This window comes from Ferroplasma acidarmanus Fer1, assembly GCF_000152265.2.
Taxonomy (GTDB): Archaea; Thermoplasmatota; Thermoplasmata; order Thermoplasmatales; family Thermoplasmataceae; genus Ferroplasma; species Ferroplasma acidiphilum.
Genome location: NC_021592.1, coordinates 461,374 through 922,746, shown reverse-complemented (window position 1 = coordinate 922,746; position 461,373 = coordinate 461,374). Strand labels below are relative to the sequence as shown.

Sequence of the window (461,373 nt, the reverse complement as noted above, 5' to 3'; positions counted from 1 at the left end):
AGTCGTCTCCATGGAGCTCTACAATACTTATACTGAAACTCACATCCTCTGATGGAAGGGTTGGCTTCGGCGAAGCGCCTACCACGATGATGACACTTCCTGTGAAAGAAAGCATGAATGAGGTTGCCAGGGTATTCCAGGGCAAGAATTATTTTGATATAGAAAAAAATCTAAGGGATTACTATAGAAATGCCTTTTACGTAGCGAAATCCGTTGAGGAAACAGCAGCATTGAGCGCATTTGAGATTGCATCATGGGACCTGATAGGGAAAAACCTCGGGTCACCAATCTATAATTTGCTGGGTGGCAGATTTAACGAAAAAATCAGGGGATACGCCAATGGATGGTATTCTGATTGTGTTTCTCCCGAAGATTTTGTTTCAAAGGCAAAATCCCTTGTCTCACGTGGATATAGTGCATTTAAATTCGACCCATTCGGAAGCAACTATGATAAAATAACCGTGGATGGGGTAAAAAAAGCACAGGAAATAGTGGCACAGATGAGATCAAGCCTCGGTGAAGGTGTAGATTTATTAATTGAATGCCACGGAAGGTTTTCTCCAAAATATGCCATAATGGCAGGAAAAGCACTGGAGGAATATAACCCGCTGTTTATAGAGGAGCCAATACATCCTGAACTTGAAAGGTTCCTGCCAGAATTCAGGGCCAGGGTAGATATTCCGGTGGCACTTGGTGAAAGGCTGCTTAACAAGGAAGATTTTGCCAGGTACATTTCCGATGGAATGGTGGATGTTATACAACCGGATTTAACCAATTCCAAAGGCATTCTGGAGGCAAAAAAAATCGGTGCAATTGCAGAATCATTCGGAATTTCCGTAGCATACCACAATGCCTTCGGCCCGGTGCAGACGGCGGCAACGTTAAATGTTGATTACACCCTTCCAAATTTCTTAATACAGGAAAGTTTTGAAGAATCATGGCCATCATGGAAAAAGAACCTTTTCACAGGATATTCTGTGGAAAACTGTACAATGGCATTATCAGGGAAACCAGGGCTTGGCATTGAGGTAAACGAAAAACTTCTGGAAAATAGCAAAGTATCAGGGATGGAGCCGCTTGGTACAGAACCGCCATGGGTAGTCTCCGGTACTTTTAAGCCATAATTTTTTTAGCTGACATATTTCATTTTTCTTTCAACTGAGTTTTCTACATCGGTTCTGCTATCAATTCTTAATATGGTCTCCACCCTGGGAAAACCCATATTTTCAATAAACTTTTCAGCATCCTTTACCGCATCCATTAAAATATCAATATTGTTGCATTCTATAACCGTGGCCATGCTATTTGGATAGCATTTAATTGAATTATTATTCTTTAACCGGCTAACAACCTTCTCTATAGTATCGCCCACAGAAACTCCTTTTCCAATTGGATAAAATGTTACATCTGCTATTATCATGGAACTATGATACTGAAAGAATATAAAAATATATTATTTTATTTTAAAAAATTATTTTTTTAGCTGCCTGGCTAGATTTACAAGGTTCTGGAGCAACTGCCCGGCAAATTTGGCTGTCATCTCATCCTTAAGCTTGCCTTTTTCATCGAATTTATCCTGTGCAAATGTTAGAAAAACTTCCGGTGTATTTACAGGAATCATATCAAGGAATACACAAACCTGGCGGAGGTGGTACTGTGCCCTTGAACCGCCAAGCATGCCTATTGATGAACTCATAATGGCTACAGGCTTTCCATTGAATGGATTATCACCATATGGCCTCGAAGCAACATCTAAAACATTTTTTAAATATCCGGGAATTGAGTAATTGTATTCTGGAGTAACCATCAAAACTCCATCAGATTCCTTAATCTGCCTCTTAAATTTTTTTACATTTTCCGGGTAATTGTTCTCCTCATCCTGGTTCATTAAAGGAAAATTCTTTATGTCCAGTAGTTCAAGTTTGGAATTCTCAGGCATTAATCCAACGGCGTTCTCAAGCAAATACCTGGAGTATGACTCTTTCCTCAAGCTACCTCCAAATCCTGCTATTTTTATTGTTTCCATGCTGCTTAAATATCTTTATATGTTAAATATTTTAGCTATACTTTTTTAAAGCAACGCATAAATAGCTAATAAATATACAATAACAATGTTCATTGTAAGGTATTCAGAGATAGGCCTTAAGGGAAATAAAACGAGGAGGAATATGGAAAAACTCCTTATTGAAAACATTATATCATCATTGCCGGAGGATTCTGGCCTGAAATACAAAAAGAGTGATGGAAGGATTTATTTATATTCAGATAGCCCGGAATTAATGAATATTCTGCCAGATATTTTCGGTGTTAAATCATTTTCCAGGGCTAATGAGTATACATTCAACACCATTGAAGATATAGTAACACGCTGCGTTGAAAACTATTATAGCTACGTAAAAAATAAAACTTTTGCTGTAAGGGTAACCAGAAAGGGAACGCATAATTTTACATCTAAGGACCTGGAAATTGCCATTGGAAATAAGTTATACGATAATTCTTCCGGTGTAAACCTGGAAAGCCCGGAAGCGCCCATATATATCGAAGTACGGGACAAAAATTTCTACACATTTACGGAAAAGATGGAAGGCCCGGGAGGATTGCCATTGAAATCCGAAGGGAAAGCAATTTCACTGTTTTCTGGAGGCATCGACTCTCCTGTGGCTACATTTATGGTTATGAAGCGTGGCATGGCAACAGACCTGCTTTTCTGCTCCCTGGCGCACCCCTCAGATACACTGTACATGCTTAAGGCAGCAAGAAACCTTTTATTCCGGTATTCTTACGGGTATAACAGCAATATATACATACTGGACGGGACATCGTTGATAACCGGAATTCTGCGAAATCCCGAACAGAAATATGCAAACCTCATCTTCAAAAAGCTTCTTTATTCATATGCAGAGGAGCTTTGCCAGGAAAATGATTATGATGCCATTGTGACAGGAGAATCTATAGGACAGGTTTCATCCCAGATTCCAAAAAACCTCAAATCACTTTCCTACGATATCAATACTCCGGTATTCCGCCCATTAATAGGCTTTGACAAGGAAGAAACAATAAACTATTCAAAAAGGAAGGGACTGTATATGGACGAATCCATAGGTGAATTCTGCTCATTATTTTCAAAAAACCCGGGAATAAATACAGCTTATAGAGATTTGAAGCCAGAGGTTGAGAAATTTCCTTTAAAGGAAATATTACACGAAATAATAAAAATAAAGAAAGAGGAAATTGATGATTATATCAATTCAATAAATAACAGTAAAAGTGATACGATACCGGAAAACAGCATAATTATAGACCTCAGAGATAATAAGGATTTTGATCTATGGCACGTTCCCGGGGCAATGAATATGCCTGTAAGTTCCATAGATTCGCTGGCTGAATCAGGAAATCCTGATAAAAATTACTTTTTCTATTGCAAAAAGGGGCTTAACAGTGCTTATGCAGCATCAATTATGAGATCCCACGGATACAATTCATTTTATTCAACTGAAAAGGACATAAAAAAAATGGATGCTATCAAAAATTAAGGCTCATTTCAATATTTTTCCTGTTGCAATTTGCCATAAATATAAATCCATTATTCCTGGCTGTATATTGTAGTCACTGGCTATGGAATTAAATATTTTTTCCTTTTCCAGATAGTCTGCCCTTGAATTCAATTTCATATCCTTAGTATATCCATAATCAAATAAAAGTTGCAAAATATGCTTGTCCAGAATAGCAAAATCAAATATCCCTATATTTCTCAGGAAATGCGAAGCCTCTTTGTACCCGAGACCCTTGACATTATTTACCAGATATTCCCTGAGTGTGAAATGTTCCATGGAAGAGATTAATTTTTTTATATTTTTACGGATAAATCTTGCATTTATAATATATCCAGCCCTTTTGTTATAAAATCTATATTTAGCCTTTTTAAGTTCTTCACTTAACTGTTCCATGCTATATTCTATAAACCCATCCATAATCATTCTCTGGGTCCTGATGCCCATTTCAGCAGATGTATTTGCTGTAAGTATGCAGAAGCACAATTCCATGAAGAGTGAATCATTGCGTGATTTTCCCATATTTATAAAATCTATGACCCTTTCATTTATCTTTTTACTGTATAATAGTTTGGATTCCATTATCTTAATGGACAACTCATCGTTTTTAATCATAAAAATAAAAAATATTTAATCCTTCTTAAAAGCTTCGTATGTTCTCTTTGCCCTGTCAAGCCTTTTCTCAACAACCTTCCAGTTGACATTGTTCATGAATGCGTCAAGATATGGTGCTCTCTTTGCTCCGTAATCTGTATAGTATGCATGTTCGTAAACATCAAGTGGCAGTATCATCAATGCATTCCATATTGCAGATGCATTATGTATATCGGCACCGAGAACCCTAAGTTTTCCACAGTTAAGGTCAAACACAAGATGTGCCCATCCCCTGAATGCAGTTCCTGTTGCTTTGAACAGTGCCACGAATTTCTCATAGCTTCCAAAATCCTTCTCTATCTGTGCCTTTACTGATTCAGGCATTGCAACATGATCCTTGCTTAAGGATTCGAAATAGTACTCATGAAGCATTGATCCATCGTAGTTGAAGGTTTCTTCCAGTTTCATTTCTCTAAGGTCACTGTAATTCTGGTTTGCCTTTGTAAGGTCAACATCTGGCAACTTTGACCATATTTCATTGAGCTTTGATACATATCCCTTATAATGGACATCAAAGTGGTAGTCTATCTGTTTATCTGATATGCCGTCTAATCCTCTAGGTTTTGCATTTTCCTTTACTTCCCAAGTTTCTGTCGCCATAATTATCATATTGATATAAACTTATCATTTAAAAATTTATTGCAGTTGTAATAGCTTAGAATATGATTAATATACACATACAGAAAAGAAATGATAATTCTGGATGAAATGCTGAAAAGAATTAATAATATATTTATAATTGCCCTGTATGATTCCGGTTATATTGATTGGCGGCATTCCCGGTGTTGGAAAAACAAGCTTATCTGGTTTTATAAGCAGGGAATTTAATATAAATATAATACTTTCAGGCGATTATCTCAGGGAATTTTTGAGGCCTTACGCAGATAACCCGGCAATGGGAGAAAGCGTCTATAATGCTTACAGGATATATGGAGAAAAGAATGAGGAAAATATAATAAAAGGATATCTTAACCAGTCAGAATTTATGTATAAAGGAATAAATGCAGTTTTGCGCCGGTCAATAGATAACGGAGAGCCGCTAATACTTGAAACATTATATTTTAATCCGGAAATGATTGCCAGTGATATTAGGAATAAAATAATTATGATTTATATACATATTCCGGACAAATCTTTGCATGGCAACAGGCTTAAAGAGAGAATAGACTACACACACTTTAACTCACCTGGAGAACGGCTTGTTGAGCAATTGCCAGTATACAGTGTAATAGAAAAGTATTCTATGGATCACTGCGGGGATGATGTTTTCATTGTTGATAATACTGATTTTCCTATTACAAAAAACACATTAATAAATTACATAAAAGGGCAGATTAATCATTAAGGGCCCTGTTAATATCCCTTACTATTTCATCCGGGTCTTCTATTCCCACGGAAAGCCTCATAAATGTTGAATCCACACCCAGAACATTCAATTCTTCTGAAGTTAAAGACCTGTGTGACATTGAAGCAGGTGTCGATATCACTGTTTCTGTCCCTCCCATGGTGTTTGCCGGAACTATTTTCTCCAGTTTTCCTATAAATTTTTCAGGATCGGTTTTCACCTTAAAGCAGACTATGCCGGAATAACCTTTCATATATTTTTTGGCTATTTCATGATCAGGATGTTCAGGTAGCCCTGGATATATTACCCTGGATATTTCGGGGTTTTTTTGAAGTTCTGCAGCTATTTCCATAGCATTAGAATTTATCTTTTCCATTCTTATTTCAAGTGTTTTCATTCCATTTTCTGTCAGAAATGCGGAGTTAGGGTCAAGGGATGTTCCGAGCGTTCTTCTCATGGCATCAATTTTCTCCATTAAATCATTTCTTCCTGCTGCAAGCCCTGATATTACGTTATTATGCCCTGCAATAAATTTGGATGAACTGTGGACAACTATATCTGCCCCTAATTTTAAAGATTTTACGTTATATGGAGTCGGAACTGTGGAATCAACAACAAGTATGGCTCCAACATCATGGCATTTCTCAGATATGGTGCTTATATCGTTCACCCTTAATATAGGATTGGTTACGCTTTCAATAAACACTATTCCTGTACCTTTTTTTATTCCATTAATAATATTCTCCGTACCCGGATTGGCAATATCCGGCTTGATTCCCCACTTTCCCATAAAATCCCTGATAAAATGATAGGACCTTGCAAATGTGTCCAGGTGTGTTAATATTCTATCTCCAGGCTTTGATAATGATAATAACGTCGTAGTAATAGCTCCCATGCCCGAAGAGAAAACATTGTAATCTTCAGCTCCTTCCATTTCCTTTATCTTAATGCCAAGATTTTCAACGGTTGGATTATACTCCCTGCTGTACCTGTATTTTTGGCCCTCAGGAACTATATACGAACTGGTTTGGTAAATGGGATAAGTAAGTGGTGCTGCATAGGCTCTGTTACTGGTCATCTAATCCCTCCAGAATACCTGTTTCACGGATACTATAATCTGTATTATATGATCCCATGACATTTTTTATATCACCAAGCATCTCGTCCTTTCTGGTTTTATCATCTGCAAATATTAACATTGTAGGCCCTGCTCCGCTTATGCAGGCAGAAACAGCATTTCTGTTGATAACTTTTTCCTTTATATCCCTGTAAAATGGAAACATGGCTTCCCTGGACCGCTCAACAATATCATCATTCATCCCTTCCCTTATAGCATCACGGTCCCCTTTCATAAACCCGTAAAGCATTGTAGATATTCTGGATGTATGAACTATATGTTCTTCCATTTTTATCGATTGGGGCACAATTGACCTTGCATACCGGGTTTTATTTTTCATACTGATATCAGGTATTACAAGTACCAGGTTAAAATTGTAATTAATATCAATTTTTTTTACTTTTACAGGAGATGTGGAACTTATTAGTGTAAGCCCTCCATAAATCCCGGAAGATACATTGTCCGGGTGGGCTGAACCGCATGCGGCTATCTCTCCATACATTGAATAATAGACCATTTCATCTTTGCCCATGCCAAGATCCAGGAGTTCATTTACAGACCTTACAGCTGCAGAGGATGAAGCTCCGCTGCTCCCCAGGCCGAGGCCAATTGGGACACCCTTTTTTATTGTTATGTCCAGTCCAGTTTTAATGCCCTTATCTTCCATAATTTTTAGGATGCTTAATCCTGCTGTATTCTTATCCGGCTCTTCCGGGGTAGAATTTGAAATAATCTTTACACCATTGCTATTATTGTGCTTTACCGTGACAGAATCAAAGAATGCTTTATGCCCTAAGGACAATATATCATAGCCCGGACCGAGATTGGCTGAAGAAGAATAACTCTTTTTTGTAACTTCCATATAATACGATTCATTCATAAAATAAATTAGTTATTTAATGTAATATTATTGCAGGTAATATTGAACGATGAAATACACAGGCGTAGAAATAATTAATGTAAAAATTCTGTTACATTGCAAGCTTGAACAGCAAGCGGGATACATGTATAAATTTATCTACTAAATTATTTATTAATATTATTATCTAAATATATATATATATATTGGAATGTTAATCTTATTATGAATAAAAAGAAGTTAATAATAGGTGTACTAATTGCAGCAATATTTGTGATGGTATCCTTTGCGCCGGTAACAAATGCAACAAATAATACCGACCAGCGTGTTAATGTCGTTACTTCTGATATCTCGGCACAACCGCACGCCAGCAATTTAAACGGCAAACAGATTAATGTAGTAAAATATAATGACAGTGTCAACATGTTAAGCAATCGTATTTATATGAATATGGCGTTCTCTGTGACCAATAATACAGGTAATAACCAGCATATAACAGAACATGGAAAATTCGGCAACGTATCTGTATTTGAATCAGGGAACAGGATATATCTTAATATGACTATTATCCCAAACAATAAAATAAATAAAGTTCCTGGTGATTGTTCAAATATATATTATAAATTTCCTAAAAATCATGAAGCAGCCTTATACGTTACTAAACTGCCTGTAATATCAGGAGCCAGTGATGCTACAATAATAGCCGTTTTTGGAGAGGTTGTTTCAGGCGAGGTCGGGTCACTTGAAGGTGCAGTTTATTATGGAAGCGCGGCTGCATCAATTGTTTTGCCAGGACTTCTGGCACCAATAGTTGCAGCTTTAGCACTGGACTATATAGCTATAGATGCATACGCCTCTGAGAATCATGACCCGACTGTGTATTTTGATCTCGGTGCAAGCTGGGGTACAAAATGGTATAATTTCTATGATGTTGGTATTTATGGGGAAGAGGGTGCATTTACCGGTACAGCTGATTCTGGCAGCAGCGGTATTTATATCCCAGTATCTATTGCATTTGGGGATTCTGCAAAATATCCACCTTTATCGGGATACGCCCCACATACAGGAGTATGGAATCCAAATGAGGAACCACCATGGTAATCCTTAATTATTTATTACTGGCTATTTTTATGATTTCTGTCATTGTTTTTTTAGAAAGAAGCTTTAAGGTTAAGAATGTTATAAAGAAAAACACTGGAATTCAGGAAAATATAGTTGTATTTAAAAATTTAAAAGAATTGACCCACATAATTCTGGTTATCTCTATAGCTTTTATAACAAATTCCATTTCATTTGTAATACTAACAGAAAATACATTGTTTTTTTATATTTATTTTGCATTCACAAGTTTATTAGAAATTGGATTAGTTGATAATTTTATCCTGGTAGGGCATTTAAGCAAGAAGAAACTTAATCCAAAATTATATATAAAAAAAGCACACAAAATCAATATTTACATTTTTTTATCATTAATAATATATTTTGTTGTGTATGTATATGTTGTACTCCATTTTTTCCTGTTTAAATGATTCAAATTAGGTATCTATAATCGATTTTCCAGTATTTTAAATCCAGATTACTACATTTTTCTATATTATTCATAAATCCATAAACTCAAAAACTTCCAATTTATAAAAGAAGCAGTCTGTATTAGTTTCATAACATAAAATTATACAATATCAATATTTTAAAATACTATTTAGTAAATAAGGGTTTATGAAACCAAATGATGGTATATTACTCAGGATAGCTGAGGCAAATGCAACCGATCCCGGCATGGCCAGGGTTAGGCTTGATGAAATTTCCAGATTAGATCTTGACGTTGAAATAGGCGACGTTGTCGCTATTGAAAAGGTACGGTCTACTGTGGGGAGAGTATTCAGATCCAGGCCAGAGGACGAAAACAAGGGCATTGTTAGAATAGATAGTGTAATGAGAAATAACTGCGGCGCTTCTATCGGAGACAAGGTAAAGGTAAAAAAGGTAGAAGTTGAGGAAGCAAAGAAAGTGGTACTCGCACCCATAATAAGAAAAGACCAGAAATTAAGGTTCGGGGAAGGCATAGATGATTTTGTCCAGAAAGCCCTTATAAGGAGGCCTTTGATAGAACAGGATAGCATAAGCGTCCCTGGATTAACATTAGCAGGGCACACAGGTTTGCTATTTAAGGTAATCAAAACAATTCCAAGCAAGATACCGGTGGAAGTCAGTGAAGAAACACGTGTTGAAATCAGGGAAGATCCAGCTTCTGAAGTCCTTGAAGAAGTGACAAAGGTAAGTTATGAGGATATAGGGGGCCTTTCTGACCAGCTAGGCAAAATAAGGGAAATAATTGAGCTTCCACTGAAACACCCGGAGCTTTTTGAAAGGCTGGGCATAACACCGCCCAAGGGAGTCCTGCTTAATGGTCCACCAGGTACCGGGAAAACCCTTATAGCAAAGGCTGTTGCAAACGAAAGTGGTGCAAATTTCTTTGCTATCAATGGCCCTGAAATTATGAGCAAGTATTATGGGCAGAGTGAACAGAAACTCCGTGAGATATTCCAGAAGGCAGACGAATCCGAGCCATCTATAATATTCATAGATGAAATAGATTCCATAGCCCCGAAAAGGGAAGATGTGCAGGGCGAAGTAGAAAGGAGAGTGGTAGCCCAGCTTCTTACCCTGATGGATGGATTGAAGGACAGAGGTCATGTTATAGTTATCGGCGCAACAAACAGGTTAGACGCTGTTGACCCTGCTCTTAGAAGGCCAGGAAGGTTTGACCGTGAAATTGTTATCGGAGTTCCTGATAAAAAGGGCAGAATGGAAATCCTTACAATACACACCAGGGGAATGCCCCTTGGCATGGATGATGAGAAGGAAAGTGAATTCTTCAGCAGAATAGCAGACATTACATACGGTTTTGTTGGGGCAGATCTGGCGGCTTTAACAAGGGAATCTGCTATGAATGCACTCAGGAGGTATTTGCCTGAAATTGATCTGGATAAGCCAATACCCACTGAGGTACTGGAGAAAATGATTGTTACAGAGGACGATTTCATGGAAGCACTCAAAACAATTGAACCCAGCAGCCTCAGGGAAGTAACAGTCGAAGTTCCAAATATAAAATGGAACGATATTGGTGGACTCGAAGCCCTGAAATCAGAACTCCGTGAAGCTGTGGAACTGCCACTTTTAAATCCAGACGTATTTAGCAGGCTGGGAATCAGGGCACCAAAAGGATTCTTGCTTTATGGCCCACCAGGTACCGGAAAAACCCTGCTTGCCAAGGCAGTGGCTAATGAAAGCAACGCCAATTTTATCTCCGTGAAAGGCCCGGAAGTTCTCTCCAAGTGGGTTGGTGATAGTGAAAAGGCTGTCCGTGAAATATTCAAGAAGGCAAAACAGGTATCACCTGCAATCATATTTATGGATGAAATAGATTCAATTGCACCCAGAAGGGGGACATCCATGGATTCAGGGGTTACAGAACGTATTGTTAACCAGCTGTTGACTTCGATGGATGGCATTGAGGTACTGAAAGGGGTGGTGGTTATAGCCGCTACAAACAGGCCTGATATAATTGACCCTGCATTGCTAAGGGCAGGTAGATTTGATAAAATCATATACATACCGCCGCCTGAAGAGGAAGGCCGTTTAAAGATACTGGAAGTCCACACAAGGAAAATGCCCCTTGCGAAAGATGTTGATCTCAAGGATATTGCCAGAAAAACTGACGGATACGTTGGGGCTGACCTGGAAAATCTCTGCAGGGAAGCCGGAATGATGGCATACCGTAACAACCCTGAAGCAACCGAGGTCAATCAGGATGCATTTATAAAAGCCATGAAAACTATACGCCCATCCATAGACAAGAACGTTACTAAGTTCTATAGCGACCTTGCAGCGACTATGGGAAGGGATATAAGCGAGAAGAAGAAAACAGAGGATCTGGGCTTATACCAGTAATCAATTTTTTATAAATATATAACTATCAACATCTATTTTTTTATCTGAATTTTCCCTTAAGTATATTTTATCCTGCTTTCTGAATGCAAGAACGATACGGTTTTCCTTTTCCATATTGCTTATAAATTCACGGTATGTGTTGCTGGCATATTTTTTATCTATATCTTCCTCGGAAATGCTATTGGACATTAAGAGGTCATTGATAAACTCCGGAATTCCCGGAATCATTATGGAAGAATAGATAAGCATTGATGATACATCGCCTTTTATTATTATATCATCCATAAAACTTGATGCGTGTTCACGGCTGTCGGGGTTCAAAATTTCACCTATAATTCTAATTTCCGGGTTAAGTTTCCTTATTATCATTGCAGATAATATGCTTTCAGCATCCATTGCCATCTGTTCCTTATCCTCGGACCTTGAAAAAATTATTACCGATGAGGCCTTTTTTATTCCTGCCCTTATAAGATCATTTTCCCGGAGAAAACTGCCTTTAATGTACGTGTATTCATTATCGCCTTTAACCTCATTTTCATTGAGTATAACAATGTCAATGCCATCATATTTTATTTTATCAAGCACTTTTTTTGTACTTTCATTATAGTTGCATAGCACTATGTGTTTCTTTTCAGCAGCCATTCTCTCACCTAATTTTGAAGATAATCTGATATCTATTAACATGCTTGTCAATCCTGCCATCAGATAACCCAGTGAACCTATCCCGATTACCATTATAAGCATGCCATTTGCTCTCCCTGCAAGGCCATAAACAGGAGTGTCCCCATATCCAACAGTCGTTATTGTCTGCATTGTCCACCAGAGGCTTGAAAATAAAGAATGAATTCCACTGGAAACAATCGAATCCTCAATAAAAAACTCACTGAATACAGAATATACTATCACCGCTATTGTTAGAATAGAAGCTTTTATCACATGATTTCTGGAGTATTTCCTGAATTTTTTGAAAAAGAGGAAAAACGGATTCACTATCTTTTATGGTAATTGAATATTTATTTTTTTAGACAATCGATGTGCTATATATCACTTTGATGGCATATATGATTTATAAAGCATAGAAATAAAGGATTTATAGAAAATTTCCACCGGAGCAATGGCATGCAAATAGTATATAGAAAATAACCGGATGGATATAATTTCCATCACAATAATTGCTGTGTTTTCTGGCACTTCATATGTTTAACTGGTTTTCGGGAACATACCTTAATATTCCTGCCAATCCCCCAAATGCTGTTTTTAATAACCTTCCCTCATCGCTATCTTCTGAAACCATTTCTACCTTCGTTCCTGATTCCTCCGCCATTTTATAGAGGTCTTCTATGAAATCATCCTCCTTTTCGAAGTTCATAGGGGTGTTATCATTGTCGCATACTGGTTCTTCAGTTGGCTCATCCGTGAATGTTTTCTCCGCACCACATACAGGGCATTTATAAAAATATTTTATTTTTCTTATACTATCTGATACTATCAGCAATTCGATATTTTTCATTTTCAAAGCATTGATTATTGAAGCTTCACCATATACGCCAAGCCCACCATCAGATTTTTTTATTTCCCTGAGAAACCTGTTTATAATGTCCTTTTCCCGTGTTATCCTCATATCCTTTATTGATTCAGATGCCTTTTCTACCAGTTCCCTTAATCCTGACTCATCTGTGTATCCTATATCAAATAGATCCTTTATCTTATCTTTTATTTCATTCCTCAGATAATCTTTCTCTATAAAATACTCCTTTGTTGCTCCAGGGCCGCCAACAAATATGGTTATTACATCCTTTATAACCGGCATAAATGTACTGTTTGCTATATCCCCTATCTTTTTAAAAAACTCATTTGCGGCAATTTCTATAAGCCTTTCGAACCTTCGCGATGACTGTCCACCCTGTCGGTGCTTGCTTGGAACCAGTGAATATTCATAGTCAACAACATCTATTTTTGTCCCTCGAAGGAAACCGATAGTTGCCTCTTTTCTGTCTATTACTATAAGCCCGTATAATTCCTTTTCTTTCAACTGGTCTGTTAGCTGCTCCAGATGGAAGCTCGAATCACACTTATATAAAAAGGTCTGTATAGCCTGTGGAGGTTCTATTATCTTTGTATACATCTCTGTCTGGTCACCTCGCGTTGCGACATGGCCGACAAAAAACACAAGCCCGTGTTCAGGTGGCTGTTTATAATATTTTAGCCTGGACATTATAGACTCAATAGCCCCCAGAACATTTTTTCTGGTTGTTTTTGATTTAATGTTTGAAGAAGTGGAAAACTCCTCCCTTAAATACTGTACCACATCAGAAATCTGTTTGTCTGGCGGGATGTAAAGTGATATTAATTCTGTTCCACGGCCATGTAATTTAGACAGCTCTTCCATGGCTTTTTTAAATTCATAGCGTTTATAATCTTCATCATCCATTATAGAAAATTTTATAATAATATTTAACCTTAATGAAATCAAATGAATAGTGTAGTTATATCACTGGGTGGATCAATAATATCAAAGGAAAGGCTCAATCTTAAATTAATGGAAGAATTTTCAGAAACAATGAAATCTATTTCCACATACGACAAATTCGGCATTGTGGTGGGTGGTGGAAAGCTTGCCAGGACATATATATCTGACCTGAAGAAATACAATGTTAACGATAATATACTGGATGAAATCGGAATAAACGCTACCAGGATAAATGCCCTGGCGATGACAACATTCTTTGATGACGTAAACTCTAAAATTCCCACAAATATCAACGACGCTGCTGAAATGCTCCATAATTACAGGTATGTTGTAATGGGTGGCACAGAGCCTGGACATACTACAGATACTGTATCAACACTTCTTGCAGAAAGAATCGGCTCAAAAGTACTTATAAATGCAACATCTGTTGATGGCGTTTACTCATCTGACCCGAAAATCGATAATGATGCAAAGAAATTCTCAAAACTTTCCTATAATGAGGCTATTTCATTATCCATTAAAAATTCTACCGGTGCAGGAACAAATGTGTTTATGGACATAACATCATTAACAATAGCAAAAAGGGCTGGAATAAAAATATTTGTTATAAACGGGTTTGATTTAAATGAATATAAAAATATATTGTATAATGAAAAATGTGGTGGTACAGTAATTTCCTGATTATCCACGTATTTCTTTGTTGGATATCACATAGGTAAGTACCAGCATAAAGACAGTCAATGCCAGCAATCCCATCATGTAAAGAAGTACTGTGTGGGCTTCACTCGCACTTAATGTACCGTTTATTATCACCATTCTTATGGACTGTGCGGACCATGATACGGGGTTATACCTGGCAACATTTTCCAACCAGCCAGCCATAAGGTCAGGTGGAAACATTGCGAAACTGGCAAACATAAGTGGCAGGTTTATCAGATTTACTATTCCAAATACGGACTCCATTTTTGTTGTCCTGACTGCTATGATGCTGAACAGGGATGAAAATATAAACGATATCATCAATACTGCTGAAACAAGCACTACAGCATCCATAGCTGTAAACCCATGTTCAATTTTCAACCCATCCGGTATCAGGAAGGCAACGACGAATAGTATTACAATCTGGACAAGTATTCTTGCCACCGATGAGAGGATCCTGGAAAATACTATAGATGCCCTATTTATGGGTGCTATAAGGAACCTCTGCAGTATTCCAAGCCTTCTGTCCCATATTATGTTAATTCCTGAGAACATACCCGTAAACAGCCCTATAATTGTCAATATTCCTCCCATAAGATATGTTATATAGTTTGGCGCCCCCTCAAAGAACGCAGAACTTGCAGGCCCACCAAATTTTGCAATATCAAAGGCACTGCCGAACAGCACAATCCAGAATATAGGCTGAATCACACCAACCACAGCGGATATAGGGTTCCTGTACCATCTTTTCAGATCCCTTATAGTTAAAGGTATCAAGCCACCCATTTTATCTCCTCCCCATCATTAATTTTGCATAATCGGTGTTTCCCGCTTCAGAATTTATATTTCTTCCGGTATACTCGATAAATACCTCATCAAGTGACGGTTTGCGTATGCTTATAGCTTCTGGAGAAATTTCATTTTCCCCCAGGAACTTCATAAGCTTTGGCAGCACTTCATCTGAATTGTTTACCTTCATCCTCACATCTCCCGTTTCCATACGTTTTATTTCAAGTGATTCCGGGAATTTTTCCAGTTTGCTGTATTCATCATCATTTTTTACTTTTAATGTTATAATATCACCCTTAAGGCTCTTCTTTAACTCATCTGATGTACCCGAAATTATTATTTTTCCATGGTCTATTATGGATAATTCATTTGCAAGTGCGTCCACCTCATCCAGATAATGGGATGTCAATATTATGGTTATATGGAATTCTTTCTGTACCGACCGGATATATTTCCAGAGGTTTTCCCTTGTGGTAACATCCAGCCCCAGTGTGGGTTCGTCCAGAAATAATACCTCTGGTGTATTCATTAATCCACATGCAAGTTCGAGCCTTTTTCTCATGCCGCCAGAATAATTCTCAGCATGCCTGTCCCGAACATCATATAAATCAACCATATGGAGAAGAACATCTATTCTTTCAAGGGCCTCTTTTTTCGGTATGCCGTATAAATCTGCAATCAATTTAAGGTTCTCCCTCCCGCTTAGGTCTCCATCCGTTGTAAGATCCTGTGGCACCACACCGGTAATCTTTCTTATTTTCATTGAGTCCTTTGTTAAATCTAATCCGGCAATTTTAGCTGTACCGGATGTTGGAGTCAGGCTGCCTGTAAGCATTTTAATTAATGTTGATTTTCCTGCCCCGTTTTGCCCGAGCAGGCCGTATATCTGCCCTGATCCTATTTTCAAGCTGACGTTATCGACAGCAGTAACTTTTCCGTTAAATATCTTTGTCAATTTGTCTATTTCTATGCTATAATCCATATTATTCACTCCTTATTTTTAATTTTTCTTGAAATTTCGCCTATCTCTTCTATAATAGTTTCCTGATTTTCCCTTATATAGCTTTTGTCTGATTCCTTTATTGTGGAAATCAAATCACGTACAGCCTTTCTTAGATTTCTGAAGAATAGTTTATTATCCATAAAATTCGATATAAGCTTTTCATAGTTTTCCCGGTTGTTTGACCTGTATTTTTTTCCTTCTTCTGTTATTATATATCCATCCATAGTTTTTTTTATATACCCGGCTTTTAATAACCTGTCTATTGCTGGATATATCATACCTGTGCTGGGTTTATACTCAATATCAAATTTTCCCACTATGCCTTTTATGATTCTGTAAGGTTTTTTAGGGCTTTCTGAAACCTGTTCAAGTATAAGCATATCAGATAAATGGTATCTCATGAATCTATAATATTGAAAGTGTATATATATGTATCTTTTTAGAAAAAGATATTACTTAATAAAAAGCAGCTCTCTTTCTTTATGTGAAAGCAAATCGATTTTCTCTTCCATCTGTGATACAAAGGAATCTCTCACTTCACTGCTTCTGGAGCCAAGCAACCTCATAGCATTCCCTATTGCAACATGATACCCATAAAAAATTTTAATTCCATTATACTCCCGGTGAAGCAGTTCCCTTATTGTTCTGGATTGCATAACCCCTCCTATGGATCCCACCGCCACCGGCTTTTCAAAATTTTTTTTCATACCATCTATCATTAATTTTATCTCGTTAAAAGCCATGTAAAGCACATTCTCTGAAATCTTATCGCCCTTTTCAGCCTCTGTGTCGACATCCATTGCCAGTGAAGCCATGACTCTTTTATTAAAATGCGCTTCCAGATCGGCAACAAGGTCACGGAGCGGAAGTTTGAAATGTTCCTGCAATTTCTCAATAAGTGATGTTTTTCCTATAATGCCATCATAGCTTTTTTCAGCCATTTCTATTCCATTCCTTGCAATCCAGTAACCGGAAGCAACATCATCCGTAAGGTAACTCCATCCGCCAATCCTGTTAACTTTCCCATCTTTAATATAAGCTCCAACGGAACCGGTGCCCAGTGCAGTAACTATTCCATCATCGCCCATTGTAACAAGGTATACTGCAGCCTCTCCATCATTTGTTATTACAGCTTTTCCATCGGATATGGCTTCAATAGACTTTACAATTGATTTAATCTCCTCTGTGTATGCAATAGAATCGCCATATCCAGCTATTCCATAAATAGAACCGGTGATGGAAACGCTTCCAGCCATCTTTTCAGCATTTTTAATAGCTTTTAAAATATTTTTTCTTGAAGTTGATGCTGTAACACTGCGGACATTGCTCGGGCCGGCAACTCCAAATCCAGCAAGTCTGTAATTCTTCTCATCCACTATTATGGCGGCAGTTTTTGTTCCTCCACCATCTACTGAAAGTATCATACGTCCATGAGCAAATAGCATTTAAAAAGATTTTGTATTATCACATAATTTACGAAATTAGTAGAAATAATACGAAAATTTTATTTATTAAATGAGCATATAGAACACTATGCCTTTAAAAGTTGGAATACTGGATTCAACACTCAGGGAGGGTGAACAAACTCCCGGGGTGCTTTTCAATAAAAATCAGCGAATAGAAATTGCGCAACTTCTATCAGATGCACATGTTGCAATGATTGAAGCAGGTCACCCACTGGTCTCGCCTGATATTTACTCTGCTATAAAAGAAATAATGGATATGAAAGCTTCCGGGATGATCAATTCAGAGATAATTGCACACAGCCGTGCCGTCAATTCTGATATCGATTCTGCAGCCTCACTTGGCGTTGATAGGATAGCAATATTCTATGGAGTAAGCGATATACATCTTGATAACAAAACACACAGGAGCCGCACAGAGGCACTGGATATAATATATGATTCAATAAGTTATGCTTCCTCGACAGGGATACCCGTAAGATTTACCGCAGAGGATGCTTCAAGGACAGATATAAACTTTTTAAGGAATGTGGTAAGGACAGCCGTGGATGCAGGGGCAGACAGGGTTTCAATAGCAGATACTCTTGGAATACTGACCCCGGAGAAAACGGCATATATATTCAATAATTTAAGTGATATAAAAGGTGTTGAATACGATTTCCACGGGCACAATGACATGGGAATGGCACTTGCAAATGGACTGGCTGCTGCAGAATCCGGCGCTACCATCATACATTCCACTGTTAACGGCCTGGGTGAAAGGGTTGGAATAATCCCGACACAGGCTCTTGGTGTGCTGTTGAATTACCATTTAGGTGTGGATGCCATAAACCTTCTTTCACTTAAACCTCTTTCTGAACTTATTGAAAAATACAGTGGAATTACAATGCCACCTAATTATCCGGTAACCGGATCCACTGCCTTTACACATAAATCGGGGGTGCATGTAGACGGAATAATAAGAAATCCAGGAACATATGAGTTCATGGATCCTTCAAGGCTTGGCTTGCAGCATTCTTTCACCATAGACAAATATTCAGGAAAACACGCACTGCGTGAAAAGCTGGCAAATATGGGAATCAACGCAGATGATAATAAAATATCATATATGCTGGAGAAAATTAAGAATAATAATATGGTTTACAGTGAGGATGACCTGAAAGAAATAGCAAATTCAGACAATCAAAGACATTATGTAAAGTGAAAGCAGTGTAAAAAACAGTACAGGCACAGCAAGGATAAACCCCGTTTTCATATAATAGGAGAAGGAAATCTTTATGGAATTTTTCCTTTCAAGGGTATATAGCCATAGAAGTGTGGCAAGTGACCCTATAGGCGTAAATTTCGGCCCTATGTCATTGCCTATTATATTGGCATACATAAGCAATCCGGGATGTGCTATCCCCGATATTGCTATATCGCCTATCATGACCGATGGCATATTGTTCATGAATGCCGCATTCATGGCAAAGAAGAACCCTGTTGTAATTATGGGGAATGGGCCAGGGAGCGAGGAAAAGTAATTCAATATAACAATGTATATAGAATCGAGCCCATTGCTGCTTACGCCGAATACTATTATGTACATTCCAAGTGAAAACAAAACAACCTGCCACGGGGCAATTTTTATAACATGGTTTGCATCTATTCTCCCGCCAAGTCTGGCAACAATATAAAATATCAGGGCAAAAGGCATCGCAATAAAGGAAATTGGGACTCCTATGAACCCTGATAGAAAGTAAAGAACCATAAGGAGTACTGTGGCTGGAAATGCCATCAGGAATATTCTTCTATCTTTTATGAACGAAGAAGGTTTTACTGCAGGGTCAGTGTGAAAATCATCCCTTATATTTTTGCGATAGTATATATACAGCACAAACAGGCTGGAGACCACAGATACTATGTCCGGGATGATCATAATTTCAGTATACCTTGAAAACGTTATATGGAAATATCCAGCAGTTACAAGGTTAACAAGGTTGCTGACAATAAAGGGTATGCTGGCAGTATCTGCAATAAAACCTGTTGCCATAATAAACGGGAGTATCCTGTTTTTTGAGAAATTTGACCTGTAAAGGATTGCATAGACTATAGGAGTAAGTATAAGCGCGGTACCATCATTTGCAAAAATTGCGGATATACCGGAACCCAGGAGAATTATAAGCATAAATAATTTCTTTCCATTTCCCTTTGAATACAGTGCCATTTTATAGGCAATAAACTCAAAAAATCCTGCTTCATCCAGTATCAGTGAGATTATAATAACAGAGATAAATGTAAAAGTGGCATTCCAGACTATATCCCATACTGTTATTATATCATGCAAAGTTGAAATTCCCAGGATAATGGTAACAACTGCACCTGCCAGTGCAGAGTATCCAATGCCTATATTTTTCGGCTTTTTAAGTACAAGTACCAGCGTGATGGCGAATATGAGAAGTGCCAGGTAAAATAATAATGTCATTTGTCGTTGTTATCGCATTCTACACAATTGCATGCTAAATCTAATTTATTTCCTGCATTTTCAGTAATACGGAGAACATCGTCCAGTAATGTGTCGGATATGGAGTATATAATATTCTTCCCGGACTTCCTGCTTATGGCCAGCCCATTTTCCCTGAGCTCTTTTAATTTATGGGATACTAATGGTTGTTCAATATTAAGCGCGTTGACAATATCAGACACAGGCATATCTTTTTCAGATAATAATTTCATAATATGCAGCCTTATTTCGTCTGATAGCATTTTATATATGTTAACATCCCTGATTTTTTCCATCTGGCAAGATATTAAATGTATATATAAATAATATTTCATATGTAATTATTTACATAAGAATTAAATATGTTAATTCCATATAAAAGAATGAAACTGCTGGTATTATCTGACATACACGGAAATTTTGATGCCCTACAATCGGTATATAATAAAGAACAATATGATAAAATGATATTTTTAGGCGATGCTGTGGATTATGGCCCGGAGCCGGACAGGGTTCTGGATTTCCTCAAGGCCAATAGCGACATAAATATACTTGGAAATCATGATAATGCAGTGCTCACCGGTTCATCCTGCAACTGTTCCTTCGATATGCTTGAACTCAGTGATTACACAAGGGACAATATAAGCATGAAATTACTGGATAAAAATGATATGGCTCTTCTCAAAACATTTAAATTAAATACTGACACTGAAATAGATGGAAAGAAATTCTATATGGCACACGCGTCGCCATACAACAACCTTGATGGATACCTGTTTGCCAACGAAGCTGAGAAGGTTTTCAGGGACAAGCCATTTTTTGATAACCATGATTATATACTCATAGGGCACACACATTTTATGATGGTTTACCGCAATAAAATAATCAATCCGGGAAGCGTTGGCCAGCCAAGGGATTTCACCGGCAAGCCATCATATGCAGTTATAGACACGGAAACAATGTCAATTTCATTTAAAAGGGTCACATATGACGCTGAAAGTATGCTGGAGAAGCTAAAAACATCGATTCCCGACAGGGATATATATGAAAAGTTGAGGAAATATTATGTATGAGGAAGAGAAAACCAACTAATAGGGATGCTATAATAGGCAAGCTAAACAGAGCTATCCATGGTTTATAAGATTTTACATAATAAAAGGAAACTATTTCGGAAGTTTCTACATCATCTGAATGGATAGATGAACAATCTGGTACGGATATATTCCCTAAAAGGTAATAGATTTAAAATTTATAATAATATTTTTATTCCGTTTTTATCAGGAATTATGGAATTTTAATTGAAAGTGTATTATTTGATAATTAATCCCATGGAAATAGCATTCAAATTCATATAATTTTGATGAGATTGCAGATGATCAGGTATAAATACTGGAAACTAATATAAAGATTGACCGGTAAATTATTAAATAATAAATTATTTATTAATATTGTTACTGAAATATATATATATTTATGTATTAATATCATTATGAATAGGAAAAGGGTAATAATAGGTGTAACAATGGCACTAATTTTTGTTTTTACGGCTTTTTCACCTGCGATAAGCAATAACACAAACATTGCATCATCCGTGCCGGAGATAGCTAGCATCAGTAATAGCATCAATAAAATACCTGTATTTAATATAAAGCCTGCCGGAAAAGCATACGATTTTAATAATAACGGTGTAACATTTTCAGGCAATGATCCTTATATTAAATTAAATAACCAGTATTACCCATCACAATGGATCATATCAAATAATACAAATAGCCAGAAATTAAACATTATAGATAATAAAAAAATAGTTAGTAAATTTCAAAATTCTGCGGTGGAAATATTAAAAGATAAATCTATAAAAGTAGCGTATATTTATTTATTCTATAATAACAGTGTGCATGCAGATATAACGATTAAAAATTTAAAAAATACAACAGGCAATTATACAGTGCAATTCAATTTAATGTTGCCGTCCAGTAATATAATGGAAAATAACCATAATATAAATAATGAATTCAGTAATGTTTACGCAAACAACAAATATATTAATTTAATCAATATAAAAAATCCATACAATAGCTTATCATTCAACAATGTAATGATAAATCCTTCGGCTTCATTTCCTTTACACACAACAATAATGAAAGATAATAGTTATGCTGTTCTAAACATGGCATATAATGTAATATTAACAAAAAATGAAACATATACCATAGACCCTGTAATAGAAACCTATGGGGGTTCTAATGTTGTCACTTATGGCACTATAACAACAGGCATAAGTACGGGCGCATGCCTGTTTAATTCAAATGGTAAGGAAATTGGCGTAATAACAGAAACGGCACAAACTGGAAGTACTTTGTATGCCGATTCTACAAAAGCTTATGTAGAAATAGATACCACATTCAGCCCAACATCATCTTCATATGATGTCAATTGCATAGAACAAAAAATCGTTGATAGTAATGGGGGGAATAGTAATTTTGTGGAAAGGAATTATTATAGTGCTCTTCAATATCATGAAGAACAATCTTGCCCAAAAATACAAAGTGCTATAAATGCGGCATTTTTCTTCCTTAATTCCATATTGGCTATTGAAGGAATATCGATCCCAAATCTGTCATCATTGTTCTCATCAAGTAGTGATGTTTCCGCCGGAGATGTGACCAATGGATATCAAATCACAGCAAACGGCGGTACAACTACATCAGCAAAAGCCGGTGTTTACTGGAATCCAATAACACTTAGTTACTGGACTTATCTGTATGGATTCATACCCGAATACCATACATATGATGTACATGAATTTGGAGACTGCTTAGAATTTCATTTTCAACAGCCATACGGAACACACACTAATCCCTATACAGACCCAATGACCTATACAAGCACATTTACAATAACTAACAGTGATATGAAACCAGTAGAATTTGAAAACCAGCAATATAAAGCACAGATAAGTGAAAACTTTGATCTTGAACAGTATTCAAGCACGTGATAAATATGAGAAAATCTACAATTAAATATTTAGTAATATTAATCGTAATTATTATAATTATATCATTTACAGGTTACAATTTTGAAACAGAGCCAAAAACAAATATAAAAACAACAATAGATCAGAAACAGCTAAAAAATTGCATAGCTAAGAATATAACTTATGAATTAAAATACGTTAATTTAACATATGGAAAATCTAAAGTAGAATATGTTATTGAATACTGGTATATACCACAGATATATACAACAGGCGAGAGTGGTTATATAGGCAATATACAGGTATACAAACTCAATCAAACACTAAATTTTCCATTAACATCAACGGCCATTGAAATAAAAAATATTAATCTTAAGTTAAATAATTTTCCAGGGTTATTCAACAAGCCAGCAGCTTACACATGGAATAATAAAACCATTGAATGGAGTTTATGCACTGTGTTTCATTCTTCAGACAATAATTCAATATACGTTTCATTTAATATAGTGCCGGTATACAATGTCTGGATATACCATTTCACTGGAAAACCAATTACTTTCAATTATAATTATACTTTAGAATCCAGGCCCTCCCTGTATAACAACACAGTATCACAAGTTGGTACCCACCTCTGAGAATACCGGAACCCCCTATATTTAATTTAACTTTCATTTCCCCGGGCTCGCCGGTTTTCTGCGAACCTGTTAATAGATTTTAAGGCCGTTATCTCCCATAACACTGCATATTTAGTGATATCACAATTAATAAAAACCACAGGAAAATTGGTAATATTGAAATAATAAAACATGAAATTTAGAATAACATATTCCACAGAAAATGATGAGTTAAGGTTTAAATATATTCCCTACGTTTTCAATAGAGAAGTAAATTGCATTGCACCACATGAATATTAGGGACAGGTATCCTGCCAACCAGCCAATAGGCCCGCTTTAATTTCTTTGTAAAAAGAAAGACGGCAAGTATAAGCCTCACTGCTTGACCTTAAAGTAGTTAGCAATCAACATTAGATGATTTAATTATTTTATTGATTTTAGATCGAAAAATTCCTGATAAATGCCACTACTCCAATCATATCGCCATATACATATCAGAACGTTTTTAAACTGTTAGATGGATTTATAAATGTGATATTAATAATGGTGGATGAATTATGGTACCAGAGCCGGGCTAGTTCACACTGCCAGGGCATTATATGCCCTTAACTGGATGGACATGGCTCCAGCACTGGAATACATAAAAACAGATATGAACCTCACTGTTGTTGAGCTTGGAACACTTGTAACCGCATTTTATGTGGGAATTGCAGTATTCCAGGTTCTGGGTGGCTACCTTTCATCATATATAGGCGATAAGACAACATCGCTTATCGGGCTGCTCTTTGTATCTATTTTTGCAATAACATCAGGGCTTTCGGTAAACTTTACCGAGTTAATAGTCTCAAGATTCTTTGCAGGCCTATCGGCTGCGCTCTTCTTCTCTCCGGCTTTAAGCCTTCTTGCATCCATTGTACCGGAAAACAAATACGCGTTCCATATAGGAATTTATAACGGCGCATTCAATGTGGGCGGTGGAGTAGGAATTATAGGCTGGGCAATCCTTGACCAGTATATGGGATACAGAATCCCCTTTATAATAGCAGGCGTTCTCACACTTGCATTATTTTTTGTCCTGGTTTTTCTATTCAGGAATATAGAAAACATAAAAACAAACAAATCCGATATATTTGCCAGCTTTAAGAAAGTATTCTCAAACAGGATAATTATTCTGGTAGCTTTTATAGGAATAGCAGCAATGGTGGCCGAAACCATACTGGGCCAATTTTTTGTGTATTACCTGGAATCCATCAAGTATAGTATAGACCTGGCTGGCAGCATATCTTCATTATACCTTCTTATCGGCTTCTTAGGCGGAGTTCTTGGGGGATACCATTTTTCAAGGACTAAATACAAGATCGGGACGTTCCTGGCAATAAATATCGTACTTTCCCTACTCCTGATTTTGATCGGTTTTGTTCATTATTACATATTTATTATAATTATAGCTATTGCAATGGGCATGATTACCGTATACGGGATGTCCATAACATATACCCTTGTAAGGTATCTAGCCAGGAGGGACCTGGTATCCCTCACACTTTCCTTTGTAAATACCCTGCAACTTCTGGTAGCGGTTGCAGTCCCTATCATTTTTACAATAATTGTATCACAGTATAATTATGAGCTTGCATGGGTATCCATGGGCATACTGGGATTAATATTTGTGCCTTTAATATTCCTGGCAAAGGGCAACCTGATAAAGGTTGTGCCATCATAATGGCGGGCCGAGCAAACCTTTATTTTTCAATATATTTATTATTCCACCATTATCAATTATTTCCATGAGAAATGCAGGCAATGGTTTGAACTTCATTACTTTTCCTGTTTCTTTATCCATAACAGTATTGCTGCTAAAGTCAATGGCAACAATATTACCCTCCTTTACAATTCCTGAAATTCCATGCACTTCAAGCGAAGGCAATCCAGAGTTAACAGAATTTCTCAGAAATAACCCATTTAATGATTCCGCAAGAACACAGCTTATGCCAAGATTCTTTATATTGTCGGCTGCGGGCCTGCTTGAACCGGTGCCAAAATTTTTCCCTGCAATAATTATGTCGCTGTTGCGGACTGAAGAAGCCCAGCCCGGGCGGTTCGCCTCCATGGCATGATGGGGTTTTTCTTTCTCTGGTAATGTATAACATATCTGTGGATACATCAAATCAGTATTGATATCATCTCCAAAGATCCATGCTTTTCCTTCTATTTTATTCATTGAAACCACCTGAAATATACCCATTTATAGCAGAAATAGCCACAGACCTAGCGGATGCAAGGTATATCCTGGCACCACCGGCACCCATTCTTCCCTTGAAGTTCCGTGTTGTAGAACTCAAAACAGTATCCCCATTTCCTACAACACCCATATGCCCACCCAGGCATGCACCGCATGTGGGATTGGTAACCATAGCATTTGATTTTATTATTGTATCTATATACCCGAGCTTTAAAGCCTCCTCATATATTTCCTTTGATGCCGGAGTCACTATGAATCTTACATTATCATTAATTTTTTTATTCTTTACTGCTTCCGCAACATCCCGTAAATCCGAGAGGCGCCCATTGGCACATGAACCGACCACAGCCACATCTATTTCTACTTTCCCGATTTCTGATACCGGTTTAACATTATTAATAATCCTGTCAGGCAATGCAACCATTGGCTCTATTTTTCCCATATCTATGTTTACTTCATTTACATATTCTGCATCCCTATCCGGTGCGGCCGGTCTATAATTGCCATATCCACGTTCAACCATATATTGCCTCAATACTTTATCCTCCGGAAACACAGCAAATTCGGCACTTACTTCAGCACACATTGTTGATATGGAGCTTCTCTGGTCTATGTTCAGGGAATATATGCCATTTCCTAAAAATTCAATATTTTTGTTAGGCACATCGCCGATCACAGACGCCATATAAAAAAACACATCTTTTGCTGAAGTGCCTAACCTCATGCTGTTTTCCAGATTCACCTTCAGTGTTTCCCCCAGGAGAAACCATGTTTTGCCTGTAGCTATAATGTTCATGATCTCCGGGGTTCCCAGCCCCCTTCCAAGGGTATTGAAAGCGCCTGTTGCTATTGTATGGGAATCAGTATTGGCTATTAAGCTTCCAGGCCTGAACCAGCCTTTTTCCCCTCCAAGCACATGTGAAATGCCTCCTCTGCCAACATCATAAAAATCCGTTATGCCCCATCTGTTGACCAGTTTCCTGAGCCTGTTCACCCTGTTTGCAATTTCTATGCCGGGAGCTGGAACATAATGGTCAAACACCAGTGAGATTTTTTCAGGATTAAATGGTTTTACCGGAGGATTCTCAATGAATTCAGGGTGAAGAGCAGCCATGTCTACAATTATTGTCCTATCAACGTTCACCGTTACTATATCTCCGGGCGAAATATTATTTACCGGCTCTGCTGAATGGTTGAAAAGAATTTTTTCTACAATATTCATTTTCACTTTATATTGACTTATTATAAATTTATTACTATTATAGTATAGAAAATACGAATTACGCAAATTGTATATAAATTTATGTAATATTATTTATTAACTCTTAATTTACCGTTTCATCATTTATTTTTTCAACCTGCGATTTCATTGTTTGTAGAGAACCAGATAAACGGGTATTCCCCGTAATCGAATTGTTACCTGTCTCATAATTCTCGAGCAAATATTATATGCTATATTTTTTAATATAGAAGTAGTTTATGCAAACCATTACTAATAAACAGGATACAATACACCATGTTTAATTTGTAGTTATGATATATAAATAATAATATAATGAATAACGTATAAATATTAATCTCGAATTTCGTAGTATATGTTAAATTTACACATAAATAATATTGGGATATCGGGAAAAGAATTCAATAAAATTCTGCCAATATTTTCTTATTCTGTAGCTACATTCTTTTTGATGGATTTCGCATTTTTCATCAATGATATAGTAAATACATTGCATTTCACCTATATTGAATCATTTATTCTTCTTGGAATTCCATTTATTGGAAGGATGGTAACCCCATTTGTGTATTCCTATGTTGGAAAAATAGGAGTTCCCAGGCTGGCATTGCTTGCAATAACCTCAATGGCAATAATATCATTTATAATGGGGTATGAAACAACATTCATTGAACTCTTTGCTAGCCGGTTTATAATAGGCATATTTTTTGGATTGGCCACTTCAGCAGCTATAGAAGTCTCATCAATTACAGGAGATAGAAAAATTATAGGGCTTACAATGGGAGGCTGGGCTATAGGATGGTTGATGGGCGCCATATTCTTCATGATTTTAGGGTCATGGGAACTGGTTTCTATTGCAGGCATAGTATTTGCACCGGCGTTGCTGTTTTCCAGAAAACACAATGTTATATCTCCAATGTTGAAAAAGTTCCATTTTGATTTTTCAATCAAGGTATTCCTTGTATTCTTACTGGGATTCACTCCTGCTTATGTTCTTGAAGTAGTTCCCTCTTACCTGGGCCCATCATCCTTTACGGAATCTATAATTGCATATTCTATTGCTGTATTTGCATATCTGCTCCTGCCTGCCCTTATAATCCGTTTTTCCCTGAAGAAAACATTGTTTTCATCCCTGATAATAGTTGCAATTAGCGGAATTATATTTTTCGCTACAACGAACATTGTGTTTGCTGTGCTCTTTACTGCTTTTGGCCTGGGTGTTAATTCACTTCTGCCCATAATAAGCAGAAATATGGATATAGATGCAAATAAGATCGGCCCCAGCATGAATTTCTCGGCAGTGGCAGGTTTTATATTTCCTGTTGTCCTGACAATCGGCAATGAAGCGCTCAACTCAGCCATAGCCGTTTTTGTTGCGGCTATTTTCCTTTTATTATTCTATTCTATCGAATTCGGGAAACACGGTTCGGGGTCTAAGAGCATAAAGAAATTATTTTCCATCCATTGAAGTTTACAGGATATTTTATTATAATAATTTTACTTCATTTCATAATTTTTATTTTTCTTCCATATCAAAAGTATGCTACAAAAAAATTGCAGGCGATATATAATAAATATTGAAGTGATAATAGAAACAATGAAATAGAACGCATTTATGATATTTTATATCGTAAACATATGCCATGATATAGCACCGTGTATATCTGGCTAATAGCAGCATAGCTCCATTTTAGCCGGTAGGAACGTTACAGTTTTATGTTGTCTATGTTGTAAGGATCATCAGCGGCATATGGGTTTTTTGGCTTTTCCTTTTTAATTGCACCGTATATCATTACAATAAATCCTATTATTCCGATAAGTACTCCACCAACTGCCAGACCAGCCATGGTATCAAATTGCCCTCCTGTTATATAGCCGTATGTAGGTGCAGTGGATGTTGTATTATTAGCATAAACATAATTATAGGTACCGGCAGGCAATCCTAAAAATAGCTCTATCCCATCGGATGAATCTGTTACCTTTTCTTCGTGGGATTTAAGTGCCGTTAAATTGGTAACCATTGACAGATTGGAATTTGTTACCAGCCCGGAATCTCCCACACTGCCCTCAATAAGAACAAGATACCCTGTTTTAATATGGATTGGATTTGAAACATTTAATGCAGTTGTTGCATTGTATGTATAATGTGAATTTGATACACTGTTAAAAGAACTCTCAAAATACTCAGTCCCCCCGGCCGCCATTGCTATGCCTAATATGATCATAACAATTCCTATTGCCAGTATCTTTTTATTCATAAGACATGAAGGATATATATTTATATAACACTTTTGGCAATATATGATATTCAGGATAACTGGAATTATGGCTATCAATTCTGGTAGATTTAATATAGGTTAAACTTTAATTACTGATAGCAATTAATGTGTTATGAAAAAAGACGTAAATGAATACCTGAATAATATTATAAATTCCGCTCCTTCTGAAGAAATGTATTTTGAAGCTATCCGTGACATTTTCAAGGACCTGGTTAAGGAATATATAAGGAAGAAAATTAACGAGGACGAAGACCTCAAAAAGCAGATAAGTGAGGTAATAGAAGAATTTATGGAGGCTAAAATAAAGGAATACGATTCCCTGGCAAAAATGGCAAAGGTTACAGCCAAAATCGGCCTAGTCAGTGCCCCTAATGGAATAAAACAGGAAGCACTGAACGATTTTATGAACACCTTCAAAAAGGAAATAGAAGAAATAATTAAAAGTACCCTATGATTCTTTAAAATCCTTTATAATCTGTGTTTTTGAATTTAGATCAAATAACGTCATTATAGAGGGATTGGGGGAAAAATTCATCATTTTCTGGTAATCTGTCTGGGACTGCCATGTTGATGCATTGATATAGCGCACTCCACGATAGCTTCCCTGTGAGAATGAATGTATATGCCCGGTAATGAAAATATCCGGCACCTGATCAATTACATGGTAATCTCTTTTTGAAGGTATTATGGGTGTTTTTCCACCATATACTGGAGCCAGGTGCCTTCTTTTTAATAGTTCTTCTATTGAAGACCCTACGCTTGCATAACTGGCTCCAGGAACCAGCTCTATCATATCGTTGAGCGACATGCCATGGTAAACCAGGACATTTTTATTTTCAAGAACCAAATTGTATGGATTTGGTAGCAATGTTACATTGTCATTAAAGAAATTCTTTATTTTCTGTGAAAATACCGGTTGTGGCTCTGCAAGCCTGACAATATCATGGTTTCCAGGCATAATAAATACATTCACGTCATCCGGAACCATATTTACATATTCTGCGAGTTTTTCGTATTGCTCATATGGATTCAATATCTCCAGGTCTTTATCCTGCCCGGGATATACTCCAATTCCATCCACAACATCGCCGCTAAGTATCAGATATTTGAGCTTTGACGCCTCTTCTTCAGATGCTTTTATCCAGGAAATCATTTTCATAAAATCGTTTTGCCTGAAGGTCTTGCTACCCACATGTATGTCTGATAATGATGCCACAAAAACAGGGTCTTTTTTCTGTTCATCTATTAATTTATAAGGTATGTCCGGCCGTATAATTTCATCAGCAAACAGAACCGGGTCCTTGCCTGTATTGCTTACAGACCCTATGACCCCCAGTACTTCATCCTCAAGTATCAGTTCATTGTTCAATCCCTTACCTTTTAAAAGGAAAACGTTGATGTTATCATCAAGGTCTTCAAGCAATAGCCTTTTATGGCCGTTTTTAGTTGTACTTACCTCGGAAACCATGCCAACAATTTTTACCTTGCCCTGGGCCTTTTTTGCGCTTTTGATGGTGTATGTTCCCCTCATTTCAGATGATTGCACTATTATTTTCTTAAGCCTTTCATAGCGGTCCATAAACATTTCCCGGAAATCTTCAACAGAGCTATGGGCTTTTATGTCCGGTATATATACCTCGAAATCCATTTTCTTGCGCTGTGGGCTTCTTATTAATTTTATCACATCGTTTTCGGTAAGAAAGCCTGTGTCAAGTACTTCCTGCGTGACCATTTTAGGCAATAGCTCCCCCATGCTGGAATCCAGTATCACATCAAGTGCTTTCTTTGTCACCATGATGCCTTTCGACTGGAAATACACCAGCACTTCTTTGCGATTCTCTATCAGGTCCATTACATCAATAATACATCTTTGCTATAATTTTTATTGTTTTTATAATTTCAATGTATGTACTAACAGAAAATAATGTTGAATTATAAATAATCTTAAATACTGTGTAAGTCTTAACTTGACATGTTTAGAGAAAAATTCCAAAATATTACAGAGGGCTATACTTTTGACGATGTACTTTTAAAACCATTGCATTCATCAATAGAACCTAAAAACGCAAATGTATCAAGCAAATTTTCGCGGCATATCAGCATTGGCATACCGATTGTGAGCTCGCCCATGGATACAGTAACAGAGGAGTCAATGGCAATTGCAATGGCAAGATATGGGGCTATTGGTGTCATTCACCGCAATATGTCAGCGAATGAACAGGTTGAGATGGTTAAGAAGGTTAAGAAAGAGGAGAGCATTATAATCAGGGACGTTTTTTCAATAGCTTCTGATACTCCTGTAAATGTAGCCAGAACTCTCATGAAAACAAAAAATATTGCCGGTTTGCCCGTTGTAGCTTCCGGAAAGCTAATAGGGATTTTAACCAAGAGAGACCTTGAATTTTCAGAGTCGGAAGGCACAGTAAAGGATATAATGACAAAGGACGTAATTACTGCTGATGAGAACGTTTCAATAGAAGATGCAAAGTTTATACTTTATAAAAACAGGGTTGAAAAGCTACCACTTGTGGACTCTAAGGGAAGGCTGGTCGGGCTAATAACAGCTAAAGACATAAAGACCAGGGAAAAATTCCCCAATGCATCAAGGGACGAACAGGGCCAGCTCATGGTGGGTGCAGCTATAGGGGCATACGATATAGATAGGGCTATCAATCTTGAAAACGCAGGATCTGATTTTCTGGTAATAGATACAGCCCACGCCCATAATAAAAATGTCCTCTCATCCCTTAAAAAGATAAGAAATGCAATCCATATAGACATAATAGCAGGCAATATTGCAACAGCGGAGGCTGCGGAGGATCTAATCTCACTTGGCGTTGATGGTTTAAGGGTTGGCATAGGCCCCGGTTCAATATGCACAACCAGGATAGTTGCAGGTGTAGGGATTCCACAGCTAACTGCCATATCAGATGTTGCGGACGTTGCCAGCGAACATGGAATTCCTGTAATAGCTGATGGTGGAATAAGGTATTCAGGAGATATGATAAAGGCACTGGCGGCTGGAGCTTCCACCGTTATGCTCGGGTCACTGCTTGCAGGCACAGAGGAGAGCCCGGGTACAGAAATGATAATAAATGGCAGGAAATACAAGGCATACAGGGGAATGGGGTCAATAGGCGCCATAAAGGCCGGAAAATCAGATAGATATGAAAAACTCGGGACAAATGAGTTCATAGCCGAGGGCGTGGAAGGTTCAGTACCATACAGGGGCAAAGTTTCCGAAAACCTGTTCCAGTTCGTTGGTGGAATAAAGACCGGCATGGGATACCTTGGTGCAGAAAATCTGGAGGAGTTAAAGAAAAAAGCAGTATTTATAAAAATCACCAATAGTGGATTAAGGGAAAGCCACCCCCATGACATACGCATTGTTTCAGAACCTCCAAATTACCAGAATTCTGGCATCTACTGAAACATAATTATTTTTTTATATTTATATACCATATGCTTTATCTGTTACATCATATTTCAGCAGATTGTGTACATAATTGTTCACATTGAAAACCTTTTATAACCTTTAATAATCTACTATTTATATGGATTGTGAAAACGTCCTTGAAATACTTGGAAATACAGAAATGACACAGGATCAAATTGCCGATAAGATGATAGGAAAATACAGCACATCGGATAATTCTAAGGCAGGTTATTTAAAAATAGGAGCCCAGATACTTGTTGAAAATGAACTGGAATTTCTTCTTAACGAAATGGTGGATAGCAATAAACTGGGCATAAAAAAAGTACAGAATGGCCTTCTGGAACGTGTTTATTATTATGCCAGGAATCCCTGTTAATAAAATTAAACATATGACAGTTGTTTTTAGGTTAAACTCCGGCTTATTATTATATCTTCAGGTTATATGGTCTCATGGAAGATAGCATCATAGGCATTAATGGATATTCTACTGATACTCCTGGCATTGATGGTAATATTAAATATGATCCGGAAAGTTTTATTGTAAATGAGATACCTGTAACAATTCCTGAAAACAATAATGGCAAGTATACCATATTAAAGGTGCGCCTGCGGAACTGGGATACCAATAAATTTTTGATGTACCTGGCAGATCAGTTGCATATAAGCAATAAAAGGATAACATATGCAGGGACCAAGGATAAAATAGGCATAACAACACAGTACTTCTGCATCAATATGCCGGAAAATCAGCAAATCAATAATATATCTATAAAGGATGCCGAGATTATTTCATCCTTCCGTACAGATAAACTGGTTAAACTGGGCGATTTACTGGGGAATGAATTCATAATAAGCATACAATCTACTGATGATAATACACAGAAAATAGGGGAGACCGTGGAGAGCATAGTTAAAAATGGAGGATTCCCAAATTTTTATGGGTACCAGAGATTTGGCAGCATAAGGGCAAATACCCATAAAATTGGTAAACTGCTGGTACAGAATAAATATGAAGATGCTGTTAAAACATATATTTATGATCCCGAATTTGACCGGGAGGATTACAGAAGAACATTCGGAGAGACCGGGGATGCGAAAAGGGCAATAAAAGAGTTTCCTGAATACCTGACATTTGAACGCTCATTGCTGGGTTATATTATAAGGGAAAATACATATAAAAACGCATTCAGCGTATTTCCCAGAAACCTATCTATGTTATTCATACATGCTTACCAGTCATATCTTTTTAACAGAATACTCTCTGACAGGATGAAATATGCCGGAAGCATGCATAAAGTCCTGGAAGGGGATTTGCTTTATCCCGTTGACAGGTATTTTAACCCGGATCGCAGCCAGTTAATACGTGCATCTTCATATAATATTGAAAAACTCAACAAGCTTTCCAGTGAAAACAGGATCCGGACAGTTATACCCTTAATTGGCTATTCAACGGAACTATCTTCAGGCATTGAAGGAGAAATAGAAAGCAGAATAATGGCGGAGGAAGGAATAGAGAAAAAGGATTTCAATTTGAGTTCTGATAGGAGACTGGGTTCATCCGGCGATTATAGAATAATGTCTGTGCTTCCAGTAGATTTCAAAATAATAGAAAAAAATAGAATAAATTTCTCTCTGGGAAAGGGCATTTATGCAACTTCCCTGTTAAGAGAACTTATTAAAGGCGATTTAAATTAATCCGACTTTCTGAAGTTCTTTCTTAACCTTTATTACTGCCTGTTCTATTTCGCTCTCTTCCTTTGCACCGGTACATACAACTTTACCGGAACCAAAGAGTAGCAGTACAACCTTTGGCTCCTCAACCCTGTATACAAGCCCGGGGAACTGCTCCGGTTCGTATTCAACATTTTCCAGGCCAAGGGACATTGCTATATCTGTAAGGTTAAGGTCTGATTCAAGGTCATATACTGCAACAATATTTTGAACTATAATATCGGGATTGTCATATACCTCTATTTTAGCTTTTTTCAGTTTGTCAATAATGATATCTATGGTCTTCTTGACATTTTCAAGATTTTTTGCGCCTGTGCAGTTTACTTTCCCGCTTCTAAAAATCAGTACCGCTGTTTTCGGGTCTTTTAACCTGTATATCAATCCAGGGAATTGTTCCGGTTCATATTCTGAACCTTCCAGGGCCAATGCAATGCGGCTTAAGTCTAAATGTTCCGCCAGTGAAGTTGATGCAACTATATTTTCTATGGTTATTTTCTCCATTTCGCTCATATTAATCAATATGTTTATATTTAAAGGGTATATAAAGCTTTTAATTTATATACCATTTTTATTCAATACATATTTAATTGTTCTTTGGCGTAATCCGTCATCATTTCCGGGTTCCATTGCGGATCCCATACGAGTTCTATATCTGCTGCCTCCACATCTGCAAGGTTTTCAACTGATTTTTGTGCTTCTGATAAAATCCACGGTGTCACAGGGCATGTTGGGGCGGTCATAGTCATTTTTATGTAAACCCTGTTGCCATCTGTAATTTCAACATCGTAAACTAAACCAAGGTTGACCACATCCATCCCTATTTCAGGGTCTGATACCTCTTTTAACGCTTCAAGAACTTCTTCTTTGGTTACCATAATATAATCTATTGTAAATGGCTATTTAAACATTATTTAATGTTTAAAGTTAACAATAACAATGCCATAAATTAACCGCCATAAACTTTGCAGGGCAAATTTATTAATAATGCTTTAATGTGTGGAATATGGGCAAACAGGGTGATATACTATTATTTGCCATTATGGTAATTTCATGGTCTATTAATTATCCGGTTATAAAAATAGCCCTTAATTATACAGGGCCATTTACACTATTATTTTATAGGATATTATTTTCATTTATATTCATCTATATAATATTCCGCCCAAAATTGCACCTCAGGATTACAAAGGATGAAATAGTCCCTCTTTTTATTCTTTCACTGTTAAATGTGTTGATATGGATGGAATTGTGGTTCCTTGCTGAAACTACAATATCCTCATCATTAACTTCAATCATAATATACACATACCCGATAATATCAACATTGATGGCTATAATATTTCTCAAGGAACAGTATAATAAGTATGTATTTCTTGGAATTGGAATCGGGTTTGCCGGTTTGCTCGTAATATTTTCCAATTCACTCCTTTCCGGGTTCAAGCCTGGAATTATAATCGCCCTGCTCGGTGCCATAGTGTGGTCTGTTGGTACAATATACTTTATGAAATACCATGTGAAAAAGGATAGGGAAACGACTAATTTTTTCCAGTTCGGATTTGCATTGTTGCCATCCCTGCTTATAGCCGGAATTGCTACCCCAAGCATATCCATTTTTGAACCTTCCCTCCTATTGATATTGCTTGTACTTATAATATCCATTCCCGGTACCGCTGTGGCATATTTCGCCTTTCTTCATTTAAATAGAAAATATGGCGTATCTACAATTTCATCATTTCTTTTCCTTGTTCCTGCATTATCTGTGGTATTTGGCGTAATAATATTGGACGAAATTCCATCATCTTACGAAATCATAGGGCTGGCGCTTGTCGGAATCGGAATATATTTCTCGGCTCGTGGAACAAAAATTAAAGCATCTGCAAAGCCTGTTTCCTAATCAAAACGCCGGCAATAAATATCCGGCCTCATTCTCGGGATAAATGCATTTCTTACCGACTCGTATACAAGTGTAGCCCTGGTTACAGAATCTTCTGAAATAAGCCCGGATATTCCTATGCCATGCCCGATTTTCTTAATACCATACTCAGTTTCCACAAATTCATTGGTACTGGTGCCATTTTTAATGGCATCTATAACCTGATCAGGCATCTGGAACCCGGAGCCAAAACCCGTGGTTATCACACTATATCTGTCTATTACCACGCAGTAATGCAGGTCATAATACATATTATTAACAGGATTGTAAAAGATTCCCGATTCGATTCCTATTGAGTAATCATTATCTTTTAATCCGTACATTGCCCTATCTGTTGCAAAACGTATTGTATCACTTCCAAAAGGTTGTTCACTTCCCGTTGCATATTCTGTATTCCTTGTTATCCTGTAATTTTTCATGATAGTTTTGATAAACTTTTCCGTTGCCTCCAGTTTCAATTCATTTCCGGTGGAAATCGCTATCGTTACCGGTGTTTTCCTTTTGCCGGTTACAGTTATTTCTCCCTTAATTATCCTGGTTGAGCTGATCGGGAATAAATCCTCCCCAAGTGTAAAGGGTATTTTAACAATATGCAGTGGATTTTTGCCCATAGATAAGCGCTGTTCATTAATTCTTATTGCACCTGCATGTGTTTCCGGTGAAACCACCAGTATGGCATCTTTCACATCAAGCGTATTTCCAAACATGGAATCAAGAGGATGGATTTCATAATTATCAGTAAATTTCTGCATAAACTTCTCAACCCTCGCCTTTCTCCTTTTATAGGAAATCACTATATTTTTATGCTTACGGGCATATTCATCAGAAGTTACGCCTATCATTACCCTATTTCCTGTATTATATGCCGCAAGAAGAAGCTGTTCATGCCCTTTATGAAATCTATTAAATGTGCCGCCCACAAGTGTTATCATTATAAGTAAATAAGAAATTATTATAAAATATTAAGTAAAAAGTTAAAGGGATTGTTTTTCCTCTTTAATGGTTTTTGCCAGCCTTTTAACGCCTTCCTTAAGGTCTTCATCGCTGGAATATGTGAAATTCAGGCGCATGGTATTCATTTCCGGATTATTGTGGTAAAAAGCTGACCCGGTAACGTATGCTATTTTATTGTTTATAGCCCTTTTCAGCATTTTTAAGGCATCCATATCCTTGTTAAGTTTTACCCAGAGAAACATCCCGCCTTCAGGCCTGGACCATGTGGCATCACTCATTTCATCATCAAGTGCTTCGAGCATTATGTCCCTCTTTCTCCTGTACAGTTCAATTGTTTTAGGTATCTGCTTATATATTATGCCTTTCCTGATATATTCATAGGCTATATACTGGGAAAGTGAATCGGATGCCAGGTCAAGTGACTGCTTTAATTTGTTAAATTCACCGAGGACTTCAGGCTGGGAAACAGTAAATCCAGTTCTAAGCCCGGGCGCCATTATTTTTGAAAATGTTCCAAGATATGTAACCATATCATTTGTATCAAGGCTTTTCAACGTGGGCAATTTTTTTCCGGAATATCTCAGGTCTCCGTATGGATTGTCCTCTATTACCGGGATGTTATACTGCTGTGCAAGCTCCAGAAGATGCTTTCTCCTGTCAAGCGGCATAGTATATCCAGCAGGGTTCTGGAAAGTTGGTATTGTGTAAATGAATTTTGGCATAACTCCTTTTGATTTCATCGACTTAATTTTCTCTTCCAGCTCGTCCGTTATCATCCCGTTATCATCCATGCTTACAGATTGAGACCTGATTCCACTGGCAGTCAATGAAGACAGCATTCCCACATATGTTGGCGCTTCTGTTATGACATAATCACCCTCATTCGCGAATATTAAAGGCAGTGCATACAGTGCCTGCTGTGACCCTGTTGTAAGCAATATATTCTCCGGGTCAACATTTATGTTTTCATCACTTTTCAGGTATGCAGCCAGCTGTTCCTTAAGCTCCGGGAGCCCGTTGGTCTGGCCATATTGCAATGCAGAAGAAACATAGTTCTCCATTATATCATCAAGTATATTCCTTAACTCTTCGCCTGGGAAGCTTTCTGGGTTAGGAAGCCCACCGCCGAAGGATATCATGCCGGGCATATGGATATATTTTAAAAGCTCCCTGATTTCAGAGGACTTTATATTTTTCATCTTATTAGAAAATTGAAACTCCATAATATATAATATAACCTGAATATTTAAAATTATTCAGTGGAATAAAATAATAGGGATACACGAAAGCAGAGTGTTACCTGAAAATTAAAAAATGTTTTATAATGGTTCTTAATTCAAACCCTAATGGTTCAGAAGCTGATCTGGAAAGTTACGGTTACAGGCAAAAAAAATTCTGGAAAAAGTTCTATAGTTTCCAGGGCTGTTTACAATACGGCCACACAGATAAGTAGCAGGGGGTTTATCAGGAAGAAAGTAAATACAAATTTTATGTCCGAGGATTATGATATAGACCTTTTATTCCTTGAAATGCCATATGAAACACTGAATGACAAATTTCTTTCCAAATCAACATTCGTATTGTTTGTTGTGGATATTACCGATATGGAAAGCTTGCAGGATGCAGGCAAATTTCTAAGCGAGTTTCCGGATATGGAAGTATTTATTATTGCTACCAAATCAGATATGAGGTATGCATCAGAGTTCTGGGAACCTGAAATATCAAAACTTGCGGACAAGTACGGATCAATATACTTTATTTACAGTAGCCATGATGATTTTTCAGGCATTTTAAACGATGTTATAGGTTATGCTCTGGCAAAAATTTATAATCCGAGTAAATAATACCATGCATGGAAATCGTATGCAGAAACACACATTTTGTTTTGTCTGGCATGGATATTTCACAGATAATCAATAAATACCATGTTGGAAAGATGAGGGCTAATGTGCTGGAACTGGATCCCTGTGAATGCATATACCTGTATATGAAAGGAAAAATAATGCCGGAACCGGAAATGGGATTGCCGCAGGTTATAAGCAGTGTGTTCAGCGAAGACCTTTACATCTATTTTGTATATTCTATTTTAAAAGGGAAAGGGCTAATTGTAAAAAGGGATGGAAATAAGTTTTTCTACAAAAAACCCGGCGGAGAATACGGCATACCTGTTATACTTATCAAGGAAGGCGATTTAATAGACTTCTCAAGCCTCTATGTGGATCTGCCTGCAATATTCATAACCGTTGATGAAGAAAAAAGCATAACATACTTCAGGGCAGATTTTATTGATCCGGAGGGGAACGCAGATTCAGATATTTCCATAGGAAATCCTGAAAAATTGAATAACATATATTACACAACAAACAGCCATCCCGAATGGTTCGGGCAGGAATTCATGGGTGTCAAAATACTCAACCAGTTTGAAGCAAATTATATTTCTGGAGAATTAAAAACAGATGAGGATAAGCTTTACAGGGATCTTATAAAAAGGCATTTTATTGTCAAAAGTGGATTTAAATACGGGCAGAATTTCAGGATTTATTCAGATTCTATGGAAAACCATGCAGAATTTCTTGTTAGCCTTATGACTTCTGAGAAATGGTATAAAATAAGCAGGGCAATAAGATTGTCCACCAGTGTGAGGAAAAAAACCCTGATTGCTGGGTTTATAGGCGATGATTTAAAATATATTTATATAGAAAGATTAAGGGATATTTAGATCTGTACTTCGAAATCATCTACCTTAGCTTTCATTTCGTCGTATGATTTTATATCTCCCCTATTTTTCAAGATTTCCCTTGAAAGCAGCCAGTATATCACTGCAAGTGACATCCTTCCCTTGTTGTTTGTTGGAATAATAAGGTCAACAAAATCTGTTTTGTTGTTTGCGTCACAGAGTGATATTACAGGTATGCCTATCCTTATAGCTTCCTTCATTGCCTGTGTATCTGCTAAAGGATCTGTTATCAGTATTACTTTTGCGTTGTAATAAGACTTTAAATTTGGATTTGTTAGCGTTCCCGGTATAAATCTCCCGATAATAGAACTTGAGCCTACTATTTCAGAGAACTTTGCAACCGGCTTAAATGCATACTGCCTCTGTGCCACAACAAGAATCTGTTCGGGCTGGTACCTTGCCAGCATTTTGCCTGCTTCTATCAGCGCATGGTTTGTTTTTTTAATATCCAGTATATATAAACCATCATTTCTTATTTTGAATATGTACCTATCCATATCCTTTGATTTGACCTGTGTCCCTATATGGATACCGGATTTCTGATATTCTTCTTCCGGTATTAGTAATTGCTCTTCCATCATAATGATTACCTTTTTTATTGAATTGTAAATTATTATATAATTATTCCCATTCTATAGTGGCAGGGGGTTTGTCTGTAATATCATAAACAACTCTATTAATTTCAGGCACTTCATCGGTAATATTTACAGAAATATCACTGATCAGCTCCCAATCCGGCCTTGAAAAGGTGCCGGTCATCCCGTCAAGTGTATCTATCATTCTAATGGCTATTGTCTCACCATATGTGCGCTGGTCTCCATGAACACCTGTAGTCTTTACAGGCAGGAGCACGCAGAAATATTGCCATGGCTTTTCACCACTGTACCTCTCATTTACAGACCTTTCAAGTATATCCGTTGCCTGCTTTAATATCTCCAGTTTATGTTCAGTAACTTCTCCTATAATCCTTATTGCAAGGCCCGGGCCCGGAAATGGCATAACATCTGGAAGCCCGAAATATCTTGATACCTCCCTCACTTCATCCTTGTAAAGGTCTCTCAATGGCTCAATCAGTTCGAATCCCAGATCTGCAGGCAAACCACCAACATTATGGTGGCTTTTAATAGTATCCCTGGAAGCGCCACCGCTTTCAATCCAATCAGGAGCTATAGTCCCCTGAAGCAGATATGTAGCTCCAAAAGTCTCAGCTTCTTTCTTGAAAACATCTATGAAGGTTTTTCCAATAATTTTTCTCTTCGTTTCAGGGTCTACAACTCCCTTTAAATTATCAAGAAATATTTTTTTTGCATCAATTAATTTGTATTTAACACCAAATTTTTCGAAAAGGGATTTAACACGGTCAACTTCATTTAACCTCAGCAAGCCAGTATCAACAAATATTATTTCTATGTTTTTTATAGGGGCTGCTATCAGGGATAGCAAGGTGCTGTCCTGCCCTCCAGAACAGGCCAGAATTCCTTTCCCATGCAGTTTTGACAGTATCATTTCCCTGCTTTCTTCGATAAATTTTTTAGCATCCATACAACCTAATATAGTTATATTATTAATTTTTATACACACGAAGTTATGCAGTGTATTAAGAAAATATCATTCCATAATAATATTAGCTCAGGTATCGGGCCGGTAAAAATATTGACATTTGAAGTAACTTTTTATATGGATATAGATTAGGTAAACTATAAATGAATATATTAAAGCGTATCCTCATAAAAATTGAGAGGTATACAGGTTCCAATGTCTTTAAAACTGTATTAATTCTAATCATGATAGTACTTGTAGGCTCATATCTCGAGTACATCTCACAGATAAATACCCTGGGAAGCCAGATAAAAAGCCCGCAACTGGCTATATGGTTTGTATTTCAAACTGTAACTACAGTTGGATACGGGGATGTAGTTCCGGTGAATTTAACAGGCAGAATAATAGCCATAATAATCATGCTCGCTGGAATAGGCACTGTAACCACCTTAACTGCATCTACAGCTGCATACATGACAAACGTTAAATTAAAGCACAAAATAAAGAGTATAAGAATGAAAAATCACACAATAATATGCAACTATAACGATTATTCAAAAAATATTATTCTTAACTATCTTAATAGAAAATTGAAAATAGACTCACTTGTACTAATTGCAAACCTTAAGGAAAACCCGGTGAAATCGGATTATGTATTTTTTACCCCCGGTGATCCAACAGATGAAAAAACCCTGGAAGAAGCAAATGCTTCAGAAGCCAAACGTTTTATTGTTACAGGGGATTTTAGCTCCAACGTTCCGCCGAATCTTATAGACGCAAAAACAATACTGAATATATTCCAGATAAGAAAACTAAACAAATCTGCTGAAATAATAGCACAGGTAGCCAGTTCAGACAATGTAACAAATGCAAAAAGTGCAGGCGCAGATGAAGTTATTACCCTGAATGAACTGAGCGCCCTTGTCATATCCAAATCTATAATGAATCCTAAACTGCCTGATTTTGTTCTTCGATTATTGTCATCCGGCGATGGCCCAAAAATCTACTCGGTAAAAATACCTGATAAGTACATCGGGTACAATCTCCTTGATTTCAAGAAAATTTTTAAAAAAATAATAATTTTATCAGTGTTCAGTGAAGATAATTATATTTTTCCGGTTGAGGATAATTATGAATTTGCAGAAAATAATGTAATTTATTTTATTTCAGAAGAAAACGAAATCAAAGGATTGTTAAAATAATTATGTCTTCATTATTGCCCCTAGAAATACCAGGAGCCCTATAACAACTCCTATGACCGCTGCAATAATATAAAATATCGTCGGTTCCAGAATCCTTGTAATAAAGCTCACTTTGAAAATATCTCCTGAACCAAGAATAACGAATATGCCGATTAAAATTCCTACAACCAGCAATCCGCCTCCAACCATCCTGCTTTTGTTGCTGCCGAAGTATGCGGTGAGAACACCAAACACGATCAGTGATAGGGCCAGCAATGCCAGCAAAACCAACAAAAAAACGTCCCAATTCCATGAAAAACCTGTCATTCAATCACCTATAATTTAATTTCCGCCAATGTTTTTGTATCTACTACGCCGCTTATAGACCTTATGTCCTGTATTATCAGTTTTCCTATTTCAGACATGTCTTCTGTATCTATCCGCACTAAAATATCAAATTCTCCAAGAAGCGGATGTATTTCTGTGACATACTTCAATTTAGAAACCCGGTCATAAACTTCATGTTCCTTTCCAGGGATAACTCTTATAAGGACAAAAGCAACTGACATTTATGGTAAAAGCTATTTTTCAATATAAGTTTTGCCATTAAAAATGTTATAATTATTTAGTTATTTCCACTCCTGAGCTTAAGGAAAAATTCATCATATCCTATAGTTGACTGTTCGGAACTATGCATATTTTTTACTGTCAATGTATTTTCTTCAATTTCCCGTTCCCCTATGATGACAGCAAAATCAAAGCCAGATGCACTTTTCATCTGGGATGAAATCTTCCTGTGTGTCATATCAACAACCGCGATTTTATTGAGGCTCCTGATTACACTGGCAACTTTAATAATATAATCATCATTTTCTGATGAAAGGTTGCATATATAGTACGATTCTTTAATATTTCTTTTTAACCATAAATTCTGCCTTTTTAGAAGCAATTCTATTACTGCATCCCCTATTGCAAATCCAGCAGCAGGAATTTTCTCCTGTGTAAATAACTGTGAAAGGCCATCGTACCTTCCCCCTCCGAGTATTGCCCTTAATTCTCCTTTCACATCGAAGGCTTCGAATACAATTCCTGTATAGTATGATAAACCCCTGACTATGGAAAAATCAAAATTTATCTTGCTCTCAGTATAGAGCCCGATAAGGTCAAATGTCTTTTTAATTCTCTCTATCCTGGGTTTTATTTCTTCGTAGTTGTTCACTACTCTTTTTATCTTTTTCTCCATATTACCTATATCAACTTTTTCGCCTAAAAGCGAAAGGATCTTTTTTATCTCATCTTCCCCGGCACCTATGCCTTTGAATGCCTCAATGAATGAGCTTTTATCAACTTTTTTGTATTTGTCTATTATTGAAAACGCATCTGGGATATCTTCGATGTTCAGGTCCTTTAATACATATTCCATCAAAAATCTGTCATTAATGTTAATTTCATATACCCCGGATAAACCAAGGTAATCAAGAATGCTTGAAGCCAATCCAACAATTTCAGCATCAGCTTCCTCAGAATCAAGCCCGAACACATCGGCATTGAACTGGTAATGTTCTCTGAATCTCCCCTCCTGTGGTTCTTCATATCTCCATACCTTTGGAAATGAATACCATCTAACAGGCCTTGGAAGGTCTTTTCTTGCTGTGAGCAACCTGACAGTGGAAGGCGTGGCTTCCGGTATCATAGTAACTTCCCTGCCACCTTTATCTGTAAATGAAAAAGTTTGGTTGACAATCTCTGTACCTGATTTTAGCCTGTACAGGTCAAGGGGTTCAAGGCTTGGAAAATCGATTAGCTGATAACCAAAATTCTCAGCAGCGTTTGTAATTTTCTTGAAAAAGTAATTCCTTACTTCCATATCCTCCGGATAGTGGTCTCTGAAACCCTTTAATTTCTCAACTTTCATATTTTCCCTTTGTATTCTTCACCCTCATATATGACGGATTCAATTTTTTTCATTGTTTCCTCATCTATATCGTTCGTTGCATGTGCATAATGGAAATGAATCCTTATCCTGGGAAATATGTCCTCCCTTTTCTCTGCGTGGTTCTCGAATGAGCAATTCCATCCCAAATCTTTACATTTGAAATAATATGTCATAGCTACCCTATTAATTTTTAATATAAAAACAATTATTATTTATCAGGCTATCTACATCCATGCAAGGGAAAAACATACTTATCACAGGAGGAGCAGGATTCATAGGTTCCAATATGGTAGAAAAACTATTGCCAGACAACAATATAACAATACTGGACAACCTAAATAACCATGTTGGGAATCGTTTCATAACACAATTTATGGAAAACAAAAACTTCCATTTTATAAATACAGATCTGCTTTCATTTGATTACGGTTCATTGAAGGGCATTGACACAGTTATACACTTTGCAGCCAACTCTGATGTCAGGTATGGTTCCGAAGACCCGACAAAAGATTTTAAAAATAACGTTGTTGCAACGGAAAACATCCTGGAATACATGAGAAAATATGATGTTAAAGATATACTATTTGCATCCTCATCCACTGTGTACGGAGAAGCATCAATCATGCCTACACCGGAAAATTATGGGCCCTATATGCCCATATCATCATACGGGGCATCCAAGATGTCCAATGAAGGATTCATTACAGCTTACTCCCATTATTACGGATTTAAAGGTTCTATTTTCAGATTTGCAAACATAGTGGGTAAAAATTCTACACATGGAGTTATATACGATTTTATAAATAAATTATTGAAAAATCCTGGCGAACTAGAAATACTGGGCGATGGTACACAGAAAAAATCATACATGCATGTAAAAGATTGTGTGGATTCAATGATATACTTCCATGAAAAATCCATGAAAACTGATATCATTAATCTGGGAAATCGTGAAACAACATCGGTAAAAACCATTGCCGATTACGTAGTAAAGAGAATGGGTCTCAAAAATGTAAAATACCGTTTCACAGGCGGAATAAATGGAAGGGGATGGAAGGGAGATATAAAAATTACCCACCTTGCTATAGATAAGCTCCTATCCACAGGATGGAAGAGCAGGTATACCAGTGACGAATCCGTTGATGTGGCTGTCCAGGAAACAATAGATCAGCTAAAAAATAAAAATTAGGCAACATGTTGATAAACTATTAACATATCTATTTTCAATGGAGAAACCTGGCAAGAGTATAGTACGGCTTAGAAACAGCATAATACCTGCTATATTCATCGGTATAACCATAACATTTACAATTTTATTTTTATCCCTGCTGCATATATACATCATTCCAATAGCTAAATTTATTGTTTTTTCATCCTTTGCTTCCAGTTGCTTTCTGCTTTTCATGGAACCTGAACAGAAATCATCACGCCTTTCAAAATTTGTGGGTTGTGTATGTAATTTTGTGTAAATATAAACCCCCCTGTTATCAATGAATTTAATCATTAAATAACAGGAAAGGATACCTCTTTTGAGCAGAGAGGTAACAAAATATGGAAAATACAGATATAAACATATCGGCTCTTTTGAATGTAGATATAGATAAAATACTCAAGCAAACAATAAAGGAGAAAATAGAGAAATTAATGGAAATAGAGTTAAATGCATATTTAGAGGAAAATCCAGGAATAAAGAATGGGAAATACAAAAGGGATTTAAAGACAAAGTATGGTGAAATAAAACAATTAAATGTTCCCAGAGACAGGGATAGCAATTTCCATACACAGGTAATAGAACCATATAACAGATCAATAGGAATGGAAGATCTTATAGTATCAATGTATTCCAATGGAATATCTACAAGGAGAATAGCAGGTATAATGGAGGATATTTTAGGGAATAAATATTCTAAATCTACTATATCCAGAATAACAGATTTAACCATAGAAGAGGTTTATAAATTTATTAACAGGCCATTGGACAAAAGGTATATAGCAGTATTCTTAGATGGATTATTCTTCTATTTAAGAAGGGGAAATGTAGATAAAGAACCTGTTATATTTGCTTTAGGAATTAAAGAAACAGGGGAATACGAAGTATTAGGATTCTATTTAACAGTTAAAGAATCACATAATACATACAAGGATGTATTGGAAGACCTTTATAGCAGGGGATTAAAGGAGCCATTATTGATTGTAGCAGATGGAATAAAGAATTTAGATGAGGAAGTAATGGAAATATATCCCAGATCAGAATTCCAGCTATGTACAATACACTATGCAAGGGGATTAAAATCCAATGTAAGGGAGAAAGATATTGAGGAAATAACTGTAGATGCAACCTAAACTCCGAGCTTATTTAGGGAACATTTGAATTATTATCCAGTATTTGGCGAAAGATTTATTTGCTTATATGTGTTCCCTATATACAGAACATGACAAGGGAAATTAAAAAGGTAGGGAAATACAATTACGTATATGAAAGCAGCATGGTATGGGATTCAGAACACAGTAAAAGGCACAAGGTTTCCAAATATGTTGGAAAGGTAATTAATGGTGACATAGAGAATCCTAAAAAGGTAAGAGAGATTGTATCAATCCATGGAATATATGAGATTGGCCATCTGGAGCTTGTGTTCTCCCTTATGAAAGATGTATTGTCATTATTAAGGGAAGAATATCCTGATGATTATATGAAGCTCGTTGCATTCTCCCTTAACAGGCTAATATTTCCAATGCCATTGAAGTCCATAAAATCATGGGTAGAGAAAACATGGCTCTCCAGAACAATACATGAACTATCACCAAAATCATTGTCAGCTATGTTAAAGCGCATAGGGCAGGATCAGGATAAGCAGAAGAGTATCTATATGAAACTGATGAAAAAGAATGAGATCATAGCATATGATACATCAGCTTTATTCTCCTATTCACCCGGAATAAGGATGGCTGAGTTCGGGCATAACAACAATGACATCAATCTTCCAATGATAAGGATCATTATGGGATTTTCAAGGTTAAGGAATGAGCCATGCTATATTCGCCTGGTACCGGGAAGTGTTGCAGATATTGATACATTAAGAAAGACAGAACAGGAAGTCCATACTGGAACATTATTCGTTATGGACCGTGGATTCATAGATGATAATAATTTTGGTAAAATGGATACGAATGGATTGTACTTTATAACGCCATTGAAGAGGGATTCAAAGCTCCCTGACTATTCCATAAATGGAGATAATTTCTTCATGTTCAGAAAAAGGGCTATAAGATACTCTTCCACTACAATAAAAAACTATGATATTCATGTATTCGAGGATATAATGCTCAGAGCCATGGAGGAGAATGAGTACTATTCGCTTGTTGACTCCGGAAAGAAACCATTATATTCACCTGAAAAGGCAGGAAAGATTGCACTTATTACCAATGTAAGGGAAAAGCCGCAGTCAATATTTGAATTATACAAGTTCAGGAATGACATAGAAGAGTCATTCGATGTATTCAAGAACCTTTTACAGGTGGATACACCATACCTGAGGGGTGACGATACTTTAAAAGGGTATGTATTTGTTTCCTTCATATCTCTCATTGCATATTACAGGCTCTTGAAACTGTTAAAGGAAAAGAAAATCAACAATAAAATTAGTGTAAAGGATGCTCTTCTGCAGCTGTCAAAGATATACCTTACTGACATTGGTGATAAAATTATAATGGCAGAGATACCAAAGAAAGTCAGGGAACTTGCCGAAATCCTGGAACTTAAACCGGAGCTGTTCCCTAAAAATGTGCCGAGTTAAGGTTACAGAACAAACGATTTTAATTTCATTAACATCATTAATTGCCTCTATATTTCATATAAAGGATGCGTTTCTAGGTTTTTTCCTGGCATATAAAATAGATTTCATTCCGGGGTTTCTACATATATTCGACACAAATTACGGATTATATAACTTACTTATATTGTTTTTAATTTCTTTCTGCTATTACTCAATTGAATCATTAACAGGTCATGGTATAGCTGAGGATATATTTAAATTAGAGATAATTAACAAATATAAAATAAGCAAAAATAAATTATTAAAACTATTGCTTGTAAGAGATATAATAAAATCATTTTTTATATCCAACATAATTAACTCGCTATTTATTTTAAAAAATAAGAAATTTTTGCAAAACGAATATGATAATAAATTTAATCTAATGTCGATAAAAAATAAAAATGAAAATAAGAAATCATTATTTCTTCAATATTTTTATTCTTCAATGATAATGTATTACTCCATATTTTTTATTTTGATAATTATATATACGTTTGTACAACCTGCGGCCCCTTTAGCATCTTCCGGAACTGTAAAAAGTGGTTCTTACAATTACTGGCATTTCTTCAGCACCATACTTAAAAACAATATAACTCTGGATGTATTTGAATATATGATTGGTGGATTTAGTTTATTCACAGGCACATTTATAGAACTATTTTCATCCAATATATATGAAGCAATAATAATGTCTTCACTTGATATTACACATGGCTCTTCATCGTTTGTAAAATATATATTGCCACAGTTTTTCCCGGAAACTCTCGGCTATGTTTTTGGCCTATCAATTGCTTTAGTTATGACAGATATAATATTATCATTTGTGTAAAGCCAATAGAAGAGGCATATGCAATAAGGTACAGTAATTCTAATCTTAGTAATCTTGTACTGAGGACAGACAATGGAACACAGTATATAGCTAAAAGCTTTAAAGATACTGTAAGGTTACTGAATATTAAACATGAATACATTAAAAAGCAAACACCTGAGGATAATGGGGATATAGAGTCATTCCATAATTCATTGAAAACTGATTATATATGGCAGAATGACCTTGAAAGCTATGAAGACGCTAAGGAATTAATGGAATACGCCTTCAATGATTACAACAATTACAGGCCACATTCTTCTATAGGCTATTTAACACCTGTAGAATTTGAAAAACAATGGAACATCAGTGAAGAATTCAGGAATAAGTTTCTGGAAGATAGAATGAAAAGGGAGGAGAGAAGATTGAAAAGCAGGAAAATTAATATAAGCAGGAGGAATGAAAGTGTCTCAATATTACACTAAAAAACTGTCCAAATTTTGGGGGAACAGATCACTGTAAATATAAGGAAATCATTGAAATCTACCAATGCCATAGAGAGATTTAACGGAGAAGTAAGGAGAAGGGTAAAAACAATATCATCATTCCCTGATGAAGATTCAGCAATGAAGGTATTCTATTATAAGTCAATAGAATACAATTCAAAGCATGCATTCAGGAAGATGAACGGATACTATAAATGCAAGGATGAAATAAAGGAAATGTTTCAGAAGCGGTATCCTTTATAAATACACAGAATTCTGGACACAATCATTTGTGGTGAGTTATATAATATCAGGGGCCATCGGTATAGCCGGTGCGTTTATAGAACCCTATATAGGGATATATTATACCCTTGCAATAGTGGAAACTATAATTGCAATGCTCCTTGTAGAGGCCCGTGCAATGCATCCACCGGCTATGGGGATAGCCGTTGTTTTCATCCTTGAAAAAGCAAATGTATTTGCCTTATTATTCCTTTTTTCTGGAATGGTCCTTATAATCATTTTTGATAAATTCCTGAACAAATTTGTATATCTATTTGACGATGAATTTAAGAAAATGGATAGATAATAAAAACTTAAATTTTAGTGTATACTACACAACAATGGAACGGGAAAAGATTCTGGTAAACTGTGCACTTCCCTACGCAAATGGGCCATTGCATCTGGGGCACATAGCCGGTGCATATTTAGGTGCTGATATATTCGTGAGATTTAATAGAATGTCAGGAAATGAAGTGCTATTTATCTCTGGAAGTGATGAATATGGAACTCCTATTACAATCAGTGCTGAAAAAAATCATGTGCCACCCCAGGAAATTGCGGATAAATATCATATTGAACAGATAAATTCGTTCAATTCACTGGATATCATATTTGATAAGTTTACCAGAACCAGTGACCCCGAACATGTAAAGGATGTAGATGAATTTTTTATTAACCTGCTGGAAAAAGGATACCTTGTAAAACGCTATATGATATCACCATTCTGCGTTGAAATCAATAAATTCATGCCTGACAGGTATATAGAAGGCGAGTGCCCCTATTGCGGATATAAGGAAGCCAGAGGGGACCAGTGTGATAACTGTGGGCAGACTCTCGATCCCATAGAACTTATTAACCCTGTATGCAAAATGACAGGAAATAGCCCTATTTTCAAGGTAACAGACCATTTTTTCCTCAAACTTGACTCCCTCCAGGAAAAACTGTCCGAATTCATTGATTCAAAGACTTACTGGAGGCCAAACGTCCTGAAATTTACACAGAATTTTATAGGAGAAGGGCTACATCCCCGTGCAATAACAAGGGATCTGGACTGGGGTGTAAAAATACCTTTAAAAGGCTACGAAAACAAAAAAATATACGTGTGGTTCGAAGCACTGATAGGCTATATAACTGGAGCCAGGGTTTATTCTGAAGAAACTGGAAAGCCAGAATACTGGAAGGAATTCTGGATGGATAAAAACATAAAATCATATTATTTTATTGGAAAGGACAACATACCATTCCACACAATAATATGGCCTGCTATGTTGCTTGCCCATGGAGGGTTTAATCTGCCATATAATGTTCCAGCCAATGAATATCTGAGATTTGAGGGGGAAAAATTCTCAAAAAGCAGGGGCATAGGGTTCACTGTGGATGAGATGCTGAAATTTGTGGATAAAAATTCTCTGCGTTATTATATGGCATCTGTACTCCCTGAAACCGGCGACTCTGATTTTTCAATGAATGAATTCCAGCTTAAGGTTAACTCTGAACTTATTGACAAATATGGCAATTATATATACAGGGTAGAAAGCTTCATAAAAAAAAATGGTTTATCACCGCATGAGCCAGAAACAATGGATACGAAAGATATGGAAATGATGAAATTCCTTGAAGATAAATTTTCTGAATACAGCATGGAGGTTTCCGGTATCCATATTAAACGCGGCATTTCAATATGGCTGGAAATTGTTATGGCAGCAAATAATTACTTCACAGAATCTGCACCATGGAAACTTATTAAGGAAGATACGGAAAAACTTAATGAAAAATTATATGTATCGCTTAAAATAGGGCAGTATCTCACTGCAATGCTATATCCATATGTACCATCTGCATCTGAAAGCATATGGCAAACATTCGGGGTTTCGGAAAATTTAGAAAATGCAACATTTAATGATGTTCTCAAAATTAATAAATTTAATATTAAAAAGGGATCAATACCCTTCGAAAAAATAGATTTCTCCAATCCAGATATACTTGATATTCAGCTTGCCACAATTGTTTCCGTAGAAGACCATCCTGGCGCAGATTCACTTTATTCCATAAAACTTCATGGGGATAAAATTTACCAGACAGTTTCTGATCTAAAGAAATACTATACAAAAGATGATCTTCAGGGGAAGCAGGTACTTATACTTACCAACATTGAAAAAGCCAGGATACGCGGTGTTGAATCCCAATGCCTTATTCTATCAATATGGAATGGGAATTCAAAGGAAGTAATCTCTTCAACAGGGAATGATGGTGATTTTGCAAACCTTGGAAAATACCGGTACAATGGTGAAGAAACACTTACATTTAAAGAATTCCAGAAAATGGAATTCACGGTGTCAGATCACCATATAATAGCAAAATTGCAGGAAAAGAGCCTGCCGGTAATGCTTAATGGGAAAGATGTTAACGTATCTATTGAAAATCTGGATAAGGCTTCTATTGCTTAATTTATGCAATATTTAATAACCATATTATAAAAATTAATATGATGGCACGGGAAGAGCTCAGAGGTTTGAAGTTCCCGTGAGGTTGTATATTTTTTTCAAAAGATATATTATTCCTGTTATTTAATGATTAAATTCATTGATAACAGAGAGGTTTATATTTACACATAATTATATACACAACCAATCATGCGGTCCATTCATAAATTAATAATGTTCTGTATAACTATTAGAGACCTGCCGAGAGTCTGTAATTCAGTAAAATAAATAATTTAAAATTTATTATATGTGTTAATAATTAACTTACTATATAATGAAACTGTATTAATGCTTCTGCTTCTATATATGTGACTCGACAATAGATATATTAGAGGTAAAAAAATGAACTATACAGAAAAGGATAAAAATAAGCAATCAGAAAAAGAAGCAAAACTGCGAAATAAGCATAATGAAATGGAAACAAAAAAAGAAAATAAAGATGTTGAAAAGGAACAGAAATTAAAAAATGAAAATGATGAAGACGAAGCAAAACAGCACAATTCAAATTATAAAAAATAAATTTGAATATTTTTTTTTAAATATTACCTGATTTTAAATCATGTTTTTACAAATCATTCTACCAGAAAGAAAACCACTGAGTTTACGATGTGGATGAATTTCTGGAAATAAAGAAATAAATGAAAATAATTTATATATTAAATTGATATAATAAAATTAATAGAAGAAAGTATGATAGAAACAAAGAGAAATAAAATTAAAAATTCGTTAAGAATAACAAGGGAAAGAAGAAAAACACAGGATGTAATAATACTTAAACTAAAAATAGACAATGATAAATTAAATAATTATACTATACAAACATTAAACACAATCAAGGAGTATTAGCTTAGGCTATAAACATTATATTTTTAATGTTCTAATAATGCTGTTAAATTGATAGGTTTTGTATTTTATAATGCAACATTGGTGTATAATTCTGGTTGAATAGAAAATAAAATCATGTTATTTATTCATAAATTAATGACGTTCTGCATCACTATTAAAGACATGCGGAGAGTCTGGTTGGGATAGAAATGTTTATTTATTCTAATTTAATACACATCTTACTTTAAATGATTTCTATGATGCTGACTAAATTTGAAAAAGCGAGAATTATTGGGGCCCGGGCACTGCAAATTGCTATGGGCGCACCTGTTATTCTAGACGTTTCGCCTGACATGATAGACCCCATAGATATCGCAATATTTGAATTCGATAATGGAGTTATACCCATAACAATCAGAAGAAAATAATACTTTTCTTAAATTTATTCCATGAGGTAATTTATGTTATGGCTTTGCTTATTGTTAGCTGTTGAGTAATTCAAAATTTTTTCATGGCTCCTTCAGACATTGCCGGCCCCCTTCATTCTAAAACATATTTCTAATACATAGTGTTAAATTTGTCAACATTGCCCATAACAAAGAATTAAATCTATATTTATAATACAATTTTATGTTTACGCGACGTGGCGATCAGGGAGAAACCGACAACGGACTCAGAGTACGGATAGGAAAGGATTCTCCAATGGTAGATTTTCAGGGCACACTTGATGAACTCAATTCGTTTATAGGGAATGCGCTTATTAATACAAAATGGGATGATATACGGAACGACCTGATTAAAATTCAGAACGATGTGTTTGTGCTTGGCGAAGACCTCACGGCCGAAAGCCAGCACAGGACTATAAAGGAAGAAGATGTTAAATGGCTTGAGCAGCGGGTAACAGAATATAGAAAGGAAATAGGGAAAATTAAACTGTTTGTTATACCGGATGGAAGCCAGGAAGCAGTGTCACTCCATATAGCCAGGACAGTTGCAAGAAGGGCTGAAAGGCTTTCAGTTTTTGTATCGAAGGAGATGCCCCTGAATAAATATATACTCATATACCTTAACAGGCTATCATCTGTGCTGTTTATGCAGGCCCTTGCTTCAAATAAACGCCTCGGAATTACCGAACGGATCTGGGATATTAAACGGGAGTCCTGATTAATTTTTCCTTATCTATATAGGAAAATTCTCCAAAGTGCCTGGAAAATTCTTTTAGCAGCCCTTTAATTGCATCCTCCCTTGGAATATCTACATATGATATGACGCTGCTGTTCATTCCGCATGGATTTATCAATCTGAATCCATTAAGTACTGAAGCTGATATGTTCAGTGCCATTCCGTGATATGAAACGTAATCATCTACTGCCATTCCAAGAGAAGCAACTTTATTCTTTACTCCTCCTTTATCTATCCATATCCCGGGTTCTCCATATAGCATGGCATTATAGCCGTAAGTTTTCAACATAGCAATGTAGGATTCCTCAATATTTTCAAGAAGTTTTCTTACCTCCTTTTTTCCGTTTATCCTAACATCAAATATGAAATAGGTTATAAGCTGGCCTTCGCCATGATATGTTACATCGCCACCCCGGTCTGTTTTAATGACATTTACATTTCTGTAATTCTCAGGGTCACTTTTTCTTCCTATTGTGTAAACATTATAGTGGTCTAGAAATAAAATAGTATCAGGGATTTTATTTTCCTTTCTCCTGGCTACCAGGTTATACTGGATATCAAGCGCATCGCTGTAACTAACTTTTTCAAGGTCAGTCCAGTAATTAGTCACGCCTTTCTGCTGCATCCTTCAAACCCTCCGATACAGTGGGGTGTGGATGGATGGTCAGGAATAAATCATCTATGGAAAGCCCCGATTCAACTGCAAGGCTAATTTCTGTTATAGATTCTGAGGATCTAGGGGCAGCTACTCCGGCACCTGTTATGGTACCGTCATCATCGTAGTACAATTTGAAGAATCCGTCTTTCTGGTTCATTGTCAATGATCTGGGATTTGCAAGCACCGGTACCTTGTTCGATTTAGTTCCCGCTTTTCCTGTAAATGCTATTTCCGGATCGGTATAAACCACAAATGGCATGGCCCTGTAATCAACAACCGTATCATTCCCAAGTATATTCTCTGCAGCTACATATCCATCGTAAAACGCCTTATGTGCCAGCATAGGTACTCCTGAAACATCGCCAATAGCATATATGTTAGGAATGTTAGTTCTCTTATGGCTATCGGTTTTTATGAAGCGCCCGTCCATTTCAATTCCAAGTTTTTCTATTCCACTGCCCTCGGTATTGGGTATCCTTCCAACAGACATGAGCACGGTATCAGCCTCTATTGTGTCACTGCCTTCTATAGACACTTTATAGTTTTTATCTTTTTTAACTGAAAGCACCTTCATTCCGGTCATTATATTCACACCAAGCTTTCTGAGCCTTTTGTCAACTTCCCTGGCAAGATCTTCCTCAATTTCAGGTAATATCCTGTCTTTCATTTCCACAATATAAACTTCTGAACCGAGTTTCCTGAAGGCAGTTCCCATTTCAACTCCTATATATCCGCCACCGATTATGACAAGTTTTGCGGGTATGGTTTCAACTGCAAGCATCTCCCTGTTATAATAAACATCGTCAATCCCTTTTATCTTTACCGGTACTGACCCTGTATTAATGATTATATTTTTTGCTGTATAATCTGTACCATTTACTGTGACTGTATTCCTGTCCTTTACTGACCCGACTCCATAGACAACTTTAGCACCCAGGCTTATGCAAAGCTTTTCAGCACCGCCTGTTATTCTTTTTACCATGGATTCTTTCCATTCCTGCCATTCTTTCATATCTATTTTATAGTTCATGGTAACTCCTGGCATATCATGGAGGTAACCTATGTTTTCACTTAATTCTATAAGGGCTTTTGACGGTATGCAACCGTAGTTAAGGCATTCACCGCCAAATTTTTCCTTTTCTATGATAAGGACTTTCTTCCCGTGCTTCAGCAGCCGGAGTGCGGAGTAATATCCTCCTGCACCGGAGCCAATAATTGCAGCATCGAAATCCATTTAATCACCTATGTACATAAGAGGATATTCAAGCACTTCCTTTAATTTTTCAAGGTATCTGGCTGCTTCAGCGCCGTCTATAAGCCTGTGATCACATGCAAGTGTAAGATACAATCCATGTTTCAGTTCGCCGTTTACAAATCCCGAGGTTCTAGTATTTATTTCTAGTATTGCCACCTCCGGGTAATTTATTATTGGTGTAGCCATTATTCCCCCTATAGACCCTATATTGGTTACTGAAAATGTTGAACCCTGGACATCCTGCAATCCAAGTTTGCCATTTCTGGCCCTTTCAGCCATATCCTTTATCTCTTCAGATATCTGGAATATGTTCTTTGATGCCACATCTTTGACAACAACCACTGTTAGCCCGGCAGGAGAATCCACAGCAACCCCTATGTTGTATTTTTTCTTTATGGTATAGGTTCTGTCATTTTCATTGTATACTGCATTAAATTTAGGGAAATCCCTGAAAGCCACAGTAACGGCTTTTACGAAAAATGCAGTAAAGCTCACATACTTTTTCTTTGAATACTGGTTTATGGCTTTTTCAATATTTTCCGTATCTATGAAATCTGTTATGGTGAAGTGTGGTATTATCTGCTTGGACTTTGTCATTTTGTCGAATATAAGCTTCCTTATGCCGGTAGGCGTGAAGACCTCATCCTCTCCTGATGGTGCCTTTTGTGCAATCGGTTCTGCAGGTTGCTTCATATAGGCATCTACATCCTCCTTTGTAATCCTTCCATCCTGGGCAGCCGGTTTGACCTTTAAAATATCTACATTCTTTGACCTTGCATAGGCCCTTACCGCTGGAGTAGCCTTGACAGAAGGTATTTTTTCATCTGTGCTTACAGATACCTCCTGGTGTGCTGTTGTTGCTGGTTTCTCTACCGGTTTTTCAGGGCTATTTGACTCATCAGGGGAATCTATCTCTACCATAGCATCTCCTATCATAGCGGTTTCTCCTTCCTTTATCAATATTTTTGATACCTTTCCTGCAACAGGAGACGGTATTTTTACCGTTATTTTATCTGTCATTACTTCAACCAGTTCATCATCTTTCTTGATCGAATCTCCCGGTTTTACTGTCCATTTTACTATCTCTCCTTCCTGAATGCCTTCTCCAATTGGAGGCAAACTAACTGTATACATCTTTTATCACCAAATTAATACTTTAATAATTTATCTATAGCAGCCATTATCCTTCTCTCGTTCGGGACATAGTACTCCTCAAGGGCAAATGGAATAGGTATGTCCAGCCCTGTAACCCTCAATATTGGGGCGGCCAGGTAATCCACTGCCTTCTCAGAAATTGTTGCTGAGAGCTCTGCACCAACACCGAACATCTTGGGTGATTCATGGACTATCAGCACTTTCCCTGTTTTTTTAACTCCAGCAAGTATGGTATCAAGGTCGAAGGGGCTCAAAGTCCTTAAATCTATTATCTGGGCATTTACGTTATTTTTTTCAACCGTGCTTTTCACAACCGGCACAGCAGGCCCATATGTAATTATTGTAAGGTCATCGCCTTCCCTTATCACACTGGCTTTTCTCAGGTCAACCTTATAATAATCATCGGGAACATCCATCTTGCCCGCATAATAGAGCCTTTTGGGTTCAAGGAATATTACAGGATCGTTCAGCTCTATAGATGATAATAGCAATCCCTTTGCGTCATATGGATTTGACGGGGTTACAACCGTTAATCCCTGTGTATGTGTGAAATAGGCTTCACCGCTCTGAGAATGGTAAGGCCCTCCATGTACACCCCCTCCATAGGGGGTACGCAGCACCATGGGAAGTGTATAATCTCCATTAGTTCTGTACCTTAGCTTCGCCATCTGGTTTATTATCTGGTCCATAGCCGTGTAAATAAAATCCTGGAACTGTATTTCCGGTATGGATTTAAGCCCGGCCATTGACATTCCTATGCCAAATCCCACTATTCCCAGTTCTGCCAAGGGGGTATCCATAACCCTTTCCTTTCCATATTTAGCCAGTAATCCATCGGTTACCCTGAAAACACCTCCATCAGTGCCCACATCCTCACCGAGGAGTATTATAGAATCGTCTTTTTCCATTGCATTGTTAAGCCCGCTATTTAAAGCCTTTACCATTGTCATCTGCGTCATTGTATATCACCTCTTTCCTCACTTATGTACCATGGCTCTTCTTCGTAAAGGTTTCCCATCATTGTTTCCTTATCCGGTTTAGGTGCTTTTTCATAGGTATCTATAAGTTTTGATGTAGTTTCTTCCATTTCATCATTTATCTGCTTTATATCCAGATCCGTTATCACTTTCATATCCTTTAGAAGTTTCTGGCTTACTATCAGGGGGTCTTTCTCGCTTCCTTCGGGCACCCTATCTGTCCTGTATTTATTCGGGTCATCAGCTGTGGAATGTGGTCCCATCCTGTATGTCATTGCCTCTATAAGGATAGGGTCTTCAGAAGCGTTTTCCAGTGCCTTCCTTGTAGCCCTATATACTTCTATGAAGTTTGTGCCGTCTATCCTTATTCCGGAGAATCCGTATGATTCTGCTTTCTTGTAAATTGCACCTCTGGTTTCTTCATAGGTCTGGTTAAATGCCTTATCATCTGTTGGATATGTTGGCACAGAAATTGCAAACTGGTTATTTTCACAGAAAAATACCATCGGGAGTTTGTAAACTCCTGCAAAATTCATGGCAACATGGAAATCCGGGGTTGAAGTTGCACCATCTCCAAATGTTGTTATAACGGAACCGCTCTCTTTTCTGTATTTCTTTGCATATGCAATTCCTGTTGCAGATGTAAGATGCCCTGCTACAGGTGTTATTACTGCACCTATATTGTACTTTTTAAGTGAAAAATGGTCAGGCATATCCCTTCCTATTTCATTGTCTGTTGCAGTGGCAAATACCTGTGACAATATAGTATCTATAGGTATGCCCATCTGGATGAGAACACCAAAATCCCTGTAATATGGATAAAAGAAATCCTCATCCCTGATTGCCATTCCCATTCCTATGTGGATAGCTTCATGCCCCATAAGCGGAATATAAAAGGGCAAAAATCCCTGCCTGCTTGCATTCAGCATTTTTTTGTCAAATAGCCTTTCCATTACAATATTTTTATACGCGGCCAACAAGCCTTCCTTACTAATATCAGTTTCCTCAATCATTTTTTATCCCTCATTTTTATATATCCTTCAGCTGCCCTGTAGGACGTCCTCACAAGCGGCCCGGAAGCCACAAAGGAAAATCCCATTTCATATCCAGCTTCTTCAAAGTGCTTGAATCTGGACATAGGTGAGTATTCCACCACCTCCAGCTGTTTTTTCGTTGGCCTCAGGTACTGCCCCACTGTCAATATTTCAACACCGGCATTCCTGAGATCCATCATTGTTTCTTCTACTTCTTCATCTGTTTCGCCGAGCCCGACCATAATAGAAGATTTGGTGATTACACCTTTCATGCTGCCCTTTATATATTTCAGCACTGAAAGTGTCTGGTCATATCCTGCTCTTGGATCACGCACTGATGGAGTAAGCCTCCTTACAGTTTCTATATTATGGGCTATTACATCCGGTTCCGCAGCTATTATTCTATCCAGGTCAGCATGGTCCCCGCCGAAATCCGGAATCAAAACCTCTATTTTTATTCCAAGTTCCTTTACCTTTTCAATTACCCTTGCAAAAGCTGATGATCCCTTATCTGGAAGGTCATCACGGTCAACTGAAGTAATTACTACATAATCAAGGTTCATAAGTTTTATTGAATCATAAACCTTCTGCGGCTCATCAGGGTCGAGCGGAAGCATATTCCCATGTGTTACTGCGCAGAATCTGCAACCCCTCGAGCAATTGGAGCCCAGGACCATAAACGTTGCTGTTCCACTTTCCCAGCATTCGCTTATATTCGGGCAATGGGCTTCCTCGCATACTGTATTCAGTTGCCTTGAGTTTATGGTATTTTTTATAAATGAATACCTCTCTCCGGTTGGCAGATTCACCTTATATGGGACCCTCATCATAGTCCATCTATTGGTAAAAAATATATAAACTTCGTGTAATAAACATTAGCAATATACTCTATAGAAGATGAGTAGCATACTGTAATTTAATAATCTTTTATATAACCTTTGATATAATTATACATATTAATAGCGTCCCTGTTTTCCCTTACATCATGTACCCTTAATATGTCAACTCCATTGCTGTTAAGATAAATCGATGATGCTATGGTTCCTCCCAATCTTTCCTTTACAGTGCTCCCTGTTATCTTACCTATAAATCCCTTTCTTGATGTTCCAAAAAGTGTGTCAAATCCAATAAAAAATGACCATGGAGAACTTAAAATATCCATATTTCCATTAAAATCCTTGGCAAAGCCAATGCCAGGATCAAGGATTATATTTTCAGGGTTAATGCCTTTCTTAACCATCTCATCTGCCCTGTTATAGAAATATCTGTTGAGCTGGAAATATAAATTATCGTAATCTGTGTATTCTCCCATATTCTCCGGGTTTCCCCTCATATGCATTACAATGCATTTAACGTTGCTTCCGGCAGCGATGTCTATCATCCCGGGATCTGAAAATCCAGAAATGTCATTGATATATTCTATCCCATACTCCATAGCCCGGGATATGGTGTATAAATGCCTGGAATCAACAGAAACAGGTATGTTTGAACATGATTTTATATACTCAAGCACATCTTTTATCCTGTTGAATTCTGTCTCCGGGTCTACCATTTTGCTTCCTGGCCTGGTGCTCTCGCCACCTATGTCTATAATGTCAGGCTTTGCGTCAAGCATACTATCCACTATTTCCTTATTACTTATTCTTGAGCCTTCGAAAAACGAATCCGGTGTTGCATTGAGTATTCCCATTATAAGTGATTTTTTGTTTGTAATTTTGTTTTCTGCCTTTGCTGAAATTTCATCCTCATACCCTTCAAAAATATGGTTTTTAATATAAAATTCCTTTAAAATGCTTTTTTCAAATTTAACAGAACTAAAGGTATACTTTTTCCCCTCAATTACAATCTTTCCATTTTCTGATTCTTCGTAAATATTTAAATAATTCTTATTTATACTGTCGGGAAATATCAATTCCATAAATCTCACACTGCATCTATTAATAACTTTAATTTATTTCCATTCAGCATATCTTGCCTCGCCGGATGTTTCCCCAAGATCCCTGCGTTTTGTTTCTGGAAGAAGCACTATTGTGAGTATCAATCCAATTGCCGCTATTATGGCAAGCATTCCCATGAGGAAATGCAATCCTGTTATGGATAATATAATAGTATCTGCCAGGGTGCCTATAAAGGCGCCAGTTTTGCCGCCAGCTGCTGATATTCCTGTGCCGAGCCCCCTTGTTGAAATCGGGAATACCTCAGGTGGATATACAAAGGTTGTTACATTGGGCCCGAACATAATAAAGAAGTAGCTTATTCCATACAGGAGCAGGAAATAATCAAGGAACCTGTAGGTGGTCAGGAAGCTAAATGCCGATATAATTCCGAAGGAAATTGCCATCATTGCAAAGCCGGTAATCTGCACAGGCTTTCTCCCGATCCTGTCTATTGTGAAAGCAGCAATCCAGTAACCGGGAAATGCAGCAACGCCGAATATTATTGCAGAATATTCATTTGTCATAATTATGGAGTGTATGCCAGATACCGTTGACGGGACAAGGAACGATAATATGCTGTTGGACATTATGGAATTTCCATAAAAAGCCCAGTCCATCAGGAACCATGCACCTGCTGTGCCTATAAGGGTGAGCAGAAATTTCCTGTCCCTGAATAACACATACCATGGTGCATTGATTGTTTTGCCTTTGCTGCCTGTTGAGTCTAAACCTGCGAAAGTTTTTAGATTTTTAGCAGCCAGTTTGTAATCGCCCCTGACATCTGCAGTATATCTTGGTGGCTCCGGCATGGTTCTCCTGAAATATATTACTATAATAGCCGGTATCGCCCCTATTGCCAGTAGAAGCCTCCATGTTATGTAAGGTGAAACATAGTTTGAAAGAAATGCTATGGATATAAGTGGTCCTGCTATAAGCCCGAAACTCTGCATTGAAAATATCATACCCACAAATTTACCCCGGTTCATTGTACTGGAATATTCAGTCATTATGGTGGAACTTGTTGCATAATCACCACCAATTCCTACCCCTAAGAGGAACCTCCAGAAAAGCAGCATGAATATGTTGTTTACAGGAGTAAGGAAGGCACTACCAAGAGACCCGGCTATGAGTGCTACCAGCTCGAACCCATATATTGCTTTTCTTCCAGAATAATCCAGAAGCCTCCCAAACACAACGGAACCTATAACAGCAGCAAGCAGTGCTGTAGAGGTAACGAGACCCTTGTAAAATATGCTGATATTATGCCAACCGGCATATGGCAAAAGCAGTATCACCACACCTATAATAAAAAGGTCATATGCATCTGTAAAAAATCCAAGCCCTGAAATAAATAATACTTTATAATGAAATTTCGATGTTTTTGCCTCATCCATTGACCTGTCTATGGCTGAACTCATTGAATCACTTGTCTAATTAGTCACCTAAATATTATAAATATTACCTATATACAATATATAGAGTATATAGTAAATTGCACTATATTTTACATAAAATTAATATATAGTAATGGCAATATTATAAATTGAATAACCTTATAAGTTGCGGTACAATAAGGTATGTTTACTTTAAAGAGGAATTGATATGGCAACAAGTAGCATGGAAATAGCAAAATTAAGAAGCAGGGCATATGTGAAAATAGACGAACTTTCAAAAGCAATTAGCAATGGGCTAAGTTTGCAAAACCGGAAGATGGGTATTGAAGAATCGCAATCATCTGCAGAGCATATTATTAACTTCTTCGGTTATAGCACAAGGGTAATTGATAATATGCTGGAACCGGAAGACCGGGATGTTTTCTATACAATGGAAGATCTTGGAATCCTGGAAACGGAAAGGGAAGAAACAACACTTTTCGATGGAAGGGAATGGCGTATCCATTACTGGCTCCTTAACGTCTTGCGTGTCCTGGAGCTTGCTGAAATGAATATAAGCAACAAAGTGGAACACGACAGCAGGTTTGATATCTACAGTGAGATACCTGACGAATACTGGAAGCCAGGCGAATAAGGCCGGGATGATTACCAATGCATATTGCGATTTTAGACAGGGAAAGGTGCCACCCGAAAAAGTGCAACCATGAATGCCGATATTACTGCCCTCCTGTTAGAAGTGGTGCTAAAACTATAGAGTTTCCAGGGCAATCCGATGATTTTCCGGTAATTACTGAATCACTCTGCATAGGCTGTGGTATTTGTGTGAACCGGTGCCCATTTGGTGCAATTAAAATTGTAAGTGTCCCGGACGAATTAAACAAGGATATAGTACATCAATATGGAATAGATTCATTCCGGCTATACTCACTTCCAGAACTCGGAACAGGCAGGGTTAATGCTATACTCGGGCAGAACGCCCTTGGAAAGACAACAACAATGAATATACTTTCAGGTGTCCTTATACCAAATTTTGGAAATATAAGCAAAAAGAACGATAAGGATTACGTTATAGAAAGATTTTCGAAAAGCATCATGGGGCAGTATTTCAGGGACCTCTATAATGGGACAAAAAAAGCTGTCCTGAAAAATCAATATGTAGACCTCATACCGCGCGTTGCCAGCGGCACAGTAAGGGACATAATGAAGGACAATGACCATGGCAATATGGATATTATAGTAGATGACCTTTCAATGAAAACATTCCTTGGAAGGGATGTAAAAGAGCTCTCCGGCGGTGAACTACAGAAGCTTGCTATCGGAATTACGCTTATGAAAGATGCTGACATATATCTCTTTGATGAAGCCTCATCATATCTTGATATTAATGAAAGAATAAGGGTTTCAGATATAATAAGAAAGCTTTCACAATCAAAAATTGTCATGGTAGTTGAACATGACCTTGCCATACTGGACAAGATGGCCGACCAGGTAAACCTTGTATACGGAAGCCCGGGTGCATACGGTGTAATAACAAAGGAAAAGAGCACAAATAAGGCTATAAACGCATTTCTATCAGGATATCTCCGTGAGGAAAATGTAAGGGTCAGGCCGACATCCATAGATTTTACAGTAAAATCAAGCAAAAGGACTTCAGTAACAACCAAGGTTACATCCTGGACTGCAATGGAAAAAAGCTACGGCAGTTTTAATTTGAATATCGGAGAGGGTTACATTAACAGGGAAGAAATCATAGGTGTCCTCGGGCAGAATGCACTTGGAAAAACCACCTTTGTTAAGATACTTTCAGGTGTTATTAAACCGGATTCAGGCTCAGTTGAAAACGAACTCAAAATAGCATATAAGCCACAGTACATATCTACTGATTACGAAGGTACTGTATACGAACTGCTATCAACCGCATTGAAGGAAAAAATGGAGGATGTATTCATAAAAAATGAAATCCTTTCGCCTATGAACGTTTCAGAGTTATATGATAACTATATAGGAGACCTCTCCGGCGGTGAACTCCAGAGGACATCCATAGCATTGACACTTGCCACCGATGCAGACCTCTATCTAATTGATGAGCCCTCTGCACACCTGGATTCCTCATACAGGATGAATGTGGCAAGGATAATCAGGCGTGTAATAGAAAACAATAAGAAAAGCGCAATAGTGGTTGACCATGATATTTACCTCATAGACCTTATTTCTGATGCACTTATAGTTTTTAAGGGAGAACAGGGGGTATACGGAAACTCCAGAGGGCCCATGGAAATGAGAGATGGCATGAACATGTTCCTGAAAGACCTGGGAATAACATTCAGGCGTGATGAAACAACAAGGCGCCCGAGAATAAACAAATTAAACAGTGCACTGGACCGGCAACAGAAGGCCAGCGGGGAATATTACTATATGAAATGATTTTTAACCATGACAAGCTGTGATAAGCAAGTTGTATATGATGCATGCTATACCAAGATCCATAATGTTTATTCTCTATATAATTTAAGTAACACTGTATATACTATCAAATACAGAACATATTATTAATTTAATAAGCAAACATTTATTGGTAAATAATTTCGTAAAATAACATTTAAATAATTAAAAATAATTCACTGTCATGGTAGAAGAAAAATGGGTAGCGTTATCAAACACCACAATAGGCGTGCTGATGGCTACAATTAACATGAGCATTCTAATCATAGCATTGCCTGCAATTTTTAGCGGCATTCATCTTGATCCTTTAAAATCAAATTCATTTGTCTATTTACTATGGATACTTATGGGTTATATGATAGTAACGGCCGTATTGCTTGTTACTATAGGGCGATTATCAGATATATTCGGCAGGGTAAAATTATTCAATTTAGGATTTCTTATATTTACTATAGGTTCTATACTGCTTTATTTAACTCCTGGAAAGGGAGATACAGGAGCACTGGAACTGATATTCTTTAGAATTGTCCAGGCTGTTGGAGGTTCCTTCATATTCGCAAACAGTTACGCTATAATAACAGATAATTTCAAGAAAGAGGAACGTGGCTTTGCACTGGGAATAAACGCCATAGCGGCTACTGCCGGGATGAGCATAGGCATAGTTGTAGGTGGAATACTTGCTACAATTAACTGGAGATACATATTCTTAGTGAGCGTCCCTGTTGGCATTCTGGGAACAGTATGGTCATACCTGAAATTGAAGGAAACCTCACCAAAAATCAAGCAGAAGCTTGATATTCCCGGAAATATTACATTTGCCGGAGGGCTAATTATACTGCTGGTCGGTGTCACCTATGGTATTGCACCTTATAAATCAAGCCCTATGGGATGGGGAAATCCATGGGTAATTGCTGCATTGATAATAGGCGCCGTATTGCTGGTACTTTTCCCCTTCGTGGAGAGAAAGGTAAAGCAGCCAATGTTCAATCTGAGCCTTTTCAAGATTAGGGGATTTGCTACAGGAAGTTTCGCCGGAATGATATCAAGCATGGGAATGATGGGCTTTATGTTTATGATAATTATTCTCTTCCAGGGCATATGGCTTCCAATACACGGCTATCACTATGCATCAGTGCCATTCTGGGCAGGAATATACATGCTTCCAATGACCATTGCAATGGGTATCTTCGGGCCCATAGCAGGAAGATTTTCTGACAGACACGGCCAGAGATGGCTTGCATCTTTTGGTTTAATAGTTTCCGGAATAGCTCTTCTGTTGCTTGTTCTTCTTCCTGCCGATTTCATATACATATTCATGGGCATACTCCTGTTTGTTTTCGGAGCTGGAATGGGCATGTTCACGGCACCAAATACAGCCGCAGTCATGTCATCTGTTTCTCCTGATGTCAGGGGTTCGGCATCAGGAATGCTAACAACCCTCAGAAATGTAGGCACAACTGCCAGTATGGGAATATTCTTTACCATTCTTATACTTGGTTTAACAACTTCACTGCCACACACACTTTCATCTGCTGTGATATCTGCCGGTGGCGGGAGTACACTGGCTGGAGAAATGTCAAAACTCCCACCGACAGAGGCAATATTCGCTGCTCTTCTTGGAATAAATCCAGGTACAGTTATTCTGGGGCTTTTGCCAGCGCATGTTGTGTCCTCTATACCAACCAGTGCACAGCATATTATAGAGGCAAGGACATGGTTCCCCACAATCTTTGCTCCGGCATTCATCAAGTCGCTCCATATTGTGTTCTACGTTGGAGCTGCAATAGTATTTGCAGGTGCCATTATATCTATACTACGTGAACCCTTGAGCAAATCAAAGAAAACGAAAGCCGATAAGAAATCAGCAAAAGATCAGTCTGAATTGCCAGACAAGGCAGTAAAAATGAAGAGATGAATTCATGGATAATGCACTGAATATATGGTCTCTGTTTGACAGCATACTGGGAGAATACGCAGTAAGAATAAAATCCCATCTTTCATCTCTATCCCTCAGCATGGTAGATTATAAAATACTTCATCTTGTCCATTCTGAACCAAAAAATATGAAATATCTGGCCGATACCCTATCACTTGCAAAGGGGTGGGTCACAGATATAACGGATGGCCTGGAAGAAAGGAACCTTGTAAAGAGGGTACATAGCAGCCAGGACAGGCGTGTAATAAACATAGAGATAACAGATGAAGGGCTAAAAATTTATAATAAGGTGGGAAAAATGATTAAAACGATTATCGGCGATTCTATTTCCTCCCTGCCAGAGGATGATGTAGAAAAATTATCTACCATACTGGAAAAAATAAGCCAGAATATGCACTGTCATTCATAGGATATCAAAGGTTTTATAAAATTTCTCTTTCCGGATTGGAAGAGGTTTCCAATATCGTTAATTTTTATTACAGGGTCTTCCATCCCTGAATAATCTATAAGCCCGGAGCTTATCATATTAATTGCTTTCCTCATTGTATACGGATTTACGAAATCTCCGAAGATTGATATCTCCTTGCTATATATTTTATTTGACTCAATTTCAATTTTTTCACCGGGCGGATACACAGAAAATGCGAAGATCTTTCCGGAAGGCGAAGCCATATCAATTGTTTTAGAAAGTATGCTATTGGACCCTGTAGCTTCAACAACAACGTTTGCCTTTCCTATAATATCGCTTTCCATTAAATCATCTATGCCCGTGTATATTTTATCAGAACCATATTTTTTAGCCAGCAAGTTTCTGGTAGGATTCGTGTCCATGGTGTATACAGGATAATATCCCATGCCCTTCAATATCTGTAAAAATGCAAGGCCAATAAAACCAGTGCCTGAAATTATAGCTGACCCGCCAAGGGGGACATGTGTATTATCAAAAGCGTGTATTATGCATGCTACAGGTTCAACAATTGCTGCGGCTTCAAAACTCATAGTATCAGGAATTTTATAAACTACCTTTTCCGGAACAGTGACATACTCGCCATATCCTCCTGGATAGTTTATGCCAACAGTTTTTATATTTTCACAGAAATTTTCCTTCCCTCCTTTGCAGTATTCACATTGCCCGCATGTTATATTTGGATCAACAACTACCCTGTCTCCGGGCATAAATGATTTTACACCTTCACCTATTGATGTGATAACCCCGCTAAACTCATGCCCCGGGATCACCGGATATTTGACAGCAAGGTGTTTTCCATTGTATGCATGAAAATCTGTACCACATATGCCACATGCCCTGGTCTTTATCTGAACTTCGCCAGTATCAGGCTTCCTGGCTTCTGTATTGATTAATTCAAGCACCCCTGGCTCTTTTAAAACATAAGCTTTCATTATTTTTAATGGTTTAATATTTATTATAATTTTTCCCGTGATTATAGTACCACGCAAATATCGACCAATAGTTAAATATCATGTAAAAATTAGCCATAATGCAGATGTTTTTCAGGGAAGGGCTTGCGCGAATAGGTAAATTTTCAACTCCTCATGGAGATATAGAAACTCCAACCGTAATGCCCGTAATAAATCCAAATCTAAATTTCCTGACCAAAGAAGAATTAAAATCTATTGGAGTCCAGGCAGTTATTACAAATAGTTACATTATTAAAAGAACAGCATCACTTGAACAGGATGCGCTTAAACACGGAGTGCACAGGCTAATAAATTTTGATGGCCCGATTATGACAGATTCAGGCACGTTTCAGAGTTATGTATACGGTGATATAGAATATGGCAACAAAGAAATTGTGCAGTTCCAGAAGGATATTGGAAGCGATATAATAACCATACTTGATATATTTACCAAGCCCCAGGATAGCTATGAACAGGCAAAGGCAGCAGTATACGAAACATCCAGAAGGCTACAGGAGGTAAACACACCGGATTCCATAATTGCCGGGCCAATACAGGGTTCAATATACCCTGACCTGAGGAGGGAATCAGCCAGACTCATGTCAGAAGCCTCTTACCTACCTATTGGCGGAGTTGTTCCACTCCTTGAATCTTACAGATATAGCGACCTTGTAAATATAATAATAAATTCAAAGCTAAATTCAGACTTTTCAAAACCCGTGCATCTATTTGGCGGGGGGCATCCCATGTTTTTTGCATTTTCTGTTCTGCTGGGCGTTGATATTTTCGATTCAGCTTCCTATATTAAATATGCAAAGGACAACAGGGTGCTTTATACAGAAGGTACAAGGAACCTGAAGGAAATACGTGACTTCCCTGAATGGAGCCCGCTTTTTAATAAATATTCTCCTGTCGAATTGATCAAAGCCGATGAAAAAACCCGGCTAAAGTTGTTATCGCTCCATAATCTTAAAGCTATTTTCAACGAAATAACAGAAATAAAGGAAAGGATATATGAAAACACCCTTTACCAGTATGTGGAAGAAAAATCTATGGCGCACCCTGCACTTTACAGGGCTTATCTGGAAATGCTTGATCACAATTTAGAGCCGTTCTGGAATATTTCCCTTAAATCCCCCTTATATTTTTTCAACTCTTCTACATATAAAAATACGTTCATAAAACGCCTTGTAAAATTCACAGAGGACTATATAAGCAACGGTAAAAAAACAGTTCTTGTAAGTTACCGCCAGTGGAGGCATGGATTCCCTGTTTCTGATGATATACTTAGGTCATATGAAACCACAGACTATAACTTTCTCATAGAATGGAATGATATTTTTATACCCATGGAGCTGGAAAACACATATCCGGTTAGCCAGATGGTGCCGTCAGGGGTACTGGATAAAATTTACCGTGATGACTATATAGCATGGCTGAAATCCATAAACAATGATATCTCATTTTATGACCCTTCAATAACCGGCAGCGAAAAAATCAGAAATTACAGTCATTCAAAAATAAATGAGGTTTTCCATTTACAGTTCAAAGCCCGGAAAAATCTTTTTGTAAATTCAGATAAAATAATAAAATCAAAGGCTACAGGCCATATAAGGAATATAAAACGCGGTGAAAAAATAATAGCAACAATGAGAAACGATGGATTTTTAACGCTCTCAATTTATGGTGGCAAATTATTGAATGATATGCTGGATTTTCCTGCATCCCGTGTAATAGTCACAGATGACAGCGGGGAATTCAATTCACAGGGATATAACGTATTTTTCAAATTTGTAGAAGATTGCGACAGGGAAATAATAGCCGGGAATGATGTAATGGTAACCAGCGCTTCAGGCGATCTTTATGCAGTAGGGCATGCAACTGTGTCTGGCAAAGAGATGGGATTTTACAGGAATGGCATAGCGGTAAAAGTTCACGAAGGCATTAATAAGCTATGATTATTCAAGGGTGATATTTTCAGGTATATCATCCAGTATCCCGTTAAGGGTTTTATCGTTGCTGCTCCTGTTGTATATGTGTGTATAAATTTGTGAAAGTGTGGATTGAATCCTTTTTCCATTCACCTTCCCTATATTTTTCCTTGAAATCATCATCAATTTCATTTCCTGGGATTTACTGCCGTTCCTTGGAGGCAAAAAGTATTTGAATCCTGTCATAGTTTTTGCGCCAGCCCTCCTGTAAAATTTAATCCTTTCACTTCTCTGTTTTTTATTGTCGCCTTCTTCAGGATTTTCAACTTCAAATATCATATGGTTATAATTTACGTTTTCACTTATATCGAATATTTTCTGTAGAAAAATGGAACCTACGCCCTGCCCCCTGTAATTTTTACCAACAGCTATGTAATCCAGAAATAAAAAATCTGTATCCTCTACAGGCCAGATCATTGAAAATAATACAGGATCTCCATTATGCCTGGCGATAAACATTTTTTCATTATTTTCTTCAATATTCCGCTTAATATCTTCCACCGGCCTTTTCTCCCCCTCAGGAAAAGCTTCTTCATATATTTCTATAGCTTCTTTAAATTCAGTATCACTTTTAACTTCTGATACATCTATATTTTCTATCATAACAAAACATTCGCTTTTATTATATCTAAATTGCGGTTTTTATGGGTTTTTATTTTCAATTTTGCGGTAGTTTTTAGTTCCCTGATTATCAATTTTAATATTTAATAAAACTTCAGAATGCATGGGGTATCATAAAGGCATGGCATAACCTGAATTTAGATATTTTCCGATAATCCACTAACCCGGGTTATATCTATCACATATAATTTCAATTTTCCCTTAAAATTTATCGCATATTTTCAATATTTTTTACGATATATTTATTTAATTATTGCAATACCTAATGGATGATTAGACCATGGATTCTGGCTATGGATCTGGATGGCACAGTATGGGATCATTTAAATATCTCAGGAGTTAACCCGCCTTATACACGCCTGGACTCGAATAGCATAGTAAATCAGGATAATGTTACAGTAACGTTGTTTCCGGAAGCACTGGATTTTATAAGATGGGCACGTGAGAATGGTGCTATAACGACAACATTGAGCTGGAACAGAAAGGATTATGCCCAGGAAGCACTTGAAACATTTGGCATATGCAACCTTTTCGACTATAACTCCACAGACCAGACCCCGGACAAGGACCAGCGGTTGCTCAAGCTTATAAGCCTGCTGAAGAAAGAGGGTGTTGAAATTCCGGTGCAGAGGGTTGTATATGTTGATGACAGGGATCTGCATATGGAGGCAATAAGGAAGAATATAGGCGATATAGTTTTTATAAATATCTGGAAAACAACAAAAACATATCACGATGCAATGGAAATAGTAAAAATGAAAATATTGAAAAACTGATTTTTCCTATCGGGATTTGCCTTAATTTTATGAAACATTTTAAATATTCAAAAACAATATTAATATAAATATGCCAGACGAACTTCCAGTAATATGGTTTAAAAGCAATAAGGACCCCCAGGCTTCATTCGCAGCCAGCCTATGGATAACTATGCACACTCAAATATACAAATATACACATGCGAATAACTACATTATGAGAATAAACAACATAAATAGCATATTATCTTTTAATGAATATTTTGGATTTCTGGCAGATAATACAACCCTTTCAGGCATATCTGCAATATTAAATAGGAATTTGCGGAAAATGAAAATAAAAGAGTTTTATTTTTCTCTTAGTGAGGACAATGACATTGGCAAAGCGATAAATTATATGGAGAAGGGAAGGCCGGTTGTTATGGGATTTCCATATAAATTTATAGGCCCACTGGTTAAATATGAGGTTATCAATAATAACCTTCCGGAAAATATCATGTATTATTTTACTGCCTTTATTTACCGGGATAAAATACTATTAATTCCTGGCTTTGAGGGTGTGGAATTAAAAACTGGCATTAATGATTTTTACAAACGCACTGGAGATAAAGTAAAGGCTATGGAAATAGATGAATTTACAGGATACTGTGAAAAATTGGGAAGCAGGATAAAGATAGTGTATGCGAATGTGCTTGCAAGGAATGGAGAGGAATTGCGTTCATTGAACGAGTATTAGGTGTGTTAATGCTTGAAATAAAAAACTATATAACAAAAAAATACGAACAGGGAAATGACAATATTGAAACTTTAATTTCGCTCATGAATACATTTGTGTCAGAAATCTACGGGAGTTCAGTTGCTGTGGACCCGGATTCCATTGAAAATATAGAAAAATTGCATGCTTATATTGATGTTTTCCAGCAAAAAATACTTGGAAACACATTATTAATTAGAAAATTCAGCCACATATTTTATATCTCTGCAGAACAGGTTAATGGCAGGGCAAATTTTACCGGCCCGGACAGAAAGACTGCGATTAAACTACTTGAGGATGTTAAATCATCCCTGACAGCAGCAGGAGAGGCTAAATTGCTTGAATCTATAGCGTCCAATCTTTCAAGAATCGGGGAAGTACAGATGTCGCTTACGCCTGTCATGGAAATACTCCGGGAACTGGTGGAAAAGAAAAGGCTGATACTGGTATCTGATAAAAAAAGTGATGCGAAACGCCTGAAATATTTCAATGAAGTAGGAGACCTTGCAATATTTAGTTACGAATACAAATACGGTGCATGCATAATAGAACCGGGCCCGGAATTCGATGCAGTAGCCAGCGAAGGCATAGAAAATCTGCTTTCATACGTCATGTCACACAGGATTTTATATATATCAGGCATTTCATCATTGAAGCCATACCTCAGGACAGCATATTCATATTATTCCCTGTGCAGCCTCGCAGGGCATATGATGGAGATAAGCAGTGAAGACCTCCGGAAAGAGTATGGTGAACTCTATGGAAGGGAACCCGACAAACTTAAATTTAAAAATTATATAGAATCACTTTACAATTCAAATGTATTCACAAATATAGATACTAAAATAAATGGAGATAAAACAATATTTGAAAATTTTATAAAGGATTAGGAGTTTAGTATAAATTTATTACCTATTTTGAAATTAATCGCGGGACAGTTTTGATAGAATTGGATATAGAATTCAGGGAGCCAGTGGAATGGATTAAGGATATTGTTAAAACACATTCAGCCAGCATTAAAATCAGGGATATCCGCATGGGCAGGAATGGGGCAATGGACCTTTTAGAAATATTTCTTCCTGAAGGGAAGATGGAAAATTTTTCACATGAAATGGAAAGCAGGACAAAAACAGCTGGAAATAACTTTGCCATAGTTGATACCAGCCATGCAACTGCAATTGTTGATGCACACGAATGCAGCATATGCAGTACAATATTGAACTGGGATCTGTTCCTTACAGCCGCATATAGCAATGATTCAGGCAATATCAGAATGAATTTGCTCGTCCCCGACGAGGCAACAATAAATGGTTTTACTGACAGGCTGGAATCTGATGGCATTAAATTTGAAATTCTCAGAAAAAGGGCATTATCAAAAAAGAATGATATAACAGCCAGGCAGGAGTATGTAGTAAGAACAGCATTTGAACTTGGATTCTTTGAATATCCTAAAAAAATTAACCTGGAAGGGCTTTCCACCCGGCTCAATGTCTCTTATGTCACACTTGCTGAAATATTAAGGCGGGCTGAAAAGAATATTATCTCATCTTATTTTAAGGGAAAAGAGAGATAACAGGTTACAGGTATCCACAGTAACAATTAATCATGGAGAACCATGTTTTTTGTTTTTATACGGGTCTCTGGAAATCATTACAAATATGTTGATCAGATGGATCAGCATGGAGACAATGATAGCCATAAGGCCTGTTATGGCAAGTGGTTTTCCGATCCCATAGCTTCCTACCCCTGAAAATCCAAGGAAAAGCGAGAACCCTAGAAAAAACAGCACTACACCTATATTTAACAGTATATACTCTATATGCACAGTATTGTTGGCCATCGCACTATTTTTTGCGATTCCGGATGAAAACATGTATGAAAGGCCAAATATTATCATCACCACACCGCCAAAGAGCCACATAACGAAAATAGGATCACGATGCATGTTAAGCGAAAATATTAGATTCACGGCAAAAATTACCAATCCTGCTAGAAAATAGACGAAACTGGTTGCAATAAATCTCAGCACAAGTTTCACGTCTATTCTCTCCTGCATTCTCTTTTCCACACTTGATTTCATAATTAATTACCTCATTAACCTGAACATGTTCAAATATATTTCTTCGATTCCAGTTTTTCTTTTACCTCGAGATGGTCCTTTTCATCCGGTACTGGAGAGACTACATGAAAAGCTTCCATATCGGTGTTTGCGAAGACCCCGCGCTTTTCTCCGGCATGTACTATTACAATGCTGCCGGGGTGTATGTTTATTTCCCTGTCTCCAGCAACCATGCTCCCGTTTCCCTTAAATACAGAGAATATGAGGTCTGTGGATGGAGAATGCACAGGAATAAACTGGCCTGCCTTAATATAGGTTATAATAACCCTGTAATTCTCCCCTGTGTATACGGTAACGGGATTAAACCTATCTGGAAGATAGTTTCTTTCCTGGTCAATGTCTGTTGCCAGAAAGTTTTCATTGACATTTTCATGTTCAAGTTTTTTAAAAATTCCTGTGAATGTACCATCTTTATCTGTTAATGTCCTGTAAGCTGCCACATCTACAGGCAATTTATGGCTTTTCATGCTTCCCAGAAGGTGTACCGGATCATGGTCTGCAATAACATGCAGTTCCTGCCCCTGCCCTAGTGCAAGGAACCGTTCAAAAATTTTGCCACGCCTCTCACCTGGAGCTATATTCCTGATATCAATTTCTATGTAATTATTTTTTATATTTCCCATATTCCCCAATTAAATGATGCCATAATAACAAAATCCCTGTATTTTTAGGGTGAAATTCAGAAATAAATTATTATGGTTTATGCACACTGCGCGCATCCCGGCTCAGTCAGGGCTAACCATAATTTTTTTGATATTATAAACAAATAAAAGAATTGCAAACAGGAGCAGGTAGCCAGAGACATAGGAAAATGTTTCACCCAATGAAGTGTAGGGTATAGCTAAATCGCCAAAAACCCGTGATACATTTGCAATGGTTATCATAATCAGGGGGAGGAATGTAACATTTTCCTGAATTGCTTTTTTCTTGAATGTTAGCGGAAATATTACCGGGCTGTGTGCCACAATAAAGCTTCCGATGAAGCCAATGGCTATGGAATGTGTGGCAGGGTCAAGATAACCATGCCCGATGATTGCCTGCAACATGAAAAGGATGAGGCCAAGTGCAAGCCAGAAAAATGAAATCTGTATCCCGGCACGCATGAAATGCTGGAATCTGCCATTTCTCTTTATTTTCCTGAAAGCAGGGTCAAATTTGATAGAAATACCGGTTAGTATAGCTACAAGAATGATAGAAAGAACCATGGCGAAGCGGCTGATAAATTTGTCCGGAACCTCAACAGATACAAATGCCATGCCGACTGCAAACCAAGCTATGTAAGCCTGGAGTGCCATTATACGGGCACCCATTCCACGTACAAATCCAAGTTCCATCCTCTCTGCGAGAATATAAAGGATAGGGAAGAGCAGGGCAAGAAATGTAAGCTTCATATTACTGTATAGCAGGGAGTTCATGTTTCCTATGGCAGCCAGAAACATGGAAGCAATAGCTGCAGCGAACACCAGCTTTATCCGTTTATCGCCATGATTTGCATTGCTTGACATAAACAGCAAAAAGAGGAGAGATGCTGCAACCACCAGCAGAAGCCCTGCATATCTTGCTATTTCATAACTGGATAAAATTCCTAAGGACAATATAAAAACCCCGCCGAAAAGAAAAGCTACGATTGGCCTGGAAATTGGAATGTTTCTTATGAGTGGAAACTTTTCCATAAGTTCAAGTTTTTCTGAAATCAGCAGCCCGCCCACTGCTCCAAATACCATCAAATCAGGATGGAAAGTAATTCCATTTGCCAGCGGTATAATCGATGGATAACCATTATTTACCGCCAGTGCAGCAATGCCAGTTAAAAACCCGGCCGCAAGCGAAAGTGCGGAAAGCAATATTCCAATGTATACTATGCGTGGCGGATGCTGTACTGGCAATCCTGCCCCCTTCTTTTTCAAGGCTATAGGATCAGGCATACCAGATGAGTTGTTATGCCCTTATAAGTATCATCCCTAAAATATTAGGTTTATAAATTATCCCTGCCCGCTTCCGGGTTGCAGTGACCAAAACCTGCTGTATTAATAAATAAAATATGTGTTGAAATTTTTGAGGCGTTAAAAATTAAATATCATGAATATTCAAATTAAAATATATATTTAATTTATAGTTTTAGTATATTCCTTTTCCCTGGAAATCTCTTCCATTGCCCTTCCCTTCGGTTCTGGCAGGCACAGTATTGTTACTATAACGCCTAATACTGAAAATATTGCAAGTACAGTCATGAGTGATGAAAGCCCAGCGGCTATTATAAACACATCAACAAATGTGCCTATAAAAGCTCCGGTTTTTCCTCCAGCCGCAGATATGCCTGTACCAAACCCTCTTGTTGTTACAGGGAACACCTCTGATGGGAAGACAAATGTTGTAACATTTGGCCCGAACATCATGAAGAAATAGCTAATACCATACACTGCAATGAACTCCACCACAAATGAAGGGGTATCCAGTATAGGAAATAATGCAAGTATTCCGTATGTTACCGCGAGCATTATGAAGCCCGTTATCTGTATCGGCTTTCTTCCAAGTTTATCCAGTGTAAATGTTGCCAGCCAGTACCCTGGCAGGGCAAATCCAATGAACACTATGGCGGAGTATTCCGTAGATCTTATTAAGCCAGACAATCCGGTCTGTGTTATTATGGTTGCGAAAATTCTGCTTGCCATTATGGAGTTTCCGTAAAATGCCCAGTCCATTAAGAACCATGCTCCTGCTGTCCCTATTAATGTAATAAGGAATTTTCTATCCTTAAAGAGGGTATACCATGGAGCATTTACCTCCTCTTTATTTTTAGAGACAGCTACATCTATTCCGGTATAGGATTTAAGATTCTTTGAAGCCTCCGCAGCACGCCCTTTTGCAACAGTATATCTCGGTGGTTCAGGCATTTTTCTTCTGTAGTAAATTACTATTGCAGCGGGGATGGCTCCTACTGAAAGCATTATTTTCCAGGCGTCTGCCAGTGGAATAATCTTCGTGCTCAGTAAAAATGTAAGGGCAAGCAATGAAGAAACTACTAAACCTATGCTTTGCATTGAAAATACCATTCCAACATATTTTCCCCTTGTTTTCATATTGGAATATTCTGCCATTATAACAGAAGATGTTGCATAATCACCGCCAATGCCTACTCCCAGCAAAAATCTCCATGCCATTAAAGCGTAGGGGTTTTTAAACGATAGGAATGCACTTCCTAAAGCACCAATTACAAGCAATACCAGTTCCAGGCCATAAATAGCCTTTCTGCCAAGATAATCGAGCAATCTGCCAAATGCCAGCGCACCAAGTACAGCAGCTATCAGTGACACAGACCCTATAAGGGCTATTTCTGTTTTTGTAAGGTGCCATCCAATCATTGGAAGTATTGCGAGCACCGTTCCTATAATAAACAAATCATAGGCATCTGTGAAAAATCCCATCCCTGCTGTCAGAAAAGTTCTGAAGTGGAACTTTCCTGTGGCATTATCCAGTGCCTGGTTTATTGCACTTATATTACCTTCATTTTTATTATCCATATTCTCATAGAAATATAGTCACTACATGAATAAATATTTTCCATATAAATTATATAGTAATATATAGGCTATTGTGGAATATTTATAGAATTCTTTGTTTCTACGTATTTATGCAATGTTTCAATCAGCATTGCCACCACTATGATAATGCCACCAAGTATTATATCCATAGTTGGAATTTCTTTGAGGATCAGTATGGATGATATAACTGCAAATACAGGTTCCCCAACATATATTACTCCTGCTGCAGTTGGTTCTATGTATTGCAGGACTCTCGTATTTATTAATATGGCAAAGAAACTGGCGAAGAGGGCAGTAAATACTATTGTAAAAATGACTATGGGTTTCAAAAGCCCGGAAGGTTCCCAGCTAAACGGAACAAATATTGATGATAAAACTCCAACCATCAATAACTGGTAAAATGTGAAAACCATGCTGTCAAGGTATTTTGTATATTTAAATACATATGCGGTCTGCAGCCCATAAAAAATGGCACAGAAGAAGGTAAGTATGTCTCCGAAGGTATATGCTGAACTGAATTTTAGCGATGACATGAGTATAAGCCCTATGAAGCCAATACTAACAGCGATAACATCTACTTTGTTTAATTTGATTTTAAGGTATAATAGCGATATGATTGGCAGCAAAACGACATACATGCCTGTGATAAGCCCTGATTGGGATGATGTTGTGTATTCAAGGCCAACTGTCTGTGTATAATATGCCAGAAAAAGCAATATGCCGCCCACAATTCCAAGTATTACGTTCTTTCTTTCAATTAACATTTTATTTTTAAACACTATGGGCAGCATGAGTGCAGCTGAAAGGATAAACCTGAAAGACAGAAGCATCACAGGGCTTATATACTGAAGTGAAAGTTTCATTATCGGAAATGTTGCACCCCAGATCACCACAACAGAGATTAGAAGCATAAAATATAGCACTTTGCCCTGCATTTTTACTTTAATATTTCATGCCTAATTAATTTAGCCATATATTTTTTATGCGGGCGACTATTAACTATAAATTATACGGAAATTCAATGTTTTCTAATACTATTTGCTAAAAGCCTATCATCCGCCGAACAGGAAATATTTTATCAGCTGTGGTTTTCTCATAAGTATTGAAAACACAACTTTCGCTGGATAATCTATGTCACCCAGGGAATTTATCCTGCGTATAATATCTTCCCTGTTAATAGTATCATATATTTTATTCAGCAGGGTATCGTTTGTGCTTATCTTTGAAAAGTATTGTTGAATTTTTGCATCTATAAAAAGTTCCCTGCCAATTTCACGCTTCCAGAGTTTCTGATAAGCCTTTAATGCATCTTCCGAGAAATTGTTTCTATTGAAACTCTGATCTATTGCAGTATATGCGTTTTTAGCCGAAATTATTCCTGTATATATGCCACCACCAGATAATGGCTTAACTATTCCTGCAGCATCGCCCAGAAGCAATGACCTGTTTCCATAGGTTTTGCTTAGATAATTGATGGGTATTGGCCCGGCATTTATTCCAAGTATCTGGGATCTGTTGAATTTTACATTGATATTCCTGAAATACTTTATGGCTGTCACATGGTCAACTCCCACGCCTATCCTTGTAATTTCTCCTGACGGGACTGCCCATCCAAAAAACCCCTTGCTATTCTCGGAACCGATGAAAACATTTACATCGTCCTGGTCATCGAGGTGGAAAGAGGAATCAACCTGGTAAGTTGAAATTATTTTTTTTGGCCTTTCGTAATTGAGTGAAAGTCTTATCCTGCTGTTTGCACCATCAGCACCAACTATTATATTGGCCCTGGCATACTTAATTTCACCATTCTCCCTGTATTTTACCTCTCCGTATGAATCGTTAACCTTGGCATCAAGCACCCTTGCATTTATCCTTGTGTCTGCCCCTGCACCTATAGCCATTGCAGAAACATCCTTGTCAAAGTCATCCCTGTACATAACTATTGTTTTCTCTCCCTTCGATATGTGTATGCTCTTGCCATTCGGGAAAAAAACGTTTGCTCCGTGGACCTCATTTACCATTGACCGTGAATTGACATATTTAAATACCCTTTCAGATACAAGCCCCGTGCATTCAACGGGTTTGCCAACTTCCCTGTGTTCCTCAAGCTGCAGAACTTTATACCCATTTCTGGAAAGCAGGTATGAAAGATATGAACCGGAAGGTCCTGCTCCTGAAACAATTACGTCGTACACAATAAATGATATTAATATGATATTTATATTATTACACACTGTTATGTTTTCCAGATATTATGCAATATTACAATCCGATCAGGTGAAATTTCTGTAGCAATATAAATTTATCTGTGTTCTGCCTGGCGATACCGGCATATTCCGGATTTTTTTTTGATAATATCAGTCTTCTGCATAGTTAAGAGGCATGCTTCATCCACATTATAGATGCACAGTGGAAAAATGATGGAAAATATTTATATTATAACACACTACAAAAAAATAATGCAGGCAAGAAAATTCCTAACAGATCACAATAGAATATTCATACCATTAATATCAATACTTTATTCCCTTATGATATTCACAATATCCTTGTTTTACGCTTTTCTAATTCTGCTTATTTTTTCAATTCCCGTTGTAATTTTCCTGTTGATGCATTTCTTTGGCATGTACAGATTCAAGCCAAGGCTATTCGGGGGCATAGTAATCTTACTTGTTGTACTTATGATATCTGCCGGCATATACTCTACCTACGTTTATGATCTAAACGGCGTAACTACCAGTGATATAAACGGGACTTCCTTAAAGACATCTATAACGCCATTCTCAGGTGTAGATCATAACTACAATATTACGATCACCACAAATTACACAGGATCTTTGAATAATTCATACCTGTACATATATTCCAGTGGAATATATAATAAAACTGTACATTATTCCAATTTAAACCATACGAAAAATGGCAATATTACAACAATGTACTACGATACTAAGCTGCCATCGGGGCTTTACGACACTAATTATACAATTAACAAAACTCTGACAATAACAAGTGCAGGCCCTGTGAATGTGCCGAGATTAACTTTCTATGAGTTTTATGTTTTTGCACTGGCAGATAAATATATAGCATCTATAGGTGTAATGTACATAGCAGGGATAGTAGCAGCATATTTCTTCAGCAAGAAAAACCTTGCTGGAAAATAAATTATATAGTTTTAAATTTAATAGATATTTATATATAGTTATTTCAGATATATATACATGCAATCAATAAGAAAGATCCAGTTAACAGGAGGTTCAACATATATAGTTTCTCTGCCTTCAAAATGGGTAAAAAATAACAATCTTCAGAGGAGCAGTGAGATAAAAATTGAAGAATCACAGAACCGGCTTATTCTTTACGGAGATGTTGGTGTAAAAACAGAGATAGAAAAACATTTAATCCTGAATTCAAAGATGGATTCAAAAAGCATCGAACGGGCATTGATATCTCTTTACATTTCCGGTTACGATACACTGGCCATAACAAGCTCATACTATATCAGTGATGAAACAAGGGAAGCCATAAAGAAATTTTCAAAACTGGTTATAGGCATAGAAATATTTGAGGAAAATTCCAAAAAAATTGTTCTGCAAAATGTATTAAATTCAAATTCCTACCCGATTTATAATTCTATAAAGCGTATGTCACTTAATGTTGAATCAATGATTTACGACACGATAAAAGGGATTAATGACATGGACAATGACCTGTTAAAAAATGTAATTGAAAGAGACGATGAAATTGATCGTTTCCAGTGGTACATTTACCGTGAAGTAAAAGGCAAAAGTTGCGAAGACCCCAATAGCATATATTACCTGATTATATCCCGGATACTTGAGAGAATGGCAGACCATACAGTAAATATATGCAAAATATGGCTGGAGAGGAATGATACTGATATACCGTATAAGAAGGTAGTTGAAAACCTATCATTTTCACTTGACCTGTATAAGAAGTCAATGGCACTCTTTTATTCCAAGAAATATAACGGGCTCAATGATATCATATCATTCAAAAAAACCATAATGGACCAGAAGAAGGAATTGCTGGACCTCGGGAAATCATCAGATATAGCGACCATATCATTTTCCTCGGAGGAAATATCAAGGATTGCTCTGTACTCAACAGATATAGCGGAACTTGCAATGGATATGGTTCTATCTATGCAGAATGAAACAACATTATGATTTCTGGAAGTCCATAACCCTGCATTTCTCATTTTCGCCTATGAATACCTTTGTTGTAATCCCACTGAAGATGCCTACTTCAACAACTCCAGGAATCATCTTTATCTCTGTTTCCAGTACAACATCTGTAAAATCGAACCTGCAGTCCAGTATATAGTTGCCGTTGTCGCTCTTAAATTTTTTTCCATCCCTGAAAGTAGCTTTGCACCCCGTTTTTTCAATATTTTTCTTTGTCACATCCTCCATAAAGGGCAAAACCTCCACAGGCAATGGAAAACTATGCAGTTTTTCTGAAAATTTTGAATGGTCAGCCATTATGTACACTTCTTTACTGTTATAAGCAACAATTTTTTCACGCACAAGTGCACCTCCACCACCCTTTATTAAGTTTCCACTGCCATCAAATTCATCTGCCCCGTCAAAATCTATTTCTATCCCTTCAAGGTTGTTTTCTATTTTTATTCCATAGGACTTGGCCAGGTCAGCAGTCCTCAATGATGTCGGGACACCGGTTATATCTGTGATTTTTCCAGATTTAACAAGTTCCCCGAGCCCATCAAGAAAGTATTTTGTTGTTGACCCGGTTCCGAGCCCGAGTTTCATATTGCTATGTACATGTTTCAATGCCTCCATGGCAGAAATTCTTTTTTCATTTTCATACATAAACTTATATTGTATAAGGCATAATTAATTTTTTTAAATTGCCGGCAAACCAAGGGCAACATCTATTATAATTCCCAGCGCTAGAACTACGGAAGCATAAATATTATAATAGAATGCCTTTCCAAAATTCCCCCTGTATGCCAGTATAAAAGCAGAAAGCATTATTGCACCGTGCAGTGTGGTTGTTGCATATGACAGGATACCCAGCCTGTAAACAATATCGCCAGTAAAAGCCAGTGATACAGACAATATCTGGTTCAACCCTGCAAATTGCAGTGCCCTGTCACCAAGCAGTGTGGCAAAGCTATGCAATTTATTTTCCCTGTCATATTTTATATCCGGTATATGGTTATATAGATCAAAGCCGAGGGCCCAGAATAGTGTAGCGAGTACGAAAAACCATGGTATATGGTAAATTATGTAAACAGGTGAATGCAATCCTACCGCTGCTATAGCCCCTGCCATTACGGATAAACCCTGTATTGAGGCTATCTGGTAGTTGGCAAATGCTGTATGCCTTTTCATGTAAGGGTATGTCATGATTACCAGTGCACCCAGCGGTGATATGGAAAAGGCTATAATATTGATAAAATACGTAGAAATAAAATAACCTGCAAGTCCTATTGCTATGAGTGCATAGGCATTTTTCACGGTTATCACGCCAGTTACCAGTGGCCTTGTCATGGTTCTTGGATTTTTAGCATCTATAAACCGGTCCGCAAGGTTATCATTGGTCATTCCTGCTATCCTGACAAAAAACAGGGCGAAGAAAATCAATAAAAGCACCCTGATTGCAGGTATCTTCCTTATTGCAAGGAAAGCTCCCAGGTATGCCATGGGAAGGCTGAAGAAAGTCTGTTCCATTCTCAGGAACCTCAGTATTATGTAGAGTTTTCCCCTTTTATCCTTAGCTCCACCAGGATCCCACACCCGGCTATATTAAAGAAATATTTATAAATATTATTAAAAATTATTTAAATTCTAATTATGGTTCTATTCTAGAAATACTGGAGGATTCCCATATTACCATTCCTGAATCCGTAATAACGCATTAAAAATCCGGCCATGAGTGAATATTCTCCTCCGATGTGTGCGGAAGCTATTCCGGAATTCCATGGTTCTGTGCTTTTAATTCTTATGCCTGTTCCTTTCAAATTATCCAGAATTGTAATAAATACTGGTTTAAAATCATGGACCTTTCCACTCATATGCCTGCCTGCAAATGCCCCCTGCCTCATTGAGAGCTCACCACACTTTGCACTCCAGTCAAGTACATCGCCTATAGCATACGTATTTTCGTTCACCATTAAGTTTTTATCCACATTTATATAATTTTCAAATATATTCGGGCTGCATTCAGGCAACAAAAAATCCGGCTCTGGAGATAACGGAACGCCTGAAATCTCTAGAAATTTCCTGACCTTTGTTTCCACTTCTTTCCCCAGGAATGATAAAAAATTGCCACTGTAACCTGCACGTATTCCCGCTTTATTCAACTTTAAAATATACTGTATTAATATATAATCATCATATTCATTTTTTGAGCCAAGGTACATATTGTTGTACAGATGGCTTTTTGACATAAATTCAATCTGGCTTTCCCTATTGCATCCTGTTGAAATTACAAGCTTTTCAGGATAGTATTCATGCCTGTCTGTCTGCACATAGGGCTCCTCAATATCCACTTTCTTTATATTTTCTATTATAGGTGCCGGAACCTTCATTCTTATATCCCTGGATTTGCCATGGTACACGGAATCACGTTTTGAATCAATTATTGCCACATGTCTTTTATCCCTGATCCCATAATATGCATTAATTCCTCCGTAGCCTCCACCGAGTATAAGCACACTGTACTTTTCCATAGGGGCTTCTATTCATTATAAAGCTGTGACTTATCCTTTGAAACAAGTTCCGTATCAAGAAAATATTTTAATGATTTGCGTATAATTAAATCCAGAGTTGTCGGCGGGATATTCAATATAGCAGAGAGCTCAAGCAGGTTAATGCGCTTTGGCACATCAAAAAATCCAAGGTCATATGCTTCTTTTACAACAAAGAGGGATTGTTTGTCTACACTGGATTTTTTGTAAATATTAACGAACACATCGCTTCCTGTTTTTTCCTTCAACTTTTCTGAAAGTTCCCTTACCAGTTCCATGCTGGCTATATGCATGTTCCAGATATTGTTTCCATCTTCTATTTTCTCTTCCTGCTTATAAACGGATTTTCCGCTCTCTGAATAGTTTTTCAAAATTCCAAGCACAGGGCATTCATTTGTCGTTAATTTTATTATGAGTATATTTCCATTGTCAAATAGGGTCTCAACACCTGTTACTCCCTGGCTGGATTTTAATGATACCAAAATTTTGTCAAGATTTCCATTGTGGTAATAGATTTCTGCAATTTCATAAAGAAGCCCCTCATGCATCTCCTTTTTGATCACCCTTGAATTAATATTAAACTCAGAATATAATCCGCTAAGGGAACACCCTTCATTTTTCATCTTAACCTTGACATTCACACGATTTCACTCCTTCCACACTAAATTTGCATACTGGATAAAATGTATATTACATTAAACACTTATAAACATTATCATTTAAAAATAACAATTGTTCCCTATCATTGAATCTGTTTTACTCCTGTTATTACCGCCCATGATTTTTGAAACGAGTTTCCATCCCATTGTATACCGGATAGAAATTCATCACGTGCATTTTGGAAATACTCTAGAGATTTTTTTCCTTCAGGGGAATCAATTTCAACCGGATAAAGCCATTGTTCAAAGGATACCCTCCTGCTGTATACCTTATATTTTAAACCGGTAAATCCAGCCCGGGAAAGAATTCGAATCCATCCGTCTGTGGATGCTGCATACATGTGGGAACTATCTCTTATTCTCTCAACTTCATTCAGGTCATTGATTATGCTATCAGGGACGGTCATATCGTCTATGCCTATCATTCCATTTGCCTTTAAAACTCTAAAAGCCTCAGATGCAAATTCATCTTTATCATCGAAATGGTGTGCAGCCCTTCTGCATGTTACAATATCAAACTTTTCGTTTTCAAAGGGCATGGAGTCTACATAGCCTTTTACAGGGAATACATTATGCAACCCGTTTTCTTCAGCCAGTTTTGCAGTTTCAAGTAGCATATTGTCAACCATATCAAGGGCGTAAACCTTCTCTATTTTCTTTGCCAATCTTATGGCTGTAAACCCTGATCCTGTGGCAGCATCAAGCCCGATCATGCCTGCCTGTGGAGATAGCATTTCCATAAGGATATCAAGGTCCCTATCCTTTGCATGGGACTGGCTTTTAGCATAATTTTCAGAATTTTTGGAAAAGAATTCTTTTGTATTGCTATACTTATCCATGAATAATTATATCCAATAACTATTTAAGGTGTCTGATAGGGCTTTTCCTGAAGAGCCGGTTAAAACCTGCATGGATTTTTAAGTAACAGCATGGAAATAAAACAATAATGCGGAGAGTGGGATTTGAACCCACGAATCCCTACGGAAATGGACCCTAAATCCATCGCCTTTTCCTAGCTCGGCAATCTCCGCGTAAACTGTATTATGGAATTTTATATATAACTTTTTAAAACAAAATACTAATATGCATCATTTATACTGAACCTTATGATTAAACCAGATGATTCCGTTATAGTACTTGTCAACTACAATACAGAATTTTTCCGGAATTGCTTCAGCAAGATGGAGTTTTTAATGGGCATGGATTACATTAACAATTTCATCGATAAATATAAAATTCCGGTTATATTTACAGAAAGGGAATTGAATTACTCTGTGGAAAATCCAGAACTTCTTAAACTCCGGAACCGCAAGGAGGAAAACAGGATGAAAAATATGGCTCCCTCATCGGATTACGATAAAGGTTTTATCGAGGAATTTAATAAAAAAATAAAGGTAAATAATACAGTAAAAACATGGAAGGAAGATATATTCTACCGGAGTAGCCTGGAAGAAGAGATAAGCAAAACCGGGCGCAGGTCCATCTTTCTCGGGGGATTCTTCACAGATACAGATATATTTATAAGTTCAGCGAACGCAAATATCAGGGAATTCAATACCATAGTTGTATCTGATATTACATCCACATATTCTGAAAGGCTGTACTTCCAGAGCCTGGAAATGATAAGCCAGTTCGTGGATGTCACTGACACAAGGGACCTGGAACAGTATTATCCGGTATGATTATATACAGGCAATTAGAAACTGTTTTAAGTATATTAGATATGATAGTTTATGCTTGAACAATTATTTAAACCAAAAAGTATAGCTGTTGTCGGTGCTTCATCTGACAGCCTTAAGGTTGGAAATATCATATTAAGGAATATAACATCATCATTTTCGGGAAAGGTTTATCCGGTGAACAATAAAACTGCCAGCATTGATGGATTGACGGCATATAAAAGCCTTATAGATATAAAGGAAAGTGTTGACCTGGTAGTTATAGTGGTGCCAAGGGATGCCGTACCCGGCGTAATGAAAGATGCGGCTACAATAAAGGCAGGGGCAGCAGTAATTATAACCTCCGGATTTAAGGAAACTGACCAGCATGGAGCAGAACTTGAAGACCAGATAATGGCAATTGCAAAGGAGAGTGGAATAAGGGTTCTTGGCCCGAATACAATAGGGCTTATAACGCCGGATGTCAATGCAACATTTGCATTTGCCGATGTGAAAAGGGGAAAAGCTGCACTGGTTGCACAGAGCGGTGGCCTCGGTGTTTATATGTTAAACTGGGCACAGGAATCCAATGTTGGCATAAGTTATTTCATCAGCCTTGGAAATCAGGCCGACGTGGATGAAACAGATGCTTTTCAATTCTTATCAACCGATGTGGAAACAAGGGCAATTTTCTCATATGTGGAAGGTGTTTCTTCCGGCCAGAAGTTCCTATCAACTTTGCCAGATGTCATAAAGCGCAAACCCATAATATTCCTGAAGGGCGGAATGGGCAAAACCGGTGCAGCTGCGGTAAAGACACACACAGGAAGCGTTGCCGGGTCAATGGATATATTCCGCGCAGCTGTAAGGACAGTAGGCGGAATATTTGTGGATAATATAGAAGATATGCTTAACCTGGCGAAAATTGTACTGTCATCAGAACCTGTTTCCAGTGATATACTTATTATTACAAATTCTGGAGGGCACGGCGTATTGACAACAGATGCCATAGATAAGGAAGGGCTTAATGAAATAGAATTGCCTGAAAGGGTAAAACATGATTTGCTCAGTGTAATGCCGGAACAGAGCACACCGAGGAATCCTATAGATTTATCAGGTGATGCCAACTATGACAGGTACAATAAAGCAATGGGAATAATAAAAGACCTTGACTGCACAAAAATAGTTATAGTCCAGTCACTTCCAATGGTTTCCTGTTCAGATGTTGCAAAATCAATAGTAAATTATCGTGGAAAGGGTGTGATAGGGGTAACAATGGGGCTTGACCAGAATGCAGCATCTAAACTGCTGGACTCTGTTTCCATACCGGCTTTCATCTTCCCTGAGGATGCGGTGAGATCTATCAAGTATATGGTTGAACGCCCAAATCCGGTAAAAAAAATCCGCACAGCTGAGCCCATTAACCAGGCAAGGGAACTTGTAAAGGGAAAAAATTACATAAAGGATTTCGAAGCAATGCAGCTAATGGAAATATATGGAATACGGACTCCTGCATATGCAATTGCAGAAAATGCAAAGGAAGCTGTGGAAAAATCAACAGCTGTTGGATACCCACTTGTTATGAAAATATCGCCTGATACGCCTGTACATAAAACAGATGTAAAAGGGGTTATAATGAACGTTGAAAAGGATACAGTTGAAAGTTCATTTACCGAATTGAATTATCCAAGGACAATCATGCAGGCACAGATATCCGGCGCTGAAATATTCGTTGGTGGAATAAAAGACCCTGTATTCGGGCCCGCAATAGTGGTTGGAATAGGTGGAATCTATATGGAGGTAATAAAAAGCCTTAGCTATGGAATTTGCCCTGTATCGGAGGATGAAGCGTACCAGATGATGAAAGACAGCAAAGTACTGGGCATGCTAACATCAAGAAACAGGGATTATGATATAAATAGCACCGTGAGGGCCATATCGAAACTATCCAACATGCTTATCGATCTTGATATAAAGGAAATGGACATAAACCCGCTTATTGTCAACGAAAAGGGCGCATTTGCCGTAGATGTGAGAATAGTACTCTAAATTTATCTATAAAATGAAATTATCATTCCGGCAAGGAATATAATTCCAATAAATGAATTTGCGTTGAAGAACGATACCTTTATTGTTTTTAAATTGGATGGATTTACAACTATATGCTGGTATATTATCAATGCTACAATAGGCACCAGCAAAATATCATAGTAAATATTCTTCACTATGAATGCTATGAAAATAAAAAGGGCTATTGTAAATATGTGGAAAAGTGATGATATTATCATGCCATTCTTCAAGCCATATTTGACATTCAGGGTTTTCAGGTTATTTGCTCTGTCATAATCTATATCGGGAATTGTATATATTATATCAAATCCAGCAATCCAGAACGTTGAGATAAGGACAACAAGGTATATTATTAATGGCGGTGCAACCGGTGTTATTGCGAGGAAACCTCCCAGGACGCCCAGGCCAATAGTTAAGCCCATGAATAGATGGCGCCATGATGTTACCCTCTTCATAAGAGGGTCTGCAATAAAGAATAGTATTACAACAGGTGAAAGTGCAAGGACAACCCGGTTCAAAAAGTATGTTGAAACCTCGAATATTGCTATTAACAGCAATGTCAACGCATATGCATCAATTTTTTTCATTTTGCCTGTTACTAGTGCCCAGTTTTTCTTTCTTGGGTTAGTTTTATCATATTTCAGGCCCATTATCCTGTTAATGGACATGCCGGCACCCCTTGCACTTGTTGCGGTGATAAATATTATTATATATTTAACAAAGTCATAGCTGCCTCCAGAAGCTATTATAGCGCCTGCATAAATAAATGGCAGATCGAAAAGCGTATGTTCCAGTTTTATAAACTCAGCTATATCCCTGAACTTCATTTATCACCACATACAAAAAAGGTTTATTAATAATACTTTTAATCGTCTTTGTACATTGTGTCTGTATCCTCCCCTCCCTGGAAGAAATCAGACATGCCTGTATAAATATCCTCAAAACCGAATGAATCCTTTGAGGACACAGGAATAATTTTGTTTATTATATCTGAATCTTTCAGGGCGGTTATGACGTTCAAAAAATAATCCTTTACACTGTCAGTATTTTCATCCCTGAAACTGTCATATAATAGATCAGGGTTTTCTTCCCAGCCAGTTATTTCCTTTACCTTGTCTTCGCCTATTAAGTCTATTTTGTTAAGCACAAACATCATGGGGACAAAAAACCGTGAATACACAGAACCGAAAAGCATCTTTTCAGATATGAATCCAGAAGGTGTCTGTGAAACCATAGAATCCGCTATGAAGGCTATCATGGCTTTCTCGCCTGCAAGTGATTTTACCAGCAGCGGGCTTCCCGGCCTGAATGTGAAAAGCTCTATCTGCCCGGGCGTGTCAAAAATAACATAGTAATCGTCATATAACTCTAATTTTGACTTTATCTTATCTACATTGTCCAGCAAAAGGTCAGCAGCAACCACCTGTGCTCCATTTGGCCCCAGTGAATATGCAGACATAACCTCATTTAGCGATATAAATCCTCTGATGTCTATATCCGGCTCATATGGCAAATATTCTGCACCCGGATCAAGATTAACTATTATGGCATCGTAGTCATTCTGCACCAGCCAATCCTTATACGCCCCGCAGAATGTTGATTTTCCAGTCCCAGCCGGGCCTGTAACAAATAATGACCCTATCATAGCTCTCTATTGCTTGTATTTATTTAAATGATTCCAGTGTAGTTTCCTCAACCTTAACAGGTTCAGCAACATCAAAGGTGTTGTCAATGGAATCTATGAGCCTCCTGATCTGGTACTGGAGGTATATGGGCAAATTATACTCATCCATAACCTTTTCTGTCTCTTTCAGGTATTTTATAATGCTTCCGTGGTGGATTGTTAGTATTATGTTGTCAGAACCGCACTTTAGGCATTTCCCGGAAAGTGGCACACGGCGGAATTTTGTGTTGCATTTAGTGCACCTGAATTCCTGAGTGAAAAAGCTCCTCATGTTCCCAAACATATCTGGCAGGAAATGGGATGATATTACCCTGGCGGCTACGTCATTTTCATCAACCGATACTAGTTTGGTTGCCAATCCCAGCTGTTTTTCAATTTTTTCCTGCATTGAATCTATGGATTTATATGCAGACATAAGCACTCCCGCATTAAGGTTCGCTGTATCAAATGAGAATCCTGAATCTGTGTATATTCCCTGTGTTTGAATCTTTGATTTCATCGTAAGCATTATAGATTCAATCTTTGAAGGTGGCAAACCTTTTTCAGTAGCTTCATAAAATTCAAGTGGATATTTCCAGAGTGTATCAACGTTCATTGCTTCCTTGTCCACCTCTTCCGGATCCAGGAATGCACTGAGTACAAGTGGCGCATCCATCAATCCGCCCGTAGTTGAGGGAAGGAAATCCTTTGAAAAGTCAAGTAGCCCTTCAAGCAGGAGCATAATGCTGTCTTCATCGCCGTCGCAGTTCCTTCTCTTTGCGGCATGGTAAAATGGATGGGCATAGCAACCGCTAACCTTTGAAAATCCTATTATTCTGGATACAATGCCGCCAGACGTATGTGGTGCCAGCCCTATAACCAGTTCGCCTATGAGGTCATCTATGCTATGGCATGAGTAATATGGCTGCAAATTGTAATACCTGACAAGCATGTCATCAACAAAATTTGCAACATTCAGCAAATACTTTGCCGAATCTTCCGGTATTATAATATCCTGTGGATATATTTCATTTAACTCCCGGTCAGGGTACCCGAGTTCTATTAATTGTTCAGACGCAAGGTTAAGTTCACTTTTTTTGAAATGTGTTATTGGAATATCGGACATATCATATCTGCATGTTCCATCCTTGTTTATGCTTATATCATGTATTGATCGTAAAATTCCCTTTTCCATAGGTTCAACAGCACAGTTTCTGGACATTAATTTCTTGACCCCTTTCAGATCCTTTACCTGATCGGGCTTGATGTTAAGCCTGGATTCGGCTCTTTCAAGCACCATGCTCAAATCTATATTCATTTTCTTTAAACGTTTCTGATTATACGTAACCGAACCACAGTTTTCACAGACCGTCAATGGTGTTTCATTTCCGCAGTTTTTGCATACCCTTTCATTTAATTCTATTGAATATTCACTTTTGTTCTTTGCAGCATTCAATATTGAACGCCTGTTGTCGCCATAATTGAGGATCGGGAATAATGAATGGACTTTTGGCTTCATTTTTCTGTCCCCAGCTTTTTCCGGCCTCCCCAGCCTTGCCCCGACACGGATAGGCGACCTGGCTTTTACGTTTATTCCCGATAGCTCGTTCACAGCTTCAAGAACGTTGTGTGAACTGTATGACCCGGTTTTAACCGGTATGTTATTTTCAATGGAAAATCCGGTGCATACGAGGAGAGGATAGTACTCAGCGATTTCCAGCGAACCGGAAATCGGTTTAAATTCAATTCCCAGCTTAATAAGTATATCCTGTGCATCGGTGTCAATATAGAGATTGCCATCATGCAGCCTTGACCTTTCAAGCACAGATATAAGGGAATTTAATTCATCCTCTGTTATGTCATGCCAGTAATAATCAAATTCAGGGTACAATGGTATTCCATATTTTTTCGATATTTCAATAGCTTCAAACTGATCAGGCTTTTTTTCCATGTACTTCTGTAAATCGCCTTTAAGGTAGTATGACCACCATTCCACTGTAAAAGGGGATGTAACCAGGTTTTTGTTATTTTCCAGAAAATCTCCATAGGCAATCAGTATTTCCCCCAGATCGGTTATTTCAGCTACCTCATCCTTTACTAATATTGCCTCTTCAATAGTCTTAATTTTTCTGTGCTCGCCACTCTTTAACAGTACTGTAGGCCCGTCAATGGTATCACAGGGAGTTATGGCTGCAGCTTTGCCAGGGAGCTCCACCTTTATCTGCGAACCAATTGCTATGAATTCGTCAACAATATACATTGAAACAGGGTTAATTGAAGCAGCAGCAAGCCCTGAAAGCCTTGACCTTCCATATCTGAGCCTGAACCCGCCGGGCCGGTTTGGATATCCAAAAACAGGCCTGCCTGCAATAATATCACGGAGATATTTCTGGGAATTGTCTCCTTTTTCTTCCTTTTTGTTTTTGCCTATGTTCTCAAGTATATTCCATTCTTCCATTTTCATAAGGCTTGTGTATTTCAACACTTTCCTGGATTTCTGGATAAGCCCTTCACAGAGGACAAGGCACATTCCCCCGCGTATACGGTTTGTTGGTATTCTTCTCATATCCCTGTGCCCGGATATTTCTTCTTCCTCACTGCCTTCGCCATCTATCATTACAGGTGAATTGCCTATTACCAGGCGTATTTCCTCTGGAGTGGGAAGATACTGCAGGTGCTTTGACCTGTTGTATGCCTGTATTTCTTCAATATAACGCTCTATCTCTTCATCAGTAGCCTTAAAACTTCCTATGTTCAGCTCCCTGCGCACAATATCTGCCATGAGTACACTCAATGCCTGGGCAGTGCCACCGGCGCTTCTTATTGGTCCAGAATAAACAATATCCACATATTCAGTTCCATCATCATTGGAAACAATATCTACAGTTTTAATGCCCTCGAGAGGGGCAACCAGTATTCCCTCGGTAAGTATTGCAAGGCCAACACGGACAGATTTTTCCAGTGCCAGCCTTCTATCATCTTTTAATCTTTCTGCAACCTTCCGGGATATGGCCAGTGAGACCTCCTCCCTTGACATGGTCTTGCTAAGTTCCCTGATATCATCTGCTATTCCATCAATCTGTATTAATTTTTCAACCCTTTCTGCCATATCATTTGCAAGTGGAATTTCAACTTCTGTTGAAACATCCTTGCCAAGGGAACGTGCTTCTTCAGCAATTTGATAGCACTCACTTACCTTATTTTCAAGTATTTTATTATATTTATCAAGGTTGTGGTCTATCATCTTATGCTTTAAGCAGGTCGCTCAATAATAACTTATCCATCAGCGATGATTTTATTTTTATTTGCTGTTTCATATATGCATCCATAGCGTTTATTTCCTTAGATAAGATCTTATTGAAAACATCGGAACTTACCGTTACGGTAATGTCAGCATCTATCTTTCCTTCCTGTGGCTCTGTAATATGGCCGTTTTCAACTTTGAAATAATAGGAATCCTTATCATCGAATACTATGTCAATGCTTTTTGTTATGCTCTGCAGCTTCTTTGCATACGTCTGGTCACTTGCTATCTTATCGTTCAATTTCTTTACCAAATTATTCAGCACTTCTTTCATAAACTTTACCTCTTTTTTCTTTTCTGTACTCCAGTGATTTTTTTATAAAATATAAATGTACCCTTGAGGGATTTAACGGTCTGGATTGGAATTCTGCATGGTACTGTGTTGCTATATAGTTATCCCTGTCATTTAACTCCAGAATCTCCATCCTTATACCTTCTTCATCAGTTCCTGAGAAAACTGCACCAGCATTTTCAAGACGTTTTATATAAGCCGGATTTACCTCAAATCTATGCCTGTGCCTCTCACTTATCTTTTCAGACTTATACAGGTCATATGCCAGTGTCCCTTTCTTTATTATAACTGGCTTGGCTCCGAGCCTCATAGTCCCCCCGAGGTCCTTTATATTTTTCTGTTCCGGCAATATGTCAATAACAGGATTGACCGTATCGGGCTCAAATTCAGTGCTATTTGCATTATCAAGCCCTATAAGATCCCTTGAAAGTTCTATTACTGCCGCCTGGAAGCCAAGGCATATGCCCAGATAGGGCACGTGGTTTTCCCTGGCATATCTTGCAGCAATAATTTTTCCCTCAACGCCACGGTAACCGAAGCCCCCAGGAATTAATATCCCATCAATGTCTTCCAGCTGTTCCTTGCTTCTGACAAGGTCATCTGAATCAATCCATTTTATATTTACCTTAATCCCTGTGTTTCCGGTAACGTGTGAAAATGCTTCTTTGTGGCTTATATAGGCATCCTGCATATCTACATATTTCCCTATAAGCCCTATAGTTACCTCAGCAGACGGGTTTTCAATGTTTTCAGTGAATTTTTTAAGTGTATAATTCAGTGTATGGTCATCAAAGCCAAATATTTCCCTTGTGTATTCCAGAATTCCCTGGTTTTCCAGGACCATTGGCACCATATATACGTTGGACACATCGTAAACGCTGATTATTCCTTTTTCCTCCACATCTGTAAAGAGCGAGATTTTCTTTATTGAATCTTCATTGAGAATATGCTGTGACCTGCAGAACAATATATCAGGCTGGATACCTATTGCCCTGAGCTCTTTAACGCTGTGCTGTGTAGGTTTTGTTTTCTGTTCCTGCCCGGATTCCGGCACCAGTGTTACATGGCCAAAAATTACAGAATCGTGCCTGTCAGATTTCATCTGCCTCAATGCCTCAAGAAATGGCATGGATTCTATATCGCCTACTGTGCCACCAACCTCTATAAGAGTTATGTCATAGCCATCAGCCGCCTTCCTTATGCGGTTTTTTATCTCGTTCGTAATATGTGGTATAATCTGTACTGTACTTCCAAGATAATCGCCACGCCTTTCCTTTTCTATAACCTCTTTATATATCTTCCCTGTAGTTATGTTATTCCCTGAGGAAAGATTTGTATCAAGGAATCTTTCATAATTTCCAAGGTCAAGGTCAACTTCCCCTCCATCATTGAGGACAAATACTTCCCCATGCTGGTACGGATTCATTGTTCCCGCGTCATAATTGAGGTATGGGTCAATTTTTATATTGGTAACTTTGAACCCGCTGTTCTTTAAAAGATATGATAAGCCGGATGTAATTGTACCTTTGCCTAATCCGGAAATAACTCCTCCCGTTATTACAATATAATGCATTATTCTATAGTAAAAATCGTTTAATAAATCTTTTCATTGAATGGAATTCATATAATTCAATTAACTTCTTAAATTTTGAAAATTAACATTATATTATTGATAATTTCCGTATAAAACACATAAAAATTATTAGTTTCAAATATAATGATATAAAAATTATACTCAGAAATAAATCTTATTCTGAAATATCCTCAAGATTCCTCCTTGAAACCTTTGTTCCACCGATCAATATAAGAAGACCGGCAACTAACCCTGTGATTCCAATGAAGGTGAAGCCAAATGCCCAGGAATATGTTGCTACAAGTATCGGAAGCAATATGGCTCCAAGAGCTCCCCCTCCATGCCCTATTCCATCGGTTATTCCGAATCCAGAGCTTCTTGCCCTTGTGGGGTAATTTTCAGCGGTAAATGTATAAGCTACCTGAAGGTACATACCGAGACCCATTGCTCCAAGGAAAGACCCAAAATACAGAAGGTCGGTCATTCTGGTGGCCATAGATATCATGCCAAGGAACCATACAACTGTTGCGGCGAATATAACATGTTTTCTCTCATATTTATCGGAAGTATAAAGCATTATTAATGCACCTGCAGGATATCCTATTATTGCACCTATTGCAATGTATAGAATGGCGGCAGCCTCTGAAAACCCTATGCTCTCAAGCAATGATGCAGCGTCTCCCAGGAATGCGTAATTTCCGATATACCACAGAAACCATACTGCTATTAATAAAACCATTCTGCCTGTATAAGGTTTCTTGAACAGGTATAGTGTTGGGAATTTTGGCTCTTCCACAACAACATTCTCTGGATGTGGCTCTGGCAATTCACCTATTTTCTTTTTAGCAGTGGCTTCCATCATCTCCAGCACCTTTTCTGCTTTTTCCAGATTATGCCCCTTTGTCGCCAGCCATCTTGGCGATTCTGGCAACTCTGTTCTTAGAAATACTGCAATGAAGGCTATTATTGCCCCTATTCCGAATAGCCAGCGCCATCCTGTCGGAAATGCCGGTACCAGGAAATAGCCTATAAAAGGAGTCACAGCCTGCCCGAATATTCCGATCAGGAAGGTCAATACAGTTATTTTACCCCTTACTGCAGCAGGTGCAAATTCAGTGATATAAATGGATACAAGGTTCAGGTCAGCACCCAATCCTATTCCAGTTATAAATCTGAAAATTGTTAATTCAGGCACATTAAAAGACAATGCATCTCCCAGAGACCCTATTGCTGTGAGCGCCATGGTTAGAATCATTGATCTATATCTTCCGAATACATCGGCAAGGCTTCCTATCAGGTATGAGCCAATTGCATAACCTATTAGCCCCACTGACAGGGCTATAAACAGTATTATAGATCCATGCAGGTTGAACTGCTGGTCTATTGCAGGCATTGCAAGCCCTATATCAGATATATCATAGAATGTAAAAAAATATCCCAATCCTATAATTCCAAGGAAAGCCGTTGGTAAAGACCACACAGGAATCCTGTTTGTCCTGGCTATAATATCCTTAACTTTATCGAGGTTTTCTACCATTCGAGTTGATTTTTCTATTATATTAATACTTTGTTAATGACGAATTAATAAATTAAAAATTTAACCTTTTTATATCTTATAATATTTAAATATATGCATCAAAACTTATTGTCCACCGTATAGTATAAAACATAAAAACTATATGGATATACATTATATCTGGAAAATAGCCATAAAACAATATGATAATGCAATATGGCGTAAAAATAAAATAACGCAGGTATATATATCCTTGTGATAAAAAAATGCGGCATATGTTCTGCTGAATTCCACTGTGGCGGATTGCTATGCTGGTGCAAGGGAACAAAATTAAACGGAAACCAGTTGAAAGCAATTAAATTGCTATCACCGGATTGTGTGTGCCCTGATTGCCTTAATAATGCGAAGAACAATATTTAAACCGGATAACAAAGGTGGAAAAATGGCAACTTTTATATTTTGACAGTGTCTTATATAGGCTATGGAAAAAATATTTTATGTTTATCTCGGCCAGGACGATCCAAAGAAATCAACCATGAAAAAACTGGAACGCTATGGGCTGGCCATTGAAATACCCCTTAATAAAATATACAATAAACTTTACCTCACGCCGTACTCCGATAATTTTCTGTTAAATTCAAATAAAATGCTGTTTGAGGATAAAGGGATAGTTGTTATTGACGGCTCATGGAACAGGATAAACACCATAGAAAATATTAAAGGGAAAAATGGGAAAAAGCTTCCACTGTTGCTACCGGTAAATCCTGTGAATTATGGAAAGCCCGGAAAATTATCATCACTGGAAGCTTTAGCCGCTGCGTTATACATTATGGGATATTCAGAACTTGCCGGCGATGTTATTTCCAAATACTCATGGGCACAGAATTTTATCAAAACTAATATAAACCCGCTAAATGATTATATGAAATGCAACAGTGATGAAGAGTGCATTCAGGTCCAGGACAGCTATTTCTGAATATTTACCCATTTTCCATTGTCCAGTTTAAATATCCCTTCTGCGTAAGCTGAAAATATCTTTTCAATAGGGCTGCGGAAATTATCCGGTATTACGGAAAATAGAGAATTCTCATAGGGCATAATATGCAATCCTCCGGCATGTTCAGCATCTCCGATACTGCCGGAATACAAACCAATTTTTGATTCTGCATAAATCCTCTCATCAGGGTCAAGCCGGAGCCTTGCCTTTGAAAGCCTTCTTTTTAATAATCTTACGTCATCGCTGGAATACAATATATCTTCCGGTTTTCCTCCAGAAGCCTCAATGAACAATAGTATTCCAAGGCATTTCGAGCATTTCCCGCATGGTTCTATTACACCGTCTTTTCTATGGCATGAGTGGCATGATCTCTGCTGCAGGAACAAATCCCTATAGCGTTCCATTAAAATTTTCTCTTCCAGATATCCGGTTACTGGATAAACTATAGAGTATACACCTGCGTTTACCCCTTTCTTATTGAAGTATAGAGAAAGCATATGGTTGAAATCATAAGTCTGGTCAAAAATTCCATAGTAATATTTCAATCCTTTATAATCACCCATTTCCCGAGGGTCGTCGAATTCATCGCCCATGATTATATTTCCAATGGAATATTTTTTGAGCAAAGGCAGCAGCAAAAATATATACACCGGGAAAATAAAAACCTGGATTGGATAATCATCGGACAGTATATCTATCATATCTGTGTTCACTATTTTTATATGATTCAGCATTTCATGGTAAAACCTGTCTGTATTTGACCATACTTTCATTACATTTCCAAAGTTTTCTCTATAATAGTCATAGGCTGTTTTTGCTGTGAGCCAGTGTGAACCGGATTCTTCAAAATAGAAAGAATAATTGTTTTCCGGTTTGTTTATTTCATTGAAAATTCCAAAGGCTAAAAGGCTTTCCTTGCCGCCTGAGGACATAATAGCCACCTTATCAGGGGATGTATTCCATGGCCTCTCTTCGCTGAAAGTTTCAGGGCATACAAGCTCAGTTATTCCATCAGCATTGGCTGCGGTAATATCATCTTCAGCCGGTATAAACTCCGGTTTGATGTAATCATATCTCCTGTTTATTATTTTATTAATAAAAACTTCATGGGCATTTATTTTCATAAAATTTTTTATCAACTCTATATCTGTAGGTGATACCGGGAAATTTAAAACCAGTTTCCGGGCAAAATAGGTAAAATTAATTGCAGGCATTGTAAGTATAAGCCCTGCTATATTCCTGTCCACATCAATATCTTCGGCATATGTGAAAATCAACCTGTATGAAAAATCATCAAATTTTATATTTCCTATGATCCTTTTTTTCTCAATACTGGCTATATTCACCTCAATACTGTCAAATGAAATTACATTGTCAATATACACTTTTTAGCACCCACATAAAGTATATATTTCGGTGGTTCATAAATCTGATATAACGCCGGTAATGTTTTCAAATTCTTCCAGAGGGTCGAATACAGGTATATTGTATATTTTTTCAAGTTTTGTTTTCTCAACTTCTATCTCTGATTTTTCCATATTTTCGGTGTTCAATGATATTGCAATTACCTTTTTGTTGGAAACAAGCTCAAGAACCTTTATGTATTTTTCCAGCGGCTCAATAGGGTATTCAGGGAAGCCGTCGTAAAACTTCCTTTTTGGCGCATGCTGGAGTATTATGGCATCCGGGCGCATTGCACCTATTATTTCAAACCCTCCTGGATATGCTGGATGCAGAATAGACCCCTGCCCTTCAAGGAACATATACTCGGGCTGTTTTTCCTGCCACGCTTTATATGTTATATATTCTAAAGACCCGGCAACAAAATCATTTATGATTGAATCCATTACAACTGTATATGGAAATCCCTGCATCCAGGATGTTTGCCCGGTGCCTATTAATTCAGATTGTTTTTTCTTCCTGTTCATGGCATCATTCAGATAAACTGCAGTTGTCCTTTTGCCTATAGCGCTATCCGTTCCCAGTACCGCAATTTTTTTCGATTTTACCTCCTGTATTTTTCCTGTAAATGAATATTCATAATTGTTAAAAATTTTCCTTATATCAGTAATTTCCACATCGTATATTTTTGCGAGCTTGCTGAATTCATTATCATTGCTTATGTACTGGTGTAACCCATTTACTATGTTCATTCCCTCTTCGATAGCCGTGGAAACATATTGCCTGTATTCCACCGGAAGATAACCACCATCGGTTGCGACACCGATTATCAGTGTTGTAGCTCCGAGAGCTTTTGCCTCCTGAATTGTACTGACAATCCTTATGCCATTCTGCCTGCCCATAAGGACATACCCTGCATCCATGCCATAGTATCTCGAGTCTATGACTGCAACTATGTCATACCTTTTGCTGTACCTTACAAGCCCGTTGGCCGTCTTGCCATATGTGGTGGCAAAACACCCCTCAGAAAGAACCACTGCCTTTTCCATTATTTATCACTTCCAGTTAATACAATGACGCAACTATTATTCCCTGCAAATTTTAATGCACCTGCAGCCGCGGAAGCAGATGCTGGCAGAACTGATAAATTATCAATTTTTCTAAATCCTCTGGATATTTCCTCCATTTTCATATCAGATACGTATAATGCTTTTCCATGTGTTTTATACAGTGCATCCAGTGCTTTCTGCCCATCATATGACCTGTAGGCAATCAACGGTTCATTTGCATATGTTTCAACGATATTTTCAGGGTTAAGCTCAACTATGTTCCTGAACCCGTTTATGAATGAATAGACAATAGGGTTTCCGCCTTCAGTGCTTGTTGCAATGAATTTCGGCATTTTATCTATTTTTCTATTCCTGTATAATTTCAGGAATCCGTAATATATTCCATAAAACGTTGTTCCATTCCCTACCGGTATTGATATATATTCAGGGGCAAAGCCAAGCTGGTTATAAATTTCAAATGATATTTCGCTGTATCCTGAAACATCTATGCTTTTATTTGGTGACCCTGGGCTCGCATCATACCAGTTGTTATTTTTTGCCTCTTCCCTGATATATTCAACCATTTCTTCATATTTTAGTGGTTTTTCTATTATGTCTGCACCGTACGCAGCTATTTCTGCATGCCTTGAATTTGAATATTCTGCTGGTATTCCAACTATTGCTTTAATACCCATTCCCCTTGCATAATATGCAATCGACGCTCCAAAATTTCCGCATGTTGCCACAGATATTTCCTTATATCCCTGTTTTATTGCATTCTCAACATGTTTTCTTGAAATTCTATCTTTCTGGGTTCCCGTTGGGTTTACCCCCTCATATTTTATAAAAAAATTGCTTCTTTCCAGGTAGTTGCCTATGGCAGAATCCCTTATTAATGGACTACCCGGGGGCTTATCTTCTGTTTCTATTTCCATTTTTTTTCACTGGTATTAATATAACCTAATTTCATATATAAACATTGGGCATTTATATATCAGATTTTCAAAACCTCCAGGCTGTGCTTATCTGCAATTCTTGTAATCATATCCTTCACCCTGCCTTTTGTCCCGTGTGCATCCATTAGAAAACCTTTGCAATTCATTGTTTTTAATACCGCATTTTCAATTTCATCCTCTGAAATTATTTCATGGACATATTTAGGTATTATATGCCCTATGTTTATATCATTGCTAAAGAAATAACTGCTTAGTTTCGGGGCATAATGCCCTCCGCCAACACCAACATAATTTCCATAGTCCTTCTCCACACCTTCCATTATGGCTCTAGCCATAAGAGCAGCTATGCCTTCCTGTTTCCATTCATTTTCTGTGGTTCCTATTTCTATGAAATATGCAGGCTTTTCCATATACGGGCCATGGTGTGTGGCTTCAAATGTTATTTCAAAATGGTCTCCTGAATAATTGTTTTTTATATACCGCAATGAAGCACCCATTCCTAGTGGATCTGATGGGACAATTACATTGTCAAGACCGCCAAGCTCAGCTTTCCTGAAGTTGCCAATAGGATGTACTGTTAAGGATTTTATATCTGCCTTTGAAGAATGCTTTGATAGGAAAACAACCTTTTCAACTCCCTCTTCCAGGTCTTCCATGTCCTGGTATATATGTAAATTGTCTATGAATTTTAATTCATAATTTTTGTAGCTGTATTTATTTTCATCCAGTTTATCAAATTTGAAAAGTTCCAGCAATCTGGATGCCATTTCCATGCTTGCTCCATCTTTTCTCGAGGCAATTAATAAAATCATGGATTGTTATTAAAAAATCAATTATAATATTTGGTATTTCATTAATCACATTAAAAGCACGAATGTAATTATATGAGTAAACCCCTCCATAAAACTTCTGCTTTCCAGTATGAAAGAAGTAGTTTACAATAAAATACGATAACCTAGAAGTAATAGCCTTAAAGCTTAACCAACATGCAAATACAACGGTTTTCATATATTTATATTAATATATTTCCATAAAAAGTAACGATTAAATACTTAAATTTCAGTTGAGTTTTTATGAAGTATAAAGTACTCATAGCAACAATGATAGCCGTGGTCATGATATTCTCGGTATTTGCTATGGTTCCCTTGAATTCGGGCAGCCAGGCAAATTCACCAGCATTATCAGGATCATCAGCTACAGATTTTAATGGAAGCATAGATAATCATTTTATGCATAACTATGGTTCCAGATTGATGTATAATAGCACGACAGGAATGGTAATGGGCAAGTATCTAACAGCGGATTTCAATTCATCTACCGGTGTGTTCTCCAATGTGACATATAACCTAACCTCAACAGTTTTGATAAGCAAAATGTATTCCAACGGAACTCCCATAACTAGTATTTCATTACCTATCCTGGGTATGAGTTTACACATGCATTCATATACTGCCTATAGAATAGGCAATATGTTTATCATGGTAAATGGCACATCGTTCTACGTTTTGCACAATAACCCCGCCCTGGAAAGCAACATGATGGTAAATGGCAATTTAACCCTGGTCGTACCATCCACCGCACATATATACAATACATCCAACAATACGCAGGTCAGCACAAGTGCAAACTATAGCTTGAATGCACAGGCAAATTCAAATGTATTCGGTAATGTGAATATGGCAGATCATGTCATGGTGAATTTCAATAATACCATAAATGCGGGAAGGCAGATGATTGTTATAGACAACAATGGAACAATAGCAATGTTGTTTATACACAATGGGGACTTCAAAATAACAGGCAAAAATATAACAATATCAAGCATAAACAGAGGCCCTGTACTTGTCAATCTGGTAGCTCCACCAGGACTTCAGAAAATATCCAACAACAGCATGGTTTTAAGCAACATCATGAAAGGAAGGATATCATCTGAAATAGCTCTGAACTTAGTCAATGGAACAATTGCAAATAGCACAATAAATTACAACTCTTCCACACATTTTGTGTATACAAGCAAAACCTCATCAACAACATCATTTGACATAAACTCTACAGTAAACCACCATACCATAGTGGCAGTATTCATAGGAAACAATGTGACAAAGAATACTGGCCATGCCTATGTTAAATTTGATGGAAGCATTGCTACATATGTTTCAATGTCTACACTTGTAAATGAAACCAGCAGCACCCATGCCTATTATTCATACACAAATACCTCTTCCGGAATGTATGTATTTATGTATGTACCACACTTCTCAAACCACACCATGGTTGTATCCAATACTCCATTCCATAGCACGGACTACACAGAATACTATATAGGAGGAGGGATCATAGCTGTACTTGCAATAATAGGTGTTGCGGCATACGCAATAAAGAAAAGAAAATAATTTTATAATTTTATAATTTTATAAATTTTAAATGTAAAGATAAATATACCTTTTTATATTATCTATTTAATGTTAAATAAAAGCGATGAATTTCTTGAAGATGCACTTTTTATAAGGGAATTAGCAATGAAGCATAACAAATTTTTTGAAGAAAGCATTCCACTTATAGCTTCAGAAAATATAATGAGCCCCATGGCCATGGAAATGTTGCTTACAGACCTTGGATTCAGGTACGCCGAGGGATTGCCACATAAAAGGTACTACCAGGGGAACCAGATAGTTGATATTATCGAAGATAAAGTAACAGATTTAGGAAGGGCACTTTTCAATGCAAAGTATGTAGACCCGAGGCCACTTTCAGGAACAAATTCCAATATGGCTGTCCTCTATGCATTTACAAAACCCGGGGACACAATAACAACACCGGCTCTCTCCGGCGGAGGGCATATCAGTTCAGCACCTTTTGGTGCAGTTGGATTCAGGGGGCTTAAGACACTTAATTATCCATTTGATGTTGACGAAATGAACATAAATGTGGATGGAACTATAAAATTGCTTAAGCAGGCAAAACCAAAGCTTGCATGGTTCGGGCAATCTGTATTCCTTTTCCCAACACCGCTTAAGGAACTACGTGATACCCTGGAGGAAATAGGGTCTACCGTTGTCTACGATGCAGCACATGTACTCGGATTGATAGGAGGAAAACAATTCCAGGACCCATTGAGGGAAGGTGCACAGATAATTACTGGAAGCACACATAAAACACTCCCGGGTCCACAGCATGGAATAATAATAGGTGAAACTACAGAGGAAAAATGGAAAAAGGTCCAGCGTGGCGTCTTCCCCGGCACTCTGAGCAATCACCATCTCAATGCAATGGCCGCACTTGGTGTAACATTAGCCGAGCACCTGGATTACGGAGAAGCATACGCTAAACAGATCATAAAAAATGCACAGACACTTGGTTCAGAATTGAGCAAATTGGGTTTTAATGTCCTTGGAGAAAAGAACGGATTTACAAAATCACACACACTTGCCATAGATGTTTCCAAGAACGGTGGCGGAAAGGAAGTTGCAGAAAAGCTGGAAAGTTGCAACATAATATTGAACAAAAACCTGTTGCCATATGACGACAATAAGAAATCAATGAACCCCAGCGGTATCAGAATTGGAACACAGGAAGTAACAAGAATTGGATTTAAGGAAGCAGATATAAAGGAACTGGCAGAACTTATAAGTGATATAATAATAAAGAAAAAAGACCCTGAAGTTATGGCAGAGAAAGTCCGCGACTTCAAATCCACATTCAATGAAGTGCAATACTGTTTCGGGAAATTCAAGCCTTACCAGTATATTGAACTTTTTAAATAATTATTATTTTTATCATTTAACCGATTAATTCATTTTCCTGGTATTCATAACACCTTTGTTCATTATTCATATTCTGAAGATTATTGTAAATCCCATGGAAACTGGAATAATTATAAAAGATCTGAATTATAAGCTAAAAATATATGTGTCTACTGCTAGAGTCTCACTTAAGATTTTCACTATTTCTATTTGTCTTGGATGTTTTGCCTTCCAGCGTCATTACGAATACCATTTTAATTTAGAATACTATTATTATACTGTATATTTATAATTATTAAATTTTTATAAATTTGAACACAAATGAATTTTGATAATATATTATTCACCGTGTTCAAATCCGCCTTCGGATCCTGAGATCTCTTCTGCCTCTCCAGCAGCAACTGAAGAATTCTCGTTTTCCTCCGATTCTATTATCTTCTTTTTATCTTTTATATACTCCTTCTGCTGCTTCATTTCTTCATCTTCCTTTTTTTTCTCAGAATCCATAATTTTCACCTTAACCTTTAAACTCCTAGCCTTTGTTTATATATAAATATTTGTGGATATATATTATTTGAAAGTTTATAACTGCAACTTAACAGAGAGTTTACATGTTTATACTTAAAATTGGCATTCATGATTTTAATAATATAATCCTGTTTTCTCATGAACCATAACCTGAATCATGGTGGGAATTAAATATAAAATTTACACTATTGACGTTTTAAAGAATATGCCTCTTATGTTCAGCCAGATAGAACCAAATCAGATTAAAATGCTACGGTCATATAGTATTGTAATGCCTTAACATAATGATGAAATCACTGCAAAATTCTTGATGCCAAAACTTAAATATAGAAAACAGCTTGGTAAATTAATATGTACAACACACTGCTTATTGAGGATAGGGGATATGTTTCTGTTATTGAAATCAATAGGGCCAACAAACTAAATGCCCTCGGGGAAGATGTAAGGTCAGACCTATTGGCGGCTTTTAAGGACTTCAATTCTGATCCAGCCAAGAGAATAGCAATATTAACCGGAAAAGGCAAGGCTTTTTCAGCAGGCGCTGATCTCACATCAACATCAGATAAAGAGGTTGATATAAGAGATGAGCTATCCAACTCTTTTCACCCTATCCTGAAAGAGATGGTGAACAGCAAGAAAATATTTATATCTGCAATAAACGGTGTGGCCGCCGGAGCAGGCATGAGCCTTGCACTGGCATGCGATATATCCTTTGCATCGCGTGAAACAAACTTCATTATGGGATTCCATGGCATAGCCCTTGCCCCTGATACCGGGCTCGTGCTCATTCTATCACGCCTTGCTGGAGCTAAAGCCAGGCCATATCTTTTGTATGGTGGGTCATTTTCAGCTAAGGAAGCTGAAGAAATGGGGCTGGTGCAGGTTGTAGACGATCCATTTATGGATGCAATTGAACTTGGAGAAAAGCTGTCAAATGGGCCATACAGGGCATATTCTGTGTCAAAGCAGCTTATTAATCAGTCTCTTTATTACGGCCTTGATGATTTCCTGCAGGATGAAGCGAGATTGCAGTCAGATCTTGGAACAAGCCATGATTTCCGCGAAGGTGTCTCTGCCTTCAGGGAAAAGCGCAGTCCAAAATTTACTGGAAAATAAGCAATAGAAACAACTTTCATCCCTTATGGAAACTTTAAATAGAAATGAAATATTTTTATTATTATGAGGTATTTTTTCAAGCTCAGCATTAACCCGGCAGATAAAGAATTATACATTTCCAGGCATCAAAATATATGGCCTGAAATGCTTGAGGAATTAAAAAAGGCAGGCATAAGGAATTATTCCCTGTTCTTAAAAGGAAATGATGTATATGGATACTGGGAATGCGATGACCTTGAGTCTACAATGAGAATTCTCAAAGATAGCAGGGTCAATGAAAAGTGGCAGGAATCCATGAAAGGCATTATAACAGGCAGGGACGATATAATTCCTTCACCATACGAAGAAGTCTTCCACATGGATTAAAATAAATTTCCTGTATTCTATATTAACAATACAAATCCAGAACTTTTAAAACTAATATAATTTATAGTAATCAATAGGTTTTAACAGGATTATACATATTGTCCCTTTCCACAGGAACCATGTTAATTTGCTTGATGGAGTTTATTATGTATTCCTTTCTCAGGTTGCCTACCTGTTTTCCGGTTGCAGGTATTACCTTTTCATCGTATATTGTTCCTCCCCAGTCGTTTGCACCGAATAATATGGCCATCTGTGCCATCTGCATACCGTTTGTAAGCCATGAACTCTGTATGATTGGTAATTCATTATTGAACACTACCCTTGCTATTGCAATATTTTTAAGTACAGATACTCCACCCGACCTGTATTTGTAGCCTTCCTTTGCAAGTTCTGTATTGCCCGGTTCAAAATTCCATGGGGTGAATGATAAAAATCCATGGTATTTCTTCTGTAATTCCAGTATGGAAAGCAAATGGTGTGCTTTGTCAAGTGAAGTTTCCAGGTGCCCGAACATCATTGTTGCTGATGTGTGTATACCGAGTTTGTGTGCAGTCTCCATAATCTCCAGCCATTGCCTTCCACTTGCTTCAGGCCTACCCATTCTTTTTCTCACACTGCCATCCAGAATTTCTCCACCGGCACCGGGTATTGTTTCCAGGCCGCTTTCCCTTAATTTAATTAATAAATCCTTCATAGGAATGTGTGCCTTAAGTGATATAAAATGAAGTTCAGCTGTTGAAAGCCCGTGTATGCCCAATCCAGGAAATTCTTTTTTTATTCTGCCAAATAGCTCTGTATAATAATCAAGGTCAAGGAAAGAATTGACACCTCCCTGTATTAAAAGTTGCCTTATGCCATAGGGTTCATAATATGTTTTTATCTCATTTACAACATCATCTATTGAAAGGGTGTATGCATCGCCGTCATTCTGCGTTCTGTAAAAAGCACAGAAATGGCACCTTACATTGCAAACGTTTGTATAATTTAATATTAAATTGGAAACAAATGAAACCCTGTTTCCTGAAATTTTATCGGTAATGCCCCTGGCAAGCCTTCCAAGGTCCCTGAGGCTTGTTGAATCATATAATGAAACTATTTCATTCTCATCAAGTGTTTCCCCATTCTTTATTTTATCTTCTATTGTATCGATGTAACCGTAAGAAATCATAATATCTCATGACATTATAAAATAAATATGTATCTAAAAATAAGTTTTATGAAAAATAATTAATTGAAAATATACATTTATCCGATTATTTTACGGGCAAATTCAATAGTTTTCATTACGCTATTGTTGAATGAATAATCCATTACCCTGTAATACTCTTCCATTAATTCTTTCTTTACATGGAATTTTAATGAGTTTTTTTCTGCTGATTCCTTTATGTATTTTTTTGAATCTTCTATATGCTTATCAAGATCACCGATTCTGGCATTATCTATTGCATTCCTGGAAGCTGCAACAGCATAAACCGGCTCAAGCCCGTATAACTTTGAGAACTCAAGTCCCACATCAAGAAGTATATTTGCAGAACCTGAATACGCTTTTATTGCATCATCTCCAATAACCAGTGCATAATCCGCATCCTTAAGGAGATTTTCATAATCAGAATATCCCGATTCCTTTAATTCAAAGGATATCCCCATTTTCTCAAGAACAAGTTTCAAATAAAATTCAGTAGTTTTTGTAAGTGATGTTACATTTATTTTTATATTATTTTTAAGATATCCAGATCTGGAAAGGAGTATTGTTGATATGCTGTTTGCCTTTGTGTGTATGTTAATGCTTTTTACAAGGTTTAATTTATCCATATGCTTCAGGTATGTAACAAGGGATACCATGCCTATTTCAGTTCTCCCCTCCTCAAGGTCCCTGTAATTGTCCGCTGCACTTTTCCTTACTATTTCATCAGGGGAGAATGTCATGCTGAGCGGGTCTGAATGGGAAAGGTTGATGAGTCCTATCATGTTAATAGTACTCCTTTATGTTGTAAAATGTATCCCTGAGTGCCGGCACCTTTCCTATTTCCTCAATTAAATGGTTAAGCTCTTCCACGCTACCAGAGGTATGCCTGTTTGTTGCACCGAAGACTTTCTCACTGAATGCGGTTCCAACAAGGTCACTTCCGCCGGACATCAGTGCTACCTGCGCCAGTTCCTTGCCAAGTGCAACCCAGTAGACACTCACATTCCTTATGGCTTTTCCTAGAATGGCCCTCGCAAGAGCATAAACTCTTATATCTTTATCTCCAGAGGCAGGCATCCTTACCTTTCCCATTTTATATAAAGGTGTATTTTCTATGCTGAACTTTAACGGAATAAATGATAAAAATCCGGGCTGCTCCAGCTGGTTATCCCTCAATCTAACCATATGGTTTATAATATCATCATAATTTTCTACTGTTCCATAGGTCATTGTCGAATTGCCTTTTACTCCAAGGCTGTGTATTAGTTTCGCATCCTCCAGCCATTTTTCACCGGAAATTTTTTCAGGAGTTGTTATCTGTTTCCTGACCTCTTCATTGAATATTTCTGCCCCTCCACCCGTATGTGCATCCATTCCAGCTTTCCTGAACCTGTCTATAACTTCAGGAATAGAATTTCCAGTGGTTCTCGCTATAAAGTCTATTTCTGGTATGGTAAATGTTTTCAGTGTAATATCCGGCAATACTTTTTTTACTTCCTTGAAAATGTCCTCATAGTATTCTAAATTTAAATCCGGGTTGAACCCGCCAACTATATGTATTTCTGTAACGTTAAGTTCCTTTGCCTTCATAGCTTCTTTATGCACATCCTCTACCGAAAGCTCAAATCCCTTTTCAGGGTTATATTTTTTAATTTTATATGGAACATAATATGCACATATGGGGCATGAGGCCGTGCAAAAATTTGAATAATTGATATTGTAGGAAACGGCATATGAAACCTTATCTCCTACCTCCAGTGATGCTAGGGAGTCACCAAGTGACATCAACGAATAGATATCCATGTTCAGCAGTTCATGTGCATCTTTCTCCTGAATTTCATTATCCTTCAAAAAATCGAACCAGTAATCCTTATTATAAGCCATTGACATACATTCATATTGTAACTAAAAATAAATAATTATTCATATTTAAATAATATAGCAATAAATCAAATATCCTGCAACCCGGGTATTTTTATAGGATTTCCGGTAATCCGGGATATCTTCCACAGTATAGCCGAGTTTTCCGATAATACCGGTTTTCCATATATGCTGCTTAACTTATCAAGGATTTTTGATGTGGGCATTGCGGTGCATGAGATGTAAATTAAATCACTTTTTTCTACAGTACCAATATTTTTATCCAGCATGCATCTTATTTCCTCCAGGCTGGTTCTGGCAATGTCCAGCGCATATATTTTATTCAATCCATAGGAACCTGTAATGTTAAAACCTTTCTTTGAAAAATATTCTTTTTCTTCGTCTGTCCTTTCTTTTATATACGGCGTTCCAAGCCACATGGATTTGCTTTCGGATTCATGGAGGTATTCAATTACAGCTTCCTCAGGTATGATGACATTTCTTCCGAATACTTCCCTTATAATATCTGCATTTTTATGTGTTCCAAATGTCCTGCCATATACAATTACGTTTGATGATCTTCTCAACAAACTATAGGCCTGTTTCAAATCATTTCTGAATTTCACCGGATCATCAGGCTCGCAGTTCCTGGAAGGTCTCATCCTGGTTGAATGGAAGCTCATATTTTCAGGAGCCATTCTATACATATCATATTCCAGTGCCACGTTGTTGGCCGGTACTATCATACCAACCCTTATCATAATTCATAATTTCTTCACCGTTAATTAATTTATTATGGATTTTATTCCGGGAAAATTGAAATATAATAATCATATGTTAAATCATGATTACCTACATAGATGATAATGATGTTAAAAACAACCTTCCTGTAAAAGAATGTGTTGATGAGTTAAAGGAAGCTTTTGTTTCATATGGAAAGGGGGAATCTGACTCTAGCCCCAGGGACAGGATAAATGGAAAAGATTTTGTTTTCAGTACAATGCCCGCACTCTATGAAAGGCGCGGCATAGCAGGATTGAAAACATATATGTATGGAAAAAACGGCTATCGGTTTTTTGTTATACTGTTCAGTACTGAAAACCCTGGCAAACTATTTGCAATGGACGCAAATGTTCTCGGGCAGATAAGGACCGGGGCTATTTCAGCCATGGTTACAACAATGCTGGTAAAGAAGAAGAGAATCAACTATACAATTATAGGATCAGGATTTCAATCCGAATCGCAGTTGAATTCAATTTCAGAGTACTACGAACTGGAAAATGCTTATGTATATTCAAGAAACTTTGAACATGCAAAGAAATTTGCAGAAAAATCTAGAATTAACGTTGAACCTGTTAAAGGCCTCTCATGCCTTAAGGAATCAGACGTCATTGCATCTGCAACGGATACAGAGGAGCCAATATTTAATTATTCAATGCTGCCTGAAAATTACCATATTAACCTGATCGGCTCAAATGTCTTGGGTTCAAGGGAAGCAGATAAGGATGTATTTGAAAATTCAGGGCTGGTAATAGAGGAAAATTCTAGACAATCAGCAATGGAATCATCAGAAATAAGCGATATAAAGGATAGGAGCAAAATAACCACATTGGGAGAATTTATGTTAAACCCTGATAAATACAGAAACAGCAAATCTGTTTTCAAATGCCTTGGAATAGGGCTGGAAGACCTGGCTGCAGGGTATGTTGTCCTTAAAAATATGTCATTGCTATAATTTTAAAATACTTCTATAATATTTCCATAGATGTTTCTTTACGACTATGGTTTAGGTATCCTGCTGGGGCTGTCACTTGCAGGCCCGCCCGGTTCCGTAAATTCAATTATTGCAAACGAAGCGCTTAAATCTCCGCTTCATGGCACACTTGTAGGCTTAGGTGCAATGACTGCGGATCTAACATTTTTTGCCATAGTATTCCTTACTAATGGAATCATAAGCCCTGAAATTCTAAAGGTCATATACGTAATAGGTGGTATTTTCATGCTTTACCTGGGCATATCGATACTCAGGTCAAAAATGCCATCAAAAACAAGGAAGGGCAATTATGTTCTAGGGGTAACCATGGGATTGACAAACCCTTTTCAGATAATATGGTGGTTTACAGTTGGATTCTTCCTGCTCAAGGAACTGAGCATATTTTCCATCACAGGATTATATTCCGGAATCGTGGTGTGGACAATAGTATTTCCATATGTTGTATGGCGCTTTGGAACGGGCTATGAAAAATACATTAAAATTATTTCTGCAGCCATAATATTTGCATTTGCAATATACATACTGTTCGATGGATTGCACCTGATATTGAAATAATTATTCCCTGATTACACGTTTGCCATTAATTGAATACCTTTTTGTAATCAGTAAATTTATTGAATATACCAGTGATTTATGTTCTTCCTCATGTATCTTTTCTTCCAGTGACTCCGGTGTATCAATGTCAGATACTTCAACAACTCTCTGGTCTATAATTGGCCCGTTGTCAACATCCTTTGTGGCAAAATGAATTGTGCAGCCGGAAAACCTTGCACCGGATTTTATAACAGCTTCATGGACTTTCCCCCCGTAATAGCCTTTGCCGCCAAAAGCAGGCAATAATGATGGATGGAGGTTTATCATTTTAAAAGGATAAGCATCTATTATATTATCTGGAATTATTTTCATGTACCCATCCAGAAGTATTAAATCCGGGTTTTCTGCAGCGAGAATCTCAGATATAATATTGTTATAATCTTCTTTTTTGCTGTCTACCAGGACAGGCATTATACCGCTGTCCCTTGCTCTCTGGAGTACATACGCCCTTTTATTATTGCATATTAATTTTGAAATCTTTGCATCATTTATGACGCCATTATCTATTGCATCCACCACTGCCTGAAAATTTGACCCGTTTCCAGATGCAAGTACAACAATATTATACATGGCATGGAATTGCCTTTTGTTTTAAAAATTATTTGATATTATAATTGTTTTTAAAAATCATTAAAAATATTTAAGTCCCCTCACAGGGTTTATAAAAATAAATATTTAATCCCCAAGCTCTTTTAATTCTTTTTTGGAGAATAATATTTCCTTTAATTCCCTGTCAAGTTCCGGGTCATTTCTCCTGAGGTATTCCAGCAGCAATGAGAAATGCTCTTTTTCATCATCCCTGTTATGTTTTATTACTTCTTTTAACACAGGGTCTTTTGTTGCATCCAATCTTTCGTCATAGAACATTATTGCCTGCATTTCTTCTATTAGCGATTGCCTTGCCCTTGACATATCCTTTGTCTTTTCATCTAAACTATTTTCTGTTTCGTACATCGGCATTTAATTCGCCTCCTTCATTCTTGATACTTCCTTTGCTTCTTTTACTTCTTCTTCAGGAGCATCACGGTATGTTAACCACCAGGCATATCCCTTATATTTTTTTAATCTTTCCGGTATATCGTTCATAGTTGCCGGTGGTGGAATTATAAACCTCCCTTTCATTAATTCATTGTCAGGCCAGTTTGCAGGTGTTGCTATCTTATATTTGTCAACCATCTGCAGGGCTTTGATCATCCTGAGAATTTCAGATATATTTCTTCCTATCTCCAGGGGATAATAAAGTATAGCCCTTACCACTGCTTTGTCATCCACAATAAATACTGCCCTTACAGTAGATGTTGCAGATTCAGCATGTATCATTCCAAGAGATTTTGCAACGTTTCCCATAGGATCCGCTATTATGGGAAATTTAACATCTATTTTTAAATTGTCATGTATCCAGTTGATCCATTCCATATGTGATATTTTTGAATCAACACTCAATCCTATTAATTCAGTATTTAATTTAGTGAATTCATCATTTCTCTGTGCAAATGAAAAGAACTCAGTGGTACATACTGGAGTAAAATCTCCGGGATGGCTGAATAGGACAAACCATTTTCCTTTGTAGTCGTCAGGCAACTTCTTGCTTCCCTGTGTTGTAACAACATCCATTTCAGGGAATTTCTCTCCAATTAAAGGCATTCTGTTTTCCATGTTTATCAACTCTTAATTGTATGTTTGCATAAATACTTTGTGTATATGTATAATTATAATTACCAATTATACTTATTTAATTATACAAATGTTCAGTAAATCTAAATTATAAAACATAAATTTTTATTCTTTATTATAATATACTAATATGGTTGATAAACTGGACACGGAAATTGCCCGGTATCTGATTGACAACTCAAAATTGTCCATACGTGACCTTGCTAAATTATGCAATGTTAGTCCTGGGACTATTAGAAACCATCTGCAGAAGATGGAAACAGACAAGCAAATTATAGCATATACAACAAGGCTCCAGGGGAAACGCCTCGGCCTGGAAGAAGCAATACTGGGGCTTGATATTATGCCTGAGCATTATACAAGGACACTGGAAGAATTAAGAAAATTAACCTTTATCAAGAGCCTTTTTTCAACTTCTGGAGATCATTCCGCCATAGCTATAGTAATTTCAAAGCTATATGGAAAATCATTGAATGAATGCATAGCGGAAATAGAAGCTACAGAAGGTGTCAGGAACGTATATCCTTCAATTGTCAATAGCACGTTGAAATAAGAACCTTATTTTGCCAGGGTAAAGGAAGATATCTACTGCAATTGCAACGGCTATTTCACCGCCCGGTGATTATAATGCTTTTTGGTGTCTGAAGGGATCTGAGATTTCGCCATATCATTCCTGGTTAATATCTGCCCTTTATATGGTAAAGTAGTTATCTACACTCCTGCGTAAGTTAACATCTTCCTACTTTATGTGTGACTTCTAAACTTACGGCAGAAAGCAAATATTTATTAGCACTATTGTATGGCTATAAACGAGGCGATAAAATGGTTAAATTTCATGCGATAAACAAAATAATGACTGCTGGCACCTTTTTGTTTTTTGTCTCCCTTATTGTATTGGCTATCGGTGCAATTTTTCATTCTAACGGTACAATTTTGGCAGACAGTTTTCTTTATGGAGGATTAGCCTTCCTAATTTCCATAATTCTCCTGGCAATAGGTTTAGTCATTGGTACAAGAAGTGGAAAACTTCAACAGAGGACTGATGAGATATTCAGCAAGAAGAAAAAGAGAGAGTAAAGCATCAAAGTGAATAATACATACCTTATTATTGCACTGTCGGCATCAGCTCTTTTCACTGCTCTTTGAGCAATGCTAGTCTATCTTTATTTTGACCATGTGTTATACACCTTAGGGAATTATCCTACTATCATTGTTCTATTTCGACCAAAAGGATATACTATGTATTAATTTTTTATTCGCAAAAGAGGGAACCGGACTAAATGTTATATAACTACCGGAAAGCATCTTTAGGAAAGTCTTTTTAGGCAAAACTGTATGTATATTTATGGTAAATGAAGATAAACTTAAGTCAGATATTGAAAAATGCAGAAAAGTTTCACAGGACGGTTCAATGGTTACTTATGATTTAACTTCTGGAGTTGATTTTTCAAATCCCAAGCTTGTCGCAAAGGAACTGGCTGAAGTATTCTTTGAAAAGGATGCGAAGAACTGGTTCAAGGTGGATGATGATAAGATTGATTTCGAGCCAACATACAAAGTCCGTGTAGTACTGGCAGAAGAGAATAACAGGAAACTTGAAGCCACTGTTGATGACCTGCTTGAGGACATAAAGAAAGACGACATATCGGGCACTTATTCAAAGCAGATAAAGGACGATTCTGTTGTGGATTCGCATCTCCAGTCTACTATAGCAGCAAGCGCAATACGGTCTGCCATCTTCCGGCACTCTGAAGAAAAGGTTTATGCCGGTTCAATTAGCGATGACCTGTTTACGGATATTCTGGAGAAGCTTGAAATTAGATCCCTGAATGATAAGGACCTGATGAACTGGAAGAAACTGCCATTATAAATACAAGAGAAGATAAATAACTCTTGTAGTATCCTTTCCAGAGCACCTTCCATGATCGACTATGGTTAAATGGGAGGTCATATTCTGGAATTAGTTGATACCGATGCCGGCTTTTCTATTGCGGACATCATTTAGAAGTTGGTAAATGTGTAATTTTTAAGGGAATGCAATTTAAACAGTATCATATTCTTTTAAAGACCCTTCGAAACCGCATTTCGGGCACACAATAATTGCACCCAGGGCTACAAGTCCTCCTGGCATTTTCATCCCGGCCTTGTATTCCAGAGGCTTAAATCCCCACCGTGGTTTTTTGAATATTTCCCCGCACTTTCTACACTTAATATCTGTCATAGTTTTCCAATTATATAATTTGTGGATATATATAAATGTTAGTTAAAATAAGTAAGTGGTGCATTATAAAAACGTTACCAAAAATTGTGTTGTTAGCACCGATCTATAAGCTTTAATTAATATTCATTATGCCCTGCTTAATATGTCCAGTAAAGCATGAAATCTATTTTTTGGCAATGAATGAAGTAGTCTGCAATCAAGCTTGATCCGGGACTGCAGGGAGGCAAGCATTATTTTCTTATTATCGTATCATGAATAGCCATGGTTATCTTAATAATTAACCATGTTCTGAAATACTTATATCATCATGTTAATTGCATTCTCTCAGATGAATAAACGTACCTATTGAAATTATCCCTAAAATAATACATTTTACTGAAGAAATTATACACAAAAACAGTTCTTATCCCAATATAGATAATGGCTATGAATTTAAACAGCAAAATTTAATACATAATATAAATTATATTTCATTATGGTAAAAATTATTGGTTCAATAGATAATGCTGCCCATATGGATGACACCTACTATCTCATTTTCACCGATAATGAAATGTATCAATTCTTGACAATGAGTGCAAAGGAAAGGCTTTCCGATATGTGGCATATAACTATGAGTAATCCCGAAAGAATGGCGCCTGTTGTTGGCAATTATTCCAATTATAAGGTTACCCAGGAAGAGGCTGAAAACATAGTTATGGAGAATACCAGAAGAGGCAAAGAAATAGAAGATAACCTGGAAACAAAGCTCTCAGAAGTACCACCTCAATATACAGTTATTCCTTATTCAACCGTAGATAAGGCAGAATTAAGCGGCGGAACGGTAGTTTCCCTTCCTGAGATTCTTTTGCATGCGAATAGAAAGAAGCTGAAGTTCCACCTTGTTCGTTGCAACTTCCATGGAAGGGGAAAATTGACAGATGAAATATTTTCTCAATACAAAGAAACACTCACAACGGCATTTGGAAGCAAGCTAAAAGTCAAGAGTTAGTTTTTGCTTTAAAAATTTTTTCTTTTATTCTCGTGTATCTATGGGAATTGTGGGCTACGCTAGATGGTACTTTCTATTTCCTGGATAATTCTCCCGGCCTCTAAGATGGGAAACAATATTCTTCTGAATATTTAACTTCAAAGTTGGTCACTGAATTCCCAACTGTTTCTTTACTTCTTCTAATGTGTATGTTTTGTTATCTTTCAGATCAAGGAGGCTTCTTAGCAAAGAACTTCTGAAATTCTCAGTATACATTCCCTCCTCATCACCTTCAGGGAGTGCATCCAGCCGTTTATCGCAAGTCATCTTTTTGTATGCTTTTAATCCGTTTAATTTTTCCACTGAAGAATAAATAACTGCTAATTAACCCAATTTAGTAAAGTTTAAAATATATATACATATAGATATTATAATGCCCAGCAAGAATATATCAATTTCAGATGAAGCATACAACAAATTAAAAAAATTAAAAGGTAAAAATGAAAGTTTTACCGCTGTTATAAACAGGCTGTTCTCAACTATTATCCTACTTGAATTGAGAGGCACTATTTCAAATGAGGAAGCAAATGACATGAGAAATCGCATAGAGGAATCTAGAGAAGCAAGGAGGAAACAAATTGAAAAGCTTTTTGAGAGATGGAAATAAATGAAAAGTCTGAACAATATTATAGAAGAAGCCTGGAAGTATCAGGACAAACCGGAAATCATGTTGAAAATTTTCCAGGAACCATATGATGATTTCAGCGAAAATGCTGCTTACCTGTTTGAATATGCCAATGTTCTGGATTTTCTGGGTAAGGAAACCGAGGCAATTCCACTCTATCAAAAGGCAATAAAATTGGGACTTCCGGGCAAAATGAAAATACAGGCTGAAATGCAGTTGGGGAGTTCATTAAGTGTAATAGGCGAACATGAAAGTGCAATAGCTATTCTAGATGGAGTTTATAAGGATACAGCAGACCCCGCATCACTGGAATTTCTATGCATTGCTCTTTTCAGATCCGGGCAAGCTGATAAGGCTCTTAAGTATGCCCTCAATTTTATCCTATCTAGTAATCAGGGTATGCTGCCCGAATACAGCAGGGCTCTATCAGACTATGTTAATGAAATAAAGTGATGGTTCATGTTTCTAAAGCACCCTTAATTAAAGGATACTGGAGATTCTCATTTTCCCTGTACTTCGTTCTATCAACTAGCACTCAATAATTTCTATTCCGATTTTTTTGCATTGCTTGGATAGTTTTTTATCAAAAGTCACTAGGGGAGCATTTCGGGAAAGTGCGTCATATGCAATTATCCAGTCATTGAAATCCCTGAAACTGAAGTTGTTTTCAACTATGAATGTAGATGTCCCCTCAAGCATCCTTTCGGATAGCCAGGAAACCATGAAATAATCGCTGTGCAATAATTCTTCAAGTTTCATCCCGACACTGTTATTATTTATTCCATATCTTGGAAGAACAAATCCAATTTCAATAATTGAAAGGGAATTTATTATCATATTTTCCGATTCATTTATAATCTCAGTTGCACGGCCATGCTGTGGAGAGTTTTCTATAGCATCATATACCAGGACATTTGTGTCCACTACTAATGTCATCTATCCCTCGCTTTCCAACCTTTTTTTATCTCTTTGTCTGCATCAAGAGATGCAAGGTCTTCTCTGACGTTGAATGTAATTCGCTTTCCACTCTTACCTGTATCGGATTTCTTATTCCCAAGGCGTTGATTAATAATCTTAGACATATTCTTAGTACTCCCATATTTTTCAATAGATTCTCTCACAATTTCAGCATAAATTTCATCATCAAGATTGATTGTGGTTTTTACCATATTTATATTATCATAATGCCGTATAAAAGTTTTACGGTTAAATGGTATAATTAATAGTTAACTCAATATTATGCCTGAACATTATACAAAGACACTGGAAGAATTAAGAAAATTAAACTTTATCAAGAACCTTTTTTTCAACTTCAGTAGACCATTCAGCCATAGCTATAGTCATTTCAAAGCTATACGGAAAATCGTTGAACGAATGCATAGCAGAAATAGAAGCTACAGAAGGTGTCAGGAACATATACTCTTCAATTGTCAATAGCACGTTGAAATGAGAATTTTGCATAGATAGGTTTATAAATAAAGTAATTATCAAAAAAAAGTATGTTAAATATCTGGACGGAAAAATACAGACCAAGCAAACTCTCAGATGTCATAGGCGAAAAAGGGAATATAAACAGACTGAATGCCTATGTAAAGGATAAGAATATACCACACCTTATTTTTGCCGGACCGCAGGGAACAGGCAAGACATCCACAGCTATTGCACTGGCTATTTCATTATTTGGCGATTCATGGAAAGAAAATTTTATGGAATTAAATGCATCCAATGACCGTGGCATAGATATTATTAGGGACAATATCAAAAACTTTGCCAAGATCAGGCCATCAAATGATCTGGGATTTAAGATCATATTCCTTGATGAAGCAGACCACCTTACAGGGGATGCCCAGGCTGCATTGAGAAGGACAATGGAGATGTTTTACAACACAACCCGTTTTATATTTTCCTGTAACTATTCATCCAAGATAATTCCACCGATTCAATCCAGGTGTGTTGTTCTCCGTTTCAAGCCCATTGACAGGGAATCAATGAAGAATAGGTTAAAGGATATAGCTAAAAAGGAGAATTTTGAAATAGACGATGATTCCCTTGATGCCATATACGAAATCTCAGATGGCGATATGAGAAAAGCCGTAAACGTCCTCCAGGCAGTAAAGCTTTCAGGAAAAGTTTCCGCTACCGCAATATATGAGATATCAGGGGAAATTAACAGGGACGAATATAAAAATCTGATCAATATGGCAATTGAAGGAAATTTTAACGATGCCAGGAATTATCTTGACAAGATGTTAATCGACTATGGATTGTCAGGAATAGATATAATAAAAGGGATGCACTCATCTATACGAGGAGAGCAGATAGCATACAAGCAGAAGCTCGAAATAATCATGGCACTGGCTGAGGCTGAATTCAGAATTGTTGAAGGAGGCACAGACAATATACAGATGGATGCACTTCTGGCCAAATTGTCCTATATCGGCAGTGAAATCAATTAGGGCCGGTAGATCAGCGGTAGATCGCTTGCTTCGCAAGCAAGAGGGCTCGGGTCCAAATCCCGACCGGTCCATACAATCTAATACTTTTATGCCATAATTTATCAAACACATTTACAGTTAAGCAACCTGAGTGTCAGGAATCTCTTCTGGAAGATGATGTGAGCCAATGTTTTTAAAATCCTGTTGCAAAATCTGTTTTAACTATTAGTAGTATGAAATCTTGTCTATTGCTCGCTTCTGAAAATAACTTATGTAGATTATGCTGGTTTCCACAATTTCATCTTAGACGTTTTCATCATAAGCATAGTAAGCCATACCATAGCTATTACATAGGGAATAAGAGGTATAAGTGCCAATGCCTTATACGCAGATGGAAGTAAAATACCCAGTACACTTACAGAGATCGCAAGCCCAATAGAAAGAGGTATTATACATGCAAATAACTTTCCAAAACCAGGATCTACATATGTAGGAATAGATGAATCATACTCATGATCTGTAAGATCAAAACTCTCTTTCTGGTCTCATCTGGGGCATTTGAATACCCATACGCTACGGCTCTTACTGCAGTAATTGACCCATACTTTGAATGTATAAAATTGAACTCGTACTAGCAGTTAGGGCATGCAACCCTTGAAGTACGCTTTTTAGCAAATTCCTCAGGAATACCGGATGATATTAAAAGAGCAATTAGTGTAAATATTTAAATTTTATTAAAATAAATTTTTTATACAAGGGCCTGATGGGATTAAGGAGGAGAATAAATATTGAGATATGAAAACACCTATAAGTCCCTTCTTTTCTATGTTGGCGGTTTGGCACTTCTCTATCTTTCAATATTTCTATCTAACAACCTGAAGTACAATGGGCATTTTATATCAGCATTGCCAATAGTTTTACCATTAGTTTTTTCTATGGCATTTATTGGTGTTGCAGTTATTCTTATAATGGAAAAAGATTCTCCCTGGTTATTTAGAACTGGCATTATGAGTTTAGTTATTGGAATCACTTTATTCTTATTTGGTATCCTGACGTTCTATATGGGAGTTAAATCCTTAGTATGGGCAGGTTCATTTGCACTTGGCATATTGTTTATCCTGGGTGCAATGGTTAGATTATTCATTCAGGGTGGTTTAAGAGCATACAGAAAAAGCAGGAATTAGAATATTATTTCTATCAGTATTTGGAATTATATTTCTGACTTCAGGCTTTATGGGTTATTAGTATATTTTAAAAATCATAACCTTAACAGCTTTAGGCCAATATCCATTAAAACTTCAAAATGGTTGTCTAAAGTGTAAAGTGAACACCCATTGTTTATTGCTATTGCTGCTATGATTACATCCATTCTGGGAATAGCTTTCCCACTTCTTTCGGCACTTAGTTCTAAGTCTACAGACAGTTCAGTGTCACTTTTACTGTAGCCTAAAACTGGAATCTGCATGACCAATTTAGAATCTTTAGAATATTTTTTAATTCCATATAGTACCTCGTGTAAATTTATAGAGCTTGTGCAGTAATCTTCCCCGCTGTCAATAATCTTTGACATGAGCACGTGTACTTTATCCGATTTCTTGTCGAGTATCTAAATAATAACATAAATTTCCCGTCTTTCACCTTTTATTTTGTACTTCTTTCAGAAGGTCTTCCTTTCCTTCTAATTCAACGCTCTGTCTCAGTGACAGAAGAAGTTCATACTTGCTCTGTGATTTTATCAACCTATCCAATAACTCACTAAAGCTTTCGTTCTCCTTTTTGAACCCGATTAACTTATCATACACAGACTTTTTAATGGTAATTGTTTTTGGCATAACATATTTTTATGCTTAAACGATATTTAAATGTTATTTATGGTGTCAATAAAATTTCTTTAGTATTTTCAGGTTCTTCTATCCAGATTAAGTTATAATTAAATCCCGACTTATCCACTATTTTATCCGAGATGCACAACCAATCTCTACTCGTGAAAACTTACTGCGTTACACAAGAAATGTGTATAACAATGGAATACTTTCTTTATATGGTCTCAAGGAGTGATTTATTACTTTCTTTCATCTATGCGTGTGGGAAGTCCATGAAGAATAATGAGCCAATACGATCAGTTACACATTTATAGAAAGAGATTTTCCTTCTCTGTAGAAGAACTTCATTCATCTATACTAAAGAGACCTATCACTTCGAGCCTCTTTTTATGGTCCATTTTCAGATGGACTTTCCCGAGATCTTACTGATTTACAATCAATAGGACTAATTTCATTTGATAGGATAAAACTTACCAACAAAGGTTTTAAAATCGCTGCTTCAGTTTGGAATAACTTACATGATTTTGAGAAGCAACAAATATTTAAGGTCAAGTCTACCTTCAATTATATGAGTTTAACAGAATTACTTGATACAGTGTATTCAAGATACCCAAAATTCACTAAAAGATCAACCTTTGAGAAAGAGGTAGTTGATAAATATTTCGCTGATTTTCTGGAGGAAAATGATATAACTGAAGAAGATGTAGTTTCTGCCGTTAACCTGGCTAAGAAGGCCTAGAGTCAATCTACTATTAACAACGTGAATTAAAAAAAGTTTATAATCCACCACATAAATATCTATTAATATATATTTAAAACCATCATACATGCCCACTGTTATCATGTAACATTTTATATATAAGATATTTATCCTAGTTGTTATGGAAACTACTAAGTTTAGTGTTGCTTCTTCGTTGAAGAAGAGATATATAAGGATAGCACCTATACTATTTTTTCTCTACGTTAGTGTGTTGCATAATTAATAGGCATGTGTCATCCCCCTCATAATATTGTAATTGACTACCTTAAGAGCTAATTCCTGTATAATATACTCTATTTTCTTAGCTTTAATTATCTCTGTCATTACTCTTTTTAATCCTGAAAAATATATTTCTACAATCCACCTTTTGCTATAGCTATTATTCTCTTTCCACTGTTCCATGGAGTTCTTTTTTATAAATCTCACAATCTTAGCCCTTGCATATGAACCTCTGGATTTGGTAGAAGCATTTTTCCTGGGTGGTATTACTGCATTATATCCAAACATATTGTAGATATATTTTGAATCATATCCCCTATCTCCAAATATTCTTAGAATATTATTTTTCATCTTACTCAATAGTTTTCTGGCAGCCTTAGAATCATGTGTGATCTGTTCCCCCAAAATTTGGACAGTTTTTTAGTGTAATATTGAGACACTTTCATTCCTCCTGCTTATATTAATTTTCCTGTTTTTCAATCTTCTTTCCTCCTTTTTCTTTCTCTCCTTCAGAAACTTATTCCTGAATTCTTCACTGCTGTTCCATTGCTTTTCAAATTCTACAGGTGTTAAATAGCCTATAGAAGAATGTGGCCTGTAATTATTGTAATCATTGAATGCATATTCTATTAATTCCTTAGCATCTTCATAGCTTTCAAGGTCATTTAGCCATATATAATCAGTTTTCAATGAATTGTGGAATGATTCTATATCACCATTGTCCTCAGGTGTCTGTTTCTCTATGTACTCATGAGGTATATTCAATAGCCTTGCAGGAGTTTTGAATTCCCTGGCTATGTACTGTGGGCCATTGTCTGTCCTAAGTACCAGATTGTTTAAGTTAGAATCTTTGTATCTTATGGCATATGCATCTTCTATAGGCTTTACACAGTCTTTAGCTGTGCATGCCCTTGAGAAATTATATGATAGCCACCTTTTAGAGAAACAATCCTTTACAGCCATTAAATAGCACATCCCATTATGTGTCCTGACATAATGGATATCAGTTTCCCATAGCTGGTTTATGTCTGAGGGCTTTGTTAAATTCCTTTTATTTGTCCTGTTCTTATGCTTTGCATATGGGAGCTGTAAATTATTAGATTTTATTATTCTCCTTACTGTTTTTATGTTTATTTTAACCCCTTCATTCCTTAATACAGCCCATATTCTCCTGTGCCCGTATGTTACCCTTTTTCCTGATATTTCCAGTACCTTATTTATTATATTTTCAGGTATCCTTGATTTCCTATGCCTTACTGTACTTTTCCTGTTATAGTGGATATATGACCTCTGTATTCCTGTTATTTTAGAGAACCTTGATACAGACAGTTTATCTCCAAGGTTATTCACTGTTTCCATTATCTCCTCCCTCTGTAATTTTTTTTTAATTCGTCTATGACTAAGGCCTGGTCACCTACCAGCCTCTTTAGTTTATCAATCTCCTTCTCATACCCATTGTTTACTCCAGAACCATAGAATCCCTTTTTCCCTGATTCTATAAACTTATCCCTCCATTTATAGAAGTTTGATACAGATACTCCATGCCTTCTGCATAGCTCTGCTATATTGTTTGCTGTAAATGATTCCATTACTATTGCTACCTTTTCATCTGCTGTAAATTTCTCCATCATATCACCTCATTATATTCTAATTTATATTTATCCATTTCTATATATTCCACTTGATAACTGTCTAAATAATAAAGGGTACGCACCAATGTGTATGCTCATCTGTAATTGTGAATGATAATACAGTAACATCTTTTAATGATATTATTACATGCAGTTTTATCCATCCCTTCCTTTTCCTATGCCATTTATGCCTTAAATAATCTCCCCTTATTGTTATCTTATATCCAGTAGAATCTATAATGCAATCCAGCTTACTGTTAATATTATTCAATTCAGGCTTGATTCTCCTTATCCTCCTGAATATTTCACTGTATGATATTGATTTTATATTAGCTATAATTGCTAAGGATCTTAACATGCCTTCAAGAGTTCTAAATGGTATATTGAATATAGATCGCAATCTGGCTAAATACATTATTAATGCATCAGGAACTTTGTATGGATGGCCTATTTTTCCACTATTATTTTCCTCCAGTAAAGTATCATAATCTTTAATGAATGATAAATCTGTAAGGTATTCTATTCTATCTACAAGTGATTCATTATACTTTTCCCATCTCCTGTTTGAACCAATCCAGTATCTTTTTATACTTCTATTTATTTTATTATTGATTTGTGGAGTCAAAGCAAATCACCCCTATATTTCACTATATAGGGGTTTTTCCTTTTAAGTTTTAAATTTATTATGGGATAATTATTAAATTAGAATGAATTATGCAACACACTATCTCTACGTTATAAATTTTTTAGACCGGGTGAACTTATCCTATGCAATATCTGCAGGGATGTTCCCTGATATAGGGGTACCGAAATCATCAGCTGATTTAATTGCAGGCATAGCATCGGCACTGTTTTTCGTGGCATACGCCATACCACAGGTGTTTACCACATTAAGAATAAACAAAGTAGGTGTAAGAAAAATATTCGGAATAGCCTTTACTGCATGGGGAATAATAACAATTATAACCGGTTTTGTCCAAAATGTGCCAGAAATTTATGCCCTGAGATTCATTCTTGGATTGGCAGAGGCTCCATTCTATGCGGGAGTTATGTTCTTTATGGGCGTATGGTTTGTTGAGTCTGAGAGAGGAGTTGCGAATGCCTTTTTCAATGCTGCAATTCCGGTTGCTGGCATATTTGGTGGCTTACTTTCCGGTGAAATTTTTACAGTTTATCACGATAATCCTGGCTGGAGATATCTATTTATAATTGAAGGTATACTTGCCCTGATCTCAGTAGTAATCTTATGGATAGTTCTAACTGATTTTCCATCACAGGCCAAATGGATGAACAAAGATGAAATAAATGCCCTTGAATCAGACCTTGATATTGAGCAAAAAAATAAAGCTTTAAAAATCCCTTGGAAGAAGGCATTAATGGAGCCTGATGTTATTTTATTAACACTTGTATACTTCTTCGGCGTAACAGCACTCTATGGGTATTCTATATGGCTGCCGTCAATTATAGGGTCTTTTGCACATGTTAACGCAGCTTCTTCCAGTTTCCTGTCTGATATACCATATATAGTTGCAGCCATAGCACTTATCTTCATACTCAGGTATTCTGATAGAAAAGGCGATAGGAAAAAACTTACAGCCATTATATTCTTTATTGCTTTTATAGGGCTTGCAATAAGTGCATTCTCAATATCGAACGTCTATGTATCTTTTGCTTTCTTCACAATATCAGCTATTGGAATATTCACCTTCCTCCCGGTTTTCTGGAATATACCCCAGGAATCATTAACAAAGGAAAGTTCTGCAGCATCAATAGGGCTTATCAACGGATTGGGCAACCTGGGAGGTGCAGTTGGCCCTATAGTTGTTGGGGGGCTTGAGACCGTAACGCATTCCTTCGTAGCAGGTGTTTATGGGATGGCATTATTTGCTCTGGTAGCTGGAATTCTGGTATTATTCGTAAAGCATTCCAGATAAAATAATTTATTTTTTTATATTTTGTTATTTTTCAATTAAATTTTTTGAAATACCTTCAACTGCAAATCCCATTTCCCATTGCCTGTGATGGGTATTTCCATAACTGTAGAAAAGCTATTTCTTAAATAATCCATATCTATAGATTGTTCTGGCAGAAGGTCGATAAGGATAAAATAAGCCCCGCCATTAAGGCATTCAATAACATTATCATAGGCCCTAAATCTATTTTTTCCTAGATTATGGAAAACCAGGTTTGACATTGCAAGGTCAAATTTTGTTTCTATGGTAAAAGGAGTTAAGAGGTTGTGGTTAATCAATACAACTCTATTATCTATGCCAAGTTCCTTCATATTTTGAAGTGCCTTTTCCATGGAGGACCCTGAAAGGCTATCATGGTTAAATATGTCAATTCCTGTGATTGATGCATAGGGAAAATGTTTTGCAGCTATGGAAACCATAAAGCCGAGGCCGCAACCCGCATCAAGAATATTTATTTTTTGAGTTGCTGGATACAACGTGTCAAGTACCTGGTTCATCTTTTCTTTTACCAGTCCCCTTAATTTTATAGACTCTTCTAAAGATGAATGGTGATATGTTCCAAAATCAATCTCTGCCATAGTAATTTTATCCCACTTCAATATTTATTTATTTGCATTTCACAAATACTTTCAAAATTTTTAATATACTGGCCTTTCCAGCTATAAATACCATTTTCATTTACTTTATCACTTTGCCCTTGCTTTTTTAACTATGACAACAAAATATTTCAATATAATCTATTTTCCCTGGAGGTTATTAAAATAATTAAAACAGAGATTTTTTTTGCAACACCAAAGCAGGAACACTGAATACAATCATAGCAGCAAGGCTCACTATAGAAAGCATAAATGAATGCACGTCAATCCCTATGAATGAGAAAATGCCACCCATAGAAGGCATAATTAATCCCCCTAGACGCAGAGCACCGATTTTCGTATATAATTTTCCGAATCTTTCCTTTAACCTTCTGGAAAGGACTGCAATGTATATCATTACAGGGATGATATAATTTTTCTTCTCTATACTTATATTGAGGCTATTTTTGAATTTGTTAATATATGCAACTTCTATATTTTGAGAATAAATAGCGAAATCTATGTTTCCCATGTTTAACTTTTTCATATCCTTTTTCGGAATCCAGAAATTGTTTCCCATGTAATCCATTGCAGAACCTCTTTCTAGGCTGCCTTCTTCGAGGAAGTTATGGCTTATGATATATTTGCCCTTTTCCCGTTTTAATTGTATATTGTCAGTCCCTTCTATGGTTATTTCTTTTCCATGATCAGAGATAATAATATCCACATTATAACCATCTGGGCCCGTAATTTTATGGTTTTCATAAACATATATTGTGTCCGGCATTTATAGTGTTTTATAACATAAATATAAATAAATATTGCGAAATATTTACACAAAAAAACAATTGTTTAATGAATAATCACTGTACCAGAAACCCGTGTTTTAAAGGATCTGATGGGTCAACTATAATCTTGCACAGCTGTGTTACCCATGCCCTCCCTGTAATTTCAGGGATAATTGCAATGGTGTCGTTGACTTTCTCCCACGATATTATCCTGCATTCAAATTTTGTCCTGAGAATTGACTCATTAACGTAGCTGCCATCAAGTTTCAACTTCCCCTCATGGACAAGAAAAGCGGCCCTGGCAGCAGTTCCCGTTCCACATGGCGACCTATCAAAGCTATTGCCTGCAAAGGTAACTATTGCGCGGTAATCATGGTTATTATCGGTTATCATTGCAAGTGGCTCCAGGTTTTTACGGTTTTCAGGGTATAGTTCTTTTAAAGTTTCATATGCTTTTTCCCTTATTATTTTCCCGTATGCAAGCAGGTCATCAATATATTCAGGCTCCACATCAACTCCCAGGTCCTTAGAATTTACAATGGCGTAGAAATTTCCCCCATATGAGATATTTACATCCACATTTTTACCGTTCACATTTACCTTAATCTTCTTTACAAAATATGATTTGACATCCACTATGGAGACGGAAACAGGTTCTCCGTTTTCTATCTTAACCATCGCCTTAACAGTCCCAGCTACTGTGTCATATACCAGTGTTTTCTCATTTCCTTCAAATGGGACATACCCCAGTGCAACCAGCGCAGTGCTCACACCAATTGTTGCATGCCCGCACATATCAAGATATGATTCGGTTGTAGGATAAATCACTGTGTAATCGCTATCAGGGTTTACCGGAGGAAGGAGAATGGCACCGAACTGGTCCTTATGCCCTCTGGGTTCAAGAAGCAATATTTTTCTTATGTAATCATAATGGTCAATGAAATATTTTCTCACAGAAAGTGCATCCCTTAAATTTTTAGGAATGTTATTCCAGAACATAATACGTGTTGGCTCTCCCTCTGTATGTGTATCTATAACATCAATAGTAAAATCAGATTTCAAGCTCATTATCTAATAATTGGACTATAAATAAATAATTTTGGATAAAATAGTTAATTTATTCCTTATTCAATATTTCCATTGCGGCTTCCTTCAAAACCTTCGCACCGGTATAAAGTGCACTTTCATCCACATCAAAAGTTGGCGAATGATTCATAGAATCAATTCCTCTTTCAGAATTGCTCCCGCCAATGAAATAATAAGCCCCAGGAACTTTCTGCAGGAAGTATGCGAAGTCTTCACCTCCCATATTGGGCTTTGGATGTATTATATTATCTTTCCCAACAATCCTCTTTGCCGCTTCCTCTATATATTTAGCTATTTTTTCGTTATTTACCAGAACTGGATATCCCTTCTTGTATTCATACTCATATTCAATTCCATAAATGGATTTTAGTCCTTCTAATATATCCTTTATCCTTTTTATTATCTTTTCCTGAACCTCTATGTTGAATGTCCTTACAGTTCCTGTGAGTTCCGCATGTGCAGCTATTATGTTATATCTATATCCTGAATTCACTGTTCCGGTTGTTATTACTGCAGGCTCCTGTGGGTCAATTTCCCTTGAAACAATTGTATTCAGCATTTCTATAAGGTGTGCGGTTATGTAAATAGCATCAATTGAATCCTGTGGCGCAGAACCATGCCCGCCTTTCCCATGTATTTTAATATCAAATTCGTCTGCATTTGCCATCATTTCCTTATAGTATATTGCTATCTTTCCTGCAGGTATAAATCCCATTATATGCTGCCCTATTACAAAGTCCACATTCTCCAGTGCACCGTTTTTAATCATGCCAACCGCACCACCTGGAGGGAGTTCCTCGGCTGGCTGGAAAATTAACCTTATGTTGCCATTGAGTTTTTCCTTTTCTACTATCAGCATTTTTGCTGCTCCTAATAGCATGGCCATATGGGTATCATGGCCGCAGGCATGCATTACACCTTTATTTTTAGACACATAGCTAACTTTGTTTTCTTCTGTAACTGGCAAAGCATCTATATCTGCCCTTATTGCCACTGTTTTTTTCCCATTTCCCTTTATATCTGCAATTATTCCGGTTTCTGTGATCCTTTTCGGGTTTAAGCCCATATCTCTTAATTCCTTTTCCAGCCTATCTGCAGTTTTAAATTCTTTAAAGCTCAATTCCGGGTTTTCGTGGAAATATTCCCGCATTGCAATTATGTATTCTTCAGTCTCCATAAGGAAATATGATATCAATCTATATTAATGGTTCTACTAATTTTTCATTTATTTGTTTCAAATTTATAATTTATCCTGTAAATATATATTTTGAAGTTTATACTCCCTATTTAAGATAAGGAAAACCTGTAAAACTGGATGAATATCAAACAATGTTAGAAATATAATGCCCTGAAATGTTAAATTATTCTATTATACGGTTTTTATTCTAGAAAAGATGCAAATTACCATGGAAAATTACTGCGATATAAATCTATACAATAATACAGTTCCTGTTAATCCTGTAATATTTATAATTAATAATGGTAAAGACACATTTAATCCCAGAAATTTTGAAAAATTGTAATAAATATAGAGTGTCATTGCACTTTGAACCATGAATACAAATAAGAATACAAATATTTGATTATATACTTTTAATCCAGTTTTTTTATAATTTTTTATGTAGCTAAAGCTGATTATTAAAAATATTATGAATTCAATAGCAATAATTACCATATTTGTTATCCATATATATTCCATTGAATTACCCTATAATTTTTCTTTATTATAATTTATTTGCTAAATATAAGTACAAAATAAAAATATTTAGTTTATTAAAGATCAGTTAAATTCCCTGAACCGGTTATGCGGAATGTTTCATTTACTATTTTGAAACTGTTTTCTCCCAGATGGCCGTTGAATCCATAGTTATAGTATGTTATAGCATATGTTGTATTTATATACTGGAACGCATTTGTTGTTGCATTCTGGACTATAAACTGTGTAAAGTTTGCACTTACTGTTGCCATATTCCCGTTTATCGATATTTCCGGATTATTCGTAGTGCTGGTTGATGCATAGAACCATACGGCTTTCCAGGCTGTGAAGAACTTGTTCCATGTTGAATTTATGCTTGTTATTCCGGAATATGTTCCGTTTAATGGCCCTCCGATCCAGTGCAACGTTGCATTATTTGCATATTCTTTCATTATTAGCGACAGATTCTCAATTGCTATCTGGTTCCAGTGCTGCAATGATAATGCATTAATCTCATTGTACTCTGCAAATTCCTGTGCATATGATACATATCCAGACCCTGTTATATGCCATATTTCATTGTATATGTGCCAGCTGTTATTCATATACATCATATTAAGTGTATAGCTTACATTCAGGTACTGTACCTGTGTTTCATTGTTGAATGGCGTTAATATAAACTGGTTGGTTGATGTTACATTTGAATAATTGCCATTTACTATCACAGTTGGTGGTGTTTCTGCATAAAACCATACTGCTGACCATGTCTTGAAGAACTTGCTCCAGGTTGAATTTATGCTAGTTATTCCAGAGTACACTCCATTTAAAGGCCCCCCGATCCAGTGCAACGTTGCATTATCTGTGTATCCAGCAGAAACATTTGCAAGATTCTCTATGGTTATATTGTTCCAGTGGGCATAAGCCGCTTCCAGAGCTGATGATGCTTTTGCATCGCTGTATGCATCCTGTGATTTTTTTAGCTGGGTATCTTTATGTGCAATTGTTGAGTTATCAACGGCGTAAAAACCTATAAAAAGCCCTGCAAATATTATTGTCAAAGCAATAAATATAGCTGTTAACATTTTCATGTTCATATTTATCACTTGATTATAAGTGAAATTAATTTAAGAATATTTCAAAATTACATACAAATTATAGATAAGTTATATGCAAATTCTGTATAAATCTGAATAAACAGTTACGTTATAATTAACATATAATTTAATTCTATCTTCCTGTCATAGTTTTCCGGCACTTAACATAGAATACGCTTTATAAGTGTTAGATTTAGCCAGATATACTATTGCTATTATCATGGAATTTGTTACATACCAAATCTATAATTAAGGATCCCATTTAATCCCTGCAGCCGCAAGTGTTTCTTGAAATGTTTTGATATTGTTTACCAGAGTGGGGCTTGGAAAGTATACCTTCCCGTAACCCTGGCCCTGTACAACAACAAAATTATTTGAAAGCAGAACTTTCATATGGTGTTCAATGGTACGGTAATTTACACCAAGGCTACAACTCAATCCATAAGCGTTTTTAGGGGATTCCATCAGCGATTTCATTACTTTAATACGCATTTCCCCTCCCCTTGTAGATATAAATATCCACCATAACAGCCTTTTAAAAGAGCTATCAAATTCTGCACCCAAATCCCATCTTTCAATATATCGGTTCTAATTATTTAATAATTTTACATAAAAATATATCTGCATGTACCATGCCACTTAATAAAACTTAATATATAAGGTAAAAATCCGAAGCTATGGAAAGGCTTGCCATTTTAGATTACATTATAGGTGCAGTGGCCATTATAATGGTAATTTACGCCGCTGTATCGAATATTTATTTTTCATTCAAGTTTTTCACCTATTATGCGGCATTGCCAACTGTAATAATACTTGTAATTTTATACCTTTTGCACCGTCACATATATAAATTAAGAAATGAGAGTTAAAATTTAAAAAATTATGATGCCTGCTTCTCGAATTCCGGATGTTCTTCTATTGTGCTTTTTGTCATCTTTTTTGTGAACACCACAAACAATACTGCCAGGAATGCAGGTATAATTACAGACAGAAGCGATGTTTTCTTGAATCCCTCTGATAGGAGAGCTTCGTATAATGGCCCTCCTATTATGGTTCCCACATTGAATATAAAGAATAGAAAACCAGAAATCGTCCCAACTATCCTATCCTCTACGGAATCCTGCCCGAGGGCCACAAGAAGGTCAACATAGACTCCCCATCCGGCTCCAAAAATGAAAGTAGATACAATAAGCCCTGCAAATGATGTAAACAGGAAAAACATTCCCAGGGAACCGAAAGCAATTAAAAGTGAGGTTATTATCACCATATACTTTCTTCCTATCTTATCGGCTGTGTATCCAATGGGGAAAGCCATTATGAATCCCCCTGCTCCTGCCATTGAAGCTATTATAGCCGCATTCCCTTTAGATATTAGAAGGCCCTTTATCAGGTAGTCGGAGAAATAGCCAAGGTATCCTGCAAATAATGCTATTCCGAAGAAGAATACCGATATGGATAAAAGTATAATATTCCTGTTGAAGACATTTCTTATGTTCAATTTTGTTGTTGGCTTTTCCTTTTTGAATGTAACAGGTATTACCATTATTACCAGTGCCAGGATAATTATTGCCAGTGCACCAGATATTTCGAATGGAAGCCTGAATGCAGGAAGGAATGGTTCTATAAGATAAGGGCTGGCAAATAGCCCTATTGAGAAGAAAGTGGCCCAGACAGATACAGCCCTCCCCCTGGTTTCATAGAATATGTCGCCAAGTAGAGCTACTCCAGCAGGCTGGAATATGCCAACACCCACTCCAACGCCAAGCCTTGCTATGAATAATTCAGGTGTTGTTGTAACAAAGCCTGTCATTATGGTGAAGGCTGAAAACACCAGCACAGAGAGAATAACGGTGTTCTTAACTGAATACCTATCAAATAAGTATCCTCCCACAAGGCTGAATATGGCTATGCCTATAGCATACCCTGTAAGTATAAGCCCTATTGAGAGGTATAGCGGGCCTGTCAGCGAGGGAACAATATACGTCGATCCGAAGGAATAAATTTCTCCATCAAACCCTTCCAGAAAAGCAGGCAGGCCAGCAACAATAGCTATTATAATAAATCTTGCAAGGCTTTCACCTGCAGCCTGTCTGACCGTTTCCTTTTTTTGAAATCCCAATTTAAAAATACTATCCATACGTTTGTCAATGTTTAGCACTATATAAAAATATCCTGCACATTTCCGGAAATTTATCTATGATTTCTTCCAGGATGTATTCTCAAGCATATGGAGTACAGTCTGATAAAAATAAATATACTTAATTTCAGCCTATAATCTAGCAATACTTAAAGTTAATTTTTATTGCTGTATGTGGTGCGGTGTCTGACTTTGCCCCATAATTAGCTATAGTTTTCTAATCTATTGAGAATACTGGCAATTTAATATTGCATTATTATGGTATATTCCTATAGTATCAATAGAAATCCGCCTACTATTTCCATAACAGGGCCTATTACAAATCCGCCACCCAGTAGAAGTATTATAAATCCTAGGAATATTATAATAACCCCATTGAGAACTTTATCTTTTCTTCTACCTCCGTCTGCCCTGGTGTAAATAATATATGCCAGAATGATCCATATTATAGGAATAATTGCCATAACAATGGAACTGCCTATCACTGCTGCTCCTGCTGGATTGAAAAAGAGAAGCTGTGCTGCTCCTCCAAGCCCCGAAATAAACAATAAAAGCAATACTATAATTCCTGAAATAAAGGTTATAATCGAGCCAATAGATGTAATGAGATACCGTATGCGTGCGTTAGATGCCATTAATATCTATATAAAAGAGAGTATTAAAAGGTATTCTTATAAATATTGTAAGCATTGTTTTATATGGGTTATAACAGCACAATTATCAGGTAGCAATTATAATGTTGCCTGATTACCTTTGCCTCATCATTTTCCATATATCATCAGGAAGGCTTTCCATCATGTTGAACATGCTGGAGCCATATAATGCCTGCCCACCATCGGCGGTAACAACTTCCCCATTGATATAGGCTGCCATGTCCGAGATAAGAAAAGCAGCTATGTTGGCTATTTCTTCCTTTGTTGCAAGCCTTCTTTCAGGGTTTCCGGATATTATCTGCTTTTCATAATCATCACCGGGGAGAAGTCTTGACCACGCACCTTCAGTCTTAAACGCCCCCGGAGCTATTGCAACTGTCCTTATCCCCTTATGCCCCCATTCGGCTGCAAGAGACCTTGTAAGGGCTAAAACTCCAGCCTTGGATATTGCAGATGGGACCACATATCCGGAACCTGTCCAGGCATATGTTGCCACAATGCTTAGTATTGTACCCTTCATGGAATTAGAGAGCCACCTTTTCCCCATTTCCAGTGAAGCATATGCTGTCCCATGTAAAACAATCCCCATTACAGTATCAAATGCCTTCGGCGTTAGGTCCTCTGTCCTGCTGATGAAATTTCCTGCTGCATTATTTATTAAAACATTAATTTTCCCTGTTTTACTTTCTATTAAATCCACTGCATTTTTAATCTCATCAGGATTCCTTATGTCGCATTTCACAGCTTCAATTTTGTATCCCATATTATTAAAATATTCCTTTGCAGCAGTAAGATGCTCTTCTTTCCTGCTAATTATTGATACTGTAGCACCTAATTTCAGGAAAGTTTCCGTCATCTGTTTTCCGAGGCCTGTTCCTCCGCCTGTAATCAGGATATTCTTATCTTTCAGTAAATTCTCTTTAAACATTGATGAATATATGATGGAATGATATAACTATAATGCCTGGAACAATATTTAATCTAAATGCAAATCAGGTAAGAATTAAAATATGCGCCCTGGCAATATCAGATAAATCCTGAATTTAAGATATTTATCTCTACACTTTCTGAAAATGTTAAATGTAGACTGTTGTGTTATTTACTCCGTATCAATAAAACTTTAAATAATGGAATATATGCAAGATAATTATTGACTTACCATTATTTATGTTTATTATATAAAATTCCTGATAATATGCCAGTGGCTGCTGTTGGTATGGCAAAAATGTAAATAATGGCCATCATTGCATAATTTCCCGGCGGATCAACAACTATAAGATTTAATTTATTTACCTGACTGGAGTTCTCCCTTCCATAAATTGTTAGTGTCGAATTATATTTTATCATATAATATCCGGCTGTCAAATTTACATTTACTGTGTTTAGAATATTTTTTTCAAAAATTTTATGGCCAGTTGAATTATTATAATGCAGACTAACAGAATAAATTGATACACAGTTATTAATCGTATAGTTTTGCCCATTTTCAATTATGCTGGTGTCCGGCATTAATTTCAATTTACCTCCATATGTTCTGAAGAATGCTGAATAGTATCGCCCCTGAATTATGTAGTGTGTTGTTCCATTGTATTTTTCAGTTATGTTGTTTTTGGTATTAAGAGTAAATGAATTATCATAATGGTTTGCAAAGGGAATAGAGGTAATTAATACAGCAAAAATAACTAATAATATAAGAAATATGCGTAACAGGCTTTTATAATTCATCTCACCACCTTCATATCTCTATACCGTGCTATCAGCATGGTTAGGAATATAAACATTAAAGAAAGCAATACTTCTATTATAACACCAATAAAAGTAATGTGGTTAAAGCCGTAATTTAGATAGCCGTATACAGGATCAACCACATGGTATAATATTGTGTTCTGTGGCCTTATGTATACAAGCGGTACCAGAAAATAAAAGAATATTATAATGAAAGCACCCGGGATCAATAAATTTTTTGTTATTGCGGATAATACCATGCCTATACTTATAAAAAACATCAAACTTATAAAAGTGAACAGTACCAGATGCCATATTATATAATATTCTATTGAGAAAAAATCTACGTAGGAGATTACAAAATACGAAATGGATAATATGAGTAGGGGATAAATAACAAATAGAATAAAATATGAAAGTATTATAGAATTCTTTCTGAATCCCATAGAATACATAACAAGAAATTTATTTCGTACTATAGACGAAGAAAATAAAAATACTTCATAGGATGAAATAACTATTGTAACAATATAAAATATAGTGAATAACGGATATGATGCATAATACAAATATTGCTTGAAAAAAAATAACACACCAATTTCAGGGTAACCAAAATTTAAATGCGGCGATATGGATATAGATTGAATATAACTGAAATATACAGTTGCACATATGCCTATTATTAGTATTATTTCAATGAAATACCTGCTGTCAAAGTCCTGGAAAATAATAGACATAAGATTATTTTTGATTCTCATAATACTCAACCATCGCAGGAGGAATTCTGGTAATTTCCTTTATATTGCTTTCAGGTATAACGTCTATTATATCCCTTATTGAAGCGTTCTTAATGACTATTGAATCGTTAACCATAAAATGTTTTAATCCTTTTAATTTCCCCTCCACAGTTTTAATGTCATAAAATTTCAGGGCGTAGGCTATATTTATATCATCCCTGTAAAATGCCCTGACTTTATTTCCTGTAATTGTTAATATTTGATTTGCCTGCTGGTTTAATTCATCGTTTATGTGGCTTGTAATCAAAAATATAGAATTAGAATTTAATTGCTTTAATTTTACAGCTTCAGCGAATCTCCTCCTGTTTGGCTGGTCAAGGTTAGAATTTGGCTCATCAAATATATATAATTTATAGTTTCCTGATAAATAACATGATATGTACAGTATCTGTGCCTCTCCCATACTTAAGGAAGATATCCTTGAATTTATAATATGTTCCATCTTAAAATATGACAAAAATCCATATATTTCGGAACTGGCCACTCCTTTTAAGCGAGAAAACAGGCTAATATGTTCCCTGACAGTCCCGGAACCAAAATATACTGGATTCTCAGGCATTAACGATGTATTTAAAAAAGCCAGTCTGTGATTGTTCACTGGATTATAGCCGTTAACGTATATTTCCCCTGAGTTAATGCGGTAATTTCCCATTATTAAATAAATAATTGTGCTTTTGCCGGAACCATTTGGGGAGATTAAAAGTGTAACTCCCTTATCAACTCTGAATGTAGAGTTTTCGAATATAGTTATATCGTCGAACCTCTTAGTTGCATTGTCAAAGTATATTCCATCCATTATTATCTCTTCTTTTTTACCTTTATGGAAATTAAATATCCTATGCCGATTATCCATATCACCGCATAAACTATTGTATACTTTTCAATATAGGATATATAATTTATAGCAGTTATCCCTACGTTTGTTCTGTCAAGTTTCATTGTAAACCATGATGTCTTGATGCCGATATTGTCCTGTATCATAGCAGCTATGCTGGAATTTCCAGGAATCGATATTGAAGACAGTATTGAATATCCCCTTGACTGTATAAAATTTGCATAATTAAAAAGGCTATAATTGTAATCCTGTATAACATCCGTTAGTGATTCGATCTTGCCAATATATGGTATATATTGAACCTGCTTTTTTCCATAATTAACTACATAATGTGAAGAGGGGCATGTTGTATACATTCCTTTTATTGCTATCACATTATTGCCGAATATCACAATACTTCCTGTATTGATGTGGTTTTCCTCTGGAAACATAGCCGTAAATACAGTTCCATTTAATGGCTCGGAAAATGTTCTGTTTGCTATAATGGTTCCTGTAGAGTTACATAAATAACTATGAAAAACTGCAGAAGATCCGGTAATATTTATATACATACGACCATTTATATATAAGTCCCCATGCTTAAGTGTTTCATTTTTGTATATAGAATTACTCGGAAATGATTTACAGCGTAACTTTGATGTATAGCTATATACAAAGTATGCACCATTTGTTGCAGGCGAAGGCTTTTCTACGTCAACCTCGCTGGAGACATTGTCTATAACAGCTATCATAATACTGGCTGTTAATATTATTAAGATAGCAATTACAGTCATAAATATTGTTCTTCGCTTCATCTATGCACCTAACAATCCATATTTTTTACCAGGCCAGTTATGTCTATAAATGCCATACTGATTTCAGATGGTGTCCTGCTATAGGCTATGGAATATTGCATAAATACATCTCCATTACTATAAATCTCAAGATTTACATTCATTGCAACGTAATTGTGTGTATAGGAACCACCCCAGCTAAACCCTAGATTTTTCATTACTACATATCCGTTATACTCCTTAAAAGTCCCGGTAGAATTTGAAGCCGTGATTACATAACTGAACTGTTGTGTAATTATTGTACAACCTCCTGTGTTCCCGGTTACCTTTCCCAATACATTGCATGCAATATCATGTTCCAGGTCGTGATAATTATAATAATAGGTTTGTGTGACATTGAAATATCCTGTGTCGATCGAGTTAACAGAACTAAATAGACCTGACGATACATTTTTTGTTTCAATAATCAAATTACTATGCTGAGTACATATTATAGGGGAATACGGCAATTGAACCTGATTGCCCCCCATATAGCCGCTGCTTATTGCAGGGGCGAATAAAATCATAGTAAACATCACTAGCATTAATACACCTGCTACCATTCTCTTTATATATAATGATATTAACACATCAATATATATATATTACGATAATAATATTAGTAAATAATTTATTATTAAATAATTTATTGGTATTTTGGAGGAGCTCAGTGGTTTGAATTATCAGAAGAATTAATATATTGAATATAGTGTGTGTAAATATGTATAGCTGTCAATAATATAAAATAATTATTTCAAAATTGCTTTAGATATAATAACTTTCATGATATTCAATGCCCCTTCTGCTCCAACAAGATAGGAGAATATTCCCCTTGCAGCCATCTCTATTCCTGAATCCTTTGTATAGCCATAAGCACCGAACCACATCATTACCTTTTTTGTCGTATCCATTGCTATCTGGGGTGATTTAAGCTTGGACATAGAGCTATATATATAAAAATCAGGGTCTTCCACATCTGCAAGGTATGCAGCTTTGTAGTTTAACAGTGCTGCCATTTCTACATCCGTTCTTAAATCTGCAGCTTCGAATGATATGGCCTCAAAGTCACTGAGGTGTTTTCCGAATGCTTTCCTTTCCTTAATGTAGTTCAATCCCTCTTCCAGCATTTTGTAGGATAATCCGTTGCATGCTGCAGCTACCATTATACGTGCATGGTTAAACCCATCCATGGAATAGTAAAATCCTTCGTTTATTTCGCCTATTATGTTCTCTTCAGGCACTTCCACATTTGTATATTTTATCCCTGAGGTAGAAATACCCATCCTGCCCATGTTATTTAATTTTGTAATTTCAATGCCATCTGCGTTGGCAGGGACATATACCATTGTTATCCCCTTATGCCCTACTCCTTCCTTTGTCTTAACCAGTGTAAGATGGCCTCCTCCATTCTTTTTGGCTTCCACTGCGCCGCTTATGTACATCTTCTCTCCGTTGATAATTACCTTTCCATTTTCTATTCTTCCCGTTGTTTTAATATTAGCAACATCACTCCCTCCGGATGGTTCAGTAGATGCTATGCCGATAAACTTGCTTCCATTCGCTATTTCTGGCAACAGCTTATCCTTAAGTTCCTGTTTTCCGTACTTCTGAAGTACATATGCCCATGAAGTATTCAATAAATAGTATACAGATGTTGCCATACTGGTATCTATCCTGGCTATTTCCTCAGATATAATTACAGAATCCATGAATGAGAGGCTTGGCCCGCCATATTTCAGTTTAATTAATGGTGAAATAATGCCATTTTCTCCGGCTTTCCTGAAAAATTCCATGGGAATTTCTCCATTGTTGTCTATTTCCCTGACAAAAGGCTTTAAATTCTTTTCTAAAAACTCTGCAGTATTTTTTCTTAGCAGTTTCTGTTCATCACTTAATGAAAAATCCATATTATTTTATGGATTTATGATTATTAAATATTCCTAACTGGGTATAATTATGCACAATATACACAATCCAAATATTATTAAAAAGATATACTATAGCAATCATTGACAACATTAAGAAACTAATCCCATACTGGTTTTTGTGTTTATCATAGGGGTTGACTGGTTTATACAGTCACCGCTTATTCCAGAACTTATGGCTAGCCATACCATTTATTTTTCTAAATTCAATATTGTACTGTCCCATTATTATTTCCTTTATATACTGTATGAATTTATATTTTTTCATTTTACCACCATTTTATTTTTATATGCCATTGCTGGTGTAACTATATTATCACCATCTGACAGTGAGTCATGCATCCTTTCATAGTTGTAATGGTATACTACCTCTTCCCAGGTACTGAAATATGGCCTTAAACGTTTTATGGTATAGTTTAATCTCTCCAGTTTTCCATTTGTTTCAGGGTGTTTTACCCTTCCAAGTATGTGTTTTATATTACTGTTATCTAAGTATTCCTGGAACTTATTGTGATCTCCAGGTATTCCATTCTTACCATTTGAAAAGAACTGTGTTCCATGGTCTGTTAATATCTCTTCAGGCTTACCGTAAGTGTTTATTGCTATTTCCAGTGCTTCTATTGTATTATCTATTGTTTCCTCACCGTATATTCCCATTCCTACTATGAACCTTGAAGCATCATCTTCTATTATTATTAACTTCTCACTGTCACTGTATTTAGTCCAGTCCATATGCCATAGTGAGTTGCTATGTTTCCTCTCATATTTTATATATTTTCTCTGTTTCTTCTTATTATTGCTGTTATCAACCATATTTAATAATAACAGTATTCTGTATATATTGTTTTTAGCTATTATTATCCCCTTTCTTTTAAGGTATTTCCTTATTCTTTCAGGTCCTGACATAGGGTATTCATATCTTATTTTTTTAACTATTTCTATATCCTTGCTGTTTAATTCCCTATGTTTCCTTTTACCTATTGTATATTCTCCATTATCCCTGTATTTTTTGTATATGTAATTTACATACCTTGTTGTTATTTTCATTTCCTTAGCTATTTCTGTAGATGATCTTCTCTTATTTTTCTCCCTTATTATATATTTTATTTTTTTCTCATTTAACTTCATTCTGGGCTTATATTCTTTTATTATATTTTTAGAGGGTATATATAGGAAATATTTACGGGACAATATATTCTAAATTCAATATAATAAAGTATAAATAAAGATTATACACATAACTATTATGGAGAAAAAAATGAAGATAGGGCCGAAGGGGCAGGTCGTTATCCCGAAAGAAATCAGGAATATAACCGGGGTAAAAGAGAATACAGAAGTCATAGTATCATTAAATGATGATTGCATAGTTATTAAAAAATCGAAGCCAGCAACTGAAAGCTACTTAACTTATTACACAGCCACATATTCTAAGAAATTGAAAAATAATATAGATATAAATAAAATATTAGATGGGGAGTATGACCGAGATTTTCTACATTGATTCAAATATATTTATATTTCCAGCCATTTATGAAAATGAGAAGGCAATTATATCCGGCAAAATTTTAACATTTTTGAGCAGGAACTCCTCTTCTGAAACAGCAGATCAAAAATAACCTTCAGGATGCCTGTTTGACTGAACAGGATTGGTGGAGAATGAATTTGCTTTGATCAGTATTAAGGTTATAAATATCCTGGGGTTATCTGCAATTATCCTGGCTTCTGAACAAGTCTTCGCGTGAAACCATATATTGTATAGGGGTATTCGTGGATATAAGTATAACTGCCTTATACTCTGTCTGGCGTGTTTTTTGCCGTTATGACAGGGGAGTTCATGCCAGATAATTTTCATACTAATATATTTTTTATCCACTGTCATTGCACGAGGAGATGTAACTTAAAGAACTTTAAAATAATAATAACCACTTATCCATAGATAGAAATGGAATTCAAGGCTACATATGTTTCATGGAACGAAATAGAAGAATGGACAAAGGGAATAATGAAAATGGTCATAGAGGATAATTATAATCCCGACATAATTATAGGCATTGCACGTGGTGGCCTTGTCCCTTCAAGAATGGTTGCTGATTACCTTTTCAAAAAAGATTTACTGTCAATTAAGACCGAGCACTGGGGATTAACGGCTACAATGGATGGAAAGGCTGTTTTAAAGGAAAAATTGAATTATGATATTACTGGAAAGAAAGTTCTCATAGTGGATGATATAACAGATACTGGAGAAAGCATGAAACTCTCATACAATTATATTAAGTCCCTTGACCCCGCAACGGTAAAAACAACATCAATGCTTTATGTAAATGGTTCTAATTACACTCCAGATTACTACGGAAAAGGGCTTTCAAAGGAACAGTGGGCCTGGTTTATATTCCCATGGAACGTTTATGAAGATACATATAACCTTTCCAAGAAATTTATGGAAGACCCAATTGATGTAGAAAAACTTAAGGAAAAATTAGTAGAAAACTATAATTTGAACGTTGATGATGTTAACCTCAGCGAAGTCCTGGAAAACATTGCATCCTTGAAGATGTTGAAAAAACGGGAAAATAAGTTTTCAATACTATAAACAAAATTTTTTTAAGCCCGGAACAATGTATTATAATGTCATTTTTAAGGGAAGTTAAATCTTCCATCCTCAGTGATACTGAAAATACATACATTTCACGTGTACTGGAAGATAGAATAAAAATAAAAAATTTCGATATTCCCGAATACCTTTACGTTACAGACCTTATAAACCCTGTAAGGTCATATTTTACAAGAAAATATCCAGAGATTCCGCTGCCAGAAAACGTTGAAGCCAGAATGAAAAACGGAGAGGAAATACATTTTCTTGCAAGGCAATGGTTTGAACAATTGCCGGGCTTTTCCGGATCTGAAGTTATATTGACCGGTGCTGATATAGGATTAAACGTTGTTGGGAGGGCAGATTTTATGCTCTATAATTCCATTGTTGAATTCAAGACGAAGCATGTTGACATGATAGACCTTGAAAGCATATACAGCGTTTACAGTTCTGATCTTGAGCAGTTGCTTTTCTATGCTGCAATGAATAAAAATTTCACGGAAGACAATTACCTCGTTTTCTTTTCAGATGAAAAATTTTATGTTTATAAGGTTTCAGTACATGACAGGGCAATAATAGAAGATGAAATGGTTTACCGTTTTTCCCTTATCACCAGAGCTATGGAAAATGGAGATATCGGAGATTTTCCCCCGTGTTCATATTTTGGATATGGATGCCAGTTCTCAGAGGCACAGGTATGCCCCTGCCACTCACTCCGCCACAGTGATTCTTCATGGATAAGCAATGTGGCAACCGTAGAAGAGGATTATGGCATGGAATCCCGGCTTCAGGATATATACGAACATGGCAAAAGTACTATAGATCTCAGGTTTTATGATCTTATATACCCGAGGAAATATTACCACAAAATTACCGGGGATTCCAGAAATGCAGGAAGCAGCGGGCAGATACCTGATTCCTATTATGAAAAGAATAATATAAAATTCTTTGTCCTGGGTTCCATAGACAGTTCAATACTGAATGTAAGCGGAACCGAAAAAGCAAACATCAATAAGGTATCAACGTTGCCACTATACGGTGATGACAGGTACATCATCAAAAATATATATGACGAAAATACAATAGTTCCATATTTATTAAAGATAAATAATTCAAAATATACGAACAATATTCCTGACACATATTATTCGGAGCTGGCAATTACATGCGCAAGGAGAAATATAAAAGAAGGCCTTATAGTAGTGGTATATCCGAAACTTGAAAAAACCATAAAAGTACACGAAGTTAAGTTTGACATAGATAAAATTATCTCAGCATGCAGGACATCTATAGAAAATATTGAAACTGCTGTTGCCAGAAAGACTCCGGAGATACTGGACATGTGCCCGGAATTTGCAATAAAGTCCTGTGATTTTGCCTCATGCAGTTGCAGAAAAGAAATAATAAAAGGAAGGTAAAAGTATTAAGCTATTATGATGTATTTTAAGTATTGCTAATATTTCAGGAGTTTATCCGTAAATATAGCTTACACCCTTTTCAGGATACTTGAATTGGAGAGCTCCAAATGGGCATGCATAAAGTGCAGCTCCACATTCCAGGCATCTTTCATAGTGGACAGATATGCCATTTTCCTTATCCTCTTCATATGTTCCAGCGGGGCAAACCTTTATGCATGGCTTATCAACGCATATTTTGCACATTTCGGTATTGACCTCTATATGGCTCTGGTTTCCAACTTCATTTTTATTTAGCCCAAGTCTCTTTATTAAATCCATTATATCACCTTTAACATATCCTGCAGCAATGTATAATACCCGATATTGTTCTTTTTTATTTCATCCATCAAAACACTTTTTATATTTTCCCGGGGATTGTCTGTAACTGTGAACATCCTTTCAAGAATCCCTGCCATCATCTTCGGATATGCATCGAATGTCCTTTCATTGCCAAATAATGTAGATACTCTTGAAGCAGCCTGCATATCTTTCAATATAAAGCTTTTCTCCAGCATCTGTTCATAAATATATGTGTCCTTGAAATCACCGGAATCTGTTATTTTTTTAGCAGCTTCCCCCGCAAGGCGCCCGGATTCTATTGCATTGTCCATGCCCCTTATTGTAAATCCATCGTTTATTAAAAATCCTGCTGCGTCGCCTGTAACCATAAGGTTATCCGCATATCTCGCCGGGAGGGTTTCGAACCTGTAAAATGGTATTAAATGGGCAGAATATTCAAGCAACTTCCCCTCAATGCCGAGCTTTTCCCTGAAATCCTCTATTATATTGAAGGCCTTTTCACTGTGCCCCTCCAGGGAATCCAGCTTTAATGTCAGCCCTATTGAGGTAGAATCCTTATTTGTGTATGCAAATCCGCCACCCTTTACACCATTGGAAAGCCCGAGTATAGTTTTTGCTTCACCATAATCTGCATCAGGTTTTTTGTCCACTATTTCCTTTACTCCGACCATGAATTGCTTTGGCATGAAATCAGGATTTTCCTGTAGATTTTTCACCGGCTGCATTTTAAATGCCTTTTCCTTCCTTATTCCAAGGTATCTGGAAGCAAAACCTGCAGCACCATCACTTTCTATTACAAGTGGTGTCCTTATATCTCCCCTGTCACTTTTAACGACAAGGCCACCATCTTCCCTATCAATTCCTGACACAAGTGTGGAGTAAGATACAGGAACTCCAAGATTTTCAGCTTCAGAAGCAAACCATGCATCAAACCTTGACCTGAGTATAGAGTAACTATTTTCAGTATCTTTATTTTCAAATGAGAAGCTTGCCTTATTATTCCCTGTATAAATTTCAAAGGTTTCCTTCTTAATCGGCAGTTCCAGCGGGGCATCCCTGTATCTGTCGCCCAGGAGTGTCTTTAAGGAATGGATATACATCCTGCCACCCGATACATTTTTTGACCCGGAGTGTTCCCCACGTTCGAGAACTATAACCGAGAGACCATTTTTTGCAGCACTTATCGCCGCAGAAATGCCGGCGAGCCCGCCTCCCACCACTGCAACGTCAACATCATAATCCATTATTACGTATAATTACTATATTTAATAATTTTTGGTATATGCTGTTAACTCTTTTAAATTAAAAATTCATTGTGTTATTAAGGATTTCCATACATCCATTTCTGTCTTTTTCCTTCTTTTAAGGTAACTGCTCCAGTAATCCCCTATAAATTTTACAGGTATTGTGCCATTATATACCCTGTATGAACTGTTTTTTGTATACATATATTCTATGTCACGCACCACAATATCTTTTATTGTTGTTTCCTTCATAATGTAATAATTTGCATTTTCGCTGTCATTCAGGATATAAAGCAATTTTTTTCTGTTCCTGTTAAAATCTATATATTTCAATATTTCATTCCTTGTCTCCCTTTTAAGCTCGTTTCCGGATTCCACATCATTCCTGATCATATCATACAGGCTGTATTTCCCAATTTTCCTCTCATCAAGGGGTAGCCTCATAATTTCAAACATCCCCGATTTTGACTTCAATATTTTTATGTATCTGTAATCTGTATTTCCCAGCCTTATCTTTAAATCAATATCGCTGCCCCTGTATACCTTTATTGCAGAAATTTTGCCCGGAAAAGATTCAAAAAGATTTATTACCATATAATATACGGGCTTGTCACATTCATTAATATTGTCAAAATCCTTTTTCAATTTTTTAATGTTGCCTGGTTTAAAAACTTCGGCTTTCATTATTACTACATGTTATTAAAATATAAAAATTTGACATTATCCAACCAAATTATAACTATCCACAAATGGTGTGGATTCTATGGATATAATGTAAAATGTTTATCCAAAGTATCCCAGGTCATCCTTGGGAGCCTTGTTCTGTGCTTCCTGCTTCATCTTTTCGGTTATATCCTCCAGCTGCCTGGTTTTTTCATCTATGTCTTTCAGGTTTATTCTGGTCTTAAGAACCTTTGCCAGAACCATTATTATTTCCCTTGCACTCTTGGGGTCGGCAAAATATCCTGATGTTTCCCCCATAAAACAGGCACCGGGGATTGAAAATAGCTCAGTTCCCATGCCAAGAATTAATCCGGCAGATCCAACTATTCCACCACTTGGCTCGCCTTCTGAGAAAATAACACCTTTGCGGGCAAGGGGCTTTATCAGTTTTTTGTCTGTTACAGCTCCCAGTACGCGGGGTTTTTCAACTATCTTCCCAACACTATAGCCACCAAGCGTATAAATCATTGAAACTTCATATTTTTTAAGAAACTCAAGCATTCTATATGAAAGTTCATACTGCCCTTCCTGTGTAGTTCCCTGGAAATCACCTGTGAGGAAAATAAAGTCGTGTTCCCCACTGGTTTTTTTATAATAAAGTGATTCCCTGACCAGGTGCACCACATTGTTGTTAATAAATACCTGTGGTGGAAGGAATTCGGAATACACATCCGCCAGCTTTTTCATTTTTAATTTGTCAACAAAATAATCAACGGTAATTTTGCCAACATTGCCTATGCCTGGTAGCCCGCCTACGAATATGGGGGAATTTAATTCAGGTTCTTCATAATTTTTAAACATTATTTTTTCCATTGTGTTCATCCTCAAGCAATTTAATCCTGTACTTCTGGAATTTGTCCGCGGGCGAATATTTCATCGGGATTGCCATAACAGTTGCTGTTCCACAATTGCTGCATATATCATTCATTGTGTACAGTTTGCATGATGGGCATATCCTTATTAAAGTTCTCATTGTTCGTCCCTTGTGAAACTGTATGATATGCTGTATTTTTTGCATGCAGTTGAGATCTTTTCAAGCACATTTTTCAATTTTTCCTCTGCAGATTTATAATCCTCATCTACTATGGAAATCCTATATTTTGGAGACCCTGCATATGTTATTTCAATATTGTTTCCGGAGTCGACATCAAGAGCTTCCCTTATGAGCTCTATTCCGTTGGATGCCAGCGAATACATATCTATCTCGCCGCCTATCTTTACCATGGGAATTGAAATGTTCTCCTTTGCAACCTTTATGAATGCATCTTTCCACGGCTCATTTTTATCGCTCATGAACTCCTTATTTGATGCAGCCTCAAAGAATGCGTCATAGGCACTTCCATATTCTGATACCAGGTAATCTTCCATATTCTTTGTTATAGCCTTATCAGATATGTTTGCTTCCTTTGCCACGATTTCCAGGAGTTTCTCAGATTTCTGGTCGTTTTTCCATTCTTCTATCTTCTCCCTCTTCTGGTGCTCGTTAACCCTTTTAAGGGAAAGGTCAACATGCCTCCTGTTGCTATCTACATTCAATACCTTGCATACTGTTCTCTGGTTAACCCTGACAAAGTCTTTAATGTGCTTTATCCACCCTGTTGCGACCTCAGCTATGTGAATAAAACCTGAAACGCCAGGATATTCATCCAGCTGTACAATTGCACCATAATTCTGGACTTCTTTGATCGTAACAACTACTAAATCTCCTGGTTCTGGCATATCTCTGGACATAACTGGCCTATAATTTTATCTTTTCAACAAGCTCTCCAGATGTGGCAAGTGTTGAACCTGTTGGTTTTGCTATGGTTGACCCACAGATGTTGCAAACTACCACAGAAGAGACTTTTGAATAAATTATCTGTTCATTCCCGCAATCTTTACATTTAATTTTAAGGAAATTATTTCCTACTTCCTTCAATTTTTTAAATTCGTCTGCCATATTTATGCCTCCACTATTTCAAATTTCTTGGCTCTCTGTGTGGGTGGTGTTATAGATTTCTTGCATACTGTGCACTTAAGCCTCAATGCAATTCTTTTGGTTGGTTTTTCTCTTCCTTCATATCTTGGTCTTGGAAATCCTCCATAACCTGATGTAACCCTTCTAAATCTCCTCTGGCCTGCCCTTAATTCGCTGGCCTTTCTTTTACGTACTCTTTCTACATCATGTACTGTATGTTTTTTGCAATATGGACAGTAAGTTTTTATCTGTTTTGGCATTTTCATAATATCAAACCTTAAACTATATTTTTTACTGATATATAATGTTTATACAATTACAAATTGTATGTAAAGCATATAAATTAACAAATATTAAATATAAATTTAACCTATAAAAGTGAATGGCCAATTACAAATATAGAAAATATGGAACAAGGGTTAATAAAAATTACCGGGAAAATAATGGTGAAAAAGCTTCAAAAAAACTTGACATGAGGCGGGAAGACGAATTTAACTACATGCTTGGAACCCTGCTGAAGGACCTTCCTGATAGTGTCAGGGGAGCAGTAAGGGGCAGCATATATGCTATCACTTCAAAGAAAGGCATTAAGGATGCCAAGGAATATATAATTAAAAAGAAAGAAGATGGCACCATAGACGAAAAAATGGAGAAAAACCTCATAGATTTAATATATTCATACAGCAAGTACAGGAATTAAATATCCTGTGGCATCTTTCCAACTTCCCCGATTATTTTTATGCTGGCAGTATATATTTTATGGCCCCTTTCAACTACCTGCGGATTATTAACATTGCATATAATTAGATTTGATAAAAAATAATAAATACATTTTATTACTGAACTGATAATGAGTAGCAATTTTTACCAGACTATTGACGTTAACAAATCATCGATGGATATTGAGAAAGAAATAAGGAAATACTGGAAAGAAAATAAAATCATCGAGGATATATTGAATAAGGACAGGAATCTTAAAAGATATACTTTTCTTGAGGGGCCACCAACAGCAAACGGGAGGCCGCATGTAGGGCATCTCATGACCAGGACAGTAAAAGATACTGTCATGAGGTATAAATACATGTCCGGATACGACATAGGAAGAAGAACCGGCGGGTGGGATTGCCACGGCCTTCCTGTTGAACTGGAAGCAGAAAAGCATTTCGGGTTTAATACAAAAAAGGAAATAGAGGATTTTGGAATTGAAAAGTTCAATGAATACTGCAGAAACAGTGTATTTACATACATAGATGAATGGAACGAAGTAGACAGTGAAATAGGATACTGGATTGATGAGAATAAATCCTATGTAACATTGAGAAACGACTATATGGAGAGTGAATGGTATGCCCTTAAGAAGCTATTTGATGAAAATATGCTTGTAAAGGATTACAAAATTGTCCCATATTGCCCCAGATGCGGAACATCCTTAAGTTCCCATGAAGTAGCCCAGGGATATAAAAATACAGATGACACATCTGTATATGTAAAGTTCAGGATAAAGGGCAGCATGAACCGTTATCTTATAGCATGGACAACAACGCCCTGGACACTGCCATCAAATGAACTTCTTGTTGTGAATAAAGATTTTGATTATTCGCTGGTCTCGGATGGGAACAACGAATACTATGTATTATCCAGTACAGTCCAATCATTATTTAAGGATGCAAAAATCCTGAAAACAATAAAGGGAAAAGACCTTGTTGGAACACATTATGAGCAGCTTATGCCATTTCTTCATGTTAGCAAGAATGCACTTCAGGTCGTCCCCGGTGATTTTGTAACAGCAGAGGATGGTACGGGAATAGTCCATGCAGCACCCGCATTCGGGGCTGACGATTTTGACATAGCAAAGGAATACAATGTTAGCCTTATAAATCCCGTGGATTCAGAGGGGAAATTTGATAATAGTGTTCCATGGAAAGATAAATTTGTCATGGATGTTAATCCCGATATAATCGGATACTTAAAGGAAAATAACCTTCTATTTAAAAGCCAGAAAATAAAGCATACATATCCATTTTGCTACAGGTGCGGAACAAAATTGCTTTATTATCCACTGGATGCATGGTTTATCAAAGTATCCACAATAAGGGAACTGCTGAAGAAAAACAATGATAAGGTTAACTGGTATCCCGAATACCTTAAGGACGGAAGATTCGGAAATTTCCTTAATGATGCAAAGGATTGGGCGTTAAGCAGGAACAGATACTGGGGAACTCCATTGCCCATATGGAAATGCAGCAACGGGCATTACCTTGCAGTTGGAAGCAGGGAAGACATAGAAAAGCATGGTGGCAATATACCGGATGACCTCCACAGGCCATTTATCGATGCTGTTAAACTGAAGTGCCCGGAATGTTCAGAAACTATGGAGAGGGAGCCATATGTCATAGATACATGGTTTGATTCTGGAAGTGCAAGCTATGCCGCTATGCATTATCCCTTTAACAAAAATTTTAACACGGAAGGCATACCTGTAGATTTTATAACAGAGGCAATCGACCAGACACGTGGCTGGTTTTACACGCTTCATGTTATATCATCCCTGCTTTTTGGCAGAAATGCATATAAAAATGTAATGTCTATGAGTTTCATCCTTGATGAAAACGGGCAGAAAATGAGCAAGAGCAAGGGGAATTTTGTTACAGCCAGAGATTTTATATCTATGTATGGTGCAGATCCTGCAAGGCTTTTCTTCTACACAGGCGCACCATGGAATTCAAAATCAATTGACAAGAAGCTCATAGGCGATACTGCAAGAAAGGTGTTCGGCACACTATCCAACGTTTACTCATTTTTTGCATCCAATGCGAACCTGGATGGATTCGTCTTCCAGGACCTTGAACCCTCCAGCAACCTTCTGGACAGGTGGCTCCTTTCCAGATTAAATTCTACAATAGAAAATACCCGGAAGAATATGGATGAATTTGACATGCATATAGCCCTCAGAAACATAATGGACCTTATAAACGATTTTTCCAATTATTACCTGAGGCTATCAAGGAAAAGATTCTGGGAAGGGAAACTGGACGATGAGAAGAAGAAGGCATATGAAACACTGTATTATACCCTTATAAATATATTGAAACTTCTTGCACCACTGGCGCCCTTCTATACAGATTATATGTACCAGAAACTCTCAGGCCCGGAAAAAACAATCCATTCAGAAAAATACCCGGAACCTGACAATAATTACATAGACAGCGATCTGGAAAAGGAATTTAAATATGCCATATCCATAATGGAACTTTCCAGGCGGGCAAGGCAGGAATCCAATATAAAAGGAAGGCAGGTTGTGGGCAATATAATGCTGTACAGCGATATGGAATTAAATCCGGCTATTCTTGATATAATATCCCCGGAGCTTAATTCTATGGATATTAAATTTATACCATTTGGAGAAAGGCCTGTTAAAACAACAGTAAAACCTGTTTTCTCAAAGGTAGCTCCAGTATTGAGGGGAGAGACCAATAAATTTGCCGAGTACCTGAATTCAGAAAATATTTACAGTGAACTTAAAAAGAACGGCAAAATAACGTATAAAGGCAATGAATTTACGCCGGACTTTTTCGAAATCCATGAGGATCCATCACCGGAATACGCCTTTGCCAGTGACGAAAAAACAGGGATATCCGTATTCATAAACAAAAATATTGACAGCAATCTTCTGCTGGCAGGATATGCAAGGGAAATTATCAGGAGAATACAGATAATGAGAAAAGACCTTAATCTGGAATATTCCAGTAATATCAAAACGGAGATAAATGTGACAGGCGATATAAGAAAATCCATAGAGAAGTTTATGGACCTTATAAAGAATGAAACATTAAGCAAAAGCATAGAATTCTCATCATCCAACGATGGAAAAGTCTGGGATATTGACGGGGAAAATGTCCAGATCAGCATAACTCCGGTTAATTAATCCTGGATAAAATAACAAATTGCCGGATCAGCGATTTATGCTGGTACACAGGTACAATTTTTTCTATATTGAAATATTTTACTGCATAATCCAGAAACTGGATATTATTTACTATAATGGAACACTTCCCGCCGCTTTTTAACAATTCATTAAATTTTATAAATGATTCCTGGTATAATTCCACTATGTCATGGTTATTTATTCCGGAACTCCTCCCATACGGCATATCTGTGACTATCCCATCAACCTTCTTATCCAGTGATAAGCTGGCTATATCTAAATTATACATTTTATAATTCTCTATGCCAAAATACTTAAAATTCAATTTTGTGCCCATTACCATATTAAGTTCTGAATCGTTTCCAATTATTTTTCTTCCAAGCATTGAAGCTTCTATGAGTATGCCGCCAGTTCCACAGAACGGGTCGAGCAATGTATCTCCCTCCGCTGTTCCTGATGTGTTAACCAGGTATCTTGCATATTTGGGGTGGAGGGAAACAGGTGAAAAAAATGGCCTCATAGGCGCCCTGCGCTCTTCGAAACGTTTTTTATCCCTTTCATATGTGAGGATGCACAGGTACCATTTATCAAGAAAAATTGCCCTGACAATAAAATCAGGATTTTTAAAAGATATTCTGCCTTTGCCACCTAAATTTCTTCCTATTTCAGATTCTATCCCCTCTGTCTCTGTTTTAGCTTTTCCTATAACCCTGACGTAAAAACAACCATCCGGAATTTCTGTTCCCGTAAAATTATTGTAATCGTCACTTTCATTTATAACTCTGGATATATAATTGGTGAATGCAGAGTTCATTACCTTCCCCGGGTCACCATCAATTAATGCAAATTTACCACTGAGGAAAATTATCTGAAAATTTTTATAAGTTTCCTGAATAGATTTTATTTCAGTGTGGGCTATTTCAATATTTTCACCTGAAAGTTCCAGGATATATCTACTGTTCATTTTTTTCTGTGCTGGCTTTGAATTTTTCAAGTTCCTTCTGCAATTCCGCATCCAGCGATTCGTAAATCTTGTTCATGCGTTTTATAGCTCTTTTAATTGCAGCCTGGGGCTTTCCCGTACTGACTTTTACATAAATCTCCGGATTGTCTATGTCGGGGTGTTTTATGTAATAGTGAGATTCCACAACCTTATCATCCTTTAATATCTCCTCGACAAGGGGCCTTAAAACGGTATTGTCATAATTTATCATTTCTACTTTAATTGAATCTTTGTCCTTTGAAATAATGTTAAATTGAGAATCCATGTAGCTATATTTTAAATTAGTATATATTTATTATCACAGGAGCGAGATATTTTTAATTTTTATTATTCATCATTGCAGAGAGCAATTTTCATAGTTTCTATCCGGTTAAAATATTCTTCAGGAGTTTTCAAATAAATTCTCTAGCCTAAATTCCACCGGAACCTGCCTCCTTCATTTGAAAAATTATCATACACCCAATATTCGACAATTTTGACTTTTTTTGTGGTACCATATCCAGGATCCGGTTAGAACGGGCAAAGCCCCAGTATTCCATTCTGGGCCAGAAATTATGCCACAAAACATTTTTTAGAATTAAAGATTCAAGTATAACTCCCGCGTTTTTATCTGTACTACCATTATGATAAGAAAGATATTTAAATATTAAAGTATTATATGGTAAAGAAAGGATTGTCAATCCTGGTTAAAGGTGAAAGAAAATGGCAGAATTACCACATATGAATTTAGTTATAATAGGGCATGTCGATCATGGAAAGTCTACTTTCGTAGGAAGATTATTGTTCGAACACGGAGAGATCCCACAGCACATAATAGACGAGTACAAGAAAGAGTCTGAAGAAAAGGGAAAGGCAACATTCGAGTTTGCCTGGGTTATGGACCGGTTTAAGGAAGAAAGGGAAAGAGGAGTTACAATCGACCTTACACACAGAAAATTCCAGACAGACAAATACTACTTTACTATTATTGATGCACCCGGACACAGGGACTTTGTTAAGAACATGATTACAGGAACAAGCCAGGCAGATGCAGCAGTGCTTGTTGTTTCAGCAAGAGAGGGTGACGGTGTAATGGCACAGACAAGAGAGCACGCTTTCCTTGCCAGGACCCTTGGTGTATCACAGCTCATAGTTGCAGTCAACAAGATGGATGCAACACAGCCAGCTTACAGTGAAAAAAGGTACAACGAAGTAAAGGAACAGGTTACAAAACTGCTTACCCCGATTGGATTTAAGGATGTTCCAATTATACCCATGAGCGGTTACAAGGGAGACAACATCATGAAAAACAGCGCAAATCTGTCATGGTGGAAAGGCCCAACAATTATGGAAGCACTTAATAACCTTAAGGTACCAGCAAAACCAACAGACAAACCGCTTAGAATACCGGTTGAGGATGTTTACTCCATAACAGGTATAGGCACAGTTCCAGTAGGGAGAGTGGAAACTGGAGTCATTAAAATAAATGACAAGGTAATATTCCTTCCTGCAAACAAGTCAGGGGAAGTGAAGTCAATAGAGGAGCATCATACTGCAATGCAAAGCGCTGAACCTGGTGACAATATAGGATTCAACGTAAGGGGAATTGCAAAGAACGACCTGAAGAGAGGAGATGTCTGCGGCCCAGTATCTGCACCGCCAACAGTTGTAAAATCATTTACAGCCCAGATAGTTGTACTTCAGCACCCGAGTGTAATAGCAGCTGGATACAAACCTGTATTCCACGTACATACTGCCCAGATAGCCTGCAGATTTGAAGAAATCATAAAAACAATAAACCCGAAGGATGGAACCACACTTAAGGAAAAACCCGATTTCATAAAAGCAGGGGATATAGCTGTAGTTAAGGTTATACCTGACAAACCCCTTGTAATAGAGAAAGTATCGGAGTTCCCGCAGCTGGGAAGATTTGCAATAAGGGATATGGGTATGACCGTTGCAGCCGGTCAGTGCATAGACCTTGAAAAAGCCACAGTAGCGTGATGATATATGGCATATAAAGCAAGGATTTCACTGAGTGGCACCGAAAATCAAATAGTTGACGTAGTTTGCAACGAGATCAAAGCCATAGCAAAGAGAACTGGTGTAGAAATACACGGTCCAATCCCATTGCCTACAAAAAAACTTAAAGTTCCATTAAGGAAAAGCCCCGATGGGGAAGGTTCTCCAACATGGGACCGCTGGGAAATGAGAGTACACAAACGCCTTATGGATGTGGATGCCGATGAGAGAACCCTAAGGCAATTAATGAGGATATCCATTCCTGATGGCGTCAGGATTGAAATCCAGATAAAAAGCTAAATTATCTGTGTTTTTTAATATTATTTTTTATTTCAATTAATTTTTCTTTATCTCCGAAATCTTCAAGATTATTTTGCTATATGCAGTTTGTTCTAAATGAGTTATAGAATGGTCATTACTAATGCTGGCCTGCTATTGCTGTAAATTTACCCATTATATTATCCCAATATTCGACTTGATAACTATCTAAATAATAAATGGAGCACGCCAGTGAATATATCTATAATACATTGAAATAGATATACAATAAGGCAAAGGAAATACTAAACGGGCGCATGAAAACGTTACAGAATCATATAAAAATCATTGAATGAAAATTTCATCCATATAGATACACCATATGAATGAAAGAAATCCAGAGATTTTGTAAACAACCAGTTAAGGCATAAGAGGATGATAGATTTCGATTTGTAATAAAATCGACCTGCAAACAATAAGTCAGAAAGGTCAATAAGATCAATAATTACATAATGGAAAGTATCAGATAGTCCATAGTATTTTTCACATCTTTACACTGTACAGAAATCCTATTGAAACAAAAATAAATTTAAAGCCATATTAACTCCATGTTAATTCAAACCATTGAACTATTACTATATCGAATAGTTTATATATTTTTTAGAATTATATTTATTATGAAGCAAAAGTATGTAGCACTAGTTGCGGTACTGATTGCTACTATGTTTATTATGATTGCATATTCATCTGCCAATACTAATTATATAAACAATATTAATGATGCCAAATCAAATAATAACATACCAGTTTCCTATATTTAACCATTATGCATGACCATGTCATATTTATTCTATGATTTAATTTTTAATTATGGATGAGAATGTCAATAAAATCCTTAAAAAACACTGCAATAAAATATCTAAAGAATCAAAGGTTGAAGGAATAGGCATAGACAGCTATTCCAGGAAATTTAACCTATCAGCACATCTATCCATTTTAGCAACTGGAATAATTAAAAAGAATGACCTTACAGATATAGCATATAACAATGGAATAAGCAAATCACAGCTGTCAAAGCTTAACAATAAAAGGCCATACAGTATATTTGAAAAGGTATTTTACAGTATTCTGAGGCCCTTTATAAAGGCACACAGGTATGATATATACCATGATTATATTGACAGATTATACAGTGTTCTGGCAATAGATTCTACATTTATAGAAACAATGGTTAAGGGTTCAGGCATCTATCAGAGGGGGGAAAGGAGAAATGGAATAAAAATACATACTGCAGCCATTGCAAGCCCCTATCCTTTGCCATTGAAGGCAATAATTACACCTGCAAATGTACATGATTCTAAAGTATTTGATGATCTGCTGGAATATATCAATGAATACATATCTGGCAATACAGTATTAACATTTGATTTAGGGTACTATAATCTTGGCAGGTTCATGGAGTTAAAGGAAAAAGGTATAAATTTTGTTTCAAGGATAAAGAAGAATGCTGATTATACTGTAATAAAGGAGGAAACATTCAATTCTAAGATTGTAAGGTTTAGAAATGGATTGGAATTAAGATTGGTATCACTGGATATTAATAATAGGAAAAGGGAATATATAACAGATATACTGGACCTTCCTGAAATATACATTTATTATATCTACATGAGAAGATGGGTAATAGAGAAAATAGGTTGTGTATGTAATTTTGTGTAAATATAAACCCCCCTGTTATCAATGAATTTAATCATTAAATAACAGGAAAGGATACCTCTTTTGAGCAGAGAGGTAACAAAATATGGAAAATACAGATATAAACATATCGGCTCTTGAGAATGTAGATATAGATAGAATATTAAAGGAAGCAATAAAAGAGAAAATAGAGAAATTAATGGAAACAGAATTAAATGCATATCTAGAGGAAAATCCAGGAATAAAGAATGGAAAATATAAAAGAGATTTAAAGACAAAGTATGGTGAAATAAAACAATTAAATGTTCCCAGAGACAGGGATAGCAATTTCCATACACAGGTAATAGAACCATATAACAGATCAATAGGAATGGAAGATCTTATAGTATCAATGTATTCCAATGGAATATCTACAAGGAGAATAGCAGGTATAATGGAGGATATTTTAGGGAATAAATATTCTAAATCTACTATATCCAGAATAACAGATTTAACCATAGAAGAGGTTTATAAATTTATTAACAGGCCATTGGACAAAAGGTATATAGCAGTATTCTTAGATGGATTATTCTTCTATTTAAGAAGGGGAAATGTAGATAAAGAGCCTGTTATATTTGCATTAGGAATAAAAGAAACAGGAGAGTATGAAGTATTAGGGTTCTATTTAACAGTTAAAGAATCACATAATGCATACAAGGAAGTACTTGAAGATCTGTATAATAGAGGATTAAAGGAGCCATTGTTAATTGTAGCAGATGGAATAAAGAATTTAGATGAGGAAGTAATGGAAATATATCCCCGATCAGAATTCCAATTGTGTACAATACACTATGCAAGGGGATTAAAATCCAATGTAAGGGAGAAAGATATTGATGAAATAACAATAGATGCGAATAAGATGTTTAAATGTGATAATAAGGAAGAAGCTATAATAAGATTTAATGATTTTAAATACAAATGGAAGAGTAAGTATCCTAAAGTTATATACAATACTGAAAAGAATCTAGGTAAATTATTAAGATTCTATAATTATCCTGTAAATATAAGGAAATCATTGAAATCTACCAATGCCATAGAGAGATTTAACGGAGAAGTAAGGAGAAGGGTAAAAACAATATCATCATTCCCTGATGAAGATTCAGCAATGAAGGTATTCTATTATAAGTCAATAGAATACAATTCAAAGCATGCATTCAGGAAGATGAACGGATACTATAAATGCAAGGATGAAATAAAGGAAATGTTTCAGAAGCGGTATCCTTTATAAATACACAGAATTCTGGACACAATCGAAAATATTTGAAAATATGAAAAGGATTTTAAAAATAACACATTTAATATCAAGGGATTTAAATGGAATTATAAACCAGGTATTTGCAACTCTTATTTCCTATATTGTACTGTTGATATTGCAATCATCAATGAATATATACCATACTCCTGCGGAAATAGTAAGGTCAATAAGGAACAGTAAAGAGCTTGATATTGGCCATGATTACATGAGCAATTTCAATAAAATATAATAGCAATAAATTAAATCGGGCTTACTTAATAGTAAGCCCTTACCCCTTCCATCAGGCAATATTATGATCTTAATTTTTTATAATAATTTTTCCATTGGATTTACAACCAGCAATCAGAGAATTTTAATTATAATTCCATTGCTCGACAATAATTGTCATAGCAACACTGTGTAAATTGATGTTATCTTTATGAAATTGCAAATGATCAGATATAAATATTGGAAATCTGTATGTAATAATTATGTTAAACTCGGGAACATTACATTTATGAACAATTTTATTGATTCTAACAATGGCACAATAATACCAGCTAATATAAACAAAACTTCCATAAACAACATATATAATTATAATAACAATGATATAAAAAATAATAGTATAACAGCATATCAATACAATTATACTAAAACAAACAATTCAAATTATCTATTACAGTATTATAATAATTCCACTATAAAGTATACAATAGCATTTACAGAAAAGTTCAAAGATTATAAAGTAGAAATAGCTGATATAATAGCAAATGAAAATAATAATAAGATATCTTATATATATGCAAACATAGTTCCCATAAACTCATCAAAGATATTATTAGGCAATGAATTTACATTGAATTATAAGGGCACGTATAGTAATGAAATGAAATCACTGATAGGCGATGTTAAACTGGTTGCATTTAATTATATGTTCTCCGGCAACAGTACATTAAATAAATTTGGCATAGAATATTCATACATTGCTATAGCAATGAATACTATGTTAGGATTTACAAATAATAATGTAAAAAATATAGTTGTAGATAAAACAAGTGCAATAGCAATAGACTGGAGTTGGGGATGCATAGTATCAATAACGATTCTTGTTGTTGAATTAATGGGAGTAGTAGCAATGTTAGGAGGTCTAGCTCTTTCCACTGGGATAACCGGAGGAGCGGCCATAGCTCTTTTCATTCTAGGCTTAAGTCTATCTATAGGTTTGATAGGTTATCAAACATATCTGATTGGTAATGCATGTTATGGGGGATGGTAAATGAACAATACTCATAATAATAAAGAAGAAAATAAGATAAGCAAAAAAAAATCTATAAAATTAGGGATAATTATACTTTTATTGTTTGTTATTGTCGAACTTATAGCAGTTGCATATGATATATCCCACATAAATATTTTACTTTACATATTTATTATTGGGACAATAGTTTATATAGTAGTGGTCATATATCTAGTAAAAAATAGGCATAATATTTTAAATAATTAAAGTTTTTCCTTAATTATCATCTAAATTTCCAATACTTATATCTAATTATCTGCAATTTCATAAAAATAACATCAATTTCAGTGTTGCTATGGAAATTATTATCGGTCAATGGAATTTTTTAATATTCCCACGTTTCCTCTTCTATTTTAGTATGACCAGCATTCTTCTTTAGTCTTGAAATAAAATACATATTATTCTCCTTTAACCCCATGACCCCGCGGTTGTTTTTGAGTATGGTTTATACCATTGTAACTTTGCACGATATAAACAAAAGAGAGATTAAACATTAAATTTAAATAGTGAATCATAAAATATAATACTAATCCGGCGTATCTATCAATATTCAAAAGGCGCAACAAGGTTGGAAATGTATGATATGTTTTAAAACAATTCCCTTTTTTATAATTAGTATTGTATTTATTAACTTTAAGTCCCCATTTATCCCACATATAAACGGTGTGGTCTCCACCACTCACACTAATAAAATGAAAACATATAAATTCGTATAATATATAGTGGATATAACAAAATACATATTGTTGTCGTAATATCATTAAATTTTAATAATTATTAAATAATGATTTTCGATACGGTATTATAAACGTTAAATGGTGTTGTTAATGGGGCGAAAAGAAGAAAATGTTGCAAAAGCAATGAAATTAGTCGAACATCCAGAATTGATCAGAAATATTGATATTGCTGCTCATATAGACCATGGTAAAACCACATTGAGTGATAATCTTATTGCCGGTGCTGGCATGATGAGCGAAGATTTGGCAGGAAAGCAGTTGCTGCTTGATTATGATGAACAGGAGCAGGCAAGAGGAATAACCATAAATGCAGCTAATGCTTCCATGGTGCATGAAGTAGATGGAAAAGAATTTCTTATTAATCTTATAGATACGCCAGGGCATGTTGATTTTGGCGGTGATGTTACAAGGGCTATGAGGGCAGTTGACGGTACAGTAATCGTTGTGGATTCTGTTGAAGGTGTAATGCCACAGACAGAGACAGTGGTAAGGCAGGCCCTTAAAGAGAGAGTAAAGCCAGTGCTTTTTATTAATAAAGTGGACAGGCTTATCAATGAATTGAAGCTGAATGGAGATGAAATGCAGAAACGTTTCATAAAAGTTATTACAGATGTAAACAAGCTTATAACAAAATATGCACCGAAGGAATTCGCTGATTCATGGCTTGTAAATGTTAAAAATGGAACAGTGGCTTTCGGTTCAGCATACCATAACTGGGCACTATCTGTTCCGGCAATGGCATTATTCAAGGTTACATTTAAAGATATAGTAGATCTCGTCAGTGCAGGAAAACAGAAGGAACTGGCTAAAAAAGCACCTTTACATAAGGTGGTTCTTGATATGGTTACCAAAAACCTTCCAAATCCGGCTGTTGCCCAGAAGTATAGAATACCACAGATATGGCATGGGGACCTTGACAGCGAGATAGGCAAGGCTATGGAAAAGTGTGATGACAATGGCCCTGTAAGTATGATGATAACAAAAATACTTATAGACCCGCATGCAGGAGAAATTGCAGTGGGAAGAGTTTTCTCCGGTATAATAAGGAAAGGAAGTGAATTATATGTTACAGGAGCTGGAAAATCAAAGGTCCAGTTACTATCTATGATGGTTGGCCCTGACAGAATTTCAATAGACGAAATAGCTGCAGGAAATATCGCAGCAGTTGTTGGATTAAAGGGAGCAATTGCAGGTTCTACAGTATCATCACTGCAGGATATGGATGACTTTGAACCAATGTCCCACTATTCTGATCCAGTAGTTACCCTTGCAATTGAAGCAAAACATACTGCAGACCTTCCCAAACTTATCGATGTACTGAGATCGGTTTCCAAGGCAGACCCGTCCATACAGGTAGATATAAACCAGGAAACAGGGGAACATTTAATCTCTGGTATGGGAGAATTGCATCTTGAAATCACAATGTACAGGATAAAAAATGATTACCACGTTGATGTTGTTACCTCAGCTCCCCTTGTAGTTTACAGGGAAACTGTGGACAAAACAGGTGGGCCATTTGAGGGAAAATCACCCAACAAGCATAACAGGTTCTATTTCAAAGTTGAGCCATTGCCTGAAGGTGTAGTGCAGGCTATCCTGGAAGGTAAAGTGCCTGACGGGTCTAAAATAAAAGATAAGAAAGCTGTCATGGCCATACTCGAGGAAGCTGGCCTTGACCATAATGAAGCCAGGGGGCTTGTATCTATCCACGGGGCAAACCTTCTTCTGGACATGACAAAGGGAATCCAGTACCTTGATGAAACAATGGAACTTCTTATAGAGTCATTTAACGAATCCCTGGACAAGGGCCCGCTTGCAAATGAAAAGGTATATGGATTGAAGGTAAGCCTGATGGACGCAAAACTTCATGAGGATAGTATCCACAGAGGGCCGGCACAGGTTATACCTGCAGGAAGAAACTCAATATATGGTGCAATGTGCCAGGCAGGCAGAGTATTAATGGAGCCCATGCAGAAAGTTTTCATCAGCGTTCCACAGGAATTAATGGGCCCTGTAACCAGTGAACTCCAGCAGAGGCGTGGCGTTGTTGAAGATATGCAGCAGAATGGTGAAGAAATCACTGTTATAGCAAATGCCCCTGTTTCAGGAATGATAGGTTTCGCATCCGCAATAAGGAGCGCAACAGGCGGAAAAGCTATATGGAGTTCAGAAAACTCTGGATATCAGCGTGTTCCATATGAACTGCAGGCTGGAATAGTTGCAAAGATAAGGGAAAGAAAGGGACTTAAGCCAGAACCATATGATGAATCCTACTATTCATCCCTTTAATTTTTTTGCATAGTATTTTATTTTTAATTGTATTCTTATTTTTATGCGCACAGTTTGTTTTAACGGCCATCCACGGCTCGAGCACGAGTTAAGATGCAGGCAATGCAATGAACCATTTGAAATTGTTCCGGAAGGAAAATTTTATGATGATATGGATAAAAATTTTAATTATATCTCCAGATGGGTAACTCTGGGCGAAGTAAGGACACCGGTTGTCAAAATTAATAATGATCTTTCATTCAAACTGGATTACTTTTCACCAACTTATTCATACAAGGATCGTGGTACAAGAAATCTGATTTCCTATATAGCCTCAAGGAGAAAGGAACTTAATATAGAAATGATCAATGAAGATTCTTCCGGGAATGCAGGTTCTTCAATAGCAGCATATGGAATAAGCGCAGGCTTTAAAACTAATATTTACGTTCCTTCAAATGCGAATCCAGCCAAGCTGAAACAGATTGAAAGTTATGGGGCTCATATAATCAAAGTAGATGGCTCAAGGGATCATGTACAGGAAGAAGCAGAACATGCGGAGGGATTCTACGCTTCCCATATATTAAACCCTGAATTCAGGGATGGCATCAGGACACTTGCCTATGAAATATTCCTTCAGGGCAAAATGCCTGACAATATATTTGTACCAATATCAGCAGGCACCTTGCTTTCAGGGCTATATAGCGGCTTAACCCATCTTTATAATTCCGGAGAAATAAGTAAAGTGCCTGTAATAGTTGGTGTCCAGCCGGAGAATATTTCACCTGTATGCTCATTCATAAACGGAGAAAAATACGATCCTGACAATAACCTTTCATCAATAGCCGATGCCCTTGTGGCAAAACGCCCTGTCCTGATGAACAAAATGATTAAAATTATGAAAAATGGCAACAGGTGCATTTCTGTATCGGAAAATGAAATAATAACAGCAAGAAAAGACCTTGCATTGAAAGGGTTTTATGCAGAATACAGTTCTGCTACTGTATTCGCAGCCTACAAGAAATCCCATTTTGAAGGGTCATCACTGCTGGTACTTACCGGGAATGGGTTAAAAAATTAGCGGTAATCCTGCCCATTTATTGTATAATAATAGGAAACAGGAATACCTGCGCCTTTGACAGTGAGCGATACCGAGCAATATTTTTCTAGAGACAGGTCTATTGCCTTTTTCACAGATTCCGGATCCATGTCTCCTTCAAATATGTAATGGATTTCACCATATTTTAAAAGTTTTGGATCAGTATCCCTTTTCTCGCCTACTACTTCACATCTATAACTCTTAATTTCCTTTTTCATCTTTTTTAAGATATTGAGCACATCATCGCTGCTGCATCCTCCCATTGCCAGAAGCAGGAGCTCTGTAGGTGAATGGTATTCCTCATTGCCTACTATGGAATTTTTGAATCTTGTTTCTTTTTTTCCATCATCAGAAATAAATCCAACTTCACTATCAAACTTAAACGATACTTTCATATTTGCATATTTATAAAATATATATAACTTTTAACACTTGCTTGATTATAAAACGGATTTTATTATCCATGCAAAAATTTATCCACAATTCCTTTAACAAGCTCTTCAGGAATTCCCATATTGTTAGCAACGATTGATATATCCATAGTTTCAAGATATCCGTATATTACCTTTCTGTAGAAATTGTCAAAGCCTGAAGCTCTCTCCTTTAACATGCCTATTATTGCATCCTTTTTCGATGAGAGTAAATTTCTTTCCCTGTCGATTTTGTCTATTTCACCATTTAAATCCTTTAATTTATTGACAAGATCGGAATTATCGCCTTCAACATTTTCGTCCACATAATCAATATCTATTTTCTTAATTTTCATAAAATTTTTTGAATAATCTATAATTATGGTTGAGAACCCCATAGACCTGTAAACTTTCCGTGGCGGCCCCATGGTCGATGGTATGCTTCCATCTGTACATATCAATCCAAGTTTTTCAAGAATTTCCAGCTGTTTATTGATGGCCTGCTGTGAAACCCCTATCATTCTGCTTAATTCAAGCCCATAGGAATTATAATTTGCCAGAGTTTTTAGCATTTCTCTCCTGGTGTTGTTTTCCAGCGCAATTAAAATAGACCATAAATCATCGTCCATGTAAACACCATAAAATATTAAAAATATATTTAATCGATTTTTACTGCTCTGCCGGTACTTTTGTTGTTTACTTTTTTAATTGTTATATCCAGGACGCCATTGGTAAATTTAGCTATAACACTGTTTATATCAACGTCCCTGTCGAATTCTATATTTTTATAGTATTTCCTTGACCCCTTGTCCACCTTAAGTTCTATGTTGTTCTCGTTTACTACCAGGTCAATATCATTTTTCTCGACACCGGGCAATTCATATGTAATGTACACATTTTCTTTATCTTCGTTTATATCTGTAAGCGGCTCCCTGAATCCTTCCTGTGGCTCTGCTTTTGGCCCTATTCCATTTCTTGGCACATTGCCGAATTCCTGGAAAACAGGTTTCCCATCTGGCCCCATCTTGTAACTGAATCCATATACATATGGACCCATGATTTTGCTGTTCGGTTCTCCTTTCATGATGGATTCCCAGAATCTGGCAATTTCCCTGTTTATTTTCTTCATATCAAAGCCAAATTCATCATACATGTCGTTAAATATATCATCCCAGTCATCATCTCTTCTTCCATTCATTTATATCACCTTGGTTAACAACCATTGGTTGTTATCTGTATATTATTAACATGTATATAAATATTTATTTTATTTAAATATAATATAAAAATATTGCATTATAAATAAATGCTGAATTGCGAATATATAACTTCTGGCACGGATGCAATCAAGGTACTGTTGCGGGAAACATAAGTAATAAATGAAATGTTGTATACATATGCACAATGGAGTTATAAATGCAATCCATATAATCTATGCAAATAACTGTAAACTCCTATTATAAGTATGGTTTAAGTTATAAAGTTAACCGGTAAATCATTCAACAATAAATAATTTATTAATATTATTACAGAAATATATATATTCATGTATTAATATCATTGTGAATAAAAAGAAAGTAATAATAGGTGTATTAATGGCAGCAATATTTGTGATGCTCGCATTTGTCCCTGCAGCAGACAATATGCATACAGCTCAAAGCAATACGGCAACAGGGAATATTTCTCCCCAGGTAGCTATCAGCAAATATGTTGTAAATAAATCACAACCCACTATCACAACAATTTCAAACCTATCAAATAAAATTGCAGTATCATTCTCCAGCTGGTATATGAAGAACCGTGTTAAAGAAAACCTTCCTGAAATATCATCAACTACCGGGCAATCACTATTCATGCAATACATTAACCAGTCAATAGCAGGGAAGGCATACATATCACAGCTTACAGTTAATGAAAAATCATCCTTTAATAAAAGCAATAAAATGGAAGTAAGTTCAATAGAATCTATACTTCATTCAGGGCATAAGGTTCCATCAGTTATAAAAAATGGAAGTTCGATAACATATATTGCTAATGTAAGGGCAGATCTCCCTAATGGTGTTACATCCGATAGTGGTTCATGGGTGATGGTTACAATTAACTATTTCATATACCATGCACCATGGTGGCTTGGAGGGTGGACATGGAAATATGGGCAACACGACGTTATTAATACTCTCTATGGAGGAAATAAGGCACAGACGGTGTTCAATGGGTTGTATAGGCATGATGGAAGTACAGCAGCAATGCTTACAACTATATTTGCCGCTGCTACCGGTATAGCTGTTGAGACATTAGGATTTTCTGAGCTGGTAGCAGCTATATCACTTGTCGTATCTCTGGTTTTAAGTAATATAAAGAACGTTTATTTAGAAATGTATGAATCAACATATGCAAATAAGCCTTCAGGTAATAAATATCTATGGAGTTATTTATCAATAGATCAGTACGATAAAAATAATCCCGTTGCACTGGCATCATCAATAGGTTGGTATGGAAAACTTGCCAGTGGAAAGACAGTGACTGTTATACCGAATATACCTGGTCTCAGTTCTCCAGTAACTTTAAGTTTCTCAATGTGGGCAGATAATATAGCCAGTAGCATAGGTACTGATAATTGGTTTATGGGTGATGCACCGTGATACTTTCAGTAAGAATCTATATGTTTATTATGATTTTGATATTTTCAGCATTCTTTTTTATTTTAATCCCCATAAGTAGAGTGCGCCATAGCCCGCATTATGAATACCGCAAAAATGCTTCAATGTACTTTGGTACGGATTTTTTAATATATAGTTTCATATTTTTATATACCTACGCCATGCCCCCATCATATTTTGATGTTATTGTGGCTATCTGGTTCGCTCCAAGTTCATTATTTTGGGCAATTATAGGCTATAGAAAATATTATGACAAAAATGGAGATTATATAGGCAAGGACTAACTAGAGCATTGAGCGTGCAACTGGATCGTAAAATATGTGCAGTATAGATAAGAAATGTGGTGAAAATTATCGGGTGAGTTAATGTTTGGTGTTATTTTATTGTGGATAGAGTTGATGATAATATTTTCTATAGTTTCAATAATGTTTACTTTTTTCTTACATAAACGCAGATATGATTGGTCAAAATCGGAGCAATATTTTACTCTTTTTATGATGCTGGCGAATGGAATAATTGCTATAACTCTTATTGTAATAGGTTATCCATACTCAAATAGAGTTTATGCATACAATTCAATACAAACCCACGAATCTACGTGGGTGGTAATATATGGTTTTATTATATTAATAATTGGTCTGATAGTATCTATAATATTCAAAGTAAAAGAATCAAAGAAAGGTAAATTAAACAGATAAACGGTTTTGCACTTCTGTGTTTGTTCAAACAAACACGTTAAGTTTACTTATAAAGTGGAAATTATTTCAACCTTTCTCTGGTGTCATAGAAAAAGCTTGCAATTACGTCGTTTTATACAATATAAACTGTGATTTAATATTGATGATATAAAAAATTTCAGTTATAAATAATCCTACTTTTTCATGAAACCAATGCTAGTTATTGTTATAGATTTAAATAATACCAGAAAGCAATCTTTGCTTCCAATGCGATATATAAAAACAGGCGCATAATTCTGATTTAAATTGAAATGTATTTTCCATATCAGATGAGAATTCAATTTCATAGAAGGGCAATTTAAGTAAATGAATATTTCTGCTTACTTTACTGGACTCTGTTTAACTACCATAGATTAAAATTGGATGATAATTAAATTACCATATATATTAAAAAATAGTGGTAACGCCGTTTAGTCCTCTCCTGTTTTATGTGTATAATATATTCCTATTATAGACTCCACTTCCGGGTCTGGCAGATTGAATTTACGTATTGTAATATTACTTTCAAGCAGCATCAATTCAGCAAGGTCATCCGGATACCCTTCGGCGAATATTATTTCCTCTATGCTGGAATTCATTATCATCTTGGAGCACACAACACAGGGATGTGTTGTTACGTATATTTTAGATCCTTTGATTGACGAACCATTAACTGCAGCCTGTATAATCGCATTCTGCTCTGCATGCAATCCCCTGCAAAGTTCGTGCCTTTCACCTGATGGCACGTTAAGTTCATCCCTTATACATCCTACTATATCACAGTTTACCGTGTGCGATGGCGGCCCATTATATCCGGTAGCCAGTACATTATTGTCTCTCACAATAACCGCGCCAACTTTTCTCCTTGTGCAGTTGGAGCGTGATGCCGCCAGATAAGCCATACGCATAAAGTATTCATCCCATGACGGCCTTTTTAGCCTTTCTTCCATAAGCTATTGATTAAAAATAAGGATATAAATATTCTTTATCTCGATTCATTACAGTCCGTATATATAAACACGGACAATTATATTTATTTATACAGATGTATTATATGTAAAATGGTGCAAGATGAATTTGACCTGGATTTCTTCAGGGACAACAATTTCCTTAGAAAACAATGTATAGTATGCTCATCGTTCTTCTGGACACAGAATCCTGGAAAAAAGACATGCGGGGACCCTGCCTGCGAAGGCTATTCATTTATTGGCAATTCTCCTGTAGATAGGAAATATAGCCTTGATGAAATGCGCCAGGAGTTCCTGTCATTTTTTAAGGAGGATAAACTTCCACACACTATAATAGAAAAATATCCTGTAGTTCCCAGATGGCGCGATGATGTTCTCCTTGTTAATGCGTCCATATACGATTTCCAGCCACAGGTAACATCGGGACTGGTACCACCTCCAGGAAACCCACTGGCTATGTCGCAGCCCAGTATTCGGATGCTGGACCTTGACCTCGTGGGCAAAACCGGGCGGCATCTTACATCATTTGAGATGCTGTGCCATGATGCGTTCAATTATGAAAACAAATACATATACTGGAAGAACGAAACAATAGAATATTCATATAGATTCCTTACAGAAAAACTCCATGTGGACGGAGCTGAAATAACCTACAAGGAAAAGCCCTGGTTTGGGGGTGGCAATGCTGGAAATGCTGTGGAAGTTTTTGTCCGGGGATTGGAGGTAGCAACACTCGTGTTCATGGATATGAAAGAAGACCCGGATGGAGAAATAGACATAGAGGGCACTAAGTATTCCATGATGCCGCTAAAAATTGTTGATACAGGTTACGGATTGGAAAGGCTTGTGTGGCTTTCTACAGGCACGCCCACAGTTTACGAATCCATACTGGGGGAGACGATAGAATATATAAGGAAAAACTCCTCTGCAGGAGATATAGACCCGGAAATTATGCAGAAGTTATCGGAACTGTCCGCGGAAATAGACCCATACAGTGAGTCAAAACTCCTCAAGCAGGTAGCTCCATGGCTTAAGAAGAAGCACATATCCATTGATAATGAATTCCTGCGCAGGCTCAAAAGTTTCAGAAGCCTTTATTCACTGGCGGACCATACAAAAACACTTCTTTTAATGTTTGCCGACTATGTTATACCTTCAAACGTTAAGGTTGGATACCTGGCAAGGACTTTAGTAAGAAGGTCATTGAAATTTATGGATGATATAAGTTTCTCAAAGGATTTTATGGACCTCATGGACTTCCAGCATGAAATATTTTCCAGAATAGTTTCGAACTATGACAGGGATTTCATCAAAAATATTATTGATATAGAGAAGGAAAAATACGCTGAAATAAATAAATCCGCTGAAGGGAAAGTAAGAAAATATATACATTCTGGCAAGCTTGAACTGAAGAATGCAATCACGCTTTATGACTCGGAAGGCATGAATGAGGACCTGATCAGCGAATCATTTAAGAAAATTACCGGGAAAGACCTCGAACTTCCTGACAATTTTCAGGAAATAGTAATATCCAGGCATGAAACCAGGCATACAAAGAAAAAAGAGGCACCTCAATTTCCTCCTGTACATACGAGGCCACTTTATTATGACAATACTAAAATAAGCGAGTTTACAGGAATAGTACTTTACTCCGGGGAAAAGTGCATAATACCGAATCAGACTGCATTCTATCCGGAAGGCGGAGGCCAACCATGTGATCTCGGATATTTTATTGCCAACGGAAAAAAAGTTAACGTTGTTGATGTCCAGAAATACAATGATTCAATAGTACATTTCCTTGATAATAATATACCGGCTAATTCACGTGTTAAGGGATATATAGACTACACAAGGAGAAAGCAGCTTATGATACACCATTCAGCAACACATCTTTTGCTTGGAATAATGAGAAAATATTTCGGTGAACATGTATGGCAGAGTGGTGTAAAGAAAGATATAAATGAATCAAGAATAGATATAACACATTACAGGAAAATAACCCTGGAAGATATCCGGCATATAGAAGATATGTGCATGGAAGCCATAGAACAGGACAGAAAAATTACGGTGTCAAATGTAAGCTGGAATCCGGCCATAGAAAAATATGGTTTCAGGCTTTTTGAAGGGGGTGTTCCCGTGTCATCTAAAATCAGGATCGTTACCATAGATGGAATAGATTCTGAAGGGTGCGGAGGTACGCATCTGGACAGTACAGCCCCAATAGGCTTTATAAAAATTATGAAAGTAGAAACCCTACAGGAAGGAATACAGAGGATTACTTATTCCGCAGGCCCTGCAGCAATGCGCTATGTTCAGTTGCTCCATGACACCGTCCAGATGGAACAGGAATACCTGAAGGTTGATACGGAGGACGTATACAGGCAATCCCTGGAAATTTTCCATGAAAATCTGGAAAACAGAAAACTTATAGATAAGTACAGAAAAGAAAAAATTGAAGGTATACTTAATGCCGGGGAACCTGTTCACGAAAATATCTATGTTTATGCCACAAATCTGGACCGGGATGAATTTAACCTCCTGATCCAGGGCATATTCAGGAAAAATATTAAAGCTATTATAATTAACAGTGAAACGGAGCTTACTGCAATAGGGATTGATGCTGGCGTTGATACTCTCATATCCGGGCTTTCCACGCGCAATATAGGCGTTACAGAGAAATCAAGAAACAGAAAACTGTACACTGCAATATGCAATCCAGGAATAAATGAAAAGTTAATAAAGGAGATTTTAGTAGACATTAACGTATGATAGAATCCAGTATCATTGATGGAATAGTAAAAAAGTATTACGACGTTTCAGAAGTTGAAAATACACGCTATTCTATGGTCTTCCATATACAGGGCAGAGGGAATGAAAAAACATTCGGTTACCTTCTAGATGAACTTGATACAGTAGGTGCAACAGCTTTTACAAACGATTTTCCTGATAGCCAGATAATAGTAATAAATAATGGCAATGTAAGCCGGGAACGCAGGGGATTAAAAACCCTGATGCTTTTCCTTTCTATGGCTGCCCTGATTTATACCGGCTCTGTTTATTATTCATCATATTACTCATCAGATTTAATATATCGGAATATTATATACGGAACATTATTCTATGCAATACCTGTGATTTTTATTCTGTTATTCCGTGAAGCAGGAAAGTATATAGCTTTAAGAAAAAACCATATAAAATATAATTTTCCCATTTTTGTTCCATCTCCTGGCCTGGGGACACTTGGAACCATAAATTCAAACAAAAATCAATTTAGAGACTCAAAATCCATGATTGAGGCAGGCACATTTTCATTATTATTCGGATTTTTTGCATCGGTCGTGTTAATCATTGCCGGTGCGGCTATCATGCCATATGTGAATTATAGTTCGGCAATCCATTCCCCAATTTCTGCCCTTAACTTTCCCCTTGTTTTCCCGCTTGCCCTTGACCATTTATTCCCTGCATATATTATACCGGACCCTCTGGAACTTGCGGGATATGTTGGCATTATAACAACTGCGTTAAACTCAATGCCTGTTGGGTTTATGGACGGCGGGCTGGTTTTTTCAGGAATACTGGGAAAACAATTTAAATATGCATCCTACGCTGGAATAGCCATACTTCTAGCCGCCAGCATCCTGTATCCATACATTCTCATTCTTGTGGTGCTCTCGGTTTTGCTCGGGATTAAGGGGGCACTGCCAATGAATAACTTCTTTAAGCCACGTGCTTCAGTCAAATGGTTAGCATTGGTAATCGTAGTTATAGTACTCATTCTTGGCTTTGCCCCATTGCCTTTGCATAATACAAATAGCAACAATGTGGCCATTCCAGATTCCTGTTATATAATGCAGCAGAACAATACCGGAAATGTTTCCGTTAATATTACAGTACAGAACCATGGTGTAAATATTTCTCCTTTATTCTCGGTTACACCCGGGAATTTTACAGTTAAAGGATTTACACAGAATAAAACTGATACTATATATACTCTAGAACTGATAACTTACAACCATAATTACTCAGGCAGGAAAAATTTTACCATAACAGTCGATACCGGAATGAGGAGTGTCCAAAAAACAGTTTCAGTATATTTCCTGAAACCTGATAGTAATATGCATATAAATAAAGCACCTGGGCCGGAGAGTTTAACAGAAAAAGAATATAAGCCCTTCAATATCACCGTATTCAATTATAGCAACAGGACATTGAATGCGCAGATAATACCAATTTTCAACGGCACAGGCTTATATATGATAGGCTATCCAGTTAATAATACAGAAATTGAACTTAACCCCTATAGTCCTGGAGGGGTATTTTTTGGAATACCTGGTAAAGGGAACCAGAAATTGACAATGGTGTCATATGACCCTGGAAATTTAAAACTTATTATTCTGGAGCATGGAGGCCAGGCACTGATTGTGAATATAAATATACTGCCAGAGCCACAGCCAAAGACTCTTAGCCCGCCCGGTATATTTCCAACCATCAATTATACCGGATACTATTACATGCAATTAGACACCATTCATTCTTTTTATAATTTCTGATGAAAATTCAGAGCACTTTATAGGGCTTATATCCGGCCTTGTGTTTATATCTTTTGGAATTTTATTATCCCTAAAAGCGGCTGATATTGCATTCTCAATAATTTGTGCGGCCTCAACCCATCCTATGTGCATAAGCATCTCACATCCTGAAAGAATGAATGAAAGAGGGTCTGCAGCATCATATCCTGCTTCAGATGGCAAAGAGGACTGGACAGCTTCAAAAACCGCACATTCATCCCCGATACTTGATCCATACTCTATATTAATCGTACCTGCAAGGTAGTCTACCAGTGTCTGGCTTAATACATTGTCAACAAGGATAACCTCAAAATCTTCCGGCGAGGATATCAGCCGTTTCATGAATTCCCGTGTTTTCAGAACCTCATAACCAACATCTTCCTGGGCTGATGCTTCCTCTATGCACCAGTTTGCAAATTCATGGTTTTGCTGGCTTTCCAGTATTGTAATTTTCTTTTTTCCATTCCTTCTGGAATACCTTACAGCCTGTTTTGCAATCTTCCTTGTCCTGAATTTGCTCTGGGGCATCATATATATCCCTGAGTCAGGAGTAATATTCAATCCATAATTGTCCGATATAAACCGGATTAAATCATCGGTGCTTTCAGAAGAATGGTAAAATATGTGGCTGTTAGGGGTGGAATCCCTTATAATTGTTAGATTCAGCCTGTTGAATGTATTTACCGGTATATCCATTCCCTCAATATATTTTAATATCCGTATATTTGAATATAACCCAAGTCGCTTCCTCAATATTGTATTCAAATCTCTCTTGTCAGGCATAAAGTTCAGTGTTGATTTCATGGCTATATACATTTTCTGGATTTCCTTTATGGAGTCCTCCGGCACATAAGTTCCAAACTTCTCATATGCTTCTGTTCCTATGAGTATTTTATGCCATTCAATGGATCTGCTGCCCTGATACGCAAGTTCAATCGCACTGTTAACAACTCCTATCATAGCTCCGGTGATTTCCGGGCCTATGCCATCGCCATCTATATAACCGATGGTAAGGATATCCGGAACCACCATGCCAGAATCGGTGAACTCTATATACATTAAATTCACCATGCTTACAAGCATATAATTTTTTTCAATGTGCAATTTCCAGAAAATAAGATACACTATTCGAAGAGTTATTTATTATAAATGTTTAATCAATCATATTTTTGAAAATATTGATAATACAGTTTTATGATGGTCTGTTGCTCCGGAAATATAGAATAATACGCCATTTTGTCTATATCATAGCTTCAAAATATTTATATCCAATAACATAAAGCTATATGCTCAATGCAGATTATGGGCTTGGTGACAAAAATATGGGATTTGTAGATGACACCCCAATGGAACTTTTTTTAATATCATTGGTGGCAATAGTTTCTATTTATATGTCGGCTTGGGTGTATATTGAGTTCAGGAAAAACGGAGCTAAAAATGTTAATGAGATATTGAAGCCAGGGGCGCTCCCGCTTGGAATACTGGGTGCTATAATTGTTCTTATGGGGCTCTGGGGTGAGATGGTATGGCCACTTCCCGGGGCGTATAATATACTTTTTGACGACCCATTTATGTTCCTCGGCATTATAGTACTGATGATGGCTGGCACAATAGCCCTAAAACAGAAACTTCAGTATGTCGGTATTCTTGCATTCTTTGCCGGTATAATTTCTATATGGTATGGCGCAAATGCATATGTGGACAAACTTACCTCAAGCCCAATTGCAATGTTCGGGCTCTTTCTGGCCTTTGGATTGACAGGGGTTTTCACTTTCCCCACAACACTTATCTATGATATACTTCCAGGAAAGACTAAAGTCTCTAATGTCTGGACAGTAGTTCTGGTGTTGTTCTGGATAGGCCTGGTAGTATCTGCTGTTGTTGCTGCATTAATAGGATTAGAAGCTATTCCAGCACATCTGGTTTCGCCTCCATAATTTTTTTATTTTTAATATTTTATTATGTGCCAGTGTAGAAATTTAATTTTTTCCGGATAATGTTAATTTTATCTGCAATATGTCGAAATTAAAAAAAGGCAATGTAGATTCCTCCAAAGTCATGAATAGAAAGTGAAAATATAACATTAGGAAACAATTTGTGAGATGTTTGAAAAGTGAGAACCAAGGTTTATTAAAGCGTATGCATAAAAGAAGGGAGATGCCAAGGCATTAAATTGCATGCGTACTGTAATACCCGGAAATCACTGTGTTGCCAGCCAGTGAGCCTATTGTAGCTGGTGATATTTTCCAGATTTGAACACACAGTTTCCAGGTTCATTGCTTTAACTCGCCAGTTGACAATGTTAAATGTATTGATTAAAATATTTTTATAGTGATATAGCATTGTTATTTATGAGAACAGAAAGAGATGTAATAGGCGAAGTACAGATTGACGATTCCATTTATTATGGAATTAATACTCTGAGGGCAAAAAATAATTTTAATATTTCCGGAATAAAATCAAAAGACCGTGACCATATAAAAGCAATGGCCATTGTAAAGAAAGGGGCAGCATATGCCAACTATACTGCCGGGAAGCTACAGAAAGAGCTATACGAAAGCATAAGCAAGGCATGTGACAGATTAATATCAGGAGATTTTGATGAACAATTCGTAGTTGATGTTTTCCAGGCAGGGGCAGGTACTTCATTCAACATGAATACAAATGAAATACTGGCGAACCTGGTTCTGGAATCACTTAACCATAAGAAAGGCGAATATAAATACGCACACCCAAACGACGTAATTAACATGAGCCAATCAACAAACGATATTTACCCCACCATGATGCGTGTGAGCATAATGCTAAAATCACCAAAACTTATCGAAAATGCGGAAGCCCTAATAAAATCATTAAAGGCAAAGCATAAGGAATTCGAGAAAGTTTACAAAACCGGGAGAACCCACCTTCAGGATGCCGTCAGGGTTACCCTGGGGGATGAATTCAATGCCTGGGCATTTGCTATTGGCAGAGATTTGAAGGAATTCAAATCCGCACTGGACTATATACTGGAATTAAATATCGGCGGTACCGCAGTGGGAAATGGGGCAAATACACCGGATGGATACAAAGAATACGCCGTGAAGAAAATATCAGAGGAAACAGGCTTCAATTTCAGGCCCGGAGAAAATCTTATGGGCATAATGCAGTTTATGACCGATTTTTCAAGGGTAATCAACTCACTGTCAAATATGGCACTTGACCTGAGCAAAATTTCAGATGATTTGAGGCTTCTCTATTCCGGGCCGGGAGCAGGATTACATGAAATTGTCCTCCCAGCAGTACAGCAGGGTTCATCTATAATGCCAGGAAAGATAAATCCATCAATAGCAGAGGCTATGAATATGATATGCCATTCCATAACCGGATCACAGCAGGCTGTCAATCTATCTGTAAAAGCAGGGCAGCTGGAACTGAATGTTATGATGCCCCATATTGACTATGAGATATCCAAGTCAATAGAAAGGCTGGCAAATGGAATCAAAATGCTGGATGAAGAAGCCATACAGGGCATAAAGCCGGATCTTAATAAGATAAAGGAAAACATAGAAAGAAGTTTCGGGTCTGCCGCATTGCTGAATCCATACCTGGGCTACGATACCATGGCCAAGATTGTTGAAGAATCCCTTGAAACTGGAAAAAGCATAAAGGACCTTGTTCTGGCAACTGGAAAAATAGATGAAAAGAAATATAAAGAAATATTTAATTTCTTGAACTAATTTTTTTTATATACCTACCCAGGGGTCTTTTTTAAACGCCTTTGATACCACCATAGTATCGTATTTTACTATTCCATCCTTCCTGGCAAGGCTATCTTCAAATTCCTGTATTGTTTCAAGATTCAGGAAAAGCCCCTGGAGAAGTAACTGATTCTGTCCCCTCCTTCTGTAAAGTGATAATACGTTTGGATTTGCAGCCAGTGAATCGGCTATTGCATCAAGCCTGTCTCCTTCAGTGTCTATCCTGATGCATACCTTTATGCTATTTTCTATTGCATGCAGGTCAACAAGTGCAGAGAATCCTGTAATGATCTTCCTCCGCACCAGCTCATTAATCCTTCTTCTTACTGTAGCTTCGCTTGTATTCAACATTTTAGCTATTTCGGCATTGGACATTCTTGCATTATAACGGAGAAAGCACATAATCTCCTTATCGAGGTCATCAAATGGCAGAATAGATGGGTCAATATGCCCCCATCGGACAGAAAGGTCACACTCATAATTTTTATTATCTTCGGTCTTCTCCATATTATTTTCTTTCGTCATAAAATTATATTTTAAAGCAATATATAACTTTTTTCAAAGTAGAATTATTAAAAAAATTCGGCACTTATCGAATTTAGAATGTCGCATGGCAGTATAGAAATATCCATATATAAATCATTACTCCCGCCTATTGAGTAAGAAACATATTATGATGCACATTGAATGCTCCTCCAGTAATTATATTAATTATCAATGGAAATATTCTGGAAACCTTTATTGCCAATGGAAAACTATACAGAAAATTTAAACAACCTGATATTCAACAGCTGCCATAGTAAATATAATAATCGTTATTAACGTAATTGTAATTAAAATCCATGAAAATTTATTTCGAATCCTACGGATGCACTTTACAGAAATCCGAATCTTCACTTTACCTAAACAAATTGCTTAAGGATGAAAACAACCAGATTGTCAATAGCCCGGAGGAGGCAGATTTGAGCCTTATAGGCACCTGTGTTGTTATTAAGCATACAGAAGACAGAATGGTAAAGCGCATATCCTCACTTTCAAAGGTTTCAGGTAATGTCCAGGTTCTGGGATGCCTTGCAACAGTCAACGGAAATACGATAGAATCAGGTAATGTCCAGGTATTAAAACCACGCGAATTCAGGAGTTTTTACGAGGGCGATCTGGATGGCATAGAAATAAAATCAGATATATACGATGGAATACCTATCAACCAAGGATGTACAGGCAGTTGCAATTTCTGCATATCACATATAGCCAGGGGAAAACTCCTTTCAAGGGGAATAGATAAAATTGTAAACCAGGTAAATATGGAACTTGACCGCAATATAAAGGAAATCAGGATTTCCTCACTGGATACTGCAGCATACGGAAAAGACATAGGAACAGACCTTGCAGAACTTGTAAATAGAATTTCATCCATAGATAGGGATTTCTACCTCCGCGTTGGAATGCTGGAACCAAGAAATACATACGATATACTGGATAAGCTTGTGGATGCATACAGGCACGATAGGGTATTTAAATTCCTCCACCTGCCTGTGCAGAGCGCGGAAAATAATGTACTTTCTGCCATGAACCGGGAATACACAATAGAGGAAGCGGAAGCAGTATGGCAGAAATTCCATGACGCATTTCCAGATATGTCCATAGCCACAGATATAATACTTGGATACTATAATGACAGCAGGGCAGGCTTCGAAAAAACTATGAAATTCCTGGAGAAATATAACCCTGATATAATAAACGTTACACGCTTTTCGCCCCGGCCATACACTAAAGATTATAATAAAACGCCTTTAAATTCCAATCTGCTTAAGGAATGGTCAAATGAAATCATATCATTGCACAGGGAACAGATGGAGAAAAAACTTGATAGTTACCTTGGCAGGGAAGAAAAAGTTTTGATTACTGAAAAGGGGAAAAATGGAACAATGGTCGGAAGGGATATAAATTACAGGCCAGTTGTATTAAAGGGAAACTATGAAAAATATTCAGAAATTAAATGCACCATTGTCTCCCATGGGTCCAATTATCTTATAGGGGAGTAGGAATCGACACCCACTATTTCGTCCATTATATATTTATTATTGCTTTTAAACCCGAATAACTGTTCGAATTCTATTGGCGTCAATACAGGCATGCTGAATTTATCCTCATCGTCTATAGATACCCTCGGGCATCCTGTGAATACAACAGCATCACACATAAGGTTCTGGAAATCTACCGGATTTATATTGTCTGCTGTTACGATTATGGCATCACGCCCCATGCCTTTTACCCTGTTGTATATGCTGTATGCAAGTTTTTTTCTGTATTGCCCTATTTTTGTGTCAATAACTATGGCAAATTTCTTTGCATCTATTGCCGGTTCTATTCTCGCATACCTTTTTCTGAGAAATTTATCTATATCTGGCTGTATATTTCTGATAGACCGGTTATTCAGATCCAGTATGTATACAGGTTTATCTGTGGATAGCTGTGCACCTATTCCGTGGAATAAGCCGGTACTGACAAGCAGGTATGCATCCACTTTAGCAGCTATTGAATGTGCGGCACTGAAATTGCAACCCAGAACCTGGCCTGGGTATTTCATCCTTCCATCCACATTTCCCACTATTACATTATATCCCAGTTCCTTTAATTTGCCATTTACATACTCCATTTCCTTATAATACTGCACGGATGAAAGGAGCCCTACATTTTTTACAAGATTTTCAGCCAGTATGGAAAATATATCATCATCAAGCTCTATCTGCTTGTAGAAGTATTCTATGAATAGAATGGGTTTTGTGTATTTGATATTGGGTATTTCAGAATGGCCGAACTGGACTATGCAGTCAACATCCCTGTACACTTCCATATTTCCTATGTCACACGCACCATAAAATGATTGTGAGCTTATTATTACATTAAATTCCTTTGAAAATTTATTGAAAAGGTTGAAAGATTCAGGCTTCAAACCGTCCGGTATCTGGAGCAATATCTTTGAAGCCTTCATCTCCCGTAATCTTATTATTGCATCGTCAACTTCCATTTACTGCATATCGTTTTATGCCTATTTAATGTTAAGGCTGGAGCTATGCCCGCCAAACATTGTTGCATTTGGAGTCAGGTATTTTTTGATAAAGTTGATTGCAATATAAGCATTTGCGCCATCAATCGCTATTATAGGGTGTACAGGTTCTCCCGCTGCCGTGGCCCCATCACCTACTGCATAGATGCCCTTTAAATTTGTCTGGAACTCATTGTTTACCAGAATGGTTCTGCCGTTTTTGCTTGTTTCTATATTTACAGATTTAAAGACATTTGCTTTTCCAACATGCCCTATGGCAATGACAAGTGCATCAACTTTTATACTTCCGGTGGTTTTGTCTTTTTCATTTATAGTAGATATTTCCCGTATTTTTGAGTCGCCCTTTATTTCTGTTACGGAGGTATTCATCATAAGCGATATGCCTTTATTGTTCATCACCGCATCCAGTGTTTTTTCCGCTGCCTTGAATTTCTCACTGTGGTGTAAAACATAGACCTTTTTTGCTGTGCCTGAAAGCTCATCGGCATAATCCAGTGCAGAATCCCCTCCACCAACAATAGCTACAACCATGTCTTTAAATTTGGTTATATCCTTTACAGTATAATCAACTCCCTTGCCCTTGAATTCATCTTCGCCAGGGCATCCAATCTTTCTAGGTGTGAAATCGCCTATGCCTGTGGCTATAAGCACAGCTTTGCATTTGTACTCTTTAACACCATTAACTTCTATTATGTACTCATCATTATCCGGAATAATATCGGTAACCTTGGAACTGAGCTTTATTTCACCGTCGAAAAGTTTTGCCTGTTCGTACATTTTATCCCTGAGTTCCGTAGCATTTATCTTTGGAATCCCCTGGACATCATATACCATCTTTTCCGGGTAAAGTTCAGGTATCTGCCCTCCTGTATAGTCAAGTGCTTCCAGTGTGACACTTTTTATATCTCTCAGGCCAGCCAGAAAAGTAGCAAAGAGGCCAGTAGGTCCAGCCCCTATTATAACAAGATCGTATTCATCCATACTCCGCAGATTGAAAAACTATACAAAAACTTTGGTATGGTCTAATTTGTATATCAGGCTATAATTTATACAGTGTACTGCCGAATTCCTGTGATGCTGCTTCCAGGGACTTATACCCCTTATGCCTGTTGGCCAGATAACTTTTTACAGTATTAATTGCAATATCCGGAGTGTTGTTCTTTTCACTCAGGTGTGTAAGGATAATGCTTGTCCCATCTGAGGCGGAGCTGTATATGGCCTCAGCAGACTGTTCATTGGACAGGTGCCCGTGGTCACTCCGTATCCTCCTTTTAAGTGCCTCTGTATATGGCCCATTTTTAAGCATTTCCGGATCATGGTTTGCTTCAATTGCCATGATATTGGAATTTTTCATTTCATCAAGCAATTCATCATTCATTATTCCCAGGTCAGAAACCACCGATATTTTCACGCCCCTGTTCCGTATAACGTAAACCACAGGGTCAACAGCATCGTGGTTTACATGCACAGGGGTAACGGTAAAATTCCCTATTGCAACTTCGCCGTTTATGCTATAAGAATTTTCCAGGTGAAGCTTTTCAAGTGTCCCGCTTCTGGAATACAGGTCAGCCTTGAGTTTCCTGGAAATCGCCTTTGCACCTGCAGAATGGTCTGAATGCTCATGGCTGATAAAAATAGATTTTTCAAGCCCATCTATCTGAAATTGTGAGGTTTTCTCAGAGAATTTCTTCATGCTTATCCCGCAATCTATAATTATGGCATCATATTCATCCCATATTATAGTCGAATTGCCCCTGCTACCGGATGACAGCATATAAAAGTTCAGCATAAATAGTGAATAACTTACAGGTATTATTTTTTGCCTTTTTATAACAATTATTAATTTAATAATATTTATATATTTATATATAATATGGAATAGGGGTTTTAAATGGTAGGATTATCAGGAAATGCAGAAAAAATATACAGTTCATTGAAAGCAATGGGCGCCGTATCTGAAGAGAAGATGAAAACAGCCGACGATATAATGAAAAAAGTAGCCCTGGGAAAGGCGCTGGTTAATTCCGGGCTTAAGGAACTCATGGACGGAAAAATGGTAAAAAGGGTGGCAAGGCAAAAAAGTGCAGGATACTTTATACTGAAATGATTATCAAACAGGATATATTGCTGGATTTTCTGAGGAAAAAGTATTTTAATACTAAGATTTATTTTTATAATCTGAATGTAGGGTGTGGGACACTATTCTAATACCTCCCCATATTGAATAAATTGTGCCAGACATTGGTGCATAACAGTGCATTGCCTATCCTGTCATCCCTTCTCTGTGCCATATTCCATCCCAGCATCTTCTTGTCTGCTGCAAATCCTGATTCTGAATTGCTTCTTTTATGGTACTTTTCAAGGTAATTCATAGTGTCATTGAGAAATTCCCTTATTATAGATTTCCATTTATGTGAACCGTGCAATGTAGAATTCTTCTTAGGTATAATGTATACCTTTGTATCCCCTAATTTATCTACATATGAAGGTGATGAATAATACCTGTCAAGCCTTATAGAATCTATATTAATACCTATTTTGTTGACAATCCTCATTGCATTGTCATATGCATTTCTTTCAGATTTCATGCTTGTTCCGGAGGCTATATACATCCTTGTCCTTAAATCCATAATGGAAAAGGAATATGCAAACAATCTTTTTCTATGCCCTTTTGATTTTTTATCCTTATGTTCTTCCTTTCCAATTTCTTTATTCTCCTTTGCAAGGTCTTTCAACCTCTGTGCATAGGATTCGTAGTTCTTCTTTACTGTTAATGAATAGCCCGTGCCATCGCCTGTTGCATCTGAATTTGCAATATTCTTATTCTTCAGTAACAATACATGGAGATTGAATATGGCCATTACAACTTCATTGTCTGAATATAGCCTTTCTATTGTTTTATATGATACATCTATGCCTGAAAGCATAGAAAATATATCGAGCATATTAACAAACATCCTGTTTGATTCGCCAACAAGCTGTTTTATAAGTATTAATTTCACCCTCTGGGCAAGTAATAATGAATGTGGATGCCCTGGCCTTTTAGCAATATGCATAATGGATACGGCTTTTTCAATAAGGGGATCAAGTTCCTTCATTGCAGTTTTAATTCTCCGTGAAAACTCGGATTCGTATGTTCTCCAGTTTCTCCCCTTTTCCGGATGTTCCTGTACATACTTCTTCCCCAGTATATTGTTTATCTCCTCAAGTTTATACTGTATGTCCTCACTCCTGACAAGACCCATAGATAGATATATATACAATGTATATATACATTACTATGGGAAAAGTGGAAATACATGAGACAACAGAGGTCTCTATAAAAGGAATATATGGATTCATAGAGAGGAAAGTAACAAAGTTCGGATCGGGTGCAAAGGTGGATTGCCCTAAGGAATTTCTCGGCAAAAGGGTTTACATTGTAATAACCAGGGACGAATAATAGTGTCCCACACCCCTGAATGTAATAAAACTTATATACTTGCTTTTCCTATTATAATTATACTGTATGGCAACTCTTGTATTGAATGTGGACCGTGACAACGATTACGGCATAAAGGCCGGGGTGGATGGACCCGTTACGGGATATGGTGAATGCTATAATGCAGCACTTAAGCTGATTTCTGTTGACCCTGAAGATTCTGATGCAAACGCCCTTTTTGGCGCAATAAAGGTATACGAAGACTTGCAGAGAAAAAACGAAGAGGTTGAAATTGCCCTGATCACCGGTGACGATGATGTTGGTGCAAAATCAGATGAAATACTTGGAAAACAGCTGGATGATGTACTTTCAATGGAGCATTATGACGACCTTATACTTGTGTCAGATGGTGCAGAAGACGATTATATAATACCGTTAATATCATCGAGGATAAGGATAAGGTATGTTAAGCATATTCTTATTCGCCATAACGAAAATATAGAATCACTTTATTATTACATTATAAGGGGCATTAAAGATAAGAAAATAGCCAGGAAATTTACAATACCCGTTGGCCTCCTGCTTCTGAGCTATGGTGTGTCGCTGCTGGCTTTTACTATATATGCCATGGTTATTACAAAATCTTATGTACTTGATCCAGCCACAGGGGCAGTTATGTTTGTTACCATTGTCCTGGGTGCATATTTCGTTGGCAGGGCTGTTGAAATAAACCAGCTTATTATAAAATTAGCTGCAGACGTAAAGGAATATTCACAGGAGGCAAAAATTTCAATGCTTTCATACCTTGTGTCTTTCTTTATTATAGTAATCGGCATTGCATATAGCTACGAATCCATAATAAAAACCGTACCGATTATGAACAAGGTACTGGTATTTATATCTGCATTTGTATGGTGGGTATTGGCGTCATTCGTTTCAAAGGAACTTTTTGATGCCTTTGATGTTTACATGGAGGAGAGGCACGGGATGTCAAGGATGTGGTATGGCATTTCGTTTTCGCTGGCTATAGTGTTAATAGTTTATGGAATGATGAATTACGTCAGGTATATAATTGGCTTTATACCATATTCATCTATGATACTGTATTTGACATATATAATTGCTGGAATAATAATAGCATTATCGGCATCTGCAGTCCATAAATACTACTCTTCGTCAAAAAGCAAAAATCATAATATGATGGAGATAAAATGAACTTTGACCAATGGTTCCAGCTGTATCTCCAGATTACCGATTCTCTGGGAATTAATAGAAAAATGGATTATGAATCATCTATGATTTTAAGGAAGTTTATCCATAACAGCGATAATATTTTAGATGCATACCGTGGAAGAAATGCTTTTATTATCGGCAACGGGCCAAACTTAAAGAATGCTATTAAAACAATTTCAGGTGGATATGTAATAGTTGCTGATTCGGCAATAGAAACTTACAGCAGCTTATATGGCAATCCGGATATTATAGTGACAGACCTTGATGGAAATATCAATTCCATAATAGATTCGTACAACCGCGGTTCAATTATTCTCGTGCATGCACATGGGGATAATATAAACGCCATAGAAAAATATGCAAAATATTTCAGTAATGGTATTGCTACAACACAGTATATACCAATGGCGCATCTTTACAATTACGGCGGATTCAGTGATGGTGACAGGTCAGCTTTTCTGGCAGATTATCTCGGAGCAAGGCATATAACGCTGCTTGGTTTCGACTTCAAGAATGTTAATATCAAGCCATATTATGATAACACTGCCATTATAAGGAAAAAAATTAAGCTTGAGTGGGCAAAATACCTTCTCGGGTGCCTGTCAAAATTAAGGGGAACATCCATGCACTATGGTGATGTTATTGAGATTTAAGTTACAATAATGTGCCACAGGATTTTCATTTAACCGTCGGCTACCATATTATTCGCTTGCTGAAGGAGATTTCCCGCTCAATTTTGTTAAGGGTATTATTTTTCCATTGCTGTATATTATAGGTTCATGGTAAATATCAACTTTCAATGAACTTTCTATATCGGCTGCTGCACCCATAATTTTAAGCCTCTTTGCACCATGGCTTGCCCTTATCTGGTTGCAGTAATCATCAACATTCACCTCTTCGCCTTCGAGCTTAGCTTTTAGCATATTTGCATAGATATAATCCTCATCTGATATGCCATCAGGCCTGTTTGAGACAATAATGGATACTTTTTCCCGATCCTTGATGGCATTATATGTTGCAGTGAAATTTATGAATGATGATAAGTATATATCGCCCGGGAATTCCCTTATCTTAAAAAGAACCTTTATTCCATTGGTTGAGGTAAATAGCAGGGTTTTGCCTGAAAGGTCTTCGCCCATTATTACACTTGGCGAATTTCCATAATTGAATCTTGGGATTCTGACGCCATATCTTTCGCCGCTTGTCAGATAATCCGGGTTTTTTGCTTTCATTTTTCTTGTTTCTGTTATAGTTCTTACAGGTATTATGGATTTTGCATTTCTGTATAACATCAGGGGAATTGTTGTGGTAGCCCTGAATATATCAATAAGAACCTTTGTTGAATCATCAAAATTTTTTTCCCTTCGCCCGTCGATAACGTTAACTATCATTTATATGCTATATTGTTTTTATATATTTACTTTTTATTTATTCTGACATTATGTTGCTATATTATTATTTCATTTATATACCCTATAAATTTTTGCTTTAATTTTATCAATGTTATAAATTTTATTCTTATATACTGTAATAACTAATGTTTCAGGACGTTATGACATACTTTTAGTCTTAGAAAATAAAAACTCCGGATTATATATTTTATTTATACCCAGAATACCGGTATAAAATATTTGTAGAACAACCTGATTAGAAACTATGCACTAAAATAAATATGTTAAAAAGAAAATATTAAAAATGAGTTAGAAATAGGGTATAATCGAAGGTGTAATAAATGGTTGCAGTTAAAACAATGGTTGAAGGTGGAAAAGCCACATCAGGGCCTCCTTTAGGCCCTGCCCTTGGTCCTCTTGGACTTAATCTCGGGCAGGTAATAAAGGATATAAACGAACAAACAAAGGATTTTGCTGGAATGCAGGTCCCGGTAACAGTAAATGTTGTGGACCCTTCTACCAAGAAATATGAAATAATAATAGGAATACCTCCGACTTCAGCTCTGTTGAAGAAAGAGGCTGGAATAGCCAAAGGTTCGGGAAAAAATAAGGAAAACTACGCTGGAAATTTGACAATGGAACAGGTCAAAAAGGTTGCGGAATCCAAAAAATCCGGTTTACTTTCATACACAATGAAAGGAGCTGTCCTTGAAGTTCTTGGCACTGCGCTGTCTCTGGGCATTACAGTAGATGGCATAAATGCTGCAGAACTACAGAAAAAAATCAAGGCTGGCGAAATAGATGTCGGTGAGAAATAATGGAGAATAGTATTATAGAAAATTTAAAGGAATTAAAAGAACTCAAGAAAAGAAATTTTGATGAGAGCATAGAGGTTGGAATAAACCTGAAAGACGTTGATATGGTAGATCCTAAGAATAGGATCAATGAAGAAATCATACTTCCTGCGGGCAGAGGCAAAGACCTGAAAGTTGCTGTTATTGCCAGTGAGGAAATGCGTACAAAGGCAAAGAATGCAGATTATCTGTATTCAGTTGAAGACCTGAATAATTTTTCAGATAATAAAAAGTCATTCAAGAAAATTGTCAAGGGAATAGATTTCTTTGTAGCAGAATCCACACTTATGGGAAATGTTGGTAAAAACCTCGGTATAATTCTGGGCCCAAGGGGAAAAATGCCCAAGCCATTGCCACCAGGGCAGGACCCAAGTGCATTAATAGAAAACCTTAAGAAAAGTGTAAGGGCCAGAAGCAGGGATAAAATCACATTCCATGTACCTATCGGGACGAAAGCTATGAGCAATGAAGACCTATTTACCAACCTTAATACAGTTCTGAAAAGAATAATTTCCCACCTTGATAAGGGTAAGGGAAATATAGCCTCTGCATATATTAAGAGCACGATGAGTAAGGCAATTACAATTAATTTAGGTGATATAGAATGATCGAGCCAGCACAGTGGAAGGTGGATAAGGTTAATGCCCTTACTGAGGAATTAAACGAAAGCCCCGTATCAGCAGTTATTAGCATAAAGGGATTAAGAAATAAGGAATTCCAGAAAATAAGGAGCGATATACGCGGGAAAGTGAAAATAGAGGTATTAAGGGCAAGATTACTAAGGCTTGCATTACAAAAATCAAACAAAAAGAATATTGCAGGAATGACAGAACACGCAACCGGGCAGATAGCCCTTATTACAACCTCTGAGACACCAAAAACAGTTTACGATATGCTTGTCTCAAAAAGGACAAAAGCGGCTGCACGTGGTGGAGAAATAGCAGAAGAGGATATAATAATAGAACCGAAGGAAACATCATTCCCACCAGGGCCTATGATATCAGTATTCCAGAAGGCAGGTATACCGGCAGGAATAGAAAAGGGGAAAATAGTAATAAAAAGCGAAGTTACACTGGTCAAAAAAGGCGAAGTAATATCCAAGGAGAAGGCACAGGTGCTGGAAAAACTGGAAATACTTCCGGTTACAGTTGGCCTTGAGATGATAGCTGCATATAGTGACAGGCTTGTTTATTCCAGGGATGCCCTATCCATAACTATAGAACAGATAGTATCGGATATGGCCGGAGCTTTCCTGAAAGCAAAAGCACTTGCATTAAAGGCAGATTTCCTTGTTCCTGAGATAATGCCTGAATTATTGTCCAAGGCATATCTACAGGCACAGGGTCTTGCACTTGCTGCAAACTTTGTTGATGAAAAGAATATAGATATTTTTATAAGGAAAGCAGTAATAAACGCTACAACTCTAAATTCATTAATAAATAAAGATTTAAATAATGAAAACATAGAGAATGAAAACCCTGAAGAAAGCCAGACAGAGGACAAGAAAGATGAAGGATCTGGAGATGACGCAGCAGCGGGTCTCGGGTCTTTATTTGGATGAGGTGACAAAATGGAATATATATATGGAGCTTTACTGCTTCACTCAGCAGGAAAAGAAATAGATGAAGAGAACCTGAAGAAGGTACTGACAGACGCAGGCGTAGCGGCAGATGACGCAAGACTTAAATCATTGCTTGAAAGCATGAAGAATGTAAACATAGAAGAAGTCTTGAAAAATGCCGCAGCAGCACCTGTAGCAGCAGCACCTGCGAAGGAAGAAAAGAAAGAGGAGAAAAAGAAAGAAGAGAAGAAAGAAGAAAAGAAGGATGAATCGGATTCAGACGCAATGGCCGGTTTAAGCTCTCTTTTCGGATAAATACATTTTTTTATTTTAGATTTTTATGGGTTTTTATAGTATTTTATGGATAATAATTAAGTATCTGTTGCCAATAGGCATTTTAGCGTATTCTATAATAAAATTCAATCCGTTTCTGATAATGATCTCAGTTTTATGGTTACTTGTAACATTGGTTGTTTCTCTTATAAATTTCAGTATTAAAAGCAATTTTGTAAGATCTTAAAATTAATAAAATTAAATAAGTTTTAACTCCTGAAGCTTTTCATATACTTCTTTTGCATGTTCTCCCGGGCTCACTTTCGGGTATACATAAACAATCTTTCCATCTTTTATAATATATGTAACTCTCTTGGCAGTAGCGAGGCCCAGTACGCCATATTTTTTTACTATATCTTTCTGTTTGTCACTGAGCAATGTGAAATTAAGGTTATATTTTTCCTGGAATTTTTTATGTGATTCACTTGAGTCTACGCTTACCCCGAAAACCTTCACGCCTTTTTCAGTAAACATATCTATATTATCTCTGAAGTTTTTAGCCTCCATGGTGCATCCCGGCGTATTGTCCTTCGGGTAAAAATATAATACAACCACGCTGTCTTTAAAATCTGAGAGCTTTACATTTTTTCCATCCTGGTCAATTGTTTCAAAATCAGGAGCCTGTTCTCCAATTTTTAATGTTTCCATGAAATATATATACAAATTAGATAAATAAGTATTTTGTATACTTTTTAGTCTATAAAATACTGCATAACATGGCGCATAATTAGATATGGCAATGATATCTTATAATGAGCCCCCATGCCTAAGCTTAAAATTCTTTCATGACTTTATCATTAAGATAATGCAATATCTCCACTGCTTCACCCTTTCTGGAGGACATTATTGCATCACCGCTATCATTGGCCCTTCCTATTGCTATATATAACCCTTCCATGTTTTTGATAAAAACCATGTCACCTTTTTTAATATTCGGGTCCATATCAACAATCCCGGGCGCGAATAGATTAGATCCATTCATTAAATGGGGCACAGCACCATTATCTACAGTAACGTTATGTGTCTTTATTTTCAGATAATTTATAAGGTATAATGTAGGCATGCCGTTGTAAAATACCGGTTTGCCTGAAAAATAATACACCTCATTTTTTTTGTTTGTTTCCACTTCAATATCCGCCATGGATGTTCCGTCTATATTGAATGCGCTGAGCTTTTCCATGAATGCCCTGTAATCTTTTTTTGACAGTATATGCTTTGACATTATCCTATTATCCCCTTTATTTTCTTGAGCTGATCGTTTATATTCCGATCATTAACCATGTCATTTACATAGTCATATATTCTTTTTCCCAGAAGTATCTGGTTTTCAGTAAACATCCATCCTTCTCCACTTCCTATTGCTTCAAGAAAAGCATAATATATTGATTTCTGTATGTCATTATTCATGTTCTTCCTGCCAAAGTTTATTGAGTCGGATTTTCCATAGTTGAAATAATATGTAATTAAGTCTATTAGATACCTGGAATTTTCAGACCATGGTTCCATGATCTTTGATTTCACCGACTTCTTGCTTTTTAATAGCTTTGCGTTTTCCATGATCTCCATGGGGTTTCCTTTCAAGGATTTTATTTCCGCGTCTGTAAGATCATATAATAGCCTTACAATTTCATTTTTATATTCAGGAAACAGGTACTCCAGTACCTTGCGCTGGCTGGGAGAGTCAAGTACAAATCCTTTGGATGCTATTTTCTCCCTTATGAACGGCTTTAGCCTGTCATCAAATTCCAGTTTATCCAGAAATTCATCTATTCCATAATTCTCGTAATTTATAATATAATAGTTATTCTTGATTGCATAATTTATCTTGTCTTTCCGTAAACGGGACAGCAATTGCTTTGTGCTAAGCCTTTTGTGTATAAATTCAGTTATGATATCAGGATTATCGGGTATAAAATCCATAAAATCTGATTGAATTTTAAATGGCATATCAGGCAATAACATATGCTTAAGCAATGTAAAAACTATGTTGTGGTCAAAATCTTCATACACGTCCAGTATGGCATCATATGCCGATACAGTAATTTTATTGCCGGTTGTTCCAATAACTATCCTGTCTTCGGCTCTGGTAAAGGGTATATTCTCCTCGTTCAATAAATCTGTTATAAAATCAATATCAATCTTTTCCCTGCATGTTGCTGTAAAATAATTTCTTGTGGAATACACCCTTAACTTCTTCAATTTTACTGTATTTGTAAATGCAAGAAGCCTGTATATATCGTTATCATAATTCTGTACACCTGAAATTATCAGTTCATCAGTGTTTCCCCGCTTACAGTAATTAACAGAACCATAGTTTGTCTTTATAACCCCCATAAGTGGTGCTTTTTCGCTCTCCAGTATTCTGTAAGTCTCTGACACCCCAGCCAGGAACTGGTCTGCAGAATTATGGTATTTGCCAAAATTGCTGGATTCTTTCATCTTCTGGATTTTCTTTGCATAACCTTTTATAGGGCACATAAAGCAACTGTCAGTACACTCTGGAAGTATAATCTCAGGATTGTCAAAAAATTTTTTAATATTATCGATAAACGCTTTTTCTGCTTCTTTTGAATTGGATTTAGTTATCATGTTTTATCCAGATTTCTAATAGCTTCAGCCTTTACAGTAACCGGTATAGGAACCATGGATTCTATTAACTGGACTGTTACCTCTTCCTTTGCTGCATCAATTGCAGTAATCTTTGCCCTTTCTCCTTTAAATGGCCCTTCAACTATTTCTACAAGTGAGCCCATTTCAAGGCCAGTTACTGCAGGCTTTGGCGTAAGGTATTTCTCTATTTCTGATATATCTATATCTCCAGAAACAAATCCCCTGAATCCCCTTATAGATTTTGACAGTACGTCAACCCTGTCTGCATGCATTGTTTCAATGAAAAAGTACCCCTTTATCTCATATGGGGACATGACGGCCATAACTTCATTCCTGGCGTTTTTATTCATTGCCATGCGCTCTTCCCTGTCTCTTTCGGCATGGTTTGACAGGTCTATAGCGATGTCAAGCTCCTTTCCTATGGTACATTTGGCAATTTTAATAACCGGCACAAGGTTAACACTGAATTTTTTATTATAACTATTTATTCCATCTTCTGATTTAATTGAAAGATCAATATCAAGCCTGTCACCCTCATATCCGCCTATGGGTGTATCTATCTCCAATCCCAGATCCCTTGATTTGTTTCCATCGAGATCAAAGTCATATGTTATCTCCTCTATTTTTTTGCTTGAAAGTGTATATTCGTCTTTTAACTTTAATTTCCAGTCTATAGACGGGTCTTGAAGTTCCAGGGATGTCCTTATATTAATGTTGAATTTCCTTTTTGCACCCTGGATATTCTTTACAGTAATAGCCAGTGGTATAATTTTCTCTCTATCATCTTTTTCTTCAAGTTGCTTGATACGTTTATCACATCCCGCATTTATAACATCGGGGATATCTGCCGTTAACCAATCATATTCCATCATTAAAGTCACCTAAAACACTATCTGCATTATATAATATATAATAAACCCTATTAAACCTAAGAGCACAATACCGCTGCCTGCTATAAGCACCACTTTTGTGTATTCATTTCCATTGGGCTTCTTGGCCATTTTGAGGATACGGGCATATTTTCCCTTTCCTATACCCTGAAATTTTCGTTCAATTTTTTCCTGTTGTTCAACAAGTTTGCCCTCAATACCTTTATCCATTATATAGATAAGATAAACATAAAATAAAATCTTTTCTAAAATTTAAAAATTATATGAATAAATATGATGGAATGGTACATGAATAGATGAAAATCAATATAACAAATACTTAACAATATAAAACAATAAAAAATAAAAAGTTTGTAAGGCAAAGCTGCCTTTCACATGGAGGTGATCCATCCGCAGGTTCCCCTACGGATACCTTGTTACGACTTAACCCTCCTCACCGACATCAGATTTGATTTAACCCTCTCGAATTAAACCTCATCCAACACCAACTCGGATGGTTTGACGGGCGGTGTGTGCAAGGAGCAGGGGCATGTTCACCGCGGGTTGTTGACCCGCGATTACTACGGAATCCAGATTCATGAGGGCGAGTTACAGCCCTCAATCCTAACTATGGACGGGTTTCGCGATTAGCTTCCTCTTTCGAGGTTGCAACGTATTGTCCCGTTCTTTGTAATGCGCGTGTAGCCCGGGAAATTCGGGGCGTACTGACCTGCCGTCGACCACTCCTTCCTCCAGCTTAGCGCTGGCGGTTTCTCTAAAGTGCATGCATATTCTCATATACATTTGCAATTAAAGATGTGGGTCTCGCTCGTTATCACACTTAAGTGAACGCCCTACGGTACGAGCTGACGACGGCCATGCACCACCTCTCCTGCTATCGAGTAAGCTCGTCAGGTTGACTCTCATGCACAGGTCGTTCCCGGTGAGTTTTCCGGCGTTGAATCCAATTAAACCGCACATTCCTCCCGTTGCGGTGCTCCCCCGCCAATTCCTTTAAGTTTCAGTCTTGCGACCATACTTCCCAAGCGGCCCATTTAACACCTTCGCTCCGACACTGCCTTCCCTCAACGGAAAAGCAACATCAAATGGGCAATGTTTACAGCTAGGACTACCCGGGTATCTAATCCGGTTTGCTACCCTAGCCTTCGTTCCTTACCGTCAGATTCGTTCTAGTTAAACGCTTTCGCCACTGGTCGTCCTTCCGGGATTACAGGATTTTACCCCTACCCTGAAAGTACGTTTAACCTCACCCGATCTCAAGTCTTGCAGTCTCTTCAGACTTTCTGGAGTTAAGCTTCAGGCTTTATCTGAAGATTTACAAAACCGGCTACGAACGCTTTAGGCTCAATAAAAGTGACCACTACTCGTGCTGCGGGTGTTACCGCGGCGGCTGGCACCCGTCTTACCCAGCACTTATTCCTCATGCTTTTTAGGAATGAGAAAAGTCTTGGCTATGCCAAGACACTCAAGCTCCCCGTGTCGCGCTTTCGCGCATTGCACAGTGTTCGCGCCTGCTGCGCCCCGTAGGGCCTGGACTTATGTCTCAGAGTCCATCTCCGGGCTACCCCTCCCAGGGCCCGTACCCGTCTGAGGCTAGGTGGTCCATTACACCACCTACTACCTGATAGGTCGCAGACTCATCCTTGAGCGTCGTAACTTTTATTGCAAAAACATTCCAGTTTTAAGCAATTATAAGGTATTACCTTCAGTTTCCCGAAGTTATCCCTTACTCAAGGTTAGATTATCCACGTGTTACTGAGCAGTGTGCCGGCATCTTACGATACCTTGACTCGCATGGCTTAGTCGGAACTTGATAGCAGTGGCCGCCGGCAGGATCAACCGGAGTTAATCCTACCTCCACTCTTATTAATAAGAAATTAGCGGCTTTACCTTACATATCGGAACCCATCTTATGATGAGAACTTCATCTGTCCCAATCCTGGAATATAGATTTCATAATCGCACTGTGTGCATATCCATCTATTTGCTGTAGATTGGCTTTTGTTGACTATTCTAAATAACTAAGCAATATTTAAGCATTTTCAATTCAGAAACTTATATAAAATCAATAAAAATAATGACATAATATATATTAATAATATAATATAGATTTCACATATTTATAAATCCGTTCAAATTACGGCATCTCCACTTAAATTTAAATCTGAATATATCTCCAGCCCGAGCCTTTTCAGGTCAACCAGAAATTCTGGATAACTTTTATTAATTTTCTCCGCATTTTTAAATTCCGTATGAGATCCTGCTATTACCCCAGCTATTATAGCACTCATTATCATGCGATGGTCTGTGAATTTTATAGATTCCGGGTCTTTAAGGATGCCCTTCTTAATTTCTATAAAGTTTTCACATACTGAAACGGTCGCTCCAAATGCCCGGCACATTTCAATTATTCCTTTCCATCTATCGGATTCCTTCGTTTTTAACCTCTGGTAATTATAAATTTTTACACCTTCAGTCGAAAATATCCCTATAACCGATATTACTGGAGCTATATCAGGGGTCGCAGAAGCGTCTACAATAATTCCTTTTATAAAATTTGCCTTATCAACGGTAAGTTCATTGCCACCAATTTTTATGCATTCTGTTGCATTGTTTAACAATTCTATAATTTGCCTGTCCGGCTGGAGTGAATCAATACCCAGGTTTTTTATTTTTATGTTCCCGGTAAATATGCCCAGTACTATAAAATAAGACGCAGAGGAGTAATCACCTTCAATGCCAATTTCTTTAACAGCGTAATCACCATTTTCTATGGAATAATTATTTCCATTATTGTGCACCGTGATACCAAAATTCCTCAGGCAGTTAATGGTAATATTTACATAATTCGCAGAAACCATATTGCTGACAGTGAAGTTTCCTTCTCCAAGTATGGAATAATAATATAACATAGCACTTACGAACTGTGAACTTGTTCCACCATCAATAGATACTCCTGTAGAAGCAGAATTTCTACCATCTACCATATAAAAGCCATCTTTGTGTTTTTTGAAATTGGTACCTGCATCTGATAAGGCTTTTATTAAAGGTTCAACAGGCCGCCCTGCCAGTTGCTGTTCTCCTTTTATTGTTGTTTTGCATTTTCTTGCGACCAGTAATCCTATAGAAAGCCTGTAAGAAGTTCCGGATTCTCCAACATAAATGCTATCCGGGCATTTAAAATCCGGTTTTATTTCTATATCTTTTCTGTTGTAATTAATGGTGGCATTGCAGCTTTCGGCAATTTTAAGCGATACCATCTCATCCTCTGAAAATGAGACATTTTTAATTTTTACCGGCTTATTGGAAAAGGCTGAATAGAGCACATACCTCTGGGTATAACTTTTTGAAGACGGTGCGTAAATTGTACCTGAAATAGTTCCATTTTTTATTTTAACGTTCATTGTTCATATATATTAATTCCATAATTATTAAACCTGCTTCTTATCACGTTGTATCCTTCTGATGTAAGCTGTTTAAAAGAGCTTTCCATGGAACTTTCTGTTTCGTATATTCCGAATATGGCAGGCCCTTTTCCACTCCTTCCTGCATATATGGCACCTGTGCCGAGCATCTTTTTGACTATCCCGGTTTCTGTTCCATCACTGAATATATACCCGTTGAGCATCATAGATTCGAATATATGTCCGTCCTTCACAAGTTCCAGCAATCTTCCGTAATAATTTTTGTACCCTGAAAAATCCCTGTTTCGCATATCATATGTCAATGCCATTCTGTCCTGCAATTCCAGGATAATGTATTTTTCCTCAATCTGCTGCTTTGATATAATCCGGTTCGAACTGTTGTCAGTAAAACAAAACCCGCCATAATATGCTATGGAAAGGTCATCTATTGCCCCTGTTACCGATGTTTTATTGTGTATTGAGGCCTCTGACGCAATCTTTAAAACTTCCTGTGGTGCGATGTCCATATGATTTATTTTAAAAATTCCGTAAATTAATGAAAGTGTCATGGCACTGCTGCTTTTCAATCCCATTCCCATTGGAATCTGGCTATTGATATTTATTGAATATTTATCATGGATGGAAAATCTGTTCCTCAGAAAATTCACAGTATCTGCCATTTCAGGTGTGGGAAAAATATCCTCTCCGCTCTTTTTGATCTCAGTGTACATTGGCAGGTCTATGGATATTGCAGCACCATAGCCGTTGACAAATGCTGACAGAACAGAAAGGCCGCCATTGGTTTTTATTATCATTTTATTTACTCCTTAAATTTTCATGGAAAATATCATAAAATTTTTCATAATCTACCGTTATCCCATATATTTTTTTTAACGTTTCAATTCCCTGCCCGATGAACATGTCCTCTCCGTTTACCGGAATCCCACCATTTTTTTCGACTATTTTCAGAAATGGGGTCCTGGAGGGATTATACACAAGGTCTATGCCGGTTATTCCATTATGTATCATATTTTCCGGGATAGGCATTCCAGTATCTGGAAATGTGCCCAGTGGCGTGCAATTAATAATAATATCATATTCCTTTATATCATTATATCCTGTTGTGGCTATTCCGTAAATCTTTTTTTCCCCAGGATTCCTTGAAACTATGCTGATATTTGAATTATAATTTTGCATTATTGAATATGCAACTGTCCTGGCTGCACCACCTGTGCCCATTATTATTACATTTTTACCTGAAAAATCAATATTATTTTTTCTGGCAAGCATCATAAATCCAGCGTAATCGCTGTTATATCCGTATAATTTTCCACCCTGGTTTTTTACGAGATTAACCGATCCGGTATCAGAAACTATTTTATCTGCATAGTCTATAAATTGTATTGACTCTTCCTTATACGGTGCAGTTATGTTGAAGCCTTCAATATTGCCCCTGGACAAATCAAAAAATCGTGGCAAATTTTTCCTGTGCAGATCTATTGCAATATACATGGAATCTATACCGTAGTCCATAAACAGGCTGTTGTAAATATCCTGACCTATAGAATGGCCTACAGGGTTACCTATTAAAGCTGAAAAATTCATACCTTATACCTCCTGAATCCCTTAATTATTGCTGGCATAATGTTCCTGTCCAACGCAATGTTAATGCGCATAACTTCTTTCTGGAAAAGTTTTGCAGATAAAGCATTAAGTACAGTGTTAAATTCCGGGATGCTTCTTTCCATATCGATATCTGTAATTGTACCTATTGCCCTGTGACACCGTGTCATTTCACTGTTAATATTCCACATAGGATTATAAATATTTGTACGGTTATTTCCAGAATCCACACATCCTGTTAAATCAATGGTTTCCCTTCGTGCTTCTCTCTTTGTAGAGATTAACATACATCCTCATCTGCTGGAATCCTATTTCACCAATTTCTGCCTGTCCGGGGCCTTTTAACATTACCATATTCAGCTTTCCATTTTCGACTTTTTTGTCATTTTTTATAAAGGATACCAGCTTATCTGTTTCAATAGTGTTGAAATCCAGCAATGGAATCCCATAGGCTGATACTGCATCCCTTACTGTTTCGTAAAATGGTTCAGAAAATCCGGCCTTATATGCCAGATAACTTTCCAGTATCATGCCATTGGCAACAGCAGTTCCATGGGACACCCTGTTTTCAGTATAAGATTCTATAGCATGCCCGATGGAATGCCCAAAGTTTAGCAGGTACCGTATTTTCCTGGAATCAAAAAAATCTTCCGAAACAACATCCAGTTTTATCTTTGCGCTTTTTGATATTACATATTCCAGGCTTTTCCTATTGTATATAGAATTCAAGTTTTTTGAGGTAAAATAATTAAAGAATCTCCTGTCCTTTACAAGGGCCATCTTCATTGCTTCTGCTATGCCATCCCTTAAAAGTGCAGGGTCCGACCCGAGCAGGAAATCAACATCGGCAAAGATTACATCAGGATTATAGAATGTCCCCATAGCATTTTTTAAATTTTCAAAATTTATAGCGTTCTTGCCACCTATGGAACTGTCTACCTGGGCAAGCAAGGTTGTTGGAATTCCTATCAGGTGCACTCCACGCTTATACACAGATGCTGAATATCCTATAAGGTCTCCTATAGTTCCCCCGCCTATATACGACACGGAATTGTCCCGTTCAATTTCCATATTTATCAGTTTTTTTATAACAATATTAACATACTTCTGAGATTTAGATGATTCTCCATCTTTCAAAAATGATTTGTATGAAGAAATGGCATTTATCTTGCTTTTGTATAGCTGCTTCAGTGCATAGCTAACAAAGGAAATATTTTTGCCATAATCTTCCATGAAACTGTTGATTTTGTTTTCAAGCCCGGAACCTATGTACATCTTTATATTTTTGCCATTTATGGGTTTTTCCAGAATCTCCATGAATTATAATGGCAATATGTTATATTTATCAATCGATTTTATCCGGATCCGTTAACACTGGATATAAAAAAATATAACTACATATAATTTATTACCAATAATGCTTCTTTTTGATGATTACAAAAAAATTATGCTGGACAAAATTAAAACCATATACAGTGTACAGGACAATGACATGGAACTGGGTACAAATTTTGGTGATTTTACACTTAAAATATTTAAATTTAAAGATAACCGTGAGGAGGTTTATTCCAGAATTAAATCAAGCATGGACATGGAGTTTATTGACAGGGTAGAGCTTCAGGGCAATTACATAAATTTTTATATAAAGTCTAGCAAGATGCTGGATACAGTGGAAAATTCTATCGGGACTTTCGGCAAGTACCCAAACACTTTCCAGGATACATCAAAAGCACTCATAGAGCATACAAGCTCCAATCCCACCGGGCCGATACATGTAGGCAGAATAAGGAACTCGATAATAGGCGATTCTATTTTCAGAATAATAGAACGTTATGGAACAAGATCTTTAACCCAGTACTTTGTAAACGATTCCGGCAAACAGGTTATTTCACTGTACCTGGGCCATATTAAATACCACAAAGATGAGGAAATGACAGTGGAAAATCTGCTGGACGGATACCAGAAAATTTACACAAATATCGACAGTGACCCGGATATAAAAAGAGAAGTCCAGGAACTTGATGAAAAATATGAAACAGGGGATAATGAATTAATCAAGGAAATACAGAATACCGCATCCATAGTCCTTAAGTCAATAACAGATTCACTGGCCAAACTGGGCATACATATTTCTACATATGTATGGGAGTCCAATTTTATTATGTATGGCAATGTTGCACAGTTAATAGATTCACTTTCGGAAGACCTGAAGTCAGAGGGAAAGGCTAAATATATCGAAATTGGTGATAAAAAAATATTTCTAACAAGGCAGGATGGGACATCGCTGTATTTTGCCAGAGACCTTGTCTACCATATGTTCAAATCAGAAAATTTCGACTGGATAATCGATGTTTTAGGCGAAGACCACAAAGACCATGCCAAAAATCTTGATTATGTCCTCCATAATTACCTGGATTTCCCATCCCGGATCGACTATCTGTTCTACGGGTTTGTTTCCCTCGATACAGGAAAGATGTCAACAAGAAAAGGAAATATTGTTACTGTTAACGATCTATATGAAAAAACTGTTGAGGAGTCTGCAGCTATAATAAAGCAAAAAAGGCCGGAGTACAGCAAGGAGGAAGTTGATAAAATAAGCAATGCCATAGCAGCATCATCAATCCGTTACAACATTATAAAAATAAATGCCAACAAGCCATTGACATTCAGGTGGGATGAGGCACTCAACTTTGAAGGGGATTCTGCTCCTTATATTATGTATGCATATGCCAGGGCATGCAGCCTGATTTCCAAAACTGGCAATACTGAAAGTTCCACTGAGGAATACAATGAATTCGAGAAGGCGCTTATAAAGGCGATGTATGTTTATCCATACTATTTACAGAATTCAGTTGATTTCCTGAGGGCGGATATAATAGCTGGCTATATCCTTTACCTTGTTAAATCTTTCAATGAGTTCTATTTGAATTGCCCTATAATTGGCAACAGCGAGGAAAATAAAAGAATGAGGATAGTCAGGGCATTTAAGAAAATCATGGAGGATAGTGCAGACCTTCTTGGAATACAGCTTCTGGAAAAAATATAAATTTCCACTAAATGGTTAACCAATAAGCTTATTATAGTATCAATTATCAGTTTTTATGACGAAAACCAAAATAGTGGCCACCTTAGGCCCGGCAAGTTTTGATGAATCTATTATCACAAAAATGGCTGATAAAGGATTGGCCACCATAAGGATTAACACTGCACATATTTCAGAAGGTTATATTACAGATGTCAGCCGCCTTGTTTATAAAATAAATGAGAAATATAATAAGAAACTTGGAATAATGGTGGACCTCAAGGGGCCTGAGCTCAGAACAGGGGAATTTCCCGGTGGAATTTTAAACATAACAGCCGGGAATACATATGGAATTTCAGATAACCCGGGAGTTAAATCTGATATATCCATTAACTACAAAATCTCTGATTATGTTGATAAGGATACACTGATAGCGATAAATGATGGCAGGGTAAGATTCAATGTGGAATCCATCAGCAATGGAGTAATAACAACTAGAGCCATGGATACCGGAACAATACACGATAGGTCAAGGGTAAATATTCCGGGCAAATACATTGACCTTGGAGTCCTTACAGATAGGGACAAAATGTTCCTGGAGGAAGGCCTGAAAAATAATATAAATTTCTATGCACTTTCATTTGTCCAGTCACGTGAAAATGTTTATGAGCTTCAGGACTACATATATGACCGAAAAGGGCAGGGCGATATTATAAGCAAAATCGAAACAAAAAGCGGTTACGATAATTTAGAATCAATTGTGAAAGCTTCTGATTTTATCATGGTCGCCAGGGGAGACCTTGGTGTTGAGCTGCCATTGAAAGAAGTTGCAATGGCCCAGAAAAGGATTATAGACATATCACATAAATATGCAGTGCCAACCATAGTAGCAACACAGATGCTTGAATCTATGGTAAATTCAGATTCACCCACCCGGGCTGAGGTATCGGATGTAACAAATGCCATACTTGATGATACTGATGCTGTTATGCTGTCTGAGGAAACTGCTATCGGAAAATATCCGGTAGAGGCTGTAACATACCTCTACGAGATTTCCAAATATGTAGAATCACAATCCACATCTTTCCCTGAACCGGAGAATTTTATGGTGGATCCCATAGCTTTCTCTGTTGCCAAGGGTGTGAAAATTATGTCAAATACCATTGATGTAAGTTCCATTATTGCAATGACAAGAACAGGCCATACAGCGAAAATATTGTCGGCAATCAGGCCTGTCAATGATATCTATGCTATCGTGCAAACTGAATGGCTTGCAAGGTCTATAAATCTCATGAGGGGCGTAATACCAGTTGTACTGCCGGAAGCACAGGCGAAGGAGGAAAATATATACGATATAATAAATAAAATAGCCCCGCTTGGATTGCTGAATCCAGGGGAAAAGGCCATCGTTGTATCAGGTTCTCCATCCCTATACCTTGGAGGTACAAATAACATCAGGGTTATTTCTATAGGGCGCTTCATTGGCAGGGGGTACCCTGCAGGGCACAACGTAACAGGAAAAATTGATACGGATGCTCCTGAAAACGGAAACATCATCCTTCTTGACAGATATGACAGCAATATCGATTATTCGAAATATAACGCAGCCATAATAAAATCCGATGTTACCAACAGGATAATAGACAAATTCCTGGATGCTGGAAAAACTCTGGTATATAATGCCGAACTGGTTAAACAGATAAACAAAAATACAACAATAAGCATAGATGCCGATACAGGCATCATCACAGAAATATAAATTTATAGATTATCAAAAAGGCTGTTGTTTATAGTATTTATGTAAAGTGCCTTCTTTGAATAATCAACATATACATTTTTTAACTTCAGATATTCGTTTATTCCATATTTGCTGCCTTCTCCTGCCTGACCTGTCATTCTAAATCCTGTATGGTAGCCCTGTGACGCTTCAGGCCCTGGCATGTTTATATAGAGTTCCCCGAATCTGATTTTCTCGGATGCCTCCAGCATGAGTTCAGGGTCTTCAGTGAACAGGTAAGATGCCAATCCAAACTTCGAATCGTTTGCTTTTCTATACATCTCATCTACCCCGGAAATCTTTTCAGTGCCTATAATAGGGCCAAATATCTCATCCTGGAATAATCCGGAATCCTGTGGAACGTTTTCTATTATGGTTGGTGCAAAGAAATACCCGTTTTTATACTTTCCCTGAAGGTCCGGAGTATTGCCGCCTGTGAGTATTTTATACCCGGAATCCTTTGCATTGTTTACTGTCTGTACCATCCCAGCCAGCGCGTTTTTATTTATCAGTGGCCCAACATCGGATGTATCCGGATCCCCTGTTGTCAATTTCTTTGTGATTGCGACAAACTTTGACATAAATTTGTCATATATATCTTCATGTATGTACAATCTCTCTGCAGCTATACACGATTGTCCAACATTGAGGTACTTTGCCCATATTAGGCTTTTCAATGCCCTTATCATATCGGCATCTTTCCATACGATAAATGGGGCTTTTCCACCAAGTTCCAGAATTAATTTTGCCATATTTGAGGATGCATTTTGCATGATTTTTTGCCCGGTTGAAGTTGAACCTGTCATAGTTACCAGGCCGACCTTTTTATGGTTTACTATATAATCACCTATTTCAGATCCACGGCCTGTTACAAAGTTCAAAACTCCCTTGGGTATTCCTGCTTCTATAAATTTATTGACGATCCAGTTGGCAGTAAGCGGTGTATCTGAACTTGGCTTCAGTATAACGGTATTTCCTGTCAACAATGCCGGTGCAAGCTTTCTCACAACCATAGCTGCCGGAAAATTCCATGGCGTTATTGCAACCACTATGCCATATGGAACTTTATACTGGAATATTTTCCTTTTTGAACTGGACCCTTCCACTATATCTCCTGTTAGCTTCCTTTCAAATTCAGCGTAGTATTGAATCTGGTCAATAACACCATCAACTTCATCTATAGCCTCACGTTTTATTTTTCCAACTTCTAAAGTTAGCAGGTTTTCAAGCTCCCCTCTTTTCTGCGATATTAATTCTACTGCCTTATACAGGATTTTTGCCCTTTCCTGTGTTCCCATATCTGACCATGAGGGAAATGCGGATTCAGCGGAATCCATAGCTGCATCAATATCATCTTTAGTGGCAGCGGGAAATGTATCAAGAACTTCTCCAGTGCTCGGGTTGTACTTGTTTAACGTATTTCCATTTGATGATTCTTTCCATGTTCCATCAATATATATTTTCATAATAAACTATTAATACAATATATAAAAGCCTTGTTAATAGGGTGAAAATATATATAATTTAACCATGCCCGGACCGGTTCCCCGTATTTCAATAAATATAAATAGAAATTAATAATTCCATACAGTAAATTATTGGTGATTATTGATGAACGATGGAGATTTCATAGAATTAAGCTTTGAAATGCGTGCAGGGCAGGATAAAAAATTGATTTCAACTAGCAAGGAAGACTTAGCCAAACAGGAAAATATATTTGACGATAAGAAAAAGTACAAAAATGCAGTTATTGTTATTGGCACGGATGGCCTTTTCAAGGAAATTAATGATTCATTTAAGCAGGCAGAGCTCGGCAAAGAGTACGAGGTAACAGTCCCGGCAAAGGATGCATATGGCATGAGGGATACCAAAAACATTAAGGTTGTCCCCATGAGGGAATTCCAGAGAAATAAAATTAATCCTGAAATTGGAAAAGAAGTAAATATAAACAATAAGGTAGGCAGAATAATATCTGTTACTCCCGGCAGGGTTTTAATTGATTATAACCATGAACTTGCTGGAAAAGACCTTTACTATAAGTACCAGGTTAGCAAAGTAATAGACGATGTCAAAGGGAAAGTAAATGCCATAATAGATATGGGCTACTCAGATTCAGATAATTTTGTGGTTGAAATAGAAAATGATTCTATAAGCATTCAGATTCCGGAAGAAGCCAAATTCGACGTCAACTGGATAGATTCCAAGTATAAAATTGTGAATGACATCAGGAAATACATGCCTGAGAAAGACGTGGTTGTAAAAGAACTTTATAAGAAAGAGGAGAAAAAAGAAGAAAAGAAGGAAGAAGCTCCTGCTGAAAACAAGGAGGAGAAAAAAGAAGATTCAAAGGAAAACCAGAAAGACAACGTAAAAGAAACACAATAAATGTTAGACCTTGATAAAATTATCTCTGTGGTTCTGGTTGAGCCAAAATACCAGGGCAATATAGGGGCAGTTGCCAGATCAATGGCAAATAGTGGAATAAGCGATCTCCGGATCGTCAAAACCCCTATTGAAACAGAAGCTATTTACCGGTCTATGCATGGCCGTTATATTTTAGACAATGCAAAAATTTTTAATTCTCTTAAGGAAGCTGTGAGTGGCTTTGAGATAATAGCAGGGACTTCAGATATTTCTAAATCCGGCGAAAAGTTCAGGAGAGTTCCAACCGGGCCTGAAGAGTTCTGGTCAACTAACGGGCTTACAGGGCAGAAAGTTGCCCTTGTATTTGGAAGGGAGGACAATGGCCTGAACTATGAAGAACTGGGAATGTGCAATTTTTTCCTGAAAATAATAGGGAACCCTGAATATCCTGTATACAATTTATCACATGCTGTTGCAATAATACTTTATGAAATGATCAAGGCAAACTATTCAGGCAATGCTACTATAACACATGACCTCATAGGGCGTGACAAAATTGATACACTTGCAGGAAGGCTTGAAGAATTGCTGGCTAAAATAGACTATAATGAACAGGAAATTGATACGCTTATGAATATGCTAAACCGTATAATAGCCCGTGCAAATATAACCGATTCTGAATTTTTTAAAATAATGGGAATCATGCGCCAGACCATAAACAGGTTGCAATAAATTGGTTTGGCAAACTTTATCATTAAATATATAATAAAGAAAGGATTAAGATGCTTTCTGTTCATAAAAGAATAGATGAACTGCCAGTAAGCCCGATTCTGCTCAAAATAACACTGCTTTCCTCAATGGGTATTTTCATGGATGGCTATGTGCTTTCAATTTACTCAATTGCCATACTTTATATGCGTGATTACTTCCACCTGGTTTCTGGAACGCCATTTTACGTTTATTACATTGCATTCATGGGTTCTTCCCTGTTTATAGGAATGTTCTTTGGAAGCATAATCCTTGGGAACCTCTCCGATAAGTATGGCAGGAAAAAAATATACGAATACGATTTGATAATAACTATGGTATTCCTCATTATGAGTGGAATTTCTACCAATATCCTTGAATTTATCATATTCGAAATTCTGGCAGGTGTAGGAATTGGTGCAGATTATCCAATAAGCTCATCAATCCAGGCAGAATTTTCACCGAAAAACAAGCGTGGAAAATTCCTCGTGTTTAACATATTTTCATGGACAATAGGCGGAATAGTGCTGCTTCTGGTTGCAATTCCTGTTATCCTTTACATTCCTGCAGCTATAAACTGGAGAATATTATACCTTACAGGTGCAATTATACCCTTTTTCGTTATACTATCGCGGAGAAACCTGCCAGAGAGCCCATTCTGGCTCACAGGAAAAGGAAGAGACAGTGAAGCATTAAAATCATCTAATTACCTGGGCAAATCAGCAGGCATGGAAGTGGACGAACTTCCTGTTGTGGAAAGTGGAAATTCAAAAATCAGGGATTTATTCTCCAAAAAATATCTTTATTATACTATATTCGTCTCAGTTGCATGGTTTTCATACGATGTTTCCAGTTATGGCGTCTGGGAATATACCCCATCTGCTTTTGCTTATAGCAATTCGAACATTGTTATGGTTGTTCTTGCCACCCTCCTTGAGGAATTGCCAGTCTTTATAGGTTTTCTTATATGCATGTACTATGTTGAAAAAACCGGGAGGAAGAGCCTGGAGCTAATAGGTTTTGGCGGTGCCGCTGTTTCTCTTATTATCTTTGCTGCAGTATCAAATTTTATTGCCCTTGGAATCCTCCTGACTTTCTTCTCCTTCGCAACAATGCACCTTTTCCACAATATGGGGCCAACAAACCTTACCTATGATTATCCTGTGGAGATATTCCCAACAAGGATTCGTGGAACAGCAATGGGTTTTGCCACATCAGTATCCAGAATAGGTGCTATTGTTGGCACCATAGCATTTCCAATTATACTATTTACACTGCCATTTACATTTGTCCTGATTTTCCTTGTGGTGTTTGAAGTAATAGGTTTTTCCATTACTTTCCTGCTTGCACCGGAGACGAAGGGCAAAAGCCTTAATTGACCTTTTCCTGGCAGCATCTGCCTGTTTGCCGGCAATCAAGCATTGCCCCTGTCTTTCTTTGTAGCTCAGGCATTCAATAAATTTATTAATTAATTATCAATATAGCCCTATGTCGATCAAAGTAGAGAGAAAGACAAGCGTCTATTTAATAGATGTAATAAATAATTTGCTTGAAAGATCGAGGGAAAGCCAGAGCATATTCTGGCGTGATATTGCCTCTCGATTAAATTCTTCAAGAAACCATTACGCAAACGTGAACCTTGGGAAACTTGACAGGGTTGTTTCTGAGGGAGATACCGTGGTTATACCCGGAACACTTCTTTCATCAGGAATACTCCATAAAAAGGTCAGAATTGCAGCGGTAAAAGCAAGTGATAAGGCAAAGCTTAAACTTGCCGAATCAGGTAGCGAGTTCATAGAGTTAAAGGATCTTGCCAATGAAAATCCAAAGGGTACCAATTTAAAAATTATAAAGTGATAAATATGATATATATTGATGGCGACAACCATATTTACGGAAGGCTTTCAACCTATGTGGCGAAACAGCTTCTTTCAGGCGAAGAGGTCGTTATAGTTAATGCTTCTAAAATAGCCATAACAGGAAGCAGGAAGTTTATTCTTGATAAATTTAACCACAGGAGAAATATAGGAAGTGTAAGAAAAGGTCCATACTATCCCAGAACACCGGACCAGATTATGAGAAGATCGGTAAGTGAAATGCTTCCAATAAAGAAAACAAAGGGGCTTGAAGCACTTAAAAGGTGCAAGGTATACAGCGGCATACCAAAATCCTTAACTGATGTTGAATTTGTTAAAATAGACAAGGCTATGAATACAAACGCAACAGGATTTATAACACTGGGAGACATTTCAAAGATATTAGGTGAGAACCAATGAGCAATGAAATACTTACAATAGGAAAGAGAAAAACTGCAGTTGCAAGGGCCATAACCCGCAAGGGCAACGGAAAAGTCTTCATAAACGGCAAACCGGTAGAACTCTATCCTATAGAACTTTTGAGAAATAAAGTCATGGAGCCCCTGAAGATACTGGGAGACAGGGCAAATGAAATAGATATAGAAATAAAGGTAACCGGGGGAGGAAATACCGGGCAAACAGACGCCGCAAGAACTGCAATGGCAAAGGGAATAGTAAAATACTTCTCAGATGACCACGAACTGGAAAACACAATCAGGACATATGACAGGACGATGCTGGTAAACGACATAAGGAGAAAAATGCCGAAAAAACCTATGGGTTCAGGAGCCAGGGCGAAGAGGCAGAAATCATACAGGTGATATCATGATAATACCGGTGAGATGTTTCAGCTGTGGCAAGGTTATCGGTTCCGATTACGTAAGATTTGTAGAAGAATCTAAAAAAATACGCAAGGATACCGGACACGACCCTACTGGCAAAGAAAAATCAGAGATACTTGACAACCTTGGCGTTGACAGGTACTGCTGCAGAAGGATGATACTTTCAAACGCAGACCTGCTGGATGAGGTTATCTCATATTCCTGAAGAACCATAAAAATTTATAATTAATATTATGTGCAGAATTATAATATAATTTCTGCTATTGAAAATTTTTATATCCTATCTGGATATTCATAACACAAGGGACCGTGGGGTAGCTTGGTATCCTACCAGCTTGGGGTGTTGGTGACTCCGATTCAAATTCGGACGGTCCCATTTATACATATCAGAGCATTTTAACATTTTTATACCAGCAAAAATTTTAACAAATCCCGTTTATTTTGTACGTTCTATAAGTTGATACATCCTGAATATGCTGCAATACAATTAGTTAGGTATGCCTAACAAACATTTAAATATACACTTTGGCTAACCTAAAAATACAACACAGCCATATTGTATTGTAGGTTCAGGGATGTAGCTAATGGACGTAGACGATTTACATAAAAGGCGGAGATTATTAAACAGGGATACCATCGCCCTATTCGGGCCTGCATGGCTTGTCATGATGGCTGATATGGATGCCTCCTCATATATTGGAGCAGCACAAACTGGTGCAACTCTTGGATATGGCTTAATATGGCTTATGCTCATTCTTATAATACCGCTATATGTGATTCAGGAACTTGCTGGAAGAATCGGGATAGCAACTAAAGGCGGGCTGGGGGACATTGTCAGGAAAAATTATGGGAAAAGAATAGCATCCATTGTTGCTTTGCCCATGGCTTTAACCGATACAGTAACCTATGGCATTGAATACCTTGGAATAGGAATAGGCCTGGAAATAATGGGGCTTTCAATTTATTATACTATTCCAGTTATATATGTTATACACATATTAATTGTCACAAGAAAAAAATATAGCGAGGCTGAAAAGCCCCTTATTATAATTTCACTGCTTTTGATAATCGCATTGCTTCTATCGCTGGCATTGAGAGGTATTATACCTGTGTCATCACCTCTGGCCAACCCCATATTGATAAAACCTACCGCAGGGTATTTCTTCCTGCTTGCAGCTAATGTTGGTGCAGTAATAATGCCATTTATGATATTCTTCCAGGCATCAGCTACCGGGCTGAAACTCGGTGATCTGGATGGTGGACATATAAGAATTACCCGGCGCAGGTCGCTCAGAATAATGCGCAAAGAAACACTCGCCGGGGCCATAGTGACTGAACTTCTTATGGTCATTGCTGAAATGGCTTTTGCGGGAATCCCACATGCAAGCCATTCATCCTTTTTTGCAACTCCACAGCAACTTGGCAAAGTACTTATTCCGGTAGCAGGAGATTTCTCACCAATTATCCTTGGGATAGGATTAATAGCTGCAGGTTTTATTGCACTTATTACCATATCCCTCGGGAGTGCATGGGGCATAGCTGAATCTCTTAACATGAAAAAGAAATCATACTGGATCGTATATATACTTGAAAGCCTGCCAGCCGTAATAGCTGTCTTAATTATCAACCCATCAAGCATGATAGCCATTGTTCTATACCTCCTGATATTCTTTGTTTTTGCATTGATTGCCCCTCTAGCAATGATGTGGATAATTGGCAGAAACAAAAATATAATGGGCGACCTTGTGTTATCAAGGAAAAATGAGGTTGTATACCTGTTTATGTTTGGATTAATAATCGCTACTGCATGCATAGCTGTTGCAACATAAAATAGACATAGCAATATAAAATGTGTATAATATTAATTCAACTTATTTCATCTATAAACTTCTGGACAATATCAGCAAATCTAAGTGGTTCCTCAAACATTGGACAATGTGCAGAATTCTTGAAAACAACAATGGTAGAATTTTTAATCCTAATATGAACATCTTGAAGCTCTTCAAAATTTCTATTTTTGTCATATTCTCCAAATATAATCAGCGCTGGCAATGTTAAAAAATTAGCTGTGCTTGTAAAATCATAACGAGATATAGCTTTTAACTGGCATTTTAAAACATCTATATTATACTGCATAAATTCATCTGTAATCTTTTCCAAGTCATTAAAATCGATATTTCTAAAGAATGATCTCAGTATTGTCCTGTATGTACCAATATTACCCGAATTTCTGTTAATTAGTGGCATTAGTTCACTGTTTCTAACGGAGGGTTTAAGCCCGGAATCTATAAATACTATCCCTTTTGGTTTAACACTGAAATTTAACAATAAACTGATCATTATGGTAGCACCCATGGAATGGCCAAATAAAAAATCTGGGTAAAAGCTATTTCTAGTTAGAATATCATTTATTATATTGCAGAATGAATTGAGATCGCAATTTTGTTCCAAATCAATTTTTCCCAGGTCAATTGTCATTATTTCAAATTTATTCAAATCAAAAAATTGAAGTGTTTTACTCCATAAAAAAGGTGGTAAACCCCACCCTTGAAATAGAACAATTCTCACTTTTCCATTTCCGTATTTGTGTACCACTTTATGTGTGTCCATGTTCAATCACATGTTAGATATAGACTCCAATTCTCTCTGGCTTGTTTTTGGCCCAAATAACATTATATCAACTATTGTAATCACAACAAGTATCCCCAGAACAGAAAATACCGCAAGCGATCCATGCGATAGAACAAATACTACAATAAGGGTTGGTACCGACGCTGACGCTATGGCATTTATGCCCTGCCCCATGCCAGTTCCAGAACCTCTAAGTTTTGTTGGGAATATCTCAGCCTGATACTGATGGAAAAAGTTAGACATATTCCATAGCATAAAAGCTACAATGAATCCAAATAGCACTATCTCTGCTGAATTATTAGCAATAGAGAATATAATGCCAAAAATTCCTGCCAGGCCTACAAACAAACAAACACCAATTTTTCTCTCTAATTTGTCTATATACAGTAAATTGACTAGACTGCCTACTAGAAATCCCATATAGATAATTATGCTAAATAAAAAGGTTGAGGCTAAAGAATATCCCTTTGCAATAAGAAGAGTGGGCACAAGAGCTGTAAACCCGAAAAACACACCACTTTGCGCATATTGGAATATAATTACCATAATGGTATTTTTCCGTAATTTTTTATCAAAAAGGTCTATCCATTTCGGTTTCTCCTTAAGTACCTCTGTATGGTTCTCAACCGGCGGGAGTGAACTTATATCTTTTTCTTTCATAACCTCTTCTTCAATGCTATTCATAAGATTGTTTGCGTCTTTATATCTACCAACAGATTCCAGCCACCTGGGAGACTCTTTCATTCTGAATCGTATTACCTGAAATACCAAGGCGGCTACACCTAGAACTATTAGGAAAATTCTCCAGCTATCCGCAAGGTTGATGTTAGACATCTCTAACAGCCAGAACGCACCTAATGGAGCACTAATCACACCTATCGTGTATACTAATGCTAACCTTCTACCCCTATTGCGCTTCGTCATAGTTTCGCTTATGTATGTATCTCCTAGCGGTATTTCTGCACCGGTGCCAATCCCCGCAATGAACATAAACACTCCTATAAGTATGTAATTTGACATTAATCCTGCAATTATCGCACCGATTGCAAAAACCAGTAGATTAACAAAATAAATTTTCTTCCTGCCATATATATCGGCAAGCCTCCCGAATGCAAATGTTCCGACAACCATCCCGCTATAGAACGCTGTTGGCATGATATAAGTTGACACATCTGTTGACAGGTGAAAAACTTCAGAAATAATGGCCAGCAAACTTCCGACTAGCAAGACAAGGAACGTAATTATAAATTCGCCTCCTGTAACGTACAGAAGAAACTTCGTATGGAACTTGCTCACCGGCAATCGATCAAGGCGATCCCCAACACTACCTTCATAAGGTTTATTTTGCATAAAAATGCATATTAAAAGTATATATAAAGTAGTATTATAATATGTTAGATCAAATATACCTTATTTAATCATTGTTTTTATTGCCTCTTCTATCCTGGTATCGCTATAACCCAGATCAGACAGTATTTTTTTGGTACAGTTTCCAAGTGGCGGTGCGTTATTATTCTGCGCCACCGAAAACGGAAGCCTCGGGACCTCATAGCTATTATTGTTGTAATTCATATTTACCATATAGTTTAGAGCCTGCGGGTCATGCAAAAGTTCCCAGGGCTTATTAAGCGTTCCGTAACTTATATTATATAAATCCAGTATATTTTTTATCTCTTCATAATTCATAGATAATAACCTCTTCTGAATTAATGGTATAAGAAAATCTCTGTGCATATATCTTGCATTGTTGCTGGAAAATTTTTCATCTGCGATCAGGCTTTCCAGCCCGAAACCTTCACAGAACTTTTTCCACTGGTCATCCGTGGCTACAGCTATGAAAAGTTTCTTATTATCAGATGACATAAAATAGTCATATATGCCCCAGGCAAAATTCATTTCATTTATTGGCTCCAGACCCTTTTTTTCTATCTGGTATGTTGCTATATGCTGCCCCGCCAGAAACATTGCAGTTTCAAAAAGGCCTATTTCTACCAGCCCGCCCTTATTTTCTGAAATTAACTGGAAAGACTTTGTAACACCAAGTATAGCAGCTACCATGTCTACTATCGATGCACCCATTCTCATCGGCCGGTCTTTTGTCCCGGTCATATAAGCAAGTCCAGATTCTATTTCTACTGGATAATCAAGGGATTTTCTATTTTCGTAAGGGCCTTCCATATATCCCTTTATGGATACATATATGATTCGGCTATTGATTTTTTTAACATCTTCATAGGAGAATCCAATTTTTTTCATAGTGCCGGGTGCCATATTTTCTACAATAATATCTGCAGTACTCAAAAGTTTAGTCAATACTTCTTTTCCAAAATCTGTTTTGATATCCAGTTCAAGGCTCTTTTTGCCCCTGTTATAATACATAAATGTTCCAGCACTGGTTCCGGTTAATTCCCTTGATATATCACCGCTGCATGGTTTTTCAACTTTTATAACCTCGAATCCCATATCGGCAAAAATTAATCCTGCAGTGGGCCCAGCTACTATCTGCCCTAATTCTATAACCCTCTTCATATGGCACCATCTGCGATTTTTATAATATCCTTAACGGGCAAAGCCTCACCACGGATAGCAGATTCATCCTTAATCATGGACACTATTTTCCCTATTTTTTCTCTATCATATGTTACATTATTGTTATCCAGTATCTCCATAATCATTTTCTTCCCGGTATAAACGTTCACAGAATAATTCTTTTCGGTAAATGCATTTCCATAGGCTACATGGGTTCCAGCTGTCTGTATCCCAGAATTGTTTCCATACACTGGCAAATTATCTGTAAAGAAATTCATGCCAATTTTCTTTAGAATAAGGCCATACACATAATTGTATGCTTTTATAATGCCCTTTATATCCAGTGACTTTTCCAGATTATTTTTCATTAGATAATCTGCCAGTGTTATAGAATCAGCAATGCCATTCCTTTCTCCTGTGCCAAATATTGTTGTATCTATATAATCGACACCTGCCGATATTGCTGATATTGTATTGGCTACTGCCATTCCGTAGTCATTATGGCAATGGGCTTCTATTTTTATATTTGTGGCTTTTTTTGCAGCTTCAAAGACATTTTTTATTGCTGCAGGATTCATTTTACCACGTGTATCTGGCAGCTGGACCACATCAACATTTAGCTCTTCCATTTTATGGCAAAACTTTGTTATCTGTTCAACGCTGAACATATCTATATCCACAAAGCCAATTTCAACAATTTTTCCAAGTGTACACGCATATTTGATATTCTCATACACCTGGCCCATATTGTCAAGTTTAAATGGCAGATGAAGTGAAATATTCGCTCCAGTTTCATTAATCATATCAATATCTTCCTTTACTGTGCGCCCAAGCCCAAATACCTGCTGAAAATATTTGCCATCCACAATAGCAGCTGTAACCTCAAATTCAGATTTATGTGCCGGTGGGTAGGCAACAAGTGCCCGCTTAATTCCGGCAGAAGAAATAAGTTTTGCAAGTTCTATCTTTTCATCATAAGACATGGCAAATCCGGGAGTTTGCATTCCCTCCCGCAAAGTATCATCAGTTAGCATTATGTATTATTGTATGCCACTATATAATCTGTTAATATAACATATTATAGCAGGATAATAGCCCCGTGGTATGATTGCCAATAAAAAAGAATTTTAAATTAAATGCACAATAATGATTTTGCATGATCAATAATAGAGTAGGTATAGAAAAATTTTAATGACCGCTGCACTCCAGAAAATTCAATGGAATAAGTACTATGCTATTTAAACCGTCATTTGCAATATTGCGTGTTAATTAAAGTTATATACTCGATTGGGCTATTTTAATATGTATTTCCTGAGTGTCCATGTAGCGGGAGACTGTAGCCTATCAAAATCAACCGAAAATAACGAATCAAAGATTATAATATCGAATATTTATAATATGAGCGATAGTGCAAATTCCCTGATAGCATATTCCATAGGAAGTGATATCAATAATATATACCGGCGTGATTTCAGTACCATCAGGTTCATCAAGGGGAAATATGCAAACATGTTCATAGGCACAAAAAAGGGGCATAATATAATGCAATCTATAAACGAAAGTGGCGGAATTCCAATGTACCCTTTCATTGCGTTTAATGGTGGAGAGAGTTATTTTATTATGCACTTTGATAAATCTTCTGTGATGCATGATTTAGAACTTATAGAAAAGAATAATAAAATAAAGTATTTTGATTATACATCTGTGAGTTCTGGAGATAGCATAATGGATATATCGAGGAATCTAAACCAGGAAATGAATATTATGCGCCTTACCCCGACAGAGAAAAAGATAATTCAGGAAGCATACAATAGTGGATACCTGGATTGGCCAAGGACCACAAGCCTTGATGATATCGCACGCAGGTTTTCCATATCTAAACCCACTGCTTTATTGCACATAAGAAATGCAGAAAAAAAGATCCTGTCGTGTTTTATCGCCAGGCATTGATGATAGAATCCGGATAAAACAAAGTTTATTTTTTGCTTTTCAGCATGCAGTGCAGGTAACCTCTTAAGCCATAAAAATTCCTGATAACATATGTAGGCGAGAATAGATCTTTCATATTCAGCCTGTGGGACAATTCCAGTGTTCTGCCATACTTTTCCTTTAGCTGGCGCCTTCCGTATCCGTTCCAGTATGCCTGTTTTTTAAAATCCCTGAAAGTTTCCCTTGTTTTTGTATATACAATGCAGGTATCACATACTGCATATTTCGCACCGGATTTTACTGCCCGTATATTCATATCAATATCCTCGGCAGTTACAAAATTTTCATCGAAGCCACCTATGCTTTGAAAAAGCGATTTTGAATACATTAAATTAGAGGAAGGGCGCGTAACCTCAAATCCCCCATAATAAAGCTTGAACCTCTCCATGGAATATCTCATATTGCCTGTATTGATGCTTTTACCGGCAACAAGGTTATAATTTTGTGTTAAAGCCCTTAAATTTTTAATCCATGACTCGCCAGCTATTGCATCGCCATCGATGAATGCTAGATAATCATAATTTGATTTCGATGCGCCATAATTCCTTCCGCCGCCTCTGGTTGTTTTTTTTCTATAATATTTCACGAAATCATATTTTTCAGCGTACTCCTTCAGTATCTTCGGGGTTTTATCCGTGCTCATGGAGTCAACTACAATAACTTCAAATGGTTGTTCCTGGGAAATTAGGGAAACCATAAGGTCCCTTATATTTTTCTCTTCGTTAAGAACAGTTATAATCGCTGAAATGCCTTCCATCTAAAAACTTACCAGTCCATTCTCTGTGTTTCCCTTTCTTTTTTAGTATTCTTCTTGTACTCCTTGTAATGAACTTTGCATAGATGGACCTTGGTTTTCTCTTCCTTCAATGAGAAAACCTTTCCGGCCAGGTCAGCTGGCACCGTTTGAAAACTTTTTTCATTGCATCCTTTGACTTCACATATTTTTTCCATGGATTAGCAATATAATATCTGCTTATAATTTTTTACCTTTTTCAATATAAGAACAGACTCCGTGGGAACTAAGCATTTTTGCAAATGAACCTGAAATATACAGTATATCATTCCTGTGCAGATAATAATCCCTATCAGGTTGCGCTATTGGTGGCTGGTCTTTAATTATCCTCACGAGCACCATTTCTTCTGGAACCGGCGCTTCTTCGATTTCAGGTTCTGTAATATTTTTCTCAGGAGGTTCTTCCACAATATTTTCTTCTTCAGGCATCTCTGGAATTTCCTCTGTTTGCCTCGTTATGCCGGTAAAATCATCGTAGTACCCCTTCATCTGGGCGTTCAATTCCTTCATTATATTCTTTTCCTCGGGGCTCATATTGTAAAGGTATTCCTCTATTTCATCATACACGGAGTACTTCCCAATTTTCTCGAATCTCACCTGAAAAAATGCCTTAAAATTTTTCCTTACTTCATCAAGGAGTTTAGTTATTTCCATATATTCTGTAATATCGCTGGATACAACCCTATCTTTTTCCTCCGTTAACTCAACAAACAATGAATGTATATTTTTGTAAAAATTAGGCTCTATCCTGTTTAATTTTCTGGATTTTCGTTCAGAAAACAACATTGCCTTAAGGTCTTCCAGTAGTTTATCATATTTGCTGATGTCGATCATTATCATTATGAATACCATAGCCATTTAAATATTTATCATTAGAAGGATTTTATTGTGCCAACTTACTAATAAATCCTGGAACGCAATATAGATGATAATAATATGGCAATGAATAATCATCTGTCGAAGAATTCCTTCCTGTAAATCCTGAATGGCACTTCCTCAAAAATCCTGTGAAATATTTCATCATAATTTTCGTATAAATTTTTTATCATTTCAGCCCTTTTCGGCACCGAGTATACAGGAATAACCTTGCCAGGCTTGTCTTTCTGGTCTGTATAATCTGTTTCCAGTAAGAAATCCTTGCCAGAGCTTACTGCAGTTTTTATATTGTTCCTTGAAGCAATAAATGATTTGGTTATGCTATCATTAAAATTTATATCCGTGGCATTTGCATGGTGCTTTATTACCCTATCAACACCGTAATGCATTTTAATCAGAGATTCTATTCTCAAATAGCCTCCTTCATCCATATCCTCTGTATGCAGGATCAAAGGAATATCATGGTCATGGCATACATCCAGTGCATATTCCAGAATAGTCCCGGAATCGCTGTAGACCTTTTCATCAACGGGAAAATGTGGGTAACCTATCTCTCCCATGGCATCAGCATTTCCGGCTGTTATAATGGATGCCGCCATGTCTATTCCTCTCTTCATTTCTTCTACAGGGTCCTTCCCTGCGGATTGGAAATAGAAATAATCCAGTGGATATGGCCCGATTGTAATCACTGTATCCACCCCGGCATTTCTAACTGTTTTTGCAACATCTATGGTTTCCCTGTAAAGTTTTTCATAATGTGATTCCGGTGTATAGAAATAATCCGGAAAATTAACCATGTTCATGGATGTTCCTCCATATTTCAAAAATTCTTTTGCTGCATCAACGTAATACCCATTTCTCCTTATATGTGCAAAATTGTCAAATACAGTTCTATATGGTGACATATGCACACATAAAATCTATTAATATATCCCTTGTGTTTTCAACTATTTAATTATCCTGTATTTAACATTTTTTTCTTTTACGGGATTAGGGAAAATTTTATAATGAAATATACATATTGATTTGAAGAAAAGATTATAATCTTATATTATAATTAAGGAAGAGGTGAATAAATGCAACAGGGTCAAATGGCTTATGACAGAGCAATAACAGTATTTTCTCCTGATGGGAGATTATTTCAGGTCGAGTATGCAAGAGAAGCAGTAAAGAAAGGTTCAACAGCCCTTGGTATAAAATTCAAGGACGGCGTATTGCTTTTATCAGAAAAGAAGGCAAGAAGCAGGCTTGTAGAAAAGAATTCATTGGAAAAAATTCAGCTTGTAGATGACAATGTTGCAACTGTAACATCAGGTCTTGTTGCTGATGCAAGGGTACTAATAGATTTTGCAAGGGTTGGAGCACAGCAGGAAAAGGTAACATACGGTTCGCTCACAAATATAGAAAACCTTGTGAAAAAAGTGGCCGACCAGATGCAGCAGTACACACAATTTGGAGGCGTCAGGCCATACGGAGTATCTATCATATTTGCTGGTACAGACACAATAGGCCCGAGATTATTTGATTGTGACCCCGCTGGAACAATAAATGAATATAAATCAGTGGCTATTGGTGCAGGGAAAGATGCAGTTACCGATTATATTGAGAAAGAATACAAGGATGACATGAGCCTTGAAGACACAATAAAACTTGGAGTAGCAGCTCTTAAATCAGCACTTGCCGACGCAAGCTCAATGAAAGAGCCTGAAATCGCTTCAATAAAAGTTGGTGAGACTTTCCACGTTTATACGAATGAGGAAGTTTCAAAATACCTTAACTAAACTGTAAATGTAAAATAACTCCATGAATATTTTCCCTTTACCAGGGAAAACCATTTAATTTTTAATTTTCTTGTTTTCTTGATTTAAAATAACAGTTTTATACTCAATTAATATAACATATAGGTTAAAGTGATTTCAGTTATTCTTGGTTTGCAGTTTGGTGATGAGGGGAAGGGTAAAATTACTGATTTTGTCAGCAGAGATTATGATGAAGTTGTACGTTTTAATGGCGGCAGCAATGCAGGGCACACAGTTGTCATAAAAGGTGAAAAATTTAAATTCCATCTGGTTCCATCCGGAGCAATGCAGAGCAATAAAGTCATACTTGGAAATGGAATGGTTATAGATCCGGAAGAACTCGTATCAGAACTGGACCTGCTTAAAAAATCCAAGAAAGATATAGAGATAAAAATCAGTGCAGGCGCACACATAGTTACCAAAATGCACAAATGCCTTGACAAGAAAGAGGAAGAAATCAGGTCTAAATTAAATATAGGGACAACATCCCAGGGCATCGGCCCAACATACGAAGATAAGTATGCAAGAACCGGGATACGCTTTATAGACCTATCTAATCCAGAAATTATTAAAGACAAGATTGAAACAATATACAATATGAAGAAACAACTGCTAAAGGGCAGCATATTCGAAAATCCGGAAGAAAGGGCTAAAATGGTTAAGGACCTTTGCGGCTTTGGCAATTCAATCATGCAATATATGGATTATACGGAGAACGTTATAAACAACGATTACCGCCTTGGCAAAAATATACTTTTTGAGGGTGCCCAGGGAGGAATGCTGGATATAGATTTTGGAATATATCCATTTGTCACATCTTCAAACACACTTGCAGGAGCACTATCAACCGGGTCTGGATTCTCTTTCAGAAAGGTTGACCGTGTTATCGGAGTTTTCAAGGCCTATACATCCAAGGTTGGTTCAGGGCCATTCCCCTCGGAAATAATAGGGGACAGCACATTGAGGGATTTAGGCAGTGAATACGGTACAACTACAGGCAGGCCAAGGAGAGTCGGCTGGCTTGACCTCCCATTGTTAAAGTATACCATAATGATGAACGATGTGGACTCTTTAGCCATTACAAAGGTAGACATACTGGGGAAAATGAAAACAATAGAGATAGCAACAAAATATACAATAGATGGCAAGGAAATTGACTATTTTCCGAGAAGGCTGGATGATTTTGAGAAGTTGCATGTTGATTATGTGGAGTTGCCCGGTTGGGGCGACATAGAAAACCCTGATGATATAATTGCAAACGGATACCAGGCACTTCCCGAGAATATGAAAAAATATATTGAGTTCATTGAGGAAAAAACAGGTAAAACCATTGATATTATATCGCTTGGGGAAGACCGTAGAATGACTATAACAAAACAAATATTTAATTAATATAATGCGATTATGGCATACAACTTTTAGGCCATTAATTCCAGGCTTATTTGTATGCTCCGATGGTGTAGTCAGGCCAAGCATTCCGGCCTTTCGAGCCGATGACTCGGGTTCAAATCCCGGTCGGAGCACTATAGTACAATTTTAATTCTTTAACCAGGAAAATCTTAAATCATCTCTCCTTAAATAATTCATATCTACTTTTTCTGATATAAACATGTTATGATATAATGAATACAGAATATAGATATGCCTTTTCTCAGTTCGTCTTCTACATTCCTTTTAAAATTTTTCGGGTAATAATACCCCAGTAGGGTAATTTTTAATTTAAAAACACTCATGGATAAATTACCCCTGAAACCTTTCATCAATGTTTTTCCTTTGTTTGTTTCACCTTTAAACAGTGAATTTAATATTAACCTTTCCCGCTATTCCTCTAATTTTAATTATACCATTTTCTGGTCAGTACTAATTAACAGCCGAATCTGAACTGCAACATACTATAAAAAGGAAATCATGGCACAAGGAATATAAATGCACTTAGATTCATGTATAAAAATAGCACAACAGAAGTTAAGCCCCCAATTTTAAGTGCTGCTTTATAATTGTCCAGTGTAATATATATGATTGATAGTGATGCAAATCCAATTATAACAGAAATATTCAAATAAACAATGATCAAACCGGTTATACCCAATGGAAACATATCTTTAGTTGTTAATAAATATATATCATATAATGGATAATATAATAAGATTAGTATAGAAAGTGTAATTACGGTTGAAAATAAAATTGATTTTTTAGTTGATGATTCTGGAAGGTATTTCCTGTATACTAAAAAAAGAATATAAACCAGCATCCCCCATGAAATTATATAAAATATTATTAAATATATAAATCCCGTTATTAAACCATATAAATTTACCATTTAAATGCACTACCCCGAAATTATACACCCTATAAGAGTTATCCATAGCAGCAGATATTTGGCTTTTTACGTGTTCCGGATCCCAAACAATGCCACTCTCCTATAGGTAGTTATATCCCACTACCTATTTTACCTCTTTTTCATATTCTATATATAGTGACACATATAAGCATATAAAGATTTTGGTAAATACTGTATAATAACTTAAATGCCTGCTCAAAAGCCCAGAGTTCAGGACGTATTCAGGGGTCTTGTTTAAAAATTGTAAAAATATAAGATTTCAAAATAACCGTTTAGGGGTGAGCCATCGGTAGGCAGTATAGTAAAATTTTAATGTTATAACATGGAAAACATTAAATTATCTATTTTCCCATAGAACACGCCCCTCATTTTTGTAACATAAAATGCAACGCCCGTTTCTTATATATTTTTGAACCAATAATAATCTCTTTGCGGTTAACTATATCCTAAGAAATATGCCTGAAGGAAAATTTAAATATTCAAATAAACTTTACTTTAATAAAGTATACTTAATTGATAAAGATGATATTTAAAATAAACAGGAGTTCTGGTGACTTAAAATCTAATGTACATAAATTTATTGACCTTTCAGCACTTTCAACATCAAGCGTAGCACCTGCATTCAGCATAGCAGCATCATACGGTGTCATTGCAATGTACCTTGGGTTTTATTCAATTATGGCAATTATCATCACATTTCCCATATGGCTTGGCGCAGCTATATTGTTTAGAAAATTTAACAGATTATACCCCAGCGCAGGTGCATCATATCACTGGGGAAATAAGATCGTATCAAAGAGGTACGGTTCTTTGCAGGCATGGATAATTACCCTTGCATATTTTTTTTCAATTCCACCAATAGTAATACCTGCAGGCGAATATACAGCAGTGTTGCTTTACAATACTGGAATAATAAGTTATTCCATATATAGCAGTACAGTAACCATATTCTTGCTCGGCAGTGCATGGATTTTAATTACACTTGTAGCATCTATAATGGGTGCAAGGCCAACTGCAAGGCTCACAGAAATCTTTCTGGTACTGGAGTTATCCATAATTGCCGTTTTCATTATAATAGCAATATATTTTTTGCCGGGGCATACTGTAAATACGGTTTCGCCAGGCTGGTTCATAGGTTTTGGCGCTCTATTGAAGAATCCATATAAATTTATGTTGGCTTTCCCCATAATAGCCACAATCATGGATGGATGGGAAATTGATTCATATGCATCCGAGGAGTCATTTAATAGGGAAAAATGGCCAGGAACTACAGGAATTATAGGGCTTATTGCAGTATTTGCCATTTATCTTGTTACAATGACATTAATGGATATTGAGACACCTATGAGCCTTCTATCAGCTAGTCTGGACCCTCTCGCCACCTGGTCCCATTACATAATTCCACAATATTCATTTGTTATGGATATTGCAGTTATAGCATCTACTGCAAGTTCGCTGTGGTTGACAACCTATATACTCAGCAGGGCATGGTACGCTATGTCCCGCGAGCATCTCCTTCCAAAGCAATTCGGATATATTAATAAAACAAGGAAAAGCCCATATGCTAACCTTATTATAATTATGATAGCGGCTGAATCAATAAATGCAGTCATGCTTTTTGTGCCATCAATAGAAAGCTTCTTTGCACAGTTGCTGTCAATATCTGGAATATTTCTGATGATGGAATTCGGAATAGATTCTCTGACAGGCATATATCTTTATTCACACAGGAAAAATGTCAATATGAAACACATCTATCTTGGGATTTCCATCTTTTCATTTACCGGATTTTTTGTTATGATCATGTTTGGAATCGTTACAAATACTTTATTTATAATACTCGTTATAATATTGATAATTCCAGGTATCCTGATTATGTTTAAAAATAATCAAAAGATAATACCGGATTAAAAAAGAAAAAAATTTTATTTCCTGGCATTTCTCCCTCAATCTTTTATGTAGATGTTCGGGCGTTTAATGCTTCCTGCCATAGAAGTAATAAACAGTTATTCCGAGAAGCACTATAGCCACCCCTATGCCAATATAAGCTCCGGTGAGTTCTGTATGAACCGGTACAACGTTTGTACTCGAAAGGTCAAGAGTGTACGTATAGCCAGTTGAAGTATACGTTTCATTTGAGGGTGTTGTTCCACTTCTTACGGATTTTTCGTGAACATTTGCATTTAAACTTAATATGACATTTGTGGCGGAGCTGATATATATTGCGCCTGTTACATTACAATATGAAGCTGCAGTTGATGGTGTTGAGTTGCTCGTTATTTCATGCTCAGATATAACATATTCCGTGGCCTTTACTGTTCCAAATGCGGTTTTGTAGTATGAAAATTGAATAGCTTTTGAATAGTTAACTGTATAGTTGTAGTTTCCATATAATCCTTTAAAATTTCCCCCACTCATTGGAATTAAGACTGTCAAACTTTTAGAAGAATTACTGACATATATGGGCACCATATATTTTGCATCACTTATGGGGACATTGGTATATGACGATATTCCACTGCTTGTTGGAACAGTTATATTTGCTACTGTGTTGTTTGAACTGCTTACAGATACATTATAATAATATGTGGCAGGACTCACAGTAGTATTGCTTATGGTGGTTTTTCCTATGCCGTTTGAGTGTGAGTAATCCTGGGAATAAGTGTATCCTGATGTACTGCAAATGTAATTCATTGATGATCCACTGTCTAAATATGCATGTGTGTTTCCCGGGCTTGCTGCTGCAGATAATGGCATGCTTATCATAAGAGCTGCCGTTATTACCGTGGCTACAATCAATAAACTTTTCCTATTTACAGTTATCATATAGGCAATACATTTGCTGCGTATATAAATTTATGTACAAGGATATGTATTTTAACCATATTTATGCGTTTTCTTTCCTGTAAATTTTATTTGAAATTTATAAATAATATAAATAAATTATTAGATTTTTAGAATTCAAGATTATAAAATAACCATTTCACAGAGTTATTGAAACTTTAGATATTGATATAATGATTTTAATTTATTACTATTCATATATCTTAATAATGGTTTTATTTAAGCTAGCCATAAAACCATCCACTTTTTTATTATATAATCATACTAACTATTAATGGGCCTGGCCGGATTTGAACCGGCGATTTCTTCCGTGTGAGGGAAGCGTCATAACCACTGGACCACAAGCCCCTTAGTCTGTATCTGTTTTTAGTTATTAATTTTTTAGGGTTTTATCGGCAGCGCAGTAAAGGTAAGCGCAAACATTACCAGGCAGAAGACTGCTATCCCGATATCAACTCTGGATATTTTCTCGTAATCATTCAGGGCTGGCGGATGGGCCATCCCCATAAAGATAACGAATAGGGCAAGGAAAAGCCAGCCTATATAATGATATGTTATCGTTAGATAAAACAGGAACCCTATGAAGATATATCCTAATATATATGACCTCGGGCCAAGTATGCCCCTGGCAATATGCCCTCCATCCAGCTGCCCCGCCGGTATAAGGTTCATTGCGGTTGCAAACATGCCTACCCACACAGCAAAAACCATGGGGAATATGGGGACATTGGAAGGTTCAACTATTCCAAATATATGGTAAATTTCAGGGTAATTTAAAATGAACGGTATGTAATTGCCTATTGGCTTGAAAATGCCCTCCAGATACTGGGCAAGAAATAGGAGGGGGACAGCCGCCAGGAAACCAGCTATAGGGCCCGCTGCACCTATTTCTGCCATTGCCTTTCTTGTGGGGACAGGGTCCCTGAGTGAAACAAATGCCCCGAATGTTCCTATCAAATATGGAAATGGGATAAAAAATGGCAGTGATGCATTAACCTTATATAAATTGGAATATAATGAGGTGATATAATGGAGAAATTTACACCAGATGAAAAGGTAGCAATAGTAATGGAATCATTTACATCAAATAATATAGCAGAGCTATGCAGGAGGCATGGAGTATCTGTAGCCAGCTTCTATAAATGGAGGGATAAATTTATAGAATCAGGAAAAAAGGGATTCTATGAATCAGGTAGATCTGGAGAAAATGAATACCAGAAAGAGAATGAAAAATTAAAAAGACTGGTAGGTGACCAGGCTCTGGTTATAGATGAATTAAAAAAAAATTACAGAGGGAAGAGATAATGGAAGCAGTAAATAACCTTAGAAATAAACTATCAGTATCAAGGTTCTCTAAAATAACCGGAATACAGAGATCATACATCTACTATAACAGGAAAATTACAGTAAAGCATAAGAAATCAAGGATACCTGAAAATACAATAAATAGGGTACTGGAGATATCAGGAAAAAGGGTTACATACGGGCACAGGAGAATATGGGCTGTATTAAGGAATGAAGGGGTTAAAATAAACATAAAAACGGTAAGGAGAATAATAAAATCAAGGAATTTACAATTACCATATGCAAAGCATAAGAACAGGACAAACAAAAGGAATTTAACAAAGCCCTCAGACATAAACCAGCTATGGGAAACAGACATACACTATGTCAGCACACATAATGGGATGTACTATTTAATGGCTGTAAAGGATTGCTTTTCCAAAAGATGGATCTCATACAATTTCTCAAGGACATGCACAGCCAAAGATTGTGTAAAGCCAATAGAAGAGGCATATGCAATAAGGTACAGTAATTCTAATCTTAGTAATCTTGTACTGAGGACAGACAATGGAACACAGTATATAGCTAAAAGCTTTAAAGATACTGTAAGGTTACTGAATATTAAACATGAATACATTAAAAAGCAAACACCTGAGGATAATGGGGATATAGAGTCATTCCATAATTCATTGAAAACTGATTATATATGGCAGAATGACCTTGAAAGCTATGAAGACGCTAAGGAATTAATGGAATACGCCTTCAATGATTACAACAATTACAGGCCACATTCTTCTATAGGCTATTTAACACCTGTAGAATTTGAAAAACAATGGAACATCAGTGAAGAATTCAGGAATAAGTTTCTGGAAGATAGAATGAAAAGGGAGGAGAGAAGATTGAAAAGCAGGAAAATTAATATAAGCAGGAGGAATGAAAGTGTCTCAATATTACACTAAAAAACTGTCCAAATTTTGGGGGAACAGATCAATAACCTTATCCATATTTTCATTTTCAACCCTTACACTTTGAAACACAACAGCACCTCCATCAACATCTTATTTATCCATATAAGCTAGCAATAATGTAGATATGGTTTTAAAACTTTACGCCTATATAATTTTTTACAATAGATTTCAGGATAAATATTTGCCTGTCCTATGGACTTTGCAGTTCTGGCAAACAGGCACACATATGGAAAGATTTATTTTTGAATGAAATATATTGTTATTTATATGGATACATTTTCAGATTTTATGAATTATCTTGACAGGAACAGTGATTCAATGAAAAAGGATTTGAAACTGGACAAAACGTCAAGCATATACAAATTTTACCGTGACCTTTTTAATTCCAATTATATTAAATTTAAGCCTTCGGACCCTGGAAAAATAGATGCTGCTGCAACAGACAGTTCTGAATTTCTCAGGATGCTTTACAATGGAAAAAATATTGTGATTGTCAGGGCATTTACCCTTTACAACAATGAGGTAACATCGGATTTTCATGCTGACCTCGTTGCCGTTGACCCTGTGGATCAGAGAAATTTTACCATACTTCTTATGGAGCATTCAGAACATAAGTCAATGTTAAAGTTTCTTGATGAACATTCCCCCGAATATCTCTTTGTTGATGGATCTTTAAAGGGGAGATTGTCGCACAGGATAGAAACGCTTCCAATAGAAAAATATGAGAATTTTATGTATGAATACATGAAAACATTGAAGGAACTTATAAGAAAATCCTACGAGAAAGGCACAACACTCATATTTATGGCAAAGAGCAGCTATACTGAATGCTTTAAAAAGTACCTTCTGGAAACTGCACGCAACGATCCAGAAACTATGAAAATAAAAGAAAAGGAATCTGGAATTTACAGAAATGACCATTACCTGATAAAATCATTTGCAGAGGAAAGTGGATATACAACTCCCGTGATGTACAGGAAGAATCTAGAAGGTACAGATATAAATTACGTCTCCTTTGATATCCTTCCAGACCCTGTAGATTTGCCAATGAAGGTGCAGGTGCTGTCAAAGAGCTTTATCAAAGAGGATCTGGATCGGAAGCCATACAACCTGGACGAGAAGATAATAAATACATTATTTTACGGTTATACCGGATACAAGGTTTACAACCTCTGGCTGGTTGATGTGGATAAAAAGGTCAAATTCAGGTCCGTGGAAATGGAGAAGATATATATGAGGGCACTGGAAAGAAAACTGGAAATACCATTTTACGAAACAAGGGGTGAAAGGCGTGCAAGAATCAGAGCTTAAGATAGGTTACATAATAGGTGAAAATACTTCAGGAAGGTTCCAATTTGTCATATCGGATGATAGCAATATAAAAAAATGGGAATATGTTTACCTGAAAATTAAAAATGAGATAGTAATAGGAAGGATTGAGGAAATAAAATCTAAAAGTGAATTAATGAATGATGGCATGGACTACCAGAGCATTGATAAATATGCAAAGACCGGGATGAATGACTTTGTCAATATATGCATATCCACAATACTTGGAAAACTGAAGGATGGTTATCTCGCCCAATCAAGGGAAATAATAAAGCCCGGTATGCCCGTATATCCGGCAAGTGATGAAATACTTCAGAAAGTATTTTCCTTTAACACGGAAGAATCATTGAATATAGGATCCTTGCCGGACAACAATGTGAATGTTTCACTTAACGTGAATGGATTGCGCAGGCATCTTGCCATACTGGCACAAACCGGAGCCGGGAAAAGCCATACAGCGTCTGTAATAATGGAAGAGTTGCTTAAAAAAGGTGCATCTATAATAGTTCTTGACCCACATGCAGATTATGTATTCATGAAAAAAGGTGTAGATGGGAAATTTTACTCTGAGGGCATCAGTGTATTCAGGACGCCACTGAGCACAGGCCGGTATACAAACAACGATGTGGGCATAATCAATAATTTCACGATAAGGTTCAGCGACCTTACACCTGACGATGTAAAGGGAATAATGGATATAAAAGAGGGCTATACAAACCTTATTTCCATAGTGGATGACATATACAAGAAAATGAAGGGAAAGAAGGACCTGAACGATTTCCTTGAAACCGCTGAATCACTCCCGGCGGAAGACTATAAGAAAATCAAGGGAAGGCTAACATTCCTGAAAAAAATTAAGGATATATTCCAGGATTATACAACCGGGATAAATGATTACCTTGGCCCTGGAAAAATGTCTGTAATGGATTTATCCGGCATGGACCAGTTCCTGGCCAATTACTTCTCTTACAGGGTGCTCTCTTCCATTTACGATGTTAAATTATCATCTGAATTCAAATATCCTGTATTCGTTTTCATTGAAGAGGCGCATAATTTTGTTCCACCAAGAAGCAATAGCAACATAGCAAAAATGATAAAGAAGATTGCAGGGGAAGGCAGAAAATTCGGAATATTTCTTGTAGTCATTACCCAGCGCCCGGGAAAAATAGATGCAGATGTGCTGAGCCAGTGCAATTCACAGATAATACTACGTGTTACCAACCCCTCGGACCAGAATGCCATACTGGAAAGCAGTGAGAATATCACGGGCTATCTGATGGAAGACCTACCATCCCTTGACACCGGGGAAGCCATAATAGTCGGGGAGATTGTCAAAATGCCGGCTGTTGTCAAAATCAGGAACAGGGAAACCATGGCAGGAGGGTCAGATATCGATGTAATAGCACTGCTCAGGGAAGCCCGGGAAGAGGTAAGGAAGAAGAATGACCCCTCAGAAATACGGAAAAAAACAAAGGACCTCCTGGGTGAATTTTAATGGCACGATTCCTCCATTTATCAGATACACATCTGGGATATCGCCAGTACATGATGGATTTGCGGGAAGAGGATTTTTATGAATCATTCAACGAAGCAATAGATTTCGGACTTGAGGAAAATGTAGATTTTTTTGTCCATACCGGAGATTTATTCGATACATGGTCTCCTTCAAACAGGGCAATGAATGAATTTAAGAAAGCAATGATAAAACTTTATAAAAAAAATAAAACAATGTACCTGATAATGGGGGACCATGACCGCCCTAAAAGAACGGATGAGGTAGCTTCCAGGATATTCGATTTTCTGGGAGTAAAGCTCCTTGGAACTGAGGAATTGCAGAGCATTGTAATCAATTATGGTGGTGAAGACATACTGCTTTCCGGAATATCCAACATGAAAGGGCTAAGGAAAAACAGCCTCGTGGATCAGTATAGAAAGGCCGATATTGAAGCAAAATCATATAAAAACTCCATAATGATGTCGCACCAGGGCGTTTCACCGTATCTTATACCGGAAGCCTGTGAGGTAGATTCTAAAGACCTTCCTGTTAATTATAAATACCTTGCATTTGGCCATGTACATGATTCTTATTTAATAACAGATAAATATCCGGTATTTTCATATGCAGGGTCTACTGACCTGAACAGCACAAATGAAATTAAAAATTTTTTAAGGAACGGGAAATCAGTAAACCTTGTAGACATAGAAAATGGAAAAATAGATGCACAGAGGGTAAAACTGAAATCTACAAGATACCTGAATGCTGTAAACACCAATTATGCCAGCTATATGGACGATATGCAAAAAATACTGAAAACTCCGGGAATAAACGGCAAAGAGCCGCTTATATCATTAACTATCCACGGGGACGCAGACCGGGATGATGTAAAAGCAAACCTGCTGCTACTTAAAAACGTCATAATAAGAGGGCCTGTGTTTGAAAAAGAGGTTAAAAGCATTGAGGAAAAACCCAATATGTCAAAACTGCAGGATTACTTCAAAGCCTATTTCAAAGATGACCAGATGGCATCACTGGCTGAAAATATATTTAACTCAATAAAGAATGAGGACAATGAAACATCCTACAGGTTAATAAGGGAGATAATGCAGGTGGAATAATGATTATAGAATCCATAAAAATTATAAATTTTCTATCACACGAGAATACTGAAATAACCTTTGAACAGGGCATTAATATAATCACAGGAAAGAACGGTGCCGGAAAAACCAGCATACTTGACGCAATAAAATTCGCATTATTTGCTGAGTCAAGGAATAATGAAAAAAACAATGAATTGATAAAAAAGGGAAAGAATTATTTCGAAATTACATTGAATTTCAATGTAAATGGTGAACATTACGAAGTATACCGGCACTTCGGCCTTAAGAAGGCAAAAAATGCAGAAAGGCTTGCATCTGTTAAAAAGAACGGTGTAATAGTAGCTGAAACATATGAAGGTGTAAACGTTGAGATAACAAAAATTTTGAATGTTTCAAGGGAAGTATTCAAAAATTCAGTATTTGTAGAGCAGGGGCAGATGGATTCATTAATCTCCGGCACCCCGAAGGAACGGAAAACAATTTTTTCCGATATAATAGGGCTCACATCACTTTCAAGGAGCGCTGACCGGCTCAGGGAAATCATTGGTGCATTCAGGGAAGAAATGATCCTGCTTCAAAACTCCAGTGAGAGGCTTGATCAGGCAAAAAAAGATATTGAAAAGTTTAAGGAAGAGAAAAAAACAGCATTTGAATCCATGTCCCGGGCTAAAATTGAATCCGAAAAATATTACGGGGAACTGGAAGAATTAAAGGCAAAACAGAAAGAAAGAGATCGGTATATAACTGTTATAGAAAATATAAAAGCCAATATTTCAAAATATCTGGATGAGATAAAAGAGAGGGAGGGCCAATCAGTGGAATTATCTGCAAAAATTTCTGAAATCACTTCAATCGAGAAAAGGGTAACAGAACTTCAGGAGAATCCATATTATAAAAAAATGGATTTTATTAACCGGTATTTTCTGGAGAAATCGGGAATGGACAGTGCAGCAAAGGACATGGAAAAAGCTAATAAAAGACTATCAGAATATTCTGATTACGCCGGAAAACTTGAAAAGCTTTCGGAATACCATAAAAAGTATTCGGATATGCACGATAAATATACACTGAACAGTGAAAAAATAAAGGAAAGCAGGAAAATGCACGAGGAATACCTGAGTGCATCCAGCAACATTCAATCAATGGTAGATAGATTGAATAAAATGAAAAATTATGTTGACAATTATTTAAAATCCTCCGGCTTGAGCCTGGAAGATATACAAAATTTCAGGCCAATCAGGGAAAAAATCAACAGGGAAATTTCAGAAAAAACATCCAGAATCTCGGAAATAAAATCAAACGTGGCATCATACAGCAAAACCCTTACTGAGGTCAGGGAGAATATGGAAACACTGAAAGGCAAAAGCACATGCCCCCTGTGTGGCACAAACCTGACTCCGGATCATATGGAATCAATATCTAAAGAATATGACGAAAAAGCAGGACAAATTATTGGTGACATAGAAAAATTGAAACTGGAGAAAAACTCAGTTGAATCTGATCAGGAGAAGCTTAAGGACAGGTATAAAATTTTTGGAAGCCAGGAAATTGAAACTGCAGCATCCTACATTAACGAAATCAAATCTTTAGAAACTGAGAAGAAAGAGCTGGAAAATACCATTGAAAACGCATCTAAAGGGCATGAATTATTCAATGTACTTTCGGCGGAAAACGAGAATCTGGAAAAAGCCATAAAAGAACTGCAGCAATATGAAAATGAATATATCAGATACAGCAGCATAATCTCCGGTATGGACCCCGGGGCAATCAAAAAAGAAATTGAAGCAGCAGGAGAATCATTTACCACATTTAAAAACAGGATAAATGAACTGCTATCTCAAATTGGCTTTGTGCCGGAATATAATGAATATCAGAATACAGGCAAAATCTCTTCTGAAATCAATCGCCTTAAAACTGAAGTAGAACGGTCCAGGGAAATGAAATCAAAACTGGAATCGATTAAGGATGAAATCGAGAATAGGAAGAAATCTATTGAAGGATTGCGTATTGAAATGGAAAATAAACAATCGGCAATGCATCAGTATGATGGCATAGATGAACAGGCCGGTAATATAGAATCCCGGTATAAGTCTGCATACCAGGAAAACATAAAAATGAAGACACTGGTGGACTCATATACAGAACGGATAGAGGAAACAGAGGAAAATGCTAAAAATCTTGAACAGGATGCAGAAAAATATAAAAAGACCAGGGAAGCTATATCAACACTGGGGAAAATAAGGGAAGCCTTTGATTACAATGGCATACAGTCCATAATCAGAAAAGACGCATCCGCTTCCATGACCAACCTCACAAGAAAGTATCTACAATCATTCAACCTGGATTTTGATGACATTTCCATAGATGAAAATTTTGACATTAAAGTCACCCAGAACTCTATGGAACAGACCCTTGAATCACTCAGCGGGGGAGAAAAAACAGCACTGGCAATAGCAATACGATTGTCCGTAACAGAATACGTCCTGGAAATAATAAGCATCATAATTATGGATGAGCCAACAAATTTTCTGGATGAGGACAGGAGGAACAATTTGAAAGATATTATATTATATTCATTGAAAGGCGAAAACATAGTGCCACAGATGATAATGATCACGCACCACAGCGAATTGATATCCGTTGCAGATGCATCCTATGAAATAATAAAAACTGCAGGAACGTCGAGGGTTATCTCATCATAGGCAGCAAACTTCTAAAAATTCAATAAACATAAAATATCTTTATAGTATTATTGAGAATCATGATTAATATAGATTATTCCGATGATGTCTATAAACCCTCAGATGATACTTACCTTATCCTGGATAATGCCGAATGCGGGAAAAGTGTTCTGGAAATGGGTTCCGGTTCCGGCTTAATAGCCATCACACTGGCCAGACAAGGCCATAGTGTTACAGCTGCAGATATTTCACCGGAGGCAATAAATCTCATAAAGCATAACGCATTTATCAATAATGTGGACATGGAAATTGTTAGATCAGACCTCTTTGAAAATATACATGGAAAATACGATACAATAATATTTAATCCGCCATACCTGCCTGTTGAAGGCGAGAGCCCCCAGTGGGCGGGTGGAAAGGATGGCTTTGCCGTAACCGGCAAATTTCTCGCAACAGCCCATGAATATCTGAATCCAGGAGGCAATATTTTTCTGATTCTGTCCGATTTAACAGATATAGAATCATTTATTGAGAAAAACCGGAAGTATGAATTCATAAAACTTAAATCTATGAGTTTTGATTTTGAGGCCATATTGCTTTATGAGTTAAAAGTGAGAAAATGACAATACAGGAAAGGATAAAGGAAATAGAAGACGAAATTAAGAAAACCCAGAAGAATAAAGCTACAGAAAAACATATAGGGTTGCTCAAAGCAAGAATGTCAAAACTTGAACTGGAAGAAGAATCACATAAAAAATCAGGTGGATATGGTTTCTCCGTTTCTAAAAGCGGGGATGCCACGATGGCACTGGTTGGATATCCAAATGTAGGAAAAAGTTCTCTTCTGAATGCCCTTACAAATAAGAAAAGCACTGTAGGGAATTTTGAATTCACAACACTCACAGTTATTCCAGGAACACTAAATTATAATGGTGCCCAGATACAGATACTTGACCTTCCAGGAATCATAGACAATGCTGCACTGGGTGCAGGCAGGGGAAGGGAAATCATCAGCACCATCAGGAATGTGGATCTTATAGTGCTTGTAACTGATATCCAGTTAAAAGGACTTGACAGGATAATTGCTGAACTTTACAAAGCAGGGATTGTACTGAACAGGAAAAAGAAAAACATAGCATTTAAGCGTACCAATTATGGCGGATTAAGGATACATAAGCCCAGAAATGTGGATATTGACAACGGAGATATAAGGGACATAGCAAAAGAGTTCAAGATAGTCAATGGCGATATATACATAAGGGAAAACATTGATATGGACGATCTAATAGATTTTTTTAAGGGAAACATAGTTTACATAAAATCTTTCATGGTTGTTAATAAAATAGATATGCCACACGATGAGGAACAATTGAAGCGAAAGCTGAAAGACTTTGGCAATTATATTGAAGTATCCGCAGAGACCGGGCATAATCTGGAAAGCATGAAGAATATGATTTATAAAACACTTGACATGGTCAGGGTTTATATGAGAAATAAATCCGGGGAAGTGGACTATGAACGGCCTCTGATATTAAGCGAGGGTGCCACCATACGGGATGTAAGCAGAAAGATAAGCAGGGAAATGATTTCTACCTTCCGTTATGCAATAATAACCGGGCCTACCAGAAAGATAGAAGCAAGGGTTGGCCTTGACTATAAAGTAAATGATGAAGATGTTGTAACCTTAATAAGCAAATATTAATAAAAATTTAAAAAATTAATTTTTCTGTGCTTCATTCTTTCCTGCCTGTTCAGTGGCCTCTGCATTGCTTTTGTTTGTTTTTTCAATCTTGTCAGGATTTATAGACATTCTGCCGCTGTTGTACACATATGCATACATTATCATCAGCAGCAGGAATAATATACCACCTATCATGCTAAGCCAGAAATTGGCAACCAGCATTGAGTTTGGAGAAGCAAAAGTGTTAATAGAGTATGCCCCACCGGCTATCCTGGTTATTGGCAATTCAAGGAATAATACTGCAATTGTCATAACAATAAACCAGAACGGTTTGTATGAAGCTAAATTCGTTGTTGGCTTATACATATATAGCAATGGTATAGCTATAGTTATTATAACGGGCAGAATCATATAATCTCCCATGAATTTTGCACCTGCTAGCGTAGCAACCACGTTCCATGCATTTACATTCAGGAATAATCCAAGTATTATTGTAAACAGCGGTATGTAACTTGTCCTTTTAGCTATTCTGTAGAATACCTGTGACATCCCGAATGCTATAAATAATGTGCCGAACAGGAATTCCCAGTAAACTGCAGAGTATACCGGAGCTGTAAGCAATGCAATATAGTCAACATAGGATTTTGACAGGTTAGTAAGATCCAGATGCAGTAATGGAGGCAATGATGGAATTGCCGTTGATACACTGTTTCCTACCATCAATGCCGCAATTGCAGTTACAAATCCTATAACCATTAGAAATGTTGCAGCTGAATAAAACATCATCAGGGGTTTGCTGTCAACTTTCTTCCATATGAACTCCGAATATATTATTGCCACATTCCTTAATATGAGCAAAGCAACGAACAGCCCTATTACAGGTATAAAGAGGTATGAGGATATCGGTACCAGCCCGGAATATATAAGCTCAAGTTCCACAACAAAAAATACTATCATAGTTCCTGTGATTTCCCATATTGGAACTATGTGTTTCAGCACTACTGTTTTATGCTTTTCATAATTGCTGAATATGGGATATATTGCTATGAATTCAGAAAACAGGAATGTAACCATTGCTGCAATGACTATCTTTAAGAACACGCCGTTAGCTTCCAGATATGAAAATGACATTTATCTCGCCCCCGCATTTAGGCTATTTACGTCCTTTCCAGTTTCAGGGAGATTTAAATCCCTCTCTGCCTTCCTCAACTCTTCCTCCACATTTGAAAGGTTCAGTACCTTTGCGTTGAAGTAGAATGTGAATGGTATTATTATCAGGTAGAATAATATTATAACTATCCCTAAATACCATACTATAGTGGAAGTTGAAGCTGCCTGGGCTATTGTCATTACCCCATAGTGGCCTGCTACTATCGGTTGTCCTGCAGAATTATACGGCATCAGTATAATATACGGCACCCTTCCAACTTCTGCTGTATACCACCCATCTTCCATGGTGAAAATACCAAGAAATCCTAAGGCAATAAATCCATAGAGTATGGATTTCATTTTGAATATATCCTTCTTCATTATTCTTAGCACAAGGACTATAAACCAGAATAATCCCATCAATAAGCCGAATCCAACCATAAGGTCCAGGGTGCTATGTATAACCGATGGTGCCCATGTGTATGTTGGGTAAGATGATAATCCCGGTATGTATCCGGCATTTCCCTTGGTCAATGGATATGCTAAAAGCGATTGTATGCCTGCAAGTGGAATGAAGTCAACAGCTTTTCCATTTGATATAAAACCGAATAAATGTTCTGGAGCGCCTGCCATAACAGGGTGTAAATTCAACTCCAGCATTGCATATTTTAATGGCTCCACTGTGAGTAGAGTAGATAATTCTATTGAACCGCTTATTCCTATGAGTATTATATCAACAATTCCTATTGCTGAAAGTATCTTCATGGCTAATTTGTCTATTATTTTTTCATTTTCATTCTTTGATTTCAGGTACTTATATGCGAAGTATGCAAGAAGCGCCATAGAACCCGCAAAATACATTGCCATAAACATGTGGAATAGTTCTGCCCCTGTTGACGGCTCATAAAAAACTTTTAAGGGGTTAACTCCTGTTATAATAGTTTCTCCGCTGCTCATGTATTTTGCAATGTTAAACGACCCGGTTGGGGTATTCATCCATGCATTTACATTGGTGATAAGCCATGCAGATGCTCCTGTTCCAATCAAAATTCCCCAGCTTACCAGCCAGTGGTTCCACCTGTTTTTGAAATTATCCCAGAAGTAAACATATACCATAAGGGTAACGGACTCAACAAGAAATGCAAAAACCTCTGCATAGAAACTCAGCATTGCTACAGCACCAACCAGCTTCATGAAGACTGGCCAGAATAGCATAAGTTCCACAGCCATAAACACTCCAGAAGCGGTTCCAATAGCGAAATTTATTACCAATGCTATACTCAATTTATGGGTCAGAGCCTCATAATACTTATTTTTATGTTTAAGTGCTATATATTCGGTAATGGTTATCATCAGCGCCATTGCCAGTGTGATGGCAACTATAATGATATGCGCAGAAATTGTATACGCGAACATTGCACTATCCCAAACTGGATATGAAATTCCCATCTTAATCAAAATTATATTAATTGAAAGTATTTAATTGAACTACCTTATATATCAGGTATATCCTTATTATACACCTATGAAAGATATTTATGCATATTTGCAATAAGATAATGTTGGCTAAAATTAACAGGGAGGTAGAAGCAGAATTTACGCTTGAGCGATCAGATTGTGATGTTACAAATTATATATTTGAGAATTTCAAAGGTGCAGGTATAGAAAGATTAAAGATAGATGGAAAGAGCACAACACACAGGATAACATTTGAATCAGCAGAGGATGCTGAAAAAGCCCTGGAAGGAATAAAAAAACTCACCAGCAGCACATTGAAAACGGGGAATAAAACAATATGGGCAAAATCATCATGTTGCAGTGCATGCTCCATAATAGGCTCACTGGATTCCATAATACTTGGAAGCAAAGCTATCAATTCATCCGCGATTAGTTACCGGCTACTATTCCAGAACTATGGCAAATTACTGGAATTAAAGCATATGCTGGAAATGAATGGCATTGTTTATTCTATTGGCAATATAAATTTTAAAGAAAATTTCGGCATAACACACAGGGAAGCAGAGATCATAGTCAGGCTATACGACGAAGGATACTTTGACCCGGAACGGAAGCTGAGCCTGACTGAAATAGCGGAACAGTTAGACATTTCAACCGCAGCACTGTCGGAAATATTAAGAAAGACACTCCGTAAAATTGTAGGGGAATACATTGAAAATAAGCTATGAGAAAAAAATTTATTGAAAAGTATGATGATCCATTATGTCAACAGTTAAATTTGTATTTCATGGCACTGTACAGGGAATTGGCTTCAGGGCACATGTGAAGAAAAAGGCAGTAGAGCTGGGCATAAAGGGCTGGGTTAAAAATAATCAGGATGGCTCTGTTTCTGCTGTGTTTTCAGGGGATGAGGAAATGATATCAATTATGGATGGCTATTGCAGAAAAATCCCCTTAGCAGAATTATCATCTGTTGAATCCATGCCAGCCGATGATGCTAATTTTGATTCTTTTGAAATAATAAGGGATTAATTGCCTATCCTATTATCCGGTATTTATAGCCAAGTTTATCGAGGCTCCCGAGCAATTCATCTATTCTCGATTTGTCAAGGATGTTTATTGTGAATAGGAGATACTGGTATCCTATAGGCGTATCCTTGTTTAAATTATCCACCTCAGCATGGTATATATTGGCTCCGGAAGATGATATGGCATTTACTATTTTTTCCATTATACCCGGGTGGTCAGGCAGATTGAATTCAAGGCGAAGCAACTTGTTTTCCATTTCAAGCGCCCTGTATATTATGTTTGACAGCAGTAGGAAGTTTACGTTCCCTCCTGAAAGTACAATAACAACTTTCTTGCCCTTAACATCAATTTTATTTTCAAATAATGCTGCAAGGCCAGCTGCGCCGGAAGGCTCCACAAGCACTTTTTCCCTTTCAAGCAGCTTGAATAGTGCATATGCAATATTCTCATCCGATACTGTAACAACTCCATCCACATATTTCTTTACCAGTTCAAATGTTATATTTCCCGGATATTTTACGGCGATTCCATCAGCAATTGTATCGTTGCTGGTGTATGGAACTATTTTGCCTTCCTTTATAGATAATTCCATGGCATTTGCCTTTTCGGACTCTACCCCTATTATTTTTATATCCTTGTTTTTTGATTTAATTGCAAATGATATCCCTGAAATAAGCCCTCCACCACCTATTGGCACTATTACAATGTCCGGTTTCACATCTTCTAAAATTTCAAGGCCTATTGTCCCCTGCCCGGCAATAACATCCTCATCGTTATAAGCTTCAATAAATTCCCTTTTCTCGTCCACTGAAACCTGTACCGCATATTCATGTGCTTCGTCGTAGCTATTGCCCTTTAGTATAACTGTGCCGCCATAGGATTGGACAGCGTTTACCTTGGCAGGCGGTGTTGTTTCAGGCATGACAATTTTTGCATCAACGCCATAATAGGAAGCCGCAAAAGCCACTCCCTGTGCGTGATTTCCTGCACTGGCGGTTATTACTCCATTTTTTTTCTGTTCAGCGGTCAACGTTGAAAATTTTACCATAGCTCCTCTGGATTTGAAAGACCCCGTCTTCTGAAAATTCTCCATTTTAAAGTAAACGTCACATGAAAACATATTGCTGAATGTTGTTGAATGGAATAATGGCGTTCTATGTATCTTCCCCTTTATCTCATTTCCTGCTCTGACTATTCTATCATAACTTAACATAGATTTGGATTGCGTTGATACATATATATGCTTTGAATGAAACCTGAATGGAAAATATATAAATTAACGTATTATGGCTTTTAGCTTAATGTTTAAATTACAAAAAATTTTAAAATTATTTTGCCCCGGCTTTAAATTTGCTAATTTTTCCCTCCTCTATTTCATTAACCTGCTCAAGTGTTTTTCCCTTTGTTTCAGTAGCAAGGAATATGGTAGCAAGCAAGCCAATTACAGATAAACCGGTGAAGAAGAAAAGGCTGGTGCTGAAGCCATAGATTGAAACAATAAACGGGAACGTTGTAATGCCAAGAATAGCCCCGATACGGCTAACTGATGTCCCGAATCCCTGTGCACTTGCCCTGTCTTCCGTGGGGAAAAGTTCTACCGGGTAAACAAAATCAGTAGAACCTGGTCCTATTGCTTCAGTTATATAAAATATTAGAAACAGTGCAAATATGAGGATTCCATCTGTTATAAATGCTGACCTATCAGGAACGTAAAATGTTATAATTCCAAGGCTTAGGAGTGATATTACCATACCGGAGAATCCAATTATTGTTATCCCTTTCCTGCCTATTCTATCGATCAGGAGAATTGCTATTAAGCTTCCAATTATTGCAAATGTATCAAAAACAGCAGACCCAAGCACCGCTAACCTTGCTTTTAAACCCAGCAATTCCAGTATTGTGGGGCTGAATATACTTATTCCATAGAATGCCGCATCAAATGTAAACCAGAATATTCCCACAAAAAGAAGGCTCTTTATGTATTTTCTGCTTAGCAGCTCTTTCAAAGGGTTCTTATTATCACGTTTAATTGCAGTTAAATTATCAGAAGTGCCGGTCAACCTCCGTTCTATATCCTCAGCTTCACTGGCATTGCCCTTATTGCTTAGCCACCTGGGCGACTCTGGAACATCCCTCCTCAGTACCAGAATTATGGCGGCCGGGATTATCCCAAGTAGAAACATATATCTCCATGACTCATTTCCCAGCGGGAGCAGAAGATATCCTGTTACTGCTGCTACTGCTGCACCTAAAAACCATGAAAGCACGTTGGTTACCAGCAGTTTCCCCCTGTATTTCACCGGAGAAAATTCCCCGATTATTGTTGTACCTATAGCGTAATCGGCACCTAATCCAAGTCCGAGGATAAATCTCATAATAAACAATGAGGCAAAGCTCCATGAAAATGCTTCAGCTGCTGTCAGTACAATAAATAAAGCCATGTCATACATATACATTGTCCGCCTGCCGTACAGATCAGTTATGTACCCGAACAGAATTGCGCCGACGAGCATTCCTATTGTTGTAGATGCCGCTATCATAGCTTTGCCAAAATCAGTATCCAGCCCAAATGCAGTTTTGGACATAACTATAAGGGCTACAGATATTATTGAAATATCGTAACCATCCAGGAATGTTCCTCCAACCGAAAGTGCTGTGATTTTCTTATGCAGAGAATTTATCCTTGCATTATCCAGAGCGTTATACCCCATAGCGTTCTATAAATGCCCCGTATTTAAGAAAAATCCAAATAAGCTATACTGGAATATATATGCCTATGGTTTATATATGGAGAATATTTAATTAAAAGGTTGGCTTGATTGTATATGTCAATAAACGGAACAGGAAATAGGAGGAATGATTTGAAATGCAAATTAAATTTTTAGGAAACTGGTCATCACACATACAGGCAGGGAAAAGGAACGTTTCAATTATAATTGATGGGCATATTGTCCTTGACTGCGGGCCACATACAATTGAATCCATGCTTGAAAATGGGATTGACCCTGCAAAAATTGATAAAATGCTAATCAGCCACATGCACCTTGACCACTACGGCGGCCTTGCTGAAATACTCTGGTACAGGGGAGCCAGAAATGTAAAAGATGAATTGACAATCATGGGACCAAAAGGAATAAGAAAAAATACAGAAAAAATATTGCAGATATATAATACCCCGGATAATTATATGTTCAGCGTAAAACCCAATTATGTGGAGATAAACAATAATGGGGAAGTATACGAGATTAAAACGGAATTTATAGACAAAAGTGAGAATGACTACATAGAAGCATTTTCAGGGAACCATATCATTCCGGACAATATGTACAGGCTGGAATACCGTGGTAATACTATTGCCTATACGGGAGATACAGCCTATAACGATAATATTCCACTTTTAGGGGAAAATGCAGATATCCTTTTGCATGAAATGACATATACGGATAAAGATGCTGAAATAGCAAAATTCTGGAAACACTCTACTTACTCGTCGGCAATAAAGGGTTTCGGAGAAAGCCATGCGAAGAAACTGGTGCCGGTACATCTTACAGATGAAACCGTTTCCGTTTTAAAAGCAAAATACAGTGAAAATATTATTCTTCCATTTGCAGATATTAATCTGTAATAGCTTAAATATCGCCCTTTTTCACTTATTGCTTGAAAAATAGCTATTCCTCCTGCTTAATATGATATATAACTATAAAATTTATATTGTCCCGTAAATATTTCCTATATATACCCTCTAAAAATATAATAAAAGAATATAAGCCCAGAATGAAGTTAAATGAGAAAAAAATAAAATATATAATAAGGGAGAAAAATAAGAGAAGATCATCTACAGAAATAGCTAAGGAAATGAAAATAACAACAAGGTATGTAAATTACATATACAAAAAATACAGGGATAATGGAGAATATACAATAGGTAAAAGGAAACATAGGGAATTAAACAGCAAGGATATAGAAATAGTTAAAAAAATAAGATATGAATACCCTATGTCAGGACCTGAAAGAATAAGGAAATACCTTAAAAGAAAGGGGATAATAATAGCTAAAAACAATATATACAGAATACTGTTATTATTAAATATGGTTGATAACAGCAATAATAAGAAGAAACAGAGAAAATATATAAAATATGAGAGGAAACATAGCAACTCACTATGGCATATGGACTGGACTAAATACAGTGACAGTGAGAAGTTAATAATAATAGAAGATGATGCTTCAAGGTTCATAGTAGGAATGGGAATATACGGTGAGGAAACAATAGATAATACAATAGAAGCACTGGAAATAGCAATAAACACTTACGGTAAGCCTGAAGAGATATTAACAGACCATGGAACACAGTTCTTTTCAAATGGTAAGAATGGAATACCTGGAGATCACAATAAGTTCCAGGAATACTTAGATAACAGTAATATAAAACACATACTTGGAAGGGTAAAACACCCTGAAACAAATGGAAAACTGGAGAGATTAAACTATACCATAAAACGTTTAAGGCCATATTTCAGTACCTGGGAAGAGGTAGTATACCATTACAACTATGAAAGGATGCATGACTCACTGTCAGATGGTGATAATATAGTTACACCAGCAATGGCATATAAAAATAAAATGGTGGTAAAATGAAAAAATATAAATTCATACAGTATATAAAGGAAATAATAATGGGACAGTACAATAACTATAAAATTAAAAAATGTAATAAGGGAAATGGCATGTAAATCCAGTCAGGCATCAAAGAGACAAAAAAACAAATTGGATATTCTTATAATTCTAAGCAGGAGCAGCCGCAATATTAATGGCAAGAAATAATATTGCAAACGTTAGTATTCCAATTTTTATTGCTATTTTAGAATTATAAAAATAATATATAATTAAGGAAAATGCAAATCCATTTATAAAAGAAATAAAGATCATAAAAGTAAGCGGATAAAACTGGCCATATCCAGGACCGGGGCATATACTTTTAATCACTATTGAATTTACCGGGTATATTGATAAAATAGTAAATATTCGTCCAATAACTATTGAGGATATAATTGCTTTTTTATTCGAAATATACATTCTATAAACTAAAAAAAGTACAATAGATAAAACAATCCAGAAAATTATACCAAATAAAGATACGCTTTCGATCATTATGTCATATAGTATACCTGCCATTTTTACATCTCATGATATTATATATTCTTTATAAGAATTATCCGTAGCAGCAGATATCTGACTATTGACAACTGTTTCACTTTTATACGGTATCCATACGTTATCAACCAATTCAAGTATCGCAATCTTTATAGTTCCATGAAATACCCCAGAACTAAGTGATATTTCTGTACTTACTGCGGTTAGCCAAAATGTTCCGAAATAACCCATGAAACACGCGTTAATAGTGCTGTAATAATTTCCATGGCTAGTTGAACATGAAACTTTATGCCAGTTAGCTGTATCAATTAAGCAATAATATGCATCATAAGAAATATCTGTTCCGTCAACTATGATTTCATTCTTAATGTTATAAATATCTATTTTAGTGAGTGTGTTATCGTATAATTTAAATGTGAGTGTAGTTGTACATGGTTCCACAGGCAATCGCATTGGCTTGATTGCGGGATCTATTGAATATGCCTGTCCTTTGTTTAATTTTATATTGTTGAAATTAAGTGAAAGCATGTATGAATTATTGTTTATTCTTAATATTCCATTATGGAAAATCCCCATTTCATTTGCCCATGATGTTTTTATGCCATTTATCAATGATGCACTGTAATTATCTGACAATTTAACTGTCCTGTAATTTTTTATATTATTTCCCTCAACAAATTTTATGTTGTATACGGCTGCTACATTGCTTTTTATTACTATATTGGAATTTAAACTCTTATTATTGACTGATAATACATTATATATGCCTGCATATCTATCCCATCCATGTACTATTATTGAATTATCCGTATAAATTATGTTATAGTTATGGAAATGCAACTGGAAAGTTTCGTTTCCTGCAACCATGCTTACAATCCACTTTATTTCATAATAATGATTATCTATGTCCACATTTAATATATTATTTCTAGATAGCATATTATTACACGACAATATGCTGTAATTGCCTACCTTATAGATATTAATTTTCTGATTTTCAATATTTTTTAAATTATTTCCATTTTTGTTATACACTGAAGAGTTTGAAGAAAGAGATGTAACCGCAGTATTTGCACCCGTATTTTCTATGCCCGTAACAATATTAAAGCCTGACATCAAAAATATAGCTACCATTAATACACCTATTATTATTTTCTTCTTCATAGTATTATTAACACATAGATATATATATATTTCTATATTCAGTAGAAATTTAACTATCAGTTCTCTATCCATAATAATAGCATAACTTCTCTATTTGCCAAGAGGTAGATTCTGAACTAATACCCAACCTGTAACCCTCTTTATATTCCTTTTAAACAGTTTAAAAGAATAAAATATCTTGACATTGAAAGGCATTATGGAAAGACTTTGAATCTATCCTGACAGATTAGAAAAATGGCAATTTTTGAACGAGGAAATTTAAATTTGACCAGATAAATCAGAGAAAATATAACAGCCAGATAGAGGAATAATTCAAATATTTCCTAAATCCGGACAAAAGTAAAAGGCTAAACTCTCATAGATTCATCCTTGAAGGATAAAAAATTTCTTGCCCATGAAATTATGAATTTGTTCCACTGTACATGTTTATATAGCGTGAAATTATCTTTTTGTAAGGTGTGCATTTGAAAGATGAATATATTATGATTCAGCAGAGCGCAAAGGAATTTGCAGAAAAGGAGATAATTCCAGTAGCAGCAAAAATGGATAGGGAGAATTTCTTTCCGAGGGAACTCTTCAGGAAGATGGGAAAGGAGGGTTATCTGGGTGTAACCATTCCGGAGCAATACGGTGGATCAGGGTCAGATTACGTATCCCAGGCCATCATAGAGGAGGAAATAAGCTATGCATCAGGTTCATTAGGGCTCTCATATGGGGCGCACAGCAACCTGTGCCTGGACAATCTCTACAGGAACGGGTCAGAATACTTGCGTGAGAAATATTTAGAGAAGCTATGTTCCGGGGAACACGTAGGCTCACTTGGAATGACAGAACCCTCATCGGGATCGGATGCACTTTCAATGAAAACATCAGCAACAATGGATAAAGGAAATTTTATATTGAATGGAAGCAAGACATTCATTACAAATGCCCCATATGCAGATATTTTTCTTGTCTATGCTAGAACCGGGGAAAACATAACTCCATTTGTGGTTGAATCCTCTGACAGGGGATTTTCCAGGGGCCAGGAGTTCGATAAAACTGGCATGAGGGGTTCACCTACAGGAACAATATTCTTCAATGATATTATTTTGCCGGAGAACAGAATAGTAGGAAAACTGAATGGGGGAAGAAATGTATTGTTAAGCGGCTTAAACCTGGAGCGGGCTGTACTTGCATTCAATTCAATAGGAATAGCAAGGAGGGCACTGGATCTTGCAATAGGCTATGCGTCCGAGAGAAAACAGTTCGGCAGGCCTATAAGTGATTTTGAGCTGGTACAGGAGAAACTTGCATACATGTATACTAAATTTGAATCCTCCCGTCTTTTTGCCATGGAAGCTCTAAAAAGGGTGCAGGAAGACCGGATGGATTCCCTGGATGCTGCCTCCGCAATACTTTATGCATCCGAGTCATCGGAATACATAGCAAGGGAAGCCCTGCAAATTTTTGGCGGTTATGGTTACATAAAAGACTTTGAAATAGAACGTGTGTTCAGGGACTCCATACTGCTAACAATAGGCGCAGGAACCAATGAAATCAGGAAAAAGGTAATAAGTGAGGCCTTAATAAAAAAATACGGAAAGGGTGGAAAAAGTGTCAAATAAACCGCAAAAAGTCTATATGATAGCTGGAGGAATGACAAAATTTGTTAAATCAAATTTCAGGGAAGATTTCAGGCTTAATGTCAAAAAATCTTTTGATTACGCATTAAAGGATGCAGGCATGAGTGTAAAAGACATAGATGGTTCGGTATCTGCATACTTCTCTGACCATCTACAGGGGCAGTTAATAGCAGGTGCCATGTCAAATGACTTTATCGGGCTTGCAGGAAAGCCATCCAAGAGAATCGAAGGCGGTGGAGCCACAGGGGGGCTTGCATTTCAAACCGCCTATGAAGAAATCGCTTCGGGGAATATGGACACATGCCTTGCATATGGCTTTGAAAACATGTCACATGTTGGAACCTGGAGGGGAAACGATATAATAGCTCTGGGAAGCGATGCAAATTTCGATTATCCACTGGGAGGTTTCTATACCGCATATTACGCTTTAATGGCAACAAGGCATATGTATGAATTCGGTACCACAGAGGAACAGATGGCAATGGTATCGGTAAAAAACCACCGAAATGCCATCAATAACCCATTTGCACAGGCACCTATGAATATTACAGTAGATGATGTATTAAAATCTCCTGTTGTTTCCACCCCATTGAGGATGCTGGATATCTGCCTGATGTCGGATGGTGCTGCCTGCGCTATACTGGCATCAGAGGAAGTTGCAAAATCATTTTCCGGAAAACCGGTACTCATAAGTGCCATAGGATCATCAAGCGATACTATGAGGCTGGCAGACAGGCCATTCGGTGATGTCCCCCTGCTCCCGAATGAAAACAGCGCAATGTACAGAGGACTTAAATATCCAGGCGTCCATTCCTTCAGGGCCGGCAGGCTAGCAGCTAAAATGGCATATGACAGAATTGGCATAAAAAATCCAGAAAAAGAAATCGATTTCGCTGAACTTTACGATGCATACACATCTGCCGAAATACAGGCATATGAGGATATGGGATTCTGCCCCTATGGCAAAGGAGGCAAATTTATAGAGGAGGGCAATCCTGAACTGGATGGCAGCCTGCCAGTGAATATGGAAGGAGGGCTCCAGGCATCCGGGCATGCCATAGGCGCAACCGGGATAATGCAGGCAGTATACGCTTTCTGGCAGCTCCAGGGTTCTATGCAAAAACACATGGGTAACGGAAAGCTTCAGGTTAAGCCCCCTTCCCGTGGGCTAATCCATAGCCATGCTGGAACAGGGGCATATGAAGCGGTTACAATAATGGAGGCGGTTTAAATGGCAGGAAAAAAACTTATGAAGATAGACCCTGCAGTTGTTGAATGGAATTATAATACTGAATACAGGCACAGTTATGCCCAGGATTCGCCATTTTTCATAGCCCTGGGAAAAAATAAGCTTCTGGGTTCCAGATGCCCGGAATGTGGATATAAATACGGGACGTACAGGAAATACTGCATGTATTGTGGTGCAGAAACAGAGGACATAGAACTTCCCCTGAAGGGCAAAATACATTCATTCACGACATGCTACTACTCCGGGGAAAGCTTCCGGAACGATGTGCCATTTACGCTTGTCCTTGTTGAGTTTCCAGGGATAGATTCCCTTTTTATGTCTAGGCTTTATGCAGATGATACCGGCAAAATTAAAATCGGGATGGATATAATTGCAAAATTCAAAAAATTCCAGGATTTTACTGTAAACGATGTTTACTTTGTTTTAGAATAAAATTCTTTATTTAATTCCTTTGAAATATTTTTTACTATATTTTTAATTCTTTATAAATGATAGGTCTGTAAGGTATTCTATCTATCACACACAATAGTTTATGTACTATGGCCATCATTGAGTGTCTGCCCGATTAGGATGTAGGAACTGGAAATTCCAGTACTTTGAAATATTTTTCTGTATACCCCAATTGTTATTGGACCCATTATATTGTAAATCCAGTATTTCTCTAATCCCTATAACAAATTCAAAATTATTATATACAGTCAATAATTGCCATAGTTTATGTAGAAAAATTTATATATTAATTAATATTATTATTATTATTATTATTATTATTATGGTAAAGCGTGAAAATAGAAAAATTATGGTCGCACTATTGCTTGCTACAATTATGATGATGAGTGGATTTATGGGCTTAATATATTTTAACCACGAAAATAATACTGTTGATAAAACACATATACCGGAGTTAAATTACTATTTAAATAAATATGATTTTAAAGATTTCCATAATGTAAGCCATACAAAGGTATTTAATAATGCTAATGACGTTAACGCCGTTACCGATGTTTCTAATAATACAGTATTAACAATGTCTTACACGTTTTATAATGGCACAGATAATGTAACTGGAGAATTATTACATATATATAAAAACGGTCAGTTATTCCATGAATCGTTATTGGTAAATAATACGCATGGTAATAATTACAATTATAGTGTGATACCATTATATTCAAAATCCGGAAATTATAACATAACTATACTAAATCATAATGTCAATAAAGCATCAGTTAAAGGAATTAGTAGTGATGTATATATTGATCTTTACGCAACAAGGAGTACTGGCCCTTCTGGATGGGCATGTGCATTTAGTGAGAGTAATACAGAAGTCTTAATAACATATATAGGTGCTATAGGCGCATTAAGCGGAATCGGTTCAATGGGAGCTTTAGCAGCAATAGCGGTGATAGGAGCCGCTACGATCGCATTTTTTGATGAAGAGGGAGGAAACAATGGAGTATATTTCTATGAAGCACATGCATGGTTTGTTCCATATACCTGGATTAATGCTCCTGCAAGTGCCGTGCCTAATAGTTATAACGAATACGGCTCACATAGAGTGACATTATATGAGGGTAATATAGCATGATAAAATACCATTTTAATAATAAATACCAGGAGATTTTTGTGATGTTGATGTTATCGTTTACAGGTTTGAACGCACTTACAATATTTAACACTATCCCTTTATCCATTCAGAAAACCTTTATATTCGATGTTATAGACTTAACATTAATATTTTTGGCCATATCGTTTCTTATTGCAGGTTCTATAGAACAGTACCTTAAAAACCGGCGCCGTATAAACCGGTAATCTGCTACCGGGAACTCCTGATATTTTCAGTGATATTGTTTTTTATTGTAATATTTACTTTCATATGTTAAATTTTAGAACTTTCTGTTATCATATATACATGACAGTTTCCAATTTTTAAATGTTATATACGATGCTATGTCAATTCATTTTCCGAATGATTGGAGGTTACCTGTTCAGAAATTTGTAAAGGCTAATAAATTTATAAAATTAACTTTTCAAATCCATGATGCCAGTTCTTTCTGCTTCATTTTTGATGGGAGCATAATTATAGAATGACAGAGAATATTAGCATTACAAGCAGCGATGTGTAAAGTGCCACATGGGCATAGAGCAGGATTGTTACTATTGCAATGTCTATAGATCCCCAACTATATTGCCAAAATTACATACAAGTGCGTTGGGCCTGGTGCAAAATTTCTGCGGTATTGTCAGTGCAACGTAGGCGAACAAGGCAGGGAAACTGGTAAATGCAAATGTTGCATACAGTAGGTAAATAACTGTTATAATGTATACATTATGGATTACCTAGAATTATAGCAGTTCCTATGATTGTATAGGCAGCGGCAGCTACTAAACTATAAAATTCACCGGAAAATGTTGTTGAGTAGACGAACATAATTTCTAATATTCTTTAGTTTCTACAGAATTTTATACAAATTATATGTACTACCGAAAAAGAACCTTGATAATTTCCATAAGAAAATAAATTTACATAAAAACAGAAATTTAAGAACCACAAAATCATAGAAATGCTAATAAAGACTTTAATTATAGTAAATAAATGCCATCAAGATCGATGGATTGGCTAAAACAGGCTAAAAGGGATCTCGAAGAGGCTGAAGGCTCATTAAATAATGAAAAATACGAATGGGCTTGCTTTGCATCCCAGCAATCTGCTGAGAAAGCAGTGATAGCCTTGTACCATTCAATAAATAAGGAAATATGGAGCCATTCTGTATCAAGGATGCTGTTGCAACTTACAGAATTTGATATAGATAAGAGTCTAGCTGACAAAGCAATGGAACTCGATAGAGTGTATATAGGTTCAAGATACCCGGATTATTATACTGAGGGGTCCCCGTTTGAGTACTACTCAATAGAAGACGCAAAGAGGTGTTTAAATTATGCAAAGGAAATATTCGAATTCTGCAACAAGAACATACGAAATTAATTACCCTTTTATTTTTGAAAAACTTGTTGAATATGGAAATAATTCAATTAAAAAAGGTTCATTGTTAACAATTTTGATTGGTTCTCTTGCCAGAAGAGATTATACTCCATTTTCAGATGACGATGTTATAATAATTACAGATTCAACCAGAAGTGAAATAGAATTCATGGACCCTTATATGCCAATTGATATAGAACCACGTGTTTTCACAATAAATAGGATATACGAAATGGCAAAATCCTTGCTGGTAACGATGAGATATTTAATAATTTAGTTAAATTTTATAAAATTGATTAAATCGATGAATAACAGTAAGGAAATTCAGGTTTTCATTGTAAATGATGTTTACTTTGTCCTGGCATAGTATTCTTCCTTTGCATTTTTAGAAATATTTTCCACTATATTTTTATCTCGGCATATAACCGTTATTATGAATCCGAGAATACACGTGATGGATAGAAATATAAGCCCTATGTCTATGCCCGCCATCCCGAAGAGGGCAAATGCAAGGATACCTATAAGCCCGCCAAATCTCCCGGCCATTTCATTGAATCCCTGCCCTGAACCACGAATCGATTCGTCATATTTTTCAACTGGCATTATTACTGTGGTCTTATCCGGCCCCATGGAACCGAAGAAGAATGCAAATCCCAGAAGTATTATAATTTCTATTCCGGTAAACCTTAATGCGAAATATAGGCCGAACCCAAGTATCCCGAGAAATACTGACCTTATAATAAATCCAGTAGCCTGGAGTTTTCTTGTTCCAAGCCTCTGTATGATTAAAAATGCTACTATTGATGCAGGTATGGTAAATGCTTTGACAAGCACAGCCGAAAACGCCCCGCTGACTACAGAAATACCCAGTGCAGATATAAGTATAAATGGCAGAAACATCGTAAGGCTCTGGTCCCCAATCTGGTAAAGGAACCATGGAATGGAAAATCTGTAAAGATATTTTCTGTTTTCCCTTGACGTTACATCTTTTAATATGGTTTTTATAGACTTTATTCTCTTAAATTTCCATAGGGTGGATTCCTTGAGCCTGCTTCTCATAATCAGGGGGACTATTGCCAATATGGCTCCGGAGAGCAGTGCATATCTCCAGCCTGTAGATCCAAGAGTCAACAACGTTCCTCCTATGAGGTAAGAAAATAATATTCCAAAATTGGCAAAGAACATTATCAGGGCTAAATTCCTTGTAGAATTTTTTGTGGCAAGAATCTCAGAAATATATGTGAAAATTACAACATAATCAATTCCAACACCAACTCCTACCAGTGTCCGGAAAAACATCAGCATTGCGATATTGGTGGATAATGCACTCCCGATGCCTGCACCTATAAACGTTACTATATCTATTGTAAGTATGCTGACCCTGCCAAACCTGTCAGAAAATACCCCACTTATTATCGCACCTATCATGGCGCCAACAAATATCAATGCACCCAGAAGATATACTATACCGGTGCCGGTTTGAAATGCATTTTCTATGGGTTTTAGTGCTACAGATATTATAGCTATATTGTAGCTTGCAACGAAAATGCTAATGGCGCCGATTGAAATGTAATATGCATTAGCAACAGGCTTTTTCTTTACCTGTCTTTCCATTCCTGATAATTAGGTATGCCTAAATAAACTTTAAGTAGTTGACTATTTGAATATTCATGACAGACCTGTGATAACTCCTTTATCATCTATATCGATGTTCTCGGCTGCAGGATGGCGTGGCAACCCTGGCATTGTCATTATGCTTCCCAGTATTGGTATTATGAACTTTGACCCGGCATTTATAGACACAGAATTCACCTTTACTTTGAAATTTACAGGTACATTTATCAAAGATGGATTGTCGGATAACGAAGATTGTGTCTTTGCCATGCATACATAGAATGAGGAAAAGCCGTTACGTTCTGCGTGTTTAATATCCATAAGTGCTTCTTTTGAATATTCTACCCCATCTGCGCCGTAAACTGTTTTAGCTATCTTTTCAATCTTGGCTTTTATGGGATCATCCATGCTGTATGCATAATTAATCTTATTTTCACCTATAGATTCCAGGACTTTTCTGGCAAGGTCAACGCCACCTTCCCCTCCACTGGAATATACCCTTGATTCAGCATATTTTATTCCGGCAGAATCAAGCAGCCCGCATACTTTTTTAATTTCCTGTTCGGTGTCCAGGGGGTGGATATTCAATGCAACAACAGGCTCAATCCCGAAATTCCTCACATTTTTAACGTGTGCAAGGAGGTTACCAATACCCTTTTCAATAGCAGGTAGGTTTTCAGAATCTATATTTTCCGCATTGCCATGGTGCTTTATAGCCCTGATTGTAGCGACAATAACCACAGCGTTTACCGGCAATTCTGCCTCCCTTGTTACTATATCCATGAATTTTTCAAAGCCAAGGTCTGATCCAAATCCTGCCTCAGTAACAGTATATTCAAACATATTCAGTGCTGCATAATCTCCAAGGATGCTTGAAGTTCCATGGGCAATATTTCCAAATGGCCCTGTGTGTATAATTGCTGGCACATTTTCCACGCTCTGAGCAATATTTGGCTTCAGTGCGTCAGCCAGCAACGCTGCCATAGCGCCGTTTGCCTTTATATCCCTAGCAAAGACAGGGCGATTATTTGGCGTATATCCTATTATTATATTTCCCAGTCTGTTCTTCAGATCCTGGAAACTTTTCGAAAGTGCCATTATTGCCATTATCTCGGATGCCGCTGTAATTACAAAGGAATCATTTGCCAGAACCCCATTGCTTTTTCCTCCATTTCCCACTATTATTGATCTTAAGGACCGGTCATCCATATCCACAGTCCTTGGAAAGGTTATTTTTTTAGGGTCAATGCCAAGTTCATTGCCGAAATATATATGATTGTTAATCATTGCAGATAGTAAATTATGCGCAGCCGAAATTGCGGGGAAATCCCCTGTAAATATAAGGTTAATTTTATCTGAGGGTTCCACTGTGGATTTGCCACCGCCTGTTGCCCCTCCCTTAACACCGAAGCACGGGCCAAGTGAAGGCTCACGTATTGCAATACCAGCATTTTTGCCTAATTTTTTCAATGCCTGGGCAAGTCCTATTGCAGTTGTTGTTTTGCCTTCACCTGCAGGCGTGGGCGTCATTGCAGTCATAAGTATCAGTTTTCCATGGCGTTTTCCACCATTGCAGTTTGAAATGCCAATTTTTGCGGCATATTTTCCATATAATTCGTAATCATTTATTCCTAAACTTTTCAAAATTTCCTGTATATCCTGTAACATTGTGTGATAATAACAATTATATAGTAAAAATTTTTGTTCAGGGAATAACTGAACTTTCTATTTTTTTAACTTTTTCCATAACAAACTCCACAGCTTCCATAAAAAATTTGAGTTTTAACAGCTCTTCAGCCTTAAAATCCACGGATTTCTGGAACTTCAGGTTTATTTTTATGTTGTTTAATGATGTATGCACTGTGGCGTATGCCATATATGCTGCTGTTATAGAATCTGTGATTAAATTTCTGTTTCCATGTTCACAGAGGTAAAGTGCATTTTCCATATTATGTATAGAAATTCTGGCAATGTCCCAAGACACCCCGATGCTATTTTGAATTGCCATATCTATTGCAGTTCTCCTGTTTTTATCGGCCTTATCCATATGCAATGCATCCATAATGCCCTGAAATGATTTTTCATCTTCATTGCTGAGGATTTTTAACTTTTCAATAATATTGTCTGATTCTTCAGATATCTGTTTGAAATCATTTTCATATGCTGACAATTTAGGCTTCCCGGTAGAAAGCAATGCTGCCATAGAATTAAGCGACGCAGCGAATATGGATGATATGGCAGATGCGGAGCCGCCTCCTGGTGTTGCTGAAGAACTCTTCAACCTGGATATATATTCATCAAGATCCATTATATGTTATAAATCATTGTTTCAAAAACATTACCCTTTTTATTATGGATAAATGTATATACTTTTATAATAACTATATATTTTATTTATTACCTAATTAGCTCAAATATATTTATTCAATATGGGTAACATAGTCTTTTACTATGATAACATATCCAGTAAAAAAAAACTTTAAGTCTATTCATGTGCTTTTGTTCTTACACTCGTGATGCAAGATGAATAAGGTTTTAAATACAGTAATTAAAAGAGACGGATCCAGCGTGCCCTTCGATAAGAAAAAAATAGCGATGGCCATATTCAAAGCCATGCTCTCCGTGAAAATCGGGTCCATGGAAGAAGCAAATAAGCTTGCAGACTATGTTGCACAGGAACTTGAAACTTCTTCAGAAGTGCCAACAGTTGAGTTAATACAGGATACTGTTGAAAAAGTTTTAATGACACGCAGGATAAACGACGTTTCTTATATCGCAGCAGCAAAAGCGTATATCCTCTACAGGGAAAAGAGAAACACAATAAGGCAGGAAAAAGAATTTATCGGCGTCAAAGATGACCTGAAACTGAGCTTAAATGCTGTTAAGGTACTTGAGGCCAGATACCTGTTCAAGGATTCAGAAGGCAAGATAATTGAAACACCTAAACAGATGTTCCACAGGGTTGCAGTGCATCTTGGGATAATACAGGGGCTTTATGATTATATATCATACAGAAAAACCGGAAAATTAAACGAGAAGGGAACTGTATATAGTGGCATAACTAAAACCCAGAATGAGGAGCTTGAAAGGGCATTCAATGAACTGAAAAAGGAAAAGGCCATTGATGGCACCTACACCGAATTTATAGATTTTATCAAAACAAAGAAGAATATGATAAATTACTGGATTGAAAAGTTTGAAAATATGATGATCAAACTTGAATATGTCCCAAATTCACCCACACTTATGAATGCAGGAGGGCCGCTGGGGCAGTTGAGTGCCTGTTTCGTTCTCCCTGTTGATGATAGCATAGATTCAATTTTTGATACACTTAAAGCCACAGCAGAAATACACAAATCAGGAGGAGGTACCGGTTTCTCATTCAGCCGCTTAAGGGCAAGTGACGACATAGTTGCCTCAACAAAGGGTGTAGCCTCCGGGCCTGTATCATTCATGAGAATATTCGATGTTACCACTGATGTTATAAAACAGGGTGGAAAGAGAAGGGGAGCCAATATGGGCATATTGAACTATAACCATCCGAATATAATGGATTTCATAAATAGTAAAGATGCAGAAAATAAAATTCTCAGCAACTTCAATATATCCGTTGGCGTAAATGACGAATTCTTCGAAAAATTGGACAACGATGAGAATGTAGACCTTATAAATCCGAGAGATGGAAAGGTTACAGGCAGGGTGAAGGCAACTACACTCTGGAATTCTATCATTGACCATGCATGGTTAACAGCAGATCCAGGTATGATATTCCTTGACGAAATCAATAAGAAAAATCCCGTAAAAAACATAGGATATATCGAATCAACCAACCCATGCGTTACAGGGGATACAAAAATATTTACATCTGAAGGGGTAAAAAAGGCCAGGCAACTATACGAAGAAGGAAACCCGCTGAATGTAAAAATAGATGGAAGATTTGGCGGCGAATTTAAGCCATCCTCAAATGTTATATATACAGGGTTTAAGGATATATATAAAATACAGACAAAGGAAGGCTTTGAAATAAAAGTTACAGGAGATCATAAAATATACAGCGAAAAGAATGGCTGGACAGAGGCTTTGAACCTGAAAGAGAATGAAAAAATAAGGATATTAAATGAAGGAGGTTCCTTTGGCAGCTCTGGCACACTGGAAGAAGGCAGAGTTCTTGGCTGGCTTGTTGGCGATGGCCATATCAACAATGGGAATAACAATGACCGTGCTGTTCTGAATTTTTACAGCCAGGATCGTGTGTTTGCCGACACCTTTAGAAAATATGTAAATGATATAGTAAGGCCTGCTACAAACAATCGGGAATATAATGTGGGAATGGTAAATATTGAAAGTAGAAATTGCATAACAATTGCATCGGAAAGATTAAAGGAATTTGCCTCTGAATACGATCTAATAGAAGAAAAGTTAAATGTTCCTGATAAGGTATTTGCAGGGAGCATGGAACTGCAAAGAGGCTTTTTACAGGCTTTATTCGAAGCAGATGGCACTGTATATTCCGGGCAAAAATCCAGGCATTCTGTCAGGCTAGGATCAATCAGCTTAAACCTGTTAAAACAGGTTCAGATGCTGCTGCTTAACTTTGGCATATACAGCAGGATATATCAGAATCGTAAAAAAGCCGGAATGAGAATGTTGCCCGATTCAAACAGGGAGATGAGGCTATATGCGACACAGGATTTCCACGAATTAAACATATCTGCTGAAAATCTGATAAAATATGCAGATTCTATAGGCTTTATATCGGAAAGGAAGAACAGCAAGCTTAATGGGGCTGTAAATAGCTACAAAAAAGCTCCAGTAAAGCCTTCCTGGTTAGCCCGTGTTGATAAAATTGAATACGTAGGCAGGGAAGATGTATACGATTTGGTTGAACCCTCTACACATTCATTTGTAGCTAACGGAATAGTAGTGCACAACTGTGGTGAACAGCCGCTTTTGCCTTACGAATCATGTAACCTTGGCTCAATAAATCTTGCAAAATTTGTCGAGGATGGAAAATTTAACTATGAAAGGTATAGGGAAACCATTGATGTGGCAACAAGATTCCTGGAAAATGTGGTAGACGCCAACAAATTCCCTGTTGAATCAATAAAAAATATGACAAGGAAAACAAGGAAAATAGGTCTTGGCATAATGGGATTTGCCGATGCGCTTATAATGCTTGGAATACCATATAACAGCAATGAAGCCCTGGAATTTGCAGAGAATGTGATGAAAACCCTTAATGACGAGTCGCATATGGAATCACAGAAGCTTGCAGCGGAAAGGGGCGTATTTCCTGGATGGTATGGATCAGAGTATGAGGAAAAAGGCATAAAAATGAGAAATTCAACAACTACAACAATAGCACCTACCGGGACAATATCCATAATAGCCGGATGCTCCTCATCCATAGAGCCACTATTTGCCCTTGCATTTGTAAGGCATGTATTGAATGGGCAGGAATTGCTGGAAGTGAACCCACTGCTTGAAAATGCCCTGAAATCCAGAAATCTCTGGACACAGGAGTTAATGGAAAAGATAGCGGAAACCGGAAAGCTCGGCAATCTGGATCTCCCGGAAGATGTAAAAAATCTATTCATTACTGCACAGGAGATCGACCCGGACTGGCACGTGCTTATGCAGGCAACATTCCAGAAATACTGTGACTCTGGGGTATCAAAAACAATTAACCTTCCATTTGATGCGACAAGGGAAGATATTGCGAAATCATACCGCCTGGCAAAGGAATTGCATTGCAAGGGAATTACAGTATACCGTGACAGGAGCAAATCACAGCAGGTATTATATGCAGGCACAAACCAGAAAAAAAGTGATGAAGAGCACAAGATTGACCTGACAATGAAAATGCCAGACAAACTTCTGAAGCTCGGCGCAACCTTCGACCCCGCATGCCCAACTGGAAAATGTGATCTATAATATTTATAATTATAGATTAAATTCCTTAAATCACAAAAAATATTTATTCTATTATATATTGTTATATTTATGGCATTAAAATCTATGGAAAGAGGAGACCTGGAAAAATTTATAGATGAAATAGAAATTAATTCAAAGGAAGCATATAAATTATGGAATTTTAAAAATGAAGATGAATTTATCTCATTTCTCAAGGGTTATATATTCGGTAGTTTTACAATGGGAGTTATTGATAAAAATAAAACCATAAATAAAAATTTCATGCTGAAAGAGGAAGACATCAATGAAATTACAGCGATAATAGAAAGAAGATCTTCTGAATTCAGGGCAAACCTTGAAAAATAATTAATCTTTTATGAAATATAATTCTCATATCCAACCATAAAAATGGCAGTATTTTTCCATAAATTAGGATAAAATACTATGAACATCCAATATTATATTGAAAATTCAGGAAATATGTATAATGGTATACAGGCGTTATTTCCTACATTGAAAAAATTAAATAGGGTTTTAATATGGGCTATTATGGATATTGCAGTCCTTGTTAAGCAAACGGTCGATATGGACCAGATCAAACTGAACGACGAAAATGAGCCAATCATGGACAACCTCCCATTGAAAATGGACATTCTGAGCAAAAACGCTATCGAAGCGGCAGTTCAGTTAAAGGAAAAATACAGTGGGAAGGTCACAGGGTTTATTTTTGGAACTGAAAAATCAACATCCACAATGAAAGAAGCATATGCAATGGGCGTGGATGAAGGCACAGTTATAAAAGGATACCAGAAATCAGACCCATTGGTTACCGCCGGTGTTATCGCCGCCGAGCTGAAAAAGGCAAAATACGACATTATTATTCTGGGAGACCAGTCATCAGACTCATATTCCGGGCTTCTAGCAGGCTTGCTGGCTTCTGAACTGGATTTAAATGTAATAACAAATGCTATTAATATAGAAGTCAAGGATAAAATAGCAAACGTTACAGTGGAATCAGAAAATGAAGACGTTACAGTAGAAACAGGCCTTCCGGCAGTGGTTTCTGTGGCACAGGAAATAAATGAGCCCAGGCTTCCAAAAGTCATGCAAATTATGATGGCAGGCAAGAAAAATATTAATATTGTGGATGGAAACCCCGGATATGAAAATGACACAAAAATACTTTCCGACAGGGCACCGGAAAATGAGAGAAAGAAAATTATATACGAAGATGGGAAAGGCATAGATGAAGTTGCTAAAATATTGAAGGTGGTGAAATGAAGGCACTGGTATTTTCTGACGAACCAAAAAATGCTATGGAGATAATTACTTATCTCAGGGGAAAGATGGACATAGACGTAATATCACAGGAAAATAAGGAATTGCCTGAGTATGGGGCAAATACTGTATACTTTTACAGCAATGGCTTTGTGGACAATCTGGGTAAATTCCTTGCTGACTACATTGGAAAAAATAACTACGACTTTATTTTTATTTCATCCACAAATATGGGCAGGGAACTGGCTGGAATACTATCATTCAAGCTAAAAATGAAGTGCATGCCAGAAATATTCTCTTTCGAACATAAAGAAAAAAACATTACCAGAAGATTCTACCATGGTGGGAAAACGGTTGTTGAGGAAGAAAGCAATTTCAAAATGTTTACCGTATCACCCGGGATATGTGAAGCTGAGAAAGCGGACAAAAAATCTGAAGTTAAGAATTTAACACTCGAAAAAAGCGATTACAAAATAGTGGATGTAAAAAGCAAAAAAACTGCTGGAACAGATATCAGAAATGCAAAGGTTATAGTTTCAATTGGCAGGGGATTGGGAAGCCAGGAAAATATAGAAAAGATAATGCCGCTGGTAGATGTTTTGCATGCAGAGATATCAGGTTCAAGGCCCGTTTGCCTGGACTATAAATGGCTTAGCGAGGATAAGCAGGTAGGGCTATCAGGAAAGAAGGTAAGGCCTGATTTCTATATAGCACTTGGAATATCCGGGCAGATACAGCATATAGCCGGAATCAGGGGTTCAAAAACTATCATAGCTATAAACAAGGACAAAAGCGCACCAATATTCGAAGAATGCGATTATGGCCTTGTAGGGGACCTATTTACCATTGTTCCTCAACTTGTTGAAAAACTCAAAAATTAATAAAATTTTTTAATATTTCCATAGCAGGGCAACACAATATTTTTTATTATTTCAATGTAAATTGCCGGACGATCAAATTATCACGACCCACCCGCAAGGAAGCCTGTGACTTCAGTCACAGGAACAATTGCGACAATTTCATATATTGAGTTCATATTTGAATAATGTGCTTAAAACTCTTCAAATCAAATTACTTCCAACATGCGATCAGAAAGATATACTCCTTGACACATTCAGGCAGTTCAATGAAGCATGCAATTTTGTCTCTAAAATAGCATGGGATGAAAAAATATATAATAAAATCTCCCTCCAGAAATTAGTATATTATGATATTAGAAACAAATTCGGGTTATCAGCACAGTTAGCTATCAGGGTTATTGCAAAGGTTGTGGACACTTATTTAACTTATAGGTCAGTATTCCATGAGTTCCGAGAATACGGCTCAATAGTATATTACCGGAGAATAATGAGTTTTAAAGGCATGGATGAAGTAAGCCTTAACACCATCAAGGGAAGAATAAGAATACCTATAACCATTGGAAAATATGCTGATATACCCTTTGAGATGGTAAGGGGCCAATGTGACCTTGTACGGAGGCATAATCTCTTCTATCTAATGGTCAGCGTTGATATACCGGAACAACCGGTTATTGAACCTAAGAATATTATAGGAGTAGATATGGGCATTGCTAATATCTCCGTTGATTCCACCGGCAAGTACTATTCCGGAGAGAAGGTAAAAGAAGTAAGGGAACACAATTTAGACCTCCGTTCCAGGTTACAATCCGTTAATACTAAATCAGCAAAAAGGCATATTAAAAAGCTTTCAGGAAAAGAGCATAGATTTGCTACAAATACCAACCATATAATATCTAAAAATATTGTAAAGAAAGCCAGAGGCACCTCTTCCGCTATTGCCATTGAGGATCTCAGTGGCATTAAAATGAGGGAAACTGTTAAAAAAGGAAATAGATATATGCACAATTCATGGGCTTTCTACCAGCTCAGGCTGTTTATTGAATACAAGGCAAGAGAAGCAGGCATTCCGGTAATTGTTATAGACCCACATAACACAAGCAGGGAATGCCCTAACTGCCATACTATATCTAAAAAGAACAGGCCTGAGAGATCAGTTTTCAAATGCATTTCCTGTGGATTAAAGGGAGAAGCGGATTATATTGCTTCCCTTAATATCAGGAACAGGGCTGCTGCCAACCAGCCTATTGTAGCGGGTGATTTTTTTGTCCATTGTGACAGCCCAGTTGCAAGCTTACTGCTTTAGCTGTGGGTAGTTGACAAAGAATATGTTTATATTTAGCAGAGAATATATCTAAGAATAGCCAGTATACACTATAAATGATTAAAGGGATGATAAGCATTGAAGAATAACAATATAAAAATACAATATTATAAAACAAAAATTGGTGAATTAATACTTGGTTCTTTTGAAGGCAACCTATGCATACTCGATTTCAGATACAGCAAAAAGAGAACAACTATTGACAACAGGATTAAAACAGGGCTTAAAGCCAACTTTTTAGAGGAAGAAGATGAAATACTCGCAGAGACTAAAAAACAAGTTGCGGAATACCTGGATGGAAATAGAAAAGAATTTGATATTCCACTGCTAATGGTTGGAACAGATTTTCAGAAAAATGTTTGGAATGCATTGTTAAAAATACCATACGGAACCACCATAACTTATCTGCAACTGGCTAAAAATATAGGCAATGCAAAAGCTGTGCGTGCAGTGGCAAATGCAGATGGGGCAAATGCCATGGCTGTAATTATCCCATGCCATAGAGTCATAGAAAGCAATGGCGGTTTAGGCGGTTATGGTGGAGGCGTTGCAATTAAAAAGCAGCTTCTGGAACTCGAAAAAGGCAACCCTGAGCAGTAGGGAACCATGTCAATATTGTTGGAAACAATGAATGTTTTCATGTATAATAGCACATAGAACATATTTTGCAAATAAGTGTGTTTCACCTTCTATATAAATGATCCAGAAATGCCAGGATACCACACAAGACGATTATAGAGTCAAAAAATATACTGATATAACAATAAACAGTAGAGTAAAAGACAATCTATATACCAATAAACTGTTTAAATAAATAAAATCTATAAAGCCATAGAATTTTATCCAGTTAGTAATCAATAGAAATATAATACAACACAACTACTGCACTTTACACCGGCATGGATATAATGCAAACATTTTTATATTAATATATTATAAGTCAACATGGATATAAATCAGGCCATTGAAACGGCTAAATCCGGGATACAAAAACAGTTTAATGTTACTGAGATATCTATAAAATCGTCCAATTTGAAAAATGGCATATGGCATATTAATACCTCGTTTATTTTAAATAATGAACAGAAATATTATAGTGTCAATGTAAATAATGATAGCGGCTTTATAGAAGATATGAATGAGACAAAGTTAAGTACAGGAGATGCTGGCAGTGCGCCAACACTTGTAACTATAGCTTTTGTTATTCAAATTATTGCTGTTATAAGTTACGCTATAGCGTTTGTTGTATATGCCGGATTTGCTATTGCTACCGCGTCTGTTAGTACATATACTTCCGTCACTTCGGTTCCTTCCGCAAACCCTGCTATTTTCAGTATTGATGTCTTGATAATAGTACTTATTGTTGTCTTTTTAATATTGTTGTTAATAGACATATACATATTAAGAAGAATAATGAAAATAAGGAAGTTTATACGCAATGGAGATTATAAATCTGCATATGAGAAAAATACTATTGCATTTGGGATATTAGCATTAATTTTTGGCGGTCTACTAACAGGAATTTTATTGTTAGTAGCACGTGATGGCTTAAACCAAGCAAGTAATTAAATTAATATTCATTTTTAAAAAATGTTAGTTGTATATGCCATCATTTTTAGGTTTTATAGAGGTGTTATTTTAATATTAATTTATTGATAAACTATTACACAATCATTTCTGACATACTCCCACTGCTAAGCATGTGGGGTTCCTACTTTTCCTTATGATTCGTCTTCATCCCTCACGGTCCGGACGGTTTTGCAGGAACCAGTTGTTGAGTTTTAAGGTCGATGCCGGTTATGACGGTGCCTCTTCAGGGGTATCAGTGTTCCCTTTGCATGCATCCCTGTCTACATGCAATTGGAATATGCCTTTTGCCTGTACCATGCTGTACCGGGGCACAGAGGCGTTTCCAACCTGTTACACAAGTCCTTACGGATCAATGATGTACTCAGGATTTACTGGCATAACTTGCTTAAAAGTAGTATAATGCCTCAGTATTGATATTTTATAAATATATAGAATTTACGCATTCATCCCACAGCTGAAACAGTGGGCTTTCTGCTACAGGATCGTAAATATAAACCTCCTGTTATCAATGAATTTAATCATTAAATAACAGATAAGGATGCCTCTTTTGCATCAGGATGTAACAAAATATGGGAAGCACACAAAGCATTTAAAGACTAAGCACGATGAAATAAATGAATCGAATATTCCAGGAGACATGGAAAGCAATTTTCATACACAGGCAATAGAACCCTATAATAGGCCGATCCATGGAAATAGATGATCTAGCGGGTCAATGTATTCCAGTGGAATATCAACAAGAAGGATAGTAAATATACTTGAAGGCATACTACGGAGTAAATATCTAAATCTACCATATCAAGGATTACAGATTTACCGTAGAAGACATCTATAAGTTTATTAACAGGCCATTGATAAAAAGTAAATAGCAATAGTTCTGGATGGGTTATTCTTCTATTTAAGAAGGGGAAATGTAGACAAAGAGTCTGTTATATCTACACCCGGAATTAAAGAAACAGTGGAATATGAGGTACTGGGATTCTATTTAACAGTAAAGGATTCATATAATACATACTTACGGTATTTACAATATCTCTTGAAAATAGCAGTTAAATCCGGAGTTGTAATTTTGTTTGTCGTAATTGAAACTTATTCCCCCAAATTCTAAATTTGGTATACACTTAATTTTCCTTTTAACAGATAAAACTACATGGATTTACGAGGAAACTAAATTATATGGTAAGACATGCTGAGAGTCCGTAACCAAACCAAAATTTAATAATCCCAATTTACCTCTTTTTCATCAATCTCAAAAGCAGTGGTATTTCCAGAAGTGTCCCTGGGCTATCAACAATTAAATGCTCAACAGGTTTTTTGTATGGGTCAAAACGGTCTACATGCACTTCATAGTGCCCTAGAAATTCAACAACATGGATGCCAAGGTTTGAACCATCAACGTTTCCCCTGTAATCCCTTATCTGTCCTCTGGGAGAACCCACAGATCTTACAAATAATCCTGTTTCCATAGGGTTGCCTATTGACTTTGGCACTTCTATTTTATCCGCGGTAAAAGCTAAAGCACATAGAGTATTCCATGCATCGTACATACATATCTAAAACACAATATTTAATAAATCTACTGTTTTTATTGCAACGAACAGAAAATATTTCTGATAATAAAATAATGTATTTTAGAAGGTAATTACAGAAAAACCTTCATCTATTTTTTTAGCCGTCTGGACACCGCCCATTACAGGTTCTATGCCCCCCAGCATCTGTTCTTCACTTAACCCCAATCCCTTTGTAGATACTTTGCAATAGGTAACCTCTATATTTTCAGACTTCATCTTATCCACAAGGTCTATTATGGGTTTTATTCCATTTGAATCTTTTAATAAATTCTCAACTCCCCTTCCAAGAAACATAAAATTTACTGTGGCTCCAGCATTTTTTACAGCGTTGTATGAAAAGTTGGCAGCAACATTAACCATATTTAGGTCATCCTTTCCTTTTGTCAGTATTACGAATATTTTTGCCATAATACGTTATTTAAAAAACATTAATAAACATAACTGAAAAAATAGTCATGCATCAGATAAATATAACAAAGGCGAGGGCAACTGCAAGCAACGTTGATACTGCGTTTACCTGCCCCTTGGACATTTTTCCTTTGTTCTCGAATACCGCCCCCAGGATGCTATCTATCTGGCATCCAACAAATCCGAGGATTGTTATTGCCAACAGAGGTATAATCGCAAATCCATGAAAATCCAGAATAATATACGATAACCCTATTATAAAAGCCCCCAGGAGCGCTGCACCTTCTCCCAGAAGTGACACACCTCCATTTACTCCCGGCGTTATTTTTTTAAATCCTGTGATCATATACACCTTGCTGTCAAATACACCTATTTCAGAAGCAAAAGTATCTGCATTGACTGAAGCGAATGAAACACCAAATATAAGAAAATAGGGGAACCCTCCAATCTTCGCAAAATGCATGGCAGCAATCGCTATACCTATAACTGCAGCATATATGACATTTGATGCGTGCCTTTCCCCATTTTCCCCTTCCTGTAGCTTCATTTTTGTCTTTTCCTTAATCCTGTACTTGGTGGCCATCTGGGCCGTGATGGCAAAAATTAGCATTAAAATTAACCAGTAAAGGGAACCCAGGACAACTATGATTACGCCAACAATAAGTGCTGCAATAGTTCCCTTGAGGTCAAATATCCTGAATTTAAGAGCTAGAACGAATAACAAAATCAGTAAAACGGCAGATTCTATGATGTAATAAATGCTCATAGGAACCACCCCGGGTTAAATAAACTCCTCTTTGCATTAAATAATACATAATGCAACAGCACAATGGACATTATAGAGTGTATAGTGTAGAGATATAAATTGTTTATCCCATATCTTTTGTATAAAAATAATAAATTAAATATTCCGTCATGGATTGATGGATTATTGTATATATATTAATATAAAATATATAGTAAATGCTTAATATATGGTTATAATATATATTTAATGATAGAAATAGTAGATAGAAAAAAGAAAACGAATATAAATCCAGAAGCAGACTATCTGGAAAACATAAAGCTGATGGTATTTGACATGGATGGGGTACTGTTAAAGAATAGAAATTCATGGGATGTTATAATAAACAGGTCAATGAATAAAACCACTACAGGCACCGGAATGCAACTAACATTTGATTACATATACCAGAATGGAGTGCCGGACAGGTTATACGAAAATTTAACAGAAACAAAAATCATGACCTATCTAAACCTCAACGACGTAACATCAAATATAGCGAGGACTATTGGATACCTTAAGGATCGTAATATTAAAACAGCTATAGTTTCGGCAGGTTCCCATGTATTTGCCGGGTACCTTTCCGAATTGTTTGGCATAGACAATTTTATTGGAAATGAGGTCAATGTTAAAAACCATTGTTTCATTAAAAATGTGGACCCTGCAAAGAAGGATACTAATGTAAAGGATATACAATCCAGGTATGGCATATCCCCTGCAGAGACAGTAAGCGTAGGCGATTCCTATATGGATTTATCAATGAGAAGAAGGTCAAAATATTTTGTGGCATTTAACCCCGGCACCAGGAAGCTTGTTGATGCAGCTGATTTTGTGGTTAATTCAACCAATCTGTACGGCATAATAGAGAAAATGGCAGTGCATGAGATTTTTAACAGCTAAAAAGCCCACAGATATTAATAGTAGTACCACACCGGTTTTTATTAATATTATAAGGATTCAATTGAAAGATTTGCCAGTAAAAATTTTTATTCTATAATATAATAGTATAACCTGGGTACCATGGCAATCTCCAGAACAAAATATGATAGTAAAACTCAATAAAATTAAGTGGTAGGACATGAAAGTAAAAGTGGCAGCATTCTTTGTTAACCCTCTGGCCGGATACGGAGGCATCCGTAATAATAAGGGTTCAGACAATATGCATCTGCAGAACATTGGTGAATCTGTTTCAATAGGCCGTGCCATAGAATTTTTATCCGGAATTAAATGCAGGGATATACAATTTATAGTCCCTGATGGGCCAATGGGCGCACTGGAAATGGATAAGGCTAATCTGAAATACACAATTTCATATTCTCCGGGAAATCCAACAACGGCAATGGACACAATAAATTTTATACATTCGGCAGCAGGAGCCGATATTATATGTTTCCTGGGCGGAGACGGAACGGCAAGGGATATCCTGAGGTCAGGCACAGATTTGCCTGTGCTTGGAATACCTGCCGGTGTAAAGATGTACAGCTCTGTATTTTCTATGAATGTAAAGCATGCAATAGATGTATTCGATAATTTCTGCGGAAATGAGATAACTCTCAAGGATGCAGGGGTAGCAGACATAAATGAAGATGAATATAGAAGCGGGAAACTGGATGTTAAACAGTTTGGAACATTAAAAATTCCGGATTCTTCAGGAATAATCAGTTCCTCAAAGGCGGAATATCCACCATCTTCTTCCTACGATATGGCAGAATATATTATTGACAATATGGTTAATGATTTTTATTACATAATAGGCCCGGGAACCACATGCAAAGCTATAACAACATCTCTGGGGTTCCATACCAATATGCTTGGTTTTGATATAGTTAAGGGCAAAAAGCTTATAGTGGAGGATGCAGGCGAGGAGGACATATACCGGTATGCCGCTTCTGGCAGTGTGCATATAATAATATCAATTATAGGTGGCCAGGGATTCCTCCTTGGCAGGGGGAACCAGCAACTTTCAGGCAGAATTATAAAAAAGGCAGGGTTTGAAAATATATCAGTTATATCCACCCCGGAGAAACTTATAAGCCTCAGCGGATTAGCTGTAGACATATCTGATAAAGATATTTCAGTTCCAAAATTCATAAGGGTACTTACTGGCTACGGACAATTTAAAATAATGAGGGTAAATTTTTAACGGTGTGCTAATAGCTAAAAATCGCAATAATTTATATGTTATATTTCAATTCCCGGGTGTGCAGAAAGAAAAAACCCTTGCAGGGCTCTCAAGGTATATCAAAAAATCACCAAAATGGTATTATTTTCTGATTCCAATAATTGCTATATTTTTAATAGATGGCATTATACTTAGAAATCTTGATGCACTTTCCTTCATGTCTATTTTGCCCTTCATCTTCTTCTTATTGCTGGATGCTTTAACCATAAAGCTTACCAATAAAAAATTCAACAATAACCGGATTATGTATCTGGATTTTATATCCCTTACACTGGTAACACTATTCTTCTGGATCGGTGTCCTTTTATATCCAGTTATACGGATGCCCTTATACTATATCCTTGCACTGGCTATTGCATTTCCGGCTTTTTTGAGATTTCTTGTCCTTTACATTTATTATCCATCAAACATATACCTGGCTGCAACACTATCAATGAACTATACATTTTCATATATAATCATAGCTTTAATTTTCTATGACATAAGCAAAATTGCAATAAAATTCATTATACCACTTATTGCTGCAACTGTAATATACGTATTATTCTCCTATATATTCCTGGTATTTACCACAATAGGATTCACAAGGAAATATAAATCACGCCCATCGGAACTCATTGATTTTTTCCTTAACAGGGACAATGATGGGGCTATAGGCGAGAAATTCTTTACCCATGTTTATAACAAGAAAAGGCAAATTCCGGTCATTACCACAAATATTAGAAAGGAAAACAGAGACCTTGTCACCCTTGTATTCCCGTATGTCCATCCTGGTCCATTTGGGAATCTATGCACAAGCAACCTTCCTGTAAAGATCAGTTCAGAGATGGGCAGGGACAATATTATGGTATTCCACACCGCAACTACCAATAGCAATAACTGCAGCGGAAAAAATGATATAAAAAACATAGCGGAATCTGTTAAGGATTCAATCAAAAAAATGAAATATTCAGATACAGTATCAGACTTTGTAAAATTTAATGTGGATGGTTATGACGTTTCACTTCAGAAATTCGGAAATTCCGGTATTTCGGCAGTAATACCATTTAAGAAGCAATTTGACGATATCTCCATTGATGCAGGCTTGAAAGTTGTAGCTGCCCTGAAAAAAAATGGTGCAGAAAATTTTGCATTGCTTGATGCACAGAACAGCTTTACCAGAGATGCTAAGGAACTTGATAACTGCGACATGATAATAAACCCGCTTATTGAAAAATTTAAAGCAACCGGATCCACATATCCTGCCATTATTGGTTATGCAAGAAATTATGAAAAAATCGATGGCCTTGCTTCTATGGGAGTTCAGGTACTGGCAATAAAAATTAATGATTATTACAATGTAATAGTGCTTACAGATTCCAACAATATAGGAAGGGAAGTTATAAAGATGGCAAGAAGTGGTGTTGATAAGAGGGTAAAAAACATGGATATATATACAACCGACAACCATGTTGTGAATGTGAGTGAACTGGATATAAACCCCCTGGGCATGCACTGTGAGCCACAGGTGGTTGCAGACCTTATAAACAGGACAGTTCTGCAGGCTATTGAAGATGCGTCACCTGCAACAGCAGGCACCTATACAGAAAATATAACCGTTACAATGGGGGAAGAAAATGCATTCCATAACCTCATGGAGATAGTTATTGCATCACTGCGCAAGGCTAAATATTCTATTGCTTTCATTTTGCTGATATCAATACTTGTCTCGTCCTTTTCATTCCGCTACATGGTTTTGCATCTATAAGGATTTTCTGCACATTATAAGGTCAAGCATAACAAATGCAGCCATTGCCTGTATCACCGGCACCGCTCTGAAAGATATAAACGGGTCATGCCTGCCTTTTACCTGCACCTCAGAGGGCTCCATGCTTTTCAGGTTTACTGTTTTCTGGGAGATTCTGATTGAGGATGTGGGCTTCATGGCTATATTGAACACCACCGGCATTCCGTTTGTGATGCCACCCAGTATGCCACCGGAATTATTCGTCCTTGAGAGAATTTTTCCATTTTCTGCATAAAATTCATCGTTTGCTTCTGAACCATACATATTGCCTAACTTGAATCCTGAACCAAATTCAATAGCCTTTAATCCCGGTATGGAAAACATTGCCCTTGATATTTCGCTTTCAACAGAATTGAAGAATGGCTCGCCGATTCCTGGCGGAACGTTGTATATATGCGTGCTGATCACGCTTCCCATGCTATCTCCATTCTTTATTGACTCTAATATCTTATTATACAGCAACGAATCTTTTTCCCGATCCGGCATCCGTGTACTGAAGCCATACACATAATCCTCATCTTCCTGTGGTTCATTGTCTATGCTTATTCCCCCTGCGGATTTTATATATGTAACTATTTTTATATTATATCTCTTCAGAACGCCCATTGCAAAAGCGCCTGCAGCAACCAGCGGCATTGTCATCCTTCCGGAAAAAAAACCGCCCCCTTCATAATTCCTGTATTCGCCATATTTGTAAAACATTGTTAAATCTGCATGCCCGGGGCGTGGATTGTCCCTTAAATCATCATAATGCTTATCAATATAATCTTTGTTTTTAAAAATAAAGGCAAGCGGAGAACCATCTGTGAATCCTTTCCTGCTTCCACCAATTATTTCTATTTTATCGTCCTCATTTCTCGGAGTTGTAATCAGGCTCTGCCCGGGTTTTCTCCTGTCAAGCCACTTCTGTATAAATTCCTGATCAATTGCCAATCCTGCAGGAAGCCCGTCCACCGTGCCGCCTATGTAAGGGCCATGTGAGGATCCAAAAACAGTAAGCTTGATTTCATTGCCCAGTGAAAACATACAGACACAATAATGTTATAATTTATTAATATTTTTATATCAAATAGCAATAACTATACACAGCTCCGTGGTGTAGTGGCCAAGCATTACTGGCTCTGGACCAGCAGACGGCAGTTCGAATCTGCCCGGAGCTATTGTAGTTACATTTTATTGAATAATTTAATTAAACACATTTAAATTCACTATTATGGAAGACGAACAATCAGGCGAATACTGTGAATTAATTGACAGGAACCTGCCCCCTGACCATGATTTTTTTCTCTATGAATCACATGTAAAAATAGTTAAATCTTTTCTGGGGCTTGCAGTATCAGAGGCAAGAAACGTTGAAAAATTAAGGACTATGCTGGATATACTGGACACACTGAATCAAAATTTATACGATAATGAAACCGTTCTCGCCGATAATGTAAGGAAGCAGCTGAGGCGGGAAACAAAGGAATGGATTGATATTGATCAGAAGATGGATAATGGTGATAAATATACAGCGTACCTTGTGCTTGCAGCATCAAATCTGCGCATAGCGCTCTCATATCTATGGAGATTGTCAAAATTGCCTGATTTTTCAGATCATATAACAGAATACCCACTTGAGTTCATGCAAAAATTGATAAATATGATAAATAACGAAGCCATGGGCAACGTACTTTTATAATTTATTTATGTCGGTTGAATTTATATAATCTTTAAATGTTATGGGCTCTTTGACATACCTGAATAAAGATGTATTCTCTTTGTAATAATCCAGCTGGAGCATGTAAAACTGTTCCTTTGTCAGCAGTCCGCGCTTCTGCAAAGATCCGACAAATGGCTTGAATACAATAGATGAAATCTCCTTTACCGGTGGCATGCCCAGTTTAGCACGTACAATATTAAACATATCAGCAAATGTTACGCGTTCCCTGGAGCATATATCTATTGTACCTGACCTTTCCATGGAATTTTTTATTACCGTGATAACATCATTGATGTGTACCGGAGCCATATTGCCACTTTTTGGCAACATGGGAACTTTCCCCTTTGCAACCTCAATAAGCATCTTCGTAAATTTGTCTCCGGGGCCAAACATAGTTGAAGGCCTGATTATTAATGAATTCTTGAGCAGGTTTGCATTATCTTCTCCCAGCCTTTTGTACCTGAAATAGTCCGTGCTTCCCTTATCCGCATTTATGGCTGAAAAATATACAAGTTTCTTGTTTCCCCTCAGTTCCTGCATGGCATTTACGACATTTTTAACCCCTTTCAATGACAGGTCTTCATGTGTCTCTTCTGTTTCCGCAAGTACGTCAATTGCATGGACAATAACATCGTAGTCGGCTATGGCACTTTTTACATCATCATATTCCCTTACATCGCCTTTTATATATTTTATGCCAAGTTTGTCAAGTTCATCCGAGTTATTTCTTGAAAAATAAGCCTTTTCTTCGGCATCCATCTGCTTCAAGATGTTGCTTCCAACAAATCCTGATCCTCCTAAAACTATCAATTTCATAAAGGGATATATACTATCCATATAAAAATATTATATAGCTATTATCATAATACAATTAATATGCATCGTTATATTTTTATCCACCGGACTGATACTATTTTCATGGACGATTTTTCCAATAATGACCGGGATGTTTTCCTGATAAAGACTGATATGATAGACAGGGGAGCTCTCATGTCAAGATATAGCAGAACCGCAAATCTTGATATAAGGGAGGTATACGGGAAGGAATTTAAAAATAATCCTGACAGGGCAAGCAATTTTTATAAGAGAATATTTCTGGATTATGGCGATGAATCAGTTGCAGAATTAACCACAGCACAGATGGGAATACAGAACGTTTCCAACATAGTCACCAAGGTCATAGAGGAACCGAGGATAGGCCTTTCATATCTGGAAAAATCATCAAGGTATGTGAAATACAACAAAAAAGTTAATGGAAACTACCTGTTTCTCCGGGGAGAGAATGCCGGCGTAGGAGCCATGGAATCCAGGTATAACAGCTACTGCAACGATCTTTTTGACTTTTATTCCGCTGCCTATCCTGAGATGATGAAATACATGGAAGATGCAAATCCAATAGAAAACTTCACATTTGAAATCGGCGGAAAGAATTATAAATACACGAATCTGGAATCCGTGGATGAAAACACACTGTCAAAGTCATACAAATCCTCCCTGAGGTCTGCAGTACTGGATGAGATAAGGGCATTGCTGCCTGCTTCCACATTGACAAATATTGGCATATCCGGCAATGGGCGTGCATTCATATCACTTATAGAAAGGCTTAAGGCATACGGGACACCTGAGGCAGAGAAATACGGGGAATTAATATACAGAGAGCTTGAGCCAGAGCTCCCGGAACTTATAGAAGATGCTGTATCTGCCCATGGAATAGCACAGATAAAGTATAATAACGCGAAGGATTCTATTGGCAACTCTTTTTCAAATGATACAGCAAATGTGCCAGCTCTAAAAGTTATAAATTTTATGGATGAAAAAAGGGCAATAGACCTTGCTACAGGAATGTTGCTATATGGCAGTTCTGCAGGTTCCAGCAATGTAGATATCCCACCGGAAAAACAGTACAGCATTCTAAAGGAACTCGAATCATTGAGGGGAAATCGCAGGCATAAGCTTGGCAGGGCCTTTGAGGGCATAACCTACTCATTCGAAGTAAATATGAATTACGGCGCCTTCAGGGAATTCCAGCGCCACCGCTTTTTCTCAATAATCAGAAAACCTTTATCCACACAATATGGATACGATATTCCAGAAAATCTCGGAAAGATTCCTGAACTCAGATCCAGATATGTAGAATTAATGGATGAAGCCCGCATACTGTATAATGATATTATGGGCAGGTCAGGAAGAAAAATTGCCCAGTACGTTGTTCCATATGCATACAAATACCCGGTAGTTTTCAGTTCAAACCTTAATGAATTAACATATTTCATAGAACTGAGGTCCAACCAGCAGGTTCATCCCGACCTTAGGAAGGTTGCACTTGATATTTACAGTGAGATTAAAAAAATACACCCGCACCTTGCCACACTGATTAAATTTGTTGATACAGGGGATTACAGGCTCGGGAGACTGCCATCCGAGGTAAAGAAAGAAAGCAGGAGAAAGACATTATCCGGGGAAAACGATTAAAATTATTCTATACATTTAATTTAAATATTTTAATTTTAGAAACATTTATATTGAAGAACATATTTATGAATCGATTGTTATGATGTCAGGTCAAACGCCAATATTAATATTAAAGGAAGGTACAGAAAGGCAACAGGGTAAGAATGCCCAGAAAAACAACATTGAAGCCGCAAAGGCAATTGCAGATGCAGTAAGGACAACACTGGGCCCGAAGGGAATGGACAAAATGATGGTTGATTCAATAGGGGATATAATAATCTCCAATGATGGGGCAACCATATTGAAAGAAATGGATGTAGACCATCCTACAGCAAAAATGATTGTTGAGGCTTCAAAATCCCAGGATACAGCAGTTGGAGACGGAACCACAACTGTTGTTGTATTTGCTGGCGAACTTCTTAAACAGGCAGAAGCCCTGCTTGACCAGGGAGTGCATTCAACTATTATAGCTGATGGGTACCATCTGGCTGCAGAGGAAGCAAGGAAACAGCTTCTAGCAATGTCTGTAAGTGCAAAGGATGATGCTATGCTCAGAAAGATAGCTATAACAGCACTTTCCGGGAAAAACACAGGAGTTGCACCGGAATTTCTTGCAGACCTTGTTGTAAATGCAATAAACTCTGTTACTGAAACAGATGGAGATAAAATCATAGTTGATACCGCAAATATTAAAGTAGACAAGAAGAGCGGTGGAAGCGCAGCAGATACAAAATTCATAAACGGGCTTATAATTGACAAGGAAAAGGTTCACTCAAAAATGCCTTCTGTTGTAAAAAATGCAAAAATAGCACTTATAAACTCTGCACTTGAAATAAAGAAAACCGAAATAGACGCCAAGGTACAGATAACAGACCCATCAAAGATACAGGAATTCCTTGACCAGGAGAGCGACACATTAAAGGAAATGGCCGAGAAGATAAAGAAATCAGGAGCCAATGTTGTCCTTTGCCAGAAGGGAATAGACGACACAGTACAGTACTATCTTGCCAAATATGGAATATACGGTGTCAGAAGGGTAAAGCAGAGCGATATGGAAAAGCTTGCAAAAGCCACAGGCGCAAAAATGATCACCGACCTTGATGATATAACAGAAGAAACCATGGGAAAAGCCGAAACCGTTGAGGAAAGGAAAATAGGGGACGACAGGATGACATTTGTAACAGGATGCAAAAACCCCAAGGCTGTCAATATACTTATCAGGGGCGGAACAGAGCATGTTGTTGATGAAATCGACAGATCCCTTAACGACGCAATAAGGGTTGTTGCAATAACAAAGGAAGATGGAAGATACCTTCCAGGTGGAGGAGCCACAGAGGCCGAGCTTGCAATGAAGCTAAGGTCATATTCCAACAGCGTGGGCGGAAGGGAGCAGCTTTCCATAGAAGCCTTTGCAAAGGCCCTGGAGATAATTCCAAGGACACTTGCAGAAAATGCCGGGATGGATCCTATTAACACCCTGATATCTCTTAAGTCAGAGCACGAGAAGGGAAACAAAAACTTCGGTGTTGACATGGAAGCAAACAAAATAACAGATATGATAAAGGCAGGAGTATTCGACACATTCCGTGTTAAAACCCATGCAATATCAAGCGCTGTGGAAGTTGCCACCATGATACTCAGGATCGATGATGTAATAGCCAGCAAGAAGTCATCTGCCCCACAGGGCGGAGCTGGCGGCATGGGTGGCGGAATGCCTCCAGGCATGGGCGGATACTAATTTTTATAATTTTTTTATTTTTTAAAAGTATATATACGATTTTACAATGTTTTAAAGGTGATTTATAATGATGCAATTTAACATTAGTTCAACTGAAAGGGATTATGAGACTGATTATGATGTAATTATCATCGGGGCTGGTGCGGCAGGCTATTCAGCCGGTGTTTACATCAAGAGGTCAGGTATGAGCGTAGCTATACTGGAAAGGGAATCAGTTCCCGGAGGAAATACAGCAGTATCCCCTCTGGTAGAAAATTATCTGGGATATAAAGCTATAGAGGGCGCAGACCTGGCTGAAGATTTCAGAAAACATTATGCCCAGTATGGAAAAATTATCACTGAAATTGATGTACGTGATATTAAAAAGGAGGGGGATAAGTTCAGGATAATTACAAACAGATCAGACTTTACAGCGAAAGCCATCATTGTAACAACAGGGACAACCCATAGAAAGATGAATGTTAAAGGCGAAGACGAGTATTATGGAAAGGGCATATCCTATTGTTCCACATGTGACGGCTATCTTTTCAAAGACAAGAACGTTGCAGTCATTGGTGGCGGAAATTCCGGCGCTATCTCAGCACTTTACCTGAAGGGCATAGCAAAGAACGTTTCCATAATAGCACACTCAAAAATAAAAAAATGTGAGGATGCATATATAAAATCAATAGACGAAAAGAAAATTCCATTCATACTTAACGCGGAAACTGAAGAATTTATCGGCGATGGCAAAAAACTTACAGGACTCAAATACAAAGACCTTGCTACAGGGGAAGAAAAAACAGAGAACCTCGATGGAATATTTGTCTATATTGGCGTTATACCACAGACATCGTTCCTCAAAAACATAGGAGTTAAACTGGACAAGCACGGATTTATTATAGCAGATGAAAAGGGAAGGACAAATATTCCTGGCATATATGGAGCAGGCGACGTACTTGCAGGAAGCGAAGAACAGATAGCGACAGCAGTTGGCGATGGAAGCAAAGCCGCAATTACGCTTTATACCGATATCATAAATAAAAAGTTTTAAATTTATTTTCTTTCTTTCCATCTATGAAAAGAGATATTCTATCAGTAGCAGATATGGAAAATGATTTTGACCAGATAATAGATACATCTATAAAATTGAAAAAGGATAAGACAATAAAATTTTCAGATAAGAAATTGCTTGGCATGATTTTTGAGAAACCCAGTACAAGGACAAGGATATCCCTTGAGGCAGCAATGGAACAGCTCAACGGGCATGCTATATACCTTAGCCCACATGAAATGCACCTTGGCGATGGTGAAACTATTGCGGATACAGCAAGGGTCATGTCCAGATTCCTGGATATTATTTCATACAGGGCATATGATTACAGGAATGTCAGGGAACTGGCAAAATATGCCGATGTTCCGGTACTGAATGCACTGGACAATATGGAACATCCTCTGCAAATTGTTGCAGATTTTATGACCATTATGGAAAAGAAGCACAGGCTTGAAAATCTTAAACTGGCATATGTGGGTGATGGAAACAATGTATCCAATTCCCTGCTTCTGGGTGCTGCATTGACAGGCATGGACATTTCAGTTGCCTGCCCGGAACACCGTGAACCGGACAGAGATATACTGTACAGGGCTAAGGACCTTGCATTGAAAACCGGCAGCAGGATAGAGATATTAAGGGATGCCAGAACAGCGGTAGATTCGGCCGATATTATATACACAGATGTATGGGTGTCCATGGGCGAAGAAAAAGAAAAGGACCAGAAAGAAAAACTATTCAAGGGATACCAGGTAAATGAAGAACTTGCCGATTTTGCAGATAAAAATTATATATTTATGCACTGCCTCCCCGCAAGAAGGGGGCTGGAAGTAACTGATGAAATAATAGAAGGAATACATAGTGTAGTTTTTGATGAAGCAGAAAACAGACTCTACAGTGAAAAGGGGGTTATTTATACAGTTCTATCATGAATTATTTGCCTGAAACTTACTGTATAACGCCCGCGCCGGGATTTGAACCCGAATCTAAGGCTCCGCAGGCCTTCAGGATATCCAAATTACCCCACACGGGCTTCCAAGTATCACATAAACATATTTTAATTCTTGCGAGTCTGTAAAATCTATAAGTAATTCCAGTGCTCTTTTCTTTCTAGCTTATTATATTTACATCCGACGCCTTTCTGCGGATCAACGTATAAATCTCAGGCACCATTCTATATTATATGTTTTATCAAACGCGCGGCATTTTCAATAAAAAATAGTACCGAAAATAACCATTGCCAGAAGCAATAATGCCATTATTACAACTGCAATCTTCAACGTTAAGGCCCCCATATTAATTAATATGCAACTGAAATATTAAAATGTATCTTATATACCTATGCTGGTCATTGAGCGACTGCCCATTACCATGCAGGTATAAGAACTCGTAGTACTTTTAGATATTTTTCTGTACACCTCAATTGGCTTCTGAGCCATTTATATTGCAAATCCCGTATTTCTATACTCTCTATAACAGATTCAAAAATATTACATACAACCAATGCCCGCCATAGGTAATAAACATATGTTTATATATATTCAAATTGTATCATTTATATGGATGCAGATATATCATTAGTACATGCTCCCAGCATTTTTGACTTCAGAACCCGGGATATTAAATTGGGGCCTATTAGTGATGTTATTCCATCAACCCCTGTATTTGAGATGTATCCAGTTGGATTTATAAGTATGCTCAACTCACTTATAAGTTCAGGTTACAATGCGAGAATATGTAATGTAGCAGCCATGATGGTTTCATCAGCATCGTTTGATCCGGTAAAATACCTGAAACATGTCAAATCAAAAATATATGGTATTGACCTTCACTGGCTCCCACATGCAAATGGCGCCTTAAAAGTTGCAAAAATTATAAAAGATTTGCATCCAGATTCAAAGGTATTGCTTGGTGGTTTCTCTGCCAGTTATTTTGCCGATGACATAATGACACATTATGGTTATATAGATTATATTTTGAAAGGCGACCTACAGGAAACAAACATTGTCAAACTTGCTGGCGCAGAGGATAGTTATCAGGCACTTGATCGCGTCCCCAATTTGATTTACAGAAAGAATAACAGGATAATCCATAACAAAATAGAATATTCATCTATAGACGATGTTTTTTTGAATTATGGCCTTCTGATGAAAAACGCAATAAAATATCATGACATTAAAGGACACCTGCCATATGCTTCATGGCTGGATAACACAGAAGCTATGACCGTAATAGAACATGGTTGTAGTTTTAACTGTGCATTCTGCGGGGGGTCTAATTTTGCTTATAAGAATAATTATAATAGTGTTGCACCCCTGTATAGAAAGCCTTTAGTTATAGCAGAAGAGATATCACTTGTGGGAGAAATGCTCGGGAGCCCCGTATTTATTACAGGTGATATGAACAATGCTGGAGAAAAATTTTATTCCTCACTTTTCAAGGAATTAAAAGATAGAAAAGTTAGTTTGCCACTTTTAACAGAATATTTTACCCCACCTGGTAAAGAGTATTTAAATGAACTTAGCCACAGATTTCCAGATTTTACTGTTGAAATATCGCCAGAATCTTCCAGCGAAGTGATAAGAAATAGAAACGGAAGACCATACAGCAATAAAGGTCTTGAAGATTTTCTTCAAAACGCTGTTACCGCGGGAGCAAAAAAAATTGATGTTTATTTCACTATAGGCATGAGTGGCCAAACTGTTAATGATGTTAATGCAGATATTGATTATAGTGAAAAATTAATGAAAAAATTTTCCAGTGCTAAGGAAAAGCTTTATACATTTATATCTCCACTCACTCCATTCATAGACCCCGGGTCATTGATATACGAACACCCGGAAACTTACGGCTTTAAAATTACTGCAAAAACCATAACGGATTATTTTAATCTTTTAGAAAATGGAAAGATCTGGACAGATTTTTTAAATTATTATACAAATTGGATGTCAGTAGAACAAATTGCCCGTGCAACATATGAATCGGAAATACGCATGATAAAAATGCGCCAATCCCTGGGATTGTTAAAGGACGTAGACGCAGATGAAATAGTAAAAAATATAACGGCATATATGCATGGCGACGATTATATTTCCAATGAAAATAAGAGTAGCCATTTATCATATATAGAGAAGGATGTTGAATGGTCAAATAAACACAAGCTGACAAGAGATTCTTTTCTTATATCCTTATATAAAGACTATAATGATTTTAAAAAGAAATTATAAATTTCCCGGATAAAGATGGGCGGATAGATAAGGGGAATATTATTTACATGTCATTATAGCTTGATATAGTTTACTGGAAATTTTTTACGCATTTCTAACAGTTGCTTTTTGGTATGTGTTATTTCTTATACAGTACTCACCCTATTTTTATATGTCACCGGTACTTAATGAACTCTCTAAGTATTATTTATATTGTTTATTAAATGCCTGTTATATTTCCTTATTGTATTTCCCGTAACCAGCATCCCGCTTCCTATTAGCAATATTCCACCAATTATAGTATACAGTGAAGGGATCTGCCCGAGAAAAACAAGGGCAAAAATTATTGCAAATACCGGGTCAAGATAACTCAGTATTGAAACAATCTGTATATTTAGATTTTTCAGCGAATCGTACCATAAAAATAAGGCCAGAACGGTCTGAACAGATCCGGAGATCACTATAATTATTATTACGTCATAGTTTATGGTAAACCTGATGACAAAGACGAATGGCAATAATATTATCATAGAGATTATGGATTGGAGAAATACTAAATTCATTGAACTCACATACTTTGCTGAAAATTTGCTTGTTATTGACAGTAAACCGTAGGTTATTCCCGAAAATAATGCCAGCAGAATTCCAATTATATTTATAGAAAGCGAACCTGCAGACATAATTATTATGCCGGCGAACGATATGCTGATATTCAATAATCCACCTTTCCCTATTTTCTCCTTTAATAATGGTGAAAATAGTATTGCTATTACCGGCCCGGTATAATAGAATATTATCGCTTCAGATACCGGTATCATAAATACCGCATAAAACAGAAATACCCAGTTTAATGATAATAGTACTCCTGAAAGTATTATATAAGGATTAAACAACTTCCTGATATTGCTTTTCAAATCCCTGTGAAGTATTACTGTCAATAATAAGGCAGATATTAAAACCCTGAAGAATACAAATATTGGGGATGGTAACAGTGACCATATTGCAAATAGGGGTATTGACCCCCAGATTACGGTAGATGAAAGTATTTCTATAAGCCCTTTTCTAGTATTAGTGTAATCGATTAAACCACCTGCGAATAATTAAATTATAATACTTAAATTTTTATAATGTTATTACATGAAAATACAGGTTAACTCTCCATTATACTTTTAGAATTATGCAAGGGACGGGATTTGAACCCGCGAACTCCTTCGAGATAGAATCTTAAGTCCTACACCTTTGGCCAAGCTTAGTTACCCTTGCTTACATGCAGCTAATATGTTTTTGATTAATAAGTTTTTTTAAGAGCTAACCGGACAATGCAAATGCACATAGTATAATATTTATAAGACATTTAACTAAGATATTATGGATGATAATAACAATGCAGTAATGGGCTTCAAGCTGGACGAAGAGCCTAAATGGATACGCGTGACACTGGAAGATGGAACCGTACTGGAAATCAAGACTGAAATCATGTCAATAATGAAAGTAGGAAATGACCCGAATACCGGGCTTCCACAGTACAGCATCAATGCTGCCCCTATGATAAGGATGATGCGGGTTCCTAAAGAATCTGTAGCTAAAAAGGCGGATACAGATAAAGGGCTGTACAGATAATAAAATATTCGTACAAATAGATTTAAATCTCTTCCGGCAATTCTGTATCATGGATGAGACCGATTATAAAATTATTGACTTTTTGAGGGAAGATTCACGTGAAACAAATATGGAAATAGCCAGGAAGCTTAATGTTTCAGAAGGCACAATTAGAAAGCGGATAATGAATCTTGTAAATAGTGGCATTATCAGGAAATTTACCATAGAAACTTCCTTATCAATTGAAGGCATTGTATTGATAGAACTTGATTCCAGGCAAGCGTCAAACACATTAAAAACTTTAAAAAGCCTCTACAGTGACATATACGAATTCTCCGGAAGCATTGACGTTGCTGTGAGAATATCAAAAAACACCATAGAAGAGCTTAATATGGAGGTGGACAAAATCAGGGACTTAAAAGGCGTGGTAAATACAGATACCATGGTACGGCTTAAATGAATATGTAGCCTGTAGTAATTATATTAGGTCAGAAGAATAATTATTTTTCATGCCAATTGCAAGGATAATCAGGACAATTGATGTTGTTTGCACAACAGGATATAATTGCCATAGTTTGTAACGATATTATTATATATTTATAATAAATCAACAATTGGGTAATTTACATGTCTGAAGAAAACATAATCTTTGTGGGGAAAAAACCAACTATGAACTATGTACTGGCTATAGTGACACAATTCAACAACTCTGATATGCCTAGAATTGTGATTAAAGCAAGGGGGAAAGCTATAAGCAAGGCAGTAGATATAGCCGAAATTACGAAACATAAATTTATACAGACTGCGAAATACGAGAGTATAAAGCTTGATACAGAAACCCTTGAGGGAGAAAACGGGCCATCTAATGTTTCATCAATTGAAATAATCCTGGCAAAATAAAGTTTTATACCTTCAATTTAGAAAAATTTCTACAAAACCTTAAATCATAATTTTCAATACATAAAATATCTCTGGTGTTTCAATGAAAAATTTCTATGAGTGGCAATATGGTTTACGGGACAAAATAAATGAGGTTAACTCAAGGCTTCTACAGGCTATTAAAACTGACCAACCATATCTTTTTGAAATGTCCAAGTATACCATAGACGCAGGTGGAAAACGTTTCAGGCCACTGCTTACCATATTATCCTATGAAATTTCATGCAACGAACCCTATGACAGTATACTTGACCTTGCTTCAGGCTATGAGCTTATACATACAGCAAGCCTCATACACGACGACATTATAGATAAATCGAAATACAGGAGAGGGCGCGAAACACTGGCATCCAGGTATGGCATAGACAATGCCATTGTGGTTGGCGATTACCTTTTTGCCAAGGCATATGAACTTGGGTCGAGATACGGAAAAGTTGTCTCAAAGGTTATGGCCGATGGTTCATCGCATCTTGCGGAAGGCCAGATAATTGAAGCATTGAATATTGGCAATCTGTCTCTGGATATAGAGACGTATAACAAAATTATAATGAACAAAACTGCTTATTTCTTTTCAGCATGTGCTGAAGGTGCCACAATAGCGGCTATGGCACCAGACAATGTAAGGGACAAGCTCAGCAAATTTGCTTACAATATGGGGATGGCCTTTCAGATAACAGATGATATACTTGATATTGTTGGAAATGAAAAGGAAATGGGGAAGCCTACAATGGTTGATCTTAACCATGATGTGATAACACTTCCCATAATACACGCATTATCTCATGTTACCGGTGAGAATAAGCGTACACTGGTTAACATACTAACAGGAAAATACACAGACAGTGATTATAAATCCAAGTTCCGTGATATACTTTTTAAATCCGGTTCTCTGGAGTACACATTTAAAATTGCAAAGGACTACATATTAAAATCCGTTGAAAACCTGAATGGCATCGGGAGATCGGATGACCTGGGCCTTCTAATGGATCTGGCGCTTATAGTAGTTGATAGAATTAATGAATCAGGAGTGATATGAATGGCAAGAGTATTATTATATACAGGCAAAGGAGGAGTTGGAAAAACAACTGTGGCGGCTTCCACCGCATCCATGCTGGCTAAGCAGAATAAGAAAACAATAGTGATGTCCACCGATCCTGCACATAGCCTCGGGGACTCCCTCCAGGCTGAAATTAAATCATCTCCGACAGAGATATCCAAAAATTTATTTGCCCAGGAAGTTAACATCAACGATGCGATACAATCCCACTGGAGTGATTTGCGTGAATATTTAACTGCCCTGTTCCAGTATCAGGGACTTGACCCCATATCTGCAGATGAAATAGCAATACTCCCTGGATTTGAGGAGGCCACATACCTGCTTTACATAAACGATTATATTAAAAATAACTCATATGATGTTATTGTGGTTGATAGCGCACCAACAGGCGAGGCGCTCAGGATGCTTTCGTTTCCAGAGGTAATGCGCTGGTACATGGAGAAAGTATTCCCCATTAGCAGGACTGCAGCAAAGATAGCAAGGCCATTGATGAGGCCATTTTCTGGCATACCCATGCCAAATGATAAGGTATTTAAAAGTGCGGAAACACTTTACGATGATCTTGGAGATATCCACACAATACTTGAGAACCCGGATATAACATCCATAAGGCTTGTAACAAACGCAGACCAGATGTCTTTTAATGAAACAAAGAGGGCATTTACCTATCTCCTTTTATATGGATATCCTGTGGATGCTGTGATAGCCAATAAAATATATACGGAAGACACCGGTGATTTTTTCCAGAAATGGAGGGAAACACAGTCAGGAATACTGGGCGATCTTGACGCTGCATTCCCGGAAATAAAAATATTGAAAAGCTATCTTCAGAATAATGAACTGGTAGGGCAGGAGAAGGCTTTAAAATTTGGCCAGGACCTGTATGGCGACCTTGATCCATATTCCGTTTTTTATAAGGGTAAACCATTGGAGTTCATCAGGAAAAATGGGAACAGTGTTGTAAAATTGAAATTGCCATTTGCAGATAAAAAAAATCTCAACCTCTACAACAAAACCGGGGAACTCATAGTGGAAGTAAACAACTGGAAACGGATACTGTACCTCCCCCAGACCATGGCCAACCTCCAGCCATCAGGAGCAGAATTGAAGGATGGTTACCTATATATAACATTAAGTTGATTACTATACATGGATCAAAAAACTATAATACAGATAAATATAGAGGTGCCACATATCGTGGGCACAGTAGTTAAAGAAAGCAAGAAATTTTTCGATGGAGGAATTGAACTTCTAAGGTTCGGGTCCAGAATAATAGGCAACAACCAGGAAACAAAAAAACCGGTTAAACAACTGAGCAAAATAGAGATAAAATAATTTAATTTTCTGTTATTTCAAGTTTATCAAGTGTTTTCCTTATTTCTCTGTCCACATCTATTTTTGCATCTTCAGGATGTTTTGCTATCATTGCAACGCGGCTTTCAAATCTATCCGCATATTCAGTATATCCAAGCCTTTTTGCAAGTGTTGACGAGAATTCCATAATTTCATCATGGGAAGGCATATTTTCAGCAGTAAGCCGGCCTTCGGACTGGCCTACATGCACATAACCCTTTGATTCGATAAAATCAGGGTCTGCCCTCCTGTCCATTTTCTCATATTCGTCATAGAATGGGAAATTAACATTTTTTACCATTGTATGCCTTATTACCGTCCTTGTATCCAGTGATGGCAGCAAATCAAGAGTTTTATTGAAGTTCTCCCAGGCATTTCCTATTGCGGGGTGAAGCACATCGTTAAATATCTCCTTTGTAGGCCCTGCTACCGTGATGTATAGCTGGGTAGGCAACGGGTTCAGTGTTTCAAGCACCTTAGGCATTGTTCCATTGCTTACAACAAATGTTGTAATTCCCCTCCTGGTAGCCGCTTCTATAAGTTCACCCAGCCTGGTATACAATGTGGGCTCGCCCGTCAATGATATTGCCATATGCCTTGGATGTGAAGCCTCTTCGAAAAGCTCCTTCTTTACTTTAGGATTGCCCTTGAAGCCGGAAATAAGCTTGAGATGCGCCTTTATGCTTTCTTCAAGTATAAATTCCGGATCATCTTCCTCATTTATATGCATTGAATCAAATCCCTGGAATCTCCAGCAAAAATCACAGTTTTCGGAGCACTGGTTCAACGCCGGTGTCATCTGTATGCACTGGTGTGATTTTATTCCGTAAAATGTATTTTTATAACATGGTGCTTTGCCCAGCAATTCGCTTTTCGTCCAGTGGCATACTTTCACTGCAGAATGGCTGCCCACAAGCCCATAATGCTGTTTTTTGTAGACTGCCTCATAGTTATTGATCATTAAAATCAAATTTAAAATAGATATATAAATTCTTTGAAGTTGAACTGGCGAAACATTGAAATTACTTTGCAGGGTTTTAAAATCTTTTCATTAAGAATAAGGCTTTTATAATCTGGAAATATATTATAAACATGGGAAAACTTGACAATAAAATAGTATTAATAACCGGGTCTTCCCGGGGATTGGGAAAGGCAATAGCCATGAAATTTGCCTCTGAAGGGGCAAGAATAGCAATCAATTATAACAGGGACCAGAAATCGGCTATGGAATTAAAAAACATGCTCGCTGGATCTGAAATTTTCCAGGCTGACGTATCTGACCATGCAGCAGTTCGCAACATGGTAAATGAAATACACAGGAAAATGGGAACAATAGACATTTTAGTTAATAATGCGGGAATTCTCAGCGCAATCACATGGGATGAGTTTGATGATGCCAGAGTGAAAAAAATATTTGACGTAAATCTTATGGGGCCAGTATACACAACCCGGGAATGCATTGAAGACCTGAAAAAACAGCATGGAATTATTATTAACCTGGCATCCAATGCAGGTGTTGGAACTGCTGCTAAGGGAACAACATTTTATTCCATGACAAAAGCCGCAATAACAATGCTCACTAAAAGACTTGCATTTGACCTGATGGACTGGCACGTGAGAGTCAATGCCATTGCCCCCGGCTGGATAGAGTCCGATATGACCATAGGAGGGAAAAGTGAGGAAGAGGTGAACAATCTCAGGCAATCATTCAAATCGAAAACGGAGCTTGGCATGACTGGAAAACCTGAAAATATTGCAGATGCCGCAATATTCCTCGCATCAAATGAATCGGAATATATGGATGGGCAGGTACTTGTGGTAGATGGTGGGAGAATAGACAATCTTACCCACAGCCTGTGATCAAACCAGATACCCCAGTATAAACCCTATGCTGGGCGATAGAATCCATGTTAAAATTATTATAAGGAATGGGCGCATGTAAATTGCTTTGTATTTATACGATATGCCCACCCCAAAAACACTTGATGTGAGTGTCTGGGTATTTGAAAGTGGCACTGCAAAAAACGTTGCAATTTCAACCAGCAGAGAGGATACCACAAGGGACACAAGCGCATTAGAATACCGCATTGAATACATTTCCTCACCAACCCTTTTAATTACGCCACTGCTAAGGAAAAAGGCTCCGGAAAATATTGCAACCGTCATTACTGTTATTGTAAGAAAATTAAAGCCTTCCACATTGGCTATAAACCCCAGTGTATTTGCGCCAAGGGTGAAAGCAGTGAGGAATGATGATATTACTATAAGGAATTTCAGCCACCTTGCGACGTTCCATACATTTTTAAAATTCCTGCGAAAAATTCCCTTCTCGGCAAAATATGAAACCACTATGGATATGACCGGTGCAATAACCCAGAACGCCACCATAAGAATTACAAATTTATAGTCTATTAAACGCCCTATGCGCACATCTATGCCCAGTGCTGTACCGGCCAGTGCCATTGTAAGCGACAGCGGTGCCCTTCCTATATTTGCAAACAGAAATATCAGGAATGAAACCAGGAAGGCATATGTTATATAAAAATATGAGTGTGGAATCAGCGAGAGTGCGGCTCCATGGAGAAATCTGCCTTCAAGCACAAGCCCAAGAAAAAATCCTCCTGCTCCAATTATTACACCGCCGTACCTACCAACAATACGTGACCCTACAAGGGTTCCCACTGCAGCGGAAAGGTTGTTTCCAGATACAAGAAGGGTTAGCAGGAACGTAAGGATAAGTGAAAATATAAATAAAATCAACTCGTCACCGCAAGCATTATAGTAAAAATTAAATCAGATATATCTTCACAATCATCCAGGAGGTCGTCAAGTTTGTGCGCCAGTGTATTTAGATGTTCAAATACAATATATGATATCTTTGTGGAATTTTTATATGTATAATCTATTATGTTGTCTTTTATTTCGTCTACCTGTTCTTCTATGGCTTCTATGCTTTTTCTGTCCCCCCTCATATTTGACAGGTCATTTTCATTAAGTATGCTATGTACAAATTCCAGTGATTCTTTGTTTGCTTCAAGAATTTTAATGAAACTGCCATATGCATATTCTTTTATAACGACTTCATCAGGCGTCATACTATAATTAATATTGAATCTGTTAATTTCCCTGCTTGTAAAGTAACATTTGTCCAGTATGTCATCACATTTCTCAATTAAATCCAGAAGATTGCCCATGAGGCTGGAACTTATGGCACCGCTTGTTACTTCGTGCCTGAAATTTATATCCATTTCATCCCCTTTTTTTTCTATTTGCCGTACTATTTCATTATATTTTTCAATGTCGGAAGGGGCATTTTTAAGCATGAATATGAGATTTGAAGAGGATTCAATTCCCATTAACGGGTATTGTGAAAGCCGTGATAGCAGGTTCTTTTCTCCTACTACTAAAATCCTTTTTAAAAAATTATAATTAACCATGGAAAGGTATAAAAAATTGGTATAAATACTTTAAAGGTTTAAGCTCTGGTAAGGGTGCTAAGTGATGAAATTTCTTTCTCGCTTTCAATTCCCCATTTCTTGACTTTGTCTATGTCCACGCCCTTTTTCTTTGCTATTTTTTCCACGACTTTAAGCATTACTTCGCCACCAACGCTCAGTATGGTTCCTGTGCCTGCCCTTGCAAATATGTTTCCATTGGCATCTCTGAAACCATCCCTTTTTGCCATCTTGGCTAGATGCCTGTATGATGCATAATAAACACCCATCTGCACAGGATTAAGCATGGAGTTAAGGCTTCTGGATTTTATTCTTCCAAGTGGCACATTTACCAGAGGCGTGACTGTAAATTCAAATGGCCTGCCATCAACATATGAATGGCTTAGCTGGTTAATCATGGCTATGGAATCCCAGTTGTCTTCATCTGTCTCTTCCTGCTGCCCTACCTGTATTGTAAATGCGGACCTCCAGTAATACTTTGTTTCATTGTATACGCCCTGCCATACTATATCTCTGAACGAGCCATCCGCGCCTATCCTCAATGGCATTGTCTTATTGGGCATATGCTTCATTGCAAGTGAGTCACTGCCAGTTTCTACTCCTGTCTGTATGCCGATCCAGTTGTCAGGCCCTGCCTTTAATATGGTACTGAGCTTCTGTATCAATTCAGGGAAAGCTGCAGGTATGGATATTCTCCCATGTGTTGGGTTTGAACCGGTTACACCCTTTATAGACATAACGGTTTTCATAAGATTTACCATTTCATCCTGATTTGGTGTGAACATTTTTTCATGTTTATATTCAAATATTTCATCGGAATGGAGCCATGCATGGTCGTTTCCACCCTTTACATTAACCTCTATTTCCTTTTTTATTCTATCCAGTGAATAATACCGTAATGGGCGCAATGTAACTTCACAGAAATCGCAGCCTACACCGCAGCCACGCATAACTTCAACCATTCCCTTTGACGCAGGGTTAACAATTTCAGGTATGTCCTCAAGTGCAGGGTATGCCCTTATTCCGGTTCCCCTTCCAACGAATAATTCATCATTTTTTACAACCCTTCTGAAATGGTCATCGTATGTCATGTATCCCCTGGTGAACATATTTTTATCTATGTCATCATGCTCTATTCCTCTGAATAGGTCAGAAATAATATCATCCATTTCTCCGGATACAACATAGTCAAAATGGTACTTGTCTATTTCATCTCTGAGGACAGTGAACTCCCATACTCCCGGCCCACCGATAACGAGCTTTGCTTTTTTGCCCTTTCTAACCTGGTTTATCCTTTCTATGAGTATATCCCATTCCCGTCTTACCCAGGAATCCAGATCGCCGCCGAAAAGGGCCGCGTATGACATTGTTGTCGGACCTATTCCAAGTGGGTCCATGGTAGAAACTCCTATTATTTCAGTGTCATCAGTGATAAAGTTTGAAAGATAGTCCATGTGTGCAACGGCTACATCCTTCCTTGGATTGTCTCTTAATAATCCTGCTTCAATTTTCCTTATGGCATATGGTGCGTACTTTGCCTCACCGTTAGGCAATGCCTCCGGCGCAGGCCCTCTTAAAAATCTATAGACCCTTCCGGGTACCTTGTCTCCCGGGGCGCATGGCAAAAAATCCAGCAACGGGAAATTTCTATAGTCATAACTCAAGGTAGAGTCCGAAATTAAAACGTATTTCGTCATATGAACAGACTTATAGAATTATTGTTAATAAATATTACCATGAATGTGATTTTCTATATAAATGAAGCTGCCAAAATGCTTTTGAAATTTATCTGTACATATCATGCAAAACACAGATATTAAAGGAGCTGTGAAAACATAAACGCTGAATAAAATCTGTTATCATACATGAAGCAATCCTTTGAAATTCCATCTATTGAAAATCCGTTTCTCGTCAGGACTATTATTGAACCTATATTATCTATAAGGGCACTGGTATAAAGGCTGTGCAACCTTAAAGTCCTGGCGGCAAAGTAGATTACCGCCTTCAGCGCCTCTGTTGCAATTCCCTTTCCCCTGTAATCTTTGCCAATCCAGTACCCTACATGCGATCGGGAATTATCATAATCAATGTCGGACAAACCAATTACCCCTGCAACGTTATTTTCATAAATAATATAAAAATCAATGGCAAATGATTCACCTTCGACTTCCCTGTTCTTATCAATAAACTCCATAGCATCTTCTTCTGTGTAGGGATAATGAAATCCATGTGACATGAGATTCAACCCAAGGCTACTGTCATTAGCACAGGATACAAATTCATTTATGCGTTCACGGGGAAATTTTGTTGTAATAACTATATTTCCGGACTTTATTGTGTAATCTGCCATCCTTACTATATAAACATTATAAATATATTTTTATTGAACCGGGCATTCTGCATGAATGGACGAATGCGGGATAGATGAAGCTGGCAGGGGGCCTCTTATAGGCCCTATGGTAATGGCTATTTTATGCGGAGATAGGGAATCACTTGAAATCATTGGTGTGGCCGATTCAAAGAAATTGTCACCAGGCAGGCGTGAAAGCCTGTTTGCCCGCTTGCAATCGTACAAATATAATTTTGTAATTATAAGCCCTTCCGAAATCGACAGATATGTGGAGCATCAAAAACTGAACGTGCTAGAGGAAACCTATGCCTCAAAACTGGCATCCTGGGCTCCTGCAAGCAGTACTGTATATGTTGATAGTTTCGACGTTAACGAGTTGAGGCTGCAGTCTCTCCTCATGGAAAATACAAAAAGGCAAATTGTATGCAGGCATAAGGCAGATGAAATATATCCCTGTGTTTCTGCAGCATCTATAATTGCAAAGGTAATAAGGGACCGTGAAATCGATAAGCTCCATAAGGACTATGGGGATTTTGGCTCAGGTTACCCTTCTGACCCGAGAACAATAAATTTTGTTAAAAATGCATTGAAAAATGGAATAAATATTGATAGTATAGTAAGGCACCAGTGGAAAACCTATAAAAGTATGTTAAATAAAAAATTAACATACTAAAATATAATAAATGTGTTATGTTATTCTGTAGAGATGAATGTAACTGCAATTATCCCCACTATCAATGAAGAAGAAACTATAGGCTCTGTAATAGACGGGCTCCTGAATTCAGTAGAGGGGATAGAAATCATCGTGGTTGACACAAATTCCACTGATAGGACAAAGGAAATAGCAACAGGCAGGGGCGCTACTGTAATAAACGAAAGCCGAAGCGGTTACGGCATGGCATATAAGACCGGATTACAGCATGCCAAAGGGGATATTATTGTGTGCATGGATGGGGACAACACCTACCCTACAGATATAGTCAGGCCTCTTCTGGATATTATCCGCATGGATGAGGTCAATTTTATATCATGTGACCGGATGACATTGAGAACACAGCATAACTATACCTCCCTGCATTATATTGGAAATAGTGTTTTGAACTTTACAATGAGGTTGCTTTTCAAAATTAACCTGAACGATTCCCAGAGTGGCATGTGGATTTTTTACAGGGATTTCTACGATAAAATGAAAAATCTCAGCAATGGGATGTCTTTTTCAGAGGATATTAAAATAGATGCAGTACGGCTTGGAAAATTAATAGAGATACCGATAAAATACGGGATAAGGATAAGCAAACCTAAGTTGAATACCTGGCGTGATGGGTTCAGGAACCTCTTCCATCTCTTTGTAAAACGTATTCAGGAATGAGATTTGATTATTTTTTTGGAATACTGGATATCAGGGGGTTTTGAGTAGAATATTATTAATAGACCGGATAAAACTATGATTGCAGAAAGTATAAAATCAAATGAATAACCTATATCATATGCTATAAATCCGGATAATCCTGCCCCTATTATCTGGCCTACGCCATTTAGCGAATTATAATAACCGATAACTTTCCCGCGTATCAGTGTAGTAGCCATATTTGAAATGCTTGTAATCTCGCTTATTCCTATAAAGCTCCATATTGCACCGAATACTCCATACATTACAATGAAAAGCAGGAGATATCCGACTGTGTCGAAAACAAAAAACGATACTACACCCATCACCAGGAACAACACCACCCTTATTGATGTGGAAATAGAGAGCATCCTGTTTGATCCTATATAATTTATATATCTGCCTGCAGGTATAAATGTTGCTGCTGAGAATAAGCTGTTAAGCAGGTACATAATGTATATGTCATTCTCACTGGCATTCATCCTGTCAATAACGAATACTGGATAGGGTATGAAAAACAGTTGAAAGCCCATCATTAATATCAGTGTCGTTATTAAATACAGTTTTAAATGGTCAGGTATCTTAATTTTGTTCTCCTTGCCCGGTATATGTACCAGATGGGTAGGAAAATATCTTACCCTCTCAATAGCATGCAGGGCAAACAGGTATCCTATTTTGCCCCTGCTTATTTCAGTTTTTGGCTCTTTAAGCACCAGTATTGAAATTATTCCAGCAACAAGGTAAAACCATGCTGCAACAATGTAAAGATAGGGAATTAGTTTGCGCCCCATGCCGCTAAAAAACGTGAGTATTAAAACGCCGATTCCCAATCCGAGTACAGTCCCTATTGCGCTGTAACTGTTAAATTTGCCCATAACATTTGACCATGATGACTTGTCCGAATTTTCCAGTATTAATAGTGTGGAAACAGGTACACTGGCCATCGCCACTATCTGGAAAAGTATCAGCATCGACATATATGTAGATACTGTATGGACAACCAGCACCAGCAAAAGTGATAAAAACGACCCGACGAAGCCTATTATAATAAATATTTTCCTCCTTTTTATCTTATCTGAAAGATTTCCCCACACAATAAGGGCCGGTACGGATGCAAGGGAAGAAATTGCAGAGACCAGCCCTACAAATTCAACATTGCTTTTAAGGTAAAATACAATAAACAGCGGAATAAGGGGTGTTGTTAAGCCCGCAGCAAGATTGGAAAATACATAACCTATAAACCATCTATTGTCCGTTAAATCACTTGAGCCACCTAATCAAAAAACTATATATTTATTTTCCTATTTAAATGATTTAGCCATATTTTGAAACACAATATATACGCACATTTCGGCTAGATATTTTAGCTGTAAACCTGATCAAGAATCAATACATAATTATACAAATTAACAATATAATAACATGGAAAAATTTACCCCCAGGGAATGGCAGGATGCCCTGATAAGCACCGTATCAAAAAACCTTGAGGAGAAAAACAAAATTGCCATAGAGGCACCTACCGGTTCCGGAAAGACCAGCTTCATACTATATCTGGCTTTTATTACAGGGAAGAAATTAATTTACCTTACCAGAACACATAATGAATTCACGAGGCTTTATGAGGATAACCAGAAATATTTCAACATACCCGCTTTATATTTATATGGAAAAAGCAAATTATGCCCGCTTAAAGAGAGGTGGTACGACTCAGAAGATGATGGGCAGAAAAATGTATGCAAAGGGTGCCCCTTGAAGGATAAAACCATAAAGCTTGATCTGAAAAATATAAGGAGCCCGGAGAGTTTTCTGGAAGACATAGAAGCTGATTCTACGGAACTTATCAGGCAGGATGTGGAATCAAAGGCCCTCGGAAGGGATACAAAGGGGAATCTTGTTACAATCAAGAAAGAAAATGTAAAATCCTATTGCCCATATTATTCTGTGCGGTCCAACATGGCAGATGCACAGATAATAGCCATGACATATAACTATCTGTTAAATCCATCAATACGGTTCAATGTTTTTCATGGCACCGAAGGGGAAGAGATGATTGACCTTAATGAATGCTATATAGTTTTTGATGAAGCACATAACCTGGATTCTGTAATAGAAAATTTTGGCCGGACGCTGCAGATAAAAACAGTAGAGAAGGCAATTGATATGCTTGTAAAGGATTTTCCAATTGAAACTTATAATTCATATGATAGGATTGAAGCAAATTTGATGCTTGAAAATCTTCTGTCCAACATGAGCTCAACAAGGGGAACCGATAGTCTCAAGCTATTCAAATTTTCTAATGATTTTGCATCAAGGATTGCAAACCTTGAATCACTCAGGACATTCAGTGATGAATTTGAAGAAAAAAACGAAAACAGGCCATTGAATAAGAGAAGCAGGAATTACCTGGAAAACGTTTACAATTTTCTCTATGATTACCAGAGGATGGAAAATGGTTCAGTGTACTCCACTATCAATAATCCGGAAAAAAAAGATTTAAAACTTAAATTGATGTATTATGATACATCCGGCTATCTTTCATTTTTACGGGATAACTCTGTTATTTTTATGTCCGGGACAATGCCATCTGTAGACCATATCTCAAAGGTATGGAATATGGAAAATGTCCTGTACCTGAAAGTTGACAGCATATTCAAAAACGCCGGCGGGCTAAAGCAATACCATATAGTTAACGGTTATACAACTCTGGGACGTTACCGCGAAAACCTGGATGATTGGGCTGAAATGCTCAGAAAATATATGCAGTTTGCCATTGATGTTTACTCAAAATCGGATAAAAGTGTACTTGTTGCTGTCCCCTCATATCGCATACTTTTTGGCGACACCTATACAAAAACACCAGGCATAGGCAATTACCTGCCAGAAAGTATGAGGGCAAACTGTGTATTCGAAAACAAGAAAATTTCTTATTCCTATATAGAAAAGAAAGCGAAGGAGAGAAAAATAATTATTTTTTCTGTACACGGTGGCAAACTTCTTGAGGGCATACAGCTGGTTAACCGGGGAAAAAGCCTGATTAGCGATGTAATCATTGCAGGGCTTCCCCTGATACCCCTTGATGATTACAGAAAGGATAAAATAAAATATCTTGAAAAAGTGCTGAAAAAAAATGCATACAATCTGCTCTATTATGAGTTTGCGCTTATCAAAGTAAAACAGGCAGCAGGCAGATCTACAAGGTCTCCAGAGGATACTTCCAGCATATGGCTCTGTGATGACAGGTTTGATGAGCCTTTCTGGCAATCCAATTTGCTTCCTAACACAAAATAAGTATTATAAACCATATTCATATTTAACCCCATGGCTGCAATTATAGAATCCACATTAAAAACTGAAAAGCTGGTAAAGCCGATAAATCCAGATTCGTCCAACTGGTATATTCCGGCCAGATCACTAAAATTTTCTTCGAAATTGGGAATTGCAAATGAAATCGATATGGAAGGGCGCATACTGAAGGTCACTGGCAAGGAAAAGTACCTTAACACCGATGACCTGGCAGATCTGGAAGGCACTCCTGTCAGGCTATATCTAAACCCCGGAGGCTGTGGCCCCAATGACGGGATATTCTTCTCAAGAAATGCTTATAAAACCCTTGATGCCCATTCCCTTATCCCTGAAAAATACACAATCAGGCTGGAAATATTCAGCATTGGCGAAAATGAAATAAAGGACGATATAGAAATAATACAGTAAAATATTGCTTTTAAAATGATAAAATATTTATCCGATTTTGTATTCCGTCATATACACTTATTGTTACTGCCTCAATATTTGAAAGCAAAATATTAAAAGCAAAAATGCAATAACCGTAGTAAGCCGCCATAGCTCAGTTGGTAGAGCACTCGGCTGTTAACCGAGCGGTCGTCGGTTCAAGCCCGACTGACGGCGTTTGGGGTTGTAGCTCAGCTAGGTAGAGCGCCTGGCTCATAACCAGGTGGTCGTCGGTTCAAACCCGGCCAGCCCCACTGAACATATTTTTATATTACACCATTTAATTTTCTGTGAATATGACTTTAGCAATTCTCTCTATATTTTGAAAATAAAAATACATCCGGGATTAAGGAAAATGTGAACCAACATGCAAGTCAATATTTGCAAGTTCTTTATTATTAATGGTAAATGTTTTCAAAATAGGCATGTTTATATATTCATTAAATATTATTGTACGTCCGAAAGGATTAAAGGAAGTAATAATATGGATGAAATAACCAAAATTAAGGATTTAACACCTTCATCAAGGCGTGTTAATGTTGTTGGGAAGGTTGTAGTACTAGGAGAGCCAAAAGAGATCAAAACCAGATTTGGAGAAGACAAATCAGTAAGTGAGGTTATAGTTGCTGATGATACAGGAAAAATAACACTCACACTGTGGGATGACCAGACCAAAGATATAAGGGATGGAGAAGTTCTTAAAATCGATAACGGATACATTTCCCTGTTGAGAGGCCACATGAGATTAAACGTAGGGAAATACGGAGCCATGGCAGAATCAGAAGAGGAAATAGAGCCGAACGAAGAACTTGATATGAGTGAGAAGGAATACGAATACCAGTACAATAATTACAACAACAGATACGGAAATCAGGGCAACCGTGGAAACGGAGGCCGTGGTGGATTCGGAAACAACAACAGAAGAAGTAATTATAACAGAAACGACGACAACGAAGAGTAAACACTCTTCTTTATTTATTTTGTTTTTTTCTGCATTTTATAAAGTTCTATAATTTCATTGGTAGTTGTAGCGTCTTCAGCGTTTTTATCGTCACGTATTTTAATTAATCTGGGAAATCTTAACGCAAGGCCGGAATCTTTCTCTATTTTTCCAAAAGCACATGTATGTATAGGGCTTACAGTAATTTCTGCTCCCTGGATTTCCATAACTATCTGTGGATATATCCAGATGTCAGGAACCATTTTTGATTCAACCATAGCAGGTTTGTGGTCTCTTACAAGATCAGAGAGCATTTTTGGCAATGAAAATAATACCTCATCACTGAATCCTGTTCCCAGTTTTGTGACTGACTCGAATGCATGTGTTTCTTCGTTATATGATGCCATGAGGAGTGCACCGTATGCCCCTGCCCTCCTTCCACGGCCATTAAATGCACCGATAATTACCAGGTCCATGGAATCCGCAAGTTCTTTCTGATAATCCCTTTTAAATTTTATCCAAAGCCACCCACGAGCCCCTGCACGGTAAACAGATTCATCAGATGTATCCTTCGCAACAATGCCTTCACACCCATCCTCTATGCTCTGTTCAAAGAATTTGTTAATCTCTTCAGAATCATCCGAGGACAATCTTGTTGCCAGCCTAAAGTGCTCATTATCTACAAAATTTTCTTCAAGAATTTTACGCCTTTCTTCGTATGGGAGATTAACAAGTGTCCTCCCATTGAGCTCCAGTATATCAAAAATAAACATTACAAGAGGTATTTCAGTGGATTTTTCTGTAATCTGATATTTTCTTCCCCTCCTTTTGGAAACCATCTGGAATGGGAACAATTCCCCTGTATCGGGATTAAACGGAACCGATTCTCCATCAATTATTATGGATTCAAATGAATAGCTCTTTTTGAAATTTTCTATAATATCCGGGAAATTTTCAGTTGTTTCCTCAAGCCCTCTTGAAAAAATCTTAATTTTATCCCCTTTTTTGTGCAACTCTGTCCTGAGCCCGTCATATTTATACTCAAATGATACGTGGTGGTTCATTTTTTCCCTTATATCATCAATGGACCTCAGCCTTTCTGCAAGCATTACCTTGAATGGAATCAATGGCTCAGGACCTATGTTGCTTATGGCCTTTATATCGCCTTTCTGCAGGAGCGTTGCTATAAGCCCTATGTCTGGATGAAAATTGTAAGCTGTTTCTACCATATCTGCATTATCTTTAGAGGAAAATGCATGCACCAGGGAATCAAGTATTGTGGAATCTGCCACGCCTAGTCTAAGTTTCCCCATGATTATTCTCGTAATATACTTTATATCTTCAGGATATGAATTTACCATGAGGTCCGCATAAATATCTGTTTTCCCCTTTACACTTCCATGCCCTGCTGATTTTGCAAGTTCCATAAGCCTTGTATACACATAGTGTACGGTAAGGTCTTCCCTGAAAAGTGGCTTCTGTTCCATTTTTTCCCTGATTTCAGAGGCAGTTATACCAAGGTCGCCATTCTTGTAAAACAATTTGTTGACTTCTTCCTCATCCATTCCGGATATGGCTGCAAGGGATTTCACTATAAGCTTCCCCGAAACTCCAAATTCTATACCCTCATAATCCGGTGCCAGCTTGCCCTGTATTAAATATACCAGTTCCTTCAGGTCATCCCCTGCATTTTCAAGCAATGAACCCAGTATTGATGTGAGTTCAAGCCTCTTCGTTGTCGATTCCATCTCCATGAATTTTTTGCTGGCTTCTGAAAATAACATTAAATAATAATCATATAGTATATTATAAGATTTTGTCATTGGCTGGCATTTCTGCTGCTAACCGTATTTTTGTCCAGTTCCATGGAAACAACATAGTCTGGCATATCCACCATTTCAGAAATTTTAAGGTTCCCTGCCACGCTGCAGAGGATATATGCTTCTTCTCTGGAGAAACCATATTCAGAAAGTATACCGATCATTTCCCATATGGCCGCTTTAGCTGATTTTTCTAAACTATCTTCTATGCCCATAGAGATTATGCAATCAGTTCCGGCATTTCCTCTGGACTCTATCCGGGGGTATTTTATTGCCTTCCCCTTTATCAAATCTACTTTCACCACAGCTGTGCAGGATGTCTCTATGGCAGTCCCGCAAACCTCGCCATCGCCCTGGGATGCGTGGGGATCGGCAAATGAAAGCAGTGCACCATTTACATTGACCGGCAGGTAAAGTACAGAACCGGCACCTAAAAATTTATTGTCCATATTCCCGCCAAAATTCCTCGGGGGTATCATCCCAAATTCTCCATTTCCAGGAGCAGTTCCGATGATGCCAAGGAAAGGGTTTACCGGTATCTTTACATTGTCAAGAAAGCCTTTATTCATGCATCTGGCTTCTGTTTTATTTATATCCCATATTACGAGCCTATCATCAAACTCCGGGCTCAGGGCACCAAAGTCTTTCATTATTGCGCTCCATCCCCATGTTCCTACTTCTATGCTTTTTATTTCTATTTTCAAAGTATCTCCTTTTTCAGCCCCATCTACATACACCGGCCCCACAGCTGCATCTACCTTAGAGTCGTCTATTTTCTTAAGGTCCTCACTATTAAAATCTTTCTGGATCTGCTTTGTTGATGAATCCGGAATTTTAATGGTTAGCGTTTCTCCAGGGGACACATGTTCCACAGGAATATTTGCCGGAGACCATCTGAAATGCAAGTTTTCATTTTTAAATCCATCTATTACTTTCATAATATCCAATAAATAGATTATGTTAATTAATTTATAGCTTAACAGCAGGTATCTAATGAAATTTTGCTGTTGCGGAGCAAATAAAATATTTAATTCAACAGAAGAAAAATTCCATCGCTTTAACTGTGGAATGATACCACCATTAGTTATTCAAGTAGAATATAATAACCGGCATAAATGTTAAAATTTATATCCGTTGTAATGATTATCTGCTACCCGGCTTAGCTCAGTTGGTAGAGCGATGGACTGTAGAGTGATATACTGCCAGAAAACGCAGTCATCCATAGGTCTCTGGTTCGAATCCGGAAGCCGGGATTTATTCAGGTTTATTTTTATGATTTAAGCAAATTCTTTGATTATTTTAAATAAATAGCAGAAAATAGGCAAATTTTAGCAAAAATATTAAATAATCCACCTACATCTTACCGTAATGTACGGACTATCCGACTCACTTCTTGCACTTTTATTTATCGGTGCATTGTTGCTACTCGCCAAACTTGGAGAGGAGTTATTCGAAAAATTCAGGATCGTTTCATATGTTGCGGCAATAATAATTGGAATAATTATAGGCCCGGGAGTACTGGGGCTGATAACAATACTTCCAAACATTTCCCTATTTATATCCCTTGGAATTAATTTTCTGCTTTTTACGGGAGGTGCCCTGGAATTCAAGGAACTGGAAACAAAAAAGCTTCTGAATCCTTCAAACATATTGACCGGCGTAATTGAGTTCATACTTCCATTTGGTTTAATATCATTTGTTGTATACTACATATTTCACAGTGTCCTCATAGCCCTGATTGTGGGCCTGGTAACAGGAATGAGCAGTGCCGGCCCTTTAACAAGGCTACTGACAGACACAGGGCTGAATCATACTGAAGAGGGAAATAGCATTTTCCAGCAGGTTGTAACAATGGAAATATCCGGAGTTATACTATTTTCATTCCTTGCTGACCTCTACGGAAAAGTAGTTACCATATACCTGGTTCTCAAAATAGCAATGGAGCTCGTTGTATCACTTGTTTTTATACTATTATTTTCAAGATATGTACTGACAAGGCTACTGGTGAAGATAGATTTCAGTGCCAGAGCCAATGAAACTGTAATAGCAGTTATAATCGGGTTTGTCCTTGTACTTGGATTTGTCGGGCAGCTATATGGATTTAACTCAGCTATTATTGCCCTTTTTATAGGAATCTCCCTGAGAGAGTTTATTAACGAGAGGCCACTTGTTGCCGAAAAAGTATCAACATTTACATATGGATTTTTTGAACCCCTGTTTTTTATTGGCCTTGGCCTCTATTTTGTTAAGATTACACTGCCACTTATCACCCTTGGACTTTTGATTTTTGCAATAGCCATTATATTAAAGCCAATAGCAGGCACCATAACCTCAAGGTTCATGCATGTGGATACATGGAAAAACGCCTTCGGAACATCGGTGCACGGGGGCGTGGACGCAGCTTTGCTTGTTGTTGCTCTTGGATTATCCCTCATTGGCAGGTATGATTATTCTGCAGTCATGATAGCAATAACGTTATTGACTGTGGTAATACCGGCATTGTTTAATGTTAAGGCACCGGTGGTCAAAACTAAAAAGTCAAATTATGTCTGGGAAATGGTAAACGCTGAATTCAAAAATTTGAAGGCATGTGATATAGCAAGTTCCTTCCAGTCTGTGTCGGTAAATAGTAAAAATCCTATAAGCCTGGCATTTAAAATGTGTACAGACTTAAATGCAAGGGCTGTTATAGTAATAAATTCAAAATTGAAGGTTCTCGGGCAGCTTACGCTAAGTGATATGGTTACCATGGGGCATAACCAGTTAAGGACACTATCAGTATACCAGGGAAAAATAGTTCCAGCAGCAAAGGTACGTTGCGATTCTCCTGCAACCGACCTGATTAAAATATTCAAGGAATATGACCCGCCTATAGTTGCCGTCGTTGACAAATCGGGAAAATTTATAGGAACTATACTGGAGAGGGAAATATTGAAGCACGTAGCAGGTATCCTGGACAGTGATAAGCAATAAACGTATGAGTATTACTGGCTTTAAGATTAAAGCTGCATTAAATCATTTATGCCATTTAGGGCCACATAGCGGAAAGCCTATGAACTTTACCAATGTTTTAGATATGGAATATAATCGGTGAGGCATAAAACTCTCTCAGAAAAGTTATTCCATTAAATCCAGAATACATCATTCACGATCAGGTGGCAAGGAAGCCCACGTGCTTTAGCCAGGGGTAGTTGACATTGAAGGACTTACATTATATTGGCAGATCCCATATGTCCTGTCATATTTGTCTTACAAACTGTCTCATAAAGAATAAAGCTATATCAGTCACTAGGAAAATTATTAACCAGATTGAGAAATATACAATTAAGAAAGTCTGCAAAAAGTTATTTCCCTGTGCAAGAATATAAGAAACCGGTGCAGATATTATAGCTCCAGGTACCAATTTTATTAGTGTTCTTATTTTTTTTAGCATGATCCATATTATGTATAACGGGTAATATTATTAATAATTACTTATATTATATGCATAATGTGATATGTACACTTTAAAAATACAGGATAGTGTACATAATTATATGTAAATATAAATCCTACCTCCGGACAGTGCTTTTTATGTTGTAATACGAAACAAAATATGTAATTAATTACAAAGATATATATACAATTTATAGTTATGTAATCATATGAATAAAGTTGTAAGTATTAGATTATCAGAAGATATGCTAAATACTATAAATAAACTAATAGCATTTAAAATAGTAAACAGCAGGACAGATGCTATAAATTATATAATGGAACACGGAATTAATAATGTTAATAATGTAATTAAAAAAAAGGAAAAAACACAGGAATTGCTTGAAAAATATTTAAAGGAAGGCTTGCCGGAATTGCCAGCAGGGTTGTCTGAAAAATCAATTTTAGAGAGAGAATAATGGAATACATAGATACGAATATTTTAATTTCCCTTATTGATAAAAAGGACAGTAAATACAATCTAGCCAATAAATTAATGAAAAATTACGATAATAAAATTATTACTGAATTAAATCTACTTGAAATAAAAAGTGTTTTGTCCAGGTCCGGTGTAATTGAAGAGGAAATAGACGCATTAGATGAGTATCTATTAATAAAAAATGATATAAAAATAGTTAATATTGATTTTAACAGAAGCATAAATACCGGAATAGATATAATAAATTCCATAAAATTAAAAACACTGGATTGCCTGCATATTGCCAATGCTATTATAATACATGCGGATAAATTTATCACCTTTGATAAAGATTTTAAAAATAAGGAAAGAACTATTAAAGAATTTGGAATAGAAATAATATATCCATTGTGATATATTTAAAGGGATTTTCTGTGGATTAGCAGAGAAGGTATATTTTATTGATTCATTAAATATCAGGAACAGGGCTGTTGCCAACCAGCCTATTGTAGCAGGTTATTTTTCGTCCATTGTGGAAACCCGATGGCAGCTCACTACTTTAGCTGTGGGTAGTTGGTACGTATATTTACCCTGGAAAACTAAACGCTCACAGATCTATTCCTCGGTATCCTCAGCTACAGAAAATTCGCTTCTATGGGCTTTGTATTTACAATATGGGCATTTAATAAAACCAACTCCAGGGGGTACCGCACCAAACCCGAGTCTTTTTTTGTCCCATCTAGGCGCATCAAATTCTTCGTTGCATTTCGGGCAAACAATTTTAGATTTCATATTTGTGTTATGTAGTCTATAACGTTATATAATTTTTTTCTATAATAATTATATCAATTGTATACAATAAGACAAATAATATTTATATTTTTGTGTTAGTACCGGCAAGATAAAATATCCAGTTAAACGGTTGTCTGTGAAATTATGTGTAAATATAAACCATCCTGTTATCAATGAATTTTACCATAAAATAATTTGAAGATATACATCTTTTGAGCAGATAGGTAATAAAATATGAGAAATACAGATAAAAAGATACGGGGTAGGTGTAAGAGTTCAGCCGTTTGAGTTACCCGGATTTATTACAGCTTACAGTTTGTCTTTCTCCTATTTATATTTTATGCTCATTATTGTCTGTTAATTTATTGTATGTATCTTCAAACAACGTATTTGTCCCGGTTACATTCTATGCAATAAGAACCAATATTGCAAACCCTGTAATTTCTTTATCCGAAAGTTTCATGACATAGATTTCAATGAAAGAAATTCTTGATAAAGATTGTTATTTTTGCCCCTAAGGTCAATTTTCTAATAAAAATAATTTGCAATGCTGAACTGTGTTTCTATGTTAGGCTCTCTCCAGAGCGAAGTTGCAGGTCTATTTGGTATTAAATATTTTGATACTCCCTGATGCGTGTGATGATAAGATTATCATGTTTAATCCAGTGTTTTTATTGTGCTAGGAATTCTGAGCTCCGGTAAATTTATTTTATAATATTTTAATTGATTTATATTTTCCATGGTACTTCAGATGTTATTAAAGATTTTACCCATTAAACATCTGATATGTTTTTCCTGCGCGGCGCACCTCTGCTATAACTACAATTTTATTTATATATGCCTATATCAATCTCCCTTTTTACTAAATCGGGGTGCTGGATATTCATTAATTCTGTTATCGTTCTTTTAACAGATTCTTTATCTAACATATGTTTCTACATAGAAACATAAAAAATATGTTTTTGTTTCCTAAAGGAAACATATTATCATTATACCTTAGCAATACCGGTATTGTAATTATTTGCCATCTATGCTATAGAAAAATTTTTCAACATGAGAGCTAATTAAAATAGGGATTAGAGCGACTTTATAGTACATAGCCTCTGTGAGAAGCTTGCCAACAATTACAAATAATACAACATTAGTATTCCGATAATGCTTTAAAGCTAGCACCCCCCTTCATGTGAATTGCAGAAGGGATTTTCAGGTATACTGTCTTATTCAGTAATAATAGTGCACCAGAAATAATGGCCCATACACGAGCTTATCCTATAGATATTTATATTAAAAATAAATATACGTATCAGGAAGCATGGGGTAGTCAGGTATCCTAGAGGGCTCCAGTCAGTTTGTGATTAGCTAAAGGTCGTCTGAATTTATGATGAATGACTGGAACGATGAAACATGGAAGAGACCCTTAGATCTGGGTTCAAATCCCAGTGCTTCCACTACATTAGGGTCAGCCCCCAACTGCTCCCACTCAAAATCCGTCATTTGCCGATTGAGGCGAAATAAGGCCTCAACACTTTCTTTTACAGCTTCCCCAACCTCTTTTTGTGTTAAGTGAGTATACCTGGTTGTGGTCTCAATGCGGGCATGCCCTACCAGAATTTGAACCCGCCGTATGTCTACACCAAGCCGTACCAGTGTCGTGGCGTAGTAGTGTCTGAAACTATGTGGATGAATATCTGGAACACCGCTGTGAACCCCAATATACTTGATGAGCTGCCTTAATTTGTTGTAATTGTACCTTCCGGTTCTGGTGGTGAACAATGCCCTGGAATCACTGTGGTACCTGTACTTTTCAATGTATTCATCGACTTCTGACGTAAGTTTTCCAGGCAATGGCACCGTTCTGTCCTTCTCTCCCTTTTCTGACCTTATGTACAGTGTAGAATTTTTATAATCTTCCAGGTTTGCATGTATAAGTTCACCTGCCCTCATCCCGGTGGCTATAAGCATGTCCATCATGCAGAGGTTTCTTGCCCATGTATACTTATCCTTCCTGGAAATGCAGAACTCCCTCATCCGCTGTATATCCTCAGGCTCCGGTATAAATGGATCGGGATCTGGCTCTTTCTTTAATACTGGCAAATCATCTTTTGATATTGGTTTTCCAATGTATTTGCACCAGTGGGATAGATCTGATATTTCCAGCCTTACTGATTTCTTTTTCAGGCCAGATCGCAGGCGCATTTCAACATAGGAATATATTTCGCCGATATCGGGTTCATTTACATTGATATGATTCTCCAGCATCCTTATTCTCCTCTCCCTCCTCTCAGCCGTTGATATCTGATCCCCATGGCTGATAAGATATGATACGAACTTAGGGTACTTCAGCTTCATAGATTTCCCTCATGTATGCCGTAATCCTTCTGGCTCTGTATTTCAATCATTTTCCCGCTTTTTATTAAAACTATATCTTCCAAGTTATTCCACTTTAAAGCCTGAACTAACCCTAAGGGAATATATATCCTCGCAGCCCCCGATTTGTCTAAATAGCATTTTCCAACCTTTAACATCTGTTCCATATTACCACTTTACAATAGTGTAATCCAAAATTATATTTAAATATTTTCACTTTACATTAATGTAAATAATATTATTAGACTAATTTTTATATTAAAATCATTTACACTATACATAAATGGAATTAAGTAAAATACTCAGCCAAAAACACGCAATTTCTGTGTTGCTATTTCTTTCAGAGCGTGGAAGTGTTAAGCAAAATGAATTGTTAGAAGTTATTCCCAGCAATTTAACGATTGAAAAACTTAGCAATTCTTTGAAAGAAGCAGGTTTAATAAACATCACACATCAAATGATGGGTCGTAAGATCTTTATATATTCCCTTTCAGAACGTGGTCATGTAGTGGCTCTAAAGCTTAAAGAAATGTTAGAAGCAGCTGAGGGAATCTATAGTGAAAAAAATATCCAGGAAGTTCCTCTTAACCATGATAGCCAATTTAGAAATCTCTCTATACACGGCAGCTTAAATGCCCTTGATGACCATATAGCAATAAATGAAATAAATTGGGATAGATCTGGTAATGACCGTGTAGTCTTTGTCTATGTAAAATTAAATGGAAACAACATCATACGGCTCTGGTGTGAGGTTGACAATACCTATGAATGTGTCCATACACAATACGCCTGGTCTCTTCCAGATGTCCAGGCTATGGTGCAGCACCAAGTTTTAAAGGTGAATATAAGGAAGATTAACTGAATTGGAGATTAAATATAAAGATGCAAAGAAATTAATTGGAACCATATCTCTGGAAAGTAAAGCAAGCAATTAAAATGATGCCATCTACAAGTGACATATATTCATTTCAAAAGGAAATCCCCAAATATTATTACACGGAGATAGATGCAAAATTTACAAATATTACTCGTTTTAATGCTATTGATATTATTCCAATTAAAGATTTCCTTGACTCTCTTGACTATATTGGTTATGGCACAACAATAATAGTAAAGAGGGAAGGAATTAAGAAGTTCATTGATTATATAGAAAGAAGAATGGAAAACTTCAGAAAATCTAACCAAAATGAGACCCGCTAAATCATGAGAACTAAAGGTGTATTAAACAGTGAGGTGAACTAAACGGAAGAAGCAACAGAAAATCAGCCCCATACTAAATAGTTATTCTTAAACAAGATAAAAGAGCCAAAACTATAATGGTCCGTTCGGGGCGCTTCTATAAGTGTTTAAGTCCCTGCAATACATAAGCAATAATATTGTATCCTTATTTATATATTTCCAATTCTGTTTTTGTAATATAAGTGAAATATAAGAATACAATTATTTAATTATTTACGGATTAAAAATTTGGAAATAAAAAACACATATTATACTTTAAAATTTTTACCTTAAAATTATAAGACATGTTATAGGTTAAACAGGTTAAAGATAATCCGATTATATACGAACACACGCTTCGAGAATGCCATTATTTTAATCGGAATATGGTTCATGGTAGAATTTCCTTACAGTCAAGAATCGGCTATATATTTCCACTTTTAATTTTACATTAATACACCAATGATAAATTGCCTATGGTTGATATGCCTTAAACGGTGACAGAATGCCAATATTTTAATTCAAATTAATATCCATGCGTAATTACCATTCATACCTTTTTCAGTTAAATATGGCATAAAAACACTATTTTTACACATGGTAATCTCAAATCAATTTGTTAACCTTAATGTGATACTAAGTTATCATCTGACTCTTCCTTAAATAAAAAATCCTTATGCCAAAGCCCAGTTCTAAAAAACCTCATAACGTCTTGAATTTAATTCATAACGGCTTCATTGTAAATTAATACCACCAATCATGTTTCAACACTTTTCTTAGAAGTTAAATATCATATAATAAATATGTTAAAATGGCTTATTTTAATTTGAAATAGTTCATGGATTAAACAACCACTAAAAAATCCTATCGATGGTGTATTCTTAAAAAACTGTATTAACAAACTATTAAATAACACCACCATATTATTTGTATAAACGTTAAAGTGGTGTGAAAAATGAAACTAATAGGTTTTGGAAAAACTGACGATTCTGATTGGAAACTTCCTGAAGAAGATATGACTTTTGGAGGGAATACATTATATGTTGATTTAATACCATCAAGCTGCTGGTTTAGTAATGTTAGATCTTTAGTATCTTACGCTGATTGGAGAATAATAAGAAATAAAGTTATTTCTCGTGCTGAATATAAGTGTGAAATATGTGGGTCGGAGGAGATGCCTTTACACTGCCATGAAAGATGGGATTTTAACGATAAAACGCAGACGCAAACACTAAAAAGGTTAATGTGCATTTGTCCCGCATGCCATGATACAACACATTTTGGAAGATCGCAGATAACAGGTCATGGCAAGACAGCTATAAAACATTTAGAAGATGTTAATAAATGGAATATCACTGAAACAAAAAGCCACATATCTAATGCTTTTGCGTTATGGAAAGCACGTTCTAAAATGGAATGGAATTTGGATATTTCAATAATTACAAATGCAGGAATATCAGTTAATGAAATACCAGGAAGCAATAAACGAGAAAAGATATCACATGAAACAATAAAGCGGATTAACAAAAATGATGATCAATATTAAGTTGAACGAAACTAAAATAATTTATTGGTATTCTAACTTATTATTTTTAACATTAAATCTCTCTAAAATTTAATTCTAATATCACAGTATCTTGGCAGAAAGCCAAATGTTTCAAGCGTCCCTTGTTATGCCTATCCTCGTATCTCTGCATAAACATAAGGCAAGAAAATGGGCATATATTTTATTCTAAATTCATGAGCTCTCCCCTTATTTTTTCCCATACTGCATGCCAATTTTAGCCACATATTGTTACCCGATAGCATCCATTATGCTTTCTGCTATTGCCCTTACAAGTGAGAGAACAGCATTTTCTCCATGACCTTGTATTTGTCAGCGAAGTTCCTGTACTTGAATATGAAAAAAGAAATACATACCAATTATTGTGGATAAAAGCCAGAGAAATTTCCCCGTATTCACTCATCATCACCATAATGGAGATACAGTTAAAATCATTATACAAGAGGGAACTCACCAAAATCAATATAAGAAATACAAAATTGTTAAAAGTTCGGAATACGCTTTCCAAATTTACATATGTAAAAAGTGCTACGGCAGTGTAACTCTCAAAGTGTTTCTCATCATGTACTCCATGAATTTGAAAATTTGGGCTCTCACAGAGAAGCTTATCCGAACAGATTATATCCATATGGTTTATCCACATTTACAATAAGTGCAGCGGGACCTTTAATATTCCTGAGCCATTCAATATCTTCCATGGTTTCATCGTTCTCCCTTGATTCTATATTAAAGGAATCCAGTACTTTCTTTAATTCAATGGAAAATGAAAGGTATTTCTTGCTTTCTTTATAATTGACATCAGAGAATTTTTTGAGTATTCCGTATCCATGATTGTCCAGTATTATAATTTTCACAGGGAGGTTATAGTTCTTTATTGTCCACAGCGTCTGGCTTGTGTACATAAATGCACCATCACCTATAACACATAATACCTTATCCTTTACCGTTGCCATGCCCGCAGCAGCAGGAAGAGCCCAGCCAATCTGCCCAGATTTCCCTATGAAATATGAATCCGGTTTATATCCTACTATGTTTCTCAGGAAAGGAGATGCTGATATGGATTCGTCTGATATGGTATAATCACCGAAGTTTTTTGATATTTTAAGCATAACTCTTTGAATCTGGGAATTTTTATCAATTGCAGGTTTACCCGGTATCACAGAAGGCTTCCTGGGCTTAATGTACTCTATTACACTTTGAAGGAAGGCAGCAGGGTTCATGAAATAGGAGTCCCCAATTTTTCCTGATATATCCATTCCTATCTTTATTATTTCTTTTCCTTCAAGGAGATCAGCCTTGCTATAGGGATAAAGATTAATATCACCTCCAACAATAATAATCAGGTCATGTTCTGAAAGTTTGTCATTTATTAAAGCTGCAACAGGTGGCAAATCACCGGCATAATTTTTATCGCCAGAGTCAAAGGGCGCCCTGCTTGCAAATGGCTCTGCAAATACTGGAATTCCAAGTTTGCTGGCAAAAGCTCTGGCGTACCCTATCCCACCATACATATCCAGTTCATACCCGGTTACCATAACAGGGTTTTTTGAACTATTAATCATTTCTGCAATATATTTGACCGCATTGATATCCACAACGTTTGAATTGCTATCAGGCAAATTTAATCCCGAATATTTTCCTTCTTCACCCATAATATCCATTGGAAAACCAAGGAAAGAGAGAGAATATGGAGGTGCCATTGAACTGGTATATGCCCTTCTAATTGACTTCTCTATGTCATTTGCAGAATTTACTTCAAATTTGTATTTAACATAGGGTGAAATCATGTCACCTATATTTCCGGAGAGCAGAGGATCATAGAATATATGCCTTGAATCCTGTTCACCTGCGGTAATTATAACCGGTACCCTATGCACAAATGCGGAATAAATAAACGCCATGGAGTTTCCAACGCCAAGAATGCTGTGTAGATTTACAAATGAGGGCTTTCTTGTGAGCTGTGCTCTCCCATCTGCCATACCCACAGAAATAGAATCATGAAGAGTAAGAATATACTCATCACTGGACACGCCTTCCAGCATTGGTATTTCTGTAGTTCCGGGGTTTCCAAAAACAGGAAATAGTTTCATATTTTTAAGTGTTTTGTTTAAAATTTTATAACCAATCATAGCTATCATTCTTTTATTTTGTAATTTGATTTATTAATATTAGTTTTATTATCTGCCGATTTTGTCCATAACAATGGATGTCAATTAGGAATAGAACACACGAATAATATGTATTAACGCAATTGAAGCTGACATTGCTAAAATTACCTAATATAAACATATTTCCCCTGATTCTTTTCTTGCATTTTAAAATCGGAATATACCTCTATACCACCCAAAAATATTTTATACGGCCATCCTGTAAACTCTTTATTTATTTCAGGGTTCCAGTCAAGACCTGGTACATTTTCTAAAAGTTCCGGTGTGGCTTTGTGGTAATTTTTATCATCGACTAGTACTATGTCTGCATCCTTACCAACAGATATTGACCCTTTATTTACTGCTCCTATCACTTGAGAAGGCCTTTCTGACATAATATATACTAAAGTCTCATAACTTAGAATGCCACTAGATACAAACTTTGTTATAAGTCGCGGTAAGGTCATTTGTATATTGTCAAAGCCAGGACTTGCATCCCAAATATTTCCATATTTGTTAGCATTTTTTATTTTTTGTTTACTGTTAAGTGCATTAACGTCGGAAGATATGGAATCTATCTTTCTCTCTGATATTTTTTTTATCAAAAATTCGCTGTCTCTGGATGTTCTGAGTGGTGGGTTTACCTTCCCAAAAACTCCAAGAAGTCTCCACATAGAGTCGTCATAAAAAAGGTAATGTGGTTCCGTTTCAATGGTAATGTCAACACCCAGATTCCTATATCTTTCTACTGCCTCGTAAGCTTCAATTGATGAAATGTGTGCTATATGGATCTTAGCGCCAAAATGTAATGCCAGATGTCCAATATGATCTATTTTAATAGCTTCTGCGAACGGAGGTCTACCTCTGCTAAATGCATCAAGTCCGTTTTTTTCTCTCTCATTAGCTGTACAGTATTTCACCGTACTGTTATCTTCAGCATGGAAAATAATACGAGTTTTTCTATATTTAGATGCTGTGGAAAGCACTTTTATTACTATATCATCTATATCCTCATCTACATATATACCTAGGTTTCTACCTTCCTCTCCTTGATAGGCATTATAGTATATTTTATATGCATTTATCCCCTTATTTATTAATTCCTCAAGTTCATTAGCCTGATCCATTGTACCTATCATTGGGTTAAACGAAAAATCAGAGTAACTAACTTTCTCAGCGTTTTTTATGATATGGTCTATAACTTTCAAATATCCGGACTTACCATCTTCACCTATAATCAGGTGGGACCTAACGTACGTATAGCCACCTGCAACAGCAGCCCTTGATTCTAATTTCAAGTCATTATAAACACTGTTAATGGAACCCATACCAGCGTGGAAATGAAGATCTATAAATCCTGGCATTGCAAGCAGGCCACTTCCATTTATTAAATTTCCTGTTGGATGTATTATGCCAGTTTGATGTATACCCGCTATTTTTCCATTGTTAATGAAAACATCAGCGGGGTCAGATATTCCTGATGAACTTACTATTCTAACATTTGTTATAGTTAGAGAATTATTAGAATTCATGGTGATACAACCTCCAGATCCTTTTTAGACGTATCATCTGCCATAAAAAACGCAAGTATAACATATACTACAAAGGCCCCTATGGCTACCAGACCTATACCAGTTAAATTGTACAATGCGTATACATAAGACGTCAGAACTTCCATAATAGCCACACCTCCAAGACTTGTTGCCAGAATGAAACCTGTGCCTATATTTCTTATCCTAGTAGGATACATTTCAGGAGAATATAGCCATATAGTTGTATTTGATGCATACGAAAAAATTGCGAATATAAACAGTGATATTACCACTATATACGCATATGAGTGAAATGTTACTGTAAGCCCGGCCCCGATTATAGCTAATATCCCTAAAGTAGATATCAATATTTTTCTATTTTTAGTAGCTAGGAATACCGCTGTGAATGTTCCCAGGAGAGTTCCAAAATTAACTATCGTTGTAAGTGTGAATGTGCTGCTAAGATGCAGTGCCGTTGCTACTGACGTAAATATTTCAGGATATATTATAGTAAATGATGCGGATGTTCCAAAGGTAATAAAGGACAGTATAAATAAAAGTAAAGATCTTCTTGCATATTTGCCAGCAAAAAGTTCCCTGGTTTTGGGCTTTTCGTTTATAGGCTTAAGACCAATATAGTTATATTGTTGTCTCAGGTCGTCCACCTTATAATAGTTTTTTAACTTCTTTAGTGGAATTAGTTTGTTCTCGGAAAGCATTTTAATCACAGCGAAAGCTTCATCCTGCCTCCCCTTAGATATGAGAAATCTTGGCGTTTCAGGTATGTACCTTCTGTAAAGCAATATTAGCAATGCTGGTAAAATCAATATTCCTAAAAACCATCTCCACGCTAGCTTTGAACCCCCAAATATTTGTTCATAGGGCCCTATAAAAATTAATGCAAGAATTGCAACTGCGAATATGCCGAATCCCGGACCAACATTTACAGCTCCAGTAAGTTGACTTCTAACTCTTGTGGGCATAATCTCGGATATTAATGTTAAACCAATAGCCACTTCACCGCCAAGTCCAAGGCCGACAACTATTCTGCCAAAAAGGAACATAGAATAATTGACTGAAAGAGCCGATATAAGGGCACCTATTGCATATATTCCAAGATTAAAAGAATATAAAAAACGCCTGCCTAAATTATCACCCATATAACCCGCGATCACTGCCCCAACTGCCATAAAGCCAAAAGTAATAAATTCCACTTGGGTAGAAATTACAGATGCACTTATATGAAATACTGAGGAAACTCCTGAGGCTGCATATCCGGCATTATACTGTTCGATAGCATCAAAAAATGTACCAAAAACAACAAGTAATATTATTATACTAAAAACTTTATTACTTTTTTCTATTTTGTCAAGTTCTTTCCTGGAAATGTCATACATGCTTATTTCTTCTACCATTTGCATCACCTTCGGGCTCTATGGTAAACACTATACAAGTTACTACCTATTGTCAATCTTAATACTTCAATACTTTTATTATCTCCCATAAAAATATAACTTATTGAATTTTATAAACATTTCTCTTATAGACCTATATTCGAAAATCAAAGAATAATTTTCTTTAAATTCTATATATCACAATTTTAATATGCATATTATTGGCAATTAGAGGAAAATAAAATACAATTTCAGCAAATATTTATTAATGTAAATATTATATATTTATATATGGATAGCTTGTAAAAGTTTAGTTGTTTCATTTATCCTGATTTCGCAGATCTTTAAGTTCCCCCTCCTTCCTATGGAATTCCAGTACACTGTATACGCCTGTAAAATAATCTGCACCTTTCTGTGACCTTGAACTTCCTAATACTTTAGGTATGTAACTATCTGCCTTACTGCCCGATTGTTTGTAGATTCAATGGATCTACTTATTACAAATCTGAATAAATCACCCCTTTTCCACCTTAGTTGGTTGTTTACAAATACCTGGCATTTCTTAGATTCATATGGCACATTGAGCTGGTAGGAATCCTGATATAAATATTCTAAATCAGATTCTCCAATATCTTGAGGCTTCTGTGAAAGCATTCCTTTGGCTTTACTGTACACATATTTGGTCTATTGTAGATAAATTCAGTTTCTTCCTTGTTGCACTGTATAAGCTTCCGGGCATCATTTATTATAAATCCGGTGGTCATATTGTCTGTTATCTTTGGAAGTTTAATGTATACTAAATGTCTATCGTGCATATCTACGCCATTATGTTCCATCAGAACCTTTTCAGGCACATCATGTTATCTTGATCTTGTAACATATAATGTTTCACTCTCTGCAACAAATACTCACATGTATGTATTTTTGCCATCCAACTTTTATATTGTTTCATTCGTATGCATTGCTTCTGCCCGCCTTATTCTTTTTACAAATTTTTATAGTCCCCATGCCAATGTATTTTGACAATTGCTTAACAATATGCATTATTTCCTCTGCTGATACCCTTATGCTTAATATATTTTCTATTATTTCAAATACCCTTCTGACCGGCAATCTATCAACAGTGTTCATGTATGCTATTACCAGCATTGTACGCAATGATAGTTATACAACGGCAATGCATTATCTATATGCGGCTCAACTATCTTTTTGCAATTATAGCAGTAATACCTGTTAATATTACATTCTATAATTTTTGGTTTAATTACAGATAGAGCTTCTACTATACCCCTTTCCCTGTTTCCACTATTTTATCAAGCTTATTCCCACAGCTAGGGCACTGTTCCATGATTATATCCATATGCCTGTCAATATTGCCGGGTGCTTTCCCGTGGCAACCCCTCTGGCCTTTAACCGCATCCGGCTTTTACTTAGGCGTATATTCCTTCTTTACCTTTCCCTTTTACTCATATGGCTTGCGTTCTTGAACGCTACATTTTCAGCATGCCTTACCTCATATTCATCAAATTCTTTTTTTCAGTTTTTCAAAATCTTTCTTAATTCCATTATTGTTATTTTTCAGTTAATCAATTTTATTCTGTAGTTTATCCATAATTTTATTATAATTTTCTAATTCGCGCTAAAGTTCCTCTATTATAGCATCCTTATCAGAGATATTTACAGGTGTCTTATTCATATCATTATTATAGTATAATAATTATACAAATATTTTACCATTGATATTATTGCTTTATAGGACGTTCAAACCACTAAACTCATACATGACACCATAAATTTTAATTAGTTAGCCGCTTCATAAGAGAATTGTAGATAGAAGCATTTGATATTAAAAAATGTTTGAAATATCGTGGTATTTGTAAATATTCAGTACTGTGTGCGTATCTGATCGTTCAATTTCCATTATTTTCTCCAGTTCATCCAATATGTTGACGTAATCATCCTTATTCCTTGTGGCACATAGAATGTAAAAATCAATGTCTCCGAGCAGGAACAGAACATCAATTACCCCTTTGATCTTCATTATCTTTTCAGCAACTATATCATGGTATTCTATTCCATATTTAGCCCTCACAAAGGTCGCTGTGATAAAATTATATCCTAGTTTGTTAAAATCTATTTCTGCCTTAAAACCCTTTATCAACTTATCTTTTTGCATTTCTTTTATTCTCCGGCTTATTGCAGACGGTGAATATATTCCTATGGACTTTCCTATCTCTCTCAAAGGTTTTCTTGAATCTTTAGAAAGTTCCTTTAAAATTTTTAAATCAAAACTATCCATATATAAATATATAATAACTGTATTAATAAAGATTTTCACTAAATTATCAATTATATTGATGTTAACATTATTATATATATTAAATCAAGAACAGTATTCTTTAAAATTCATGTGTAAAGGCACCATAGAAATTATTATATCATTTGATAAGCTATATTTTTTATGGCATCAAATAACTATAAAAACCTACCAAAAATTATTACAGATGTACCGGGACCGGAGAGCAAATTATTACTACAGAAACAAAGGGAAATGGAGTCCAGCACAGTAATCTACCCGGATAGTTTCCCCATTGCAATTAAGAGGGCTGAAAACTCATTAATAGAAGACCTGGATGGAAATATTTTCATTGACTGGGTATCAGGAATCAGTGTTCTTAATTTAGGATTTAATGATAACATAAGAAAAGCAGTAAAAAACCAGGTGGATGACATATGGCATGCCCTGGAAATACCTACAGAAGTTAGAATTAATTTTCTTGAAGCATTGAGAAACAGCTTCCCCCCGGAGATGAGGAATTATAAAACAATATTTGGAATCAGCGGGGCCGATGCATGTGAAACTGCAATCAATATAGCACATGCAATAAGGAAAAAGAATGCCCCAACAATTGCATTCGAAGGTGCATACCATGGAGTATCAGGCGGAATTATTGCTGCTACTGCCGGGAGAAAATACAGGGAAGCAGTATACAGCGATGGGTTTAAGGTAATAAGGGTGCCATATCCATATAAATTATGGTATGACTATGATGTTTCTGATATAATTTCTATAATGAAAAAGATAATGGATGATGGAGAAGCAGGATATGATCGGCCTGATTCTGTTATAGTTGAACCTGTACAGGGAGAAGGCGGTTATATAGTACCACCAGATGGATTTTTAAAGGCCATAAGGGAATTCTGTACTGAATACGACCTTACAATGATTGTTGATGAGGTTCAGAGTGGGGTAGGCAGGACAGGCAAGATGTGGGCATTTGAATATGAAAATATTACTCCCGATATAGTATGTGTCAGCAAGAGCATAGGCGGGGGGTTGCCAGTATCATTAGTTTATTACAGGGATGACTATGACAAAAAATTGCCGAAGCCATTCCATCTTGGAACATACAGGGCTAATCCCCTTGCAATGGCTGCTGGAATAACTGTTATCAATGAGGTTCCAAAATATTTCGACAAAGTGAAGTCCAGCGGGAAGGAAATGTTAAACAAATTCAATAAAATAGATTCCAACCTTATAGGGGAAGTGCGCGGAAAGGGCTATATGATAGGCATAGAACTTGTAGATAACGGAAAGCCAGTGAATTCAAAGCACATGATGGAATTAAAGCATGAACTCCTCAAGAATGGATTGTTAATGCATACATGCGGGCACTATGGTAATGTATTCAGATTCATGGGTGCATTGAATATAGAGGAGGAATTGCTTAACAGGGGCGTTGAAATATTTTCGAAGGCGGTGAAAATCAAATGATAAGCATTTACAGTGGATTTAGTGAGGTGATATAATGGTTAATGAAGATTTTTTAACAATGTTCCACAGGCTCACATCAGTGGGATGGGCCGAGGAAAATGGAGTGAATAGGCTTGCACTTAATGAATATGATATACAGGCCAGGAAAAACCTTGAGGGTGAAATGAGAGCAGTAAAAGCAGATATAAAACATGATGATGCCGGTTTAATATTCGGAACACTGGGTTCCGGGAAAGACAATACAGCTATAGGTTCACACATGGATTCCGTACCCAATGGGGGAAGATTTGATGGTTTCTATGGCGTAATGTCCGGCATGCAGCTTTTAAAAGACCTGGGAAGCACATTAAAAAATAGGAAAATTACAGCTATAGATTTTACCAACGAAGAGGGTGCCAGGTTCCAGCCATCACTTCTTGGCTCAGGGATTTCAACAGGTGTATTCACAAAGGAATTCGCCTATTCACGGAAAGACAGCGATGGAATTACATTTGAGGATGCGCTGGAGAAATCAGGCTATATGGGAGAGGAACAGAACAGGGTTAAAAACCAGGACATATCACGGTACATAGAATTGCACATTGAACAGGGTCCTGTTCTGGAACTGGAAAATTACCAGATAGGAATACCAAAAGGCATAGTAACAATGGTTGTGGACAATATATCCTTTACCGGTGAATCAAACCAGGCGGGACCAACACCCATGAAGGTAAGGAAAGATGCACTTGTAGCTGCATCAAGGTTTACTGTAGCTGTAAGGGATATAGCTAAGTCATCAGGGAAGGAATTAACCATGACGATAGGGAAAATTAATAATTTCCCCAATGCGTACAATGTTATTCCGGGAAAAGTAACAATGAACCTTGATACCAGAAGCCCGGATAAAAAAACTGCAGAAGAGTATTCAAAAATGGCAAAGGAAATATCAGAAAGAATAGCTTCAGAAGAAGGCGTACCGGTAGATTTCAAAAACCAGTGGACTACAGAAACTACACTATTTGATGAGGATATGAGAAAGGAGATAATAAAATCCTGCAGAGCGCTCAACCTGAAATATAAAGAATTGTACAGCTGGCCAGGGCATGATGCACAGTACATGAATAGGGTGGTACCCACAGCTATGATATTTATTCCATCACATAATGGAAGGAGCCATACAAAGGAGGAGTACTCATCTGACCGGGATTTAATTAACGGATATTCTGTATTGAAAAGAACTGTTGAAAACCTGTAGCCCAGTAGAGTTACAAACTTTAAATTTATGTAATGGGGGATAACATGTATGGGACTGTATTAATTCAGGTAAATACTGATAAGGTGATTTAAATGGGATACAGTTATAATTACAAATTTTTTTCACAATTGAGAATTAACACATCACTTCAGCCGATATGCGAACATGACGCTTTCATGAGATCTATTGATAGAAATTGACGTAATTAATTTTAAAATGAACGATTAAAATTTAGGAAAGTAACACCTTGGTATGTCACCTTTAAATTTGGACCCTTTTAATGATATGGGAAGATTAATAAAATCCTTTGTTTTGCTATCTCCATGGGTAACCATTATTATCATATTTTTACAACATATCCATTTTATTTCTATTAGATTGTCAGGCAAACCAAATTCCTGGAATTGTTAATCTGTATGTTCATATATAAGCCAAAATTATAAATGTAACAAAGTATGATATCGTATTATTTTTACACACTAATTAATATAGTATACTTTATAGACATATATAATTATGGGCACAAACCTTTAATAGCATAAAATTAATAATACTTTATGAATATTAAGGAAGATAAAATTGAACTTATAGCTCTAAAAATAAATCTAAAACATAACAATTGTATGTCAGATATTGGGTTCAAATTGAACGATATAAAGTTGTTTCTAACTACGTCAATTGCAATGAAGTCAAATAAATATTTATTCACAATTGAAGATTATTATCCCATTAACACCAATAAAAAAGTTTCTTTTATAATTTCAAACTTAAAAAAAAATCCATCTATTGTTTCTATGGAAAATAGTTTTTTAGAGGGTCGTATGCTAAGAATATCGTTTTTAGAACATTCTATAGATTCTCCATACGGTTTGCTTAACTCTTTGGGGGTTATAAATTACAGAGAAATATCACAAAGTGGGATAGATTATATTTCATTTTTATTACCAGAAGAATCTAATATTAAACAAATAATAGATATATTAAATAGTATTGGTAAAATAACAAATTTAGAAAAACATAAAATTGATGAAAGATCATTTAACTTTAGGTATATGCTTACTGAGCAAGAGAAAATAACAATACAAATCGCTTTGTCCTGTGGTTTTTTTGATAATCCTAAGAAATGTCATATTAAAGATATAGCAAAGGAGTTAGATATTTCGACAGTAGCAGCTGATAAATATTTAAGAGATGCTGAAAAAAAAATTATGCTGGGGAGTGATTGCAACTATTCCTTCCATAATATGTAATTTAGTGGTATGTTTTGACACAAAAATTTCATGATGCTTGCATTAGGGACATTATATTACTTGCCATAATCCGACAGCGTATTCCATCAGATAATCTTGCTATTACCAATTGCTTAATATGAAAAACACTATTAAATATATAATTGAGTGCAGATAAATATTAACTTTTTAACCATTTGTATTATATTTAAGAAAATATTAATATTATATGGATAATTCAAAAATAAAACAGAATACTGAGACAACACATTTAAGTAAGGGCAGTATTGGATTGTGGACTCTTGTGGCACTATCTATGGGTTCCATTTATCCATTATCATTTGCAGTATCTAATGGAGCAAGCGCAGTTGTGTATGCTGGATTTGCTGCACCTGTAGTTCCTCTAATAGCTGCCGCAGCAATATTAATAGTTTCGGTTCCAGCTATGTTGTTTTCAAAATATGTTAGTTTTGCAGGCGGATATTATGGATTTGCAGAAAAGGCCTTGGTAGAAGTGCTGGTAATTCACGGCAATGACGATTTATGGTACTTTATTATGATGGATGTAGTATCTGTGGTTGCTGTTTCATATATCCTTTCTACAGCTCTTTCTGCCATATATAATTATACTCTGCCAATTTATTTATACATTATAATCGCATTAATTGCCACATTTGTTATGTTTATATTCACGGTATTCAACATAAAAATGTCAGGCAAATCAGTAATACTAGTTGTTGCTATACAGGTGATAATAGTAATTATATACTCGCTTATCGTAATTATTAGAACCCCTTTTAATACTTTTCAGGCATTTAATATAGCTCGAGCACCTGCTGGTATTTCTGGAGTTATGCTTGCCGCTATCACTGGTGGATTTTTATTTTTCACCGGATACGGAGCACCTTTTTATTTTGCCGAGGAATCTCATACCCCAAAGAGAATTGTTTGGAAATCAGTGATACTATCAATAATATTACTTACAATTGTTAGTGTGCTAGTAACTTATGCTGAAGTTGTTGCTGTGGGTTTATCCAATTCTTCAAGTCTTGCAACTGATTGGAATCCTGCAGTTGTAGCTTTCTTGCCATTTATAGGGTCTATAGGTGTTTTAATATTCTTAATAATTGCTCTAACCGGTCAAGTATGGGCAGGTGTTGTGGGAGGAATGTCGGGGGCAAGATTAATATATTCAATGGCGAGAGATGAATTTTTCTTTCCAAAAAGATTTGCCACATTAAATAAATCAAGGAAAACCCCTGTCATCGCGGCACTTTTTGAACTTGCTATAACATCTATATTATCTATTATTTCGCCCTTAATCCTTGTTTCAATATATGGATATGCGAATGGTATATTTTATTCACTTTTCCTATTCGGTGCCCTAACAACTTTCATGTGGATAATACAGCATTTAATTGCTGATGCGGCGTTGCCATTTTTCCTGCATAAAATAGGTACAAGCATTTTTACTATTAAAAACATTTTATTGACAATGGTAACTACTATAATTGCCGGAGGCCTATTTGTATATGCAGACATAGAAGGTTACATTGGGATCGGAGAACCATATTTATTTGGTTTTGTGCTTATGGTGATATTAATAGTTTTCAGTATCATTTATATAGCTGTGAAGTATGAAAAAGGTGAGCTTTATTCCATGAATGATATAAGTGATGAAAATGAGGAAGCTGTAGGGAGGAGGTGAGAAAATGACAAATGATTTTAATTTTAAATTCAATGATACCATTGCGGTTGTAAGTGGTGGTTTCCAAGGTATAGGAAAAGCAATAATAAGTCAGCTAATAAGTTCTGGATGTAAGGTATATACTATCGATCCAAAATTTCCAAATACGTTGGATGATAAATTTACAGTTAACAAAAATGTTATAAGATATTCTGGTTACACTTCTAATAGTGATGATATGGAGAATTTATTTCAATATATATACAGTAAAGAGAGTCGGGTAGATTTTCTTGTCAACAATGCAGGAATCTATTTTTATAAAGATATAGAAAATTCATCTTTACAAGATTTTAATAATATAGTATCTGCAAATATTTTAGGGGAGTTTAACATGACGAAATATTGCACTAAATTATTGAAAAATTCAACACACCCATCAATTGTTAATATAGCTTCGGTCTCAGGTCAGAGAACAGAAGAAGGGCATACGCTTTATTCTACTACTAAAGGAGCAACTCTAGCTTTTACTAAGGCACTTGCCGCTGATTTTGGAAAATATAAAATTCGCGTGAACAGTGTAAGTCCAGGCAATATAAAAACTCCGATGAACGACCTTGATATTGAAGCCCAATCCAAAATCAAAGGTAGAAGTTTTGCAGAAACAGAAAAGGAATACTCTTCAGAGAGCATATTACGGAGGAGAGGAACTGCTGATGAAGTGGCATCAGTAGTTTTATTTCTTTTATCTTCTGCATCTAATTACATTAACGGAGAAGATATAATTATTGATGGGGGGCTTTACCTAGTCTAAATTAAGCAGGTGATTACAATGTATGAAGATAAACTAAAAATAAAAGAAGTAATAAATGCAATAGGTACTGTTACATTTCTTGGTGGAAATAGGATTTCTCCCGAAGTATTGTCATCTATCGAAGAGGTAAGCAAGGTATTTGTTAATATGAAACAGCTAATAGATGATGCCGGATGCAATATAGCAAAAAGTATGGGAGTTGAATCGGCATATATTACAAATGGTGCCGCTGCTGCAATAGTTTTATCTGTTGCATCATGCATAGTTAAATCAAAACCTGGACTAAAATATAAATTACCGGAGTTGGGACGAGATGAAAAATTTGTCCTGACATTCAAGAATCAGATTAGCGAATTTAAATATCTTATAAAACTTACAGGAGCTAAAATAAAAGAGATTGGAACCGCGAAAGATACTTCAGAACTATCTTTTAAAAAAGCATTGAAAAAATTTGCAGATAAAACTGTGGCAATTGTTTACTTTGCATTTGAACCATTAAGGGAAAGTTTAAAAATAGAAGATGTCGTTTCCATAACCCACAGCTTTGGGATACCTGTAATAGTTGACGCTGCTGCAGAAGTTCCACCCATTTATAATTTTAAACGGTATCTGGAAGCTGGGGCAGATATAGTTATATTAAGTGGTGGAAAAGCTATTGGAAGCTTCAGTGACACTGGACTAATGTTAGGCAAAAAGGAAATTATAGAGATTGCAAAAGAAATAGGTCCACATAGCGAGGAAATTAGTAATTCTAGAAATACGATATTCATAGGAAGAACAATGAAAGTCAGCAAAGAAGATATTGTAGCCACAACAGTTGCTGTTGATAAGTTTCTGAAATTGAATGAATCAGAGTTTATGAATGACATGAACACCAAATGTAAAGAAATAATAGATATTCTTGGAAATAATACTTCAATCCGCATTAAAAAAATAAATCCGCCATGGTATTTTCCAAGACCTGTTACAATACCCCGCGTTGAAGTGGAATTCAATAATAAAGTAGATGCAGGTGTTATAGCAAATAATTTAAAATACTATAACCCCGCTATCTATTGTTTAGTAGACAAGGGGAAATTATATATTAATCCACAATGTTTAAGGACTGGTGAGGAGAAGATAATTTCTAACGCTATTTTACAGCTTGTAGATAGAGAAATAGTGGGTAATAATATTGATAACTTTACTGGAAAATAATTCTAAAGTATTAATTTCTAGAAAGGGCGCATATGTTGAATCCCTGATTATTAATGGTATAAATATATTAAAAGAAACTAATGATAACATAGAACCGCACGGTGGGTTAAGTATACTCATACCATATGCAGATATTGTATCAAAAGCAACTTATAAATTTAATGGAAAGCAGTATTTATTGCCAAAAAATGCTGGATATGAAGGTGATTTAATTAATAGTATGCATGGTTTAACACTCGATCAAACATGGAAAGTTATTACTAAGAGCGATAAAAAAATTGATTTTCAAGTAATTTTAAATGAAAATTTCTATCCGTCAAAGCTATTAATAGATGTTATTTACATGATTGATAATGCAAAATTCAGTGTTGATTATAGTATAAAAAATATTGGTGATAAATCCTGCCCTATTATGTGTGGAGCTCATCCATATTTTATTTTTAGCGATTATTGGAAATTTGAATTTCATGATGCTGCAGTGCAATTAAAACGATACAACACAAAGAGTATTACTACTCAGAGGATAACTGATACTATCAGCAATGTACCCAATAAATTATATGACAATGCCTATTTTGGTGGGGGTATTGTAGATTTCTACACAAAGTATTTGAAAATGGAGATAATTAGATATAATATGCCTTTTTTTGAAATTTATAATGGCACTTATGCTGGTCAAAATTCAGTGGCATTTGAACCATTAACCGGAGCGCCTAATTGCTTTAATAACGGTATGGGATTAAAAACGTTAAAACAAAATGACAAATTTGAATGTGGTTTCTCCTGCTCACTTCTATGAAAAACGAAATCTACCTGTACCTTTACTTTTAAATTTTACATTGTTTAAATACGAGATAATTTACTATTTAATATTATAATTGTATGTACTCTCCAAGATGGTTCTTATATTTTTCCAAGAGATTTTTCACTTTCTTTTTTTCCCCAAAATCATCCCACTGATATATAAGCTGAGTAATTATGAAGAACGCTATATATCCCACAATCTTCTTGTTTTTAGGCACTGGAGGAGATTGGAGGAGACCCGTTGAGGCGTCTAATCCCACATACAGAGATTCGTTTTTTAAGTCATTGTAATATTTTATGTTTTGACTACTCATAGTATCTATAATATCCTTAGCCATTTTTTTAACACTATTTGACAGCTCTTCACTTGAGTATATTTTCCTTTCATTACTTATTTTAATACGCCTCGAATCACGTTTTTCCCCGAACATGCCATCTTGTATGATACCACCAATATAAGATGAATATTCGTTCAAGTCAAGTGTTAGAATCTTTTTAGAGCCGTCATCAAGTAAGTTTTTCATTATTTCTATCTTAATCCTATGAGACTGAAAAATCTTTATTAAAGTCTCTTCCACATTGCCTCCCACCAATGATTGTCCATGGTCATCTGACCGTTTGTAATCAAACAGGAATATAGACTTAGCAGTTTCTTCAAACGACAGTTCCATCAGCGCTGTTCTAGTCTGAATTGAAATATCATTATTTAAAGCATCGTCGAGTAATCTCTCAGCATTTCTCATACAAATTTTACAATCGTTTTCGGTAAACTCGTGTTTTTTTACATCCTTAAGATCTTTATTGTTACTCATACCCATGCCCTTACCCTATCCACAGGATTTTTCCTATTAGATATTTCTTTTTTACCCATAATTATCATATCAATAACATGTATACGTTTATAAAGAATTCTTTATAGGAAATTAAATAAAGGCATAACATTCAGATTGGTATTTTCCCTATATATTCTTAATCTATGTGCTGAAAATGAAAATATAACTGGATACAAACACCCTCATCTCAAAAGCATAGTTCTAAAACACCTTAGAACGGCTTGATTTTAAGCCATAGATGGTTCAATGTAAAATACCACCAATAGCACATTCTTTTAATTAGCTCTATTTTGTTATATTTTAAGCCATGTTTTAGATAAATATTCATACACTTGTAATGAAAATGTAATATTCCAAATCTATCTGCTAGAATATCTGAGAAAAACAGATTCAACCCTTTATATGCTCTTAAAACCTATTTTTTTATCCAATGAGCATAACTCCAGCCTTCCACAATATCTTTCCTACTACTAGCTTCAATATAGTTGGCAAAACGCATTTTTCTATTTCTATTGCTATGTTCCATAGAGACACATATAATTATTGCTAAATAGCATAAATAACCTTGATACACTACGTGCCACAATACTGTGAAATCAATTGTTTTCATAGCAATATCCCCTTCAATGCTTCTCTCTCTATCTCTGGCGTAATCACAACATAGTAGTGTAATGTGGTCATTGCATTCTTGTGTCCCAATCTCCTTGCGATAATCTGAATTGGAACACCTTTCATGAGTAAATATATCGCCAATCCATGCCGGAACATGTGCGGGTGTAATTTTAATCCTATTTTATCCCCATAGCCTTTTACCTTCTTCCAGGCAGTCTCCCGATCCATTTTGAAAAACCTTCCGTTGACTTCAGGATACGCTCTCATAAAATTAGATATGTCCAATAACAAGTTATCCGATACCGGAATCCGATTTATGAAGCCGCCCCTTTTCTTAACCTTCAAAACTATTATTTTATTTTTAAAATCTATATCATTGATTTCTATATTCAAAATATCCGATATTCTTCCACCCAGTTCCCACATGCATTTTAACATCAACATGTCCCTGGCTTTCAGGAATGGAATCATTTTCTTGTTAAGAAAATGGCTATAAGGATTATTCATTATCTCATTTAGTAGACTCTGGTATTCATTATATGTAATATGCTGTGGCAAATCCGATTCATCCTTTATTTTCATCATTGAATTTTTCAAACCTATTTCATTCATTATGCAACCACTTTAAAAGTTGTAGCATGGTTTTAAATATAAACTTTTTCCTGTATTGCTGTATTTGATTTTTTAAATAATAGAGTATTTAAAACAATGCAACAATTCTATATCTTTTGTTGCATAATAAATGTTTTTGAACATAAATATACAAGGCGTGGTTATTATTTCCATACATGAAGCCGTAGGCTTTATCCTGAGAGAGAAGTGTTGTTTAACTACTTATATATCGGTCTTTAGGAAAAGAATTTAAGGTATGACCTCCTGAACTTTATATGCCAAAAGAATGGGTTCTAAACAGTGCCAATATGCGTTGGGGGTTAACTAAGAAAAAACAAGTTGGGGCTGTTGCTGAAGAAATAAGAAAGTGTTCTCCTAAAGAATTAAAGGATTGGGAAGATTATTACTACAACAATGTATATCCAAAATCCCATCTTATTGAATTAGGGGAAAAATTATATGTAAAAGTTACAGAAGTAATAAGAGCAGAAGTTGATGACATAACTGAAGAAGACTGTATTGACTTTGTTGTTAATCTTGTTATCAATAGAACATTTGATGGGTATGTTTCAGAAAAAGAAACAATTTATGGGCAATTGCAAGACATATTAGGAGTTAAAATAGAACCCGCACCAGATAGTTGGGATAGGGGTTATAATGTAGACTTCTTTATCAAGATTAAAGATAAGTATATCGGATTACAAATAAAACCTACAGGGTATGAATATATTACCCAGATAATAAATGAAAGAACACAACAGAAGATAACTCATGGAAAGTTTACTCAAAAATATGGTGGTGCCGTATTTTATATCTTTTCTGTGAAAGATGAGCAGACAAAGAAGAAAGTTATTGCAAATCCCGATATAATTGAAGATATACAAGCCGAAATCAAAAGATTGTCTTAACTATACTCAACCTCAAATATATTCTCGTTTGTTTTACTAATCTCCTTTAATTTCAAGAAAAGTATATTTTTTTCCTGGTTTGTAACGACAGGAAAATTATAATTCTTATTAAAATATTTATGTTCACCTTTTAATTCAAGTCTTTTCTTCATAAATTCTATATGCCTTGACAATCTCTCATCAATATAGATATTTGAGGTATCTTTAATATTTTTAATCCTTTCTTCTACGATATCTTTAAAGTTTCCATCAATTTCATAACCTATACTATTTCTTGCAGAAGCAATTGCTCCTAATGTAGTTGTTCCTGTTCCGAGAAATGGATCCAGTATAGTATCCCCTTGAACGGAGAACATATTTATTAACCTATAAGCCAATTCTATTGGATAAGCCCCACTCCTCTCCCTAACTTTTATATGGTTTAACCTCTGAAAAACCCCATTGAGATCATTCCATTTATCAGAAAACCATGTATTTCTCTCTTCCCAGAAGAAAGCACTATTCTGCCGATTTAGTTTTTCTTCTGCACTTTTAAATTCTCTTTTATAACCTTTTCTTAATATTAAGATATATTCGTGCTCCAATGTAACATAAGCCCCTACTGGCAACATTCCAGAACCCATAAACTTATCTGGCTTGTTGGTCTCTTTTAACCAGAGTATTTCGGGTAGAGCATGAAAACCTAAACTTAAACAATAATTCAATATTCTTGCGTGATTTGTGTAAATTTGAAACTTGCCGCCCAAACTTCTTGTAGCATCTCCAATATTAATACAGGCAATCCCGCCTATCTTTAAAACACGGTAAACTTCTTTCCAAACCTTATCTAATTCTTTATTCATTAACTCAAATGCTTTTTCTCCATTTTCTTCTCTTAATGCTTCGGCTATTTCTGGATTTTGTACAGAAAACATATCATCCCACATCTTTATCATAGGATATGGTGGGGAGGTTATCATTAAATCTACACTTTCAGATTTAACTTCCTTCATTTCTCTTGCATCACTATAAATGATTTTATGTAGTGTTTTCATTGTTAGCATAATATTTTAATTGATATTTACTTATCTCTTTTATGGGCATCTCTATTTCCATAACAAATAGAATGATGAACTCAATATTCTGCATTATAAAAACTGATGGGTATTCACGTTAGATTAATATATTTTACATCGATATAATTCTATGGATATTACCCAAATTGTTTATACAAAAATCACACATTTGGAAAAAACAAAACAAATCATATTTTATCTAGTTACAGTAATTTTATTGAGCTTATTACTACTTTTGTATTTATACAACAATAGTTACTATGGCCTTTTTCCATTAATACTATTCACAGGATTGATAATAGTGATAGTTTCAGCCATATCTTTGACTTTTGAAAACTTCCATATCGTTAGAGATATTAAATATAATGAATTCCTATTACAAAGTTTGATAGAAGATAAAACTTATGCAGAGTGATTTTTGCATTAACTAAATTCTAAATTAAAAAATATATGATTTAATTATTTCTTTGTTTCCAGCTGTGCATTTATATCCTGAATTATGTGCCTGGCATTGTTCATTGCCCTATCCAGATTCTCATTGCTCAGGGTGTGGCCTTCCTGTTTTGCATTATCAAGCCACCCTTTCATGTAAGCTGCAGATTCGTCCTTGAAATGGTACCCGAAATGCTGCCCTACCAGGTATGTGGACAGCTCAGCTTCAGCTTCTCCAATGCCATAGGGAATATCTTTTCTGTTCAGGTGATCCAGCCGTGCATGGGACATTTCATGGATTAAAGTATGCAGTACATCTTCATATTCTTCAGGTATCTTCATAACCACTATTTCCTGGAGATCTCACTCTCTAGAATGTGCTGTGTATCCACTGGTATCATTGTTAATGAATTGTATAGTTAATTTAGAAATTATTAAAAATATACAGTATATTTTTATTTTCTACACATTTATAAATTGATTTTACATTGAAAAGGGAAATAATACGTTAAAGGTAATTATATAGCGTTAAAAGGCAAAATTGAGGCTTTGTATTTAAATGCTTGGTTTAATTTTACCTGCAATCATAATTCTTATTTTCCTTTTAGTACAAAATTGATGTGCATCAACGTTATGTTAATATATTTTAAAATAATAGATTTTAATGGATATAGCTAAAATTGTTAATTCCCAAATCACAAATTTGGAAAAACTAAAAAAGATTTTATTTTATCTAGTTACTGGAATTTTATTGAGTTCATTACTGCTTTTATATTTGTACAATAATAGCAACTATGGTCTTTTCCCATTAATATTGTTCACAGTGTTGATAATAGTAATTGTTTCAGCAATATCTTTGACTTTAGAATACTTCCATATTGTAAGAGAGATTAGGTATAATGAATTACTTTTACAGAGTTTAATGGAAGATAAAACTTATGTGTAATACCTCTCTAGGAATGCTTTCAATTCTTTTATCTCAATTACACTCACATTTTGTAATTTATTATATTTTTCCATTAAATTTTTGTTAGGAATTATAATAATATTAGATTTATCACCAGTATTGGTCCTTTTCTTTAAATCTGTGATATCGTGCTTTAAACCTGTTTCTATTTCTATATTGAATTTTTCTGTAGATATGTCAGGTAGATTTTGACCCTTTTTTGCTATAATAACATTCCCTCTAATAGAGCGTTCAGATAATATTTCTAAGACTTTATTTTCCATGAATTTATGGAATAAGGACAAATTAGCAGAATCTAGGGTTTTTCCAAAATACACATAGGTCGAATCATATAAAACTCTATTGATCTCTTTATTTTTTATCAATGTTGATATTGAATTCTTCACATTAATTTTGACTGTGTTTTCATCAATACTATAATTTTTGGAAATTATTTCAACAATAGTAGGTATTTCAAGTACATTATCATGTAAAATTTTTATTACTTCAGCGTCATAGTTCACTGTGCTTAAAACACTTCTAGCTTTATCTCTATCTAGCGGATACCAAAATATTATAAATTCTGGAACCACTTTATAAATCCAGGGATACCGTGCATCTGTGAAACAATGTTTTGGCATGTTTGGTACGGCCCATTTCAATTTTTGGTCTATAATTCCAAGTTGATCCAAGTCCTCCTTTATAGATGTGTTGAATATATATTGGGTGGCAAATTGGTTCCTAACATAACTAGGCATATCAGAATAGTTTTGTGTGCTAGTCCAAAGTTTCCCAAATGCTCTAATCTCTCTCGACATTTCGATATATATAGATTGGTACCTTTCAAAATTATAAAGTAACCTATGTGCCTCATCTATACATATTAGTACTTTTTTTGAATTTTTGGTTAATCTTTTCCAGAGTATCCTTAAAAACAATTCTGAATAAAACGTTTTGGAACTTTCATTTACTTGCGAAAAATCAAATACTATACTTTCATCTGCAAGATCTATATTCTTTTTGTAATTTGAACCTATTAAAGCTTTAGAGTGCTCAATAATAAATAAATATGCTGACCTTTGTATCTGGTCTTTCGAACTTTTTAATTTTATATTTAAATTATATAAAAAATCGTTCCAATCTTTGGATATCTTTGAAATATCTCGCAAGAATATTGGGATATACTGTGAGATTATACCCATATTCTGTATAGGGTACGTTATCAAAAATGCATTTACAAATGCTTCTGTATCCATGAATGGATCAGGCATTTCGTTTTCTACTTGAAGAATATTATATCCCATTTTTAGATAATCGTCATTTTCTTTATATGAGAAAATAAATTTCTGTTCTTTAGACAAATATAACAGATATCGCATTAGCCTACTTTTCCCCTGACCGCTAGTTCCGCAAATCAATACATTCTGGTTTACTTTATAATCTATATAATCTAAAAAATTCAAACTTCTTACTGGAATTTTTATTATATTATACTCTTTATCTTTGCCAATATACTGTTTTCTATATAAAACTGAAGAATATGATACGGCCCCTGAATGGTGACCTTTTATAAAAAATATAATAGAAAATAATAGCAGAAAAATGCTTATAATTTCTGTATATTTAAAATTGTAAAATAACATGCCTGCAACAAGTATAATTGAAAAAAGTATATACAATCTTAGTTTAAATGTTTTCACAAATGAAAATTTTCTGGGCCCGAATTCTCTGTGAAATGCTTTACTATCCATCAAGAGGGAAATGATATCTAAATCAAAAAATTATCGGAACTTCAATGAGAACTATTTTCCTTGCTATAATTTCATAACATGCTATTAAAATTTTATAAGTTAAAGTTATTACCCATTGTGAAAAAGAGACTTATTATACTCACATTAATTATAACTCTCATTATGGTATTGATGCCAGTGAATATTTCCCATACTAGTTCTGATAACATTCAAAATCCAAGTTTAAATGTCTCAAAATATTATTTGGACCATAATATTACAATTACGTCCAATTATTCCATCTCTAATGAGAATTTAATCATATTTCAACGGAATATAACTATTTTTGATTACGGTAAGTTAGATATAACCAATTCATGCATAGAACACACAAATTTTAGTATAAATATATTTGTTAATAAAGGCATATTAAACATAAATAATTTATCAATTGGTTCCAATGGAATGATAAAAGCGACAAATTCAAATTTAACTTTTAACAATTTAACTATACAAAACAATTCAAATATGATTTTTAACTTTAATCATGATAAAGTGGCATTCAATTATAGCAATATAAGATTTTATTCAAACCCTATTAAACAAGTCTGTTTTACAAGTGGAAAATTATTTGGAAAATCATATCCTTATGACACATATGGCAATATTCCGTTTAAAGAAACAGATATTTATAACAATTCCCTTGCTGGGAATTTATCATTGCATTTGTACATTCGTGGTGACAACAATGGTACAGGAGAATTGGAACTATATGAATTTGGGAAATTTATAAAAAATGTAACTCTTCCTGTTTATACAGGCTATTATAATTATACAGCTAATATTAGTTTACCACAAGATATACATACATCAGAATTTAATGATACCAATATTTTTTCTTTGAAAATACCAGAAGCAAATGATACAGCTGCGGGGGAAGATGGATATCTCTCAATTCATAATATAACTATTTTAATCAGATCCAATGACACTGAAAGTTACTTTGGATATAATAATTATAACATGATAATTTACAATAGCTCTATTGATTCTTATTCTTCTAATTTCCACACGAATATGAAAAAATTTTATATATACCAGCAGATTTTAAATCCCTATAAAAAATCGGTATTTCTGGTCAATTCTACATTTTATTCATATTCATCAAATTATAACGGTTATGTATATAGGGATTCGCCGTTTTATAGTATCAACTCAACAGTATACTTCTATGAAAATCCTGAATTTGTATTTTCTAATGGTGTATCTACCTTTAACTTAAAATCTTCTATAATCCCTGATAATGGTAATAAAACATCAAATTCAATGACAAATAAAATAAATAATGGAGCGGCTGGCGTAAATAACGGTGTAAAAAATTTTATAATTTTTGATGTGCAAAAAAACAATTCTGTTTCATACTACGGAGATTACCAATTGCATATTGGAAATTTTGAGTACAACTTTTCTTTACCTCCCTTGCCCTCATTTATAGTAGATGATAAAATAATTGTGCCTGTAAAGATTCCAATGATAGTATATTCAATAGAAAAACCAAAAAAACTCATTTCAGGACAAAATAACACACTAAATTTGTCAATAAAATCAATGGCATACTCCTCCAGAATTTCCGTGCTGGTAGAAAACAATAAAACTATACTTTACAACTCAAGCTTAGATGTACATAAAAATAATACTGTTTCTTTGCCATTCAAAATTTATTCAAATAGTACAGCTAATATAACTTATAAAATTAGATACAACAATCCATATTATAATTATACTGATATTCTATACAATTCATCACTTTTGGAGTTTACAAAGCCCAATATTAAAATTCCTGAATATACACTGATAATTAAATCTCCTGAACCGGATTGGAATGTTATGTTAAACGACAATAATATATCGGAAAATGGTAAAGTTGCAACGTTCACACTGGATAAAGGGCATTATATTTTAACAATGTATAAGGCTGGTTACACAAAAGAAACCTATAATGTAAACCTAAGTGATAATATGACCCTGTATATTTCAATGCATAAAATTTATCATACTAATAGTGTGCCATACAGCCTGTATATATCAATAAGTACAGTGATAGTTGGCAGTGTTATAGGTATATTTGCATATTCAAAAAGGACAATTACTTGCAAAAACTGCGGAACCAGGCACTATGCAACATTCGATAAATGCCCCGTTTGCCTTACCCCAATAAAACATTGGATAAACAGATAAAAGAAAAGAATAGCATAAAATTTCTTGAAAATCGGAATCAGGCACTATCAAGAGATAACAAAATCATCAATTATGCCAGATGTTATATGTTTACATTCAATTTGCTTGATCTTAATTCTCACATATACACGAGATTATTGTTTACCTCCTAAATTAGTACTTCACCTATCCCGTGTTCAGTTTATCTGCTCCTCCGCTTCCAGATTAGAATACGGTAGGAATCATAAGCCTCTTTATTTCTCTTTTAATATCAGGGTCAAATATTTTGGCTTATATGCCTTAAAAACTGTACTGGCAAATCCTCGGATATTTTCCCTGCAAAGAAGTCTTTCTCAAACAGTTCATAATCAAATGAAATTTTGTATCTGCCATAAACCCCAAATTCCTCTTTCATAGGGGACATATGTTCTTTATTTTTTGCGGGTATTACTTTCATCCCTTTCAAACATCCCAGCCGAATTAGTTTCTGTCTGGTAAATATAGTAGCTGAATTGGAAATAAAAACTTCATCTTCTTTTTCTATTATTTCATGTGGTTTTATTTTTCCTTCCTCAATCCATCTTTTAATTGTAGAATATATGTCCAGCGGCACTACTTCGCTTATTCTGAATATATCACTCTGAACTAAACTCCTTAGATACCATGCTTCATAATCTGATTCAAGGTTTGCTTCCAGTTTTATTCTCTTCTGAGAGCTGATTCGTTCCTTAAGCCTCTTTATTTCCGGCATGATCTCATTTAGTTCTATTTCTATTTCGCTTTTTCTCTTATTCAAAGCCTCAAGCCTTATTTCATCAGGTCCATGTGGCATCATTGAATGAATTGTATCCTGGAATACCTCCGAAGCATTGATTTCAGGATGGTCATGTAGAAATATCTCTATATCATTATCTGATATTATATGCCTCGATGGCTTTTTCTCTTTTCCTAAAGAGGGTCTACCCGGAGTTCTGTATCTTTTGTCCATTTTTTCACCTTTTCAATTTAATTATTCTTTTTAATTAATTTATAATAATAAATAATATAAATAAAATAAATATTTTAAACATACATATTAATAAACACAAAAAAATAGAGGCTCTGCAAATACCTGTAGAATAATTTCGATGTACATTGAAATTTAAAACCCCGTATTCTTAATAGTTTAAACGGTTGGCATATGCACTTACGAATAAACGTAAGAATGTACATATAAATTAACGTTGCAAAGAATACGTATTTTCCACTAGCTATATTGATCCTAACACCGGTTCCTGATTTGTTGTTTATGTAAGTGGGCAATATTTTATTTGCAATATCAGTTAATAAGTTAGCATGATTGCTCTCAAGAGTAAATATGTTAAAATTCTTAAACTTGCCAGCTCTCGTGCATTCCCTCAATTGAACTCTAAATAACTTATAGCTCGAAATGTACATTTCCGTATGACTTTTAAAAAATAATTTATCCATGTTATTACCTCTCCACATTTGCCATATATTTTAAAAAATAGTCATTTCCATGTATGAGCCTAATAGGCTTGGCATTAAACATATTAATTAATGATTTCAAGTACCTTCTTTTAACCGAACGAATAAACCTCATAACATTCCGTTTGTAATGGTAAATGGGAGCTATCATACTAAAACGCTCAAATCCCAGTGCTTCCACTACATTAGGGTCAGCCCCCAACTGCTCCCACTCAAAATCCGTCATTTGCCGATTGAGGCGAAATAAGGCCTCAACACTTTCTTTTACAGCTTCTCCAACCTCTTTTTGTGTTAAGTGAGTATACCTTGTTGTGGTCTCAATGCGGGTATGGCCTACCAGGATTTGAACGCAAATCTTCCTTTTATATTGGTTTCTCATTAAGTACTATCGGGGTATAACTTCAAAGCATTGAATGTTTTTATGGTTGGCATATATCTATAATCTTGCTATTACTTTAGATTATTACAATGGAAAATGGGTCGCTTAAGTTTTTATGGCCATTAATGGAAGGGAATATTACAATTTTTTGCTGAAGTTAACATACGATTAAACAGAGTTACCTGTTTATGATAAAAACAAAAATCGCAATCATTCAGAGAAGACTTCAAAACAGAAAACAACTTCAATTTTATATGGTCATATGCATGATACACAGGCTTTGGCCGCATGGTTATTCTGGACTATTTTTATCCGATGAAATGTTGTAGTTATATACGTATTACAATAATTTATAAATATGTGTAGTATATATTGCCGTATGTCTAAGTATACAACACTATCCGCGAAAATTACCGAAGAAGATAGGGAAGAATTAAGAAAACTTGGTATAAACCCGACTGAGCTTATTAGAAAAGCCATACACTATGAAATTAAAAAGTACAGGAATAACGAACTGATGGAAAAAATGAAAAAAATAGCACCCACTTTATCGAAATTAAAAATGGATGAATTAGTAAAAGATATCAGAGAGGATAGGGACAGATGAATATATTAGATACCTCTTCAATATTTAACCTGTTCCAGCGGGGCAAGTATACGGAAATCATGGATAATGCAACTATACCTCTTGCAGTTTATGAAGTTGGAAACGTTATATGGAAAAACAGTAATATTAAGAATACAATAACACAGGAAGAAGCAAAAGATATTGGTTCAGTTTTATTTGAGTTGATTAATTCTATAGAACAGGTTATTCCGACATGGTCTTCTGTATTGTCCCTTGCCTTGAAGGAGGGCCTAACATTCTATGATTCGTCATTTCTTGTATCTGCAATAGAAAAAGGCTATGGCCTAATAACTGACGATATAAAACTATTTAGAGTTGCAAGTTCCAGGATAACTGTAAGGATGAGTAGAGACCTTTAATTAAGGCATGTGTTCAATTCAAAATCTTCCTTTATTGATTTGTTCGGAGCAATAATGGTTGTTTCAATTTCACTCGTTTTTATTGACCTTTCTTTAATTCTGTCCGATGCGTGCGATGATAATATTATCATATTTAATCCAATGTTTTTATTGTGCCAAAAATTCTGAGTTCCGGTATATTTATTTTATAATGTTTTAATCGATTTTTAACCGATTTAAGATCCGTAAGACTCGCATTTAAAATTTCTATGCCTACTATTTTTCCATATTTTGATACATCAAAAAAATATTCTCATTTTTATTATCAGGAATGGTGTCAACAATTTTTAAATTAGTTAGGTATATATATAAAGTGTCGGCTACGATATCATATTGAATTTTCATCATTTAAAGATAATAAACAATAATAAAAAGTTTCTTATAAAAGCATTCTCTCCGCATATCGTACCATTTAACTCCATCACGCAAATTCAACGAAGCTGGAATTTGTGTACAGGTTATTAAAAAAAAATTTTTAGAGTGTATATTCCCTGGAATTAAGAGCCCATTCATAAAAGTTTACTATTTTTTAAGTTATGCTTATCCACGAATTTCTTCAAAGGCCTTGTTTAGCATTCCCGGTTTGATTTACTGCAAAAATCATGGGCTTCCCTGCGGATTGGATCGTAAAATAAAATTTTCCTTAACGGGAAGCGATACCGCACCACTGAAGTTGCGCCCTCTGAAGATCAGAATGTTATTATTCTATAACCCTGATCCGCAAAATTAGTAATAGTATCAGAAACGTCTTCCAGCTTCATTCCTATTTTTGATATATCTTCACTTACATTCTTGGCAACAGCATATCCACTGCAGGCAATCTGTATAACGTTCATATCTCTCAGTATTTTTAAGAGGGTGTCAACATCAGGATCATGCTTTGCCAGAGACTCTTCGCTTGGCCCAAAGAATACGACTTTAACATCTTCTGCCAGTTTTTTCCTGTAAATGTTCTTTGCAAAATTTAGCCCAACAATCATCTTCCCTTTCTGGTCAAGACCAGAAGATATTATTATAAGGTATTTTCCAGACATATGACAAACATGCAGGGGTAAAATATAAATTTTATCGAATTAACACATTGGCACATCTTTGTTGATAATTGGAGAGCGGAAGCTATGTCACACTTAATTTCTAACAGTTTTTTAGTTTAATATTAAAGTACTTCCATTCAACACTATCATATAATTTTCCTGTTTGTTTAGATTGGAATTACTTACATTCTGGCATATACCATTTCTATTGATTTTATGCAGGCATGTCCACTAAAAATTATATGTTAGCCATCCTCTGGAAAAACAATCCTTTACACATATTAAAAATCAAGTAAAAAATAATATACTGGTAAATTATAAAGCATAATATGTTTCTTTCTACTTCTCCCGTAGCCCGCAATTTCATCAGGATTTACTATGTAATTCAATCCGGGGTGTAATAATTGGATAGAAGGGTGTTCTATCTGGGCCTCACAAGGCTAATACGTGCATCGGGCAGGGTATCTTCCTTCATATTCCTGCCTTTAATATTTGTTTTTATATACCACATATCATTTATAGAAACTGGAATAGTTTTGGGCGTTGCAATTTTATTGATGTCTGCAATACAGTATTATTCCGGAATATTGACCGATAGAATTGGGCGGAGAGTATTTTTAATATTAATCCCTGTCCCCGCAGGATTGTTGTATATATCTATGTATTTTACCGTACTTTACAGGCTTCCTGTCATGTTATTGATAGGGCTGTTCTATTCAACAATTGCCATAAATGCATTGCAATATCCCGCTATACAGGCTTCAATAGCTGATGTCACATCCCTGAAGCAGAGATTATCGGGCTATACTGAAATAAGGGTCATGGCAAATGCCGGTGCGGCTATAGGGCCTATACTCGGTGCTATTTTATCTGTTTACGGCTTTCAATACATATTCCTAATGGCAGGTATAGCAACGTTCATAGAAATAATAATATTATATTTCAACGTTAAAGAAACCTATTTCCCGTCTAAAATAGAATATTTAACAAAGAATGACATCAAACTGGCATATAAGGACAGGTTTTTTATTTTATTTATAATTATAGGCATTATCATGGCCTTTGTTTTAAGGCAAAGAGGGGCATCATTAACACTGTATGCATTTGACTTTGAGGGGTTGCCAATACTTTATTTGGCTTATATTTACTCACTGAACGGCATTCTCGTAGTTTTATTGCAGTATCCCATTTTCAAACTAATGAACAGGGAAACAAGGCCCGTATTGTTCCGGTCAGTGGGCATGCTATTCTATTTTCTGGGTTTTATAGTTCTTATGTTTTCAAAAAACATAGACTATTTCCTTTTATCCATGGGGATTATGACTGTCGGTGAAGATTTTGTTGCACCTACAACACAGACAATAATAACTTCCATTGCCCCAAACAACATGAAGGGAACTTACATAGGGATATATAATTTATTCATAAGCTTTGGTTCATTTTCAGGTTCAATAGTCGGATTGTATATGCTATCATATTACGAAAGTGCAACGGCTACATTCTGGCTTTTAATTGCCATGAGCAGCCTCGTAGTTTCTGTATTATATTTAGCAATTAACAATGCATTCTTAAAGCGTATGAATTTAAGCATTAAAAAGAAGATTTCATCTTATAAAAAAACCTCCGGGCAATAATATATTTTATTTTGCCTCCAGTTATGTTGTAGCCCATATCACATAATTTCAATAAGTCGAATGTAAACCACATAATTTAGCACACCCATTTAAATTCTGTCTAATAAATTGTGCATGAAACGTTCCATGTCCCCAGTCAGGCTTTCCCGAATATGGATTTTATGGATACTAATATTTTCCGGATACAGTAACGGTGTGTCCTATGGCGTTTCTGTTCATAATTATGCTTCTTATAAAGCCAGGATCTGTCTCCATTCCATTCCCTATCGATATACACATCTATTTCGGACTTCTTTCTATCATTATAAATTCCAATATCACGTGGATCTAATGGTGCCATAATATTAGATACGCAAGCATATTATATATGGATAATAATTTATAAACTTTATAAAGTAAAATAGATATATATTTATATTATAACTGGATTCATTTCCATGGAAGAATATCCAACACCGGTAAAAATAATACTTTTATTGAAAGAATTTCCGGGCCTGACCCTTGATGAACTGGCCGAAAAAATGAGCATATCAAAAATGGCAGTCCTTAATCATATTTCTGCTCTTGAACAGCAGGGAGCCGTGGCCAGGAAAATAGTAAAGAAAAAGGTAGGAAGGCCTTCTTTTATATTTTATGCTTTGCCAGTATCAAACAATAAGCTGGGAAACAGTTCTGATTCAATGCTAAATGATTTCATGGATTTTATAAAAACTACCGGCAATGAAAAACTTCTCGAAGAATTTCTAAAGGACAGGTATTCAAAAGTTAGATCTGAATATACCGGTGCCATGAGGGGAAAAAATCTTGATGAAAAGGTAAATGAGCTTGCTATACTCAGGAGAAATGCGGATTATTATCCGGAGGTTAAAAGAGCCCAGGGAAATTTTGAGTTAATAGAGTATAACTGCCCTATACTTTCTATTTCAAAAAACTTTGGTATTGCATGCTCCATGGAAACAAAGATGTTTTCACAGGTTTTAGATGCAAATGTAAAATCTACGCACAGGCAGGTAAATGGATACAGCGCATGCAGATTTCTTATATCCAGCAAAAGTAAGGACGAGGAATAATTAATTCATTTCCATTATAACTTCTTTGCCTATAATATCCAGATCCTTCCCACAGATAGATGAAAGTTCCATATGCAATTTTTTAATTCTCTCAGCAGGTTCATCAAGCCCCTTGAGATGGTAGCTGTTTACTGTATCTGACAGAGTTACTATTTTCTTCCCGGATACCAGGTTATCTGCCTGGGCAACTATTTTTTCTTCCAGGGTCTCCTGGATGTAGTTTCTATCAGGAAGCCCCAGTTTTTTAGCCTCATCAGGTAGGATACCCGCCCCTGTGTGTTTTTCCACAATCCTGACAATAGCCTCATCTATGTTTTTTTCTCTGAGAATGTCAGCACCGGCTACTGCATGCCCGATTCCATTGGTTTTTGTCCTGCCTATATCATGGAGCAATGCACCTGCGCGGATTAACTCCATATTTGCGCCGGCATATTTGCCAATAGCCATTGCCAGCTTATAGACGGTTGTTACATGCTCTATAATCCTTTCATCTGCCTTTTCCCCATAAAGTAGTTTCATGCATTGCTGTTCATCAGGAATAAATTTTACCATTTTTCCATTGTCCATGGGGATAACATTCATTTTTCCCTCATATTTTTTTTCCAGTTCCTTGCCCTCATAAAAACGGTCAAGAAATATAGCGAGGGCAGAAACTTCACTGTGTGGCTGATTTGCAATTGCAATGTTATAATCAGCAATATTATACGCATCGATTGGAACCTTCTCTGCACCAACTAAAATTATAACGTCCTTTCCCTTTGCTGATTCTCTTATTGCATCTATCCGGTCATCAACATTTATTCCGTACATGGAAAGGTTTACCTTTACTCCATTAAAATCTTTGAATTCCTTTTTCCAGTTAATTCCTGTTTTTATGGAAAAATTCCCGCCAAAATTTTCTGTTACCCTATTGACAGTGGATTCAAGTGTTTCATCTTTCTCATCCACAAGTATGCGGTCAGCTCCAAAAGCTCTGGACACCAGTGCCACATGGGTTGTAATCCTCTTGTCCCTGAATGGCCTGTGCCCTATCCTGATTACTGTGATCATGCGCCGTTTTCCATCTCTATTCTATAGCCCTTAATTGTGAGCACGGAGGATCTATTCACAATTCCCTTTAAAAGTGTCTGTGATATTTTTAATGAGTCCGCAACATCACCTACAAACACTCCGCCATTTGCCATCATTGCTATAATCTTTTCTTCATAGGACTGAAGTTGCTCATCGTTTAATGTGGTAGCAAATATTATGTCTGAAAGGTCAGCCATAGAACCTATAAGATTGATCTGAACATTTGTATAATAAGTATGGTATGCCTTTTCCGGACCCTTGTTTCCTGTTATCCACTGGCTCTCTATCATTCTTATTTTATCCAGGTAATGAAGTGATTTTTTGCCTTCAACGCCATACCTTTCATCTATCTGTGGCATTGTTACCCAGCCGGTAGAAAGGTCAAGGAGTAACTTTCGTTTTACATCGGTATCAGCCGCATGGAATATGGTAACCAGCTCACCGACATCATTTATAACTTTAATCCTGTTAACCATTCTATACACTATAGCACAATAAAATATAATCATTTCTAAGTTCAAAGAAAAACTTAATGTATTATCTATATATTGGCAATGGTGAAAAATTATAGTGGCCATATTATATTTGATGAAAATTTCCAGTGGAAGGATCTGGAAAAATACTTTCCTGATATGTGGGAAATCGTTGAAAGTGAATCAAAATTAAACCAGGAGGAGAAGCAATTTGATGATATCCTGCTGGAATTGAATATGGAAGAGATAAGGAAAAATAAAAAACCTTTCGGGTACAGAAGGGAAAATACAAGGTTTAAAATGATATTCCCACAGGATAGAAAAGAATTGACAATCTACAGGAACATTATTTCAGAGGAAATAGAGGAGCTTACAGAAAAAGTTGCACATGAGATAAGGAATAAAAAAATCAAATATACCCTGAAATATGACCAGATGCTTTCCATAAAGCTAAAGAAGAAATAGGTTTAATTTTAAGGCTATAAATACAAAGGTTATGGCATAGAAAAGCAGGCGGGATATTTCCCCAATGCTGCCGGCCAGATCACCATTTAACCCCCCGTAATGTTTTTCCATTGCAGACCTCATGAAATATGATAAAAATATCAGAGCGGCAATTATTGCTATATTATAGAGATTAAATGCGAATGCAAGCAGCAAAGGGATTACATTCAAAACTATTGCATTTGCGCTTACCTTATCAATGAACATTTTCCCGAGTCCTTCACCGAATGCTTTGGCCCTGTACATGGAAAATAATGTGGCGTATTTCGATGCCATTTCCCCCGCAATAATTATGAAAAAACCTGTAACCGGCTTAAAATAAGTGAGAAATGCGATGGCAGGAATATATATAATAAATAACATGCCAATGCCGCCGGAGCCCGTATATCTATCCTTTATAACACGTTGTTTTTCCTCTTTGCCCCTTACCATGATGGAATCACCAAAGTCCATTATGGAATCAAGATGGTTGAATCCGTATAAGAGGATAATAATAGCAACTGAAACCGTGGACGCTATAAGGGAATTATACGGCCTTAGAACCAGGTATGGAATGCCTGCTATCAATCCAACAATAAGCCCCGTGAAGGTGAAAAAATACATGGTATAGCCGGTTATTTTATAGTTTCCCCCTAATGGTATTATTGTGAAAAAAGAAATTGCTGATATTAGCCCTTCCACGTATTTATTCATGCCTATTTCCTTTCATAATTTCGTATTTTCCTTCCCTGAAATCTTTGTTTAGCTTCAAATATTCAAGAGAATTAAGATGAGCCATTGTAAAATACTGTTCACCTGTCCTTTTAACCTTTCCAGGCACTCCTGCTATCATGCAATTCCCATCGGACTCAAAGTTCTCAGGTATCACAGTGCCGGCAGCAACCACTGTTCCGGGCCTCAGGTGCGCCTTATTCAACACTATTGCTCCCATACCTACCAGGACATCGTCATCTACAATAGCACCATGCACAATAGCGTTATGCCCTACTGAAACGTTTTTTCCTATTACTGTCTCGCAATCAAGGTCAACATGTATCGTTGCATTGTCCTGAATGTTGCTGTTATCGCCAATTTTTATTGAATTCTGGTCTGCCCGTATAACTGCGGAATCCATTATTGTAACATTATCACCTACTGTTACATTCCCTATTATTACGGCCGTATCTGCAACATATAACCCTTTGCCAACTTTTATCATAATTTGTAATATCCCTGATATAAATAGACTTTATGAATTGACCTCTAAAAATTTGTTGCTTTATATATTTAAAAAGATTTTTAAGCCTATAGTTAATACAATAATGATAATCAATGGAAAGCTATACCATCAATGACCTTAACGCAACTGCAAGGGAAATCAGAAAGGAAATTATAAAAATGGTTTACAGTGCAAAGAGCGGGCATCCAGGGGGTTCTTTGAGCATTGCAGATGTTATTACTGCACTTTATTTTAAGGAAATGAATATAGACCCTGAAAAACCAGACAAGCCGGATAGGGATATTCTTATAATGAGCAAAGGGCATGCATCCCCTGCCGAGTATGCTGCCCTCGCTCTCCGTGGCTATTTCCCCGTGGAATTGCTGGAAGGCTTCAGAAAAGTAAATTCAAAGCTCGAAGGGCATGTACACAGGGGAATACCTGGTGTAGAATCCTCAACAGGTTCACTTGGCCAGGGGCTCGGTGTTGCGATAGGATTTGCACTTTCATCCAAGCTTGATTCAAAGACAAATAAAATTTATGCCATACTTGGCGATGGTGAAATGGAAGAGGGAAATATATGGGAATCTTTGATGGCAGCTTCCAAATACCATCTGGGCAACCTTACCGCTATTCTTGACCGGAACATGATACAGCTCGACGGATTTACAGAGGATATAATGCCACTGGGCAATGTTGCTGAAAAGGTGGCCCCATTTGGATGGGAAGTTATAACAATAAACGGAAATAATATGGATGAAGTTGTCAATGCGCTTGAATATGCAAAGAAACCAAGGGATAGGCCATTATTTATTGTTGCAAACACAATTAAAGGCAAAGGTGTAAGTTATATGGAGAATAACCCGAAATACCATGGCTCACCTCCGGCCAATGAGGAAGAATATGTACAGGCATTAAAGGAAATTGAGGGGTCACAATGATGGAAAAGATGGATAGGATGGAAAGCTTGAGGGATGCCTATGGAAAGGAACTGGCTTCACTTGGTGAAAAAAATAAGGATATTGTGGTACTTGACGCAGACCTTTCATCGTCAACAAAAACAGGGGTATTCGGGAAAAAGTTCCCTGAAAGGTTCTTCAACATGGGTATATCGGAGCAGTCCATGGTTTCTGCAGCAGCAGGCCTTTCGCTTGCTGGAAAAACTGTATTTGCCTCAACCTTTGCAGTATTTCTAAGCAATACATACAATGTGATACGCCAGTCAATATGCTATAACGAAGCTCCGGTTAATTTTGTGGTAACACATTCAGGCATTTCCCTTGGTGAGGATGGCCCAACACACCAGATACTGGAGGATGTTGGCATTATGTCCGGGCTGCCAAATATGAAGGTTATTGTTCCTGTAGATTCAATTGAAACTGTCAGTGTGATAGATTACCTCGCAGCCAGGAAAACATCACCATATTATGTCAGGCTTACCAGGGAAAAATTCCCCGTACTCAACGATGAGAATTATGAATTCAAAGAAGGGAAATCTGTTACTTTCAGGGATGGCTCTGATGTGACAATTATGGGATATGGCATAATGGTTTCATTTGCCCTTAAAGCTGCAGAACAGCTAAAAAACAGGGGAATAGACGCAAGGGTAATCAATATGTCATCAATAAAACCTTTAGACCGCCCCGCAATAATTAAGGCCGCACGGGAAACAGGGAAAATAGTTACCGCTGAGGAGCATTCCATATACAACGGACTTGGCTCACGTGTAGCAGAGGTAACATCTGAAGAGTACCCGGTTCCGGTTATGAGGATCGGGATGCCGGATATTTTTGGAAAGAGTGGCAAGGGAATGGAACTGTTCGATTATTTTCATATAGGGGTAAACGATATAGTAGAAAAGACAGACAGATTCTTTAAAGGTGATTTTAAATGAAAATATTTATAGATACAGCAAACATTGAAGAAATAAAGGAAGCAAATGAATTTGGATTGATTGATGGTGTTACAACAAATCCATCTTTGATCATGAAAGCCTCAAAGGGCGGAAAAAGCTTTAAGGCAATAGCAACAGAAATATTGAGGGAGGTTAACGGCCCTGTTAGCCTGGAAGTAGTTGCAGAAAAAGCTGAAGATATGGTGGAACAGGCACTCAAGCTCCATGCGCTGGGAAGCAATGCAGTCATAAAAATACCCATGACACTGCAGGGATTGAAAGCTATGAAGATTCTTAAAGAAAAAGAAATAAAGGTCAATACAACACTGATATTCAATGCAATACAGGCTTTGCTTGCTGCAAAAAATGGGGCTGCATTTGTTTCTCCATTTGTTGGAAGGCTGGATGACATTGGGGAAGATGGCATGGCTATTATAGACCAGATTAAAACTGAATACACAAATTATGGATACAAAACAGAGGTGCTTGTTGCATCAATTAGAAATCCAGTGCACGTACTAAGGGCTGCCCTTATGGGTGCAGATGCCGTAACAATTCCATATGATGTGATAAAGAAACTAGCCATGCACCCGAAAACAGATGAAGGGTTAAACAGATTTCTGGATGACTGGAAAAAAGTTTCGCCTGATGGGTCATTGCCCCTATAATTTTTATAAATATTTAATATTATAAAATAATTTTTATAATTAATTCTGGCTTATTTGCACGTGCATTAGATATTTTCTGGATATTGCGGAGTATATAAGGCCCGCAATAGCCCATACTATAAAACTCACAGATGCTATTATTACAACGTTGTCAATGCTTATAAAACTTCCATAAAATACAAACGCCAGTATTACTATCGAAACAGCAGGCAGCACAACATCCATTGCAATGTTCATTTTCAGCTTCATTTTATGCAAAATTCCCGCCAGTGATGCATTGGCAATCATATGGACCAGCAGGGCACTTAATGTGGCGGCGATTCCAGCGAACAGGAAAGCATTGAACCCTCCTAGTGTTATTACAGAGATAACGCCTATTATAAATGAAATAATGACCATAACTCCTGCAGCAACATGTGGAGTTTGCCTGTGGGAATGGACACTGGACAATATTCCAGGAAGTACATTGTCCCGGCTCATTGAAAAAACAACCCTGGAAAGTGAATTGGTAAACACCACAGAATCTGTAAATAAGCTATTAACAAATAAAACAGTTATAACTATTGCTCCGGCAAGCCCCAGATAGTTTTTTGCTAGTATAATGCCTGGGACCAGTTCAGTAGAGTAGGTAAGCATGCGTGTTGGCCCCCATCCTACTGTGAATGCATAGGAAACCAGGGTGAAAAATAAGCCAAGCACTATTGCAGATATAAGTACGCCCCTGCCAATCACGGCGTTTGCGTTTTTAGCCTCTTCGCCTAATGGCGTTGCAGTGCCAAATCCTGAAAATGCAGTGTACATAAATAATACGCCGAGCATTACTCCGGTAAATCCGTGTACAGCGTATACCGGTGTAAAAACTGAGACCGTGTTTATTGAAGGCTTTGCAGTTATTATTATAATGCTTACAGCTGCTACTACGACAACTTCAATTGTAGCCATTACCATAGCGTATCTTACAGAATTCCGCACTCCAGAGAATGATACAAAATACCCGAATCCCATTATGAGAATCAGAAGCAATACCCATGAATAGAATGGGATATCAATTCCGAATACGGTTCCAAGGAGGGCTGGAAGGAATATGGCTACACTCAGCCCGATAAAGGCCAGTGACATGATCTGGTACATAATATACATCCAGCCTGTAAATATTCCAGCAAAGTTTCCAATTCCTTCCCTGCTGTAAGCGTAATAGCCGCCAGCACCTGCAACGTGCCTTGAAATCCTATTGATGATTACCGCATTTATCAATACTATAATGAATGCTACTACTGCTGACAATGGAAGGGAACCAAGTGCAAATGCTGCGGATCCGGTTAAAGTTGCAACAGCAGCTCCTGCAGGGGCAGATCCTGCTACGCCCTGAAAAATAACATTGGACAAAGAAAGGGAATCTTTTTTCAGACTGCTTTTCATAAATAGCAATGGAAATCAAATATTTAGATTTGTGTATTTAAATTGAATATTTGCCAATGAATATAAACCTATATTAAATAATATATCATATATCTATAAATATATAAATTATGTTGAAAATAATATATAATTTTAAAAATTTTCAACTGCAACATTGATAATGCAGTGTTTTCAATTAAATAATTAAAATAGCCTTGTTGTTTCAAGATTTTTCATGGATATTGCCTCTACGCCAAATTTTGTATGGATTAACCTTGCAAAATCATAGCATTTGTTTCCATCTCCATGATTGACAAGAATCCTGTTTGGCCTGGGCTGCATTCCACCTATGAAATTAAGCAGCTCCCTCTTGGTAGAATGCCCTGAGAAACCCTCTGCGTTTTCAACTGCCATATTTATGTCAAATTTAGTGGATTTTCCGCCATCAGAAAGTGTGATGCTGGATGCACCTGATTGAATTCTTCTGCCCAGTGTTCCATCAGCCTGGTAACCTACAAACGCAAGTGTATTTCTGGAATCTGCTGACAATGTCTTGAAATATTCCAGTACAGGGCCACCATTCATCATCCCTGCAGTTGCAAGTATTACTTTGCTTTCAGGTGAGTCACATACATCAATCCTCTGTTTTCTTGTTTCCACACTGGTGAATATAGGGCTGAGAAATGGATTTTCACGTTTGATCATGATCTGATCCCTCAGGTCCCTGTTAAGGAATTCCGGATAAGCTGCATGTATAGCTGTTGCTTCCATTATCATCCCATCCAGGTATACTTTTGTATTCTCGGGTATCATTTTATTCCTGTATGCATCCTCAAGCACAAGCATTACCTCCTGGCTTCTCCCTACAGCGAAAACCGGGACAAGGACAGAACCACCACGGTCAAATGTCCTGTTTACAACATCAATTAATGTATTTGTGGCTTCATTTCTTGTATAGGAATAATCATCTCTTCCCGCATACGTTGATTCAAGCATAAGTGTCTCAACACGTGGAAAACGGTTAACTGCAGGATTAAAAAGCCATGTTTTCTCGTATTTCTGGTCACCGCTGAGCACCACATTATACAGGCCTTCCCCTATATGGAGATGCACGGCAGCAGAACCCAGTATATGCCCTGCATTGTAGAATGTCAGCCTTATATCTGGCGTTATATCTGCTGTTTCGTTGTATTTAAGCGATATAGTATGTTTAAGCTCTTCCCTTACATGTTTTGATTCATATGACAGTTTATGGTTTTCGCTGTGTGATACTTTCAGATAATCGTTCTGCAGCAGTGCTGCAAGATCCCTTGTGGGTGCTGTGGAATAGACGGGGCCAGTATACCCATACTTGAATAATAGTGGCAATAATCCAGAGTGGTCCAGATGTGCATGTGTCAATACCACCGCGTCCAGCGATGTGAATGGTTGAATTTCAGGTGCGTAAAGATATGGTGCTTCTTCCCATGGGTGTTCAGGGTCATTTATGTTTATCATGCCACAGTCAACAAGAACCTTTGAATTATTCGTTGATATAAGTGTGGCGCTCCTCCCTACTTCCCTATGGCCTCCCAGTGCCGTTATCCTTATCCATGTCTCTCCTGGCATCAGGGGCGTTGTAAGTTTTATTCCAAGGTTATGGAGAAATTCCTTTCTTTCCTTTTTAACATCCCTCAAATATTCCCTGACTTCTTTTACAGTCCTTGAATACATTGGCGGAGCCCGGACTATTCTGGGTGACCAGTTAGTTTCGGCTTTAATGGATTTTATTATTTCCGGATTTGCTATTGTGGGCTCATCCACTTCTATAACAGCTTCACCCGTGTCGGGCTCAAAATATATGTCCTGCAAACCGGCATCGGATGGTATGATTCCACGAATTTTTGCATCCGCCTCCTTTTCATCAGACATAATACTGGGATCAGGCCTTATAGCTATTCTCCTCCGCAATTCCTGGGCAATCTGCCTTGCAAGGTCATCACGCTGTGAAAATAAATTCTGATCCTTCGTATATACAACTATTGTTGAACCTTCGTAATCAATCTCCGTAATCTTGTTGTCTGGATAAAGCCTATCAAAAATAGACCTGCCCTCGCTAAGATAATCTCGAAAAGACATGTTTTAACACCTTTAATGTAAAAAAAATAATTTATAAAGTTAGTTTTAATTTTTTCATTCTGGACAGTATGTCGTCCTCTGAAAGATAGTTGAATCCCTTCTCCGGGTCTATAACTCCTATTTGCAGCATATTTCCGGATGCAGAATCCCTCTGTTTTGCAACGCTAATTGCCTTTATTGCAAGGTTTATAGCATCGTCAAGTTTCATGTTAGGCTGGTATTCAGCTTCCAGAACTCCGTAAACGAATGGGGAGCCGGATCCTGTACTTGCGTACTCATCTTCTACAGATCCTCCCGCAGCATCTATAGAGAATATATGCGGTTTTTTGTCAAATCCCCCAACCAGCAACTGCACCATGTATGGATAATATTTGGACTGGTTAAGCATGTTTGAAAGCAATGTTGCCGCTGCTTCTATGGGCATATTTATCTTTCTCTGGACCCTGTAAAGTTCCATTTCAGCCCTCATGTATCTTACCAGGACCTGTGCATCTCCTACCAGGCCAGCAATAGTCATGCCTGCATAAGTATCTATTTTGTACAATTTCTGTGCATTTTTATTTGAAATGAAATTGCCCATGGTAGCCCTGCTATCAGTTCCCATAATAACGTAATCGCCTGCTGTGATACCGAGTGTTGTTGTTCCAGTTTTTAATACTTCCATATAATCCCTCTAAACAATTATTATTTTCTTAATAACAAATAATATATTTAAATTTTCTACAGCACTTAATTAACCTTAGGTTTAAATATTTTATGGTTTATTCTTTAGCAATATATTCCGTTGGAAGAATAATTATTTTTACTGTATTTATTACTGAAAATACTGGATGTTAAAGCATTTATATTGTATGCAGCAGTTAATATACATAAGGGCAATAATACCTGTGAAAACAATGGCGAAGAACGGAAAGGAGTATTAAAACATGGTTGATGAAAAGCGTGTAAATGGAAATGTTGTGCAGAAGTATTCAGGATATACTGGAAAGTATTTGCATCCAGAGAATGGTATTGAATTATGTTGGTATGCTGCAATATATTGCCGGGCTTTTAAATAAGGGCATAAGCCTGGAGTATACCGTTCAATAATAAAGAATAGTGGAATATAATATGAAATACGGTGTATAACAAATATCATAATAGGGAAAGAAGAAATAATAATTGGTATATATAAAAATATATCAGGAATTTTTTTATTTAGTAACTGTTACGGGCGTATACTTATATTTGGGTGTTTTAGTTTCGTCATCAAATTCTGGAGATACGATATCATTTATTTTGGGATTGTGCATATAGGTAAATACAACTCCTGGTATAACATCATCTGTAATCTTTGCTATTATGTCCAGTTCACCGCTCTTTGATGCAAGTTTTACCATATCCTCGTTTTCTATTCCGAGATTTTTTGCATCTGAAGGATTGACCCATAATGTGGGATTGTATTCCTGCATACCGGGTACCCTATTTATAACCTCATCACTGTTGTATCTTGTTACGGTTCTCCCTGTAACCAGTATCAGCCCATCATTATGTTTTTCGGAATCCACAGGAATAAATTGCGCTTTTCCGGATTTTGTTGAAAATTTCTCCCCATAAAGGTGCAATTCACCGTTAGGGTATCTTGAATCTTTTGAATAATCCATCACATCATCTATATTAAGATGGGAATACAGGGGAGCCGCTGTTTTAAGCTCTTCAAACAGTTCTTTCGGGTTTGAATTAAAGTTATACCCGGCAGCCTTTGCCAGGTCAGAAAGTATTTCATAATCTGGCCTTGCCATTCCTGGCGGATCAACTGCTTTAAATCTCCACTTCACAAGCCTGTCAAGGCTGGCTACAGAACCTTCCTTCTCAGCCCATGCCGCTGCAGGTAGCACAATATCGGCGTAACGGGCTGTATCAGTCATAAATATGTCCTGCACCACAAGAAGTTCAAGGGACCCGAGAAATTCTTTTACTTTTTTTCTGTTCGGCAAGCTCCTTACCGGGTTGTATCCCATAATAAACAGTGCCTTTATATTTTTGGAACCATAAAAAGTATCTATAATGGAAGAACCCTTGTTTACTGGTGGCTTAAATCCCCATATGCGGGATAATGCTTCACTATTTGCCTCATTCATTTCACCATTAGGAAACACATCCGGTTTTATGAGGTCTCCGGACCCCTGCACATTTGTTTGTCCTCTGTAAACAATTACCCCTGCGCCTTCTTTCCCCATATTTCCAGTTAACAATGGGAGAGATAAATAAGATTTAATTCCCTTGGTGCCAGTAGATTCAGTAAGCCCCAGCCCCCATGAAAAAATAACCTTATCCTCAGATATGTATTTTGCAAATTCTATAATATCTTTTTCAGCTAACCCTGTTTGTTCTACTGCGAGTTCAAGTGTATATTTTGAAACATTTTCCTTATATTTTTCATACCCTTCAGTCCTTGCAGCAATAAAATCCGGTTTAATCATATTATTCTGGATAAGGTAATTGGCAACCGCATTGAATAAAAATATATCACTTCTGGGCTTTATCTTTAAATGGAGGTCTGCAAAGCTTGCAAACCTTGTATTCCTTGGATCTATTAATATTATTTTTGTTCCTTTTTCCTTTGCTTCCAGAAAATACTGTATCAATACAGGATGGCTATCTGTTACAGATTCTCCTGCTACCACAACAACTTTTGCCTTCGGGATTTCTGTAGCGGAATTAGATCCGGCACCAACTCCTACAATTTCCTTAAGCGCCTTCGCTGATGGGTCATGACAAACCCTTGCACATGAATCTACGTTATTGGTTCCAAGGGCTCTTGCAAGCTTCTGCAAAAGATAAACCTCTTCAAGGGAGTTCTGGCATCCTCCGTAAAAAGCCACAGAGTCTTTGCCATATTTTTTCTGTATGTTTTTTATAGATTCTATAGTATATTTTATTGAATCTTCCCATGACGTCCTTTCAAGTTCCCCCTTTACTTTCTTTAATGGATAGTATAAACGATCCCATGCTGTCAAAGCCTCATGTGCAACACTTCCTTTGCCACATAAATGCCCCCTGCTTACTACATGTTCTGGAACAGGTTTTACGCCAACAACAATATTATTTACAGCCATTAATTCAAGTCCACAGCCAACACCGCAAAAAGGGCATATTGATTTCATATAAATTAATCCTGGATAATTATATAAATATTGGTATTTTTATGATTATCATCAATGTTTAATTATTGTAAATTTATTTTCCAGCATGGTTTCTAATGTACCGTATTTATTTACCACCGGTGGAAAAGAGATTTGTACACTCACCGTGAAGGCCACAGCAAAGAGTACTTACTTAACTACATAGCATTCTATGAAGAATCCTGGAGAATGATGAATACAGTAAACGTAACCGGAAACTGAATCTTGAATTCAGAAAAACGGCCGGAAAAATACAGTAATATGGAAGCTGTACAGAATATTTTCAACACTGCATCATTTCATGTGCACTATCCATTTTTACTGGAATGTTAAAAAAATTATATCAAATTCAATGTAGAAAGAGTACCGATATAACAATTATTACGGGAATAGCTATTATTAACACAAGTATAACTTTGCCAGCAGGATGGGCAAAGTTAATTGTATATCCCACACCGAACCTTTTAGGCACCATTATGCGCGGATCGTTTTTATTCCAGTATATTACGCCAGCTTTCCATAATGAATCATCATTTCTGTTATCCGACACTGAATTATCCGGAATAGTATTTTCCGGCCCTTTACTTTCAGGAATTTTAATATTGCTGCCTAATTGCCCTGTTTTCACTGATATGGCAATAACAAATATAATCAGTAAAAATACCGGGATAAGTATTAGAAAAACATTTTCCTTAATTATGCCCCATTCACCGAAACTGCCAATAAGCAGGCTAGAATTTATAAATACCGGTGTTAGAAGAGTCAGGTACACCATTCTCTCCTGATATATTACAACCCTTTCAGTTCCATGTGGGGATGCGTTATCGGTTTTTAGTGGAGTCCTTGCTATAACATATGCAATCAGAATCATCATAATTGTTATTATTATGCTTATAAAGCCCAGAATAAATACACTTTCTATTGATTTTGTTGAATAGGCATTTGCGATTCCACTGGCATTATAATGTGTTGCAAACCTTTCTGGTATACTTTTATAATCCAGAATGCCTGTTACGAAAAGAGAAACAAGTACCAGAATACCCGGAAGTGTGAAGAACCAGGGAAACTTTTTTCCATCCTCTACATTGAAAACTCCTGTAACACTGCTAGCATTGAATTCCCATTGTTCGTCTCTTTTAATCCTTTCCAGGCTATAATGTTCCGGCAAATACACCATAAATTCAACCAGTACCATAAACAGGGGCATGAAGAAAGTTATTACGAGGAGGTATGATGACAATAGATATGTCAGCACTGTTAAAATAATGGTTAAAATAAAAGTTATGGAAACGTATATTTTCTTCATTTTTCTGACTGTATCTGAATTTATTTTATCTGTAGGGACCCGTACCCCAAATATTATTGACTTCTCTGTCAGATACGGTATTATAGATATTAAAATTCCTATTATAAGTACCCATACGGGCTCAATAATCCTGAACGCTTCTACATTCATTTCTCATCCACCTTTGTGAGCCCGCATTCAAATATATATTCTATAAAATATAACTGATTATTCATATTCCTAGCCTCAATACAATCATTTGTTTCTGCTCCTTTTCTTAATCATTGGATTAATGTCTGTGTCTCCAGGTGCCATCACATATTTTTTATTCTTAAATTGCCTGATAACTCTGTCCTTGAGCAATAGCCCGTATGCTCTATCAACAGCGTTCAAATTTAGCCCCAGGACGCCTGCTACCTGCTCCGTGGATGGTATTTTAGTTTTATAATATAAATTGCCGGATCTTATTTCATCTATCATTCCGGAATATATCTGGTCACAGACCGGAATTGTGCTATTGTATCTCACAGTTATTTTAAACATATGGCTACCTGTTATATATGTTATATAACAACTCTATATAACAACTCTATATAAAAACTTTGTTTATCAAATAACTAAGCAATATACTGATACCTATGTTATAAGGTATTGCAGCCTTGCTTTTTACTCCATTTGAAGAAATTAAAAATTGCAATTTCAATTTTCAAAACAGCAAGTGTATAGTTCTACCGGCATTATGCATATAAATATATACTTATATATATTTTAATTATATAATATAATTAACCTAAATATAGTAAACTATATATAGAAGTTTATTTTTACTTACTTGATAATCATGATTGGTGGTCAACCCATATTTATCCTTAAAGAAGGAACTAAAAGAGAAAGCGGAAAAGATGCAATGTTCGAGAATATTGATGCTGCAAAGGCAATTGCCACATCCATCAGGTCTACACTGGGCCCGAGGGGAATGGATAAAATGCTGGTGGACTCATTAGGTGATATAGTTATAACAAACGACGGCGTCACCATTCTGAAAGAAATGGATGTAGAGCACCCAGCAGCAAAGATGATGGTAGAGGTCTCAAAGACCCAGGACAGTTATGTAGGCGATGGGACAACAACTGCTGTTATAATAGCAGGTGCATTGCTTGACCAGGCACAGAGCCTTGTAAAGCAAAATGTCCACCCTACAGTGATTACAGAGGGGTACAAAACAGCCGCAGCACAGGCGAGCAGGGTTCTGGAGGAAATATCCAGACCAGTTACACTGAAAGACAAGGAAATCCTTATAAAAATGGCAAAGACTTCACTTAACAGCAAGAGTGCATCTGTGGAAAAAGAACTTCTGGGAACTATTTCATACAATGCAATAAAAACAATAGCAGAAGAGAGGGATGGCAAATATCTTGTTGATTTTGACAATCTCCAGGTTGTAAAGAAAAACGGTGGCGAAATCAATCAGACTGAACTTATAGATGGTATAATCCTTGACAAAGAAAAGGTACACCCTAACATGCCAAAGCTTGTTAAGAATGCGAAAATAGCGCTGCTTGATCTTGCTCTTGAAATAAAGAAACCAGAGTTTGATACAAATCTTCAGATAAATGACCCTTCAATGATACAGAAATTCCTGGGCCAGGAAGAGGATGTCCTGAAGGAAATGGTTGATAAGATCAAAGCAACAGGCGCAAATGTAGTAATTACCCAGAAAGGCATAGATGATATGGCACAGCACTACCTTTCAAAAGCCGGCATATATGCTGTAAGGAGAGTTAAGAAAAGCGATGTAGACAAGATAGCAAAAGCTACCGGTGCTACAATAGTTTCATCACTGGAAGAAATCGTAGCATCCGACCTTGGAGCCGCAGACGCTGTAGAAGAAAGAAAAATTGGCGACGACTACATGACCTTTGTTACAGGCAGCAAGAATCCAAAGGCAATAAGCCTGTTAATCAGAGCTGGTACAGAACATGTAGCAGATGAGATTGAAAGGTCAATTACAGACTCTCTACACGTAGTAGCAGCAGCCGTTGAAGATGGGGCATATACAACAGGCGGTGGATCCGCTGCTGAAGAAATAGCATTTAATCTTAGAAGCTACGCTACTAAAGTTGGTGGAAGACAACAGCTTGCAATAGAAAAGTTCGCAGACGCACTTGAGGAAATACCCAGGGCTCTGGCTGAAAATGCAGGACTCGACCCAATAGACATACTTATAAAAATAAGGAGTGAACATGCAAATGGGCACAAAACATTCGGAGTGAATGTCTTTTCTGGAAATGTCGAGGACATGGAAAAAGCTGGAGTCATAGAGCCGATCAGGATAGGGAAGCAGGCAGTAGAAGCATCAACAGAAGCTGCGGTGATGATACTCAGAATTGATGACGTAATAGCAACAAAGTCATCAAAGGGTGGTTCACCTGGCGGAGCAGGCGGAATGCCTCCAGGCGGAGACTATTAATTTTTTTATTTTTCCATAATATTTATTAGTTGTAAAACCATATCTTTTTATGATCCATGTAGGTTTGTATTACAAAGTTAAAGAAGGGCATAACGATGATTTTGTTAAAACTTTCAACAATGTTTTAGAATTGCTTAAAAGCAAACCGGAAACTGGATTTGTAGATGGCAAATTATACCAGGAAGTAGATTCGCCACGTGAATATATGATTTACACAGAATGGAAATCACGTGAAGCTTTTAAAGATTTTGTAGAGATGAAAGCCTTTAAGGATACCACAGATTACGGAAAATCCATACTTGAAGGTGCTCCAAGAAACAAGATTTTTGGGGAATCCAATGGACAAACTTATTAAACGATTTCATATATAGATTCATGGAAATATATTTCAAAGCCGGAAGTATAATATCTGATGAGAATTACTCTGGCATATTTTCATACGATGAACGAATTAAAAAATACAGGGCTCTAGCTTACCGTTATGTAGATATCATAAAGAAGCCGGGAATCATTGACAATGTTTTTAAGGATAAAAAACTCGAAATTAGTTCTGAAATAAACCTCAGGCCATACCAGAAAAAATCACTTGAGATGTGGCAGCGAAATAATTACTCAGGGACAATTGTTCTCCCGACCGCAGCGGGAAAGACTATACTGGGTATATATGCAATTACCATGCTTAAAGTTCCCACAATAATTCTGGCACCGACAATAGAGCTTATAATCCAGTGGAGGGAGAAATTGAGGGATCTTCTAAATGTGGAAGTGGGGCAAATCGGTGGCGGCGAAAAAGAAATCAGGGACATTTCAGTATCGACCTACGATTCTGCCTATTTAATGGCTGAAAGCCTCGGAAACCGTTTTAAGTTTATAATAGCGGACGAAGTCCACCACATGGCTTCGGAAAGCTATTTACAGATAGCAAAATATTATGCATCGCCCTATAGATTGGGTCTTACAGCAACATATGAAAGGGATGACAAACTGCATGAGGTGCTGGAAAAATATATGGGCGGCAAGGTTTTTGAACTGGGATATGAAGAGCTGAATGATTTTATTTCCAATTATAAAATTGTAAGAATACCCATAGACCTCACCGATGAAGACGAAATAGAATATGAGAAAAACCATACTATATTTTTATCCTACCTTAGAAAAAGGGACATAAAGATCAACGGGAATATGAATTTTGAAGATTTGATCCGGTCATCATGGAGTGCTGAAGGGAAAGAAGCGCTCATGGCATGGAGAAAATCAAGGGAAATCGCATTCAACGCAGAGAGAAAGGTGGAGTACCTCAAATATTTGCTGAGCAAGCATGCGGGCGAAAAAATAATAATATTTTCAGAAGATACCTCCACTGCATATCTGATATCCAGAGAATTTCTTGTCCCTGCGCTTACATACATGACATCAGGAAAAGAACGTAAAAAATATCTGGAAATGTTTAAATCAGGTGAAATTACAGTACTGGCCACATCAAGGATTCTTGACGAGGGCGTTGATGTGCCTGACGCATCTATAGCCATTATAATGAGTGGTTCTGGCAGCACAAGGCAGTTCAGGCAGAGATTGGGCAGAATACTCCGGCCTTCCGAGGGAAAAGCCAGCTATTTATACGAGCTGGTATCCTCCGGCACAACGGAGTATGGAACTTCCAGGAGGAGGAGAAAAGGTGTTCCCGTCGGACTTAATGATAGTGCGTAAACTTAAAACAGGGCTTGTATTTCCTGTATTTTTATCAGATGAAAACAGTGACTATATAGATAGTGTGAAAACTGTTTTTAATGAAAATACAGGGAACAATAGGGAAACAATACTGAAGGCACTTAAGGAATTAGAGCTAAATTCATCAAGTACGAAAACTATAAGGGCTCTCTCCCTCCTATTTTTCAGAAATTCTATTTTTGAACCGCCGGTGGATGTTGATGCCCCTGCATTGCGTGAGGATGTTTTTAAAATAGCCAGGATACCGCCGGTAAATCAGGATGAAAAAAGGAATATTCTCAAGCCTGTGGAAGAAAAATATGGCCTCAGCATGGATGAAATAATCAACGGGCTTTATGCGGATAAAGAAAGTGAACTCGTGCTCCATCAGGCGTATTCTGCAAGCAACATTGAAATTGCAAGGGCTTACAACCTTGAACAGGTTGAGACAATAATGATGAGGTGCAGTACACTCTATATTACTACTTCATCAGACTGGAGCTATACAATCACATCAATTAAACGGCTTGGGTTATTGTTTACGGCGCAGATAGATGGAAGTAAATTGAAATCCATTAAAATTACCGGGCCGCTTGAAATGTTTGAATCGCCTGAACGTTACGGTTCAAGATTTGCCATGTTAATACATAAAATAAGCCAGCTGGAAAACTGGGCAATAGAGGCAGATATAAAAATCAAAGACAAATTCGAAAAAACCGTAAAGGTATACAAACTTAAACTCAGTGACACAGTTTCCTATTACCTTCCTGAATCCAATAAAACTGACAGCATAAATTACGATTTTGTTGAAAAGGCACAACCCTTGATAGTAAACGGAACCGTTTATTTTCCGGATTACGTAATGAAAATAGGGGATAAAACTGTTTACATAAATATTACAGGAAAAACATACGCCAGACAGGATAATGAGATAAAGGAGAATCTTAAGGGTAAAGTAAACTGGGAAAATATATTCATTTTAAGGCAGAAGGACAAAAAAATGAAGGATGAAATAGCATTCTACGAAGACATAGATTTTCCTGCATTGAAATTAATACTATCGGAAAAATATTCGGCAAAAAAGAAGTTAAATGGTGAGCTTGATGACAATTCAGTTGATTCAATCAAGAAAGAACTGGAGAAGCTATATCCACAGACGGAAAAAATGTTCGATTATGTTGAGAGCCAGGGGCTTATACCTGAACGGGTTCTTCCAGCCCTTGGCTACAAATTAAAATGGCGTGGCCTCGATATTATAGTGACAAAGAATGATTAAATATAATTCCAGAGCGGGTCCTGCCAGAGATCGTATTCCTCTGTAAGCTCTTTTATTCCGATTTTTTCAAAGCCCTGTTTTCTTGATTCTTTTTCATATTGAGCCATGAGTGCATTATAATCTGTCCTGCTCAATTGATCAAATTTTTCCTTTATTTTTTTCCTGTTTTCAGGGTGCAGTTCAGATATCTTTTCTCCTTTATATAAAACCCTGTAGTATTTTTCCTTATCAAGTGTTACGTGGAAAATCCTCCATGTTATATCCATGTTTTCCTCATTTTTGAAATAATTGCCTGTTAGATTCCCCAGTGCGGTGACTATGTCATTTTCACCATCTTTGTTAGTCTGAAATGCTATTTCTACACCTTTCATAAATTAATATATGGGATACCTATAATTATTTTGCGTTAGGCATTGATAGCATTAGCTCTTTTTTATTATCCTGTCCCTTATCACATACCATGTTCCAAGAGCCACTATTCCCAACTTGCCCTCAGAGTCAAATAGCTTTATTTCCACTATGACTGCCGTTCTTCCAGCTTTTATCGCTTTCCCCTCTATTCTAAACGGCCCCTCTGACATGGGAGCTAGAAAATTAACTTTTACTTCCTGTGTTACCTGGTCCATTCCATCGTTTACCGTCATCGTGGTTATTCCGCCTGCATAATCCACAGCGGTCATCATTATGCCACCATGTAGAACATTCCCGGCACGGGTTATTTTTTCACTGTATGGAAGTGATAGTTCGCAATAGCCCTTGCTAATTTTTGTTATTTTTATGCCTAAGTATGCAAATAAATTCTCGTTCTGTTCAAACATTTTATTCAGTGTTTCCAGGTCATCCGAAAATTTCATAATCTGTTCTATCCTGTTTGCCATAACATGGTATCGATTCTAGGTTAATAAATATAATAATTCTCCCATTGTACGGCCGTAATCCCCTGGCCTTGCTGCCTGTGCAGTTACTGTATTATATATGTGAAATTTCTGGTATGATATGGATTGTATCAATGCTTATCATTACACCATTGTCAAAAATTATTCTATATCTGTTAGAATCTCTGATACAAATATATTGATATTTTCATAACAATGACCTTAAAGCACATAATAATCAATATTTTCCAGTCATTTTATGTTATAAAATTTATATTAAAATGAATGGCTCTTTTTATATATACAATAAATTTATATTGGAAATTGGATTGTATATTTCATGCCGGTATATGAAGTAGGAAAGGATCTGGATGAAAAGACAAAGGATATGTCAAGAGCAAGGCAATCGCTAATAGAGGAAATGCAGGCAATAATGTTCTATGATGAGAGATTGGATGCATCAAAGGATCCTGTATTGAAGGAAGTAATAAAGCATAACAGGGACGATGAAAAAGAACATTTCTCATTGCTGCTGGAATACCTCAGGAGAAATGACCCGGAACTTGACAGGGAATTAAAGGAAATATTATTCTCTAAAAAAGAATTAAAAGAACTGGGAGATTAAACATTTAAGAAAACCTATTTATTTTATTTTACATTTAAGTTGACTTATGTTTGAAAATAAAATTTCAGGAGCAACGGTAATTATAGATGGGAGCAATGTTGCTCTTTACGGGCATAAAGATTCTGATAAGAAAACTGCCGTGCTCGGCAATATACTGGAAGTTATAAGAAAATTGAAAGAATTAAAAGCCTCAGAAATTATAACAATATGTGATGCCAATATCAGGTACATTATAGACGAAAAAGATAAATTTAACCGGATGCTTGCAAACAAAAAGCTAATTCTCTCTCCATCAGGAATAAAAGCAGATACATTTATACTTGATTATGCCCGGGAAAAAAATTGCCTTATAGTCTCGAACGACAAGTTCAGGGAATACAGGGATAACGACTGGGTTAACAAAAATATAGATAATATCACCCTTGGTTTTATTTTTGTTGGCGGTGATGTAATGCTGGAACCTGTAAACGGAGTTAAATCTGGCAAAAAGAATAAAGTTGATAAAAAACAATCCGGATGGTGGCATTTCTTTAAAAATAAACAATGATTTTTATTATATAATTTCCAGAGTTTGATACGGGATAATGTTATATATATTATTTTAATACCAAGTTGGAGATAGCCTCGTGAGTTAATAATAAAATAATATTCAATTAATAACCATTATGATCGGGGGTATTTTCACCAGCGGGTGAATCATAATGGAAATGGGAATTAAGGATGAAAATGTAACGAATTCAATTCTGGAGGCAGAGGGAATATATTTTTCATACGACAATGGTTATGATGTATTTGAAAATATAAATATTGAAGCTGAACCCGGAAAATTTATTGCTATTATAGGCCCATCGGGAATCGGGAAATCAACACTTTTGCGCATATTAGGCGGATTTTTAAAACCGGATAAAGGCATTGTCAGGTTAATGGGAAAACCATTGTATGAACCTACTCCGGAGGTTGCATTGATTCATCAGTCTATAGTAACATTTCCATGGATGGATGCAAAAGAGAACGTCATGCTTTCCATGAAGACAAAGAATATGACAAAGGATGAAATGGAAGAGAAAGCCACAGTGTCATTGTCAAGGGTCGGGCTTGATGGTTTTGAGGATTTATATCCGAAGGAAATGAGCGGGGGAATGCGCCAGAGGGTTGCAATAGCAAGGGCTTTTGCTGCAGACCCATATGTCTTTCTCATGGATGAGCCATTTGCGCATCTTGATGAACTTACCGCTGAAGGTCTAAGGCAGGATATATACAACATACTTTTCAGCGGAGAAACTCCACTAAAATCGGTTATAATGGTTTCTCATAATCTCACAGAAGTTCTGGAACTTGCAGATGAAATATATATATTGAATAATATACCCGCAACTGTTATCAGCAAAGTACAGGTTACGATGCAAAGGCCAAGGAGCCCGAGAAGTGATGAATTTAATGCAAATTTAGATATGCTTTATAGCTATCTGACACCGCCGAGGAAGAAGAAATGAGGTGTAATTATGGATGCGATAATACTAATAATACTGGCTGTGCTTGCCACAGCAGGACGTGTAATCGGGCTCATACTGCTTTCCATACTTACAGGCTGGTTTCTGGCATATGCCTCAATTAAATCCAAATTCTTTGAGAATATATATATCATTCTTATTGAAGTATTTGAATCAATTCCGGTAATTACATTCTTTCCAGTTGTTCTGGTGATATTCATTACACATGTTGGCGGTACACTGGGTGTTGAACTTGCCGCAGATTTTCTGGTGTTTACCGCTGTAGTATGGAATATCTGGATGGGAGAGTACCAGGCTTTTAAAACGGTTCCCCGTGAAATGGTTGAAGTTGTAGAAAACTCCAGATTCGGTCTATTCTCAAGGCTACGGTACCTTTATATTCCTTTTTCTGTGCCACGTATTACTGCAAACCTCTTTCCAAGTGTGTCCAACGGTTTTTTTTATATAACTGTCAGCGAAGTTTTTGAGGTGGGTGTACATACATACCAGACCTTCGGCATAGGGTCAGTACTGGATACATTTGTAGCCGGTGCACAGCTCTTTAATATAGAAATGGCGCTTCTTATACTGGGCATAGTAATAGTGGCAATTGTTATTGTATTAAGGGAATTCAGCAAATACGCAGTTGGCAGGTATACACTGGATACAGATGCCCCTGTAATGAAACGTGGCAGGCTAAATCTAAGGGAAACAGCAAGGGTTTTTGCGGCACTTTCAAAAAATCCACTCACAAGGCTGGCAAGATACTATAAATACAGAGAGGGCGACAAACATGAGCAAACATATGAGAAGAAGGAAAAGAAGCAGAAGAGGTATAAATACATCTATGCTTCAATTGGCATAATCATATTGATTGCTTTATTATACGGCGTTGTCTCTTTAATAATTTCAGTCAAGCCATCAGAATGGAGTATATTATTCAACAAAACCCCATTTCTGTTAACAGGGCTGGGATTTGACTATGTCCGGGTGGGATCAATACTTCTGGTATCCATGGTAATAGCTATATTCCTTGGATATTATCTGGCTGTGAATAAAAGGGCAGAAAAATACTGGATACCGATCATACAATCTTTGAGTGCTTATCCGGCTCCTATTTATTTCCCATTTCTGTTTATCTTGACAGAACCATTCATGTTAAGTTTATTTGGAGGATTTACCAATGAACTCTACGTGTTATCGCTCGGGTTTGTCAGTACCTTTTATTATGTATTCTATTCCTTCTGGATGGGGGTAAAGGCAATGCCATCTGAATATTGGGAAATTACAAAAAATCTCAAACTCGGGTATTTCAAAAAAATGAGAAAGGTAATAATTCCTTCTACATTCCCATATCTCATCAGTGGAATATCATCCACAATAAACAGTGCATGGGGAGGGTTAATGATAGGAGAATACTGGCCAAATATATATGGCACGCATTCCCTTTCTGTACACACCGGGCTTATGAAAACTATAGATATTGCTACTGCCAACGGAGACCTGACCCTTGCGGCCTGGGGGTCCTTAATATTCGGCATAATAGTAGCTATTTACTCTGTACTGTTTACAAGAAAAATGATGGATCTTGCACAGAAGAAATATGTTGCTGAAGAGGGTGTTTACTCGGCTTGATACGCCTCAAAAACTATGCCTTTGTATAAGTATTGCCCTCACAAATTTGCCGGGTTACTGATTTAAGGCCATCTGTTCCTGTTTTAGAAAAGAAGCTTCTTTCCATACGATCGTAAGCTCACCAGCAGCCCCAAAATGCCATATGATATTGAAGTGGAGCCTATAACATATTATTGGAATCTATATCAAGAATAATAAAAATGTCCATACTATTATGTATTCACTGGAATTTAAATTAATAATTGTATATATTAAAATTATACAATTATAAGCACATTATAAAACATTAATATTATAAATGCAGATTATATATACACTTTATGGATGTAATTGACCCCGATGCAAGGATAGCTGACCTGCTGGGATTGCTTTATGTACTTAATAACATATTCGATGGAAAAACTGACCTTTATCAAATGGAAAAGGAAATGGAAGTAGACCTTGACGATTTAATGCCAATAGTATACACCGCATCAAATATTGGATTGGTGAATGCAGAATCCGGAGATATATCGATATCACAGAAGGGAATAGAATATATAAAATCGGGAATGAATACAAGAAAGCAAATTATACGGGATTCGCTTAAAAATATAGAGCCATTTAAAACTGCTATTTCTATGGGTGAATTCACGCTTGAAGATATAATAGATAAGCTTAAGGAAAATGATGTGCCTACATTCAACAACCCGGACGGAACTCATGACCTGGAGGTAATACTTATTGAATGGGGAATTTATTCCCGCCTTCTGAAAAAAACAGATGATGGTTTCCAGGTTATTGCCTGATCTCGCCTATTCTGTTGTTAAAATACCCTGCATTCCTATCTATAAATAGTCAGGAATAATCCTGGCAACCATTTTTACAATGTTTCTGGCACCATCAGAAACCTCAAAGTCAGTGGCCGAGCCATGAATCATTCCTATCCCCCTTATTCCAACTGCCCTGACTCCCGCTTCCCTGAGTTTTTTAACATATGTTTCTTCAGGGTCTCTCAAAGGGTCGTATTCATTAGTTACCATTATGGCTGGTGGAAGATTTGAAAAATCATCGGCAACAAGGGGCGAGAAATATGGATTTATCAGATCCTGCATATTTTTTGAATACATATTTCCGAAATATCTTATCATCTTTCCCGTTAAGACATAGTTATCGGAATACTCAATAAAAGATCTGGAGAAATTATCCGGTGCAAGGCTTGGATAGAACAATACCTGTACAGCAGGCATTTCAGTTTTCCCATCACGGCATTTCAGGCATAATGCAGCTGCAAGATTTGCACCGGCACTATCACCGGCTACGCCTATTCTGCCTTCTATTCCAAAATCTTTCTTCTTTTTAGCTATATAATGGAACGAATCATAAGCATCATTGAAAGCATCTGGAAATTTATGTTCCGGTGCCAGTCGGTATTCAATAGATATAATCTTAACCCATGACTCCTTAGCAAGGAAGCGGCAATAATTATCATATGTTTCAATATTGCCGAAAAGAAAGCCTCCACCATGGTAATATAAAATGGCGGATTTTGCATTGTTGTTATCATACATTCTGGCATTCAGTGTACGCCCATCCAGTTTTATTTTATAATCTTTAGTTTCCTTTATTTCCACCGGCTTCCCCCTGGAGCTCAGTGAGGATTCGTCAAGGAAATTTCTAAGCATAGCAGGCTCTATTTTTGTCATATCTCCAGCACTTTTTGACAATTCTATAAGCGAATTAAAATCCGGATCTACCATATTCATTAAATTCATAACAGTATTTCAATTTATAGTTTTCTCTGTTATGGCCTGTATGAAGTATTACTGGCCCTGCAATATGCCTTTGAAAATCAGATTTATATTGTAACAAAATAAATATATGCTTTTTAGCTTTATACCTCTATGACAGATACAATTCCGGAAAAACGCAATGGGCATCCGTATTATATGTATGATATGATCAGAGAAACGCCAGAATCTATTGAAATTACAAGAAAAACCATGGAAAATACCGATTATTCATTCTTATCCAGCAAACCTTTGCTGTTCACAGGGAATGGCACTGCATACCATGCGGCCCAGATAGGTGCGGGATTCCTGTATAAAACGGATTTAAAATACGCATTTGTCCAGTCATATGAACTTTTAAATTATTATGTCCCTGTTCATGGAACCGTCGTCGGAATATCAAACAGTGGAAAAACTAAATCGACCATAGACTCCCTCATATACCAGAAAAAATTTTCGTATATAGTGGGAATAACACATTACCATGGAACACCTATGGAACTCATATCAAACAAAAGCATAGTTATCGATGCTGATGACAAATCACTCTGCAATACAAAATCCTTCTTTGACAATGCCATTGCATCTATGTACATTGCTTCGAGGTATGCAGGAATTGACATGAACATTGATAAGACCATAGAAACCCTGAAGGGGCTTGTAACATCCATGGATTCTACTGTAAAGAAAATTGCACATAACCTTTCATACGTCAACAGGATATTCGTACTGGGTGCAGGTCCGGAAGAGCCTGTAGCCAGGGAAGCTGCCCAGAAAATAAAGGAAGCTACACATATACACGCGGAGGGAATAGAACTTGAAGAATTTATTCATGGGTGTACATCGCTCATAGACGATAAGTCGCTTCTTGTCATAATTAATAGCAATACAGTTAATTCAAGGACAGATGACATAGTTAGGGCATGTAAAGTAGTAGGTACAAAGACCGTGGTAATTAACGGGGATGGTGATTATTCCATAGATTTGCCGGACTTAGGGGATGAATACATAAACGCCCTTTTAAATGTCCTTCCATTGTATTATCTGGCATATTATATGGCGGTGGAACAGAATGTCAACCCTGACCTATTGAGGTTCGATGAAGAAACCTATAGAAAATTCGATGATATAGTTTTTCCGCCAGGGGCACATTAATATTAAAATTGATATTTTAAGCATAATTTTTATTGATAACTCTTATATATGCTATTATAATCAAAGCCCATGGCAACAGAGATGTATATAGAATATATAGCCAGCGATACTGCTTTTTCAAAAATGGCTTCGCATATACATCATCATAGCGAAATAACCACAATTTATAGTTTGCCAGATAGTATTTTGAGTTATAGTGGTTATTTTGAAAATGGAAGATCAAAAATTAAGTGATATAGCCTACTCCATCAGGAAATCATGCCATGATTCTGGATATTCCGAAATATTCCCTCCTGCATATGTAAAATCGGGTAGGATAGACGGATTCAGGTTTATATTCCGGAATGATGTGTATGTTCTTGAGCCAGACATTACCCTCAGGTTAATGAACAGCCGTTTTCCTGGAAATTCCCGGGTTTATTATATTTCACAGCAGGCAGACGAATTTCTCGGTGAATCACTCAAAGCTGGATTGGAAATTATAGGGCCAGTTCCCGGTGAGGCAAATATAGAAATATTGAAAATGGCCATAAAAATTCTGGATGACCTGGGGATAAGGGATTACAATATTGATATCAGCATTACAGATGTTTTTGACCCATATAGAAAGAAAAAAGATGGAGGAATAATTTTAAATGCAGTGAAGAACAGGAATTACCCACAGCTTCAGAATATGGAGATTGATGGCATGGATAAGCTGTTTCAGATAATGGACACCAGGACAAGGAATAGTGGCATACCTGAACTGGATAGCATATTAGAAGAAATAAATGATCCACGGGTTATTATAGACCTCGGGACGGTAAGGCAGCCTGAATATTACCGTGGCCTTATATTCGAGATCTATGGAAGGCACGAATTTCTTGGAGGCGGTGGAAATTACGTAATTAAAAAGATGAATGGATGTGGCTTCTCGCTTGATTTGCAGGCATTATCAAAATTATATGGCAATTCCTATGGAGATGTGCAAAGATGAAATTTGTAATACCAAAAGGCAGGTTGATGAAAGATTCTCTGGCGTTCCTTCAAAATGCAGGGATAAAAATAAATATCGATGATGACAGAAAACTTATGTTCTACCAGGATGGCAATGAAATTATATTGCCAAGGGCAAGGGATGTGCCCGTATATACAGAATACGCAGGGGATATAGGCATATGCGGTTCTGATACACTTTCTGAGAGCAGGAGCAGGCTGTTTACGCCATTGACCCTTAATTTCGGAAAATGCAGGCTCAGCTTAATTGCCCCTGAAAAATACAGCATAAAAGATTTGGAAGGGCTTGACATAGCCACAAAACATCCTAATATTACCAGGGATTATTTCTTTTCCATGGGCATAGATGCCAATATAATACCATTGAACGGTTCCCTTGAGCTTGCGCCGGAAACAGGGATAGCCGACGCAATTGTGGATGTAGTCCAGACCGGCGAAACCATGAAAAAAAATAATCTGGTGGAAATACAGAAAATAATGGATATCTCTGCAATTTTGGTGGTTAACAGGGTATCACAGAAAATAAAATATAAGGAAATAAATAATTTTATTGAAAAAGCAGGTGGATTAAATGGAAATAGAAGAGTATGTAAAAAATATATTGAATGATATTAAATCAGGCGGCATTGATGCAGTTTCGGAATATTCCAAAAAATTTGATGGCTATGGGATGCCATTTAAAGTTCCTGAAAGCGAATTTGCCGAAGCGAACGAATTAATACCGGAATACCAGAAAGACATAATAAATAGAACATATAAGAGAATATACGAAAACCATGCTATACAGTATAACAACGATAAGGTACGTTTTTCCAGGGGTTCTATATATGGAATCAGATACACGCCAATAGAAAGGATAGGAATGTATATACCTGGAAAAAAGCCTCTGCCATCTACCGTAATGATGATAGGGATTCCGGCAAAAATAGCAGGTGTCAGGGATATTGTAATTGTGTCTGCCCCGGAAAGCAATGGCAGGGTAAATCCATATACACTTTATATAGCTGGGCTTCTGGGCATTCATGAGGTATACCGTATCGGGGGTGTGCAGGCAATAGGGTCAATGGCATACGGCATTGGGATGAAAAAGGTTGATAAAATATTCGGCCCTGGAAATTCATACGTAAACGAGGCAAAGAGGCAGGTCTATGGATTTACCGGGATAGATGGCTTATACGGCCCATCGGAGGTTATGGTAATATCCGATGGAACAGCAAAGGATGAATATATACTGGCCGACCTCAATTCACAGCTGGAACATGGCATAACATCAAAGGCATGGCTTCTCACCACCGGCAAAGCCATTTCCACTGCCGGAAATGAAAGAATAGGGGTAATGGTTTTTGAAAATATGGATGAACTCATATCAAAGGCAAATGAAATAGCTCCGGAGCACATGGAAATACAGGCAAAAGATCCAATGGAAATATTTACCAGGATAAAAAATGCCGGTGCAATATACATTGGTGAATATGCCCCTGTGCCAGCTGGAGATTATTTCCTGGGCGTAAACCACCTGTTGCCAACCGGGGGGACATCCAGATTTTCTTCAGCACTTACAGTGGACGACTTTATGAAAAAAACATCATTTGCCAGTGTGTCCAGGGAAGATTTTATGGCTGATCGTGAACTGGGTCTTGAACTGGCAAAAATAGAAGGGATGCCACTTCACTATAAATCTATGGAGGCAAGGCTATGATAAGGGAGACGAAGGAAACTGTGATAGAGGTTGATATTGGTTCAGAAAGTACCGTAATAGAAACGGGGGATAAGATACTGGACCATATGATGCGCACATTGTTCTTCTACATGGGCAGGAATGCAAAAATTAAGTGTTCCTATGACCTCAGGCACCACCTGTGGGAAGATCTGGGCATAACAATTGCCATGGAGCTCACAGCCTTAAAGGGCGAAAAACCGGTAAAGAGGTTTGGAAGTGCAACAATGCCTATGGACGAATCACTCATAATGGTTTCTTTAGATATTTCAAGGGCATACATAAATTTCCAGGTTGATTTCAGGGATGCAGAGGGTTTCGAGTTGAACCTCCTCTATGAGTTCCTGTGGGCACTTGCAAGGACAATGCCCATGACACTGCATGTAATTAAATTCAGTGGAATAAATTCGCACCACATAACGGAAAATGTCTTTAAGGCTTTAGGAGCAGCCCTGGGAAATGCACTGGAAGGAACTGAATATACAAGGAGCACGAAGGGGATACTGTGATAGCAATTATCGATATTAATACAGGAAACCTTTCCAATATAAATAGAATAGTCAGGGGAAAAGTAACCAGCGATCCATATGAAATAGAAAAATCTGTAAAAATAATTTTTCCGGGGGTGGGGTCTTTCCAGTATGTGTCACAAATTATTGAGCCTATTAAGGATCTGCTGGTAGAGAAAATAAAGTCCGGGATTCCATATCTTGGAATATGCCTCGGGCTGGAAATCCTCTTCGAAAACAGCGAAGAAGGCCCCGGCAACGGATTAGGAGTATTCAATGGAACTGTAAAGAAGTTTAATGGTGTAAAAACTCCCCATATGGGATGGAATACAGTAAATGTAAAATCCCCTTCAAAGATTATGGAAGGCATAGGGAATGACTCATTCTTTTATTTTATGCATTCATATTATGCCCCTGAAAATCAATATACAGTTATGGAGACAGAATACGGAAATAAATTTGCTTCAGGAATCGAAATGGGAAATATCTATGGGGTGCAGTTCCATCCTGAAAAATCCGGAAACGATGGCATACGGGTATTGAAAAATTTTGGAGGTTTGAAATGATAGATATATATCCTGCTATTGATATTTATAATGGAGAAGCGGTATCCCTTGAAAACGGGAAGATAGAGAAAATTGAATCATTCGGAGACCCGGTAAAATTTGCACAGGAATTTTCTTCAATCTCGGGCAAATTGCATATTGTTGACCTTAATGGGGCTTTCACAGGAAATCCTGCCAATACCAATCTTATTAAAAACATAAGGAAAAATGTGAAATCGTTCATGCAGGCAGGTGGCGGCTACCGTACAATGGAATCTATTGAGGCAGGCTATAGCCTTGGAATTGATAGCATTATAATAGGCACAGCCTCCCTTGATAAAAAAATTTTGGAAGAAGTCTCGGAAAAACATAAAAATATAACTATCAGCATAGATGCATACAATGGATATATCAAATATAACGGATGGGCAGATGGGACAGAAATCAGTTACCGTGATTTTTACTCCATGGTAAAGGGCAGGGCAAACCGTTTCATATTTACGGCAATAAATAGCGATGGTACCGGGCATATAAGCAGGATAGAGAAATTCTGGGATGAAGGATATTTTATGTATGCCGGTGGCGTGAATTCTATTGATGACCTGAAAAAACTTGAAAATATGGGGTTTAATGGTGCCATAATAGGCAAGGCCCTTTATAATGGGAATATAAAAATAGAGGAATTAAAATGCTTGCAAAACGAATAATAGGGGCACTGGATATTGCCGGTGATAGGGTAGTAAAAGGTGTAAACTTTGAGAATGTAAAGGATTCCGGAGATCCTATCCAGCTTGCTAAACGCTATGAATCGGAAGGAATTGATGAACTTGTATTCCTTGATATCCGGGCAACCCGTGAGAAAAGGAACATTATGAATATGCTTGTTGAAAGGGTTGCCTCAGAGATATATATCCCATTTACAGTAGGAGGCGGGCTAACCGATATAGAAACTATGGTAAAAATAATAAGGAATGGGGCAGACCGCATATTTATTAATACATATGCAGTTGAACACCCTGAAATAATAGGGAAAATATCGGATAGGATTGGATCAGCCAATACAGTTATAGCAATAGATTCAGGCAGGCATAATGGAAATTATTATGTATACACCCATGGAGGCACTTTGAATGCCGGAATTGATGCAATTTCATGGGCACAGAAAGCAGAAAGCCTTGGGGCAGGAGAACTCCTGGTTACTTCTATAAACACAGATGGCACAAAGAAGGGGTTTGATACTGACCTGATTAGAAAAATAACGGGAAGTGTCAATATCCCTGTTATTGCCTCCGGTGGTGCCGGGTCACCTGAAGATTTCCTTGGCGTATTCCAGGCCGGGGCTGATGGGGCGCTTGCAGCTTCCATCTTCCATGAAGGGAAATATACTGCAAATGAGATCAAAAAATACCTGAAGGGGAATGGTGTAAATGTCAGATTATGATTTAAAATTTGAAGGGCTCATGCCCGTTGTTGTACAGGACAGTGAGACAAAAGAGGTTCTAACGCTTGCATATATGGATGGAGAAGCATACAGGAAAAGCATGGAAACAGGCCTTATGCATTATTATTCAAGATCTAAGCAGCGGGTAAGGATGAAGGGGGAAGCCAGTGGAAATATACAGGAAATAAAGGATGTTAAGATAGACTGTGATAATGACTCCCTCTTATTCATGGTAAAACAGAAGGGTGCTGCCTGCCACCTGGGAACCAAAAGCTGCTTCAGGGAAATTGCAACTCCCGCTGTTGCAGGAAATATAAATTATTCACTGGAAGTTCTCCTTGAACTTGAATCATTAATAGCTAAAACCAAAAACACACCCAGGAAAAATTCGTACACAACGGAACTTTTTGAATCTGGAGAGGAGAACATAAAGAAAAAGGTTGGTGAAGAAGCAGTCGAATCAATACTGGCACAGGGCAAGGACAGAATTGTGTATGAAACTGCAGACCTGCTATACCATCTCCTTGTATTCCTCTCATACGAGAATATAAAACTATCCGATATAATGGATGAACTATCAAAAAGGAGAAAAAATTAAAAGTTCAGGAGACAGCATGCCCCCTGCGGCTTGAAATTTTTGATTTTTCTATACCCTTTCCGGATAATTTTTCCATAGACTGTTTCAGATTTTCAAGAAATATATCGGCAAGGTCCCTGCTAAAGCCTTCGCGAACTACAACTCTCATAAGCACCGTATCATTTGCGTTATCCGGCAGGGAATATGCCGGTACAATCCATCCATAGCTCCTGATTGCAGCGGAGAGGTCGAAGAGGGTGTAACTGCTGGATGTCTTCTGCCTGAACGTCACAACCGGTATATGTTCTGCCCTGCTTACAACCTCCAGTTCCGGAAATTCACTTATTTTGTCTGCAAGATATTTCGCATTCTTCATTATATTTTCAGCTATATTGCGGTAACCTGATTTTCCAAGCCTTATTATGTTATAGTACTGTGGTGCTATGTTTGCAGCACTTTTGGAAAAATTGAGAGTATATGTAGGCATATCATCGCCAAGGTAATTAACATAAAATACCAGGTCATCTGGCAGGTCGGCTTTATCCTTGAAGAGAAGCCAGCCCAATCCAGGGTATACAAGCCCGAATTTGTGCCCTGAAACATTTATGGATTTTACATGGCTAAGCCTGAAATCCCATTCAAGTTCCGGTTCTATGAAGGGAGTTATGAAACCTGCACTTGCAGCATCCACATGTATTGGAATATCTAAACCTTTTTTAGATTTTAATTCTTCCAGAAGTGAATTTATCCGTTTAACATCATCAAAAGCACCTGTAAAAGTTGTTCCAAGCACTGCACCAACAGCTATAGTATTCTCATCAACATTTTCTATAAGCTTGTCCGGATCAACCACCCTTGTTTTTGCATCAAGTGGGACTACCCTTGCCTCAACATCAAAATATTTTGCAAATTTGTCCCATACCACATGTGTATCGGCACCGAAGACAATGTTGGGCTTTGACGCATCCTTTTTCAGGGCTTCCATTTTAGACTTCCAGTTCCATTTGTGTGCCAGCAATGCCAGCATTATGGATTCGGAAGAACCTATTGTCGATGTTCCCGTAAAATCTTTTCCCTCCGGTGCATTGTAGAGCCTTGAGAGTATATTGACAATTCTCGTTTCTTCCTTTTTTATCTGGGGGTATTCGAAACTATCTATGAAATTTTTATGTGCATTTTCCATATACAGATTTTTTGCTTCCGGTTCCATATATGTTGTAACGAAAGTTGCCAGATTTAATTCTGGAATTCCATCAAGCTTTAATTCCTCATGTATCATTTCATATGCAGCCCTGGACGCCATTCCCTCCTCCGGAAATTCAAATTCAGGCACTGGATTATTAAAATCCCTGTTGCTATAAGTTCCATAAATCTTTCTTTCAGGATTCATCTTTCTAGATACCATAATAATGAATAGGCAGATAGTATAAAACGGTATACGGTTGTATCATATAGACATTATTTATTTTTCTTCATTGTGGAAACTCTTGCTCTCCGGAATATTTCAATACCTGGCTTAACAAGCAACTGTATGCTCGCGGCTATGAAAAGGTATACTCCATAGAAGTAATCTGCCTGGCTTAAAAATAATATGCTGCCACTTAGAAACTCAAGGCCTATTGCCACATCATTGCCTATAGCGACCCAGCCATAAAACTTGCCTGCTCTCTGCTTCTTTATTTCATTATATTCGTACCGGTTTATAGCCGAAATTACCCTGGTATCACTCAAGAACTCTGCGCTGTGCAAGAACAATGACGCCAGAAGCCCGCCGGCAGCCATGCCGTTTATTGTTTCAATATAATTTAACCTCGAATTTTCCGGAAATTTTACGTATGCCAGGCCTTCACCTGTATTGTCTTTCATAGCCAGCACTATTTTTATAAACCACATGTCGCCAAGATATTTTTCATAATTATCAATAGAAAATTGAACCTTATCCAGCCTTGTTTTACAGAAAGACCTGAATGGTACAGAGTAGTAAAAGTCCATGGATGACGCCATTGCCATAGCTATTCTTAAATTTATATACCTATCCTCTAATTTATTTATTATAATATTCATGTTAATAGAATCAATTATAGCCCTCCCTATTTTACGGGATGCATATATTATTTCCATTATTCCTGGCACGTTTTCGTCCGTGGAAAGAAACTTTATAATTGCGCTGTATAGGGATTCACGTTGAGATCGTGGCAGGTTCGAATCTATATTATTCAGATTGGTTACTTCAAGTATTTCATTATCGGAGCATGTATCCACAATTTCATTCTTAACAATGTCATCAAATATGCTATCTCCAAATATTGCAACAGAAATATCTTTAATTTCCTTCCATTTGAACTGGATTCCCATGCCGTTATCCTGCAACATATGGAGAAAATAGAGATGGGTACCAGTGTCCACGTGTTCCAGCATTATACCTTATCTGTATTGATTTATAAAACTTTTTATTACACTTTTGAAATAATATTGGTTAACTGCATTAATATAGTTCAGGGATGTTATGCGACCATAGAAACATTGAAATACAACATAGTATGCTGGTTCATGAAATATAATAAATAGATGCCATGCAGTATTCATTGAAACAGGCAAATATGCCACAAATAATAATATAATCATCTTGATATTGCTGCTATTATTAAGTATTATGCAATTATTTATATACATCTGGTTTATACTTTTTGAATGACAGAAAACGAAACTGGAAGTCAAATTAAAATTCCCGGCAGGTCAGTGATTACAACACTTTCCGCTATGGGGTATTTTCTGGATGGTTACGATTTGAGTGTGATATCCGTATTTACTCTTGTGCTTGTTACATTTAAGCCATTCCATTATGATCCATTTACGGAATCTTTTGTTACCGGCGCAGCACTTCTGGGTGCCTTTGTGGGTGCCGTTATTTTCGGGCATTTTGCCGATAATATTGGCAGGCGGTATCTGTATATATTCGATCTCATATTCTTCGCTGTATTTGCTATACTATCTGCGTTATCCACGAACATATATGAAATGATAATATTCAGGTTCTTCGTGGGCTGGGGAGTTGGAGCAGATTACGCTTTGAGTCCGGTATACACAACAGAAATGTACCCGGACAAAAAGAGGGGTGCAGGATATGGCTGGGTCTGGACATTCTGGAGCATCGGTGCAGGAGCGGCATTTGCAATCGGATACGTTTTTTATATGATAAACCCTCTTGTGGGATGGAGATATACACTGGCTATAGGTGCAATACCTGCAATAGTTACAGTAGTGTTAAGAACACGGATGCCAGAATCTGTGAGATGGGATATACTGGAGCCGGGCAAATCAAAATTATCCGCAAAAGACCTGGATTCAATAGCAGAACGGGTAGGGATTACAAAAGAGGATATAAAAGCTATAATAGCTGAAAGGGAGAAGGAAGAAAATATCGCCGCCGGTTCATTCACAGCACTATTTAAGGGGGAATATGGAAAACGTACGGCTATTATATGGTTCCAGTGGATACTCTATGATATAGCTGGATATGGTATAGGCCTTTATTCACCAATTATACTAACTACACTGGGAATATCACATAGTTCTTCACTACTGTTTTCCCTTATATTTAACATGCCGGTTGGATTCCTCGGTGCATTCGGTGCAGTAATGCTTAATGACAGGCTTGGCAGGAGGCCTTTGCAGGCTTTAGGATTCGGTGGAATGGCAATAGCCATGGCTATGTTCTTTATTGCATCCAGTGCGATAGCAAGCATAGGGATAATTATCGGAATTGCAGCATTTGTGATTGACTATGGCATAGGCAACCTTGGTCCCGGTGATACCATGGGATTATACGCAATAGAACTGCTTCCAACAAAATTGAGGTCTTCATCCATGGGCGGTGCTACAGGCATAACAAGGATAGCTTCTTTCCTTGCTGCGTTCATGTTTCCGCTTATAAGTGCATCACTGGGCAAATCATCGTTCTTCTTTATCCTTCTCGGTTTAATGGTTCTGGCCTTTGTATTTACAATATTCTTTACGCCAGAAACAAAGGGGTTAACCCTGGAAGAAATTGCTTTAGCATCCTATAAGCATGTCCATGGCGTGCCTAAACTCATATTGCCAGAAGCAAAGAAAGAGCAGTCATAAAATTAATCCCATAGATATCCATTCTTTTATTTGAGCTGTATAAAACTTTATAGATTCAATATCTTTTTCTTTTAAATTTTGCTCAATTTTCCATAGTGGTTCCGGCAAACTCTGGTTATTGCCACTTTCATTTATTATCCTCATTATGGCAATAGATATAGATTCATATTCTTTCTGTTTATCTATCCAGTATCTGGGAAATTTAAAGTTAAGCACCGAATCCAGTATTGAAGATAGTTTTGGGACTGTTATTTCATTAATTATTGCAGTGTTTTTGCCTTTCCTTATTGAAAATTTTGGAGGTGGGATCAGAAGCAGGAAGTCCAGAAAATGTATAAGGCTATTTTTTTTGTCAGTGTCCAGTTTTTTATATATAAAATTCCCATTAAAGGCAATAGCTACCCTGGCCCCCTTGTCTTCCATGCTGTTTATATTTAATTTAAATATATCCAGTGCTTCACTTAATTTTGGATAGTCCCTGTTTGCTGGATAATATATAACTTTCCTTGTATTATAAAGAACCTTGATCGCCTGGGCCAGGTTTGATTTTAAAAGCACAGTATAATTTCCTATAGTGGCCTTAGTTTTCATTTCTAATACAAGTATAACTGTTCTATATAAAAACTTTTTAAAATAGGAATTTGTTAACTAACAATGAACAAATGATATGCATTAACATAATGGAAGGCAGCCATAGAAAAACCTATGGCATTATTGCTTGCTTGCTCTTCTGGCTCTCTTTAATCTTCTTATTTTCTTTTTTCTCCATTTCCAACGCATGTTTCCTTTCTTTTTCCAATCTCTTGAACTTCGTTTCAATATGTCACCTCAAATATAAATGTATATTTGGTATTATTTTTTAATATAAATACCTATTTTATTATTAAACCATTATTTATGGCTGCAAAGGTCATAAGTATCCGGTGTACCGGTGCAAGCAACATAATTATTAAATAAATTTAAATACTTCTGTCTGATTATTTCTAATGAAAGTTTTAGTATCATATGATGGATCAGAGGGGGCTAGAGAGGCGCTTAAATATGCCCTTGAATTAAAATGCACTGTTGATGAATATTATATTGTTTATGTTATACCCACAATAGTTGGAATCAGTGCGAGCTTCGATTCCTATATACCACAATCTGTTTATGAGGGGCAGGATAAAACTGCCGACCAGATCCTGGAAAAGGCAAAAAAAGTTCTGGATAAAGAAGAAGCTAAATACGAACTGATAAAGATAAGTTCTAATGGTGAGGAGATACCGAAAATCATTCTAAAAACAGCAGAGGAGAAAGGAATTAACTTAATAGTCACAGGCACAAGGAAATTGCATGGTTTCAGTAAACTCATACTAGGGTCTGTAAGTTCTGGAATTATAGCACACTCCAATATTCCAGTTACAGTTGTTCCCCCAAAGGAATAATTATTTTTATAAATTTTCATTTTTCCAGTTCAACTAGATTCATAAATGAAATTGTTTATATATTGTTTTAAAATAATGTGTTAATGGGAAGCATAAGGCCGTCTAACATAAAAAGAATTTCTGAAGAATTAGTTGATAATAACAAGGATCTTTTCAATGAGGATTTTAACCATAATAAGGAGATTTTACACAGTTTTATAGAGAAAACTGTAACGAAAAAAACTGCAAATGCCATTGCAGGTTATATAACAAGATATATACTTAAAAAGAAATCCAAAGAAAAGAATGAACTGGAACAACTTGGATTAGCATAAATTATTTTTCTACTGGAAAATTTTCCTTTCTCCATTTATCCATACCGCCTTCAAGGTGGTATAACTTTTTATATCCTTTCCTAACAAGCCTGTTTGCCGCTGCACGGCTACGGTGACCGGTTTTGCATATAAGAATAATAGGGTCGTCCTTTGGAAATTTTTTCTCTATTTCATCTTCTTTTCCAAGTTTATAGGGTATAGCACCCTTTATATGCCCATGCCTGTATTCAAAGCCAGTGCGTACATCAATTACAGGATATTTTTCCTTCAAGGCAGTAAGTTTCTCGGGCGTAAGGTTTTCCAGTTCCTGTGGCTGATTAAAATAATCAGAACCCCTGAAATAATTTTTTATCGACATCTTAAATCACCAGTTTATCCCCATTGTATATTCCAACAAATATCGGGGCTTCATTTATTATCCATTTTCTTGCCATAACTTCCCTCAATTTTTCTGTTACATGTGACCATGCAGCAAGGTCATCCAGTTCATAAAGAACCACAAATTCCTGGTCTCCCAATCCGAATGAGTATGTTGTATAGGATATTATTCCCGGGCTTTCCTTGTCGCTTCTGGCAGTTCCTATGTGTCCCGCCAGTATCTTTTTTCTCTCTTCATAATTGATCAGGTACCATTCCCTATCCTTGCTCATAGGATATACCACAAAATATTTTTTTGGGTCTGTTTTCAAGGTATCTTCCAGGCTGTTTGTTGCATTTACATATGGAGAATGCTCGTAGAGTGAGAACATGCTGTATTCACTTTTTCCATAGATTCCAATGGCAGAGTTTATTCCTTCCTTTAGCCCTTCAAGGTTAATCGGCATGTCAGAGGCTGACCAGATAAGAATATCATTGTCATGCCTTATTGATTTGTAGTATTTTATACTGATAAGGTTTTTTCTGTAATTATTAATGAAATGTATAATGTTGCTGTTTACATTTTCTTTTTCTTTGTCCGTAAGTGCCCAGAATTTGCCATTCATTTTATAAGCAAGGACGTACATATATATTGTCATAGTTTATCTGTTAATAATATAATTAACGGATATAACTTTTATTAATCAAGTGTTTTCTGGCTTGTATTTACCACAGTATATTTCTTTATGTCATATTCATTAGAAATAATGTAGTTTAAAAGTTTTGTTATGGATATTTTATCAGCATCAACAGGCTCTATAAGCGTGCTGGACGGTGATATTTTTATATTCGCTTCCCCAAGTTTTTTAATATAATCAGCCCTGTAACGGGAATCAACGTATTTAATGGATTTTGATGGGATTACCACATTGCACTTTTCCAGTTCCCTGGTAAATATAGGCCTTTCAAATAAATAATGGAGTACAAGCAGTGAGTTATATCCCGCATTGCTCTCATCAAATTTTTTCATGTTTGAACCAATTATACTGTATATGTCCTGCTTATTCTGCCCGATAAATGAAAATATCCTTGCTGGCTTTATTTCCCTTTCACGCAATATGCCAAGTTCAACCATTGCATTCAGGTAACCTGTAAGCACAAGCCTGTGCATATTTATTCCTTTTTCTTCAAGTGATTTTTGTATTCCCGTTATGGATTTTTCTTCTCCATTAATTTCGTTTAATATTAATTTATACCTCTTTGTATCCTCGAAATTTTCAATCATATATCTCACCTGCCAGGTATTTTTGAAGGTTATCAAAGTTTTTTATTGCATCTTCGCATATTTCTTTTGAAACACCGAGGAAATTTTCAGGCTCCATAGCTCGATCAAGTATTTTTTCAGAGATGTGGTTTAGAATACCCATATCCACCAGAGTTTCCTTTAACGTTTTTTTCTGTTTATAGGCATGCATTGAAGCCTCCCTGACAAATTCATGGGCATCCTGCCTGGGCATGCCATTTTCCGTTAAGGTGGTGGTAACACTTTCAGACATAATAAACTCATCTCCATATGCCCTTTTTTTCATCTCTTCGCGGTTTATAAACAAATGTGAAAATACACCGGTCATTTTAGTTATTATATCATCTGCGAGTATGGATACATATGGTATGGTAAATCTCTCCAGTGCACTGTTGGTAAGGTCTCTCTCATGCCACTGGACTCCCGCCTCATATTCAGGAATTATAAATGACCTTGTTAATCTTGCAAGGCTAACTATATTCTCGGAAACTATGGGGTTTCTCTTTGATGGCATGGAGCTTGACCCTACCTGCTTATCACTATCGAAATATTCTGAAAGTTCATAAATTTCCGGCCTTTGAAGATTCCGTATTTCGGTTGCAAATTTTTCCATGGATACCGATATATTGTTTATTATTGAAAGATATTCAATATACCTATCCCTACCAACTATCTGGGTTGATGCCGTTTCGTGTGTTATGCCCAGTATTTCGCATGTTTTTTCCTGAATCTTAAGGGCATTTTTTCCAAGTGCAGCGCCTGTTCCAACCGGGCCAAGGATTTTGCCTGCAATAATCCGTTTTCTTGCTTCCTGGATCCTCTCCAGATGCCTGCCGATCTCTGAAAGGTACACAGCAAACTTTAGTCCCAGTGTTATAGGGGATGCATGTTGCCCGTGGGTCCTACCAACCATTATTGTCTCTTCATTTTCTTTTATCCTGCTTACAAGGGCTTTGCCCAGATCCTCAAGGTCAGATATTATTATGCTTATGGCTCTTTTCATCTGCACTGCAGAGGCAGAGTCGTTTATGTCATTGGAAGTAACACCGAAATGCACATAATTTTTTCCAGTAGTGCATTTTTCCGTTAAACCTTCCACTATTGACATTACATCGTGGTTTATGATTGCCTCTATCTCCTTTACCCTGCCTATTTTTACTTCATTGTTATCAACAACTTTTCTTATGTCTGCATATGCCTCTTCAGGTATGATGCCGTAATATGACTCGGCCTGGGCAATTGCAGCTTCAACATTTAGCATAATATTTAACCTTGTTTCCTCTGAAAATATGTTTTTTACATTGTCCCTGCCATATCGATAATCCAGTGGTGAAACGATCATATAAGCCTATTACAATTAGTTTAAAGTTTTTTGTGTTGTTAATGTAGATGTTCAGGGCCCTCTACTATTCTTATTCTCGAAATTGTATCATTGGTTAATGGACTAAGCTCCTTCATGGACATATTTATCCAAGGTAAAAACTCTAGTTCACAGGGCATCCAGCCCTGTTTCTTCTCTGAAAAAATCTCTGGCATAAAATCATGTATATTGGTTATAGCATTGGAATTAAAGACGAAAAACTAATCCTACTTCCGGGCATTTATTTTCCCGAAAAGTATTGTAACCATTGCAATTATGATCCCTGAACCGGTTAGAAGTGCACCTGCAGCAGCTACATAGCTTGCATCGGTAACCCTTGCAAGTTCTGAGGATGTAACAAAATTATAATCCATTGTTGGTGCCTTGTCTGTAATGACCACATATTTGTAAGTCCCGTTCAGGTTAGCATAATATGGCTCACCGTCAACGTATTTAGCTGGAGTAACCGTGTAATTGTGTATATTGGATGAATTAAAACTGGATGCATGTTCCTGTATATTGCTGCAATTTACCAGCCCTGCTGAGGAATTATCCGATGTTACCATTAAAAGTACCCTGTTGGTGGAAAAATTAAACTGGGTAGATGTATAAACATTGCTGCTGTATTCTTTTACTGTATGATCAGAAGGTTCACCGGTAATTGTTGCAACGCCGCCGATGACAAGTGAAATTCCTATTACTATAAGCACAATGCCAACAATTACTTTCTTCTTGACCATTCTCTTTTGTATTTTAAATTATTATATAATTATTGTTAAAGTGTAAGGTCTAGCTTTCCACTGTTGATTTCATCTTCCATTTTCTTTACGCGTTCCTCTACCTGTTCAGGTGTGAGCCCACATTCTAAAAGTTCCATATATAATTCATAATTATCCTTTTCCGGGTCGATCTGGCCGGCAAAGATCCTGATGGAACCGCATGCCTTATCTTCATAATTGAGCCTGTAACTGATTTCCAGGGTTAAATTCTTCTCTTCCATAAATCTTAATTCATGTATGTAATCGGACATAAGTCCATATTAAGACCTATTATTATAAATTTTTGTGATTAAATATATTTATCCAGCCCCTTTTCCCATATGGAACGCAGTTTTTCACTTTTGGCGGATAATATATACCTTCCATTTTCACTGATTTTTACCTCGCCATCTATAACAGTTCCAATTTTCCTGATATTAGACCTGCTGAAAGCTTCAAGGAAATCTTTTTCATCCGATTTTCTTACTTCTATCAATATGCCGGTCCCAAGTTCTGAGAACAGTTTCTCATTTGTCCTTCCATGGATATCAGATATATCAGCCTCAATCCCGTATGGCCCTCCGAATGACATTTCGAGAATTGCCATGAGCAATCCGCCTGTGGAAATATCGTGCATGGACTCAATATAGTCCATTGAGTCAGATAAATCCTTATTAATATTGACAAGTTCATCTATATCCATGTCAGGCAATTTTGTGTGAACCGTGCCCATAATAGAGGAATACTGGCTCCCTGCCAGGTCATTTATAATGGAGCCTGCAAGATAAATAGGATTCCCGGGAGTTTTTGCCTCTACTGTTTTTGCCCTTCTCACATCTTCTATTTTTCCTATCAGCAGCATATTCGGGGTTGGAAGAATTTCAATGTCCGTTTCATTGTAAAAGCTGACATTTCCAGATACAAGTGGCAATCCTGTCGCTTTGCAGAAATCTGATATTGCATGAATCGATTCAATGAATCTGTACATTGTTTCAGGGTTTTCCGGATTCCCAAAATTCAGTGCGTCCACTATTGAATGTGGTCTGCCGCCAGAACTAAGTATATTCCTGTACCCCTCTGATAAAACATGCATTGTTCCATTATATGGCTCTATTCCTACCATTTCCGGTATAGATCCGGATGTCAGGCAAAGCCCCTGATATGATTCTTCTACCGGCTTAATGATGGTTGCATCTGAATGTGTTTCATGATTGGGGAATCCAGCAAATGGTTTTACAATAGTATTCCCGCGTACTGTGAAATCATACTGCCTTACTATGTTGAACCTTGAGCAAATATTTGGATTGGAAAGAAATTTAAGAATAAAATCCCTGTAATTTTCGGGCTCACGGTCCAGTACCGTTTTCTCCTCCATCTCAGGCTTTTTGTAACTCCGTGCATACATCGGCCCTCCGGTAAGGAAGGAGAGCTTCATATCCAGAATTTTTTCCCCGTTAAAATTAATTACAAGGTTTTCATTTTTTACTGTTTCTCCTATAATGGAATATTCAATGCCCCATTTTTCAAAAATTCTGCTTATTTTCTGGAGGTTGGATGGCTTAATTGCAAGAAACATTCTCTCCTGGGATTCACTGACCCATATTTCCCAGGGCTCCATATGGCTGTCCTTCAGGAGCACCTTATCAAGGTTAATGATTCCTGACATGCCTCCTGCAAAGAGCATTTCACTCACTGCACTGGATAGCCCACCGCCACCCAGGTCTTTCATTCCATCTATAATTCTCTCTTCATTTGCCTCGAGAATAGCATGTATCAACGGTTCTTTTATAATTGGATTGCCAAGTTGCACAGCATTTCTATTTTCTTCACTGCCTTTGTCAAGGACCTTTGATGCAAAATTAACTCCATGGATCCCATCTTTGCCTGTCCTGCCGCCACATACAATAAGCAGGTCTCCTTCCACACTTACCCTGCTGCGCACTACATGATCTTTTCTTACGATTCCGATGCACCCTGCATTCACCAGAGGCATTCCATTATAGACTTTATTAAAATGTGTAGATCCAGCTACCGTGGGGATGCCCACACGGTTTCCATAGTCCCTGATGCCTGCAACCACCCTGTTCAATATAAAGCGCTCTGTGAGATTTCCATCCATATTGTCAGGGTCTCCAAAATAAAGGGAATCCACGAGGGCAACCGGCTGTGCACCCATGCAGAGTACATCCCTTATGATTCCGCCAACTCCTGTTGCTGCACCACCATATGGTTCTACAGCGCTCGGGTGGTTGTGGCTTTCCATTTTCACAACATAGGCATAGTCCTTATCAAAGGATATAACACCTGCATCATCCTCCATTGTAAGTATTGTATAATCGCTTTTAAGGCCTGAAAAATATTTTTTAAGATACAGCTTGGATGATTTATAGCAGGAATGTTCACTCCATCCCTGTGCGATAGCCTGAATTTCAATATCAGTAGGATTCCTTCCCAGCCCGGTAAAATAATTTCTCAGCATCACTATTTCATCATATGTTAGCCCCAGTTCACCTGCTATTTTACCCAGGTTTTCATTTGAGCTTTTAATTATATCATACATATTATTCACTTATATCTTCTATTTTATATTCCTGTATAACAGGGTTGGTGAGAAGTTTTTCTGCGATTTCCCTGATTTCACTGATACTATCTTCCCTATCAAGTGAAGTCTCAAATTCATAAATTTTATAGGAATAAATATTCTTTATGCCTTCATACCCGATCAATTCCAGGTTTCTTTTTATGCTTAAAGCCTCCGGGTCCTCCACATTGGGCAAATATTTTATCTGAACCTTAACCTTCATGGAGCAGTATTTTAATTAATAAATTAAATTTATCTATTTTTTAAATTGACAGAAATGGCATAATTTGACCACGCATATTTAATCAATAATTTGTGGAGAGGCAAAAATTTAATATTTCCTTTTGTTTTAGCTAGCTATGGCACAACTTGATAGAAATGGAGCCGTGAGGCTTTTCCGCCTGAGGCTTGTCACCTTTTCCCTCTCACTTATTTTCATTCTATCATTTTTCATATTTACATATTTCACGCTCAATACCGGTTATGCAGCGCGCCACCTGCATATATTCATCACCGGATTTACCGTGCTTGTGGTTGCGGCAATTGGAACCGGAATAGAAACGGTAATACTTACAAGGGCTGCCATATCAAAGTTTACCGGAAAAAATATGAACGACCTGAAACCCGATGAGGTATCGCAGGCAATCCAAAGATTGCGCATTTTGAGGCAAAAGTAAAGTTAAATTTTTTTGTGGAGAAAAAATATATGTATTCTCCTTGCTATGTTTATCATTGGCCTTATCAATAGCTGTGTACTTCCTGTTATAAACAGGTAAACCCCCAGGGTGGAATACTTTAACTCACTGGGCAGAAAGAATATACTGCCTATGACGAATTCAAGCCCTACCATTATATCATTTGCTATGGATAGCCAGTCATAAAATCTTTTAATGAACTTTTCCTTAACAGACCGGGATGCATAGTTCATAATTGCCCTGTTTACTCTCCTGTCACTGAGAAACAGGTCCAGATTTACTATTATTTCAGCGAGATAGTCATTTTCTATTATCTCTCTGACCCCTGATATAAATTCATGACCGTTGTTCTCCATGGATTTTGAGAAACTGTTATTGTTGAATGTTCCATCCCTCAAAATAATTACAAGCTTTACAAACCATTCCCTGCCAAGGTATTTCAGTATGTCTTTCATATCCAGATTGAAATTCTCTATATATGGCTTGCAGTAATCTGCAAATGCTTTTGAGTAATAAAAATCCGGCAAATTGACAATCGGGAATGCAGATGCCTCTACAAGGTCATCCATTGTTTTATCAGGGTTCTGGTTTAAAATATCAATAATGAACTGGGCAATTTTCCTGTCGAGGTACATAATTTTCATAATTCCTGATATGAGCTTATTGCCGGATACAAAATCTATAAATTTATGAAATAGTATTTCCTTTTCTGCGTCAGGAATATTGTACTTTATGTCTGGTATATTTATTATTTCCAGTATATTTTCATCATTATATGTATTTATTACCTGATCATTTTTCAGATTTTCAAAAACTTCTTTGCCGAACATGTATGATATTAATGGCTTGACATGTTTCCATTTAAGGTTGAAACCATAGGGGCTTCTCTGAATTGCATAAAGAAAATAAAGAGGGTCACCCAGGCTATTATTATCCATTGTTCCAGATTTTTTCTTTCCTAATATAATTTAGGGGGATTAAGCAGAATAAAAATTGTTAGAGAAAATCATATTGCACTGATTATATCTTTTAAAGCCATATAGGGATTTGAATGTTTCTCTATTACTGTTCCTGTAACTATAATGTCTGCTCCCGCATCTATAATTGACCTGGCTTTTCCATAATCCCTTATTCCGCCTCCAACTATAACAGGAATTTTTACCGATTCCTTTATTCTCCTGATAACATTGCATCCTACCGGTTCGGGTGCCCCTGAACCAGCTTCAAGGTAAAGAAGTTTGAATCCGAAAAATTCGGCAGCAAATGCATATGACAATGCAGTATTTTCATCATCCCTTCCTATAAGCCTCGCATTGCCAACACGCCCGACAGTCATGCCAGGCTCAAATATTAAATATCCCATAGGTATTGTTTCTATTCCCATCATTTTGAGTATAGACGCCGAGCCAATCTGATGGCCCACTATATAATCTATATTGGTTGAATTCATCAGCATCATGTAATAAATTGCATCTGCATAACGGCTTATCATGCTTCTTGATCCCGGGAATATAATTATCTGCTTTTCAGTTTTCTCCTTAATCCCGCTTATGGTTTTATCCATTAATCTGGAATCTATGTCGGTTGACCCTCCTATGAGGAAAAAGTCTGTGCCAGCCTTATCAGCTTTTTCAGCCAGTTCCACAGACCTGTCAGGAGATTGGGCGGCAGGGTCTATTAATGTCATGTGGACCCTTTTATATTTCAGGATTTCCATAATGTTCTTGTAAACGCTCACATATTCCACCTTATTTAACTTTAATGTCGTTAAAGTTATCCTAATCATACATATAAATGCATCTACATAGCTATTATGTTCCCATAGGAATATTTAAAAAGTGTCAGAATAAAAAACAATCTTTAATTAATTATATGTAATATAGTGTATAAATGAATGATCCATCCAGAAAATATTTCAATTGCACTGACAGGGAAAGGGCAATATTTGAATCCGGAATAAAACTGGGGGCAATATTTCATCAGTTCATAGGAGTGCCAGTAAACGATAGCAACAGGAAAGATATGGAAAATGCAATAGAAAAGAGTATAAAGTTACAGCCTTTTGTAGAAAGCATATCGGTAAAAATCAACATTGAAGGGCAAAGAAACACCTCATTTCAGTATGTATCCCTCTCCGGGGATATGCTTGATGTGAGGCTGGCTATAAGATATAACGATCAGGAGGTAAAGGCAAGAATGCAATATATGCAGGACCTGAATTACCCGCTGATGTATTTGGAGGAATAAGAATGGGAATAAAAGTAGGAATAACAGGACCTATCGGTTCGATAAAAACCGATGCGCTGAATAAAATTATGGAAATGCTTCAAAACAACGGGAAAGTTATAGAAGGCACACTTGTGTCTGAAAAAATTGAGCATGGAAGGGTAGTTGCATATTATATAACAGACATTCTTACAAAGAGAAGGGTGGAATTTGCCAGGATCGATTTAATCTCAAGGGTAAAGGTAGACAAGCTTGGCGTGGATACAAAATTACTTGAAGGCCTTCTGGTACCCAGCCTCCAGAAATCAAGGGAAGAAGCTGATGTTATAGTACTTGACGAACTTGGAAAGGTTGAAAATACAACAAAACAGATAAAAGCAGAAATAGAGGAGACAATGAAATCTGACAAATCTATAATAGTTACCCTGCATAAGAAGTCCAGGAATCCGGTTTTACAGGAATTCCGTGGGTATGAAAGTGTGAGGGTCTTCGATATAACCCCGATTAACAAGAATATACTCCCATTTAAAATTTTAAAGGTATTGAATGGAGAAGAAGAGTCAATTTAAGACAATCAGGGAGGGGGCTGTAGAGTTAATGGCCCCGGATAACCTTATTATTAAGGGCCCGGGCACACGGACTGCTGGATTTTACAACATGGACCAGAAATTGAACAGGGACATCACAATTTCATTTCTCAGAACAGTAAAGCCTAAAATAGCCCTCGATGCCTTTGGCGGTACGGGGGTAAGGGGAATTAGAATAAACAGGGAAGCAGGAATAAAAGCTGTAATATCAGAAATCAATAAAAAGTCATATGAATATATTAATATAAACAGGGAACTAAACAACTCACCTGTTGAGGTTTACAATAAAACTTTCCAGGCTATATTAAACGATTACCTTTTTGATTATATCGATATAGACCCCTATGGTTCTGTATTGCCATACATGGATGATGCAATGATTAATATTAGAAACAGGGGATACATAGGGGTTACTGCAACAGATCTCACATCGCTTACTGGATCCATGCCAGCCAAAACTTTGAGGCGTTACAGAGCATTTGTAATAAACGACATTTACCGGCACGAATCCGGAATAAGGCTTTTAATCGGGGAAATAGTAAAGAGGGCTGCGGCCCTGGACAAAGCAGCCATTCCCATGATCTCACTCTGGCATTCACATTATTACCGTATAATATTCCAGATCATTTCTTCATCCAGTAAAGCAGATGCCCAGCTGGATCAGGTGGGAATATTTGATAGGCACTCCGGATTGTCTGGTGTGTATCCATCTTCCCGGGAAGGCCCTTTATGGCTTGGAAATCTCAACTCAGAGGTAGCTCAAAAGCTGGATTACATAGAAAATCCGGATAAACAATTTCTTTCCACAATGGAAAGGCTCAAAACGAATGACCTTTCACTTTACTTTGCAGATATAGCGGATTTTGCAAGAATATCTGGTAAGGATACAAAATCTATTGAATCGAGCATGATAAAGCTCCGGGATGCTGGCATTGAATGTGGCAGGTCAATGTTCTCAAACACCGGTATAAAGGTCTCTTCCACAGTGCCTGAGGCTTTCAATATAATTTATTAAATATTTAGAAACTGTTCTCTTTTTCCTGTACAAAAGGCGTTACATCTATCCCGCTATCTGATAATACCGTAATTATTGCAGTTTCAAAGTCAATAAACTGCATTCCAGATAGAAGGTCCTTTGCCCTTATTATCGCCTCTTTCTTTGTCATTTTTCCAGAAGCCGACGCTGCCTCAAGCATTCTATCAATAAGTGGCTTTTCAGTGGCTTCAGAAAATAGTTCATCAACATCAATGGAAAAATCAAGCGGGACTATAACACCCTCGGTACTGAAATTCGGCACGTATTTACCGTTTTTTTCAACCAGCAGCATGGATTCTAAGGAAACCTGTAAAAACCTATCAACATCCTCAGGGGGAAGCAGTGTTCTCTTAAATGAAAGAATGTTGGTAAAATCAGATTTGCTGTAGCCGTCTGCCTTCTTGGAGGCGACTATGGCTATAAGCTTCCTGGCCATATCTTTATTCATGATAGTTAATAATATTTCCACTGATTAAGTTATCGGCTCTATTTTAAGATATTTATTTCAAATATTATTCATAGTTACTTTTATCGGCCTCCTTCTCTATAATTTCCAGAATTCTGGATACAAAATTTTCCACTTCATCAGGGTCAGTTCCGGAGGCAGAAACTTCTACTTCAACCCACGGCTTTCCATTATCCAGTTTCGGATGGGTCTTGATATATGCCCTATCTCCATATTCTTTCATTAATTTTGCAATCAAAGGGGCTAAAAGGCTTTCTTTTGCATCGTGAAGGTCTATTGACCTGTCTACGTAATGGAAATCCTTTATCCTGATCCTCTGTTCCACTTCCTTCATTATTGCTTCAACTTCCCGTGGTACACCTGGAAGGATAATGAATACTTTCCCTGATATATTTTCATATATGCCAGGCGCCGTGCCTGCTTTGTTTTCTATCGGTATCGAATTTTCAGGTATCATTCCCATTTTCTCCCTTTCCGGAGTTAATGTATGTACCTTTTTCAGCACCATATTCATCGCATTATCATTTCTCTCCATTTTCAGGTTAAATGCCAGTGAAAAACCCTTTAATGTCATATCATCGTAGGTCGGGCCCAATCCACCGGAAGAAACTATAAGATCGGCAATAGAGGATGCCTCTTTGAATGCACCTGCAATTTGTTCCAGATTATCAGGCACTATTATCCCTTTTATTACATCATATCCGGAATAGGTCAATATTTTCCCTATATCAGAAAAGTTTGTATTTACTGTCCTTCCCTTGAGTATCTCATTTCCAATGGTTATAATAACGGCTTTCATAAATTAATATATTATAATAATATAAATATCATCTGCAAAGGGAGCAAAATAAAAATGCAATTTAATATTTGCATTGGAATATATCCATACGTGGATATCTAAAGTTTTAGTGTATTATTGTGCTATAAACATATCCGGATATATGTTTAATACTTATCAATAATTATAAACATGATCGTATGAAAGTTGAAAGTATTAAAATAATCGGCAGGGAAAAGGTTAAACAGCCTGTGTATAAATACGTAAAACCCACAGATTACTACAAGGACATACTTGGCGAGGTATCTCCAACCGAGGCTGCAATGATAAACGAAGTTTGCACCCTTGAAATGAAGGCCGGGGAATACAGTTCATACTATAATACAACCTCTGATGTGGCATCTTTTGTAATGGAATTTTCTGGCAAGCTTAAGGAATTTAACATCTCGGAAATCAATATGGCATGGGATATGCTTTACAGACTTTCCCTTCCCCTTGGCAGGTCCGGTGTGATGATGCATGCACTCAGTGCTGTGAACATAATGATGTACGATATATATTCTAAATCTCTCAATGTCCCTGCATATAAAATAATGGGTGGGGCAACGAGAAAACGCATAAGGGCATATGCCTCACATCTGCACCCGACGGACCTGAAAGAACTCCGGAAAGAGGCGGAAGAATATGTTTCCCAGGGCTATAAAACAATGAAAATGAGATTTATTTCAGGCCCATCGGATATTAACGGGCTGGAGAAAAATATAGAACTTGTTAAAACAATAAGGGATGCTGTGGGATATGACGTGGAGCTTGCTGGAGATGCCTGGATGTCATGGAATTATAATTTTGCCCTGAAGATGGTCAAAAAACTGGAAAGGTACGATATGGCATGGGTTGAAGAGCCATTGATGCCTGATGATTTCGACGCTATGAAAATGTTATCATGGAAGACTGGAATTCCGATTTCTGAAGGAGAACACCATTACCATGTATACGACTTCAAGCGGTTGCTTGATGCGGGAATAAGGATATTGCAGCCCGATGCTGTATGGACCGGTGGAATAACACCTATGAAAAAAATTATTGCCTTGGCTGAAACCTACGGAGCCATAGTAGTTCCACATACGGGAAATATCTACAATTTGCATGTAATCGGCTCAGAACCTGAGAGCGTCACGCCTGTGGCTGAATTCCTGACAAAATACAGGGAATGGATGGAACAGCACATGGAGGGCACGCTGTTTCCGGAGAAAGGCTACTTTACATTGAGCGATAAGCCGGGATTCGGATTGGAATACAAACCACAGTAATCAATATACCATTAAATCCAGATCTTATCGAGAATCATATTTAATTTTGAATCCATCCGGCCTGGCATTTCAGGTTCCGGGCTTCTAACATTTGTATATATTATTATTTTTCTCCTGTACAGTATTTTCTTTTCTATCTGGACAAAGAATTTTAGATTTTCTGCTTCAAATCCAAGCAATTCCTGAATTTTGCTGAAATCATCAATATACGTTTTATCATTGTTTCGGTATTTTTCATAAACTCCGGATAATATATCCAGAAATGCCAATCCTGTTATAGACCCATCAGAACTATTGTTCAACTCATTAACCATATCGAAGCCAAGATACCCGCCAAGAATGGAAATATCAGGAAAATTGGTATGCAGTAAATGTATTCTCCTGGCACTGTCCTTGCCTTCTGTTTTTATTCCTGCTATATTATTGGCCGCTATGGTTTTCAATAATTTTAATGGCATATTAGACCGGTATCCAAAATCCTGTATAATTACAGGAATATCTATGGAGTTAGATATATCAATAAAATGCTTTGCTATTATGCTATTCTCAAGTTTTCCATACGGGTAATAGTATGGAGGCATTAAAATTATACCAGAAACCCCAGAATCCCTTGCTTTTTCTGCAAGTTTTGCCGCAGCAAATGTTGCCGGTTCGGATACTCCTGCGAATATTTTAATTCGCTTCCTGAATTTACTTACATTATTAATTATTTCAATTTTTTCATTGAATGTTAATTTATAGAATTCACCGCCGAGGAGCATTGGCGCAATGGCACCGGCACCTGATTTAATTGCAAATTCGATGCAGTTTTCAATTCCATCGAAATCTATTTCCATATTATCTTTAAATATTGTTGGTATTGCAGGAATTACCCCGCTGATCGGTTTCATACTATCATAATGGTGTATTTAAATTAAAATCTTCCCCGGAAATGTATGGAAAATATTTTATTTACTGTTCATTTATGATTATCTGGTATAAATGGCTCAAAATGTATTCAGGGTTAAGGTTTTTAAGGTAGGGGAATCAGATGTACCTGCGCCGGAAGTTTACAGGATGTCCGGATGGGGAAACTGGGAAACCCTACATTTTCATATGATAATGGCATATAACGACGAAACAAATTTCCTGATAAATGCTGGAATGCCAGTGGACATGGAAGAAAGAAACCGTGCAATGGTTGAGTTCGCAGGCAGCAGGGCAAAATTCACATCCAGTGATTCCATAGAAACTTTAAGGAAAGCTGGATTTAAGCCGGAAGATGTTAAAAATATCTCATTTACTCCCTTACAGGACTACACTACCGGAAGGGCGGATGAATTTAAGAATGCAACATACCATATATTGAAGAAAGGATGGATTAATGATATTATGGTACCTGGCCCACACAACGATAATAGGAATCTATTTATCCCTGAAAATGTGCTTCAATACCTTTTATTTGAGGCAAAAGACAGAATTCACTTTTTTGATGCAGAAAATATTACTGAACTGATACCAGGAATCAGTGCACTATGGGTAGGGTGCCACCACAGGGCATCGCTGGCCTTTATCATTAACACAGGCAAAGGCAAAATAATATTCACAGACGCATCCTTTAAAAGCTCAAATATACTTAAAAGCATACCAATGGGGATAGCAGAAAATATTTTTGAATGTTACAGTGCATATGATAAATTAAAATTATACGTAAATGTACTATCTGCATATGACCCTGATATAGATGGGCTTGAATTTTAGAAACATATAATCTATAAATTCAATCAAATAATTGCCCGAATGTATTGTTATACATTGATTCAAACATACAGGGGTACACACACTATCCCTTTATATATTGTATATAATATATGCATTATGCAGTATACTATGGAATAGTTTGGGAATTACTATATATACACTAATGGAAATATATTTTAAGGTGAACTTATGGTAGATAGTAAAACTTATGACGATGCTGCGCTCTCATCAACTCATTTCAAGTGGACTTTTATTGCATCACTTGGAGATTTTTTGGACGCTGGTATGCTTGCAGGTACCGGAATAACTCTTCTGGCTATCGGAACATTGCTGAATTTTACAACCCTGGAAGATGGGTTACCTGCATTGATTACACTCCTGGGTGCTGCATTTGGAGCACTTGGATTCGGAAGGTTAGGAGATAAATTTGGTAGAAAATTTATTTATCAGGTTGATATGATAATATATGGCGTATCTGCAATATTGCTCGCAATAACTGGAATTTTCCCCAGCCGTATTTTTAATATAGTCTGGGCAATGGTATTTTATGCCCTTGTTGGAATAGCAGTAGGTGCTGACGTTCCCACATCCTGGAGCCTGATAACTGAATTCTCGCCAAAAAATTATCGTGGCAGATTGATGAGCATTACAACAATAATGTGGTATGTCGGTGTCCTTGTGGAGCTTGGAATAGCGATAGCACTGTACAACACAGGCATGGTATTATTCAGGGTCATATGGATTATGCTCGGTTTACTCGCCTTTGTGAGCTGGTTACTGAGAAGAAACCTTACAGAATCTCCAAGATATGATATGATGCGTGGAAATAAAACAGACCTGCAGAAATCTGCTAAACTGCTTCACATAGATATTAAGGATGAGGAAAACAAAAAATTCACGATAGACAAGTATAAGGAACTTTTCAAGAAATATGGATGGTTCATGCTACTGGCCTGGTTTTTATACCTTATGTGGGGAATACCTGCTTCTACATACGGTGAGTTTTTCCCGTACATATTCAGTTCGCTTCATCTGGTAAGCCTTAGAGACACATATGCATTTGAGGCCATTTACTTTGGAAGTGCTATTGTCCCCGGACTGTTAATATTTTATTATTTATCAGACCGTGTGGGGAGAGTTCCGCTTTACCTTGCAAGCGCTGCAATGGCGGCAGTATCATTTTTCCTTCTCGTTTATCCGCCATTCCTTAAAAACGTATACGTTCTACTGGCTTCATTCCTGCTATTCGGTATTGGCCAGGGGCTCGGTATCTGGACCACCACAAGGCTGCTATCACTGGAACATTTCCCTACAAGCCTCAGAAACTCCGGACAGGGGTTTGTCTGGTTTACTATGAGGTTCGAAGCAGGGATATTCGGGTTATTCACACCGATGATAGTTGCGTTTGGTATTGAGTATATAGGATATATAGCAGGGGCTTTCTTTGTTCTAGCATTTATAGTGGTAACACTGCTTTACATATTTAAGCCGGAATATGTGAGAACTGAAAGAAAATCACTGGAGGAAACTTCGAGAGATGTGGTGAAATAACTGGATATTATAAAATTATATTATAATTTAAATATTTATTATTTTTTGTAACAATCATGCCATTTAACAGATGCACATGTCTGTATTTTTTGTAACTATGAGATTCAAAATAAGAAATGTAAAACGATCTAAGTGATTATACAATATTTTTAATCTTAAATACCTACGGCAAGATATTATTATCCTGTATAATGGGTAAAAAATATAACCCGTTATAAGAATAACCGCTGTTATATCAAAAATTTAATAATATAGTAACTCACATGAGTTTTTCCGTCAAAATTATTATTAAATAAATTTACAAATCCATCTACCAGAACGAAAGCCACTGAGTTTACGATGTGGATGAATTTCTGGAAATAAAGAAATAAATGGAAATAATTTATATATTAAATTGATATAATAAAATTAAATGAATTATTAAAAATTAAAAATAGAAAATTAAATAATTATTTTAAGAAATATAATATAAATTTAAATGTACCTATGGAGCGTAGGGAATTAACGCCTGTGGAGATTATTGCCTCTGGCTTTGAAGGGCTTAATATAAGCCCCTATGTGAAGTTAAGCATGGTCAATGAAGCAGGAAGCCTCTATGCTTTAGCATGAGGTAGTTCACTGTAAATTAACAAGCATGCCGCCGTCAACTAAAAGTTCAGCACCATTTATATATGTATTTTCATCGGAAACAAGGAATAAAGCCGGAGAAGCTATATCGGAAGGATTTCCCAATCTTCTTAGGGGTATTCTGTTTTCCATATACTCCCTTTTCTTTTTATTTGAAAGGTCTTCTGTGTTGATATCAGTAAGTATAGTACCAGGTTCCAGCGAATTAACCATTATCCCGTGCTCACCGAGTATTATGGCCAGTGAATGCATTAATCCATTCATAGCAGACTTTGTTGTGGTGTAATGTGCCTGAAATTTCCCGCCAACTATTGCGCTTATTGAGCTTATAAATAATATTTTTCCCTTAGTATTGTTCTCTATCATCATCTGTGAGACACGCTGTGTGATGAAAAAATGGCTTTCCACATTGACTTTCCATACTTTTTCAAATAAATTCTGGTCTATATTAAAAAAATCCATGAACGGGCAAATTCCGGCATTGTTGACCAGCACATCCACTGTTTTGAACTTATCTTTAATAAATTTCATCAATCCATCTATTTCTCCTATATCCGACTGGTCTATCTTGTATTTTTCGCCTGAAACTCCCTTACTTCTTATATATTTCACAGTTTCATCCGCAGCATTGTCGTTGTTGCCATATGTAATTATAACATTTGCGCCGTTGTCTGCCAGAGCTTTTGCAATGCCATTCCCTATGCCTCTTGAACCACCTGTAACTATAGCATTTTTATTCCTGAAATCCATTTTAATCCCCTACTCACCAAATTTCTTCATCAAAAAATATCTATTCTTGCGGGTCCATTCATCCATGATTTTTCCCGTTGCTTTTCTCATGTATTCTTCCAGGGCTGACTTTGAAAGCCCTGTTATTGTAGCCAGTTCACTGAGATATTTTTCCCTGGGTATGTTAAAATACCCATTCTGGTAAGCCATATACACTGTAAATGCTTCCTGGTCAGTTAAATTGAATACACTATCAATTTTTCCATTTTGCCTGTCGCTCTTCATATGGAAATAGGGCATCTCTCCAAGTTCTGATAGTGATGATTTTAAGGTTTTAACAGATTCAACAGGGACAATTGCCATTATATATTCAAAATTATCAGATATCAGGTCATTATGGTAAACAACATTGTTTTCATACAGCAAAGATACTATCATATTGCTATATTTTTCCTTGAATGAAACTTCATAAAGATTTTTTCTATAGGCACTGGAAGACACTCTTAAAATCTCGCTTATGGCACTGGACCGTTTGAAAAGTGTAAGGAATTTTTTGAATTCCCTTTCTGATTCTGCCTTTATCTCCACAGTTCCGTAAATATAGTTATTGTCTTTATGCACATTGCTGCTAACCGTGTGTATATTAACATTTAAGCCATCAGTAATCTCTGTCCAGCATCGTTCATGCCGCATCTGAAAATCAACTTCAACATATTCATGCCCATCATCTTCTCTAAATATCATATATAACAATATTTAATAGTTTATTTAATCATTTGTATTATCTAATAACTCTAAAATAAAGTATAAAAATTACCATTCACATATTTTTGAATATTGAATCGTATATATTTTTTTCGGAATCTTCTTCCTTTTCTTCCTTTGCTAGCTTATTTATTTTGGCTTTGTCCAGATACCACTGATTGATGCGCCATGCTTTTCCATGGACTATGTTAATTTCCTCCCTGTGGGTTGTTACTATTCCATATTCCTCAAGGTTGTAAAAAACGTCCCTTTCAGCAGCAGAAAGAACATTGTCTATTATGTAATCCTCATATCCGAAAAAAGAAAGAATAAAGTCGCAGAGATCTTCAGAATCTTTTTTAGACATTCCTTTTCTACCATAAATATTATCAATGGCTTTAAATAATTCTCCCCTGCTAACAGTCATGGCAATATCATTAATAACAGGTTATTAAATTTTATGAATATAATATATATAATATAATAGCAGATGTGGCATAGGTCTTTATATAGATATCTCCTCCATTATAGTATTCTCATATGCATACAATAATGTTGTATCCGCGGTTCTTATTACCTGCCCCTTAGAATATTTTTTATCCGTATCATTCTCAATATAGCCTGTGCCTGAACCTATTTTTAATATTTTGCCAGATTTAATTTCAACATTTTCACCTGATCTGATGTAATACTCGACTATGCTTTTCCCCTCATCAAAGTATAATGTTTTCAAGTACCCGTATGATGTGTCTTCCCTACCTTTGTATAACTCTTTTATGGTTCCTAAATCCTTTTCGCTGTCTATGCCAAGCCAGAGGGCATCCTCGCAGTATACGCCCATCCTGTTATTGTTTACAAGGTACGGAAAAACACTTTTTTCAATATCCTTTTCCATATATTTTCTGAAAAATGCTTCAAATGCAGATTTTTTTACATAATATAATCCGGCATTGATATAATGGTTAAGTTCAGGCTTTTCCCTGAAATTGTCAACCTTGTCTCCTGAAAATTCTACTATTCCATAGGGGCTCTGCATTTTAGTTACATACATTACTACATCATAATCCCTCGATTTCGAAAACTCCACAAAGCTCCTGAAATTTATGTCGGTAACAGTATCTCCATTTCTTACTATGGCGTCCTCATTTATATTTTTCATGAGGTTTGAGAGTGAAAATAAAGTTCCCATAGGTTTGTCTTCCCTGAGATAATGGATATTCATATCTTTATAATTTTTATAACGTTCTTCTATAACCTCGCTCAGGTATCCGGAAAGGATATAAACATCAGTGATTCCTATATTTTTAAAATCAAAAAGCTGTCTGTCCATTATGGTATAATTATCCTTAATTTCCACCAGTGCTTTGGGTATATGGTCTGTTATAGGTTTCAGCCGTTTGCCATATCCTCCTGCAAGAATAGCTCCAATCATGGTGTTGTAATGAAATACTTTTATAATTAATTTTGCAGTATATTTAGTTATTGTTATGATTGAACAAAATTGGCGGGTAAAATAATTGCATGTTCCGGATACCCTTTAACAATTATATCTCGTCAGAAAAAAAGAAAATAAGTACTCTAATTATTCCTATAATTGGCATTACTTCATAACTCCATATATCTGATTTGTATGTAATTACTATATAATGATGGAATTTATCCAGGGGAAGGCGTCTAATAGAAGAAATAACACAGGGTATAATTATTCTGTTAACAGGATATAATTGGAATACCGGACACCAAAAAGGTAAAGTAATCAATATCCATTTTTATATATGGAAATATCAACATTTAACCCTTTTACAGAAAAAGAACTTGGCAGGTATAAGGTAGCTAGCCTTGAAGATGTTAAGGAAACTATCAGAAATTTAAAGGAAAACCAGCTCAAATGGAGGGAAAATATTGATAAAAGAATTGACATGCTGAAAGAATCAAAGAAAAATTTTGAAAAAAATGTTGAAAGCCTTGCAACCCTGATGTCATCTGAGATGGGAAAACCTATAAGCCAGAGCATTGCAGAAGTACAGAAAACACTCAGGCTCTTTGATTATTACATTGAAAACGGTGAAAAGTTCCTGGAAAATGAATATATACATACAGAGGCAAAAAAATCCTATATAAGATTTGACCCCCTTGGGGTTATAATCATAATAATGCCATGGAACTTCCCATTATGGCAGGTGGCAAGAGCTGCAATTCCCGCACTGCTGGCAGGGAACGCTGTTCTTCTCAAGCACGCTTCCATAGTAAGCGGGTCTTCTTTGAAAATCCAGGAGTTGTTTAATCTTGATACATTTAGGTCTACAATAACAACAGGCAAAATAATAGATGATGCCATTAAATTCTCAGACGGTGTTTCATTTACAGGGTCTACAGCTGCAGGATCTATAATAGCTGCTGAAGCAGGAAAAAACATAAAGAAATTTGTAATGGAACTGGGTGGTTCAGATCCCTATATTGTCCTGGATTCTTCAAATATAGACGAAGCAGTAAAAAACTCCGTTTACGCGAGACTGCAGAATAATGGCCAGAGTTGCATTGCCTCTAAAAGATTCCTTATAAATGATTCTATATACGATGAATTTTCCAGAAGAATGCTGGAGGAATATAGCAGGGTAAAAGTGGGAGACCAGCTGGATAAAGACACATATATTGGCCCACTATCCTCTGTATCACAGAAAGATATAATAACAAAGCAACTTAAGGAATTGAAATCTATGGGAACTGTAATCTCTACCGGGGATAACTTTGGAAATGTAATAAGGCCAGCACTGGTAAAAATGGATAAAGATTATGGGGAAGAGGTTTTCGGGCCTATTGCAATGTTGAGCAGGTTCAAAACCATTGATGAAGCAATAAAACTTGCAAACGACACTCCATACGGGCTCGGATGCTCAATATGGGGAGACCCGGATAATGCAGAAAAACTTGTTCCATACATAGAATCAGGTACAGTATCAATCAATAAAATTGTTGCTTCCGACCCGAGGTTGCCATTTGGCGGGACGAAGAAAAGCGGAATCGGACGTGAACTATCCAGATATGGAATACTTGAGTTTACAAATATAAAAACCGTATGGGTGAATTGAACTAACCATTAACGATTTATATGAAGGCCCAGAGTTATTTTATTTCAGTTTCAAAGGCATCGAGGTCATTTATATTATCAATGCTTGCAGTTATAACACCTTTCTACCTGTCAAAATTTGTAAATGTTTTTGATGTTGGAATCATAGTATTATTCAGCATTGCATTCTCAACACTGATAATTTACGTATTTCCCGCATTGAATATTAAGAACTGGCTCAAAATGTATGCAATTTCCGCCGCACTGGCCATAGCCCTGCTGTTGAATTTTATATTCATGAATTTTTATGTCTTTATCTTTTCCCTAATGCTTGGCTCAATTTCCCTTTCAGGCAGGGACATAAGCCCGAACCAGCCAATAGAACAGTATGCTATGGCACATTATGAAACGGATATGAAAAGCAAGAGAATGGCATTTTCACTCTATAACTTTTTTTCCTATGGGGCATCAATAATAGCTTCATTATTCCTATTCTTTTATGTGAACATCGATTACAGGATAGTATTCCTTTTACTCACACTTGTGGCACTATGCCAGTTTGTACTGTACCTATTTATAAGGTTCCCGCAGCATAAAAGGATGAAGGGAAAGGATCTGGATGTAGAAACAAAAAAGAGGGTGTTTTCACTATCATACCTCTTTGCAATGGACTCATTTGCCGGCGGCATGGTAACAGTATCAATGATTTCACTGTATTTCAAATACGTATACCACATATCCCTGAGCACAGCCGGTTTGATTTTTGTTGCAGTCAATATTATAACCACAATATCTATTCTGATCTCTCCCTTAATTTCATCAAAAATAGGTCTTATAAGGACCATGGTATACACACATTCGGTGAGCAACATATTTTTAATGCTTGTGCCTGTTATACACGTACTTGCTATCAGTGAAATATTCCTGTTTCTCAGGCAGACAACAAGCCAGATGGATGTGCCGGCTCGGGATACCCTTATAAATACTGTTATTGAAGAGAATTACCGGGTAAATAGCAATTCTATATTTTCAGCAGTGCGGAATGGTGCCCTGATTCCCGGACCCGGGATTGTGGGTGCTGTGATGACAGTATTTCCACCCTTTATGTTTTTCGCCGGTGGAGCCCTGAAGCTTTCCTATGATATTATATTCTTTGTAAAATACAGGAAGATAAAGATATAAAAATTTTCTACCGGTGCACAAAATGCACCTTTGCACATTTTCTTTTAACATTATTGACTTAGCTTTCATGGAAACCGAATATCCACAAGGCAATAGTGGCATATCAAAAATTATGCTAACATCACTTTTTATCGATGAATGGAACATATTCTCTATCCCCATGATAAGCATATTTGTGGAACACAGCTTAAGATTTGGAACAACGATGCTGGGTCTTGTTACAGGTGCAACTATAGGAGGGGCATCCATCGGGTCAGTACTTGGAGGGTATATGGTAGACCGCTTTGGCAGGAGGAAACTGTTCTTTTTCAATCTCATTTTATTCCTCATCTCTGCAATACTATCCGCACTTTCAATTAATTTGACAATGCTGGTTATATTCCGGTTTCTTGCAGGAATTCCTGCAGGTGCAGATATTGCCAACGTTTACTCATATATTATGGAGACAGAAAAACCCGGGCACCGTGAGGTTACAGGGGCTTATAACACACTCATGGCGAGCGTGGCTATACTGGGTTTAAATGGAAGCGTGGTAATTCTACTAATTTCTGGCTTAAAAGCCACAGCAATATGGAAAATTGCCATACTAATCCAGATAATTCCAGTACTGTTCCTTCTTCTGTCCTATAAAAGAATACCGGAATCAGATATATGGAAAGCTAGCAATAAAGAAGCTACTTACATTGATTTCTTCCGGAAATTAAGGCATAACCGGGTACAGTGGAGAACATCTATGTATAGCTGGTGCTGTGGAATCGCAAGCGGGATTGAGGTCGGGACATTTGCCTTTTTCATTCCTTATATAATATTGAAATTTGGAATCTCCGGTGCAATTAATGACCGTTTTATCATTATCGGCATTTATTCTATAGGAATTCCTGCTGGCTATTTAGGCCCGAAGATTTTGCCTAAAATAGGTCTGAGAAAATTAAGTTATTCAGGTTTTGCACTATCGTTTGCCGGGCTTGTCATATCAGGATTGGCACTTCTGTTTAATATATATATTGTTTTGCCGGTATCCATGATGATATTTGTATGGGGAAACCACTGGAATAATGAGCCAATAACTACTTCACAGGCTCTGGTTGCCGATTCAGACATGAGGGGCAAAGCTGTAGGCATCTCCAATTTCATTTACCAGCTCCCTTCATTTCTATCTATTTCCATATTTCCCATTATGTTTTCAGCCATAGGGATGGGGTACTCAACCCTGGTGGTGGCCATTGCTTCGTTCGCCGGAATTATAATTACACTGGCTGTATTTAATGAAATATTCGGATATCGCAATGATGCAACATACGATAGCGAATGTGTGAAATCCTGATAAGTTTAAATCTTTTGCAGCGATAAACTGGTGGAAAAGCCCGAGGGCAACTGACGCCGAAAGGTGAGGAAAGTCCCCCCTCCACAGCTGGCTGCAACCGGTGAAAGCCGGTATGCCGAGAGGCATGGTTAAGAGACAAGAAATAAACGGTTCCATGTGAAGGATGATTTGAAAAAATGACGTTTCATGGAGTGCTGATGAGAACTCTCCCTGCAGGGAGCAAGTCTAAATTGAATCGTTGACTACAGCTGCTAGATTCAGGTAAGACGCATAGTCGAATGTTGCCAACCGAAAGGCTAACAGAAGGAGGCTTACTCCGGGCATTTCCACCTTTTGAATACTGTTAAATATACATTTTTCATAATAATCTATGGAATGCATGGCAGCCGTAGCCCTTATATTTAACCGTGATAAATTTCTGTTAATAAAACGGGCTGAACAGGATGGAGACCCATGGTCAGGGCAGATGGCACTTCCTGGAGGGCACAGGGAAAGGAATGAAAGCTGTGAACAGGCAGCAATAAGGGAAACCATGGAAGAGGTAGGACTGCCAATCACTGTTAAAAGGTCACTGGGAATATACCATACTTTGAATGGAAATGTGAGTGTAGAGGCATATGAGTGTTTTTCCACTGAAACAGCAATACATCCGGACAATGAAATCTCAAAGTATTTCTGGGCAACGCGGGAAGAACTTATGCATAAAAATGAAACATATAAATTCAGGGATTATATCGTGTTCGGGTTAACATACCGCATACTTTATGATTATTTTTCCTCAAATCCATGAATTTTTCAGTTTATCAATTGTTTCTGGATCAGGCTTCTCTCCCCATTTGTCCATGTATACAAAATTAGAAACATCCAGCCTTTTTTCCCATTTCTTTTCCTCCAGTTCCGGTATATCATGGTCTTCGGAAAGGTAGCCCACTGCAAGATATCCTACAAGCTTAATACTTTCAGGAATACCCAAGATTTTCTTTACCATATCAGGGTCAATGAAACTGATCCATCCCATTCCAATCCCCTCTGCTCTGGCAGCAAGCCACATATTCTCTATTGACAACACGACACTATACTCCGACATTTCCGGCATTGTAGCCCTTCCCAGTATGTCAGGGCCTTTTCTGGAAACATCGCATGTTACGGCCATATTAAGATCCGATTCTAAAATTCCTTCAATTTTTATATTTTGGAATTTTATCTTTTTTTCATCCGGGAGAGAATTATAAAAATCCATTCTCTTTTCTTCTACAACTGCCTTAATTTTCTTTCTCGTTTCTATATCCCTGATTAAAATATAGTTCCATGGCTGTGATAATCCCACCGAAGGTGCATAATTTCCTGCTTTCAATATTCTTCCAAGGGTGTTATTGTCTATGTGTTTATCAGAAAACCACGACCTTACATCTCTCCTTTTTTTTATGGCTTCATAAACATCCATCTGTGGGTATAACGTTCTATGATAATAACATTCTATCAGAATATCTGAGGTGTTCCATGTTCCATATATATTGCGATAAATTTATATATAAATTGTAGTTGTATTCTGATGGACAATCTGGATTCAAAATCCGGCCTTGCTACCCATACATTAAGCATGTGGCAGGCACTGGCCCAGGGGCTTGGAACCAATGGCCCGGCTGCTGTTACTGCCTTATTTTTTGTAGGAATTGCCGGGGCTGTTGGCTCTTCAATGACGCTTGTTATAGTTCTTGCCTTTATCATTTATTGTGGCATGACTCTGGTGACATATGAATGGTCAAAGGAGGTTGCATCCGCATATTCATGGGCAGCATTCCACAGGAAAGCCTTCGGGGACAGGGGCAAATTCCTGTCTTTTTATGGTGGTATTTCCTATTATTACTATTACCTCCTTGGATATACAGGATTCGCCATGTTAGGATTAACCGCCTTCCTTTACGCACTGGATCCATCACTAGCTGCAGCATATCCATGGATCTGGATACCATTAACAATTATAATTATTGGAGAGACAACAGTCTTGAATTTCTTCGGTGTTAAACTGTCCTTAAAATACGTTCTTTATACTGGCCTTGCTGAATTTATATTTCTTATAGGGACATCAATAGCCCTTATAGTAATTGCCGGCCCGCATAACTCATATGTACCATTCACAGCTGCAGCAGTGCATTTCAACTATACCGATATTGCAATTGAAATGATTCTTGGAATCGCTACATTTGGTGGGTTGAATTCTGTGGTACCGGTAGCAGAGGAAACTAAAAATCCAAAGAAAAACATACCCCTCGCACTGGGTATACTTGCCGGGTTAATAGGGGCAGTTATAATAATTAGTTCCTATGCCCAGTCCGTTGTCTACGGCGTTACCAATATGTTCCAGTATGCAAACCTATCAGATCCTGGAATTTATGTTTATACAAAATATCTTGGCCTGGCGGTTGCTGCAGTATTTGTCTTATTTATCATTAATAGTTTTAATTCATCAGGGGTTGCATTCGAGACAAGCACTGTGAGAACATCCTATGCATATGCAAGGGATAAAATCTTATTTCCAAAAGTTTTCACCAGTATTAATAAACACAAAGTGCCAGGGAACCTTGTTATATTCACCGGCCTGCTGAGCATAACCATAGCAATAGTATCAGGCCTCATTCTCGGCCCTCTAACAGCCAGCTTATTCCTTATAATAAGCAACTCAATTTTCAGTTTTTCAAACCATGCAATAGCTGGAATCGGCCTTGGGGTTTACCATAGAAGAAAAGGAACTTTGAGAATAATACAGCATTTAATAATACCCTGGGCAGTAGCAATAGCTCTTGTAGTTGCTATTGTATACGTTGTATACCCTGCCCCGGCGCCACCACTTAACTACGCCTCATATATTTCTGGCATATACTTTGTGTTCATTATAGTGCTCTATTTTTATTACAGGGCTAAAAAACCGGATATGCTTGAAGAAGTTGGAAAGTTTACCCTCTAATTTTTATTATTTGAAAATCTAGGCACATTTGCAATTTACCATACATAATTAAAATTCCCATTGTCAATGAATTCAAATAATTTCTCGGAATAGTATACTAAAAAACATTTCCTAAAAATTTATAACCAAAAGCCTCATTGTGGAATTATGCAACCCGGAACAGATAATTTACAGGGTCAATATAATGATGTATTAGCAGAATATATACATGGGAATAAAAAAATTATTGCAACTGAAACAAAACTTGTTTTGTTTAATGGCAAGGAGGAAAAAGATGTCTATTATAGTTCTATTGCAAGTTTGAATGTAATAACCGGGCGTGGTGGTTTTCGAAGTATAAATATTCTACGCATTATTCTGATTATTGTAGGGTTTCTCCTCATGTTGCTATTTCTCGCATTTGGCTATATTGGATTGTCAATTGGTGTGTTTTTCTTTGTGGTGGTTATAGCAATATTTACATATCTACTCAGTCACACCATCTCTGTTACATCCTACTCAATTTCCCTAACCAACGGGTCAAGTATCGTCCTGGCAGAAGGAACCGGCACGTTGGAATTTCTAAAAATAATAGGGACAAAAGGTGTTGAGATTAAATTTATAAATAAACTGTAATGACGGCCAAAATTACCAGGTCTTATCTATATTATGTAGTATTGATTTAAGCCTTTATTTTACAAATCATTCTACCAGAAAGAAAGCCACTGAGTTTACGATGTGGATGAATTTCTGGAAATAAAGAAATAAATGGAAATAATTTATATATTAAATTGATATAATAAAATTAATAGAAGAAAGTATGATAGAAACAAAGAGAAACAAAATTAAAAATTCGTTAAGAATAACAAGAGAAAGAAGAAAAACGCAGGATGTAATAATACTTAAACTAAAAATAGACAATGATAAATTAAATAATAATACTATAAAGGCATTAAACACAATCTTTTTAGAAGCTAAATGGCTATATAATTATGTTATAAACAAAGAATTCAACAATGATATTTTTAATATAGACCCTAAAATAAAGAATGTAAATGTATATGTTAAAGACCATTATGAAACAAGGAAATTAAAATATATATCATCACAGATGAAGGAGAAAATTATTAACAGGGCAATGGACAACATAAGAGGTCTTCATAAATTAAAAGAGAATGGCTTTAAAGTTGGAAAATTGAAATTTAAATCATTTATAACATCAATACCATTGAATCAATATACTATAACATATAAAATAATAAATAATAATTATATTAAAATACAGAATATAAAGCAGTTGTTAAAAGTAAATGGCCTGGATAACTTAGAATGCTATTATGAACCGGCAAGTGCATTGCTAATCAATAAAAACAGTGATTATTATATCAACATAACAGCATACAGAAATAAATACATTTTAGAAAAACCTGTTAATAATCAAAAAATAATATCATTTGACTTAGGAATAAAGAACCAGTTGACATGCTCTAATGGCTCAATATTAAACTATAATATACCAAAATCCAGAAAAGAAATAAGATTGCAGAGGTCATTATCAAGAAAAGCTAAATATGCAGAAGGTTCAAAGAATAAACTCAGTAAAAAACAATCTAAGAACTATTATAAAAACAAAAATAAATTAAACAAAGAACAAACTAAAACAGCAAATAAAAGAAAAGACACTATAAACAAAATAGTCCATTATTTAACATCCAATTATGATATAGTAATAACACAGAACGACAATATAAGAGGATGGAAGCATCTCTTTGGCAAAAGGATAGAATCTACAGGCATAGGTGGAATAATCGATGCACTTAAACATAAGGCATCAACACTTATATTACTGGATAAATTTATTCCTACCACAAAGGAATGTTCTAATTGCCATAATAAATATGATATAAAATTAGATGAAAGAATATACAATTGCCCTAAGTGTGGTTTTATAATCGATAGGGATTATAATTCTGCATTAAATGATATGTATTATGGCATTAAAAAATTAAATGAATTATTAAAAATTAAAAATAAAAAATTAAATAATTATTTTAAGAAATGTAATATAAATTTAAATGTACCTATGGAGCGTAGGGAATTAACGCCTGTGGAGATTATTGCCTCTGGCTTTGAAGGGCTTAATATAAGCCCCTATGTGAAGTTAAGCATGGTCAATGAAGCAGGAAGCCTCTATGCTTTAGCATGAGGTAGCTCACTTCTATTTTCATAGTTAATATACCCGGTTTCTCAATGCATTATAATTATAAGAAAATCACAGTGTTTCAAATCTCAAATAAAATTCATCTATTATTTTTCAATTTCTGGAATGTATAAATGTGGAGCAAAACCATTATGTCAATCACAATAACTCCGAATATTTCATCCTCGGCAACAGATTGCCATGGTATTTCAATAAACAGGACCCATGATACTGGAAGAATAATCAAAATTGCAATTCCTACTTTTCTGAATTTTGTAAATAACAGTGAAATTCCGATTGTAGCATATGCTATAGAAGCAATTATAAAAAACCATATGGAAACAAAGTCATGGGGGTAAGTGCCTTCATGGTATATTCCTATTAACGCTAGAAACAACCCTGCAATTATGAAGAATGCAGACCCTGTATTCTCAATGCTATTCCTGGAGTTTGCAATTGCCGCAATGGCAAATAATGCAATAAGCAGCCCTGTTACCATCAATCCTACATTATAAATATAAGGGTCTGCCGGAGCCTGATGCTGAAAAAAATTTGAAATATTTGTTCCACCCAGGTCGCTTAATGCATTTTTTTGAATTCTAAACCATGGATTTACACTGATAGCTGCAAAAATAGTTATCCATGCCGCAGCAATAGCTGAAAACCCCATATATTTAATATACTTCATAAACAATTATAATCATATTAATATATTTAGTTTTCTAATATATAATTATGAATAAAATATGTTTAATAAATCCATGCTTAGTTTTTATCCAGATTTTTAACAGCTCCTAATAGGACTTCCAATCCATTTTCAACATCTTTGAAATCTGTCCATTCAAGCGGTGTATGGCTTAAGCCCTTTATACTGGGTACAAATATCATCCCCGCCTCAGCTATTTTAGACATAGGTATGGTATCATGCCCTGCACCACTGGGCATCTCCATGCTGCTAAATCCCAGTGACTTTATTGAAGCCTTTATTGCATCCATTACCTTATCTGACATTATGGAAGGTTCTACCTCTGCAACTATGCTGTACTTTATATTAACGCCATTTCTTTTAGTTTCAAGTTCTTCCAGGACTTTTTTCTTCATGTACGCAAGGCTGTCGCTGTGTTCACTCCTCAAATCTATTTTCATTGCTACATGGCCTGGAATTACATTGAACCTTCCAGGTTCCACCGATAATTCTCCAACGGTGCCTACACTATGGTTGTTGTATTTCTTAGATGCTTCCCTTGCAATTTTATCTATCATGGCAATTATCCCGGCTGCCCTTACCAGTGCATCGCTTCTCATTTCCATTGGTGTAGTCCCGGAATGTCCCTGTATGCCATTAACTTCTACAGAAAGCACACATTGCCCTGTTATGGAAGTTACAACGCCTATCTCCTTTCCCTTTTCTTCCAGTACAGGCCCCTGCTCGATATGGTATTCAAGATAGTATTCCGGTTTCCCGGGGAACTCAGAATCACCAAGGTATTCTATTCTCTGCATCGCTGATTTAAAATCAACTCCATCCCTATTTTTCAAAGCCCAAAGATTTGCTTTGCTGATATTTCCTGTGAAACCATTGCTTCCCAGCATAGGCTGATGGAATGCTGACCCTTCTTCGCCGGTAAATGCTGCTGCAACAATATCCCTGTGGTTTCTGTATCCTGATTCCTTTAACCTCAAAAGGACTTCAAAGGCACTGAAAACCCCCATGGCTCCATCGAACATTCCACCCTGGACAACGGAATCCAGATGTGAACCCATCATTATTTTTCCCAGATCAGAATTGCTTCCATTTAACGTAATAAATATGTTCCCGAAAATATCTACAAATGGATCGAATCCGTTCTTTTTACACAGATCAACAAAGTAATCCCTTGTATTTTTATCTCTATCCGTTCCTGCTGGCCTGGTTACACCATCATTTATTGTTAATTCTTTATATTCTGATATTGCTTTTCCGTTTTCCCTACCTATTGATCCCTGTTCAATCAGTATTTTCTTAATTCTTTCCATGTTATTCATTTAAATCGCCTCCTTTCCAAGAAAATGGCCTTTCTTTCCTTTTCCTGTGAACGCATCATTCTCAGCAACTATTTCTCCGCCAGAGATTGTAAGTACCGGCCATCCCTTTGTTTTCATATGGCTATATATGGCAATGTCAGTTCCCATATGCAGGTCTTCAGCCCTTAGCCCGTGTTCAAGCTCAGTATCTATTACGGTTAAATCCGCATCGCTCCCTATTGAAATAGTACCCTTTTGAGGATACAGATTGAAAATTTTCGATGGGGATGTGCTTATTACATCAACAAACTTTTCAAGTGTGATGCGCCCTTTCTGTACGCCTTCGGAAAATAGTAGGGGCAATCTAGTTTCTATGCCAGGTATGCCATTTGGCACCTTATTAAATGGTATTCCTTTCTTTTTCTGATATGCCAGGAATGGCACATGGTCTGAACCCACTGCCTGTATTTTTCCTGATGATATGGCATTCCACATTGCATTAATATCCTCTTTTTTTCTCAATGGGGGGCTGCAGAGGTATAAATTGCCATCTTCCCTATCAAGGAAGCTATCATCCAGGATTAAATATTGAGGGCAGGTCTCTCCATATATATTCACGCCATGCTTTCTTGCACTGTCTATAATTTCAGGCGATGTTTTTGTTGAAAGATGGACACAGTATACCTTTGCACCGGAATCTCCTGCCATCACAGCTGAATCAGCAACGGCAACGTCCTCGCTCACCGGCGGTTTGCTTATGGCATGGTATTTAGGGTCAGTTTTTCCCTGCGCTAAAAGAGCTTCCATATTTCCTTCAAGGAAATCATTATTTTCTGCATGAATCTGAACCATTATGCCATACTTTTTAGCAGTGTTCATTCCCTGCAGAATCTGATAATTATTAGCGTACCTCCCGAGATTCTTGTATGTGGTGAAAATTTTGACAGCCATTATCCCGAGTTTGGATAACTGTGAAAATATTAATTCAAGCCCCTCTATAGATTGAAAATCTTCTGTTACCATCATGGGCTTTATGGTAAAATCCAGTGAACTGCTATCAGAAAATCTTTTTATTTTCGAAGCGGCAGCAGCCACAGTATCCTCATTTTTATTTGCCTGTGAAAAATCCAGCACTGTTGTGGTGCCCCCTATAGCTGCTGATTCGGTGCCATTCCTTATTGTCCCGGCACTGGAATAGCCTTCTATGTGTGTATGCGGGTCAACGCCACCTGGAATAACCAGTTTTCCCGATAGGTTAATTCTCTTTGTATTGCCCTTGAAATCATTTAAGTTGCCTATGGCTGCTATCTTTCCGTTAATAATTCCTATGGATGTCCTTTTTAATCCGCCATATAAAAATACATTTCCATCTTTCAGTATAAGGTCAAAACTCATGTAAAATATATCAGGTATGGTTATTTAAAATTTATGAGCAAGCACGAAATGAAAACATTGCATTAAATTTAAATTGCATTTGCATATATTCTACTATGAAGGCAGTTAAGGCAAATGTGCTTTATGATGGAAATAAAAAACGGAAGAATGTGTATGTTTGTTTTGAAGGCGATACAATTACAGAGGTTACTGAAACAAAGCCTTACGGAGAAATTATTGGTGAAGGTGTTATAACACCTGCATTCATTGACCCTCACAGCCATATAGGGCTTGATAGGGCAGGGGAGCCTCCATATGAGAGTGAAGCAAATGATAAGCTGGATTCTATGCTGCCGCTTGCCCGGGCCATTGATGGAGTTTATATGGATGACCACGCATTCACAGAATCCGTTGAAAGCAATGTGTTATATTCCGTTGTTTTGCCAGGTAGCGGAAATATACTGGGTGGCATGGGTTCTCTGATAAGGAATTTTGAAAAGAATACAAAGGATGCTTTTGTCAGGGATATAGGCGTTAAGATGGCACTTGGATACAATCCCAGAAGCACCACAGAATGGAAAGGCACAAGGCCAACTACAAGAATGGGCGTTGCAGCCATAATAAGGGAAAACTTTCTGTCAGCGCAGAAAGCTGCGAACCTTATGAACAATGGAAAGAAAACTATAGATGAAATAGACCCGAAAACAGAATTTTTCATAAAATTAATCAATGGGGAATATAAAATAATGTGCCATCTCCATAAGGAAGATGATGCATTATTCCTGATGTCACTTGTTGACCAGTTTGGAATAAAGCCCATAATCAACCATGGAATGGATTTCCACAGTGAGAAAATATTCGAGGAAATCAAGAAAAGAGACCTTTCCCTGGTATATGGTCCTCTGGATTCACATCCATATAAGGTAGAACTGAAGCACGAAACGTGGAGAAACGCCGAACTGGTGAAGAAGTCAGGTGTACGTTTTGCCCTTATTTCGGATCATCCTGTAATATTGCAGCGGAACCTTTTCCTTACAACAAGGCATTTCATGAGATTCGGTGCATCAAAGGAACAGTGCATATCATATGTTTCATCAAGGCCTGCTCAAATACTCGGGCTCGATAATCTTGGGACAGTTGAGCCCGGAAAACTCGCATCGTTTAGCATCTGGAATAAAGACCCATTTGAACTGGACGCATATCCTGCAATGGTTTTCGGGGAAGGGAAACTTGTCCACAGTGAATAAATTAACTATTACGTCATCTGGCGTAGTTTAATATATAATTTAGCATTGTAAACATTATGATTTACATTGACGGTAACAATTTGAGTATAGAGGATGTCAATGCTGTTGCAAGTGGCAGCGAAAAAGTAGGCATAGCTGAGTCTGCAATAAAGCAGATACAGTATTCAAAAAAATCATTGATGAAAATACTGGATTCCGGCAAGCCTGTATATGGTGTTAATACCGGATTCGGATCACTCCTTAATGTAAATGTGGACAGGAAAAATATAGTACAGCTTCAGACAAACCTTATACGTAGCCATTCTTCAGGGATAGGGGAACCACTGGATATTGAAACTGTAAGGGCTATTATGCTGGTAAGGGCAAACACACTGGTGAAGGGTTATTCCGGTGTATCGGAGAATATGATTGATTTTCTGCTATTCATGTTGAACAATAATATAATTCCCGCTGTTCCCAGGTACGGTTCTGTGGGGGCAAGTGGGGACCTCGCACCACTGGCCCATATTGGCCTTGCACTTATGGGTGAAGGTGACGTATTCTACAAAGGAAAAATCCAGAATGCAGGTACGGTATTCAAATCACTTGGAAAAGAACCATACAGTTATGGTGAAAAAGAAGGCGTTGCACTGATAAATGGCACATCTGTGATATGCGGCATACTGGCTCTGGAAATAAAAAGATCAGAGAAACTTGTTTCTGAAGCCCTTGGATCATTTGCACTGGCATTTGAAGGTTTATCCGGAACTGATAAGGCTTTCACAGAATGGGCACTGGCATCCCGTCCACATGAAGGCCAGCAAATGATAGGAAAAGCCTTCAGGAAACTATTCAATGGCAGCATGATTATAGAAAATGCAAATAAAAGCAAGGTACAGGATGCATACTCTCTGAGGTGTACTCCCCAGGTTTACGGTGCCGTGTGGGATACACTCCAGTACGCCAGAAAGGTTTTAACAACAGAAATAAATTCCGCAACAGATAACCCATTATTGCTGGGGAATGAATACATTTCCACGGGAAATTTCCACGGGGAGCCTGTAGCTATGGTTTCCGATTTTGTAGCAATCGCCATGACGGATTTTGGTAATATGGTAGAAAGGCGCCTGGCAAGGATTGTGGATACAAATTTGAGCGGGCTGCCTCCATTTCTTGTAAAGGATTATGGACTGAATTCCGGCTATATGATCCCGCAGTACACAGCAGCAGCCCTGTGCAATGTAAACAAAACGCTTGTACACCCGAATTCCGCTGATACAATTCCTACCTCAGCCAACCAGGAAGACCATGTAAGCATGGGAACCAATGCAGCATTGAAACTTATTGAAATTAACAAAAATGTGAAGTCTATAATAGCAATAGAATACCTTCTTGGAGCCCAATCACTGGAATTCAGAAAGCATGAGCCTTCCCCGGCAACTCTCTCAATATATAAGAAAATCAGGGAAATAGTCAGACCTCTTGATTCTGACCGTCCCTCCACAGGTGATATAGGAGCAATTACCAGCATGATGGATACAGAAGAGTTTCTCAGCCTTATCAGGGAAAAATCTGGATTTTGCCGCTAAAACCTTGGCTAACTATCTTTGCAATATTTTTAATTCTAAAAATTTTATTGTTAATTCAAATTAAGCAGCCATTCCCATAAAGGAACGAATATTATTTTTTCATTGTTTTCTATTATAACGCCTTTAAAATCCCATGTGATAATTGATAATTTATGCGCTTCAAAGTATTTTGCAGCTGATAATAATGCAGATATTTCTCTTTTGTCAATTTCACTTGCGTCTGAAGCGTATGTAACCTGTATTAATTCTACAATTTTTAAGGAATCTGATACTACAAAATCAACCTCTTTTCCATTTGCTTTTCCATATTCCTTCCAGTACGAAACATCCAGATTGTTTTCAATACATCTATGATTAAGTTCCAGAAAAACTATATTTTTCATCAATCTTGTTATGGACATTTCATTTTTCAGTGCGTATATAATACCAGGGTCAACTGAATATATCTTCTTGTTATATGACATTTTTTTGTTTTCAGATCTGGTGTATATATTCAGGCTAAACAGAAAAAATATTTCCCGGGAATCATATAAAAATTCCAGTAATTTATTTTTGCTGATTTTATAACCTACAGACTTAAATGTATTGTAAATCTTTGATATGCTGAAATATTTAGAATATATAGATACTGAATACTTCATAAATGCATCAAGAACATTCACCTCAGAGATATTAAAATGTTCAGCCATATCCATGGAAAATATTGTATTGTAATATGATTTCAATATCATTAATTTATTATTATCATTTTTCTCAAGGGCAACCTCGGGATAACCTCCATATTTAAAATAATTATTGAGTTCTGACAGTATATATCCTCGCTGATCGGTGTATCCTGCTAAATTTGAATATTCCATTCTATTAAATTCTAAATATTCCTGAAAACTCAGTGGCATTATAGTATACTCAATATTTCTCCCTCTTAATGAAGTGGAAATTTCCCTGCTTAATAATTTAGAAGATGACCCCGAGATAAAAATTTTGTATTTTGATGTGTCATAAACTCTTCTTATATATTTTTCCCAGAATTTTATATTCTGTATCTCATCAAAGAACAGGTATATTTTTTTATCTTTTGAGGGGTTTGCAAGTTCAATGAACAAAGGAATTATATTATCCATGTCTGAAATTGTTACATTCATCAATCTTTCGTCCTCAAAATTTATGTATAATATATTGTTTTTAGGTTCTGTTTTCAATAATTCATTGATTAAATAATACAAAAAATAGGTTTTTCCTGATCTTCTCGGGCCTATAATTGTGATAATTTTATTTGAATCCATTGACACATTAATATTTCTTTTATGTGCTTCAGGTACACTCGCAAGTAACCATTCTGATATCACTTTTCTGAAAGCTAATTTGCTGCCTTCCATATGTATGCAATACAACAATAATATAAAATTGTTTTCTAATAAAACAATTTCATACATAATTTGTTTTTTTAGAAGACAAATTTAGGTAACAGATTAATTTAGCACATAATAGCAGACCATAAAATTTTCTATGACTATCGCTCAATATACCTTTCTTTTTGAATAAAATTATAAAAATTGACCGGTAAATTATTAAATAGTAAATTATTTATTAATATTGTTACTGTGATATCCCGAAATTAGTTCCCTTATATATTTATTGTTCTTTAACATTTAACTTACCTCCCTTTTCTTCATATGCCATAGCTGGTGTTACAACAGGCCTGTCATCTATGGATAATGACATATGCCTTCTCTTATAATTGTAGTAATATACAACTTCATCCCAGGTACTGAAATAAGGCCTTAGCCTTTTAATTGTGTAGTTTAATCTTTCCAGTTTCCCATTAGTCTGTGGATGATCTATTCTTCCAACTATATGTTTTATATTATTGTTATCTAAATATTCCTGGAACTTGTTCTTATCACCGGGTATTCCATTCTTACCATTTGAAAAGAACTGTGTTCCATGGTCTGTCAATATCTCTTCTGGCTTTCCATATAAATCTATAGCTATTTCCAAGGTTTCTATTGTATTATCAATAGTTTCCTCACTGTATATTCCCATTCCTACTATGAACCTTGAAGCATCATCCTCTATTATTATCAATTTCTCACTATCACTGTACTTGGTCCAGTCCATATGCCATAGTGAATTAGAATGTTCCCTCTCATACTTCAGGTATTTTCTCTGGTTCTTCTTATTAATATCCTCATTTACCATATTGTATTTTAACAGTATTCTGTATATAATATTATGCGATATTTGTATACCCTTATCCTTAAGGTATTTCTCTATCGGCAATGGCCCTGATAAAGGATAATTATCCCTTATGTTAATTATTAATTCCTCTGTATTGCTGTCTATATTCTTTTTCTTTCTTCCTGTTTTATATAATTCTTCTTTTCCATATTCTAAATAATTGAAATAGATCTTATTTATGTACCTTACAGTTACTCCATAAATAATTGCTAATTTCTTAGATGATTCTCCTTTTTCTTTCTGTTTGATTATGTATTTTATTTTTTTATTGTTTAACTTCACCTTTTCTTTAACTCTTTTTTCTATATTATAATGTTTATATAGTATACTATATTAATTTTACTTTTTACATATAAATATTCATAACTTCTATAGCTTACGCTATTGATATTCAAAAATACGTATTTTCTTTAATTATTTTTTAATTTATATTATTCAGAGGATCTTCAAAATCCTTATTATTCTTCAATACGGAGTATATGATATTCAGTAATTTGTTGGAACACGCAATTAATAGCTTATTTCCTTTCATGCCATCATTCTTCTTCCTTGTGTAATATCTTTTAATTACTGGATTAAATCTAATAGCAGATACAGTTGATAAATACAGTGCATACCTTATTAACGGGTTTCCCCTTTTTGATATTTTTGATGTAATATTATAATCCCCAGATTGTTTAACCACTGGATCCATACCTGAATAGGCCCTTAGCTTTATAATAGAATCAAACCTGTTTATGTCTCCTATAGATGACAATATTATAGAACCTGTTATAGTCCCTATTCCTGGAATTGTCTTTATTTTGGAATCCATACTATTATACTCATCTTCTATGATATTTTTTGTTTTCATTAACTGCTTGTTCAATAATTCCAGTGTTTCAATGTTTATATCTATGTCGTATTTGACTGCATTATTAGTATTGCTGTTTATTAAGATATTTCTTATTTCACTGTGTTTACTGTCACTGATATATTTTATTTTATAATTATTTTCAATGATTTGATCTATGTTGCTTATTATTTCCATGAAATATTTGGAATTAACATTGGCCACCGCGGTTAATCCGGGGTATAATAGATCCATATCTACTATTAACTGGTTCTTTGCCATTGTTATTTTCCTGTTTATTCTTATGTATGTGTATACGTATTCCTTAAGATTTGTGTAAGTATTCTCAGTATTTTTATCCATGGTAATTATATTGTTTTTACGTATGATAATATATTTTGCTATTGCTTCTGCATCTATTTTATCTGTCTTATTCTTCCTTATCCTTGAACTCTTCAATAATTTTGTCTCCAGAGAGTTTAATATTATTGCACTGCGACTGTTTTCTATTAAATAATTGTATAAATTCACATGGTATATACTTGTTGATTCCATTCCTATTTTTATATTTCTATAATTCTTTATTATCTTTAGAAATTCACTGAAGCCATAGTTATTGTTTATCAGTATTCCCCTTTTTATTAAATTCATTTCACTGTTTATAATGCAATAATCAAACTTCTTTTTAGCTATATCTATTCCAACATATATCATATAACCTCCAGACCAGTTCACACTCTCCCTTTCCATATTCCAACAGCCTTGCTTATTATCGGTGCATTTGCACAATATACATTATTTTTATACTTGAATATGAAAAGGGATATACATACTATATACGGTGGATTGACCCACAAAGAACTCACAGTATTCCCTGATCATTGCCATAATGGAGTTATGGATAAAATCATTATACAAGGAACTCAATTCTAGATATTATATATTAATATTGTTACCGAAATATATATATATATTCATGTATTAATATCATTATGAATAAAAAGAAGGTAATAATAGGTGTATTAATAGCCCTAATATTTGTAATGATTGCATTTGTCCCTGCAGCAGACAATATGCATACAGTTCATGGCAATGCAGCAGTTAATAAAATATCGCCACAACTTGCCATTGGCAATTATGCTGTGAACGGTAATACATACAATAATTTTGAACAAAACAATTTTGCAAAAGGTGATTTAAATTGGAAGGCAGTTAATTTAGCAAAAAGCCCGTCATTAAGCGGGAAACCGGTTACTGGTAGTTATGCAGCCGTTAATAATAAAATATACACACAGCTCTCAATAAGCAACATTAGCATAGCACATAAGTACACGAATAAAATTACTGAAATTTTAGGTTCTAATTACAATGAATATATTAAAACAACAGGAAATAGCGTATACATAAAATCTATTATTTATAAAAGCAATCAAAATACATGGATACCAAATAATTCAATGTATATGATTACCGGCAGCCATGCCAGATTGATCACTTTCGATCCGCATACTTATCATAAATCGTATGGATGGGGAAACGCATATGTGTTTTATGATTCGGATACTTTTTATGGTTCCATAGGTGCGAGAAATTATTATATCATGCTTGGCCTTATAACTACTGATGCGGGAATAGCAACGGATACAGCCCTTATAGCTGCACCGGAAGTAGCAGCGGTTGCAGTTGCGTTGGAAGCAGTAGTTGTGGCAGCATGGGCTGTATTTACAAATGATCATATTTCAAGTCAGGGTACTACTATACCCTATGTTGAGTTTGATGTTTCAGTAGGAAACTGGTGGGATTTCTGGGATACAGGCATATATGGGGAACTCGGTGCACATTCAAATCGTGCATACAATTTCAATGGAAATTTAACATATTCAGGGCAATGGGCTTATTTTCCATTTTTAACAACGGCTCCCCCTGATCTACAGGTACCAAGTCTATTGCCACATAGCAGCGTTTGGCCAACCCTATCTCCTCCATGGTGATATAATATGAATAATAATACAAAAAATGTTAAAAAAATAAGTAATTACATAATAATTTCTATTGTAGTCCTTACTTTTTTATTTATTATTATGTTTTACAGATTAGCATACCTTGGCTCTATAGGTAATATTATAAGTGCTAAATATAACTTTTATACAGGTATATTCCCTGTCGCAATCATAGGATTTGTAGGTATAGATATTATTTTTTATCTAGAATATTTAAGAGATAAATTAAGCCATAACTCTGTGAGGCATAATCTTGCAATGTGGGTCTATCTACTTTTTATTTTCTTGTTTTTTTCTTTAATTTTACCTCTTTTGCTTCCTTCCACAGGCAACCGTCCTCAAATTATTTCGCACTCTATGCTTATGATTAATTTAATAACTATAGGGATACCGGGTGTATTTTCTCTTTCTATACCTATATATTTATTAGTAACTAGCCACAGATTTCCCCGTCATATATAGTTGAAAGATATAGCTGGAAAGCTACAATTATTTACACCAGATCAACACTTACCTATCGGATAACAGTTTGATTAAACGGCGATATAATATTAATTAATTCTATTCTTAATAAGTATAAAATAATTATTAAGAGCGATTGCCAAATAAACTTCTTATGCCAGAGTTAAAAATAGATGTTGCTGTGGGATTATCAAGGCCCTGCATAATACTTATGAGAACACCGTTATGAAATGCTATTAATATTCTGGCGAGATCTGTAGAATTAATGCTTTCTGAGATGGTGCCATCCTGTTTCAAATTTTCAATTAAATCCGATATATATTTTACATACCTCTTATAGCTATTTTCTATTATTTCTTTTATATTATTGTTTACATTTATTTCATTTAATGCAAATATCCAGTAAAATTTTTTATAATCCGGTAATTTCATTTCATCTGCAAAAAATTTTTCTATGCCTGTAATCATATTCCCTGAAACCGATTTTTTTAAATTTGTTTCCAGTAAATCCATATTTACCTTACACGTTTTATTTAAAAGTTCTTCCTTATTTTTAAAATATAAATATAATGTACCTTTTGTTATACCCATGTCTCTGGCTATGTTTTCCATTCCTGCATTATTATATCCCATCTGAAAAAATAACTTTGATGCAGATTCGATAATCTTTTCCTTTGCCATTTCCCTGTAATCCTGAATAACTTTAGGCATTATGATATATTAAGTTAGAATATTAAATCATTTCTAAACAATAAGTTTTAATACTAACTATTCATTCAGTTTTATGAATAATAAGTACGATATAGATAATGGCCTGCATGTTGTTATCGGTGCAACAGGTGCCTATGGCTATGCTGTAACAAAAATACTTTTAAAAAATAAAATAAATGTGCGTGCTATAGTTAGAAATGAGGAAAAAGCATTAAAATTATTCCCGAAAGATGTTGATATTGTGAAATCAGATATTTTTAACATGGATAAAATTATAAAGGATTTAAAAGGCGCATCAGTAATATACATAGCCAATAATTTTCCATATAAGAATTGGCAAAATTATTATATTTCAACCGAGAATATTTTAAAGGGTGCTGAAACATCAAATTCAACAGTGGTTTTTCCAGGTAATGTTTATGGCTATGGAAAATTTGATTATCTGCCTGTAAATGAAGAGCATCCATTAAATGCAAACGGCAAAAAAGGTATTTTAAGGAATAATATAGAAAAACTTTTATTTGAGTATTATAAAAAGGACAAAATAGGCCTTGTGATTCCCAGATTTGCTGATTTTTATGGGCCGAATGTAACAAATGATTTATACGGCGGGATGTTTATAAAGGCAATGAAAAATAAAAAGGCAATATGGCCGGTAAATCCTGATATCCCGCATAATTTTACTTATATTGACGATGCCGCGAAAGCAACATTATTGTTACTTAGAAATATTAATTCATATGGAAAAGTATACCATGTATCGGGCGATATAATAACAGCGAGGGAATTCATTAATAAAATATACAACAGGCTAAATTTAAAAACTCGAGTTTTGCGTTTTGGTAAATTTTATCTATATTTTCACTATTTAATATTATGATCGATATACCTGTTGTAGATTCACCTGATGTATTGAATAGACTCCTTTTAGAATTCAGGCCATTATTTGGCAGGAGGCAGTTCAGGCAATTCTGCAGGTACATAGTCTCTGGAATAGCATCTTCAACAAGGTCATCAGCACATTTAAATGGAATATTTGTAGAACATACAAACCAGTCAAACCTTAACAGGTTTTTAAGGAATATACCTGCTGATGGCATATTCAATATATCATGTTCCTTAATCAACAGGAATTGTTCTGGTCCTGTTCTCTCCCTGGATGACACAATACTCCAGAGGAATGGAAAGCATATAGATGGAGCACAGTGGATCTACGACCATTCACAGGGAAAAACTGTATATGGTATGCAATACACTACCTCTGTAATATCAGGCAATGAAGGGATATTCCCATTATCCATGGAACTTAAAACAGATGATTCGAAGATAGACCTGCAGATAAATACAATAAAAAAAGCTATGGGTGCAGGATTGAGGTTTAGTACAGTTGTATTTGATTCCTGGTACTTTTCATCAAAACTGGTAAAATTCCTTGAAAGTATGGGAAAAGATTACGTAAGTGAAGCAAAGTCAAACAGGACAGTATGCATTGATGGGAAATGGATCAGGCTGAGGGATTATGCAAATACACTTGATCTGAAATCTATGAAATCATACACAGTAAATGGAAAAACATATTTCATGAAGGCAATAACCACCAGAATGAAAAATGCAGGTATTGTAAAAGTAATAGTATCAAGGAGAATAAACTCTTTAAAGTTCTTTGTTACGAACAGGACAGACTGGAAAGTTAAAACAATAATAGGGAAATACCTGAGAAGATGGGACATAGAAGTATTCCATGAGGAATTAAAGCAGGACGGGCTAAAGCATCTCTATCAGAGGAAACATGCCACTTTGCTTGGTACGGCGAAGATGAGCCTTCTGGGTGAGCTGCTTCTCGAAATCTCTGCAATCAATTCCATGGGGAACCATTTAAAAATCAGGAAAGGAACACCTGAACCCAGGCATAAGCAAGTGGCTATAAGCATTTTAACAGATCTGTTCAAAGCAATAGAGAATAAAGGGAGATCATTCCTGGATGCTATACTGAAGTCAATTGAAGAGCCATACAGGTCAACAAGAAATATTTATGGAGGTGCAATTAATAGTTAAATCGCAAAACTCGAGTTAAAAATAAAATTAAAAGTTATTTCTAAACTAGATTTAAAATTGCTGGCACATTTTAGTTCAAATATAAATGAAATTATGGAGCTTATTTATGAATACAGTGAACCATATATACTGGACGACAGAAAATTTCTAAATGAATACCCGGAATTCAGACATACAACATATGACGATGGAATAAATAACACTATCAACTGGTTTAAAAATGAATATATGTAAATATATATTAATTTATAAGTTATACTGGAAAAATTCAGATCCGGTAAAATAATTAATATTATTAATTTTCAATTATTTCCTGCATTTTTTTTAAATCGAACAAAATAATATTATTTATCTTTGGAATATCTTTCATATTGCAGTTAAAACCAGATTTGCTGAACACTACAAAATATTCTTTTATTATACTAGAAAATTGCAACAGCAATAAATTAGAACTTTTTGTATTATCAACATATAAATATATGCCACCTATCTGTTTCATTGCCTCCTTGATAAGTTCTGTTTTCCTCACCCTTCGATTTCAATATAAAACTACAGGTGAATTATATTTTCTTGTATCATTAATTAAGCTGTTTAATTCTAATTACCTATCAAAGAATCTTTCTATGATTATTTAGATAATGATTATATTTATAATCTTTATAATAAAATTTTATACCTTATAAATAATGCTTTTAATGTGGGAAATTTACAAAAATTGGTAGAAGAGTAATAAATTTTACTTATACTGATTTTGTTGGCAATGTTAATAATTTGCATAATTTAATATCCATTTACAGGATTTAATTCTATGAAGCTTGTAGAACTTATACCCAATTTCAGTGATGGGCGGAATAAAGTAGTAATTGATTTACTTGAAAAAGATGTAAAATCAGTACCTGATGCAAAATTACTGGATTCTGAAATGGACTACGACCACAATAGAAGTGTTATTACAGTTGTGTGCCCCATAGACAATGTTATTGACCTTGCATTTAATATGATCAAAACCGCAGGTGAAAATATAGATATGAATGTACAGACAGGATTCCATCCACGTTTCGGAGCTACAGATATAATGCCCCTGGTTCCACTGGAAGATACTTCAATGGAGGAATGCATAGAACTTTCACAGGAGCTGGGAAAGAAAGTAGGAAAGGAGTTAGGAATACCTGTATTTATGTATGCATATTCTGCAAAAACACCTGAAAGAAAAAATCTTGAAAATATAAGGAACAAAAAATTCCAGATTGAGGAATTAAGAAGCGCTATAGGAACCGGAAATTACATTCCTGATTACGGTCCGGAAGTAATAGGCAGGGCAGGTGCAACAATAATAGGCGCAAGAGATTTTCTTATTGCGTACAATATTTATCTCAATACAGATGACATAAAAATAGGGAGGAAAATAGCTTCTGCAATAAGGGCCAGGGATGGTGGCTTTGCCTGCGTTAAATCTCTGGCTTTCAAAATGCCGGAAAAAAATATTGTACAGATATCGATGAATATAGTAAATTACAGGAAAAATCCTGTATACCGTATATTCGAAGCGGTAAAAACTGAGGCAAAGGGATTTGGTGTTTATCCGGTAAGATCAGAGTTCATAGGGATGGTTCCGCAGGAGGCACTTGTTGATTCTTTTAACCATTATTTGATGTCCGGAATAAAAAATAAAAATGTACTGGATTATGCCCCGGGAAAAATTTAACTTAAAATTTCTCCATTACGTATTTTTTAATTGCTTCAATTGCCCTTTTATTTTCATCCTTTGTTCCTATGGTTAATCTTGACCTATCCTTTACAAGCGGGAGTTTTCTTATATGTATCCCGTTTTCTTCCATATAGCCATATAGATCTTTTTTAAGGAGAAGAAAGTTTGCACTGCTAGGGTATGCTATATCCTTTATTTCATTGTAAACACGTTCCCTCTCCTCTACAATATATTTTATTTTTTCTACAATAAGGCTGTAGTTATCAATCATGATCTCTGCCATTTTAGCTGAAAGTATATTCATATAAAACGGTGCCTGCAATTTTTTGATTTCAGATATAAATTTGCTCTCTGCTATGCCATATCCAATTCTCATTCCTGCAAGGCTAAAAGCCTTGGAAAATGTCCTTAATATTATGAGATTGCTATATTTTGCAATAAGGTCAGTATAATCTTCACCCGAAAATTCATAATAGGCATTGTCAAGTATGGTTGTTACACCGGAATCAAGAATTTTTTTTATGCTCTCTCTATCTATAAGATTCCCTGTTGGATTATTTGGCGAACATATTACCACAAGTTTTGCATCCTTCTGCGCCAGTATACCATTAACATCAAGGGAAAAATCGCTGCGGAGCGGGACATCAATTGCCTTATGGCCATAATTTCTGGCATAGAATGAATACATTTCAAAGGTTGGTGAACTGACAACTATATCGCCTTCTGCACGCCTGATTAAAATATCAAGCAATTCGTCGCTGCCATTGGCTGCAATAATGTTTTCACTGCTAAACCCGGTGAGCCCTGCCAGTTTTTTAATAAGGGAAGGTAACCCCTTTTCAGGGTATCTGTTAAAATCTGCATCCTTTGCATAGTTTATGAATTCTTTTTTTACCTTTTCCGGTACATTGAATGGATTTTCGTTCTTGTCAAGGTATATTTCTTCCATACTTTGACATTTTTATTTTATTATTAAACTTAATCAAGTGTTTTTAGATACTGGACAATATCATTTATTATTTTATTTCCATATACCTTCGAAGCCCCTTTAAATTCAACTCTTGAATTAATTTCATGCACAATCAACCCTTCATCGGTTTCCATGGCATCAATCCCTATTATGCCCGGGTCGAAAAGATGTGCAACCTTTATAAGCATGTCAAGCTGGGATCCTGACAGCACTGCTTTTTCCACCTTCCCGCCAAGGGCGAGGTTTGTTTTCCAGCCCTCTCCAGAGTATCTGTATATTGTTGCAGAGATATTATCTCCCACAACTATTGCCCTTACATCCCTTGGCGGCCTATTTACATATTTTTGAAGATAGTATGAATTTTCGTTTACCATATCATTCATTGAGAATACTGTTTCTGCAATATTCTCATTCTCTAAAAGTGATATCATCCTGCCCCAGCTCCCACTTGCTGGCTTAAAAACTACAGGATATCCAATATTATCTGCAGTTGATAGGGCATTGTCGTGCGAAAATGATACAGAAGTTTCCGGAGTTTTTATTCCATTTTTATATAGATAAGAGGTGGTAAATACTTTATTTCCTGCAATGTTGCAGGTATTAAAGGAATTGATTGTCTTAATCCCATGCGATTCAAGTATATATGAGTAATAAAGAGACCTCCTGGAGCTCATGCACCTTATAATAGCTGGGCCTCCAAAATCAAGTTTTCCTGTGAGATTTAGTGCATTATCCTTTGCGTTAACCAGATTCAATTTTACGCCTTCTGACTGGAGCCCTTTTATCAACTCCTTCTCCTCCCAGGATATTGAATCGTAAATGAATGTAAGCATAGGATAATAATTTTTTAGTGTTATTAAATATTTATCGATTAAAATGTAATATTATATGAATATTATACAATATTTACAGTTATAATATAAAATTTATTAATAAATTTAAAGAATTTCTATTTAATATTTAATTTTGATGTTATGCAGCCCATAGTTCTGTCTATGTTTTCTCTGGATATTTCATTGACCCTGTCTTTGCCCATCATCTTTACTATAAGCCCGAAGTCGAATGAGCTTTTCCAATCTAGTAGTGTTTCTTCTCCCTTGCTTTCGTAGGATATGCTTATGCTGAACTTCACCTTTGAACCAGCTATTCTTCCGCTTCCATCTATGTCTATTGAATCCAATCCAGCCTTATATAGAAATGACATCTTGCCAGTTACACTGCTCATGGCAGAAATCTTAGCAGCAGATATATCAAGCTTTAATTTGCATTGTATTTCACCACCATTATTCTGGAAGTCATACACTCCTGGAAGGCACGGTGTTATATTATTAATGTCAGAAAGAAATGCCGTAACGTTCTCTTTATTATTTTTTATGGTTATTTTGCCGCTGAATTCCATTTAATCACCCAGCCTTATGGCTTCGTTGAAAATAAAGGCACTTTCAAGCTGGGTTAAGTAACCGTAATCCATGCTGGTGCCATATGAACTTATATAATTCATGAATGTTGTGTTTAAATCCTGCTTATGCTTTTCTATGAATTTATCGAAGGCATCATTCAGGATGATTTTCGATGTATCCTGTGAATGTGTTCCTGTAATTTTAGAAAGTTTCTGTGATACGGCCTGCCCCATAAGCCTTGAAGTTGTGAATTTTCCGCCTATTATGCTGAATAAATTGTTCATATTTTCGTATATCCTGAAATCTCTTGTAGCCCTTGAATAACCTTCTCTGATCAGCGGGCGCATGGAACTGTATAGTTTTTTATACCTGTGCCTGGAAAGTGATGGAACCATCTCTGAAACTTCAGATAGCATGGTATCAAGGTCTTCCGGGTCAATGTCATTGTTATCTACATTATCAGATATAATAGCCACAGTGCCTGCAACCGACATACTTCCATATGGGAGCAATATATCCCCATCTGAAGGTTCCCTCATTCTGTTTAAGATACCATGTGAAAATAAATAGTCATAGGATGCCATGTAACCCAGTGTGGGCATGACCTCAAAATCGCCGATGCCGAAGGATTTTAAAAGTTGTCCTGACCATGGCCCGGTCGTGTTTATTATATAATCAAATTTCTCATTCACAATTCTACTATGTGACCTGTATTTTATAGATTCAACAGTTTTTCCATCAACTTCAGCTTTCAGGACTTCTGATTTAAATCTCAGTTTAGCACCCATTAACTGTGCTTCAACTGCCACAGCCGCTGCGAAGGGGTGTGCAGATATAACTTTATCAGGAACACGAAAAGCCCTTAAAATATTTTTATTAATATTCGGTTCCAGGTCAAGCATTTCATCAATGCCCAGTTCTTCTGTTGGTATGCCGTTTTCTTTATTTTTCTGTAGAAGCTTATCGCCGTATTCTGCATCCGCATCATTCAAAGCAAGATAATACCCTCCTGTATTTTTAATAAAGGATGAGGCAGTGTTAGAAAGCAGCGCATTTTCATGTATGCATTCCTTTGCAGATTCCGCATCATTCACAGAATATCTGGAACCGCTGTGTAGCATTCCATGAAATTTCCCTGAAGTACCGGAAAGAATATATTCCCTATCAAAAAGTGTCACGTCATAACCATCAAGTGCAAGGTTAAGTGCGGAGAACAGCCCTGTTATCCCGGCACCTATAACGCCTATCTTCTCCATAAAAGGCTTATTTTAATATTATATATATTTTTATTTAAATGTATTTTCCATAAATGTGCCTATCGTGATATTTATAGGTCAACCGGATATATAAAAATATTTTACATTTCTTCCCGGGTACGGTAAATTTAAAGCTTCAAATATGTCTATAAATTTTAAAATTTATATGTATCTATATACTTATATATATTGACACGTAGTTAATTTAATAAGTTACCTGTAGTTAAGGGAGAGTGCAAAAACCTGCAAGTACAAATAAAATAGTAATTTTATCAGCATTTGGGATGCTTCTTGATGGCTACCAGTTAACGGTAATCGCATTCGCCGTCCTTTTGATACCGGATTATATACACCTCAGTGATTATTCCCTTGATTATGGGCTACTGATAGCATCCGTAATAATAGGTGCAATTATAGGGACAATACTTGTTGGATACCTGAGTGACCTGGTAGGCAGGCGCAGGGTATACCTTTCAACGCTTATGTTCTTTATACTATTTGACATGATTTCAGTATTTTCGGTTAATTTTTATATGCTCTTTATCTCGAGAGTACTTCTTGGGGTTGTCCTCGGAGCAGAATATCCTGTTGCCAATTCATATATAGCTGAGGTAACTCCATCGGATAAAAGGGGATTCTATCTTGCCTTTGCAACTGTATTCTTCAGTGTAGGGTCTATCAGCAGTGCAATAGTTGCTGTTTTTATGTTTCCATTGGGAAATATCGGATGGCGCCTGATGCTCGGTGTCGCAGTCATACCTGCAATTATTGTAGAATTTATGAGATTTTCCCTGCCAGAGTCCAAACTATGGGAAGAGAAAAAAGAGAAAACAGGCTTTCTTGAGATGTTTTCGAAAAAATATTCTAAGAATATAATTTTAGCAGCACTTATCTGGTTTCTTTATGATATTGTTGCCTATGGGCTGTCGCTTACACTTCCAACAATCTTGAAACTGGGGCATTTCGTAACCAATGTTGATAATGCCCTTTTGACCACATTTTTCCTTGTAATAGGAATAGTTTCAGGGGTATTTGTAATGATCAAGGTGGATAAGTTTGGAAGAAAAGGAATCCAGATTACAGGATTTCTTTTAATGGCTGTATTATTCCTTATCCTGCCTCACTTTTATTATCTGGCAGGAATAATAACAATAGTATCTTTTCTTGAACTGTTCAATGCTTTTGGAGGTGCGACTGTAGGGATAATTCCAGCAGAGGTAACAATTACCCGATTCAGGGGGACATCATATGGATTTTCATCAATGATGGGAAAGATAGGTGCCGTTATAGGCGTAATTGCCATGTCTCTCCTTATTACCTCAAAAAATTATTTTAATGCCTACATATTTTTAGCTGTAATCATGATTATTGCAATACTTCTTACGCTATTGCTCCCAGAAACAAAAAATATAAAACTGGAATAAAAATAAAAAAATATTATTTGCTGAAATATGGGCTTTTAAATTTAGGTCCCTTCTTTATTATATCCCTTGATGATTCATACCCGGCATCTGCATGCCTTATCACACCAATTCCCGGATCGGCGTTTAAAACACGCTTTATGCGTTCCGCTGCATCGTCTGTTCCATCAGCAATGATTACAAATCCAGAATGTATTGCATTTCCTATTCCTGTCCCGCCACCGTGGTGCACAGATACCCATGATGCACCTGAAACGGCATTCAACAGTGCGTTAAGTATGGGCCAGTCTGCTATGGCATCGCTGCCGTCTTTCATGGCTTCTGTTTCCCTGTAAGGGGATGCAACAGATCCAGTATCATGGTGGTCCCTGCCTATTGCTATTGGTGCCTCAAGTTCTCCTTTCCTTACCATGTCATTTATCATGAGGCCTATTTTTTCCCTTTCTCCATAGGATGCATAGCAGATTCTGGCTGGCAGTCCCTGGAAGTGAACGTATTCCCCTGCAAGCTTAATCCAGTCCGTCAGATGCTTATCATCTATATTCTTCAATATGGCTTCATCTATCTTTCTAATATCATCAGGATTCCCCGATAGGGCAAGCCACCTGAATGGGCCGGATCCAACAGCAAACAGGTCGCGTATATATGCAGGGACATATCCCTGAATTTCGAAGGCGTTGCTTAATCCCCCCTCCTTAGCTCTTGTCCTTATATCATTTCCATAGTCAAATACAGATGAACCTTTTGACTGGAAATAAAGCATGGATTTTACCTGTTTTACTATAGTTTCGTAAACCTTTTTCTTGAATTGTTCAGGATGTTCTTCCCTGAATTTCTGGAAATTTTCTATAGTGTAGCCTTCAGGGACATATCCAAGGTTTAAATCATGTGCTGCTGTCTGGTCAGATACTATATCCGGCACTATTCCCTTGTCCTGCAATTCCTGGTAAACAGTTGCAGCATTCCCCAGTACAGCAATAGATACAGGTTCTCCGGATTTAATCGCCTCATCCTTGAGTTTAAGTGCTTCATCAAGTGTTTTTGTGTATTTATCAAGATATTTGTCCCTTAATCTTCTATTAATTTTCTCCATGTCCACCTCGACAATAATGCTTGTGCATCCATTCATCTTTGCAGCCAGTGGCTGGGCTCCTCCCATTTCTCCCAATCCTGCAGATAAAAACCATTTTCCTTTGAGATTATCACTGTGGTATACTTTTTTTGCAAGTGCATAGAGAGTTTCGTATGTCCCCTGCAACACACCCTGTGTCCCTATATAAACCCACGAACCTGCAGTCATCTGCCCGAACATAGTAAGCCCCCTTGCTTCTAGATCCCAGAATACATCATCGGTGGCCCAGTGGGGAACTATCTGTGCATTTACTATAAGAACCCTTGGGGCCTCCTTTGTTGTCCTGAAAATTCCAACGGGCTTGCCCGATTGCACCAGAAGTGTTTCGTCATTTTCAAGTGATTTGAGCGACTCTATAATTTTATCATATGCTTCCCAGTTTCTTGCTGCTTTTCCCTTGCCGCCATATACTATAAGATTTGCAGGGTCCTTAGCCACCATCGGGTCAAGGTTATTCATCAGCAATCTCATTGCTCCCTCCTGAGACCATCCCTTTGTGTTTAGTTTATTTCCATGTGGTGCATGGATATCTTTATGTTCCATATTAAAATAAAAACACATGGATATTTAAATGTTATTTTATGCCAGCGATTAAATTATACCGGGAGGCATAGAAACACTGAATACCATATAAAAATATCGCTTTAAATAAATATTATGAGCCATCTCGCAATAATGTTTCCTATATAAGCTAAAATTCCCCGATATTATTATATAAAGTTGATAACCGGATTAACAATGCTTCAAAAAATACGGAACTATGTTGATGTTATTTTCCTAGAGAAGCAAAGAAGTCACTCTAATCTTCTAATTTAATTGATAAAATTTATTATCTTATATAAGATATGTATATAATGCCTATTTACGAAAGTGATGAACATGAGTTCCTGAATGCGAAGGCCAAAAAAATTGAAAATAATGTTTATATCAAAGGGTTACTTTTCTTAACAGATAAGAGGATTATATTTGAAAAAAATGGGCATAGATCTATGTTCAGGGCATCTCCCGCAGTCATGGATTTAAATCTTTTTTTATACAACGTGGAGAATGCTAATTATGCTGCCCCTGCATTCGTACTGTTCACAAAGCAGGTACTGACTATCGAATACTACGATGATTCCAGGAAACTGGCAAGAGTAGATTTTGCTATAAAAAAATCAAAAATGTGGGTTGACCAGATTACCAGGCTGGCTACCATATGCAAAAAAGATGAATCTACTAAGAAGGAAAGGGAAGCACTGGAAAATAAAAAGCATGAAATAGATATGGCAAAGGCCGGGGCACCCAGGGCGAATATAGGGATGGCTGTTTTCGGCAATGACAAGAAGAATCCATATCAGAATATAAGGGAAAATATGGCTGAAAATAATGATGAAAATCTCCCGGATACAGCACACAGGTGCCCGCATTGCGGATATCCTGTTACCGAAGATATGATATACTGCCCTAACTGTGGATACAAATTAAAACAAAACTAATGTTATACATTTATAAATATTAAAGATAAATTGTTCCAGAAGCAATATATTTACTTTCCATATTGCAGATTTTTATTAGAATAATGTTTACATTATAATTTGTGGGTATTTCCATCATGGTGTGGCGATTCGTGTGTAGCAATAGTGATTTCTTCCAGTTTGCTATTTATATAAAATTCCATGGCCTCGTTCTCATTCATATTGTTTGCATAATATATCTTGATTTTGTTCTTAAGAAAATTGACACCAGGTGCTCCGATTTCAGATACTATAATTGCATTCACATTCTTAGAGAGAACCGATTTCAGCATATGTATCCCTCTTGTTGAAGTGGCTTTTATTGCTGGATTTTCATAACTTTCCACAAGTTTATATTTTGTATTTTCAACTTCAAATATATGAATTTCCGTTCCCTCTCCAGGTCCACTTACGTTGCTTCCGTTTACAGGTATCCCCACCTTGTTTGTCATAATAACAAATACCTAGCAACCATTTAAAGAATTCCTTTTAACAGTATAATTTCATGAAATTCAATTAATGTTTTCATCATAAAAATAATTGATAATGCAGTGGTATGTTATCACTGTAGATTTATCCTCAACATTCCGCGGTTGTGCTATAATCCTCAATTTAAAGCCGATTTTACTGGAAATAAATATGGTTCCCGGGAAATTTCAATTTGCGTCTAATAATTCATTAACTATTTTTACTTCATATAATGATTCTCTATCAATTCAAGGAGCATAATCAAACGTAGTTATAGCAATGGGAGAGGAACGATTTTACATAAAAATCAGGTACCCAACTGAAATGATCAAAAATCCCGGAAATAAATGAATAAAAGGTAATCTTTAACATTTCATGAAAATGCCATATAGATATACTCTTGATTTGTAAATTTAAATCATGGGGAATGATATAGCATTATTATGTCGAAGGATATAAAGAAGTTAATAGCATATTTTAATTATCTGGGCATTAAATTCAATATAAATAGTTTCGAGGAACGATTTCAAATCCAAAAAATAGCATTTATACTTAAAACCATGGGAATGGAATTAAATTATAATTTTCATTTATGGAAACACAGGCCTTATTCGAGCTCCCTTGCAAAAGATTATTATGATATTAATAATGATAACCATAATTTTAATAATTCTGGCTATATAATACCTGAAAGGGAAAAAATTATCTTGGATAAATTTATCAATATATTTGATACTAATATTATCCAGATGGAATCTGCAAGTACCATTATGCTTCTAAATTTAACATATGAAGATGTAGAACTTGTAGAAAAGAAAATGAAAGAGATAAAGCCACATTTATCTGATATGGATATAATAAATGGACAAAACAAAGCGAAAGAATTATTGTTTAAGGATGAATTTTTGACAGATGAGCTCAAAAGTGAAATGATGGAATGGGATAATATTGATTGATATCAATAAAATCAACAGCGGCTCATTGTATTTTGTTAACCTGAACGATGTTACCGGCCATGAACAGAATAAAACCAGACCTGCTGTAGCGATTTCTAAACATGTAGAGACAGGACTTGTTGCCGTTATACCCTTTACATCTCAGATAGATGCAGCTAGGTTTCCATATACAATGAAAATAAAAAAATCCACAAATAATCGATTGACAATGGATTCAATTGCATTAATGTTCTAAATTAGATCTATTGACGTTAAAAGATTTATTGCTTTTATTGGAATTCTTGAAGATAAATATATGTGCGATATTAAAAATGAATTATCATTATTTCTTAGGCTTAATTACTTTAACAAAAATCGCTTATAGAGTATGGCAATTTTTAGTAGCTGTTCACGATCCCGTCGCAAGGAAGCCTATGACTTTAGTCATAGGAGGAATTGCGACAATTTTATATATTGAGTTTATATTTGTATAATGTGCTCAAAACCCTTCAAATCAAGTTGCTTCCAGACGATAATCAGAAGGATATGCTCCTCAACACATTCAAAAAATTCAATGAAGCATGTAATTTTGTATCCAGAATAGCATGGGATAATAAAATATACAATAAAATATCCCTCCAGAAATTAGTATATTATGATATAAGAAATAAATTCGGGTTATCAGCACAGTTAACCATAAGAGTTATTGCAAAGGTTGTTGACACCTATATGACTGATAGATTAGTATTCCATGAGTTCCGGGAATACGGTTCAATTGTATATGACCAGAGAATAATGAGTTTTAAAGGCATGGATGAAGTAAGCCTTAACACTATTAAGGGAAGAATAAGAATACCTATAACCATTGGAAAATATGCTGATATACCCTTTGATATGGTAAGGGGCCAATGTGACCTTGTAAGGAGACATAAGCTCTTTTATTTAATGGTCAGCGTTGATGTACCGGAACAACCAGTTATTGAACCTAAGAATGTTATAGGGGTAGATATGGGCATTGCAAATATCTCCGTAGATTCTACCGGTAAGTACTACTCAGGTAATGAAATAAAAGGAGTCAGAGAACACAATTTAGATCTACGCTCCAGATTGCAATCTGTTAATACCAGATCAGCAGAAAGGCATCTTAAGAAGCTTTCAGGAAAAGAGCATAGATTTGCTACAAATACCAACCATATAATATCTAAAAATATTGTAAAGAAAGCCAAAGGCACCTCTTCCGCTATTGCCATTGAAGACCTTACTGGCATTAGAATGAGGGAAACTGTTAAGAAAGGAAATAAATATATCCATAATTCATGGGCTTTCTATCAGCTCAGGCTGTTTATAGAGTATAAGGCAAAAGAAGCAGGCATTCCCGTAATAGTTATAGACCCACACAACACAAGCAGAGAATGTCCCAATTGCCATACTATATCAAAAAAGAACAGGCCTGAGAGGTCTATATTTAAATGCATTTCCTGTGGATTAAAGGGAGAAGCAGATTATATTGCTTCTCTCAATATCAGGAACAGGGCTGTTGCCAACCAGCCTATTGTAGCGGGTGATTTTTTTGTCCATTGTGACAGCCCAGTTGCAAGCTCACTGCTTTAGCTGTGGGTAGTTGACTTATGGGTTAAAATTAAATTAATGAAGCTATCATAATAGAGGATATATATTTACAGAATCCGCGGATATAACTTTTAAAACAAAAACGTTTATTACTTTTATAATATATATTAATAAATGATTAATATCAATGGATATGGAAGTGTAAAACCTTTGCTAAAATGGGCAGGAGGCAAAAGGCAGATAATAAATGAATTATACAAAAGAATACCAGAAAAGTTCAATTATTATTATGAACCATTTGCAGGCGGTGCATCATTTTTAATCCATTTATACAATAATAATTTAATAAAATATGGAGCAATATCAGATTTAAATGGGGAGTTGATAAATTTTTATAATGTAATAAAATATAATTTAAATGAATTTTTGGAAGAAGAAAAGAAGGATAATTTGCCGAATAATATTGAATATTACAATTTAAGGGATGAATACAATGATATTATCGGGGATAATAATTATAAAATAAGAAGAGCTGTACTATTTTTATATTTTAATAAGCACGCTTATAATGGCTTATGGAGAGTTAATTCCAATAATAAATTTAACGTTCCTTTTGGAAAATACAAAAATGTTAACATGTTTGATTATAATAATATTTATAATTTTAGTATAATGTTAAAAAATATCAACATATTTAATTCTGATTTTGAAACCGTAGTTAAAGAAGCAAAAGAGAATGATTTTGTTTATTTTGACCCACCTTATCAACCGCTAAATAAAACATCATATTTTACAGGTTATACAAAAAATGGCTTTGACTACGATGAGCAGAAAAGATTATTCAAAGTTTTTAAAGGATTAGCAGATAAAAATGTAAATGTCATGTTAAGCAATTCCTATAATGAAAAAATGTTAGAATTATATAATGAATTTAATATTAATATTGTAAATGTAAACCGGTTTATCAACAGTGATGCAAGTAAAAGAACAGGATTAAAAGAAATAATAGTAACAAATTATTAATTTTTACAGTTTTTTAAAAACAAATAAGTGTTCGTATGCCAGAAGCATGAAATTGTTTTTTATGGATAACGATGCCCAGTAATGCCGGGTTTTAGTATTATGCTGTACTTTTATTATATCCTCTTTCAGGACAAATCCCTCTTTAAGGAATAATTGCATGATTGTAAATGATATTGGAATTTGATATCCTTTTTTTCTTGTATCGCCTATTAATATTGCACAGTATTTTCCTTTTTTAAGAGTACGATGCATCTCTTTAATTACCTTTTTGAATTTCTTATAATATTCCTCCAGTGATTCTATAGAGGACAAATCATCTTTTATAATGTTATCTTTTGAATATTTTATAATATTAGCATATGGAGGGTGTGTCATTATTAAATCAATACTTTCATCTTCTATTTCATTTAAATTTCTGGCATCGCCGTTGAATATCTCCGGTTCAATTAAATTATTCTCAGAATTATTAAAATTTAGCCTATCCATTGTAATCATTGCAGAACCTAAATTTATATCCATCCCTATTCCATGCCTTTTCAATAATTTTGCTTCGATTAATGTTGTCCCTGAACCTGAAAAAGGGTCTAAAATCAAATCATTCTCTTTAGAATATCTTAAAATTATATTTCTGGGGAGCTGGGGTGCGTAGTTGCCCCTATATTTTGCATTTAGATAATGTGTGCACCATTTTCCTCTTTCAGGGAAGCTCCAGACATTATCTATTTCCAAATTGAATTTTTCAGGCTCTAAAGTTTCTATAATATTTTTTTCACCGATCTTTATTTTATTATCCTCTATTGTTACAATATCATTTAATTTCTTATAATTGTTATAATCATCTAAAGTTATCCTTTTCATTTTCATTTTCCTGCACCGCCAGCCATTTGGTTATTAATGTATTGATTTTCGTTGACATTTTTATATCTTCATTTTTGCAAACTTCTTTGAATTTTTCGTATGTACTTATATCTATTGTTAGCGTCACTCTCTTCTTTCTAATCATAGTATATAAGCAAAAATACATATTGATATTTATTTATATGTATTATAAATGAAGTTATTTATTGAATATTAAATAAGCATTTTTATGGATAAAAATAAATTATTCAATATTGTGAAAGAGTTAGGATATGATAATAAAAAAAGTATACATTCATATGATAGTGCTGAAATATATATCATAAGGCCGTCTAAATTATCTAAAAACTTCGTCAATTATGACCCTTCAAAAAATTTTCAGATATGGTTACATGAAAATAATATGGATTTCAGGCCGAACCACCTGAGAATATTGATAGATTTAAATTTAAGGATAAAAAGCAGGCCTGATTTAAGGAATAAGTTACTGTCTGCTTTCGATTCTATATATTATGGAGAAGACCCGGAAGAAGCATTGTATAGCTTAAAGGAAGAAAATTTTAATTTATATCTAAACAATTTAATGACAATAGGTATATTGCATCAATTATTTTTGGTTGAACAGGAATATTCATATAACAAGGAAAGCCACTTTGATCCACCGAGTTTATTTTTACAGGGATGGGTTAGGGAATTCATAGATTCGCCAAAGGAAATAGACAATATGTGTATGAGCGTTGCACATGGGCAACCTCCTATAAACAGATATGTTTCATTAGAAAATAAAAAAGACAAAAAATATCAAAATAACCTGGAAGAATTGTGGTATATTAAATGAGCTACAGATTTCCAAGTTATCAATACGAACTTAATTATCAGGAAAACACAAACAGTGAATTATGGTAATCTGAACTCTCCAAAGGAATCGAGGTATGGACTCACAGTCAACCTGTACTGTAAATCATTCAGGCGCTCTGACCGGGGGCACGTTATTCATGCTGATGTCACAGCTTCGTTCAACATAGCATTGCGTCGAGTATTTGAGGAAGGCATAGATCAATTGTACGTAGACAGTGATGCGTACAAAGGGAACACTGATATCCCTAAAGAGGCAACGTTAGGAACGATGACAAACTTTGAATCATGCATGCATTGTGTCTGTCTTCCCAATAACTTTTGTACTATATCAACGCATTTGCAACCTTTTTTATAGCACATAATCCTTCTTATATATGGGGAAGGAAACATCTAACCACGAGATCGAAGATGTGGAAAGCATTCTCAAATCTCTCGGGGTTGATGTTGAAAATGGGTTGACTGAATCAGAAGCAACACGCAGAATTCAAAGTTACGGTTTAAATGCTATCCCTGAAGCCAAAAAACATGGCATTCTCCAGATTTTTCTGGACCAGTTAAAAGAACCACTAATACTTGTTCTTGTGGTTATTGGAATCATATATTTTCTAATAGGAACCCCATTTGAATCCTTTACTGTAATCATTATAGTTTTCGCCGTGATAGTAATTGAAGTTTATAATGTAAAAAAGGCCCAGATATCTATACAGGCACTTCACAGCATGGTTACTCCCAAAACATGGGTTTTAAGGAACGGTTCACTGCTGGAAAAATCCACCAGCGTGTTAGTTCCAGGTGATATTGTATACCTTCGAACAGGAGACATGGTCCCGGCAGATGGCATTGTTGTAAGTTCCTCAGGCTTATATATTGACGAATCACTCGTTACGGGAGAATCATATCCTGTGAACAAGGTCAGTTTTGATGAACCTGAAACCAAGCCGGGTGCAAATATGCACAGGGTAGTTTCAGGAACACTAGTGGTGCAGGGAAACGGTAAATTTGCCGTTACGTCCACCGGGTTGAAAACAGAAATTGGGAAAATTTCTGAATCAGTCAAGAATCATAAAGACATTCCAACACCTTTAGAAAAGTCATTGAATAAAACTGCCCGGCTCCTGATAGTAATAGCAGTTTTCTTCAGCGCCCTAATTCCACTGATAGGCTATGTGCACGGTGACCCCTTGGATCAGATGATATTAATGGGTCTTTCTATGGCATTCGCTACAGTTCCCGAAGAGATACCAATTTTGATAACAATAACCCTAGCAATAGGGGCATATTCCCTATCGAAGAAGAAAGCCATTGTTAAAGGCCTTACTGCAGCACAAACTCTGGGTAGCGTTACAGTTATTGCCACAGATAAGACTGGAACTATCACAGAAAATGCTATGAAAGTTAATCATATTCTTGTTGGCGAAAAACTATATGAAGCTGCTCAAAAGGGCAACACCAGTTTCCTTAAATCAGCGGTACTTGCTACAGGAAATTTGGAAATTGAACAGAAATTTTCTGAGGGATACAAAGACCCGATGGAGGTAGCAATACTCAAATATGCAATTAATTCCGGACTTGATATTCATGAATTGGAAAGTGAATACCTGATAACTGGTCGATTCGGTTTTGACAGTAACATAAAACGTGCGAGTTATGTGTATTCCGGTCATGATGGTTATGTTGCATATACAAGTGGGGCCCCCGAAGTTGTTTTATCAAGATGCACGAGTATAATGATGGATGAATCTTCAAATAAAGTCAAATCCGAAAGTGATTTAAAAATTATAAGGGATGCTATAAATGAGGTGGCAAAAGTTGGTGAGAGGACCATAGCTTTCGCCTATAAAAGAATAAATGGTCAGGCTGAAGAGAGAGATTTTGTCGATAGTGATATGATATTCATAGGCATGATTAGCTTCATAGACCCTCCAGGGAAAGGAGTAAAGAACGCCGTAAAGCTCTGCCAGAATGCGGGAATTAGGGTAATAATGCTCACGGGAGACTATCCGGTAACAGCAGAAACTATTGGAAAAATGGTTGGCATAAAAAACGCGGAATCAACCCTTACCGGAGATCAAATCAGGGCTATGCCAGATGATGAGCTTTCTAAAGCCATTGAGAAAACATCTATCTTTGCAAGAATAACCCATGATCAGAAGCTGCGGATTGTAAAGGCACTTCAAAAGAATGGTGAAATTGTTGCTGTGACTGGCGATGGTGCAAATGATGCTTCTGCATTGAGAGCTGCCGAAATTGGCATATCAATGGGGAAAAGAGGAACTGAAGTTGCCAAGGAAGCTTCAGACATAGTACTGGAAGACGATAATTTCCATACTATAGCAGAGGCAGTATTCGAAGGCAGAAAGATGCAATACACTCTAAAAAAAGGCATCAGGTACTATATTGCAGTTAAGATCTCACTGATCTTGATTCTCCTTGTCCCGATACTATTGATCATTCCTTTCCCCTTCATGCCGATACAGATTATAATAATGGAGATGTTCATGGATGTTGGTGCACTCTGGGGATTTTTGAAAGAGCGGGATGAACCTGGCATTCTGCATGCTGCACCACAGAAACGGGGTGCAGATTTCATGGACAGGCCTATGATAATTTCTATTCTGACAAGTGCCCTTGGAGTATTTCTTGCGGTTACTTTCATATATTTATATATATACTATAGTGAAGGGGATATCATCCAGGCACAGACGGCAGCTTTTGCAACATGGATACTTTCCCAGGTGATCCTTGCCCAGAACCTCAGGACAGAGCGCGAGCCAGTTTCACAGAGGCCATTTTTTTCTAATTGGGTAATTCTATCGTGGGGATTAATCGTTGTAGGGGCCCTCATAGTTATAACTGTTTTCCCGCCGCTACACGCTATCATAGATACATCAACCATTGAATACAGAAATTGGGTTTTGATCATAATAGTTTCAGTGCTATCAAGTTCATGGATTGAACTCAGAAAGATTATAATTAGCAAAAGAAAGAAAAACTCTCCCCGCCTATCACAGCAGTGATGTGCCCAATTGTATATGTGAGAGTGGAGACCCATTTCAATTAACATACACTGAATTGTTAATCAGTAAATTCATATATAAACATTTGAGGGTTGATTTCAGAATTAGATTTAAGTAAACCACTATATAAGGGAATTTCAAAGAGAAAATCCGGTATAATGGGATAAGCATGTTAATGATTTGAAAAATCCCTATTAATATTGGCTACCCTTTGCAAAACGATACTTCCAGGTCTTCTCACATATCTATATAAAACCACAATCTGAATAGATTAATATGAATTCAGGTTAATAGAATTATTTAAAACATTAAAATAAAAATGGGTAAATGTTGATAAGATTGGAAAATATGTCGCTTTTTATATACCGTTTTGAAAATTTAGCGTGGTTTATCAGAATTCGAATAATTTAAAAAGGTGTTCCTGTGCTTTACTAATCGTAATTATACATCTAAAATAAATTCAATATTAGGAAATGTAAGGGTATGCATAAAATATAACCATTAAAAGGCCAACCACTATTGATGAATACGCCCAAGCAATTGTGTAATAGGTCTTACTTTGTTTCCCGTTTGATGCATAAGATATAACTGCAATAAGTCCCATTATTATTCCTATATTAGCATACCATTCAAAAACTGACATGAACAAACTACCGAAATATAATAAATTTGATTGAGAATAATAGAACAGAATATTCAATGCAATGGAATTGGTGAAAATGGGTATTCTGCCAACGTAGTGACGTTCAGCTAGATAACCCACCAAAATCAATGAAACAGGTGCAAGATACTGAATATATGCACTTGGAATAACTATTGAAATCCAGGGAAACCCTAGAAGACTGTTGATGAAATTATATATCTTAGAGGCTATTTCGGAAGCAATTAACTCTATAGACATAACTTCCCCTCAATTAGTGGTATTTCCGATTTGCTAAGTCCATGGACCTTGTATTTCGAACGATTCAATTTTTTATCCTTCTTTTTAAGTTCTTTTCCCAAAAGATCTCTTCCCCCGTTATTAGGTAAGTTACGCAGTTCAATACTAAGCGAGAACTCTTTAGACATTTTATCTTTCATAACTCAACATCATCGAAATATATAAATACCTGCTGGGTTTATGTTTACTATAACCTATGAAGCAAAAAGCCCCTAATTGTCTACACGGACACGCAAAAATGAGAAAAACTTACTGTCTGGTTTCATCGGCTGGAAAAAAGAGATGGGTACCTGTTGGTTGGACTTGCCCTGTCTGCGGAATGCTGGAGATAGACAAGAAAGATTTACCAGAGATGGGTCATGGACTTCCCGGCGCTCCTATGTGTAGCTCCTGCAAAAAACCTATGAAAGCTCTGTACTCACAGGTTGAGGGCAAAAATCAGATGAGGCACATAAAGGGGGCGTACGCGTGTTTTTCACGTACTCACGAAGTAAGGACTATTCCTAAGCAGCTGACTGATATTGAAAGAGTAGTAACCGAAGGTTTGCGTGAAGTGATCCAGAATGACGGCAAGGAAATCATGTACGAATGGTACGCAAAGATTCATGGAATAGAGCGAGCTAACGAAATACGACGTGTCGAAAGCCAGAGGACGATCCACGGCATGATGATGGAAGCATGGGGCCTTAGTGGAATACCAGCTCATATGGGCAGAATGGTTTTTCCTGATGGCAAAGTAGGAGAGTTCGTTTTTCCGCCAGAGCTATGGCGAATCTCGCTTCAGGTGAGGAAAGATCCCCCTTGGGATATCATTGAGAAATATCTAGAAGAGATGGGGGTTAAAATGCCAGAATTTGACAAGGCATGTAACCCTGAACCTTATATTAACACAGCAATACTGTATGAATGGGTATGCGAGCACACCCCCGAGATGATTAACGCTGTAGGATTAGTTCTAATTCACCTCTTAACACCTTCTCATGCTCTCGCCAATGCATCCGTGCTGTATGGCACCATGGTGGCTTATTCCTTTTTTAAGGAAGCAAACAACGAGAGCATTGGGTTGGATGAAAGGGAAAGCGCAGAGAGGATCTTCGTGGAACTCCTCAACTATGGCTTTAACATTCGAGTACTGAACAGCGAACACTTTCTCTTGAAGAACTTAAGGAGGCAGATACCGGATAGTAGAAAAAAATTGTATCCCTCTCAATGACCTTTATTTTCTCACAAATTTGGCTAATATATAATCAAAATCGCAAAAATAGGCTTTCTTTCCTTAAAGATCAAAAAATGCTTAAACCTAATTAAATATGGGGCTGACCGGATTTGAACCGGTGACCTCCCGGTTATCAGCCGGGTGCTCCAACCAAGCTAAGCTACAACCCCGTAGACCCCCTATTATTAGAAATTAAATAAATATTTCTATGTTTCATTATCTATTGCCCTTATATGTTCAAGGTCAGAACAGACCTCACATATCTCTCCCGGAGTTGGTGCACCGCATATTTTACACGAATTTAACTTAACATTTTCATTGACATAGTGTTCCCTGATTGATTTCCTCGTTTCATCAAAGAATTTTACTATTGCAAATTTTGTCCCCGGAGTTTCCTTTTCAAGTTTTTCTATAATATCCCTGAATGAATTCCTCTGGGCCATGCTATAATAAGGGCACCAGCTGGAGTCAAAATCTATGCCATTTAAAATAGCGTAAAGCACCACTTCCTTCTCAGGTATTTTTCTCAATGGCAAGATTCTTGGCACTAAACCCTCCCTCGTGTAGGAATGGGGAGCCATCCTTGCGTAGCGTGCCACATCTCCCTTTGCAACATTCATCAGTATTGATTGTGCATAATCGTCAAGGTTAATGCCCAGGGCAACGTAATCAGATTCAGTGTATTCAGATATCCTGTTCATTAATTGCCTCCTCATAGGGCCACAGTGGGAGCATGAAATAGTTTTTTTGTCTATTTTCATTATTTCATCCAGTGAATAGCCATAGTTTTCCTTGTATGATATTACATTATGTTCAATTCCCAGATTTTCACACAATTTTCTGGCCTTCTCAAGCCCCGTGCTCCTGTACCCCTCTATGCCCTCATCCACAGTAAATGCCGTAAGTTCAAGGTTCCTTCTCTCTGACAGTATCTTATGCAACAGATATAATGTTGCAGAACTATCTTTTCCACCTGAGATTGCAACAGAAATCCTGGTTTTTTTATTGCCGAAGTCTACCTGTTCACGTATCTCACGCTTCACCCTCTTTTCCACATACGTAATAAAGTGGTTTTTGCACAGTGCAGAACCGTTGTATTTTACCTCATATACAGCAGTAGCGCCGCATATTGAACATTCCATCCATATATAATTGCTAATCACTATTAATATTATATTGAACCGGTTCCAGCAACATTATTAATAAAATGAATTCAATTACCATTTATGGACGCCCTTATAACTGCTGCCGGGCTTGGAACCCGTGCTAATCTTCCGGAAGGCATGAGAAAAGAGATGCTTCCAGTTTATGCTGTCAGAAATGGGAAAATAGTTCTCAGGCCTATTCTTGAGTGCATAATCCACAATCTATCACTATCCGGAGCAGATAAGTTTTTTATTGTGCTGGATGCTAAGGACAGGCATACAGCAGATTATCTTTCAACACTAAATGTAAAATCCGAATATATATACCAGAAACGGGCGGAGGGATATGGAAAGGCTGTGGCACTGGCTAAAGAATACATTCCAGGAGATTTCATACTGAATGCAGGTGACGGGCTCATACTGGATAGGAATAAAACAAAAAATATGGTTGACCTTTACAGGTCAACAGGCAAAACCATTCTCAGTGTAATGGCAGTCCCGAACCCCCAAAGGTATGGCGTGGCGAATATAAAAAACGGTATTGTGGAATCTGTTGTGGAGAAGCCCGAACATCCCGCTTCAAAATATGCACTTGCAGCGTTCTATGTAATTAAAAAGAATGTGATGGACCTGCTGGACGGTACCGAATTAACCCCTGCAATAAATAGGCACATAATTAATGGAAATACAGTTATTCCATTTAAAATAAGAAGATCGGACTGGCTCAGTATCGGAAATAGCAATGATTATTATAAAATCCTCAGGAGGGCATATAATTTCTCCAGAAAACTTATCTCCAGTTAGTTGAGGGCTTTATAACATTCTTCAGGCTATAAACTGTATTTATGTTGTTCCTCACATCCTTTATCATAACAGGGACTTCATCTTCCAGTGACCTCTGCCTCCTGTATCCGATATCCTTTAAATTCTGGTTTGCCGGATTATAATAGTGGTCTTCCATTTCCACCCTGGGATTAGGCACATGGTTTATGCTTACCTTCTTTCCATATATCGATTCATACCTGTTTTTAACCGTTTCTGCAAGATAATTTAATGGATAATATTCATCAAACTGGTTGTATACCTTGTATTCTTTTTCAGCCGGGTGGTCAAGTATCAGGTTAAGGCATTCTACACTATCTTCCAGGGACAAAAACGCACGCTTCTGGTCTCCTTTTCCATACACTGTCAGCGGGTATCCTATTACCGCCTGTGAAATGAATCTGTTCAGCACTGTTCCGTATATCTGGTCAATGTCGAACCTAGTAAAGAGTTTGTATTTTGTAATCTCAGGAGTTCTTGTGCCGTAAACAACACCCTGCATAACATCACTGACGTTTAGCCCCCAGATCCGGTTTGCAAGCATCAGGTTGTAAGTGTCAAAAATTTTTGACAGGTGGTACCAGGATTGCCCCATCCGTGGGAAAGGCAATTTATCGCTTCTTCCATGGAACTGGACATCCAGGAATCCTTCAGGTATATCAATATTCGGTGTTCCATATTCACCCATGGAACCTAGTTTAACTATATGTATATCCCTGTTCAGGTCTTTTACCGCATATATTATATTCATTGTGCTTTCTATATTTTTGTCCAGTGTTTCCGTCGCCGTTTTAAGTGATATCATTGAATAGGGTGCAGAACGCTGTTCGGCCAGGTGGACTATGGCATCTGCCCCTGAATCCCTTATTATATCGTATACAAATTTCGGATTGCTAACATCGCCCATGTAAAACTTAATGGCATTATTCAGTTTTTTGTTCCGTGTGGCAAAAGAATTAATCTTTACCGCAGATTTAGAACCTACATTTTTTACCCTTCTGCGTGTATAAAAATTGTCGGCACCATATACTTCATATCCTCTATCAAGAAGCCTCAGTGCAAGAGGAAAACCGATGTATCCGTCAATGCCCAGAATAAGCACTTTCATTTTTGACTCATATAAAAATCATATAATATTTTTTGCTTTTTCAGCGGCTGCATATTATATAATAATACATTACCATCTGGTTAAATAAATAAAAAAAATTCAATTTATATATATCATTACTATACAGTAATATGACATTTAGTACAGACTTCCTGAAAGTATTCATGCCACTTTTTGTGGTTATAGATCCATTTGGAAGCCTTGCAATATTTGTAAGCATGACCGGCTCCTTCAACCGTGATACACGAAGGACCATTTCAAGGGATGCTGTTTTTTATGCTGGAATTATAATAATACTTTTCGCACTGGCAGGGGGGCTTATAATAGAATTTTTTGGTATATCCATAGAAGCACTGGAAATTGCAGGTGGAATAATACTCCTGCTCATGGGAATAGAAATGGTGAGGCAGGGAGCTAAACCTGATACGTCCGTAGACAGTTCAAAGAACATGGGAATAGTTCCATTTGCAACCCCGCTTCTCGCAGGCCCTGGTGCTATATCTCTTGTTATTATCCTCATGAAGGGTGACTTATTCACAAAAATTCTTACTATTGTTTCTGTGCTATTGGTGCTTGTCATTGTGTATTTTTTCTTCATATATTCATCCAAAATATTAAGCCTGCTGGGAGACAAGGTGATGACAGCAATAACAAGAATTTTCGGACTTCTTGTTGCAGGCTTTGCCATACAATATTTCCTCGACGCCCTGGTTGCCCTGAGTGTCCTGAAATAATACCTGGTTATTTTTTTCTGTATTTAAATCTCATACTGAATTAATGCAACAAAAATATTTTTTAATAATTTAACTATAACAGTATAATGTTCGGGGACCTTTACAATTTACTGTATGTTTACTATGGAAACCTGGAATGGTGGCCTTCAGAAACTGATGATGAGACTGTAATTGGAACTATACTTACACAGAATACATCATGGAAAAACGTGGAAAAGGCATTGAAAAAAATGAAAGAAAACCATGTTTATACCCTGGATGAAATAGCCACAACGGATCAGGAGAGATTGAAGGAACTTATTAAGAGCTCCGGGTTCTATAACCAGAAGAGCCGGTACCTCCTGACCGTTTCAAAGGAAATCACAGAAAAATATGGCAACCTGCCCGGTATGAAAAATAAAGACATGAAAGAAATAGAAGGATTTATCATGGGCCTTGACGGGGTTGGAAATGAAACTATGGAATCTATAATGCTCTATGCACTCGACTATCCAGTATTTGTTGTTGATGCATATACACTGAGATTTTTCAAAAGATTTTATGGTAAGGAGTTTTCAAGAAAAGAAATAAGGAATTACGCAGAGGAGGAATTTTCTGAGATAGATCAGCTTAAAAACTTTCATGGCATGATCGTAAATCTTGGAAAAGATTTCTGCAAAAAAACGCCTGTATGCAAATCCTGTTTTCTCCGGAATGATTGTTTATACGGAAAACACTAATTTACGGGAATGTTATTCTCTATTGCATATTCCCTGTATTTCCTGTAGGTTTTAATGGATTCTCCCACAATAAGCCCCAGGGTTACAGCAAGTATTGCATCCACTATAAACTGTATTTCCAGATTTGAAGGGAAAATAAATTCAAGCAATATCCTTACCATAAACCCTGCAACCCAGAAAGCGAGTATATATGGAGACCTTTTATAAAAAATCTGGCCGTTCCTGTCAAAAAATGTTACACGCTCACCATAGATAAATCCGGGTATAATTCCAACAACGCAGAGCAGTATTACTATAATAATATAATCTACATTCCCTATGAATGCAACCATAAAGAACACAAGAAGCAGGAAATAAATGGTAGGGGTTATGAATAGCCTTGCAGTTTTATACCGTCTTCCGTTAATTCCCTGTTTTAGCCTTCTATATAAGATCCGGGAAAATATTAACAGAAGAACAATTACAAGAAATGTATTGGATAAATTTAAGCCCGCCACAGAAACTGATAAATTATGAATATATAAACATACGGTGGCAGGCATCCGGAAAAGTATCAAATAGAATTTAACCATGTTTATCCAATGAAATCTGAATGGCTCATTGCCTATGCCTACCTTGCATCTGGCATTCTTATGCTAATTGCATATCTGTTCACCCATATTTATGATCTTTCTGTCTTCATGGAGGTAATATTTATACCATTCTACTTTTATCATTCAATAAAATTTAAAGGTGCTAATTTCACCATGAAATTCTTTGCAGCTTCCTACATTCTTGCCTTTTTTATTGAATTTTTAGGGGTACATACGGGCATTCCATTTGGAAGATATGTATATTCTTCAATTCTGGGCCCTGAACTATTAAGTGTTCCAGTGGCTATTCCATTCCTCTGGTCTTCACTATTATATTTCTCATGGCTCGCAGGGCGTGGGAAAATTGTTACCTCATCTATATTGATGGTGGCAATTGATTTATCTTTTGATCCACGCTTTTCCATACATCTATGGCACTGGGCAGTGCCTGGCATATATTTTGGTGTTCCTCTCACAAACTTCGCAGGATGTTTTATAGCATCCATTTCAATCTTTGCAGTTTTATTGTTAATACTTCCTGGGAGTTCGAAATTTAGCATAAATGCTTTAATATTCTATACACTTCTCGGCTTATTCCAGTGCATTGAAGATGCTGTAGTAGCATTATATTTGCCTGCCCTGATCTCCGCTGTAATATTTGTATGTATTTTTGCAGTTCTTTACTATTCCCATGAAATCAGTATCAGGAAAAATAAAAAATTGCAGGCTATAGGTTAAGGAATATGCTACATTTTAACACATTGAAAACTGACAAATAGTTATATAATAATATATCATAATGACGTAGAAATGTTCAGAGTTAAACTCACCCTGAAGAAATCAGAGTACATAAAATACCTGGAAGCTATAAGGCCAGAGGTCACGGAAACATTTGGAAGGTCAAGTGTTGCTGTTAAGGAAGATAATTCCAGTATATATATAATAATTACAGCCCCTGACACTTCGTCTTTAAGAGCCAGTGTTTCCTCAATAACAAGGGTATTGAACGTAACTAAAAAAATAATGGAGGAAGATATATGGTAGAACCTAACTTAAATGCATATTTGCAGAACCAGATAAAACAGGCACAGGACATGCAGGCACAGATAGAGCAAGTTGCAAACCAGAGATATCAGATTGACATGAAGGTTAAAGAACTTGACAAAACGCTTAAAGAACTGAATACAGTAGGTAAAGATGCCCCGATATATAAAAATGTAGGACCTATTATTTATAAGATTGATGACAGGGAAAAACTTGTTTCTGACCTGGAAGAGCAGAAGGAACTGAGCCAGATGAGGCTTAAAACACTTGAAAACCAGCAAAAGACACTGGAAGAGAAATACAAGGAGCTGGAACAGGCTATCCAGAAAAGGTATGAAGAATCAACCAGAAACCAGAATAACCAGGGAATTAATTAAACTTTACCGGTAATATTACCTATATTTTATAATTGCTTTTTTTGATTGTTATTCGTTAATCTATTTTAGCTATCTATAATCCATTCTCTCTTTATTGAATTAATAGTGCCATTTCAGATAGATTCAAGAATTTTTTGCCTTATTTTTGAGGAACTGTTTATTGTCCCGTCGTATGGCGATGTCCTCCTCACCTTTGTATTTAGCCCGAGTTTTTTGCATTCAGTTTCAATATAGGAATCATCAAATTTCTGGTCATATCCCAGTGTAATTATATCCGGTTTCAATTCTGCAACAGTTTTGAATATATTATCATCACTATGGCCTACCATCACCTCATCCACCATCTTCAGTTCTGACACAAGGGCAGAACGTTCATTTTCATTGAACACCAGTTCCTTTCCATGTTTCTGTGCTGTATAATCTGAAGCAATAACCACGACAAGATAATCGCCAAAGGATTTTGATTCCCTTAAGTAATGCACATGCCCTAAATGCAGTATGTCAAATACTCCGGATGCCATGACCTTTATCATTGCATGTTAAATGCTTTAGCCGTTATAAATAATTCGTTTAGTGTTTTACAATATAAAATTATGAATAAGGTTATTAATATAATTGAATAACAATATATATATTTCAGTACTTTGAAGGACCTATGTATAATATTAATATACTATTATTTTATCCATTTCTGTGAAGAGATATAATAAGCTTATAGCTATAATAATCTCGTTGTTGTTTATAGGCTTATCATTGCAAATGTTTTCCACTGTTCAATCCCAGAATGCAACACCACCTGCTTTTGTATATCATCATGATAATAATCCAATTAGTTTATCTGACGGCGGCTTTTCTATATCCAATGAAAATATAAATTATAAGAATGTAACATTGCCAAATTTTAACCCATGGCAATTGGGAACGGCTGATTATGGTAGAAACGAGCCCCAGGAACCAATTCTGGCTAATCATCTCAAATTCAAAAATGGAACAAAAATTATAAGTGGAAAGGGTTTTGTATACCAGAATACCCATAACAATCTGGTCGCGTATATGTTCAATAAGGAGCAGTGTTATGTTTTATCCAGTAAGTGGCAAAACCTTACATTTGAAACGGGGGCGTATAAATTCTGGGCAAGCCGGCAAAATATCTTCTATACCCAGTTAAATAATGGAACGCTAAACTCTATTACAAATTACGGAGTATACAAAGGATATTTTTACGTACAGGCATATTTTCCCATGAATAATACCTATAAGATATCTAATACAACCCTCTCCGTACAGGATATCGGGAGATATGGATATCACAATTATTATAGATCCCCGCCTGAATGGAATATTTATCCATTTAGCCTCAATGGGACATACCTGATAGATTTCTCTGTCGGCGTTCAGGTTCCCTATGGAATATTCGTCTGGTCAATCTTTGGAAGCAGCAATGGGCATATGGTAGCCTATGATATTGGTGGAATAGGATTGGCTAGCGAAAGTGGGCAGAGTTCCATGACTGAATATAGCTTCAACGCGCAGATAGCTAGCCAGCGGGAAATTACATTTGGATATTTTAACTGGAGTAAAGACAAATTTGTAGTAACTACAAGATCTATGCATGATGGTCATGCTACCACATGCAACAACCAGCCATATTATATAACACCACTTAAAAACGGTAGTTACAAGATAACTTTATCCCAGGACCTGAACGATTCGGCGACTTACTGGTTATGGCATTTTTACTACAACCCTGTTTCACATAATGTTTCATCTGTATATGTAAATGCAAAAGGCCTTCACGTTGACGATATGGAAACTTCGGCAAATCAGGAAGTTCTGGTATCAAATTCAGGTTTTATTACGGGAATTACTGACTCTTTCAGTTATATACATGGATATTATAACCTGTATGCCCCATTTATTTCTTATAACGATTTGACTGCTTACAAGTCAACCAATTCTTGGTTTAATAGCATCTTCAATAAAACAGGGAACCCTCTGATAAACGTGCTCACTGCAGGTTATAACAATTCAGAAATGTATGCATGGGTGAGTAACGCAACTCATAGCGATCTTTCAAAGCACAATGGGCAGTTTATAATTTATTCTATGAAAACATATCGTGTAAAATTTGTCGCCAATACATCATTACCGCAAATTAACTGGATACTGCAACTCAACAATGACAGCGAATTACATATGATTAACGAAAAAAACTACTCACTTAATTTACCTAATGGAACATATTCATACACTGTAAAGACTGTGAATAATATCTACTCACCCTCACCATACTCAGAAAGTTTCACTGTTCAAGGCTCTAATATTACGACAACAGTAAAACTCCTAAGAGGATATTCTGCACAATTTAATGAAACAGGATTGTCTCCCGGAACAATATGGTATGTTAACTTAACCAATAGCACCGGAACTCAAGTAGTAAATTCCGGATCAATAGCAGGGAGTTCATACTATCTCAACTTAACAAATGGAACATATTTCTATAAAATTTCAACACAAAATAATATGTATACATTGCATTTATATTTATACTCATTGATAGTGAACGGTAAAAATGTAACCGAATCAGTTATATTCTATAAAACTTATAGAGTAACATTTGAAGAAAAAGGATTACAAAAAGGAATAAAATGGTCTGTAGAATTAAATGGAACTGTAAAATCGTCTGTAACAGATATAATATATTTCACTGCCACCAATAACACATATAAATATAATGTATTGCCGCTTAGCGGAAATAGTATATAGAACAGTTCCGGAGAAGTTACGGTAAATGGAAAAAATTTAACAATAAATAACATTGTTTTTAATAAAAATACAACGACTGCAAAATCTATAACGGCGATAAAGACTGAAAATGACCCGGTGTATTTTATAATAGCTTTAATAATAACAACCGTAACTATTATCTCACTAGTTATTACCGTAATAGTAAGACACAGGAAATAGCTATTTTCTGCTACTTTTGGATAATTTACTAATAGCCCGGAAGCTGGTTAATATGTAAATTTGAGCCAGAATATTAACCTGCTGATTAATTCATTCTTATATAAATCCCGTGTTATACATATTGCCCACAATTCAGGTTTACCTGGCCGATCAATGTGCATATTCCAACTAGACGCACAATTAATATGTATTTGCCCCCATAATCACGGTTAGGAGCACAAAGGGCCCGGGCATAAGCCATTACCATCTATTATTTATTTAAAGTGTATAAATAAGCAACCTTAAGTTTAAATAAACAATATGGATATTGTTAATATGCAGAATATAGTAGATAATGTTTATAATGAACTTAAGGCAGCAGTGGAACAAACAGCAGATAAGCCCTGTGCGATAGCCTATTCAGGTGGCCTCGACAGTTCACTGCTCCTTGCACTTTCAGGTTACAGGTATATACCCTATACACTGGGTTTTTCAGATTCAAGGGATATTGAAAATGTTGATGATGCATCCACAATCTTAAAAATAAATCCAAAAATAATATTGCTGGATGAGATCGACATTGAGGGCTATATAAGCCAGCTATTAAAAATTGATCCAAAGATCACAAAGATGGAAATGGGATACGAGCTTGTTCTATTCATTTTAATGGATTTTATCCCGGAAAAATATGTTGTTACAGGCCAGGGTGCTGACGAACTATTTTATGGATACAGAAGGTTTATAGACAATCCAAGGCTTAAAAATGATACATACATTAACAGGCTATTCAATGTTACATTGCCAAGGGAAAAGAAAATGGCAGAATACTATGATAAGGAATTGATAACACCATATCTGTCCCCTGGTATGTTGAAAATAAGGCATTATATAACCAGGGAAGATAATATTGAGGGAAACAGGAACAAGCTGATACTCAGGGAAATAGCGGCTAAAACCTCATTGCCGGAAGAGATTTATAACAGGAGTAAAACTGCAGCCCAGTATGGCTCCGGCATAAATAAATACCTTTTACGGCAATCCGATAAAATATTTAGAAATGAATAAATATTAATGAATGATATAGTATATAATTAATGGGATAAACAATGACATACGTAGGAATAATAGGAGGCAGTGGTCTTTATAGTATAATGGAAACCAGGAAAACAATGGATATTGATACACCCTATGGCAAACCATCAGCACCACTTGAGATTGGTGAAATAAATGGAGTTGAGGTAGCTTTTCTGCCCAGGCATGGGAAAAAGCACACAATACCACCTCATATGGTGAACTATAAAGCAAATATTTTTGCATTGCAGAAAGCTGGCGTTCAGAGGATAATAGGCCTCAACGCTGTCGGATCATTAAAGGAGGAATATAAACCGGGAGATATAGTAATACCCGATCAATTTATTGATTTTACTAAAAGGAGGGACCTTACATATTATAATGGCCCTGATGTTTACCATATTTCCATGGCAGACCCATTCTGCAGTGATATAAGTGCAAAGGCATATGAAGCGGGCAAAAAATTATCATTTCCCGTACATAAGAATGGTGCATATATATGCATAGAGGGTCCAAGGTTCTCAACCAGGGCTGAATCAAAAATGTTCAGGAATTTTGCCGATATAATAGGAATGACTCTTGTTCCTGAAATTAACCTTGCAGCTGAATTGTCAATGTGCTATGGCATGCTGGCAACTGTCACAGATTACGATGCATGGAAAGATGAAGCTGTAGAAGCTTCAGATGTTATGCAGATAATGAAGGAAAGTGAGGAAAAAGTATCAAAAATGTTATATAATTTAGTTCCAGAAATTAACGGTCAAAGGAATTGCAAATGTTCTTTGAGATTAGAAAATGCAAAAGCGTGATATAAAATGAAAATAAAATTTCTCGGCGGAGCCGAAGAAGTCGGAAGACTAGCAATAAAGATAGAGGATAAGCAAAGCAAGATAATGATAGATTATGGTATAGAGCCAGAAAAACCACCCGAATACCCACTTCCACCTGAAAAGGTGAATGACATATTCCTGACACATGCCCATCTGGACCATACCGGGGCATTGCCTGTGTATTACCATAACTTTCAGGCAAATTTCCATGCAACGGCTATGACAGCGAACAGCATAAAGCCCATACTCATGGATTCGCTCAAAATCATGAGGCTTGAAAACTATACCAAGATGTTCAACGAGGAAGATGTTGATAACCTGTTCAAGTCAATGATGACGGCGAAATATGAGCAGCCATTCCAGGTAGACAACCTTACAGCTGTGGCACACAGTGCAGGGCATATACCAGGTTCTACAATGTGGTGGTTCCAGGACGCCAGGTCATTTATGATTACCGGCGATCTGTACACAAGGGACACAAACCTTCTTTACGGTGCAAAGCCCGTGAAGACTGATGTACTTATTATGGAAAGCACATATGCAGGAAGGGACCATGAAGATAGGGATGAGGTAATCCAGAGGCTCAAGGAAAGCATAAGGGAAACCATAGAAAATGGAGGCAGGGTAATATTGCCCACATTCGCAATTGGAAGGACCCAGGAAATGATAATGACCCTGAGAGATATGGATTACAGGATTTATGTTGATGGAATGGGAAACAGGATATCCGGAATATATATGGATACACCAGGATTTATCAAGGACCCGAAACTATTCAGGAGATCAATGGGCCGTGTAATACAGGTAAGGAACAACAGGATGAGACAGGAAGCCATAAGGGAGGCAGATATAATTATTACAACTTCAGGAATGCTTGACGGCGGGCCGGTACTTGGATACATAGATGCCTTTGCAGAAGATCCAAAATCTGCCATATTCCTTACAGGATATCAGGTAGACGGAACAAACGGGAGGAGCCTTATAGAAAACGGAACAATACAGATTGCAGGCGCAACAATAAAACCGGCAATGAAAATAGATTTCTTTGATCTATCTGCACACGCAGGGCATTCTGACCTTGTGAAGTTTGTGAAAGGCGTAGACCCGGAAATAGTGGTATTATGCCACGGTGACCAGAGGGAAAAACTTCAGGAATCACTTCCGGAATACAAATTTATATTGCCCTTCAATGGGCATGAATTTACGGTAGAATAATCTACCTGTAATATTTTTTGTATAATTTTTCATAGGCATAGTTTATATTTTTCATCTTTTCAGAATATTCTTCTTCATTTTCCGGAGTTGTGAGGTCAGGATGATATATCTTAGCCATTTTCCTGTATGCATTTTTTATTATTTCAGGATTATCCGTAGGGTCGATCTCAAGAATTTTAAATAACTTTTCATCTCCTCCCTCTTCCTGCTGCGGCGGGCTTTCTTTGTAATTTTCTTTATCTATATATTCATAGAATACATATCCTTCTTTTATAGGCATTCCATATTTTTCAGCGGCTTCTGTTAAAGTTTCTATAATCTTTTTTGCGATTTTTCTTTTCAGTGATTTGTTAATGAATATATGTGCAAATGCCTTTTGCCCCTCACTGTTATGATAATAGCAGAGTATTATTCCATTATTTATTTTCTCCGAAAGTCCAAAAGTCCATGTGGTATCGCCAAATTTTTCAAAAACATTCTGCCTGAATAAAACTTTTCTCTGGAGTAGATTCCCGTTGACAGAAATCTTTGCTATTTTCTTGCCATTGTAGATTATTGAATCATCGGAAATCCAGTACAGGAATATATACTGGTAAACTTTCTTGCCTTTGAACCCGGATAAATCGTTGTCAAATAAAAGTCTATTATTCTGCTTTTTTATGCTTTCAAGCCTCCCGAAATCAGAGAATGGTATGTCTTCAGGTACTGCCATGGAAGTTAGTCATCAGGGCATGTTATAAAAATTTGTAGTATGCACCTATGGGACTTTCCAGGCATATTGAAATATTCTAATCTATAACTGTCCAAAATTAAGTTGAGCGGAAACAGGTCAATATATATGCAATAATTATCAATCTGAGTGTCAGGAGAGGAAATTCATGTGGATTTTCTTCAAGTGTTCATTAGTTCCCTACAGATTTGTATAAAATCAAGATTTTACATGAAATTTTTACTACTATTCTGCCATTTTTTCCTTATATGGTCAAGATATCTATCTATTGCATCCCCAAGCAGTATAAGATAACATACATCTAACAGAATAGTTAGATAAAAATTTTTATAATTAAAAATGTTATAATAATATAGATACCCAATTATAATAAACAGAATAAAAATAGGAATGAAAGTTTTGTTCGATATCTTCCTTTTTTTAATCTTATGTGATAAATTGATTGCCATTTTTTACATCAGCCAGCGACAATATAATTACAACAGGCATATATTTTTTTCCGTTGGGTTATTTCCACAATATTGTATTAATATAAGCCGGTGTTATTTATAAATTTAATCATTAAATAATAGGGTGTCTCACATTTTAACAATTGACGATTTTCATTATCCTCCTTGGTTTTTCTCCCAGTACCCTGTTTGATATTACCATGAGATTGTATGCAATGGCCTTTAATCCAATTGCAGTATCATAGTCCCTGTTCACAGTGTACCCTAAACTCCGAGCTTATTTAGGGAACATTTGAATTATTATCCAGTATTTGGCGAAAGATTTATTTGCTTATATGTGTTCCCTATATACAGAACATGACAAGGGAAATTAAAAAGGTAGGGAAATACAATTACGTATATGAAAGCAGCATGGTATGGGATTCAGAACACAGTAAAAGGCACAAGGTTTCCAAATATGTTGGAAAGGTAATTAATGGTGACATAGAGAATCCTAAAAAGGTAAGAGAGATTGTATCAATCCATGGAATATATGAGATTGGCCATCTGGAGCTTGTGTTCTCCCTTATGAAAGATGTATTGTCATTATTAAGGGAAGAATATCCTGATGATTATATGAAGCTCGTTGCATTCTCCCTTAACAGGCTAATATTTCCAATGCCATTGAAGTCCATAAAATCATGGGTAGAGAAAACATGGCTCTCCAGAACAATACATGAACTATCACCAAAATCATTGTCAGCTATGTTAAAGCGCATAGGGCAGGATCAGGATAAGCAGAAGAGTATCTATATGAAACTGATGAAAAAGAATGAGATCATAGCATATGATACATCAGCTTTATTCTCCTATTCACCCGGAATAAGGATGGCTGAGTTCGGGCATAACAACAATGACATCAATCTTCCAATGATAAGGATCATTATGGGATTTTCAAGGTTAAGGAATGAGCCATGCTATATTCGCCTGGTACCGGGAAGTGTTGCAGATATTGATACATTAAGAAAGACAGAACAGGAAGTCCATACTGGACAAATTCGTTATGGTACCGGCTACTTTTTTGTATATTTTCTTCCTGTTACATACTCCTCATTTATGTCCATCATTATTGAACCTGCCAATCTCATTGCAGAATCATCAGATGGAAATGCGCCTATTTTCTTAGTCCTTCTTTTTATTTCTGCATTTAACCTCTCTATGGTATTGGATACTCTTAATCTCCTTAATCCCTGCATATTTGTATTGAATGATCTGTAGTTGTATAATGAATCATAGTATTTATCGAACATAGTAGAACATTTATCTAATCCTCTATCAAAAAGCTTATCCTGCAGTAAAGGGAGTATATCAGGATTATCCAGTGCCTGTTTTATAAGCAATGATAGAAACTTCCATTGCTGTTTTCCCGTTGATTTCCTTAAGTTCCTCATAAAATGGACATGGCAGTATTGCCAAGATGATCCAGGGAATGACTGTTTAACTGCTTCCCTAATACCCTTATTGCCATCTGATATTACCATCTCAACACCATTCAATCCCCTATCCTTAAGATCATCAAAGAATAGTTCCCACTCTATTTCAGTTTCAGAGTCATATATTCTTGCTCCAAGAACTTCACGATATCCATCACTGTTAATCCCTACACAGATGTATATTGCCTTATTCCTGTACCTCCCATTATTTCTTATTTTAAGGTATGTTCCATCTATATATATGAATTTATATTCTCCATCAATCTTCCTTTCAAGGAATTCATTTACTGTTTTATCAAGCCTTGAGGATAATGATGACACATAGGATGGTGATACTTCTATGCCTAAGGATTTTATTACCTTATTAACGCTTCTTGTAGATACACCGCTCAGGTATGATTCCAGTATTATGGATTCTACTGATTTTTCTACTCTGGAATAATTGTCAAATACAGCTGTATGGAAAGATGTTTCCCTGAACTGTGGCTTATCTAATATAACCTTTCCATCTGTTGTTAACAATGATCTCTGCTTATACCCATTTCTATAGTCTTTACTATTATTATTTCTCTCATACCTGGATGCATTTAATTGCTCTTCTGCTTCCTCGTTCATGAGTTCATTAAGGAACCATTTCTTTAAATCCCTCATGTTCTTCCTGTTCAATCCATAACTTTTTATCTTTTCTTTTAATACTTCTAATTGGTCTTGCATTTTTTTCATCTCCTAAATCTAAATTATGCAAGGCCATTTATAATTTACAGACAATTACTTACACTATCTGGCAGGCTATACAGGAAAATTTATTTATCAATAATGATTATGAATCCAAACATCCCGAATCAGGAATATAAAGAATTGAAAGCTATCTATATGTACCGTAACAAATAGTACGGGAATGAATTACCATAAAAGGCTTGGAAACACCTGGAAAAAACTTTGATATTAATATTTGCAAGAGTAGTATCATCAACATCTACAGGAACATCTGTTTATGGAGGTTTTAAAGCAATGAAGAATAATATAACACCATATAACTTTCATTTAGGAAATTCAGCATCCTATAATAT

The 461,373-nt window shown here is 36.6% G+C and carries 476 protein-coding genes, 13 tRNA genes, 1 rRNA gene, 1 other RNA gene and 9 pseudogenes (2 of these 500 cut by a window edge); 255 read left to right on the top strand and 245 right to left on the bottom strand.

The genetic code is table 11. The annotated features are described in order from the left end of the window. Positions 1-1,124, top strand: the 3' portion of a protein-coding gene (locus FACI_RS04595; RefSeq protein ID WP_009886965.1) for a mandelate racemase/muconate lactonizing enzyme family protein. 52 nt of this gene lie to the left of the window's left edge; the window shows 1,124 of its 1,176 coding nt (coding positions 53-1,176); its start codon lies beyond the left edge, outside the window; its stop codon occupies positions 1,122-1,124. A gap of 5 nt (positions 1,125-1,129) precedes the next feature. Here FACI_RS04595 and FACI_RS04590 read toward each other — a convergent pair whose 3' ends face one another. Together FACI_RS04590 and FACI_RS04585 are read right to left on the bottom strand one after the other, a co-directional pair. Continuing rightward, positions 1,130-1,420, bottom strand: coding sequence for an MTH1187 family thiamine-binding protein (locus tag FACI_RS04590; protein ID WP_009886964.1), 291 nt, complete (start codon positions 1,418-1,420; stop codon positions 1,130-1,132). A 51-nt stretch (positions 1,421-1,471) separates the two neighbouring features. Next, a complete protein-coding gene (locus FACI_RS04585) occupies positions 1,472-2,026 on the bottom strand; it encodes an NADPH-dependent FMN reductase (RefSeq protein WP_009886963.1) in 555 nt (184 codons plus the stop codon). An 85-nt stretch (positions 2,027-2,111) separates the two neighbouring features. Here FACI_RS04585 and FACI_RS04580 point away from each other — a divergent pair, with 85 nt between their 5' ends. Further along, positions 2,112-3,533, top strand: coding sequence for a rhodanese-like domain-containing protein (locus FACI_RS04580; RefSeq protein WP_009886962.1), 1,422 nt, complete (start codon positions 2,112-2,114; stop codon positions 3,531-3,533). A gap of 3 nt (positions 3,534-3,536) precedes the next feature. Here FACI_RS04580 and FACI_RS04575 read toward each other — a convergent pair whose 3' ends face one another. Then, entirely contained in the window at positions 3,537-4,166 is a 630-nt protein-coding gene (locus tag FACI_RS04575; protein ID WP_009886961.1) for an N-glycosylase/DNA lyase, read from the bottom strand. Positions 4,167-4,181: 15 nt separating this feature from the next. Further along, complete coding sequence (locus tag FACI_RS04570; protein ID WP_019841539.1) at positions 4,182-4,805, bottom strand: superoxide dismutase; 624 nt, start codon at positions 4,803-4,805, stop codon at positions 4,182-4,184. Between the two features lie 148 nt (positions 4,806-4,953). On the opposite strand from FACI_RS04570, the gene FACI_RS04565 reads away from it, so the two are divergent. Continuing rightward, a complete protein-coding gene (locus FACI_RS04565) occupies positions 4,954-5,550 on the top strand; it encodes a mevalonate-3-phosphate 5-kinase (RefSeq protein ID WP_009886959.1) in 597 nt (198 codons plus the stop codon). Here the strand turns inward: FACI_RS04565 and FACI_RS04560 are convergent. Together FACI_RS04560 and FACI_RS04555 are read right to left on the bottom strand one after the other, a co-directional pair. Next, on the bottom strand, positions 5,540-6,628 hold the full coding sequence (locus FACI_RS04560) for an aminotransferase class V-fold PLP-dependent enzyme (RefSeq protein ID WP_009886958.1): 1,089 nt from the start codon (positions 6,626-6,628) through the stop codon (positions 5,540-5,542). The two genes, FACI_RS04565 and FACI_RS04560, sit on opposite strands and share 11 nt — an antisense overlap. Further along, the gene (locus tag FACI_RS04555) at positions 6,618-7,529 is read right to left on the bottom strand and encodes a homoserine kinase (RefSeq protein WP_048074171.1); all 912 of its coding nucleotides are present in this window, start codon (positions 7,527-7,529) and stop codon (positions 6,618-6,620) included. Before FACI_RS04555 ends, FACI_RS04560 begins: the two co-directional genes overlap by 11 nt. Positions 7,530-7,751: 222 nt before the next feature. On the opposite strand from FACI_RS04555, the gene FACI_RS04550 reads away from it, so the two are divergent. Together FACI_RS04550 and FACI_RS04540 are read left to right on the top strand one after the other, a co-directional pair. Further along, on the top strand, positions 7,752-8,627 hold the full coding sequence (locus FACI_RS04550; RefSeq protein WP_009886956.1) for a hypothetical protein: 876 nt from the start codon (positions 7,752-7,754) through the stop codon (positions 8,625-8,627). A gap of 615 nt (positions 8,628-9,242) precedes the next feature. Continuing rightward, positions 9,243-11,477, top strand: a complete 2,235-nt coding sequence (locus FACI_RS04540) for a CDC48 family AAA ATPase (protein ID WP_009886954.1) — start codon at positions 9,243-9,245, stop codon at positions 11,475-11,477. Here FACI_RS04540 and FACI_RS04535 read toward each other — a convergent pair whose 3' ends face one another. Together FACI_RS04535 and prf1 are read right to left on the bottom strand one after the other, a co-directional pair. Continuing rightward, positions 11,478-12,467, bottom strand: coding sequence for a potassium channel family protein (locus FACI_RS04535; protein ID WP_009886953.1), 990 nt, complete (start codon positions 12,465-12,467; stop codon positions 11,478-11,480). A gap of 202 nt (positions 12,468-12,669) precedes the next feature. Next, the gene (gene prf1, locus FACI_RS04530; protein ID WP_019841537.1) at positions 12,670-13,908 is read right to left on the bottom strand and encodes a peptide chain release factor aRF-1; all 1,239 of its coding nucleotides are present in this window, start codon (positions 13,906-13,908) and stop codon (positions 12,670-12,672) included. Positions 13,909-13,950: 42 nt separating this feature from the next. On the opposite strand from prf1, the gene pyrH reads away from it, so the two are divergent. Continuing rightward, positions 13,951-14,628: a UMP kinase gene (gene pyrH, locus FACI_RS04525; RefSeq protein ID WP_009886950.1), complete on the top strand. Its 678-nt coding sequence runs from the start codon at positions 13,951-13,953 to the stop codon at positions 14,626-14,628. Here the strand turns inward: pyrH and FACI_RS04520 are convergent, their stop codons facing one another. The 4 genes from FACI_RS04520 to FACI_RS04505 are packed head-to-tail and all read right to left on the bottom strand — an operon-like array spanning position 14,629 to position 17,862. Continuing rightward, on the bottom strand, positions 14,629-15,432 hold the full coding sequence (locus tag FACI_RS04520; protein WP_009886949.1) for an ABC transporter permease: 804 nt from the start codon (positions 15,430-15,432) through the stop codon (positions 14,629-14,631). A gap of 1 nt (position 15,433) precedes the next feature. Beyond that, the gene (locus tag FACI_RS04515) at positions 15,434-16,417 is read right to left on the bottom strand and encodes a daunorubicin resistance protein DrrA family ABC transporter ATP-binding protein (RefSeq protein WP_009886948.1); all 984 of its coding nucleotides are present in this window, start codon (positions 16,415-16,417) and stop codon (positions 15,434-15,436) included. A gap of 5 nt (positions 16,418-16,422) precedes the next feature. Next, positions 16,423-16,839, bottom strand: coding sequence for a PadR family transcriptional regulator (locus FACI_RS09775; protein ID WP_009886947.1), 417 nt, complete (start codon positions 16,837-16,839; stop codon positions 16,423-16,425). A 51-nt stretch (positions 16,840-16,890) separates the two neighbouring features. Beyond that, positions 16,891-17,862 carry a BadF/BadG/BcrA/BcrD ATPase family protein gene (locus FACI_RS04505; protein ID WP_009886946.1) on the bottom strand — a complete coding sequence of 324 codons (972 nt, stop codon included), beginning with the start codon at positions 17,860-17,862 and terminating at the stop codon, positions 16,891-16,893. A gap of 109 nt (positions 17,863-17,971) precedes the next feature. Here FACI_RS04505 and lysS point away from each other — a divergent pair. Beyond that, positions 17,972-19,042: pseudogene (lysS, locus tag FACI_RS04500) on the top strand (homocitrate synthase); the annotation flags it as partial. A 33-nt stretch (positions 19,043-19,075) separates the two neighbouring features. Here lysS and FACI_RS04495 read toward each other — a convergent pair. Together FACI_RS04495 and FACI_RS04490 are read right to left on the bottom strand one after the other, a co-directional pair. Beyond that, complete coding sequence (locus FACI_RS04495) at positions 19,076-20,365, bottom strand: arsenic transporter (RefSeq protein WP_009886944.1); 1,290 nt, start codon at positions 20,363-20,365, stop codon at positions 19,076-19,078. Next, positions 20,362-20,679, bottom strand: a complete 318-nt coding sequence (locus FACI_RS04490; RefSeq protein WP_009886943.1) for an ArsR/SmtB family transcription factor — start codon at positions 20,677-20,679, stop codon at positions 20,362-20,364. The genes FACI_RS04495 and FACI_RS04490 overlap by 4 nt, the downstream gene beginning before the upstream one ends. Before the next feature lie 87 nt (positions 20,680-20,766). Between FACI_RS04490 and FACI_RS04485 the strand changes: the two genes are divergently transcribed. The 4 genes from FACI_RS04485 to FACI_RS04470 all read left to right on the top strand — a co-directional run bounded on the left by FACI_RS04485 (position 20,767) and on the right by FACI_RS04470 (position 25,694). Further along, on the top strand, positions 20,767-21,456 hold the full coding sequence (locus FACI_RS04485; RefSeq protein ID WP_048074048.1) for a metallophosphoesterase family protein: 690 nt from the start codon (positions 20,767-20,769) through the stop codon (positions 21,454-21,456). 416 nt (positions 21,457-21,872) lie between these two features. Then, on the top strand, positions 21,873-23,381 hold the full coding sequence (locus FACI_RS04480) for a hypothetical protein (protein WP_009886941.1): 1,509 nt from the start codon (positions 21,873-21,875) through the stop codon (positions 23,379-23,381). 5 nt (positions 23,382-23,386) lie between these two features. Further along, complete coding sequence (locus tag FACI_RS04475) at positions 23,387-23,995, top strand: hypothetical protein (RefSeq protein ID WP_019841529.1); 609 nt, start codon at positions 23,387-23,389, stop codon at positions 23,993-23,995. A 529-nt stretch (positions 23,996-24,524) separates the two neighbouring features. Next, the gene (locus FACI_RS04470; RefSeq protein ID WP_009886939.1) at positions 24,525-25,694 is read left to right on the top strand and encodes an MFS transporter; all 1,170 of its coding nucleotides are present in this window, start codon (positions 24,525-24,527) and stop codon (positions 25,692-25,694) included. Here FACI_RS04470 and FACI_RS04465 read toward each other — a convergent pair. Continuing rightward, positions 25,689-26,192 carry a LeuD/DmdB family oxidoreductase small subunit gene (locus FACI_RS04465; RefSeq protein ID WP_009886938.1) on the bottom strand — a complete coding sequence of 168 codons (504 nt, stop codon included), beginning with the start codon at positions 26,190-26,192 and terminating at the stop codon, positions 25,689-25,691. The genes FACI_RS04470 and FACI_RS04465 overlap by 6 nt on opposite strands. After that, entirely contained in the window at positions 26,185-27,435 is a 1,251-nt protein-coding gene (locus FACI_RS04460) for a 3-isopropylmalate dehydratase large subunit (protein ID WP_009886937.1), read from the bottom strand. The genes FACI_RS04465 and FACI_RS04460 overlap by 8 nt, the downstream gene beginning before the upstream one ends. 373 nt (positions 27,436-27,808) lie before the next feature. On the opposite strand from FACI_RS04460, the gene FACI_RS04455 reads away from it, so the two are divergent. Then, entirely contained in the window at positions 27,809-28,918 is a 1,110-nt protein-coding gene (locus FACI_RS04455; RefSeq protein ID WP_009886936.1) for an MFS transporter, read from the top strand. A 238-nt stretch (positions 28,919-29,156) separates the two neighbouring features. Here FACI_RS04455 and FACI_RS04450 read toward each other — a convergent pair whose 3' ends face one another. Beyond that, the gene (locus tag FACI_RS04450; RefSeq protein ID WP_009886935.1) at positions 29,157-29,708 is read right to left on the bottom strand and encodes a hypothetical protein; all 552 of its coding nucleotides are present in this window, start codon (positions 29,706-29,708) and stop codon (positions 29,157-29,159) included. A gap of 133 nt (positions 29,709-29,841) precedes the next feature. On the opposite strand from FACI_RS04450, the gene FACI_RS04445 reads away from it, so the two are divergent. Further along, on the top strand, positions 29,842-30,183 hold the full coding sequence (locus FACI_RS04445; protein WP_009886934.1) for a hypothetical protein: 342 nt from the start codon (positions 29,842-29,844) through the stop codon (positions 30,181-30,183). Here the strand turns inward: FACI_RS04445 and FACI_RS04440 are convergent. Further along, positions 30,178-31,581, bottom strand: a complete 1,404-nt coding sequence (locus tag FACI_RS04440) for a DNA-directed DNA polymerase II small subunit (RefSeq protein WP_009886933.1) — start codon at positions 31,579-31,581, stop codon at positions 30,178-30,180. The two genes, FACI_RS04445 and FACI_RS04440, sit on opposite strands and share 6 nt — an antisense overlap. 120 nt (positions 31,582-31,701) lie before the next feature. Between FACI_RS04440 and guaB the strand changes: the two genes are divergently transcribed. From guaB to truD, 3 genes are all read left to right on the top strand, one after another. After that, complete coding sequence (gene guaB / locus FACI_RS04435; protein WP_009886932.1) at positions 31,702-33,159, top strand: IMP dehydrogenase; 1,458 nt, start codon at positions 31,702-31,704, stop codon at positions 33,157-33,159. Between the two features lie 124 nt (positions 33,160-33,283). Then, a complete protein-coding gene (locus FACI_RS04430; protein WP_009886931.1) occupies positions 33,284-33,541 on the top strand; it encodes a hypothetical protein in 258 nt (85 codons plus the stop codon). A 74-nt stretch (positions 33,542-33,615) separates the two neighbouring features. Beyond that, a complete protein-coding gene (gene truD, locus FACI_RS04425; RefSeq protein WP_009886930.1) occupies positions 33,616-34,860 on the top strand; it encodes a tRNA pseudouridine(13) synthase TruD in 1,245 nt (414 codons plus the stop codon). Here truD and FACI_RS04420 read toward each other — a convergent pair. Together FACI_RS04420 and FACI_RS04415 are read right to left on the bottom strand one after the other, a co-directional pair. Further along, positions 34,852-35,406, bottom strand: coding sequence for a TATA-box-binding protein (locus tag FACI_RS04420; RefSeq protein ID WP_009886929.1), 555 nt, complete (start codon positions 35,404-35,406; stop codon positions 34,852-34,854). The two genes, truD and FACI_RS04420, sit on opposite strands and share 9 nt — an antisense overlap. A gap of 62 nt (positions 35,407-35,468) precedes the next feature. After that, the gene (locus FACI_RS04415; RefSeq protein WP_009886928.1) at positions 35,469-35,771 is read right to left on the bottom strand and encodes a metal-sulfur cluster assembly factor; all 303 of its coding nucleotides are present in this window, start codon (positions 35,769-35,771) and stop codon (positions 35,469-35,471) included. Between the two features lie 128 nt (positions 35,772-35,899). Between FACI_RS04415 and FACI_RS04410 the strand changes: the two genes are divergently transcribed. Next, on the top strand, positions 35,900-36,790 hold the full coding sequence (locus tag FACI_RS04410) for a DMT family transporter (protein ID WP_009886927.1): 891 nt from the start codon (positions 35,900-35,902) through the stop codon (positions 36,788-36,790). Here FACI_RS04410 and FACI_RS04405 read toward each other — a convergent pair. Further along, positions 36,787-37,761, bottom strand: a complete 975-nt coding sequence (locus FACI_RS04405) for a pantetheine-phosphate adenylyltransferase (protein ID WP_009886926.1) — start codon at positions 37,759-37,761, stop codon at positions 36,787-36,789. The two genes, FACI_RS04410 and FACI_RS04405, sit on opposite strands and share 4 nt — an antisense overlap. A 42-nt stretch (positions 37,762-37,803) precedes the next feature. After that, positions 37,804-39,006: an aminotransferase-like domain-containing protein gene (locus FACI_RS04400; protein ID WP_019841527.1), complete on the bottom strand. Its 1,203-nt coding sequence runs from the start codon at positions 39,004-39,006 to the stop codon at positions 37,804-37,806. Positions 39,007-39,129: 123 nt separating this feature from the next. On the opposite strand from FACI_RS04400, the gene FACI_RS04395 reads away from it, so the two are divergent. Both FACI_RS04395 and FACI_RS04390 read left to right on the top strand, forming a co-directional pair. Beyond that, positions 39,130-39,627 (top strand): GTPase domain-containing protein, encoded by a 498-nt coding sequence (locus FACI_RS04395; RefSeq protein ID WP_009886924.1) that lies wholly within the window; start codon positions 39,130-39,132, stop codon positions 39,625-39,627. A gap of 8 nt (positions 39,628-39,635) precedes the next feature. Beyond that, the gene (locus tag FACI_RS04390) at positions 39,636-40,502 is read left to right on the top strand and encodes a tRNA splicing endonuclease (RefSeq protein ID WP_009886923.1); all 867 of its coding nucleotides are present in this window, start codon (positions 39,636-39,638) and stop codon (positions 40,500-40,502) included. Here the strand turns inward: FACI_RS04390 and rpsB are convergent. Continuing rightward, the gene (gene rpsB / locus FACI_RS04385) at positions 40,499-41,098 is read right to left on the bottom strand and encodes a 30S ribosomal protein S2 (protein WP_373693799.1); all 600 of its coding nucleotides are present in this window, start codon (positions 41,096-41,098) and stop codon (positions 40,499-40,501) included. The genes FACI_RS04390 and rpsB overlap by 4 nt on opposite strands. Positions 41,099-41,141: 43 nt before the next feature. After that, positions 41,142-42,062 (bottom strand): glutamine-hydrolyzing GMP synthase, encoded by a 921-nt coding sequence (gene guaA, locus FACI_RS04380; protein ID WP_009886921.1) that lies wholly within the window; start codon positions 42,060-42,062, stop codon positions 41,142-41,144. Positions 42,063-42,223: 161 nt separating this feature from the next. Here guaA and FACI_RS04375 point away from each other — a divergent pair, with 161 nt between their 5' ends. Then, positions 42,224-43,261, top strand: a complete 1,038-nt coding sequence (locus FACI_RS04375; protein ID WP_009886920.1) for an ion channel — start codon at positions 42,224-42,226, stop codon at positions 43,259-43,261. On the opposite strand, the gene FACI_RS04370 is transcribed toward FACI_RS04375, so the two are convergent. From FACI_RS04370 to FACI_RS04355, 4 genes are read right to left on the bottom strand one after another with little or no spacing between them, the layout of a single operon-like run. Continuing rightward, positions 43,262-43,567 carry a hypothetical protein gene (locus FACI_RS04370; RefSeq protein WP_009886919.1) on the bottom strand — a complete coding sequence of 102 codons (306 nt, stop codon included), beginning with the start codon at positions 43,565-43,567 and terminating at the stop codon, positions 43,262-43,264. Between the two features lie 8 nt (positions 43,568-43,575). After that, on the bottom strand, positions 43,576-43,809 hold the full coding sequence (locus tag FACI_RS04365) for an Lrp/AsnC family transcriptional regulator (RefSeq protein WP_009886918.1): 234 nt from the start codon (positions 43,807-43,809) through the stop codon (positions 43,576-43,578). A gap of 56 nt (positions 43,810-43,865) precedes the next feature. Continuing rightward, a complete protein-coding gene (hisS, locus tag FACI_RS04360; protein ID WP_009886917.1) occupies positions 43,866-45,155 on the bottom strand; it encodes a histidine--tRNA ligase in 1,290 nt (429 codons plus the stop codon). Continuing rightward, the gene (locus tag FACI_RS04355; RefSeq protein WP_009886916.1) at positions 45,152-45,349 is read right to left on the bottom strand and encodes a DUF1059 domain-containing protein; all 198 of its coding nucleotides are present in this window, start codon (positions 45,347-45,349) and stop codon (positions 45,152-45,154) included. The genes hisS and FACI_RS04355 overlap by 4 nt, the downstream gene beginning before the upstream one ends. Positions 45,350-45,408: 59 nt before the next feature. On the opposite strand from FACI_RS04355, the gene FACI_RS04350 reads away from it, so the two are divergent. After that, positions 45,409-46,365, top strand: coding sequence for an NAD-dependent epimerase/dehydratase family protein (locus tag FACI_RS04350; RefSeq protein WP_009886915.1), 957 nt, complete (start codon positions 45,409-45,411; stop codon positions 46,363-46,365). Here the strand turns inward: FACI_RS04350 and FACI_RS04345 are convergent. Then, positions 46,348-46,680: a hypothetical protein gene (locus FACI_RS04345; RefSeq protein WP_009886914.1), complete on the bottom strand. Its 333-nt coding sequence runs from the start codon at positions 46,678-46,680 to the stop codon at positions 46,348-46,350. The genes FACI_RS04350 and FACI_RS04345 overlap by 18 nt on opposite strands. Positions 46,681-46,727: 47 nt before the next feature. On the opposite strand from FACI_RS04345, the pseudogene FACI_RS04340 reads away from it, so the two are divergent. The 11 genes and pseudogenes from FACI_RS04340 to FACI_RS04300 all read left to right on the top strand — a co-directional run. Continuing rightward, a pseudogene (locus FACI_RS04340) lies at positions 46,728-47,513 on the top strand (IS256-like element ISFac8 family transposase); the annotation flags it as partial. Positions 47,514-47,608: 95 nt separating this feature from the next. Continuing rightward, the gene (locus FACI_RS04335; RefSeq protein ID WP_009886912.1) at positions 47,609-48,970 is read left to right on the top strand and encodes a transposase; all 1,362 of its coding nucleotides are present in this window, start codon (positions 47,609-47,611) and stop codon (positions 48,968-48,970) included. A gap of 403 nt (positions 48,971-49,373) precedes the next feature. Continuing rightward, positions 49,374-49,820, top strand: coding sequence for a hypothetical protein (locus tag FACI_RS10130; protein ID WP_187288968.1), 447 nt, complete (start codon positions 49,374-49,376; stop codon positions 49,818-49,820). Then, complete coding sequence (locus tag FACI_RS10470; RefSeq protein WP_369678031.1) at positions 49,712-50,284, top strand: transposase; 573 nt, start codon at positions 49,712-49,714, stop codon at positions 50,282-50,284. The genes FACI_RS10130 and FACI_RS10470 overlap by 109 nt, the downstream gene beginning before the upstream one ends. Before the next feature lie 33 nt (positions 50,285-50,317). Further along, positions 50,318-50,548: pseudogene (locus FACI_RS04320) on the top strand (transposase); the annotation flags it as partial. A gap of 31 nt (positions 50,549-50,579) precedes the next feature. Next, complete coding sequence (locus FACI_RS04315; RefSeq protein ID WP_048074046.1) at positions 50,580-50,873, top strand: HPP family protein; 294 nt, start codon at positions 50,580-50,582, stop codon at positions 50,871-50,873. A 34-nt stretch (positions 50,874-50,907) separates the two neighbouring features. After that, positions 50,908-53,013: a methionine--tRNA ligase gene (gene metG, locus FACI_RS04310; protein ID WP_048074166.1), complete on the top strand. Its 2,106-nt coding sequence runs from the start codon at positions 50,908-50,910 to the stop codon at positions 53,011-53,013. A 378-nt stretch (positions 53,014-53,391) separates the two neighbouring features. Beyond that, positions 53,392-53,568, top strand: coding sequence for a hypothetical protein (locus FACI_RS10245; RefSeq protein ID WP_009886906.1), 177 nt, complete (start codon positions 53,392-53,394; stop codon positions 53,566-53,568). A 171-nt stretch (positions 53,569-53,739) separates the two neighbouring features. Beyond that, positions 53,740-53,895, top strand: coding sequence for a hypothetical protein (locus FACI_RS10125; RefSeq protein WP_009886905.1), 156 nt, complete (start codon positions 53,740-53,742; stop codon positions 53,893-53,895). 236 nt (positions 53,896-54,131) lie between these two features. Further along, the gene (locus tag FACI_RS04305; protein ID WP_009886904.1) at positions 54,132-54,302 is read left to right on the top strand and encodes a DNA-directed RNA polymerase subunit K; all 171 of its coding nucleotides are present in this window, start codon (positions 54,132-54,134) and stop codon (positions 54,300-54,302) included. A 202-nt stretch (positions 54,303-54,504) separates the two neighbouring features. Then, positions 54,505-55,038 (top strand): cob(I)yrinic acid a,c-diamide adenosyltransferase, encoded by a 534-nt coding sequence (locus tag FACI_RS04300; RefSeq protein ID WP_019841523.1) that lies wholly within the window; start codon positions 54,505-54,507, stop codon positions 55,036-55,038. Here the strand turns inward: FACI_RS04300 and lipB are convergent. From lipB to FACI_RS04260, 8 genes are all read right to left on the bottom strand, one after another. Further along, positions 55,022-55,681, bottom strand: coding sequence for a lipoyl(octanoyl) transferase LipB (gene lipB, locus FACI_RS04295; protein WP_009886902.1), 660 nt, complete (start codon positions 55,679-55,681; stop codon positions 55,022-55,024). The genes FACI_RS04300 and lipB overlap by 17 nt on opposite strands. Next, complete coding sequence (lpdA, locus tag FACI_RS04290; RefSeq protein ID WP_009886901.1) at positions 55,659-56,948, bottom strand: dihydrolipoyl dehydrogenase; 1,290 nt, start codon at positions 56,946-56,948, stop codon at positions 55,659-55,661. The genes lipB and lpdA overlap by 23 nt, the downstream gene beginning before the upstream one ends. Next, positions 56,949-58,103 (bottom strand): dihydrolipoamide acetyltransferase family protein, encoded by a 1,155-nt coding sequence (locus tag FACI_RS04285; RefSeq protein WP_009886900.1) that lies wholly within the window; start codon positions 58,101-58,103, stop codon positions 56,949-56,951. It abuts the gene before it with no gap. A 14-nt stretch (positions 58,104-58,117) separates the two neighbouring features. Then, entirely contained in the window at positions 58,118-59,083 is a 966-nt protein-coding gene (locus FACI_RS04280; RefSeq protein WP_009886899.1) for an alpha-ketoacid dehydrogenase subunit beta, read from the bottom strand. Beyond that, positions 59,080-60,114: a thiamine pyrophosphate-dependent dehydrogenase E1 component subunit alpha gene (locus tag FACI_RS04275; protein WP_009886898.1), complete on the bottom strand. Its 1,035-nt coding sequence runs from the start codon at positions 60,112-60,114 to the stop codon at positions 59,080-59,082. Before FACI_RS04275 ends, FACI_RS04280 begins: the two co-directional genes overlap by 4 nt. Then, positions 60,111-60,965: a lipoyl synthase gene (lipA, locus tag FACI_RS04270; protein WP_009886897.1), complete on the bottom strand. Its 855-nt coding sequence runs from the start codon at positions 60,963-60,965 to the stop codon at positions 60,111-60,113. The genes FACI_RS04275 and lipA overlap by 4 nt, the downstream gene beginning before the upstream one ends. Positions 60,966-61,051: 86 nt before the next feature. Continuing rightward, positions 61,052-62,053, bottom strand: coding sequence for a dihydropteroate synthase (gene folP, locus FACI_RS04265; protein WP_009886896.1), 1,002 nt, complete (start codon positions 62,051-62,053; stop codon positions 61,052-61,054). A 33-nt stretch (positions 62,054-62,086) separates the two neighbouring features. Beyond that, complete coding sequence (locus tag FACI_RS04260) at positions 62,087-63,490, bottom strand: MFS transporter (RefSeq protein WP_009886895.1); 1,404 nt, start codon at positions 63,488-63,490, stop codon at positions 62,087-62,089. A gap of 184 nt (positions 63,491-63,674) precedes the next feature. Between FACI_RS04260 and FACI_RS04255 the strand changes: the two genes are divergently transcribed. The 4 genes from FACI_RS04255 to FACI_RS04240 all read left to right on the top strand — a co-directional run bounded on the left by FACI_RS04255 (position 63,675) and on the right by FACI_RS04240 (position 68,253). Next, complete coding sequence (locus tag FACI_RS04255; RefSeq protein ID WP_019841520.1) at positions 63,675-64,100, top strand: DUF6015 family protein; 426 nt, start codon at positions 63,675-63,677, stop codon at positions 64,098-64,100. 17 nt (positions 64,101-64,117) lie between these two features. Further along, positions 64,118-65,890, top strand: a complete 1,773-nt coding sequence (locus FACI_RS04250) for a ribosome biogenesis/translation initiation ATPase RLI (RefSeq protein WP_009886893.1) — start codon at positions 64,118-64,120, stop codon at positions 65,888-65,890. A 202-nt stretch (positions 65,891-66,092) separates the two neighbouring features. Next, positions 66,093-67,823, top strand: coding sequence for an MFS transporter (locus FACI_RS04245; protein ID WP_009886892.1), 1,731 nt, complete (start codon positions 66,093-66,095; stop codon positions 67,821-67,823). A gap of 4 nt (positions 67,824-67,827) precedes the next feature. After that, positions 67,828-68,253: a MarR family winged helix-turn-helix transcriptional regulator gene (locus FACI_RS04240; RefSeq protein ID WP_009886891.1), complete on the top strand. Its 426-nt coding sequence runs from the start codon at positions 67,828-67,830 to the stop codon at positions 68,251-68,253. Here FACI_RS04240 and FACI_RS04235 read toward each other — a convergent pair. Next, positions 68,244-69,245, bottom strand: coding sequence for an alcohol dehydrogenase catalytic domain-containing protein (locus FACI_RS04235; protein ID WP_019841519.1), 1,002 nt, complete (start codon positions 69,243-69,245; stop codon positions 68,244-68,246). The genes FACI_RS04240 and FACI_RS04235 overlap by 10 nt on opposite strands. Before the next feature lie 98 nt (positions 69,246-69,343). On the opposite strand from FACI_RS04235, the gene tgtA reads away from it, so the two are divergent. After that, positions 69,344-71,221 (top strand): tRNA guanosine(15) transglycosylase TgtA, encoded by a 1,878-nt coding sequence (gene tgtA, locus FACI_RS04230; protein WP_048074045.1) that lies wholly within the window; start codon positions 69,344-69,346, stop codon positions 71,219-71,221. Here the strand turns inward: tgtA and FACI_RS04225 are convergent, their stop codons facing one another. Continuing rightward, positions 71,222-71,857, bottom strand: coding sequence for a GNAT family N-acetyltransferase (locus FACI_RS04225; RefSeq protein WP_009886888.1), 636 nt, complete (start codon positions 71,855-71,857; stop codon positions 71,222-71,224). It lies immediately after the preceding gene. A 287-nt stretch (positions 71,858-72,144) separates the two neighbouring features. Between FACI_RS04225 and FACI_RS04220 the strand changes: the two genes are divergently transcribed. From FACI_RS04220 to FACI_RS09765, 4 genes are all read left to right on the top strand, one after another. Beyond that, positions 72,145-72,651 carry a magnesium-dependent phosphatase-1 gene (locus FACI_RS04220; RefSeq protein WP_019841518.1) on the top strand — a complete coding sequence of 169 codons (507 nt, stop codon included), beginning with the start codon at positions 72,145-72,147 and terminating at the stop codon, positions 72,649-72,651. Between the two features lie 70 nt (positions 72,652-72,721). After that, positions 72,722-73,366, top strand: coding sequence for a hypothetical protein (locus tag FACI_RS04215; protein WP_009886886.1), 645 nt, complete (start codon positions 72,722-72,724; stop codon positions 73,364-73,366). Positions 73,367-73,374: 8 nt separating this feature from the next. Beyond that, positions 73,375-74,274 (top strand): hypothetical protein, encoded by a 900-nt coding sequence (locus tag FACI_RS04210; RefSeq protein ID WP_009886885.1) that lies wholly within the window; start codon positions 73,375-73,377, stop codon positions 74,272-74,274. 50 nt (positions 74,275-74,324) lie between these two features. After that, entirely contained in the window at positions 74,325-74,957 is a 633-nt protein-coding gene (locus FACI_RS09765) for a helix-turn-helix domain-containing protein (protein WP_009886884.1), read from the top strand. 30 nt (positions 74,958-74,987) lie between these two features. Here the strand turns inward: FACI_RS09765 and FACI_RS04200 are convergent, their stop codons facing one another. From FACI_RS04200 to FACI_RS04175, 6 genes are all read right to left on the bottom strand, one after another. Further along, positions 74,988-75,464, bottom strand: coding sequence for a hypothetical protein (locus tag FACI_RS04200; RefSeq protein WP_009886883.1), 477 nt, complete (start codon positions 75,462-75,464; stop codon positions 74,988-74,990). A gap of 29 nt (positions 75,465-75,493) precedes the next feature. Continuing rightward, positions 75,494-76,126 carry a DUF2249 domain-containing protein gene (locus FACI_RS04195; protein WP_009886882.1) on the bottom strand — a complete coding sequence of 211 codons (633 nt, stop codon included), beginning with the start codon at positions 76,124-76,126 and terminating at the stop codon, positions 75,494-75,496. Between the two features lie 102 nt (positions 76,127-76,228). Beyond that, positions 76,229-77,428, bottom strand: coding sequence for an NnrS family protein (locus FACI_RS04190; RefSeq protein ID WP_009886881.1), 1,200 nt, complete (start codon positions 77,426-77,428; stop codon positions 76,229-76,231). Positions 77,429-77,608: 180 nt separating this feature from the next. Then, positions 77,609-79,024, bottom strand: coding sequence for an MFS transporter (locus FACI_RS04185; protein WP_009886880.1), 1,416 nt, complete (start codon positions 79,022-79,024; stop codon positions 77,609-77,611). 68 nt (positions 79,025-79,092) lie between these two features. Beyond that, entirely contained in the window at positions 79,093-79,956 is an 864-nt protein-coding gene (locus tag FACI_RS04180; protein WP_236940570.1) for a DMT family transporter, read from the bottom strand. 141 nt (positions 79,957-80,097) lie between these two features. After that, positions 80,098-81,240 (bottom strand): geranylgeranyl reductase family protein, encoded by a 1,143-nt coding sequence (locus tag FACI_RS04175; protein WP_048074044.1) that lies wholly within the window; start codon positions 81,238-81,240, stop codon positions 80,098-80,100. Positions 81,241-81,504: 264 nt separating this feature from the next. Here FACI_RS04175 and FACI_RS04170 point away from each other — a divergent pair, with 264 nt between their 5' ends. Together FACI_RS04170 and FACI_RS04165 are read left to right on the top strand one after the other, a co-directional pair. Next, positions 81,505-82,209 (top strand): hypothetical protein, encoded by a 705-nt coding sequence (locus FACI_RS04170; protein ID WP_148285726.1) that lies wholly within the window; start codon positions 81,505-81,507, stop codon positions 82,207-82,209. 57 nt (positions 82,210-82,266) lie between these two features. Next, positions 82,267-83,235, top strand: a complete 969-nt coding sequence (locus FACI_RS04165) for a phosphate uptake regulator PhoU (protein WP_009886876.1) — start codon at positions 82,267-82,269, stop codon at positions 83,233-83,235. Here FACI_RS04165 and rpiA read toward each other — a convergent pair. The 6 genes from rpiA to FACI_RS04135 form a co-directional block, all read right to left on the bottom strand. Continuing rightward, the gene (rpiA, locus tag FACI_RS04160; RefSeq protein ID WP_009886875.1) at positions 83,230-83,898 is read right to left on the bottom strand and encodes a ribose-5-phosphate isomerase RpiA; all 669 of its coding nucleotides are present in this window, start codon (positions 83,896-83,898) and stop codon (positions 83,230-83,232) included. The genes FACI_RS04165 and rpiA overlap by 6 nt on opposite strands. 33 nt (positions 83,899-83,931) lie before the next feature. Beyond that, positions 83,932-84,828 carry a 4-hydroxybenzoate octaprenyltransferase gene (locus FACI_RS04155; RefSeq protein ID WP_009886874.1) on the bottom strand — a complete coding sequence of 299 codons (897 nt, stop codon included), beginning with the start codon at positions 84,826-84,828 and terminating at the stop codon, positions 83,932-83,934. A gap of 68 nt (positions 84,829-84,896) precedes the next feature. Continuing rightward, complete coding sequence (locus tag FACI_RS04150) at positions 84,897-85,763, bottom strand: hypothetical protein (RefSeq protein WP_009886873.1); 867 nt, start codon at positions 85,761-85,763, stop codon at positions 84,897-84,899. A gap of 8 nt (positions 85,764-85,771) precedes the next feature. Continuing rightward, positions 85,772-86,422, bottom strand: coding sequence for a helix-turn-helix domain-containing protein (locus FACI_RS04145; RefSeq protein ID WP_019841514.1), 651 nt, complete (start codon positions 86,420-86,422; stop codon positions 85,772-85,774). Positions 86,423-86,523: 101 nt separating this feature from the next. After that, positions 86,524-87,279, bottom strand: coding sequence for a class I SAM-dependent methyltransferase (locus FACI_RS09760; RefSeq protein WP_009886871.1), 756 nt, complete (start codon positions 87,277-87,279; stop codon positions 86,524-86,526). Between the two features lie 108 nt (positions 87,280-87,387). Then, positions 87,388-87,471 (bottom strand) — tRNA-Leu (locus FACI_RS04135). A 75-nt stretch (positions 87,472-87,546) separates the two neighbouring features. On the opposite strand from FACI_RS04135, the gene FACI_RS04130 reads away from it, so the two are divergent. Further along, entirely contained in the window at positions 87,547-88,122 is a 576-nt protein-coding gene (locus FACI_RS04130) for an isochorismatase family protein (protein ID WP_009886870.1), read from the top strand. 51 nt (positions 88,123-88,173) lie between these two features. After that, complete coding sequence (locus tag FACI_RS04125; protein WP_009886869.1) at positions 88,174-90,147, top strand: acetate--CoA ligase family protein; 1,974 nt, start codon at positions 88,174-88,176, stop codon at positions 90,145-90,147. A gap of 2 nt (positions 90,148-90,149) precedes the next feature. Here the strand turns inward: FACI_RS04125 and FACI_RS04120 are convergent, their stop codons facing one another. The 6 genes from FACI_RS04120 to FACI_RS04095 form a co-directional block, all read right to left on the bottom strand. Continuing rightward, a complete protein-coding gene (locus tag FACI_RS04120; RefSeq protein ID WP_009886868.1) occupies positions 90,150-90,995 on the bottom strand; it encodes a UbiA-like polyprenyltransferase in 846 nt (281 codons plus the stop codon). A gap of 38 nt (positions 90,996-91,033) precedes the next feature. Continuing rightward, on the bottom strand, positions 91,034-91,813 hold the full coding sequence (locus FACI_RS04115; RefSeq protein WP_009886867.1) for an ATP/GTP-binding protein: 780 nt from the start codon (positions 91,811-91,813) through the stop codon (positions 91,034-91,036). Positions 91,814-91,832: 19 nt separating this feature from the next. Beyond that, positions 91,833-95,075 carry a DNA polymerase II large subunit gene (locus tag FACI_RS04110; RefSeq protein ID WP_009886866.1) on the bottom strand — a complete coding sequence of 1,081 codons (3,243 nt, stop codon included), beginning with the start codon at positions 95,073-95,075 and terminating at the stop codon, positions 91,833-91,835. Position 95,076: 1 nt separating this feature from the next. Then, on the bottom strand, positions 95,077-95,409 hold the full coding sequence (locus tag FACI_RS04105) for an SCP2 sterol-binding domain-containing protein (protein WP_009886865.1): 333 nt from the start codon (positions 95,407-95,409) through the stop codon (positions 95,077-95,079). Beyond that, the gene (pyrG, locus tag FACI_RS04100) at positions 95,390-97,003 is read right to left on the bottom strand and encodes a glutamine hydrolyzing CTP synthase (RefSeq protein ID WP_187288970.1); all 1,614 of its coding nucleotides are present in this window, start codon (positions 97,001-97,003) and stop codon (positions 95,390-95,392) included. The genes FACI_RS04105 and pyrG overlap by 20 nt, the downstream gene beginning before the upstream one ends. 172 nt (positions 97,004-97,175) lie before the next feature. Next, on the bottom strand, positions 97,176-98,537 hold the full coding sequence (locus FACI_RS04095) for an MFS transporter (protein ID WP_009886863.1): 1,362 nt from the start codon (positions 98,535-98,537) through the stop codon (positions 97,176-97,178). A 234-nt stretch (positions 98,538-98,771) separates the two neighbouring features. Here FACI_RS04095 and FACI_RS10120 point away from each other — a divergent pair, with 234 nt between their 5' ends. Both FACI_RS10120 and FACI_RS04090 read left to right on the top strand, forming a co-directional pair. Beyond that, entirely contained in the window at positions 98,772-98,936 is a 165-nt protein-coding gene (locus FACI_RS10120) for a cysteine-rich CWC family protein (protein ID WP_171481135.1), read from the top strand. Positions 98,937-98,997: 61 nt separating this feature from the next. After that, positions 98,998-99,492: a DUF367 family protein gene (locus FACI_RS04090; protein ID WP_009886861.1), complete on the top strand. Its 495-nt coding sequence runs from the start codon at positions 98,998-99,000 to the stop codon at positions 99,490-99,492. Here the strand turns inward: FACI_RS04090 and FACI_RS04085 are convergent. From FACI_RS04085 to FACI_RS04070, 4 genes are read right to left on the bottom strand one after another with little or no spacing between them, the layout of a single operon-like run. Beyond that, positions 99,483-100,898 (bottom strand): hypothetical protein, encoded by a 1,416-nt coding sequence (locus FACI_RS04085; protein ID WP_009886860.1) that lies wholly within the window; start codon positions 100,896-100,898, stop codon positions 99,483-99,485. The two genes, FACI_RS04090 and FACI_RS04085, sit on opposite strands and share 10 nt — an antisense overlap. Before the next feature lie 36 nt (positions 100,899-100,934). Next, entirely contained in the window at positions 100,935-101,963 is a 1,029-nt protein-coding gene (locus FACI_RS04080) for a DUF1611 domain-containing protein (protein ID WP_009886859.1), read from the bottom strand. Then, a complete protein-coding gene (locus tag FACI_RS04075; protein ID WP_009886858.1) occupies positions 101,963-102,898 on the bottom strand; it encodes a pyridoxal-phosphate dependent enzyme in 936 nt (311 codons plus the stop codon). Before FACI_RS04075 ends, FACI_RS04080 begins: the two co-directional genes overlap by 1 nt. A 59-nt stretch (positions 102,899-102,957) precedes the next feature. Next, complete coding sequence (locus FACI_RS04070) at positions 102,958-103,731, bottom strand: D-aminoacyl-tRNA deacylase (protein ID WP_009886857.1); 774 nt, start codon at positions 103,729-103,731, stop codon at positions 102,958-102,960. 261 nt (positions 103,732-103,992) lie between these two features. Between FACI_RS04070 and FACI_RS04065 the strand changes: the two genes are divergently transcribed. Together FACI_RS04065 and FACI_RS04060 are read left to right on the top strand one after the other, a co-directional pair. Then, a complete protein-coding gene (locus FACI_RS04065) occupies positions 103,993-105,312 on the top strand; it encodes a hypothetical protein (RefSeq protein WP_009886856.1) in 1,320 nt (439 codons plus the stop codon). Between the two features lie 69 nt (positions 105,313-105,381). Continuing rightward, entirely contained in the window at positions 105,382-106,683 is a 1,302-nt protein-coding gene (locus FACI_RS04060; RefSeq protein ID WP_009886855.1) for a serine hydroxymethyltransferase, read from the top strand. Between the two features lie 318 nt (positions 106,684-107,001). Here FACI_RS04060 and FACI_RS10240 read toward each other — a convergent pair whose 3' ends face one another. Next, positions 107,002-107,169 carry a hypothetical protein gene (locus tag FACI_RS10240; protein WP_009886854.1) on the bottom strand — a complete coding sequence of 56 codons (168 nt, stop codon included), beginning with the start codon at positions 107,167-107,169 and terminating at the stop codon, positions 107,002-107,004. Positions 107,170-107,541: 372 nt separating this feature from the next. Here FACI_RS10240 and FACI_RS04055 point away from each other — a divergent pair, with 372 nt between their 5' ends. Both FACI_RS04055 and FACI_RS04050 read left to right on the top strand, forming a co-directional pair. Further along, positions 107,542-108,306, top strand: coding sequence for an enoyl-CoA hydratase-related protein (locus FACI_RS04055; RefSeq protein WP_009886853.1), 765 nt, complete (start codon positions 107,542-107,544; stop codon positions 108,304-108,306). Positions 108,307-108,369: 63 nt separating this feature from the next. Beyond that, on the top strand, positions 108,370-108,672 hold the full coding sequence (locus FACI_RS04050; protein ID WP_009886852.1) for an L-rhamnose mutarotase: 303 nt from the start codon (positions 108,370-108,372) through the stop codon (positions 108,670-108,672). Positions 108,673-108,742: 70 nt separating this feature from the next. Here FACI_RS04050 and FACI_RS04045 read toward each other — a convergent pair whose 3' ends face one another. The 4 genes from FACI_RS04045 to FACI_RS04030 form a co-directional block, all read right to left on the bottom strand. Next, positions 108,743-109,840, bottom strand: a complete 1,098-nt coding sequence (locus tag FACI_RS04045; RefSeq protein ID WP_009886851.1) for a CofH family radical SAM protein — start codon at positions 109,838-109,840, stop codon at positions 108,743-108,745. A 77-nt stretch (positions 109,841-109,917) separates the two neighbouring features. Next, positions 109,918-110,640, bottom strand: coding sequence for an MqnA/MqnD/SBP family protein (locus tag FACI_RS04040; protein ID WP_009886850.1), 723 nt, complete (start codon positions 110,638-110,640; stop codon positions 109,918-109,920). A gap of 1 nt (position 110,641) precedes the next feature. Continuing rightward, positions 110,642-111,742 carry a radical SAM protein gene (locus FACI_RS04035; protein ID WP_148285724.1) on the bottom strand — a complete coding sequence of 367 codons (1,101 nt, stop codon included), beginning with the start codon at positions 111,740-111,742 and terminating at the stop codon, positions 110,642-110,644. Between the two features lie 65 nt (positions 111,743-111,807). Then, positions 111,808-112,479: an aspartate racemase/maleate isomerase family protein gene (locus FACI_RS04030; protein ID WP_009886848.1), complete on the bottom strand. Its 672-nt coding sequence runs from the start codon at positions 112,477-112,479 to the stop codon at positions 111,808-111,810. An 83-nt stretch (positions 112,480-112,562) separates the two neighbouring features. Here FACI_RS04030 and FACI_RS04025 point away from each other — a divergent pair, with 83 nt between their 5' ends. Then, positions 112,563-113,453 (top strand): Rossmann-fold NAD(P)-binding domain-containing protein, encoded by an 891-nt coding sequence (locus FACI_RS04025; protein WP_009886847.1) that lies wholly within the window; start codon positions 112,563-112,565, stop codon positions 113,451-113,453. A 30-nt stretch (positions 113,454-113,483) separates the two neighbouring features. Continuing rightward, positions 113,484-114,047 (top strand): LysE family translocator, encoded by a 564-nt coding sequence (locus FACI_RS04020; RefSeq protein WP_009886846.1) that lies wholly within the window; start codon positions 113,484-113,486, stop codon positions 114,045-114,047. Here the strand turns inward: FACI_RS04020 and purN are convergent, their stop codons facing one another. The 3 genes from purN to FACI_RS04005 all read right to left on the bottom strand — a co-directional run bounded on the left by purN (position 114,048) and on the right by FACI_RS04005 (position 115,742). After that, positions 114,048-114,656, bottom strand: coding sequence for a phosphoribosylglycinamide formyltransferase (purN, locus tag FACI_RS04015; RefSeq protein WP_009886845.1), 609 nt, complete (start codon positions 114,654-114,656; stop codon positions 114,048-114,050). A 105-nt stretch (positions 114,657-114,761) separates the two neighbouring features. Next, complete coding sequence (locus FACI_RS04010; protein ID WP_019841507.1) at positions 114,762-115,046, bottom strand: ferritin family protein; 285 nt, start codon at positions 115,044-115,046, stop codon at positions 114,762-114,764. Continuing rightward, the gene (locus FACI_RS04005) at positions 115,047-115,742 is read right to left on the bottom strand and encodes a peroxiredoxin (RefSeq protein ID WP_009886843.1); all 696 of its coding nucleotides are present in this window, start codon (positions 115,740-115,742) and stop codon (positions 115,047-115,049) included. A gap of 148 nt (positions 115,743-115,890) precedes the next feature. Here FACI_RS04005 and FACI_RS04000 point away from each other — a divergent pair, with 148 nt between their 5' ends. The 3 genes from FACI_RS04000 (at position 115,891) to FACI_RS03990 (ending at position 117,630) form a co-directional block, all read left to right on the top strand. Further along, the gene (locus FACI_RS04000) at positions 115,891-116,313 is read left to right on the top strand and encodes an Lrp/AsnC family transcriptional regulator (protein ID WP_009886842.1); all 423 of its coding nucleotides are present in this window, start codon (positions 115,891-115,893) and stop codon (positions 116,311-116,313) included. A 269-nt stretch (positions 116,314-116,582) separates the two neighbouring features. Beyond that, the gene (locus FACI_RS03995) at positions 116,583-116,837 is read left to right on the top strand and encodes a DUF2614 family zinc ribbon-containing protein (protein WP_009886841.1); all 255 of its coding nucleotides are present in this window, start codon (positions 116,583-116,585) and stop codon (positions 116,835-116,837) included. Between the two features lie 268 nt (positions 116,838-117,105). Next, entirely contained in the window at positions 117,106-117,630 is a 525-nt protein-coding gene (locus FACI_RS03990; protein ID WP_009886840.1) for a hypothetical protein, read from the top strand. 171 nt (positions 117,631-117,801) lie between these two features. On the opposite strand, the gene FACI_RS03985 is transcribed toward FACI_RS03990, so the two are convergent. Continuing rightward, positions 117,802-117,981: a hypothetical protein gene (locus FACI_RS03985; RefSeq protein WP_009886839.1), complete on the bottom strand. Its 180-nt coding sequence runs from the start codon at positions 117,979-117,981 to the stop codon at positions 117,802-117,804. Positions 117,982-118,456: 475 nt separating this feature from the next. On the opposite strand from FACI_RS03985, the gene FACI_RS03980 reads away from it, so the two are divergent. Then, positions 118,457-118,972: a hypothetical protein gene (locus FACI_RS03980; RefSeq protein ID WP_009886838.1), complete on the top strand. Its 516-nt coding sequence runs from the start codon at positions 118,457-118,459 to the stop codon at positions 118,970-118,972. Between the two features lie 147 nt (positions 118,973-119,119). On the opposite strand, the gene FACI_RS10235 is transcribed toward FACI_RS03980, so the two are convergent. Further along, a complete protein-coding gene (locus tag FACI_RS10235) occupies positions 119,120-119,278 on the bottom strand; it encodes a hypothetical protein (protein ID WP_187288967.1) in 159 nt (52 codons plus the stop codon). 106 nt (positions 119,279-119,384) lie between these two features. On the opposite strand from FACI_RS10235, the gene FACI_RS03970 reads away from it, so the two are divergent. Beyond that, positions 119,385-119,618: an antitoxin VapB family protein gene (locus tag FACI_RS03970; protein WP_009886836.1), complete on the top strand. Its 234-nt coding sequence runs from the start codon at positions 119,385-119,387 to the stop codon at positions 119,616-119,618. Next, positions 119,619-120,089 (top strand): tetratricopeptide repeat protein, encoded by a 471-nt coding sequence (locus FACI_RS03965; RefSeq protein WP_009886835.1) that lies wholly within the window; start codon positions 119,619-119,621, stop codon positions 120,087-120,089. It begins immediately after the preceding gene. A 75-nt stretch (positions 120,090-120,164) separates the two neighbouring features. On the opposite strand, the gene FACI_RS03960 is transcribed toward FACI_RS03965, so the two are convergent. The 3 genes from FACI_RS03960 to FACI_RS03950 form a co-directional block, all read right to left on the bottom strand. Continuing rightward, the gene (locus FACI_RS03960; protein WP_009886834.1) at positions 120,165-120,572 is read right to left on the bottom strand and encodes a PIN domain-containing protein; all 408 of its coding nucleotides are present in this window, start codon (positions 120,570-120,572) and stop codon (positions 120,165-120,167) included. Next, the gene (locus FACI_RS03955) at positions 120,569-120,805 is read right to left on the bottom strand and encodes a hypothetical protein (protein WP_009886833.1); all 237 of its coding nucleotides are present in this window, start codon (positions 120,803-120,805) and stop codon (positions 120,569-120,571) included. The genes FACI_RS03960 and FACI_RS03955 overlap by 4 nt, the downstream gene beginning before the upstream one ends. A 112-nt stretch (positions 120,806-120,917) precedes the next feature. Then, positions 120,918-121,097, bottom strand: a complete 180-nt coding sequence (locus tag FACI_RS03950; RefSeq protein WP_009886832.1) for a hypothetical protein — start codon at positions 121,095-121,097, stop codon at positions 120,918-120,920. A gap of 38 nt (positions 121,098-121,135) precedes the next feature. Here FACI_RS03950 and FACI_RS03945 point away from each other — a divergent pair, with 38 nt between their 5' ends. From FACI_RS03945 to FACI_RS03935, 3 genes are all read left to right on the top strand, one after another. Further along, on the top strand, positions 121,136-122,092 hold the full coding sequence (locus FACI_RS03945; protein WP_009886831.1) for a replication factor C small subunit: 957 nt from the start codon (positions 121,136-121,138) through the stop codon (positions 122,090-122,092). Beyond that, positions 122,092-122,163 (top strand) — tRNA-Ala (locus tag FACI_RS03940). The genes FACI_RS03945 and FACI_RS03940 overlap by 1 nt, the downstream gene beginning before the upstream one ends. 696 nt (positions 122,164-122,859) lie before the next feature. Further along, positions 122,860-123,255 carry a hypothetical protein gene (locus tag FACI_RS03935; protein WP_009886830.1) on the top strand — a complete coding sequence of 132 codons (396 nt, stop codon included), beginning with the start codon at positions 122,860-122,862 and terminating at the stop codon, positions 123,253-123,255. A 74-nt stretch (positions 123,256-123,329) separates the two neighbouring features. On the opposite strand, the gene FACI_RS03930 is transcribed toward FACI_RS03935, so the two are convergent. Together FACI_RS03930 and FACI_RS03925 are read right to left on the bottom strand one after the other, a co-directional pair. Next, complete coding sequence (locus tag FACI_RS03930; protein ID WP_009886829.1) at positions 123,330-123,641, bottom strand: type II toxin-antitoxin system VapC family toxin; 312 nt, start codon at positions 123,639-123,641, stop codon at positions 123,330-123,332. A 64-nt stretch (positions 123,642-123,705) separates the two neighbouring features. Next, positions 123,706-123,903, bottom strand: coding sequence for an antitoxin VapB family protein (locus FACI_RS03925; RefSeq protein WP_009886828.1), 198 nt, complete (start codon positions 123,901-123,903; stop codon positions 123,706-123,708). 559 nt (positions 123,904-124,462) lie between these two features. Here FACI_RS03925 and FACI_RS10380 point away from each other — a divergent pair. Beyond that, positions 124,463-124,633 (top strand): hypothetical protein, encoded by a 171-nt coding sequence (locus FACI_RS10380; protein WP_009886827.1) that lies wholly within the window; start codon positions 124,463-124,465, stop codon positions 124,631-124,633. 240 nt (positions 124,634-124,873) lie between these two features. On the opposite strand, the pseudogene FACI_RS09950 reads toward FACI_RS10380, so the two are convergent. From FACI_RS09950 to FACI_RS03910, 4 genes and pseudogenes are all read right to left on the bottom strand, one after another. Further along, positions 124,874-125,272, bottom strand: a pseudogene (locus FACI_RS09950) (transposase); the annotation flags it as partial. A gap of 21 nt (positions 125,273-125,293) precedes the next feature. Beyond that, positions 125,294-126,232, bottom strand: coding sequence for an IS3 family transposase (locus tag FACI_RS09945; protein WP_009886825.1), 939 nt, complete (start codon positions 126,230-126,232; stop codon positions 125,294-125,296). After that, on the bottom strand, positions 126,232-126,501 hold the full coding sequence (locus FACI_RS03915) for a transposase (protein WP_019841506.1): 270 nt from the start codon (positions 126,499-126,501) through the stop codon (positions 126,232-126,234). Before FACI_RS03915 ends, FACI_RS09945 begins: the two co-directional genes overlap by 1 nt. An 88-nt stretch (positions 126,502-126,589) precedes the next feature. Next, positions 126,590-127,129: pseudogene (locus FACI_RS03910) on the bottom strand (IS5/IS1182 family transposase); the annotation flags it as partial. An 82-nt stretch (positions 127,130-127,211) separates the two neighbouring features. Here FACI_RS03910 and FACI_RS03905 point away from each other — a divergent pair. After that, on the top strand, positions 127,212-128,438 hold the full coding sequence (locus FACI_RS03905) for an MFS transporter (RefSeq protein ID WP_009886822.1): 1,227 nt from the start codon (positions 127,212-127,214) through the stop codon (positions 128,436-128,438). Between the two features lie 35 nt (positions 128,439-128,473). On the opposite strand, the gene FACI_RS03900 is transcribed toward FACI_RS03905, so the two are convergent. The 7 genes from FACI_RS03900 to FACI_RS03870 form a co-directional block, all read right to left on the bottom strand. After that, complete coding sequence (locus FACI_RS03900; RefSeq protein WP_009886821.1) at positions 128,474-129,055, bottom strand: class I SAM-dependent methyltransferase; 582 nt, start codon at positions 129,053-129,055, stop codon at positions 128,474-128,476. Between the two features lie 187 nt (positions 129,056-129,242). After that, the gene (locus tag FACI_RS03895) at positions 129,243-129,839 is read right to left on the bottom strand and encodes a hypothetical protein (protein ID WP_009886820.1); all 597 of its coding nucleotides are present in this window, start codon (positions 129,837-129,839) and stop codon (positions 129,243-129,245) included. Between the two features lie 76 nt (positions 129,840-129,915). Continuing rightward, a complete protein-coding gene (locus tag FACI_RS03890) occupies positions 129,916-130,908 on the bottom strand; it encodes a proline racemase family protein (RefSeq protein ID WP_009886819.1) in 993 nt (330 codons plus the stop codon). A gap of 49 nt (positions 130,909-130,957) precedes the next feature. Next, positions 130,958-132,103, bottom strand: a complete 1,146-nt coding sequence (locus tag FACI_RS03885; RefSeq protein WP_009886818.1) for a M20 metallopeptidase family protein — start codon at positions 132,101-132,103, stop codon at positions 130,958-130,960. A 237-nt stretch (positions 132,104-132,340) separates the two neighbouring features. After that, positions 132,341-132,625 (bottom strand): hypothetical protein, encoded by a 285-nt coding sequence (locus FACI_RS03880; RefSeq protein WP_009886817.1) that lies wholly within the window; start codon positions 132,623-132,625, stop codon positions 132,341-132,343. A 74-nt stretch (positions 132,626-132,699) separates the two neighbouring features. Next, the gene (locus FACI_RS03875) at positions 132,700-133,716 is read right to left on the bottom strand and encodes a nuclear transport factor 2-like protein (RefSeq protein ID WP_009886816.1); all 1,017 of its coding nucleotides are present in this window, start codon (positions 133,714-133,716) and stop codon (positions 132,700-132,702) included. A gap of 249 nt (positions 133,717-133,965) precedes the next feature. After that, complete coding sequence (locus FACI_RS03870) at positions 133,966-134,208, bottom strand: helix-turn-helix domain-containing protein (protein ID WP_019841487.1); 243 nt, start codon at positions 134,206-134,208, stop codon at positions 133,966-133,968. A gap of 185 nt (positions 134,209-134,393) precedes the next feature. Between FACI_RS03870 and FACI_RS03865 the strand changes: the two genes are divergently transcribed. Beyond that, entirely contained in the window at positions 134,394-134,585 is a 192-nt protein-coding gene (locus FACI_RS03865) for a hypothetical protein (protein ID WP_009886814.1), read from the top strand. 11 nt (positions 134,586-134,596) lie between these two features. Here FACI_RS03865 and FACI_RS03860 read toward each other — a convergent pair whose 3' ends face one another. From FACI_RS03860 to FACI_RS03815, 10 genes are all read right to left on the bottom strand, one after another. Continuing rightward, a complete protein-coding gene (locus tag FACI_RS03860) occupies positions 134,597-135,853 on the bottom strand; it encodes an MFS transporter (protein WP_009886813.1) in 1,257 nt (418 codons plus the stop codon). A gap of 269 nt (positions 135,854-136,122) precedes the next feature. Beyond that, a complete protein-coding gene (locus tag FACI_RS03855; protein ID WP_009886812.1) occupies positions 136,123-136,488 on the bottom strand; it encodes a hypothetical protein in 366 nt (121 codons plus the stop codon). 112 nt (positions 136,489-136,600) lie between these two features. Further along, on the bottom strand, positions 136,601-137,434 hold the full coding sequence (locus tag FACI_RS03850) for an SDR family oxidoreductase (RefSeq protein WP_009886811.1): 834 nt from the start codon (positions 137,432-137,434) through the stop codon (positions 136,601-136,603). 233 nt (positions 137,435-137,667) lie between these two features. Then, the gene (locus tag FACI_RS03845) at positions 137,668-138,231 is read right to left on the bottom strand and encodes a hypothetical protein (protein WP_009886810.1); all 564 of its coding nucleotides are present in this window, start codon (positions 138,229-138,231) and stop codon (positions 137,668-137,670) included. Beyond that, positions 138,228-138,989 carry a hypothetical protein gene (locus tag FACI_RS03840; protein ID WP_009886809.1) on the bottom strand — a complete coding sequence of 254 codons (762 nt, stop codon included), beginning with the start codon at positions 138,987-138,989 and terminating at the stop codon, positions 138,228-138,230. Before FACI_RS03840 ends, FACI_RS03845 begins: the two co-directional genes overlap by 4 nt. Further along, positions 138,973-139,824, bottom strand: coding sequence for an ATP-binding cassette domain-containing protein (locus FACI_RS03835; RefSeq protein WP_187288965.1), 852 nt, complete (start codon positions 139,822-139,824; stop codon positions 138,973-138,975). Before FACI_RS03835 ends, FACI_RS03840 begins: the two co-directional genes overlap by 17 nt. Before the next feature lie 2 nt (positions 139,825-139,826). Further along, the gene (locus FACI_RS03830; protein WP_019841485.1) at positions 139,827-140,657 is read right to left on the bottom strand and encodes a hypothetical protein; all 831 of its coding nucleotides are present in this window, start codon (positions 140,655-140,657) and stop codon (positions 139,827-139,829) included. Between the two features lie 8 nt (positions 140,658-140,665). Beyond that, on the bottom strand, positions 140,666-141,220 hold the full coding sequence (locus FACI_RS03825; RefSeq protein WP_148285723.1) for a hypothetical protein: 555 nt from the start codon (positions 141,218-141,220) through the stop codon (positions 140,666-140,668). Positions 141,221-141,424: 204 nt separating this feature from the next. Next, positions 141,425-142,582 (bottom strand): acyl-CoA dehydrogenase family protein, encoded by a 1,158-nt coding sequence (locus FACI_RS03820; protein WP_009886805.1) that lies wholly within the window; start codon positions 142,580-142,582, stop codon positions 141,425-141,427. Positions 142,583-142,864: 282 nt separating this feature from the next. Beyond that, positions 142,865-143,728, bottom strand: a complete 864-nt coding sequence (locus FACI_RS03815; protein WP_009886695.1) for an IS481-like element ISFac5 family transposase — start codon at positions 143,726-143,728, stop codon at positions 142,865-142,867. A 118-nt stretch (positions 143,729-143,846) separates the two neighbouring features. Between FACI_RS03815 and FACI_RS03810 the strand changes: the two genes are divergently transcribed. From FACI_RS03810 to FACI_RS03795, 3 genes are all read left to right on the top strand, one after another. Beyond that, the gene (locus tag FACI_RS03810) at positions 143,847-144,101 is read left to right on the top strand and encodes an AbrB/MazE/SpoVT family DNA-binding domain-containing protein (protein WP_009886802.1); all 255 of its coding nucleotides are present in this window, start codon (positions 143,847-143,849) and stop codon (positions 144,099-144,101) included. Between the two features lie 441 nt (positions 144,102-144,542). After that, complete coding sequence (locus FACI_RS03800) at positions 144,543-145,190, top strand: phosphoribosyltransferase (RefSeq protein WP_009886800.1); 648 nt, start codon at positions 144,543-144,545, stop codon at positions 145,188-145,190. 35 nt (positions 145,191-145,225) lie between these two features. Then, positions 145,226-146,608, top strand: a complete 1,383-nt coding sequence (locus FACI_RS03795) for a PD-(D/E)XK nuclease family protein (protein ID WP_009886799.1) — start codon at positions 145,226-145,228, stop codon at positions 146,606-146,608. Between the two features lie 51 nt (positions 146,609-146,659). Here the strand turns inward: FACI_RS03795 and FACI_RS03790 are convergent, their stop codons facing one another. The 8 genes from FACI_RS03790 to FACI_RS03755 form a co-directional block, all read right to left on the bottom strand. Then, the gene (locus FACI_RS03790) at positions 146,660-146,929 is read right to left on the bottom strand and encodes a ferredoxin family protein (RefSeq protein ID WP_171481533.1); all 270 of its coding nucleotides are present in this window, start codon (positions 146,927-146,929) and stop codon (positions 146,660-146,662) included. Continuing rightward, positions 146,926-148,191: an FAD-dependent oxidoreductase gene (locus FACI_RS03785; protein ID WP_009886797.1), complete on the bottom strand. Its 1,266-nt coding sequence runs from the start codon at positions 148,189-148,191 to the stop codon at positions 146,926-146,928. Before FACI_RS03785 ends, FACI_RS03790 begins: the two co-directional genes overlap by 4 nt. 66 nt (positions 148,192-148,257) lie before the next feature. Next, on the bottom strand, positions 148,258-148,875 hold the full coding sequence (locus FACI_RS03780; RefSeq protein ID WP_009886796.1) for a hypothetical protein: 618 nt from the start codon (positions 148,873-148,875) through the stop codon (positions 148,258-148,260). 99 nt (positions 148,876-148,974) lie between these two features. After that, complete coding sequence (locus tag FACI_RS03775) at positions 148,975-149,727, bottom strand: proteasome assembly chaperone family protein (RefSeq protein WP_019841483.1); 753 nt, start codon at positions 149,725-149,727, stop codon at positions 148,975-148,977. Beyond that, positions 149,708-149,887 (bottom strand): RNA-protein complex protein Nop10, encoded by a 180-nt coding sequence (locus FACI_RS03770; RefSeq protein ID WP_009886794.1) that lies wholly within the window; start codon positions 149,885-149,887, stop codon positions 149,708-149,710. Before FACI_RS03770 ends, FACI_RS03775 begins: the two co-directional genes overlap by 20 nt. After that, positions 149,884-150,633, bottom strand: a complete 750-nt coding sequence (locus tag FACI_RS03765) for a translation initiation factor IF-2 subunit alpha (protein WP_236942515.1) — start codon at positions 150,631-150,633, stop codon at positions 149,884-149,886. The genes FACI_RS03770 and FACI_RS03765 overlap by 4 nt, the downstream gene beginning before the upstream one ends. A 19-nt stretch (positions 150,634-150,652) precedes the next feature. Then, entirely contained in the window at positions 150,653-150,853 is a 201-nt protein-coding gene (locus FACI_RS03760) for a 30S ribosomal protein S27e (RefSeq protein ID WP_009886792.1), read from the bottom strand. Between the two features lie 2 nt (positions 150,854-150,855). Then, positions 150,856-151,137: a 50S ribosomal protein L44e gene (locus FACI_RS03755; RefSeq protein ID WP_009886791.1), complete on the bottom strand. Its 282-nt coding sequence runs from the start codon at positions 151,135-151,137 to the stop codon at positions 150,856-150,858. Between the two features lie 116 nt (positions 151,138-151,253). Here FACI_RS03755 and FACI_RS03750 point away from each other — a divergent pair, with 116 nt between their 5' ends. Next, positions 151,254-151,571 carry a hypothetical protein gene (locus FACI_RS03750; protein ID WP_009886790.1) on the top strand — a complete coding sequence of 106 codons (318 nt, stop codon included), beginning with the start codon at positions 151,254-151,256 and terminating at the stop codon, positions 151,569-151,571. Positions 151,572-151,721: 150 nt separating this feature from the next. Further along, positions 151,722-154,796: an isoleucine--tRNA ligase gene (gene ileS / locus FACI_RS03745; RefSeq protein WP_019841482.1), complete on the top strand. Its 3,075-nt coding sequence runs from the start codon at positions 151,722-151,724 to the stop codon at positions 154,794-154,796. On the opposite strand, the gene FACI_RS03740 is transcribed toward ileS, so the two are convergent. After that, positions 154,789-155,760, bottom strand: coding sequence for a DNA methyltransferase (locus FACI_RS03740; RefSeq protein WP_009886787.1), 972 nt, complete (start codon positions 155,758-155,760; stop codon positions 154,789-154,791). The two genes, ileS and FACI_RS03740, sit on opposite strands and share 8 nt — an antisense overlap. Further along, positions 155,750-156,064, bottom strand: a complete 315-nt coding sequence (locus FACI_RS03735; protein ID WP_009886786.1) for a DNA-directed RNA polymerase subunit L — start codon at positions 156,062-156,064, stop codon at positions 155,750-155,752. Before FACI_RS03735 ends, FACI_RS03740 begins: the two co-directional genes overlap by 11 nt. A 437-nt stretch (positions 156,065-156,501) precedes the next feature. On the opposite strand from FACI_RS03735, the gene tuf reads away from it, so the two are divergent. From tuf to FACI_RS03685, 9 genes and pseudogenes are all read left to right on the top strand, one after another. Further along, a complete protein-coding gene (tuf, locus tag FACI_RS03730; RefSeq protein WP_009886784.1) occupies positions 156,502-157,782 on the top strand; it encodes a translation elongation factor EF-1 subunit alpha in 1,281 nt (426 codons plus the stop codon). 6 nt (positions 157,783-157,788) lie between these two features. Further along, complete coding sequence (gene rpsJ / locus FACI_RS03725) at positions 157,789-158,100, top strand: 30S ribosomal protein S10 (protein WP_009886783.1); 312 nt, start codon at positions 157,789-157,791, stop codon at positions 158,098-158,100. 828 nt (positions 158,101-158,928) lie between these two features. Further along, positions 158,929-159,753: pseudogene (locus FACI_RS03720) on the top strand (IS4-like element ISFac10 family transposase); the annotation flags it as partial. A gap of 106 nt (positions 159,754-159,859) precedes the next feature. After that, positions 159,860-161,020 (top strand): IS256-like element ISFac8 family transposase, encoded by a 1,161-nt coding sequence (locus FACI_RS03715; RefSeq protein WP_009886780.1) that lies wholly within the window; start codon positions 159,860-159,862, stop codon positions 161,018-161,020. 19 nt (positions 161,021-161,039) lie between these two features. Beyond that, positions 161,040-161,276 (top strand): annotated as a pseudogene (locus FACI_RS03710) (IS4-like element ISFac10 family transposase); the annotation flags it as partial. 267 nt (positions 161,277-161,543) lie between these two features. Continuing rightward, positions 161,544-162,305 carry a hypothetical protein gene (locus tag FACI_RS03705; RefSeq protein ID WP_148285722.1) on the top strand — a complete coding sequence of 254 codons (762 nt, stop codon included), beginning with the start codon at positions 161,544-161,546 and terminating at the stop codon, positions 162,303-162,305. After that, complete coding sequence (locus FACI_RS03700) at positions 162,306-162,533, top strand: hypothetical protein (protein WP_009886777.1); 228 nt, start codon at positions 162,306-162,308, stop codon at positions 162,531-162,533. It abuts the gene before it with no gap. Between the two features lie 620 nt (positions 162,534-163,153). Next, positions 163,154-165,352, top strand: a complete 2,199-nt coding sequence (locus FACI_RS03690; RefSeq protein WP_009886775.1) for an elongation factor EF-2 — start codon at positions 163,154-163,156, stop codon at positions 165,350-165,352. A 43-nt stretch (positions 165,353-165,395) separates the two neighbouring features. Beyond that, positions 165,396-166,409: a pyridoxal-phosphate dependent enzyme gene (locus FACI_RS03685; protein WP_009886774.1), complete on the top strand. Its 1,014-nt coding sequence runs from the start codon at positions 165,396-165,398 to the stop codon at positions 166,407-166,409. Here FACI_RS03685 and FACI_RS03680 read toward each other — a convergent pair. From FACI_RS03680 to hsp20, 3 genes are all read right to left on the bottom strand, one after another. Next, positions 166,406-166,822 (bottom strand): OsmC family protein, encoded by a 417-nt coding sequence (locus FACI_RS03680; RefSeq protein ID WP_009886773.1) that lies wholly within the window; start codon positions 166,820-166,822, stop codon positions 166,406-166,408. The genes FACI_RS03685 and FACI_RS03680 overlap by 4 nt on opposite strands. Before the next feature lie 62 nt (positions 166,823-166,884). Continuing rightward, positions 166,885-167,466 carry an ArsR/SmtB family transcription factor gene (locus FACI_RS03675; RefSeq protein ID WP_009886772.1) on the bottom strand — a complete coding sequence of 194 codons (582 nt, stop codon included), beginning with the start codon at positions 167,464-167,466 and terminating at the stop codon, positions 166,885-166,887. A gap of 29 nt (positions 167,467-167,495) precedes the next feature. Next, positions 167,496-168,035 carry an archaeal heat shock protein Hsp20 gene (gene hsp20 / locus FACI_RS03670; RefSeq protein ID WP_009886771.1) on the bottom strand — a complete coding sequence of 180 codons (540 nt, stop codon included), beginning with the start codon at positions 168,033-168,035 and terminating at the stop codon, positions 167,496-167,498. Positions 168,036-168,399: 364 nt separating this feature from the next. On the opposite strand from hsp20, the gene FACI_RS03665 reads away from it, so the two are divergent. After that, positions 168,400-169,479: a hypothetical protein gene (locus FACI_RS03665; protein ID WP_009886770.1), complete on the top strand. Its 1,080-nt coding sequence runs from the start codon at positions 168,400-168,402 to the stop codon at positions 169,477-169,479. Then, positions 169,476-169,781, top strand: a complete 306-nt coding sequence (locus FACI_RS10115; RefSeq protein ID WP_009886769.1) for a hypothetical protein — start codon at positions 169,476-169,478, stop codon at positions 169,779-169,781. The genes FACI_RS03665 and FACI_RS10115 overlap by 4 nt, the downstream gene beginning before the upstream one ends. A gap of 863 nt (positions 169,782-170,644) precedes the next feature. On the opposite strand, the gene FACI_RS03655 is transcribed toward FACI_RS10115, so the two are convergent. Further along, positions 170,645-171,163, bottom strand: coding sequence for a deoxycytidylate deaminase (locus tag FACI_RS03655; RefSeq protein WP_009886767.1), 519 nt, complete (start codon positions 171,161-171,163; stop codon positions 170,645-170,647). Between the two features lie 111 nt (positions 171,164-171,274). On the opposite strand from FACI_RS03655, the gene alaS reads away from it, so the two are divergent. Beyond that, positions 171,275-173,950 (top strand): alanine--tRNA ligase, encoded by a 2,676-nt coding sequence (gene alaS / locus FACI_RS03650; RefSeq protein ID WP_009886766.1) that lies wholly within the window; start codon positions 171,275-171,277, stop codon positions 173,948-173,950. Continuing rightward, positions 173,947-175,731, top strand: a complete 1,785-nt coding sequence (locus FACI_RS03645) for a zinc metalloprotease (protein WP_009886765.1) — start codon at positions 173,947-173,949, stop codon at positions 175,729-175,731. The genes alaS and FACI_RS03645 overlap by 4 nt, the downstream gene beginning before the upstream one ends. On the opposite strand, the gene FACI_RS03640 is transcribed toward FACI_RS03645, so the two are convergent. Then, entirely contained in the window at positions 175,699-176,808 is a 1,110-nt protein-coding gene (locus FACI_RS03640; RefSeq protein WP_187288964.1) for an isocitrate/isopropylmalate family dehydrogenase, read from the bottom strand. The two genes, FACI_RS03645 and FACI_RS03640, sit on opposite strands and share 33 nt — an antisense overlap. Positions 176,809-177,035: 227 nt before the next feature. Between FACI_RS03640 and FACI_RS03635 the strand changes: the two genes are divergently transcribed. After that, complete coding sequence (locus FACI_RS03635; protein WP_009886763.1) at positions 177,036-177,686, top strand: DUF981 family protein; 651 nt, start codon at positions 177,036-177,038, stop codon at positions 177,684-177,686. A 414-nt stretch (positions 177,687-178,100) separates the two neighbouring features. Next, positions 178,101-179,468, top strand: coding sequence for an aspartate ammonia-lyase (locus tag FACI_RS03630; protein WP_009886762.1), 1,368 nt, complete (start codon positions 178,101-178,103; stop codon positions 179,466-179,468). Positions 179,469-179,474: 6 nt separating this feature from the next. Here FACI_RS03630 and FACI_RS03625 read toward each other — a convergent pair whose 3' ends face one another. Next, positions 179,475-180,014, bottom strand: coding sequence for an Lrp/AsnC family transcriptional regulator (locus FACI_RS03625; RefSeq protein ID WP_009886761.1), 540 nt, complete (start codon positions 180,012-180,014; stop codon positions 179,475-179,477). 317 nt (positions 180,015-180,331) lie between these two features. On the opposite strand from FACI_RS03625, the gene FACI_RS03620 reads away from it, so the two are divergent. Further along, entirely contained in the window at positions 180,332-181,534 is a 1,203-nt protein-coding gene (locus FACI_RS03620; protein WP_009886760.1) for a tRNA (N(6)-L-threonylcarbamoyladenosine(37)-C(2))-methylthiotransferase, read from the top strand. Here the strand turns inward: FACI_RS03620 and dph2 are convergent. The 3 genes from dph2 to FACI_RS03605 are packed head-to-tail and all read right to left on the bottom strand — an operon-like array spanning position 181,516 to position 184,348. Then, complete coding sequence (gene dph2 / locus FACI_RS03615; RefSeq protein ID WP_009886759.1) at positions 181,516-182,520, bottom strand: diphthamide biosynthesis enzyme Dph2; 1,005 nt, start codon at positions 182,518-182,520, stop codon at positions 181,516-181,518. The genes FACI_RS03620 and dph2 overlap by 19 nt on opposite strands. Before the next feature lie 21 nt (positions 182,521-182,541). Continuing rightward, on the bottom strand, positions 182,542-183,540 hold the full coding sequence (locus tag FACI_RS03610; RefSeq protein WP_009886758.1) for an NAD(P)/FAD-dependent oxidoreductase: 999 nt from the start codon (positions 183,538-183,540) through the stop codon (positions 182,542-182,544). A gap of 58 nt (positions 183,541-183,598) precedes the next feature. Next, positions 183,599-184,348: an MBL fold metallo-hydrolase gene (locus FACI_RS03605; protein WP_009886757.1), complete on the bottom strand. Its 750-nt coding sequence runs from the start codon at positions 184,346-184,348 to the stop codon at positions 183,599-183,601. 102 nt (positions 184,349-184,450) lie between these two features. Here FACI_RS03605 and FACI_RS03600 point away from each other — a divergent pair, with 102 nt between their 5' ends. Then, positions 184,451-184,666: a hypothetical protein gene (locus FACI_RS03600; RefSeq protein WP_009886756.1), complete on the top strand. Its 216-nt coding sequence runs from the start codon at positions 184,451-184,453 to the stop codon at positions 184,664-184,666. A 97-nt stretch (positions 184,667-184,763) separates the two neighbouring features. Here the strand turns inward: FACI_RS03600 and FACI_RS09755 are convergent, their stop codons facing one another. Further along, entirely contained in the window at positions 184,764-185,804 is a 1,041-nt protein-coding gene (locus tag FACI_RS09755; RefSeq protein WP_009886142.1) for an ISNCY-like element ISFac3 family transposase, read from the bottom strand. Positions 185,805-185,839: 35 nt separating this feature from the next. Between FACI_RS09755 and FACI_RS03590 the strand changes: the two genes are divergently transcribed. The 3 genes from FACI_RS03590 (at position 185,840) to FACI_RS03580 (ending at position 187,866) form a co-directional block, all read left to right on the top strand. Continuing rightward, positions 185,840-186,001, top strand: a complete 162-nt coding sequence (locus tag FACI_RS03590) for a DUF2080 family transposase-associated protein (protein WP_009886141.1) — start codon at positions 185,840-185,842, stop codon at positions 185,999-186,001. Between the two features lie 66 nt (positions 186,002-186,067). Beyond that, the gene (locus tag FACI_RS03585) at positions 186,068-187,195 is read left to right on the top strand and encodes a DUF373 family protein (RefSeq protein WP_009886754.1); all 1,128 of its coding nucleotides are present in this window, start codon (positions 186,068-186,070) and stop codon (positions 187,193-187,195) included. Beyond that, positions 187,192-187,866, top strand: a complete 675-nt coding sequence (locus tag FACI_RS03580; protein WP_009886753.1) for a 6-hydroxymethylpterin diphosphokinase MptE-like protein — start codon at positions 187,192-187,194, stop codon at positions 187,864-187,866. Before FACI_RS03585 ends, FACI_RS03580 begins: the two co-directional genes overlap by 4 nt. 48 nt (positions 187,867-187,914) lie before the next feature. On the opposite strand, the gene FACI_RS03575 is transcribed toward FACI_RS03580, so the two are convergent. Further along, positions 187,915-188,604, bottom strand: coding sequence for a 2-phosphosulfolactate phosphatase (locus FACI_RS03575; RefSeq protein ID WP_009886752.1), 690 nt, complete (start codon positions 188,602-188,604; stop codon positions 187,915-187,917). 341 nt (positions 188,605-188,945) lie between these two features. Between FACI_RS03575 and FACI_RS03570 the strand changes: the two genes are divergently transcribed. Genes FACI_RS03570 through rpl12p form a run of 4 tightly spaced genes read left to right on the top strand, consistent with a single transcriptional unit; the run spans position 188,946 to position 191,334 of the window. Further along, positions 188,946-189,422 (top strand): 50S ribosomal protein L11, encoded by a 477-nt coding sequence (locus FACI_RS03570; protein WP_009886751.1) that lies wholly within the window; start codon positions 188,946-188,948, stop codon positions 189,420-189,422. Then, on the top strand, positions 189,422-190,066 hold the full coding sequence (locus tag FACI_RS03565) for a 50S ribosomal protein L1 (RefSeq protein WP_009886750.1): 645 nt from the start codon (positions 189,422-189,424) through the stop codon (positions 190,064-190,066). The genes FACI_RS03570 and FACI_RS03565 overlap by 1 nt, the downstream gene beginning before the upstream one ends. Then, positions 190,063-191,019 (top strand): 50S ribosomal protein L10, encoded by a 957-nt coding sequence (gene rplJ, locus FACI_RS03560; RefSeq protein WP_009886749.1) that lies wholly within the window; start codon positions 190,063-190,065, stop codon positions 191,017-191,019. Before FACI_RS03565 ends, rplJ begins: the two co-directional genes overlap by 4 nt. A gap of 9 nt (positions 191,020-191,028) precedes the next feature. Then, positions 191,029-191,334 carry a 50S ribosomal protein P1 gene (rpl12p, locus tag FACI_RS03555; RefSeq protein ID WP_009886748.1) on the top strand — a complete coding sequence of 102 codons (306 nt, stop codon included), beginning with the start codon at positions 191,029-191,031 and terminating at the stop codon, positions 191,332-191,334. 216 nt (positions 191,335-191,550) lie between these two features. Here the strand turns inward: rpl12p and FACI_RS03550 are convergent, their stop codons facing one another. From FACI_RS03550 to FACI_RS03500, 11 genes are all read right to left on the bottom strand, one after another. After that, positions 191,551-192,000 (bottom strand): peroxiredoxin, encoded by a 450-nt coding sequence (locus FACI_RS03550; protein ID WP_009886747.1) that lies wholly within the window; start codon positions 191,998-192,000, stop codon positions 191,551-191,553. Between the two features lie 124 nt (positions 192,001-192,124). After that, positions 192,125-192,574 (bottom strand): DUF1947 domain-containing protein, encoded by a 450-nt coding sequence (locus FACI_RS03545; protein ID WP_009886746.1) that lies wholly within the window; start codon positions 192,572-192,574, stop codon positions 192,125-192,127. Further along, the gene (locus FACI_RS03540) at positions 192,574-193,941 is read right to left on the bottom strand and encodes a hypothetical protein (protein WP_009886745.1); all 1,368 of its coding nucleotides are present in this window, start codon (positions 193,939-193,941) and stop codon (positions 192,574-192,576) included. Before FACI_RS03540 ends, FACI_RS03545 begins: the two co-directional genes overlap by 1 nt. Continuing rightward, positions 193,938-194,834, bottom strand: coding sequence for a transcription elongation factor Spt5 (locus FACI_RS03535; protein ID WP_009886744.1), 897 nt, complete (start codon positions 194,832-194,834; stop codon positions 193,938-193,940). Before FACI_RS03535 ends, FACI_RS03540 begins: the two co-directional genes overlap by 4 nt. A 9-nt stretch (positions 194,835-194,843) precedes the next feature. Then, positions 194,844-195,062 (bottom strand): protein translocase SEC61 complex subunit gamma, encoded by a 219-nt coding sequence (locus tag FACI_RS03530; protein ID WP_009886743.1) that lies wholly within the window; start codon positions 195,060-195,062, stop codon positions 194,844-194,846. A 166-nt stretch (positions 195,063-195,228) separates the two neighbouring features. Then, a 16S ribosomal RNA gene (locus tag FACI_RS03525) occupies positions 195,229-196,698 on the bottom strand. A gap of 286 nt (positions 196,699-196,984) precedes the next feature. Continuing rightward, the gene (locus FACI_RS03520; protein WP_009886742.1) at positions 196,985-198,256 is read right to left on the bottom strand and encodes a 3-phosphoshikimate 1-carboxyvinyltransferase; all 1,272 of its coding nucleotides are present in this window, start codon (positions 198,254-198,256) and stop codon (positions 196,985-196,987) included. Further along, positions 198,253-199,071 (bottom strand): shikimate kinase, encoded by an 819-nt coding sequence (locus FACI_RS03515; protein ID WP_009886741.1) that lies wholly within the window; start codon positions 199,069-199,071, stop codon positions 198,253-198,255. The genes FACI_RS03520 and FACI_RS03515 overlap by 4 nt, the downstream gene beginning before the upstream one ends. A gap of 1 nt (position 199,072) precedes the next feature. Then, positions 199,073-199,861, bottom strand: coding sequence for a shikimate dehydrogenase family protein (locus tag FACI_RS03510; RefSeq protein WP_009886740.1), 789 nt, complete (start codon positions 199,859-199,861; stop codon positions 199,073-199,075). Further along, positions 199,858-200,166: a hypothetical protein gene (locus FACI_RS03505; RefSeq protein ID WP_019841474.1), complete on the bottom strand. Its 309-nt coding sequence runs from the start codon at positions 200,164-200,166 to the stop codon at positions 199,858-199,860. Before FACI_RS03505 ends, FACI_RS03510 begins: the two co-directional genes overlap by 4 nt. Beyond that, complete coding sequence (locus tag FACI_RS03500; protein ID WP_009886738.1) at positions 200,123-201,196, bottom strand: 3-dehydroquinate synthase; 1,074 nt, start codon at positions 201,194-201,196, stop codon at positions 200,123-200,125. The genes FACI_RS03505 and FACI_RS03500 overlap by 44 nt, the downstream gene beginning before the upstream one ends. A 100-nt stretch (positions 201,197-201,296) precedes the next feature. On the opposite strand from FACI_RS03500, the gene argS reads away from it, so the two are divergent. Beyond that, positions 201,297-202,925, top strand: coding sequence for an arginine--tRNA ligase (gene argS, locus FACI_RS03495; protein ID WP_009886737.1), 1,629 nt, complete (start codon positions 201,297-201,299; stop codon positions 202,923-202,925). A gap of 55 nt (positions 202,926-202,980) precedes the next feature. Then, complete coding sequence (gene pyk / locus FACI_RS03490; protein WP_009886736.1) at positions 202,981-204,660, top strand: pyruvate kinase; 1,680 nt, start codon at positions 202,981-202,983, stop codon at positions 204,658-204,660. 2 nt (positions 204,661-204,662) lie between these two features. Here the strand turns inward: pyk and FACI_RS03485 are convergent, their stop codons facing one another. After that, on the bottom strand, positions 204,663-206,144 hold the full coding sequence (locus FACI_RS03485; RefSeq protein WP_009886735.1) for a D-glyceraldehyde dehydrogenase: 1,482 nt from the start codon (positions 206,142-206,144) through the stop codon (positions 204,663-204,665). 145 nt (positions 206,145-206,289) lie between these two features. Here FACI_RS03485 and FACI_RS03480 point away from each other — a divergent pair, with 145 nt between their 5' ends. From FACI_RS03480 to FACI_RS03440, 9 genes are all read left to right on the top strand, one after another. Further along, on the top strand, positions 206,290-207,063 hold the full coding sequence (locus FACI_RS03480; RefSeq protein WP_009886734.1) for an FKBP-type peptidyl-prolyl cis-trans isomerase: 774 nt from the start codon (positions 206,290-206,292) through the stop codon (positions 207,061-207,063). Further along, positions 207,064-207,774, top strand: coding sequence for an RNA methyltransferase (locus tag FACI_RS03475; RefSeq protein ID WP_009886733.1), 711 nt, complete (start codon positions 207,064-207,066; stop codon positions 207,772-207,774). A 50-nt stretch (positions 207,775-207,824) separates the two neighbouring features. Beyond that, complete coding sequence (locus FACI_RS03470) at positions 207,825-209,168, top strand: MFS transporter (protein ID WP_009886732.1); 1,344 nt, start codon at positions 207,825-207,827, stop codon at positions 209,166-209,168. 109 nt (positions 209,169-209,277) lie between these two features. Further along, the gene (locus FACI_RS03465) at positions 209,278-209,646 is read left to right on the top strand and encodes a 50S ribosomal protein L18e (RefSeq protein ID WP_009886731.1); all 369 of its coding nucleotides are present in this window, start codon (positions 209,278-209,280) and stop codon (positions 209,644-209,646) included. A 5-nt stretch (positions 209,647-209,651) separates the two neighbouring features. Continuing rightward, entirely contained in the window at positions 209,652-210,065 is a 414-nt protein-coding gene (locus FACI_RS03460; RefSeq protein ID WP_009886730.1) for a 50S ribosomal protein L13, read from the top strand. Continuing rightward, entirely contained in the window at positions 210,062-210,466 is a 405-nt protein-coding gene (locus tag FACI_RS03455; RefSeq protein WP_009886729.1) for a 30S ribosomal protein S9, read from the top strand. Before FACI_RS03460 ends, FACI_RS03455 begins: the two co-directional genes overlap by 4 nt. Positions 210,467-210,470: 4 nt before the next feature. Next, on the top strand, positions 210,471-210,692 hold the full coding sequence (locus FACI_RS03450) for a DNA-directed RNA polymerase subunit N (protein ID WP_009886728.1): 222 nt from the start codon (positions 210,471-210,473) through the stop codon (positions 210,690-210,692). A 98-nt stretch (positions 210,693-210,790) separates the two neighbouring features. Further along, a tRNA-Pro gene (locus tag FACI_RS03445) sits at positions 210,791-210,863 on the top strand. Positions 210,864-211,071: 208 nt separating this feature from the next. After that, positions 211,072-212,316, top strand: a complete 1,245-nt coding sequence (locus tag FACI_RS03440) for an NRAMP family divalent metal transporter (RefSeq protein ID WP_009886727.1) — start codon at positions 211,072-211,074, stop codon at positions 212,314-212,316. A gap of 37 nt (positions 212,317-212,353) precedes the next feature. Here FACI_RS03440 and FACI_RS03435 read toward each other — a convergent pair whose 3' ends face one another. The 4 genes from FACI_RS03435 to FACI_RS03420 are packed head-to-tail and all read right to left on the bottom strand — an operon-like array spanning position 212,354 to position 216,681. Continuing rightward, positions 212,354-213,097 (bottom strand): alpha/beta fold hydrolase, encoded by a 744-nt coding sequence (locus FACI_RS03435; protein ID WP_009886726.1) that lies wholly within the window; start codon positions 213,095-213,097, stop codon positions 212,354-212,356. Between the two features lie 6 nt (positions 213,098-213,103). Continuing rightward, on the bottom strand, positions 213,104-214,468 hold the full coding sequence (locus FACI_RS03430; RefSeq protein ID WP_009886725.1) for an MFS transporter: 1,365 nt from the start codon (positions 214,466-214,468) through the stop codon (positions 213,104-213,106). A 60-nt stretch (positions 214,469-214,528) separates the two neighbouring features. Beyond that, positions 214,529-215,647, bottom strand: a complete 1,119-nt coding sequence (locus FACI_RS03425; RefSeq protein ID WP_009886724.1) for a CaiB/BaiF CoA transferase family protein — start codon at positions 215,645-215,647, stop codon at positions 214,529-214,531. After that, entirely contained in the window at positions 215,644-216,681 is a 1,038-nt protein-coding gene (locus tag FACI_RS03420) for a 2-isopropylmalate synthase (RefSeq protein ID WP_009886723.1), read from the bottom strand. Before FACI_RS03420 ends, FACI_RS03425 begins: the two co-directional genes overlap by 4 nt. Before the next feature lie 268 nt (positions 216,682-216,949). Between FACI_RS03420 and FACI_RS03415 the strand changes: the two genes are divergently transcribed. After that, a complete protein-coding gene (locus FACI_RS03415; RefSeq protein ID WP_009886722.1) occupies positions 216,950-217,597 on the top strand; it encodes a helix-turn-helix domain-containing protein in 648 nt (215 codons plus the stop codon). A gap of 25 nt (positions 217,598-217,622) precedes the next feature. Here FACI_RS03415 and FACI_RS03410 read toward each other — a convergent pair whose 3' ends face one another. The 4 genes from FACI_RS03410 to FACI_RS03395 all read right to left on the bottom strand — a co-directional run bounded on the left by FACI_RS03410 (position 217,623) and on the right by FACI_RS03395 (position 220,210). Continuing rightward, positions 217,623-218,393, bottom strand: a complete 771-nt coding sequence (locus FACI_RS03410; RefSeq protein ID WP_009886721.1) for a glycosyltransferase — start codon at positions 218,391-218,393, stop codon at positions 217,623-217,625. Between the two features lie 8 nt (positions 218,394-218,401). After that, positions 218,402-218,587, bottom strand: coding sequence for a hypothetical protein (locus tag FACI_RS03405; RefSeq protein WP_009886720.1), 186 nt, complete (start codon positions 218,585-218,587; stop codon positions 218,402-218,404). Positions 218,588-218,609: 22 nt separating this feature from the next. Beyond that, positions 218,610-219,263: a hypothetical protein gene (locus tag FACI_RS03400; RefSeq protein WP_148285721.1), complete on the bottom strand. Its 654-nt coding sequence runs from the start codon at positions 219,261-219,263 to the stop codon at positions 218,610-218,612. A gap of 116 nt (positions 219,264-219,379) precedes the next feature. Beyond that, positions 219,380-220,210, bottom strand: a complete 831-nt coding sequence (locus tag FACI_RS03395; RefSeq protein WP_009886718.1) for a TatD family hydrolase — start codon at positions 220,208-220,210, stop codon at positions 219,380-219,382. Between the two features lie 171 nt (positions 220,211-220,381). Here FACI_RS03395 and psmA point away from each other — a divergent pair, with 171 nt between their 5' ends. The 3 genes from psmA to FACI_RS03380 all read left to right on the top strand — a co-directional run bounded on the left by psmA (position 220,382) and on the right by FACI_RS03380 (position 222,627). Continuing rightward, positions 220,382-221,086, top strand: a complete 705-nt coding sequence (gene psmA / locus FACI_RS03390; RefSeq protein ID WP_019841472.1) for an archaeal proteasome endopeptidase complex subunit alpha — start codon at positions 220,382-220,384, stop codon at positions 221,084-221,086. A gap of 129 nt (positions 221,087-221,215) precedes the next feature. After that, positions 221,216-222,496: an adenylosuccinate synthase gene (locus tag FACI_RS03385; protein WP_009886716.1), complete on the top strand. Its 1,281-nt coding sequence runs from the start codon at positions 221,216-221,218 to the stop codon at positions 222,494-222,496. Positions 222,497-222,552: 56 nt separating this feature from the next. Next, positions 222,553-222,627, top strand: a tRNA-Glu gene (locus tag FACI_RS03380). A gap of 383 nt (positions 222,628-223,010) precedes the next feature. On the opposite strand, the gene FACI_RS10230 is transcribed toward FACI_RS03380, so the two are convergent. Next, positions 223,011-223,202, bottom strand: coding sequence for a hypothetical protein (locus FACI_RS10230; RefSeq protein ID WP_187288963.1), 192 nt, complete (start codon positions 223,200-223,202; stop codon positions 223,011-223,013). Positions 223,203-223,967: 765 nt separating this feature from the next. Here FACI_RS10230 and FACI_RS03370 point away from each other — a divergent pair. Further along, positions 223,968-225,356 (top strand): APC family permease, encoded by a 1,389-nt coding sequence (locus FACI_RS03370; RefSeq protein ID WP_009886713.1) that lies wholly within the window; start codon positions 223,968-223,970, stop codon positions 225,354-225,356. Between the two features lie 63 nt (positions 225,357-225,419). On the opposite strand, the gene FACI_RS03365 is transcribed toward FACI_RS03370, so the two are convergent. The 3 genes from FACI_RS03365 to FACI_RS03355 form a co-directional block, all read right to left on the bottom strand. Then, entirely contained in the window at positions 225,420-226,271 is an 852-nt protein-coding gene (locus FACI_RS03365) for a hypothetical protein (protein ID WP_019841471.1), read from the bottom strand. A gap of 293 nt (positions 226,272-226,564) precedes the next feature. Next, positions 226,565-226,637, bottom strand: a tRNA-Val gene (locus FACI_RS03360). A 33-nt stretch (positions 226,638-226,670) separates the two neighbouring features. Then, on the bottom strand, positions 226,671-227,261 hold the full coding sequence (locus FACI_RS03355) for a site-2 protease family protein (protein WP_394325018.1): 591 nt from the start codon (positions 227,259-227,261) through the stop codon (positions 226,671-226,673). A gap of 57 nt (positions 227,262-227,318) precedes the next feature. Between FACI_RS03355 and FACI_RS03350 the strand changes: the two genes are divergently transcribed. The 8 genes from FACI_RS03350 to FACI_RS03315 all read left to right on the top strand — a co-directional run bounded on the left by FACI_RS03350 (position 227,319) and on the right by FACI_RS03315 (position 236,851). Further along, entirely contained in the window at positions 227,319-227,594 is a 276-nt protein-coding gene (locus FACI_RS03350) for a transposase (protein ID WP_009886710.1), read from the top strand. Beyond that, a complete protein-coding gene (locus FACI_RS09750) occupies positions 227,594-228,532 on the top strand; it encodes an IS3 family transposase (RefSeq protein WP_009886709.1) in 939 nt (312 codons plus the stop codon). Before FACI_RS03350 ends, FACI_RS09750 begins: the two co-directional genes overlap by 1 nt. Positions 228,533-228,808: 276 nt before the next feature. Beyond that, positions 228,809-229,852, top strand: coding sequence for a DNA double-strand break repair nuclease NurA (locus FACI_RS03340; protein ID WP_019841467.1), 1,044 nt, complete (start codon positions 228,809-228,811; stop codon positions 229,850-229,852). Next, on the top strand, positions 229,833-231,365 hold the full coding sequence (locus FACI_RS03335) for a helicase HerA domain-containing protein (protein ID WP_019841466.1): 1,533 nt from the start codon (positions 229,833-229,835) through the stop codon (positions 231,363-231,365). The genes FACI_RS03340 and FACI_RS03335 overlap by 20 nt, the downstream gene beginning before the upstream one ends. Next, on the top strand, positions 231,365-232,486 hold the full coding sequence (locus FACI_RS03330; protein WP_009886706.1) for a metallophosphoesterase family protein: 1,122 nt from the start codon (positions 231,365-231,367) through the stop codon (positions 232,484-232,486). Before FACI_RS03335 ends, FACI_RS03330 begins: the two co-directional genes overlap by 1 nt. Further along, positions 232,486-235,170 carry an AAA family ATPase gene (locus tag FACI_RS03325; RefSeq protein WP_009886705.1) on the top strand — a complete coding sequence of 895 codons (2,685 nt, stop codon included), beginning with the start codon at positions 232,486-232,488 and terminating at the stop codon, positions 235,168-235,170. Before FACI_RS03330 ends, FACI_RS03325 begins: the two co-directional genes overlap by 1 nt. 59 nt (positions 235,171-235,229) lie before the next feature. Then, a complete protein-coding gene (locus FACI_RS03320) occupies positions 235,230-235,772 on the top strand; it encodes a HemK2/MTQ2 family protein methyltransferase (RefSeq protein ID WP_009886704.1) in 543 nt (180 codons plus the stop codon). Continuing rightward, positions 235,769-236,851, top strand: coding sequence for an OBG GTPase family GTP-binding protein (locus tag FACI_RS03315; protein ID WP_009886703.1), 1,083 nt, complete (start codon positions 235,769-235,771; stop codon positions 236,849-236,851). Before FACI_RS03320 ends, FACI_RS03315 begins: the two co-directional genes overlap by 4 nt. Positions 236,852-236,866: 15 nt before the next feature. Here the strand turns inward: FACI_RS03315 and FACI_RS03310 are convergent, their stop codons facing one another. Both FACI_RS03310 and FACI_RS03305 read right to left on the bottom strand, forming a co-directional pair. After that, positions 236,867-237,961, bottom strand: a complete 1,095-nt coding sequence (locus tag FACI_RS03310; protein ID WP_019841465.1) for a hypothetical protein — start codon at positions 237,959-237,961, stop codon at positions 236,867-236,869. After that, entirely contained in the window at positions 237,962-239,395 is a 1,434-nt protein-coding gene (locus tag FACI_RS03305) for a cytochrome ubiquinol oxidase subunit I (RefSeq protein WP_238553360.1), read from the bottom strand. 143 nt (positions 239,396-239,538) lie between these two features. On the opposite strand from FACI_RS03305, the gene FACI_RS03300 reads away from it, so the two are divergent. Both FACI_RS03300 and FACI_RS03295 read left to right on the top strand, forming a co-directional pair. Beyond that, on the top strand, positions 239,539-240,165 hold the full coding sequence (locus tag FACI_RS03300; protein ID WP_009886700.1) for a helix-turn-helix domain-containing protein: 627 nt from the start codon (positions 239,539-239,541) through the stop codon (positions 240,163-240,165). Positions 240,166-240,199: 34 nt separating this feature from the next. Next, positions 240,200-240,469: an acylphosphatase gene (locus FACI_RS03295; RefSeq protein WP_009886699.1), complete on the top strand. Its 270-nt coding sequence runs from the start codon at positions 240,200-240,202 to the stop codon at positions 240,467-240,469. A gap of 4 nt (positions 240,470-240,473) precedes the next feature. On the opposite strand, the gene ilvA is transcribed toward FACI_RS03295, so the two are convergent. Both ilvA and FACI_RS03285 read right to left on the bottom strand, forming a co-directional pair. Next, positions 240,474-241,679, bottom strand: a complete 1,206-nt coding sequence (ilvA, locus tag FACI_RS03290; protein WP_009886698.1) for a threonine ammonia-lyase — start codon at positions 241,677-241,679, stop codon at positions 240,474-240,476. 115 nt (positions 241,680-241,794) lie between these two features. After that, positions 241,795-243,177 carry an MFS transporter gene (locus FACI_RS03285; RefSeq protein WP_009886697.1) on the bottom strand — a complete coding sequence of 461 codons (1,383 nt, stop codon included), beginning with the start codon at positions 243,175-243,177 and terminating at the stop codon, positions 241,795-241,797. 155 nt (positions 243,178-243,332) lie between these two features. Between FACI_RS03285 and FACI_RS03280 the strand changes: the two genes are divergently transcribed. Continuing rightward, the gene (locus FACI_RS03280) at positions 243,333-244,091 is read left to right on the top strand and encodes an MBL fold metallo-hydrolase (protein WP_009886696.1); all 759 of its coding nucleotides are present in this window, start codon (positions 243,333-243,335) and stop codon (positions 244,089-244,091) included. Positions 244,092-244,240: 149 nt separating this feature from the next. Continuing rightward, positions 244,241-245,104, top strand: a complete 864-nt coding sequence (locus tag FACI_RS03275; protein ID WP_009886695.1) for an IS481-like element ISFac5 family transposase — start codon at positions 244,241-244,243, stop codon at positions 245,102-245,104. 147 nt (positions 245,105-245,251) lie between these two features. Here the strand turns inward: FACI_RS03275 and FACI_RS03270 are convergent, their stop codons facing one another. Together FACI_RS03270 and FACI_RS03265 are read right to left on the bottom strand one after the other, a co-directional pair. Continuing rightward, the gene (locus FACI_RS03270) at positions 245,252-245,641 is read right to left on the bottom strand and encodes a hypothetical protein (protein WP_009886693.1); all 390 of its coding nucleotides are present in this window, start codon (positions 245,639-245,641) and stop codon (positions 245,252-245,254) included. Positions 245,642-245,650: 9 nt separating this feature from the next. Then, complete coding sequence (locus FACI_RS03265) at positions 245,651-246,784, bottom strand: hypothetical protein (RefSeq protein WP_048074037.1); 1,134 nt, start codon at positions 246,782-246,784, stop codon at positions 245,651-245,653. Between the two features lie 464 nt (positions 246,785-247,248). Here FACI_RS03265 and FACI_RS03260 point away from each other — a divergent pair, with 464 nt between their 5' ends. From FACI_RS03260 to FACI_RS03230, 7 genes are all read left to right on the top strand, one after another. Continuing rightward, complete coding sequence (locus FACI_RS03260) at positions 247,249-248,391, top strand: isovaleryl-CoA dehydrogenase (protein ID WP_019841462.1); 1,143 nt, start codon at positions 247,249-247,251, stop codon at positions 248,389-248,391. A 16-nt stretch (positions 248,392-248,407) separates the two neighbouring features. Next, entirely contained in the window at positions 248,408-249,640 is a 1,233-nt protein-coding gene (locus FACI_RS03255; protein ID WP_019841461.1) for a thiolase C-terminal domain-containing protein, read from the top strand. Next, complete coding sequence (locus FACI_RS03250) at positions 249,641-250,090, top strand: Zn-ribbon domain-containing OB-fold protein (RefSeq protein WP_009886689.1); 450 nt, start codon at positions 249,641-249,643, stop codon at positions 250,088-250,090. Positions 250,091-250,430: 340 nt separating this feature from the next. Then, positions 250,431-251,246 (top strand): hypothetical protein, encoded by an 816-nt coding sequence (locus FACI_RS03245; RefSeq protein WP_019841460.1) that lies wholly within the window; start codon positions 250,431-250,433, stop codon positions 251,244-251,246. Continuing rightward, positions 251,243-251,470, top strand: coding sequence for a hypothetical protein (locus FACI_RS03240; RefSeq protein ID WP_009886687.1), 228 nt, complete (start codon positions 251,243-251,245; stop codon positions 251,468-251,470). Before FACI_RS03245 ends, FACI_RS03240 begins: the two co-directional genes overlap by 4 nt. 784 nt (positions 251,471-252,254) lie before the next feature. Beyond that, on the top strand, positions 252,255-252,644 hold the full coding sequence (locus FACI_RS03235) for a HEPN domain-containing protein (protein ID WP_048074036.1): 390 nt from the start codon (positions 252,255-252,257) through the stop codon (positions 252,642-252,644). Then, on the top strand, positions 252,598-252,918 hold the full coding sequence (locus FACI_RS03230) for a nucleotidyltransferase family protein (RefSeq protein WP_009886685.1): 321 nt from the start codon (positions 252,598-252,600) through the stop codon (positions 252,916-252,918). Before FACI_RS03235 ends, FACI_RS03230 begins: the two co-directional genes overlap by 47 nt. A 71-nt stretch (positions 252,919-252,989) precedes the next feature. On the opposite strand, the gene FACI_RS03225 is transcribed toward FACI_RS03230, so the two are convergent. From FACI_RS03225 to FACI_RS03215, 3 genes are read right to left on the bottom strand one after another with little or no spacing between them, the layout of a single operon-like run. After that, positions 252,990-254,255 carry an MFS transporter gene (locus tag FACI_RS03225; protein WP_009886684.1) on the bottom strand — a complete coding sequence of 422 codons (1,266 nt, stop codon included), beginning with the start codon at positions 254,253-254,255 and terminating at the stop codon, positions 252,990-252,992. 54 nt (positions 254,256-254,309) lie between these two features. Then, on the bottom strand, positions 254,310-255,923 hold the full coding sequence (locus FACI_RS03220) for a formate--tetrahydrofolate ligase (protein WP_009886683.1): 1,614 nt from the start codon (positions 255,921-255,923) through the stop codon (positions 254,310-254,312). A 37-nt stretch (positions 255,924-255,960) separates the two neighbouring features. Continuing rightward, the gene (locus FACI_RS03215; protein WP_009886682.1) at positions 255,961-256,563 is read right to left on the bottom strand and encodes a cyclodeaminase/cyclohydrolase family protein; all 603 of its coding nucleotides are present in this window, start codon (positions 256,561-256,563) and stop codon (positions 255,961-255,963) included. 215 nt (positions 256,564-256,778) lie between these two features. On the opposite strand from FACI_RS03215, the gene FACI_RS03210 reads away from it, so the two are divergent. From FACI_RS03210 to FACI_RS10375, 8 genes and pseudogenes are all read left to right on the top strand, one after another. After that, entirely contained in the window at positions 256,779-260,189 is a 3,411-nt protein-coding gene (locus tag FACI_RS03210) for an intein-containing adenosylcobalamin-dependent ribonucleoside-diphosphate reductase (protein WP_009886680.1), read from the top strand. A gap of 69 nt (positions 260,190-260,258) precedes the next feature. Then, complete coding sequence (locus tag FACI_RS03205) at positions 260,259-260,534, top strand: hypothetical protein (protein WP_019841458.1); 276 nt, start codon at positions 260,259-260,261, stop codon at positions 260,532-260,534. A gap of 183 nt (positions 260,535-260,717) precedes the next feature. Continuing rightward, positions 260,718-261,449 carry an electron transfer flavoprotein subunit beta/FixA family protein gene (locus FACI_RS03200; RefSeq protein ID WP_148285720.1) on the top strand — a complete coding sequence of 244 codons (732 nt, stop codon included), beginning with the start codon at positions 260,718-260,720 and terminating at the stop codon, positions 261,447-261,449. Further along, on the top strand, positions 261,446-262,327 hold the full coding sequence (locus tag FACI_RS03195; RefSeq protein ID WP_009886677.1) for an electron transfer flavoprotein subunit alpha/FixB family protein: 882 nt from the start codon (positions 261,446-261,448) through the stop codon (positions 262,325-262,327). The genes FACI_RS03200 and FACI_RS03195 overlap by 4 nt, the downstream gene beginning before the upstream one ends. A 166-nt stretch (positions 262,328-262,493) precedes the next feature. Next, a complete protein-coding gene (locus FACI_RS03190) occupies positions 262,494-263,609 on the top strand; it encodes an RNA-guided endonuclease InsQ/TnpB family protein (RefSeq protein WP_019841457.1) in 1,116 nt (371 codons plus the stop codon). Positions 263,610-263,705: 96 nt separating this feature from the next. Then, on the top strand, positions 263,706-264,227 hold the full coding sequence (locus FACI_RS03185) for a methylated-DNA--[protein]-cysteine S-methyltransferase (protein WP_009886675.1): 522 nt from the start codon (positions 263,706-263,708) through the stop codon (positions 264,225-264,227). Between the two features lie 345 nt (positions 264,228-264,572). After that, positions 264,573-265,196, top strand: a complete 624-nt coding sequence (locus FACI_RS03180; RefSeq protein WP_019841456.1) for a hypothetical protein — start codon at positions 264,573-264,575, stop codon at positions 265,194-265,196. 586 nt (positions 265,197-265,782) lie between these two features. Continuing rightward, a pseudogene (locus FACI_RS10375) lies at positions 265,783-266,289 on the top strand (transposase); the annotation flags it as partial. Positions 266,290-266,446: 157 nt separating this feature from the next. Here the strand turns inward: FACI_RS10375 and FACI_RS03175 are convergent. The 3 genes from FACI_RS03175 to FACI_RS03165 form a co-directional block, all read right to left on the bottom strand. Further along, complete coding sequence (locus FACI_RS03175; RefSeq protein WP_009886672.1) at positions 266,447-266,764, bottom strand: hypothetical protein; 318 nt, start codon at positions 266,762-266,764, stop codon at positions 266,447-266,449. An 84-nt stretch (positions 266,765-266,848) separates the two neighbouring features. Then, a complete protein-coding gene (locus tag FACI_RS03170) occupies positions 266,849-267,196 on the bottom strand; it encodes a DsrE family protein (RefSeq protein WP_009886671.1) in 348 nt (115 codons plus the stop codon). 52 nt (positions 267,197-267,248) lie between these two features. Continuing rightward, complete coding sequence (locus tag FACI_RS03165; protein WP_009886670.1) at positions 267,249-267,962, bottom strand: DUF92 domain-containing protein; 714 nt, start codon at positions 267,960-267,962, stop codon at positions 267,249-267,251. A 228-nt stretch (positions 267,963-268,190) separates the two neighbouring features. Here FACI_RS03165 and FACI_RS03160 point away from each other — a divergent pair, with 228 nt between their 5' ends. From FACI_RS03160 to FACI_RS03150, 3 genes are all read left to right on the top strand, one after another. Further along, positions 268,191-268,880: an HAD family hydrolase gene (locus FACI_RS03160; RefSeq protein ID WP_009886669.1), complete on the top strand. Its 690-nt coding sequence runs from the start codon at positions 268,191-268,193 to the stop codon at positions 268,878-268,880. A 178-nt stretch (positions 268,881-269,058) separates the two neighbouring features. Next, positions 269,059-270,123: an ATP-NAD kinase family protein gene (locus FACI_RS03155; protein ID WP_009886668.1), complete on the top strand. Its 1,065-nt coding sequence runs from the start codon at positions 269,059-269,061 to the stop codon at positions 270,121-270,123. A 58-nt stretch (positions 270,124-270,181) separates the two neighbouring features. Then, a complete protein-coding gene (locus FACI_RS03150) occupies positions 270,182-271,909 on the top strand; it encodes a DUF2070 family protein (protein WP_009886667.1) in 1,728 nt (575 codons plus the stop codon). Here the strand turns inward: FACI_RS03150 and aroC are convergent. Then, on the bottom strand, positions 271,904-272,974 hold the full coding sequence (aroC, locus tag FACI_RS03145; protein ID WP_009886666.1) for a chorismate synthase: 1,071 nt from the start codon (positions 272,972-272,974) through the stop codon (positions 271,904-271,906). The two genes, FACI_RS03150 and aroC, sit on opposite strands and share 6 nt — an antisense overlap. 61 nt (positions 272,975-273,035) lie before the next feature. On the opposite strand from aroC, the gene FACI_RS03140 reads away from it, so the two are divergent. Both FACI_RS03140 and FACI_RS03135 read left to right on the top strand, forming a co-directional pair. Then, a tRNA-Gln gene (locus FACI_RS03140) sits at positions 273,036-273,108 on the top strand. A 53-nt stretch (positions 273,109-273,161) separates the two neighbouring features. Next, positions 273,162-273,629 (top strand): DUF1940 domain-containing protein, encoded by a 468-nt coding sequence (locus FACI_RS03135; RefSeq protein ID WP_009886665.1) that lies wholly within the window; start codon positions 273,162-273,164, stop codon positions 273,627-273,629. Here the strand turns inward: FACI_RS03135 and FACI_RS03130 are convergent. Continuing rightward, positions 273,624-274,466: an NAD(P)H-binding protein gene (locus tag FACI_RS03130; RefSeq protein WP_009886664.1), complete on the bottom strand. Its 843-nt coding sequence runs from the start codon at positions 274,464-274,466 to the stop codon at positions 273,624-273,626. The two genes, FACI_RS03135 and FACI_RS03130, sit on opposite strands and share 6 nt — an antisense overlap. 102 nt (positions 274,467-274,568) lie before the next feature. On the opposite strand from FACI_RS03130, the gene FACI_RS03125 reads away from it, so the two are divergent. From FACI_RS03125 to argF, 4 genes are all read left to right on the top strand, one after another. Then, positions 274,569-276,122 (top strand): FAD-dependent thymidylate synthase, encoded by a 1,554-nt coding sequence (locus tag FACI_RS03125; protein WP_009886663.1) that lies wholly within the window; start codon positions 274,569-274,571, stop codon positions 276,120-276,122. A gap of 79 nt (positions 276,123-276,201) precedes the next feature. Beyond that, positions 276,202-277,839 carry a thermosome subunit alpha gene (thsA, locus tag FACI_RS03120; protein ID WP_019841453.1) on the top strand — a complete coding sequence of 546 codons (1,638 nt, stop codon included), beginning with the start codon at positions 276,202-276,204 and terminating at the stop codon, positions 277,837-277,839. A 67-nt stretch (positions 277,840-277,906) separates the two neighbouring features. Then, the gene (locus FACI_RS03115; protein ID WP_009886661.1) at positions 277,907-278,872 is read left to right on the top strand and encodes an NAD(P)/FAD-dependent oxidoreductase; all 966 of its coding nucleotides are present in this window, start codon (positions 277,907-277,909) and stop codon (positions 278,870-278,872) included. A gap of 23 nt (positions 278,873-278,895) precedes the next feature. Further along, positions 278,896-279,801 carry an ornithine carbamoyltransferase gene (gene argF / locus FACI_RS03110; RefSeq protein WP_009886660.1) on the top strand — a complete coding sequence of 302 codons (906 nt, stop codon included), beginning with the start codon at positions 278,896-278,898 and terminating at the stop codon, positions 279,799-279,801. A gap of 27 nt (positions 279,802-279,828) precedes the next feature. Here argF and FACI_RS03105 read toward each other — a convergent pair. Then, positions 279,829-279,902 (bottom strand) — tRNA-Arg (locus tag FACI_RS03105). 526 nt (positions 279,903-280,428) lie between these two features. On the opposite strand from FACI_RS03105, the gene FACI_RS03100 reads away from it, so the two are divergent. Next, positions 280,429-282,096, top strand: coding sequence for a TIGR04190 family B12-binding domain/radical SAM domain protein (locus FACI_RS03100; RefSeq protein ID WP_009886659.1), 1,668 nt, complete (start codon positions 280,429-280,431; stop codon positions 282,094-282,096). A 176-nt stretch (positions 282,097-282,272) separates the two neighbouring features. Here FACI_RS03100 and FACI_RS03095 read toward each other — a convergent pair whose 3' ends face one another. Together FACI_RS03095 and FACI_RS03090 are read right to left on the bottom strand one after the other, a co-directional pair. Then, complete coding sequence (locus FACI_RS03095) at positions 282,273-283,127, bottom strand: DMT family transporter (RefSeq protein WP_256378730.1); 855 nt, start codon at positions 283,125-283,127, stop codon at positions 282,273-282,275. 126 nt (positions 283,128-283,253) lie between these two features. After that, positions 283,254-283,338 (bottom strand) — tRNA-Leu (locus FACI_RS03090). Positions 283,339-283,443: 105 nt separating this feature from the next. Between FACI_RS03090 and FACI_RS03085 the strand changes: the two genes are divergently transcribed. From FACI_RS03085 to FACI_RS03060, 6 genes are all read left to right on the top strand, one after another. Continuing rightward, a complete protein-coding gene (locus FACI_RS03085; protein WP_009886657.1) occupies positions 283,444-283,695 on the top strand; it encodes a hypothetical protein in 252 nt (83 codons plus the stop codon). Between the two features lie 49 nt (positions 283,696-283,744). Then, a complete protein-coding gene (locus FACI_RS03080; RefSeq protein WP_009886656.1) occupies positions 283,745-284,134 on the top strand; it encodes a winged helix-turn-helix transcriptional regulator in 390 nt (129 codons plus the stop codon). 167 nt (positions 284,135-284,301) lie between these two features. After that, positions 284,302-284,574, top strand: a complete 273-nt coding sequence (albA, locus tag FACI_RS03075) for a DNA-binding protein Alba (protein WP_009886655.1) — start codon at positions 284,302-284,304, stop codon at positions 284,572-284,574. Positions 284,575-284,656: 82 nt separating this feature from the next. Continuing rightward, the gene (locus FACI_RS03070; RefSeq protein ID WP_009886654.1) at positions 284,657-285,649 is read left to right on the top strand and encodes a polyprenyl synthetase family protein; all 993 of its coding nucleotides are present in this window, start codon (positions 284,657-284,659) and stop codon (positions 285,647-285,649) included. Beyond that, positions 285,650-286,810 carry an ArsA family ATPase gene (locus FACI_RS03065; protein ID WP_009886653.1) on the top strand — a complete coding sequence of 387 codons (1,161 nt, stop codon included), beginning with the start codon at positions 285,650-285,652 and terminating at the stop codon, positions 286,808-286,810. Between the two features lie 9 nt (positions 286,811-286,819). After that, on the top strand, positions 286,820-287,005 hold the full coding sequence (locus tag FACI_RS03060; RefSeq protein ID WP_009886652.1) for a hypothetical protein: 186 nt from the start codon (positions 286,820-286,822) through the stop codon (positions 287,003-287,005). Position 287,006: 1 nt separating this feature from the next. On the opposite strand, the gene twy1 is transcribed toward FACI_RS03060, so the two are convergent. Further along, positions 287,007-287,984: a 4-demethylwyosine synthase TYW1 gene (twy1, locus tag FACI_RS03055; protein WP_009886651.1), complete on the bottom strand. Its 978-nt coding sequence runs from the start codon at positions 287,982-287,984 to the stop codon at positions 287,007-287,009. 131 nt (positions 287,985-288,115) lie between these two features. Here twy1 and FACI_RS03050 point away from each other — a divergent pair, with 131 nt between their 5' ends. Then, positions 288,116-288,883, top strand: coding sequence for an SDR family oxidoreductase (locus tag FACI_RS03050; protein WP_009886650.1), 768 nt, complete (start codon positions 288,116-288,118; stop codon positions 288,881-288,883). Here the strand turns inward: FACI_RS03050 and FACI_RS03045 are convergent, their stop codons facing one another. From FACI_RS03045 to FACI_RS03030, 4 genes are all read right to left on the bottom strand, one after another. Continuing rightward, positions 288,884-289,783 (bottom strand): inorganic phosphate transporter, encoded by a 900-nt coding sequence (locus FACI_RS03045; protein WP_009886649.1) that lies wholly within the window; start codon positions 289,781-289,783, stop codon positions 288,884-288,886. Beyond that, positions 289,780-290,460, bottom strand: a complete 681-nt coding sequence (locus FACI_RS03040) for a DUF47 family protein (RefSeq protein ID WP_009886648.1) — start codon at positions 290,458-290,460, stop codon at positions 289,780-289,782. Before FACI_RS03040 ends, FACI_RS03045 begins: the two co-directional genes overlap by 4 nt. Before the next feature lie 38 nt (positions 290,461-290,498). Continuing rightward, positions 290,499-292,175: a B12-binding domain-containing radical SAM protein gene (locus FACI_RS03035; RefSeq protein WP_019841448.1), complete on the bottom strand. Its 1,677-nt coding sequence runs from the start codon at positions 292,173-292,175 to the stop codon at positions 290,499-290,501. 119 nt (positions 292,176-292,294) lie between these two features. Then, entirely contained in the window at positions 292,295-292,828 is a 534-nt protein-coding gene (locus FACI_RS03030; RefSeq protein WP_009886646.1) for a GNAT family N-acetyltransferase, read from the bottom strand. A 55-nt stretch (positions 292,829-292,883) separates the two neighbouring features. Here FACI_RS03030 and rnhB point away from each other — a divergent pair, with 55 nt between their 5' ends. Next, entirely contained in the window at positions 292,884-293,501 is a 618-nt protein-coding gene (gene rnhB / locus FACI_RS03025) for a ribonuclease HII (protein ID WP_009886645.1), read from the top strand. Positions 293,502-293,534: 33 nt separating this feature from the next. Then, positions 293,535-294,197, top strand: a complete 663-nt coding sequence (locus FACI_RS03020) for a glycosyltransferase family 2 protein (RefSeq protein WP_009886644.1) — start codon at positions 293,535-293,537, stop codon at positions 294,195-294,197. On the opposite strand, the gene FACI_RS03015 is transcribed toward FACI_RS03020, so the two are convergent. Continuing rightward, positions 294,188-295,453: an MFS transporter gene (locus tag FACI_RS03015; protein WP_048074034.1), complete on the bottom strand. Its 1,266-nt coding sequence runs from the start codon at positions 295,451-295,453 to the stop codon at positions 294,188-294,190. The two genes, FACI_RS03020 and FACI_RS03015, sit on opposite strands and share 10 nt — an antisense overlap. A gap of 184 nt (positions 295,454-295,637) precedes the next feature. Between FACI_RS03015 and FACI_RS03010 the strand changes: the two genes are divergently transcribed. The 5 genes from FACI_RS03010 (at position 295,638) to FACI_RS02990 (ending at position 298,905) form a co-directional block, all read left to right on the top strand. Then, positions 295,638-297,503, top strand: a complete 1,866-nt coding sequence (locus tag FACI_RS03010) for a helicase C-terminal domain-containing protein (RefSeq protein WP_009886641.1) — start codon at positions 295,638-295,640, stop codon at positions 297,501-297,503. Positions 297,504-297,533: 30 nt separating this feature from the next. Next, positions 297,534-297,926: a hypothetical protein gene (locus FACI_RS03005; RefSeq protein WP_009886640.1), complete on the top strand. Its 393-nt coding sequence runs from the start codon at positions 297,534-297,536 to the stop codon at positions 297,924-297,926. Positions 297,927-298,048: 122 nt separating this feature from the next. After that, positions 298,049-298,121: transfer RNA gene (locus FACI_RS03000), tRNA-Asn, on the top strand. Positions 298,122-298,124: 3 nt separating this feature from the next. Further along, positions 298,125-298,198, top strand: a tRNA-Ile gene (locus FACI_RS02995). A gap of 230 nt (positions 298,199-298,428) precedes the next feature. Continuing rightward, a complete protein-coding gene (locus FACI_RS02990) occupies positions 298,429-298,905 on the top strand; it encodes a single stranded DNA-binding domain-containing protein (protein WP_009886638.1) in 477 nt (158 codons plus the stop codon). Between the two features lie 14 nt (positions 298,906-298,919). On the opposite strand, the gene FACI_RS02985 is transcribed toward FACI_RS02990, so the two are convergent. Continuing rightward, a complete protein-coding gene (locus FACI_RS02985; RefSeq protein WP_048074147.1) occupies positions 298,920-300,668 on the bottom strand; it encodes an ATP-dependent DNA ligase in 1,749 nt (582 codons plus the stop codon). Between the two features lie 35 nt (positions 300,669-300,703). Next, a complete protein-coding gene (locus FACI_RS02980) occupies positions 300,704-301,642 on the bottom strand; it encodes an acetamidase/formamidase family protein (protein WP_009886636.1) in 939 nt (312 codons plus the stop codon). 215 nt (positions 301,643-301,857) lie between these two features. On the opposite strand from FACI_RS02980, the gene FACI_RS02975 reads away from it, so the two are divergent. From FACI_RS02975 to FACI_RS02955, 4 genes are all read left to right on the top strand, one after another. Further along, positions 301,858-301,957: transfer RNA gene (locus tag FACI_RS02975), tRNA-Tyr, on the top strand. Between the two features lie 115 nt (positions 301,958-302,072). After that, entirely contained in the window at positions 302,073-303,677 is a 1,605-nt protein-coding gene (locus FACI_RS02970) for a cation:proton antiporter domain-containing protein (protein WP_009886635.1), read from the top strand. A 671-nt stretch (positions 303,678-304,348) separates the two neighbouring features. After that, positions 304,349-304,597: a hypothetical protein gene (locus FACI_RS02960; RefSeq protein ID WP_009886633.1), complete on the top strand. Its 249-nt coding sequence runs from the start codon at positions 304,349-304,351 to the stop codon at positions 304,595-304,597. Next, positions 304,597-305,010 (top strand): type II toxin-antitoxin system VapC family toxin, encoded by a 414-nt coding sequence (locus FACI_RS02955; protein WP_009886632.1) that lies wholly within the window; start codon positions 304,597-304,599, stop codon positions 305,008-305,010. The genes FACI_RS02960 and FACI_RS02955 overlap by 1 nt, the downstream gene beginning before the upstream one ends. A gap of 201 nt (positions 305,011-305,211) precedes the next feature. On the opposite strand, the gene FACI_RS10220 is transcribed toward FACI_RS02955, so the two are convergent. Next, the gene (locus FACI_RS10220) at positions 305,212-305,388 is read right to left on the bottom strand and encodes a hypothetical protein (RefSeq protein ID WP_009886631.1); all 177 of its coding nucleotides are present in this window, start codon (positions 305,386-305,388) and stop codon (positions 305,212-305,214) included. A 1,306-nt stretch (positions 305,389-306,694) separates the two neighbouring features. On the opposite strand from FACI_RS10220, the gene FACI_RS02950 reads away from it, so the two are divergent. After that, positions 306,695-306,836 (top strand) — tRNA-Trp (locus FACI_RS02950). Positions 306,837-306,999: 163 nt separating this feature from the next. Here FACI_RS02950 and FACI_RS10465 read toward each other — a convergent pair. Then, positions 307,000-307,416: pseudogene (locus FACI_RS10465) on the bottom strand (tyrosine-type recombinase/integrase); the annotation flags it as partial. Here FACI_RS10465 and FACI_RS10365 point away from each other — a divergent pair. Continuing rightward, a complete protein-coding gene (locus FACI_RS10365; protein ID WP_238553357.1) occupies positions 307,349-307,594 on the top strand; it encodes a hypothetical protein in 246 nt (81 codons plus the stop codon). The pseudogene FACI_RS10465 and the gene FACI_RS10365 overlap by 68 nt on opposite strands. Before the next feature lie 139 nt (positions 307,595-307,733). On the opposite strand, the gene FACI_RS02940 is transcribed toward FACI_RS10365, so the two are convergent. Next, entirely contained in the window at positions 307,734-307,922 is a 189-nt protein-coding gene (locus FACI_RS02940) for a hypothetical protein (RefSeq protein ID WP_009886628.1), read from the bottom strand. Between the two features lie 116 nt (positions 307,923-308,038). On the opposite strand from FACI_RS02940, the gene FACI_RS02935 reads away from it, so the two are divergent. From FACI_RS02935 to FACI_RS02920, 4 genes are all read left to right on the top strand, one after another. Continuing rightward, positions 308,039-308,617 (top strand): MarR family winged helix-turn-helix transcriptional regulator, encoded by a 579-nt coding sequence (locus tag FACI_RS02935; RefSeq protein ID WP_009886627.1) that lies wholly within the window; start codon positions 308,039-308,041, stop codon positions 308,615-308,617. Positions 308,618-308,652: 35 nt separating this feature from the next. Then, entirely contained in the window at positions 308,653-308,955 is a 303-nt protein-coding gene (locus tag FACI_RS02930; RefSeq protein ID WP_048074032.1) for a hypothetical protein, read from the top strand. Between the two features lie 973 nt (positions 308,956-309,928). Further along, a complete protein-coding gene (locus FACI_RS02925) occupies positions 309,929-310,519 on the top strand; it encodes a hypothetical protein (protein ID WP_009886625.1) in 591 nt (196 codons plus the stop codon). 293 nt (positions 310,520-310,812) lie between these two features. Further along, complete coding sequence (locus tag FACI_RS02920; protein WP_009886624.1) at positions 310,813-311,079, top strand: hypothetical protein; 267 nt, start codon at positions 310,813-310,815, stop codon at positions 311,077-311,079. Positions 311,080-311,142: 63 nt separating this feature from the next. Here FACI_RS02920 and FACI_RS02915 read toward each other — a convergent pair whose 3' ends face one another. From FACI_RS02915 to FACI_RS02885, 6 genes are all read right to left on the bottom strand, one after another. Further along, on the bottom strand, positions 311,143-312,675 hold the full coding sequence (locus tag FACI_RS02915) for a thiamine pyrophosphate-binding protein (RefSeq protein ID WP_009886623.1): 1,533 nt from the start codon (positions 312,673-312,675) through the stop codon (positions 311,143-311,145). A 134-nt stretch (positions 312,676-312,809) separates the two neighbouring features. Continuing rightward, positions 312,810-314,216 (bottom strand): amidohydrolase family protein, encoded by a 1,407-nt coding sequence (locus FACI_RS02910; RefSeq protein WP_009886622.1) that lies wholly within the window; start codon positions 314,214-314,216, stop codon positions 312,810-312,812. After that, positions 314,213-315,631 carry an MFS transporter gene (locus FACI_RS02905; protein WP_009886621.1) on the bottom strand — a complete coding sequence of 473 codons (1,419 nt, stop codon included), beginning with the start codon at positions 315,629-315,631 and terminating at the stop codon, positions 314,213-314,215. Before FACI_RS02905 ends, FACI_RS02910 begins: the two co-directional genes overlap by 4 nt. A gap of 590 nt (positions 315,632-316,221) precedes the next feature. Further along, entirely contained in the window at positions 316,222-316,464 is a 243-nt protein-coding gene (locus FACI_RS10110; RefSeq protein ID WP_148285719.1) for a hypothetical protein, read from the bottom strand. A gap of 94 nt (positions 316,465-316,558) precedes the next feature. After that, positions 316,559-316,741, bottom strand: coding sequence for a hypothetical protein (locus tag FACI_RS02895; RefSeq protein WP_148285718.1), 183 nt, complete (start codon positions 316,739-316,741; stop codon positions 316,559-316,561). Between the two features lie 715 nt (positions 316,742-317,456). After that, the gene (locus FACI_RS02885) at positions 317,457-317,909 is read right to left on the bottom strand and encodes an Lrp/AsnC family transcriptional regulator (protein ID WP_009886617.1); all 453 of its coding nucleotides are present in this window, start codon (positions 317,907-317,909) and stop codon (positions 317,457-317,459) included. 162 nt (positions 317,910-318,071) lie between these two features. On the opposite strand from FACI_RS02885, the gene FACI_RS02880 reads away from it, so the two are divergent. The 7 genes from FACI_RS02880 to FACI_RS02850 all read left to right on the top strand — a co-directional run bounded on the left by FACI_RS02880 (position 318,072) and on the right by FACI_RS02850 (position 326,342). Further along, the gene (locus tag FACI_RS02880; RefSeq protein WP_009886616.1) at positions 318,072-319,385 is read left to right on the top strand and encodes an aspartate aminotransferase family protein; all 1,314 of its coding nucleotides are present in this window, start codon (positions 318,072-318,074) and stop codon (positions 319,383-319,385) included. A gap of 34 nt (positions 319,386-319,419) precedes the next feature. Further along, positions 319,420-320,619 carry a M20 family metallo-hydrolase gene (locus tag FACI_RS02875; protein WP_009886615.1) on the top strand — a complete coding sequence of 400 codons (1,200 nt, stop codon included), beginning with the start codon at positions 319,420-319,422 and terminating at the stop codon, positions 320,617-320,619. 557 nt (positions 320,620-321,176) lie between these two features. After that, positions 321,177-321,869, top strand: coding sequence for a helix-turn-helix domain-containing protein (locus FACI_RS02870; protein WP_009886613.1), 693 nt, complete (start codon positions 321,177-321,179; stop codon positions 321,867-321,869). A 208-nt stretch (positions 321,870-322,077) separates the two neighbouring features. Continuing rightward, positions 322,078-323,556, top strand: coding sequence for an APC family permease (locus FACI_RS02865; RefSeq protein ID WP_009886612.1), 1,479 nt, complete (start codon positions 322,078-322,080; stop codon positions 323,554-323,556). A gap of 4 nt (positions 323,557-323,560) precedes the next feature. Then, complete coding sequence (locus FACI_RS02860; protein ID WP_009886611.1) at positions 323,561-324,346, top strand: SDR family NAD(P)-dependent oxidoreductase; 786 nt, start codon at positions 323,561-323,563, stop codon at positions 324,344-324,346. Positions 324,347-324,364: 18 nt separating this feature from the next. Continuing rightward, positions 324,365-325,543 (top strand): aminotransferase class V-fold PLP-dependent enzyme, encoded by a 1,179-nt coding sequence (locus tag FACI_RS02855; RefSeq protein WP_009886610.1) that lies wholly within the window; start codon positions 324,365-324,367, stop codon positions 325,541-325,543. After that, positions 325,521-326,342: an aldose 1-epimerase gene (locus FACI_RS02850; RefSeq protein WP_009886609.1), complete on the top strand. Its 822-nt coding sequence runs from the start codon at positions 325,521-325,523 to the stop codon at positions 326,340-326,342. The genes FACI_RS02855 and FACI_RS02850 overlap by 23 nt, the downstream gene beginning before the upstream one ends. A 73-nt stretch (positions 326,343-326,415) precedes the next feature. On the opposite strand, the gene FACI_RS02845 is transcribed toward FACI_RS02850, so the two are convergent. Beyond that, positions 326,416-327,159, bottom strand: coding sequence for an AbiV family abortive infection protein (locus tag FACI_RS02845; protein ID WP_009886608.1), 744 nt, complete (start codon positions 327,157-327,159; stop codon positions 326,416-326,418). Positions 327,160-327,786: 627 nt separating this feature from the next. Further along, positions 327,787-328,404 (bottom strand): tyrosine-type recombinase/integrase, encoded by a 618-nt coding sequence (locus tag FACI_RS02840; RefSeq protein WP_009886606.1) that lies wholly within the window; start codon positions 328,402-328,404, stop codon positions 327,787-327,789. Between the two features lie 275 nt (positions 328,405-328,679). Here FACI_RS02840 and FACI_RS02835 point away from each other — a divergent pair, with 275 nt between their 5' ends. Beyond that, a complete protein-coding gene (locus tag FACI_RS02835) occupies positions 328,680-329,312 on the top strand; it encodes an MjaI family restriction endonuclease (RefSeq protein ID WP_009886605.1) in 633 nt (210 codons plus the stop codon). Here FACI_RS02835 and FACI_RS02830 read toward each other — a convergent pair. Continuing rightward, positions 329,309-330,346, bottom strand: coding sequence for a DNA-methyltransferase (locus FACI_RS02830; RefSeq protein WP_009886604.1), 1,038 nt, complete (start codon positions 330,344-330,346; stop codon positions 329,309-329,311). The two genes, FACI_RS02835 and FACI_RS02830, sit on opposite strands and share 4 nt — an antisense overlap. Positions 330,347-330,826: 480 nt before the next feature. Further along, a complete protein-coding gene (locus FACI_RS02820; RefSeq protein ID WP_009886603.1) occupies positions 330,827-331,141 on the bottom strand; it encodes a hypothetical protein in 315 nt (104 codons plus the stop codon). A 322-nt stretch (positions 331,142-331,463) separates the two neighbouring features. Between FACI_RS02820 and FACI_RS02815 the strand changes: the two genes are divergently transcribed. After that, entirely contained in the window at positions 331,464-331,745 is a 282-nt protein-coding gene (locus FACI_RS02815; protein ID WP_009886602.1) for a hypothetical protein, read from the top strand. Here FACI_RS02815 and FACI_RS02810 read toward each other — a convergent pair. After that, on the bottom strand, positions 331,736-333,496 hold the full coding sequence (locus tag FACI_RS02810) for a hypothetical protein (RefSeq protein WP_009886601.1): 1,761 nt from the start codon (positions 333,494-333,496) through the stop codon (positions 331,736-331,738). The genes FACI_RS02815 and FACI_RS02810 overlap by 10 nt on opposite strands. A gap of 444 nt (positions 333,497-333,940) precedes the next feature. Between FACI_RS02810 and FACI_RS02805 the strand changes: the two genes are divergently transcribed. Continuing rightward, on the top strand, positions 333,941-335,713 hold the full coding sequence (locus FACI_RS02805; protein ID WP_148285716.1) for an RING finger protein: 1,773 nt from the start codon (positions 333,941-333,943) through the stop codon (positions 335,711-335,713). A 256-nt stretch (positions 335,714-335,969) separates the two neighbouring features. Here the strand turns inward: FACI_RS02805 and FACI_RS02800 are convergent, their stop codons facing one another. Continuing rightward, on the bottom strand, positions 335,970-336,680 hold the full coding sequence (locus FACI_RS02800; RefSeq protein ID WP_009886599.1) for a hypothetical protein: 711 nt from the start codon (positions 336,678-336,680) through the stop codon (positions 335,970-335,972). Between the two features lie 486 nt (positions 336,681-337,166). Continuing rightward, on the bottom strand, positions 337,167-337,559 hold the full coding sequence (locus FACI_RS02790) for a hypothetical protein (RefSeq protein ID WP_009886597.1): 393 nt from the start codon (positions 337,557-337,559) through the stop codon (positions 337,167-337,169). Positions 337,560-337,938: 379 nt separating this feature from the next. Between FACI_RS02790 and FACI_RS02785 the strand changes: the two genes are divergently transcribed. Beyond that, positions 337,939-338,166 (top strand): hypothetical protein, encoded by a 228-nt coding sequence (locus FACI_RS02785; RefSeq protein ID WP_009886596.1) that lies wholly within the window; start codon positions 337,939-337,941, stop codon positions 338,164-338,166. Continuing rightward, the gene (locus FACI_RS02780) at positions 338,163-338,546 is read left to right on the top strand and encodes a type II toxin-antitoxin system VapC family toxin (protein ID WP_009886595.1); all 384 of its coding nucleotides are present in this window, start codon (positions 338,163-338,165) and stop codon (positions 338,544-338,546) included. Before FACI_RS02785 ends, FACI_RS02780 begins: the two co-directional genes overlap by 4 nt. Before the next feature lie 255 nt (positions 338,547-338,801). Here FACI_RS02780 and FACI_RS10460 read toward each other — a convergent pair whose 3' ends face one another. Both FACI_RS10460 and FACI_RS02775 read right to left on the bottom strand, forming a co-directional pair. Beyond that, positions 338,802-338,930 (bottom strand): DUF2283 domain-containing protein, encoded by a 129-nt coding sequence (locus FACI_RS10460; RefSeq protein ID WP_187288962.1) that lies wholly within the window; start codon positions 338,928-338,930, stop codon positions 338,802-338,804. Between the two features lie 344 nt (positions 338,931-339,274). Next, positions 339,275-339,619, bottom strand: coding sequence for a DsrE family protein (locus FACI_RS02775; RefSeq protein WP_009886592.1), 345 nt, complete (start codon positions 339,617-339,619; stop codon positions 339,275-339,277). Positions 339,620-340,023: 404 nt separating this feature from the next. Here FACI_RS02775 and FACI_RS02770 point away from each other — a divergent pair, with 404 nt between their 5' ends. After that, positions 340,024-341,253: an MFS transporter gene (locus FACI_RS02770; protein WP_009886591.1), complete on the top strand. Its 1,230-nt coding sequence runs from the start codon at positions 340,024-340,026 to the stop codon at positions 341,251-341,253. A 136-nt stretch (positions 341,254-341,389) separates the two neighbouring features. Here FACI_RS02770 and FACI_RS02765 read toward each other — a convergent pair whose 3' ends face one another. Beyond that, a complete protein-coding gene (locus tag FACI_RS02765; protein WP_009886590.1) occupies positions 341,390-341,593 on the bottom strand; it encodes a hypothetical protein in 204 nt (67 codons plus the stop codon). A gap of 97 nt (positions 341,594-341,690) precedes the next feature. Between FACI_RS02765 and FACI_RS02760 the strand changes: the two genes are divergently transcribed. Further along, positions 341,691-342,323, top strand: coding sequence for a helix-turn-helix transcriptional regulator (locus FACI_RS02760; RefSeq protein ID WP_009886589.1), 633 nt, complete (start codon positions 341,691-341,693; stop codon positions 342,321-342,323). On the opposite strand, the gene FACI_RS02755 is transcribed toward FACI_RS02760, so the two are convergent. Both FACI_RS02755 and FACI_RS02750 read right to left on the bottom strand, forming a co-directional pair. Next, positions 342,324-343,373, bottom strand: a complete 1,050-nt coding sequence (locus FACI_RS02755) for a tRNA (cytidine(56)-2'-O)-methyltransferase (RefSeq protein WP_009886588.1) — start codon at positions 343,371-343,373, stop codon at positions 342,324-342,326. Beyond that, positions 343,370-343,870, bottom strand: coding sequence for an ArsR family transcriptional regulator (locus FACI_RS02750; protein WP_009886587.1), 501 nt, complete (start codon positions 343,868-343,870; stop codon positions 343,370-343,372). The genes FACI_RS02755 and FACI_RS02750 overlap by 4 nt, the downstream gene beginning before the upstream one ends. A gap of 78 nt (positions 343,871-343,948) precedes the next feature. Here FACI_RS02750 and FACI_RS02745 point away from each other — a divergent pair, with 78 nt between their 5' ends. Beyond that, positions 343,949-344,332, top strand: coding sequence for a hypothetical protein (locus FACI_RS02745; RefSeq protein ID WP_009886586.1), 384 nt, complete (start codon positions 343,949-343,951; stop codon positions 344,330-344,332). Here the strand turns inward: FACI_RS02745 and cobS are convergent. Next, positions 344,318-345,064: an adenosylcobinamide-GDP ribazoletransferase gene (gene cobS / locus FACI_RS02740; RefSeq protein WP_009886585.1), complete on the bottom strand. Its 747-nt coding sequence runs from the start codon at positions 345,062-345,064 to the stop codon at positions 344,318-344,320. The two genes, FACI_RS02745 and cobS, sit on opposite strands and share 15 nt — an antisense overlap. Continuing rightward, a complete protein-coding gene (locus FACI_RS02735; RefSeq protein WP_009886584.1) occupies positions 345,057-345,569 on the bottom strand; it encodes a gamma carbonic anhydrase family protein in 513 nt (170 codons plus the stop codon). Before FACI_RS02735 ends, cobS begins: the two co-directional genes overlap by 8 nt. 113 nt (positions 345,570-345,682) lie before the next feature. Here FACI_RS02735 and FACI_RS02730 point away from each other — a divergent pair, with 113 nt between their 5' ends. The 3 genes from FACI_RS02730 to fsa are packed head-to-tail and all read left to right on the top strand — an operon-like array spanning position 345,683 to position 348,131. Then, positions 345,683-346,510, top strand: a complete 828-nt coding sequence (locus tag FACI_RS02730; RefSeq protein WP_009886583.1) for a transketolase — start codon at positions 345,683-345,685, stop codon at positions 346,508-346,510. Beyond that, complete coding sequence (locus FACI_RS02725; protein ID WP_019841435.1) at positions 346,510-347,463, top strand: transketolase family protein; 954 nt, start codon at positions 346,510-346,512, stop codon at positions 347,461-347,463. Before FACI_RS02730 ends, FACI_RS02725 begins: the two co-directional genes overlap by 1 nt. After that, positions 347,460-348,131 (top strand): fructose-6-phosphate aldolase, encoded by a 672-nt coding sequence (fsa, locus tag FACI_RS02720; protein ID WP_009886581.1) that lies wholly within the window; start codon positions 347,460-347,462, stop codon positions 348,129-348,131. Before FACI_RS02725 ends, fsa begins: the two co-directional genes overlap by 4 nt. Before the next feature lie 39 nt (positions 348,132-348,170). Here fsa and FACI_RS02715 read toward each other — a convergent pair whose 3' ends face one another. The 3 genes from FACI_RS02715 to psmB form a co-directional block, all read right to left on the bottom strand. Beyond that, the gene (locus FACI_RS02715; RefSeq protein ID WP_009886580.1) at positions 348,171-349,550 is read right to left on the bottom strand and encodes an APC family permease; all 1,380 of its coding nucleotides are present in this window, start codon (positions 349,548-349,550) and stop codon (positions 348,171-348,173) included. Positions 349,551-349,733: 183 nt separating this feature from the next. Next, the gene (locus FACI_RS02710) at positions 349,734-351,647 is read right to left on the bottom strand and encodes a beta-CASP ribonuclease aCPSF1 (protein ID WP_009886579.1); all 1,914 of its coding nucleotides are present in this window, start codon (positions 351,645-351,647) and stop codon (positions 349,734-349,736) included. 31 nt (positions 351,648-351,678) lie between these two features. Continuing rightward, the gene (gene psmB / locus FACI_RS02705) at positions 351,679-352,311 is read right to left on the bottom strand and encodes an archaeal proteasome endopeptidase complex subunit beta (protein WP_009886578.1); all 633 of its coding nucleotides are present in this window, start codon (positions 352,309-352,311) and stop codon (positions 351,679-351,681) included. Between the two features lie 262 nt (positions 352,312-352,573). Between psmB and FACI_RS10430 the strand changes: the two genes are divergently transcribed. Next, positions 352,574-352,705: a hypothetical protein gene (locus tag FACI_RS10430; protein WP_019841434.1), complete on the top strand. Its 132-nt coding sequence runs from the start codon at positions 352,574-352,576 to the stop codon at positions 352,703-352,705. 135 nt (positions 352,706-352,840) lie between these two features. On the opposite strand, the gene fdhF is transcribed toward FACI_RS10430, so the two are convergent. The 3 genes from fdhF to FACI_RS02690 all read right to left on the bottom strand — a co-directional run bounded on the left by fdhF (position 352,841) and on the right by FACI_RS02690 (position 356,639). After that, complete coding sequence (gene fdhF, locus FACI_RS02700) at positions 352,841-354,793, bottom strand: formate dehydrogenase subunit alpha (RefSeq protein WP_009886576.1); 1,953 nt, start codon at positions 354,791-354,793, stop codon at positions 352,841-352,843. 367 nt (positions 354,794-355,160) lie between these two features. After that, the gene (locus FACI_RS09745) at positions 355,161-356,267 is read right to left on the bottom strand and encodes a DUF1648 domain-containing protein (protein ID WP_009886575.1); all 1,107 of its coding nucleotides are present in this window, start codon (positions 356,265-356,267) and stop codon (positions 355,161-355,163) included. Between the two features lie 84 nt (positions 356,268-356,351). Continuing rightward, positions 356,352-356,639, bottom strand: a complete 288-nt coding sequence (locus FACI_RS02690; RefSeq protein ID WP_009886574.1) for a GntR family transcriptional regulator — start codon at positions 356,637-356,639, stop codon at positions 356,352-356,354. Positions 356,640-356,937: 298 nt separating this feature from the next. Here FACI_RS02690 and thsB point away from each other — a divergent pair, with 298 nt between their 5' ends. The 4 genes from thsB to FACI_RS02670 are packed head-to-tail and all read left to right on the top strand — an operon-like array spanning position 356,938 to position 361,549. Continuing rightward, complete coding sequence (gene thsB / locus FACI_RS02685; protein WP_009886573.1) at positions 356,938-358,566, top strand: thermosome subunit beta; 1,629 nt, start codon at positions 356,938-356,940, stop codon at positions 358,564-358,566. A gap of 49 nt (positions 358,567-358,615) precedes the next feature. Beyond that, positions 358,616-358,921 (top strand): antibiotic biosynthesis monooxygenase family protein, encoded by a 306-nt coding sequence (locus FACI_RS02680; protein ID WP_009886572.1) that lies wholly within the window; start codon positions 358,616-358,618, stop codon positions 358,919-358,921. Positions 358,922-358,941: 20 nt separating this feature from the next. Beyond that, positions 358,942-360,273 (top strand): DEAD/DEAH box helicase, encoded by a 1,332-nt coding sequence (locus FACI_RS02675; protein ID WP_009886571.1) that lies wholly within the window; start codon positions 358,942-358,944, stop codon positions 360,271-360,273. Beyond that, positions 360,215-361,549 carry a DUF790 family protein gene (locus tag FACI_RS02670; RefSeq protein WP_019841433.1) on the top strand — a complete coding sequence of 445 codons (1,335 nt, stop codon included), beginning with the start codon at positions 360,215-360,217 and terminating at the stop codon, positions 361,547-361,549. The genes FACI_RS02675 and FACI_RS02670 overlap by 59 nt, the downstream gene beginning before the upstream one ends. On the opposite strand, the gene FACI_RS02665 is transcribed toward FACI_RS02670, so the two are convergent. Next, the gene (locus tag FACI_RS02665; protein WP_009886569.1) at positions 361,546-361,920 is read right to left on the bottom strand and encodes a DUF2004 domain-containing protein; all 375 of its coding nucleotides are present in this window, start codon (positions 361,918-361,920) and stop codon (positions 361,546-361,548) included. The genes FACI_RS02670 and FACI_RS02665 overlap by 4 nt on opposite strands. Positions 361,921-361,971: 51 nt before the next feature. After that, positions 361,972-362,427 carry a PaaI family thioesterase gene (locus FACI_RS02660; protein WP_009886568.1) on the bottom strand — a complete coding sequence of 152 codons (456 nt, stop codon included), beginning with the start codon at positions 362,425-362,427 and terminating at the stop codon, positions 361,972-361,974. Positions 362,428-362,764: 337 nt separating this feature from the next. On the opposite strand from FACI_RS02660, the gene FACI_RS02655 reads away from it, so the two are divergent. The 5 genes from FACI_RS02655 to FACI_RS02635 all read left to right on the top strand — a co-directional run bounded on the left by FACI_RS02655 (position 362,765) and on the right by FACI_RS02635 (position 366,962). Beyond that, the gene (locus FACI_RS02655) at positions 362,765-363,049 is read left to right on the top strand and encodes a ferritin family protein (protein ID WP_009886567.1); all 285 of its coding nucleotides are present in this window, start codon (positions 362,765-362,767) and stop codon (positions 363,047-363,049) included. Between the two features lie 46 nt (positions 363,050-363,095). Beyond that, entirely contained in the window at positions 363,096-363,596 is a 501-nt protein-coding gene (locus tag FACI_RS02650; protein WP_009886566.1) for an NYN domain-containing protein, read from the top strand. A gap of 154 nt (positions 363,597-363,750) precedes the next feature. Then, positions 363,751-364,542: an ABC transporter ATP-binding protein gene (locus FACI_RS02645; protein ID WP_009886565.1), complete on the top strand. Its 792-nt coding sequence runs from the start codon at positions 363,751-363,753 to the stop codon at positions 364,540-364,542. A gap of 9 nt (positions 364,543-364,551) precedes the next feature. Then, positions 364,552-366,174, top strand: a complete 1,623-nt coding sequence (locus tag FACI_RS02640) for an ABC transporter permease subunit (RefSeq protein ID WP_009886564.1) — start codon at positions 364,552-364,554, stop codon at positions 366,172-366,174. A gap of 320 nt (positions 366,175-366,494) precedes the next feature. Further along, positions 366,495-366,962, top strand: coding sequence for an AAA-associated domain-containing protein (locus FACI_RS02635; RefSeq protein ID WP_009886563.1), 468 nt, complete (start codon positions 366,495-366,497; stop codon positions 366,960-366,962). A gap of 39 nt (positions 366,963-367,001) precedes the next feature. On the opposite strand, the gene FACI_RS02630 is transcribed toward FACI_RS02635, so the two are convergent. After that, complete coding sequence (locus FACI_RS02630; RefSeq protein ID WP_048074139.1) at positions 367,002-367,913, bottom strand: alpha/beta hydrolase; 912 nt, start codon at positions 367,911-367,913, stop codon at positions 367,002-367,004. Between the two features lie 144 nt (positions 367,914-368,057). Here FACI_RS02630 and FACI_RS02625 point away from each other — a divergent pair, with 144 nt between their 5' ends. From FACI_RS02625 to hisIE, 10 genes are all read left to right on the top strand, one after another. Next, on the top strand, positions 368,058-369,098 hold the full coding sequence (locus FACI_RS02625; RefSeq protein WP_009886561.1) for an SIS domain-containing protein: 1,041 nt from the start codon (positions 368,058-368,060) through the stop codon (positions 369,096-369,098). 69 nt (positions 369,099-369,167) lie between these two features. After that, a complete protein-coding gene (locus FACI_RS10215; protein ID WP_019841429.1) occupies positions 369,168-369,332 on the top strand; it encodes a hypothetical protein in 165 nt (54 codons plus the stop codon). Next, positions 369,310-370,074 (top strand): ATP phosphoribosyltransferase regulatory subunit, encoded by a 765-nt coding sequence (locus FACI_RS02620; RefSeq protein ID WP_009886560.1) that lies wholly within the window; start codon positions 369,310-369,312, stop codon positions 370,072-370,074. The genes FACI_RS10215 and FACI_RS02620 overlap by 23 nt, the downstream gene beginning before the upstream one ends. Further along, positions 370,071-370,703, top strand: coding sequence for an ATP phosphoribosyltransferase (gene hisG / locus FACI_RS02615; RefSeq protein ID WP_009886559.1), 633 nt, complete (start codon positions 370,071-370,073; stop codon positions 370,701-370,703). Before FACI_RS02620 ends, hisG begins: the two co-directional genes overlap by 4 nt. Then, entirely contained in the window at positions 370,666-371,793 is a 1,128-nt protein-coding gene (gene hisD, locus FACI_RS02610) for a histidinol dehydrogenase (protein WP_009886558.1), read from the top strand. Before hisG ends, hisD begins: the two co-directional genes overlap by 38 nt. Then, positions 371,790-372,320: an imidazoleglycerol-phosphate dehydratase HisB gene (gene hisB, locus FACI_RS02605; protein ID WP_009886557.1), complete on the top strand. Its 531-nt coding sequence runs from the start codon at positions 371,790-371,792 to the stop codon at positions 372,318-372,320. The genes hisD and hisB overlap by 4 nt, the downstream gene beginning before the upstream one ends. Further along, on the top strand, positions 372,317-372,886 hold the full coding sequence (gene hisH, locus FACI_RS02600; RefSeq protein WP_009886556.1) for an imidazole glycerol phosphate synthase subunit HisH: 570 nt from the start codon (positions 372,317-372,319) through the stop codon (positions 372,884-372,886). The genes hisB and hisH overlap by 4 nt, the downstream gene beginning before the upstream one ends. Then, positions 372,883-373,572, top strand: a complete 690-nt coding sequence (locus tag FACI_RS02595; protein WP_009886555.1) for a HisA/HisF-related TIM barrel protein — start codon at positions 372,883-372,885, stop codon at positions 373,570-373,572. Before hisH ends, FACI_RS02595 begins: the two co-directional genes overlap by 4 nt. Continuing rightward, positions 373,554-374,306, top strand: coding sequence for an imidazole glycerol phosphate synthase subunit HisF (gene hisF, locus FACI_RS02590; protein ID WP_009886554.1), 753 nt, complete (start codon positions 373,554-373,556; stop codon positions 374,304-374,306). The genes FACI_RS02595 and hisF overlap by 19 nt, the downstream gene beginning before the upstream one ends. Then, positions 374,293-374,904: a bifunctional phosphoribosyl-AMP cyclohydrolase/phosphoribosyl-ATP diphosphatase HisIE gene (gene hisIE / locus FACI_RS02585; RefSeq protein ID WP_009886553.1), complete on the top strand. Its 612-nt coding sequence runs from the start codon at positions 374,293-374,295 to the stop codon at positions 374,902-374,904. The genes hisF and hisIE overlap by 14 nt, the downstream gene beginning before the upstream one ends. Positions 374,905-374,908: 4 nt before the next feature. On the opposite strand, the gene FACI_RS02580 is transcribed toward hisIE, so the two are convergent. Beyond that, entirely contained in the window at positions 374,909-376,288 is a 1,380-nt protein-coding gene (locus tag FACI_RS02580; RefSeq protein WP_019841428.1) for a glutamate decarboxylase, read from the bottom strand. 53 nt (positions 376,289-376,341) lie between these two features. After that, positions 376,342-377,301 carry a YrhK family protein gene (locus FACI_RS02575; protein WP_009886551.1) on the bottom strand — a complete coding sequence of 320 codons (960 nt, stop codon included), beginning with the start codon at positions 377,299-377,301 and terminating at the stop codon, positions 376,342-376,344. A gap of 273 nt (positions 377,302-377,574) precedes the next feature. Between FACI_RS02575 and FACI_RS02570 the strand changes: the two genes are divergently transcribed. Continuing rightward, entirely contained in the window at positions 377,575-379,008 is a 1,434-nt protein-coding gene (locus FACI_RS02570; protein WP_009886550.1) for an MFS transporter, read from the top strand. On the opposite strand, the gene FACI_RS02565 is transcribed toward FACI_RS02570, so the two are convergent. Together FACI_RS02565 and FACI_RS10455 are read right to left on the bottom strand one after the other, a co-directional pair. Beyond that, on the bottom strand, positions 379,003-379,599 hold the full coding sequence (locus FACI_RS02565) for a hypothetical protein (RefSeq protein WP_009886549.1): 597 nt from the start codon (positions 379,597-379,599) through the stop codon (positions 379,003-379,005). The genes FACI_RS02570 and FACI_RS02565 overlap by 6 nt on opposite strands. Before the next feature lie 120 nt (positions 379,600-379,719). Further along, positions 379,720-379,827 (bottom strand): 50S ribosomal protein L41e, encoded by a 108-nt coding sequence (locus FACI_RS10455; RefSeq protein ID WP_081142907.1) that lies wholly within the window; start codon positions 379,825-379,827, stop codon positions 379,720-379,722. Between the two features lie 167 nt (positions 379,828-379,994). On the opposite strand from FACI_RS10455, the gene FACI_RS02560 reads away from it, so the two are divergent. Both FACI_RS02560 and FACI_RS02555 read left to right on the top strand, forming a co-directional pair. Continuing rightward, positions 379,995-380,432: a universal stress protein gene (locus FACI_RS02560; protein WP_009886547.1), complete on the top strand. Its 438-nt coding sequence runs from the start codon at positions 379,995-379,997 to the stop codon at positions 380,430-380,432. A gap of 83 nt (positions 380,433-380,515) precedes the next feature. Then, positions 380,516-380,746: a 30S ribosomal protein S17e gene (locus FACI_RS02555; RefSeq protein ID WP_009886546.1), complete on the top strand. Its 231-nt coding sequence runs from the start codon at positions 380,516-380,518 to the stop codon at positions 380,744-380,746. 1 nt (position 380,747) lies between these two features. Here the strand turns inward: FACI_RS02555 and FACI_RS02550 are convergent, their stop codons facing one another. The 8 genes from FACI_RS02550 to purS form a co-directional block, all read right to left on the bottom strand. After that, positions 380,748-381,104 (bottom strand): rhodanese-like domain-containing protein, encoded by a 357-nt coding sequence (locus FACI_RS02550; RefSeq protein WP_009886545.1) that lies wholly within the window; start codon positions 381,102-381,104, stop codon positions 380,748-380,750. A 1-nt stretch (position 381,105) separates the two neighbouring features. Then, entirely contained in the window at positions 381,106-381,762 is a 657-nt protein-coding gene (locus FACI_RS02545; protein WP_009886544.1) for a chlorite dismutase family protein, read from the bottom strand. Positions 381,763-381,803: 41 nt separating this feature from the next. Continuing rightward, positions 381,804-382,388 carry a hypothetical protein gene (locus FACI_RS02540; RefSeq protein ID WP_009886543.1) on the bottom strand — a complete coding sequence of 195 codons (585 nt, stop codon included), beginning with the start codon at positions 382,386-382,388 and terminating at the stop codon, positions 381,804-381,806. Then, the gene (gene purB, locus FACI_RS02535) at positions 382,381-383,748 is read right to left on the bottom strand and encodes an adenylosuccinate lyase (RefSeq protein ID WP_009886542.1); all 1,368 of its coding nucleotides are present in this window, start codon (positions 383,746-383,748) and stop codon (positions 382,381-382,383) included. The genes FACI_RS02540 and purB overlap by 8 nt, the downstream gene beginning before the upstream one ends. 245 nt (positions 383,749-383,993) lie before the next feature. Next, a complete protein-coding gene (locus FACI_RS02530) occupies positions 383,994-384,506 on the bottom strand; it encodes a hypothetical protein (protein ID WP_009886540.1) in 513 nt (170 codons plus the stop codon). Positions 384,507-384,541: 35 nt separating this feature from the next. Next, positions 384,542-384,796, bottom strand: coding sequence for a hypothetical protein (locus FACI_RS02525; protein ID WP_009886539.1), 255 nt, complete (start codon positions 384,794-384,796; stop codon positions 384,542-384,544). Between the two features lie 38 nt (positions 384,797-384,834). After that, positions 384,835-387,084 (bottom strand): phosphoribosylformylglycinamidine synthase subunit PurL, encoded by a 2,250-nt coding sequence (gene purL, locus FACI_RS02520; protein ID WP_009886538.1) that lies wholly within the window; start codon positions 387,082-387,084, stop codon positions 384,835-384,837. Position 387,085: 1 nt separating this feature from the next. Continuing rightward, positions 387,086-387,328, bottom strand: a complete 243-nt coding sequence (purS, locus tag FACI_RS02515; RefSeq protein WP_009886537.1) for a phosphoribosylformylglycinamidine synthase subunit PurS — start codon at positions 387,326-387,328, stop codon at positions 387,086-387,088. 136 nt (positions 387,329-387,464) lie between these two features. Between purS and FACI_RS02510 the strand changes: the two genes are divergently transcribed. Next, positions 387,465-387,782, top strand: coding sequence for a hypothetical protein (locus FACI_RS02510; protein ID WP_009886536.1), 318 nt, complete (start codon positions 387,465-387,467; stop codon positions 387,780-387,782). Positions 387,783-387,784: 2 nt separating this feature from the next. Here FACI_RS02510 and FACI_RS09740 read toward each other — a convergent pair whose 3' ends face one another. Together FACI_RS09740 and FACI_RS02500 are read right to left on the bottom strand one after the other, a co-directional pair. Further along, a complete protein-coding gene (locus tag FACI_RS09740; protein ID WP_009886535.1) occupies positions 387,785-388,738 on the bottom strand; it encodes a YrhK family protein in 954 nt (317 codons plus the stop codon). Positions 388,739-388,806: 68 nt separating this feature from the next. Beyond that, the gene (locus tag FACI_RS02500) at positions 388,807-389,538 is read right to left on the bottom strand and encodes a geranylgeranylglyceryl/heptaprenylglyceryl phosphate synthase (RefSeq protein ID WP_196795588.1); all 732 of its coding nucleotides are present in this window, start codon (positions 389,536-389,538) and stop codon (positions 388,807-388,809) included. A 152-nt stretch (positions 389,539-389,690) separates the two neighbouring features. Here FACI_RS02500 and FACI_RS02495 point away from each other — a divergent pair, with 152 nt between their 5' ends. The 3 genes from FACI_RS02495 to FACI_RS02485 are packed head-to-tail and all read left to right on the top strand — an operon-like array spanning position 389,691 to position 391,628. After that, entirely contained in the window at positions 389,691-390,047 is a 357-nt protein-coding gene (locus FACI_RS02495; protein ID WP_009886533.1) for a dihydroneopterin aldolase family protein, read from the top strand. Positions 390,048-390,049: 2 nt separating this feature from the next. Continuing rightward, positions 390,050-390,595 carry an NTPase gene (locus tag FACI_RS02490; protein ID WP_009886532.1) on the top strand — a complete coding sequence of 182 codons (546 nt, stop codon included), beginning with the start codon at positions 390,050-390,052 and terminating at the stop codon, positions 390,593-390,595. Further along, positions 390,573-391,628 carry a class I SAM-dependent methyltransferase gene (locus tag FACI_RS02485; RefSeq protein ID WP_009886531.1) on the top strand — a complete coding sequence of 352 codons (1,056 nt, stop codon included), beginning with the start codon at positions 390,573-390,575 and terminating at the stop codon, positions 391,626-391,628. Before FACI_RS02490 ends, FACI_RS02485 begins: the two co-directional genes overlap by 23 nt. Positions 391,629-391,632: 4 nt before the next feature. Here FACI_RS02485 and FACI_RS02480 read toward each other — a convergent pair whose 3' ends face one another. After that, complete coding sequence (locus FACI_RS02480) at positions 391,633-392,097, bottom strand: DUF2240 family protein (protein ID WP_009886530.1); 465 nt, start codon at positions 392,095-392,097, stop codon at positions 391,633-391,635. 64 nt (positions 392,098-392,161) lie between these two features. Beyond that, positions 392,162-392,914, bottom strand: a complete 753-nt coding sequence (locus FACI_RS02475) for a molybdopterin-binding protein (protein WP_009886529.1) — start codon at positions 392,912-392,914, stop codon at positions 392,162-392,164. Positions 392,915-393,093: 179 nt separating this feature from the next. Between FACI_RS02475 and FACI_RS02470 the strand changes: the two genes are divergently transcribed. Continuing rightward, positions 393,094-394,203: an L-rhamnonate dehydratase gene (locus tag FACI_RS02470; protein WP_009886528.1), complete on the top strand. Its 1,110-nt coding sequence runs from the start codon at positions 393,094-393,096 to the stop codon at positions 394,201-394,203. 11 nt (positions 394,204-394,214) lie between these two features. Here the strand turns inward: FACI_RS02470 and FACI_RS02465 are convergent, their stop codons facing one another. After that, positions 394,215-395,093, bottom strand: coding sequence for a dihydrodipicolinate synthase family protein (locus FACI_RS02465; protein ID WP_009886527.1), 879 nt, complete (start codon positions 395,091-395,093; stop codon positions 394,215-394,217). A gap of 91 nt (positions 395,094-395,184) precedes the next feature. Between FACI_RS02465 and FACI_RS02460 the strand changes: the two genes are divergently transcribed. From FACI_RS02460 to FACI_RS10425, 3 genes are all read left to right on the top strand, one after another. Continuing rightward, complete coding sequence (locus tag FACI_RS02460) at positions 395,185-395,943, top strand: MBL fold metallo-hydrolase (protein WP_009886526.1); 759 nt, start codon at positions 395,185-395,187, stop codon at positions 395,941-395,943. Between the two features lie 189 nt (positions 395,944-396,132). Further along, entirely contained in the window at positions 396,133-397,494 is a 1,362-nt protein-coding gene (locus FACI_RS02455; RefSeq protein WP_009886525.1) for an MFS transporter, read from the top strand. 486 nt (positions 397,495-397,980) lie between these two features. Then, positions 397,981-398,103: a hypothetical protein gene (locus tag FACI_RS10425; protein ID WP_009886524.1), complete on the top strand. Its 123-nt coding sequence runs from the start codon at positions 397,981-397,983 to the stop codon at positions 398,101-398,103. A gap of 6 nt (positions 398,104-398,109) precedes the next feature. Here the strand turns inward: FACI_RS10425 and rhaD are convergent, their stop codons facing one another. The 4 genes from rhaD to FACI_RS02435 all read right to left on the bottom strand — a co-directional run bounded on the left by rhaD (position 398,110) and on the right by FACI_RS02435 (position 401,026). Beyond that, positions 398,110-398,871: an L-rhamnose 1-dehydrogenase gene (gene rhaD / locus FACI_RS02450; RefSeq protein ID WP_009886523.1), complete on the bottom strand. Its 762-nt coding sequence runs from the start codon at positions 398,869-398,871 to the stop codon at positions 398,110-398,112. 9 nt (positions 398,872-398,880) lie between these two features. Then, positions 398,881-399,594, bottom strand: coding sequence for a helix-turn-helix domain-containing protein (locus FACI_RS02445; RefSeq protein ID WP_009886522.1), 714 nt, complete (start codon positions 399,592-399,594; stop codon positions 398,881-398,883). A 76-nt stretch (positions 399,595-399,670) separates the two neighbouring features. Continuing rightward, positions 399,671-400,021 (bottom strand): DUF6015 family protein, encoded by a 351-nt coding sequence (locus FACI_RS02440; RefSeq protein WP_009886521.1) that lies wholly within the window; start codon positions 400,019-400,021, stop codon positions 399,671-399,673. Positions 400,022-400,099: 78 nt separating this feature from the next. Beyond that, entirely contained in the window at positions 400,100-401,026 is a 927-nt protein-coding gene (locus FACI_RS02435; RefSeq protein ID WP_009886520.1) for a nucleotidyltransferase family protein, read from the bottom strand. A 343-nt stretch (positions 401,027-401,369) separates the two neighbouring features. Between FACI_RS02435 and FACI_RS02430 the strand changes: the two genes are divergently transcribed. From FACI_RS02430 to FACI_RS02415, 5 genes are all read left to right on the top strand, one after another. Next, the gene (locus tag FACI_RS02430; RefSeq protein WP_009886519.1) at positions 401,370-402,683 is read left to right on the top strand and encodes an aldehyde dehydrogenase family protein; all 1,314 of its coding nucleotides are present in this window, start codon (positions 401,370-401,372) and stop codon (positions 402,681-402,683) included. A 20-nt stretch (positions 402,684-402,703) separates the two neighbouring features. Then, positions 402,704-403,843: an MFS transporter gene (locus FACI_RS02425; RefSeq protein ID WP_009886518.1), complete on the top strand. Its 1,140-nt coding sequence runs from the start codon at positions 402,704-402,706 to the stop codon at positions 403,841-403,843. Between the two features lie 67 nt (positions 403,844-403,910). Further along, complete coding sequence (locus FACI_RS02420) at positions 403,911-405,167, top strand: MFS transporter (RefSeq protein ID WP_009886517.1); 1,257 nt, start codon at positions 403,911-403,913, stop codon at positions 405,165-405,167. 34 nt (positions 405,168-405,201) lie between these two features. After that, an RNA gene (gene rnpB / locus FACI_RS09900) (RNase P RNA component) lies at positions 405,202-405,493 on the top strand. A 44-nt stretch (positions 405,494-405,537) separates the two neighbouring features. Next, the gene (locus FACI_RS02415) at positions 405,538-405,957 is read left to right on the top strand and encodes an NUDIX hydrolase (protein WP_009886516.1); all 420 of its coding nucleotides are present in this window, start codon (positions 405,538-405,540) and stop codon (positions 405,955-405,957) included. On the opposite strand, the gene bluB is transcribed toward FACI_RS02415, so the two are convergent. After that, positions 405,946-406,611, bottom strand: coding sequence for a 5,6-dimethylbenzimidazole synthase (gene bluB, locus FACI_RS02410; RefSeq protein ID WP_009886515.1), 666 nt, complete (start codon positions 406,609-406,611; stop codon positions 405,946-405,948). The two genes, FACI_RS02415 and bluB, sit on opposite strands and share 12 nt — an antisense overlap. 108 nt (positions 406,612-406,719) lie before the next feature. Between bluB and FACI_RS02405 the strand changes: the two genes are divergently transcribed. The 3 genes from FACI_RS02405 (at position 406,720) to FACI_RS02395 (ending at position 410,317) form a co-directional block, all read left to right on the top strand. Then, on the top strand, positions 406,720-408,132 hold the full coding sequence (locus tag FACI_RS02405) for an APC family permease (protein WP_009886514.1): 1,413 nt from the start codon (positions 406,720-406,722) through the stop codon (positions 408,130-408,132). A gap of 147 nt (positions 408,133-408,279) precedes the next feature. Beyond that, complete coding sequence (locus FACI_RS02400) at positions 408,280-408,747, top strand: hypothetical protein (RefSeq protein ID WP_009886513.1); 468 nt, start codon at positions 408,280-408,282, stop codon at positions 408,745-408,747. 184 nt (positions 408,748-408,931) lie between these two features. Continuing rightward, on the top strand, positions 408,932-410,317 hold the full coding sequence (locus FACI_RS02395; protein WP_009886512.1) for an RNA-guided endonuclease InsQ/TnpB family protein: 1,386 nt from the start codon (positions 408,932-408,934) through the stop codon (positions 410,315-410,317). 94 nt (positions 410,318-410,411) lie between these two features. Here FACI_RS02395 and FACI_RS02390 read toward each other — a convergent pair whose 3' ends face one another. The 3 genes from FACI_RS02390 to hydA form a co-directional block, all read right to left on the bottom strand. Continuing rightward, positions 410,412-410,999, bottom strand: coding sequence for a DUF998 domain-containing protein (locus FACI_RS02390; RefSeq protein ID WP_009886511.1), 588 nt, complete (start codon positions 410,997-410,999; stop codon positions 410,412-410,414). 77 nt (positions 411,000-411,076) lie between these two features. Continuing rightward, on the bottom strand, positions 411,077-412,336 hold the full coding sequence (locus FACI_RS02385) for a M20 family metallo-hydrolase (RefSeq protein WP_009886510.1): 1,260 nt from the start codon (positions 412,334-412,336) through the stop codon (positions 411,077-411,079). Beyond that, on the bottom strand, positions 412,337-413,710 hold the full coding sequence (hydA, locus tag FACI_RS02380) for a dihydropyrimidinase (RefSeq protein ID WP_009886509.1): 1,374 nt from the start codon (positions 413,708-413,710) through the stop codon (positions 412,337-412,339). 95 nt (positions 413,711-413,805) lie between these two features. Here hydA and FACI_RS02375 point away from each other — a divergent pair, with 95 nt between their 5' ends. Both FACI_RS02375 and hutH read left to right on the top strand, forming a co-directional pair. Next, positions 413,806-414,936 carry an amidohydrolase gene (locus FACI_RS02375; protein ID WP_009886508.1) on the top strand — a complete coding sequence of 377 codons (1,131 nt, stop codon included), beginning with the start codon at positions 413,806-413,808 and terminating at the stop codon, positions 414,934-414,936. Positions 414,937-414,992: 56 nt separating this feature from the next. Then, positions 414,993-416,504 (top strand): histidine ammonia-lyase, encoded by a 1,512-nt coding sequence (hutH, locus tag FACI_RS02370; RefSeq protein WP_009886507.1) that lies wholly within the window; start codon positions 414,993-414,995, stop codon positions 416,502-416,504. A gap of 50 nt (positions 416,505-416,554) precedes the next feature. Here the strand turns inward: hutH and FACI_RS02365 are convergent, their stop codons facing one another. The 3 genes from FACI_RS02365 to FACI_RS02355 form a co-directional block, all read right to left on the bottom strand. Next, positions 416,555-417,880, bottom strand: coding sequence for an ATP-binding protein (locus FACI_RS02365; RefSeq protein WP_009886506.1), 1,326 nt, complete (start codon positions 417,878-417,880; stop codon positions 416,555-416,557). A gap of 256 nt (positions 417,881-418,136) precedes the next feature. Then, entirely contained in the window at positions 418,137-419,024 is an 888-nt protein-coding gene (locus FACI_RS02360; protein WP_009886505.1) for an IS481 family transposase, read from the bottom strand. 139 nt (positions 419,025-419,163) lie between these two features. Then, positions 419,164-420,324 carry an IS110 family RNA-guided transposase gene (locus FACI_RS02355; protein WP_009886504.1) on the bottom strand — a complete coding sequence of 387 codons (1,161 nt, stop codon included), beginning with the start codon at positions 420,322-420,324 and terminating at the stop codon, positions 419,164-419,166. A 242-nt stretch (positions 420,325-420,566) separates the two neighbouring features. Between FACI_RS02355 and FACI_RS02350 the strand changes: the two genes are divergently transcribed. Further along, the gene (locus FACI_RS02350; RefSeq protein WP_009886503.1) at positions 420,567-421,565 is read left to right on the top strand and encodes a hypothetical protein; all 999 of its coding nucleotides are present in this window, start codon (positions 420,567-420,569) and stop codon (positions 421,563-421,565) included. A gap of 597 nt (positions 421,566-422,162) precedes the next feature. On the opposite strand, the gene FACI_RS02340 is transcribed toward FACI_RS02350, so the two are convergent. After that, positions 422,163-422,747: a TetR/AcrR family transcriptional regulator gene (locus FACI_RS02340; RefSeq protein WP_009886501.1), complete on the bottom strand. Its 585-nt coding sequence runs from the start codon at positions 422,745-422,747 to the stop codon at positions 422,163-422,165. A 73-nt stretch (positions 422,748-422,820) separates the two neighbouring features. On the opposite strand from FACI_RS02340, the gene FACI_RS02335 reads away from it, so the two are divergent. The 4 genes from FACI_RS02335 to ftcD all read left to right on the top strand — a co-directional run bounded on the left by FACI_RS02335 (position 422,821) and on the right by ftcD (position 426,507). Next, on the top strand, positions 422,821-423,627 hold the full coding sequence (locus tag FACI_RS02335) for an NmrA family NAD(P)-binding protein (RefSeq protein WP_009886500.1): 807 nt from the start codon (positions 422,821-422,823) through the stop codon (positions 423,625-423,627). Continuing rightward, a complete protein-coding gene (locus FACI_RS02330) occupies positions 423,624-424,802 on the top strand; it encodes a transposase (RefSeq protein ID WP_009886499.1) in 1,179 nt (392 codons plus the stop codon). The genes FACI_RS02335 and FACI_RS02330 overlap by 4 nt, the downstream gene beginning before the upstream one ends. A 93-nt stretch (positions 424,803-424,895) precedes the next feature. Continuing rightward, positions 424,896-425,036 carry a hypothetical protein gene (locus FACI_RS10210; RefSeq protein WP_187288961.1) on the top strand — a complete coding sequence of 47 codons (141 nt, stop codon included), beginning with the start codon at positions 424,896-424,898 and terminating at the stop codon, positions 425,034-425,036. A gap of 574 nt (positions 425,037-425,610) precedes the next feature. Beyond that, positions 425,611-426,507 carry a glutamate formimidoyltransferase gene (ftcD, locus tag FACI_RS02320; protein WP_009886496.1) on the top strand — a complete coding sequence of 299 codons (897 nt, stop codon included), beginning with the start codon at positions 425,611-425,613 and terminating at the stop codon, positions 426,505-426,507. Position 426,508: 1 nt separating this feature from the next. On the opposite strand, the gene hisC is transcribed toward ftcD, so the two are convergent. The 4 genes from hisC to FACI_RS02300 all read right to left on the bottom strand — a co-directional run bounded on the left by hisC (position 426,509) and on the right by FACI_RS02300 (position 430,136). Beyond that, a complete protein-coding gene (gene hisC, locus FACI_RS02315) occupies positions 426,509-427,459 on the bottom strand; it encodes a histidinol-phosphate transaminase (RefSeq protein WP_009886495.1) in 951 nt (316 codons plus the stop codon). Positions 427,460-427,488: 29 nt separating this feature from the next. Then, on the bottom strand, positions 427,489-428,313 hold the full coding sequence (locus FACI_RS02310; RefSeq protein WP_009886494.1) for a RimK family alpha-L-glutamate ligase: 825 nt from the start codon (positions 428,311-428,313) through the stop codon (positions 427,489-427,491). Between the two features lie 116 nt (positions 428,314-428,429). Beyond that, entirely contained in the window at positions 428,430-428,879 is a 450-nt protein-coding gene (locus FACI_RS02305) for a CoxG family protein (RefSeq protein WP_009886493.1), read from the bottom strand. Beyond that, the gene (locus tag FACI_RS02300; protein WP_009886492.1) at positions 428,880-430,136 is read right to left on the bottom strand and encodes an FAD-dependent oxidoreductase; all 1,257 of its coding nucleotides are present in this window, start codon (positions 430,134-430,136) and stop codon (positions 428,880-428,882) included. Between the two features lie 233 nt (positions 430,137-430,369). Here FACI_RS02300 and FACI_RS02295 point away from each other — a divergent pair, with 233 nt between their 5' ends. Further along, complete coding sequence (locus FACI_RS02295; protein WP_009886491.1) at positions 430,370-431,560, top strand: MFS transporter; 1,191 nt, start codon at positions 430,370-430,372, stop codon at positions 431,558-431,560. A gap of 13 nt (positions 431,561-431,573) precedes the next feature. Here FACI_RS02295 and hutU read toward each other — a convergent pair whose 3' ends face one another. Continuing rightward, complete coding sequence (gene hutU / locus FACI_RS02290; RefSeq protein ID WP_009886490.1) at positions 431,574-433,232, bottom strand: urocanate hydratase; 1,659 nt, start codon at positions 433,230-433,232, stop codon at positions 431,574-431,576. A gap of 311 nt (positions 433,233-433,543) precedes the next feature. On the opposite strand from hutU, the gene FACI_RS02285 reads away from it, so the two are divergent. Further along, a complete protein-coding gene (locus FACI_RS02285; RefSeq protein ID WP_187288960.1) occupies positions 433,544-434,167 on the top strand; it encodes a zinc ribbon domain-containing protein in 624 nt (207 codons plus the stop codon). A gap of 92 nt (positions 434,168-434,259) precedes the next feature. Here the strand turns inward: FACI_RS02285 and FACI_RS02280 are convergent, their stop codons facing one another. After that, positions 434,260-434,637: a NifB/NifX family molybdenum-iron cluster-binding protein gene (locus FACI_RS02280; protein WP_009886488.1), complete on the bottom strand. Its 378-nt coding sequence runs from the start codon at positions 434,635-434,637 to the stop codon at positions 434,260-434,262. A gap of 459 nt (positions 434,638-435,096) precedes the next feature. On the opposite strand from FACI_RS02280, the gene FACI_RS02275 reads away from it, so the two are divergent. The 4 genes from FACI_RS02275 (at position 435,097) to FACI_RS02260 (ending at position 438,180) form a co-directional block, all read left to right on the top strand. Then, complete coding sequence (locus tag FACI_RS02275; RefSeq protein WP_009886487.1) at positions 435,097-435,609, top strand: hypothetical protein; 513 nt, start codon at positions 435,097-435,099, stop codon at positions 435,607-435,609. Beyond that, positions 435,602-435,844: a type II toxin-antitoxin system PemK/MazF family toxin gene (locus FACI_RS02270; protein ID WP_009886486.1), complete on the top strand. Its 243-nt coding sequence runs from the start codon at positions 435,602-435,604 to the stop codon at positions 435,842-435,844. Before FACI_RS02275 ends, FACI_RS02270 begins: the two co-directional genes overlap by 8 nt. A 239-nt stretch (positions 435,845-436,083) precedes the next feature. Further along, the gene (locus FACI_RS02265) at positions 436,084-437,199 is read left to right on the top strand and encodes an RNA-guided endonuclease InsQ/TnpB family protein (protein WP_019841414.1); all 1,116 of its coding nucleotides are present in this window, start codon (positions 436,084-436,086) and stop codon (positions 437,197-437,199) included. A 132-nt stretch (positions 437,200-437,331) separates the two neighbouring features. Then, positions 437,332-438,180 carry a DNA adenine methylase gene (locus tag FACI_RS02260; RefSeq protein ID WP_009886483.1) on the top strand — a complete coding sequence of 283 codons (849 nt, stop codon included), beginning with the start codon at positions 437,332-437,334 and terminating at the stop codon, positions 438,178-438,180. 3 nt (positions 438,181-438,183) lie between these two features. Here FACI_RS02260 and FACI_RS02255 read toward each other — a convergent pair whose 3' ends face one another. Then, positions 438,184-439,044 (bottom strand): TRM11 family SAM-dependent methyltransferase, encoded by an 861-nt coding sequence (locus tag FACI_RS02255; protein WP_009886482.1) that lies wholly within the window; start codon positions 439,042-439,044, stop codon positions 438,184-438,186. Next, positions 439,016-439,183, bottom strand: a complete 168-nt coding sequence (locus FACI_RS10205; RefSeq protein ID WP_009886481.1) for a hypothetical protein — start codon at positions 439,181-439,183, stop codon at positions 439,016-439,018. The genes FACI_RS02255 and FACI_RS10205 overlap by 29 nt, the downstream gene beginning before the upstream one ends. An 84-nt stretch (positions 439,184-439,267) precedes the next feature. Here FACI_RS10205 and FACI_RS02250 point away from each other — a divergent pair, with 84 nt between their 5' ends. Then, positions 439,268-439,876, top strand: coding sequence for a hypothetical protein (locus FACI_RS02250; RefSeq protein WP_009886480.1), 609 nt, complete (start codon positions 439,268-439,270; stop codon positions 439,874-439,876). A gap of 394 nt (positions 439,877-440,270) precedes the next feature. After that, the gene (locus FACI_RS02245; RefSeq protein ID WP_009886478.1) at positions 440,271-442,913 is read left to right on the top strand and encodes a cation-translocating P-type ATPase; all 2,643 of its coding nucleotides are present in this window, start codon (positions 440,271-440,273) and stop codon (positions 442,911-442,913) included. 466 nt (positions 442,914-443,379) lie between these two features. Here FACI_RS02245 and FACI_RS02240 read toward each other — a convergent pair whose 3' ends face one another. Beyond that, the gene (locus FACI_RS02240; protein WP_009886477.1) at positions 443,380-443,814 is read right to left on the bottom strand and encodes a hypothetical protein; all 435 of its coding nucleotides are present in this window, start codon (positions 443,812-443,814) and stop codon (positions 443,380-443,382) included. Then, positions 443,805-443,993, bottom strand: coding sequence for a hypothetical protein (locus FACI_RS02235; protein WP_009886476.1), 189 nt, complete (start codon positions 443,991-443,993; stop codon positions 443,805-443,807). The genes FACI_RS02240 and FACI_RS02235 overlap by 10 nt, the downstream gene beginning before the upstream one ends. 56 nt (positions 443,994-444,049) lie before the next feature. Between FACI_RS02235 and FACI_RS02230 the strand changes: the two genes are divergently transcribed. Next, the gene (locus tag FACI_RS02230; protein WP_009886475.1) at positions 444,050-445,066 is read left to right on the top strand and encodes a hypothetical protein; all 1,017 of its coding nucleotides are present in this window, start codon (positions 444,050-444,052) and stop codon (positions 445,064-445,066) included. 98 nt (positions 445,067-445,164) lie between these two features. Here FACI_RS02230 and FACI_RS02225 read toward each other — a convergent pair. Together FACI_RS02225 and FACI_RS02220 are read right to left on the bottom strand one after the other, a co-directional pair. Beyond that, positions 445,165-445,239: transfer RNA gene (locus tag FACI_RS02225), tRNA-Ile, on the bottom strand. A gap of 36 nt (positions 445,240-445,275) precedes the next feature. Next, entirely contained in the window at positions 445,276-446,211 is a 936-nt protein-coding gene (locus tag FACI_RS02220) for a TIGR00269 family protein (RefSeq protein WP_009886474.1), read from the bottom strand. Between the two features lie 84 nt (positions 446,212-446,295). Here FACI_RS02220 and FACI_RS02215 point away from each other — a divergent pair, with 84 nt between their 5' ends. Then, positions 446,296-447,018: a sugar phosphate nucleotidyltransferase gene (locus tag FACI_RS02215; RefSeq protein ID WP_009886473.1), complete on the top strand. Its 723-nt coding sequence runs from the start codon at positions 446,296-446,298 to the stop codon at positions 447,016-447,018. On the opposite strand, the gene agl3 is transcribed toward FACI_RS02215, so the two are convergent. Then, on the bottom strand, positions 447,005-448,144 hold the full coding sequence (agl3, locus tag FACI_RS02210; protein WP_009886472.1) for a UDP-sulfoquinovose synthase: 1,140 nt from the start codon (positions 448,142-448,144) through the stop codon (positions 447,005-447,007). The two genes, FACI_RS02215 and agl3, sit on opposite strands and share 14 nt — an antisense overlap. A 131-nt stretch (positions 448,145-448,275) precedes the next feature. On the opposite strand from agl3, the gene FACI_RS02205 reads away from it, so the two are divergent. Both FACI_RS02205 and FACI_RS02200 read left to right on the top strand, forming a co-directional pair. Further along, the gene (locus tag FACI_RS02205; protein ID WP_009886471.1) at positions 448,276-448,878 is read left to right on the top strand and encodes a MarC family protein; all 603 of its coding nucleotides are present in this window, start codon (positions 448,276-448,278) and stop codon (positions 448,876-448,878) included. A gap of 86 nt (positions 448,879-448,964) precedes the next feature. Then, positions 448,965-449,597 carry an endonuclease III domain-containing protein gene (locus tag FACI_RS02200; RefSeq protein WP_009886470.1) on the top strand — a complete coding sequence of 211 codons (633 nt, stop codon included), beginning with the start codon at positions 448,965-448,967 and terminating at the stop codon, positions 449,595-449,597. Here the strand turns inward: FACI_RS02200 and FACI_RS02195 are convergent. Then, the gene (locus tag FACI_RS02195; protein WP_048074029.1) at positions 449,594-450,094 is read right to left on the bottom strand and encodes a CcdC protein domain-containing protein; all 501 of its coding nucleotides are present in this window, start codon (positions 450,092-450,094) and stop codon (positions 449,594-449,596) included. The genes FACI_RS02200 and FACI_RS02195 overlap by 4 nt on opposite strands. Positions 450,095-450,178: 84 nt before the next feature. On the opposite strand from FACI_RS02195, the gene FACI_RS02190 reads away from it, so the two are divergent. The 3 genes from FACI_RS02190 to FACI_RS02180 all read left to right on the top strand — a co-directional run bounded on the left by FACI_RS02190 (position 450,179) and on the right by FACI_RS02180 (position 451,590). Then, positions 450,179-450,907, top strand: coding sequence for a carotenoid biosynthesis protein (locus tag FACI_RS02190; protein WP_009886468.1), 729 nt, complete (start codon positions 450,179-450,181; stop codon positions 450,905-450,907). A 72-nt stretch (positions 450,908-450,979) separates the two neighbouring features. Then, positions 450,980-451,213 carry a KEOPS complex subunit Pcc1 gene (locus FACI_RS02185; RefSeq protein WP_009886467.1) on the top strand — a complete coding sequence of 78 codons (234 nt, stop codon included), beginning with the start codon at positions 450,980-450,982 and terminating at the stop codon, positions 451,211-451,213. Beyond that, positions 451,207-451,590, top strand: a complete 384-nt coding sequence (locus tag FACI_RS02180) for a prefoldin subunit beta (RefSeq protein WP_009886466.1) — start codon at positions 451,207-451,209, stop codon at positions 451,588-451,590. The genes FACI_RS02185 and FACI_RS02180 overlap by 7 nt, the downstream gene beginning before the upstream one ends. 113 nt (positions 451,591-451,703) lie before the next feature. Here FACI_RS02180 and FACI_RS02175 read toward each other — a convergent pair whose 3' ends face one another. After that, positions 451,704-452,123: an adenylyltransferase/cytidyltransferase family protein gene (locus FACI_RS02175; protein WP_009886465.1), complete on the bottom strand. Its 420-nt coding sequence runs from the start codon at positions 452,121-452,123 to the stop codon at positions 451,704-451,706. Positions 452,124-452,283: 160 nt separating this feature from the next. On the opposite strand from FACI_RS02175, the gene FACI_RS02170 reads away from it, so the two are divergent. From FACI_RS02170 to FACI_RS02155, 4 genes are all read left to right on the top strand, one after another. Further along, the gene (locus FACI_RS02170) at positions 452,284-454,356 is read left to right on the top strand and encodes a hypothetical protein (protein WP_148285712.1); all 2,073 of its coding nucleotides are present in this window, start codon (positions 452,284-452,286) and stop codon (positions 454,354-454,356) included. 516 nt (positions 454,357-454,872) lie between these two features. Then, positions 454,873-455,601, top strand: a complete 729-nt coding sequence (locus FACI_RS02165; protein ID WP_019841406.1) for an asparagine synthase C-terminal domain-containing protein — start codon at positions 454,873-454,875, stop codon at positions 455,599-455,601. Positions 455,602-455,642: 41 nt separating this feature from the next. Further along, positions 455,643-456,416, top strand: coding sequence for an S-methyl-5'-thioadenosine phosphorylase (locus tag FACI_RS02160; protein WP_009886462.1), 774 nt, complete (start codon positions 455,643-455,645; stop codon positions 456,414-456,416). Between the two features lie 6 nt (positions 456,417-456,422). After that, the gene (locus FACI_RS02155; RefSeq protein ID WP_009886461.1) at positions 456,423-457,652 is read left to right on the top strand and encodes an MBL fold metallo-hydrolase; all 1,230 of its coding nucleotides are present in this window, start codon (positions 456,423-456,425) and stop codon (positions 457,650-457,652) included. Position 457,653: 1 nt separating this feature from the next. Here FACI_RS02155 and FACI_RS02150 read toward each other — a convergent pair whose 3' ends face one another. Then, the gene (locus FACI_RS02150; RefSeq protein ID WP_009886460.1) at positions 457,654-458,364 is read right to left on the bottom strand and encodes a J domain-containing protein; all 711 of its coding nucleotides are present in this window, start codon (positions 458,362-458,364) and stop codon (positions 457,654-457,656) included. A 1,519-nt stretch (positions 458,365-459,883) separates the two neighbouring features. Then, positions 459,884-461,017, bottom strand: coding sequence for an IS256 family transposase (locus tag FACI_RS02140; protein WP_019841403.1), 1,134 nt, complete (start codon positions 461,015-461,017; stop codon positions 459,884-459,886). 225 nt (positions 461,018-461,242) lie between these two features. Here FACI_RS02140 and FACI_RS02135 point away from each other — a divergent pair, with 225 nt between their 5' ends. Further along, positions 461,243-461,373, top strand: the 5' portion of a protein-coding gene (locus tag FACI_RS02135) for a M48 family metalloprotease (protein ID WP_148285711.1). Its footprint extends 442 nt past the window's final position; 131 of the gene's 573 nt are visible here — the first part of the coding sequence; its start codon is at positions 461,243-461,245; its stop codon lies off the right edge, out of view.

Coding starts and splice junctions, on each gene's coding strand:
- FACI_RS02245 (WP_009886478.1), top strand. CDS start 440,271: ATGGGGAAGGAAACATCTAACCACGAGATCGAAGATGTGGAAAGCATT.
- FACI_RS03265 (WP_048074037.1), bottom strand. CDS start 246,784: ATGAAGAAGAAAATAATAATAGGTGTATTAATGGTAGCTATATTTTTG.
- FACI_RS02285 (WP_187288960.1), top strand. CDS start 433,544: ATGCCTATTTACGAAAGTGATGAACATGAGTTCCTGAATGCGAAGGCC.
- FACI_RS02630 (WP_048074139.1), bottom strand. CDS start 367,913: ATGGTAGATCCGGATTTTAATTCGCTTATAGAATTGTCAAAAAGTGCT.
- FACI_RS04495 (WP_009886944.1), bottom strand. CDS start 20,365: ATGACATTATTATTTTACCTGGCACTTCTCATATTCGCCATCACGCTG.
- FACI_RS02440 (WP_009886521.1), bottom strand. CDS start 400,021: ATGACTGTTAGCAGGGGAGAATTATTTAAAGCCATTGATAATATTTAT.
- FACI_RS03925 (WP_009886828.1), bottom strand. CDS start 123,903: ATGCCAAAAACAATTACCATTAAAAAGTCTGTGTATGATAAGTTAATC.
- FACI_RS03125 (WP_009886663.1), top strand. CDS start 274,569: ATGGACGATTTTTCCAATAATGACCGGGATGTTTTCCTGATAAAGACT.
- FACI_RS04460 (WP_009886937.1), bottom strand. CDS start 27,435: ATGAATATTGTAGAAAAAATTCTTTTCAACCATTCAGCAGAGCCGGTA.
- ilvA (WP_009886698.1), bottom strand. CDS start 241,679: ATGTTAAGTTATGATAGAATAGTCAGAGCAGGAAATGAGATAAAGGGG.
- FACI_RS02880 (WP_009886616.1), top strand. CDS start 318,072: ATGGCATCAAATAACTATAAAAACCTACCAAAAATTATTACAGATGTA.
- FACI_RS04120 (WP_009886868.1), bottom strand. CDS start 90,995: ATGAAGTTCAGGGATATAGCTGAGTTTATAAAACTGGAACATACGCTT.
- FACI_RS03240 (WP_009886687.1), top strand. CDS start 251,243: ATGATAAAATACCATTTTAATAATAAATACCAGGAGATTTTTGTGATG.
- FACI_RS03995 (WP_009886841.1), top strand. CDS start 116,583: ATGGTTAAATTTCATGCGATAAACAAAATAATGACTGCTGGCACCTTT.
- FACI_RS10365 (WP_238553357.1), top strand. CDS start 307,349: ATGTCCATCATGCAGAGGTTTCTTGCCCATGTATACTTATCCTTCCTG.
- FACI_RS02185 (WP_009886467.1), top strand. CDS start 450,980: ATGTTCAGAGTTAAACTCACCCTGAAGAAATCAGAGTACATAAAATAC.
- FACI_RS02570 (WP_009886550.1), top strand. CDS start 377,575: ATGACAGAAAACGAAACTGGAAGTCAAATTAAAATTCCCGGCAGGTCA.
- FACI_RS02525 (WP_009886539.1), bottom strand. CDS start 384,796: ATGTCCGATTACATACATGAATTAAGATTTATGGAAGAGAAGAATTTA.
- FACI_RS02395 (WP_009886512.1), top strand. CDS start 408,932: ATGATAGAAACAAAGAGAAACAAAATTAAAAATTCGTTAAGAATAACA.
- FACI_RS03795 (WP_009886799.1), top strand. CDS start 145,226: ATGTCATTTTTAAGGGAAGTTAAATCTTCCATCCTCAGTGATACTGAA.
- FACI_RS04480 (WP_009886941.1), top strand. CDS start 21,873: ATGAATAGGAAAAGGGTAATAATAGGTGTAACAATGGCACTAATTTTT.
- FACI_RS03060 (WP_009886652.1), top strand. CDS start 286,820: ATGGATCAAAAAACTATAATACAGATAAATATAGAGGTGCCACATATC.
- FACI_RS03915 (WP_019841506.1), bottom strand. CDS start 126,501: ATGGAGAAATTTACAGCAGATGAAAAGGTAGCAATAGTAATGGAATCA.
- FACI_RS03620 (WP_009886760.1), top strand. CDS start 180,332: ATGAAAATTTATTTCGAATCCTACGGATGCACTTTACAGAAATCCGAA.
- FACI_RS02425 (WP_009886518.1), top strand. CDS start 402,704: ATGAAGGCCCAGAGTTATTTTATTTCAGTTTCAAAGGCATCGAGGTCA.
- hsp20 (WP_009886771.1), bottom strand. CDS start 168,035: ATGAATGGAAGAAGAGATGATGACTGGGATGATATATTTAACGACATG.
- FACI_RS03580 (WP_009886753.1), top strand. CDS start 187,192: ATGAACTTTGACCAATGGTTCCAGCTGTATCTCCAGATTACCGATTCT.
- FACI_RS04035 (WP_148285724.1), bottom strand. CDS start 111,742: ATGGCTTATAATAAGGATTACTGGTTCGATTTTTTGAAGGATAATGAA.
- FACI_RS02650 (WP_009886566.1), top strand. CDS start 363,096: ATGTTTGAAAATAAAATTTCAGGAGCAACGGTAATTATAGATGGGAGC.
- FACI_RS02275 (WP_009886487.1), top strand. CDS start 435,097: ATGTCGAAGGATATAAAGAAGTTAATAGCATATTTTAATTATCTGGGC.
- FACI_RS04170 (WP_148285726.1), top strand. CDS start 81,505: ATGCAGGCAAGAAAATTCCTAACAGATCACAATAGAATATTCATACCA.
- FACI_RS03705 (WP_148285722.1), top strand. CDS start 161,544: ATGAACAATTTTATTGATTCTAACAATGGCACAATAATACCAGCTAAT.
- FACI_RS09755 (WP_009886142.1), bottom strand. CDS start 185,804: ATGGGTCTTGTCAGGAGTGAGGACATACAGTATAAACTTGAGGAGATA.
- FACI_RS02655 (WP_009886567.1), top strand. CDS start 362,765: ATGCCGGTATATGAAGTAGGAAAGGATCTGGATGAAAAGACAAAGGAT.
- hisIE (WP_009886553.1), top strand. CDS start 374,293: ATGTCAGATTATGATTTAAAATTTGAAGGGCTCATGCCCGTTGTTGTA.
- FACI_RS02780 (WP_009886595.1), top strand. CDS start 338,163: ATGAATATATTAGATACCTCTTCAATATTTAACCTGTTCCAGCGGGGC.
- FACI_RS02480 (WP_009886530.1), bottom strand. CDS start 392,097: ATGAATAAAGATATGGCCAGGAAGCTTATAGCCATAGTCGCCTCCAAG.
- hisF (WP_009886554.1), top strand. CDS start 373,554: ATGCTTGCAAAACGAATAATAGGGGCACTGGATATTGCCGGTGATAGG.
- FACI_RS04165 (WP_009886876.1), top strand. CDS start 82,267: ATGCAATCAATAAGAAAGATCCAGTTAACAGGAGGTTCAACATATATA.
- FACI_RS04580 (WP_009886962.1), top strand. CDS start 2,112: ATGTTCATTGTAAGGTATTCAGAGATAGGCCTTAAGGGAAATAAAACG.
- hisB (WP_009886557.1), top strand. CDS start 371,790: ATGATAAGGGAGACGAAGGAAACTGTGATAGAGGTTGATATTGGTTCA.
- FACI_RS02455 (WP_009886525.1), top strand. CDS start 396,133: ATGGTAGATAGTAAAACTTATGACGATGCTGCGCTCTCATCAACTCAT.
- FACI_RS02400 (WP_009886513.1), top strand. CDS start 408,280: ATGCAACCCGGAACAGATAATTTACAGGGTCAATATAATGATGTATTA.
- FACI_RS03845 (WP_009886810.1), bottom strand. CDS start 138,231: ATGAATTATAAAAGCCTGTTACGCATATTTCTTATATTATTAGTTATT.
- FACI_RS03165 (WP_009886670.1), bottom strand. CDS start 267,962: ATGAGCATTTATTACATCATAGAATCTGCCGTTTTACTGATTTTGTTA.
- FACI_RS03195 (WP_009886677.1), top strand. CDS start 261,446: ATGAAGGCACTGGTATTTTCTGACGAACCAAAAAATGCTATGGAGATA.
- hutU (WP_009886490.1), bottom strand. CDS start 433,232: ATGGAACATAAAGATATCCATGCACCACATGGAAATAAACTAAACACA.
- FACI_RS02895 (WP_148285718.1), bottom strand. CDS start 316,741: ATGAACACTGTTGATAGATTGCCGGTCAGAAGGGTATTTGAAATAATA.
- FACI_RS03175 (WP_009886672.1), bottom strand. CDS start 266,764: ATGTACGATGCATGGAATACTCTATGTGCTTTAGCTTTTACCGCGGAT.
- FACI_RS03585 (WP_009886754.1), top strand. CDS start 186,068: ATGGCAACTCTTGTATTGAATGTGGACCGTGACAACGATTACGGCATA.
- rpsJ (WP_009886783.1), top strand. CDS start 157,789: ATGGCATATAAAGCAAGGATTTCACTGAGTGGCACCGAAAATCAAATA.
- rpl12p (WP_009886748.1), top strand. CDS start 191,029: ATGGAATATATATATGGAGCTTTACTGCTTCACTCAGCAGGAAAAGAA.
- FACI_RS03610 (WP_009886758.1), bottom strand. CDS start 183,540: ATGGATGAATACGATCTTGTTATAATAGGGGCTGGACCTACTGGCCTC.
- FACI_RS02960 (WP_009886633.1), top strand. CDS start 304,349: ATGAATAAAGTTGTAAGTATTAGATTATCAGAAGATATGCTAAATACT.
- FACI_RS02870 (WP_009886613.1), top strand. CDS start 321,177: ATGAATATTAAGGAAGATAAAATTGAACTTATAGCTCTAAAAATAAAT.
- FACI_RS02540 (WP_009886543.1), bottom strand. CDS start 382,388: ATGATTGAAAATTTCGAGGATACAAAGAGGTATAAATTAATATTAAAC.
- FACI_RS03755 (WP_009886791.1), bottom strand. CDS start 151,137: ATGAAAATGCCAAAACAGATAAAAACTTACTGTCCATATTGCAAAAAA.
- FACI_RS04250 (WP_009886893.1), top strand. CDS start 64,118: ATGCATATTGCGATTTTAGACAGGGAAAGGTGCCACCCGAAAAAGTGC.
- FACI_RS02430 (WP_009886519.1), top strand. CDS start 401,370: ATGGAAATATCAACATTTAACCCTTTTACAGAAAAAGAACTTGGCAGG.
- FACI_RS02155 (WP_009886461.1), top strand. CDS start 456,423: ATGAAAATAAAATTTCTCGGCGGAGCCGAAGAAGTCGGAAGACTAGCA.
- FACI_RS02935 (WP_009886627.1), top strand. CDS start 308,039: ATGGAATTAAGTAAAATACTCAGCCAAAAACACGCAATTTCTGTGTTG.
- FACI_RS04345 (WP_009886914.1), bottom strand. CDS start 46,680: ATGATTAAATTCATTGATAACAGGGGGGTTTATATTTACACAAAATTA.
- purL (WP_009886538.1), bottom strand. CDS start 387,084: ATGTATGATATAATTAAAAGCTCAAATGAAAACCTGGGTAAAATAGCA.
- FACI_RS02180 (WP_009886466.1), top strand. CDS start 451,207: ATGGTAGAACCTAACTTAAATGCATATTTGCAGAACCAGATAAAACAG.
- FACI_RS03685 (WP_009886774.1), top strand. CDS start 165,396: ATGCGCACAGTTTGTTTTAACGGCCATCCACGGCTCGAGCACGAGTTA.
- FACI_RS03500 (WP_009886738.1), bottom strand. CDS start 201,196: ATGGAGATTCTGGAAAAACCCATAAATGGCAAAAATATAAAGATGTAC.
- FACI_RS10425 (WP_009886524.1), top strand. CDS start 397,981: ATGGAGCGTAGGGAATTAACGCCTGTGGAGATTATTGCCTCTGGCTTT.
- hisG (WP_009886559.1), top strand. CDS start 370,071: ATGAAATTTGTAATACCAAAAGGCAGGTTGATGAAAGATTCTCTGGCG.
- FACI_RS02405 (WP_009886514.1), top strand. CDS start 406,720: ATGGACAATCTGGATTCAAAATCCGGCCTTGCTACCCATACATTAAGC.
- FACI_RS02215 (WP_009886473.1), top strand. CDS start 446,296: ATGGACGCCCTTATAACTGCTGCCGGGCTTGGAACCCGTGCTAATCTT.
- FACI_RS09740 (WP_009886535.1), bottom strand. CDS start 388,738: ATGGATAATAATAGCCTGGGTGACCCTCTTTATTTTCTTTATGCAATT.
- FACI_RS02830 (WP_009886604.1), bottom strand. CDS start 330,346: ATGAAAACACTACATAAAATCATTTATAGTGATGCAAGAGAAATGAAG.
- argF (WP_009886660.1), top strand. CDS start 278,896: ATGAAAAGAGATATTCTATCAGTAGCAGATATGGAAAATGATTTTGAC.
- FACI_RS02240 (WP_009886477.1), bottom strand. CDS start 443,814: ATGTCTATAGAGTTAATTGCTTCCGAAATAGCCTCTAAGATATATAAT.
- FACI_RS02990 (WP_009886638.1), top strand. CDS start 298,429: ATGGATGAAATAACCAAAATTAAGGATTTAACACCTTCATCAAGGCGT.
- FACI_RS04060 (WP_009886855.1), top strand. CDS start 105,382: ATGTTAAATAAAAGCGATGAATTTCTTGAAGATGCACTTTTTATAAGG.
- FACI_RS02810 (WP_009886601.1), bottom strand. CDS start 333,496: ATGGATAGTAAAGCATTTCACAGAGAATTCGGGCCCAGAAAATTTTCA.
- rplJ (WP_009886749.1), top strand. CDS start 190,063: ATGATCGAGCCAGCACAGTGGAAGGTGGATAAGGTTAATGCCCTTACT.
- FACI_RS02665 (WP_009886569.1), bottom strand. CDS start 361,920: ATGAAAGGTGTAGAAATAGCATTTCAGACTAACAAAGATGGTGAAAAT.
- FACI_RS03835 (WP_187288965.1), bottom strand. CDS start 139,824: ATGGATGGAATATACTTTGACAATGCAACTAAGAGGTTCGACGATATA.
- FACI_RS02815 (WP_009886602.1), top strand. CDS start 331,464: ATGGATATAGCTAAAATTGTTAATTCCCAAATCACAAATTTGGAAAAA.
- FACI_RS04455 (WP_009886936.1), top strand. CDS start 27,809: ATGTTAAATTTACACATAAATAATATTGGGATATCGGGAAAAGAATTC.
- FACI_RS04070 (WP_009886857.1), bottom strand. CDS start 103,731: ATGATTTTATTAATTGCCTCGAGAAAAGATGGAGCAAGCATGGAAATG.
- FACI_RS03875 (WP_009886816.1), bottom strand. CDS start 133,716: ATGAACATGAAAATGTTAACAGCTATATTTATTGCTTTGACAATAATA.
- FACI_RS04210 (WP_009886885.1), top strand. CDS start 73,375: ATGCTTGAAATAAAAAACTATATAACAAAAAAATACGAACAGGGAAAT.
- FACI_RS03960 (WP_009886834.1), bottom strand. CDS start 120,572: ATGACATTAGTAGTGGACACAAATGTCCTGGTATATGATGCTATAGAA.
- FACI_RS02355 (WP_009886504.1), bottom strand. CDS start 420,324: ATGGAAAGGGAGAGTGTGAACTGGTCTGGAGGTTATATGATATATGTT.
- FACI_RS09750 (WP_009886709.1), top strand. CDS start 227,594: ATGGAAGCAGTAAATAACCTTAGAAATAAACTATCAGTATCAAGGTTC.
- FACI_RS03950 (WP_009886832.1), bottom strand. CDS start 121,097: ATGCAAAATTCTCATTTCAACGTGCTATTGACAATTGAAGAGTATATG.
- FACI_RS03690 (WP_009886775.1), top strand. CDS start 163,154: ATGGGGCGAAAAGAAGAAAATGTTGCAAAAGCAATGAAATTAGTCGAA.
- FACI_RS04255 (WP_019841520.1), top strand. CDS start 63,675: ATGGCAACAAGTAGCATGGAAATAGCAAAATTAAGAAGCAGGGCATAT.
- FACI_RS02775 (WP_009886592.1), bottom strand. CDS start 339,619: ATGTCTGGAAAATACCTTATAATAATATCTTCTGGTCTTGACCAGAAA.
- FACI_RS02905 (WP_009886621.1), bottom strand. CDS start 315,631: ATGGTAGAAGAAATAAGCATGTATGACATTTCCAGGAAAGAACTTGAC.
- rnhB (WP_009886645.1), top strand. CDS start 292,884: ATGGACGAATGCGGGATAGATGAAGCTGGCAGGGGGCCTCTTATAGGC.
- FACI_RS02750 (WP_009886587.1), bottom strand. CDS start 343,870: ATGGTTAACAGGATTAAAGTTATAAATGATGTCGGTGAGCTGGTTACC.
- FACI_RS04280 (WP_009886899.1), bottom strand. CDS start 59,083: ATGACGCAGATGACAATGGTAAAGGCTTTAAATAGCGGGCTTAACAAT.
- FACI_RS02860 (WP_009886611.1), top strand. CDS start 323,561: ATGACAAATGATTTTAATTTTAAATTCAATGATACCATTGCGGTTGTA.
- dph2 (WP_009886759.1), bottom strand. CDS start 182,520: ATGGAAGTTGACGATGCAATAATAAGATTACGGGAGATGAAGGCTTCA.
- FACI_RS02200 (WP_009886470.1), top strand. CDS start 448,965: ATGTTCGGGGACCTTTACAATTTACTGTATGTTTACTATGGAAACCTG.
- FACI_RS04430 (WP_009886931.1), top strand. CDS start 33,284: ATGGATTGTGAAAACGTCCTTGAAATACTTGGAAATACAGAAATGACA.
- FACI_RS03305 (WP_238553360.1), bottom strand. CDS start 239,395: ATGTTCGCGTATACAATTTCTGCGCATATCATTATAGTTGCCATCACA.
- FACI_RS03510 (WP_009886740.1), bottom strand. CDS start 199,861: ATGAATTTTTCAGCTTTAATAGGTAACCCTGTAGGCCATTCTATAGGT.
- FACI_RS03330 (WP_009886706.1), top strand. CDS start 231,365: ATGGCACGATTCCTCCATTTATCAGATACACATCTGGGATATCGCCAG.
- lipA (WP_009886897.1), bottom strand. CDS start 60,965: ATGATGAGGGTCCCATATAAGGTGAATCTGCCAACCGGAGAGAGGTAT.
- FACI_RS03640 (WP_187288964.1), bottom strand. CDS start 176,808: ATGTATATAGAGTTCACCGATTCTGGCATGGTGGTTCCGGATATCCTT.
- FACI_RS03890 (WP_009886819.1), bottom strand. CDS start 130,908: ATGAGCTTGAAATCTGATTTTACTATTGATGTTATAGATACACATACA.
- FACI_RS02385 (WP_009886510.1), bottom strand. CDS start 412,336: ATGAATAACATGGAAAGAATTAAGAAAATACTGATTGAACAGGGATCA.
- lpdA (WP_009886901.1), bottom strand. CDS start 56,948: ATGGATTTCGATGCTGCAATTATTGGCTCCGGTGCAGGAGGATATTAC.
- FACI_RS10215 (WP_019841429.1), top strand. CDS start 369,168: ATGGCAACAGAGATGTATATAGAATATATAGCCAGCGATACTGCTTTT.
- FACI_RS04090 (WP_009886861.1), top strand. CDS start 98,998: ATGGAAAAAATATTTTATGTTTATCTCGGCCAGGACGATCCAAAGAAA.
- FACI_RS03465 (WP_009886731.1), top strand. CDS start 209,278: ATGTCGATCAAAGTAGAGAGAAAGACAAGCGTCTATTTAATAGATGTA.
- FACI_RS04570 (WP_019841539.1), bottom strand. CDS start 4,805: ATGGCGACAGAAACTTGGGAAGTAAAGGAAAATGCAAAACCTAGAGGA.
- argS (WP_009886737.1), top strand. CDS start 201,297: ATGCTTCTTTTTGATGATTACAAAAAAATTATGCTGGACAAAATTAAA.
- hisD (WP_009886558.1), top strand. CDS start 370,666: ATGGAAATAGAAGAGTATGTAAAAAATATATTGAATGATATTAAATCA.
- FACI_RS03885 (WP_009886818.1), bottom strand. CDS start 132,103: ATGGAGACTGAAGAATACATAATTGCAATGCGGGAATATTTCCACGAA.
- FACI_RS02555 (WP_009886546.1), top strand. CDS start 380,516: ATGGGAAGCATAAGGCCGTCTAACATAAAAAGAATTTCTGAAGAATTA.
- FACI_RS04150 (WP_009886873.1), bottom strand. CDS start 85,763: ATGGAAAAGTACAGTGTGCTTATACTCGGTGGAGGCTACGGAGGAATT.
- FACI_RS03775 (WP_019841483.1), bottom strand. CDS start 149,727: ATGGAAAAAATAATGTTTAAAAATTATGAAGAACCTGAATTAAATTCC.
- truD (WP_009886930.1), top strand. CDS start 33,616: ATGGAAGATAGCATCATAGGCATTAATGGATATTCTACTGATACTCCT.
- FACI_RS04565 (WP_009886959.1), top strand. CDS start 4,954: ATGATTCCGGTTATATTGATTGGCGGCATTCCCGGTGTTGGAAAAACA.
- FACI_RS03435 (WP_009886726.1), bottom strand. CDS start 213,097: ATGGACACACATAAAGTGGTACACAAATACGGAAATGGAAAAGTGAGA.
- FACI_RS03050 (WP_009886650.1), top strand. CDS start 288,116: ATGGGAAAACTTGACAATAAAATAGTATTAATAACCGGGTCTTCCCGG.
- FACI_RS03430 (WP_009886725.1), bottom strand. CDS start 214,468: ATGCAAAATAAACCTTATGAAGGTAGTGTTGGGGATCGCCTTGATCGA.
- FACI_RS02420 (WP_009886517.1), top strand. CDS start 403,911: ATGGAAACCGAATATCCACAAGGCAATAGTGGCATATCAAAAATTATG.
- FACI_RS02670 (WP_019841433.1), top strand. CDS start 360,215: ATGGAACTTCCAGGAGGAGGAGAAAAGGTGTTCCCGTCGGACTTAATG.
- FACI_RS03980 (WP_009886838.1), top strand. CDS start 118,457: ATGGTAAAAATTATTGGTTCAATAGATAATGCTGCCCATATGGATGAC.
- FACI_RS02190 (WP_009886468.1), top strand. CDS start 450,179: ATGAAATCTGAATGGCTCATTGCCTATGCCTACCTTGCATCTGGCATT.
- FACI_RS02335 (WP_009886500.1), top strand. CDS start 422,821: ATGAATAATAAGTACGATATAGATAATGGCCTGCATGTTGTTATCGGT.
- FACI_RS03470 (WP_009886732.1), top strand. CDS start 207,825: ATGCTTTCTGTTCATAAAAGAATAGATGAACTGCCAGTAAGCCCGATT.
- FACI_RS02230 (WP_009886475.1), top strand. CDS start 444,050: ATGAAGCAAAAAGCCCCTAATTGTCTACACGGACACGCAAAAATGAGA.
- FACI_RS02875 (WP_009886615.1), top strand. CDS start 319,420: ATGGTTAATGAAGATTTTTTAACAATGTTCCACAGGCTCACATCAGTG.
- FACI_RS02855 (WP_009886610.1), top strand. CDS start 324,365: ATGTATGAAGATAAACTAAAAATAAAAGAAGTAATAAATGCAATAGGT.
- FACI_RS04440 (WP_009886933.1), bottom strand. CDS start 31,581: ATGGACCTGATAGAGAATCGCAAAGAAGTGCTGGTGTATTTCCAGTCG.
- FACI_RS03160 (WP_009886669.1), top strand. CDS start 268,191: ATGATAGAAATAGTAGATAGAAAAAAGAAAACGAATATAAATCCAGAA.
- FACI_RS03030 (WP_009886646.1), bottom strand. CDS start 292,828: ATGGCAGATTACACAATAAAGTCCGGAAATATAGTTATTACAACAAAA.
- folP (WP_009886896.1), bottom strand. CDS start 62,053: ATGGAATTGATATTTCCCGACAGTATAAATAAGAATTATTTAAATATT.
- FACI_RS03570 (WP_009886751.1), top strand. CDS start 188,946: ATGGTTGCAGTTAAAACAATGGTTGAAGGTGGAAAAGCCACATCAGGG.
- psmA (WP_019841472.1), top strand. CDS start 220,382: ATGCAACAGGGTCAAATGGCTTATGACAGAGCAATAACAGTATTTTCT.
- FACI_RS03955 (WP_009886833.1), bottom strand. CDS start 120,805: ATGGTAAAAACCACAATCAATCTTGATGATGAAATTTATGCTGAAATT.
- FACI_RS02365 (WP_009886506.1), bottom strand. CDS start 417,880: ATGGAAGGCAGCAAATTAGCTTTCAGAAAAGTGATATCAGAATGGTTA.
- FACI_RS03085 (WP_009886657.1), top strand. CDS start 283,444: ATGGATGATAATAACAATGCAGTAATGGGCTTCAAGCTGGACGAAGAG.
- FACI_RS03535 (WP_009886744.1), bottom strand. CDS start 194,834: ATGATGGAATATGATTGGTTAACGGCAGATATCCCCGATGTTATAAAT.
- FACI_RS03635 (WP_009886763.1), top strand. CDS start 177,036: ATGCTCAATGCAGATTATGGGCTTGGTGACAAAAATATGGGATTTGTA.
- FACI_RS02510 (WP_009886536.1), top strand. CDS start 387,465: ATGGCACAACTTGATAGAAATGGAGCCGTGAGGCTTTTCCGCCTGAGG.
- FACI_RS04590 (WP_009886964.1), bottom strand. CDS start 1,420: ATGATAATAGCAGATGTAACATTTTATCCAATTGGAAAAGGAGTTTCT.
- FACI_RS04195 (WP_009886882.1), bottom strand. CDS start 76,126: ATGGGAAATATAAAAAATAATTACATAGAAATTGATATCAGGAATATA.
- FACI_RS03310 (WP_019841465.1), bottom strand. CDS start 237,961: ATGTCATTTTCATATCTGGAAGCTAACGGCGTGTTCTTAAAGATAGTC.
- FACI_RS03985 (WP_009886839.1), bottom strand. CDS start 117,981: ATGACAGATATTAAGTGTAGAAAGTGCGGGGAAATATTCAAAAAACCA.
- aroC (WP_009886666.1), bottom strand. CDS start 272,974: ATGTTTTCACTGGGCAATGAAATCAAGCTTACTGTTTTTGGATCCTCA.
- FACI_RS02305 (WP_009886493.1), bottom strand. CDS start 428,879: ATGGAATTCAGCGGCAAAATAACCATAAAAAATAATAAAGAGAACGTT.
- FACI_RS10240 (WP_009886854.1), bottom strand. CDS start 107,169: ATGGATTCTGAGAAAAAAAAGGAAGATGAAGAAATGAAGCAGCAGAAG.
- metG (WP_048074166.1), top strand. CDS start 50,908: ATGGAACGGGAAAAGATTCTGGTAAACTGTGCACTTCCCTACGCAAAT.
- FACI_RS03270 (WP_009886693.1), bottom strand. CDS start 245,641: ATGGCAGGTATACTATATGACATAATGATCGAAAGCGTATCTTTATTT.
- FACI_RS10245 (WP_009886906.1), top strand. CDS start 53,392: ATGAACTATACAGAAAAGGATAAAAATAAGCAATCAGAAAAAGAAGCA.
- FACI_RS02840 (WP_009886606.1), bottom strand. CDS start 328,404: ATGAATGAAATAGGTTTGAAAAATTCAATGATGAAAATAAAGGATGAA.
- FACI_RS03455 (WP_009886729.1), top strand. CDS start 210,062: ATGAGCAATGAAATACTTACAATAGGAAAGAGAAAAACTGCAGTTGCA.
- FACI_RS04130 (WP_009886870.1), top strand. CDS start 87,547: ATGATTAAACCAGATGATTCCGTTATAGTACTTGTCAACTACAATACA.
- FACI_RS10460 (WP_187288962.1), bottom strand. CDS start 338,930: ATGAAAATTCAATATGATATCGTAGCCGACACTTTATATATATACCTA.
- purS (WP_009886537.1), bottom strand. CDS start 387,328: ATGAAGGTTAAGGTTCAGATAAAATATTTGCCCAATGTGGAGGACCCG.
- FACI_RS02140 (WP_019841403.1), bottom strand. CDS start 461,017: ATGCAAGACCAATTAGAAGTATTAAAAGAAAAGATAAAAAGTTATGGA.
- FACI_RS02625 (WP_009886561.1), top strand. CDS start 368,058: ATGACAGATACAATTCCGGAAAAACGCAATGGGCATCCGTATTATATG.
- FACI_RS04180 (WP_236940570.1), bottom strand. CDS start 79,956: ATGCTTCTAATCTCTGTTGTGGTGATCTGGGGTGCAACATTTCCGATA.
- FACI_RS04560 (WP_009886958.1), bottom strand. CDS start 6,628: ATGACCAGTAACAGAGCCTATGCAGCACCACTTACTTATCCCATTTAC.
- FACI_RS04075 (WP_009886858.1), bottom strand. CDS start 102,898: ATGGAAATAGAAACAGAAGATAAGCCCCCGGGTAGTCCATTAATAAGG.
- FACI_RS02940 (WP_009886628.1), bottom strand. CDS start 307,922: ATGGAACAGATGTTAAAGGTTGGAAAATGCTATTTAGACAAATCGGGG.
- ftcD (WP_009886496.1), top strand. CDS start 425,611: ATGAAGCTTGTAGAACTTATACCCAATTTCAGTGATGGGCGGAATAAA.
- FACI_RS10210 (WP_187288961.1), top strand. CDS start 424,896: ATGGAGCTTATTTATGAATACAGTGAACCATATATACTGGACGACAGA.
- FACI_RS02340 (WP_009886501.1), bottom strand. CDS start 422,747: ATGCCTAAAGTTATTCAGGATTACAGGGAAATGGCAAAGGAAAAGATT.
- FACI_RS03365 (WP_019841471.1), bottom strand. CDS start 226,271: ATGATAACTGTAAATAGGAAAAGTTTATTGATTGTAGCCACGGTAATA.
- FACI_RS03400 (WP_148285721.1), bottom strand. CDS start 219,263: ATGATCGACATCAGCAAATATGATAAACTACTGGAAGACCTTAAGGCA.
- FACI_RS02735 (WP_009886584.1), bottom strand. CDS start 345,569: ATGATAAAAGTTGGCAAAGGGTTATATGTTGCAGATACGGCCGTAATA.
- FACI_RS02835 (WP_009886605.1), top strand. CDS start 328,680: ATGCCAAAAGAATGGGTTCTAAACAGTGCCAATATGCGTTGGGGGTTA.
- FACI_RS02805 (WP_148285716.1), top strand. CDS start 333,941: ATGATAAAAGCGACAAATTCAAATTTAACTTTTAACAATTTAACTATA.
- FACI_RS02765 (WP_009886590.1), bottom strand. CDS start 341,593: ATGGCACCATTAGATCCACGTGATATTGGAATTTATAATGATAGAAAG.
- FACI_RS03565 (WP_009886750.1), top strand. CDS start 189,422: ATGGAGAATAGTATTATAGAAAATTTAAAGGAATTAAAAGAACTCAAG.
- FACI_RS02485 (WP_009886531.1), top strand. CDS start 390,573: ATGGAGAAGAAGAGTCAATTTAAGACAATCAGGGAGGGGGCTGTAGAG.
- FACI_RS03485 (WP_009886735.1), bottom strand. CDS start 206,144: ATGAAAATATATATTGATGGAACATGGAAAGAATCATCAAATGGAAAT.
- FACI_RS02205 (WP_009886471.1), top strand. CDS start 448,276: ATGACATTTAGTACAGACTTCCTGAAAGTATTCATGCCACTTTTTGTG.
- FACI_RS04505 (WP_009886946.1), bottom strand. CDS start 17,862: ATGATACTTTCAGTAGATGGTGGAGGAACAAAAACTGCCGCCATAATA.
- FACI_RS03855 (WP_009886812.1), bottom strand. CDS start 136,488: ATGGCATCTAACGCACGCATACGGTATCTCATTACATCTATTGGCTCG.
- FACI_RS03325 (WP_009886705.1), top strand. CDS start 232,486: ATGATTATAGAATCCATAAAAATTATAAATTTTCTATCACACGAGAAT.
- FACI_RS02220 (WP_009886474.1), bottom strand. CDS start 446,211: ATGGAATGTTCAATATGCGGCGCTACTGCTGTATATGAGGTAAAATAC.
- FACI_RS03970 (WP_009886836.1), top strand. CDS start 119,385: ATGCCCAGCAAGAATATATCAATTTCAGATGAAGCATACAACAAATTA.
- FACI_RS04020 (WP_009886846.1), top strand. CDS start 113,484: ATGTTTCTTTACGACTATGGTTTAGGTATCCTGCTGGGGCTGTCACTT.
- FACI_RS03895 (WP_009886820.1), bottom strand. CDS start 129,839: ATGCCGGACACAATATATGTTTATGAAAACCATAAAATTACGGGCCCA.
- FACI_RS04465 (WP_009886938.1), bottom strand. CDS start 26,192: ATGAATAAAATAGAAGGAAAAGCATGGATCTTTGGAGATGATATCAAT.
- FACI_RS02710 (WP_009886579.1), bottom strand. CDS start 351,647: ATGTCTTTTCGAGATTATCTTAGCGAGGGCAGGTCTATTTTTGATAGG.
- FACI_RS10220 (WP_009886631.1), bottom strand. CDS start 305,388: ATGAAATCTAAAATTGTTTGCCCGAAATGCAACGAAGAATTTGATGCG.
- FACI_RS03900 (WP_009886821.1), bottom strand. CDS start 129,055: ATGGCAGAGATTGATTTTGGAACATATCACCATTCATCTTTAGAAGAG.
- FACI_RS04305 (WP_009886904.1), top strand. CDS start 54,132: ATGATGCTGACTAAATTTGAAAAAGCGAGAATTATTGGGGCCCGGGCA.
- FACI_RS02660 (WP_009886568.1), bottom strand. CDS start 362,427: ATGGCAAACAGGATAGAACAGATTATGAAATTTTCGGATGACCTGGAA.
- FACI_RS03750 (WP_009886790.1), top strand. CDS start 151,254: ATGGCCAATTACAAATATAGAAAATATGGAACAAGGGTTAATAAAAAT.
- FACI_RS02845 (WP_009886608.1), bottom strand. CDS start 327,159: ATGAGTAACAATAAAGATCTTAAGGATGTAAAAAAACACGAGTTTACC.
- FACI_RS03965 (WP_009886835.1), top strand. CDS start 119,619: ATGAAAAGTCTGAACAATATTATAGAAGAAGCCTGGAAGTATCAGGAC.
- FACI_RS03600 (WP_009886756.1), top strand. CDS start 184,451: ATGGTAGGATTATCAGGAAATGCAGAAAAAATATACAGTTCATTGAAA.
- FACI_RS02150 (WP_009886460.1), bottom strand. CDS start 458,364: ATGGCAGTACCTGAAGACATACCATTCTCTGATTTCGGGAGGCTTGAA.
- FACI_RS03515 (WP_009886741.1), bottom strand. CDS start 199,071: ATGATAATAAAAACCAATGGCGGCCTTTCTGTTCTGTCAGCATTTGTC.
- FACI_RS09760 (WP_009886871.1), bottom strand. CDS start 87,279: ATGGATAAGTATAGCAATACAAAAGAATTCTTTTCCAAAAATTCTGAA.
- hisS (WP_009886917.1), bottom strand. CDS start 45,155: ATGAAAGTTGAGAAATTAAAGGGTTTCAGAGACCACTATCCGGAGGAT.
- thsB (WP_009886573.1), top strand. CDS start 356,938: ATGATTGGTGGTCAACCCATATTTATCCTTAAAGAAGGAACTAAAAGA.
- FACI_RS03480 (WP_009886734.1), top strand. CDS start 206,290: ATGAACGATGGAGATTTCATAGAATTAAGCTTTGAAATGCGTGCAGGG.
- FACI_RS02730 (WP_009886583.1), top strand. CDS start 345,683: ATGGAAAGCTATACCATCAATGACCTTAACGCAACTGCAAGGGAAATC.
- FACI_RS03210 (WP_009886680.1), top strand. CDS start 256,779: ATGAATAAGGTTTTAAATACAGTAATTAAAAGAGACGGATCCAGCGTG.
- FACI_RS03605 (WP_009886757.1), bottom strand. CDS start 184,348: ATGCTGAACTTTTATATGCTGTCATCCGGTAGCAGGGGCAATTCGACT.
- FACI_RS04400 (WP_019841527.1), bottom strand. CDS start 39,006: ATGGAGTTTCAATTTTCTAATAAGATGAAAAATATAAAGTCCTCTGAA.
- FACI_RS04220 (WP_019841518.1), top strand. CDS start 72,145: ATGATTAGACCATGGATTCTGGCTATGGATCTGGATGGCACAGTATGG.
- FACI_RS03275 (WP_009886695.1), top strand. CDS start 244,241: ATGAAGTTAAATGAGAAAAAAATAAAATATATAATAAGGGAGAAAAAT.
- FACI_RS04010 (WP_019841507.1), bottom strand. CDS start 115,046: ATGCCGATGTACGAAACAGAAAATAGTTTAGATGAAAAGACAAAGGAT.
- FACI_RS03680 (WP_009886773.1), bottom strand. CDS start 166,822: ATGAAAGTATCGTTTAAGTTTGATAGTGAAGTTGGATTTATTTCTGAT.
- FACI_RS03415 (WP_009886722.1), top strand. CDS start 216,950: ATGTATTTCCTGAGTGTCCATGTAGCGGGAGACTGTAGCCTATCAAAA.
- FACI_RS04125 (WP_009886869.1), top strand. CDS start 88,174: ATGCTTGAACAATTATTTAAACCAAAAAGTATAGCTGTTGTCGGTGCT.
- FACI_RS04555 (WP_048074171.1), bottom strand. CDS start 7,529: ATGGAAGTTACAAAAAAGAGTTATTCTTCTTCAGCCAATCTCGGTCCG.
- FACI_RS03135 (WP_009886665.1), top strand. CDS start 273,162: ATGGAAGACGAACAATCAGGCGAATACTGTGAATTAATTGACAGGAAC.
- FACI_RS04225 (WP_009886888.1), bottom strand. CDS start 71,857: ATGATAGAAAATATAGATGTATCAGAAGTTAAAAGTGATACTGAATTT.
- FACI_RS03280 (WP_009886696.1), top strand. CDS start 243,333: ATGCAAATTAAATTTTTAGGAAACTGGTCATCACACATACAGGCAGGG.
- fsa (WP_009886581.1), top strand. CDS start 347,460: ATGAAAATATTTATAGATACAGCAAACATTGAAGAAATAAAGGAAGCA.
- FACI_RS10205 (WP_009886481.1), bottom strand. CDS start 439,183: ATGATTAGAAAGAAGAGAGTGACGCTAACAATAGATATAAGTACATAC.
- psmB (WP_009886578.1), bottom strand. CDS start 352,311: ATGGAAGTATTAAAAACTGGAACAACAACACTCGGTATCACAGCAGGC.
- FACI_RS04275 (WP_009886898.1), bottom strand. CDS start 60,114: ATGATTGAGGAAACTGATATTAGTAAGGAAGGCTTGTTGGCCGCGTAT.
- FACI_RS03860 (WP_009886813.1), bottom strand. CDS start 135,853: ATGGATAGTATTTTTAAATTGGGATTTCAAAAAAAGGAAACGGTCAGA.
- FACI_RS02910 (WP_009886622.1), bottom strand. CDS start 314,216: ATGAATTCTAATAATTCTCTAACTATAACAAATGTTAGAATAGTAAGT.
- FACI_RS03405 (WP_009886720.1), bottom strand. CDS start 218,587: ATGGAAAAAATATGTGAAGTCAAAGGATGCAATGAAAAAAGTTTTCAA.
- FACI_RS10430 (WP_019841434.1), top strand. CDS start 352,574: ATGGTTGATGAAAAGCGTGTAAATGGAAATGTTGTGCAGAAGTATTCA.
- FACI_RS02790 (WP_009886597.1), bottom strand. CDS start 337,559: ATGAGAAACCAATATAAAAGGAAGATTTGCGTTCAAATCCTGGTAGGC.
- FACI_RS03320 (WP_009886704.1), top strand. CDS start 235,230: ATGATTAATATAGATTATTCCGATGATGTCTATAAACCCTCAGATGAT.
- FACI_RS03440 (WP_009886727.1), top strand. CDS start 211,072: ATGGACGTAGACGATTTACATAAAAGGCGGAGATTATTAAACAGGGAT.
- FACI_RS04515 (WP_009886948.1), bottom strand. CDS start 16,417: ATGGATTATAGCATAGAAATAGACAAATTGACAAAGATATTTAACGGA.
- FACI_RS03825 (WP_148285723.1), bottom strand. CDS start 141,220: ATGCTAGTGATGTTTACTATGATTTTATTCGCCCCTGCAATAAGCAGC.
- FACI_RS03675 (WP_009886772.1), bottom strand. CDS start 167,466: ATGGACGATGATTTATGGTCTATTTTAATTGCGCTGGAAAACAACACC.
- FACI_RS04335 (WP_009886912.1), top strand. CDS start 47,609: ATGACAAGGGAAATTAAAAAGGTAGGGAAATACAATTACGTATATGAA.
- FACI_RS03315 (WP_009886703.1), top strand. CDS start 235,769: ATGACAATACAGGAAAGGATAAAGGAAATAGAAGACGAAATTAAGAAA.
- FACI_RS03425 (WP_009886724.1), bottom strand. CDS start 215,647: ATGAAGAGGGTTATAGAATTAGGGCAGATAGTAGCTGGGCCCACTGCA.
- rpiA (WP_009886875.1), bottom strand. CDS start 83,898: ATGTATGAAAATGAAAAAAGAATTTCTGCCATGGAGGCATTGAAACAT.
- FACI_RS02280 (WP_009886488.1), bottom strand. CDS start 434,637: ATGACAAACAAGGTGGGGATACCTGTAAACGGAAGCAACGTAAGTGGA.
- FACI_RS04190 (WP_009886881.1), bottom strand. CDS start 77,428: ATGCCTGATCCTATAGCCTTGAAAAAGAAGGGGGCAGGATTGCCAGTA.
- FACI_RS03800 (WP_009886800.1), top strand. CDS start 144,543: ATGGAATTCAAGGCTACATATGTTTCATGGAACGAAATAGAAGAATGG.
- guaB (WP_009886932.1), top strand. CDS start 31,702: ATGTTTAGAGAAAAATTCCAAAATATTACAGAGGGCTATACTTTTGAC.
- twy1 (WP_009886651.1), bottom strand. CDS start 287,984: ATGATCAATAACTATGAGGCAGTCTACAAAAAACAGCATTATGGGCTT.
- FACI_RS04520 (WP_009886949.1), bottom strand. CDS start 15,432: ATGGGTGGCTTGATACCTTTAACTATAAGGGATCTGAAAAGATGGTAC.
- prf1 (WP_019841537.1), bottom strand. CDS start 13,908: ATGGATGATGAAGATTATAAACGCTATGAATTTAAAAAAGCCATGGAA.
- FACI_RS04050 (WP_009886852.1), top strand. CDS start 108,370: ATGAGGTATTTTTTCAAGCTCAGCATTAACCCGGCAGATAAAGAATTA.
- FACI_RS04005 (WP_009886843.1), bottom strand. CDS start 115,742: ATGGAAAACAGAATGCCTTTAATTGGAGAGAAATTCCCTGAAATGGAT.
- FACI_RS02800 (WP_009886599.1), bottom strand. CDS start 336,680: ATGGACAAAAGATACAGAACTCCGGGTAGACCCTCTTTAGGAAAAGAG.
- FACI_RS04370 (WP_009886919.1), bottom strand. CDS start 43,567: ATGACAGGTTTTTCATGGAATTGGGACGTTTTTTTGTTGGTTTTGCTG.
- FACI_RS02390 (WP_009886511.1), bottom strand. CDS start 410,999: ATGAAGTATATTAAATATATGGGGTTTTCAGCTATTGCTGCGGCATGG.
- FACI_RS03450 (WP_009886728.1), top strand. CDS start 210,471: ATGATAATACCGGTGAGATGTTTCAGCTGTGGCAAGGTTATCGGTTCC.
- FACI_RS03040 (WP_009886648.1), bottom strand. CDS start 290,460: ATGGTTAATTATAATTTTTTAAAAAGGATTTTAGTAGTAGGAGAAAAG.
- bluB (WP_009886515.1), bottom strand. CDS start 406,611: ATGGATGTTTATGAAGCCATAAAAAAAAGGAGAGATGTAAGGTCGTGG.
- FACI_RS03765 (WP_236942515.1), bottom strand. CDS start 150,633: ATGCCAGAACCAGGAGATTTAGTAGTTGTTACGATCAAAGAAGTCCAG.
- FACI_RS09945 (WP_009886825.1), bottom strand. CDS start 126,232: ATGGAAACAGTGAATAACCTTGGAGATAAACTGTCTGTATCAAGGTTC.
- FACI_RS03370 (WP_009886713.1), top strand. CDS start 223,968: ATGATATTTAAAATAAACAGGAGTTCTGGTGACTTAAAATCTAATGTA.
- purB (WP_009886542.1), bottom strand. CDS start 383,748: ATGATCGTTTCACCACTGGATTATCGATATGGCAGGGACAATGTAAAA.
- FACI_RS03645 (WP_009886765.1), top strand. CDS start 173,947: ATGATAGAATCCAGTATCATTGATGGAATAGTAAAAAAGTATTACGAC.
- FACI_RS02980 (WP_009886636.1), bottom strand. CDS start 301,642: ATGAAAGTAATAGATGGATTTAAAAATGAAAACTTGCATTTCAGATGG.
- FACI_RS03300 (WP_009886700.1), top strand. CDS start 239,539: ATGTTGGCTAAAATTAACAGGGAGGTAGAAGCAGAATTTACGCTTGAG.
- FACI_RS04185 (WP_009886880.1), bottom strand. CDS start 79,024: ATGGATAATAAAAATGAAGGTAATATAAGTGCAATAAACCAGGCACTG.
- FACI_RS02725 (WP_019841435.1), top strand. CDS start 346,510: ATGGAAAAGATGGATAGGATGGAAAGCTTGAGGGATGCCTATGGAAAG.
- FACI_RS02755 (WP_009886588.1), bottom strand. CDS start 343,373: ATGATCACAGTAATCAGGATAGGGCACAGGCCATTCAGGGACAAGAGG.
- FACI_RS04585 (WP_009886963.1), bottom strand. CDS start 2,026: ATGGAAACAATAAAAATAGCAGGATTTGGAGGTAGCTTGAGGAAAGAG.
- agl3 (WP_009886472.1), bottom strand. CDS start 448,144: ATGAAAGTGCTTATTCTGGGCATTGACGGATACATCGGTTTTCCTCTT.
- FACI_RS04105 (WP_009886865.1), bottom strand. CDS start 95,409: ATGAAAGAAGTGCTGAATAATTTGGTAAAGAAATTGAACGATAAGATA.
- FACI_RS10125 (WP_009886905.1), top strand. CDS start 53,740: ATGATAGAAACAAAGAGAAATAAAATTAAAAATTCGTTAAGAATAACA.
- FACI_RS02560 (WP_009886547.1), top strand. CDS start 379,995: ATGAAAGTTTTAGTATCATATGATGGATCAGAGGGGGCTAGAGAGGCG.
- FACI_RS04030 (WP_009886848.1), bottom strand. CDS start 112,479: ATGATAAGGGTTGGTATGATAGTACCGGCCAACAACGTGGCACTGGAA.
- FACI_RS02785 (WP_009886596.1), top strand. CDS start 337,939: ATGTCTAAGTATACAACACTATCCGCGAAAATTACCGAAGAAGATAGG.
- FACI_RS02160 (WP_009886462.1), top strand. CDS start 455,643: ATGACATACGTAGGAATAATAGGAGGCAGTGGTCTTTATAGTATAATG.
- FACI_RS02955 (WP_009886632.1), top strand. CDS start 304,597: ATGGAATACATAGATACGAATATTTTAATTTCCCTTATTGATAAAAAG.
- FACI_RS02680 (WP_009886572.1), top strand. CDS start 358,616: ATGATCCATGTAGGTTTGTATTACAAAGTTAAAGAAGGGCATAACGAT.
- fdhF (WP_009886576.1), bottom strand. CDS start 354,793: ATGAAATCAATATGCCCTTTTTGCGGTGTTGGCTGTGGACTTGAATTA.
- cobS (WP_009886585.1), bottom strand. CDS start 345,064: ATGAATAAATACGTGGAAGGGCTAATATCAGCAATTTCTTTTTTCACA.
- FACI_RS04410 (WP_009886927.1), top strand. CDS start 35,900: ATGGGCAAACAGGGTGATATACTATTATTTGCCATTATGGTAATTTCA.
- tgtA (WP_048074045.1), top strand. CDS start 69,344: ATGCAGATGTTTTTCAGGGAAGGGCTTGCGCGAATAGGTAAATTTTCA.
- FACI_RS04355 (WP_009886916.1), bottom strand. CDS start 45,349: ATGACATATTATTTCAAATGTAAAGATTTGGGATGGAATTGCTCATTC.
- FACI_RS02465 (WP_009886527.1), bottom strand. CDS start 395,093: ATGAAACCGATCAGCGGGGTAATTCCTGCAATACCAACAATATTTAAA.
- FACI_RS02475 (WP_009886529.1), bottom strand. CDS start 392,914: ATGAAAGCCGTTATTATAACCATTGGAAATGAGATACTCAAGGGAAGG.
- FACI_RS03575 (WP_009886752.1), bottom strand. CDS start 188,604: ATGATAGTTAACGTTATCGACGGGCGAAGGGAAAAAAATTTTGATGAT.
- FACI_RS03540 (WP_009886745.1), bottom strand. CDS start 193,941: ATGATAACTAAATCCAATTCAAAAGAAGCAGAAAAAGCGTTTATCGAT.
- FACI_RS03990 (WP_009886840.1), top strand. CDS start 117,106: ATGGTAAATGAAGATAAACTTAAGTCAGATATTGAAAAATGCAGAAAA.
- FACI_RS04245 (WP_009886892.1), top strand. CDS start 66,093: ATGGTAGAAGAAAAATGGGTAGCGTTATCAAACACCACAATAGGCGTG.
- FACI_RS02820 (WP_009886603.1), bottom strand. CDS start 331,141: ATGAAGATACCTGAAGAATATGAAGATGTACTGCATACTTTAATCCAT.
- FACI_RS02550 (WP_009886545.1), bottom strand. CDS start 381,104: ATGTCGATAAAAAATTATTTCAGGGGTTCTGATTATTTTAATCAGCCA.
- tuf (WP_009886784.1), top strand. CDS start 156,502: ATGGCAGAATTACCACATATGAATTTAGTTATAATAGGGCATGTCGAT.
- FACI_RS02495 (WP_009886533.1), top strand. CDS start 389,691: ATGAATGATCCATCCAGAAAATATTTCAATTGCACTGACAGGGAAAGG.
- FACI_RS03545 (WP_009886746.1), bottom strand. CDS start 192,574: ATGTCAAAGCATATACTGTCAAAAAAAGATTACAGGGCATTCATGGAA.
- FACI_RS03065 (WP_009886653.1), top strand. CDS start 285,650: ATGGCAAGAGTATTATTATATACAGGCAAAGGAGGAGTTGGAAAAACA.
- FACI_RS03530 (WP_009886743.1), bottom strand. CDS start 195,062: ATGGATAAAGGTATTGAGGGCAAACTTGTTGAACAACAGGAAAAAATT.
- FACI_RS04200 (WP_009886883.1), bottom strand. CDS start 75,464: ATGAAATCAAGTGTGGAAAAGAGAATGCAGGAGAGAATAGACGTGAAA.
- FACI_RS04405 (WP_009886926.1), bottom strand. CDS start 37,761: ATGATAACACTTGTGGGCGGCACATTTAATAGATTTCATAAAGGGCAT.
- pyrH (WP_009886950.1), top strand. CDS start 13,951: ATGAATAGTGTAGTTATATCACTGGGTGGATCAATAATATCAAAGGAA.
- FACI_RS03155 (WP_009886668.1), top strand. CDS start 269,059: ATGAAAGTAAAAGTGGCAGCATTCTTTGTTAACCCTCTGGCCGGATAC.
- FACI_RS04485 (WP_048074048.1), top strand. CDS start 20,767: ATGAAACTGCTGGTATTATCTGACATACACGGAAATTTTGATGCCCTA.
- FACI_RS03100 (WP_009886659.1), top strand. CDS start 280,429: ATGGATGCAGATATATCATTAGTACATGCTCCCAGCATTTTTGACTTC.
- alaS (WP_009886766.1), top strand. CDS start 171,275: ATGGTGCAAGATGAATTTGACCTGGATTTCTTCAGGGACAACAATTTC.
- FACI_RS02915 (WP_009886623.1), bottom strand. CDS start 312,675: ATGATAGCTATGATTGGTTATAAAATTTTAAACAAAACACTTAAAAAT.
- FACI_RS02375 (WP_009886508.1), top strand. CDS start 413,806: ATGAAGGCAGTTAAGGCAAATGTGCTTTATGATGGAAATAAAAAACGG.
- FACI_RS03080 (WP_009886656.1), top strand. CDS start 283,745: ATGGATGAGACCGATTATAAAATTATTGACTTTTTGAGGGAAGATTCA.
- lipB (WP_009886902.1), bottom strand. CDS start 55,681: ATGCAGCAGAAAGGCGTGACTAATTACTGGACTGACCTTGAAAAAGTT.
- FACI_RS04065 (WP_009886856.1), top strand. CDS start 103,993: ATGAAGTATAAAGTACTCATAGCAACAATGATAGCCGTGGTCATGATA.
- FACI_RS02885 (WP_009886617.1), bottom strand. CDS start 317,909: ATGGATAGTTTTGATTTAAAAATTTTAAAGGAACTTTCTAAAGATTCA.
- FACI_RS04350 (WP_009886915.1), top strand. CDS start 45,409: ATGCAAGGGAAAAACATACTTATCACAGGAGGAGCAGGATTCATAGGT.
- FACI_RS03010 (WP_009886641.1), top strand. CDS start 295,638: ATGGAAAAATTTACCCCCAGGGAATGGCAGGATGCCCTGATAAGCACC.
- FACI_RS03245 (WP_019841460.1), top strand. CDS start 250,431: ATGGTAAAGCGTGAAAATAGAAAAATTATGGTCGCACTATTGCTTGCT.
- FACI_RS03815 (WP_009886695.1), bottom strand. CDS start 143,728: ATGAAGTTAAATGAGAAAAAAATAAAATATATAATAAGGGAGAAAAAT.
- FACI_RS04490 (WP_009886943.1), bottom strand. CDS start 20,679: ATGGAAAAAATCAGGGATGTTAACATATATAAAATGCTATCAGACGAA.
- FACI_RS03780 (WP_009886796.1), bottom strand. CDS start 148,875: ATGAAAGCCGAAGTTTTTAAACCAGGCAACATTAAAAAATTGAAAAAG.
- FACI_RS03840 (WP_009886809.1), bottom strand. CDS start 138,989: ATGAGAATCAAAAATAATCTTATGTCTATTATTTTCCAGGACTTTGAC.
- FACI_RS03880 (WP_009886817.1), bottom strand. CDS start 132,625: ATGGAATATATATGGATAACAAATATGGTAATTATTGCTATTGAATTC.
- FACI_RS03630 (WP_009886762.1), top strand. CDS start 178,101: ATGAGAACAGAAAGAGATGTAATAGGCGAAGTACAGATTGACGATTCC.
- FACI_RS02675 (WP_009886571.1), top strand. CDS start 358,942: ATGGAAATATATTTCAAAGCCGGAAGTATAATATCTGATGAGAATTAC.
- FACI_RS03070 (WP_009886654.1), top strand. CDS start 284,657: ATGAAAAATTTCTATGAGTGGCAATATGGTTTACGGGACAAAATAAAT.
- FACI_RS03810 (WP_009886802.1), top strand. CDS start 143,847: ATGGAGAAAAAAATGAAGATAGGGCCGAAGGGGCAGGTCGTTATCCCG.
- FACI_RS10380 (WP_009886827.1), top strand. CDS start 124,463: ATGAGTTTAACAGAATTACTTGATACAGTGTATTCAAGATACCCAAAA.
- FACI_RS03740 (WP_009886787.1), bottom strand. CDS start 155,760: ATGAACAGTAGATATATCCTGGAACTTTCAGGTGAAAATATTGAAATA.
- FACI_RS02165 (WP_019841406.1), top strand. CDS start 454,873: ATGCAGAATATAGTAGATAATGTTTATAATGAACTTAAGGCAGCAGTG.
- FACI_RS10235 (WP_187288967.1), bottom strand. CDS start 119,278: ATGACTTGCGATAAACGGCTGGATGCACTCCCTGAAGGTGATGAGGAG.
- FACI_RS02635 (WP_009886563.1), top strand. CDS start 366,495: ATGGATGTAATTGACCCCGATGCAAGGATAGCTGACCTGCTGGGATTG.
- FACI_RS04115 (WP_009886867.1), bottom strand. CDS start 91,813: ATGATAGGGTCATTATTTGTTACAGGCCCGGCTGGGACTGGAAAATCA.
- FACI_RS02970 (WP_009886635.1), top strand. CDS start 302,073: ATGTACGGACTATCCGACTCACTTCTTGCACTTTTATTTATCGGTGCA.
- FACI_RS04450 (WP_009886935.1), bottom strand. CDS start 29,708: ATGAATAAAAAGATACTGGCAATAGGAATTGTTATGATCATATTAGGC.
- rpsB (WP_373693799.1), bottom strand. CDS start 41,098: ATGGAAGAGCAATTACTAATACCGGAAGAAGAATATCAGAAATCCGGT.
- FACI_RS02415 (WP_009886516.1), top strand. CDS start 405,538: ATGGAATGCATGGCAGCCGTAGCCCTTATATTTAACCGTGATAAATTT.
- FACI_RS03905 (WP_009886822.1), top strand. CDS start 127,212: ATGAATTATGCAACACACTATCTCTACGTTATAAATTTTTTAGACCGG.
- FACI_RS04470 (WP_009886939.1), top strand. CDS start 24,525: ATGAATTATGGTACCAGAGCCGGGCTAGTTCACACTGCCAGGGCATTA.
- FACI_RS04540 (WP_009886954.1), top strand. CDS start 9,243: ATGAAACCAAATGATGGTATATTACTCAGGATAGCTGAGGCAAATGCA.
- FACI_RS03475 (WP_009886733.1), top strand. CDS start 207,064: ATGTTAGACCTTGATAAAATTATCTCTGTGGTTCTGGTTGAGCCAAAA.
- FACI_RS03770 (WP_009886794.1), bottom strand. CDS start 149,887: ATGAGAACTTTAATAAGGATATGCCCATCATGCAAACTGTACACAATG.
- FACI_RS04235 (WP_019841519.1), bottom strand. CDS start 69,245: ATGAAAGCTTATGTTTTAAAAGAGCCAGGGGTGCTTGAATTAATCAAT.
- FACI_RS03870 (WP_019841487.1), bottom strand. CDS start 134,208: ATGCGTATTAAAGTAATGAAATCGCTGATGGAATCCCCTAAAAACGCT.
- FACI_RS02530 (WP_009886540.1), bottom strand. CDS start 384,506: ATGGTCAAGAAGAAAGTAATTGTTGGCATTGTGCTTATAGTAATAGGA.
- FACI_RS03590 (WP_009886141.1), top strand. CDS start 185,840: ATGGGAAAAGTGGAAATACATGAGACAACAGAGGTCTCTATAAAAGGA.
- FACI_RS02985 (WP_048074147.1), bottom strand. CDS start 300,668: ATGTTATTTTCAGAAGCCAGCAAAAAATTCATGGAGATGGAATCGACA.
- FACI_RS04260 (WP_009886895.1), bottom strand. CDS start 63,490: ATGAGTTCAGCCATAGACAGGTCAATGGATGAGGCAAAAACATCGAAA.
- FACI_RS03170 (WP_009886671.1), bottom strand. CDS start 267,196: ATGGCAAAAATATTCGTAATACTGACAAAAGGAAAGGATGACCTAAAT.
- FACI_RS03420 (WP_009886723.1), bottom strand. CDS start 216,681: ATGCTAACTGATGATACTTTGCGGGAGGGAATGCAAACTCCCGGATTT.
- FACI_RS03945 (WP_009886831.1), top strand. CDS start 121,136: ATGTTAAATATCTGGACGGAAAAATACAGACCAAGCAAACTCTCAGAT.
- FACI_RS03295 (WP_009886699.1), top strand. CDS start 240,200: ATGTCAACAGTTAAATTTGTATTTCATGGCACTGTACAGGGAATTGGC.
- FACI_RS03115 (WP_009886661.1), top strand. CDS start 277,907: ATGATGCAATTTAACATTAGTTCAACTGAAAGGGATTATGAGACTGAT.
- FACI_RS04040 (WP_009886850.1), bottom strand. CDS start 110,640: ATGATAGGACTCATCAACCTTTCCCATTCAGACCCGCTCAGCATGACA.
- FACI_RS03200 (WP_148285720.1), top strand. CDS start 260,718: ATGGATATTGCAGTCCTTGTTAAGCAAACGGTCGATATGGACCAGATC.
- FACI_RS02250 (WP_009886480.1), top strand. CDS start 439,268: ATGGATAAAAATAAATTATTCAATATTGTGAAAGAGTTAGGATATGAT.
- thsA (WP_019841453.1), top strand. CDS start 276,202: ATGATGTCAGGTCAAACGCCAATATTAATATTAAAGGAAGGTACAGAA.
- FACI_RS10230 (WP_187288963.1), bottom strand. CDS start 223,202: ATGTTTCCATTGGGTATAACCGGTTTGATCATTGTTTATTTGAATATT.
- FACI_RS02690 (WP_009886574.1), bottom strand. CDS start 356,639: ATGTTTAAAATAACTGTGAGATACAATAGCACAATTCCGGTCTGTGAC.
- FACI_RS02580 (WP_019841428.1), bottom strand. CDS start 376,288: ATGGTATCTAGAAAGATGAATCCTGAAAGAAAGATTTATGGAACTTAT.
- FACI_RS04095 (WP_009886863.1), bottom strand. CDS start 98,537: ATGGTAGAAAACCTCGATAAAGTTAAGGATATTATAGCCAGGACAAAC.
- FACI_RS03395 (WP_009886718.1), bottom strand. CDS start 220,210: ATGTCACCATATAGAACTGTATTTGACAATTTTGCACATATAAGGAGA.
- FACI_RS02925 (WP_009886625.1), top strand. CDS start 309,929: ATGAAACTAATAGGTTTTGGAAAAACTGACGATTCTGATTGGAAACTT.
- FACI_RS04285 (WP_009886900.1), bottom strand. CDS start 58,103: ATGTATACAGTTAGTTTGCCTCCAATTGGAGAAGGCATTCAGGAAGGA.
- FACI_RS03205 (WP_019841458.1), top strand. CDS start 260,259: ATGGCATTAAAATCTATGGAAAGAGGAGACCTGGAAAAATTTATAGAT.
- FACI_RS03760 (WP_009886792.1), bottom strand. CDS start 150,853: ATGGCAGACGAATTTAAAAAATTGAAGGAAGTAGGAAATAATTTCCTT.
- FACI_RS02620 (WP_009886560.1), top strand. CDS start 369,310: ATGGAAGATCAAAAATTAAGTGATATAGCCTACTCCATCAGGAAATCA.
- FACI_RS02350 (WP_009886503.1), top strand. CDS start 420,567: ATGAATAAAAAGAAGGTAATAATAGGTGTATTAATAGCCCTAATATTT.
- FACI_RS02310 (WP_009886494.1), bottom strand. CDS start 428,313: ATGCTTACATTCATTTACGATTCAATATCCTGGGAGGAGAAGGAGTTG.
- FACI_RS02545 (WP_009886544.1), bottom strand. CDS start 381,762: ATGACAATATATATGTACGTCCTTGCTTATAAAATGAATGGCAAATTC.
- FACI_RS03460 (WP_009886730.1), top strand. CDS start 209,652: ATGATATATATTGATGGCGACAACCATATTTACGGAAGGCTTTCAACC.
- purN (WP_009886845.1), bottom strand. CDS start 114,656: ATGTATAATATTGTTGTACTTGCATCTGGAAACGGGTCAAATTTTCAG.
- FACI_RS03520 (WP_009886742.1), bottom strand. CDS start 198,256: ATGAACGTTAAAATAAAAAATGGAACTATTTCAGGTACAATTTACGCA.
- FACI_RS03655 (WP_009886767.1), bottom strand. CDS start 171,163: ATGGAAGAAAGGCTAAAAAGGCCGTCATGGGATGAATACTTTATGCGT.
- FACI_RS03850 (WP_009886811.1), bottom strand. CDS start 137,434: ATGTTTAAAGAGAATTTACTGAAAGATAAGAATATCCTGATTACAGGC.
- guaA (WP_009886921.1), bottom strand. CDS start 42,062: ATGGATGCTAAAAAATTTATCGAAGAAAGCAGGGAAATGATACTGTCA.
- FACI_RS02460 (WP_009886526.1), top strand. CDS start 395,185: ATGGCTCAAAATGTATTCAGGGTTAAGGTTTTTAAGGTAGGGGAATCA.
- ileS (WP_019841482.1), top strand. CDS start 151,722: ATGAGTAGCAATTTTTACCAGACTATTGACGTTAACAAATCATCGATG.
- FACI_RS02575 (WP_009886551.1), bottom strand. CDS start 377,301: ATGCTGGAACACGTGGACACTGGTACCCATCTCTATTTTCTCCATATG.
- FACI_RS02175 (WP_009886465.1), bottom strand. CDS start 452,123: ATGATAAAGGTCATGGCATCCGGAGTATTTGACATACTGCATTTAGGG.
- FACI_RS03865 (WP_009886814.1), top strand. CDS start 134,394: ATGGAAAGGCTTGCCATTTTAGATTACATTATAGGTGCAGTGGCCATT.
- FACI_RS02865 (WP_009886612.1), top strand. CDS start 322,078: ATGGATAATTCAAAAATAAAACAGAATACTGAGACAACACATTTAAGT.
- FACI_RS03225 (WP_009886684.1), bottom strand. CDS start 254,255: ATGGAAAGACAGGTAAAGAAAAAGCCTGTTGCTAATGCATATTACATT.
- FACI_RS03820 (WP_009886805.1), bottom strand. CDS start 142,582: ATGGATTTTTCATTAAGTGATGAACAGAAACTGCTAAGAAAAAATACT.
- rhaD (WP_009886523.1), bottom strand. CDS start 398,871: ATGGATTTCAGGAATAAAAATGCTATAGTTACAGGTGGTTCAAGAGGC.
- FACI_RS02565 (WP_009886549.1), bottom strand. CDS start 379,599: ATGAAAACTAAGGCCACTATAGGAAATTATACTGTGCTTTTAAAATCA.
- FACI_RS02640 (WP_009886564.1), top strand. CDS start 364,552: ATGGATGCGATAATACTAATAATACTGGCTGTGCTTGCCACAGCAGGA.
- FACI_RS03505 (WP_019841474.1), bottom strand. CDS start 200,166: ATGTTAATCTCTACAAAGAGAGAAGCACGAAGGGAAACCATTGATTTA.
- FACI_RS03735 (WP_009886786.1), bottom strand. CDS start 156,064: ATGGATTCTCAATTTAACATTATTTCAAAGGACAAAGATTCAATTAAA.
- FACI_RS02645 (WP_009886565.1), top strand. CDS start 363,751: ATGGAAATGGGAATTAAGGATGAAAATGTAACGAATTCAATTCTGGAG.
- FACI_RS03220 (WP_009886683.1), bottom strand. CDS start 255,923: ATGTTACAGGATATACAGGAAATTTTGAAAAGTTTAGGAATAAATGAT.
- FACI_RS03410 (WP_009886721.1), bottom strand. CDS start 218,393: ATGGAAGGCATTTCAGCGATTATAACTGTTCTTAACGAAGAGAAAAAT.
- FACI_RS02260 (WP_009886483.1), top strand. CDS start 437,332: ATGATTAATATCAATGGATATGGAAGTGTAAAACCTTTGCTAAAATGG.
- hisC (WP_009886495.1), bottom strand. CDS start 427,459: ATGGAAGAAATATACCTTGACAAGAACGAAAATCCATTCAATGTACCG.
- FACI_RS04045 (WP_009886851.1), bottom strand. CDS start 109,840: ATGATTTCTTACGGTTACATCGATACAATAGAAGATAAAATAAAGAAT.
- FACI_RS02235 (WP_009886476.1), bottom strand. CDS start 443,993: ATGAAAGATAAAATGTCTAAAGAGTTCTCGCTTAGTATTGAACTGCGT.
- FACI_RS03035 (WP_019841448.1), bottom strand. CDS start 292,175: ATGACGAAATACGTTTTAATTTCGGACTCTACCTTGAGTTATGACTAT.
- FACI_RS02760 (WP_009886589.1), top strand. CDS start 341,691: ATGGAAGAATATCCAACACCGGTAAAAATAATACTTTTATTGAAAGAA.
- FACI_RS03020 (WP_009886644.1), top strand. CDS start 293,535: ATGAATGTAACTGCAATTATCCCCACTATCAATGAAGAAGAAACTATA.
- FACI_RS02745 (WP_009886586.1), top strand. CDS start 343,949: ATGGTGAAAAATTATAGTGGCCATATTATATTTGATGAAAATTTCCAG.
- FACI_RS04390 (WP_009886923.1), top strand. CDS start 39,636: ATGGAAATCGTATGCAGAAACACACATTTTGTTTTGTCTGGCATGGAT.
- FACI_RS02445 (WP_009886522.1), bottom strand. CDS start 399,594: ATGATATTTAGAGAAGATGATGGGCATGAATATGTTGAAGTTGATTTT.
- FACI_RS04000 (WP_009886842.1), top strand. CDS start 115,891: ATGGTTGATAAACTGGACACGGAAATTGCCCGGTATCTGATTGACAAC.
- FACI_RS04415 (WP_009886928.1), bottom strand. CDS start 35,771: ATGGTAACCAAAGAAGAAGTTCTTGAAGCGTTAAAAGAGGTATCAGAC.
- FACI_RS02470 (WP_009886528.1), top strand. CDS start 393,094: ATGAAAGTTGAAAGTATTAAAATAATCGGCAGGGAAAAGGTTAAACAG.
- FACI_RS04445 (WP_009886934.1), top strand. CDS start 29,842: ATGAAAAAAGACGTAAATGAATACCTGAATAATATTATAAATTCCGCT.
- FACI_RS02435 (WP_009886520.1), bottom strand. CDS start 401,026: ATGATTGGAGCTATTCTTGCAGGAGGATATGGCAAACGGCTGAAACCT.
- FACI_RS03340 (WP_019841467.1), top strand. CDS start 228,809: ATGGATACATTTTCAGATTTTATGAATTATCTTGACAGGAACAGTGAT.
- FACI_RS04025 (WP_009886847.1), top strand. CDS start 112,563: ATGATTACCTACATAGATGATAATGATGTTAAAAACAACCTTCCTGTA.
- albA (WP_009886655.1), top strand. CDS start 284,302: ATGTCTGAAGAAAACATAATCTTTGTGGGGAAAAAACCAACTATGAAC.
- FACI_RS03350 (WP_009886710.1), top strand. CDS start 227,319: ATGGAGAAATTTACACCAGATGAAAAGGTAGCAATAGTAATGGAATCA.
- FACI_RS04215 (WP_009886886.1), top strand. CDS start 72,722: ATGCCAGACGAACTTCCAGTAATATGGTTTAAAAGCAATAAGGACCCC.
- FACI_RS03715 (WP_009886780.1), top strand. CDS start 159,860: ATGGAAAATACAGATATAAACATATCGGCTCTTGAGAATGTAGATATA.
- FACI_RS04375 (WP_009886920.1), top strand. CDS start 42,224: ATGAATATATTAAAGCGTATCCTCATAAAAATTGAGAGGTATACAGGT.
- FACI_RS09745 (WP_009886575.1), bottom strand. CDS start 356,267: ATGAATGTAGAAGCGTTCAGGATTATTGAGCCCGTATGGGTACTTATA.
- FACI_RS02595 (WP_009886555.1), top strand. CDS start 372,883: ATGATAGATATATATCCTGCTATTGATATTTATAATGGAGAAGCGGTA.
- FACI_RS04420 (WP_009886929.1), bottom strand. CDS start 35,406: ATGAGCGAAATGGAGAAAATAACCATAGAAAATATAGTTGCATCAACT.
- pyk (WP_009886736.1), top strand. CDS start 202,981: ATGACGAAAACCAAAATAGTGGCCACCTTAGGCCCGGCAAGTTTTGAT.
- FACI_RS03830 (WP_019841485.1), bottom strand. CDS start 140,657: ATGAAGCGAAGAACAATATTTATGACTGTAATTGCTATCTTAATAATA.
- FACI_RS03235 (WP_048074036.1), top strand. CDS start 252,255: ATGCCATCAAGATCGATGGATTGGCTAAAACAGGCTAAAAGGGATCTC.
- FACI_RS03215 (WP_009886682.1), bottom strand. CDS start 256,563: ATGGATCTTGATGAATATATATCCAGGTTGAAGAGTTCTTCAGCAACA.
- FACI_RS04395 (WP_009886924.1), top strand. CDS start 39,130: ATGGTTCAGAAGCTGATCTGGAAAGTTACGGTTACAGGCAAAAAAAAT.
- FACI_RS02255 (WP_009886482.1), bottom strand. CDS start 439,044: ATGAAAATGAAAAGGATAACTTTAGATGATTATAACAATTATAAGAAA.
- FACI_RS03255 (WP_019841461.1), top strand. CDS start 248,408: ATGATAGCTGGAGGAATGACAAAATTTGTTAAATCAAATTTCAGGGAA.
- FACI_RS04550 (WP_009886956.1), top strand. CDS start 7,752: ATGAATAAAAAGAAGTTAATAATAGGTGTACTAATTGCAGCAATATTT.
- FACI_RS03180 (WP_019841456.1), top strand. CDS start 264,573: ATGGATATAAATCAGGCCATTGAAACGGCTAAATCCGGGATACAAAAA.
- FACI_RS03130 (WP_009886664.1), bottom strand. CDS start 274,466: ATGAAATTGATAGTTTTAGGAGGATCAGGATTTGTTGGAAGCAACATC.
- FACI_RS03230 (WP_009886685.1), top strand. CDS start 252,598: ATGCAAAGGAAATATTCGAATTCTGCAACAAGAACATACGAAATTAAT.
- FACI_RS04475 (WP_019841529.1), top strand. CDS start 23,387: ATGAGAAAATCTACAATTAAATATTTAGTAATATTAATCGTAATTATT.
- FACI_RS03700 (WP_009886777.1), top strand. CDS start 162,306: ATGAACAATACTCATAATAATAAAGAAGAAAATAAGATAAGCAAAAAA.
- FACI_RS02300 (WP_009886492.1), bottom strand. CDS start 430,136: ATGGAGAAGATAGGCGTTATAGGTGCCGGGATAACAGGGCTGTTCTCC.
- FACI_RS04110 (WP_009886866.1), bottom strand. CDS start 95,075: ATGATAGACCACAACCTTGATAAATATAATAAAATACTTGAAAATAAG.
- FACI_RS04080 (WP_009886859.1), bottom strand. CDS start 101,963: ATGGAAAAGGCAGTGGTTCTTTCTGAGGGGTGTTTTGCCACCACATAT.
- FACI_RS03785 (WP_009886797.1), bottom strand. CDS start 148,191: ATGGATTATGATGTTGACGTTGCAGTGGTGGGAGGCGGGCTCGCCGGC.
- FACI_RS02330 (WP_009886499.1), top strand. CDS start 423,624: ATGATCGATATACCTGTTGTAGATTCACCTGATGTATTGAATAGACTC.
- FACI_RS03250 (WP_009886689.1), top strand. CDS start 249,641: ATGGCAGGAAAAAAACTTATGAAGATAGACCCTGCAGTTGTTGAATGG.
- FACI_RS04300 (WP_019841523.1), top strand. CDS start 54,505: ATGTTTACGCGACGTGGCGATCAGGGAGAAACCGACAACGGACTCAGA.
- FACI_RS02490 (WP_009886532.1), top strand. CDS start 390,050: ATGGGAATAAAAGTAGGAATAACAGGACCTATCGGTTCGATAAAAACC.
- hydA (WP_009886509.1), bottom strand. CDS start 413,710: ATGAGTTTTGACCTTATACTGAAAGATGGAAATGTATTTTTATATGGC.
- hutH (WP_009886507.1), top strand. CDS start 414,993: ATGATTTACATTGACGGTAACAATTTGAGTATAGAGGATGTCAATGCT.
- FACI_RS09775 (WP_009886947.1), bottom strand. CDS start 16,839: ATGAGATACCATTTATCTGATATGCTTATACTTGAACAGGTTTCAGAA.
- FACI_RS03625 (WP_009886761.1), bottom strand. CDS start 180,014: ATGACGAAAGAAAATAATATGGAGAAGACCGAAGATAATAAAAATTAT.
- FACI_RS02715 (WP_009886580.1), bottom strand. CDS start 349,550: ATGAAAAGCAGTCTGAAAAAAGATTCCCTTTCTTTGTCCAATGTTATT.
- FACI_RS04055 (WP_009886853.1), top strand. CDS start 107,542: ATGTACAACACACTGCTTATTGAGGATAGGGGATATGTTTCTGTTATT.
- FACI_RS10130 (WP_187288968.1), top strand. CDS start 49,374: ATGTCGATAAAAAATAAAAATGAAAATAAGAAATCATTATTTCTTCAA.
- FACI_RS04240 (WP_009886891.1), top strand. CDS start 67,828: ATGGATAATGCACTGAATATATGGTCTCTGTTTGACAGCATACTGGGA.
- FACI_RS03285 (WP_009886697.1), bottom strand. CDS start 243,177: ATGGGGTATAACGCTCTGGATAATGCAAGGATAAATTCTCTGCATAAG.
- FACI_RS04575 (WP_009886961.1), bottom strand. CDS start 4,166: ATGATTAAAAACGATGAGTTGTCCATTAAGATAATGGAATCCAAACTA.
- FACI_RS04365 (WP_009886918.1), bottom strand. CDS start 43,809: ATGTCAGTTGCTTTTGTCCTTATAAGAGTTATCCCTGGAAAGGAACAT.
- FACI_RS03005 (WP_009886640.1), top strand. CDS start 297,534: ATGGCTGCAATTATAGAATCCACATTAAAAACTGAAAAGCTGGTAAAG.
- FACI_RS03930 (WP_009886829.1), bottom strand. CDS start 123,641: ATGTCAAAGATTATTGACAGCGGGGAAGATTACTGCACAAGCTCTATA.
- FACI_RS03550 (WP_009886747.1), bottom strand. CDS start 192,000: ATGGAAACATTAAAAATTGGAGAACAGGCTCCTGATTTTGAAACAATT.